The sequence below is a fragment of the uncultured Gelidibacter sp. genome (assembly GCF_947500795.1).
Classification (GTDB): domain Bacteria; phylum Bacteroidota; class Bacteroidia; order Flavobacteriales; family Flavobacteriaceae; genus Gelidibacter.
Genome location: NZ_CANMTE010000003.1, coordinates 173,014 through 550,002, shown reverse-complemented (window position 1 = coordinate 550,002; position 376,989 = coordinate 173,014). Strand labels below are relative to the sequence as shown.

Here is a 376,989-nt window from a genome sequence, read left to right as displayed (position 1 = left end):
TAGTAACCTTACTCCGCTCTTTTGTTCTTTCTGATTAATACTTAAAGTTAACTGATTTAGTAAAAATCAAACTTAAGTTGGTGTATAATTTATGCGGATTGTAGCTGGCGACAATTTCTAAGTTTTTATCAAAAGCCTTATTGTAAGTTGCTGTTAAATGGGCAAAAGCCTCGTCAATTAATGGCGTCACTACTAAAGTGCCGGTCTTCACACCGGGTTGGTAAGGGTTCTGGTTGTCTTTGCGATCATTGGTGTACATTTCCGCTTTCATAGCTTTAATGGCCTGGTAGCTTCGTTCAAAATCTGTAATGTTGTTTGCTTGGAGTGCTTTATGCATATTCACTATTGCCAATCCTGATTGCCCTAACAATTTGAACTGTCTTAACCAAGGACGCATTTCCTCCAAAAGCACTGGATTATCTGTGCTGTTTAGCAAAATATAAGAAGCTTCTACCATCGCATTAAATTCGTTGGCGACAAGGTGGAGATTTGAAATCGTTTGGTTGGCTTTCAAATGTTTCAAGAACGCCTCTGCCTCTGGTTTAAATTTCACCGATTCGTCGCGTCTGTATAAATGCCCATTAGGACCTAAATCGCTATTATGGCTTGCAAAAACCTCTAAAGCTTCGGCATTATCTGGCATCACCACTTTTAAGGCGTTCTGCCAGCTTTGTTCAGGTTGGTACCCTGCCATATTCCAAGTATAGTTGGCAACGCCGTAAATCGCAATTTTGGAGGATTCAGCGTGTTCCATTGGGTTGGAAACAAAACCAGATACGTCTTTGGCAATGTCTTTAGTGTTGCCATACGCCGGACCTAATAATAAATGGTCTCTTACATAATCAGACACTGGGAAATTCCACCAAATAAAAGCCTCACGCTGAATTTTGTTGTTGATCCAGTCCATCGTTTCTTTATCAATGTCTGCCACCACACGATTTCCTGTCCACATAATTCTGACCGAAGGGTCCAATTCTTTCCCTAAAGTTTCTAGATAGCCACCTTCAGGTTTCGACCAACTTTTATTATACTCGGTAGGACACATGATTAAAGGCGTCACATCTTTTTTGACCTTTACAAAATTAGTGTGCAAGTAATTTAAGAGATTGGCTTGTTGACTTGGGTTAGTCCCTTCGCCAGAAATATCGTCGAAAAACACGGCGTAAGAACGCACGCCTAAATCGTACATCATTTCAAATTTACGGAGTAGGGCAGTACGATCTTTCTCAGTCCATTTAATGTCTTTTCCAGGATGCACGGCCCACACAAAATCGACATGATTTAAAGCGGCCCTATCGATGAGTTTTTTTAGTTGCGCAGCTTCATCCTCAGGATAGGCTTTTCTCCAGTTTGGTGAGCTGTGGTAAGGATCATCTTTTGGCCCGTAGATATAGGTGTTGAGTTTGTTTTCGCCATAAAAATCAATTTGACGCATACGGTGTTCAAAACTCCACGGCGCACCGTAAAAGCCTTCCACGACACCACGCGCCGTTACTTCTGGATAATCAGTAATCTCACCTAAAGGCATTTGATCAGCTTGTAATAAAGCGATTAAAGTTCTCACGCCGTAGTACGTACCACGCGCATCGTTGCCAATAACGGTAATAGCCTTGTCTGAACTATGGATGTAATAGCCTTCTGCCTTCTGAGGGACATTTTTTAGAAATTTTCTCGAGAACTTATCCTTACGCTCTCCGATGGTAATTGAAAATCCGTCCGAAGCGGTATTGTCACTCGTAAAGAATGTAGATAGTAAATGTTTCGTTGCAGGATCAGCATTTTTCTGTTCCACCTTAAAATGTGTTGGGACAGACGTGTATTTTGAAATAGAAAGCTGCTGAGGTTGTGGATTAACCGCTAGTTCTTGCGAAAACCCAAGTGTGCTGATCAGCATAAACGCACTTAAAATAAAGGATTTAGTGGTGATTCGTTTTACGGTGAATTGTTTTAATGTTGTCATGATGGATATTAAGTGATTTGATAGCTATTTTTATTTTTCGACCAAATGATTCAGTTGCTTTTTAGCGTCTTCAAGTAGGTGTTCTAAATCTTCCGGTTTGGTGTTTCTGTTGAATTTTGCGACGAGTTGATTTAATTCTTGAAGTTCTGCGGTCATATTTCTATTGGTAAAATCGTCTCTTAGGATTCTGATTTTTTCAGCATCAACAATGCCTTCCCTTAATTTTTCAAAACGGATGGAGCTTCTATTGTTAGGGTACACAATATAGGTGTCGCCTGCAGGCCAGGTTCTGAATCGGGAATCTTGCAATGGATTTTCCGTCCAGCTGTTATAGCTCCAACGCAAAAAACCGTCAAAATCGGCCGCCATGGCATACCAGGCTATAAACGTGCCTTCTGCAGGAGGCGAAAAGGTAAAAGTGTTTGGGAACGCGTCGGCACAGGACACGTAAAAGGTACTGATGTAGCCGTTGGCTTTACGAACCGTCAAATCCTCAGCATCTACGGGATGCCCAAAGGCAACGGACATGTCTTTTAGGTCGTCCGGATACAATTTGTAGCTTTTGTGGTTGTCAGCAAACGACACACCGAATTCCGGAGCGTGCTCATTGAGCAATTCCAGCATGGCCTTCATTTCTTCTGGGCCGCGTTCGTCCATCGCAATTCTTGTAATAGAATTCCATCCTTTTTCTTCTAAATGGGATTTAAATTGTGCCAAAAACGGAATCCATAAGTCTTTATACTCGGGCGTACCTGGTGCAGCTTTTACCTTAATTTCCTTGTTTTCGGCTTCATCAAAATAGTAAAATTCATTACCCCAAGGCACCATGGAATAGCCGCTAATTTGGTTCTTGATGCCTAAATCCATCATCATTTGCACCCATTTATCAAAAATGGTATAATCATAAGTCCACGTCCCATCTGCTTTTTTACGCCATTCGATCATCGCTTCAAATTGATCGTAGGTTTGTCCTCCCCACGGGCGTTTGTTGAGGGAAACGGTAATTACTTTCTGTCCTGCATCCGCAAGACGTTTCATAATCGGTTTTAACAAGTCGAAATGCGCATCAGACCACGGCTCCACGTCATGAAAACGTGCTACCGCGTAAGGATTTTGCCATAAATCTAAATGGAATTTCCAATCGGAAGCTGGCGGTAAAACCTTGTCAATAACGCGAATGGTAAATGCCATGGTTTTGGAGGCTTGGCCTTTAACGTCAATGGTGAACGTGCTTGTGTAAGTGCCCGGTTTGGCATCTCGCGGAATGTCCATCGTCACCCAAATTGGTCGGGTTTCCTGAGCGTGAATCGCGAAAGAATTGACCGGTTCAAGGGCATCTGCAGCTAAAGAAGAAGGGAAATCTTCCGGTTTTCTATGGCCACAACCTTGATCGAAGACATCGGTTAAAACATACTTCACAAAATTAATGGTGGCGATACTTGATGGGAGTGTTGCTCCTGAATCCGACTTAAAATCTGAAATTTTGGTGTTGACTTCGGTCAAAGAATCTTTACTCCACAACACGAGTTGCGCTGCGCTGCGTTCGCCTTTCCACGCGGTACCATTCCAAGTGGATTGTGCTTCTATTTTAGGAATTTCACTTTTTACAAATCGGATATTTGTGGACGTTACTGAGGCTTGCAGACCTTGTGGAACAGCCGACCAGTTTTGATTAGTTGCTGGCGAAGGATCTTCAGGTTCTTGGTAGGTTTGTGCTATGGTGAAATCTTTATGCTGCTGACAGCTAAAGGTCAAGATGACCGAAAGCATTAGCACGGATTTTATAAATAGTTTCATTGAGTGATTGTATTATTTGGATGGGTTTATGGAGATGGGTTTTTTTGACACGAATTACACTAATTATCACAAATTATTTTATGCGTAGAGGTGAACAAAAACGCTCAAAAAATTCGTGCGCATTCGTGAAACCTGCCTGCCGACAGGCAGGTTCGTGTCTAAGATTTATTACTTCCCAATAACATCCCCGTTTAAAACTTTCTTTTCGCCATTAGGAGTCGTATACCAAACGGTCAATTCTGCACCGCCTGTAGCTTCGTGGAATTTCACCGTAAGTGGATGCCATCCTTTTTTAAGGGCGACCATCCCGTTTTTTTCTAATGCCGAATGATTACCGCCATTATCCACCACAAATTTATCGCCGATGTATAACAAACTTCCATCATCAGATTTTGTAGCGAATTCATACAACCCATCCACTTCCGCATAGAAATAACCTTTAAAAACCATGGAGACCTGTTCTTGGCCATCGTGATCCGAAAAATTCAATTCGTTAACTGCGGTGTAAGTGGCTGTTTTTGGCAGAACAATATCATCAACCACTTTAAACTTCTTAACTGCCGCCCAACGGTTGATCGCTCCTTTTTCTGGTGTCACTTCCAAAGGCTCCAAATAGCTTTGCTTCTCTACCAGTGCTGATCGCTTTTCGCTAGCAATGTCACCTCTATAGGCAACAGTAGTTAAAGTAACAGTTTCAGAAAAACTTAAAGGCTCTGTGTATTTCTTAGAAGCTTTGGTTGGAACAGTGCCATCAGTGGTGTAATAAATGTCCATCCCAGGTAATGGTGCCTCCAAAGAAATGGTTGCCGTATCTAAAAATGCTACCTTGTCTTTCAATCCGGTGACTGCAGGAATGTGGTATTGAACGCCCAAAGCATCCAATCGGTCGTATTGAAGCGTCATGCGTTTCTGGAAATTGTCGTGATCTTTCGCATCTTTTGAACTCCACGCCGTTTCAGCCATTGCCAATAATCTTGGAAAGGCTTGGTATTCTAAACGTTTAAAATTAGGAATCATTTCTGACCATAAATTAGCTTGAATGCCCAAAACATGTTTGGCTTGATCCTCAGTAAATTCTTCAGGAATTGGTTCGTAGTTGTAGACTTTTTCAAACGGCGTTACTTCATGTTTCGCATCAAAATAATATTCAAAACACGGTGTGATGATCATATCGTTGCCGTTGTTTGCCGCGATAGTGCGCATATCAGGAGCCCAATTACGCCACCACATCATGGTTGCACCTTCAGAAAGGCCACCTTCCACAATTTCATCCCAACCTAAAAGGCGTTTGCCCTTAGAGTTTAAAAAGGCTTCAATATCTCTATTAAAAAACGATTGCAATTCATGCTCGTTCTTTAAATTGTTGTCCTTAATCGCTTTTTGACAAAGCGGACATTCTTTCCACGATTGGATATTCACTTCGTCACCACCAATGTGGATGTATTCGGAAGGAAATAATTCAGCGATTTCTGAGAGAATGTTTTTTGTGAATTCATAGGTGCTTTCTTTTCCTAAACAGGCAGGAATTGAAAACAATTCGCCCCATCCCGCTTCGCCAGTACAAGCTAAGAATGGGTAATTATCTATGGCCGATTTAAAGTGGCCTGGCATATCAATTTCAGGAATCACCTCAATTTGACGCTCTGCCGCATAGGCAATAATCTCTTTAATTTGGTCTTGGGTAAAGAATCCACCATACATGCGTTGGCCATCACGGTCGTGATAATGTTGTTCGTCTATCGTAAAAGACGGATCTGTTTTGGCTAATTCCTTACATTCTTTGTCGTGAGAACTTTCTATACGCCAAGCTCCTTTTTCAGTCAATAATGGATACTTTTTAATTTCAACACGCCAACCTTGATCATCCGTTAAATGCATATGGTACGTGTTCAATTTGTAAAGCGCCATATAGTCTAAAAAGGTTTTTACCTCATCCATACTAAAAAAATGACGGCTGAAATCCATCTGCATGCCGCGCCATGCAAAACGCGGTTGGTCCGTTACATTGATGCTAGGAATAACCCAAGTAGCGTCGTTACTGTTCGCTTTTTCAATGCTTGCAGGCAACAGTTGACGAATGGTTTGTACGGCGTAAAAATAGCCTGCAGCATCACTCGCTTTAATGGTGACGCTTTTTGGTGTGACTTCTAAAGTATACGTTTCACTTGCAAGGGTTTCGTCCTCGATAAACACAACACCATTTTCATCTTTGGTATCGATGATGTTTAGCGGAAAACCTGCTGCCTTTTCAAATAAATCTGACAAATATTTAGCGGCTGGCTTTTGACTGTCATTACCAACAGAGATTTTAGTGTCTTTTGAAAACGTATAACTGCCTTCAGAAAGATACATCGATGAGGGTTTCGGAACAATGGAAATTTCATCTTCCGTAAAAGTTCTCGTTTGTTTGACTTGGTAGCTGCTCAAGATGACTAAGAGCAGGAGTATGGATGAAAAGTATTTCATGGCTTTATTTTTTTTCGGCTTTGGCTTTTTCTTCTGCTTCAAGCTTATCAGAGTCTTTAAAATAGTTGATGCCTAAACTGTCCCAATGTTGTTGCATCTTTTTAAGAGCGACTTTAAAACTGTCGTAATCTTTGTTGTCAAAGTTTGTCCAACCTACTTCAGCAAACGCAGCAATTCTAGGGAATGCTTGGCGCTCTACATCAGCGTTGGTCGGTGTCCATTCGCTCCACATTTGGCAACCGGTACCATAGATATTGTCGTGGTATTGTGCATTCAAACCTTCAGGAATCGGGTCAAACTCATAAGCCTTTCTCAAAGAAATAGAGTTGTGGCTGTAATCTAAATAAGTTCTATTATGAATGGAATTGACAATGCTGTAGCCATTTTTAGCCGCTTCGGTCAATAATGCCAAATCGCCTTTCCAGAAATGCACAATCGCGTTTTTGGCCAATTCAGTTTCTGCCTCTGCATCATTTTTCTTTTCAGCGAAATCAGCATGGATGTTTTTACCTAAAATCTCATTCCATCCCATCATTCGACGGCCGTTACTTTCAATAAATTTGGAAACGTTATTGGTGAATTGGATCTGTAAATCGGCAGGTGATTTGATGTTGTGTTCTTTCATGTATTTTTGAACCGAAGCAGATTTCTCCCAAACTTCATAGCCTACTTCATCGCCACCAATATGGATGACTTCAGAAGGGAACAATTCAAACAATTCATTTAAAACATCTTGAATAAAGGTGATGACTTCCGGCTTGGTCACATCGTAATTGTCATACAGACGTCCAAAAGTAACCGGTACTTCAATCGCTTTCCCAGCAGTCCCTAACCAAGTGTAAGACGCGATAGCTGCACTGGCGTGTCCTGGCATTTCAAATTCAGGCACCACATTAATATTACGAGCAGCAGCGTAGGCTACAATATCTTTGATTTGTTCTTGAGTATAGAATCCGCCATGTGGCTCGCCAGAAGTTTTACCGCTTTTCCAAGTCTCAATTTCAGTGTCTTTACGGAACGCACCTACTTCAGTTAATTTTGGATATTTTTTAATTTCGATACGCCATCCTGCATCGTCCACCAAATGCCAGTGGAAGGTGTTCATTTTCAACAATGCCATTTGATCGAGCATTTGTTTTACGAAGGCTTCACCATGAAAATAACGGGCTTCATCAAGCATAAACGCACGCCATCTAAAACGCGGACTGTCCTTAACGGTTACTGAAGGCACCAAAACGGTATTATTTTCAGTAGAAACCAATTGTTTTAAGGTCTGAACGCCATAATAGTAACCTGCAGCAGCACTAGCCGCAATGTTGATGTGTTTTGGAGTAACGGTCAATTCATAAGCTTCTGGGCCCAAATTCGTATTGAGATCAAACGTAATACTCGCTTTTTTGGCGTCGGATGATTTCAGGTTTTTTCCTAAAGTTTCCTTTAGATAGGCTTGAAGGTCAGCAACGGCAGTTTTCTGAAGATCATGCGATGCTGAGATACTTTGGTCAGCATTAAGTGTGAAAGAACCTTCCTGTAATTCCAAGGAATTGGGTTGTGGTAACACAGCAATTTCAGAAGCTGTAAAGGTTTTTGTTTGCGCGGTACAATTGGTTAATGTCAAGAGACCGAGTAATGTGAGGAAAATAAACTTCATTAGTAAGTGTTTAGGGATTTTATAATAAATGTATAAGCGTTTGTATGAGTGAAAAACTATGTGTTTTTATGTTGTAATGGATGCTAAAAAAACAATCTGAAAATATAGTAACTTAAGTCAAGTAATGAAAAAGATTTCGACGGACGACCCTAATAAACGGGTGGAGGCGAACTAGTTTGTTTATTCTTGCGGAATAAATTCCAGTTTATAGTCCGTCGTGGCAATTTGCATCAAAGCTTGATAGATAAATTCGCTGACTTGTTGATGTCCCGGAATGTTGATCAAATCGGCCGTATCTTCAGGTCGGTGGTATTGTGGGTGCGCACCCGTGTGGATCCCGATTACAGACAGGTCTTTCTTAAAAAACGAGACGTGGTCTGAACCACCAACAGAGCCGGCATGGACAATCGGCGTCAACCCCACGGAGTCGCCTAAATTCTGTAATAAGGCCACGCCATCTGGGAAAGTTCCGGCACCATTCATATACACATGTTTTTCAGTATTTAAACGACCAACCATATCCATGTTGATCATCAGTTTTATTTGAGACAAGGGCACTAAAGGGTTTTCTACAAAATATGTACTTCCCAACAGGCCTTGTTCCTCAGCGCCAAATGCAATAAAAATAACACTGCGTTTTAATGCTGTTTTATTGGCGGCAATTTTCTCAGCGATTTCCAGTAAGGCTGCGGTACCGCTGGCATTATCATCGGCACCGTAATGAATTGCGTTTTTTTGGTCAGATTTTGATGAAGGCCCGCCCATTCCTAAATGATCATAATGGGCACCTAACACGATGTATTCATGTTTTAAAATAGGGTCATTGCCTTCAAGAAAGGCAACTACATTGGACGTTTTAACAGGGCGTTTTTCAGGCTCGCCTTTAGCCACCCTTATGCGTGCTTTGAATTTTTGCTCATAACAGCTGCCTAGTTTTTTAAGTCCTTGTTTTTTAAAATCCTTTTTGATGTATCTGACGACAGATCGACTCGCTTTGGTCCCAGGAAATCGGCCCGCATTCTTTTCCGAAGCAAGGAATTCGATGTGGCTTTTGAGTTCGCTTTCTGTGATGTCAGCTTGCGAAAATGAACTATAAGAACTTAATGTCAATAGAGATAGGAAGAGCAATTTTTTCATAAGATCTATTATTTTGTGATGACTCCAATTTCAGCGATAATGGCCTTATCGGCATTATTCATAATTGTTGTGGGAACTAGTTTGATGTAGCGTACAGCACTTGGCGAATCCAACAACACTTTTTGCTGAATAGGATTGGCGATGATATTTGAAAACTCACCTTCCGATAATTTTGTCCACTGTTCGCCATCTGTGCTTCCGTAAAAACTGTAATGGGTAATGACACCCGAAATCCAACGGCCTTGTGTAGGCGTATAGGTGAAGCCTTTTAGCGTAACCGTTTCTCCTAAATCGATTTTGGAGGTGTTCAGAGTTTCTTTGCTGGCAGACCAATTGGTGAATGGGTTATCGTCAATTGCCTGTTCTGTCAAAGGTTCATTAGTTGCTGAAGAAACTTTCCAAAGGCGCTTGCTGAGGTCAAAAGTTTCGGTTAACACTTCACTCTGACGTTTTGTTTCAGGATCTACCGTAAAAGTTTTTAATGTCGTAGGCTGATCAATTACTATCGGACCTGAATATAAAGACGATGCAGTAGAAGGTTCCTCGCCATTGGTCGTATAGTACACAGCCAAACCTTTTTCAGGAACTTCTAAGGTGACTTTGCCTTGTTTGTCTCTGCTGATTTTAGGCGTATCCACAATTAACGGCGCATTGTAGACTTCAATATTTGAAATAAGCGGTGCGGCTTTTGAATCGGCAATAGTCAATCGGATTTTTGTAGCTTCAACATCCTTAAGTCTCAAAATTCGCTTGTAACCAATGGTAGTTTGTTGGTCTATAGTTTCCCATGTGCCATCAACTTCAGCTTCTAAAATAAACTTTTTGACGCGTTGCCCTAACGGAATGTATTCCTGAACCAAAAATCTATTAAACTGGGTTGGTTTTCCAAAATCGATGGTTACGGAGCCTTGTGTAGTGCCGTCATCAGTAGTCCAATAGGTGTTTTTATTGCCATCTACTGTATTGTCCGAATGGTATTTTTTAGAGTTACCACGATAGGTGTTCGCTGAAGTTTTAGCGTGTAGTGCTAAGTTGTGAGCGAAATCCTGTTTCAGTTGGGTGGTTAATTTTTTAAGTTGTTTTTCATCATTTTCATGCACCAAGCCTCTGCGGTCTACAGGTAGATTCAATAATAAGGTGCTATTTTGACCGACAGATCTGTAATAGATGTCCAATAATTCTTTGAGCGTTTTTACTTTATCGTCTTCAGACTTGTGATAATACCAGTTCGGACGAATGGATACATCAGCTTCTGCAGGTACCCAGTGCGTTCCATTTTCCTGACCCATCGCGTATTTGGTGCTGTAATCAGGCATGCCGCCATAAATTGAATCTCTTAAAAGTGGCGACCACGTCGTTTCGTAAGCGTAACCGTGTTCGTTGCCTACCCAGCGCGCATCCGGACCATTATCACTCCAGATAATGGCATTCGGTTGTAGTTTTCGGATGAGCTGATCTGTAGTGTCCCAATCGTAATATTTTTCTTTATCAACGGTACGCACTTCATTGGCGCCACCGTAATAACCATCGCCACCATTGGCGCCATCAAACCAAACCTCAAAAATATCACCGTAATTGGTCAATAGCTCCGTAAGCTGATTTCTAAAATAGTCAATGTATTCAGGTTTCCCGTAATCGGCGTGATTTCTATCCCAAGGAGAGAGGTAAATTCCCATTTTAAGCCCGTATTCTCTACACGCTTCTGCTAATTCCTTAACCACGTCGCCTTTCCCATCTTTCCAAGGCGAATTTTTTACAGAATATTCAGTGTATTTAGAAGGCCATAAGGTGAATCCGTCATGATGTTTATTGGTTAAAATCAAGCCTTTCATACCTGCCTCCTTCGCAATTCTGGCCCATTGACGCGTGTCTAGCTCCGTTGGGTTAAACAATTCAGGCGATTTGTCACCATAACCCCATTCCACATCGGTAAAGGTGTTGATGCTAAAATGGATAAATCCATAAAATTCCATTTCTTGCCATTCTAGTTGCGGTGCAGTGGGAACAGGCCCAACCGCTTTTGGTGGCGCTACTGTGGCACAGGAATTTACGACTAGTAAAGTAAAAAGGAAGGCGAAGGTTTTAAAGACTTTCATAAGTAAAACGGTTATGTGTATGATGTGTTTAGTATTCGTCAGGTATAATTCTCAAATCTATAAATTAATATGTAATACATAATACAATTAATTCAATTTTATTATATTTAGCAACATTTTATCGGATAGGTTTAATTAGTGTTGAACTAAATGGTAAGAAACGGAAAAATGATGAAATGTTGAAACAAAATAATCTTATTCATAAGTAATATTTCTAAAATGAAAAACCTTCAGAAGTCGGCAGTTTTAATTGCAATGATGTTCCTGTTCTTGCCAATTTTTGGTCAAGAAATTTCAAAATTAGAAGTTGCAGAGCTTCCGGCCTTACCGGCTGAAACTGCTACTAGCGAATCCCTGGGATATGCAGGTATGTTAGGTGGTGCGCACAATGGTGTGTTTTTGGCGGCTGGCGGTGCTAACTTTCCAGAAGGCAAACCATGGGAAGGTGGAAAAAAAGTATGGAGTAATGCTGTTTTTATTTCAGATAATGGGCAATGGCGCCTCTCAAAAACACAATTGCCAATGCCGTTGGGGTATTCGGCTTCTGTGAGTACTGCACAAGGCGTTCTGAGCATTGGCGGTAATAATGAAACCCTGATAAGTGATAAGGTTTATTTGTTAGCCTATAACAAGGGCACTAAAGAGGTTGAGATTAGTGAATATCCCAATCTTCCAGAGCCTTTGGCATTTTCATCGGCAGTAGTTGATGGCGATTATGTGTATGTAGTGGGAGGAAACAATACTAATGGGAGTACGAATTCATTCTATAGACTGTCCTTAAAGGATAAAAAGAATTGGGAGAAACTTAAAGACTATCCTGGGGCTGCACGCGCACTCCATACCACGGCCATTCAAGAAACACAAACCAGCAAAAAATTATTTGTTATTGGTGGACGCCAGGAAATGCCAGGGCAAAAGTCCAACGCATTAACCAATTATTTGACTTACGATTTTAAAAAGCAAACGTGGGCTGACGAAGGGGACTTGTTGGTAAAAGATGCGCCAAGAGTGTTGATGGGTGCTTCGGCAGAAGTTATGGGGTCTATGCATATTATAGTGTATGGCGGTAGTGATGCTGTGCTTTTTGATGAATTGGAGAACATCGGTTTGCAATTGGGAAAATCTCCAAATGACTCTATAAGCACTCAGCTTACCAAGAGAAGAGATGAGATTCTAAATAATCACCCTGGATTTTCTAAAGATATTTTAGCTTATAATACAATTACTAAGCAATGGTTTGTATACGATACACTGGAAACCCAGATTCCGGTAACCGCACTTTCTTTTAAACACAACGACGATTTTTTGATTGTTTCTGGTGAAGTATCTCCAGGTATCAGAACTCCAGGCGGACAAAGTTTTAGAATTGCCGATGCAGCGCATCCTTTTGGAGTATTAAATTATAGTGTCTTGGCTTTGTACTTGATGATTTCTGTATTGATAGGGTTGTATTTTTCCCGTAAGCAAAAATCAACAGATGACTACTTTTCGGGTGGTGGTCGTATTCCTTGGTGGGCGTCAGGTTTGAGTGTTTTTGGAACTTTATTGAGTGCCATTACGTTTATGGCGATTCCTGCTAAAGCATTTATTACGGATTGGTCGTTCTTTTTCCTGAATATCACCGCCATATTAATTACGCCACTGATCGCTTTTGTGTTTATTCCCTTCTTTAATAAACTGAAAATTAAAACGGCTTATGAGTATCTTGAAGAACGGTTTAATTATGCGGCTCGCGCATTTGGAAGTTTGTCATTCATATTATTCCAATTAGGCCGTATAGGCATTGTGTTATTGCTACCGTCGCTTGCTATTTCCATTGTAACGGGGATTCCCGTAGAGACAAGCATCCTCATTATGGGCGTGCTTTGTGTGTTTTATACTACGTTTGGAGGGATTGAAGCGGTAGTTTGGACCGATGTAATGCAAGTGGTCGTGCTACTTGGCGGGAGTGTCTTGGCGGTAGTGTGGATCATGCTCCATACAGAGACGTCTTTCGGGGAGATGATTACTTACGCTTCTGATCGTGATAAATTCAATATTATGAATATGGAATTGAACTTTACAGAATCGACATTCTGGGTGGTGTTTATTGGTGGACTTGCATCTGCGATGGTGACTCAAGGTACCGATCAAACCATTGTACAGCGTTATTTAACCAGCTCTAGCATAAAAGATTCTCAGAAAACTTTGTATACCAACGCCGTGCTGACCTTGCCTGCTACCATTATCTTTTTTGGAATCGGCACCTTGTTATTTATCTTTTATTCTGAAATGCCGGGTAAACTGTCGCCTGCCATTTCCAATAATGATTCTATTTTTCCGTGGTACATCGTAAGAGAATTGCCAATGGGAGTCTCAGGATTATTGGTAGCCGGGATATTTTCAGCAGCCATGTCCAGTATCAGTAGTAGTTTAAACTCGGTGTCTACGGCGTATTGTAACGATTTTCATATGCATTTTAAACCTCAAGTTAATGATGATAAACTCTTGAAAATTGCAAGAATAGTGACGGTTATCACAGGAATTCTTGGGGTGCTTTTAGCCCTTTGGATGGCGAGTTCTAATATTAAATCTCTTTGGGATCAATTCTACCGTTTCTTAGGACTTTTTACAGGAGGTCTGGGAGGTATGTTCCTCTTGGGAATGCTTACCAAACGTGCCAATGCTACAGGAACTTTGATGGGCTTGGTGGTAAGTGCGCTCTTAATTTGGTACATCAGTGTATTTACTGATATCAGTTTCCTAATGTATTCCTTCTTTGGGGTGGCGTCTTGCTTTATATTCGGCTATGTATTCAGTTTGTTTTTTGGGAAGGCTAAAGTTAGATAACGGCTGGTGGGTTTCAATCAAGCACCTGCCACTTTGGAGAGAAATAAGTAGATCTTCCGCCGACTTTTATTTTTTGAATGCCGGCATTGGTGTGAAAACAGGTTTCGCCTTCTTTTCTGCGGTGGATTAAGAAGTCTTCCGGGAAATCGGGGTGGTGGGCATCATTGGCAATGGATACTTCAATAACGTTTTTCATAGCGTCAAATACATGTTCAATGTCTTGAGCGCTCATGTCGGAAACTTTTTTCATCGGATGGACTTGTGCTTGATACAATATTTCATCGGCCATCCAATTGCCAACGCCAGCAGCCACGCTTTGGTCCATGAGGACAGCTTTGATAAAGGTTTTTCGGAGACTTAAGGACGTTTTGAAATTCTCCAAACTTAAATCTCGGGCGTCATCACTTAATTTGCGTTCGGTTTTGTAGGTTTCTATAGAATCTGTTAAATCCCACCAACCAAATTTCCGCTTGTTTTCAAAAGCGAAATGGAACCCGTTTTCAAAGCTGAGCACAATATGTCCAAACTTTGGTCGGTCTTCTTTTTCCTTATAATAATTAGGTCTCCCAGTCATTCCGAAGTGCATCACCAAGGTTTTATCGCCAGAAGTTTTTATGAATAGATATTTTCCGATGCGTTGGGTTTCGGTAAATTCATGACCAATCAAATGTCTTTCAAAATCGGTTTTTGGGGATTTTAAAAGGCGATTGTCACGACATTCAAATGAAGTAATCGTTTTATGAAGCACCGTATGATCTATATAAATTTTATAACCCTCAACTTCTGGTAATTCTGGCATGATTTCTATTTTTCTCTAATGTAATTAAAATTGATTTATTATGGCTTCGAGTTTTAATGACGCTTATTGGTGAACCAGGCCTACAATTTGCTATCTTGAGCCTATTGCGTGCGACATCCCATATGACAATCAAATAAAATTCTTAATTTTAGTTTATGAAAATCTACAAGCTCACTTCTGTAACGGACGCCGTTGTTAATGCCTTTGCTAAGTTAATTCCGCAACTCGCTCCTGATTGTACATTACCTGCTAAAAAAGACTTAGAGGCTATCGTGAACTCTGATCATGCCATGATCTTTATGGCGGAGGAAAATGACGAGATCTTAGGCACTATGACGCTCGTATTGAATAAAATTCCAACAGGCGATAAAGTATGGATTGAGGATGTGGTGGTCGATAAATCCGCCAGAGGCAAAGGCGTGGGTGTAAAACTGATTCAATATTCGATTGACTATGCTAAAACCCAAAAGCTTAAAAGTATCAATTTGACTTCCAGTCCAGATCGCGTTGCTGCCAATCAGCTTTATCAAAAATTGGGCTTTATGCAGAGGGAAACTAATGTGTACAGGTTGACACTTAAATAGTGAAGTAAGCTTCCTTCTTCTGAAACTAAGATCCTATTTGATGTTTCTCTAAATACGCGTCAACCCCAACCTTTTGAGCTTCGTTTTTAAAAGTGATTGGGTTTTTATTAAAGTGTTTTTTAAAGCATTTTGAAAAGTACTTCGGATCATTAAATCCTGTTTTAAAAGCGGTTTCTGAAACTGTATAGCCATTTTTAGCAATAAGAACAGCGGCCTTTTTTAAGCGTAAAATCCTAACAAAATCGACCAAACTATGTCCTGTTAACGCTTGGCATTTTCTATAGATGCTGGAATAACTCATGTTTAACGGGTCGACCAAATCTTCCATTTTAAAATTGGAATCTTCCAATCTAAGATTGATATTCGCCACCAAGCTTTCAAGGAATAATTCGTCTTGAGATTTCTCTATAAAATCCTCAGGTCTTGAAATCACTTCCTTGCGATATTTGGAAATGATATATTCTCTTGAGATTAAAATGTTCTGAATTTTCAGTAAGAGTTCATTCGTGTTAAAAGGCTTCTTGATATATTCAATTGCACCCGATTTTAAACCTTCAATTTTGGAATCTGTAGAGTTTTTCGCCGTCATCAAAATAACAGGAATATGCTTTGTTAGCGGATCTTCTTGAAGTTTCTTGCTCATCTCAATCCCGTCAAGTTCCGGCATCATAATATCGCTTAAAATAAGGTCTGGAAGGTTGTTTTTAGCGTAATGATAGCCTTCATTTCCGTTTTCAGCCAAGATGATGTTGTATTGAGGCTGCAATAAATCCTTTAAAAACAATTGTAACTCGAGAGTGTCCTCCACAATCATGACGGTTTTCTTTAAGACATTCGGATCATTGTCTTCGATTGCTATAGTTCCCTCATCTATCAGTTCTTCAACCATAGCGTCATCCTCATCAACCGTTATCCGTTCTTCATCAGTATAGGCGTCGTCATTTACGGGGAATGTAATGGTGAATGTGGTGCCGCTAACTTCAGAAGATTCGACTTCAATACTGCCTTTGTGCAAATCAATGAGTTCTTTGGTTAGCGCTAATCCGATGCCCGTTCCTTTGTTCTTTTTGCCCACATTAGATTGATAAAAAAGCTCAAATATGGAGTCTAATTCCTCCTTGGAAACCCCAGATCCCGAATCTGTCACTGAGATTTTTATCGATTTTTTAGAGTCTACCGGCGTTACCGTCATTAAAATATTGCCTTCTTTAGGCGTAAACTTAAATGCGTTAGACAATAGGTTGTAAAGAATATGCTCAATTTTGTCTTTGTCATACCAAGTGTTGCTTAAGTTTTGTGGGCAGTTGACGGTAAAATCGATATTCTTTTTTCGGGCCAATTCATTGAAGGACTTCCCGATGTCATCAATATTTTTATAGAGATTGTTTTTGGTGACCATTAACCGGAGTCTGCCCAACTCTTTATTCCGCACCAGCGTTAATTCATAAGCTATTTTAGAAAGACGTTTGGCGTTGTATTCAATGATGTTCAGACGTTGTTTGAGGAGCAAATTGCCGTTCTTTTCGGCCTTCGCAATCATATCTTCAATTGGGCCTAAAATTAGGGTTAATGGCGTTTGTATTTCATGAGACATCTTTGCGAAAAAGTTCATCTTTAAATCATGGAGTTCATTTTCATTTTTATGATTAATTTTTTCCAGATACAATTTCTTCTTTAAGTCCAACCATCGCTTAATACCATAAAGCAATACTGCAAAAAGCAAAAGGTAAACTACCCATGCCAATGGCTTGGTCCAAAGAGGTTTTTCAATGGAAACCCTAATGCTTTTTGAGGGCACATCCCAAAGATCGTCCTTGGTGCCTGCTTTTACTTCAAATGTGTAGTTGCCCGCAGGAATATTGGTGTAGGTTGCTGACCGGTCATGGTGACTAATGATCCAATCGTCATCAAAGCCTTTTAATCTATAGGCATAGAAGAATTTGGGATGTAAAATGTTGTCTACTGCGGCAAATCGGAAGGTAAATGAGGATTCATTGTGTTCTAAATGTAGCGCATCGACATTCGAAATACCGGTGGTAAATTGTTCTGGTAATAAAATTTCTGCTGGTTGATTAAGTACCTCTATCGCATTAATTTGTAAGTTGGCATTAGATTTTTTCTTGTTTAAATCTTTAGGGTAGAAATAATTTAATCCTTTTAAGCCGCCAAAATACAACATGCCGTTATGATCTTTATAAGCGCTTCTCATTAAGAAGGTGTTGTCTTGAAGTCCGTCAGTATGGTAATAGGTCTTTATAATGGAGTCTCTCGTGTTAAAGTTAACAATGCCGTCATTGGAGCTTATCCACAAGTTATCATCGCCAGCGTTAATGACCGCGGCTAAATTCCGATTGTTTATGGATTTAAAATTTTCAAAGGAGGTGTAGGTGCTTTTAGAAGTGTCGTATTTTAATAATTTTCCGGAATCGTCTACCAGCCATAAGCTATTGTAGGCGCCTTCGGAAATGGATCTGACACTACTTACACGCTCTAAATCGGCATTACGAACAGATCGGTCAGTAAAGGTGGAAGCGCTTAAATTATTTTGGTTTTCATTAAATTGAAACAATCCGCCAGAGGCAACGCCTAACCAAATGGAGCCATTTTGGGTTTCAATTATGCTTTGCACAATGAGTCCAGATAAATTAATGGCGTTATTGGTAAAGGACGCAAGTAGTTCCAATTTATCGGAATAGACGTTTAGGCACATGCTTGTTCCTGCCCAAATGCGCCCTTTTCGGTCTTTAAATAATGTTCTGATATCAAAAGACTTTTGATTTTTATCATTTAACACTGGGATTTCACGAAATGTATTGGTTTTAGAATCGTAGAACCACATCCCGTTTTTATAGGTGCCAATCCATATATTACCTTTATTATCCTCTGCAATTGTTTGAATGTAAAAGCCCTTGTTGGTGTTTTTGTCATTAAAAAAGGACTCTTCTTTTGTGCTGCCATCGGGGTTAAAAGTGATTTTTGTAAGGCCAGAACCATCAGTTCCTGCCCATAATACATTTTGCGAGGACCTAAGAATACTCAGGATTCTGTTAGGACTTTCATTTTTAGAGCCTTCATGGTAGAAGAGGGTATTATCTGTGTCGGGTAAAATATTGAGGTTGCCATAGTTGGGCGTAATCCAAATGTTTTTATGGTTGTCTTCACTAATGTTTAAGATGGTGTTACTGCTCAATGAAAATTCATTACGTGTTTGTTTTGTAAATAATAAAACTTCGCCAGTTCTTAAATCCACCTTGTATAGGCCGCCACCATCTGTTCCTGCCCATAAATAATTTTTACTATCAGTAAACAAAGTTAAAATCAGCTCGCTTAAAATTTTATGAGAATTGCCTTTGAAAAACGAATCTTGTATAAATTGTTTCGTTCCAATATCATATAAAAAAAGGCCTTTCGTTTCTGTACCAATCCAGAGTCTATTGTTATTGTCAGTTGTGAGTATTAAATGTTCAGGGTAATTATTAAATGGCGCTACTAAATATTCTAAGGCTTTCGATTTAAGTGAGTAGGATAGCACATTGCCGTTTCTAATACTTATAAAAATCTCGTTTGGTGTTCCAATTGCTAAATCTGAAATAGAAATGGTTTTATCATCTAATTGCGGAATGGTGACCAAGTGTTGCATGCCCTCGTTATCATAGGTATATAATGAGCCCACTGAGGTTATAATCCATAATTTTTTATGCCTTGAGGTAATTACACGGGCCTGCTCATTTTTTTTTAGCAACGGTGTCATGTCTTTAAAGAGCCCTGTTTTATAATCGTATTTTGTTAATAGGCCATTGTGGGATATAATCCAAATGTTTTTGAAGTCATCCCGAATAATATCTTTAATTAGATTGGCCCCATCTGCATTAGGGAATATCTTCTTATTTGGTATTAATTTATAGTTATATCCGTCATAGGTATAAATATCGCCTCGTTGCACCATCCATATTTTTCCAGAATCGTCTTGAATTGTTTTACTGACTGCTATCGCCTTATTGTCTATGGATGGCGATAAATGGATAAAATTGATATGGTTTTGAGCAAAAGATAGGGTAGTCAGTCCTATTAAAAAGTAAACAATGATTAAAACGTCTTTTAATTTGCTCATATGCTGGATGTTAATTTTAAGGGCGACTAGCTTGTTTAATTAGAAGGCAACCTTCAAGGGGGTGATTTTCTTCACTGCGGTAAATATATTAATTATTCATCACGTATAAATCATTGTTAATGAGTGTAAAAAGCAGTTAGGGGGTATGAAATCGTCAAAAAGGAGTACGATTTAGTCATTGCAGATAAAACACTTTTATGGGCCTAAAATGTCTCCCAATGTTCCAAAATAAATTTCAACATTTGGGAGAAAGATTATTTAACGATTTATTAACTATTAGAAATTATATGGGTTCAAGAAGAGACTTTGTAAAGAAAACTGCACTCGCCGGAGCTGGATTATTTATGTTGCCAAATTTGTCATTTGGAGGAATAATGGGTGAGGCTTCTGGTCAGAAATTAAAAATGGCTTTTATAGGTGTGGGTCTTAGAGGTGTAAACCATTTAAATAACGCACTCCTAAGAAAGGATACTGAAATTACTGCTATTTGTGATGTGGATCCAGCAAGGATTGAAGTGGCATTGAAAATGATAAAAGATGCAGGATTTCCAAAACCACAGGTTTTTAGCAAATCTGAAAAGGATTACTTGAACCTGTTAAATTTAAAAGAAGTTGATGCTGTGGTTATTTCTACACCATGGTTATGGCATACACGTATGGCCGTAGATTCAATGAAAGCTGGTAAATATACGGGTCTTGAAGTGTCTGCAGCCAATACTTTGGAAGAGTGCTGGGATTTGGTGAACACACATGAAGCAACAGGATCACACTTGATGATTCTTGAAAATGTGAATTACCGTAGAGATGTCCTTGCTGTATTGAACATGGTAAAACAAAACGTATTTGGTGAATTGGTACATTTTAGATGTGGTTACCAACACGATTTACGTGGCGTAAAATTAAATGATGGAAAAACGGCGTATGGCAAAGGTGTTGAGTTTGGAGATAAAGGTATTTCTGAATCTAAATGGCGTACGCAACACTCCCTTTTAAGAAATGGCGATGTCTATCCTACACACGGATTAGGGCCAATGGCTGTCATGTGTGATATCAATAGAGGGAATCGATTGGTGTCCTTAACATCTCACGCAACAAAAGGCATCGGACTACATAATTACATAGTTGAAAACGGAGGTGCTGACCATCCTAATGCCAAATTGAAATTCAAACAAGGCGATGTGATTACAACAACCGTAGAAACTTCAAACGGCGAAACCATCATCATTACACATGATGTTAATTTACCAAGACCTTATTCTTTAGGATTTAGAGTGCAAGGTGCAAACGGATTATGGGAAGATGATGGCAACAGAATTTATGTGGAAGGACACTCAAAACCACACCGTTGGGATAGTGCTGATGAGTGGTTGAAAAAGTACGACCACCCATTATGGAAAAAATATGGTGAGTTAGCTACAGGTGCTGGCCATGGCGGCATGGACTTCTTTGTGATGAATTCATTTATTGAATCGGCTAAAGAAAACATTGCACCACCAATGGATGCCTATGATGCAGCAGCATGGAGTTCAATTACGCCATTGTCTGAAGCGTCTATTGAAAACAACGGAGAACCTCAGGATATTCCTGATTTTACAAGAGGTATGTGGGTAAAACGCAAGCCTTACAATTGGATGAAGGATACCTACTAAATGTTGTTTATCTATAACCAAATAATTTTAAAAGGGTGTGATACGCACCTGATATTTAACTAAATGAAAACTAATCAAAAATTAATCTAATGAAGAAACTATTATTTGTATTATTCTTATCTCTGTTTCTCGGTTCTGCCTATGCACAACAATCAAAAATTGAGGTGAAAGGAACAATAACGGAAGCTAATACTGGGGCTTTGGTTCCTGGGGCAACTGTTATAGAAAAAGGGACTACTAATGGAGCTGCGACAGATTTTGATGGAAATTATTCCATTACTGTTAATTCTGACGCAACTTTGGTTATCTCCTTTATGGGCTTTACAACTGTTGAGGTCAAAGTAAACGGGCGTTCTGAAATAAGCGTAAGCTTAAAAGAAGATGTAGCAAGTTTGGACGAAATTGTTGTTGTAGGTTACAGTTCATTAAAAAGAGAAAGTTTAACTGGAGCTTTACAGACGGTAGATGGTGATGATCTTAGGGATGTTACAACGCCTTCAGTGGAAAATATGCTTAACGGGAAGGCTCCCGGAGTGTATGTTGCACCTGGATCAGGTCAACCTGGCTCTAGAGGTGCGGTTGTTATCCGTGGTCAAGCAACTTTAAGCGGGACGACGAGTCCATTATGGGTGATAGACGGTGTTATTGTGGGGTCTAGTGCTGGTGAATTAAATCCAGACGATATAGAGTCCATGACGATTTTAAAAGACGCCGCATCAACTTCTATTTATGGATCTCAGGGAGCTAACGGTGTAGTTGTGGTTACAACAAAAAGAGCTAAGTTAGGGAAGACTAAAGTTAGTTTTTCGTCAAAGACAGGTTTCAATAATCTGAATAATGGAAATTTGCAAATAATGAATGGAGCAGAGCTTTATGATTATTATGCCTCATTTTCTAATGCTAGTCAGATATCTTTTCCACGTTGGAAGCCTGAGCTGCGTGACAGTAATTTTAATTGGTGGGATGTAGCTACTCAAACAGGGTACACACAAAACTACAATGTCTCAATTCAAGGAGGAACTGAAACACTTCGATCTTATATGTCTTTAGGACTTTATGATGAGGAAGGTGCTGTTAAGGGTTATGATTATTCCCGTTATAATTTGCGTTACAAAACGGAATATAAGCCTTTAGATTGGTTGACAATTAAACCAACATTGGCTGGATCCTTCCGTAATGTTGATGACCGTCAATATTCAACTACTGCAATGTATTCTAATCTTCCTTGGGATAGCCCTTATGATGAAAATGGAAATCTTGTGCCACATCGTTCTAGTGAATGGGTGAATAGTGCTAGTACTAATTACCTTTATGATCTACAGTGGAATCACTCCTCGAATAAGAACTACGAGATTATGGCGAATATGGATTTCGACATAAAACTTACAAACTGGTTAACTTTTTCCTCAGTTAACAATTATATGTATAATAGTTATAAATCTAACGGATATACAGATCCTCGTTCTAATGGAGGTATTAGTGTTGGTGGACGAATAACAGATTACCGTTCAGAATCTACACGTCGATATACAAATCAAATATTAAGATTTAACAACAGTTGGAACAAACATGTTGTAAATGGTATATTAGCCTATGAATTTAATGATTATCGCGGTGAAACATTAGACGTTTATGGTACCGGATTTATTCCAGGTTTTGAAATACTAGATGTAGTCGCTAAACCAGAACGTACTAAAGGTGGTATTAATGAGTGGGCTGTACAGTCAGTTCTTTTCAATGCTAATTATGCGTTTGATAGTAAATACATGGGCCAGTTGTCTTTCCGTAGAGATGGTGCTTCAAATTTTGGTGATAATGCCAAATATGGTAATTTTTTCTCAGTAAGTGGAGGATGGAATATAGAGCGTGAAGAATGGTTTAAGGCTGATTGGGTGGATGCCCTAAAACTACGTGTAGCTTATGGTTCTGTTGGTAACCGTCCAAGTTCTCTGTATCCTCAATATGATCTTTATGCTGTTTCTACCGGTGCAGGTTATAATGAAAATCCTGGAGCGTTAATCAGCCAAATAGGAAATAAAGATCTTACATGGGAAAAAACATTCACAAGTGGTTTTGGTATCGATGCAAGTTTATTTAATAATCGTGCAAGACTAACTTTCGATTATTACGTAAAAAACACAGACAATATCCTTTATCAAGTCCCAATCACTGGGTTAACCGGTGTGACTAGTATTTGGCAAAATATTGGCGAAATGGAAAATAAAGGTATTGAGCTAGCCATTGGTGGCGATATTATCAGTACTGATGAATTAACATGGAGTATTGATGTTAACCTAGGTCACAACGCAAATAAATTGACAAAACTTTATAAAACGAAAGATGCTAATGGAGATTATGTGGTCAGACCTATTATCGTCGGTGATGGATTAGGTATTGCTGGATCTGCACAACGTATGTTAGAACCAGGCCGTCCTGTAGATACTTACTACCTAAAAGAGTGGGCTGGTGTAAATCCTGAAAACGGATTGCCTATGTGGTATGTAGTGGATAGAGATAGTGATGGTAATGAGTTGTCACGTTCTACAACTTCTAATTACTCTCAAGCAACATTCGAGAAAACAGGAAAAGTATCACCAGATGTATTTGGTGGCTTCTCTACTGCATTATCATACAAGGATTTTGATCTTAACGCTGTTTTCGGTTATGCTTTAGGTGGTAAGATTTATAATTATTCTCGTCAAGAATATGACTCAGATGGAACGTATACAGATCGTAATCAAATGAAATTGAGACCAGGATGGAGCCGTTGGGAGAAACCTGGCGATATAGCTACTCACCCTATTGCCAGATATAATAACCAAGATAAAGGTAATGCTACTTCGACACGTTATTTGGAGAAAAATGATTTCTTAAAGTTACGTTCTCTTTCACTAGGTTACAATATTGACCTAAGTCAATATAAAGTGGATAATTTAAGGGTAACCTTATCTGGAGAAAACCTTTTCGTTATAACAGACTATTCTGGCGTAGATCCTGAAATTCCAAGTAGTAATGGAGCTGTATTAGGCTCAACAGGACCAGGGGTATATCCATCAACTCGCAGATTTATGCTTGGTTTAAATGTATCATTTTAAATAAAATAACATGAAAAAAATATTTATAACCTTATTGGCCTTTGCAGCGTTCTCAGCCTGTGATATAGACAGAACTCCCCATGGAAGTATGGATTCTGACACCATCGTTGGTGATCCAGATGCTTCCCTTCAACCTTTGCTAAACGGAATGTATGCCCAATTAAAAAACTGGTCTGACCCTATGCATCGTATGGGTGAATATGCTGGTGACAATATGATGATTCGTGGTTCATCTACGGATGCTTTTTACGAATTTATCTCTTACGCTCGTACACCAAATAATTATCGTTTGACACAATTTTGGAATTCTGGATATAAAGCTATTGCTCAAGCGTCAAATATCATTGATATGATAGATGAAGGCCAAAGTGTTGAAATTGATAATAACATTGGGGAATCGTACTACGTAAGAGGAATGATGTATTTTTATCTAACACGTGCGTTTGGACGACCATACTATCAAAATCCGGAAACAAATTTAGGTGTACCAATAGTAAACGGTACTCCTGAGGACGTTCTTAATACGAATCTTGCAGATCGGGCTACAGTTAAGGAGTCTTATGAGCAAGCTATAAGTGATTTAAAGAAAGCTGAAGAATTGTTAACCTTAGACAAGGGGGCAATATATGCTTCAAAAGAGGCCGCTCAGGCCATATTATCTCGTATCTATCTTTATATGAGTGGGACCTATACTTCTCCTAATTCACAATATGCTCAACTTGCAGTCGAGTATGCTGATAAAGTAATCAATTCTGGAAAGTACACCTTATTACCTAGAGCTCAGTTTATGAAGTATAACACTTTTATTCCTGAGAACAATGCAGAAACCATTTTCGCTATTAAACGTGTAGCATCAGAATTCTCTGGTTATGATCATTATTATGGTGTTGGTGGAATGTATGCTAACCTAGGTGGTATGGGCTGGGGTGAAATGTATGCCAGCGGTAAGTATATAGAGTTATTGAATGAGACGGGCCGCAATGACTGGCGTCCGGAGAGTTATAAAATGGTTGATGCTAGAGCAGCTTTTATAAAACCAACTTATTCTAAAAATGCTGATACTGGAAATTATACTGAAGTATTTCGTTTTATTAAGGAAGACGGTGATGTTTTAAACTATGTACAAGCTAATATTACAAGAAATGGTAGTGTTATAACTGCCAAAGAAGGAAGCGATACCTATACACTTTTGCCAGCTGATGCCGATCAGGGAATCTATTCTATCGTTTATAAAGATGGAAAAAACTATAAAGGTGTCATAGATAATTTTATTTCTCTAAATCGTGTGTATCCTCAATTTTACATTACAAAAGCTTCACTTGAAGGTGAAGAATCTCATTTACATTCGCCAGTAATTAGTCGTTTAGGTGAGGTATATTTAAACCGTGCGGAGGCTTATGCAAAACTTGGAAATTATAACGCAGCATTGAATGATCTTAATTTGATAAGAGAACGTTCTATTGTGGGCGGAGGCTATGCTAGCTTAGATGCTTCTAATGCAAGTGAGCGTATAGATAAGGAGCGTCAATTGGAATTGGCTTACCAAGCAGAACGTAGCTATGACGTATTCCGCAATGGAAAGTCGTTATCTAGAGAATATCCGGGACCTCATAAACAATTTGAGAACATTTCAGCCACAGACTACCGAGTTGTATTTTACATTCCACAGGATGCTATTAACTCTTATCCGGGAACATTAACACAGAATCCAACTCAATAATATTAGTTGGAAATGTCAATGGTTTTGACGTAAATAATAGTTTTAAGGAGAAGCTCAATTTAAAGGTTGAGCTTCTCTGTTTTTATTCGTCCTTAGGCAATTCTATTGTATGGGTTTGCTATGGAACTTGTAAAATGAAAGTAATATTCTTGGAGATGCCTAGCATCAAAAATCTCCACGACAAACGACAGTTCCACTTCAAAAGTGATAACCCTTATTAAAAACTAAAATTATGAAAATACGGATGTTTAATTTTTTATTGTTAGTTGTTGGAGTTCATCTCGTAAGCTGTAATGCTTATAGATCGACTGAATCAATTAATAGTGTAATTAATTTAACCACAGAAATTCCTGCTAAAGCCAATAGCTGGATGGTGAATCGGTTTGATAAAGAGGCAAAAACACCAAGTGTGGATGCCAAGCGGTGGACGGATATGAATCAGGTCATGCGTACCTACTTTAAAACCGATACTTCAGGAAAACTCCACTTAGGCTTACATGCAAATGTTGCAGAAGGAGTGTCAAAACTAAAAGTGACGGTAGGAAGCGTAACTAAAACAATCGAAGTGTCTAATACTAACGCTAAAACAATTGATGTAGGTGTGTTTGAAGCAACTGAAGGGTATAATGTTGTGGAAATTGAAGCGATTGAAAAATCGGGTACTATTGTGGCCGACATCGATAAGGTACTTATTGGCGGCCCAGCCACTGAAGGCAACGTCTATTTTATAAAAGACGATGTTTATTTTGGGCGTCGCGGGCCGTCAGTGCATTTGTCTTATGAAATGCCTAAAGACAAGGAAGTCATTTGGTTTTACAACGAAATTAATGTGCCTGAAGGTGAAGATGTCATCGGCTCCTATTATATGGCGAATGGCTTTGCGGATGGTTATTTCGGAATTCAAGTCAATTCCGAAACGGAGCGTCGCATTTTATTCTCCGTGTGGAGTCCGTTTGATACGCAAGACCCAAAAGACATTCCTGACGATCATAAAATCATTTTGTTAGGTAAAGGTGATGGTGTTACTACAGGTGAATTTGGTAATGAAGGTTCAGGCGGTCAAAGCTACAAGGTGTACAATTGGAAGCCAAACACATCTTATAGGTTCTTGTTGAAAGGTGTGCCTGCAGAGAATAATTCTACAGATTATACCGCTTACTTCTTCGCACCAGAAGAAGGAAAATGGAACTTAATAGCCAGTTTTAGAAGACCACAAGGCAGTAGACACTTAAAAAGACTCTATTCGTTTTTGGAGAATTTTGTTCCTGCAGCAGGGCACATTTCAAGACAGGCCAATTATAATAACCAATGGGCGTATACTGAAGACAATCAGTGGGTGGAGTTGACTTCAGCTAAATTTACAGCTGACGCTACGGCCAGAAAAGAGTCAAGGTTAGATTATGCTGGTGGCGTTGAAGGCAACCAATTTTTTATGAAGAATTGTGGCTTTTTCAACGAGACCACACCAATTGGTACTGAATTTATTCGTACCGCAAATGGCATTGCTCCTACTATTGACTTTTCGCAATTGGAAGTGCCAAAAAAATAATTTTATTATTTGAGTTCGTTAGTTAGCACGAAAGCCCGGAAATTAATTTTTTCGGGTTTTTTGTTTTTATAGTAAATTTCTGGCAAGAATAGGTGCTTATTCCTATGCTTTTTTTGATCTTAATGCTATTGTTTTGCGTATTTTTAGGTGAATTATACTAACTTTTCCGAACGTTTTGTGGGACAATTTTTAAGTAATATCTAAGAATATATATGACGGTCTGAATGCAAGTGTTTAATTTTCAGGTAAAACCGATCTTTTTGTTTACATAAAAATAACATTGAATTTTTATGGAATTAGAAATTTTTAATGCGAAATTGTGCCCCGAAAACAATAGTGTACTGACATGAGTAAACTAACTAAAAATGTAGAAGTCTTTTTTAAACAAGATTCTGCTCCCGGCATATTGTTAATTATAGCCACAATTTCAGCTTTAATTGTTGCGAACACTCCCTTAAACCATTTTTATCATACAGTAATGCAACTTGAGTTTGGGATGGGTTTTGAGAATGTTTATATCTCTAAAACAATTCACCATTGGGTTAATGATGGGCTGATGGCGCTGTTCTTTTTATTGGTTGGACTTGAAATTAAGAGTGAACTTAAATTTGGTAGGTTAACATCTTTTAGATCGGCTACTTTTCCAGTAGTGGCTGCCTTAAGTGGCGCCATGTTTCCTGCTCTTATATATTTTGCCTTCAATCAAGGGACTGATTATGTAAAGGGTTGGGCCATACCAATGGCAACAGATATTGCATTTGTCATTGGAATTCTCGCGGTACTCGGGTCTAGAATGCCTTCATGGGCCAAAGTTTTTATTACTACCATTGCCGTTGTAGATGACCTAATTGCCGTTTTGGTGATTGCGTTTTTCTATACGGATCAAATTCATTGGGGCGCTATGGGTATCGCAGGTGTTTGTACCATAGTATTGCTCATTTTTAATCATAAAGGCGTCAATAGATTAACACCCTATCTTCTTGTTGGGTTTGTTTTATGGTGGGCAGTTTTGACCTCCGGAATCCATGCTACGATCTCTGGTGTAATCTTAGCATTGACTTTACCGTTGCGCCAAGAATGGGAGCTTGGAAAAATTAGAAGGTATGCGTTGCGTGGGTATCATTTGTTTAGAGAAGCGAAGGACCACACGTTGTCCATGACAAGTCCGAAAGTTTACCATTATCTCGAAAACACACAGCGTGAGATGGAATCGCCATTAAAACGATTGGAGCGTAAATTGCACGGATTGGTTTACTTCTTTATAATGCCGCTTTTCGCATTCGTCAACGCCGGAATAGTATTCGACTCTCAAATTTTAAACGAAGCGTTTCATATTCCCATTACCTGGGGAATTGTCTTCGGACTTTTAATCGGAAAACCTCTAGGGATCATGCTGGCTATTTGGATCCTCTTGAAGTTCTTCTATAGAAATATGCCTCAAACGAAGGAAATTTGGCGTTTGCTTTTTGGTATTTCGCTGTTGTGTGGTATCGGATTTACAATGTCACTTTTTATTGTAAACCTCTCTTTTGCTGATCGCATCATTCAAGAAGAGGCTAAAATCGGAATCTTACTCGCTTCTATTTTAAGCGGTGTCATTGGGTATTATGTCTTGCTCAGTGCTACAAGAAAACCAGAAGCAATTACGGAAGATAAGATGAGCACAATGTAATTAGTTTCTGTGAGCTTATTTTTATCTGAACTATGGCTTCAATTATAGTAAGGCCAAGGTTTGTAATTTATTTTTTCTATTTCATAATTCTATACATGAGATGCTTGACTCCTTTTTTTTTGGGTCATGTGTCTCATTTTTATTTGGTTAGGTTTTTTATGCGACTTAAAATGCCTAACTTTAGGTAATTCATTACGATACACATATTCTTAATGTGATTTTCCTCTACGTTTATATGTAACGAAGGGGATGCCCACGTATGTTTTATTGCAAATTGTTTTGAATTGATTTCTGCTCCATTCATTAAACCTAGTCAGTTCACTATTTCAAATTTCAATCCTATGGAAAAAGATATTTTTAAATCAAAAAAACAATTATCTGTTAACGGACAAACGTACGATTATTATAGTCTTGAAGCGCTTTCCAATCAAGGTTACGACATCCATAAATTACCATTTTCCATTCGAATACTTTTAGAAAATGCGGTGCGTAATTTTGATGGATTTTCAGTCACCAAAGAAAATGTAGAAACCTTGTTGCATTGGAAACCTAAAGGAACTGATAAGGATATTCCCTTTAAACCTGCACGTGTATTGATGCAGGATTTTACGGGGGTTCCTGCCGTTGTAGATATTGCAGCGCTCCGTGCTGAAGTGGCTCGAAAAGGCAAAAATCCTGATCGTATTAATCCGCTGGTGCCTGTAGATTTGGTGATTGACCATTCGGTTCAGGTCGATTATTTTGGAACGGAGTATTCCTATCAACGTAATATGGAAGAGGAATATAAACGAAATAAGGAACGCTACCAGTTTTTAAAATGGGCACAACAATCGTTTGATAATTTTAGTGTGGTTCCTCCAGGAATGGGCATCTGTCATCAAATAAATTTAGAATATTTCTCAAAAGGGGTTATTGAGCGCGACGGACAATTATTTCCGGATACGGTAGTGGGTACGGACAGTCATACACCAATGGTCAACGGGATTGGCGTTGTTGCTTGGGGCGTTGGAGGCATAGAGGCGGAAGCAGCCATTTTAGGACAACCACTTTATTTTATAATGCCTGAAGTAATTGGACTAAGACTCACGGGTAAATTACCGTTAGGATCCACGGCTACGGACTTGGTGCTGACCATCGCGAATATCCTAAGAAAGCAAGGTGTCGTGGGTAAATTTGTTGAGGTTTTCGGGCCTGGATTGGACCATTTATCGGTGCCGGATAGAGCTACCATTGGTAATATGTCGCCTGAGTTTGGATGTACCATTACCTATTTCCCAATTGATGATAAAACGCTTACCTATATGCGGGAAAGTAACCGCTCTGAGGAACAAATTAACCTGGTGGAAAAATATTGTAAAGCGAATATGTTATGGCGGGAAAATGAAGATCAAATCAACTATACTGAAGTTGTAGAGTTAGATGTCTCCACCATTGAGCCAACGGTTGCGGGGCCTAAACGACCTCAAGATAAGATACTTTTAAAGAATTTTAAACCGAAGTTTATTGATTTGCTTAGTTCGTCGTTTGAGCGCGAATATATTGAGCATGAAGATCGGGAATCGGTTTTCCGTTGGAAAAATGAAGGTGGTAATCAACCAACCTCTCCTCCACAAGAGATGCCCGACGACACAACCATTGAAACTAAAGAGAAAAACGGACTTAAAACGGTTTGGATCGATAAAGGAGAACAGAAATATTCGTTGTCAGATGGTTCAATCGTCATTGCCGCCATTACGTCGTGTACCAATACTTCAAATCCATTTGTGATGATAGGTGCTGGATTGGTGGCTAAAAAGGCACGTGAAAAGGGTGTTGATGTGAAACCATGGGTAAAAACTTCCTTGGCTCCCGGATCTAAAGTGGTGACAGATTATTTGAAAAAAGCGAATTTATTAAAGGATTTGGAAGCTTTACAATTTCACTTGGTGGGCTACGGTTGTACCTCTTGTATTGGGAACTCCGGACCTTTGCCACCGGCAATTGCCAAAGCTGTGGATGAGAATGAACTTGTGGTCTGTTCCGTTCTTTCCGGTAACCGAAACTTTGAAGCTCGAGTGCATTCTCAGGTTAAGATGAATTACCTCATGTCGCCAATGTTAGTGGTTGCTTTTGCAATTGCCGGCCGTGTGGATATCAACCTGACCACAGATCCTATCAGTTATGATAAAAATCAACTTCCCGTTTATTTAAAAGACATTTGGCCAACAGATGATGAAATTAATGCGGTGCTTAAAGAAGTCTTGACCCCAAAAGATTTCCATAAAAATTATTCTGAAATTTTTGAAGGAAATGAAATCTGGAGAAACTTAGAAGTCCCGAAAGGCAAATTATATGATTGGGACCAAGAATCTACCTATATTCAGGAAATACCTTTCTTTAAAAATATTTCAGAAACAGCACCTCCTCTTCAAAATATCACCAATGCAAGAGCACTGTTAGTATTGGGAGACAGTATTACAACCGATCATATTTCTCCGGCAGGTGCGTTTGACGAACATTCTGCCGCAGGGAAATATTTAATTGAAAAAGGCGTGCAAAAAGAAGGGTTCAATTCTTATGGAAGTCGCCGTGGTAATGATGAAGTGATGGTACGTGGCACGTTTGCCAACGTCCGCATCAAGAATAAGCTTGCCAAACAGGAAGGTGGGTATACGTCCTATTTGCCAACGGGGGAGGAAATGAGCGTGTATGATGCGGCAATGAAGTATCAAAAAGACAACACCCCATTAGTGGTGCTTACAGGTAAGGAATATGGAAGTGGGTCGTCAAGAGATTGGGCAGCAAAAGGCACCTTTTTATTAGGCGTGAAAGCGGTAATCGCTGAAAGTTATGAGCGTATCCATAGAAGTAATTTAGTAGGTCTTGGCGTCTTACCACTTCAATATGAAGCAGGAGATACCGCCGAAAAACTAGGTTTGACAGGCACAGAAACTTTTACTATTTCTGGGATTGCAGAGGGATTAACGCCACACAAATCGGTGGAGGTGATTGCAGAGAATGATAGAGGAGAAGTAATAAAATTTAAAGCCATCGCCCGATTGGATTCGTTGATAGACATTGAATATTATCGCAATGGCGGAATTTTACAATACGTGTTGCGTCAATTTTTGGACAACGCATAATAAATAGTATAATATTAAATAATCCTAAAATAAACATCATAGACAAGAATAATTATGAAAACAGCCTCATTAACACAACATATAGAATACCACGAAACAAAACCATCCATCCAAGTGTTGATGGAAACCGAAAGTGGAAAGGAAATTCGGATTGCCTTTAAAAAAGACCAGGTGATGAAAAAACATAAGACACCTTTTTCGATAGTGGTTGAAGTTTTTGAAGGTCAAATAAATTTTGGTGTTAATGAATTGAACTATACCCTAAGTAAAGGCGATTTAGTAGCCTTGGAAGGGAATGTGCCACACGATTTAACAGCATTAGAAGATAGTATTGTTAGGTTGAGTTTAAATAAAGCAGACTCTGCGCAACGGGTTAAAGATGTTGCGGATCAATCGTAAATTGATTTTATATATGCGATCTGATTCATGGGATGCTTTGAGAGTTTTACTAAAGCAGAAAAATAAACTGCCATGAAAAATCAAGTTGTACATATTAAATCGATAGAATTTAGTACTCATAATGTGTTGCATATTGTAACAGAAAAGCCGGAAAGCATGACCTTTAATCCAGGACAGGCTACGGAAATGTTTTTAGATGAGTCTGGATGGGAAAATGAAGGCCGACCCTTTACTTTCACGGGACTTCCTAACCAGGAGCATTTGGAGTTTATGATTAAAACGTATCCATCGCATAAAGGTGTTACCAATAAGTTACGTTCGTTAAAAGCGGGAGATCAGGTGATCCTTAATGATGTGTTTGGTGCTATTTCTTATACAGGCGAAGGCACCTTTATAGCTGGTGGAGCGGGTGTAACGCCATTCATTTCGATTTTAAGAGATTTAAAAGCAAAGGACAAGTTAGGAAACAACAAACTTATTTTTGCTAATCATTCTATGAAAGACATCATTCTCAAGGATGAATTTCAGCAGATGTTGGGTACTAATTTTATCAATATCCTGTCAGAAGAAACAGTTGAAGGGATTGCTCATGGACGGATAACCGAGCAGTTTTTGAAAGAGTGCCAACTTTCTTTTGACAAGCAATTTTACATCTGCGGGCCACCACCAATGATGGAAGCAGTAGAAGAACAGCTGTCACATTTAAATGTAAAAAAAGAACAGTTAGTAATGGAGGAATTCTAAGCGTCATGAAAAGCATTAGAATCAAACGTATTTATGATAAGCCTGCCGAAGCTGATGGGTATCGGGTTTTGGTGGATAGAATATGGCCTCGAGGGATTCCCAAAGAAGCGGCGCAATTGGATGATTGGCTGAAAGAGATTGCACCATCAACACAACTCAGAAAATGGTATGACCATGATCCTGAAAAATTTGAAACGTTCTCTAATAAATACAAAATCGAGTTGGCGGATAAATCTGAGATTTTAACTACGCTAAAGAACAACGCAAAAACTAAGACACTGACCTTGCTTTATGGCGCAAAAGATACAGAGCATAATCAGGCGATTGTGCTTAAGGAGGTTTTAGAAAATCTTTAACCCCATTGTGAGTTTAAGTGCGTAAGTCAGTTTGAGTTCGTATGTCAGTTTGAGCGCAGTCGAAAACCTTGGTAATTGGGATTTTACAATATTTCGACTGCGCTCAATATGACAGTCGTGATTAAGAAAAGCTCCAAAGTGAATTTGGATATATCACATGCTTGCATCAAAAAAGCCTCTCCATTACAGAGAGGCTTTCTTAATTATAACGGTTTTTTAAAACCTACATCTTAATCAATTTTGAGGTCGACACTTCCCCGTTTTGAGTTTGTATTTTAATAACATACATACTCTGAACCAAATCAGAAATATCAAAACTGTCCGTTTGCGTGTAAGTTCCTCTAAAGGATTTGATACGTTTTCCCGTAAGGTCATAAATATCAAGTACACTAAAATCTCTATTTACTTTGAAATTGCTATTTGTAGGATTTGGATAAAGGATGAAACTTGAAGTGCTTTCAAAACCATCAGTGCTTAACGTAGCACGTTTGTTTCCAAAAATCCTAAACTGACCAGCAGCAATTGTTATTGTTGATTGATTGTAACTTGTGTTTCCTGTATTATCCATCAAATCATACCAAGTTTCTCCAGCAGGAATTGTAGTGTTAACAGTTTTAGAGGTCACATCAAAATTCGCTAAGACTACCACATTTTTCAGACTGCTGTTTGGTAACGCATTATTGAAAATTTCAATGGAAGGCGTAAGCGTATTGGTGTTGATTTTATAATCGCCTTCAAAAACCGCTTCGGTTGTTTTTAACTTGATGAGTTGAGCCCAATCATTATAAATCTTGTTTCTAGTGGTATTGCCCAACCAGTTTTGTGTCCATTGGGGTTGTGGTTTGGTGTCCAATTTACAATCGCCATCAGCCCCACCTGGTACATTTACTGAACCATTATTACAGGTGAATATCGAATTCTCCATCCCTAATTCTCCAAAATGCCAGATCATTTTTGGACCTGGAACGGTTAAGGTTACAGCGCCTAAAGCAGACATTCTAGACAAGGCAACATTCAAGTTTTTAACATCATGGGAACTGTTGGTGCTATTGCCATACATAAGGTTTTTGTACATCAAACGTTCCTCATCATGACTTTCAGCATAACCGACAACACGCGCACCTTGAAATTGTGGTCTTGATTTATGTCCGATGCCGCTGATGTTATTGTCAGAGTTGTGACCCATAGTCAATTGATTATAGGCGTTGGTCATATTGCCCCACATCATCACACCTTTACCTTCGTTGTACTTATAGTTGGCCCATTCCTTTTCTTCATTTTCAGAACCTAAATGTTCAAAAATTACATAATGGTTAGGATCAAGAGACCATGAATAATCGGCGTATTCTTTTAAAACCGCTACACGATCGGCTTGGTAAGCGTTGGTGCAGCCTTCATCATTAGCAGTACAATTTTGGGTAAATCCTTTGGTTAAATCCCATCGGAACCCATCAATATTAAATTCTTCCACCCAATGTTTTACCACACGCTTTACATATGCTTGAGTTAGCGGATTGGAATGATCAAAATCTGATCCTACATTATAACTATGACGTGCTTCTGTATTAAAATACGGGTTTTCACTGCTTGGATTTCCCCAACCATCACCGTCCGCATCATTCATCCACATTCTCACCATCGGATTTCTTCCAAAAGCGTGATTTAAAGCTACGTCAAGAATAACAGCAATTCCGTTTTGATGACAAAGGTCAATGAATTCCTTGAGTTTGTTTTCAGTGCCATAGAACTTATCTAAAGCCATATGGAATGATGTGTTGTAGCCCCAACTTTCGTTGCCTTCAAATTCCATCACTGGTAATAATTGAATCGCATTAATGTTGAGATTTTTGAAATAATCAATCTTATCGATTAAATCTTGATAGTTTCTATCAGAATCGAAATCTCTAACAAGAACTTCGTAAATTATGAGATCTTCCTTTTTCGGTTTTGTGAAATTTTTGACCTTCCAATTGTACGCTGTTTGATCCGTTTGTAAAACCGTTACCTCACGATCTTGACCGGCAGGATATGCGGGAAGGTTAGGGTAGGTGGTTGCAGGAATATAAGGATCGTCATAAGGTGATAAAACTAATGTTGAAAACGGATCGGCAGTCTTCACCATTTTAGGTGAATTTGGTGCCGGTGTTTTATCGACCACCCAATATTGATAGGTTTCAATTTTTTTAGGCGTTAAACCTGATAATTTTATCCAAAATTTGGAATCGCGCGTTGGATCTTTTTTCATCGCATACGCCGCACTTGGTTGCCAATTATTAAAACTTCCGGCTACATAAACAAAGTCTTTACCAGGTACATTCAATACTAAAACGGCTTCCGTCGCACTCAAATAGGTGATGCCTTCTTGATAATTGGTAGGCATTACAGCGGTTGAAGTGCCAGGATCTACCAATACTGAAAATGTTTTAGAAAGTGTATTGGTGCTTTGGGTAACTTCTAATTGGTAGTTGGTGTTTTGCGTTATTCCCGAATGTGTAAATGCATAGGTTGAAATGTTCGCTTTCGTATCAATTGGTGTCCCGTTAGCTTTTAATACATAAGTGGCAGTCCCACCCGTATTTTTAGCGGCAATATTTAAATTGCTACCAGAATTAATGACTGTTGTTGAACCTGCAGTGGGTTGTGTAAGTTCCACTTGGAATGCTCCAACATTGAGGGTCATATCTTGCGATTTTTTATCGCCAGTGCCATCTTTGGCTTTAATCAGCAATCCTATACGTCCAATAGGAGTTCTATTAAAAAAGGTGGTTGGTGTAAAGGCAATGTTATACGTGTCCGTACTACTGTTGTAAGTTAACTTATGAGATTCGCTAGAGGCTGTCCAAGAGCCATTAGTAGGAGCGTCTTGTTGATTCCCCAAATCGGTGTCATAAGACCAGGCCCATAGATACAAAGTATTATTTGTAACACCCCAGGTGGCTTCATTAATACTGTTGCCATTAAATGTAATGGTAACATTTTCATTCTCTTCAAAAGAGGAGGGCGTCACAGAATAGGTCACATTTTGCTGTTGCGCGTATGCGAAAGAACACAGAAATAATAAAAAGTAAAATGTAATTTTTTGCATATGGGTAGGTTTTAAAAAAATAGGGCTATTCCGTTACGAATAGCCTTATTTAATTGTTATGTCAATGCGTAAACTACTTTGTACGCATTCTTGAAATTTAGTGCCGAAATTTTGGCGCTAGCTTTTATTGCCTTGGTGGTGCTGCCATCTCGGTATCTTTGGGCACCGACCTTATTAATATTGTCTTCTATAATAGCATTGTGTTTTGATTCCATATGACTATTTGTGAGAGACATTTTTTAAGTTTCATTGTTCCGTAGGGAAAAGGCTAAGTGTCATAAGACGCTAGAACTATTCCGGAAGAACTAACTTATTGTTCGGTTGGTTCAATGCTGTACTCTAAAGTGTTAAAGTTGGCTGTTACTAAATAATAGCCCGCAGTAATCTTGATGTTGTTATCTGCATCTTGATCTAAAACACCATCTACATCTGCATCGCCATAATCGCCACCCCAAGTATCGTTAAATCTAAATTTTAATTCGCCGTCCTTCAATTGAACTCGAGTTTTAAAACTATCTGTAGTAAAATCGTACTCAAGTTTGGTATCAGGCCCATCCCATCCGTTTGGTGTTGCAGAACCTACTAATCCCCAGTAGAATTTCTCTAACTTATAAGAGTTGTCACTCCAATCAATCGTTACTTTATAGGTGCCTGCTTTCACTTTAATGTTGTTGTCAGCATCCTGATCTAAAACACCGTTGACATCAGCATCACCAAAATCGCCACCCCATGTATTGTTTTCACGGATTTTCATTTCGCCTTCTTTTAAAGTAACATACGCAACAATCACATCATTTTCTTCGGTAGTATAAAACTTCGCATCAGGCCCATCCCAACCGTTTGGTGCTGCAGAACCTACAATGCCCCATGTGCTTTCAGCAACACTGAACTCAACTGCTTTCTCTTCTAGTTTTACAGCAATAGTTTTAACGTCAGAAAACACTTCTGCACCACCATTACCCACGTAAGCGCGCATTCTTACAGCAAAGGAACCCATATTTGGAGCAGGAGTGGTAGCGTCAGCATCCAATCCAGCTTCTTTAGCTACGGTCATCATTTGTCCAATAGTCATTGCAATATCGTTGGAGGTCGTAGTTCCTACTAATACAACGTCACTAAAGTCGCCTTTAATAGAGCGTTGTAAATCATAAGAAACATTTGTCGGCACTCCAAAATCAGCACTGTTCCACGTAAAACGTTCCCCAATATTAGCGCCGGTTGAGGCGGTTAAAACATATTCTGGTAATGTAGAATTAGTTAAAGTAAATCCGACTGGCTCTTGAGCTACAAAGATAATGTCATCTTCAGTGTCACAAGAATTTAGCCCAATCATGGCTAAAATAAATAAGCTTAATAGTTTAAAATTTTTCATGTGTTTGTTGGTTTTAATATCCTTGATTTTGTTTTAAGTTGGTATTGATTCCTAAATCTGTAGCAGGCAAAGGCATCAAGTCTCTAAATGATTCAGTGGTTCGTCCTTGGGCAACATTGCCTTTCCATGGCCATAAACCTTGGTCAGAAAATTGACCGAATCTGATTAAATCTGTTCTTCTGTGGGCTTCCCAGAATAACTCTCTAGAACGCTCAGCAAGTATGAACTCTAAATTCAGACTTGATTGGGTGATATTTCCACTTGTATTGCCATAGGCTCTTTCACGTAATATATTGATGTAGTTGACTGCATTTGTTGCAGAACCGCCAGCACCTCTAACAAACGCTTCAGCGTACATTAAATAGGCATCGGCCAATCTGAACATTGGGAAATCCGTATCAGGAATATCGCCTGTAGGATCTGATCCTGCAACCCCATTAACATCTACGTTTCTGAATTTCTCCACGGCATAACCGTTTGTAAAGTTGGAAATGTTAGTAATTTCTTTGGTTTGGCCATCCGTATAAAACAAAGCTCTTCCGTCAGCAGAATTGGCTTCCCCCGGGAATTTATCCACAAGTTTAGACGTGGTTCGCAAGCCAGCCCATCCGCCGTTGATACCATAATCAGCCGGCACCATGCTGCCACCTACCGCTGCGTGAATTAAAAAGGTCATTCCACCAAAAGATTGGGTGTTTAGACCATCAAACGTAATTGGAAAGATCACTTCTGACTCTGTGCCATTGGTATCATTATCTGCTAAAAATAAGTGGTAATAGGGATTGTCAGCAATGCTGTATCCTGATTCAATAATTTTAGAAGTATAGTTTACAACGTCACTGTAACGTGCGGTACCTGTATATACTTCAGCGTTGATATACAATTTAGAAAGCAACATCCAAACTGCAGCCTGATCAGCTCTTCCGTAATCGTTTAGTCTTGCTCCTGTAATCTCGCCTTCAATAGCTAAAAGTTCAGTCTCGATATAATCGAATAAATCTTGACGTTGAATCTGCTGAGGTAAAAATGCTCCAATAGGATCTTCTTCCGTTACAAATGGTACATTTCCGAATAAATCTAAAGCATGCCAGTAGGTTAAAGCTCTCATGAAGCGCGCTTCAGCTCTGTATTTCTGAATGTCGCCACGAAGGCTAGCTTCTGTGCCACGAGCATCTAATTTCGCGTCAGAAGTTTGACGTAAAAATTCGTTGGTTAGTGCTACTTGGTAAAAAATTCTGCTGTACATAGTGCGGATAAATTCGTTACCCGAGGTCCATGTTTGGGCGTGTAAATCTTTTATAGTACCATCACTCCACCCAATCACTGCTTCATCAGTGGTCAATTCTTGCATTGACCAATACAAACGCATGTAGTTGGAAAACCCTTCATCTAATCCTGATAAATCAGCATCTCCGGCAGGACCTTGTTGTCCACTTACTGAAAGGCCTGCATATAATTTCGCTAAAAAAGCTTTGTATGCTCCGGGCTCTTCAAAGGCTGCGTCTGCTGTAAGACGGTTGTCTTCAGGTTGCAAATCTAAATCACTTTCACACGACTGTGCAAAAAACACGAGCGTAAAGGCGATAAAGACTGTTTTTATTGTTCTTAACATAACATTGTTTTTTATATGATTATTCATAATATTAAAATGTAAAGTTTAATCCTAACACATAGGTTTTTGGTCTTGGATAGAAGTTGTTGTCGATACCATTAGAAATCTCCGGATCTAAACCATCGTATTCAGTAATGGTGAATAAATTTGTAGCGGTCAATGACAATCTCAAATCTATTTTTTCGCCAGGTACCAAGTAGCCTAAAGACACGTTGTCCAATTTCACAAAATCAGCTCTCTCGATATAGTGATCAGAAAACAAATTCTGTTTTTGGAAGTTGTTATCCAATACACTGGAATGTGCATTTACATAATATTGTCCAGGAGCATCGTTTACTGTAGTGACGTTTCCTCTATCTGAAGCTACGTTGTTGTACATATAGTTACCTAAACTTCCTCTAAACGTAAAACTAAAGTCTAAATTTTTATAGTTTAAAGTATTGGTAAACCCTAAATAGGCATCAGGAGACGCTTTTTTGTAAGCTTGTTTGTCCGCTTCAGTAATTTGATTGTCGCCATTAACATCTACATAAGCCCCTTCTATTGGTTGTCCTGCTGTGTCATAAACTTGTCTGAATACGAAGAAAGTTGAAGGGTCTAAACCTTCTCTCCATAATTGGATATTGTTACCCGTACCACCACTAATACCACCTTGAGCGATAAAGAAATTAGGATCATTGCCCAAAGATAATTTGGTAATCTTGTTCTCTTGTAAAGTGACGTTAAAAGCCATGTCCCAATTGAAATCATCTGATTGTGCCAAGGCACCATTTAAACTGAACTCAATACCTTTACTCAATACCGAACCAACGTTGGTGGTTAATAAATCAGAAAGGTTAGAACCTGCTGCCGTTGGAATTGTAGCCAACAAATCAGTAGTTTCTCTGTAATACGCATCAACAGTACCGGTTAAACGCTCATTAAATAGCCCGAAATCTAAAGCCACGTTATATTGAGACGTTTCTTCCCATTTTAAGTTTTCGTCAAATTCTTCCGGACGTAAGGTGTTCACAAATTGAGGCACACCGTTGATATATCCAAATTGAACACTCGCATCAGATCGTCCAGGCGTATACACCCCTAAGTAACCATAGTTCTGTCCAATTTCTTGCTGACCTGTTTTACCCCAACCCGCTCTCAATTTTAAATTGGAGATGACTGAGTTTTGTAGGAATTCTTCATTGCTGATTTTCCAACCCGCAGAAACACCAGGGAAGGTGCTCCATCTGTTTTCTTCACCAAATCGGGAAGAACCATCACGTCTTACAGTTAAAGATAATAAGTATCGGTTAGCAATATCAAAACTTGCACGGGCAAAGTAGGATTCTAAAGCATTTCTATTGATGATTGTAGCACGAGGCACCAGACCTCCTGATGTTTCAGTTTCACGACGGTCAGACTTGATGTAGAATTCTTGATAAGAATGTCCTGCGGTCAAATCGACGTTTGTGTTAAGGGATTCTAAGTTTTTCTTATAGTTAAAATAAAAATCTAACAAAGTATTTCTATTAAATCCTGTGTAAAAGTTCTGGTAATTAAAACTTCCTGGATTTGTTGGGCTCGCCAACCTGTATTCTTTTCCAGAAATTTCTGAATAGTCGAGACCGGCATTAAGATTGAATTTTAAACCGTCTAAGAAAGGCATGTTGTAATCCACATTAAAGTTGGAAATGTTCCGCGTGTTACGGGCTCTGTTATTATTATTGTCCAATGAGAACACCGGATTGACCAAGGCCAGATTCTGACCTACATATTGAAAATAAGAGCCATCTTCATTATAAACACTGTGGGTTGGGTCATAGCCTATTGCCGCCCCAATGGCGCCTTTGTCGGCGTATTTGTTGTCATCTAAAATTCCTTTTGTGGTTAAGGTTAGTTTTAAATTGTTGTCAAACAACCGTTGTACGGCAGAAAGGTTTACAGAGTTGCGCTCGTATAAATCGCCAGTTAATACCCCTTGTTGCGACGTATGGTTGACATTGGCACGGAAATTAAAATTCTCAAAACCTTGAGATACCGTAATGTTATGAATGGCACCAACCGCCGTTTGATAAATTTGTTTTTGCCAATTTGTACTAGAGTTTCCAAGTAGGCTTTCATTAAAATTAGTGTCCGTCTCAGCAATCGCTCTAAATTCACTTGCAGAAAGCACATCTACATAATCAGAAACTTCTGCTACTGATGCTTTAAGATCATACTCTACTGTTAACGGTGCGTTAGTTTTTCCTTTTTTGGTGGTGATTAAAATAACCCCGTTAGAAGCACGCGACCCGTAAATAGCCGTTGCAGAAGCATCTTTTAAAACTACAAAATCTTCAATGTCCGTCGGGTTAATGGCGTTCAATTGATTTCGCACACCTTGTACTCCACGTTGGTCTAACGGTAAACCGTCAATTACAATTAATGGAGAGTTGTTTGCTGATAACGATGCACCACCTCTAATTCTGATATCTGAACCACCTCCTGGATCTCCACCACCAGATGTAATACGTACACCGGCAGATTTACCTGATAACAATTGCTCAGGTGATACGATTGCGCCGCGGTTAAATTCTTTTTCACCGACCTTTTCTACTGAACCCGTAGCGTCTTGCTTGGTTGTAGAACCATATCCAATTAAAACAATTTCATCCAACAACGCTGTGTCTTCAGTAAGTGTTACGTTTAAGGGTTGTTGTCCTGTGTAATTAATTGATTGTGGTTTAAAACCAACATATGAGAAAACTATCACATCGCCTCTTTTAGCGCTGATGCTATAATTTCCATCAAAATCAGTAGTCGTTCCAGTAGTCGTCCCCTTAATTAAAATGTTCACGCCTGGTAAAGGCACGTTAGCCTGATCTGTTATTTGCCCAGAAACAGTGGTTTGTGACCACATGACTGAGGGTATTAAAAATACCAATAACAGCATGCTATTTAAAAATGTTTTCATACACTATTTTTAAAAGTTAATTGTTTTAATAATTCACTTATATTTTCACTTCTTGGGTTAAATTTATGTAAATTTTGTGTCAATCTGAGAAACGCCAATGCCATATCCTTAACGAAAACGTTTGCGTGTTGACAACTTTTTTGAATTTACGGTATTTTACTTAAAAATCATCAAAAAAACGTGCGATCGCTGGTAATTTCATATCTTTAAGTTCGGTCAATCAAAATGTTATAGACTTTTTGTTATTTTATCGCCTTAAAAGAAGCATTGGCCCCACCCATTATTATGAAAAAAAAGATCACTTTAAAACAAATTGCTAGAGAATTAGATGTGTCTATTGGTACAGTTTCTAAGGCCTTGAGAGATAGTGCTGAAATTAGTGAAGACACCAGAAAGAAAGTGCAGGCTTTCGCTAAACTATATAACTACCGTCCTAATAATATCGCACTCAGTTTAAAGAATAGAAAAACGAAAACCATAGGGGTTATCATTCCCGAAATTGTCCATCATTTCTTTTCAAAAGTCATTAGAGGTATCGAATTAGTGGCCAATAAAAGAGGGTACAACGTTATTGTTGGTCTGTCTAATGAATCCTTTGATAAAGAAGTGATCAACATGCAAATGTTGGCCAACGGCAGTATAGACGGATTTATTCTTTCCATTTCCAAAGAAACCTTACAACAGCAAGATTATCACCATTTTAAAGAAACCATCAATCAGGGGATGCCCATTGTCATGTTTGACCGTATTGTGAATGAAATCGACTGCGATAAAGTAATTATAGACGATTCAAAAGGGTCTAAAAATGCAGTGACCAAGCTTTTGTCCAACGGATGTAAAAGCATCGCCATTATTACTACAAAAGATTATGTCAGCGTAGGAAAACTGAGGACTCAAGGCTATTTGGATGCTTTGGAAGACTATAAAATGAGCCCCGAAACGGATTTAATTTTAAAAGTGGATGATGAATTGGTGTCTGAAGACCATTTGGAATCTTTAGAGCGTGAGATTGAAGGCTTGTTTAAAAAAAATAAAAAGATTGATGGTGTTTTTGCCGTGAATGAGCTCTATGCCATTATCGCAATGAAGGTGGCGCGCAATTTGGGTATGAAAATTCCTGAGGATATTCAGTTTATTGGCTTTACGGATGGGGTGCTTTCTAAACACGCTACACCGAGTCTGACTACGGTGAGTCAGCATGGGCAACAAATGGGAGAAAAGGCCGCTGAACTGCTGATAGACAACCTTAAACGTGAGGATCAAGAAGAGTTTTACAGAACCATTATTATTGAAACAGAACTTATCGAAAGAGACTCAACCAAATAAAAAAATAGTGTAAATTCAAAAACTTTACTACCTTTACCGCGTAATCAAAACTTTATTTTCACTTCTTACAAATAAGTTTTGATAAGTCTTATCGCTTGTCAATAGTATTAATTTAAACATACTATTAATGAAAAAGCGTACGCTAGGATTTTGGGAAATCTGGAACATGAGTTTCGGTTTTCTAGGAATCCAGATGGGTTTTGCCCTACAAAATGCTAATGCCAGTAGAATACTTCAAATTTTTGGCGCCGATGTGCACGAACTGTCATGGTTTTGGCTCATAGCACCTCTGATGGGCCTTATTGTGCAACCAATTATTGGGCATTATAGCGACAATACATGGACCCGATTTGGTCGACGGAAACCCTTTTTTCTATTAGGAGCGGTACTCGCTTCAGTGGGAATGATTTTTATTCCGCAAGCTGATTTTATGATCGCCATTTTACCAGCCTTATGGGTTGGTGCCGGAATGCTAATGATTATGGATGCCTCCTTTAACATTGCCATGGAACCGTTCCGGGCATTGGTTGCAGATAATCTTTCTGACGAACAAACTACCAAAGGTTTTAGTATCCAAACCGCTTTAATCGGTATTGGAGCAGTCATCGGATCGTGGTTGCCTTGGGTATTGAGTAATTGGTTTGGGGTTGCACAGACGTCTCCTGACGGATCAGTGCCAGCTAACCTTTTATGGTCATTTGTTATTGGGGCTGGGGTTTTAATCGGTTCTATTTTAGTGACCATTTTTACCACCAAAGAATATTCTCCTGAAGAATTGCAGCAATTTGAAAACGAGAAATCACATCATACAACAGTAGCTGATGATGGCATCGTCCGCAAAGCGAAACTCTCCGACATTTTTGAAGATTTCAAAAAAATGCCCGAAACGATGCGCCAATTAAGTTGGGTACAATTCTTTTCGTGGTTTGCCTTGTTCGGAATGTGGGTATTTGCCGTACCGGCCATTGCACAACATATTTACGGATTGCCATCAACAGACTCTAGCAGTGAAACCTACCAAGAAGCAGGAAACTGGGTGGGTATTTTATTTGGGGTGTACAACGGAATCTCAGCTATTTTTGCCTTTCTGTTACCAGCTATCGCCAAGAAATTTTCTAGAAAAAAAACACATGCGTATTCTCTCTTTATTGGAGGAATAGGCTTGCTGTCCATCTATTTTATGCCCAATGAAGACTGGCTGATTTTATCCATGGTATTTATCGGAATTGCCTGGGCCAGTATCCTCGCTATGCCTTATGCCATGTTAGCAGGCTCTATCACGCCTAAAAAAATGGGAGTGTATATGGGGATTTTCAATTTCTTCATAGTAGTGCCACAAATTATCAACGGGATTATCGGTGGGCCTTTAGTAAAGTACGCCTATAACAACGAAGCTATTTACGCCATAATGGTGAGTGGGGTAAGCTTTATTATCGCCGGAATTTTGGCATTCAAAATTAACGACAAAAAAGATTTGACTTTAAAGCATGACTAAAAAAGCATTTATATTCGATTTGGACGGTGTTATTGTAGATACCGCAAAGTATCATTTTCTAGCTTGGAAGAAATTGGCCAACGGAATTGGTGTCGATTTTACCCACGAGCAAAATGAACAATTGAAAGGCGTCAGCAGAATAAAATCTTTAGAGAAGATTCTAGCTTGGAGTAATAAAACCATTAGTGAGGCTGAGTTTACGAGACTCATGGGTCTTAAAAATGAAGACTATCTGACGTATATCGACACGATGGATGAACAAGAGATCCTTCCTGATGTGACAAAAACCTTAGATTTTTTAAGAGCGGCAGAACAACATATCGCCTTAGGGTCGGCAAGTAAAAATGCGCGAATGATATTGGAAAAAGTCAATATCCTCTCAAAATTTGATGTCATTGTAGATGGCAACGATGTTACCAAAGCAAAACCAGACCCTGAAGTATTCTTAAAATCGGCAGAACAGTTACAGGTAGCACCTAAAGATTGTATTGTTTTTGAAGATGCCGTTGCGGGAATTCAAGCAGCCAATGCCGCAGGTATGGTATCCATTGGGATTGGCGATAAAGCAACGCTTCACGAAGCCGATTTCGTCTTTGCTGGTTTTCAGGAAATGGATGCTGAGTTTTTGAAAAAATTGATAACTAGTACAAAGTAGTTAGTACTGAGTATTAAGTAGAGAGTCGTAGAAAATAACAGAAAACTTCATTGTGGTGCTTAGAAAATTGTGGCGTCGAATGTAGTTGAAACATAAACAAAAAGAATTTTGAAGAGAAACTGAAGAGCATTCTAAAAGCGAAGCGGTCTTAATTCTAAATTCTCATATCTATTAAAAAAATGAATCAAGATTATATACAACCAAACAATTGGTCCATTATAGAAGAAGGCTTTGATGCCGAACGTGTCAAATCTTCTGAAAGTATTTTTAGTATTGGTAATGGTGCCATGGGGCAACGTGCCAATTTTGAAGAGCAGTATTCAGGAAGTACTTTTCAAGGCAATTATATTGCCGGCGTTTATTATCCAGACAAAACCCGTGTCGGGTGGTGGAAAAACGGCTATCCGGAATATTTTGCCAAGGTACTCAACGCTCCAAATTGGATTGGAATCAACGTCACTATTAATGGCGAAGCACTAGATTTAACTACCTGTAAGGAGGTCAGAAACTTTAGAAGGGAACTCAATATGCAAGAAGGTTGGTTATCAAGAACTTTTGAAGTAGCCCTTCAAAACGGCATCGAATTAAAGGTAGATGCTAAGCGTTTTTTAAGTCTTGACATGGATGAAGTTGGGGTTATTCAATATCATGTGACTGCGTTAAATAGCGCGGCGGACATTGTATTTGAACCGTATTTAGATGCTGGCATTACCAATGAAGACAGCAATTGGGACGATAAATTCTGGAATACGCTAAGCGTTACTTCTGAAGGATCACAAGCGTTCATTTTATCGCATACCATGAAAACGAAATTTCATGTGTGTACTGCAATGCAAACCGAATTGTCTTTAAACGGACAGGTTTTAAATGAAACGCCATCCGTTTCAAAATCTGAGCATACAATATCTTTTTCATACACTTCAAAGGTTGCCAAAGGCGATACGGTTACCATGACCAAGTTTGGTGGGTACACTGTCGACAGAAATCACGATAAAAATGACTTGGCTTCGGTGGCGCAAAAAACATTAGTTAAAGCAGCAGAGCTTGGTTTTGATCAGATGCTAGCGCAACAAAAAGAAGCGTGGGCTAAAATTTGGAAAATGTCTGACATCACCATTGATGGCGATGTGAAAGCGCAACAAGGCATCCGATTCAACATCATGCAATTAAACCATACGTATTTAGGGAAAGATGCACGCTTGAATATTGGTCCGAAAGGTTTTACCGGCGAAAAATACGGCGGTAGTACCTATTGGGATACGGAAGCCTATTGCATTCCGTTTTATATGGCGACGAAAGATCAAAAAGTAGCACGTAATTTATTGGAGTACCGCTACAATCACTTAGAAAAAGCTATTGAAAATGCTGAAAAACTCGGATTTAAAAACGGGGCTGCACTGTACCCAATGGTGACTATGAATGGGGAAGAATGTCATAACGAGTGGGAAATTACTTTTGAGGAAATCCATCGTAATGGAGCTATTGCCTTTGCAATTTTTAATTACCATCGCTTTACGGGCGACTTCAGTTACATCCCAGAAAAAGGGTTGGAAGTCCTTATCGCCATCGCTCGTTTTTGGAAGCAACGCGCTACGTTTTCGACACTTAGAAACAAGTATGTCATTTTAGGTGTTACAGGTCCTAATGAGTATGAAAACAACATCAACAATAACTTCTATACCAATTATATCGCACAATGGTGTCTGAACTACACATTAGAAACCATTTCTAAGATGAAAGAGGACTATGCTGCTGATTTGATTCGCGTGATTGACAAGGTGAAATTGACCGAAGAAGAACTATCTGATTGGGAACAAGTGGCCAACAATATGTATTATCCGTATTCAGAGGAGCATAATGTGTACTTGCAACAGGACGGATTCTTGGATAAGGAATTGATTACCGTAAAAGATTTGCCAAAATCAGAACGTCCAATCAACCAGAAATGGTCTTGGGACCGCATTTTACGTTCGCCTTACATCAAACAAGCCGATACACTGCAAGGATTTTATTTCTTTGAAGATCAATTCTCCACAGAAGAATTGGAACGTCACTTCGATTTTTACGAACCATTTACGGTTCATGAAAGTTCCTTATCACCTTGTGTGCATAGTATTCAGGCCGCTAAATTGGGCAGAATGGAACAAGCCTATCAATTTTACTTAAGAACCTCCCGATTGGATTTGGATGATTACAATCACGAAGTAGAAGAAGGATTGCACATTACCTCAATGGCGGGTACTTGGATGAGTATTGTTGAAGGATTTGGCGGGATGCGCGTTGTTGATAACAAGTTATCATTCGAACCTAAAATCCCTGAGCAATGGGATGCCTACTCGTTCAGAATTAATTTCAGAAATCAGATTCTTAAAATTAGTGTTGCCAAAAACGAGACGTCTTTTGAGTTAGAAGGTGATCAAGCTATGGCGATCCTGATCAACGGAAAAGAAGTAACAGTGAATCCACAGCAGGTATTGACGGTGTAAACCAGTCAGCGTTTTGTAAATATTTTAAAATTGAGATGACATGAAGAATTTGATAGCCATTTTAATGGTATTTTTAACCATGACAGTTTTTGCACAGGTAGAGAAAATAGAACCGCCATTTTGGTGGGCTGGGATGCAGCATTCTGATGTGCAATTAATGCTGTATGGTAAGGACATCGCTCAATATGAGGTGAAGTTTTCAAACACGATTCAAATTTCGGATGTCGTTAAAACAGAAAACCCGAACTACTTGTTCGTTACCATCAACACTAAAAATGTTGCTGCGGGTACCTACGAATTGCAATTTTTAAAGGATAAGAAGGTTGTCGGTAAGCAATCCTTTGAATTAAAAGCGCGCCGCGAAAATTCGGCTGCAAGAAAAGGTTTTGATTCTAGTGATTTGATTTATTTGGTGATGCCAGATCGATTCGCCAATGGAAATTCGGACAATGACAGCACTTACGATACCGTTGAAGAAGTGAATAGAACAGAGCTCTCGGGACGTCATGGTGGCGACATTCAAGGCATCATCAACCATCTGGATTATCTGCATGAGTTAGGTGTTACAGCACTTTGGAGTACGCCGTTATTGGAAGACAATGAGCCTATCTATTCGTACCACACCTACGCGCAAAGTGATTATTATAAAATCGATCCACGTTACGGTAGCAATGACGATTACAAGCGATTGGCTTCTGAAATGCACAAGCGCGACATGAAACTCATTATGGATTATGTCACCAACCATTGGGGCAGCAAACATTGGATGATTCAAGATTTGCCAACCAAAGATTGGATTCATTATTGGGATTCAGGCGACAACGGTTTTCAGCGTAGTAGTTACAGAATGACCACGCAGTTCGATTCGAATGCCTCTGAGGCGGACAAAGAAGCCTGTATGAACGGTTGGTTTGATACGACCATGCCTGATATTAATCAGAAAAATCCGTTGGTGCTGAATTATTTGATTCAAAACGCCATTTGGTGGGTTGAATTTGCTGATTTGGACGGGTTCCGCGTGGATACCTACTCGTACAATGATAAGGAAGGCATCGCAAAATGGACAAAAGCCATTATGGACGAATATCCTAATTTTAATATTGCTGGCGAGGTCTGGATGCACAATCAAGCGCAAATGGCCTATTGGCAAAAGGACAGTAAGATTGGGGCTATAGACAATTACAATTCGCATTTGCCAACTGTCATGGACTTTACGCTTCATGATGCGCTTATGGTGATGTTTGCTGAAGATGAACAAGGATGGGATAAGGGCATGTTAAGAGCTTACGAGAATTTTGCCAACGATTTTCTATACCCAGACATCAATAATATTCTTGTGTTTGCTGGAAATCATGATACCAATCGGATCAATGAAATTTATAAAGCAGATCTCAATACCTATAAAATGATCATGACCATGATTGCTACGGTTAGAGGCATTCCGCAGGTGTATTATGGCGACGAATTGGGAATGGGCGGCAATAAAGATTTAAAAGGCGATGGGGACATCCGTCACGATTTTCCTGGAGGATGGAAAGGTGATCCAATCAATGCATTTACCGCGGAAGGAAGAACGCCGGGACAAACCGGTTTCTTTGAGTTTTCGAAGAAAATCTTCAATTGGAGAAAATCTAAATCGGCCATCCATACAGGTAAAACCATGCAGTTCGTGCCTGAGAATAACGTGTATGTCTATTTTAGATATACAGACGATGAACGCGTGATGGTAGTGGTCAATAACAATCCTGAAGCGCAGACGTTAAAGCTGAACCGTTTCAAGGAAATGATCAAATCGCATAAATCAGGAAATGATATTATTTCAGAACAGCAGATTTCTTTAGAAAACACCTTGCAGGTTGCTGGTAAAACCGCAATGATTATCGAATTTTAAACAGCCTATTTTCTTCATCTGATTGGATGCCTCTAGCAGATGGAGATTTATTTATAACTATGAAAAAAAGCATTTATATACTGATTATTTTCGCCGTTTTGGTGTCTTGCAATACCACTACTAAGAAAGCTAAAATTAAACCTGCGGACACGTCTAAAGTGGTTGCAGAAACTATTGAAGGCGATTTTGCAGGCGGTACTTTACTTCGGATTGACGACTTTCCATCCAATTACATTCCACCAAGAAAAGTGGACATTTGGTTGCCAAAAGACTATTCTAAAAGTAAAAAATATGCCGTTTTGTATATGCACGACGGCCAGATGTTATTTGATAGTAATATCACTTGGAATAATGAAGAATGGAAGGTTGATGAGGTCTCTGCTAAATTGATGACCGATAGCATTACCAAAGATTTTATTGTGGTGGCACCATTTAATATTAACGAGTTACGCCACAGCGAATATTTTCCTCAAAAGCCTTTTGAATCGCTTTCAAGATCGGTTCAGGATTCTCTATTTGAAGAAGCACGTTTGAATAATTTTAAACTGGATTCCGTGACTTCCAATAATTATTTAGGGTTTCTGGTGCATGAACTTAAGCCTTATGTAGATGCCAACTATTCGGTGTTGACCGATAGAGAAAACACAGTAGTGGCTGGTTCCAGTATGGGCGGCTTGATTTCTATGTATGCCGTTTGCGAGTATCCAGAGGTATTTGGAGCTGCCGCGTGTTTGTCTACCCATTGGCCAGGCGGAAATCCTAACGATAACGATTTGTTGGCCGATACTTTTTTTGAGTATATGGAAGACCATGTGCCGTCTTCAAAAACACACAGATTCTATTTTGATCATGGCACCGAAACTATGGATAAATTTTATCCTAAATACGCGCCAACAGTCGATAAAATATTTAAAGATAAAGGATACGGCACATCAAACTTTAGAAATTTGAAGTTTGAAGGCGGTGAACATACGGAAGTCTCGTGGCAAAAACGACTACACATTCCATTGACGTTTTTGTTGAAGAAGACTGAGTAAATATCAGAATTGAAGACCTCATAGGTGTTTTGAACCTGTAGGGTCTATTAAATTATAATTAACCAATTCCTTCCATTATTTCAAGGGAAGGCAGCTTTAATTCTCTTCAAGGAATTAAAGACCTGTCTGCTGACAGGCAGGCGGAAGGGTAAAACAACATCAAATGAAACACTACATTTTAATAACATTTCTATTCTCCATCACTCTCGGATTCTCTCAAAATGAGAACCGATCTTTTGAATCCATCGCTTACAAAAACAACGTTTTGGAGATAAAAGTGAACGATGGCGTTTATAAAATCACACCGTTTAGTAAGCACATCATTGAAACTACTTTTATTCCAGAAGGAGAAGTTTACAATCCCAATTCGCATGCGGTGGTTTTAGAACCAAAAGCAATAAAAGCGAAGTTGCTGAATGTTGGGGACTCGTTTCAATTGCAATCAGAGGGGATAACGGTAAATATCCAAAAACAACCGTTTCAAATCTCGTACAGTTATAAAGGCAAACCCGTCATTTCTGAGAAAAAAGGCTATGTTAAAAACGACAGTTTAGAAACCATACAATTCAATCTGACCAAAAATGAAGTTCTCTATGGTGGTGGTGCACGCGCTTTAGGTATGAACCGCCGTGGCTACCGATTGGAGCTTTACAATCGTGCGCATTACGGTTATGAAACCCATTCTAAATTGATGAATTACACCTTGCCGATTGTGATGTCCTCCAATACGTATATGGTTCATTTTGATAATGCACCTATCGGATTTTTAGATTTGGACAGCAAGAAAGACAACACGTTAACTTATGAAACGATTTCGGGTAGAAAGACCTACCAGGTTATTGTTGGCGATTCGTGGACCGATTTGATTGATAGCTATACCGATTTAACCGGAAAGCAACCGTTACTCCCACGTTGGGCTTTGGGGAATTTTTCCAGCCGATTTGGCTACCATTCGCAACAAGAAGTAGAAGCGACTGTTCAGAAATTCCGGGATGAAGAAATTCCGTTAGATGCCATTATCATCGATATTTTTTGGTTTGGGAAAGACATTCAAGGCCATATGGGGAATTTGGAATTTTTAAAAGATTCGTTTCCAAATCCTACCCAAATGATCAAAGATTTAAAATCTAATCATGTAAACACGGTGTTGGTTTCAGAACCTTTTGTATTGACCACGTCGAAGCGTTGGCAAGAGGCTGTTGAAAAAGAAATACTGGCTAAAGATTCGGTCGGTAATCCATTTACTTATGATTTTTATTTCGGCAATACGGGACTGATTGATATCTATAATCCGAAAGGAAAAACTTGGTTTTGGGACATTTATAAGGGTCTGGCCGATATGGGTGTGACCGGAATTTGGGGCGATTTGGGCGAACCTGAAGTCCACCCTTCAGCACTATTGCATGCCACAGGAACGGCAGATGAGGTCCACAATACTTATGGCCACGATTGGGCGCGCTTGATTTCAGAAGGGTACAAAGCAGATTTTCCAAACCAACGTCCTTTTATTTTAATGCGTGCAGGCTATTCTGGCTCACAACGTTTTGGTATGATTCCGTGGTCAGGCGATGTCAACAGAACTTGGGGCGGTTTACAAAGTCAACCTGAAATTGCGCTTCAAATGGGCATGCAAGGCTTAGGCTATATGCACTCTGATTTGGGTGGATTTGCAGGGAATCTTCAAGATCCGGAACTCTATACGCGTTGGTTGCAATACGGTGTTTTTCAACCAATTTACCGTCCGCATGCGCAAGAAGATGTGCCTGCAGAACCTATTTTTTGGGATGAGCACACCATAGCTTTAGCGAAAAAATCTATCGAATTACGCTATAAATTACTGCCATATAATTACCATTTGAGCTTTCAAAACCATAAAAATGGTACGCCATTAATGCGTCCATTGTTTTTTGAAGACACTACTGAGGCGCTTAAGACAGACGCATCAACTTATTTTTGGGGAGATGATTTCCTGGTATCACCCATTATGAAATCAAAAGCGACTAGCAAAGACATCTATTTCCCTAAAGACAACACTTGGTTTGACTTTTATACCGGCAACAAATTTGTTGGCGGACAATCAGCAACCGTCAATGTGGTTGAAGATAGAATCCCAACCTTTGTGAGGGCTGGGGCATTCATTCCGATGGCAAAACCAATGCAAAGTACCAAGGATTACGATGGAAATAAATTTGAATTACATTATTATTATGACGCATCTGTTGAAGATAGTAAAGGGCAATTGTATAATGATGATGGCGTAACTGCAAATGCTTATGAAAACGGCAATTATGAACTACTGAACTTCGAGTCTGAACTTTGTAAAATAAAGCTTGAATTCGAATTTAAAGCTGAAATCGGGTCGGTATACAAAGCACAATCTAAGCAAATTGATCTTGTGGTGCACCATATCACAGCTAAGCCAAAATGGATCAAATTGAAACGTCAAAAGATAGCATTCGATTATAACGAAGATAACAATACGGTGACCATTCCTTTGGAATGGAACACGGCAAAAGATTTAAAACTAAACATCAAATTAAAGTAACTACACATGAAAAAAATTATGTTAGCAGCCTTCAGTTTAATGCTGATTACGGCCTGCAAGGAGGACCCGAAAAAAGACTTAACAGTCATTGAAAATACTCAGGCAACATTTCAACCGATCACTGACGATGTTCTAGAGACCGGGGTGATTTATGAAGCCAATATTCGTCAATACTCGCCTTCGGGACATTTTGACGAATTCACTAAAGACATTCCGCAGTTAAAACAATTGGGTGTAAAAGTCATTTGGTTGATGCCAATTTTTCCAATTAGCGAGACCAATCGTAAAGCGACAGGCGGAGCAGATAGCAAATTCGCCTCAGATTTTCCTGAGGAGGAACAATCAAAATACTTGGGCAGCTATTATGCGGTCTCTGATTTTACTAAAATCAATCCAGAATTTGGAACCATTGAAGACTTTAGAAATTTAATCAAAACGGCGCACGACAATGGTATGTATGTCATTTTAGATTGGGTACCAAACCATACGGGATGGGATCATGAGTGGATCAAAAACAATCCGGATTACTATACAAAGGATAAAGATGGAAACATCACTTATCCGGAAGGAACGGATTGGACGGATGTTGCCGACCTCAATTATGACAATAAAGACATGCGCAAAGAGATGATTGCTGACATGCAATATTGGTTAAAGGAAGAAGGCGTAGATGGTTTTAGATGTGATGTTGCGGGTTCAGTGCCTACTGATTTCTGGGAGGAAGCTATTCCGCAACTAAGAGCAACTAAAGATATTTTTATGCTTGCAGAAGCTTGGGAGCCAGAATTGGCTAAAGATGGTCTTTTTGATATGGTTTACGGTTGGGATACGCACCATGTGATGAATGATTTGGCACAAGGAAAGAAAGGATTAGACGCTTGGAACAATCGTAAGGCGCAAATCGATTCGTTATACGAAAAGAATGATATCATGATGAATTTTGTGACCAATCATGATGAAAATTCTTGGAGTGGTACCATCAATGAGCGCATGAAAGAAGCGGCACCATTAATGACTGCGTTTAGTTATGTGATTCCTGGAATGCCTCTTATTTATTCAGGTATGGAGTATGATATGGATCACAGATTAAAGTTTTTTGAAAAAGATTCAATTCCGAAAACCAAAAAAACGATGTGGCCTTTACTTGAAAAACTTGGTGCGTTGAAAAATACAAATCCAGCTTTAAACGGTGGAAAGAATCCAGCGTCATACACCAATTTGGAAACAGCTAATGCTAAAGTTTTGGTATTTCAGCGTGCAAAAGATGACCAAACCGTAACCTTTATCGGGAATTTTTCTGATAAAGAGCAATCTGTTGCTGCACCGCTCGAAGGAAGCTTTACGGATTATATTCAAGGGAAAAAGTTAGAGTTGAAAAAGGAGAACATTGTACTAAAACCTTGGGAATATAAAATTTTAACCAACTAAGCATGACAAAAGTTTTATGGTGCTTGCTTTGTGGTTTTGTGCTGATGGGTTGTCAAGAAGGAAATTCGCAAGTGAACATGGAAGAGAAGACTAATGCGCCTTTCGTTTGGGAAGGCGCTAATTTGTACTTTTTGCTGACTGATCGATTTCATAATGGTGATCGTACCAACGACGTGAATTTTAATCGCACGCAGGAAGCAGGGAAGTTGAGAGGTTTTGAAGGCGGTGACTTAAAAGGCATTACCCAAAAAATTGAAGAAGGTTATTTCTCGGACCTTGGTGTCAATGCCATTTGGATGACACCTATCGTGGAGCAAATCCACGGAGGAACTGATGAAGGTACGGGTGTTACCTACGGATTTCACGGCTATTGGACCAAAGATTGGACAGCAATTGATCCCAATTTTGGAACAAAAGAAGATTTAAAGGCCTTAGTAGATGCCGCCCATAGTAAAGGAATTCGGGTGGTGTTGGACGCAGTAATCAATCATACGGGGCCTGTCACGCCTGTAGATCCTGTTTGGCCAGACGAATGGGTGCGTACAAATCCTACCTGCGATTATAGCTCGTATGATGCGACTGTTTCGTGTACGCTGGTTCAAAATCTACCGGACATTAGAACGGAAAGTAATGAAGATGTTGCTTTGCCACCGCAACTTGTGGAAAAATGGAAGGCAGAAGGACGATATGACCAGGAAGTTGCCGAATTAGATGCGTTTTTTGAACGTACCGGACATCCGAGGGCCCCGCGATTTTATATCATGAAATGGCTTACCGATTATATTACGGAATATGGTATTGATGGCTATCGTGTCGATACCGTAAAACATACGGAAGCATCCGTTTGGCAAGAATTTAAGATCGAATGTGATTATGCGTTTAGCGAATGGAAAAGCAATAATCCAGAGGCGGTTTTAGATGCGAATGCATTCTATTTGGTAGGTGAAGTGTATGGCTATGGCGTGTCCTCAGGGAAAGCGTATGACTTAGGCGGAAAACACATCAATTATTTTGATAAGGCTTTCAACAGTTTGATCAATTTTGAGTTTAAATATGATGCAGCCCAATTAAGCTACGAACAACTATTTAAGAAATATACGGATGCCCTTCAAAATCCTCTAAAAGGGTATGGCGTCTTGAATTACTTATCGTCTCATGATGATGGTCAACCTTTTGATGCCAACAGGGAAAAACCTTTTGAAACCGCTACCAAGCTGTTATTAGCTCCTGGGACATCCCAAGTGTATTATGGCGACGAATCCGCAAGATCGCTGGTAATAGAAGGCACGGTTGGAGACGCGACGTTGCGTTCGTTTATGAATTGGGAAAGCATCGCTTCTGAAGATCATACAAAACGTGTTTTAGCGCATTGGCAGAAGTTGGGACAGTTCAGAAAAAACCATCCCGCAGTTGGTGCTGGCGTGCATCAAATGATTACCGAAAGTCCTTATGTGTTCTATAGAAGTTACAAAAAGGACGATATTGAAGATGTCGTTGTAGTAGGTCTTGAATTATCTAAAGGAATAAAAAGTTTAGACGTTAGACGCGTGTTTAAGGAAGGTTCAATAGTGAGAGATGCGTATTCTAAGCAAGAGTCAAAGGTGATTGACGGTCGCGTTCAAATAGATTCAGAATATAGCATTGTCCTATTAGAATTGAAGTAGTTCCGTTTGTCAGTTCGAGTGCCCCCAAAGCTTCGGAAATGATTTGATAAGAGGGTTGTGCTAAAACTTTCGGGATGTATCGAGAACCGGAGTGTTTTTAAGTCGATTGCGTTAGCGATAGCCTTAAAAATGTATCGAGAACCGAGTAGACTGATTAGTAAATAGAGAGAATTTATAAAAACCAGCTCCTACAGAATCGTGAATCTCCTTGTGAGACTTCACGATTTTTTTTTTTGGCCAACTCAAAAATCCGTAAATTTGAAAATATTATGACCCTATGAGAGACATTAACGCCCATATAGATTCGCCATTTTTAATAAAAGTGAGTTTCAACAAGCTCTTAAAATTTTATGAAGAACTTGCTGAAAGTGACGATCCTTTTTTGGTAGCTAAGGCGCAACGTGTATTGCAAGCGGGAAATTCGGCGCCTGAACTCAGAGAGGGTTTTACTAATATTGATTTGATTTATTCGTATCAAAAGGAAATTAATATCCTTCTTGAAGATTCTTTCAATGAATTGCTGACTAATAATGAAATTAAAACAGCCTCAGTCGTTCTTCATAGTTTAATTTTCAATGCGTCAAAACGATTTAAGTCAATCATTGAAAATGCTGGAGATGACTTTGAGTTGAAAATCGCCAATCCGCCAGGAGATGATATGTACAGAGAAGCTTGTGCGATTATCTTAAAGTTTTATTACGGTTATGATATCAATTTTAGAAGGTCTTTCTTTTATGAAATTCCAAACGCTAACGGTATTTTGCGTACCTACAAAATATTGTACAATGCTGATTTTGTAGAGATCCTTAAAACAGATGACGCACCTGAAATAACGGAAGAGGATTATAGCTTGCTGTTGGAGAGCTATGACAATATAGATTTATGGAGAGAAAAGTTCCCTGCAAAGAGTTATATTTTTAAAGGCTTTACCATCAATAATATTTTTGATGTGACGGACGACCGTTCCATATCTGAAATTAAATCCAATTTGTTAGCCAGCGGAAACGATGAGCATAAGGATTTCACGAATGATTTTAAACATCTTTTTGAATCGCTATTGAATCTGAAAGATGTCAAAGTTGGGTTTTTAGCTTATAATAAAACTGAAGAGCGTTTTGAGCGTATTGCAGGTGCCGGAATTGATAGTTATTTGCTTTTTAATAATGACAATGGCTCCTGTAAAACCCTCTTGTGTGAGGCGTCCTATAAGGCGCTCATTACAGAAAATAGCTATTTTGCCATACCTGACGTAGACAAATATTATAAACTATCAAACGGGGAAGCACAATATCAAACCTTGCATGAACACGGTATCAAAAGTGCCATTTTAGCACCAATTGCTTCTAACGGACAACTTTTAGGGGTTTTGGAGATCGTTTCTACCAAAGTGCATGAATTAAATAGTATCAATGCCAATATCTTGATTGATGTGATGCCTTTTATTGTTGCATCAGTCATGCGCTCTAAAAAGGAGCAGGAAACGTTAATTGAAGCTGTTATCCAGCAAGAATGCACCTCCATTCATCCAAGTGTGCGTTGGAAATTTGAAAGGGAGGCGCGTGTTTTTCTTGATAGAAAACAAAAGGAAGGAAATAACGTATCGTTTGGTGAGATTTCTTTTCCTGATGTTTATCCTTTATTTGGCCAGATTGATGTGAAAGGATCTTCAGATGCCAGAAATCAAGCTACGCGTAAAGATTTGTCCATGCAAATTGGCATGGTAAAGAAAATACTTGCCACCTTATTGGAAACTGAGCGTTTGCCTATTTATGAGCAGCTCGATTTCCAAATGGGTGAGTTGTCAGAAGCGCTGATAGATCATTTTAGGGTTGATACAGAACAGGAAATAGTAAAATTCTTTGAGAAGGAAATCCATCCGTTATTCAAGTTTTTAAAGAAAAAAAATGACGATTTAGTCGAGGCTATAGACGATTACTTCAGTAAAATAAATGAGAATTTAGGGCTTGTCTATTACTACCGTAAACATTATGACGATACGATTGCATTGATCAATAAAAAAATGGCTTCTGTTATAGATCAGAAGCAAATTGAAGCCCAAAAAATCTATCCACATTACTTTGAGCGCTTCAAAACAGATGGCGTTGAGCACAATATGTATATTGGGGAATCCATCACTAAGGAAGAGAGTTTTAATAAAATGTACCTCTATAACTTACGACTTTGGCAACTTCAGGTCATGGCTGAAATGGAAAATAAATTTTACCAAAATAAGAATGAATTTCCAGCATCGGTAGATGTGGCTTCAATGATTTTAGCGTATCATCAACCGTTGTCCATTCAATTTAGGATGGATGAAAAACAATTTGATGTAGACGGCACTTATAATGCCCGCTATGAAGTGGTGAAAAAACGTGTGGACAAAGCACTTATAAAAGATACAAATGAGCGCATAACCCAAAAAGGAAAGCTCGCAATTATCTATTCGCAAAAAGAAGATGAAGAGGCTTACCTCAACTATATCAAATATTTGCAGCACAAAAACATCTTCGATAATGAAATAGAGCTCTTAGAATTGGAAGACCTTCAGGGTGTTACTGGGCTGAAGGCCATCCGTGTATCAATTTTATACCACACAAAGGAGAATGAGCAGCAGTATTATACCTACGACGATTTGGTAAGTGAATTTAATGCTTAAACATAAAAATTCTCTGAGGCATCTATTGTTGTTGGTTGAATGCTATTAAAGCTCGTGTTTTCAGGCTTTAAAACTTCTTCCAATTTTGCATGAGGTGTAAACTTAAAAGATATTGCAAAAGCGCATACCGAAACAATCATACCAATCATGAAAACGGTATAAGTGACTCTTAAAATTCGGTACTTTCTATCTAATACTTTTCCTAAAAAATAAAGGTCCTTAGTTAACGAACTGTACACGTAGTCTTTATCTTTCAAAAGTTCGTTGATTGCCCATTCAAAATCCTCAAGTTTCATCTTATGGAAATTCCCAAAAAACGTCAAGTTTACTTTTCTGTTTTCGACATCCTCTTTGGTAAATTCCCCACTAGTAATATTAGGACGTGTTGCAATGATTGATAAAATCATCGATGCAATACTGGACAGCATTAATATAATAGTAGGCGTAATCAAAAATTGATTGGCCGGATTATCAAATTTGGCAAACAGGGTTGAAAGCATTAATGAGATGATAATGGCATTCACTGAAAGCAGGATGTTCGCTTTTGTGTCTGCAATATCACTAAGGTTGATGTGGTTTCTTAAAGCAGTTCTATAAAAGGATTGAATGGCGCGTTCCGGACTGTCATCTTTAGCCTTTGCTTTAAGTTCGGCCTTCATTTTTTCTTTCTGGTGCCTCTTTTTCTCTTTTTTCTTGGTTTGGATAAGGTCGGCCAAGTTGTCTTCTTTTTGGGTTTGCCAACTTTTCAACGCATAATCTGTATAAAACTGATGCCTTTGAGAAAGGACGTCTATGTTTTCTTCAAGCCATTCAGAAGGTGAATACGTTCTGACCTCTTGTAATTCCAATTCTTTTCTTAAAAATTCACTGGCTTCATTAAAATAAGATTTTCCAAAATGTGAAGCATCCGCATCTCTTATAATTTTAGCCAATTCGTTTTGTGGAGCATCTTTAAATTTCGTTGCCATGATACAATCGTTAACGGCATCGATTATGTTTTGATCTACTTGGTGTTCATTCAAAAATTCGGTCGCAATCTTAACACTTTCTTCTTCATGACCTTCTCTGGTTTTAGTGTACCCTGTATCGTGAAGTAAGGCGGCAAGTTGAAGTATGGTGGATTGCTCTGTGCTGATATTGGAGTTTTCTATAATCTCTTTAGTGCTTTTTAAAACACGTTTGGTATGTGTGAAATTATGATATAGAAAGGTATTTGGTAATTCCTTTTTAAAAAGTTGGAATACAAAGTCTTCTGTTTTTTTGATGATATCAGTCATATAATGCTTTGTGAATTTTGTGATACAAATTACTAAAAAATAAATGAAGTATGTGGACACAAAGGCGAGTTTTTGTAATGCAAAACGTTAAATTCCGTCCAAATACCTATTATAATTTTTAACTTTAAGAAAAATACTTGAATGTTATGCTTACATGGAAAAATGTCATGGATTTTGCGGTAAACGGAAATCCGGAACCAGATAAAAGAATTGAAAAAACAGAAGCTGAATGGCGTGAGATCCTTACACCATCACAATTTAAAATAGCAAGAGGAAAGGGTACGGAAGCACCGGGAACGGGAGCGCTTTGTAGCGTTTATGATGAAGGACAGTACAACTGTGTGTGTTGCGATACCCCATTGTTCGATTCGACAATAAAATTTGAATCGAGCTCAGGTTGGCCGAGTTTTACGCAGCCTATAAAGGAGAATGCTATTAAGTACGAAAGAGATACATCGTATGGAATGGTACGTGTAGAAGTGATGTGTAATGTTTGTGATGCGCATTTAGGACATGTGTTTCCTGATGGGCCGGAACCAAGCGGATTGCGTTATTGTGTGAATTCGGAATCGATGACAATGGATACTTCAAAAAAGGAAGTGTAATCAAAAAGATAAAAAATGATGACAGATAAAGATTTAGAGATAATGACCGTAGGAGGTGGCTGCTTTTGGTGTGTTGAAGCTGTGTTTAATGAGCTCAAAGGCGTCCATAAAGTAGAATCAGGGTATATGGGCGGGACTGTTCCCGGAACGCCTACTTACCGTGAGGTGTGCTCCGGTTTAACGGGACATGCTGAGGTAGTTCAGGTTAGTTTTGACCCTGCGATAATAAGTTATGAAGATTTGCTGGTTGTTTTTATGACCAGTCATGATCCGACAACCCTAAATCGACAAGGTGCAGATGTGGGTACGCAATACCGTTCCGTAATTTTTTATACGGATGTAGAGCAGAAAAATATTGCCGAGTTGGTGGTTGAAGAAATCGCGCCCTATTATGAAAATCCGATTGTTACTGAAATTAGTCCAGCAGAAAAATTCCATAAAGCTGAAGAGGTTCATCAAGGGTACTATGCCAATAACCAAACTGCTGGCTATTGCAGTGCAGTAATTACGCCTAAGTTGACCAAACTGCGTAAGATGCATGCTGATAAATTGAAAAACGTAAATGTTTAATTAAATTAAGAAAGCTATGAAAGTAATACACGATAAAGACAAGCAACAATTTACTATGGAAGTGGATGGTGAAACTGCCAAAATAGATTACGAGATGAAGGATGGAAAAATGCATTTGGTCTATAGTGAAGTGCCGGTAGAACTCCGCGGACAAGGTATCGGGAAAGTCCTGGTAAAAAAGACTTTTGAGAAATTGACTGACGAAGGCTATGAAGCAGTTGCTGTTTGTAGTTATATAAAATCAGTAGCCAAAAGAAGTGAAAAATGGAATGCCATTATCGGATAAACGGAATATAAAACGAATGAAGCTTAACATCAAAAATAAATTTACGACTCAATTACCTGCAGATCCAATTCTTGAAAATACGAGACGACAGGTAACGGGAGCGTGTTTTTCATATGTTACCCCCAAAAAGACATCACATCCTGAATTGCTGCATGTATCCCCTGAAATGCTAGAGAACTTAGGTTTGACAGAAACGGATGCTGCATCTGAAGAATTTTTGAATGTGGTTACCGGCAATACCGTATTGGAAAACACGACCCCTTATGCCATGTGTTACGCCGGCCATCAATTTGGGAATTGGGCCGGACAGTTGGGAGACGGTCGTGCCATTAATTTGTTTGAAGTTGAGCACAATAATAGAAGCTGGGTAGTGCAACTAAAAGGTGCTGGAGAAACGCCGTATTCCCGTACTGCTGATGGCTTGGCGGTTTTACGCTCTTCCATCAGGGAATACTTATGTAGTGAAGCGATGTATCACTTAGGCGTGCCCACTACCAGAGCATTATCCTTATCCTTAACTGGAGATAAAGTGTTACGAGATGTGATGTACAACGGCAATCCCGATTACGAAAAAGGAGCGATTGTCAGTCGCGTCTCGCCAAGTTTTTTAAGGTTTGGAAGTTATGAGATATTTGCAGCACGCCAGGATCATAAAAATTTAAAAGTCTTAGTTGATTTTACGATAAAAGAACATTTTCCTCATCTAGGAGCGCCATCAAAGGAAACTTACAAAAAGTTTTTCGCTGAAGTGTGCGCGCTTACTTTGGAGATGATAATTCATTGGCAGCGTGTCGGATTTGTGCATGGCGTGATGAATACAGATAACATGTCTATTCTCGGTTTGACTATAGATTATGGACCATATGGTTGGTTGGAAGGGTTTGATTTTGGATGGACTCCAAATACGACAGACAGTCAACATAAGCGTTATAGATACGGAAACCAGCCCAACATCGGGCTTTGGAATTTATACCAACTTGCCAACGCGCTTTATCCGCTGATTGAAGATGTGGAAGCGATGGAAGCAATTTTGGAAAAGTATACTACCGATTTCGAATTTCAGTCTGAGGCTATGATGCGAAATAAATTAGGTTTGAGCTCAGAAAATCCTTCCGATGGTGTGCTGATTCAAGAGTTGGAAGATGCGTTGCAACTGACGGAAACGGATATGACAATTTTCTTTCGGAATTTAAACAAATTCAATCCGAATAATGCTTCGCAAGGCTTAAGTGTTGTTCATGATGCATTTTATAACCCAATAGAACTTTCCGATAAAATAAAAGCACAGTGGAACGCGTGGTTTGAGCGTTATGCTGAGCGACTTTTGACGGAGTCTGTTTCTAATGAGGAACGTATATTCCAAATGAACGCGGTTAATCCTAAATATGTATTGCGAAATTATATGGCGCAGTTAGCCATTGATGCTGCTGATAAAGGCGATTATTCTTTGATAGATGAATTATTTCAACTGTTGAAAAAACCGTATGATGAACAACCTGAATCTGAAAAATGGTTTGCAAAACGACCAGAATGGGCTCGTGATAAAGTGGGATGCAGCATGTTGTCCTGTAGCTCCTAATTAAATACGTTTAAAACATTATATGATATTGGATAAAATAGGGTTTGGAGGCGGGTGCCATTGGTGTACGGAAGCGGTCTTTCAAGCCCTAAAAGGTGTGGAAAAGGTTGAGCAGGGTTATATTGCTTCAACAGGGGAGAATAGTAATCTTTCTGAAGCGGTTATCGTTCATTTTAATCGCAAATGTATTAACTTAATCACCTTGATTGAAATACATTTGTTGACTCATAATAGCACATCCAACCATTCCATGCGAAAAAAATACCGTTCGGCAGTCTATACTTTTAACGAAGAACAGCATCACGTTGTAGCGGCTATGCTCCAAGATTTTCAATATCAATTCAATAACCAGGTGATTACACAAACATTACCTTTTCATGATTTTGAGCCATCAAGAGAAGAAATAACCAATTACTATATTAAAAATCCAGAAGCACCATTTTGTGAAACTTATATCAATCCGAAATTGAAACTGCTCTTACAGCAATTCTCAGGATTTGTTGATCCGCACAAAATGGTTCATTTAAAAGCTTAATTAAAACTTATTATGGAAAGTACACGACTCAATATACAAAATGCCAAAGGCCTTCAACTTCAAGCTTATTTGGAGTTGCCAGCCAATCAAAAACCTCGCAATTACGCCATTTTCGCACATTGTTTTACCTGTAGTAGTTCTTTAAAACCAGTAAAGAATATTAGTAGGGCACTCACCGCACATGGTTTTGGTGTCGTCCGTTTTGATTTTACAGGGTTAGGTAGAAGTGAAGGTGAATTTGCTGATAGTTATTTTTCTGCAAATGTGGATGACCTTATGGCGGTTAATGATTATATGAAAGAGCATTATGAAGCACCATCCTTATTAGTGGGTCATTCCTTGGGAGGTGCGGCCGTAATTGTTGCAGCGTCTCAACTGGATAATGTAAAAGCCGTGGCTACCATTGGTGCGCCAGCATCAACACAACACGTGAAAAAGCATTTTTCCCATCATGTGAATGAAATTGCAGAAAAAGGTGATGTTGAGGTGAATATTGGAGGGCGTCCTTTTAAAATTAATCAAGAGTTCGTTGACGATTTTGATAAAACGGATTTGCCGGAAATCACAAAAAATCTCCGTAAGCCAATTCTTATTATGCACGCGCCTTTTGATAAAGTAGTGGGAATTGAGAATGCGCAAACACTGTTTGTGAATGCTTTCCATCCCAAAAGTTTTATCAGTTTGAATGATGCAGATCATTTATTGTTCAATGAAGCCGATAGTATATATGTGGGTGATATGATTGGCACTTGGGTTCAGGGTTATTTCGAAACCGAAGACAATGAGATTTTGGATACTGAAGACCAGCAATTGGTAGCACATCTAAATTTATTGGAAGATAAGTTTACAACCTCTATTCAAACTAAAAAACACAGTTTTGTGGCTGATGAACCGGAATCTTTTGGTGGAGATGATTTTGGACCTTCACCTTACGATTTTCTAAGTGCCGCCTTGGCATCATGTACAGCAATGACCCTGAAACTGTATGCTGAACGTAAAAAATGGGATTTGCAGGAAGTGTTGGTTTATATTACTTATTCCAAAAAGCATAGTGAAGATTTGATGCAAGAAAAAGGAAAATCAATGCGCTATGATCATTTACTTAAAAAACTCAAATTTATTGGCGATTTAGACGAGAGGCAAAAAGAAAAATTAACCGAGATTGCTTCAAAATGTCCGGTTCATAAAACGTTGTTAAGCGAAATTGTTATAGATACAGAAGTCATTGCGTAAAATAGCGTTGCGTGTTATTTGAGATGGACAAAAGAAATAATTTGTATCTTTTATAATTCGGATGGAGCACCACTCATTTCGCAATAAAAAAATTAAAAAGTAGGCTATTGCTTTTTATTCAGTAAAAACACCCTTTCGGACAAAAATTAAAAAATTATCCAATTAATGAATACGATAAAAAACCTCTCAATCCTTCTTTTATCTGCCTTTTTATTAAATGCTTGTGCCTCATATCAAGCTCAATTTATAGACAAGGAAGATCAAAAAAATATATTTCCTGAAAAAGAGGTAGACAAGGTTTTTTATTTGGTCGGAGATGCTGGTTTATCACCAATGAATGGTTTATCGCAGGGATTGACAGCCTTTAAAAAGTATATTTCTGATAAGGACACAAAAGGAGATTACACCCTGTTTTTGGGAGATAACATTTATCCTGCAGGCCTTCCTAAAATTGAGCACAAATACAGAGGTAGTGCTGAGAATATGCTGAATGCCCAAGTGAAATCTGTTGAGAATTTTGAGGGTCAAACCATCTTCATTCCTGGTAATCACGAATGGTATTCCGGTGGTGTTACCGGGGTGCGTTTGCAGGAACAATACATCAAGGAAGCGTTGGACGAAAACAGTTTTTTTCCTGAAAACGGCTGTCCTCTTAAAAGCATCGACGTGAGTGAAACCATTCAATTGATTATTGTGGACACGCAATGGTACCTTGAAAATTGGGACCGTCATCCTACCATAAATGAAGACTGCGTCATAAAAACTAGAGAGCGTTTAATGCTCGAATTGGAGGGGGAGATTAAGAAAGCACAAGGCAAAACTATTGTATTTGCAATGCACCATCCCATGTACACCAATAGCACGCACGGTGGTCAGTTTGCGTTGGAGAAACATCTATTCCCTATGCAAAGCAGAATTCCTATGCCAGGTTTGGCGTCCTTAGTCACTCAAATTAGGTCACAAGGCGGTGTTTCCATTCAAGATCGATATAATGAACTTTATAATGATTTGATGGATCGTTTGGAAAACTTAGCCACTGAAAACGGGAATATTGTTTTTGTATCAGGTCACGAACACACCTTACAGTACATAGACAACGGGAATATAAAACAAATTGTATCCGGTTCAGGCTCCAAAACGGGGCAGGTCAATTTAAAAGCGCATGGCGTTTTTGCGTACGGACTTCAGGGTTTTGCTGTGTTAACGGTGTTTAAGGACGGCAGTTCTTGGGTGCAAGCTTTCGGTTCAGAGAATAATGAACCGCATTTATTATTTCAAAAGGAGATATATCCGCCAACAAAAATTTATGATTATTCAATTTTGCCGGATACATTCCCGAACGAGGTTGAAGTCTCTATTTATTCAGATGAAGAAACTGATAAGTCTTCAATCTATAAAATGCTTTTAGGAGATCGTTACCGTAGTATCTATAGCAAACCGATAAAAGCATCTGTAGCAACATTAGACACGCTTTACGGCGGATTGGAAGTTGTGCGAGCTGGTGGTGGACACCAAACCAAATCCTTAAGACTCAAAACTAAGGATGGAAGAGAGTTGAACATGCGCGCCTTACGTAAAAGTCCGACGCAATATTTAGAAAAAGTACTTTTTAAAAACTCCTATGTGACGGATGATTATGAGCAAACTGAAATTGAAAGTCTTATTTTAGATTTCTACACGGCTGCCCATCCGTACGCTTTCATGGCTATTCCTGATTTGGCGGATGCTGCAAAAATATACCATACCAATCCGCGTATTTTCTACATTCCGAAGCATAAAACCTTGGGCGAATTTAATGCGGGTTATGGTGGTCAATTATACATGATTGAGGAACGCCCGGAAGAAAATTATACGGACGAACGTAATTTTGGCTATGCCGATGATATTGAAAGTACGTATGATATTATTGAAAAGGTTAGGGAAGATGAAAAATACAAAATCGATGAAAATGCTTACATCAGAGCGCGTTTGTTTGACATGTTGATTGGCGATTGGGACAGACACCAGGATCAATGGCGTTGGGCACAATTCAATCAAGAAAACGGCGATAAGCTGTACAAGCCAATTCCGAGGGATAGAGATCAGGTGTTTTCAAATTTTGACGGGACCTTGTTGGATATTGTGAGGTCCATTTCTGGATCTTCAAGACAGCTACAGGTATATGATGAAGAACTAACAGATGTGAAATGGATGAACAGTGCCGGTGTTAAATTGGACCGTGTGCTTTTACAACAATCCAATAGAGAAGCCTGGATAAAGCAAGCGAAGTTTTTAGAAGAGAACGTTACTGATGAGGTGATCGAAAAAGCATTCAGTAATGTACCTGTGGAAGTTCAGGATAGTATTATTGAGGATATTAAAGTGAAGCTGAAAGGCCGTCGCGGCAATATGCAAGACATTGCTAACCGATATTATGATTATTTAAATGAGTTGGTTGTCTTGACTGGAACTGATAAGGACGATTATTTTGAAATTACGCGTTTAGGGAATGGTTTAACTCAAGTAAAAGTATCCAGACTTAAAGATGGCGGTATTAGTGAGCCTTTTATTGATCAGACATTTGATAGAAAAGTTACTAAGGAACTTTGGATTTATGGGTTGAATGACCATGACCAATTTATAGTGAATGGCAAAGGAGATGATTTAATTTTTACGAGAATTATTGGTGGCCAAGGCAATGATATTTATGATATAAAGGAAGGTAAGCGCGTTAAAATCTATGATCATAAGTCGAAAGAAAATACAGTTTTATCAAAAAGTGGGGCAAAAGTGAAATTCACAGATGTATATAATTTGAACCTGTTTAACTTCGAAAAAAACCGAACTAAAGGCACCGCACTTACTCCAAACTTAAGTTATAATCCTGATGATGGATTTTTATTGGGCGGATCCGTAATATATACGATTAACGGATTTCAGCGTAATCCTTTTTCACAACAACATGCTTTTGATGTTAAATATGCTTTTCATACCAGCGGATTAAAAGTGGACTATGAAGGCGAATTTGCCAATTTCTTTTACGATTGGAATTTAAATGTTGGCGGTACATATACGAACGAATCATATACCAATAACTTTTTTGGTTATGGAAATGAGACTGAAAATAATGCTGAGCATTTCGACTTTAACCGAGTTAAAAAGAGCATCTATAGCGGTCATATAGGGGTGCTTAAACGTTCCGCTTTTGGTAGTGATTACGGTTTTAGAGCTATTTTTGATGGTATTCAATTGGATCCTTCTCAAGATCGATTTATTACCACCGTGCATCCTGAGAGTGATGAGGAGTTTTATGAGCGTCATTATTTTGGAGCTTTAGAAGCGGAATACGATTATTTTAGTGCTGATAATAAGATGAACCCAACAAAAGGGATGACTTTTAATCTTGATGTTGGCGCAAGAACCAATCTGCAAGATGCTGATGAAGTGTATGGATATATCAATTCTGATGTCGGATTTTATAATGCCCTAACAAAAGATAAAACATTAGTGCTTAAAACTGATGTCCGAGGTCAATTCCGTTTCGGGAATAACTTTTTGTTCTATCAAGCGGCAAATATTGGAGGCGATACTGGCCTTAGAGGTTATAGAGCAGAACGCTTTACTGGAAAAAGTTCTATGGTAGCAAGTGCTGATTTACGCTATAGTTTTCCATCCATTAAAACGCGATTATTGCCATTACAAATCACTGTTTTTGGAGGTGGAGATGTTGGTCGAGTGTGGTTAAAAGATGAGCATTCTAAAAAATGGCATAATGACTTTGGTGGCGGATTGAGAGTTACCGCGGCCACATCACTTTCAGGAACATTTAATTTATTTACAGGAGAAGACGGATCCCGATTTTCATTTGGTTTCGGCTTAAACTTTTAAACCCTTCCTGTCAAGAAATACCCTTTTATGAAAAAGCAATTTTATAGCATTATTGAATATGTCATCAAACTGGAGAGCAACATCGCGTTCTATCCGTCGCTTATCAGTTTGATGGGGCTGTTTTTTGCATTCTTCATGTATTATATGGAAAGTTGGGGTATTTCGAAATACTTAATCGAAAACGCACCGCTGTTGGTTATTAATAATACTGAAACAGCACGGAGTCTCTTAACCACATTTATTGGTGGATTGATATCTATCATGGTGTTTAGTTTTTCATTAGTAATGATTTTGCTCAACCAAGCGTCGAGTAATTTTTCCCCGCGATTACTGCCAGGATTGATTTCTAACAGAAGGCATCAAATCATTTTAGGGATTTACAATTCAACGCTCTTATACTGTATTTTTACCTTAGTATCCATCACGCCAACCGGCGATAAATACCAACTTCCCGGATTTTCAGTGTTATTGGCTATCATCTTTATGACTTTATGTTTGGGGTCGTTTATTTATTTTATCCATTCCATTTCACAACAAATTCAAGTTGGGACAATTATGGACAAGATTTATGATTCTGCTTATGATAGGTTAAGCAGGTTGATAGAAAATGAAAAATCGATTGAAACCCATTTTCCAGAAACTTCTGATTGGCATGCTGTGCTTTCAAAAAAGTCGGGATATTTTCAGGACGTGAGCTTGAATTCCTTAGCGGCTTTCGCAAAGGAAAACAATGTCAAAATTGAAATCGCTCAAACAAAAGGGACGTACATTTTAAAAAGTCTGCCGTTGCTACGCTATTCTGGTGCTGAATTGGATGAAGATGCAGTCGACCAGGCTTTGGGGTATTTCAATTTTTCTAAAAATGAACTTGTAGAAGAGAATTATGTCTTGGCCTTTAAGCAAATCACAGAAATTGCAGTAAAAGCGATGTCTCCAGGAATTAATGATCCCGGAACTGCCATTAACGCCATTGATTATATGACGGAATTGTTGGTGCTTCGCATGAAAAAGCGCGATACGAGTTATCTTTTTGATGATGATGACAATGCACTTCTAAGCATAAAAACAGTAAGCTTTGAAGAGTTGATGTACAATGTGATGGCGTCGTTACGCACCTATTGCAAGCACGATATTATTGTGGTTCAAAAGCTATTTATGATGCTCGAATACTTATTGGGCCACGCGGATGCCTTTGATGAACTGTACAAAAAAGTAATTGTGAAGGAGATTAGTACCTTATATCAAGACGCGATTGTGAGTCAAAGCAATGAAACTGATTTATCGGTTATAAAAAAAGAGATGAACAAGCTAGAAGCGCTGAATCCATCAGAATTTGTCATTTAATACGCATTTTAAATTTAGAAGTTCCACTCATTTAAATACCTTTGAAAAGCTTAAACAATTCAAGAAATGACTGATGTTAAAGATTTAATTGAGCTTATCGCTTTAAAAGAGATTAATCCTAGCCAATTTGAAGGCTACAGTAAAACTGTAGGAAGCCCGAATGTTTTTGGAGGTCAGGTATTAGCTCAGGCCCTTAATGCAGCGGCCAGAACCATCACCAATAATCGTGTTTTGCATTCTATGCATTCCTATTTTTTAGAAGCTGGAGATTTAGAGCAGCCCATTATTTACAATGTAAATAACACCAGAGATGGGGGGAGTTTTTCTGTAAGACGCGTTACTGCCGAGCAAAATGGAGTGACCATTTTTATTCTTTCCGCATCATTTCAAAATAAGGAAGAGGGCCACAATCATCAAATTAGTATGCCTGATGCTATTAAACAGCCAGAAGAACTAATGAGTTGGTCTGAAATTTTAAATAAGTTTGGCGACGTCATACCAAAGAAAACGAAAGGTTTTTTGGAGATTGAACGGCCTGTAGAATTTAAACCTGTTGAGCTTGTCAACCCGTTTAACACTGAAGATTTACCTGCTTTTACCAATGTATGGTTTAAGCTCAATGGCGATGCTTCCCATTTAGATTTGGCAATAAAGCAACAAATTCTGACCTACGTTTCAGATTATAATATTTTAGCCGCGGCTATGAATCGCCACGCAAGTAAAGCGCATTGGGGTAATACGCAAACGGCGAGTTTGGACCATTCTATGTGGTACTTTAGGGATTTCGATTTTGACGATTGGATGCTCTATGCCATTGAATCGCCAAATGCTTCCGGCGCACGCGGATTTGCGAAAGGAAATATTTTTACGAGAGATGGAAAGCTGATTGCTTCGGTAGCACAAGAAGGTTTGATGCGTCCAATTAAACAATAAGTCGACGTATTCAGTTCAAAATAAATAATTAATTTTTAAGTGAACACTATTAAGAAGATAGGACATAGAGGAGCAAAAGGTCATGTTGCAGAAAACACCTTGGAATCCATCCAGAAAGCGTTGGATTTAGGTGTTGACGGCATTGAGATTGATGTGCATTTATGTCAGACGGGCGAGTTGGTAGTGTTTCATGATTTCACATTGGTACGATTGACCGATGGATTTGGTGAGATTGCATTGAAATCCTTAGCCGACTTAAAAGCGCTTAAGGTGAATGGTCAATTTCAAATTCCTACATTGGAGGAGGTTTTGAATTTAATTGATAGAAAATGCATGTTGAATATTGAGCTGAAAGGTGAAGCCACAGCATCTGAAACGTGTCAAACCATTCAATTTTATATCGATAAAAAGGGCTGGAAGTATGAAGACTTTTTGGTATCCAGCTTCAATCCTCAAGAATTGACTACTATTTATAATCTTAATAAAAACATTCCGTTGGCTGTGCTCACGGAAGACAACCTTGATGAGGCGCTGCAGTTCGCGAAAACCATCAACGCCAAAGCGATCCATCCTGAATATCATTTATTGACTAAGGACACGGTGAAGCAACTTCAGACTTTAGGCTATAAAGTAAATACATGGACCGTCAATAATTTCGAGGACATCTCACAGATGAAGTCGTTTGGCGTAGATGGAATTATCTCAGATTTCCCAGATCATTTATGAATAGTAAAGACGTTATAATTATTGGAGGCGGGGCAGCTGGTTTTTTTGCGGCCATTAATATTGCAGAACAACATCCACATTTAAAGGTTACGATTCTTGAACGCGGGAAAGAAGGTTTGCAAAAGGTGCGAATTTCTGGTGGCGGAAGATGCAATGTGACCCACGCGGAATTTATTCCGTCAGAGTTGGTCTTGAACTATCCTAGAGGTGAAAAAGAATTGTTAGGGCCTTTCCATCAATTTATGACTGGCGACACCATAGAATGGTTTGAAAAACGTGGTGTTGCACTTAAGATTGAAGAAGATGGACGGATGTTTCCAGTTTCTGATTCTTCAAAAACTATTATTGATTGTTTTTTAAACGAAGCGAAAAAGCATAAGGTTGAAGTTCTTTATAATGAAAGTGTCAAAAAAATAGCGCCTTCATCTCATAATGAAATTGCTGATGTGGAGCATCAGTTTAAAGTAGAAACCCAAACCGATACATTTTACTGTAAAAAACTTATTGTCGCAACAGGCAGTAATTCTAAAATCTGGAAGGTTTTGGAAGATCTGGGGCATAGCATTTCTGCTGCGGTTCCATCACTTTTTACATTTGATATAAAGGATGACCGCATTAATGATATTCCTGGAGTAGTCGCTCAAAATGTTGAGGTGAAGGTTGTCGGCACCGATTTGTATTCGGAAGGGCCATTACTGATTACGCATGTGGGCATGAGTGCGCCTGCAATATTGAAACTTTCCGCGTATGGTGCTTTAGAATTGGCGCAGCGGAATTACAAATTCGACATTGAAATTAATTTCGTCAAGCAGTCGTTGGAAGACTGTATTGAAAACTTGAAAGAATGTAAACTTGATTTTGCGAAAAAAACAGTATTCAAATCGCCACAATTTGAGCTTCCGAAACGCCTGTGGCATAAGTTGGTTTTAGCTTCTGATATTGCTCATGACACACGATGGGCCGAATTAAACAGGCAACAGCTCGAAAGTTTAGCATCGCAATTAACCCAAGCTGTATTTTCGGTGGACGGTAAAAGTACTTTTAAAGAAGAATTTGTGACCGCTGGAGGTGTGGAGCTGAAAGAAATCAACTTCAAAACCTTTGAAAGCAAACTTCATAAAAACCTCTATCTTGCTGGGGAAGTCTTAAATATTGACGCCGTTACTGGTGGCTTTAATTTTCAAAATGCTTGGACAGGCGCTTATATAATTTCCAAGTCCATTTAACCGCGATTACTCCTGATACACGTTACTGTATTTCAATATCGTCGATTTAAATTCTTCAAAATCGTACGGTTTTGTGATGACATTATTCATGCCGCAAGCAATTGCTTTAGTTTGAATTTCAGCAGAATTTAACGCTGTTAACGCTAAAATTGGAATGTTTGGGTTGAACAATCTAATATGTTTGGTGGCTTCGTAACCATCCATATCTGGCATGTTGATATCCATTAAAACCAAGTCAAAATCTTTTTCTTTTACAAGACAAATGGCTTCTTTTCCATGGGTGGCGGTTTCAGCCATATGTCCAGGAATTTTCTCTACATTTTTTTGAGTGATGAGCAAGTTGATGGAATTGTCATCAACAACCAGGATTTTAGTGGCACTATGTTGCATCGGAACATGGGTTTGGTGGTTTCCATCTTCCGCTGCTTGTGCAATTTCAAAATCAATATCAAAGAAAAATGTTGTGCCTTCATTCGGTTTTGACAGGAATTTGATTTCCGAATTATAACTTTTAAGTAAGGTTTTCACAATATAAAGGCCCAAACCTGAACCTGAACTGTTTTTTTCTAAGAAGGTTTTATTTTCAAAAGCATTAAAAATAATATCCTTGTGTTTAGGTTTAATTCCAATTCCGGAATCCTTAATTTCAAAAAGGATATTGACATGGGTATCCGTGCGGCGTTGCTCGGTAAGATTGATAGATACAGAGCCTTTAGAGGTGTACCTGATGGCATTATAGGCAAGGTTAATCAAAATCTGACTCAAAACAACCTTGTCAATGAGCAACGATTCGGTCCAATTTGATTTTTCTACATTCGTATAGAGTTCCAGTCCTTTTTCGTTTGCAGAAACCTTTATAGAACTTGAAACTCGCTTTATGAGTTGTAAAATGTTAGTCGGTTTTTTATGTAATTGCTTCTTTTCAAACTTCAGTTTTGAAATTTGCAAAACGTTATCAATAAGAACGGATATGTAATTGCTTGACGAAATCAGAGCGTTTAAATAGCCTTTCCTTTTTTCTGCACATTGCTCTTGTTCAATTAATGTAGCAAGCCCGCTAATTCCATAAATAGGCGTTCTTAGCTCGTGACTTAATATGGAGAAAAATTCAAGTCGTTCCTTATCAATTAATTTTAATTTTTTATTCGATTCCTTTAAGCGTTCGTTTATTTTTTTGACACGTTTTCTGTTAGTGTAGTAGTAATAAAAGAAGGTTGCCAATGCAATAAGCAGTAAACTCAATACAATTGTGGCCATTAAAAAGGCATTTGAAAGAGCTTTATTTTGTTGTCTTTCAGTGTTGGTAAGTTCGAGTTGTTTTTCAGTATTGATAATCTTGTAGATCAAATCGCCGTTTTCGGCAATTCTGTCCTGATAATTTCGGATAGCAATAAATTTTAACGAGTCGGCTTGTAGGAGATATTTGTTAGCGGAGTCCAATTGTTTTGTGCGCTCATTAAAATATCTAAACTTGTAATAATTGAGCGTCGAAATTTGACTAATCGGCATTAGGTGTTGCTTTCCTATTGTCCGTAAATGTTTAGGATTGACATTAAAAAGCATTTTGTAGCCTTCGTCAAATTGCTCTGCGTTAATCAAGGTAGCAGCTTTGTAAAACCTAAAAGACGCATCGAGACGTAACTTTTCCCGCTTTTCTTTTTCAGAAACAAAATTGTAGTTATCGAGTTTGTTTAAAGCAGAATTGGCGTCTTCTAAAGCACTTTCAAAATTTTTCAGAAAGTAATTTTTTCGCATTTTAGACTCCAAATTGTAAAACATATTAATGCTTTGTAATGCGATAGACTGCTTTAAAGCGAAGGGAATAACACTATCAAATTTTTCATAGCTTTTACCGTCTACAAAATTCTGTGCTAATCGGGTGAGGACATCATCAACATCTTTAGGCTTTTTTAAAGAATCAAAGAGTTTATAAGCCTCCAAATTGTATTTGGATGCCGTGTTATAACTCTCTATTTGAGAAAAAATAAAACCTAGTTTTTGATATGTTTGAGCTAATTCTAAAGGTTGATTATTGGATTTAGCGCGCGCCAAATCTTCATTTAACATTAAGGTTATCTCGTAGATACTATCCTTTGAAATTAAATACTCTAAACGTTGTTTATGCTGATCTTGATTTTTAATTTGAGATTGAACAAAAAACGGGGTGCAAGAAAGCGCTATTAATATCAAAAATGATTTTAATACAATCATGTTATCTGGACGATGAATTATGGGGAATAGTTGAACAAGTTTCAGCAAAACTACGAAGATTATCAGTAAAGACGGGGTATTCAGTGTGTTAAATATATCTAAGGGTTATATTGTGAAGCTAAAGCGGATATAAAGTGGCTTAAAATCAATTAGTTAGTTGTTGTTTCGGGTTTTGTAGGATTTGCAACCTCTTCAAGCCATTTCAGAGAAATTCATGGTGCTTCAAAAGCTATCAAACAATTGTAAAACGCTTATCTTTGCCAACTGATACAAAAACGATGACTGAAAAAGATTTTATTCCGAAAAAATATAGCGCTAATGTTTCTAACGGTAGTGTTACTTGGGAATCTCCAAGTAATATTGCATTGGTAAAATATTGGGGCAAGAAAAAGAATCAAATTCCTGAAAACCCATCTTTGAGTTTTACACTAAGCAACTGTAAAACTATTACAACATTAAGCTTTGTGAAAAAAGAAGAGGATGACAACTCTTTTACTTTTGATGTCTATTTGGATGGGGATTTGAAAGAGGATTTCAGACCAAAAATTCAAACTTTTTTTGAACGTATAGAAGTTTATCTTCCATTTTTAAGACAGTACGTTTTTAAAATTGAAACGGAAAATACATTTCCACATAGCTCAGGTATTGCGTCATCAGCGAGTGGTATGAGTGCTTTAGCATTGTGTTTAATGAGTATTGAAAAGCAGTTAGTGTCTGACAGTCCTTTTGATGAAGCGTTTTTTAATCAGAAGGCGTCATTTTTAGCACGTTTGGGCTCAGGAAGTGCATGCAGAAGTATTGAAGGCGATGTGATTGTTTGGGGTGAAACAGAAGCCGTTGAAGGAAGTTCAGATTTATTTGGAGTCAAATATCCGTATCAGGTCCATGGGAATTTTGAAAATTATCAAGACACCATATTGTTGGTTGATAAAGGAGAAAAGCAGGTGAGCAGTACGGTGGGCCATAATTTAATGCACAATCACCCGTATGCTTTAAACCGATTTCAACAGGCGCATGATAACCTTGAAGAGCTAAAAGTAATTTTGGAATCGGGAGATTTAGATGCCTTTAACGCTTTGGTTGAAAGTGAAGCCTTAACGTTGCACGCCATGATGATGACGAGTATGCCGTATTTTATATTGATGAAGCCGAATACTTTAGAAATCATCAATAAAATATGGAGTTTCAGACAAATAACCGGTTCACATGTCAGTTTTACGTTAGATGCTGGCGCAAATGTGCATGTGCTTTATCCGCAAGATGAGCGTGAACAAGTTTTGCAATTTATTAAGGATGAGTTGGTTGTGTATTGTCAAAACGGGCACTATATTTGCGATCAAATTGGTTTTGGGGCAATCCAAAACCAATAATAATGTTTATATTTGCTTATAATTAGCTACAGCCGTAAACTGTAAACCTAAGACCGAACATGAAAGGACCTCTATTTTACTCTAAAATTCTACTTTTTGGCGAATATGGAATCATTAAAGATTCTAAAGGCCTATCAATTCCTTACAATTTTTACAATGGTGCGTTAAAAACTGACGGACTTCAAACTGAGAGTTCCATAAAATCTAATGGAAATCTTAAAAGGTATGTGGAATATTTAAAAGGAATTGATCCAGAATTGGTAACTTTTGATATTGAGGCTTTGGAGAAAGACGTTAACGAGGGCATGTATTTTGATTCTTCAATTCCACAAGGTTACGGTGTTGGGAGTAGTGGGGCTTTGGTTGCTGCTATTTATGACAAATACGCGTTTGATAAAATTACGGTTTTAGAGAATTTAACGCGTGAAAAACTTATGACGTTAAAGTCCATTTTTTCTGAAATGGAGTCGTTTTTCCACGGTAAATCTTCAGGATTAGATCCTTTAAACAGTTATTTGAGTATTCCTATTTTAATCAATTCCAAAGATAATATTGAAGCTGCCGGAATTCCTTCGCAAAAAAGTGATGGAAAAGGAGCTGTGTTTTTACTAGACAGTGGCATTATTGGCGAAACTGCGCCAATGGTAGGCATCTTTATGGAGAAAATGAAACAGGAAGGATTCCGTAACATGCTTAAAAATCAATTCATAAAACATACGGATGCGTGTGTTGATGATTTCCTAAAAGGCGATTTTAAATCGTTGTTTACGAATACCAAGAAACTTTCAAAAGTGGCCTTGAGCCATTTCAAACCTATGATTCCACCACAATTCCATGCACTTTGGAAAAACGGACTGGACACCAATGATTATTATCTTAAATTATGTGGTTCTGGCGGTGGCGGCTATATCTTAGGGTTTACTGAAGATATCGAAAAAGCAAGACAGTCTCTTAAAGATTACAAATTAGAGGTAGTTTATAACTTTTAAACTCCCATTAATGAGCTTTAGGACTATTTTTAATCTGCATTTTGTCTTAGTGCTTTAACCCTGTCTTTATGTTATCCAGAAAACAAAAACATGTATTACTTAAGTTTTTTAGCATGTTTTCTGTTATCAGGGGCTACAACATTTTGGTTGTCGTCATTGCGCAATATTTGACTTCCATTTACATTTTGGCGCATGATAAACCTCTGCGTGAAGTGGTATTCGATCTGAATTTGTTCATTTTGGTACTTGCTTCAGCTTCTACTATCGCGGCCGGATATATCATCAATAATTTTTATGATTCTGAAAAGGATTTAATCAATCGTCCTAATAAATCGATGTTGGATAGGTTGGTAAGTCAGAACACTAAATTGTCATTCTATTTTGTATTGAATTTTTTGGCAGTGGTCATGGCAAGTTATGTGTCGTTTAATACGGTCATTTTCTTTTCGCTGTATATTTTCGGGATCTGGTTCTATTCACATAAATTAAAAAGACTTCCATTTATAGGGAATCTCACATCGGCGGTGTTGACAATTACGCCGTTTTTTGCTATTTTTATTTATTACAAAAATTTTGAAACAGTTATCTTTTTTCATGCCACGTTTCTGTTTTTAATCATTTCTATGCGTGAATTGACCAAAGATTTGGAGAATATTAAAGGTGATTTAGTACAGGGTTACTATACAATTCCTGTGGTTTATGGAGAAAATGTTTCGAAAATCATGTTGTCGGTTTTGGCGTTTTTTACCTTAATACCAACGCTTTTATTGATTGCCTATTTTGATATAGGACACATGAATTATTTCTTTTATTTAAGCACATTGTTGCTATTTGCGTTCATTGTATTGTTATGGAAATCGAAAACCAAAACACACTATCTCATTCTGCATAATATTTTGAAATTTATCATTGTAGCAGGCGTGTTTTGTATCGTTTTAATCAATGTAGACGTTGTATTGAATAGGATTTGATGAAAATCGTAAATTCAAGCTCTAAAATAGTTATATAATAAAGTATCTTTGCGTAAAATTATTAAGTCATGAGTAGACATCAAGGGAGTAGTGGAAAAGGTAAATCTTCAGGTAGAGGTCAGAGCAGAAGTGCTTCTGCAGCTTCAGGAAGAGGAAGTGAAAACCCAAAAAGCAAGAGTTTTGCGAGAGGGAATGCTCCAATGAAAAAAGTGAATAAAGAGTATTCAAAACCATCTTTTGATAAGAAAACACCTGCCAAAAAATCCAATCCAGATGAAATAAGATTGAACAAATACATCGCCAATTCTGGCATTTGTTCGCGTCGTGATGCTGATATGCATATTGCTACAGGAAATGTGATGGTTAATGGTAAGATTGTTACAGAAATGGGCTATAAAGTGAAGTTGGATGATGATGTTCGTTTTGATGGAGCCCGTATCAATCCAGAAAAGAAAGCTTACGTTTTACTGAATAAGCCTAAAGGATTTGCTACGACAACCAGTGAAGGAAAAGGAAGAACAGTGATGGATTTGGTGGCTAATGCTACAACATCCCGTATTAAACCGATTGGTCGTTTGGGAAGAAATTCTCTAGGATTGATTTTGTTTACCAATGATGATGTCTTGGCACAAAAATTCACCAATTCTAAAAAAGGTGTTCCACGTTTGTTTCAAATTGAACTCGACAAGAATTTAAAGTTCGAAGATCTTAAGAAAATCGAAGAAGGATTGAATATTGAGGGGAAATTTGTAGGCGTTGAAGAAATCAGTTTTATTGAAGGGCAATCAAAGAATATGATTGGTTTAAAAATCAGAAATACGGGTAGTACTATTATTCGCTCAATTTTTGATCATTTAAACTATGAGATTGTAAAATTGGACTGCGTAGCAATTGCTGGTTTAACCAAAAAAGATATCCCTCGTGGACATTGGAAACACCTAACGGAACAAGAAATCAATACGTTAAAAATGCTACCTTAATCCATAGCGATTAATAGTTGAAATTTTACACCGAAATTACATTGCAAAATCATGTCTTAAAGATTTCTAAAACTCTAAAGTTTAGGTCTTTAAGGCATGATTTGTTATAAATTTATACGACTTCAGCTTATGAGGTCATATTTTTACCCTTTGCATCTTGTTTTTTAATTTTTTTATAGTTCTTTTGCACTTCATTTGCTGAACCCTTGAACCGTGTTTTTACGTTTGGGCTTTTGGATTTTAAGAAGTCAATTCCAAAGGCAACTTATAAGATAAGTCACCAGATTTTAAAGCTTACTTCTAATTATAGATTATCAGATAGCAAACACCTCGTTTTCGTGCGTGTTCCTTCGCATCAGCAAATTCAGGTATGATTTTCATTATTTATCAAGAATTTATTACTCTAATTGATTTTTTTTTCAGAATTTTAAAACTTAATACCCTATAATGAATACAAAATATATTGATCTCATTAATCAGACCTTTTATTTCCCACAAGATGAATTCAAACTGGAAGATAAGACCCTACAATTTCATGACATTAATTTGATGAAATTGGTCGAGGATTATGGGACACCATTAAAATTTACTTACCTACCACAAATCTCAAATAATATTGGACGTGCAAAAGATTGGTTTTCAAAAGCCATTAAAAAGCATAAATATAAAGGAAAGTACCACTATTGCTATTGTACAAAAAGCTCCCATTTTAAGCATGTTCTTAATGAAGCTTTAAAAAACGATATCCATATAGAAACCTCTTCAGCGTTTGATATTGACATTGTTGAAAAGTTAAAGGAAGAAGGTAAGATTACAAATAAAACCTATGTGATCAGTAATGGTTTTAAACGTGCACAGTACGTTACAAACATTGCGAGATTAATCAATGAAGGTCACAAAAACTGTATTCCTATCATTGATAATTACGAAGAAATTGATTTGCTTTCAAAAGAAATTAAAGGCAAATTCAATATCGGAATTCGTATTGCTTCGGAAGAGGAACCAAAGTTTGAGTTTTATACCTCTCGTTTAGGGATCGGCTATAAAAATATCCTCCCATTTTACAGAAATCAAATCAAGGAAAATAAGAAGGTAAAGTTGAAAATGCTTCACTTTTTTATCAATACAGGAATTCGTGACAATGCCTATTATTGGAACGAACTTTCTAAATGTTTAAAAGTATATACCAGTTTAAAACGCATTTGTCCATCTTTGGATAGTTTGAATATTGGTGGCGGTTTCCCAATTAAAAACTCATTGGCATTCGATTTTGACTATGAGTATATGGTGGATGAAATCATCAATCAAATTCAGTTGTTCTGTGAGCAGGAAGAAGTAGATGTGCCAAATATCTTTACAGAATTTGGAAGTTTTACGGTAGGAGAAAGTGGCGGTGCCATTTATGAAGTGTTGTATCAAAAGCAACAAAATGACAAGGAGAAGTGGAACATGATCAACTCATCGTTCATTACAACGCTTCCAGACACTTGGGCAATTAACAAGCGTTTTGTCATGTTGCCAATTAACCGTTGGAATGATAGTTACGAGCGCGTTCTTTTAGGAGGTTTAACTTGTGATAGTGATGATTATTACAATAGTGAGCAGCATATGAACGCTATTTATCTTCCTAAGTATAATAAGGATAAACCTTTGTATCTTGGCTTTTTTAATACAGGAGCATATCAGGAAACAATTGGCGGATTTGGCGGATTGCAACATTGTTTGATACCTTCGCCAAAGCATATTTTGATTGATAAGGATGAAGATGGTAATTTTACTACCAAGATATTCAGCGAGCAACAAAAAAGTGAAGACTTACTTAAAATATTAGGTTACAACGATACGGATGAGAGTTAATAACTTCTCAATAAAAATAACATTCTAACATCAATTGCATTTTACTTTAAAATAATAATAATTATTACAAAATGAACAGTAATATAACGTATGCGGGAATACCTGAAGAATATTCCAAATTAGATAATGCCAAAATCGTATTGATTCCTGTGCCTTATGATGGTACAAGTACCTGGCAAAAAGGTGCTGATCAAGGTCCTAAAGCATTTTTGGATGCGTCCGAAAACATGGAGCTTTATGATATTGAGACTGAAACTGAGGTTTACAAACAAGGTATTTATCTTGCAGATGCCGTGACGGAAAATTCATCTCCAGAAAAAATGGTAGATGCTGTACACCAAACTGTAAAGAAATACATTACACGCAACAAGTTTGTTACCGCTTTTGGTGGTGAGCATTCAATTTCTATCGGTACAATTCGTGCTTTTAATGAATGTTTTGATAATTTGACAGTGCTTCAAATTGATGCGCATGCTGATTTACGTAAAGAATATCAAGGTTCAAAATGTAACCACGCTTGTGCGGTTTATGAAGCTAGCCAAACCACTAATTTGATTCAAGTTGGTATCCGTAGTATGGATGTGATTGAAACTACAGTGATGGATAGAGATAAAACGTATTTTGCCCATGACATGGTCAATGATGAGTTTTGGATGGACAGCGCTGTAGATCAAATGACAGAGAATGTATTTATTACTATTGATTTGGATGCTTTTGATCCTTCAATCATGCCTTCAACAGGAACACCAGAACCAGGCGGATTACTTTGGTATGAAACTTTAGACTTTTTAAGAAAAGTTTTTGCAGAGAAAAACGTTGTAGGTTTTGATATTGTTGAGCTTTGCCCAGATCCATCAGAAAAATCTTCTGATTTTCTTGCAGCAAAATTATATTACAAAATGTTAAGCTATAAATTCTTGGACGATAATGTAGAGGACGGTTACGAAAGTACCTTTAACGAAGCAGCTTCAAGTACAAACAAATTTTCTAAATTCGATAATGATGACGACAACTAAAGGACCTATTTCAGATTTTATTCAAAAGTATTACTTGCATTTCAATGCTGCGGCATTGGTTGATGCGGCCAAAGGCTACGAAGCACAATTGGAAAAAGGCTCAAAGATGTTAGTGTCTTTAGCAGGTGCAATGAGTACTGCGGAAATTGGTAAGATTTTTGGCGAAATGATCCGTCAAGATAAAGTGCAAATTATTTCTTGTACTGGTGCTAACCTTGAAGAAGATATCATGAACTTGGTTGCGCATTCACACTACAAACGTGTGCCTAACTACCGCGATTTGACGCCTCAAGAGGAGTGGGATTTAATGGAAAAAGGATTAAACCGTGTTACGGATACCTGTATCCCAGAAGAGGAAGCTTTTAGACGTTTACAAAAGCATATTTTCAAAATTTGGAAGGATGCAGAAGAGAAAGGTGAGCGTTATTTTCCACATGAATACATGTACAAAATGTTATTGAGTGGTGTTCTTGAAGAGTACTATGAAATCGATCTTAAAGATTCTTGGATGTACGCAGCAGCAGAGAAAAATTTACCTATAATTGTTCCAGGATGGGAAGATAGTACGATGGGTAATATTTTTGCGAGCTACGTTCTTAAAGGAGAATTGAAAGCAAGCACCATGAAATCTGGTATAGAATACATGACTTTCTTAGCAGATTGGTACACAGAAAATTCTCAAAACGGTATCGGTTTCTTCCAAATTGGTGGAGGTATTGCGGGAGATTTCCCAATTTGCGTTGTGCCAATGTTATACCAAGATATGGAGCGTACAGATACACCGTTCTGGAGTTATTTCTGCCAAATCAGTGATTCAACAACAAGTTACGGTTCCTATTCAGGAGCTGTGCCAAACGAAAAAATAACTTGGGGAAAATTAGATGTGGATACCCCAAAATTTATAATAGAAAGTGATGCTACTATTGTCGCACCACTTATATTTGCATACTTATTAGACATGTAATTATGAGCAGTAAAAGAGACAATCTAAAACGCGTAATCGTTGATTTTAAAAAATTGACGCCAGAAATTCTCTCGTTATTGGTTGAGAAATATCCTGATGGTTATGATGATGATAACATCATTACCTTCAAGAATGCCAATAATGAAATCGTTGAGGCTGTAGAAGTGACCACAAAAGACACTAAATATTTAGTGAAAGTCAGCACTAAGCTTCAAGTTACAATGGAGAATTATGATGAGGATGACTATGAAGATTTTGATGGCGATGATCCAGAAGCAATCCAAGATCCTGAATTAGGTGAGGACGATCCTGAGGTTGAGTTAGACGAAGACGTAGATTAGTTGTGCATCTGAACTGTAATTGCCAACATTGATTGGTGATTTCAACATATTATTGATTGAAAAAGTTGTCCTTTTATGGGCAACTTTTTTGGTCTTGACCATTTTTTTTAGCCTTGAAAAAAGGCGTATAAATAATATTTGCGCGTTAAAAAATAGTGTAACTTTAACAGACGCACCATGAAATGAACTTCCTGTTTTTGAAGGGCTTTAAATGGCGTATTATACCTGATCGAGAAACATTGTCAATAATTAGTTGAAAACAATCATCTTATGGCAACACAATTCCACTTAGCACTTCCTTGTATTAGTATCAACAAAACCCGAATGTTCTATAAAGACATGTTGGGTGCTGAAATAGGGCGCTCCGACGTCAAATGGGCTGATGTAAATTTATTTGAACATCAACTTACCTTTACAGAATGCGGTCCTTTTAAATTTGACTGTAGGAGTTATAATTTTAATGGTGATATTTTACCGTCTTTTCATTTGGGCGTGATTTTGCAAAAGGACAATTGGGATAAAATGTTTGAGGAGCTTAACTCTAAGAATGTTCCCATTACTTCCAATGTGAAATTTTTAGAAAATAAAATAGGAGAACATCAATCCTTTTTTGTGAAAGATCCTAATGAATATATGGTAGAGTTTAAATGTTTTAATAATTCCTCTGAAGTTTTTAAATCTTAAATTATTAGATTTTTATAGTCGTAATTGATATTTGATTTCCACGTGCAAACGCCATAGATATGGGGTTGCTAAAAGCCAGCGGACTTGTTGTGGCAAATTTCCGAAAACAAAATATGCTTTCTAAAAACATTAATACTTACTATGAAAACAAAATTTATAATGACACTTTCAGTGTTGTGCCTTTTTTTAATGTCTGTAAAACCTGTACAGACTGATCTTCTACGTTCAGATGCTAACTTTCAGGAATTACACTTAACCGGTGTCTATGATGGCAATGAAGGCTATGGCTATAATTTTATTGCCCAAAATAAGGAAGATGGAACTGAATATACAGTGACTTTTCAGAAGGTGAAAGATGAGGTTATGAAGGAATTTGATCTGGATGGCGAAATCTTTTTAAACCAAAGTTTTGATGTGACGTACACGATTAAAAAAGTGGTCAAAAAAGATGAAAATGGATTTGATGAGGAAGAAGAAATTTACACTATCACAGGTTTAAAAGCCTTGTAATAGTTATAACACTTAATTTAAAAGACTGCTATTTGGCGGTCTTTTTTTTTGAAAAGTTCCCAGAAAAAAACCGCAAAGACCACGCTGTATTCTAAGGCTATAATCCAAAGGTTTTCTGTATTGTCGGAATTGGCATAAGCTAAATAGCTTAATATAATCATGAACGACCAAACCAATGGAAATTTGAAGTTGGTGAATACAGATAATATTAAAAGTGTAGCCAAGTACCAAGGGTGAATGGTGGTTGACATGAAAAAATAGATACTCGCCGCTAAAAGCATAGAAGTGATGACTTGTTGCATCGTAATATTCTTTCTTAGGAAAGTGAACAGCAACAACATTACAATGGTCAGTATCGGGATGAATTTCCCAATAACCGCTATTTGATTATAGCCAGTTATCATATGGCCAATTTCTCTTGCGATGTAGTAAAAGCTCGCATTAAATTCGAACCTACTGAACCATAATCCGACGGTTTCTGCATAATTATGGATGAATTCGGACGAATAAAAGGGCGCAAACAGCACTAAAGTGGTGATGCCAATGATGGCGTAAAAGCCTACCAATTTTATAAAGCCGAGTTTTGTAGTGTTTTGGCTTGAAGCATCTTCCAAATTAATAACATCTTTGTTTTTTACAAAATACTGGAAGAATAAAGGAAGGAACAGTAGCGGGATGAGTTTTACGGAAACAGACAGCGCAAAGATCACCGCAGCCGTTTTCCATTTGCCTAAATGCAATAGATATAAACTCAATACCAGAAAGCAAATCATGATGCCTTCAAAATGTAAGCTTCCCGTCAGTTCAATAATGATAAAAGGATTTAAAATATACCAAAATATATTGTGGACGGGCATTTTGAGGCGTTCTAAAAGCTTCTTTCCAAAGTAGAGGGCTCCAATATCAGCGGCGATAATAAACACCCTAAAAACCATTGCAGAGCCCAAAATGCTTTTCCCTGAAAACAGGGCGGCTATCATAAAAATAAATTGTTTGACAGGCGGGTAATTTGTAAAGTGGCTCGCGTTTAACAAGCCCATGCCATTATAGAGTTCTTGAGCTTGTGCTACGGGGAAGTTTCCAACACTGATGAATGATTCGGGCGTAAAGAGATATGGATTGAACCCTTCTAGAATCATTCGACCATCCCAAATAAAACGATAGAAATCCTGAGAAAGATTAGGCGTGGCAAATAGAAATACCAATCTGAAGAGGATGGCAAACCCTACTAATAATTTAAAGTTTGTGGCGTGGTTTTTTACCAGTGTATAGAACACTCCAAAAAGCGCCGTATAAAGTAAAATAAGCTTGGTGTAATCCGTTCTGACTAAATCATAAGCAAATAGTGAGTAAAGCGCTATGGTTATTAGGGCCAACAGAACTGGCGACTTACTTAATTTTAAAAATAATGGGTTGAACATTCTACAAATTTCGATCTTCAGTAGAGGATGATAAATTTAATTTATGCTGCAAGATAAGCAGATTTTTAACTGAAAGAATACAGCGCGTATCAATAGTTGCAAAATAAAAAGACCTGAGAGATTCGATGTTTTAAAATCAAAATCTGTCAGGTCTTAACTGTTTTTATGTAATGTCTATACTTTAGAAGTCAACGATTTGAAGAACACATATCCAAATCCTACAAACAACATCAAGTGAAAAGGAAACAATCCAAAATCGCCACCTTGATCTCCAACAACGAAAGCGCTGTATAAACCAAATCCGAAGTAAAGCATCAGTGCACCTTCAAAAACCACGTTCATGGATACTTTTTTGCGCAGGTATTTATTGCCTTTCCAAGTATCCTTTAAAGTACTGATATTGAATTTTGGGGTTCTGATAAATTCACTACGTTTCCCGATATGGCCTTCAATAACTGCAATTGAGTTATGGAGTGAAAAGCCCATCGCAATGGAAAAAAACGTAAAAAATAGGCCGACATAACTAAAGAAGTTCTTAAATCCTTTCCCGTAAATCTCTTTGAACATCATCCAATAACAAACAAAAAAGATGATGGTGCTCACTACGAAGAAACTCATGAAATAAAAGTAAAATCTTAAATGGGCATATTCATTTTTAATATAAAGCATTGGAATACTCAAAATAGCTACTAAAAACACATTTAAAAACATGGTACTGTTCAGAAGATGTAAAATACCGTGAAGCTTTGTTTTTAGGGAAATATTTTTAGATGTAAGGACACGCCACATCATTTTTCTGAAGTTTTCAGCACCACCTTTGTTCCAACGGAATTGTTGAGAACGCGCTGCACTAATAACTACAGGTAATTCTGCTGGAGTTTCAACATTTTCTAAATATTTGAATTTCCAGTTCTTAAGTTGTGCTCTATAGCTTAAATCTAAATCTTCAGTAAGTGTGTCACCTTCCCAGTTTCCAGCATCAATAATACAGGTTTTACGCCAAACACCGGCAGTACCATTAAAATTGATGAAGTGTCCTTTACTGTTTCTTCCAACTTGCTCCAAAGTAAAATGTGCATCGAGAGCAAAAGCTTGAATCTTGGTAAGGATAGAATAATTTCTGTTGATATGTCCCCAGCGGGTTTGAACAACACCAATTTGTTCATCCTTGAAATAAGGGATCGTTTGTTTTAACCAATTTGGTTCTGGTAAAAAATCTGCATCAAAAATGGCAATAAATTCACCTTTTGCAGTTTTTAAACCTTCTTTTAAAGCACCAGCTTTAAAGCCGCTACGGTCCGTTCTGCAGATGTGTTGAATGTCTAAACCTGTTGCTTTTAATTTCTCAACATGCTGAAAAGTAGTTTGAACTGTTTCGTCAGTAGAGTCATCAAGGACTTGAATTTCCAATTTATCTTTCGGATAATCCATCAATGCGATGTTATCCAAAAGGCGTTCCATAACGTACATTTCGTTATAAACTGGAAGTTGGATGGTTACAAATGGGATTTCTTCAGGATTAGAAAAATCAAATTTTTCAGATTTGTCCTGTTTCTTTTTAGCAGATAGATAATTAATTAATAAGTTGAGTTGCGCTAATGCATATAAAAGGATAAGTACGAGGGCAATGGTGTAAACAACTATTATTAAGTATTCTAATATCATTTCTTAAAACTATATTTAAAAATCCAACCTAGGATTTTTACGCCCGCAAAGATAGTACCTTTTATGGTTCCTGATACTTTTGAGACGCCAATTCTTTTTTTATATTTTACAGGAACTTCAACATAAGATAAATTTTGTCGTAGCGCCTTTAATTGCATTTCTACAGTCCAACCGTAAGTCTTATCCTGCATGTGCAAATCTAAGAGTTTCTGATACTTTATAGCTCTAAATGGACCAAGATCTGTGAATTTAGCACCAAATAAAATTCGCATTAAAAAAGTTGCTAACCAATTCCCGAAATGTTGTTGGGGTGTCATCGAGCCTTTTTCCTGAAGATGTTTAACTCTTGCGCCAACTACAAAATCGATATTATCTTCTAAAATGGGCTGAATAATTTTTGTTAATTCCTCAGGATAATCACTATAGTCGCCATCCATAAAGACAATAATATCAGGTTTTTCAGATAAGCTGGCAACATAGGACATCCCCATAAGGCAGGCATGGCCGTAACCCATTTCTGGTTGTGTTAATACGGTTGCTCCAGCATTTTGAGCGACTTCAACAGTAGAATCGGTAGAATTATTGTTTACAACAATCACTTCATCCACAATCTCAGGAATGTCTTTTATGACAAGTCCGATGGAATCAGCTTCGTTGTAAGCGGGGATAATAACTTTAATAATGGACATGTGGTTTTTTAAAGGTGGTGCAAAAGTAACATTTGTTTTCTTAAATGCGTTTCAGTGCACAATACTTAGTTTTTCTTATTGTGACTATGCTTTAGATGGAAATTAAAAATGCTGAATTTCATTCTTAGAAAATATAAGAACGACCATTTTAAGTGTTATTTCTGGTTTACCAAATCCATTAAATCGACGTCATTCCCCAATAAAATATCGTTACTGTTAATGCGTCCTTTCATGGAATCGTTTTCCAATTTCAACACACCTCTTGGACAAACAGCAGAACAAATGCCACAACCAACACAACTGCTACGCACAATATTTTCGCCTTTTTGAGCATAAGCGCGAACATCAATGCCCATTTCACAATAGGTAGAACAGTTACCACATGAAATACATTGACCGCCATTGGTAGTAATTCTGAACCTTGAGAATAATCGTTGTTGGAACCCTAATACTGCTGCCATTGGACAACCAAAACGGCACCACACGCGGTTACCAAAAATAGGGTAGAAGCCTACGCCAATCACCCCGGAAAATATCGCACCGATTAAGAATCCGTAGGAGGATTTAAGAAAATTAGTATTAACTAAAAAGACGTCTTTAGTACCGCTAAAATAATGCATGCCTATCAAGACCATGATAATTACAAAATACCCAATGGCACCATATTTGGCATCTTTTGCTAATTCTTTGCGTTTAAAAATCATCACCAAGGCAAATACTAGGGTTAATAGTCCCGCTACGCCAAGAAGAAAAATGTCTTTTGTTAACCAATATTTGCTTGAGTCATGACCTAAATAGGAATAGATAACCGCTGTAGTCATTAAGGTTACGAACACGACCACACTATGCACCACCCAGCGTTCTACTTTCCATGCAAATTGGGTTTTATCGCTTAAATGTCTGAAAGGATCTCCCGCAGTTTCTGCAAGTCCACCGCAGCCACAAACCCAAGAACAATACCATCGCTTTCCGTATTTATAAGTCAAAATTGGCGATATCACAAAAATGGAAACAATTCCGAAAATCAAGAATGCCAAGCCAATATCGCCTGCTTCAATCATGGAGTCCACACGGTATTTGTCGAAATTGTAATAGTTGAGCGGCCAGATATTTTTTAAATCGTAATATGGAAGACTAAAAGTTTCTGAATTTAATCGCGCCATAAACTCAGGAATCAGAAAAGCAAATGCCAATTGAAAGAACATCACGGAAATAGTTCGCAACTGTTCATATCGGTTGTGGCGGTATTTCAACATAAACTTATAGCCAAATATTAAAATGGCCACAGTATACAATGTGCCGTAAACAAACCATTGACTTGCTGGTCCGCCGTTTAAAAGTCTGCTTAAAGGATCAAATAAGGCTACCAATCCGCCGTTCGCTCCACCGTCAGCGGCAAGTCCGAACCATTCCGCTTTAAAATAGAGCACAATATAAAATAGGGTAAGTACAATGCCCAATACCCATCCCCAAAGGCCCATTGAGGTAATGGATTTAAACCAAACGCCGTCATTTTTGATGCCTGCTTGTTTGTTCAAATAGGCATCATTAGAAAATACGATGGTTCCTATAGTTATCAATCCCAATGATAAGGACAGAAACAACGTTTTATTAGGGAATTCCACATTAAAAAGTGCCAATGCCATAATAAACAACCCAACCACACCTAAGGCAACGGCTATTTTCTGAGTTTTAGAAATTGCCTGCGAATCGGGTTTGGCAAGAGACATGCTTGCATTTATTTTAGTGCTCATAATTGTTTTGTATCGATGGGATAGTTACACCATTTTAAATTGTTCAGAATAGGCCCTTAAAATCTCCATTTCAAAGGTTTTATAGAATTCAGGTTCAAAGTTGGCTTCTTTTAAATGTTTTATGACATAATCAGTTGTTCGCTTTTCCGTAAGCCACCTATCAAAAACCTCGTGTCGCATCCGAATCCCGAAGATGTTTATTCCTAAAAACAGATTTGATTCGAGATAATATTCAATAGTAATACATTTTAAATCATCATCATGTTTCCAATGAAAATGGGCATGACCTTCTTTTGGTGTAGGGAAAACCCATCCATAGGTTTGGTATTCAATATCAAAAAACTTGGCGGAATTAAACCAATGTCCAGGATTATAGGGCATCCGATTTCCGCAAATGGTTTGCGCCACAGTTTCGCCCATCATTCTGCCCGTATACCAAACGGCCTCAATGGGTTTACGATTTCCAATTGGTTCGCGCTGTTGTGCACAATCGCCAATAGCATAAACATCTTCAATATTGGTTTCTAAATATCTATTGACCAAAATACCTCTGTCTGTTTCAACAGCTGATCTTTTAATCATGTCAATATTTGGAGATACACCTGCGGTCAATCCGACCAAATTACAGGAGATTTTTTCGCCTGTTTCCTCAATGACTATACCATCTGCATGTCCATTTTCATCAGCAGTAATTTCTTTTAAATTTGATTTTAAGCGTAAATCAATGCCATGGCTTATAATATGCCGATTGATCATTTGTGCTTCCCCAATAGGCAAGATGCCATCCCAAAAATTATCCTCCCGGACCAAAAATGTCACAGGAATATGTCGCGTATGTAACATTTCAGCTAATTCAATGCCTATCAATCCGCCGCCAACTACAACAGCACGTTTACAAACTTCTTTGTTGGGAGCTATAGCCTCTAATTGGTCCAAATCCTGCTTGCTATACAATCCGATTACGCCTTTTAAATCTTGACCTTTCCAACCAAATTTATTGGATTTACTCCCGGTGGAAATAATCAATTTGTCGTAGTTTAAGGCTTCGTTGTTGTCTAATTGTAGGGTCTTCGTAGTCGTATCTATTGCAGTAACATATGCAAATTTAAGTTCAATCCGATTTTTTTTCCAAAACGAGTCTTCATAAGGTTTTGTGTGCTCATATTTCATGTGCCCCATATAAATGTACATCAGTGCCGTGCGCGAAAAAAAATGTTCGGTTTCTGCAGAAATAATGCTGATTTTTTTATCGGATAGTTTTCGGATGTGTCGGGCTGCCGTTACACCTGAAATACCATTACCAATAATGACGATATGTTCCATTTTAAAGGTTTAGAAATGTTTTGTCGTAGGTTTTTATGGAAACTTAAATTTTTAATTTCAGTTTGTTTAAATTTAAGGATAAATAAAAAGAATGAAAGCGATTGTAGGTTTTTTATGTTTTATGATGGGATGGCTCATTTGTTCATGCAGCGCTACGGTAGAAAAACCTCAAAAAATCAACGGGGTGAGTTTTGTAGCGGCACGAGAAGCAGTTGATGATAAACATGTTGTGCCCTTAGTGAAGCTTAACGCTAATTACGCAGCCGTGATGCCATTTGGGTTTATCCGCGAGTTGTCACATCCTGAAATTAACTTTAATAACGAGCGGCAATGGTTCGGGGAAACTGAAAAAGGCGTCAAGCAGTACATACAAACCTTACAAAGTAAGCATATAAAGATCATGATGAAACCTCAAATTTGGGTTCACAGAGGAGAGTTTACTGGATTTATAAAAATGGAGCATGAGGACGATTGGAAGACTTTAGAAACTTCTTATTCTGATTTTATTTTGACATATGCGAAAGTAGCGGAAGAAACTAAGGTCGACATTTTTTGTATTGGGACAGAATTGGAAAGTTTTATTGATGAAAGGCCTGATTATTGGAGGCAATTGATTGTGGATATTAAGAAGGTATATAAAGGGAAATTGACTTACGCAGCTAATTGGAATGAATATGATCGAACCCCATTTTGGGCAGATTTAGATTATATAGGTGTCGATGCCTATTTTCCATTGAGCGATAAGCAAACGCCCACACTTGAAGAGTGTCGCGCAGGTTGGGCGCCTCATAAAAAACAATTAAAAGCTTTTTATAAACGGTATCAAAAGCCAATTTTGTTTACGGAATATGGTTATAGAAGTGTTGACTATGCTGCGAAAGCCCCGTGGAAAGCTGATAGAGATATGACGTCAGTTAACATGGAAGCACAAGCAAATGCCATGCAAGCTTTATTTGATGAAAATTGGGGTGAAGAGTGGTTTGCAGGCGGTTTTATTTGGAAATGGTTCCATGATTATGAAAATGTAGGTGGCGAAAAAGACACGCAATTTACGCCTCAAAATAAACCTGTGGAAGCGATAATTAGTGCGACATATAAAAATTATGAACAATGAGAACTTTGGCGATAGGCGATATTCACGGCGGACTCAAAGGCTTAGAAGAACTTTTGGAAAGCGCTAAGATTACAGATGGAGATCGATTGATTTTTATGGGCGATTATGTGGATGGTTGGAGCGAATCAGCACAAACAATCCAATATTTGATTGAATTGTCAAATACCAACGATTGTATTTTTATAAAAGGCAATCACGATGCTTGGTGTGAAACATGGCTTCGGAATAAAAAGGCACAAAAAGTATGGTTGGAACATGGGGGCGAAGGGACTATTGAAAGTTATTCCGGATTTTCAAGTGAAGAAAAACGAATTCATCTCGAATTTTTTGAGGATATGAAACACTATCATTTGGATGAAAAGAACCGTTTATTCGTTCACGCAGGATTTACATCTTTACACGGCGTCACCCAAGAAAACTCTAAAAGCACATTTTATTATGATAGAACGCTTTGGGAAATGGCTATAACTGTTGATGAACGGATAGAGGAAGACTCGGCGTTTTATCCAAAGCGACTTAAACATTACCACGAAATTTACATAGGCCATACCCCAACCTTAAATTTTAATTCGCACGAACCGATGAACGCGATTAATGTCTGGAATGTGGATACTGGCGCCGCATTTTATGGTAAGTTATCGGCATTGGATATTCATTCGAAAGAAATATTTCAGAGTACGGCGCTTATGGAATTGTACCCTCATGAAGCTGGGAGAAATCCGCAATCTTTAAATGACATCTTAGGGAAATAGTCTAAATTAACAGATGTTTTTTTTATAATACGCCAACAATTCATCCGCATCAGCTCCAAACCATTTTTTTATATAAATAATCCAGAAATGATACTGTAATTTCCAAATGCCATGTTTACGATAGCGTCTCGCGGAAGTTTTAAGCTTTTTATTGATGACTACAAATTGGTTTCTTGCAAACAATTCATTGATCAGCATATTGTCTTCGTAAATGATATAACGCTCATCATAACCGCCAATCTCATCAAATAAGTGCCGTGTAATAAATTGACTCTGGTCACCACCTCTACAGGCACGCCAAGAGAATTGCGTTAACCAACTCGCCAATCGTAACCACCAATGATCACTGTCAAACTGCATTCTGAAACAGCCTGCTTGATGTCCATTTTTCACTTCCTCCACGATGTAGTGGTCAAAATGTTTTGGAGGAAAAGAATCGGCGTGTAAAAAGTAAAGGATATTTCCGGTGGCAAGTTTCGCACCTGTGTTCATTTGTTTGGCACGGCCTTTTTCTGAAGTAACTAAACGACAATGGATTATTGATGAAGCATCGTTATTTAGATCTTGATCTGAAAGGAACTGTTGGATAATATCTTGAGACCCATCCGTGCTTCCCCCATCAACAATAATAATTTCAGAAACATGGTTGACGGAGGTATGATGTACCAAGTGCTGAAGCAGTTCTGAGATGGTTTCTGCTTCATTTAGAATGGGGATAATGACGGAAATCTTGTAGTCCATAAGTAGAAAACCATCAATTTTTTGTCTCTATTTTAGCTTCTATGAAGGTTTAATGGTATATCAGCTTCAGAATAATTGTCATGAATTAATGTTGCTCATTCAAGTCCCAATCATATTCTTTAAAGCTGTATGTCGCCTTCGGATTGATCTTAACCGTGCTGTATCTATTGATATACCCAATTAGATCAGTTTTGCCATTGACCTTAAAATCGGAGGTGTAAAAATCAAATATCTTCGACAATTTAGGATTATTTTCTGAGATATCATTTTGATTTCCATTGATAAATTCACGTGTTGCCTTATCCAACTGCGCATTTATTTTATCAGCTGTAAACGCTTCACGCATGAGTTTAGGGCACGAATAAGACGCACAATTAATTGCAAAATGAATTCTCGGTTCGTTCATTTTTCGCAAAATTCCATGTTCAATGGTGTTTAGTGAAACGACTTTAGTACCAATTTTCACAATTCCTTTTGCCCATGGACGACTGATATCTTTGATGCTTTTTGTTGGGTAATTATCCAGAATTAAATCAACCGTCGCTGCGTTGTATAAATTAATATAGTACGCCAATAGTTCTTGATTGCTCCAGTCGGTATTAGGCACCGCTTTTGAAAGCTTTATTAGATACGCCTTAAGTTTAGCTTGCTCTTTTTTAAAACCTTTATAATTAACACAGCCTTCATTATTCACATACTTTTTTAGCAAAACATCCCAATCACTATGGTCTACCTTTTCTTGTGAAATTGGTGTCGAGATTAATGTACTTTCAACATTCGCTGCAGCGCATAAATTACCGCTAATAGTAGCGAAAACCAGTAGTGCCAGAATGTTGAATTTGATTAATAATCTCATGTTATGGTTTTATGATGTGATAGTAATTATGAACAAATCACTTTTCGGTTTTAATTGGATAAATGGTTTGTTTCAGAAAGGTTTTTGGGAATTTTTCATCATCTTCAAACCCAAGTTCGATATCCCGTCCATCATGCGGTATGTAATCTGTTTTAAAGATATAATCCCAAATACTTAATGTCAATCCGTAGTTCATGCCATATTTTAGATGGCTTGGCAATTCTTTAGCATGGTGCCAAATATGCATCTTCGGATTGTTCAAAATGTATTTTAACGGGCCATAGTTCCATCCCACATTGGCATGGTTTAAATGGCCGATGGTAATGGCAAAAAAGTACACGATTGCAACGTCCTGCGCATCAAACCCACCAATAATCGCAATGGGGATGTATTGTATGGACTTGTAAACTATCGGTTCCATCCAATGGTAACGCAAATGACCAGCAAATCCCATTTCTTTTATGGAATGGTGGACCTTATGGAAATTCCATAAAAATGGTACACGGTGTAAAAGGCGATGGGTGTTCCATTGAACAAAATCGGTAATTAAGAAAAATAATAATAATCCTAACCAACGTGGTAACTCATCCACATCAAAAATTTGTAAACTATCTACATGCCACCCAAAAAACCCAAGAATATCATTGAAAAACTCGGCGGTGGTATTTGAAAGGGCAATTAATACAATCAAATTAAGCAGAAAGAAATTGAAGAACATATAAAACGTATCCAACCAGAAATCTTTTCTGAATATTGACTGCTCTTTCCGCCATGGGAAAACAATCTCTAGGCCCCAAACCACCAATGAAATGACAATTAATCCGTAGAAATAATTATCCCAATGGTTGATGTTTATTAACTCGTATTTAAGGTAATTCCAATATCCGGTGTAGGATCTGGTAATAATGTCGATGTATTTTTCCATAGCAACAAAAACCTCATTGACTACTTCAATTAGTGAGGTTTCAAAAAATTATAAGCTTTTAATCAATTCTTTAAACAGAATAATCATATTTGGTTCTGCCTTTTCCGCCATAGCAATAATCTCAGAGATGTCTACAGGCTTCAGGTTACTTGGGTCGCATTCATCTGTCAAAACTGACACTGCTGCGGCTTTTAATTTTAAATGATTGGCTACAATAATTTCCGGAACAGTACTCATGCCCACTGCATCAGCACCTAAAATCTTAAGCATGCGGTATTCTGCTCGTGTTTCCAATTGCGGCCCCACCACTGATGCATACACACCTTTATGAAGCGTCATGTTATGCGCTGCGGCAATGGCTTCAAATTTAGCATTGATTTCTGGATCGTATGGAGCGCTCATATCTGCAAAACGCTCACCTAAAAGTTCAACACCTTTAAAAGCTAGCGGAGAACTGCCTTGAAGATTGATATGGTCCTCAATTAACATCAATTCGCCTTTTTTATAATCGAGATTGATGGCGCCTGACGCATTAGAAACCAATAAGGTATGGATGCCTAATTTTTCCATAATCCGAACCGGATAGGTCACATCTTGCAGCGAATAGCCTTCATAAATATGAAAACGGCCTTGCATAACAATCACTTTTTTGCCTTCTAAAATTCCGTAAATTAATTTTCCTCTATGGAATTCTACAGTGGCAGTTGGGAAATTAGGAATGTGGTTATAGCTAACTTCATGGAGTATTTCTACTTCATTGATTAATTGTCCCAATCCAGTGCCGAGAATGATGCCTATTTCTGGGCTGTCAAAGCCTTTATTTTTTAGATAGTCGGTGGTTTCTGTTATAAATTTGATCATGATATGTTGTGATATTTTTTGAGTTGTTCATAATGCTGCATGTCTTCAAAGGTATCAATATCATTCAACTCTTTCAATAAATGAATTTTGTGATTTTGAAGATCGTGTAGCGTATTGTTGAGAACGGTATCTGTTCCCCAAACTTTATTTTTAAAGACGTCAGAAATCAGCGTTTTCATACCCAATAGGTAATAGCCGCCGTCTAGTGCGGGACCGATCACCGCATCATTGGAGTCCAATTGCGTGTAGGCTTCATTAATAAGATCAGCGTTTAAATCTAAAAGATCGCTGCCGATAATGACCACTTTTTCGTAGCCCATTGCTAATAGTTCTGAAAAGGCGTTATGCATGCGCGCACCTAAATCAGTGCCGTATTGTAGTTTTTTTCTGAAGACTGAGGCGTTCCACAGATCGTCCTGTTGTATGTTTTCAGAATAGAAGACATAGCGATCAGCTTTGACGTTTCCTGCAACGGTTGCCGTATGATTTAAAAGAAATTTATAGACTTGCAATGCATTTTCGTCACCAATAGTGGCAGCCAAACGGGTTTTGCATTTCCCCAACTCAGGATTCCGAGTAAAAATGATAAGCGCCTTTTTTGAGGATGGAAAATGAAAATCGGACGCCATTTCATTAGCGTTAGCAGTGTCCTTTTTGGAAAGTATGCCCATACATAATGTTTAAAATCAACTATAAAATGTAAAAACCAAAGTTAGGCTTTAGGGCAGATTTTTGCGGCTTTGTCAAGGTTAAATTTTATTTAAAACTGACAGTGTATTGTGGTGTTTTATAAAGTTATTCACTTTAAATAATTGAATAGGTATGTACACGTTTCAGATTAAAAAAAACTTCTAAGTTACACTGCCTTGACAGCTGCTTCCTGCGCCTGCGGTACATCCGTAACAATGTTGTGAAATCATGATGGTTCTGCCGTCCAAAAGTTCTTCATTGTAGTCAGAAATATGTTTCACTTTGCTGTTTACGGGAAGATTTAGCATCTGGTTAAAATCGCAATCATATAAATAGCCATCCCAAGAAATGGAAAGGGTATTGGTGCACATCACATTTTTAACAGCATTCGGATTATAAGCTTCAACCAAAGCATACATGTAATCTTCATAGTTTTCAGAAGCAATCAAATAATCTAAAAAGCGTGCAATTGGCAAATTGGTAATCGCAAAAAGATTATGGAAATGAATGTCGAAATCTTGTTTTAGCGCTTTTTTGAAATCTTTCTCCATACTGGCTTGATCTCCGGGTAAAAAAGCGCCTGACGGATTGTAAACTAAATCCAATCTCAAGTCGCTATCTGGCATGCCGTAACCAATCGCATTCAAATCTTGTAAAGCACGAATCGATTTATCAAAAACACCATCGCCGCGTTGTTTATCGGTTTTGCCTTTGGTCCAATGTGGCATTGACGAAATCACATGAACGTTATGTGCTTTGAAAAAATCAGGTAAATCGTAATATTTTTTATTGGCTCTGATGATGGTCAGGTTAGAACGCACAATAAAATCTTTTATCCCTGCTTTTGAGGCTTCATCCACAAACCATCTAAAATCAGGATTCATTTCGGGCGCGCCTCCTGTCAAATCGAGCGTGTGGGCTCCCGTGTTTTTGATGATTTCCAAACATTGTAACATCGTGTCTCTGGTCATAATTTCCTTACGATCGGGACCAGCATCTACATGACAATGTTCGCAAACTTGATTACACATATAACCAAGGTTGATTTGTAGAATTTCGAGTTTTTTAGCTTTTAAAGGGAATTGCCCAGTTTCAGCGATCTTGTTTTTAAATGTTGGCAATGCACCGTTTTGGAAAATACCATTTGATAAAATTTCGAGTTGTCTGTTGCTATCTGCTAATTCGCTTTCGCGCTTATGTAAGGATTTGATCATCTATGGGTTTAAAATTTAAAGTCTAATGCGTGTTTGGCTTTGAACTTTATTTTGATGCTGCCAACGTTATGTTGGTTGCTCTTTTGTTTGACTTAGAATGGGTCCCGATTTGCATCGGGGGGCGATTCACAACTTTAAAAAGTTATGTACCGCCTAAATCTTTTGATTCTAATTTATTATAACAGATTCCGATATTCATTGGTATGAGCGATTCACACAACGTTCAAAATTGGTGAACCTTCTAAATTCTTTTGGTTCTATTATATTAAATGGATCCCGATATGCATCGGGATGAGCGATTCACACACTCCCGATGAAAAATCGGGAGTGGTTCTCTGCTCACATTTCTAATTTATTCACTTTATTCATCATCTGGACACCGTGTACCAAAGTTGCACCACCTTTTATGGCAGCACCAACATGTAACGCCTCCATCATTTCCTCTTTGGTAATCCCACGTTGCAAACCGTCTTGCGTGTAGGCATCAATACAATAAGGACATTGCTCAGTATGCGCCACAGCTAAAGCAATTAGAGATTTTTCACGAGCGGAAAGTTTACCTTCCTCAAACACCTTAGCATAGTAATCGAAGAATTTGTTGCCAAGTTCTTCGTTCCATTCTGTTATTTTTCCAAATTTCTTTAAATCTGCTGGGTCATAATAGGTTTTTTGCATCGATTTTAGTGTTGAGGGTTGTTAGTATTTTAAAAATAAGTTTCAATTTTAAGTCGAGAATCTGTTGTAAACATAACAGAAATCTTAAGATAAATAAAATGGTGAGTGAGCATCAACGGTTAACTAATTGAGAGTCTTACTAGGCTTGAAATTACTTGCGTTTAAATATCAGTTCTTTCAAATGTAATTAGCCTGTCAGTTCGAGTGATTCCGATTTTTTTATTGGAATAGTATCGAGAACCGGGTGATTAATACACCGTTTTATCGTCTTTTTCTCTCCATTTCTGAAAAGGTTCCAAGGCAATATCACGTGCAAATTGTTCAAAAGGAATACTTCGGTTTGCGTATGGCAATTCAATCTCCTTGTAAATAAATTCGTCATCAAAATCGATATCTGCTGCATCTTTTTGGCTACAGCCATAATATACCTTGTCTGGTCTTGCCCAATAAATGGCGCCAAAACACATCGGACACGGTTCGCAAGAGGTGTAAATTTCACAACCATCCAATTGAAAAGTGTTGAGGTTGTTACAAGCGTCTCTAATGGCCATGACTTCAGCGTGCGCTGTTGGATCGTTATTCGAAGTTACTTTATTATTCCCGCGACCTACAATTTTGCCATCTTTTACAACAACGCAACCAAATGGACCGCCTTCATTATTATCCATGCCTTTTAATGCTGCATTAACAGCTTCCAACATGAATTTATTTTTATTATCTGTGCTCATTTTATCGATTTTAGGTTAAACAATATGCTCGAAACATATCAAATTTTTCAAAGGATAGCAAGCTCGCTACTTCTAAATCTGTCAGGTATTAAAACGGATACCCAATTGCAAAGTTTAAAATAGGATTGCTCACATCAAAATTAAAACGCTTTCCTTTTTGTAGTGACGGATCATGAAAAGGTGCCGCTAAATCAAATCGGATAACAAAACTTTGGATATCCACACGCAATCCGACACCAGCACCCATTCCCAATTCGTTAATAAAATTGCTGGTGAATTTATCTTTTCCGTTGAACGCAGGGTTTTCTTTGGAGTTCCAAATATTTCCTGCATCAGCAAAAACGGCGCCTTTAAAAAAGGATACAATTGGAAATCGATATTCTAAGTTGGCTTCCAATCTGATATTTCCTGTTTTATCAAAAAATCCACCAGTAGTATTGGGTTCTAAGTCGGAATTATAAGTTCCAGGGCCTAAAGAACGGATTCTAAAGGATCGAACGCTGTAAGGGCCGCCAGCATAATATTGTTTTACAAAAGGGATTACCTCTGAGTTGCCATACGCCAATCCGTAACCTGCAAACACGCGTGCCGCTATCGTTTGTTCTTTCCCGAAATTAAAATGATAATGGAAATCGAGATCTGCTTTTGCATATTGCGCATATTCTAAACCAAAGATTGTTTTAGGAGAATCAGGGTTTTCCTCTTTACCGAATAGGCTAATCGAATTTCCTGCAACATCAAGTTTGAAATTGAGATACTTTTGATGAGCACGTTGGGTGTTGACCATTTCATTATAGGTGAATGAATAGGTAAGGCCTGAAATAAACTGTTGCTCAAAACTGCGTCGTAAAAATGGGTTGTCAGTTAGAATTTGCTCAAACTCGGCCGTCGTATTGCTAAGGTCAGTATAGCTAATGGAAATTGGATTGATTTGATGGGTCACATATTTATTGGCATCCCAAGCATAGCCAAAAAGTGCCGTGCCAGAAAGCAAGGTGTATAGTTGGGTTCTCTTTAGATAATCGAGACTAATTGACGTTTTAGTCTTAGGAATCGAATATTCGAAGAAATCATCATTGATTTTAATAGGGAAAAGTACACGTGGGAAAATCAATTCATTCTTTAAGCCTAATTCTAAACTGCTTTTTCCGGAGCTTTTGCCGCCACCTAATTGCGCTTCATAACCGAATTTCAGTGTGGTGTTATAAATCTCTCCACCGCCAAATAGGTTACGGTTGCTATAGGTTAACGCCAATGCGGGACCTGTAAAATTGTTGGATTTCGTGACCACTTGTAATTCTGCCCTGAAGGCTCTCTTGTTCAACGGCGACAAATAAATGTTGGCTTCCAATAAACCTAAACTGTCTGTCGCTAAGGTGTCGAGTTCCTTGTATTGAATGTTGACATATTTATAGGCGCCAATGGTCGATAAACGTCGCGCGGTATTTCTCGAGGTTTCCGGATTATAGAATTCGCCTTCTTCTAATTTGATAAAAGGATCCAAATATTTCGGTTTGAAAAAGACTTCTTTTTGAATGAAGTTTTTCTCGTTATAACGGATGTTTGAGGTTTGAATGGAATCTGAAGTCTCGTAATTAGGATAAATATTAACCTTAGAAATTCTATAAGGAACGATTGCTTTTCTTGGAACCGCCTTTTTTAATTTAAGGAATAAATCGAAGCTTTTATTATCGTATCTGTTGGTGTCCGCTTCAAAGATTAAAAAACTATCATCAAAATTATAATAGCCTTTGCTCTTAAGATTAGCATCGATGCGCAAGCGTTCAAGTTTCATGCTGCTCAAGTCAAAGCGCATTCCTTTTTTAAATGGCGTGGTTGCCATAAGAGATTCAATTTCGCCATAGATTGGACGCGGTAATGAATCCAATTGATACGTTGCCATTCGGTAAGGAGTGGGTACATTTACCGTATACGCAACAGATGCTTTTTGTTCCGTCTCTTCAAATTTTGATGAGGCTTTGCTGTAGAAAAAACCTCTGTTTTCTAATCGGTTCAGTAAAAGATCTTCAACTTCAAAGGCTTTCACATCCGATTGATACACCGGTTTCTCACCAAACTTTTTATATAACCAACGATTGATGAATCCGGGGTTTTCCTTCTGATTTTTATAGTAATAATTCAGTCCAGGATACATGCCCAGGAATTTTGAATTAGGCTCAGGACGAATAACCGTTTCAAGTTCTGCTTTCAAACCAGATTCATTTTTTATGATGGAATCAGAAAGAATGGTCAATTTTGCTCCAGTATACAGACGTTCATCTTCAGGGATGTATTTGGCGATACTGCAGGAGTAGAAACTCCCAAAAATGAAAGCTGTAAAAAGGATGTATTTGAGATGTAATTTCAAGGGTTATTTTGTTTTTGATTGCTGATGAAATTCATTAATTACTGCTTTTTCTCTTCGATACTTTCGTCAACTTTTTCTTCTTCTGCTTTTAGTGCTTCTTCAGCGGCTTTCTTTTCTTCCGCGGCTGCTTTTTCCTGTTTGGTTTTAGATTTCACCAAAGCATCCCAAAGTTCGTTAAACTTATTAAATTCCTGTGTAAAAATCAGTGCAATACCACTAACAATAGTTTGACCATCAATGACGTTCTCAAATTCATTCCTGCGGAATCCTTTCAATCTATAGCGTCCATTTTCGGTTAGAATATATTCAATACTGACATTGCCAATAATAGGTGTTGCCTCGCCAGTAGAACTGCTGCCCTGAACATCAACTTCGCTACCTACACTTACAATCAATCGGTCATTAAATAGTTTCTTCTGTGCTGCAATATCCAATTGTGTGCGCTCTTGTGGAGAACTGCCTTGGTAATCCGTATAACTGTCCAAGCCAAAATTAAGATCGAAGCCAGAGTTGCCCAATAATTTATCAGAAAACAAATTAAGTTGGTCAGATACGGCATCATTTAAGTTGTCTCTTGCGATACTTGCTACACCACCCGCACTTCCATCGCTGCCAGGATCAGGGTAAAATCTGTTCAAGACCAATAAAGAGAACACCTGTCTGTTCAATTCGTCTTCCTGTTGATTTAATTGCTGGACGCGGCCATAAACTTGTCCGCTAATAGCGCCTTGTTCATCTTTAGGCATGTCCAAATTGAAATTGATTTTAGGTTGCATCAACTGTCCGTCAATATTAAGGTAGACATAAAAAGGAAGCACTTGGCGGTACTTACCCTTAGCTGATTCATCTAAGTTGGAACTTGTTGGCGCCATCAAGGACGATGCTGAGGTTTTGACCTCATAAAGTGCTTTTATATCTAATTTAGCATCAAAAGGATCGCCCGACCATGTTACTCGGCTACCGGAAACAATATCAAATTTTCGATTTACAAGACTGTAAAGATTTAACTCATAATGTCCGCTTTGTACTTCATAAACCCCAGCAAGGGTCATGTTTCCATTGGGTATCATATTGAAATTTAAATCGCCTTCGCCTGAGACCTTAAAATTATCACCAGTTTCTTGGTCAATTATTATGGTCACTGCGGCCTCTTTCCCGATTTTAAGCAACGCTGCAATGTCGAACCCTGTAATAGTTGCTGTGGTTTCTTCAGTTCTTGTGAGGATAGCATCAGGATTTTCGCGATTTACAAAAATAACCACGCCATCACGTTCTTCGATATTTACCGTTGCTGATGGCATCACATAGGTCACATCTGTATTAGAGCCCACAGTTGCATTCATGGTGATTTTAGGAATTTGTAAATCGCCAGTAATTTTAGCGTCAGCATCAAAAACAACTGTTCCATAAAGGAAATCATTATCTTCTTTAGTGGCGTTCAGCACTTGGAAATTATCAGCAGTTATTTGTAAATCAAAAGTAGGATTGAGGAATGATTCTGTACCAACTTTGCCTGAAATAACCATAGAGTTTTGATGCTCATCACGAATTGTAAAATTGTCCATAGACAATCCTTCATTCGAAACATTGAGGGTCTCATTAACAAGAGTGAAAGCTGAATTGAACATTTTTATCTTAAAATCGGCGTTATCAAAATTTAAATGGCCTTCATATTTAGGAGCGCTTAAAGTCCCATTTAATTTAAAATTGCCAGAGAAGCTGCCATCCGTTTCAGTAATCGTTCCTTGAGTGAATCCGGTTAATGCAGTCATGTTAAATCTGGTAATATCCAAAGCCATATCAAGTTTGGCATCGCCAGGAATAGCTACATAATCGCCTTTTAAATCCAGGTCAATCTCACCACCAGCTATATCCACATTAAAATCATAGCTATTAAACCCTAATGATGTTCCATCAAGACTTAATGTTCCCATATCCACTTGCATAAAACTCAATTGGTCAATGTTCAGGTCAGCAATAATTCCTGTCTTTCCAAAAGGTTCTTCCAAAACAAATGAACCGTTGAGGTTGCCCGTCGCCAATTCCTCATCTGGGTTGAGGTAGTTTAAGAATTCACTTAATTTGAAATTCTTAAAATCTGCAGCAATATGTTCCTTGGCGATGGATGAGAGTTTATCGGTAATTTCAAAAGATTGATTTTCGCGACTGAAAATAAAGTCGTTAAATTCTAATTTCTGATCTCTAATTAAAATCTCGTTGTTTTCTGGAGTGGTCCACGCCGTTTTGTTTAAAATCAAATCTTCAGGCGTCACATGAAAACGTAATTGTTCTCTATCGCCCGTAATTTTACTGGTAATCCGTGTTAGGATTTCATCTTTGTGGTTTGCTGTAAAGGACAAAGACAGTTCATTATTGGACTGGTTGCCTTCAAGTTTAGTTTTGTGAATATGGAATGGTCCTGCTTTAATTTCAGTGAATCCAAGATCAAAAATAAATTTGTCCTTATCGGTATCCATTGAAAATGCTAAACTATCCAATTCATAACCACTATAATTAATATGTGGCGCAGTAATGTTTGCTTTTAGTTGCCGTTCTTTTTCATGGAAATCGACCGCCATTTTAATAGTGTCGAGATCTCTCACATTCACCAAGAAAACATCATTTAAAATTGGTGCTTGAATGATTTTGCCTCGCAATTTTAAGTTGACCGGATTGGTAATGCTGTCAGGAAGTTTTTCATCGCTATAAAAATAACTAAACACATGGCGCTTTAAGGATTTGCTAAACGTTTGCGGATCAGTATTGGATTGTAACAGCACATCTACCAGTTTGTTCTTTATGGAAACCGAGGTGGTGTCTTTCCTTACATGTGCGAGAGCATTCAAATCTCCAATCAAATAGGTTTTGTTGTCATAAACTACGACGCCTTCATCTACAATTGCCGCAATATCATAGTTGGTGGCATCACCTTTAAAGTCGGCATAAATTTTCATGCCCGTTTTGACTTCGCGATTCATGAGTCCGAGCGCTTGTAGATCGGCACCAATAATATTTAGCTCCACATTGGCTTCAGGAGAAACAGAATCTAATACCACTGTGGCGTAGAGATCCATGTCGAGGTTGTAGTCTTTATATTTAGAAGTTACTTTTCCGCGACCATTTTTAATGTCGCCGACTATTTTTAAATCTTTAATGTCGTAAGAATTGTATTTAAAACTTGAGATTGTGGCATCAATATCAGCATCCAAATCATTGATGGTTTTGCCCTTTCCGTTGGTTTTTAGGGTCAGACTTAAAGTTCCTAATTGCTCGTTTTGAAGTAATTCATTCAGTTTGTAATTTTCTACAGAAAGATCAGCATCAAATTCGATAGTTTTACCATTTTTAAAATGACCGTCAACAGATGCGACTCCTTGAGAGGTGGTTAATATGGCCTTTGTGTAAATATCATTGAGATTTCCCTTCAAATTTCCCGCTAACTTGACGTCGTTAGGAAGCGTAACACCCAACTCTTTTTCGTCCACGAATTGAATGATGTCAGAACGTTTCGATACGGCTGAAAAATTAGGAATGTTGAATTGAATGGTATTAGGATCGGTTGCATTTTGAATTCTGCCGTTGGCCGAAATATGCGTGTTAGCCCAATGGGCATTCATATTGGCTACGTTAATATCAGATAAGTAGCCGTTTGCATTAACATTTCCGGAGAGTAGATGTTTACTCAGGGTGTTGAGATATTGATTTTTCTTTAATTCTGGCTGAATCAAGAACACATCATTTAAGGACACTTGATACGCAGGAATACGTACGTCAATTTTAGATTTTTCTGGAGTTTCAATAAGCGCCGAAAGTTTAGGATAATCCAAACGTAAATCAGCCCGTAACGTGTTATTATTTAAAGCAGTTTTTAAATTGGAAACTTTTAATGTGGTGTCATCAGCATCAAATTGAAGTTGCAATTCTTTCAAGTCAAAGCCTGAAATCTCTTTGAATGTTGAATTTTCAATGTGCAGGGTGGCTTTTTTATCCTTAAGATGAATGTTGTCCGCTTGTAAATTAAGATCGTTCAGTACAATAGCATTCGGATTGAAAGTACCTTTTTTAGCTTCTGCGGCGGCGACAAAATAACTGAAATTATTATTTTCAAAATCGATAGAGCCTATGGCTAATCGTAGTTCTGGCCATTCAAAGGCTTGAATGTCTTGTTTGATATCTTGAGTAACTTCCACCACTTTTTGAGTAACCACATTGGTTTCGGTTTGGGTCCGCAATACTATGGACGAATTTTTAAGGTTAAAAGTGCGTACTTCAAACCTATTATTGGCCAAATCAGCCTGCTGAATTTCTGCATAAAGATTTTTAATGTCAGCTTCTGCAGCAATACGATCGCCATACGATTGGTAATCGGCGTAAACGTTGGTAAGGGTCAACTTTTCAACCGTTAAGGAGGGAAGTGGTACGTCTTCAGCGTTAGGATCAATCGGTACAGGTTTTTGAATGTATTTAATTCGGGCATCAGTTATCTCCAGAGTTGAAGCTTCAAAAATCATACGCTCCAAGTTGACCGTTTTCATGTTGGCCTGGAGTGTTCCGATATTAAAACGACTGTCAATGCCTACTACGGCATCATCAAAAACAACATCGAAATCCTTAAAATTTAGTTTGTCCAAAACAATATTTAGAGCTGTGGTATCTGCCGTAGCAGTATTTGTATCTGCAGTAGCGAACGCATCAATCAAGAATTGAAAATTATAACCTTCAATAGAATCCGTTCTTCTAATATTTGCGCGGACACCTTCCCAACTCAAAGATTCAACGCCAAAACCTTCGCCTTTAATTATGGCCCACAGCGGCATATTGGCTTCCAATGATTTTGAATATACTAAGGTATCGCCTTTGGTGTCTTCCAAAAACAAACCTTCCACTTGAAGATTGCCCTGAAAGGTTAAAAATAAACGCTCGATTTCAACTTTCGTGTTGGTTTTATTGGAGACGTAAGAAGCGGCTTTGTCAACAATAATGCCTTGTCCCCACGGACTTCTGATGAAAAGAATTAAGAGTAGGAAGAATATGACAAGGCCCAGAATAATCCTGCCGATTATTCTTAAAGCCTTAAATCTTTTAGGTTTAGGCGGATTGATATCTTTTTTCTTCTCTTCCAATCAGTTATTATGAGGATTACAAATTTATAATATTACATCAAGTGTACTGTCTTTAAACAGCTTTATTACTGACTCAAATCTGAAAATTGCAAAATAATTAACAACTTCATAGGATTTTATGGTTTTTATGTTAAAGTTCTGCTAATAATATTCTGATAGCTAGTTTTATACGTATATCTTTACATAAACCACTAAAATATTTAAATTATGAAATTTAAGAACACTAGTATATTATTTGCTGCTGCAATGACAGCATTTGTTTTTGTATCATCTTGTGAAGATGGTAAAAAGAAAGAGGAACAAATGAGAATGGAAACGGAGCGTGTAGAAATGGAAACTGCTGAAAAAGCAAGAGTTGAGAGAGAAGCTGAAGAAGCTAGAATGAAGGAGGAAGCAAGGGCTAACAGTATTGCTGGCCAAGCGATGAAAAATGAAGATTTAACTACTCTGGTTAGCGCGTTACAATCTGCCGATTTAGCGACCATGCTTTCTGAACCAGGAGAATACACGGTTTTTGCGCCTTCTAATCAGGCTTTTGAGAAGTTGACACAGAAACAACGTGACGATTTGATGAAACCTGAGAACAAACAAATGTTAACTGATGTGTTAACGTACCATGTTGTTAAAGGCGCCATTACATCTGATAAATTTGCGGAAGCAATTAAAGGAGCGAAAGGGTCTTATAAATTTAAAACTGTAAAAGGTGATGAATTGACTGCTTCTATGAATGGAGATCAATTTGTGATTAAGGATGCGACAGGTAAAAAAGCACAAGTTATCTTGGGTAATGTAGAAGCATCCAATGGTAGAATTTATATTATCGACACCGTATTGATGTCTAAAAAATAATAAATAGATTACTTTATAGAATGAAAGACCCAACGTGATGTTGGGTCTTTTTTTATGCTTAAGAATGGCTTTGCGGTGTTTTTATTCCTTGACAATGAATATCCTTTGAGTAAAATTTTAATCTGATAAATGTGAGAACATATAGCTTAGTCTCTTAGATCTTTTCACAATTATACTTGTATACTGTCTGCTTCAGTTGCTGCGATTGTCTGTTCACTACCTTTTTTTGTGGCAATCACACTAATAATCAAAATTTGAAGTGCGTGATAAAACATCAGTGGTAATAACATAATGCCCACAATATTGGTCTGTCCAAATAAAGCTTCGGAGAAAACAGTACCATGAACCAACGACTTTTTAGTGCCACAAAATTGATTGGTAATCTGATCGGCATGATTGAACTTTAATACTTTACCAATCCAGCCTGTTAGGAAATACACCAATAAAAATAACCCGATCACTAAAATTACCATACTTAACATTTCCAAATAACTCACACTACTAAAAATCTTGTCCTCAAAAGACTGCACAAAACTCTTGTAGATGATGAGTAGTATGATCGCTTTGTCAAACTTGTTTAATGTGCGTTTGTGTTTCTGGGCCCATACGCCTAAAAATCGTCTTAAGACTAGTCCCAATGCCAACGGGATGACGATCTCGGTAATTAATTGGAAATAAATAGAGGAAAATTCGAAAGGGACTTCAGTCTGTTTTATAAAAGGAAGCATCCATAAAGGGGTTAGAATAATGCCTATAATTCCGGAAATGCTTGCATTAAAAATTGCTGCAGGCAAATTGCCTTTTGCCATAGAAACCATCACTACGGATGATGACACAGTTGAAGGTAGGGCAGCCATAAATAGGAACGCTAACCAGAGTAACTCATGCGATGTGCCTTTTACTAATGGAAAAAAAGGCAATACGAGTAATGGGAATAACACAAATGTAGACCCTTGGACCGAGACGTGCAGTTTCCAATTTTTAAGTCCGTTTTTAATGGCTTCAGTGCTTAAACTCAATCCATAGAAAAAGAAGATAAATGAGATGCCTAAACTGCTGATCAAATTCATAGGCACTGGGCTGTCTGAAGCACCAAGTTGCGGAAAGAAATAAGCAATTAAGATACTTATGATGATAGCGATGACGAAGGTGTCAATTCGTAATTTTTTGAGCATTTTTAAGTCTGTGATTTATTGCAAATATACTGAGTGAGGGCATATAAATAAGGAATTGCTGAGGTTTAAGTGGTTTTTGGAAATGGAGGAAGTCGGTATTTTGATAAAGTTGGATAAAAAATAAGGCTATGCGGTTTTCCGCATAGATTTACTTTTTTATACAGTTAAGTTTGGGGCTTAAACCTTTAAATTTAAAATGATGAAATTATTTACACCAGTACTTTGTTTATTTGTATTTTTAAATTACTCCTGTATGTCTGTAAAGACAATGTCTTATGATGGTGAGCCTTTTACAAAAACAATTGAGTTATCCTCAGATAAGGATTCAAATTACATTAAAGCGAATGAGTGGATGGTAGAGACATTTGGAAACGTGGAAAGCGTAATCCAATTCGTTGATAAAGAAGCTGGTATTATTAAAGGCAAGTATATGATGTACCAAGGACAGCCATCCTCTCAATACGCTTCAGGTACGGCGTCTTATTTTGCTATGATTACTTTAAGGGTAAAAGATAATGCTTCTAAAATCGAAGTAGAACCGACCGGTAAATTTACTGTAGCAAAGAATTTAGGTGCAGATTATGGATTTACTCCAGAAAATTTTAAAACTGAAGCCGAAGTGTTAGTAAAGGATTTTGAAATATACATGAAAAGTATTTCGAAAAATGACGAGTGGTAGTCCGAGATTTATATTGTGGATCAATTAAAAATTGAAGATTTTTAATAATGCTGTTTTGGTCTTAGTAGTGAGTAAAATTAGTACGAAAAGCGTAACAAATAATAAAAAAATAGATGAGAAACTTACTTTGTTGTGCTTTTTTGGCCGTTGGGTTTATTGTGAATGGTCAGACTTTGCACTTGTATGGTGGTAGTGATCAAGATGACTATTTAGGGTGTTTGAATTGTAGCAATTACGATAAGAATTCTATTTGGAATACTTATGGTGCTTATGGAGCAGCTATAATTCAAAATCTATTTGGAATGCTTATGGAACCTATGGAAGTAAATATAATTCCTATTCTCCTTGGAATGCATATAGTAATACGCCTCCCATTGTAGTAGATAAAGAAGGTAACTTTTATGGTTATTTCACTCTCAATAAATACAAGTCTAAACGAGCTGATTTTAAATTGGCAATGACTATTTACGAATATCATTACCTGATTCGGGACGATGTTGGTCGTTGGTATGATAAAATATTTAAATAAGTCGATTTTATAGGCCTTTGAAATCCAAGTCAGCCCATCCCAAATTTAAACTAAAGAAAGCTGATCATTTTATAATGGTCAGCTTTTGTTTTAAGCTCAAGTTAATTTTGTTACAGTTAATAGGGTTGTACGGTTTCGTGTAATTTTAGGGTATAAAATAACTGTATCATGGCATATCACAATTTAGAAAAATCCCGTCCCACTGATAATGGCATCTATATTGTTCAAGTGCTTACCATGCAAGGTTTCATACGTGAAGCTAAAGCAGAATGGGAAGATAAAAAGGGATTTCATGTTATCCAGAAGCCTTTGCAACCTAACGAGTTTATCAAGGCCTGGTGGCAGTATTAAGAACCCAAAGCTTCCATAAATTTAACCACTTCTTTTTCAAAAACCGTCACAGGTATTCGGTGTTCTAAGTCATGCCTTATGCTAATAGTGTAATCTTGTGGCTGTGTTAATGAATTTGCCAAAAAAGCGAGCGTGCCTTTAGGATCCACAACCGTGTCCATTGAGCCCAGTACAATATGCAATAATTGAGTTGTGCTTTCAGGAGTAGATGGTATATTCTGATGGACGCTTCTATTGGCCAATGCAGGGTTAAAAACTAATGCAGGTAGTTGAAGTAACTTAGCGAGATGATAGCTCGCAAATCCGCCCATGCTACTGCCCATAATGATATCAATTTCAGAATGTTTGAATTTCTCATAAAGCCACATAATGCTATCAGGATTATGTTCGTAATCAATACTAGGCGCTTGTACTTTGCCATAACGCTCTAGAATGTCTCGTTTCTCTTGGGTCAGGCTGCCGTTTAAGCCGTGGATGTATAGAATGTTCATGAGATGTGTTTTGATGGTTTTTATAGTGCAGTTAAGTAATAATAATTCTACAAAAAATAAAGATACATAATAGTCTTATGAGATTAAACAATTCATTTTTCGAGATTAGGAAGTGATAAAGATTGTGAAAGAAAAGATAGTTTACGTTCTGATTTTTCAAAGAGTAGGAATCTTGAAAGAATCTACTCCGAAGCGATGAACTTGATGTTGAATTGTAGACAGGCAGTAGAAGAGAAGCTTTCTTTTCTCGAATTAAATACAGTTATAAAACTGCCGAAAACCAAAAAACCCGAACATATGTTCGGGTCTTTGATGGTGGTGCCTCCAGGAATCGAACCAGGGACACAAGGATTTTCAGTCCTTTGCTCTACCAACTGAGCTAAGGCACCAATTGCTTTGTTAAGCGGTTGCAAATATAGTAGCATTTTTATTATTCGCAAAAATAAAAGATATAAAAATTGCTTTTGTAAATTTACAGCTTTAATAATTGATATGAATTTAATCGTAGATGTGGGCAACACGTTTGTCAAAATTGCTGTTTTTCAGGATGATAAACTCTTGGAAAAACAAAGTGTGGCCGTTTCGGAATTTAAAGAAACCCAGAAAATTTTTTTTGACAAATACCCAAAAATTCAAAAATCCATCCTTTCTTCAGTGGGAAATCTTCCAGAAGAGGCGCTCGTCAACCTTAAAAAACGATGCGAAGTGCTCATTTTGGATGCCAGTTTAAAATTTCCGTTCAACAATTGTTATGCTACACCACATACATTAGGTGTAGATCGGATGGCTCTTGTAACGGCATCAATAAAAAACTATCCCAACCAAAATGTTTTAATTATAGATGCAGGGAGTTGCATTACTTATGATTTTGTCACAACCAATAATGATTATTTAGGCGGTGCCATTTCTCCCGGAATACGGTTGCGTTATAAAAGCTTACATCAGTTAACGGCAAATCTTCCGTTATTAGATACAGAGATGCCTAAAACCATCGTGGGAGATACTACTGCAGGCGCAATTCATTCTGGTGTAGTGCTTGGGATTATCAAAGAAATTGACGGAGTCATAGCTGATTATCGCGAAAATTATTCAGATTTAACAGTTATTTTAACAGGAGGAGATGCCATTTTCTTGTCAAAGCAATTAAAAAATAGCATATTTGCCAACTCGAATTTTCTTTTAGAGGGATTGAACTTTATTTTAGAATATAATACACACTAATGATAAAAAAACTTGTAATAGTTTTCATCACCGTTTTTGCCATTCAAGCGCAAGCACAAGACGGTACAGCATCTCCATATTCATTTTACGGCATTGGGACTTTAAAATTTAAAGGAACAGTAGAAAACAGAAGCATGGGTGGCTTAAGTATTTTTACAGACAGCATCCACGTTAACTTGCGTAACCCTGCTGGTTACGCGGGTAACAATCTTAAGGGTTGGAACAATGAAAACAGACCTGTTAAATTTACAGTGGGCGGAAGCTCTAGTAATTTAACTCTTAAATCTGACGGTGGAAGCCAAAAAGGGAATGCTACAACTTTCGATTATTTAGCGCTTGCTGTGCCAATGGGAAAATTCGGATTAGGTTTTGGATTGTTACCTTATAGTTCAGTAGGTTATAAGTTGGAATCTTCTAACGCTGACGGAAATTTAGATAACCGTTATAGAGGTGAAGGTGGACTCAATAAAGCATTTTTAGGTTTGGGCTATCAAATTACACCAAACTTAGGCATAGGTGTGGATGCCAGCTATAACTTTGGAAACATCCAAAATAGCGCCTTACAGTTTGGTTACCAAGATGGAGAACCTTTACAATATCATTCTAAAGAAAGCAATCGCTCTGATTTAAGCGGCGTGAATCTTAACTTTGGATTGAGTTATAAGACCATGGTTTCAGATAAATTGCAATTGACTACAGGGGTAACCTATATGCCAAAAAGCAAGTTGACGTCTGATAATCAACGTGTATTTTCAACAGTTGTTGTGAGTCCTGGTACCGAACAAGAAATTATTGTTAATACGATTGTGGCCGATCTAGAAGGTCAAAATCTTCAAAAAACAGATTTAACCTTACCGTCTAAATTCTCATTTGGAACTGGTATCGGTCAACCTCAAAAATGGTTTGTAGGGGCTGAATATACCTTGCAAAACACTAGTGAATTTGATAATCCAATCTTTGCCATTAATAATGCTAAGTTTGTAAATGCGTCCACAATTGCTCTTGGTGGATTTTATATTCCAAAATACAATTCTTTTTCAAGCTATTGGGACAGAGTTGTTTATAGAGCTGGTGTGCACTATGAGAACACTGGTCTAGAAATAAATAATGAGACTATTAATGAGTTTGGCATATCTTTTGGAGTTGGGTTACCAGTTGGAAACATTTTCTCTAATGCCAATATAGGTTTTGAGATAGGTAACAAGGGGACAACTAAAGCAAATTTAATTCAAGAAAATTTTATGAATTTGCAAATTAGTCTATCTTTAAATGACCAATGGTTCCAAAAACGTAAATACAATTAACCGAATAAAATTAAGATGATGAAAAAACAAGTTACTTTAATCCTACTTACGTTGTTTATGGGGTTCAATGTTGGCTTTGCTCAACAGGATGAAGAATGTATGTTAAACTTAACTTTGCTTAATGATTATGCAAAAAGCAAAAAGTATGATGAGGCATACGAACCATTTAAAAAACTACGTAGCAAATGTCCTAAATTCAATTATGCTATCTATTACTACGGTGAAAGAGTTTTAAAGCATAAAATTGATAACTCAACTGGAGCAGAGCAAGTTAATTATGTAAATGACTTGATGAAACTTTGGGATGAAGGTCTTGTTAACTTTCCTAACAAATATAAGGCAGGAGATATTTTACAAGATAAAGCGATGTTGAAATATGATAACAGACAAGCTTTAGGCTTAAGCAACAAACAAGTTTATGATGCTTTTGATAACATATATAAAACAGCACCTGAAAGCTTCACTAACCCTAAAGGTTTATATGTGTATTTCTCAACAATAGTTGATATGCACGAAGCTAAAGAAGTTGAAGTACAGAATGTATTTGACAAGTATGACGACATCACTGATAAAATTGGACAAGAAATTGACAATTATACTCAAAAGTTAAACCCACTTGTTGAAAAGGAAGAAGCTGGTACTGCGCTTACAAAAACTGAAGGACAATACAAAAAACAATACGAAAGCTATTTAGAGGCTTATGATAAAATCTCTAGCAGTATTGACGGTAAACTAGGTAAATTAGCTAACTGTGAGGTGTTGATTCCTTTATACACAAGAGACTTTGAAAAGTATAAAAATGATGCAGTTTGGTTGAAACGTGCTGTAAACAGAATGTTCAACAAAGAATGTACTGACGATCCTTTATATACTGAATTAGTAAAAGCTTATGATGCATCTTCTCCATCAGCAGATACGAAATACTTTGTATATAACTTGTTGATGAAACAAGGTAAGGAGAAAGAAGCAAAACCATATTTAGATCAATCTTATGATTTGGAAACAGATCCATTGAAAAAATCTAAATTAGCAATGCGTTTCGGAAAAAGTTTAAAATCTCAAGGTAACTACGGTGCTGCAAGAAATTACTTCCAAAAATCATTAGCGCTTAACCCATCAAACGGTAGGGCACATATTGAAATTGCTAACATGTATGCTGCAAGTGCAAATAACTGTGGAGACAATCAGTTTAACAAAAGAGCGGTATTCTGGTTGGCAGCTGCTGAAGCTAGAAAAGCAGGTAGAGTAGATGCTAACTTAAAATCTTATGCTGAAGGTTTAGCTGCGAACTTTGAAGGTAAAGCACCTCAAAGATCTGAGATCTTTACAGCTGGAAACGGTGGTACAACAATTAGAATTGGATGTTGGATTGGTTCAAGTGTGACCGTCCCAAAAATCTAAATGAAACAAACATCATCATATAGTTTATTCAACATAGTCACGGCATTAGCTGTGACTATGTTTTTTTCATGTAAAAACAACTTTAAGGAAGTGCAACAAATTGGTGTCCTTCAGAACGAACCGATAGGAATTGCTGAAGACATGAATTTGAAATACACTGATTCTGGTCGGTTAATTGCAAATTTAATCAGCCCTAAAATGTTGGATTTCTCCAATAGGGAATTTTCATATAATGAGTTTCCTGATGGTGTGACCTTGAATTTGTATGACGAGCGCAATAAAAAAAGTGTAATTGTTGCTGATTATGCCATCGTTTATAACAATACAGATTTAATTGATTTAAGGGGCAACGTCCTTATCACCACAGAAACGAAAGACAGTATTTTTGCGCAGCAGTTGTTTTATGACCAAAAGCGCGATTGGGTATTTTCTAACAAGCCTATCAAATATGTGTCCCCAACAAAAATAGTGACGGGTAATGCTTTCGATTCCAATCGTGATTTTACAAGTTATGGGATCAGTGAAGTTACAAGTACTGTGTATTTAGATGAAGATACGTCTCAGTAGACTTAGGAGTTCAAATTCCCAAGTTTCCCTCATTTCAATTCACCTATTTTAATTTAAGTTCAGATAAATAATTAGTTATCTTTGTGGCTAATTATAATGATTCATTAAAATGCTTCAAAAAATTATTCAATACGTTTATTTATTTATCGCTGTCTTCTTTATTTATGAGACGGTAAGGCTGTGGAATGTTGAAAGAGAAAAAGCGTATATGCTTTTGTTTTTTTCGGTATTGGCCGTTGGAATGTATTTCTTCAAAAAGCGTTTCATAAAAAAAATGGATAACAAACAATAATTTATGGACGGTAATGCCCTTATCATTATTTTGTCCCTCATTTTATCCGCTTTTTTCTCAGGCATGGAGATTGCCTATGTGTCCTCTAATAAAATTCACATAGAAATTGCAAAAAAGCAAAATGATTTTCTAGCGAGAACGCTTACAAAACTCACTGCGAAACCTTCAAAGTTTATTGCAACAATGCTTATTGGAAACAATATTGCACTGGTAGTTTATGGCTTTTTAATGGGTGATAAGTTGGTGGGCTGGTTCAAATCTCTTTTGCCAACAGAGTATGGATTTTTAAATTATATGTTGAATGACTTGAGTTTGTTATCGCAAACCATCATTTCTACATTATTGATATTGATTACGGCGGAATTTCTGCCTAAAGTATTCTTTCAAATTTACGCTAATTCACTACTCAAAATATTAGCAGTTCCTGCGTATTTCTTTTACGGACTCTTCTCTTGGGTGTCCGATTTTATCATTTGGATTTCTAACATGATCTTAAAACGCTTCTTCAAAACAGGCGGAGATGATGTGCAGTTGGTAATGACCAAAGTAGAATTAGGGAATTATATCAGCGAGCAAATGGAATCTGTTGAAGAACATGATGAAATTGATAGTGAAATTCAAATCTTTCAAAATGCACTCGATTTCTCTGAAGTAAAAGCAAGAGAAGTCATGTTGCCACGTACCGAAATTATTGCGGTAGATATTAATGATTCCATTAAAAACCTAAACGCCTTATTTACCTCCTCAGGACTGTCTAAAATTCTTGTTTATAAAGATTCTGTAGATGATATTGTAGGTTATGTACACTCATTTGAACTGTTCAAAAAACCTAAGGATATCAAGTCGGTCGTGATGTCTGTTGAGTTTGTTCCAGAAACAATGTTGGTTAAGGATGTCCTTAACGTGCTGACCAAAAAACGGAAAAGTATTTCTGTTGTCATTGATGAATATGGAGGAACTTCAGGTATTATCACAGTTGAGGATATTATTGAGGAATTGTTTGGTGAAATTGAAGATGAGCACGATACTATTGAGCTGATTGAAGAAAAATTAGACGATGCCACTTATAAGTTTTCGGCAAGGTTAGAAGTTGACTATATCAATGAAGTTTACAAGTTGGATCTTCCTGAAGGTGAAAATTATGAAACTTTAGGTGGATTGATTGTTGACGAAACGGAAGAAATTCCACAAGTAAACGATCAAATTCAAATAGAGAACTACTTGTTTACAATTTTGGAAGTTTCCACGACAAAAATTGTGTTAGTAACCCTAAAAGTGCTTCCTGAAGATTAGTTTCAGTCGACTCTTTCCGGTTTCGGTTGAATATCTACTTATGAATTATTAAAACTTATCCTTCAAATTGACTCTGTTAAAGAGTGGAATCACTTCAAAACAGCAATCAGTAGTTTTGTCTTCGCGGAATTAAAATTTATCAAAACCCGCTTTTTTACAGCGCTTTCTCGCAATAATTAAAGGCATTAGACAAACAATTCAATATTAAATTAATAAAATAGTATTCTACTTTTATTATTTGATAGAAATTGGTATTTTCGCGCACTATATTTTCTAACTTATACAATAAAATGGCAGTTTTAAATAAAATTAGACAACGCTCAATTTTCCTTATTGCAATCATTGCAATGGCCCTATTTGCTTTCGTACTTTCTGACTTGTTCAGAAACAGTAGCGCTTTCGGTCCTCAAGATACCATTGCAACAATTAATGGTACTGACATTAAACGCGATGAGTTTATGGGCAATGTTGAAAACTTGCAACGTCAAATGGGCCCTAGTGCCACAGCGACTCAAACAATGAATAGAGTTTGGGAACAGGAAGTTAGACGTGCAGTTCTAGAAACCCAATTTGAAGACTTAGGTCTTACTGTTGAAAAAGATCAAATGAGAAATCTTTTGAGAAACAGTTTTTCTTCATACCCAGAATTCACTAACGAAGTTGGGATGTTCGATGAAAACAGATTGAATGAGTTTATTGCTAATTTAAAAGCCATTTCTCCAGAGAGAGCACCGCTTGGAAACTTCCAAATCAATTATGCGGAATGGGTAAATAATGAAAACGCAATTGCGGTTGGTGCTAAAGAACAAGCATATTTCAACATGATTAAAGCTGGAGTTGGTGCAACACTTGCTGAAGCTGAAGTTGAATACAACTTGGAAAGTGCTAACGTTGATGTGAAATTTGTGAACGTACCTTACACTTCTATCGATGATAGTGCAGTTAAAGTTTCTAAATCTGAAATCTCAGATTATATCAAAAAACACAGTAAGAAATATGAAGTGGAAGCTTCAAGAGATATCAACTTTGTACAGTTTGTAGAATCTGCATCTGTAGAAGATGAAACTTCTGCTAAGAACAATGTAGTTGCATTATTGGATACGAGAGTTGAATACAATGAAGTGTCAAAATTGAATGATACTGTAGTTGGATTTAAAGCAACTAAAGATATTGAAGGTTTCATCAATGCAAACTCTGATGTGAAATACAACAATAGCTTTTTAACAAAGTCTAGTTTGCCAGATGTAGCTCAGGATAGTATTTTCAATCTTAGTGTAGGTCAATATTACGGACCTTACAAAGACAACAACATGTTCAAGATTACTAAGTTGGTTGAAGAGAGATTCATGCCAGACTCAGTAAAATCAAGACACATTTTGATTCCTTTTGTAGGATCTCGTGCTGCAGATGCTGAAACTGTTCAAACAGAAGCTCAAGCAAAAGCAACAGCAGATAGTTTAGTGGCTGTTATTAGAGGCAACCGTTCTAAGTTTGTTGACTTATTAGACTTCTCTATTGATAAAGTAAGTAATGAAAAAGAAGGTGTTTTAGATTGGTACGCATACAATTCAATGGTGCCAGAATTTAGAGATTACACTTTTGAAAACAATAAAGGTGATTTAGGTGTGGTGAAAACTGATTTCGGTTTCCACGTTGTTGAAATCCTAGACCAAAAAGCTAAAACTCGTATGGTGAAAGTTGCAACGCTTGCACAAACTATCGAGCCTTCTGAAAACACAATTGATGATGTTTTCAATAAAACATCTAAATTCGAAATTGCACTTCAAGAAAAAGACATGCAAGATGTGGCTAAAGAGAATGATGCAGTCGTAAGACCAGTAAACAACATCAAAGAATTAGACGAAAACATCCCAGGATTAGGTAGCCAAAGAGCTATTGTACGTTGGGCTTTTGAAGACGGAACTAAAGTTGGTGACTACAAACGTTTCTCTATCCCTGGTATAGGTTATGCTGTTGTTCAAGTAACTGCGGTTAACAAAAAAGGATTAATGACACCTGAGGCTGCCTCAGCAACTGTTATTCCTGAAATCAGAAAAGAAAAGAAAGCGAGAATGATTCGTGAGAAGATTTCTGGTTCTACTGTAGATGCAGTTGCAAAAAGTCAAAATGTAGCAGTTTCTACTGCAAGTGCAGTAAATAGAAAAAACCCAACCCTTGCGGGTGCAGGTTTAGAACCTAAAGTTGTAGGTGTTGCTTTCGGATTGAAAGAAGGTCAAACTTCTAAATTAATCGATGGTAATAAAGGTGTCTTTATGGTACAAGTGACTAAAAAGACTGCTGCTCCTAAATTGGATAGCTACCAAGCAATTGCTAACCGTTTAAACGGATCGAAATTAACTGCGGCACAAATTAAAGCTTACGAAGCTTTAAAAGCAGCAGCTGAAATTGAAGATAACAGAGCTATGTTTTACTAGTAGTTTAAATATCATACATAAAAAAGAGGTCTTAAAATTTAAGACCTCTTTTTTTATGCTTTAAATTGAACGGTAAACGTTAGGCGTGTTGTTTATTATTTAAGATATAATCTATAAAATCATTTTTGAATAGGGAATGACAGTATCAAATCCTTTGGCCTTAAAATACGCCTCCGGATTGTCCTCAGAAGCCGCCATAACAAAATCGCCGCCCCAAGCACCCAAACTTTTGATGCTGCCCTTAAAATCGTTAAAAAGCTGTTCTTTTACGGGGTGTTGCTTAATGATTTTAGAAATGATGGTTTCATGACTCGCCATAAGAAACTGGAAAGTCTCTAAAGTGGTACAGCTTATCATATCATTTGTAATAGCGGTGACTTCAGAAATGGCGCCCGCAATATCGCTTTTCGCTTTTTGATACGACGCAATACCATCTCTACTGTTCTGTTTTTTATTTAAGAACACAAAGTATAACTGATCTTTAAACTGCGGATTGAAATCGCGTTCAATGATGGTTCTTCCGTCGTTTTCCAGTTGATAGGTGAGTGGCGCATTGTGTTTCGCACAAGCAATGTCATATCCGCTTCCGCCAAACGTATCTGCTAATACTTTATAAGCGTCAATGTTTGCCCATTGTGCCACATTGTTTATTAATGTTGAAGATGTACCCAATCCCCAATTCTTCGGAAAATCAGCTTTGGTTGAAATCTTCACGGCCATAGCGCCATCCAAGAATTTTGGATTGTATTTTTTTAATGCATTCAATATTTGAATCAAACGCTCAGAAATGGCAAGGTCGTTCGTTTTTATAACTTTAAATTCTGGACTTAGAGCCACTGTGGCTTCAAACCATGACTTGCCTTCGTGATCGAAACTCTCCCATTCCAATAGGTTTTTATCCAACGTCTCAACAGATAGAGATTGTCCGTATTTTGTTGGAATGGCCAAAGCCATCGCTCCATCTAAAATGAGATATTCTCCTGTGATGAGTAATTTTCCGTTGCTATAAAAAGTCTTGCTCGTTGGGTTCAAAAGTGATGGAGTTGAGTGTTTTATGTAAATACCGTGTATTTATTCAGTTTTAGTTATTAGTCATCATTCTGAGGTTGCTTAAAGCCGCCTCCACTGCGCTATGAGTTACAGTATTATTTTTAAAATGAGCTACGATTTTTTCTTTCTCTTGAGCTGTTGCATTTAGCTGATTCAACATGTTCATTAAATGCATTTTCATATGGCCTTCCTGAATTCCGGTTGTGGTTAACGAACGCAAGGCTGCAAAGTTTTGTGCTAAACCTGCCGTTGCTACAATTTGCATAAGCTCTTTGGCGGTAGGCTGATCTAACATTTCTAAAGCTACTTTAACTAAAGGATGTAAATTGGTTAAGCCACCAACCGTTCCGAGTGCTAAGGGAATTTCCATCCAAAACCTGAATACGTCATCAACAATTTCAGCGTGAGAAAGGCTGCTATAAGAGCCGTTGCGCGACGCGTAAGCATGTACACCAGCTTCGACTGCCCTAAAGTCGTTTCCTGTAGCAAGAACAACGGCGTCAATACCGTTCATAATGCCTTTATTGTGGGTCACAGCACGGTATGGTTCTATCTCAGCAATATTTACTGCTTGCACAAATTTATGCGCGAATTCTTTTGCCGATATGGATTTGTCTTCGGTTAATTCGTCAACCGGACAAGATACTTCAACGCGTACCAAACAGTCAGGTACATAGTTGGAAAGAATGCTCATTACTATTTGTATGCGACTTTCATCTTCTGAAAAATCATCAAAATGAAGCGCTTCAGATTTAAAGGTTTTTGCAAATTGCTCCAAGCAGGAGTTGATAAAATTGGCGCCCATGGCATCCAAGGTTTCAAAAGTTGCATGGAGTTGGTAGTAATCCTTTAAATCCTCAGTTTTATCTTTTAGAACAATATCCACAATGCCACCACCACGTTTTTTCATGCTTTTGGTGATGTCTTCAGAGTCTTCATATAACTTCGGCTTGACGGCTGCAAAAAACTTTTGAAGTTTGCTAAAATCGCCAGTATACATAAAATGAACCTGACCGATTTTTGTAGTGGAAATAACTTCCGTTTTGAATCCGCCATGGTCCAACCAAAATTTAGCAGCTTTACTGGCAGCGGCCACCACAGAACTTTCTTCAATAGCCATGGGGATGGTGTACAGTTTTCCGTTAATTAGGAAATTGGGCGCTACACCAAATGGTAAATAATAATTGGTAATGGTGTTCTCAATGAATTCATCATGAAGCTGTTGCAGCTTTTGGTCTGTATTCCAGTATTGTTTAATGGCTTGTTTTGCGGCATCTGCATCTTTAAAATAAGTAGCAGCTATCCATTCAATTTTTTCTATTTTTGAAAGTTTGGAAAAGCCTTTAATTGGTTTACGCATAAGGAAAGTTTATAAATGCAAAGATAGTATTCTAGTTATGAAAATGAAGCTGCAATTTCCAGCTTTACGTTTTTAACTATTAAAGGTTAGTGTTTTTGCATAATTTTTAGTAAACTTGACAGCATTTTATCAATAATAAATCCCTGAATGAAGTATTTAAAAAGTTCCTTGTTTGTCTGTCTTTTGGTAACTGTTTTAACCTCAGCCCAAAACAAGGAAATTACCCTCGATGCCATCTGGAATGGCACCTTTAGAACCGAAGGAATGCAATCTTTACATTCCATGAATAACGGAAAACAGTACTCTGTTCTCAATTACGAAAAAGGTTCAACTGCAATAGATGTTTATGATTATAAAACCTTATCTAAAGTGGAAACTTTGGTAAATTCTTCCGACTTGGAAGCCATACCTAATTTTTCTGATTATACGTTTAGTAAAGATGAGAGCAAAATTATTTTGGCTACTGAGGTAGAATCGATTTTTCGTCGTTCTACTTTAGGTGTGTTTTATGTGTATGACACTAAAACAAAAACTTTGGTTAAGATTGCCGATGAAAAAATTCAAGAACCAACCTTTTCTCCTGATGGAACGAAAGTAGCGTATGGACTCAACAACAATCTATTTGTAAAAGATCTTGTGAGTAATGAAACGACGCAACTAACCTTTGATGGTGAGAAGAATAAAATCATCAATGGTATTACGGATTGGGTGTACGAAGAGGAGTTCGCTTTTGTGCGTGCCTTTGAGTGGAATGCAGCCGGAACTTACATCGCGTTCATTCGTTTTGATGAAACTGATGTGCCTGAGTTTTCGATGGATATTTACGGTAAAGAATTATATCCTGATCAATTGGTATTTAAATATCCTAAAGCAGGTGAAGCTAACGCTCTTGTATCGCTTCATATCTACGATTTAAAATCAAATAAGCTTAATGAGGTTAAAGTATCAAAACCTTATGCTGATTTCTATATTCCACGTATCAAATGGACTAACAATGCTGATGTTTTAAGTGCGCAATACACCAACAGACATCAAAATGAACTTGATTTATGGATGATTAACGCTACGGATATGTCATCTAAACTGGTGTTGGAAGAGAAAGACAAAGCATATGTTGATGTGACGGATAACCTAACCTTTTTACAGGACAATAGTTTTATTTGGACTTCAGAAAAGGATGGTTACAATCATATTTTCTTGTATTCAAAAGATGGTAAATTGATCAATCAAGTAACCAAAGGGCCTTGGGAAGTGACTAATTACTATGGTTTTGATGAAAAGAATAATACGATTTTCTATCAATCAGTAGAAAATGGTTCCATCAATAGAGATGTCTATTCCATAAAAATTAATGGGAAGAACAAAAAGCGTCTGACTCAGAATGAAGGAACAAATTCGGCTAATTTCAGTGCTGATTTTACTTATTTCATCAACACATACTCAAGTGCTACAACAGCTCCAAAATACACCTTACATACCGCAAAGGACGGTAAATTGGTTAAAGTGATCAAAGACAATGTGGCTTTAGAGAATAATTTGGAAGGCTACAATTTGCCTGCAAAAGAATTCAGCACTATTGCTGTTAACGGGAATGATTTGAACATGTGGATGATTAAACCGGCTAATTTTGATGCGTCTAAAACCTATCCGTTATTTATGTTTCAGTATTCAGGACCAGGGTCTCAATCTGTGAAAAACTCTTGGAATAGTGCCAATGATTATTGGTATTATTATTTAGCACAACAAGGCTATATTGTGGCTTGTGTTGATGGTAGAGGCACAGGATTTAAAGGTGCTGATTTTAAAAAGGTGACTCAAAATGAATTGGGTAAATACGAAGTTGAAGACCAAATTGAAGCCGCTAAGCAATTAGGTTCAAGAGCTTATATTGATCAAGATCGTATGGGGATTTGGGGATGGAGTTACGGCGGATTTATGAGTAGTAATGCCTTATTTAAAGGGAATGATGTCTTTAAAATGGCTATTGCAGTTGCTCCGGTAACAAGCTGGCGTTTTTATGACTCTATTTATACGGAACGCTACATGACCACGCCGCAAGAAAATCCTACAGGTTATGATGAGAATTCTCCTATTCACCATGTGGATAAATTAAAAGGCAATTTCTTGTTGATCCACGGATCAGGAGATGACAACGTGCATGTTCAAAATACCATGCAAATGGTGGAAGCCCTTATTCAAGCCAACAAACAATTTGAATGGATGATTTATCCAGACAATGACCATGGCATTTACGGTGGCAACACGAGATTACATTTATATACTAAAATGACGAATTTTATTAACGAAAACCTATAAACTAAATTAAATTATATTCTATGAGTCAAGATAATGATCCAGGATTAGTCGTTCACCTTCAAAAGCAAGGTATTGATGATAAAATGGTAATGGGACACCCTGCCGGATTATTCGTGTTATTTTTTACAGAAATGTGGGAGCGTTTCAGTTATTATGGAATGCGTGCCTTATTGACCATCTTTTTAGTGAGTGAATTGCTAAGTGGCGGCTGGGGTTGGACAAATGAAGAGGCCCTAAAATTATATGGTTTATACACAGGTTTGGTGTATTTAACCCCGTTATTGGGTGGATTTATTGCCGATAGATTTACAGGTTATAGAAAAGCAATTCTGATTGGTGCTGCAATCATGACTTTAGGGCATGCTTCGATGGCGCTTGAAGGCTTTACACCATACTTTTTCTATTTAGGTTTGGCGCTTATGATTTTGGGTAACGGTATGTTTAAACCGAATATCTCGTCAATGGTAGGGCAGTTATATCCGGATACAAGTACTAAAAAGGATGCAGGCTACACCATTTTTTACATGGGTATTAATGCAGGTGCCTTTTTAGGAATGTTATTGTGTGGTTATATTGGAGAAAAAATTGGATGGCACTACGGATTTGGTTTAGCTGGTGTATTCATGTTTTTTGGGATGCTACAATTCTATTTTGGACAAAAAATATTTGGAAGCGTTGGAACACATGCTACAAAAGAGGAGAAATTAGCAATAGCTGAAAGAGATAAGGATGATGAAGTATTAGCACCGAATGTCATTAAAGATCGATTAATTGTTGTATTCGTTTTAATGATTGCGAGTATATTCTTCTTCTTCGCTTTTGAACAGGCAGGTGGATCAATGACTCTGTTTGCTAAAGATTATACCCAAAGAGCCTTAACGGGTAATTCCGGACTCATCTTTAAATGGGTAGATGCCATACTGACTATCTTCCCTATGGCAGTCGTAACGTATGTATTGGTTGGTCTAGGAAAGAAAATTTATGCAAAGTATCCAATGACAATCATTTTTACAACCGTTTCATTTGTGATTATTTGGATATTAGGTATTTGGAAAGTTTACCGTGAGTTCTCTTTAGAGGCAACAGAGGTAACAGTGTCATGGTTTCAAATATTAAACTCGTTTTTCATTATTACTTTAGCATCATCGTTTAGTAAGCTATGGGAGAAAGTATGGGATCCTTCCGGACCAGTGAAGTTTGCTTTAGGACTTATCTTGGTAGCCGTTGGTTTCTTTGCACTTTCTTATGGAAGTATGAGTATTCCTCAAGGTGCAAAAACCGCATCTGTAAGTATGATCTGGTTAATTTTAGCTTACTTCTTCCATACCATGGGTGAGTTATGCTTATCTCCAGTAGGATTATCTTATGTAAGTAAATTATCACCTAAAAAATTCGTGGGAATGTTATTTGGCCTGTGGTTTACAGCCTCAGCAATTGCCAATTTCATTGCAGGTTGGACAGGTGCCTATATCGATAAAATATCGCAAACTTATTCCTTGTCAACATTCTTTATCATGATTGCAGCCATTCCATTATTTGCCGCATTAATGCTTTTGATATTCAACGGGAAATTAAAGAAAATGATGCATGGCATTAATTAGTAATCAATATTTGAGATTGCAAGAACAATAAATATTACAGAGAAGAGAAAAGAGTCTATAACACCAATAGACTCTTTTCTCAATATTATAAAGACCTATTACATGATACCTGTTTTGATTTTTGATTTTGAGAATGAAATCATTTTCAGAATAAATTGAAATAGTATTAAAACAAGTTTTATAAACGCTAACTAATCTAAATCTTATGTCAAGTACAACAACAATTCAACCAAGTCAAAGAGAACTTTGGGGCCATCCAGTCGGACTATACATCCTGTTTTTTACAGAGATGTGGGAACGCTTCTCTTACTATGGCATGAGAGCATTATTAACGCTTTATTTAGTTCAGAAAACCACAGCTGACAATCCTGGATTGGGGTGGTTGAATTCCGAATCTATAATGTTATACGGTTGGTACACCATGTTGGTATACGTGATGTCCATTCCTGGAGGTATGTTGGCTGACAAAATCTTTGGTCAGAAAAAGGCTGTACTCTATGGTGCTTTAATTTTAGTGGCGGGTCATGGAATCTTGGCTTTTGATCAAATGTGGGCATTTTATACAGGTCTTGCCTTGATTATTTTAGGTGTTGGTCTGTTAAAACCTAATATTTCTACCATGGTAGGTGGTCTTTATAAAGAAGGCGATATCAGACGTGATAAAGGATTTAGCATATTCTACATTGGTATTAACTTAGGCTCTTTATTGGCAACCTTTATTGTTGGTTATGTTGGTGAAACGATAGGCTGGCATTATGGCTTCGGTCTTGCAGGTATTGCGATGCTTTTTGGTTTGATGGTTTATTTATACGGTCAAAAGTTTTTAGTGCATGTTGGAAACAAGCCCACAGAACAAGAGAAGAAAGAGGATGTGTCTTTAGTACAGCTTTTCGCCAAATTATCGCAATCGCCTTTACAATTAGGAATCGTATTGTTGATTTGCGCATATGCCGTCTATGCTGGATTTACTTATGATGGTGTCGATAATTGGGCATACACAGCCCTTTATATTTTTATTGCAATGGTTGCCGGCGTAATGATGATGATTTATAAAAATTTAACCACTCAAATTCTAAAAGACAGATTTTTGGTGTTGCTATTATCGTTCCTTATTGTCATCGTATTCTGGGGAGCTTTTGAGCAAGCTGGAGGTTTGATGAGTATTTATACCAGTGAAAAAACCGATAGAATCTTCATGGGTTGGGAAATTCCTGCGACTTGGTTCCAAGGCTTAAACGCCGGATTCATTATTCTTTTCGCAACGTTAGTAGCTGGATTTTGGGCTAAGAGAAAACTAAAAGGAAAAGAAGCATCGTCATTATTCAAAATGGCTGTAGGTACCATGATTATGGGACTAGGTTTTGTGTTTATGATTTTTGCTGCTAAAGAATATAATGCCAATGGTAGTTCTGCTATGTATTGGTTGGTATTTGCTTATTTATTCCACACTATTGGAGAGCTGTGTTCGTCTCCTGTAGCCTTATCTTTTATCACGAAATTGGCGCCTGTAAAATATGCGTCATTGATGATGGGTGTATATTTTGCTGCAACAGGATTGGGAAATAAAGTGGCTGGTATTTTAGGTGAAAATGCATCTGAATACGGAGAATACGCTGTGTTTTCAGGAATTACAATTTTTACAGTACTGTTCGGAATTTTAGTCCTTGCGATGTTAAAACCTTTAAAACGTTTGACGCATGGTGCTGAAGATGATGAAAGAGAAATTAGGGAACAGGAAAAATTTGATTTAGCGCAACAAGAACATAAAAACTAGTAATACATTATGAATACGGACATTGAAAATCTTTTTAAAGACACTGTTTTAGGTCATCCAGTAGGATTGTTTATTCTCTTCTTTACAGAGATGTGGGAACGTTTTTCTTTTTATGGAATGCGAATCCTTTTAATCTTGTTTTTAACGGCGCCGATGATGAGCGACAATCCAGGATGGGATTGGCCTCGTGAACACGCATTGTCACTTATTGGGACTTATGCATCGCTGTTATATTTAACCCCAATTATTGGCGGTTGGATTGCAGATAAATGGACAGGATACCGCATGGCCGTTGTTATTGGTTGTATTATAATGACGCTTGGTCACGCAGCTATGGCCTTGGAAACTACAATGTCATTCTACTTAGGTTTAGCATTGTTGGTAATTGGTACTGGTTTCTTTAAGCCAAATATCACCTCTATTATCTCTGAGATGTACAAAACGAGAGAGTCTAAAAAAGACGGCGCATACACCATTTTTTATATGGGCGTAAATGCAGGTGCCTTTTTCGGGATGATGCTTTGTGGTTACTTAGCTGAAAATTACGGATGGGCCTACGGATTTGGTCTTGCCGGAATTTTTATGTTTTTAGGAATGCTTCAGTTTGTATTGGCTCATAAAATTTTCGGTCAAGTTGGTGCTGCCCCAACGAAGAAGTTGGATGTGGTGCAAGATGTTAAAGTTCCTACAGAATTAGAGTTAGAAAAAGAAGAAGTGGAAGCTGCTATTAAGCTGAACCCATTCACAGCCTTTGATAAAATTCTTATAGCGCTATCCTCTATTGGAGGGTTGTTGTATTTGTTCAATGATCCGATGGAGAAAATTGGCGGAAGCACAATGTTCCCTTTTGAGTTTATGGGCATGAGTGGTTCTAATGTTGTGGTGATTGCAGCGTTAATATTATTTTTAATTCTATTAGTAGCCAGAATTGCACGTTACCTACCAATCGTTAGAGATCGTTTGATTGCAGTTTCTGTTTTTGCATTATTTACAGTGTTCTTTTTCGCTTTCTTTGAGCAATCATTAGGGTCGATGACCTTGTTTGCTAGCGATTATACCAATAGAGATTTAAATGGAAGTGCCGCTACAATATTTAAAATTGTTGATGGGTTATTGACTACGATTCCATTAATCATTATCACTTATGTGATTGTCCTTATTTTCAGAAAGACGTTTACAAGAATTGGCGCCTCAAACATCATTTTAGCGATTGCATTTATTGGCGTTTGGGGATTGGTACTTTACCGTATTTATGATAAATCTTTTTCAGATGAATTGAAGGTTGATGCCACGTGGTTTGGTATTTTAAATTCGTTCTTTATTATCACATTAGCACCTATTTTTTCGAAGTGGTGGGAAAGCAAATACAATCCGAGTGCGGCAATGAAATATGCTATCGGATTGGTGTTATTAGGATTGGGGTTTGCAATTTTGGCCTACGGCGCTTCAGATATCCCTTCAGGGGCCAAATCAGCCTCTGTAAGCATGATTTTCTTGATATTGGCATACTTGTTACATACCATGGGTGAACTTTGCCTATCGCCTTTAGGATTGTCTTATTTGAGCAAATTAGTGCCAGCCCGTATGATCGGATTTATGTTCGGGGTGTGGTACTTGGCAATTGCGGTTGGACAAAAAGTAGCGAACACCATGGGAGGGATGATCGATAAGATTTCTGCTGAATATTCATTAGGTGTATTCTTCTTGATATTTGCGGTTATTCCTATTGCCGTCGGATTGGTTTCTATGGTATTAAATCCAGTGCTTAAGAAACTTATGCATGGGGTGAGATAAAATTATAAATCGTTAAAAAAACGTGAAATGCTCCAACCTTGGAGCATTTTTTGATTTAACTTATTAGCTTTGTAAAAATTTTGAGATATGAAGAAAATCGGATTGCTATTGGTGTTGACTATGTTAGTGTCATTCGGCAGCATAGCACAACAGATAAAATGGGTCACTTTTGAAGAAGCGCTTGCCCTTCAAAAAAAGAAGCCTAAAAAAATTATGATGGACGTTTATACCAATTGGTGTGGCCCTTGTAAAATGTTGGATAAAAACACCTTTCAAAATCCTGATGTGGCAAAATACGTTAATGATAACTACTATGCTGTAAAATTCAATGGTGAAGGGAATGAGGTGGTTAAGTACAAAAACAACAGCTATTCCAATAGAAATTATAAGCCAGAATTGGCAAGTCGTAGAAATAGCGTGCACGACTTAACGAGTGCGCTTCAAATTAATGCCTACCCAACGATTGTCTTTTTTGATGAAAATGGAGATTTAATTTTCCCATTAAGAGGTTATCAAAATCCACAGCAATTGGAGTTGTACCTTAAAATGTTCTTGAAGGATACGCATAAGGAAATGAAAACCCAAGAGGATTTTAATGCCTATTACAGTGCTTTTAAACCTCAATTTAAAGGTTAATAAAAACGGAACGAGATTGATTTTGTTTAGAAACTAAGATCATTTCTTTAAAATAAATGCCCCCTTTTCACTGGTCATGTGGAAAGGGGTTTTTTGTGTCTTACAAGTTGCTTCCCACCGATTGGAATAGGACTTATAATTGCTGCCATCTGCAATGATATATTTAGGATTTATGGAATCTAAAAGTCTTGTCAAGTTGACTTTGGGCGAATTCCTTAAGAGAACATAATCAGGATTAAGTTTCGGAATATTATATACACCAGAACTATCAATAACTAAAATGCTTTGGTTGTTGAACATGTAAACGTTCTCTAAAGTGGTATTTGTGATAGTGTTTATTGCATTTCCAATCTTATAATTTTTGATGTTATTTTCCTTTGAAACACTCGAACTATCCATGTTGTGATGTATTATCAGTGACGCATTAGATCGCAAGCCAATGAGACTGAATCTGCTCTTATGGAACACAATAAATTCCTCGCTCTTAAGCTGTTTTTTATCAAAAATTAAAGCCGATTGAAATAATAGTACAGTTATCATAGCGATAGCCAATCGTTTGAAGTTGTGCCTCTTCGCGAGCATGAAGAGCGCAAGAATTAATACGTATGCCGCAAGAACTTTGAGCAAACTGAAGGAGATGTCTTTAAAAACAAATTGTTCCTGAAGAGACACCCATCGTACAAAACTATTCATAATGCTGATGATACTGCCATAAATGTCAGCTAACCACGCCGGCAAAAGATTGGTTAGAGCCAGAAAGATCACTACAATACCAAGTCCTAAAATGATACCCAAACAAGGTATGATGACAAGGTTGGATAAAAAGAACAAGCCTGGAAATTGATGGAAGTAAAATAGACTTATGGGCACGACACCGAGTTGGGCAGCTAAAGTCACCGTAAGTATTTGCCACATATATTTTACAGGTCTTAATTTGGGCTGCCATAAGTTGACAATTAAAGGCTGTATACTGACAATAGCAATAACGGCCAAATAACTCATTTGAAACCCAACATCAAAGAGAAACATGGGCTTAAATAGGAGGAGGAAAAACATGGAAATGACCAAGGTGTTATAAATGTTGGCAGGGCGTTTTAAATTCATGCCGATAGCCACCACACTAAACATCATAACAGCTCTCGTAACCGAAGCTGATAATCCGGCAATTATTGCAAAACTCCACAAAATGAGAACTATGACTATCGTTTTAATGAGTTTCCCATGTCTCAGATATTCCAAGCGCTTAAAAAGCAGATTGAGCATTATCAAAATGATGCCCACATGCAATCCTGATACTGCAAGGATATGGATGGCGCCTGCTTTAGAATAGCTATCAAAAATCTTGGGACTAATATCTTGTCGTTGGCCTAAAAGCAACGCATTGATAAGCGCCAACTCGTCCGATTTCAAATTCTTTGCTTTTAATTTTGAATTAATAGTGCGTCGTAGATTGGCAGCATATCCAAAAAGCGTGTGCTTTTCTGAGGGCACTTTTAAGAGATGGTCACGGTCTGTAAAAACTTGATGGTATATGTACTGTTTTTGGAGATATGCTTTGTAGTCGAATTGATTCGGATTAAGAGGCGCATTCACGTCTTTGAAACTTGTAAACGACGTATAAATGCCATCCACATTGATTGGCGGGTTAAGACTGTCTTTTTGGACGTTTAGCAAAGTCTTTCCACTTAAAACTTGGTTGTTGACCTTTAAAATATCGACAACATATTTGTCATGATAAGCGGTGGGTTTTAATACTTCTCGAATGCGAAACGTTATCGTTTCTATCGTATCCTGAGTTGGATGTACATGTTGCGTATAATGCGTTTTGAAGGTTTTTTGATCATGGATCTGAAAGGTGAGAATTCCAACTGCAAAAAAAGTCAGAAACGTGAGCAACCCAAATCCTGCAGACTTAACCAAGCGGCCTTTTTCAATAATGAGGAATGTCGCCAGACCAAGAATAGAGGTTGCAACTACAACAAGAATGATTATTAAAGAAACGGGGACATAAAATGCAAAGAGAATGCCTATGATGAGGCTAATGGTAATCTTAATGAGCGCAAAGTTGAGTAACTTCATGCGCTCTAAGTTACTACAAATAAGGCTTATAGAACACGTCTTGCCTGAACAAAGGCAAAGTACCAATATTTTTCGGCTAAGTTGGACACAATAACGCCATTGCTGGTGCTCGCATGTATGAATTCAACATTCCCATCTCTGGCCTCGGTTACAATCCCAACATGACTCACTTTTCGGCTGTTTCTTTGAGTGGCAAAAAACAATAAATCTCCTTTTACAACCTCTTTTAAATCTATCCAATCGCCCGCAACAGCCATATCGGTTGTGGTTCTTGGTAAAGCAATATTTTCGCTATTAAAGGAAGTCACGATTAAGCCCGAACAATCCATCCCTTTTTTTGTAGTGCCACCATATTTATATTTGACACCTTCAAACTTCATCGCATAATCAATAATATTCTCTGCTAATGGGTTTGCGGGTGCTGAAGGTGTGGACCTTCTATCAATTTTAGTTGTCTTAGATTTTGTGGTAACAACGCGTTTAGAACTTTTACAGCTACTAAAAGCGACCAATAGAAGAAGGATTAGGGCGATCTTTTTCATTTGTGAGCTAATTTTTGATAAAAATATCAATTTATACTAACATTAAGCAAGGTGCTACTTGTTTTATGTCAATTAACCAATGAAAATAGGATTTGTAAGTAAAATTCAGGACAAAATTCTAGAATGACAACTTTGTAATTGTAAATCGTGTTTAATTAGATCACGCGCCTTGCCTCAATAAATGCGTGGTGCCAATATTTTTCAGCCATATTGGAAACGATGACGCCTTGGCTTGTACTGGAATGTATAAATTCTATAGTGCCATCTTTCACTGTGGTAACAATCCCCACATGACTAATAATCTTACTATTTCTACGGGTGGCGAAAAATAATAAATCGCCTTTAGTAACTTCTTTTAAATCTACTTTGTCACCGGTAAGGGCAATGTCTCTTGAAACTCTTGGTAATGAAATATTTTCCTTTTCAAATGTTGTCACTACCAATCCTGAGCAATCCATACCTTCTTTTGAAGTGCCGCCTCGTTTATATCTTACGCCGTCAAATTCAAATGCATAATCCACAATTCTATCAGCTAAAGAGTAGTAAGTGTTTGGTGCAACGTCTTCTAATGAAAATAATTCGATGGGCTGGAGGTCGGTCGAAAAGTCGAAACTTGAAGTGACTTCTATGGGTTGTAAGTCAATTTTAAGAGTTTGTGGTTTAATGGTTTCTGATTTGAAAGTTGCAATCTGCTGAGAAGATTTACAACTGCTTAGCGTGAGTGCTACAAGCAGGAAAAGGACAATCGGTTTCATCAAATTAGAACTGTATTTTTATAAAGGTATTTTTGATTTCTACAAGATTCCCAAAAATAGCTAATTTTAGTTATGGTCAATATTTTTTTTTCTTAGGAAAGAACGATCAGTTTTTAGGATTAGTATCAAAAAAAATATTTTTTTTAACTAATCGGTATTATGGAGTGTTTTTACATCTTCATAAATCAACCGCGCTGTTTTCTTACTGGCACCTTTTCCGCCCAATTTCTTTTCCAATTCAAAATAATCCATGAAAAGAACTTCGCGCTTTTCTGTATTGAGAATAGCCTCTAATTCTTTCTTTAAACGTTTGGTATTAAAATCATCTTGAATCAACTCCGTAACAACAGGCTTGTCCATAATTAAATTGACCAAAGAAATGTAATCGAGCTTAATAATGCGTTTCGCAATCTGATAAGAAAGCCAACTTCCTTTATAGCAAACAACTTCTGGTACTTTAAATAATGCCGTTTCTAAAGTCGCTGTGCCTGATGTTACGAGTGCGGCGCTAGATAAACTCAATAAGTCATAAGTCTTATTGTCAACAAAAGTCACATTTTCCTTTTTAATGAAACTGCTATAAAATTCGTAATCCTGACTTGGTGCACCAGCAATAACAAACTGATACGCTTCAAAATCTTTAACAACGCTGAGCATGACGGCCAGCATTTTACGGATTTCCTGTTTTCTGCTTCCCGGTAATAATGCAATGATAGGTTTGTCTGACAGTCCGTGTTTGGCCCTAAAATCGCCGTTCATCACCTGAGTTCTGTCGGCAATGGCATCAATTAATGGGTGACCAACAAATTCGACAGGGAAATCATGTTTGTCTTCATAAAATGATTTTTCAAAAGGAAGAATGACATACATTTTATCAACATCACGTTTAATGTCATGGATTCTGTTTTCCTTCCAAGCCCAGATTTGTGGAGAAATATAATAATGCGTTCGAAACCCTTTCTGTTTGGCCCATTTTGCGATTCGCAAGTTAAAACCAGGATAGTCAATAAAGATAATGGCATCTGGATTGTAGCTTTCGATGTCTTTTTTGCAAAAGGACAGATTTTTAGCGATTGTCTTTAAGTTCATGACCACTTCTAAAAAACCCATAAAAGCCAAATCGCGATAATGTTTTACCAACGTCGGACTAACAGCCTGCATTAAGTCGCCGCCCCAAAACCTAAATTGAGCGTCGCCGTCTTGTTTTTGCAAGGCTTTCATAAGATTTGCGCCATGTAAATCTCCGGAAGCTTCACCAGCAATGATATAATATTTCATATGTTGAAAATGCCGATTATAGTGAGTGGGATAGACCTAAGCCTAACCGTTTTATTTGTAATTTACTAAAAACGTGACAATGGTTACTGCAATTGTGGCGAAAATTACACCGCGTGCACGATAATCACGTTTCACTTTTAGAAACATAAAAAAGGCAACAAGATTTAATATCGCGCCCATGCTGACGAGTTTGCTAAAAAAACCTTGTGCTAATGATTGTCTGTAGGCTGTAACAATATCCTCCCCGTTTCCGAAAAGGAGAATTGCAATAATAAATCCGATGGCGTTGGCTATTAATCCTACCAAAAACCCAATAAATAGTTCCTTTTTAATCATTTAAATTCCAAGAGTTTAAGTTCTGAATGCAATGGTGTGCAGTAAGGTCAAATTGGACGGGAACCACTGAAACATAGCCGTTTTCTAAGGCCCATTCATCAGTATCTTCACCGTTGTCAAGATTTACAAACTTGCCGGTTAGCCAATAATAATCGCGACCTTGTGGGTTTTGACGTTTATCAAATTCTTCTTCCCAATTTGCTTTTGCTTGGCGACAAATTCTAACGCCTTTAATGTCCTTTTTAGCCAAATTTGGAATGTTGACATTTAAAACGACCCCAGTTGGTAAACTGTTTTCTAGTACGTTTTCAACTATCGTTTTTACAAAAGATTTACAAGCCTCAAAATTGGCGTTCCAATTATAATCACATAATGAAAATCCAACAGCTGGAATGCCTTCAATCCCAGCTTCCAAAGCAGCACTCATAGTACCCGAATAAATAACGTTGATTGATGAATTTGACCCATGATTAATTCCAGAAACACAAATATCCGGACGTCGTCCCAAAATTTGTTTTACCGCTAATTTAACGCAATCGGCAGGCGTACCTGAGCAACTGTATTCTTCAACTTCAGTATCGATGTGAACTTGTTCAACATGCAAAGTAGAATTAATGGTTATGGCGTGACCCATGGCACTCTGCGGACTGTCCGGAGCAACCACTACTACCTCGCCAATGGTTTTCATAACTTCAATTAATGTACGGATTCCGGGAGCTGTAATGCCGTCATCATTAGTTACTAAAATCAATGGTCTTTTCTTCATTCTAAAATCTTATTGAGTCTGCTAAAATACATAAAATAGGCGTTATTCCCGTATTCTCGTTGGTTTAACAAAAAATTAGTAGCCATAGCTTTTATTGGCACGGTTTTTTCTTTTACTTTAGTGAAAAATAATAAAGGGTCTATTGCGTTTAGACATTAACAATGCCATTATAACATATGAAAGATATTATGAAAAGGAATTATAAGATTTTATTGTTGGCGCTTATGTTGGCATTCGCGTCTTGCAGTTTTACTACCAAAAGTTTTGACGATCCGGACAAAGATAAATTGTTGATGCAGTTGATAACTTATGTTTTAGGCGAAGGTCACTTTAGTCCGAGAGACATCAACGACGAATTCTCAGAGCAGGTTTTTAAAAGTTATTTAGATCAATTGGATCCCTTCAAGAGATATTTTTACGCCTCAGATATTAAAGAGTTTGAAGCTTATAAAGATCAGATTGATGACCAATTGAAAAACCACGATTTAACATTTTTTAATCTGACTCACCAACGACTATTACAGCGTTTTGACGAATCTAAAGCAATGTACAAGGATGTGTTAAGTAATCCTTTTGATTTTAGCATTGATGAAGAAATCAATACGGAATACAAGAAATTGGACTATGTAAAGTCGAAAAAGGACATGCGCGAGCGTTGGAGAACCCAACTGAAGTTTTCTACCATCGCTAATTATGACGATTTGATTTCACAACAGGAAAATACATTTTCTAATAAGAAGAAAGTTCAGGAAATGACGATTATTGAAGGTGAGGAAGAGGTAATTGAGACTGCGGAAAAGCTTTCTGATGTTACAGAGAAGAAATCCTTGGCGGAATTGGAAAAAGAAGCACGTGAATTAACACTGAACTCGTTAAATGAACTTTACGATTATATCGAAGAACGTCAACGTGAAGATTGGTTTTCAGTGTATTTAAACGCTATTGTTGCTGAATTTGATCCGCATACATTCTATTACGCACCAGAAGATAAAGAACGTTTTGACGTTGCTATGTCTGGTAAATTTGAAGGTATTGGTGCTAGATTGCAAAAGAAAATGGATGTGATTACCATTACGGAAGTAATCAGTGGTGGTCCGGCATGGAAACAAAATAAATTGGAAGTAGGAGATCAGATCTTGAAAGTAAAACAAGATGATGATCAGCCTTCTGTAAATATTGTAGGGATGCGTCTTGAAGATGCGGTAAAACTGATTAAAGGTCCAAAAGGAACGAATGTCATTTTAACTACAAAAAGGGTTGATGGTACTATTGAAGATTTGACGATTACTAGAGATGTCGTAGAGTTGGAGGAGGTTTATGCCAAATCATCTACGGTTATAAAAGATGGTAAGAAGTTTGGCGTGATTAATCTTCCTGGGTTTTATGTCAATATGGACGATTATAACAAAAGAAACGCAGCTACTGATGTTAAATTGGAGATTGAGCGTCTTAAAAAAGAAAATATTGAAGGCTTGGTGTTAGATCTTAGAAACAATGGTGGAGGATCTTTACAAACCGTAATTGATATGGCTGGATTGTTTATTAAGGATGGTCCAATTGTTCAGGTAAAAACTACTGGTGGACAAAAAGAAGTCCTGAGAGATAAAGATAAATCTATTGCTTGGGATGGTCCGTTAGTGATTTTGGTGAATGAGAATTCAGCATCAGCTTCAGAAATCTTAGCAGCCGCAATGCAAGATTACAAACGTGCATTGGTTATTGGTAGTGAGCAAACCTTTGGTAAAGGAACCGTTCAAACGGTATTGGATTTAAACCGAATGGTAAAAAACAATACGAGTGGCGATATGGGCGCGCTTAAGTATACCATCCAAAAGTATTATAGAATCAACGGTGGTTCTACGCAGTTGGAAGGTGTAAAAAGTGATGTTGTAGTTCCGGACCGTTACAGTTATATTGCTTTGGGTGAAAAGAATCAAGACAATCCATTAGCCTACGATAAAATTGACGCTACTGATTATAATGTATGGGAAAACTATGTAGATTACAAAAAAGCGATTGAAAATAGTAAGGCTAGAATTGCACAGAATGAGCAATTAAAACTTATTGATGAAAACGCTAAATGGGTTAAAAAAATCAGAGATAAGGAACTTTATTCACTTAAGTATGATAATTATAAAGCTGCTTTAAAACTTAATGAGGATGAGGCGAAACAGTTTGAGAGACTAACAGATTATAAAACAGATTTAACCTTTAGCTCATTGCCTTATGAAAATAAGTTAATGGCTGCAGATAGTGTTTTAAAGGAAAAACGTGAGCGTTGGCACAAGGCGTTGAGCCATGATGTGTATGTTGAAGAAGCGCTTAACGTATTGAATGATCTGAGAACGACGTATACCGTTAAAAAGGTTGCAAATCATATGAAGGAATAGCCCTTTTGATATCAAATGAAAAATGCTCCAAGTTTGAGAAAACTTGGAGCATTTTTTTTTGTCTTATTATGAATGAATCCGGTAATAATTAACCTTGTCTTAAAGCATTAATTTCTTGATTGGTGGCATCTATAAAAGCTAAAACTTCATCTCGTCCAACAGCATTAGTAGAGGATGTGATAAAGTATTTAGGAGTTTCCTCCCATGTTTTAAGAAGTTCTTGCATATAAGCTTCTGCATTTCGCAAGATAGCCTTAGGTTTCAATTTGTCTGCTTTTGTGAAAATAATAGAAAACGGAATCCCGTTTTCGCCCATATATTCCATAAATTCCAAATCAATTTTTTGTGGCTCATGTCTTAAGTCCACCAATACAAATGCCGACACTAATTGTTGTCTCTTTTCGAAATAGTCGGTGATGAATTTTTGGAATTTCTTTTTTGAAGTTTTAGAAACACGCGCATATCCATAGCCAGGCAAATCGACTAGGAACCAATTTTTATTGATTAAAAAATGATTGATCAGCTGTGTTTTTCCTGGTCTTCCTGATGTTTTTGCTAAATTTTTATGATTGGTCAACATGTTGATCAATGAAGACTTGCCAACATTACTACGCCCAATAAAAGCATATTCTGGCAGTGTATCCTTAGGGCATTTTTCCACTTCGGAGTTGCTCATTAAAAATTCGGCAGTTTTGATGATCATTTTATTTGGATTTTAAACGCAAAGGTCGCCAAGTTTGACGCAAAGAACGCGAAGTTTTTTATTTTATTAATAGTCAGTGGTCAGATGTCCGCTAACTTTAGCTTAAACGGAGTTTAAAGATTCCGTTTCTCAAGCCATTCGGCAAGAATTTTATTGAATTCCTCAGGGTGCTCCATCATTGCAGCATGACCACATTTATCAATCCAATACAAGTCGGAATCCGGTAAAAGTTGATGAAATTCTTCAGCTACTTCAGGAGGTGTTACAATATCGTTTTTTCCCCAAATGATGCACACTGGCAAATTCATGTTAGGAAGATCTTTAGCCATGTTGTGACGTATTGCGCTTTTCGCAATGGCTAAAGTTTTGATCAATTTATTTCTATCGTTGACCGTTTCATAAACTTCATCAACAATTTCTTTGGTCGCAATTTCAGGATCATAAAAAACATCTTGTGCCTTTTTCTTGATCACTTCATAATCGCCACGTTTGGTGTAACCACCGCCCATCGCACTTTCATACAAGCCAGAACTTCCAGTAATAATGAGTGCTTTTACTTTGTCCGGGTATAGTTTAGTGTGGTAAAGTCCAATATGGCCACCTAAAGAATTTCCGAGCAAAATAACGTCGTCCAGCTCTTTATAGGCAATAAAATCATGAAGATATTTTGCAAAGCTTCGCACATTGGTTTTGAGCAAAGACATGGAATAAATCGGTAATTCTGGGATAATAACTTTATAGCCTTTGTCGCCAAAATGATTTAAAACAGCACCAAAATTACTCAACCCGCCCATTAATCCATGGAGAACAATGATGGGTTTGCCTTCGCCTACTTCAATATAACTGTAATTTTTTTCTTTTTTTAAGAGGTGTCTCATTAATGGTTAGTAGTTATGCATAAAAAACAAATATAGTTATTTCATTCAAATTTTATTTCTTTTTGAGCAGTTTCCAAGCATAACTTCTTCATTAGTTGTTTACAACTGAATTTCCACTTTTCTCCCACTTTTTAATCGACTGAAAAACAAGTAATTAATTATTTGTGAATCCTGCATTTTATCGAAAATAAGCTTCAAAAAGCTAAACTTATCAACAAAAGTGGTAAATTGTGGTAAAAGGTGGTAATATTTTCAATATATTTGAATCTTAGTCTATAGAAACAGAACCAAAAGCTTTTGAACTCATTAATAGGGACATACGAATGTAAAGTTGACGCCAAAGGGAGGCTTATGCTACCTGCTGCGATCAAAAAACAGCTGTTGCCTGCACTTCAAAACGGTTTTGTTTTAAAAAGAGCGGTTTTTCAACCTTGTTTGGAATTGTATCCAATGACCGAATGGGAGTCTTTGATGCAAAAAATGAACAAGCTGAATCGCTTCAAAAAGAAAAATAACGATTTCATAAGACGATTTACGGCTGGAGTGAAAATGGTAGAAGTGGATAGTGCGGGCCGTTTGTTGATTCCTAAGGATTTAATGACGTTTTCTGGAATTTCTAAGGAAATCGTAGTGTCTTCAGCAATTAATATTGTGGAGATCTGGGATAAAGATAAATATGAACAAGCTATAGATGACGCGGCTGACGATTTTGCAGACTTAGCCGAAGAAGTTATGGGACAAGATGATGACACAGATGGAATATCATAATCCGGTTTTGCTTACTGAAACAGTGGATGGCTTAAATATTAAGCCTGATGGTGTGTATGTGGATGTCACTTTTGGTGGCGGTGGTCACAGTAAAGAAATACTAAAACGCCTCGGACCAAACGGGAAATTGTTCGCTTTTGATCAGGATAAAGATGCTTTGTCGAATGCTATTGATGATGATCGCTTTATGTTGATCAACGAGAATTTCAGATTCATCAAACGTTTTTTACGTTTTTATGGCGCGAAAGAAGTAGACGGCATTTTGGCTGATTTTGGAGTGTCTTCACATCAATTTGATGTAGCTGAACGTGGATTTTCTACACGATTTGAAGCAGATTTGGATATGCGCATGAACCAGGATAATAAATTGTCTGCCTTTCATGTCATTAATAAATATGATGAAGATCAAATTGCTGATGTGTTGTTGCAGTACGGCGAATTACGTCAAGCTCCAGCAATGGCAAAAGTGATTGTTGAAGAGCGTGCAAAGGAAGAAATTATATCTAGCGAGCAGTTAAAAGAGGTCTTAAAAAAGTTTGTAAAACACAAAAACGAGAATAAGGTTTTGGCGCAAATTTATCAGGCAATCAGAATAGAGGTGAATCAGGAAATTGAAGCCTTAAAAGAATTTTTGACCCAAACTCCAGAAGTGTTGAAAGTTGATGGACGCTTGTGTTGTATCTCATACCATTCCTTGGAAGATAGATTAGTGAAACGCTTTATCAGAAATGGATTATTTGAAGGAGAACCTGAACGTGATGTTTTTGGAAATTTTGAAGTGCCTTTAAAAAAGGTCGGCGGATTAATCGTGCCGTCCAAAGCTGAGATTAAAGAAAATAGTAGAGCACGAAGCGCTAAGCTTCGCATCGCTAAGAAAATATAATCACAAGAATCTGTATTGTTTAATTAAAAGAGATTCCTGCCTTCGCGGGAGCTGGGATGAAAAATAACATTTATCACATATTAAGAGGTAAGTTTTTGGTCAGCGATGATTCCTTTAAAAATTGGAGAATCATCCTTTTTATTTCCTTTTTGGCCATTGTGATGATTGCAAGTTCTCATAGTGCAGATCAAAAAGTACATGACATCGCACGGTTAAATAATGAAGTAAAGGAGTGGCGCTCGGCATTCGTAGATGGGAGATCAAAATTGATGCGCCTTAAAATGGAATCGGGAATCGTTCAAAAAATGGCAGAAAAAGGAATTGCACCTTCTTCTAATCCGCCAAAAAAAATAAAAGTTAAATCACAGGAAGACTAGTGGCAAACACTGAAAAAAACATATTAAACCGATTGTATTTCGTTGCAGGCATCATGTTTGTAATTGCATTGGCTGTGGTGTTCAAGTTGTTTACCATTCAAATGGTGCAAGGCGACAAGTATCGGGAATTGGCTGAAAAAAGAACCGTTCAGAATGTGACTATTCCGGCTAACCGCGGGAATGTGTATGCGTCTGATGGCAGTTTATTGGCAACTTCAATTCCTAAATACGACATCCGTTTTGACGCGTTAACGCCAACCAATAAAACCTTCGAAACCTATTTAAAACCTTTAAGTGATTCATTATCCAAATACACAGGGAAATCTTCTGGGTATCATGAAAAAGAGTTAAGAAAAGCAAGAATCAATAAAAACAGATATTTCCTAATTGCAAGAAATATCAATTACACCGATTATACGCGTTTGCGAAACTTTCCACTATTGAATCTTGGTGCTTATAAAGGCGGGCTTATAGTTGAGCAGACTACAAAGCGCGAGCATCCAATGGGTGGTATTGCGCAGCGTTCTATTGGTTTTGAGCGTATCGATGAGAATGGATATGTAACCAGAGCTGGTATTGATGGTGCTTTTGGTGAGATGTATTTGAGAGGTAAAGATGGTCATCGAATGAAGCAAAAAATTGGCAAAGGTCAATGGAAGCCTATTACGGACTATAATGAAATTGAGCCTCAAGATGGTTATGATGTGTATACCACAATCGATGTTAACATTCAGGATATTGCACATCATGCGTTGTTGGAGCAGCTTGAAAAATATAAGGCCGATCACGGAAGTGTGATTGTCATGGAAACAAAAACGGGTGAAATTAAAGCGATTTCCAACTTGGGTAGAAATGCAAACGGTCATTATTATGAGCGTTTAAATTATGCGGTTGGAGAAAGTAATGAACCTGGATCTACCTTTAAAATCATGGCGATAACCGCTGCTTTAGAGGATAAAGTGATTGATACAAGCGATGTTTTTGATACCAAAAACGGGATTTTAAGTTTTTACGGTAAGAAAGTTAGAGATTCTAAACACGGCGGATATGGTAAAATATCCATCGCGCGAGGCATTGAACTGTCATCAAATACGGCTATTGTTGCGGCAATTGATAAAGCTTATAAAGATCAACCTAGCAAATTTATTGACCGTCTGTATGCCATGAATTTGAATAATAGTTTGGATTTGGCCATTGTTGGTGAGCCAGAACCTATTATTCCTGATCCTAGAATTAAAAACGGACGTTGGAGTGGAATTGCATTGCAGTGGATGGCTTATGGTTATGGTGTTTCATTTACGCCTTTACAAACTTTGACATTCTACAATGCGATTGCTAATAATGGTGAAATGGTAAAACCTCAGTTTTTGCGTGAAGTGCGCGAATTTGATAAAACCATCGTGCCTTTTAAGAAAGAGGTTATCAATCCGCGAATCTGTTCTCAGGAAACTGTAGATAAGGTTAAGAAGTTGTTGGAAAATGTGGTGGAACGTGGTACAGGAAGCAAGCTGTACTCGCCTAATTTCTCCATGGCCGGCAAAACAGGAACCTGTCAGAAGGATTATGCTAATAAGGATAAATTGAGTTATATCTCATCATTTGCGGGGTTCTTCCCAGCAGATAACCCGAAATATTCTTGCATCGTGGTCATTCATGAACCGGATAAGAGTGTTGGTTATTATGGCGCTGATGTTTCTGGTCCTGTATTTAAGAAAATCGCCCAAAAAATCTTTACGGACACACCAATTACTGATGAAGTTGAGACTTTGAATTTTCAAAATTCAATAGTTAATAAAGATTTCGAATCCTATTATGATGCAGCGCAGACTTATAAAACCATTATGCCAGATGTTACAGGAATGCCAGCAATGGATGCTGTGGCGCTTTTGGAAAATATGGGCCTGACTGTAAAGCTTAATGGTGTTGGTGTCGTGAAAAAGCAATCCATCGAAAAAGGAAATAAAGTAAAACGCAATCAAGAAGTCTATCTCAATATATAATGGCGCAATTAAAAGACATATTATATAAAGTTACCATCAACGCTGTTGTTGGAAATACGGGTGTGGAAGTGAATTCCATAGATTTCGATTCGCGCAATATTTCTGAAGGCGATGTTTTTGTAGCGATCAAAGGAACTGTTACAGATGGCCATCAATATATTGATTTGGCTATCGAGAAAGGTGCGGTTGCAGTGGTTTGCGAAAGAATGCCGGAGCAGACGCAAAACGGTGTTACTTATATTTCTGTAGAGAACGCGAGTAGGGCTTTAGCGTTTATGGCTGCTAATTTTTACGACAATCCGTCACAGAATTTAAAGTTAGTTGGGGTAACTGGTACCAATGGTAAGACTACCGTGGCAACCTTATTATACCACTTGTTTAAGAAAGCTGGGTATAAAGTAGGTTTGTTATCTACGGTTAAGGTGATGGTGGATGATAATGAGCATAAAGCAACCCATACCACCCCGGATTCTTTAACGATCAATAAGTATTTGAGTTTGATGAGCGATGAAGGTGTTGAGTTTTGCTTTATGGAAGTCAGCTCTCACGGAATTCATCAAAACAGAACAGAAGGCTTACACTTTGAAGGCGGCATTTTCACAAACTTGTCTCATGATCATTTAGATTACCACGCTACGTTTGCAGAATATAGAGATGTTAAAAAATCATTTTTTGACAACTTGCCAAAAAGCGCTTTTGCATTGGTTAATACCGATGATAAAAACGGTTTGGTGATGCTTCAAAATACTAAGGCTAAGAAAAGCACTTATGCTCTAAAAACCTATGCCGATTATAAAGCGCAGATTTTAGAAAATCAGTTGACTGGACTTTTGCTTAAAATCAACGATCAAGAGGTTTGGACGCGATTGATTGGAAATTTCAATGCTTATAATATTTTGGCTATTTACGCTGCCGCGGAATTGTTAGGACTTGAAAAAACAGAAAATCTGCGGTTGATAAGTGAGTTGGAGAGTGTGTCAGGACGTTTTCAATATCTCATTTCTGACGACAAGATCACAGCTATTGTTGATTATGCGCATACGCCAGATGCTCTTAAAAATGTTTTGGAAACCATTAACAGTATTCGTACAAAAAACGAAGAATTGATCACGGTTGTAGGCTGTGGTGGCGATAGAGATAAAACCAAGCGTCCTAAAATGGGACATATCGCTTCTGCTTTGAGCACTAAAGTGATCTTCACCAGTGATAATCCAAGGAGTGAAGTTCCTGAAGCAATCATAGAAGATATTGAGAAAGGTGTGGAGCCTCAAAATTTCAAAAAAACACTTTCTATTACAGATAGGATGCAAGCTATTAAAACCGCTTGTCAAATGGCACAACCTAATGATATTATTCTTATTGCAGGTAAAGGCCATGAAACCTATCAGGAAATAAAAGGGGTGCGAAAGGATTTTGACGATTATAAAATTGTTCAGGAATTTTTAAAGCAGCTTGGAAAATAAATTAAGAATTAAGAATTAAGAATTAAGAATTAAGAATTAAGAATTAAGAATTAAGAATTAAGAATTAACTGTTATAATCAACAACCTGCCCGTACCGAAAAGGAACGTTCGGGCGGGTCAACAATCAGCAATTAACAATCAACAATAAACAATGCTCTATTACCTATTTGAATATTTAAAACAACACTTTGATTTCCCTGGATCTTCTCTATTAGGGTTTATCACCTTTAGGGCGGCTATGGCTATCATCTTGTCGTTACTTATTTCAACAATTTATGGGAAACGCATTATTAGGTTTTTGCAAAAACAGCAAGTTGGCGAAACTATTAGAGATTTAGGCTTAGAAGGTCAAGTGGAAAAAGCTGGAACGCCAACAATGGGTGGAATCATCATCATTATAGCCACTTTAATTCCTGTGTTACTGTTCGCTAAAATTGATAATATCTATATCATCCTTTTAGTGGTGACCACACTTTGGATGGGAACTATCGGATTTATTGATGATTATATCAAAAAGTTCAAAAAAGATAAGGAAGGTTTAAAAGGGAAATTTAAAGTATTAGGCCAAGTAGGTTTGGGAATTATTGTAGGTGCGACCTTGTATTTCAATCAAAATGTAACCATTAAAGAAAAGTTGCCAATTGCCCAACAAAAGGAAATTCTGGCTGAAAACCCTAATGTGGAGGCTTCCAGGTTGTTTAAAGCTGAAGAAAAATCTACGAAAACAACTATTCCATTTGTTAAAGAAAATGAGTTTGATTACGCGCATTTGGTTACGTGGATCAGTCCTGATCTTGAAAAATATGCTTGGGTCATTTTCATTTTGGCATCCATTTTTATTATTACCGCCGTTTCAAATGGCGCGAATTTAACAGATGGAATTGACGGATTAGCGGCGGGAACATCGGCCATAATTGTGCTTACACTCGGGATTTTTGCATGGGTTTCCGGTAATATCATATTTTCTGAATACCTGAACATTATGTATATCCCAAGGGTGGAAGAAATTACCATTTACATCGCTGCTTTTGTAGGAGCATTAATCGGATTTTTATGGTACAACACCTACCCAGCGCAAGTGTTTATGGGAGATACTGGAAGTTTGACTATTGGCGGAATTATCGCAGTGATAGCAATTGCAGTGCGTAAAGAGTGGTTAATTCCGGTATTGTGTGGAATTTTCTTAGCTGAAAATCTATCAGTAGTAATGCAAGTGAGTTGGTTTAAATATACCAAACGAAAATATGGTGAAGGTCGACGCATTTTTAAAATGTCGCCATTGCACCATCACTATCAGAAATCAGGATATCACGAAAGTAAAATTGTAACTCGATTTTGGATTGTCGGAATTTTGCTCGCCATCCTATCGATTGTGACCTTGAAAATCAGATAGTTTGAATTTACGAAGTACGAATTAAGAATTGGGATTGGCATGAAGGAAATACTAAAAAATAGAACTAAAAAATTTGCGTCTGATTGTTGGCATTTATGTTCAAAGTTTCCTGTGTCAAGAGAATATAACGCCTATTGCAATCAATTAATTAGGTGTTCTAGTTCAGTTGGTGCAAATTATAGAGCTGCATGTAGAGCAAAGAGTAATGCTGACTTTTTAAATAAGTTGAAAATAGTAGAGGAGGAGGCTGATGAGAGTATGTTTTTTTTGGAATTGCTTTTAGAGGTTTCTAATAAAGAAGAAACGGAGTTAAAACGATTGCATGCTGAGGCAAATGAGATTTTGTCAATTATAGTTGCGTCTATTAAAACAATCCGAAATCGTAAATCGTAAATCTGAAATTGTAAATGAAAAGACTGGTAGTTCTGGGAGGTGGAGAAAGCGGTGTCGGTACAGCGCTCTTAGGAAAGGCAAAGGGCTATGAAGTATTCCTTTCGGATAAAGGAAAAATTAAAGAGAAATATAAAGAAGTTCTTATACATAATGAGATTGAATTTGAAGATGAGCAGCACACTGAATCAAAAATTCTGAATGCTGACATCGTGATGAAAAGTCCGGGCATTCCTGATAAAGCGCCTTTGGTGAAGCAAATCAGGGAAAACGGAATTATAGTTGTTTCAGAAATCGAATTTGCGGCCAAGTATACCAATGCAACTATTATTGGAGTAACTGGAAGCAATGGGAAAACAACAACGGCAACCTTAACTCACCATATTCTGAAACAAGAATTGGATGTTGGTTTGTCAGGTAACATCGGGAAAAGTTTTGCCCAACAGGTTTTGGAGCAAGATTATCCAAACTATGTGTTGGAGATCAGTAGTTTTCAGTTGGATGATATTGTGGATTTCAAACCGCACATCGCCATTTTGCTAAACATCACGCCAGATCATTTGGACCGGTATGATTATAAGTTTGAAAATTATATCGATTCAAAATTTAGAATCGCTTTAAATCAAACCAAAGACGATTACCTGATTTACGATGCAGATGATGAAGTCATTGCAGACTGGCTTAAATCACACAAAATTCAATCAACATTACTGCCATTTTCACTGACAAAAACCATTGAAAATGGAGCGTATTTAGACAAAGAAGAAATAAAAATAACGATAGATAATAATCAAATAATTATGCCAACAAACAATTTAACCCTTGAGGGAAAGCACAACATTAAAAACCAAATGGCGGCATCAACTGTTGCTCATTTATTAAAAATCAGAAAACAGACCATTCGTGAGAGCCTGGAGAATTTTCAAGGCGTAGAACACCGTTTGGAGCATGTTCTGAAAATAAATAAGGTACAATACATCAACGATTCAAAGGCTACCAACGTTAACGCAACGTATTATGCTTTAGAAAGTATGGATGCGCCAACAATTTGGATTGTAGGTGGTGTTGATAAAGGGAATAATTATAAAGAATTGTTTCAGTTTGTTAATGAAAAAGTTAAGGCAATCATTTGTCTTGGGGTTGACAACGAAAAATTAATGGACACTTTCGGAAGTATGGTTGATACCATTGTGGAAACGCAATCGATGAGTGACGCTGTAAAAATGGCTTACAAAATTGCTGAAACTGGTGATTCTGTGTTATTATCTCCAGCATGTGCAAGTTTTGATTTGTTCGAAAGCTACGAAGATAGAGGCCGTCAATTTAAAGACGCGGTTAGAAATTTATAATTCCCATTGAAGTTGTCTGTAAGGCAAAAGAAAATTTATGAATAATTTGTTATCACATATAAAAGGAGATCGGTTGATTTGGGCAATTGTCGCGTTATTGGCAATTTTCTCATTCCTTCCTGTGTACAGCGCCTCTAGTAATTTGGCATATACTAGCAGCTCTGGTAGCACGTTTTCTTTCTTTGTAAAACATTTTATGCATTTGTTTTTGGGCTTTGCAATTATGTATGGCGTACATCGAGTGCCGTACCGTTATTTTAAAGGATTATCCATCGTAATGATGCCAATTGTGTTGGTGTTATTGGTGGTGACGATGGTTCAAGGCACAACGATTGATGGCGCAAATGCAAGTAGATGGATACAGATTCCGATTGTAGGCATGTCTTTCCAGACCTCTACATTGGCGGCGGTTGTGCTGATGGTGTATGTGGCGCGCTACCTATCTAAAATTCAAGATAGAGCCATCACTTTTAAAGAATCCATTTTGCCATTATGGCTTCCAGTGTTCTTTGTGCTGATTCTCATTCTACCCGCCAACTTTTCAACTGCCGCGATCATGTTTGCAATGGTCATGGTGTTGACATTTATTGGTGGTTATCCTATTCGTTATTTGGGAGTGATCGTGGGCACTGGAATAGTAGTCTTGACCTTGTTTGTGTTAACGGCAAAAGCATTTCCTGACGCCATGCCAAACCGTGTGGATACTTGGATGAGTCGTATCGAGAACTTTTCAAACGGTGAAGATACAGAAGCCGATTATCAGATAGAAAAAGCGAAAATTGCTATTGCAACAGGTGAAATTGCAGGTTTAGGTCCAGGAAAGAGTGTGCAAAAGAACTTTTTACCACAATCATCATCCGATTTTATTTTCGCCATTATTGTTGAAGAATACGGATTGATTGGGGGTTTGGTTATCGTAACCGTCTACTGTTGGATGTTGTTCAGAATTGTCATCATCGCTCAGAAATCGGAAACGGTTTTCGGGAAATTAGTGGTTCTTGGGGTTGGGTTGCCTATCGTATTTCAGGCCTTTATTAATATGGCGGTTGCGGTAGAATTGTTCCCAGTTACAGGGCAAACCTTGCCACTTATCAGTAGTGGTGGTACCTCAATTTGGATGACCTGTTTGGCTATCGGCATTATTTTAAGTGTCAGTGCAAAACGTGAAGAGTTAAAGGAACAAGAAGAAGGCTTAGATAATCCGTTGGAAATATTGAGTGAAACGATATAAGCGGGGTAGAAGAGGGAAGAGAATACAGAAAAGAGAGAACAAAAAGAGATTAAAAATAGATTATTTGTAAAAGATAAAAAACAGAGTGACAGAAAAGAAACCATATCACATCATACTCTCAGGAGGCGGCACAGGCGGGCATATCTATCCTGCAATTGCTATTGCCAACGAGTTGAAGTCGCGTTTTCCGGATGCGAAGTTTCTTTTTGTGGGTGCTTCTGACCGCATGGAGATGGAGAAAGTGCCTCAAGCCGGATATGAAATTGAAGGGCTTTGGATTTCTGGCATTCAGCGTAAACTGACTTTAAAAAATTTGGCTTTTCCAGCGAAGTTGGTAGTTAGTTTGATGCGTGCACGAAAAATTGTAAAAACATTTAAGCCTGATGTGGCTATAGGCACTGGTGGATTTGCGAGTGGCCCTTTATTGCAGATTGCTGTATCAAAAGGTATTCCTAGCCTAATTCAGGAGCAAAACTCATTCCCAGGGATTACCAATAAATTATTGGGGAAGAAAGTGGATAAAATTTGTGTGGCTTATGATGGTCTTGAACGATTTTTTCCAAAAGAGAAATTGATTAAAACAGGTAATCCAATCCGTCAGGATTTATTGCAGATTGATTCCAAAGTGATAGAAGGCAAAGAAGCGTTCAAACAAAATCATGGCAAATACACTTTATTGGTTTTGGGCGGAAGTTTGGGAGCGAGACGGATCAATCAATTAATAGAAAAGGAATTGGAGTTTTTCCAAACCCAAAACGTTCAGGTGATTTGGCAGTGTGGAAAGTTGTACTATGACACTTATAAAAAGTATGATAGCTATGATAATGTGCAAGTCCATGCCTTTTTGAATACGATGGATATGGCTTATGCTGCGGCAGATTTTATAATTTCTAGAGCAGGAGCAAGTTCGGTTTCGGAATTATGTGTGGTTGGGAAACCAGTAATTTTTATACCGTCACCTAATGTTGCTGAAGATCATCAAACGAAGAATGCCATGGCTGTAGTGAATAAAGATGCAGCACTATTGATAAAAGAAGCCGATTTAGAGGTCGATTTCGAAAATAAATTTTCCCAATTGGTGGCGTCGTCAGAAAAGCAACAGCAATTGCGTACCAACATCAAAAAATTGGCATTGGTAAATGCAACCAAGGATATTGTTGATGAGGTGGAGAAGTTGCTGGAGTCAAAGAGTAGAGAGAAGAGAATATAAAGAATAGAATAGAGAATAGAGAATAGAGAGAGGTATTAGGAATTTTGGATATAAAAGCACTACATAACGTTTATTTTATCGGCATCGGAGGCATCGGGATGAGCGCGCTTGCACGCTATTTTGTTGCTGAAGGGAAGTCGGTGGCTGGTTATGATAGGACTCAAACTGAAATTACTGAAGCTCTAGTAGGTTTGGGTGTTGAGGTGCATTTTGAAGATGCGGTTAGCAGTATTCCTGAGGCTTTTTTAGATAAGGAACACACCTTGGTGGTTTATACGCCTGCAATTCCTAAAAATCATGAAGAATTCAACTTTTTCAAAGATCAAGGGTTTGAGCTTTTAAAGCGTTCTGCTGTGCTGGGTGAAATTACTAAAAACACCTTTTGCTTGGCGGTTGCTGGTACGCATGGGAAAACAACGACGACCAGTATTTTAGGGCATTTGTTGAATGCATGTGATGTTCCTGTGACTGCCTTTTTAGGTGGTGTCAGTGAGAATTACAATTCAAATTTTATCCTAAATGGAACGGAAGTTACGGTTGTTGAAGCCGATGAATTTGACCGTTCATTCTTAACGCTTTCTCCAGATATGGCAGGCATCACCTCAATGGATGCGGATCATTTGGACATTTATGGTGAAGCTGAAGAACTTACAAAATCGTTCATTGACTTTACGAAGCGATTAAAGCCAAACGGCAAACTATTCGTTAAAAACGGCTTGCCTTTAGAAGGCATTACCTACGGAATTGAAGATGACGCGGACTATTCCGCTCAAAATATAGAAATAATTAATGGCAGTTATCAGTTTGATGTGAAAACGCCAACTGGAACGCTACACAATTTTAAATTTAACCTACCTGGAAGACATAACCTGTCGAATGCTATAATGGCCTTGGCGATGACTGTAGAATATGGTATCCCTCACCAACAGCTCGCCAAAGCATTAGCATCCTTTAAAGGGGTTAAAAGACGCTTTACATACCAGATCAAAACAGACCGTTTGGTTTTTATTGATGATTATGCACATCATCCAGAAGAAATTAATGCAGTGCATGAAGCTGTTAGAGAAATGTATCCTGGCAAAAAAGTGTTGGCCATATTTCAGCCACATTTATTTAGCAGAACACGTGATTTTGCTGATGATTTTGGAAAAAGTCTTACTAAATTTGACGAAATTTTAATGCTCGATATTTATCCTGCAAGAGAATTGCCGATGGAAGGTGTTACCTCAGAATGGTTGTTGACAAAAATTGAAAATGATAACAAAAAATTAATCCAGAAATCGGAGTTGATTTCAGAAATAATGGCGTCAGATGCGTTTGTTATTTTAACAATTGGCGCTGGAGATATTGGAGAGCAAGTGAAACATATAAAACAAGCGTTGCAACTTGAAAATTAATTATAACTATATAAAAGTCATTGGATTGCTAGTGTTGGTGGCATTTCTTTTCGCGTTTTCCTCCATCAGGAATTCGGCCAGAAAGGTGAGTGAACCCAATATTAAATTTTTGGGCGATGAGAATTTATTTGTAACGCATGAAACTGTTAGTAAGTTGTTAATACAAAATCAACAGAGTGTTTCTAATATGCCCAAAGAAATTATAGATTTGAACGACTTGGAATCTGCCCTGAACGCCAATGTCATGATTAAGCAAGCCCAAGTGTACATCAACGTTGATGGAACCTTAACTGCTGAAATCGAACAAAAGAAACCAATTGCAAGAGTAAGTACAAATGCTTCTTACTACATTGATGATGAAGGTTCCTACATGCCGTTATCAACAAATTACACCTCAAGAGTACCTTTGGTTACAGGTTTTGTGACCAAAAATGAGTTGTATAATGTGTTTCATGTTGCTAAAAAAGTCCAAAGTGATGACTTTTTGAAAACACATGTTACAGAGATTCATCAGAATGAAAATAATACCATCGATCTAAAATTTAGATTGAATGATTTTACAGTGCAATTAGGGTCATTAGACCAATTAGATAAAAAAATAAACAATCTTAAAGCGTTTTATCAGAAAGCGATGAAAGATGGTTCTTTGGATAGTTACAGTACTGTCAATCTAAGATTTGATAAACAGGTTATATGTACCAAAAAGTAAAGGATGGAGAATAATAAAATTTCAGTAGGATTAGATGTAGGAACAACGAAAATTGTTGCTATGATCGGTCGTAAAAATGACTATGGCAAAGCCGAAATTTTAGGGATTGGTAGAGCTAAAAGTTTAGGTGTACATAGGGGCGTGGTGAATAATATCACCCAAACCATTCAGTCAATTCAGCAAGCTATTCAAGAAGCTGAAGCTGAAAGTGGCCAGAAAATTGAAGAAGTGACCGTGGGTATCGCGGGTCAGCACATCAGAAGTCTGCAACACAGTGATTATATCACACGTGCAAATTCTGAAGTGGTGATTGATGAAGAGGATATTGACAGATTGATCAATCAAGTGCATAAGTTGGTGATGCTTCCTGGTGAAGAAATCATCCACGTATTGCCACAAGAATATAAAATCGACGGACAGGCTGAGATTAAAGAACCAATTGGGATGTATGGCGGACGTTTGGAAGCTAATTTCCATGTGGTTGTTGGTCAAGTATCCTCCATCAGAAATATTGGACGTTGCGTAAAAAGCTCAGGTTTGGAGTTGGAAGGCATTACTTTGGAGCCTTTGGCATCAGCAAATGCTGTATTAAGTCAAGAAGAAAAAGAAGCAGGAGTAGCGTTGATTGATATAGGAGGTGGAACAACAGATTTAGCGGTTTTTAAAGACGGAATTATCCGTCATACTGCCGTTATACCTTTTGGAGGTAACGTGATTACTGAAGACATCAAGGAAGGCTGTTCAATTATTGAAAAACAGGCGGAATTATTAAAAATAAAGTTTGGTTCAGCTTGGCCAGGAGAAAACAAGGATAATGAAATTGTGTCTATTCCAGGTTTAAGAGGAAGAGAGCCAAAAGAAATTACGCTTAAAAACCTTTCGAAAATCATTCACGCACGTGTTGTGGAGATTGTTGAGCAGGTTTATGTGGAAATTAAAAACTACGGACACGAAGAGCAAAAGAAAAAATTGATTGCCGGGATCGTGTTGACAGGTGGTGGCGCACAGCTTAAGCATTTAAAGCAGTTGGTGGAGTATATTACAGGTATGGATACCAGAATAGGCTTCCCTAATGAGCATTTGGCAGGCGATAGCGATGAGGAAATTGCGAGCCCACTTTACGCTACTGCAGTAGGTTTAGTGATGGATGGTTTAAAACGTCAGGAGCGTAAACGTATTGAAAAAGCTGCGGCACAAGTAGAGGAAGAGAACCTTCAAAATATGGAGGCAGAAGCCCCAGAGATTGAAGAAGAACCAGAATTGATACCGCCGACAAAAAAAGAGCGTCGTACATTTTTAGACAAGTTAACAGAGCGTGTCAAAGATTTTTTAGATAACGCAGAGTAGAGATAAAAAAAAAGCGGCAGATAATAATCTGCGAAAAAGAAATTACAATTATTAATTAAGAATCCAGAAAAACCCAAAACATTATGAGCAATAAAAATGAATTTGGAAATATCGCATTCGATTTGCCAAAAAACCAATCCAACGTCATTAAGGTGATAGGAGTTGGTGGCGGCGGAAGCAATGCTATTAACCATATGTTTCAACAAGGAATCAAAGGTGTAGATTTCGTTATCTGTAATACAGATTCCCAAGCACTGCACAACAGTGGTGTACCAAACAAAATTCAGTTAGGAGTTAATTTAACTGAAGGTCTTGGTGCCGGTGCGAACCCTGAAGTGGGCGAGCAGGCTGCGCTTGAGAGTTTAGAAGATATTCGCCGCATGTTGGATACCAATACAAAAATGGTATTCATTACAGCTGGTATGGGGGGTGGTACGGGTACTGGAGCCGCTCCTGTTATTGCTAAAATGGCTAAGGAATTGGAAATCCTAACGGTTGGAATCGTCACAATGCCATTCCAATTTGAAGGAAGAACCAGAAATGAACAAGCTCAAAAAGGTATAGAAACTTTGAGAGCGCATTGTGATTCTTTAGTGGTCATCAACAATAATAAATTGCGTGAAGTTTATGGGAATTTAGGCTTTAAAGCAGGTTTCTCTAAAGCTGACGAAGTCTTGTCAACCGCTTCAAGAGGTATTGCTGAGGTAATTACCCATCACTATACGCAAAACATCGATTTACGTGATGCTAAAACGGTTTTAAGTAATAGTGGGACTGCTATTATGGGATCTGCTACAGCATCTGGTAAAACGCGTGCACAAGAAGCTATTATGAAAGCTTTAGATTCGCCATTATTAAATGATAATAAAATTACTGGAGCCAAAAACGTATTATTGCTCATCGTTTCTGGTGCTCAGGAAATTACTATTGATGAAATTGGAGAAATCAACGATCATATTCAAAATGAAGCAGGGCATGGTGCAAACATCATCATGGGTGTTGGTGAAGATGAATCGTTACAAGAATCAATTGCTGTAACTATTATTGCTACGGGATTCGACATTGAACAGCAAGATGAGATTTCAAATACAGAAACAAAAAAGGTAATTCACGCTTTAGAAGACGACAGCAATGACGTTAATGTTAAAGAACGTGAGCCTGCTATCATTAAACCGGAAATCGTTCTTGAAAAGGAAGAGGAGAAGGTTGTGGTCCATAAATTAGTGGAAGAAGAAAAGGTGGAAGAGGAAAAAAAAGAGGATTTAAATATGAATCTGATTCCAACCACTGAATTCATCAAAAACTTAAACGTGGTTTATGATGAGGTTTTAGATAGCGCAGACGAAGAAGATTTTATTATTACGCCTGTTCAGCCAACTAAGGCAGAAGAGCAAAAAGAGATTTTTGAGGAAGAGCAACAAATCACCTTAACTTTTGATTTGCCATTATTCAATCAAAATTTTGAAGAGAAACCAAAAGAAGAAAAGAAAGTTCTTTTCGATTTGGATGAAACTACAAGGGATATAAAAGTTAATGATCATGTAGAGATCATTCCAGTAACCAAATCTGACGAAAACGGAGAGAAACGTTATGCGTTGGATGATTTCATGACTTATGATTCTTCATTAAATAAATCAAAAACAAAGCACACGCTTGAGATTGAAGAGGATATTGTTTTTGAAAGAAAAGTGATTTCAACACCAGAAGAAACGTCATCTCCTGAAGAAATTGACCCAATGAACAGTCCAATTTCTGATATGTTGAAAGAGCGCGCAGATGAGAGAAGACGTAAAATGAAAGATTTCAATTACAAATTCAATTCTGCAAAAGTTGACGAAATCGAAAAAGAGCCTGCATATAAAAGACAAGGTGTCAATTTAGATGACAGAAGACACTCATCTGAATTTAATGCCTCTAGAATGTCTGTAGGCACTGATGATAACGATGATATTCAGTTAAGAAGTAATAATTCTTTTCTGCATGATAACGTAGATTAATAGCAATCTTGTTTTCAGTTTTAAAACCCCGAAGTGTTATTATACGCTTCGGGGTTTTTATTTCAATGGTATAAGAGGAACATCAGTACAGGTTGATGGAGCTATTAAAAACCGTTGCCATCATAATTTACAATTATCATTGAGTGTGTTTATCAAACAGTCCACACTTTTTATTATCTTCGCAGCAGCAAAAAAGAGCAATTATGAGTTTACAGGACGATTTAATGACTGCTATGAAAGCAGCTATGAAAAGCAAGGATCAAATGGCTTTGGCGGCTTTAAGAGCAGTTAAATCTGAAATATTGTTGGCACAGACAGAGTCTGGTTCTAAAGAAGAGATCACTGAAGAACAAGAAATCAAAATATTGTCGAAGTTGGTGAAGCAACGTAAGGATAGCGCTGCTATATTTACGGAACAAAATAGACCAGATTTGGCAGAACCTGAATTGGCACAAGCTGAGATCATCAGTCAGTTTTTACCAGCACAATTAAGTGAAGCAGAAATTGAAGAAGTGGTTGTGGCTACTATCGCTAGCACAGGCGCTGAAGGCATGAAAGATATGGGCAAAGTGATGGGCATTGTCAACCAGAAATTAGCTGGTCAAGCTGATGGGAAAACAATTTCTATGATTGTAAAGGCCAAATTGGCTTAGATAACGAGGATTTGTTAAATGTCCTGAAACTTAGAAGCTCCATTGAAGAACAAAGGGTTCGGACAGAAAGAAAAATATAGAGAATTATAAGCTAGTTAGCTTTTAAAGAGATCCCCGCTTTTGCGGGGATTTATAGGCCACGTAGCTCAGCTGAATAGAGCACTGGATTTCGGCTCCAGCGGTCGTGGGTTTGAATCCCTCCGTGGTCACGAATAAATAGTTCAATAAGAAAAAACGCCAAGCTTGCTTGAGCGTTTTTTCGTTTGAACTATTTTCAAAGCGGAGCTTTGAGGGAAATCTAATCCCTTGCCAAGCTTGCTTGAGCGTTTTTTCGTTTGAACTATCTTCATCTCGATAGCTATCGGGAGGAACGCTTTGGGATCTACAATCCCTTTGGCCAAACTTTCTTGAGCGTTTTTTATTGGTACTATCTTTGTCTCCTGAGCGCCGGGATGAGTTCGAGGGAATCTTAATATCCAACCAAGCTTGCTGAAGTATTTTTCCAATTAAACTACTTTCATCCCGAAGTGTCGGGAGGAGCTTTGAAGTTCCTTCGCATATTTACTAATTTTTTTATTTCTACACCTGATCAGTAATCTCTGCTCAATAAATGGTGATGTATTATTGAATACACCTAGCAAAAGGCAATATAAAGCTAATTGTAGTTGTTTTAAAGCTGCTTGCGATAGTGGATAAGTATTATCACTTATCACCTTTTATAAGTCTTCATTGGTGTTTTCAAATATTGAGTCAGTCATTTAGTAATATTTCTGAAAGCTTTACCAAGTTTTAGAATTTTCACATAATAAAAGAAGAGGCCTTAGTTTTACCTAAAGCCTCTTCTTTTAAATTATAAACACAGTAATTTCTGCATTTAAAAACTTCTTGCCTAAATTATTACAATCTATAAACAACTTGCAATGCGTGCTGCCAATGGTTGTTAGCGTATTGACGTTTATTGTGATTTACTGCAAATTTACCAATAGCTTGTAGGCGAATACCAATTTCGTCATTAATCCACCATTGAATTCCTCCACTTAAATTAAAAGACGTATTCAACTCATCCATGTGAAATAAGCCTATTCCACCACCCACATATAGCTCTAATCCTTCTAAATCATATAGATAGTCTGAAAAGAACCATTTTACCGTGGTATTAGTTGAAAAATAAGTTAAATTTTCATCAATAATTCCATGATTGACATAGGTGCCCTTTTTAAACCCATTTAAACTAAAATCTTGTTCTACAGAAAACTCTTTACTCCATCTGTTTTCAATTCCAACCATTAAAGGGTGTTTAAAAACAAATTTATCAAGTTTTGCTACAGGATTTTGAGTTCCTTGATTTCCTACAACGTTAAAACCTGCATTGATTTGCCATCCTTCTGAAAATCGCTGTGCCTGTGCATTGTAACCAAATACGGTAACTAACAAAATAATAAGTAATTTCTTCATAATAATTCTTTGGCCAAAAATAATGCTTTACTTCAATATGGCAAAGCATTTTTGTTAAGTTTTTAATTTTTAATGCTTTTTGAATTCTATTATGTTTTTGAATATATGTGCTCTGTAACTCTTATTGTTAAGGAACAATTTAAGACGTTTCGAGATCTGTTGGAAATAATAAATTGATTGGTAAGTGAGTCTGCCCAATTTTGGATTTATTAATTTAAATTTATAATAATATTTTAATGCCTTAGAATACCTTTTTTCATTGATTGGCTTGAGTTCGGGAAAATATAAACTCGACAGTTCAAGGAATGAATTGGAATAGGATCTCTGGGAGAGATTAGTAAGTAGGTGCTGTTTTTTATATAAATCAAGGATTAAGCAATCATAAATCGTCTTAAGATTTAAATGTCCAAATAAATGAGCATGGTCGTTGATTTGAGTTGTGTAAATAGCTATTTTTATTGAATCTTCGTGTGAAGGAACGTTCAAATTCCTAATAGTTTGTTTGTTTTTCAGAAGCTCCATTATATTGATGAGTTTCTTATATTGATATATAAGAACTTCACTATGGAGTTCGATTGCTCCAATTTTATTTGGGTTTAATTGTCTAGGAAGATGTCGGAAATTTTTCGTCTCATAATTGAAATCTATCGTGTCCGTATAACCATGAGCTTGCAACAGTTTATATGCCTGCTGTATGTGATCTGGATGCACTACGACATCAATGTCGCCAACCATACGTGCCCCAATATCCTCTGTAGCTAAATTGGCGAGCATCACGGTTCCTTTGATAAACACAAAATCAATTTGTGCTTGATTAAATAGTGCTGAAATTTCGTCAGCTTCTTTTAAAAGAGATTTATTACGGTTTCTATTTATACTTGTAATTTCTTCAAGATAAAGCTTTAGATCCGAAGGTATGTCACTCAATAGATCCTTACGTTTAAGTTCGCAATACAATGCTGGCAACATGAGGTATTGACTGGCAATGATAACACCATGATCCCAATCCACGGCAGATTCTTGGAAACGCTTTCTCAGAAGATGCTGATTATCTTGACGATTCAAAATATCGGCAATATGCCGTATTGTAATATAAATTGGGTTAGTAGTCAAATTAAATTGTGAATTTAATTCAAAAGTAGCGAATGGTTTTCAACTTAAGGGTTTATGCTTGGAATAACTCGTTAAATTTTGAAACAGCAATGTCGTTGTCAGAATAGGTGAGTTCATAACATTGTAGCTCTTTTATCCACTCCAGGAAAAGTTTTGCATTGGAAGCAAGAGGAGATATCCAAGATTCAGGTACTAATGTTTCTAAAATCTTTTCAGTACGGACTTTGTTTAAGCTTGATTGACCGTTACTATCATATTTAACATAAACAATTTTTTTGCATGGTAGATGTGGTATTCCAGATTCAAAATCTTTGACAGGAGGAATATATTTTACATTGACCTTTTTTGATGTACTCTTATACAAAGGGAATTTCTCAAATTCTGAATAAAGTTGATTCAACATTTCAAATGCACCTTGTTTCACAGAGATTCCAGAAGGATAACGATAAACCATCTTGTCCTTTGCTAATAACGGCGTAAAATCATCAGCCAAAACATCTATGCCTGAATCCATTAATACGGCAGAAAGGGTGCTTTTTCCATTTCCAGAAGCTCCTATGATCATGATAGCTTCGTTCTCATTACAAACCGTTGAGGCATGAAATGTAGCAATCCAATCTGATTCTGTTTTATTGTATAAAGTATTTATTATTTGTAATGCGAATTGACCTTGTAAAAGATGATAACTATCTGTATGATAATAACCAATGCACTTTTCATTTCTAACGAGGAATAAATTGTTCTCATCTTTAAGAATATGAAAGGATACTGAAGGATTTGGATTATGATCAACAGCTGTATGTGACCATTGCGGGTGAATTAAGTTTTCAATTTCTAAAGAACTGTAACTAACTGATATCTGAATATTGCCAAACTTATAATGTTTGATAGTATTAACTGATTTTTTCGGAAATATTGATTCGGGAACTGATGTTTCCTTTACAGTAGAATTACTGCTTGTGATTAAATTATGAATATTTTGATAATATGAAAGAGCGTCTGCTTGGGAGATATTCTTTTGACCTAAAAGATATATAAAAGAAGATTTGTTAGCGGTTTGAAAATAAACATCCAACAAATCCTTTATAAGTGCGGAAACTACAATGTATTGGTTAGAACTTTCGAACCATAATACATAGTTGTTATCTAATTTAACGCAAATTTTAAACCTCAATTTTTATTAATTGAAATGAACTTCATAATATTATTTATTCCAAATATCTGTACCTCTACTATATTGCTGCTGTTCCTTCTTTCCATTATTAATTTTTTCACTTTTACCAGGAAATGTTTGTTGACCTTTTTCAGACTTATTCGCTCCGTTATTAAATCCTCCTTCAGGTCCTGGAAGAAATGATTGTGTTTGAGCCGCAGCCGGATTTAAAATTAAAAATGTACCTGCAGCTGTTAAGGCAGCATATTTACCCATACGTGCCAACGCTTCCTTTCTGGTAATTTCTTCTTTTGTGTGCTTGTTTTTCATACTATAAATATATTATGCAAATATAATGATGATTTTCAATTTTACCCAATCTAAATAGAATGTTTATGTAAATCTTACAAATCAATAACAGTGTTTAAACATAAAAGTTATTGGAGATGATGCAATTGAGTTGTTTTCAGCAATAATTGAATAGTTATTAGACTCGTTATTAATTATTAAAGTAATTTTGAAAATGATTTCACATTTACAACTACTCAATTTTAAACATTGCTACTGTTTAATGGATGTCAAATTGACTTTACTGTCCACCGTTTGTTTAGAACATTAATACAGACGAAAACGCCAACTGTTTGATAACTTAGATGGCGTTTTTTGAGATTACTCTATAAACTTTTTTTAATTTAAAATTATTTTTTGAGTTTTTTCTTGAGTGTCATTCTTTAATTTAATTATATAGACGCCTGAAGCAACTTGAGAAAGATCTAATTGATTGTTATTAGTGTTTCCTTCGAGCGTTATTGTTCTAATTTTTCTTCCTTGAAGATCATAAACGGAAGCAGTGGTCGTGTTGTTCAATAAACCTTTAATGAATATTATCTTAGAGCTTGCATAAATTTGCAGTCCCTTATCTATATTAGAATCATTATTTTCTAAAGTAGAACTCGTGAATCTTAAAAAGAAACGACCTATTCCATTTAAATTGGATTTGGTAGTGAAAGTATAATCAGAGTTGTTTAATAATGTATACGTGTTATCAACATTATCTTCTAAATATACTTCTGTATCTTGAGGAATATGAGCGTCTCTTAAATTTATTGTAATTTGTTGCCCCTCCTTAGCATTAATACCAATAGGTATTATAACATCAGCTAAATCATCATATGACAAGGATTGTACGGCTAAATCTAGTCCTGAATTATTTTCAACTAATTGGGAATATATAGCGAAGTTTGGTGCGTTTAAACCAAAAACAGGGGCGTCATAACCCATATCATTAGATTTGCTCGATTCTTCGTTGAAATATAACCCTGTTGTATACGTTTTGGATCCGTTACTAATTTGTAATATGGTATGTGCTGTATTGCTATTGGCTGGTCTTCCTTGAATAAAATCGTCGTTAGATGCTGCACTTGCCATGGCTGGTGTAAAGGTCATAACCACACCTGGTGATTTGCCTACTACGAAAAATCCTTGTCCAGGTGTAATGTGTTGGGCATTTGCTTTAGTCCATACAATCCAACCGTTAGATGAGTCGCCATCAAAACCATAAACGGCAATCCTATTTGGGTCAAATTGGTTTAAATTTTGATCGATAAACATTTTTGCATCAATGTAAGATGGGTAAGGGTTGCCAATTAAATTGGATTTCTCAAAGGCAGAATTTGATGGGCCAAAACTCAAAGTTTGAGGGACTATTCCTGTGTTCACCTCTCCTGTAAAGGTGAAAAAAGATTGGTTGTTTTGATTTGAAATAGATCCAGCTCTATAACCAACACCTGGCAAAAGTGTAGTTGTTGTTGTATTGGTCCAAATTTCATAAGTATCATTTGTTTTGTTAAAAGTGCCAAATATATATTCAAAGGATTTATTATTTGGATGTGTTGATCTCGATGTAACATTAGGGTTTTTCGAAATAAAAACATTAAAGTTTTCTCCAGTAACCGGGGCTGAGATTAAATCGTTCCCTGCGCTGTTAGCGTTTACATGACGAATATAAGTGGCATTTCCATCCACTGAGCCAGTTACGATTAGACTTGGATATGAGGTTGATGTGGATTGCAATGTAAAATTGTTGTTTGTAATTAAATTACCATTTACTGTAATGGAACCTGTTGGTTTAACTAATACTGAAGCGCCAGAATTAACAGTCAAGTTTTTAACTTGGACATGGCTCGTGACTTCGTAATTACCATCAAGAACATAAGCATTTTTAGTACTAGTAGTTGTTGAGGGTGGTTGTGGTGACCATGTATCGCCACTGAATGTTAAGCCGTCAAATGTAGTATTGGGCGTTATAGTACCACTCATAATTAAACCTGGTTGTGTAACACCTGACAAGTCGGTGTTATTTGACTGAGGTAGCGCATTTATACCAATTTCTGGCTGGCTAGAAGATTGGTCCCAAACTAATAATCTAAATTTTATGTTTCCATTAATAGGAGCTGTGACAGAAAAGTTATTAAATATTAATGTAGTATTATCTTTTGATGTTATAGATTTAGCAGGCAAAGTTGTACGCGTCACAAAATTATCGGTACTATAGGTTATAGTAAAATTGCTTGGAGAATTTTGTTTTCGATTAATAACTAATCTTATTGAATTAATAGTTACAACATAGTTAGGATTAGCTGAAGCTTCCCATTCAACGTAGTCGCGATTATTGAATGCCGTTAGAGCACTCATTTGGTCAAAGCCTTGAGATGCGAATCCATCTACTGAGTTTCCATTTGGTTTAGATATTCCACTTCCACGTGTGAATCCAACTGCATATACATTTGATACAGTGGCAGTATTGGTTGGCCCTATGATATTGTCTCTATCAATGGCGACCAAATCTGTCTGAGTATAGCCAAAATTAAATGTAATTAGGGCGATTAAAATAAGGTAAATTTGTTTCATAATTTGGGTGTTTATTTTATTTTTTTGCAATTTCTATGTTGAAGTGTCAAATGGCTGACTTAAATCTGATAATGATCTAAATTTCTAGGAGTGATATGTAATATACAGCTAAGAATGATTTTTGTAAGTTATAAAACATTTTGATTCAGCTTAAAAGTTTTAACACATCTGACGACACTTGCTTTTGCAAATGTAAGAAGTTAATAGAATATAATAAATTATTTAGTTTAATTGTTTAATAATTAAGATATAGGGAAGAAAACACCGATGAACAGCGTTTGGTTACGTCTCTCATAAACGTATTTTGGCTGGAATTTGAATTTAAAATAAATCACTTCTTATAAATGTAAAGATATAGTCTTAGTTTTGTTTTAATTTATTTGGATATAACAGATTTTAAATGTTAGTAGGCCCCTTTACCACTCCAATTATTAGTATGGTCTATTTGGTGATTATGATGTTGATTATTCTGGTCGTCTTATGATTTCATTATCTTCAATATTCATATAAATAATAAATATGGAGTACTTTGCTATTCCTAAAATTTTTTAAAAAAAAATCCTACATACTATGGCATGGCATGTCCTCATTACCAAACCGAAATTTGAATTAAAAGTCACCGAACGTCTTACCGAAATGGGGTTTGAAGTCTGTTATCCCACACGAGTGGAAATTCGGCAATGGAGCGATCGTAAAAAAAAGGTTGTTGTGCCTTTGTTGCCTTCAATGCTACTCGTTAATGTGTCGGAAAAACAAAGGGCTGAAGTATTCGTCGTCAATGGTGCCTTGCGCTACTTGTTTTGGCTGGGAAAACCAGCCATTGTCCCGCAGGCAGAGGTGGAATTGCTTCAAGATATTGCTTCGCAAAAACATAATGTCATTTCCACGGAACAAATACAAGTAGGTCAAGAAGTTGATTTGGAGCGTTTTGGATTAAAAGAAAAAAAGGGTACTGTAAAATATGTTTCGGGCAACCAATGTTGGGTGGTGCTACATAAACTAGGATATGTTGTTAAGCTGGAAATTAAGTAAATCAGTCAATCTTATCTCAAAAGGAGTTCGCTTATTCTTTAAAAAAGTCTTATTTTTGCAACTTTTTAAGGCCTATGGAGTGTTTCTAAGTTTTCTATAGGTTGTTTTAAATCAGGTGGTTGCATAATTCTATGTGACAGGCAATGGCGAAGCCGTGGCCAAGCGTAAACGTAATACATATATTAAAATGAAAAAAATTGCACTTATTACTGGAATTACAGGGCAAGATGGTGCGTATCTAGCCGAGTTTTTGTTGAATAAAAATTATGAAGTTCATGGTGTAAAGAGACGGTCGTCTCTATTGAACACTGATAGAATTGACCATTTGTATCAAGGCCCGCATGAAAAAGATCGTGATTTTTTCCTGCATTATGGTGATTTAACTGACAGTACAAATTTAATTAGATTGATAAAAGATATTCAACCTGATGAAATTTATAATCTAGCGGCCATGAGTCACGTAAGTGTGTCATTTGAAATTCCAGAATATACCGGTAATACCGATGGCTTAGGTACTTTAAGGATTCTTGAGGCGGTTCGTTTATTAGGAATGGAGAAAAAAACTCGAATATACCAAGCTTCCACTTCTGAATTGTATGGAAAGGTTCAAGAGGTGCCACAATCGGAAACAACACCGTTCTATCCTCGTTCACCTTATGCTGTTGCAAAAATGTACGCGTACTGGATCACAGTTAACTATCGTGAAGCCTATAACTTGTTTGCTTGTAACGGGATTTTGTTTAATCACGAGTCTCCAATCAGAGGGGAGACATTTGTAACACGTAAAATTACTAGAGCGGTTTCTCGTATAGCATTAGGGATGCAAGATAAATTATATCTAGGAAACTTAGATGCAAAAAGAGACTGGGGTCACGCCAAGGATTATGTGCGCATGATGTGGATGATTCTACAAGCTGACGAACCGGAAGATTGGGTAATTGCTACAGGGAAAACCACAACAGTACGCGATTTTATAAAGATGGCATTCGCTGAAGTTGGTATGGATTTGGAGTTTAAAGGATCAGGAGTTGAAGAAAAGGCATTTGTGACTGCTTGTCATAATGACGCCTTTCAGTTGCCAATTGGAACAGAAGTTGTTAACGTAGACCCTAAATATTTTAGACCAACGGAAGTTGATTTGTTGATTGGTGATGCTTCTAAAGCAAAGAACAAACTGGGTTGGGTGCCGCAAATGGATCTTCAGGATCTAGTGAAAGATATGATGAAGGGCGATATTAAATTAATGCAAAAAGAGCATTACTTAAAAGAAGGTGGTCATAGAACGCTTAATTATTTCGAATAGAAATGGATAAAACAACAAAAATATATATTGCAGGGCATAGAGGTATGGTAGGTTCCGCCGTTTGGCGTGCCTTAAAAGCATTAGGCTACACCAATTTAATTGGAAAATCGAGTAAAGAGGTCAATTTACGCAATCAATCGGAGGTCAATGCTTTTTTTGAAACTGAACATCCTGAGGTTGTGGTAGATGCCGCTGCAAAAGTGGGAGGTATATTGGCGAATAATGAAAACCCCTATCCGTTCTTAATGGAGAATCTTCAAATTCAGAACAATTTGATAGATGCGGCACATAATTATAACGTAGAAAAATTTATGTTTTTGGGAAGTTCGTGTATCTATCCAAAATTCGCAGCGCAACCATTAAAAGAAGAATACTTATTGACCGACAGTTTAGAGCCTACGAACGAATGGTATGCTATCGCAAAAATAGCAGGTGTTAAAGCTTGTGAGGCGATTAGAAAGCAATACAATAAAGATTTTGTAAGTTTAATGCCTACTAATTTGTATGGGCCCAACGATAATTTCGATTTGAAATCTTCTCATGTGTTGCCTGCCATGATTCGTAAGTTTCATGAAGCAAAACGAGACAATGCACCCGTAGAACTTTGGGGTAGCGGCACGCCGATGCGGGAATTTCTTCATGTAGATGATATGGCTAAAGCAGTAGTGTATGCCCTAGAACATAAAATGCCAGACAATCTCTATAACGTCGGTACGGGTGTTGATGTGACGATCAAAGAATTGGCAGAAACTATTCAAGACATTGTAGGACATGAAGGTGCTATTGTCTGGGATAGTTCTAAGCCTGATGGCACCCCACGCAAATTGATGGATGTTAGCAAACTTAAAAAAGAAGGTTGGCAGGCAGAAATTGATTTGAAGTCAGGAATTGCGAGTACCTATCAATGGTTTATTGAAAATCAAGATTCATTTAAAGGAAAGAAGTTTTAAAATAAGTGATTGTGGTTCTATAATGAGAGGTAAAAAAATTAATGAGATGAAAGTAACTACTATTTGTTGCATAGGTGCAGGTTATGTGGGGGGGCCTACTATGGCCGTCATTGCGCAAAAAAACCCGCAGATAAAAGTTACTGTAGTTGATGTTAACGAATCTCGGATTGAGGCTTGGAACCATGAAGATTTGGACCAGTTACCAATCTATGAACCAGGATTGGATGCCGTAGTGGCTGAAGCAAGAAATCGAAATTTATTTTTTAGTACAGAAGTTGATGCTGCTATAGAAGCGGCTGATATGGTCTTTATTTCGGTCAATACGCCGACAAAAACCTATGGCAAGGGTAAGGGGATGGCAGCCGATTTGAAGTACATTGAATTATGTGCGAGGCAAATCGCAAAAGTCTCAACCTCAGATAAGATCATTGTTGAGAAATCTACATTACCTGTAAAGACTGCCCAAACCATTAAAAGTATCTTACATAATACCGGTAACGGAATAAATTTTCAAATCTTATCTAATCCTGAATTTCTTGCAGAAGGTACTGCGGTTCAAGATTTGTTGATGCCTGATCGCGTCTTAATTGGTGGCGAGCAGACAAAAGAAGGGGTAGAGGCAATTCAGGCCCTAGTTGATATTTATTTAAGTTGGGTGCCTAATGAGAACATAATTACAACAAATTTATGGTCCTCTGAATTGTCAAAATTAACTGCAAATGCTTTTTTGGCGCAGCGTGTGTCTTCCATTAATGCGCTCACAGAATTATGTGAGGTTACTGGAGCTGATGTAAATGAAGTAGCAAATGCTATTGGGAAAGACAGCCGCATAGGTCCAAAATTTTTGAAAGCCTCGGTGGGGTTCGGTGGTTCATGTTTTCAGAAGGATATACTTAATTTAGTATATATAGCAAAATCTTATGGTTTAAAGGAAGTAGCAGATTATTGGGAACAAGTCATAATCATGAACGATTATCAAAAACGACGTTTTTCCACCAAAATTGTTAAAACCCTTTATAATACTATCTCGGGAAAAAAAATAGCATTTCTTGGATGGGCCTTTAAAAAAGATACAAATGACACGCGAGAGTCAGCGGCAATATATGTGGCAGATCAGCTTATTGAAGAGCAGGCAACTATTTGTGTTTATGATCCAAAAGTAACTGCACAACAAATGCAGAATGATCTTAATTATTTAAATTCTAGGACAGAAGAGGATAATCAAAATCAGTTAATTACAGAAGACAACCCTTATAATGCCTGTAAAGATGCGCATGCCATAGCCATTTTAACTGAGTGGGATGAGTTCAAGTTTTATGATTGGCAAAAAATATATGATATTATGCAAAAACCTGCATTTGTGTTTGATGGTCGGGGAATTTTAAATTCTGAAACCTTAAAGACTATTGGTTTTCAGTACTATGCCATCGGTCGATAATTATGCTATTGATTAAAATGCTAAGGTTTATAAATTTTCAACTTTAACAAGAATTATGAAAAACTTCGCAATGATTGGAGCTTCCGGATATATTGCACCGAGACACATGAAGGCGATAAAGGAAACTGGAAACAACTTGGTGGCCGCTTTAGATCCTTATGATGGTATTGGTGTGATGGATAGTTATTTTCCACAAGCTAGTTTTTTTACAGAATTTGAACGTTTTGATCGTTTCGTGGACAAATGGAGAAGAGATAGCGGTCATAAAATTGATTATGTATCTATTTGTTCGCCTAATTATTTACATGACTCGCATATTCGGTTTGCTTTGAGAAGTGGGGCAAATGCCATTTCAGAAAAACCTATGGTTCTCAATCCTTGGAATCTTGATCAGTTGAAAGTTATTGAAAATGAAACCGGAAATAAAATTAATAATATTCTTCAATTACGACTCCATCCTTCCATAATTGCATTAAAAGAAAAAGTCGCTAAAGAATTGGAGATTAATCCAAATAACGTTTATGATATTGACTTGACCTATTTAACCTCTAGAGGTAAGTGGTATTTTGTCTCTTGGAAGGGTGATGAAGCAAAATCCGGTGGCATTGCCTCTAATATTGGCGTTCATTTTTTCGATATGCTGTGTTGGATTTTTGGAGATGTCAATGAATCTGAAGTGCATTTAAAAACGGCAGATACCAACGCGGGATATTTACAACTGAAACATGCCAAGGTCAGATGGTTTCTTTCTGTAAATTCTGAGTACCTTCCTAATACTATAAAATCTAATGGACTAACGACCTATCGTGCGATTACCGTTAACGGCGAAGACATTGAGTTCAGTGGTGGTTTTTCTGATCTCCATAGTAAGAGTTACGAAGAAATATTAAAAGGAAATGGTTTTGGACTTAACGAAGCTTACGGTTCCATAAGTATGGTCTCCCAAATAAGGAACCTCGATGCAATTGGCTTGAAGGGCGAGTATCATCCGTTTTGTAAACTTGTGAAATAAGTGTCTTGGAATTATATTCATAAATTATATTGATTTATCCCTAAACCCTTAAACCAATTAACATCGATGAGCAAATTTTTTGTACACGAATCCAGTTATATAGACGCTAATGTAATTATCGGTGCTCATACAAAGGTTTGGCATTTTAGTCATATTCTATCAAATTCGGTAATAGGAAAGAATTGTTCGTTTGGACAAAATTGTGTGGTAGGACCTAATGTAAGGATAGGGAATAATGTGAAGGTGCAAAATAATATTTCCATTTATGAAGGTGTAGAGATAGAAGATGATGTCTTTATTGGTCCTTCTGTAGTGTTTACCAATGTGATAAATCCTAGGAGTTTTATTGTCAGAAAACAAGAATTTAAGGAGACGTTTATAAAAAGAGGGGCGTCCATCGGGGCAAACTCAACAATTATTTGTGGCAATATCATAGGGCAATATGCTTTAATTGGTGCTGGCACTGTGGTTACTAAAGATGTGCCTGATTATGCACTTATTATAGGTAATCCTGGTTATCAGGTAGGGTGGGTGAGTAAGGCTGGACACAAACTTGAATTTAATTCAGAGCACTTGGCTTCATGTTTTGAAACCAATGAAATTTATAAGTTAGTAGAGGATACAGTTAGTGTCATTGTGAAAGAGGATTAATTGGTGATTTTCAATCAGAGATAAAAACGAATGTATCCATTCGATAACCTGATAATAAATCCAAAATTTAATTTTACTTTAATATTTATAATTCAATTAAGATGTCAAAAAAAGTGTTAATTACTGGGGGTGCGGGTTTCATAGGCTCCCACGTAATTCGGCTTTTTGTTAATACATATCCAGATTACCAAATTATTAATTTGGACAATCTTACATATGCGGGTAATTTATTGAATCTTAAAGATGTTGAGAATAAAAATAATTATCGATTTATAAAAGGAGATATTACAGATGTAACTTTTATTGAAGAATTGTTCCAATCTGAAAGACCTGACAGTATAATTCATCTAGCAGCGGAGTCTCATGTTGATAGGTCTATTGCAAATCCTTTGGCTTTTGCTCAAACCAATATTATTGGTACAATAGTTTTGCTAAATGCTTTTAAAAATTTATGGTCGGAAAATTGGGATGAGAAATTGTTTTATCACGTCAGTACTGATGAAGTATATGGTTCATTAGGCTCCGAAGGATTATTTGTAGAATCTACATCCTATAGTCCTAATTCGCCTTACTCTGCATCAAAAGCGAGTTCAGATCATTTTGTCAGAGCTTATGGAGAAACATATAATTTACCGTATGTAATCTCAAATTGTTCAAATAATTATGGGCCTTATCAGTTTCCTGAAAAGCTCATCCCGCTATTTATTAATAATATTATACAACAGAAGCCATTACCTGTGTATGGCGATGGTAACTTCATCCGAGACTGGTTATACGTTCTTGATCATGCCATTGCCATTGAGATGATTTTTCACCATGGCAAAAAGCAAGAAACTTATAATATTGGAGGATTTAACGAATGGAAAAATATTGATTTGGTGCAACTATTATGCAAGCAAATGGATATCAAACTTAACAGAAGCCCAGGAAATAGTGAACAATTAATTACATATATTAAAGACCGCCCAGGACATGATTTGAGATATGCAATTGATGCTACTAAGATTAATTTGGAATTGGGCTGGAGTCCTTCAGTGACATTTGAAGATGGCTTATCCAATACTATAGATTGGTATTTAAAACATGAGGATTGGTTACATAAGGTTACTAGTGGAGACTATCTAAATTTCTATGCTAAACAATATCATTAGATGATAAACTGACGTAATTATGAAGTCATTACTCTTAAAAATATAAAATGAAGGGAATTATCTTAGCGGGTGGGTCTGGAACACGATTACATCCATTAACAATAGCCGTTAGTAAACAGCTTTTGCCTATCTATGATAAACCGATGATTTATTATCCATTATCTGTATTAATGTTGGCAGGTATCAGAGATATATTAATTATTTCTACGCCAAGAGATCTTCCCAATTTTAAAGCGTTATTTGGGAATGGATCTCAATTGGGGTTGAATTTAAGTTATAAGGAGCAACCAAGTCCAGATGGATTAGCTCAAGCATTCATCTTAGGTGAAGAGTTTATTGGAGAAGATGACGTGTGTTTGGTTTTAGGAGATAATATATTTTATGGATCCGGTTTTCAAAAGAGGTTAAGTGATGCCGTACAAGCCGTGCATAACGATGGTAAAGCTATTATTTTTGGTAATTATGTAAAGGACCCAGAACGATATGGTGTGGCAGAGTTTGATTCAGATCAGAACGTCATTAGTATTGAAGAAAAGCCTGAGCAACCAAAATCAAATTTTGCAGTAGTAGGTTTGTATTTCTACCCTAATTCTATCGTTAGGATAGCCAAAACACTGAAGCCTTCTCATCGTGGAGAATTGGAAATAACGTCGGTCAATCAAGCTTATTTAGAGCAGGGAAATTTGAAGCTTCAAATCTTAAGCCGAGGGTTTGCTTGGTTGGATACGGGCACTCATGAAGCCCTCACGGAAGCAACTGAATTTGTGAAAGCAGTAGAAAAAAGGACAGGACTTAAAATTGCATGTTTAGAAGAGATCGCAATGAACTTTGGATGGATTAATAAGGACATTGTTGCAGATGAAATCGCGGATTATAAAGGTGATTATTATGATTATGTAAAATCTATTATCACCAAATAATTAAAAGTATTAATTCCTGGGATTAAGCAAGATAATATATGCATGTATTACAGTAAATTTCCCGAGTGTTTGAATATAATTTTATAATGATGAGTTTTGTAGTAATAAAGGGGGATTAAGCAATATAATTAGCGTGCTATAAATTTGATATTAAATTAACTTCTAATGGCATAAAACAATAATTTTAAAGTTGGTTAATCTTCTTATTGTCGTAGTTTTGCCACTTTCCAAAAATAATATAATTACAGAAAGAATGCTTTACATACAGAGTCTGTTATTTTAAAAGCAGTTGAATTATCTAGTAATCTTATGTCATGTTTGTATTCAAATAAGAAATAGTAAATATAATTTAATAATATGAAAATTAAAAAAGTTGCAGTCATCTTTGGTACGAGACCAGAAGCTATTAAAATGGCTCCGATTATTCTTGAACTGAAAAAACATGCAAATATTAATTTGCGCATATGTGTAACGGGTCAGCATAGAGAAATGTTGGATCAAGTATTAGAAATATTTGATATTAAGCCTGATTTCGATTTAGAATTGATGACGCCAAATCAAACTTTAAGTGACTTGACAGCAAAGGCAATATCATCAATTGATAAATTTTTGAAGTCAGAAAAACCTGATCTAGTTTTAATACAAGGTGACACTACTACAGTGTTTAGTGCCGCGATGGCAAGTTTTTATAACAAAATACCAGTTGGGCATGTTGAAGCAGGTTTACGGACAGGAAATTTATATTCACCCTGGCCGGAAGAGGCAAATAGGGTATTGACTACGAAATTGACTAAACTACATTTTGCGCCAACTGAATTAAATTCCAAAAATCTTTTAGAAGATGGTGTCTCAAATGATGATATTTATATTACTGGTAATACTGTTATAGATTCCTTGTTTATCGTACTCAAAAAGCTAGAAGGAACAGAATTGGAGTTTGAAGGTTTGCCTAATCGAAGTCTAACTTTTTTGGGGGATAAAAAGATGATTCTTATAACTGGACATAGGAGGGAGAATTTTGGTGAAGGATTTGAAAATATATGCTATGCAATTGCGGAATTGGCAAGATTGAATCCTGATATTAATTTTATTTACCCCGTCCACTTAAATCCAAATGTGAGAGAGCCCGTAAATAGAATATTGAAAGAATATGACTATACTGAGAATAAAGAAGGAAATGTATTTTTAATTCCGCCACAATCTTATATGCAGTTTATTGCATTAATGAACAGATCCTATATAATTTTAACTGACTCGGGAGGAGTGCAAGAAGAAGCTCCTAGTCTAGGAAAGCCAGTTTTAGTTATGAGAGATACTACAGAGAGACCTGAAGCGGTTATTGCTGGAACTGTTAAGTTAGTTGGGAATGAAACCAAAGAAATTGTTGGTCAGACGCAACGTTTAATACAAAATGTAACACTCTATGAAAAATTTTCCAAATCTTATAATCCTTATGGTGATGGCAAAGCTGCAAAAAAGATAGTTCAAATTATACTTCGAGAAATTTAGTTTTTTCCAAACACTTAATCCTTTATGATTTTGCAGTAATTTCTTTAATAGTTTCCATTCTGACGATGCTGATAAAAATTCACAGTGGAATTTTGTTAGAAATCGAATAATCTTGTGAGATAAATTTTTCTGAAGTGTTCTTTTTCATGAAATACCTTAATTTAAACTTTGCTAATTGCATTTATAGATGAAAGAAAAGGCAGGAAATAGCCTCATTGCTTTTAATTCGGCAATCTTATATGTTAAAATGCTTATTACAATTGCAATAGCATTGTACTCTACACGGTTGGTTCTAGAAGCTTTAGGTGTAGAGGATTATGGAATATATGCGGTAGTTGGAGGATTAATTGCATTGTTAGGTTTTCTCAAGAACTCAATGTCTATTTCGACTCAGCGTTTTATGTCTTTTTATCTCGGGACAGAGGATAATGAAAAACTAAATACTGTATTTAATACGAGTTTCATTTTACATGGAATTTTGGCAATTGGTATTGCTCTCATTTTAGAAGTAGCTGGGTTCTTCTTTTTTGAAAATATTTTAAATATAAGTGAAGATAAAATTGATATAGCCAAAACAGTTTTTCACTTTATGACATTTAGCACCATGATAACGGTGTTTTCTGTGCCTTTTGAAGCATTGCTGAATTCTCATGAAAATTTCAAAATTGTAGCACTCTTTGAAATCGTTAGCTCTGTATTAAAGTTGCTAATCGCATTTTATTTGTTTTACACCGGATTTGATAAGTTGTTCATTTATAGTTTGTTATCTGCTTTAAGTGTGGTTTTAATATTGGGTGTGCAGGGTTTGTATACTATGCAAAAATATTCAATTATAAAAATACAATTAGATAAATATTACGACAAAATTTTAATAAAGGATATGACCAGTTTTGCCGGTTGGAATACTTTTGGGGTAGCTTGCAGTATTGGAAGAAATCAGGGTGTAGCTGTCCTATTGAATATATTTTATGGCACCACCATTAATGCAGCTTACGGCATTGCAAATCAAATCAACTCACAATTATTAGGGTTTTCATCAACATTACTTAATTCATTTAATCCTCAAATTTTAAAAAGTGAAGGTTCTCAAGATAGAACGCGTATGTTGGATTTGGCAATGAGTGCAAGTAAATTCTCTTTTTTTATGTTAGCCATTATTGCGGTTCCTGTCTTAATAGAGATGCCTTTTGTTTTGAAACTTTGGTTAAAAGAAGTTCCCGACTATACAGTGACCTTTGGAAGATTAGTAATTTTAATTACGTTACTCAACCAATTAGGTTCTGGGTTACCCATAATTCTTCAGGCAGTAGGAAACATTAAATGGTATCAAATAATTGTAGGCTCATTAATATTGTTAATCATACCAATAGGGTATCTATTTCTATATTTAGGATATCCCCCGTATACTATCCTTATCGTTTCTTTTTTAATAGAAATACCCGCGTTATTATTACGTTTATATTTTGCTAAATTGCACGGAGGATTATCGATCATTACTTACCTACAAAAAGTCGTGGTAAGGACGATTCCTATTCTGATCCTTACGATAGGGATATCACTTTTAGTACATTCAATTACTAATAACGAAATAACTAGGTTTGTGTTAACTTTAGTCACTTCTACAAGTGTTCTGATATTCTTAGTTTACCAAATTGGATTGTCAAAATCAGAGAAAACAAAAATTGTCAACCAGATAATTAAAATCAAAAAATCAGGTTTTAATTAATGTGAAGATATGGTTTAACATGTATTGGATGTTATCAACAATTTGATGTCCAATGAATATATAATTAAAAAATAAAAAGATTGAAATCAAAAATACTTATTAAAGGAAATTTTTCAGAAGGCAATTTTGGCGATGATGCACTGCTCTTAGCATGTCATCAATTTTTAACCAAACTTGGGTTAGATGATGATACTGTTTACGATTGTGACGAGTTATATTATCCTAGAGATTTAGCGGCAAACGCTAATGTGGGTTCACCTAGTAGCAATGATGTACAGTTAGTTCTTTATGCAGGAGGGACGCAATTTTTTTCTTTTACATCTAAAAAGAGCGGTTTTATTGAAAAACTTAAAATAAGATTATCTGCTTATAAATGGATGATAAATCAACGCTCTAAATACGCTATGATTGGTGTAGGGTTGGGGCCATTTAATAATGGCATAAAAGAAGATATATTTGCCAGTTCTATTTTAAAGAAATCTTCATTCACTTGGGTTAGAGATCAATATTCATACGAAGAATGCAGGAGCTTAAACTTACAAAATTACCATCTTGGAGCAGATTTATGTTTCTTGTCAGAATTTCAGGAATGGTGTAACTTTAAAATTAACCCAGCCAATAACATTAAGAAAATCGGGGTTGTATTAAGGCATTGGAAATATGAAGAAGGTAATGCCTATGTGAATAAGTTAATCGAATTATCGGAATTATTGAAAAAGGATAATTTTGAATTAGAGTTTTATCTGTTTTCTGATAAGGAGGATGTTGCTGTCGAAAATCTGCTATTAGAACATAAGGTAGGATTTATAAAGTGGGATGCCAAAATATTTTCATTCAAAGGTTTTTTATCGCAACTCGAGAGTTGTGATCTTTTTATTACGGCTAGGTTTCATACCGCCATCTTTTCAACTTTGATGTATAAACCTTTCATAACAGTAGGACTTGATCAAAAATTAACCTACCTCGCTTCACAGTTTGATAATGATTGTTTTAATTGGGATCCAAAAGATAGTGTAGACGTTTTATATAATAAGGTTACTTCAATAAACAAAAATTATAATTCTCTAAAAGAAAACATCGTTAAAACTAAATCTCAAATGGAAATTCTTTCCAATGATGCAGGCATATTGTTTAGGGATTATTTGAAATCTAATTTAACATGAATCAGCCTAGAATTTTAATTTTCGCATCCTATTTTGCACCCAATAGTTTTTCTGAAGCATTAACAAATAATAAGTTTGCGCTTGCATTAAAAAATAATGGATTTGATGTTACTGTAATTAGCACCGCAAGTTACAATGGTGTTACATATGAAGATAGCTGGTCATCACTGTGGGAACCCCTTCGAACCAGTACACATAACATCCCCTCAGTGGATATTAATCCAAAAAATCGATTGATAAGAAAAATAAAATCGATTTTAGCCATGAAGCATCCGATTAATGGGGTAGGTTGGGCCCATAAAGCATATAAAAAGGCAATTAGTTTACATAATGAAAAGCCTTTTGATTTTATTATCTCGAGGTCTATTTCAGATTTTGGTCATTTACCAGCATTAAAATTTAAAAAAGCAACTGGCGTTAGGTGGGCTGCAAACTGGAATGATCCACCTTTTTTTATCTTTCCAGAGCCGTATCAGGAAAAAACAAATTTTATTGATCAATTCTTTTACACTCGATATATTAAAGATATTGCCAGTTCTGCGGACTATAATACGTTTCCATCAAAGCGTCTTTTTAATTATTTACAGCATAAGTTAGGTGTGTTTAAAGATGAAAATTCAGAAATTTTACCTCATCTTAATACTGCACTTAATTTAGATACAGGCATCCAAAAACGAAATACTTTCAGTATTTGTCATGCCGGTAATTTGTCGAAAGAACGATCTCCTGAGTTGTTTTTTAAAGCACTAAGAAATCTTACAGAAAAATATAGTACTAATAATATTGAGTGCTATATCATCGGTGTTGAGGACGTAGGGCTCAAAGCATTGGTCAACGAATTTAATCTTGATGAAGTGGTTAAGATCACTGGTGCAATGCCCTACAAAAATACATTAGAGTTTTTAAGAACATGTTCTGTTGGCCTATTGATTGAAGCAAAATGTGAAGAAGGAATATTTTTACCGAGTAAAGTTTCGGATTATATTCAGGCCGACTTAACAATTATGTCTATTTCTCCTAAAATAGGGACTATGAAGGATATCTTGAACGAATATGGCGGTGGGTTAGTTTCTGATAATACAGATGCAGCTAATATATTTCAAAGTTTGGAAATTTTATATTTGGAATGGAATAAAAACAAACTTAAAGATTTTCAATCTTCCGAACTTAATAATTATTTATCCGAAAATTACATGTTGAATACCTATAATTCATTTTTAAGTAAAATAGATTAAAAGATTAATTAATCAATTAAACAATAAGTAATGCTTTTCAATTCATTTGAGTTTTTAATATTTCTAGTAATTGTTTTTGGACTTTATTGGGGAGTTTTTAGAAAAAATATACCTTATCAAAATCTACTTTTACTATTAGGAAGTTACCTGTTTTATGGCTGGTGGGATTGGAGATTTTTATCATTAATTATATTAAGTTCAGGGTTAGACTTCATTTTGGGATTAAAAATAGATGAGGCCGAAACCCAGAAAAAGAAGAAGTTATTTCTAACCATAAGCTTGATGTCCAACTTTGGGCTTTTAGCAGTACTAAAATACTTTAATTTTTTTTCTGTTTCACTTTATCATGCTTTCGAAAGTATCGGTTATAAGATTGATCCATTCACTCTCAATGTGGTTTTACCTGTTGGTATTAGCTTTTATACATTTCAGACCGTTAGTTATTCAATAGATATCTATAGATCGCAATTAAAACCAACTAAAAATGTTGTCGCCTTTTTTGCTTTTGTAAGTTTTTTTCCACAATTAGTTGCTGGTCCAATTGAACGGGCTTCTAATTTATTACCACAGTTTACGTCTAAACGAAAATTTAATTATGATAAGGCAGTAGATGGAATGAGGCAAATCCTTTGGGGGCTCTTTAAAAAGATAGTTATTGCTGATAACTGTGCACTAGTGGTAAATGAAATTTTTGGAAATTATCAAGATCAGTCTGGATCGGTATTGTTGTTAGGTGCTTTTTACTTTGCCCTACAAATTTATGGCGATTTCTCAGGTTATTCTGATATAGCAATTGGAACAGCTAAGCTTTTTGGATTCAACTTGATGACAAATTTTAAAACACCGTATTTCTCCCGCGATATTGCAGAGTTTTGGCGTAGATGGCATATTTCATTAAGCACATGGTTTAGAGATTACTTGTATATTCCGCTAGGTGGAAGTAGAGTCAACACAATGTTGGCTGTACGTAATGTTTTCATAATTTTTATTGTCAGCGGATTTTGGCATGGTGCAAATTGGACTTTTATTGTATGGGGTGCATTGAATGCTTTATATTTTATTCCTTTATTGCTATCTGGGGCTAATCGTAAAAACACGAATGTCGTGGCAGAGAATAGATTATTACCTAGCATAAAGGAGTTTTTTCAAATGTCTTTAACATTTACTTTGGTGTGTATGGCGTGGGTGTTTTTTCGCGCTCCCAGTATTTCTATAGCATTAGATTATTTTGGGAGAATGTTTGCTAATTCTTTCTTGCCAGAGAACTTCTATTATTTTAAACCGCAACTAATTTTTTTAATTGTTGTTTTCATTGTTTTTGAATGGTTCTTATTTCGATACGATGACTACCTGTTAAGGTTTAGTAAATTACCACCTATCCTAAGACGATCATTTTATGTCTGTATAGGATTTATAATGTATCTATTTATGGTAAATGAGTCCACAACGTTTATTTATTTTCAATTTTAATGATGAAGAAATTTATAAAAAAGATTATTTACTATAGTTTAGCCAGTTTTTTAGTATTGTCGGTATTGACTTTAGCTGTGGATAAGGGTTTAAGAAAAACAAATGATGATTTATATGGGGATTGGAATCGTTTATTTACTAATAATATAAATGATGATATAATTATAGTTGGTAATTCGAGGGCGAAAGTTCATTTTGATCCTTCGATCATTGAAGATATTACGGGTTATAGCTCCTACAATTTAGGTAAGGATGCAACAAACTTATTTCTTCAACAACCAATAATTAACTCCATTTTGGCTAACGCCAAACCAAAGTATATTGTGTTGAGTTTGGATATTGGTTCATTTCAAAAGAAATCGGAGATATTTGAGAAGGAACAATATTTGCCATATTTAAACAAACCGTACATATTTCCAATTTTATCTCAAGTTGATAGTAAAGTGAGTATAGAGAGATTGTTTCCGTTAGTAAAATATAGAGGGCAGTATAAAATTGTCAAAACAGGGTTAAAATCTAATTTGTATCCAGCAAACACCTATACATTGCAAAAAGGCTATTTCAATTGGGAAAGAAGTTGGAATTCTGATTTTGATAACTTTAAAAAAACGATGGGTGAAAACCAGATCGTACTTAGCACTAGTGAAATCGATGAAGGATTGACATTACTTAATGATATTATTATAAAATGTAGAAAAAGAGGTGTAGAGGTAATTCTTTGTCAGACACCAAGATATAAAGAGCTTTACAGCTACTTTCCTCAGAAGCAATTGGTTGATTTAAAAATTGAAAATTTGGCCAAAGAATCTGATGTTATGTACTTTGATTTCTCATACCTTTCAATTTATGATAATAAAGAAATGTTTTATAATGCTTCCCACCTAAATAGTAAAGGCGCTACAATATTATCTCACGAATTTTCTATACTTATCAATGAAAACATTAATAATTAAAAATGGTAATGGTATCTCAGACAAGTACATTTAAGAAGAAATTGAAAAAGAAAGTGATTATTGCCCATGGATATTGGGGCAGAGGAGGGGCAGAGATTGCTACCATGTACTTAATTAATGCTATTAAAGATAAATATGAAGTTCATTTGGTGACAAGAGGAGGCTGGGATTTAGAGGAATTAAATACAGCTGCAAGAACTTCTATTTCTCCTTCGGAAGTTATCTTAGTTAAATTACCATTTGCATATATTTTGAAGCAAACTGTAGCAGGCAATATTTGGCATGCCATCTTTCTTAAATATTGCAGATATATTGCACCAAACTATGACATTAGAATAACAGCCTCTAGGATTATTGGATGGGGAAGACCGGCTTTACATTTTTTATCTGACGTGGTTTGGAATCCTGAATTGGAAAAGAGCTACGCAACAGAATTAAAAAAGCCCCATGGTTTCAAAAAAATCCTTTTCTTAATTGGTAAGAATATTGGAGGAAAATCATTTTATGAACTCCATAAGGACGATGTTTTTATTGCAAATTCGAGATGGACAGCGCAATTGTCAGCTCCATACACCACATCGATTCCAATTGTAATTAATCCCCCAATTAATCAGGAGTTTGAGCTCATACCTTGGGAACTTAGATTAAATCAGTTCGTCTCATTTGGTCGTATTTCTCCAGAAAAGAGAATTGAAGATTCTATAAGTATACTCGAGAAAGTAAGAGAAAGGAACTTTGATGTCAAATTAACCATATTTGGTCAATTCAGCGATAACGATTATTCAAAAAGAATTAATGACCTAATAAAAGATAAAGATTGGGTTGATGCACCAGGAGCAATTTATGGAGATAAAGTTAAAACAACCTTGCCCCAATACAGATATGCAATTAGTTCATGTACTAGAGAAGCATTCGGTATTTCTACTGGGGAGATTATTATGGCAGGGATAATTCCATTTGTGCCTTTTGAGGGAGCGCAGAAGGAGTTAGTTCAAAATGAGAATTTAATATTTGATAACGTAGAAGAAGCTGTCTCCAAAGTTGTAGGCTTATTAGCGTCTGAGAAACTACAGCTTAGAGTACAGCAAGAATTATTATTAAGCCAAAGTGATATGTCTTTTGTTAGTTTTAAACATAATATACTTAGGCTATTGGAGTCTTAATAGTTTCAAATAATAATAATAATAATAATAATAATAGTTGATGAATAATATAAATAAGTATATTGTGATTACGGGTCTTTTTCCTACAGAAAAGAACTTCAGAGCTCCATATATTTTAGATCAGGTTAGGGCAATAACAAAAAATGGAAATTTACGAGTGATTGTTTTTAAGCCCAAAAAATGGTTTGAGAAAGAGGTGGATTATGAATTTGAGGGTGTGAAGATTTATAGATTTAATACTTTCAATTTGCCTTCCTATGTGTTTCCTAACCTTTTTTCAAAATTATCAGAATTAAGTTTGTTTCTTAAATTTAAGAAGCTAGGAATTGATACAAATACTATCAAGTACGCACATGCACACGGCACCTCCTATGGCTACTTGGTTAACGCCATAAAGTCTAAAAACCCCAAAACACAAACCATACTTCAACATCATGGATTTGATGTGTTAAACTTAACTTTGGGCGTATTAAGCAAATTTAAATGGTACAATAAATACATTGAAAAATATGGTATTAAAATTTGCAATAAAATAGATATTCATGTTGGGGTAAGTAAAAAGACTTTAGAGTATTTAAAAAGTTTTAAAAACATTATTATTAATAGAGAATATGTTCTTTATAATGGTGTTGATCTGTCAAAGTTTTATGCAGTAAAAAATATCAAAGAAAATGATGTGTTTGTAATTGGTTGTGTTGCTAATTTTTGGCCATTGAAAGACCAAATTACTTTACTCAAGGCGATAAACGAAGTTGTAAAAAAAGGAGTTACAAAACTAAAAGTGATTTTTATTGGGTCCGGGGAAACCTTAGCTGACTGCAAGAAATTTGTACATAGTAATTATTTAGAAGAGATTGTAGAGTTTAGAAAGGAGGTTTTGCATTGCCAGCTTAACGACTTTTATAATGAATTAGATCTATTTGTTTTGCCATCTTATCACGAGGCTTTTGGTTGCGTATATACAGAGGCGTATGCTTGTGGTGTACCATTCATTGGTGTTCATGAGCAGGGTATAAGTGAATTGATTCCTGACAGCGAAAAAAACAAATGGTTGATAGGCAAGTCGGACGTAGATCAACTTTCAAAATTGATTATTGATTATATTACTAATATGCCCAATCAAACCCTTGCTATAGATATTAATATAGATAATTTAGTAGATAAATTTTTATGCGAGATTTCAATTCTCTAAAGAGAAAATCACCATTCAAGTATCTGATAATTTTTTTGGCCATTATTGTATTCAATAATGCATTGTCTGTTGGATTCTATATTGGAGATTTATATTTTGTGGCACTAGGTTCTATATTTTCTGTCCTCTTCTTCTATAGTCTAAAAGAGAGTAAAAAGATTAATATGCATATGGTATTTTTAATTATTGCTTGCTTGACTAGCATTCTAATTAACGATGTTCCCCCTTTGTTTAAACCATATGTTCGATTTTTGTTATTTGTGATGATTCTTTATTTAGTTGGTCCATTGATAATATCGACCAGTTTAATGTCGTTTCGTTTTAAATTATTCTCATTATTAAATAAAATAAATCTTGTTATTGTTGTGTTGTCTCTATTAGGCCTAGTAACAGGAGTCTATCGAGGTGTAGCTGTTAATTGGATGGGGCATACTAGAATAGATTTCACTGGATTATATAATCATTCCATGTTGTTGGGGCCCATGGCAGGCATTTCAGTCTTAACTTCTTTTTTTTATTACTTTAGAAAGCGGAATAATAAAAAGCAACGATTATTGTTGGTTGTTTGTGTTTTTTTTTCTTTCATTACTGTAGTTGCTGCTGGATCTAGAGGTGCACTAATTGCAACAGTTTTAGGTTCTTTGTTTTTTTTATATAAAATTTACCAAGGGAGACTTTCAAAGTACCTTTCCACTGTTTTAGTGATAGTTGCTGCGCTAACAATATCCTTTCCTTTATGGGAAGATAAAGCTGATTTTTTAAATTCTAAAATGGACAGAGATGCTGTCGACGATCCATTTGACTCGAGAACCACGAAATGGAATCAAAGAATAGTTGAGTTTCAATCTTCCCCTATTTTCGGGATTGGGTTTGCCTCTATTGATATCAATGGACTTGATGATTATAATGCAATAACTGGTACAATAGAACCTGGTTCATCGTGGTTGACAATATTATCAATGACAGGTTTATTCGGTCTTTTGCCAATATTGTTTTTGTTTTTAAGAAATTTATTATTTATGATAAAATATGATCGTAATAGGAATTATACGAGTTTTGTTGGCGGCTTACTAATTTTAGTAACAGTACATATGATTATTGAAGGTTATGTGTTCGCTTCAGGGGCGTTTTTGTTTTTCTACTTATGGCTATTATTAGGTATTATTGAAGGTTATCTGTCAATTGAAAAAATTAATAAAATTAATAATTATGAGTTGGAGAAATTTAAATAAAATAAGAAGGATATCTAGAATTTCTATTATCAAAACTTTATTTTTAAATTTTACAAAATTGCCTTGGCATCAGGCAATAAAACTTCCAATTATCTTATCTAACAATACTTATTTTTATGATTTATCTGGAAGAATCAAAATTGAAGGAATAGTTAGTACGGGGATGATTAGATTGGGCTTTTTAGGTGAGGATACGAAAGTTTGGCATGATAACAAGATTTTATTAAAAATCATGGGAACTTTAATATTTAAAGGGAAAGTGAATTTGGGCGTTGGAGTATCAATTCAAATTCAACCAGAAGCAGAATTAATATTTGGCTCTAATATTCTAATGAATTATAATTCTAAAATTATATGCTATGAATATATTGAAATAGGAGCTAATTCTAGATTTGCGTGGGATTGTCAATTGATTGATACTGATTTACATTTTATAAAAAATAAGAAAACAGGTGAGCTCTCAAAAAGAAATTCACCAATAAAAATAGGTGAGAATAATTGGATTGGGAATAGAGTTTCAATAATGAAAGGCACTGTAACACCTAACTATTGTATCATTGCTAGTCTAAGTCTATGTAATAAAAATTATGACATACCCAATTATTCATTAATTGCGGGTACTCCTGCCAAACTCATTAAAACAGATGTGTACCGCGTCTTAGAGGAAGAGGAGGCTCAAATTATAACTTTAAATTCAAATAAAAATTAAGTATGAAATGTGTGTTTCTTATTGGCAGTTACGTACCACACCAAATGGTATCAATCAATGCATTAATTGAATATTATAACGTGGATGTTCATTCCTTTAGTGTTAGCAAGAACTTTACTTACATACCACCTAATACTGATAAGTTTTATACATATAAATTAAGTGACTATAATAAAAAAGAATTAATGAATGTAATTCTTACAATAAATCCAGAAATAATAGTCGTTAGTGGTTGGTTTATAAGTGAATACGTTTGGGTGTCTAAAAAGATTAAAAACAAGTTGAATATTCCAATCGTTTCTTATTCAGATACACAATGGCGTGGTGATTGGTCTCAAAGAATTAATAGTATGATAAGTCCATTTCATTTGAAAAAGGCATTTTCACATATTTGGGCTTCGGGTGTTTATCAATATGAATATGCTCGTAAGCTCGGTTTCTCTAAGGACCAAATAATATTTAACTCATTGAGTTGTGATATCAAGAAATTTCAAGAATTACCCTTAAAATCAGGAGAAGATTATCCAAAAAACTTTATTTATATTGGAAGATTTGCAGAAGAAAAGGGGTTAGGTTATTTATTGGAAGCATGGGGTTTAATAGAAAATTTAGATGGTTGGACTTTAACTCTTATTGGTGATGGTGAACTTAAAAAAGAATTTCTAAATAAAAAGAATGTGATTGTGAAAGATTTTATGAAACATGAGGAATTAAGATTAGAATTAAATAAATCAGGATGTTTCATATTGCCATCAATATATGAACCTTGGGCACTAGTCATTCATGAGGCGGCTGCATCGGGACTACCTATAATATGTACTGAAGTTTGCGGAGCAGCTCCCCATTTTGTTATTGATGGTTTTAATGGTTGTAAAGTTAAACCGGAAAATAGTTTAGCATTAAAACAGGCAATGGAAAGAATCATAAAAATGAATTTTGAAAGCTTAGAAAACTTTTCAAAAAGAAGTAGAGAATTAGCACAAAATATCACACCTGAAAGAGGCGCTGCAAATTTAATGAGTTTACTGCTTAAATAACATGATTTATGAAGGAAGTTATTCGTTCTTAACAGGCTAATATGAAAATATTATCACATCAATTAATTGATAGTTAAGGTTTTATGATTAGGTCTTGTTTAGAATATTAATATAGTTAACTAAACCACCATTTGGTATTTTAATTATTAGAAATAATGACTGATTTTCTAATTTAAATTGGACCTTCATTGTTCATATTCAGATTTTAAGGGGTGATTTCTTTTAGAAAGGAATGGCATCTTTAATTAAATAACAAATAAGGAAGACATAAACATTCTTAAATAAATTTTAATAATGAAAAGAAAGACAGTCTTAGCTTTTATAGATTGGTATCGGCCTGGTTATAAGGCAGGTGGTACTATTACTGCCTTTGGGAATTTTGTAGACCATTTGGAAGAAGAATTGGAGTTTAAAATAGTTACAAGGGATTGTGATTATACAGAAACGGAAACCTACCCGCATATCACTTTAAATTCGTGGACGGATTTATCCAAGACTTCAGTTTTTTATCTATCAAAGTATAATACGAATTTTAGTAAGATTAAAGACTTGGTTTCTTCATCGGAATTCGATTGGCTCTATGTTAACGGAATTTTTTCTGTGTACTTCTCGATTTTGCCACTATGGTTCGCAAAAAATAAAAAATGTATCGTTAACCCTCACGGAATGCTTTCTGATCAAGCTTTTAGTGTCAAAAAATTAAAGAAAATAGTTTTTTTAACCATTGCAAACGGACTTGGGCTGTATAAAAATATTATATTTCATGTTGCCAATGAAAATGAACGTTTAGATGTTATAAAACGTGTAAAACGCTTTAAGAATATTAGGGTGATAAACCAATTACCACGTAAAATTGAAAAATCAGTTAGCTCCGAACCCAAGAAGAAATCTGAAGTTTTGAAATTTGTGACGGTGGCTCGTATTTCTGTGGAGAAGGGGATATTGGAATCATTGAGCGCACTTTCTAAGATTACACAAGACATAAATTTTGATATATATGGTGCAATATATGATGAAATGTATTGGAAAAAATGCCAAGAGGTAATAGCAAGGTTGCCTTCAAATATTTTTGTAAATTACAAGGGGAGTATAGACGGGCGGCATATGATCGAAACACTTAACTCCTATGATTTTTTTATATTACTTTCTAAAGGAGAAAATTTCGGTCACGCCATTCTTGAAGCATTATCCGCGGGTTGCCCAGTCCTGATTTCTAATCAAACGCCCTGGAAGGATTTGCAAACTAAGAAAATAGGTTGGGATATTGATATTGAAGATCCCAATGATGTGGCACGTTGTGTGAAGGCAGCTTGTCATTTATCAAAAGAAGATTATCAAACATGGTCAGATAATGCCATTAAATATTCTATAGCGTTTTCTGAAAATCCAAAATTATTACAATCAAATCTAAATCTATTTCAATGAAAACAGATTTATCAAAATACGATAACAGTTGGTATCTACCTGGATCTTTTTTCAAACGGTTATCATGGTATATAATTAATGAATTATTTTTACGCAATCCTTTAAATATTTCCTCAGGTTTGAAAGTATTTTGGTTGCGGTTGTTTGGAGCAAACATCGGAAAGGGAGTGGTAATAAAGCCTCATATCAATATAAAATATCCTTGGAAATTAAATATCGGTAATCATTGCTGGATAGGTGAAGATGTCTGGATTGATAATTTAGATACTATTATTATAGAGGATAATGTTTGCGTCTCACAAGGTGCATTTTTGATCTGTGGCAATCACAATTATAAGAAAACTAGTTTTGATTTGATGATTGGGGCAATTATACTAAAAGAAGGATGTTGGGTAGGAGCCAAAAGTATTGTGGGCCCTGGGGTGACCATGGGGAGTCACTCAGTTTTGTCATTGGGTTCGGTAGCAAGTGACAATTTGGAAGCCTTAGGAATTTATAGAGGAAACCCTGCCATAAAAATTAAACTAAGAACAATAACTAATTAGATGAAAATTTCCATTATCACGGCCACATATAACAGTGTGAAAACTTTAGAAGTATGCATGAAATCGGTTCTAAACCAAGATTATAATAATATTGAATACATTGTGGTGGATGGTGGTTCTAAAGATGGAACTTTAGATCTCATTAAATCGAAAGCAGAGAAGCACAGAAGTATTTTTTATAGTTCTGAACCTGACAAAGGTATCTATGATGCCTTGAACAAAGGGATTGCCAAGGCTACAGGAGATGTGATTGGTTTTGTACATTCGGATGATTTCCTTGCAGATAACACCATTATTTCGAAAATTGCAGATTATTTAAAGGTTGGGGGTTTTGACGGTGTTTATGGCAATTTGCATTATGTGCAATTTGACGATACAGAAAAAATTGTACGCAATTGGAAAAGTCAAGCTTTTTCACCTAAACTTTTGAATCGTGGTTGGATGCCCGCACATCCTACGTTGTTCTTAAAAAAGGAAGTTTACAATACCCATGGGTATTTTGACTTGAATTATAAGATTGCCGCGGATTACGATTTTATTCTCCGCATATTCCAACGAGTAGATTATAACTTCCATTATCTTCCTATGACTATTATGAAAATGCGCGTTGGTGGGGCCAGTAATAGAAGCCTAAGTAACCTAATCCAAAAGACCAAAGAAGATTTCCATGCTGCCAAAACAAACAAAATTGATTATCCTCTTTTTGTAATTTTACAAAAGAATCTCTCTAAAATTCCCCAATGGTTTGCGAAATAGCCTGTTAATTAGTGAAATAATTTCCGCATTTGAGTTAATATGTTGTTAAGGACAATTATACCTTTGTGTTCATAGAAAATAAAATATAGTTTTTATATATTAAATCTTATGGGAATAAACACTTTACGTGTATCTTTGCTGGGATTTACAATTACTATATTTTCCCAAGGATATTAAAACCTATGTTATTATGATTCAGGAACTTCTCGCTTATTTCAATCCTTTAGATTATGTGGGTATTTGGCTTTTTGCAGCGTTTAGTTTAGCATTTGTTGTGTCGTGGGGCTCATTTCCAGCAATTTTCACGATTTCTGAAACGAAGCATTTAATGGATGAACCGAATTCAAGAAGTGTACATTCAAAAAAAACGCCTACACTTGGTGGAATCGCAATATTTATGAGTCTTGTTGTGGTGATTACAACGCTTGGTGGTCTTTTAGAAACAAAGATTTTATTACTGCTCTTAGGAGGGATGACCATCTTATTTTTCTTGGGGCTTAAGGATGACTTGTTGGTATTGTCCCCTAGCAAGAAGTTGATGGGGCAGGTGCTTGCCGCTATGGTTCTTATAGTATTTACGGATACTAGAATTGTTGGTTTTTTCGGAATTCTTGGGATTAATACCTTGCCTTATTGGGTTTCTGTAATTTTCACATTGTTTGTATATGTCTTAATTATCAATGCATACAATCTTATTGACGGTGTAGATGGATTAGCAGGTAGTTTAGCTTTATTTGCTGCTGCGGCGTTCACTTATATTTTTCTTAAAACTGATGATGTAAGTATGGCAACTGTTGCTGTTGCGACTATGGGTTCATTAATTCCGTTCTTACGATTGAACTTCTCTAAACATAGAAAAATATTTATGGGTGATACAGGTTCTATGATAATAGGGTTTATGGTAGCTTTTTTTGCTGTTCGATTTATAAGTGAAGCACAAGGTGATATTTTTTCAAAATATGGTAACTCTGCTCCAATTTTAGCCTTGACAATTGTTTTCTTTCCTCTTCTCGATACATTGCGTATCTTTTTTATTCGAGCTTTTATTCATAGGAAAAGTCCGTTTTCGGCTGATCAAAACCATTTGCATCACGGCTTTTTAAAATTAGGTTTTACTCATAAACAAACTACAGGATTTATTGTTTTGGTCAATACATTATTGTTTGTGATTTGCTTGTTGTTTAAGGATTTTAATATTCACTTACAATTTGCACTTATAATAGTTATTGGTACCACCTTATATTCTACAGTGTTTATCTATAACTGGCTTTTTAAAAATAACAGTAAATCAGAAATAATGGGACAAGCACAATAATTTTGTGTGATGTTTAAAAAATCCGTTTATTTTTGCACTTCTATCGAATTGAGTTCATCTTGATTCAATTAAATTTTTCCATGAAACATACTCTTTTTACATTCGTTGCGTTACTGATTCTTAATTCTTGCGCCTCTAAAAAGGAAATATTATATTTTCAAGACGCTGATCAGTATAATAAGACCCCGATCAATTATGTGAAGCCAGTGCTTCAGCCTAATGATATCTTAAAAATTACCGTTGGGGCTTTGGTTCATGAAACGACTATACCATATAACAGATCTTCAGGAGAATCTAGTTCTACAAGTGTCGATTTAATGAAATTGGACGGCTATCTAATTTCTGAAGACCATACCATTAATTTCCCAGAGCTTGGAGTTATTTCAACCAAAAATAAAACAACAAGTCAGCTTGAGAAAGATTTGTCACGGCTATTAGAAGAAGGTGGACATCTTAAGAATCCTACAGTTAATGTAAGATTGCTTAATGCTAAGGTTACTATATTGGGTGAAGTTAAAAGTCCTGGAACATATAATTTTACCGAAGAAAGTGTCACTTTATTGCAAGCGTTAGGGATGGCAGGAGATTTAACTATTAATGGTAAACGCGAAGATATTTTGGTAATTCGCGAAACTGACGGCGTGTATAAAACAACTCATTTAAATTTAACATCTGCCGATCTTTTAACGAGTCCTTATTATTTTATAAAACCTAATGATGTGATCATGATTAATCAAAATGGTCCGAAGGTGAAGAGTTCTGGTTTTATTGGTAATTTAGGAACTTTACTATCAGTGTTTTCTATTGCATTAAGTACTGTTCTCATCATAACAAAATAATTATGAATCAACAGAATATCAATACTATTACTGGGGAACCTGACCAAGGTGAAGTAATCAAGCATGAAATTAAAAAATATTTAAGATATTGGATTTGGTTTGTTTTTGGAGCGGCCATTGCATTAACAATTGCCTTTCTGAAGCTTCGCTATTCACCAAACGTTTATAGTACAACTGCTAAAATTCAGGTTTTGGATGAAAAGAAGGGTTTAGAGCTGACTTCATTTGGTTTTAATAATTCTAATTTAAATTTGGAAAATGAGATAGAGGTATTGAAGTCACTACGAATTAGTGAACGTGTAGTCAGAAATCTTGATCTTACTATGGCATTTTTTGAAGAGGGTAATGTGCGAACCTCTGAAATAAATGGATTTCCTTTCAAACTGATTAAAACCATTCCGAATGATAGCATAGTTTATAGTGAATCATTTAAGATATTAGTAAAAGATAAAGGTTTTGAAATCTATAATGACAATTCAAATAAAGTAAACGTTTTCCCTAATTACAGTTCTTTTGGTATTGATCATGACCTACCTTTTGAAGTGGAAGTGGAAAGTGTAAAAAAAATTAAGGAGAACATAGGTAAGACATATATTTTTACACTGATTCCAGTTAATTCGGCTGCTCAGAGCATAAAGAATCAGCTTGGAGTTTCAATATTAGGTAATACAAGTGATCTATTAGTACTGAATTTTACAGGAGAAAATAAAGCTAAATCGGAAAAAGTACTAAATGAGATTCTTTCTGTGTTTAATATGGATGGGGTTATCGATCGACAGGAGGTTTCTAAACGAACTATTGATTTTATTGATCAACGTTTTGGATCGATAGCAGGTGAATTAGACTCCATAGAAGGGCAAAAGCGCGATTATAAACAAGACAACAATTTTTTTGATATACAGGTGGATGCACAAGTTGGGTTGACACAACAGACATCCTCTGAAAATGAGGTATTTGCTATTGAAAGTCAGATTCTGTTGTCAAACATGCTAGCAGAATCATTAAACCTGAATAATAACGATTCAGAATTGTTACCCGCCAATATAGGCATCTCTAGTGTTAATACGAATGAATTGATTAGTTCTTATAACAAGTTCGTTTTGGAGAGGGATAAACTCTTAACTAGTGGAGGGAAGAATAATCCTATGGTGCAGACAATTAGTGAAAATTTAAAGGAATTAAAGAAAAATATTAACGCTTCATTAAATACTTACAAATCTCAGCTGCAAGCCTCAAAAAATCAATTGGTAAGTAGAAATAATAAATTTACTTCTAAGGTTTCTACCATCCCTGCAAAAGAGAAAATTCTACGCTCTATAGAGCGTCAACAGGGCATTAAGGAATCGTTGTATTTATATTTACTTCAAAAGCGTGAAGAAGCGGCGATTAATCTGGCCATAACGGAACCATCAATTAAAGTGGTAGAATATGCTTCATCAATTGGACCTCCAATTTCGCCTAATCGAAAAAAGACCTATCTTATGGCATTATTTGCGGGCTTGTTGGTGCCTTTCGGAATCATTTTTGGAAAGAATTTCTTTGACACTAAAGTGAAAGGGAAAAAAGATGTTCAGGTACGAATAGATTCGGTGCCAATCGTTGCTGAGATACCTAAAATAGTAGGGAGCGATTCTTTGTTTATTGATCCGGCTGCCAGAAATGTACAAGCGGAAGCTTTTAGGATATTAAGTTCTAATGTGAATTATATTTTACCAACCGATGGAAGCGCGAAGGGTAAAGTAGTTTATATAACTTCTACAATAAAAGGCGAGGGAAAAACCTATGTGGGGCTTAATTTATCGTTAGCGCTTTCAAGCTTAAATAAGAAAGTTTTACTTATTGGTGCCGATCTAAGAAATCCGCAGATACACAATTACACACAGCCGTCTTCAAGTAAAGAGCAAGTAGGTTTGTCAAATTATCTTTATGATGTTACCTTAGATTGGAGAAGTGCTTTAATTAAGGGATTCCCAATGCATGCTAATCATGATGTCTTATTAGCGGGAAGCATTCCTCCAAACCCTGCACATTTACTAACGAATGGGCGTTTGGAGATTTTATTGAATGAGGCTAAAGATGAATACGATTATATCATCGTAGACACGGCGCCAACAATTCTTGTAACTGACACCTTATTGATTTCTGAATTTGCTGATGCCACCTTATATTTAGTTAGGGCTGAAGTCACTGAAAAATCATTGTTAGATTATTCTAAAGAATTGAGTGATTCTGGTCGCCTAAAGAATATGGCATATATTGTAAATGGTGTAGGGGCGAGCAAATCTTACGGTTACAGTTACAACTATGGCTATGGTTATGGTTATGGTAGCGATGAAAAATAAGTAAGATTAGTCGACTGATAATTATCATTTGATGTAGTTAGGTTATGGAATACCTTTGATAGTGAAAACTAAAGAGAGTTACCATGAAAAACCCACAACCAGTGTCCACCATAATGTCTGTCAAAATCATTACTCTTAAAAAGGAGGATGATTTGGAGAAAGCGGAACACCTATTTAAAAAGCATAAGATTAGACATATTCCCGTTGTTGATGGTGATGCCATAATTGGAATCCTCAGCTACACGGATCTGCTTCGAATCAGCTTTGCTGATGCGGTTGACGAAACGGAAGACGAAATAGAAAGTTTGGTCTACAACATGTTTACGATCGAACAGGTGATGGCGAAGCATGTGGTCACTGTATCTTCGGATACAAGCATTAAGGACGTCGCTAAAATCTTGGCGAAAAAAGAATTCCACGCATTACCTGTTGTAGATGATAGAAAATTAGTTGGAATTGTCACGACTACAGACTTAATCAATTATCTATTGATGCAACTTTAATTTTGATAAGAAACCACCATAGATGGTATTATAGGCCTTTTTAATAATTTAGTAACTACCGAGTATTTGTGGTAATCTATAATCAAAACAAAAATCCCCAAGGTAATACCTCGGGGATTTTTGTTTTGAATAATGAATGTTATTTAGCAATAAGGCGGAGTTAAGCGTTAGCCAATTCCTTCAACACCTTAATAGTTTCCGTCGGATTATCGCTCTTGAATACATGGCTGCCCGCAACAAATGCATCTGCGCCTGCGGCAACTAACTTCTCAATATTTTGATCGGTGACGCCGCCATCAATCTCGATACGAGTATCTAAACCTTGTTCATCAATCATCTTGCGAAGGTTTTTAATACGCTTGTAGGTCACTTCTTCAAACTTTTGACCTCCAAAGCCTGGATTTATGGACATTAAAAGCACCATATAGCATTCCGGTAAGATATCTTCTAAAACCACAAGAGGCGTCGTGATATTAAGTACTACGCCCGCTTTGCAGCCTGCATCTTTAATTTGTCTTAATGTGCGATGTAAATGAACTGTTGATTCGTAGTGCACCGTAATGATATCAGCTCCCACTTTAGCGAATTCTTCAATATAACGTTCTGGTTTTTCAATCATCAAATGCACGTCCAATGGTTTAGTGGCGTGTTTTTTAATAGCAGAAATGACTGGCATTCCGTAAGAGATATTCGGTACAAAATGACCGTCCATAACGTCAATATGGAACCAATCGGCGTCACTGTTGTTAACCATTTCAACATCGCGTTGAAGGTTACCGAAATCTGCTGCTAGCATTGAAGGGGCAATAATTTTTGTAGACATGTTGTGTTGTTGTAAAGTTTCGGCAAAGATAAATAAAAATAGTTGGCAGTTTGCGGTTTTCAGTCTTCCCGCCTCCGCAAAATGCTGCGGACGGGCAAGCAGTAGGCAGTATTCAGTATTCAGTAGGCAGTCTTGGATAGATTGTTTCTGGTTTCTGTTGTTACATTGACCTTGAATTTCGCTCCTAGTTTACCAACTTCAACTTCAACTTAAATTTCAACTTCAAAAAATGAACCCCCGGTAATCAGCCGAGGGTTCTTTCATCAATCAAAAAACGAACAGTAAAATTCCCGCGAAAGCGGGAATCTGTAACTGTTTGTTATCGTAACTTAGGTGTAATCTCTACGGATCACTATCCTAAATAAGTCTTTAATATTTTACTTCTAGACGTATGTTTTAAACGTCTAATTGCTTTTTCTTTAATTTGTCGAACACGTTCACGAGTTAAGTCGAATGTTTCTCCAATTTCTTCCAAGGTCATTGGGTGTTGATCTCCCAAACCAAAGTATAAACGGATGACATCAGCTTCACGAGGTGTCAATGTTTCTAACGCACGCTCAATCTCTGTACGTAAAGATTCATGTAATAAATCTTTATCAGGATTTGGCGACTCACCAGAACGTAGAACGTCATATAAGTTAGAATCTTCACCTTCAACTAACGGTGCATCCATGGATACGTGACGGCCAGAGTTTTTCATGGACTCTTTTACGTCATTAATAGTCATGTCCAATTCTTTTGCAATTTCTTCCGCACTTGGTGGACGCTCATGACTTTGCTCTAAAAAGGCAAACGTCTTATTAATTTTGTTAATCGATCCAATTTTATTCAATGGCAAACGCACAATACGAGATTGTTCTGCCAACGCTTGTAAAATAGATTGACGAATCCACCATACCGCGTAAGAAATAAACTTGAAACCACGTGTTTCATCAAAACGTTGTGCCGCTTTGATAAGTCCTAAATTCCCTTCGTTAATTAAATCGGGTAGGGTAAGGCCTTGATTTTGATATTGTTTTGCTACCGAGACAACAAAACGTAAATTGGCTTTTGTCAATTTTTCTAAAGCGAGTTGATCTCCTGCTTTAATACGTTGTGCCAATTCTACTTCCTCGTCAGCAGTAATTAAGTCAACTTTTCCAATTTCTTGAAGATACTTGTCTAGCGAAGCGGTTTCCCTATTGGTTACTTGCTTCGTAATTTTGAGTTGTCTCATTTAAATATGTGTCTCTAATTTAAAATGGTGAATAATCCTTTCGTAAGTAGTTATACGTAAAGGCCACTCAAAATGTTACAAAAAAGTGGAAATTAATTTTAAATTTTGATTAATTTTTTATCCGTCAAGTTAATGTCTTCTAACATTTCATTGGTAAACTTGTAATGTCCACGTGTTGTTATAATTTTAAAACGTGAAGAAGTCATTGTGCTTAAGGTGTTTAGGAATAACCATTTTGATTTTAACAATCGCGGTTCGTCAGATTTCAAACTCAGTTCGAAATAATGTTTTCTGCCTTCCTTTTCTGCGACAATATCTGGGGTCACATCAATATCACTGCCTTTTTTGTGATACGATTTTGGGGTTTCATAACCCTCTGCGTCTGCTTTAATGTTCTCAAAACCACTGTTCTCTAAATACGTCAAAGACGTACTTAAAATCTCCGAATATTTCTCTTTATCTGTATAAACCATAACCTATAATTTACTAAAATTTATGACAAATGCAAATTTTTATGAATTTTTAACTTTTGAGTAGTATTCAGTCTTCCCGCCTCCGCAAAATGCTGCGGACGGGCAATCAGTCGGCAGTCTTCCCGCCTCCGCAAAATGTTGCGGACGGGCAAGCAGTAGGCAGTATTCAGTTGGCAGTCCTCAGTGTGCAGTCTTCAGTTGGAAGATTTCAATTTTTAGTTCTCTTTTCTCAGTTCTCTATTCTAACATCTTAAGAACTCAAGCCTCATACCTCAATCCTATCAAACCCTCACATGCCCATCACCAAACACATAATATTTATTCGTCACCAATTGTTTTAATCCCAAAGGCCCTCTGTGGTGTAACTTGTCCGTACTAATGGCCAATTCGGCACCAACTCCCATTTGTCCGCCGTCAGTAAATCGTGTTGAGGCATTATGATATACTGCCGCACTGTCTACTTGTTCCATAAAGGTTTGGGCTAGTTCTTGATCTTCCGTTAAGATAGAAGCGGAATGTCCACCTGAATACGTGTTGATGGTTTCAATTGCGGTATCCAATCCGTTTGTTTCAGCGACTAAGAGCTTCATGGCCAAGAATTCTTCATACCAAGTATCTTCATTTTCTATTTCCGCTTCGTTGGTTAAAATGGTGCCCACTTTATTGTCGACCAATAGTTCTACATCTAAACTGCTTAAGACGGTTTGTAATTCTTTGAGTTTGGCTTCATAATTAGGAATGTTTTTGTCAACTAATACTTTGTCTAAGGCATTACACCCAGATATCTTATCCGTTTTAGCGTTTACAATAACCTTGATAGCTTTTTCCCAATCGGCATCTTTGGCAACATATAAGAAGTTGTTACCTCTACCACTAATCAATACTGCACATGTGGCGTGATCTTTAACAAATTTGATGAGTCGTTCTCCACCTCTTGGTACAATAAGATCGATTTTTTCTGGCGGATTCTTTAAGAATTCCTGCGTTTCTTCACGTTGTAAGTGTAAGAGTCTGATCCAATCTTTTTCAAGTCCGTTTTCCTCTAACGCTTCGTGCCAACATTTTTCAAGAATAAGATTACTGTTCAATGCTTCTTTTCCTCCTTTCAGTAGAATCTTATTATTTGCTTTAAAAGCTAAAACTGCCGCTTCAATAGTCACATCTGGTCGTGATTCATAAATAATCATAATCGTTCCAAATGGCGCCGTTTTATTGGTGATTTTCAATCCGCTGTCTAAAACTAAGTTGGAGATTTCTTGTCCAACAGGATCGTCCTGCGCTTTGACTTCTTTTATGGCGGTAATCATACCATCAATTTTTGAATCGTCAACAACTAATCGGTCATATAGCGCTTGGTCATCTCTATTAAAAGCGTCCAAGTCTTTTTGGTTCGCTTCTAATATCGCATTACGTTCTCTATCAATAATGTTGATCATTGATTGTAATACTTTGTTTTTTATATCTGTTTGTATAAGTTTCATAATTTTTGTTTTAATTAATTTATCTGTGGGAGGGGTATGGTACTTTTTATTCGTTGACTGTTTAGACGTTTTTTATGCGTTCAATAGTCAAAGTTTGAAGTAGGAACCCTTCCGACTTCAATTCCTTTTTTGGAATTGAAGCCACCTTCCCTTGAATTCCGATAGTTATCGGGAGGGAAGTAATTTTTTGATTCGTGTTTCCTGCATCAAATTCTCTACAGGATTAAAGAATAAATTTCGTTCCGACTTCTTTATTGTCAATAATATCCACAATGATGTTCTCGCGTTTTCCATTTGCGATATAGGTCGGGATGTTTTTCTTGGCGGTTCCTTTGGCGATTTTTAGTTTTGAAGCCATGCCGCCTCGGCCTTCACCTTCTTTTTTGTTGGACTCCATCACATATTGTTCTACAGCAGCATCGCCTTTAACCTCCTTCAATTGTCTTGAGTTTTCATCATCTGGATGCCCAGTGTATAATCCGTCAGTATCAGAAAGGATAATTAATCGGTCCACATCCAATAATTCAGAAACCAAACTTGCTAACTCGTCATTATCTGAAAACATAGACATTGTCAATGATGTCGCATCATCTTCATTCGCAATAGGCGTGATGCCTTCTGATAGCAATCCTTCGTAACAGTTGATCATATTATCGCGATGCTTCCCTTTGTCGAAATCGCGTTTTGTAGCTAAAACCTGTGCGCATCTCATGCCGTAATCATGAAACAGACTATAATAATGACGCATCATTCGCGGTTGTCCAACAGCAGAATATACCTGTCGTCTTATGGATGTATCTTGAATACTGGTTTCGCCAAGGATTTCCTTTCCGGCAATTGCAGATCCTGAGGATACAAGGATAACGTCGATATCCCGTTCATTTAATACAGATATTTGTCTTACCAATTCCCTTAAAACGGGACCTAAAATTCTATTATCTTTATTTGTCAGTACGTTGGTACCAACTTTTACTACTACTCGTTTTATGTTCATTACTATTTTTTTCCTAATTCAACGGCTCTATCAAATGCTGCATATGCCGCCTCTTCAATGAGTTGTTTAACATTATTATCGTCCATAGAATCTATGGCTGCTTGTGTGGTTCCGCCTTTAGACGCCACCTTTGCAATCCACGATTCTGGTGAAATATCATTCTGATTGAAGAGCTCAATGGCGCCTTCAAAAGTATTGCTCACAAGGACTTTGGAATCGTAATCTGAAAAGCCCATTTTCAAAGCGGCTTCCAACATCGATTGCATAAAGTAGAATACGTATGCCGGTCCACTACCAGAAATTCCGGTGGAAGCATCGATAAAATTCTCAGTATCTACATGAATGGACGTCCCGGTAGTATCGATAAGGTTTCTCACCATTAACAATTCTACTTTTGAAACTTCCTCAGATTCTGTATAAGAAGTCACACCTTTACCAACTTGAGCTGGTAAATTAGGCATGGTTCTCACCACTTTATTTCTGCTAATTTGTTGTTGGATGGTTTCTATCGTTACACCTGCCATGAGTGATACAAAAATCTGCTCATCATTGAGCATTGGCTTCATCGTTTTAAATAATTCTTCACTATGATAAGGCTTCACCGCGATAAATACGATGTCAGCTTTTGGTAGACAATCCTCAAGGTTATCATAAACGTCAAATTGAGGTTGCTGATTTAAAGTTTCTATTTTTTTTGGATCCGTGTCAAAAATCCGAAGTTTGTGTTTGCTGAGCAAAGGGGAGCTTGCCATTCCTTCTGCATAGGTCAACCCCATATTTCCTGCTCCAATGACTAATACTTTCATTTCTTAATTTGTTGATTATCAATGTTATTTGCGTAATTAGCTGCAAGGACTGTACGGAAGGCCCGTTTTTTGAGGCTAATTTTGAAGTTTCATCAAATTGGCAGCTATTACTCGTACTAGCTGCGTTTTTGTCAATTTAATACTACAATAGTTGTTAATTCCCTAAAATTGAAAATTTAGGAGAGGTGACAGGTTGTCGGGAATGTGCAAGTTTGTCGGGTTTTCGTTAAAATTAAGGCATAAAAAAACCTCCCAAGTTTTAAAAACTTGAGAGGTTAGTATATTATGAAGATAAATTAGAGTCTATTCCTCTTTTCTTTCTTCTCTTGGTTTACGATCATCACGACCTCTATTATCACGAGATCCGCGGTTATCACGATTATCGCGTCCACCACTTCTGTTGTCTCTACCATTATTTTCTCTTGGCGGTCTTGCTACATAACCTTCTGGTTTTTCTAACAACGCCTTACGAGATACTTTTTCTTTACGAGTTTTAGGATCTACGCCGAAGTATTTCACTTCAAAAACATCGCCCATATTAACAACGTCAGTTACATTTTCAGTACGTTCCCATGCCAATTCACTTACGTGTAATAACACTTCGTTTCCTGGTGCATCTAAATATTCAACAACAGCACCAAAATCTAACATTTTGATCACTTTCACCTTGTAAGTACCTCCAACAGTTGGTTTGAACAATAATGAATCGATCTTAGTCAATACAGCATCAATACCTTCTTGGTTGGTACCTAAAATTTCCACAATACCTTCTTCGGTAATAGGATCTTCATTGATAACAATCGTCGTTTTAGTTGCTTTTTGTAACTCTTGAATCACTTTTCCACCTGGTCCAATTAATGCACCAATGAATTCATTAGGAATCACACGAGTAATCATTTTTGGAGCATGAGCTTTAACTTCTGCATTAGGTTCAGCAATAGTTTCTACCAATTTCTCAAGAATATGTAAACGACCATTACGTGCTTGCTTTAAAGCATTCACTAAAATTTCGTAAGACAATCCTTTTACCTTGATGTCCATTTGACAAGCCGTAATACCATCTGCCGTACCAGTAACTTTAAAGTCCATATCACCTAAATGATCTTCATCACCTAAAATATCAGACAATACAGCATATCTACCAGAATCACCATCAGAAATTAATCCCATAGCAATACCAGAAACAGGTTTAATTAACTTCACCCCAGCATCCATAAGCGCCATTGTACCAGCACAAACGGTTGCCATAGAAGAAGAACCATTAGATTCTAATACTTCAGATACAACTCTTACTGTGTAAGGACACTCATCAGGAACCATTCCTTTTAACGCACGTTGTGCCAAGTTACCATGACCTACTTCTCTACGAGATGTACCACGGATTGGTCTTGCTTCACCGGTTGAAAAAGGAGGGAAGTTATAGTGTAAATAGAAACGCTCTTCACCTTCAAAAGATGGCATGTCTATTTGGTTTGCTTCTCTAGAGGTACCTAAAGTAACTGTTGCTAATGCTTGAGTTTCTCCACGTGTAAAGATTGCAGAACCGTGTGTAGATGGTAAATAATCTACCTCACACCAAATTGGTCTGATCTCGTCAGTCTTACGACCGTCTAAACGCAACCCTTCATTTAAGGTCAAGTCGCGGATAGCAGCTTTTTCAGCTTTATAGTAATATTTAGAAACCATTCCACCATAATCAGCTAATTCTTCTTCGCTGAAAGTGGCTTTGATTTCTTCTTTAATCGCTTCAAATGCAGCGCTACGTTCATGTTTTGCTGAACCAGCTTTTGCAATAGCATACACTTTATCGTATGCCATATCATGAATTTTCTTTGCTAAGTCAGCATCTTCTCTTTCTGGCTCGTATTCACGAACTGGTTTCTTACCAAATGCTTCAGCCAATCTTACTTGAGCAGCACATTGTACTTTAATAGCTTCATGAGCAAACTTAATTGCTTCAGCCATTTCCTCTTCTGAGATTTCATCCATCTCACCTTCAACCATCATTACTGAATCAGCAGAAGCACCAATCATCATGTCAATATCCGACTCTAATAATTGAGCTCTTGTTGGGTTGATTACAAATTCGCCGTTAATACGACCAACTCTTGCTTCAGAGATTGGGCATTCAAAAGGGAAATCTGATAACTGAATGGCAGCAGAAGCCGCTAATCCAGCCATAGCATCAGGCATCACATCATCATCATGAGACATCAACTGAATCATAACTTGAGTTTCAGCGTGATAATCTTTTGGGAATAATGGACGTAAAACTCTATCAACTAAACGCATGGTCAAAACTTCACCATCACTTGGTCTTGCTTCTCTTTTGAAGAAACCACCTGGATAACGTCCTGACGCAGCAAATTTTTCTCTGTAATCTACAGTTAACGGTAAAAAGTCAACATCACTTTGTTTGTAATTGGAAACAACAGTACATAATAACATACATTTTCCTGATTGCACAACAACCGAACCATGGGCTTGTTTAGCCAATTTTCCGGTTTCGATGGAGATTGTACGTCCATCACCGAGGTCAATGACCTCTTTAAATACTTTTGGAATCATAATTTTTTAATTCTAATTAAACAATGGTCGTTGTGTTGTTGTTGTGTAGTGTTGTGTGTTGACCAATGAAAAACCTTTTAGTCCCGAACCTATTTTCGGAATTCGCTTCTTATTTGCGATTTTTAAACTCTTACGCTTGAGTGATATGGTAACAAAAAACCACGCTGAAAGGCGTGGTCTTTATAGTGATTATTTTCTTAATCCTAATTCTTTAACGATAGCACGGTATCTTAAGATATCCTTTTTAGTTAGATAATCGAGTAAAGCACGACGCTTACCTACTAATTTTACTAATGAACGCTCAGTATTGTAATCTTTACGATTTCTTTTTAAATGTTCAGTTAAATGATTGATTCTGTAAGTGAATAAAGCGATTTGCCCTTCTGCAGAACCTGTGTCTTTTGCACCTTTACCATGTTTTGTAAAGATTTCTTCTTTTTCTTTTTGATCTAAATACATGCTAATATTGTTGTAAATGATTGTTATGTACGACTCGGTTTTCGAATCAAGCTGCAAATATAGTGATTATTATAATATGAATAATGCTTGTGCAGATAATTTAATCGATTTCTGAGCAAGGTAATGCCGATACAATTATTTGGAATTGGGTTAAAAGTGTTAGTCGTAGTTGTTTAATTTTAAGCGATATACCCTAATATTATGCCGTCACATCTCGTTAACATTAAGGATAAGCTGTTCGAAAATATATTTGACCATGCTCCCAATGGAATTGCTATTGTTGGATTGGATTTTAGGTGGGTTAAGGTGAATCAGAGTCTAATGAATCTATTAGGCTATTCCGAAGATGAATTTTATACGATGACATTTCCTGATATTACCCATAAGGAAGATGTAGATGTAGATATGGAACAGTTAGGACAATTGTTGAAGGGCGACATCGATCAATATCAAATTGAAAAACGCTATTTCCATAAGACAGGTCGGTTGATTTGGGGACTTTCATCGGTCTCGTTAGAATATGGAGAAACTACTGAAGCTGGAGAAAGTCCGCTTTATTTTATATTTCAGATGGTTGACATTACAAAACAGAAGGAAATGTTGGGGCAGATGAATGCCATCACCAATATTGCTAACATCCAAAATGAAAGGCTTAAGGATTTTGCACACATCGCTACCCACGACATAAGAACTCACCTCGGAAATTTAAGCGTTATTTCAGGTTTCATGGAGGAAGAACTTGAAGATATTAAGCATGATAACAATTTTATAATGCTTAAAGAAGCACTGTGTCAACTTGAAAATACCATCTCAAATCTCAATGAAGTTAGGCAGGCAGACTTTTCAGCAAAAGGAAAATTAACACCTTTAAATTTAAAACAGTTTGTAGAAAGTGCTATTTATAACATAAATGCCATTGCCCGTCATGAAGGCTGTGAGATTATCAATACTATTAAAGACCCCATACATGTTTTGGCTATCCCGGTGTATCTGGACAGTGTAATTCTCAATCTCTTGTCCAACGCCATAAAATACAGTTCGAAGGAACGGCAGTCTTATGTGAAGTTAGGGATAAAGGAAACGGCAGACATTGTTGTGTTGGAGGTTGAAGATAATGGTTTGGGAATTAATTTGGATGCCCATCAGTATGAACTCTTTCAATTTAAGAAAACCTTCCATAAGCGAGAGGATGCTAGAGGAATTGGATTGTTTATTACCAAAAATCATGTAGACAGTATGGGTGGTAAAATTACAGTTGAAAGTCAAGTAGGTGTGGGTTCAACCTTTAAAGTCGCCCTTATGAAAGCTTGAATTAAGCAAAGTGACCTCATAAAAAATGCCACACTAACTAGAAAAAATCTTCTTGTAAGTGTGGCACATTTATTTTAAAACGCTTCGTTTATGCTCGTAACGGTTGATTGGTGATCAAATCAATGTATTGGTTGATTTTGTTCTTCAAATCTTTACGTTCCGTGATAAAATCTAAAAAGCCGTGTTCCAATAAAAACTCAGCAGTTTGGAAATCTTCTGGTAATTCCTGACCTGTTGTGTCTCTTACAACACGAGGTCCTGCAAAACCAATTAGAGCACCAGGTTCACTGATATTGATGTCTCCCAACATTGCAAAAGAAGCGGTTGTTCCTCCTGTTGTTGGGTCTGTACATAACGAAATGTAAGGAATTCCTGCATCAGCCAATTGCGCCAATTTAGCCGATGTTTTGGCCAATTGCATTAAGGATAATGCTGCTTCTTGCATACGTGCACCACCAGATTTTGAAATAATCACAAAAGGCAGTTTTTTCTTCAACGCATATTCGCCAGCGCGAGCAATCTTTTCACCAACAACGCTTCCCATAGAACCACCAATAAAGGCGAAATCCATACAGGCTACAACAATATTCTTTCCTTTAGACTTCCCAACAGCGCAACGTACGGCATCTTTAAGGTTGGTCTTAGCTTGTGCAGCTTTTAAACGGTCCGGATATTTTTTGGTATCCTCAAATTTTAAAGGATCTCTAGATGATAAATTAGGATCTAGTTCCTTGAATTCATTGTCGTCAAACAGAATTTGAAAATACTCCTTGCTTCCAATTCTAACATGATAGCCGTCTTCAGGACTCACAAAGAAATTTTTCTCTAGCTCTTCAGTATCTATAATTTTACCCGTTGGAGATTTGTACCACAAGCCTTTTGGTGTGTCTTTCTTCTCCTCGGTAGTAGTGGTAATTCCTTTAGTTTTTCTTTTAAACCAAGACATATTGATGTATGATTTTATAGTTTCGCAACAGCAAAACTCTTATGATTATAACTTTAATTACTTTAAATTCTTTAACGTTTCAGACTTAAAAATCGTCTAAAACATCGGTGCAAAGTTATAAAGTATTTACGTTATTTAAATCTTCAAATGCCTTTTTTAATCTCTCAACAAATGTTTCTTCGCCTTTTCTTAGCCAAACTCTTGGGTCATAATACTTTTTGTTTGGAGAATCTTCGCCGTCAGGACTTCCAATTTGAGATTTAAGGTAAGCTTCTTTGTCTGAGAAGTAATCACGAACACCAGTCATAAATGCATATTGCATATCGGTATCAATATTCATTTTGATGACGCCGTAACCGATAGCTTCTCTAATTTCTTCAACACTAGATCCTGATCCACCATGGAATACAAAATCGATGTGGTTATGAGGCACACCGTGCTTATTAGATAAAAATTCTTGAGAATTTTTAAGGATTTTCGGAGTCAGTTTTACGTTTCCTGGTTTGTAAACACCATGCACGTTTCCGAAAGCTGCAGCAATGGTGAATTGGTCACTTACTTTACTTAATTCTTCATAAGCGTAAGCAACTTCTTCTGGTTGCGTATATAATTTTGAATCATCAACATCAGTGTTGTCTACACCATCTTCTTCACCACCAGTAATACCTAACTCTATCTCTAAAGTCATTCCCATTTTGCTCATGCGCTTTAGGTATTGTTTACAGATTTCGATGTTTTCTTCAATTGGCTCTTCGGAAAGATCAATCATATGTGAGCTGTATAACGGCTTTCCAGTTTCTTCAAAATGCTTTTCGCTGGCATCTAAAAGGCCGTCAATCCAAGGCAATAATTTTTTTGCACAATGGTCCGTATGTAAAATTACAGGAACACCATAAGCTTCTGCCATTAAGTGAACGTGCTTTGCACCGGCAACAGCACCTGCGATGGCTGCTTTTTGTCCGTCGTTGCTCAAGCCTTTACCTGCGTTAAAAATAGCGCCTCCATTTGAAAATTGAATGATTACTGGAGCGTTTAATGCTGCTGCAGTTTCTAATACACCATTGATACTGTTGGATCCGATAACGTTAACTGCTGGTAAAGCAAAGTTTTTTTCTTTTGCAAGTTTAAAAATGGCTTGTACCTCTTTGCCTGTTGCAACTCCTGGTTTTATGTTGTGACTCATAATGTTTAGTTGTTTAATTAATTTCAAAAATAATGAAATTAAAGCTAAATTAAGAGTTTGTGGCTGCTGTTTTTTATAAACGCATTACAATTGAATTGGCGAAAACCTTATAGTATCAGGCATTTGTTTTGTTGTGAAAATCTATTCTGAGTTATCACTGAATTTTAAGCGATGGATGGGAGCGAAAATGAATCCATGTAGATTTAATCACGATGAAGTGATGGGTTATTATAGAAGATTCGCAGTTAATGCTTCGCTTAGAAAGGATAGTTGATACCGATATTAAATACGGCATTACTAAAGTTGTAATCCTTAAACCAACGGTCTCCTAAATTGTAGGATGGGTCATAGGTTTTAAAGCCAATATCACCTCTCAGCACGAAAAAGCTAAAATCATAGCGCAAACCAAACCCTGAACCGACGGCAATGTCTTTTAAGGAGCTAAAGCCATCGAAGGTTTGAGCATCATCAGTGACGTTATCAAATACGTTCCAGATATTCCCTGCATCAACAAAGAAAGCGCCAAATAATGAGCCGAAAAGGTTGAAACGCTGTTCTGCACTGAAATGTAATTTAAAGTTGGCCTCATTAAATTCGTTGGTCGATTTTAAACTTCCCGGACCTAAATTATAAGCGGTCCACGCACGGTTGTCATTTGGTCCGCCGGCAAAGAAACTTTTTGAGAAAGGAATGTTTTCAGAATTGCCATAAGGCACGGCAATTCCAAAATAACTACGGACGGCAAGCACATTCTTTTTTCCTAAATCCCAGTACTTCACATAATCTAATTCGGTTTTGGTGTATTGCGAAAAGGCAACTCCAAAAATATCATAACGATCATTTGCATTTTTAGTGGCTCCTGCAATATTGGCGAGGCTAGATAAGATGTTTCCAGCAAACTCTACTCGAAATCTGACTATAGAAAAATCATTGTCAAAAATATTTTCTCTTCTGTTTTTGACGTAATTAAAACTCGAGGAAATAATAAGGTTGTTTTCCGTCAATCTTGTTTTCCTTTGATCAATATTACTAATGGTCGAGTAATTTTCGTCATTTGGAGAGAGTGATGTCTCATTATTAAGAACGTCAGCAATAAATTGATTGGCCCCAGTAGGAATGCTCAAATTCTCACTTTTATCAATATAGTTGATGTTTTTAGCAATACTATTCAGACTGTTGAACGAGTTTTGATACACGCCAAAATAGTTGTCCACGTTTAAGTTTTTTACGAACTGAACATTAAAAAGATCTAAAGTATTGGTCACTTTTTGATTAGGATACCAATTATAACTTAACACGCCAGATAGGGTTTGCTTATCCAACCCGATGTTACGCTGACTTGTTGCGGCAGCACTAATTCTGGTGCTTGGCGACATGAATTTCGGAATGACCTTCTCCGTATTTAAAGGAAAAAACAATCGCGGAATGGTGAGTTTTACTGTCGCTCCAACTTCCGTTATATCAAAAAAGGCGTCATTATTATTTTTAGCATCTTTTGAAGCACCAATCGAACCTAATCCAGAAACTTCTAGTGTTTCTGCACCTCTAAACACATTACGTATTAAAAGTCCGCCGCTAAAAGCAAAACCAACCGTTTGGATATTACTTTGAGATACTTCGGCGTTAAAATTCAACCCGAATTTTTTCTTCGGAATTAAATAGATATTAGCCGTTAAAGTTGTGTCTATTTCGTTTTCTACATATTCAATATTAGGATATTTGAAGGTGCGTAATTCACTTAAATGACGATAAGTTCTGGTTCTGTTCAGGTCTTTAAAAAGCGCACCTTTTGTAATAAAAACAGCGTCTGTCAGCGCTTTTGCACGGTATTTCGATCGGCCGTAACTGTAAATGTTAAACCCTTTGTAGTTTATGGTATCTGTAGGTTTAAGACCCTTATTTTGATAGGCATCATCCGTAAAAATATTCACATCCTTAATCTTGTAAACCTTAAATGGTTTTACTTCAATGGAATCGTCATATCTGATGATCCTGTTTTGTACAATGATATCCGTGTTGACCTTTTTGTTGGTGCCAATAGTATCGAGTTCAAAGGTGATGTAATCTTGGGCAAAATGATAGAGGCCAGAATTACGTAATTCGGTTGTCATTCGGTCCCGCTCATTGGTGTAATTGATTTCTTTAAACTGATCACCTTTTACAAGAAGGGAATTCTTTTTAATGGTTTTGTAAAGCGTATCAATAACTGGCGAATATATTTTAGTTCGGATAGAATCTAAATAATAGGGATCACCAGTTTTTACATGAAAATTTAATTCACCTTTTTTAGTGTCTACAGTATCTATCTTGTAGGAAGCATCGGCATTGAACCACCCATTTTTATAATAATAGGTTTTTAGATTTGCGGTCGATTTATCAGCTTTTGCAGTGTTGATAATTACAGGAGGCTCTCCTGTAGTTTTCAGCCAACTATTAAATTTGCTTTTAGAATTGACTAAAGCTTCGTATTGTTTTAAGGATAGGAAATTTTTGAGACCTGTTTTAGGGTCTTCAGGATTTCTGTATTTGGCGTCTAAAATTGAATCAATGTTTGGTCTTGCAAGATTGTAAATATGAAGTCTTATAGGAATGCCGAAAAGCGGGAATTTCCCATTAGGTTTCTGGTATAACAAACTATTGAGTGCGTCCGTATTGTTTTTCTTACCATTGACATGCACGTTGTTATTCATTAACAAATATTCATCACTGCTAAGGCGTTTTACGGCATTGCAGGAAGACAACATTATGAATAGTGTCGTAATAAATGATATTTTTGCTACCTTAAGTTTCAAAGAGAAATTGACATAAGTGTTGATGAGCTCAAATTTACTGTTTTTATAGGTGGTAAAACAAACATTAAATAAATCCTTAATTGGAATAAATAACGTAACAAAAGTAAATAGATTTTGATGTTAACAAAGAATCAAATAAAATTAATTACGAGCCTTGTACAAAAAAAGCAACGCTCAAAACATCAGTTATTTACTGTTGAAGGAAAAAAGGCGGTGGATGAGTTTTTGAGATCTTCTTTTAAGTTGCATCATTTGTATGCTGTGAATGATAATTTTGATGTGGATGCAGAACATTTTAGTCTGATAAGTACCGCAGAACTTAAAAAAATAAGTGCGTTGACCACGCCTCAGGAAGTGTTGGCTGTTTTTGAAATTCCACCTGCGAAGGCGGTTTCTACAGATAAATTAATTGTCGCGTTAGACGATGTGCGTGACCCGGGCAATTTAGGAACGATTATAAGGCTGTGCGATTGGTTTGGAATAGAGCATTTGGTGTGCAGTGAAACTACGGTAGATTGTTACAATCCGAAAGTGGTGCAGGCAACTATGGGGTCGTTAACACGCGTGCATTTGAGTTATTTGAATTTAGAAGAATTCCTAAAGGAATCTAAAGTTCAAAAGTTTGGTACATTTATGGACGGTGCAAATGTTTATGAAACGACATTGCCAGAACAAGGCATTTTAATAATGGGTAATGAAGGAAGTGGAATTTCTGCTGACGTTGAAAAACTGATTGAAGACCGACTTAGCATCCCAAGTTTCAGCGCGCACCAATCTACTGAAAGTTTGAATGTCGCCACAGCAACGGCTGTTTTGTTAAGTGAATTTAAACGACGGACTTAAATTAATCGGATTACTTTGTTCTGAAATTCTGCGAAGTTATTGAAATGTGAAATTCACGAATATTCCACGTGTTTGCATTTTGTCAATATTGCTTGTCCATGGACTATTAGGATCGTTATCTCTCACCAATTCGTCGTTAATAGCAAAGATGCCTCTGATGGATGGCGTAAACTTAAACCACTCCAAATAAAAGTCGATACCAAAACCTAACTCATAAAAAAGCATATTTTTTTTGGTTCTAAATTCGCCTGCATCATTATCATCAGGATTCTCTTCGTTGCTTGATAGGTTTAAAGCAGTGGAAAATCCGCCAACCACAAATGGTTTAAAGTTGTTGATACGTTTGGTAGAAGCCTTTAGAAGTAAAGGGAAGTGGATGTAAGTGGATTTTACTTCACGGACTAAGTCAAATTGGTTAAACTCCTGTCCTGCAAAATAACTTTCATCATATTGTAGGTTTCTCGTGGTGATGTATAGACCCGGCTCAAAACGTAAATTTAAATACTCATTGATACGCATATCTCCAACAAGACCTACGTTAAAACCTAAGGTGGTTTCTACAAGGATGTCTGGATTTTTTGCTTGATCAGCAGTATATTGAAACTTAAAATCATAACTATTGAATCCCAAAAAATAACCCCAAGTCAAAAAATCCTTATCAAAATTTTCTTGATTTACAATTTTTTCTTTGGAGAATAACTGTGCGGATGCTGACGTATACATTAATAAAAGCACTATAATTAGGACGGTTCTTTTCATTGTTTTGAGGTTCTGGTTCAATTCAGGTTTATGATTTGGTAGCCGTGTAAATAGTTGCGACACCCATCGTTTGAGGTAAATCCTCAACATTACTAAACCCAATTTGTCTTAAAATATTGTTTAAGGCTTCACCATAAGGAAAAACGGATGCCGATTCGCTAAGATAGGAATACGCTGAACGGTCCTTAGAGAAGATTTTTCCAATGGTTGGCAAAATATATTTCGAATAAATCTTATACCCTTGTTTAAAAGGTGTTTTTGTTGGCACAGAAGTTTCTAAGATCACAAAAGTGCCTTGAGGTTTCAAGACGCGTAAAATTTCAGAAAGTCCTTTCTCTAAATGCTCAAAATTGCGCACTCCAAATGCTACTGTAATGGCATCAAAACTGTTGTCTTCAAATGGAAGGCTTTCAGAATCGCCGAGTGTCATTTTAATTTTATCGCTCAAATTCTTTTCCGCAATCTTTTTGCGGCCAACTTCAAGCATACCGTCACTGATGTCTAAACCAATAATTTCTTGAGCCTCTGTTTGTGCTAAATTTATTGCTAAATCGCCAGTTCCTGTAGCAATATCCAAGATGCGTTTAGGTTTCGATTTTGCAACAATGTCAACAACCTTTTTACGCCATTTGATGTCTATTCCAAAAGAGATCACACGGTTTAATCCATCGTATTCCTTAGAAATATTGTCAAACATTTGTGCAACTTGTTGCTTTTTGTTCAACTGACTGTCCTTATACGGCTTTACTTTTTCTGACATTCCAATATTTTTGGCAAAATTACATATTTTTTCATTGCTAAGGCGTCATCCGCTTATGAAAAGTGGCGCAGTATTCTTATTTGTAATCTGAGGATAACTGCTAAAGCATAAGTTGCGAATTGCCTGATATCTATTATATCAGATAGAAATTGGAAGGGTGACGTTTTAAAATATTATATTTGTACGTTTTTTTGAATACATCTACAAATGAAAATAATTATTGCAGGTGCTGGTGAAGTTGGATTTCATTTGGCAAAATTATTATCGTACGAATCGCAAGAAATTACCCTATTAGATACGAAAAAGGAAAGTTTGGTGTACGCTATTGATCATTTGGATATTAGGGTCATAAAGGGTGATGCCACTTCTATTGCGGTTTTAAAAGATGCCAGAATTGAAAGTTCAGACTTATTTATTGCGGTCACATCTTCAGAGACTACAAATATTACCGCCTGCGTTTTAGCGAAACAACTTGGCGCTAAAAGAACTATTGCAAGAATTTCCAATACAGAATTTATTGATCAGAAAGATGAGGTCGGATTTTCGAAATTCGGAATCGACGAGTTGATTTCACCCGAATCTTTAGCTGCTGGCGAAATTGAATTGCTTTTGAATCAATACGGGTTTAATGATAGCTATGAGTTTGAAGAAGGCGCATTGACCATGTTAAGTTTAAAACTTTCAAGAACGGCGACTTTTGTGGATAAAACAGTTCAGGAAGCCGCTGAGGTGTTTCCGGAACTCCATTTTGTACCGATTGCAATTCAACGTTTTGGAACACAATATACAATCATACCTCGTGGCGACACGCAATTTAAGGAAGGGGATAAGGTTGTTTTTATAACTTCGAAAGGTGGTGATGAAGAACTCTTTGAGCTTTCTGGAAAAGTAAGGTCTGACGTGAAAAACGTTATGATTCTTGGAGGTAGTAAAATTGGACATAAAACCGCAAAGGATTTATGTGCAAGTAAATTCAACGTAAAACTAGTTGAAAGTGATAAGGATATTGCTTTTGAATTAGCTGACGATTTACCAAATGCCTTAGTTATAAATGGAGATGGCCGTAACGTGGAATTGTTGGAAGAGGAAAATATCAGTAAAATGGATGCTTTCATTGCAGTTACTGGGAATTCTGAAACCAATATCATGTCGTGTTTGGTGGCTAAATCTAAAGGCGTTAAAAAAACCATTGCTTTGGTAGAAAACATGGATTACTACCAACTTTCGCAATCTATTGGTATCGACACCTTGATCAACAAAAAGCTTTTGGCGGCCAACAATATATTTAGATACATCCGTAAAGGAGAAGTTGTGGCTATGACCAAACTTAATAATATGAATGCCGAATTATTGGAATTTGTAGTTAAGAATCGGTCAAAAATCACAGATAAATTAATTAAAGATTTAGATTTTCCGCGCTCAGCCATTATTGGAGGCGTGATTCGTAACGGCACTGGAATTATTCCGTTGGGAGATTTTAAAGTGCGTGCAGGAGATAGAGTAGTGGTGTGCTGTTTACCGCGAGCAATTACTCAAGTGGAAAAATTCTTCTTTTAAGAACATTACCGTCAATTAAATTAATGAGATAGTCATTCGGTCCTAACAAATGAATTATCTCTTTAGTTTTGAAAGAACACTATGAAAATTAATTACAAAATCATTTTCCATTTTTTCGGACTGTTACTGCTTTTCAATGGAGGCTTCATGCTCTTGTCAACGCTCATCAGTCTAATTTATGACGATGGTGTTACTTTAAAACTTTTTCTCTCCGGTTTAGCGGTATTGTTGGTTGGTGTTTTTTTAATGCTACTGACCAAGAATCATCGTAAAGAAATGAACAAACGGGAGGGGTATATGGTGGTCACCTTTGGTTGGGTGGTCATGGCCATTTCCGGAGCCTTGCCTTATATGGTTACTGAGGTAATCCCAAGTTTTACAAGTGCTATTTTCGAAACAATGTCAGGCTATACCACTACGGGAGCTACAATACTCAACGATATTGAGGTGGTGCCAAAAGGAGTGCTGTTTTGGCGTAGTACCACACATTGGATTGGTGGGATGGGGATTATCGTGTTAGCGATTGCTATTTTGCCATTATTAGGTATTGGTGGAATGCAATTATTTGCAGCGGAGGCGCCAGGACCAAGTGCCGACAAGCTGCACCCGCGTATTACTGATACAGCAAAACGTTTATGGCTCATTTATTTTGGATATACCGCAGCTGAAACTGTGTTGTTGAATGTGGCTGGAATGTCCTTTTTTGATGCCGTAAATCATGCGATGAGTACTATATCTACAGGTGGATTTTCGACAAAAAACACGAGTATAGCGCATTGGAATGACAATCCGCTGATTCAATATATCATCATGATTTTTATGTTTTTGGCGGGAACCAATTTCGTGTTGAGTTATTATGCCTTTAAAGGAAAATTTCAAAAAGCGTTACATGATGAAGAATTAAAATGGTATTTTAAATTTATAGTATCATTTACAATTATTGCGGCGCTGACAATTTATTTTAGAGCAGATTTATCACTCTCTTCTATTGATCATCCTTTGGTTTTAGGAAGAGAAGAAGGCTCAATAAGGCACGCACTCTTCCAAGTGTTATCAGTGGTTACCACTACAGGTTTTATTACAGCAGATTATACCTTATGGACGCCATTGTTGACTGTATTTTTCTTCGGAATGATGTTTCTGGGAGGATCTGCAGGCAGTACATCAGGTGGCGTAAAGGTGGTCCGTCATTTAATTTTGATAAAAAACGGATTCCTAGAATTTAAGCGGGCTTTGCATCCAAATGCCGTTTTGCCCGTGCGTTATAATACGAAGGCTATTCCAGGGGTTGTGGTATATAATATTCTTGGGTTTTTCATTCTATACATGCTCTCGTTTATTGTCGGAGCGTTAGGGTTTTCTTTTTTTGATATTGACTTTGAATCTTCTATAGGTTTAGCTGCTTCTAGTTTGGGGAATATAGGTCCGGCACTTGGTGCATTTGGCCCCGTGAATAACTATGCCGCATTGCCGCCTTTAGCGCAATGGTGGGCTTCTTTCTTGATGCTGCTCGGGCGTTTGGAATTGTTTACAGTCCTGATCATAATGACACCTTTCTTCTGGAGAAATAGATAGGCTGTAGGCGATTGTAAGATCCTGCTCGATGTAATTATAAGTATGTATTCTAATGTGACTTAAAGGCGCTGGATCATACTTGCTCAATTCAATCTTCTAAGTGTTTAATATTCTGGATAGCATAGGAATTTGGATTCTTTTATGACGCTATTTTTGATTATGTAATTTAGTGTTGCATTATCTAATTTTAGAATTATGTTAATGAAGAAAGCAGTAGCAGTGTTAGATAAGTCATTAAAATCAAGTGAAAATCTGATATTATCATAACAAAAAAAAACCGTCTCGAAATTCGAAACGGTTTTCTTTTTATAGCAATCCATTGTTTTAGGAATGTCTGACTATTATTTATAGACTAACATAAATTAACTAGTTCCAACCTGGGTTTTGTTGTCCAGCTAATGTTGGGTTGGCATCAATTTCAACTTGTGGTATTGGCCACAAGAATCTTGGGTCAGAGCCAGGGATAGCGTCAACGCCATAAGGTCCTGTGTAAGGTGTCCCTAAAACATAGGCAGTCGCAGGAGGGTTTCCGTTACCTACTTTTGCAGGGATACCATCTATTGGATGAAGATCATCGCCTTGTAATCTGTGGATGTCTGACCAACGTCTTCCTTCCATCAAGAATTCAATTCTGCGTTCTTTAATAATAGCGGCAACCATCGCTGCAGGAGTCGTGAATGACGCTGCTGTATACGCTTGTGTTGCTGGAGAAGCTAATGCTCTATTTCTAACCTTGTTTAACAGCTCTAAAGAAGCAAGTAAGTCTGGTGTCGATTTTCTAGCGTGTGCTTCAGCCATATTTAGAAGAACTTCTGCGTATCTAATAACAGGTGCAGCATCAGTGTAATTCACGCGGTCTCTATATTTCGCAGTGTATTTTCTTCCGCCTACAGTAAACACCATTCCGTCTGGATCTTCTCCACTGTAAGTTTCAGAACGACGTTTGTCATCCACTAACCAGCTTGGATCTCTCCAAATAATAGGGCTGATAGCAACTAAACGTCTTCCGTTGTACTGAGAAGCTAATGCAGCATTTACACCTGGGTTGTTTGTAGCAGACTGTAACGTAGAAAAGATAGATTCAGTGTTGCCGTAGCTGTCATCAAAAACGCCATCAGGCTCAGCTGTTAAGGTGTAAGCACCTGTAAGTTTGTTGCCTTCTTCTATAACCTTGTTCCAGTTTCTCATGTGTAAGTACACGCGAGTTTTAAATGCTATAGCAGCATTTTTAGACGCTTTTGTAAGTTGCGTACTTGTGATTAAGTTTTCAGCATCATTTAAGTCAGCCAAAACTTTATCATATGTTTCAGCTACGGTATTTCTACCTTTTAGCATTTCAGAATCAATTTCACTTTGGGTGTCAATTCCAACTTCTCTGTAAGGCACACCTGGATGTGTTGCGCCTGGCGTAAAGTTATAAGGTCTTGCAAAAAAGTTTAACAATTCAAAATGAGTAATAGCTCTTAAAAATTTGGCTTGACCAATATAGTCATTACCTACTTCCGGAGTTAAAATTCCGTTTTCAATAGCTTTTGTAACCCCTTCTATAACAAGATTTGTTCTGTTGATCAGTCTGTAACCGTCAATCCAATAGTACACGTTGTTTGCAGTAGTACCATCATAGGTAGCGGTATAGGTCAATTGGTAAAAGGTAGCGGTATTAACTACATCTTCACCTCTGTTGTCTCCTTGTTGTACAAACGCTGCACCCCAAACATAACCTCGTCCTGTACCGTTATATTCTCCAATAGCTGCGGCGTTATACATACCGTTAAGCGAGCTTTGAATAAGCGAAGGAGAAGAGAAGGCATCATCAATAGAAATATTATTGATAGGGCTCAAGTCTAATATAGCTTCCTCTGAACATGAAACCATTCCGATTCCAATAACAGATACTGCTAAAAATTTGAATATATTTTTCATTTTATTAATATTATAAATTAACATTTAATCCGACAGATACGATTTTAGCTCTAGGAGTTCCGTTTAAATCAACCCCTCCAGTTTCCATCTCAGGGTTTAACCCTTTGTAGTCTGTAATAGTTAACAAGTTTTGTCCTTGAACAAACAATCTGATATTGTCTACCTTAATTCTTTCAGTTAACGACTTAGGCATTTGGTATCCTAAAGTTAGGTTGTCTAAACTGATAAAATCACCATCTTCCAAGAATCTTGTTGTTGCACTACCAGTTAAGTTAGTAAATGTGTTGCTACTTGCCCATAATCTTGGTGTTACACCATCTCCTGGGTTTTCTGGACTTTGCCATCTTCCTAAGATCTCGGTGCTGTTGTTGTTTAAGTTTTGAGTAACTAAATCTCTTCTCGTTGAGTTGAAAATCTTGTTACCACCACTAAAACGGAACATGAAGCTTAAATCAAAATCACCATACGTTAAGCGGTTGATAAGTGCCCCATAGTATTTAGGAAGTGTATTACCTAAAATTACACGGTCAGAACTTGCGCTTAATGAAGAAGCTTGCGAAACGTCAGCAGGGTTGCTAGGATCGTATACAGCATATCTTGCAGTGGCTAAGTTACCTTGTACTAAAGAACCATCCGCTTTGTAATAAACAGGGTTACCATTAGCTTTATTTACACCCCAATACTTAAATCCGTAGATAGAGTTGATTGGTTGCCCTTCTCTAATAATTAAGTTTTGAGCAATGTTGGCATCAGAGAATGTACCTCCCAAAATGTCTTGACCATTTGGAATGCTTAACACTTCATTTTTATCCATAGTTAAGTTTGCAGTGATGTTCCAGCTGAATTTTTCATTAGAAACAGCTCTGTAGTCTACTCCAAATTCGTAACCTTTGTTGCTCATAGCACCAATGTTCTTTTTAATTCTGCTACCAGGAACACCTAAAGATGCTGGAAGTGGAACGTCAAGAATTAAACCATCAATATCATTGTTGTAGTAATCAAAAGTCAATCTCAATTTGTTATTGAACATTGCTACATCCACACCAAAGTCAGTCTTTTTACTTGTTTCCCATAGCAATTGGTCGTTACCAAATTGGCTAAAAGTAATTCCGTTTAAAGTACCGTATTTTGACGCTGAGGTTAAGCCTAAGTAAGGGTAGCTACCAATTTCAGTATTTCCTACTTCAGAATAAGATCCTCTAATTTTGAATTCGTTAACTGTGTTTTTAAGATCGCCCCAGAAGCCTTCATTAGCGATATTCCAACCTGCAGAATATCCTGTAAAGTTATTCCAACGGTTTGCTGCACTTAACTTTGAAATACCATCACGTCTAATTGAACCTTGAAGGAAGTATTTTTGTTTGTAGTTGTAGCTTACACGGCCAACATAAGAAATAATACCATTTTCAGTAATTCCTCCTCCAGAAGTTTGTGTACCGTAAGCATTAGTTACTAAGTTTTGGTTGTAGAATTCATCCAATAAATCTGTACCTGTTCCAAAAAACGATTGGTTTTTTTCCTTTTGGTATTCAGACACCAAAGTCACACCTAAGTTATGCTCATTGTTAAACGATTTGTTGTAGCTTAAAATGTTTTGGATATTCCATCTTAGTAAATCGTTATTGTTGTTTTGAAGTCTACCGTTAGAACCTCTACCGTCACCGTGTACTGGATTCCAATATAAGAAACCAGAAGTTAGTGGGTTGTCAGCACTTGCTTGGAATCTGTAGTTTAAACCTTCAAATAAGTCCATAGAAGCAAACGTGTTTACGATAGTTCTATTAACTTTTGATTTATACTTGTTTTTTGCCAATACATAAGCAATGTTCGAAATGTTGTCACCTACAGGATCAGTATTGTCCCATTGGCCCACAAAGCTATTGTCAGGTGTTAAGTTGTAACCAGTTGGATGGTCAGCATTGAAGATTGGCGTGTTAGGCAATTGTCTTGTCGCATTAAAGATGTTTCCTGAAAGTGAATTCATCCCTGTGTTTAATCCTTCATATTCAGTTCTAGTTAACGCAATACTACCACCAATGGTAAGCCATTTGTTAAGGTTGTGCTCAAGGCTAGCTCTTAAGTTGTAACGCGCTAAGCTATTTGCTTTAGCAACACCTTCTTGGTTTGCGTAACCCATAGAGAAGAAATACTTTGTAGCTTCACTACCTCCATTAAAAGAAAGGTTGTGATCTGTTTGAAGAGCACCTGTTTTTAAAACCGCATCTTGCCAATTTGTGTTGTACTGATTGCCTACTGCCCAAGGAGCTTGTCCTCTGTTAGTACGCTTTTCATTAGAGATAACCAAGAAATCAGGTGTTTCTAATAAATCGAACGTTTTAATTGCAGAAGCAAAACCAGTTACAGTGCTATAGCCAACTTTCATTGTGCCTCTTTTACCTTTTTTAGTGGTAATTAAGATCACACCATTCGCAGCTCTTGAACCGTAAATTGCAGTAGCTGCACCATCTTTTAAAATCTCATAAGACTCAATGTCATTTGGATTAATGTCTCCCAAACCATTTGCAGAAGCATAACCCCCTACGTCTCCAGAGTAAATTGGCATCCCATCCACAACTACTAGTGGGGAAGTTCCTGATCCAATAGAAGCAATACCTCTAATTCTAATTCTTGGAGCCTCACCAATAATTCCATTGTTGGAAGTTACTTGTACTCCAGCTGCTCTACCAGCTAGTTGTGATTCAAAACTTGGGGTTACCAAACCTTGAATATCAGATCCAGAGATACTTGAGATAGCACCTGTGACCTCTGATTTTTTTTGTACACCGTAACCAACTACTACCACTTCATCCAATACAGCGGCATCTTAAGCCAAAGTTGTGTTGATTGTGTTAGAGGTGCCTACAGTGACTTCTTTGGTTTTTAGTCCTACGAAAGTGAATGATAACACATCACCCGCTTTAGCGTTTATGGAATAACGACCATCAAAATCGGTTTGGGTTCCTGTGGTTGTTCCCTTGACCAAAATATTTACTCCAGCCAATGGAATACCAGATTCGTCAGAAACTGTTCCCGAAATTGTTTTTTGTTGCGCAAATGTAATTTGAGCAACCAACACTAAACATAGTGTTAGAATTAGACTAAATTTTGTTTTCATTATAAAATGGTTAGAATTATGGAAACAAATAAAACGATAAAATGCATACAAAACAATGCGGAATGTTAAATAATCTAAATATTAACAAAAAAAACGTTAAAGTGTTGCGGATGTTTTAATCATAAAATCAAAATAGGATAATATAAAAACCTAAAAATCAAATGGTTGTGATTGATTTATTTTGATATTAACATTTGTAGCTGAGAGCAAAAAACTAGAAATTTTGAAGACAGTAAGGGTTTGGTTTGTAGTGGGTTACGACAGGTAATTTGATGCGGTTTTTTCAGTATTTACAGTACTTTCAGAAGGGTGAATGGTAGAATTTGTGATATTGTTGAATTTTGGGAAAACAGGCTATAAAATTTGTAAAATGGAAAAACTGTTACTACATCGATTGAGTTTGAAATTTATATGAACAAAAAAGCCACTTTAAAAGTGGCTTCTTCAATATCAAATAAAAACGGTTAAAGTCTAGCTTAGTGCTGCCTTAATACGTTTCATAGCTTCTATAATTTGTTCTTGAGAGGCTGCGTATGAAATTCTAATACAATCAGGATTTCCGAATGCACCACCATCAACCGTTGCAACAAGGGCTTCTTCCAATAAATATAGTGAGAAATCCGAAGCATTAGTGATCGTTTTTCCTCTCAACGTCTTTCCAAAATAGTAGGATATGTTAGGGAACACATAAAATGCACCTTCTGGAACGTTGGTCTTAAAACCTTCAATGTCCTGAAGAAGATCAAGGACCAAATCACGACGGATTTTAAATTCGTCAATCATAAATTGAACGCGAGAAGGCGATTCATTTAACGCAGTAATTACAGCGCGTTGTGCTATACAGTTAGCACCGCTTGTAATTTGACCTTGCATTTTGTTGCAAGCGCGAGCAATTTTTTCAGGACCACCAATATAACCAATACGCCAGCCCGTCATTGCAAATGCTTTAGAAACGCCATTTACAGTTACGGTACGGTCATACATATCTTCAAACTGTGCCATGCTTGCGTGTTGGCCAGAGAAATTGATATGCTCGTAGATTTCATCTGAAACCACAATGATATTCGGGTGTTTTGCTAAGACATCTGCTAAAGCACGTAACTCTTCCTTGCTATAAACAGATCCACTTGGGTTGCAAGGAGAACTGTACCAAAGCATTTTCGTTTTCGGTGTAATCGCAGCTTCCAATTGCTCTGGTGTCATTTTAAAATCAGTAGCAATGGTTGTTGGTACTTCAACAGGAACCCCATCGTTTAATTTTACTAAATCAGCATAGCTAACCCAATATGGACAAGGTAAAATAACTTCATCACCATCATTAAGGATAACGGCAGCAAGATTAGCGAGCGATTGTTTCGCACCTGTAGACACCACAATTTGATTGTGATTATAAGTAAGGCCGTTGTCACGTTTAAATTTTGTGATAATAGCATCTTTCAGTTCCACATACCCATCAACAGGAGAGTAAGAACTGTAGTTGTCATTGATGGCTTGTATTGCCGCTTCTTTTATAAAATCTGGAGTGTTGAAATCTGGTTCGCCAAGGCTTAAACCAATGATATCTTTTCCTTCTGCTCTTAATTCTCTTGCTTTAGCGGCCATTGCTAAAGTAGCAGATGTGGACATATTTAAAATTCTATCCGAAAGTAAATTCATTTGTAGGTTGTGATTAAGATTGTAACGCAGGATTAAGGCCCATTTCTTTTAGATATCTGAAATGTGCGATAATTGCTTTACGAGTAGTTTTGTATTCTTTATATGGGAGGTCGAATTCCAAAGCAGTTTCCTTAACTATTTTAGAAATTTTAGTGTAATGCACGTGGCTAATGTGTGGAAAGATGTGGTGTTCCACTTGATGGTTCAATCCGCCAGTAAACCAGTTTACAATTTTGTTTTTTGTACCAAAATTGATCGTGTTTTGTAATTGGTGGATGGCCCATGAATTTTTCATCGTCCCATTTTCTTCTGGTAATGGCATTTCAGCATCTTCCATAACATGTGCTAATTGGAAAACTACACTTAAAATAAGTCCAGCTACATAATGCATTATGAAAAATCCAAGAAGTACTTGCCACCATGGAATATCAGTAAGCACCATTGGTAATACAATCCAGATAGAAACATAAATAATTTTTGAAATCACAAGCTTACTCCATTCTGTTCTAGGATTAGGGAATTTACCGTAAGATAATTTACGCTTTAAATAGCGTTTCATTTGAAGGTAATCAGTTGTAATAGCCCAGTTGATGGTCAATAAGCCATAAAGCAATACTGAATAATAATGTTGAAATTTATGGTGTTTGTGCCACTCCGCGTGTTTAGAAAAACGTAAAATTCTACCTGCTTCTAAATCTTCATCATGCCCATGGATGTTAGTATAGGTATGGTGAAGCACGTTGTGTTGTACCTTCCAGTTGTAAACGTTACCTGCTAAAATATAGATGCTGCTGCCCATTAAACGGTTTACCCATTCTTTATTTGAAAAAGCACCATGATTGCCGTCATGCATCACATTCATACCAACACCAGCCATGCCTATTCCCATAACAATGGTTAAAAGAAGCATTGCCCATGAAGGTAAATCGAGCGTTAGTATTAGAAAATAAGGCGTCAAGAACAAAGAAAACATTACAACGGTCTTTACCCATAATTGCCAGTTTCCTGTACGCTTAATGTTATTATCTTTAAAATAATCGTTAACGCGTTTGTTTAATGTTCTGAAAAATTTAGCCGAATCGGTTCTGGAGAAGGAAAGAGTTTGTTCTGTCATTTAGTTGTAATTTACTGTGATAGCTTCAATAATCAGGCCATCATAAAGGGAAAACACAAAGATAATCATTTATTGTGGCGATGATGATAAGAATATGCTAAAAATAACTATATAAAATTACCTATTTTTGCAAAAAAATTAAGCAGAATGCAACTTATTCAACAATATTTTCCTGACTTGTCAGAAACCCAGGTGAAGCAATTTGAGCAACTTGAAGAACTTTACAAAGATTGGAACCTTAAAATTAACGTGGTGTCACGCAAGGATATAGATGAATTGTACTTAAGGCATGTGCTCCATTCTTTGGCTATTGCTAAATTCATTTCCTTTAAGCCAGGATCTAAAGTGATGGATGTTGGAACGGGTGGCGGTTTTCCTGGAATTCCATTAGCTATTATGTTTCCTGAAACTAATTTTCACTTGGTGGATAGTATTGCGAAAAAGCTGAAAGTTGTTGATGAAGTCGTTGAAGGTTTGCAATTGACCAATGTGAAAACCTCGCACTGTCGTGTGGAAGAGATCAAGGATACCTATGATTTTATTGTAAGTAGGGCAGTGGCTGCAATGCCAACATTTGTGCATTGGGTGAAAGATAGAGTGGCTAAAAAACAAAAACATGACCTTAAAAACGGGATTATCTATTTAAAAGGTGGCGATTTGGCTGAAGAGCTGGTGGATTTTCCAAAAGCTACCGTGTATGATCTTACTGAATATTATAAAGAAGAATTTTTCGAGACCAAGAAACTCGTTCACTTGCCTTTAAAATATAAAGGCTAATTTAAAATCTGCCATTAAGAATGATGGCTAAATTTTAAAAATATCTTAGAAACAAAAAATCCCTAAACGAAAGTCTAGGGATTTTTTTTATAACTATTACTTAGATTATCCTAAAAATGGATAACGGTAATCTGTTGGTGTTACAAATGTTTCTTTTACCATTCTTGGAGAAACCCAACGCAACAAGTTTTGTGCACTTCCTGCCTTGTCATTTGTTCCTGATGCTCTTGCGCCTCCAAAAGGTTGTTGGCCAACAACAGCTCCAGTTGGTTTGTCGTTAATGTAGAAGTTACCAGCTGAATTTTGAAGCGCTTTGGTAGCTTCGTCAATTGCATAACGATCAGTTGCGATGATGGCGCCTGTTAATGCGTATTCACTTGTTTCGTCAACCAATTTCAGGGTTTTGCTGTAGTCTTTATCTTCATATACATACACTGTCATAACAGGTCCGAAAAGTTCGGTTGTCATAGTGCTGTATTTTGGATCCGTAGTTTCGATAACTGTTGGTTCAATAAAATACCCTTTGCTCTTATCGTAGTTTCCACCTGAAATAATCGTAGCGTTTTTATCTTTTTTAGCTTGATCAATAAAACTAGCCAATTTATCAAACGACGCTTCATGGATTACTGCAGTCATGAAATTACTCATGTCTTCTGGAGAACCAAGCGTGATGGTTTTTAGATCTTCAATTACATAATCCTTCACTTCACTCCAAATACTTTTTGAAATATAAGCTCTTGATGCTGCGCTACATTTTTGACCTTGGAATTCAAATGCACCTCTAACAATAGCGGTTGCTACTTGTTTAGGATTTGCTGTTTTATGAGCTACGATAAAATCTTTACCACCTGTTTCTCCAACAATTCTTGGGTAGGTTTTATATTTTTCAATGTTGTTACCAATTTGTTTCCACAAGCTTTGGAATACACTTGTTGAACCCGTATAATGCAATCCAGAAAAATCAGGACTCGCCATAACGCTTTCAGTAATCATTGCAGCATCACCAAACACAACGTTGATAACTCCTGCAGGAACGCCTGCTTCTTCAAAGATGTCCATGATCACTTTTGCAGAATAAATCTGATGATTACTAGGTTTCCAAATCACCACATTCCCCATCAACGCCATACATGATGGTAAGTTACCAGCAATAGCGGTAAAGTTGAATGGTGTAACTGCGTATGTGAATCCTTCTAAAGGTCTGTATTCAATTCGGTTCCATGCATCACTCGTACTTGCAGGTTGGTCATTGTAGATTTCAGTCATAAACTGAACGTTGAACCTTAAAAAGTCGATCAATTCACATGCAGAATCAATTTCTGCTTGGTGGATTGTTTTAGATTGAGCAATCATTGTTGCTGCGTTGATTTTTGCACGGTAAGGACCAGCAATCAATTCTGCAGCTTTTAAGAAAATACCAGCACGGTGTTCCCAAGGTAAATTAGCCCATGTTTTTCTAGCTTCCAAAGCCGTTGCAATAGCTTCTTCAACATGTTTCTTTTCAGCCAAGTGGTATGTTCCAACAACATGCTTGTGGTCATGCGGAGGAGACATGGTATTGGTGTTGTTCGTTTTTACGTATTTACCGTTAATATATAGTGGTACATCAACTTTGCTATTGTACATTTTTGCATATTCTGCTAGAACAGCTTCACGTTCAGCCGATCCTGGAGCGTATGTCTTTACAGGTTCATTTACTGCTACTGGTACCTTGAAAAATCCTTTTCCCATGAGTATTTAAGTTTGATAGTTTAAAAATTTAAGTCCCAAAGGTACAAAAATTGAATCTTTTATGGGGTGATGAGTTACTAAAAGGACGTTAAAAATAGTGTGTGTCAAAACGGGTTTGGAAGCTGGGCGTCAATTACGTGTGTTTGGGGAGATTTCCGGAATAATTTGCGATTGAAATTGGTTTTAAACTTTTGAAGTTGTGGAACTCGTGTCTATTAAAAGAACGCGTAAGGAAAACTGAAGAAGAACTTGATTATGGAGCAGGCGAAGTGATGTAGAAGCTTTAAATGTATCGAGTGTTAAGCTAATACAGATCTATTTTAATTCAATGCAAATGGTGCGCTCAATTTAAATGAAGGAATAAATACTTTAAATTTATTAGATGTTGTAAAGTTGACCATATTGTAATAGCCATGCATGGCTCCAAAAGGAGATGATAACAAACAGCCTGATCTATACGTGTGAAATTCGCCGGGCTTTAGAATTGGTTTTTTGCCAATGACGCCTTCGCCTTCAATGATTTCGTTATTGTTCAGTGCATCCATTATTCGCCAATGCCGTGACGTTAATTGTACAGCATCTTTACTCTGGTTCTCGATCGTGACTTTGTAACCGAAAGCGTAATGAACTTTGTAATTTTTATAAAAAGTACCTTCAAAAATGGTTTCTACGGTTATCTTTATGCCACTTGTAACTTGTTGGACCATAATAAAATAATCTTTAGGTATTTGCTAAAATATGATTTTTTATGAGAATTTAATAATTTTTTATGGTTGGAGTTAGTTTGTCTGTTTTTTAGGGTCATCGCTTTTAATTTGAGATGTCAACAGATGTTGCTTCCCCCATACCAATTAACCGGTCATAACGGGCTCCTAAATCTCTATAATACACCAATACTTTATAGTTGTTTTCAGTTTGATAATAGTTGCCACTAATAGCACCCTCATTTAATGTGCCATTTCGGTCCGTCATCACATATTTATAATTGTAAAATCCTTGTTTCATTCGAAAAGCGCATTCGTATAGTCCGCTTTCTGAATTGTACTTTAGTTGGTTATCTGATTCTAAAGCGTAATTATTGAAATTCCCATACACGTAAAGCGCTTCCCCGTTTGTCAATTCCGGATGTTGCAGCGCGAAGTGCACCATGGTGTAATCTGCTTCTATGGAAACATCATCCGTATCTACGGCAGTAATCAAAAAATTACCGTTAATGTCCGGATTGTACGTGTAAATTTGGTTGACCCGTGGTGTGTTTATAAATAGGTAACTGTGATAAATGTCTTGTAAATCGATGAATTGAACCCTTGCATTGGCCGCTCTGACGTCTTTGTTTTCGAAGTATAAATATTCGTTGCCACCCCAAAAACTAGTTTCTGAAGTGTACTTATAAATCAATTGGTTGCCTAAGGTGTATTGTGGTTTAACATTAGAAATGGCAGTGTTGAGATTGTTGTTCTGAATAATCAAACTTTTGACATTTTCCAATGGATTGTTGAAGTTGAAATTACTGTTGTTGATCACAATATCTACCGATTGTTTTTTGTCAATATATTTCACATCCCTAGACCGTTTAACAGAAACTCCAACATTTACCAAATCTTCATAAATCATAAATTTTCTGGAGAAGACCAATTCATCCGAATCATTAAAAATACTGATAAGATAATTGCCCGTTACCAATAATCCACGTGTTTGTTGATTGGGAATTTGCAGCATATAATGGGAGTATATTTGGTAGGTATTGAACGAGTTTTTGTAATCTTGGATGCGTTGGTTGTCGAAACCTCTTAAATATTCAGATTTTACCAAGTTGGATGGCGTCCAATCATAATTATAATGCTCAATAACATAATAAAAATCAGGTTCAGTGCCAGAGAGCGCATCAAATTCCAATAAGAGCGGTTCTCCCAGTTTTATGATAGGCAATTGACTTTCATTGGTGCTGCCTTTAAAAGCAATGGTTTTTATGTAATTTGGCGGATTGACTTCTTCAACTTGTGAGAAGCCAAAAGCTGTAACGAATAAAAGGACTAGAAAAGGCTTAAAATATAAGGTCATCAAGATGCAATTTGAAAAGTAAAGATAAACAAAAATTACGCCGTAAAATTTCCGCAATCGATACCGTATAAATTTTATAACAATAATTATGAAATCTGTATTATAAATTTGTAAATTTGCACCGATTTTACTGTGATAAAATCGCTTTACTATAACTATTAACAAATAGACTTATAAACATGTCAAACGACATTAAGATTAAAAAAGGTCTCGATATCAAACTTAAGGGCGAAGCCGAAAAAACCACTGAAAAGGCGGTTTTGAGTAACTTTTATACTTTAAGACCTGAAGACTTCCACGGTGTTATTCCAAAATTAATTTTAAAAGAAGGTGCTAAGGTGAAAGCCGGAGAGCCTATTTTTTATGACAAATCCAATGAGGCAGTGAAATTCGTTTCACCAGTTTCAGGAGAGATTATTGAAATAGAGCGTGCAGAAAAGAGACGTATCGTAGGTATTAAAATCCAAGCTGATAAAGAGCAATCTTATCAAGATTATGGAAAATTTAATGTAGATGCAGTTGATGCTGAAACCGTTAAAGCGCATTTATTGGCATCGGGATGTTGGGCTTTTATCAAGCAGCGTCCTTATGACATTATTGCAAAACCGGACCGCGCTCCTAAAGCCATCTTCATTTCTGCATATGCTAGTGCTCCATTAGCTGCTGATCTTGATTATGTACTTCAAGGTAAAGAAGCTGAATTACAGGCGGCAATTACGGCGTTAGGTAAATTGACAGCAGGTAAGGTGCACGTGAGTGTTGGTAAAAAATCAAACTCACCGTTAGCTGGTCTTAAAGGTATCACACTTCATAAAGTTTCAGGCCCACATCCATCAGGGAATGTTGGTACGCAAATCAATAAAATTGACCCAGTAAATAAAGGCGAAGTTGTTTGGACTGTTGCAGCTCAAGACTTGGTTATTATTGGGGAATTGATACTAACAGGTAAGTTCAATGCAGAACGTATTGTGGCTCTTGTTGGATCTTCAGTTAAAAAACCACGTTACTTCGTTACTAAAATAGCAAGTGAGGTTTCTACAATGGTGTATGACAATGGCGTAGAGCAAAACGGTAACGATCGTATCATCTCTGGAAACGTATTGACAGGGAAGCGTGTTAAACCGGATGGTTATTTAGATTATTACAGTAACACAATTACTATTATTCCTGAAGGTGATGATTACGAGTTCTTCGGATGGAATAAGCCAGTTTTTGATAAAATTTCAAGCTCAAGAGCGTTGACGTTCTCTTGGTTGACTCCAAATAAGAAATATGATTTGGATACCAATACCAATGGGGAGCACCGTAATTTTGTGTTGACAGGAAGTTATGAGGAAGTTTTTCCTTTAGATATCTATCCAATGCAAATTTTAAAATCTTGCTTGTATGAAGATTTAGATGAAATGGAAGCTTTAGGAATGTACGAAGTTGCACCTGAGGACTTTGCATTGACTGAATTTGTGTGTGTTTCTAAACAACCGCACCAACAAATTATCAGAAAAGGTTTGGACGTAATGATTAAAGAAATTGGTTAAACATGGGCTTGAAAAGTAATTTACATAGTTTAAAAGAAAAATACAGAGGTACCAAAATGGCGCCGGCGTTCAACGCGTTGCATACCTTTTTGTATGCTCCAAATGAAACAACGCACAGTGGTTCTCATATTAGAGTAGTGGACGATTTAAAACGAACAATGAACACGGTCATTATGGCTTTAGTTCCTTGTTTGATTTTTGGTATGTTCAATGCAGGTTACCAACATCATTTAGCATTAGGGGAAATTGGTCGTGCTGACGGATTTTTCAGTGCTATTTTCTGGTCTTGGGATAACTTAGTTATCGGCCTTTGGAAAGTATTGCCATTGGTGATCGTTTCTTACGGTGTTGGTTTGGCGATAGAATTTATTTTCGCAGTCATCAAAGGTCACGAGGTTGAAGAAGGTTACTTGGTAACTGGTATGTTAGTGCCTTTAATTGTTCCTGTTGATACACCACTTTGGATGCTTGCAGTAGCTGTAGCTTTTGGTGTTGTAATCGGTAAGGAAGTGTTTGGTGGTACAGGAATGAATATTCTTAACCCAGCATTAACTATCCGTGCGTTTTTATTCTTCGCTTATCCAACTTGGATGTCTGGAGATAAAGTATGGGTACACGGTGCTGTTGCTAGAGATAAAGCGATTGCAGCTGGACAAAATGTTGACGCTATTTCTGGTGAAACAGTATTGGGTAGTTTAGCTCAAAACCATGAGCCATCATATTCAGTAGCAGAGATGTTCTTCGGAATGATTCCAGGTTCAGTTGGTGAGACGTCTACAATGTTGATATTATTAGGTGCTTTATTCTTAATCTTTACAAAGATTGGAAGCTGGAGAATTATCGTATCAACGGTATTGGGAGCACTAACAATGGGCTTAATCTTCAATTTTGTTGTAGCGCAAGGATGGATTACTGAAAGTAGTAAATTCTTCGGATTGATGAACACAACATGGTGGCATCACTTGCTAATTGGTGGTTTCGCTTTTGGAGCTGTCTACATGGCAACTGACCCAGTTACAGGTTCTCAAACAAATATTGGAAAATGGTATTACGGATTCTTTATAGGATTTATTTCAATCTTAATCCGTGTGTTTAACCCTGCATACCCAGAAGGTGTTATGTTGGCGATATTATTAATGAATGTTTTTGCACCTACTATCGATCATTATGTGGTGCAAGGCAATGTGAAGAAAAGAATGAAACGTTTAAAAGTTAAAACGGCTTAAGAATGGAAAAGAGAACAGATAAAAATTCATATACCATACTATTCGCCGTAGTAATGGTGGTAGTAGTTGGAGCATTATTGGCCTTTACAGCGTCATCTTTGAAACCAAGTATTACTGAAAATCAGCGTTTGGAAAAACAGCAGAATATACTTTATGCATTAGGCATTAATGATAATGATGAATCCAATGCGGTATTTATATCCACTGCGAAAGCGCCTGAAGCATTTAAAAATAATGTGACAGACCAATTGGTAATTACAATTGATGCTAGTGGGAAAATTGTTAAGACTCAAACACGTGACGAGTATGTTGCAGAGACAAAACAAGAACCTTACCTGATTGATGTTAAAAAAGAACAGGAAAATGCAAAAAATGGCAAGAATAGAAAGCTTCCATTATTTGTTGGTCAGAGAGATGGTAACACCTATTATGTAGCTCCAATTTACGGAAAAGGACTTTGGGATGCTATTTGGGGATATGTTGCTGTAGATAAGGATATGGTAGTGCAAGGTGCTTACTTTGATCATAAAGGTGAAACTCCTGGATTAGGGGCAAACATCAAGCAACGTTATTTTATGGATGATTTTATTGGCGAACATTTATTGTCTGAAGATGGTGTCTTTAAAGGGATCACTGTAGCAAAAGGTAATGCTGATCCTAAAAATAATAATAAAACTGATAATGCGGTAGATGCTATTGCAGGTGCAACCATTACTGGTGACGGTGTAACAGCGATGATAAAAAGCGATTTAAAGCTTTACAAACCTTATTTTGACACTTTAAAAAACAATTAATCTATGGGACTTTTATCTAAAAAAGATACAAAATTAATTACTGATCCATTAGCTGACAATAACCCTATTACAATTCAGGTACTTGGAATCTGTTCCGCTTTAGCGATTACGGCTGAGTTGAAAGCTTCCATAGTAATGGCCGTTTCTGTATTGTTCGTATTGGGCATCGGAAACGTAGTGATCTCTTTATTAAGAAATGTTATTCCTTCTAAAATTAGAATTATTGTTCAACTTGTTGTAGTTGCTGCTTTAGTAATTATTGTTGACCAAGTGTTAAAAGCATTCGCTTACGAATTGAGTAAAACACTTTCTGTTTTCGTCGGATTAATTATTACTAACTGTATTATCATGGGTCGTTTTGAAGCGTTCGCTTTAGGAAATGGTCCTTGGCGTTCGTTCTTGGACGGTATTGGTAATGCTGCTGGTTATGGTGTGATATTAATTATTGTTGGTTTCTTCAGAGAGTTATTAGGTTCAGGAACTTTATTAGGATTCCCTGTATTAGGTAACCCAATTCCAGGAGAGCAAACAGGATTATACGCATTAGGATATGAGAATAACGGATTTATGTTATTATCGCCAATGGCACTAATTGTTATCGGTATCATTATCTGGATCCAACGTAGTAGAAACAAAGATTTAATAGAAGACTAAACTCAAATAGGCAGTCTTCAGTTGTCAAGTAACAGTTTAATGTTATTTGAATTATAAAACTTTAGGCACTTTAAGTACTAAAACTTATAACTTAAAAAATGGAACACTTAGAATTATTTTTTAAATCGATATTTATAGATAACATGGTATTTGCTACGTTCCTTGGGATGTGTTCTTACCTTGCGGTATCTAAAAAAGTAGCTACAGCAGTTGGTCTTGGTGCTGCGGTCATCTTCGTATTGGCCATTACAGTACCTTTAAACTGGTTGTTGGATCAATACATTTTGAAAGACGGCGCGTTAGTTTGGTTAGGTGAAGAATATGCAAGCTACGACTTGAGTTTCCTTTCCTTTATCATGTTTATCGCAACCATTGCAACAATGGTACAATTGGTAGAGATTGTTGTAGAGAAATTTTCACCTTCATTATATAATTCATTAGGTATTTTCTTACCTCTTATTGCGGTTAACTGTGCCATCTTGGGTGGTTCATTATTCATGCAATCAAGAGATATCCAAACCTTAGGATTGGCGTTTAACTACGGTGTGTCTTCAGGAATCGGTTGGTTCTTAGCAATTCTTACTATTGCTGCCATCCGTGAGAAAATAAGATATTCTAACGTTCCACCAGCATTAAGAGGTTTAGGGATCACGTTTATCATTACCGGATTAATGGCTATTGGTTTTATGAGCTTTGGAGGAATGCTAACTGGTGGCGATGAACCAGAAGTAGCTAAAGGAACTGTTGTACAAGAAGGAGATAAAGAACTATCTCAAATTGAAAAAACTACAGAAGATAAACAAACGTTGAACATCACTAAAGTAAACGAATAAGATGATTTTATTAGCAGCAGGAACCTTAGGTACCATTATAGCAACAGTAGCAGCCTTTTTAATAATCACGCTGGTATTGGTAACATTATTGCTCTTTGTAAAACAAAAGTTATCACCATCAGGACCGGTTAAAATCTTGATTAACGGTGAACGTGAGATAGAAGTATCTTCAGGTAATAGTTTACTATCTACACTTGGTAGTGAAAAAATATTCTTACCATCAGCTTGTGGTGGTGGTGGAACATGTATTCAATGTGAATGTCATGTATTATCAGGTGGAGGTGAAGCGCTTCCAACAGAAACACCTCACTTTACAAGAAAAGAATTACAACATGGTGCACGTTTATCATGTCAGGTAAAAGTAAAACAGGATATGGAAATTACCATTCCTGAGGAAGTATTCGGAATTAAAAAATGGGAAGCAACAGTTGTAAGAAATTATAACGTAGCATCTTTCATTAAAGAGTTTGTTGTTGAGATTCCAGAAGATATGGGCTACAAAGCAGGTGGGTATATCCAAATTGAAATTCCACCATGTACTATAAACTTCGCGGATATGGATATCACTGCGCATCCTGAAGAGCATGACAGACCAGATAAATTCCAAGAAGAATGGGACAAATTTAAATTGTGGCCATTGGTAATGAAAAATGAAGAAACTGTAGAGCGTGCTTATTCTATGGCTTCTTACCCTGCAGAAGGACGTGAAATTATGTTGAACGTTCGTATTGCAACACCTCCTTTTGATCGTGCTAAAAACGGTTGGATGGATGTGAACCCAGGTATCGCATCATCTTACATCTTTAATCAGAAAAAAGGTGATAAAGTAGTTATTTCAGGTCCTTACGGTGAATTCTTTATCAATGAATCTGAGGCAGAAATGTTATATGTTGGTGGTGGAGCTGGTATGGCGCCAATGCGTTCTCACTTGTACCACTTATTCAAAACCTTAAAAACAGGTCGTAAAGTAACATATTGGTATGGTGGTCGTTCTAAACGTGAGTTGTTCTACCTAGAGCATTTCCGTGAGTTAGAAAGAGATTTCCCTAACTTTAAATTTTACTTAGCCTTGTCTGAACCTTTGGAAGAAGATAATTGGCAAGTAAAAGAAAATATTGACGCTCCTGGAGATGGTTTCGTAGGATTTATTCACAACTGTGTTATTGATAACTACCTAAATCACCATGAATCACCAGAAGATATCGAATTGTATTTCTGTGGTCCTCCGTTGATGAACCAAGCGGTTCAAAAGATGGGTGAAGACTTCGGAATCCCAGATGAGAACATCAGATTTGACGACTTTGGTGGATAATCATTAAAATTGAATCTTAATTTTATATCATAGGTTCCTATTAGCATAGGAATTTAAAAACCCAACATGAAAGTGTTGGGTTTTTTTATACAATCATGTTTGTGATGTGGTGATTTTGTTCAGGATTATAATCAAAGATTTTAGAACAATCCATTACATTTTCGACGCCATCCAGCTCACATAGCAATGCAACTGTTGCACATAAGCCTTCAAAAAGTATGGACTTGTCTGTTGGGGATTTTGGTTTCCTTCCACCATGAAGTAAGGGTAAACTATAGCCACAAGCTTTAAGGAATGTGGCTTCAATTTGCAGTAATTCGAGAGGAGCATACCCATTAAATGTCCTTCCAATATTCTGATTTACCAAACCCACATAATTCAACTGTAACGATCCATGACGGTCGGAAAGATGTTTCCAGGCATCGGTATTGTCCAAAATATTTCCTACGGCACACTGCTGACAACATTCTGGGTGTAGTGTGTTGTTGTGAAACGCGGTGTATAGTTTCTTTAGCGCTTGTTCTAATCGGTATGAAGTGTTCATAATTAGAAGTTTGTGACTATTAAGATACTGAAAAAGCAATTTTAAATGAAGTCTTTAAAGAGTTTTAACAGTAACAAACGCTTGAATTTCCAAAAACTAAGATAATGGATGTTACAATTTCAAATCGTTCTAACCGAATTTTCCATTTTTTTTGATTTGTTATATTTTCTAATTTACTTAAGATCTTAATTGTTGGCATTATTGTATTTTTGCAACATGAGCAAAGCACTTACACCACAAGAACTACATAACCTCGCCATGAACCATGTCGGAAAGGATTTGGAGAAACGAGGCTTTGAATTTATAGCCATCAATAGCAAACTTAAAAGACATCCTCAATTTGTTTGTATTGATAAAAACAAGCAATATTTCTTTGTCATCGTTAAGGCGGTGATGCTTCCTGAGAACCCGAATAATTATGATATGATTTGGATGGAATCCTTCAAAAAACATGCAAGGGAAAAGGATGCGAAAGTTTTATATGCAGGTGTCGGCCTCGGTAATCCGAAAGGAGAAGATTTACCAGTTTATTTAAACGAAGAATACTTGATTGAATACAATGGCATTCAAGTGGTCGACACTAATCTGAATTAAAATCTGAAGATGAAAGAACCAAAAAGTATCCTGATGAATTTACTTAAACAGAGTCGAAACCTTTTTGGAATCCTATTTATCTTAGTTTTAGTCTCCTGTAAGCAAGAACCGAAAAACACTGTCATAACAGGTGCCATTTTTGGAACCACTTATGGTGTGCAATACCATTCTGAAGATAATGTAAACTATCAACGTCAAATTGATAGCTTATTTCAGGTGATCAATAATTCAATGTCGACGTACCAAGCAGATTCAGATATTTCAAAAATTAACCACAATGAAGGTGTTCGGGTGGATTCCCATTTCAAAATTGTATTTAATGCGTCGAAGGAAATTTATGAAGCTACTAACGGTGTTTTTGATCCGACAATAGGCGTTTTAGTCAACGCATGGGATTTTGGTCCCGAAGGAACAATAATTGCCTTAGACAGTCTTAAAATTGATAGTTTGATGGTGAGTGTTGGGTTGGATAAGGTGAATTTAAACAACAATAAAATCGTTAAAGACAATCCGAATACGTTTATCGATTTTAATGCGATTGCCAAAGGATATGGTGTAGATGTGATTGCAGAATTTCTCGAAAGTCAGAATATCAAAGATTATATTGTAGATATTGGCGGCGAAATTAGATGTAAAGGTCAGAATTTTGAAAAACAAAAACCTTGGAGAGTAGGTGTTGAATTGCCTCATTTTGATGGTGAACAATCCATTTTAAAAGTGATTGCCCTGCATGATGAAGCCATGGCCACATCTGGAACCTATCGAAAGTTTAAAACGGACAGTTTGGGAAATCGTTACTCTCATATTATCGATGCCCAAACGGGATATCCAAGTAAAACGAATTTGTTGAGTATTTCAGTAATTGCTGATGACTGTATGACCGCTGATGCCTACGCCACGGCATTTAAAGCTATGGGAATTGAAAAGGTGAAAGCCTTTTTAGCAACTCACCCAGAATTAAAAGTATTCTTGATTTTTGAAAATGATAAAAGGGAATTGGAAACGCTATCCCTAAACGGTTTCCCTGAAGATTAATTTATTTTGTCATTCCGACAAAGGAGGAATCCCATAATCAAGCACTATAGAATCGTTACAGAAATTGCCCTCCATAAATATTAGCAACAATTTGTCATTCCGACAAAGGAGGAATCCCATAATCAAGCACTATAGTATTCGTTACAGTAAACGGCTTCTATCAAGATTAACATCAGTTTTCTCATTCCGACGAAGGAGGAATCCCATAATCCCAAAACACGAAACTTTTACCCCGACAACTTACTTCCGCACCACCGGAATTACTTCCCCTTTCGCTAAGCAATACCGCATAACGTCTTCATCCGAAAGTGTCGCCGTATAATCAACTTCCTCTACTGTAAATCCAATAGAACGAAGCTTATCAAAATAATCCCGACCATAAATCCGAACATGATCATACTGACCAAAAATAGCAGCCCGTTCTTTCTGATCTGTAATAGTATCATCTTCAAAAGTCTCTGCTCTATTCAAATCCTGAGGAATCTGGAAAATCCCATAACCCCCAGGTTTCATAATTCGATATAATTCCTGCATAGCTTTCGTGTCATCCGGAATATGTTCCAACACATGATTGCATAAAATGACATCAAACTCATTGTCCTTAAACGGCAGATTGCAAATGTCAGCCTTCACATCAGCCAACGGCGAATTTAAATCCGTTGTCACATAATCCAAATGCTTCATTGCTCTGAATCGTTTGTAAAATGCTTGCTCTGGCGCAAAATGAAGGACTTTCTTAGGCGCGGTAAAGAAATCTGTGTCGCTTTTAAGATACAACCATAACAGTCGGTGGCGTTCCAAACTTAATGTTGATGGCGATAACACATTGTTGCGTTGCGTACCATAGCCATAAGGTAAAAAGGTTTTGAAACTCTTACCATCTATCGGATCAGTAAATTTATCGCCCTTTAAAAAGAAAGCTAAAACAGGCCGTGCCACATAACTCAATCGGATGAGGATTGGCCTTGGGATGGTGTTGAGGATTAATTTAAAGAGTTTCTTCAAAATGGGTCACAGAGATTCACAGAGAAAGCGCAGAGATTCACAGAGGTGAATTAATGAAGCGTTTAATGCCTGTAGTTAATAGTTTGGTGTGAAAATTAATGAGCAATCCTTTAGGGAAATGCCCTAGTTTTAGATAGGTTAATATTTGTGCAAAATGCACATCAGTAAACTTATCGACGGTTTTTATTTCGATGACCACCTCATTCTCGACTAATAAATCAATACGATAGCCATGATCAAGCTTAATATCTTTATAAATAATGGGTAGCGGAATTTCTTGCTGAACTTCAAAACCTTGAGACTTGAGTTCGAAAAATAAACACTTCTGATATGCAGATTCCAACAATCCTGGACCTAAAGTTCTATGAACTTCTATGGCTGCTCCAATAATTCGTTCAGTCAATTTATCGTTCATAAATCTCAGTGTATCTCTGCGAAATCTCCGCGTATCTCCGTGAAAGCTCTATAAAACTAAAGCCTTCTGCCTAAACTCATCTTCCTCATCAGACACAATCCCCAATGCTTCATAAATATACCCGAAAGTCGACAATATCTCTGGTTTCCCATCAACGATAGCTACATCGTGTTCAAAATGCGCACTAGGTTTCCCATCTAGAGTAACGATAGTCCAACCGTCATTCAATTGTTTGATACGATGCGTCCCTAAGTTAATCATAGGCTCAATTGCCACAACCATACCTTCAACAAACTTTTTACCACGACCACGTTTTCCGTAGTTAGGCATTTCAGGATCCTCGTGCATTTTCTTCCCTAATCCATGACCTACTAATTCTCTAACCACACCGTAACCTTCGGCTTCGCAATATTGCTGAATAGCAAAACCAACATCACCAACGCGATTGCCGACTTTTAATTCTCTGATACCTACATATAAAGACTCTTTGGTAATTTGAAGGAGCTTTTTGGTTTCAGGTGCAACTTCACCAATTTCAAAAGTATAGGCATGATCCCCGTAAAACTCGTTCTTAATAGCACCACAATCGATGGCTACAACGTCTCCTTCTTTCAAAGGCACATTTGTTGGCAATCCATGGACTACAGCTTCATTGGTACTGCAAAGTAGGGTAGAAGGACAATCATAAAGACCCAAAAATCCAGGAATGGCACCTTGTTCGCGAATAAATTCTTCTGCCATTTTATCCAATTGCATGGTAGTAACGCCAGGTTTTACTTCCTTGGCCAACATGCCTAAAGTTTTAGAAACGATAAGCGCACTTTCACGCATCAATTCTATTTCTTCTCGTGTTTTTTGTATAATCATTGTAAAAAAAATATTGGCAAAGATACTTAAAATAAATGGGGTGGACATTTTTTGAAAACATGACTTTCGACAGTTTTTTACTGCATTTTGTTGGATAGTTTTGCAATTAAATTGGATGAATATGTACAAATCAGTTTCTGCAGAAGAAGCCTTAAAGGCGGTAAAATCAAATGATCGTATTTATATACAGGCAGCCGCTGCCGCTCCACAATTGCTTGTTAATGCCTTGGCTAATCGGCATGAAGAACTCAGGAATGTGGAAATTTGCCAATTGCATACAGAAGGCGAAGCGCCTTATGCCAACCCGGAGTTAAAGGACAGTTTCCATGTGAACTGCTTTTTTATTGGTAAGAACGTCAGACACACCATAAAAGCTGGAAACGGGTCTTATACGCCAGTTTTTTTAAGCGAATTGCCATTACTTTTTAAGCGACGTATTATCGATTTAGATGTCGTTTTAATTCATGTGTCTGTTCCTGATAGGCATGGGTATTGTTCCCTTGGCGTATCTGTAGAAGCCACATTAGCTGCCATTGATAATGCCAAATATGTGATAGCTCAGGTCAATCAGCAAATGCCTAGAACACACGGAGCGGGCATTATTCATATAGCAGAAATTGATGCGTTTGTGGATTGTGATGAACCGTTGCCTATCCATTTTATGGAAGAACCAAATGCAACAGAGGGAAAGATAGGTGATTTTGTGGCCAGTTTAATTGATGATAGAAGCACATTGCAAATGGGTATTGGTAGTATCCCGAATGCGGTATTGTCGAGGTTAACCAATCATAAAGATTTAGGATTGCATACTGAAATGTTTAGTGATGGTGTGATTGATTTAATTTTGAAAAACGTAATCAATGGAAATTATAAAAACATCAATAGAGGTCGGTCCTTAGCAACATTCCTGATGGGCTCGAAACGGTTGTATGATTATGTAGATGATAATCCGTTTATTGAAATGCGCGCTTCCAATTACACTAATGATGTGTCTATCATTAAACAGAATCCTCGAATGGTGGCTATAAATTCTGCTATTGAGGTAGATGTTACCGGGCAAGTATGTGCAGATTCTATCGGTTCTAAGATGTATTCCGGAGTTGGTGGCCAAATGGATTTTATCAGAGGGGCATCTTTAAGTGATGGGGGAAAAGCAATCATCGCATTACCATCAATTACAAAATCAGGGATCAGCCGAATCGTGCCAAGTTTAAAGCCAGGCGCGGGTGTGGTGACTACAAGAGCTCATGTGCATTATGTGGTAACTGAAAACGGTATTGCTGAACTGTATGGTAAAACAATTACCAATAGGGTGAAGGCTTTAGTAAATATCGCGCATCCTGATCATCAAGAAGCTATTGATCGCCAATACTTCGAATTGTTGAGAAGCTAATCTTTACTGAAAAGAGAGAATAAGCCCTTCTTTTTTGGGATAGGAATGTTAGGCTCCTCTTTGGTGATCATTTGATAGATTTCACCCCAACCAAGAACGCCACCAATATTACGGTCATCAATAAATAGATCAGCGTTTATTTTACGGCTTTTAGTATTGTCGAATTGTTCTTCTGGGAAACTACTATTTACAGCATAAAAAGTGATGCCATTTTCTTTACAGAATGCAACCGCTTCGTCCAGACTCTTGCCATATCTGTAGGTCCATAAAATCAAACGGTGCCCATCCTCTTGAAGACGTTTTAGCGTTTCAAAAGCAAATATACGCGGCTTTCCAATTCCTGGATACCGATCTTCTACAATGGTGCCGTCAAAATCTACAGCTATAATAAGTCTGTTCAGAAAATTCATGAGTCAATACTTTGGAATGTAAAAATACAATAAATAATTTGCTTACCTAAACGAGTTATACCAAAGGATGTTGCGTCATGATTGCTGGTTGCGGTACGCCCATTAATTTTAGAATGGTCGGTGCAATATCGCCTAAAATCCCATCATTTATATGTTTCAAATCTTTATCAATTAAAATAATTGGCACCGGATTGGTAGTGTGGGCTGTGTTGGGAGAACCATCAGGGTTGATCATCGTCTCACAATTGCCATGGTCAGCAATCAGTAAAGTGGTGTAATTATGCGCCAACGCTGTGGTGACCACATCTTTCACAACAGTATCTACGGCTTCACAAGCTTTAATGGCGGCTTCCATAACGCCAGTATGACCCACCATATCGCCATTCGCGAAGTTGAGACACACAAAATCTGTAGCTTCACTTTCTAATTCAGGAATTAGCGCATCGCGAAGTTCAAAAGCACTCATTTCGGGTTTTAAATCGTAGGTAGCTACTTTTGGGGAATTTCTTAAAATACGTTTCTCTCCATCAAACGGAATTTCTCGTCCACCTGAAAAGAAGAAGGTGACGTGAGGATATTTTTCTGTCTCCGCAATACGGATTTGTTTTTTATGATATTTCTCCAATACTTCGCCTAAAGTTTCGGTCAGATTATCCTTTTCGAATACGACGTTAATTCCTGTAAATACGTCATCATAATTTGTCATGGTTACATAATACAAATCGAGTTTGTGCATGTTTTGCTCATGAAAATCATATTGAGAAAGGGCTTCGGTTAATTGACGTCCTCTATCGGTTCTAAAGTTGAAGAAAATAACCACATCGCCATCTTTAATGGTTGTTTTTGGAGTACCGTTATGGTCGGTCATGATAATTGGTTGAATGAATTCATCCGTAATATCCTTATCATAACTGTTTTGTAAGGACTGAAGTGCATTCGTCGAGTGTTCGCCGATACCATTTACAACAGCATCATATGCCAATTTTACACGTTCCCAACGTTTATCACGATCCATCGCATAATAACGACCTGTTACAGTAGCCAATTCTGCTGAGGAATCTAAGAGGTGGTTTTGCAATTGAGAAATAAATCCTAAACCAGATTTAGGATCCACATCGCGTCCATCCGTAAACGCATGTACAAAAACATCATCAAGATCGTACTGTTTTGCAGCATCTAATAATCCAAACAAATGGTTGATGTGCGAATGCACACCGCCATCACTCACCAATCCTAAAAGATGTACCGGCTTCTTGTTTTCTTTTGCATACGTAAAAGCATCCACCAATGCTTTCTCTTGAGCAAGGGTGTGATTTTCTACCGCCAAATTGATTTTTACCAAGTCTTGATAGACAATTCTTCCCGCACCTAAATTCATATGACCTACTTCACTATTACCCATTTGGCCTTCAGGGAGACCAACATGGAGTCCGTCAGTTCTTAAAGAAGCACTCGGAAAATTGGAGTATAGGGAATCAATAAATGGTGTGTGAGCATTATCTATAGCTGAAACTTTTGGGTCAGGAGATTTTCCCCAACCGTCAAGAATCATGAGGATGACTTTTTTATTCATGGTAATCAATTTTGAGTTTCAAAGATAAAAGTTTAAAAACTAAATGGTAGTAAAAGAGTGCAAAAAACTTGAAAATACTGAGGATGAAAGTTTCAAATAAAACAGTAGCAATAAGGCGTAAAAAAGGGTGGGATTTTAATTTTTATTTGGTGTGAAAATAATACACTAGGAAACAATCCTTAGCAGTTTATTGTTGAACTAATTTATTTATTTTTACCCAAAATTTTGAGTATGCCCATATCGTTTAAAATTATTGAGCCTGCAAACATTCACACCATTATTCCGTTGATGTTAAAACTGACGGAACACAAGACTTCTGAAGCTGTTTTAAAACAACGTTTTGCTGAAATGGTCACCCAAAACTATGAGTGTGCAGGAATTTTTGATGGTGATAAACTTATCGGAATTTCCGGGATGTGGTTTTGTACGCGTCATTATTCCGGAAGGAGCGTGGAATTAGACCATGTTTTTATAGATGATGGCTATAGAAAGAAAGGTTTGGGCAAGCAGTTTTTGAAATGTATTTATGATTACGTGGCTCAAAAAGGATGTCAGACCGTAGAACTTAATACCTACGTGCAAAACTATCCTTCACATAAATTCTATTACAATGAAGGTTTTGAAATTTTAGGCTATCATTTTTTGAAGAAGCTTTAGGCAACAGCGATTTTAAGTTTTTGACACGAATTTCACGAATTAACACAAATGGCCTTAAACTTTATACAGGCTATGTTATCACATATAAATCTTCAAAAATAATTTCAGCTTAGTTAGGTAAATTGAAATTATCCCTCCCCAATTACTCTATCTTAATACTTAGTACTTAATTCTAAATACTAATCCTAAACCTCACACCTCACACCCTCATTCACTTCAACCTACTCAAATCCGTTCCTGTTTTTACTTCGTAAGCGGATTTATTATACTCGAAAATTCGCGCATCCACTTCCCCTTTTAAAATGATGTTATCGCCGTTCACCTCCAGCCAGCTGCCTTCTCTAAGTCCAACCACAGGCGGTGTGTTATACGCATGAAATTCCTGAATTCTCGTTTCCCTGGTTTCTCCCATGTGTTTGCTGGTAGGGTCGGGATCTAAATAATGCGGATTGATATTAAACGGTACCATGCCCAAAGTCTTGAAGCTTGGAGGGTAAACTATCGGCATGTCATTAGTCGTGTTGATGGTGAGTCCGCATATATTACTGCCGGCACTCGTTCCTAAATATGGTGTTCCACTACGGATAACTTCTTGCAGAGCGCTTATCAAATCGTTTTTATAAAGCTGATTTACGAGTACAAAAGTGTTTCCGCCGCCAACAAATATCCCTTTTGCTTGGTTTAAAGCGTCCTTCGGATTGTCAAATTCATGAATTCCTTTTACGTGTTTTCCTATTTGAATAAAAGCTTCCTTGGCTTTTTCGGTATACTCATCATGGCTAATTCCGCCCGGTCTTGCATAAGGAATAAATAAAATGGTATCCGCATCCTTAAAAAATGAAGTTAGGGTTTCTAATAAATAACTCAAATAGCCACTGCCATGAACTGTGGAAGTACTAGCAATCATCATCTGTTTCATAAATTCAATTTTATTAAGGATTAGTGCTTATGCATTTCGATATGAGATTCTTGCAGGCGATAATCAATCGATTAATGCCTGCGATCTCAATTATTTTGTCGTAAATTTAAGTAATCTGTCACTTTAACAAAAGTTTAATCAGGCTTTAGATTTTAATTAAGAGAGTTCCAACTTTCTTTATGATCCTAACTAAAATGTAATCTTATGAAAACTGCTTTATTTTATCTATTTCTCATCATCCCACTATATGTTGCGACTTCTCAAACCATAAAACGAGTTGAAATCTCTGGAAAGATTGTTGTTGAAAGTAGCGACTTGGAAAATATTACCGTGTTCAATTCATCATCTAAAAAAGGAACCCTTACGGATGAAAACGGATTGTTTAAGCTCAATGTCGCATTAAATGATGTTATTGAAGTTAGAGCGTTGCAGTTTCAGGATTTTAAGGTGACTATTGATGAAAACATCATGAAAACGCGAAGTATGACCGTTTTTTTGGTAGAGAAAGTTAATAAACTAGATGAAGTTATTATTTTGCCTTATGACCTTACGGGGAATCTACTTGTTGATATTGAAAGTGTCAGAACTTTTAATCCCGATTTAGATGCCATTTATTTCGGGTTGGCAAATATGAATGACTATGAGTTTCCAGATGATTATAAATCGAAGGTAGTCAATATCGCAATGCCTGGAACCGGCAATAACATTCAGTATGGTTTTGATGTCATTGGTATTGTGGACTTGTTCCTAAGACCAATCTTCAACTCGAAAAAGAACAAGGAGCGACAAGAACTTAAAAATGCAACTGTCTACACTGAATTTACCGATCATTATAGTACAAAATTCCTCGTTGAAAATTTTAATATCCCAGAGCAAAAAGTTGGTGAGTTTATCAACTATGTCGAAGCTGAAGGACTTGATTATTCGCTGTTGAATTCTGGTAAAGAATTTCAGTTTCTAGAATTTATCAGTCAAAAAAGTAAAGAATTTTTAGCGAAAGATGGTGGAAAGGAATAAGTGTTTTGTCCTTATTCTAGCGATTTTTTGTCTTCAATATACCTTTGGCCAATCGGTCGATTTAAAAGGGCAAATTTTGGCGTCAAGTGACGTTGATGGCATTCATGTTATCAATACAACAGCCAGTAGGTTCACTATTTCTAATAGTACTGGAGAATTTACAATTCCGGCTAAATTGAACGATACCATTCTCTTTTCGGGTATTTCTTATCAACCTAAAAAAGTTGTAATTACTAAATTCATGGTTGCATCGCAGCATGTTACCGTTAATTTAGAAGAATTGGTGAATGCATTAGACGAGGTCGTGGTAGGAAAAATACTCACTGGAGATTTGATGTCTGATTTAAATAATGCGCCATTAAAACCTCAAGTCAATTTTTACAATTTAGGCATCCCTGGGTATACAGGAAAACCTAAAACGCAATCAGAAAGACGCTTGTATGAGGCTACTTCCGGTGGCGGTTTTATTCCGTTAAATCCTATTTTGAATGCTATTTCAGGTCGTACAAAAGAACTTAAGAATCAAGTAAAGCTGGAAAGGTTGGACAATTGCCTTGATAAAATAAAATCGCAATTCGCTGAAATTCTATTCGCTAAATCTAACTTAGAAGAAAGTTTTAAGGTGGAATTCTTTTATTATTGTCAAGATGACCCTAGGTTTGAGCATCTCTGTAAACTGAATAACGACTTGGCTACCTTTGAGTTTTTGGAAGCGAAATTAAAAGTCTACAATGATATTATAGGTTCACGAAAAGAGTAGAATTAAATGTTAGACTGTTTTTTGTAATCGAAAACTGTATTTTTGAACATTGAAAGAAATATATGAAAGCCATTAAACTCTTAGTTTTAGCCATTCTTTTACCGGTAATGATTTCGATGTCGGCACATAAATTTTATGTGAGTGTCACTGAAGTTGAGTATGTACCAGAGAAGAAATCGGTTCAGATCATTTCCAGAATTTTTATTGATGATTTAGAAAACACGTTACGTGAACGCTATGAAAAACGCCTGACTTTAGTGCCCAAAAATGAAGCGGAAGAGGTAGAAGTCTATTTGAAGCGTTACCTAAAAGATAAAATCGTTATAAAAATTAATGGAAAAGCTGTAGACTTTAAATTCATAGGAAAAGAATATGACAACGACATTCTTTTTTGTTATTTGGAAGTGACCGATATCAAAGAGATCAAAACGTTTCAAATTTCCAATACACTGCTGTTTGATAGTTTTGATGACCAACAGAATATCGTAAAACTCAAAATCAACGATGAAAAAAAGAGTTTTATTTTAATGCAGCAGAATGATAAAGCTGTGTTAAAATTTTAACAATTGCCCGTTGATTGCTTCAAAATAATTAAATTTCAAATCTGATTATCAACCATAACTCTTGCAAATGAAACCATTCAAATTCCTGTGTCTTTTAATCTTTTCTATTTCAGTGAGCTCATTCGCTCAAAATGACACCAAACAAGACCGAAAACCGGGTCACGTCAATACCAATAAATTCAGACAATTATATAATGAATTTGCAACGCCTAACATGTATAGAGCTGCATCTGGAGCACCTGGTCATGCATATTACCAGCAACAGGCAGATTATAAAATGAATATTGAATTGGATGATGAAAAGGCAAGAATTCATGGTGATGAAGTTATTACTTACACCAATAATTCTCCTGATGTATTGACCTATTTATGGGTGCAGTTAGATCAGAACCAACGCGCAAAAGATTCAAAATCGCCATTAATTGAAAGTAGCGGTGTGGCAAAAGCGGCTACTACGGAGCAATTTGCATCGGCATATTTGAATGATCCTTTTGAAGGCGGATTTAATATTTTAGAAGTTAAAGATACCAACGGTAAACCCTTACAACATACCATCAATCAAACCATGATGCGTGTTGAACTGCCGCAACCGTTAAAATCTGGCGAAAAATTCTCTTTTGGGATCAAATGGTGGTATAATATCAATGACCATATTAAAGATGGAGGCCGTTCAGGATATGAATTCTTTCCTGAAGATGGCAATAGAGCGTATGTAATTGCGCAGTTTTATCCGCGCATGGCTGTTTACAACGATGTGGAAGGCTGGCAGAATTCACAATTTTGGGGACGCGATGAGTTTGCATTGCCTTTTGGAAATTTTGAAGTGAATATTACCGTTCCTGCAGATCATATTTTGGATGCGACAGGTAAATTGATGAATAGAAAGGAAGTGTTTTCAAAAACGATGCTTGAGCGTTACGAAAAAGCCAAAAAATCGTATGATAAACCAGTGATGATCGTTACGCAAGCTGAAGCTGAAAAGGCCGAAAAAAGCCGTTCGAAAGCTAAAAAGACTTGGAAATTGTATGCAGAAAATGTGCGTGATTTTGGTTTTGCCTCTTCACGTAAATACATTTGGGATATGATGGCTGTCAAAATTGGCGATAAAGATGTGATGGCTGTATCCTTATATCCGAAAGAAGGAAATCCGTTATGGGAAGAATGGTCTACAAAAGCCGTAGCGAGTACTTTGAAGTCGTATTCAAGAATGACTTTTGATTATCCTTATCATAAAGCTATTTCTGTACATGCTGATAGACAAGGGATGGAATACCCAATGATTTGCTGGAATTATGGCCGTCCTGAAAAAGATGGTACGTATAGCGACCGTGTGAAATACGGGATGATGGGCGTAATCATTCATGAAGTTGGGCATAACTTTTTCCCGATGATCGTTAACAGTGATGAGCGCCAATGGACTTGGATGGACGAAGGTTTAAACACCTTTTTACAATATGTTGCGGAACAAGATTTTGGAGAATGGTATCCTGCTGCCTTATCGCCAGAACATAAAACCTTCCCATCACGTCGCGGACCTGCTGTTAATATTATTCCTTACATGGAAGGCAATCAAGATTTCATTGCACCAATTATGAGCAAAGGATTAAACACGTATCAATTTGGAAATAATGCCTATGGAAAACCTGCAACCGCACTTAATATCTTAAGAGAAACGGTTATGGGACGTGAGTTATTCGATTATGCATTTAAGGAATATGCACGTCGATGGATGTTTAAGCACCCAACACCTGAAGATTTTTTCCGAACAATGGAAGATGCTTCTGCAGTAGATTTAGATTGGTTTTGGAGAGGATGGTTTTACACCACGGATTGGGTTGATATTGGCGTGAAAGAAGTGACTAAATTTTATGTATCGTCTGAACCTAACCAATACATTAAAGATGTGGCGGCGAGAAGAAATTTAGATTTGAACAAATTAGAACCTATGGTGTATATGGTAGAAGATGGCAGCGATGAGCTGACTGACGCTATGAAAAATGGTATTCAGGCGGAGGATATTCCATCGCTTAAAGAATATTTAATGGATAATTTTACGGAAGAAGAGCGTAAAAATATCAAAACACCTAAGTATTTTTATAATGTGACCTTTGAAAAACCGGGAGGATTGGTAATGCCAATTATCGTTCAATATAATTATGCAGATGGGACTTCAAAAACAGAAAAATATCCAGCAGAAATTTGGAGATTAAATGACAAACAAGTCAGTAAAGCTATTGCTTCTCAAAAGGAAATTACTTCTATAGTTGTAGATCCTAATGCTGAAACGGCAGATATCGATACGAGCAACAATTCATGGCCAAGAAAAGAAGAAACAAGTCAGTTTGATAACTTTAAAAACAGGGTTCAAGAGTAATTTTGAAACTTTAACTAAAAAGGCCGACTAATTTAACAGTCGGCTTTTTTATTGTATTCAAAACAACTCACTATATTTGCATTGTGATACTACACTCAACATTTTTATTTATCGGGACCACAGAGGTCATGTTCATCCTATTTATAGTGGTGATGGTTTTTGGTGCAGATAAAGTGCCAGACATTGCCAAAGGAATGGGTAAAGGCATGCGTACGCTCAGAGACGCTACCAATGATCTTAAGTCGGAGATTACCAAAACTACCGAAAAGAGCGGTATCAATACCACAGAGTACACCAAATCTATCACTGAAGACATTCAGAAGGTAAAAGATGAGGTCGAGGACACTGTAGGTTCTATTAAACGTAAGATGTAATACGTTTTTGATAAAAATTTTTATACATTTTTATTAAAAAACTAAAATTCACCACCTTTTCATTGTGATAATTGAATATATTTAGAATATTATTAACTTCTAAATAATTTTCGCATGAAAAAACTTCACCTTAAGGCTTTATTCATTCTAATGATCATTATGGTTTCTTGTTCTAAAGAAGAGACACATTTTGAAGAAGAAAAAACTCAGCTTGTTTATCCCGAGAATCCGCTGACTATTGATCAAATCAATGACAAAATTACGGCAACGATAAACGCGACCGGCGATTTTGACTGGAGTAAAGTAGATCCACATTTTCTATGGAGCGCCGTAATTCATGGAGATAATATCCTGACTATTGGTTATGGGGAAAAAGGCGAAAGTTTTTCGGAAGGCGAGAATAAACAGATTATCTCCAAAAAAGATGAAGTTTTGATCGTAGTTGCCCAACAAGAGAATGCGAAAGTGGCAGAATTGAAAACGGTTTCTCATGAAATTATCAATGTTGTTGACGTTGGTATAGAGAATATCAACACCATAATTGAACTCCGTAAGCATAAATACGTTAGATATTTAGAGCCTAATGGTTACAATCATTACAAGGGTAAGGAAAGTTTCCGTTCAAGTTCGGGATGTAATGACAATTCCGCAACGATAAATCCAGCACACTACACTACTATAGCACCTAATAACGCTCAAGTTTCATGGAACTTTAGCAAACATAACATTCCGCAAGCTTGGAATGTCAGTACGGGAGCAGGAGTGACCATTGGATTAATTGATACTGGCGTTTCGGAATCTCAATCCTTATTAAACGCTTCAGGATTTAATGATGGCTATTCGTCAGGACGTACAGTACAAAAATATGGCACGTTTATCGACTCAGGTTGGTGGTGGTCGAGCAATTATGATGGTCCACACGATAAATGTGGTCATGGTACAGCAATGGCCTCTGCTATGGCGTCACCTCGTAATGATAACGGAATGCCAGTTGGTGTAGCTTATAATTCAAATTTAGTGGCATATAGAGCTACAGAAGATGTGTTATTGAATGACTATCATGAGCGAAAGGGTGTTTCAGATGCATTGACACAATTAGGACGTAGGAGTGATGTAAAAATTATCTCCATGTCCATTGGTTATGTATGGTCCATTGGAAATATTAAGGATGCCGTGAAATATGCCTACAGCAAAAACAAATTGATTTTTGCCGCAGGAGGAACCTCTACAAGTTTCACGAATGGCTTTGGGGTAATTTTCCCAGCGTCTATGGATGAAGCCGTAGCCGTAACAGGTGTAGATGATGGAGCTAATTATGAGCGTTGTGAAACTTGTCACAGCGGAAGTAAAATTGATTTTACCATAATTATGGAAGGAGATAATGACACTTCTAAATCGCCACCTGTTTTAGGATTCTATAATGGGACTCGTAATTATACCGGTGGATCTTCAGTTGCTACTGCGACTACTGCAGGCATTGCTGCCTTGGTGTGGTCAAAATATCCTAATTGGTCAAGAGAACAGGTGTTGAATAGGTTAAAACAATCTTCAGCTTTTTATCCAAATAGAAGTAGTGATTTTGGCTATGGTAATATTGATGCTTTGAAAGCAGTGCAATAAGATTTAAAGACAATGTCAGTTTGAGCGCAGGCATTATGATTATAAAAGCAAATGTCAGTTTGAGCGCTGTCGAAAACGTTCTCAAACTGACATTTTATTTGATATTCCATTCTATCGAAGTTGTCTTTAAAAAAATGACAATGCCGCGTTAGATATTCTAAGCATAAAAATTCTATTTCTTTCGAGAGACCGTCAATCCATCACGAATAGGTAACAAGAGGGTTTCCACACGGGCATCGTCTTTAAGCAATTTGTTGTACTTAATTAAAGCTTCTGTAGACACATCATCCTTCTTTAAAGGCTCTATGACCTTTCCGCTCCAAAGTACGTTGTCTGATAAGATAATCCCTCCAGGATTCAACATATCAATCACCATGTGAAAGTAGTTGGCGTAATTTTCCTTGTCAGCATCTATAAAAACCAAATCAAATGTGGTGTTCAACTTCGGAATAATGTCTATTGCATCACCTAAATGCTGCTGAATTTGAGTTCCATAATCAGATTTATCAAAATACTTGCGCTGAAAACCGACGAGTTCTTCATTGATATCAATGGTGTGTAAAACACCATCTTTTTGAAGACCTTCAGCTAAACACAATGCCGAATAACCGGTGTAAGTCCCAATTTCTAAGACAGTTTTAGGATTCACTAATTTTGAAATCATGCTCAAAACCCGACCTTGATAATGTCCGCTGAGCATACGTGGTTGCAGAATTTTTTGATATGTTTCTCGAGTCAGTTGTTGCAATAATTCTGGTTCGTCTTCAGAATGATCAGTGACATATTTTTCTAAAGTTTCAGATAAAAAATTCATGATATTGGTTTTAAATATGCAATCCCGATTGTATAGATTGATTGGTTTTTTAGTGTTTTTGAATTGAAAAGCAACAATTGAAGATTTCTCACAACATAGGAGAACCCAATCTGGTGCTTAGGTTTTTATAAGAGGAATTTTAGTTCTTTTTAATTCCCTAAAATTCTATTGATCAATTTTTGTTTGGCAGCCTCATCATCACCGCACAACCATCTGATAACGTTGTCTTCCCAAATGGCATCGTGCTCATCGGCAGTAATAATTTCTCTTTCCATCGCCAAATCTAAAATTTTGCCTGGGTAGGACGATTGTTGCGCGCTTTCCATTTCACCCAACGGATACGGATCATCCAAGCCCATAAGTACTTGTTTTGAACCTTGGTTTTTAATCAGTAATTGCAAACCTCCGGTATCATGTACTAAAGTGTCAAAGAATATATTTTTATGACCTACAGCTTTTCTCGGGTGACTCTTGCCTTCAAATAAATCGGGCCTACCGTCAAAACCTTGTATACGACGGCCTAAATTGATTTGTGCCAATTGCCCACCGTGCGCGAAACAGGTACGCATATTTGGGAATTTGTCTTGATAGCCATTTAGCGTCAAGAAATGATAGGCGTCAGCGCATTGCGCCAACATCCAAATCAAGTGGAATCGCCATGAAGTATTTTCTAGCTTGATGAATTTCTCACCATCATACGGGTGAATTTCAACAGCCAAATTATATTTACTCGCCAACTCAAAAAGCGGCTCATTTTCTTCATCAAATATACAACGCCAAGTACCAATGGTGTCCATATAATGCGTAGGCAAACACAGGAGTTGCATGCCCAATTCTTCTACACAGCGTTCCATTTCCCACATGGCGCCACGTACAAAACCTGGGTGCACTACAAATCCGGAAGTAAATTTACTCGGATTTTCACGTTGGATTTTCGCATTAAAATCATTTTGAAATCGTAAGGCTTGCTTCATTTCTTCCACTCGCAATCCATTACCGTACAGTTGCGACAGATTTAATACCACCGCATGGTCGATTTTGAAACGTTCCATCCACGCCAATTTTTCATCTAAAAAGAAACTTGAATCCGTTACTGGACGGCTCCAATCTTTTTGAAGCATGAATTTTCGGTCTTTATCAACCCAAAAAATACCTTTGTCCTTCATAAATTGAGGGATTTCCTCAGGGTAAGGCAATAAATGTGAGTGTCCGTTGATGCGTAGTTTACGTTTTTCCATATGTATTTCCCACGACAGCGGGAATCTTATTTTTTATTATCAATTGTTAAAAAGAACTTTGGGATGAGGTCCTTCAAATCTGATTTAGTCTGCGATACCGTTACGATAATGTCATTATTCAATCTTGACCTTTGTAGGCGGTTCCATCAATTCCCCACAATTCGGACATTTGCGTTTGTCCTTATCATTGTAATATTTGTCGAAAATTTTAGGCATATCAGTTTCAATATTTTCAACCGTAAAGTCTTCTTCATAGAGTTTTGTTGTGCAATTTTCACAAAACCATAGCAAGGCGTCGCGCATACCTTCTGGACGTTTATATTCGATAACCAATCCAACAGTATTGGCTTCGCGTTGTGGGGAATGAGGTACTTTAGGTGGCAATAAATAAATATCACCTTCTCTAATATGAACATCTTTAGGCGTGCCGTTATCAATAATTTTTAAAACCATATCACCTTCCACTTGATAGAAGAATTCCGGGGTTTCGTTGTAATGATAATCCTTTCTATTGTTCGGCCCACCAACGACCATCACAATAAAATCGCCATCTTTCCAGACCACTTTATTACCAACTGGTGGTTTTAGAAGATGTCTGTTTTCTTCAATCCATTCCTTGAAATTTATAGGAGAAACTAATTTGCTCATGGTTTTAGTTTTTTGGCGTTAAAGGAACGTCAGACCTGTCTGCCGATAGTTTTCGGGACCTCCATCCTTAACGCAGATTTCGATCTTAAAATTAAGTATAATACCGCAGAACAAAAAGACATTGTTCATGCTTATTTTATCCTGATTTTATAACGATTTGGTGCGGCCACCATCAACAGGCAGGTTAACGCCGTTGATATATCCCGCTTTTTCACTTGCCAAAAACGTCACCGCATACGCCAACTCTTCTGGTTGCGCAAAACGTTTGGCAGGCACCGTATTTTTCATGGCATTGGCAGCTTCTTCTTCCGTCTGACCAGATTTTTCCGATTTATTTTTGATAATATCCGTTAAACGTTCCGTTTCGGTAGCACCAGGAAGTACGTTATTTACGGTAATTCCAAATTGACCAAGTTCATTGGCTAAAGTTTTACTCCAATTGGCAACGGCCCCACGAATAGTGTTGCTAACTCCCAGACCATCCAACGGCTGCTTCACAGAAGTAGAAATAATATTGATAATACGCCCGTAGTTTTGTTCTTTCATAAAAGGCACGACAGCTTGCACCAAAACGTGATTACATTTTAAATGTTGGGTAAAGGCATTTCCAAACTCTTCCAATTTCGCCGAAAATATAGGTCCTCCTGCAGGACCACCAGTATTATTTAATAAGATGTGGAACCCATGATTTTCAGAAATGAACTCAGATACTTTGCGCTCCAACTCCTCAGGTTTAGAAAAGTCGGCCACAATATAGCTGTGATTTTCAGGATTGTTAAGCTTTGAAATAGTGTGCTTCAATTTCTCCTCATTTCGCGCCACCAACGTCACCTTCGCGCCTTCAGCTGCCAATGAAATTGCTGCTGCTTTTCCTATTCCTGCGGTGCTCCCGCAGACTAATGCGTATTTATTGTTTAGTTTTAAATCCATAGTATTCCCGCGAAAGCAGGGATCTTTTTTAAGGTTAATCTATTTTATTAGATGTGAGAAAAGAGAGAAGAGAAAAGAGACTCTTATTATGGTTTAAATAAATTCTCTGTTCTCTGTTCTCTATTCTATATTCTTCTCAATATTTTATACAAACATTCTTCGCTTCCGTAAAAAATCGCAAGGCTTCAAATCCGCCTTCTCGGCCAACTCCGGATGCTTTTATCCCTCCAAAAGGGGTGCGTAAATCGCGCATCATCCAAGTATTTACCCAAACGATTCCGGCTTGTAGTTGATTGCTCATTCGCATGGTGCGTTTTAAATCATTGGTCCAGAGTGTTGCGGATAAGCCATATTTTACTGCATTGGCCATTCTTAAAACGTCATCTTCAGTTTCAAATGGCATAATGGTCACTACCGGGCCGAATATTTCTTCTTGATTAACGCGACATTCGTTTGATGTCACTTCTATAACTGTAGGCTCTAAATAATAGCCGTTTTCGTAATCTTTTATAGTCACTTTATTGCCGCCACAAAGTATGTTTCCTTGTTCTGATTTAGCAATTTCGATATAATTCAAAACTTTTTCTAAATGTGCTTTGGATACCAAGGCGCCAATATTCGTTTCTGCTTCTGAAGGATGACCAACTTTAAGTGCTTTTACTCTGGCGACAAAATCGTCCTTGAATTTCTCATAAATAGACGCTTCCACAAAAATCCTGCTGCCACACAAACAAATCTGACCTTGATTGGCAAATGAAGAGCGCACTGTAGTTTCAAGCATGTCATCATAATCGGAGTCAGCAAAAATGATGTTCGGATTTTTGCCGCCCAATTCCAATGATAATTTCTTAAACATTGGCGCCGCTACTTTGGCGATATGCGCCCCAGTGGCTGTACCGCCTGTAAAACTGATCGCTTTAATGTCTGGATGCTCAATGATGGCTTGCCCTGCGGTAGTTCCTAAGCCGTGAACAATGTTTAACACGCCATTTGGCAATCCAGCTTCTGTACAAATCTCTCCCAATAAATAGGCAGTCATAGGAGTGACTTCACTTGGTTTGGCAACGACGCAGTTTCCAGCGGCTATGGCTGGAGCGATTTTCCAGGTAAAAAGATAGAGTGGGAGGTTCCATGGCGAAATACATCCCACAACTCCAATAGGTTGACGTAAGGTATAATTAATAGCATCCTGGCCCACACTCTCGTGACTTTCACTGCCGAATTGCGTAATCGCATTCCCGAAAAATCGAAAATTACTGGCCGCTCTCGGAATATCCACAGCTTTTGCTAACGAAATTGGTTTCCCATTGTCTTTGCTTTCAGCTTCGGCAAAGCGTTGTAAGTTCGCTTCAAGGAGTTCTGAGATTTTGATAAGGATTCTGCTGCGTTCTTCCAAAGTTGTTTGTGACCAACTCGGAAACGCCGATTTTGCAGCGATATAGGCATTCTCTACATCCTCAGTTGACGAGTTTGGGATGTGTCCGTAAACCTCGCCATCGGCAGGGCAATAATTATCTATCCATTCGTCAGCGACTGGAGGTAAATATTGACCGTTGATGTAGTTCTGTATCTTCATAATGCCTAATCTCAAATAAATCTCTTTTCTCTTCTCTCTATTCTCTATTCTCTATTCTCTATTCTCTATTCTCTATTCTTTTTATAAGCCATCACCTTAATTTCCACCACCAAATCTGGGTGTGGCAATTGATGTACCGCTACAGTAGTTCTGGTTGGTCCTGTTTCTTTATCAAAAAACTCGGCATAAGCTTTATTGTACCCAGCAAAATCGTTCATGTTGACCAAAAATGTAGTAACATCGACAACGTCTTTTAGGGTTGCACCTTCTTTGGCTAGATTTTTCTCAATATTCTTGATGACCTCACGCGTTTGCACTTCAGCATTTAAGTGTTTGGTGCCCATGGCGTCAATAATATCTACACCTGCGATACTATTGTCTGCACGACGGGAACTTGTGCCCGATACAAAAATAAAATCGCCTACGCGTTTGGTATGTGGGTAAGCGCCTCTTGGTGTGACCTTAGTTCCTGCGGCGGTAGGAGTCTCATTTGTTTTTTCTGCCATAACGTCTGTTTTATAATTTAAATCTTATCGCTGTTTAAATTAACTTTTATTATTCTTAGTGTTTAAAATTTTTCGCTACCCGATCATCTTCCAAAATTTCCTCAGTTGCACGATTTACTTTTTCTAAATTTGTTTTTAAATCAGCATTACTATCAAGTTCCTTGTCGGCAAGCATATTCAAGATGGCTTTATCTTGTGCACGACCTCTTAACATGGCTTCTCTATAGCCAATATCTTCATTAAAGGTAACCAATGAATATTTTGACGAATAGTCATCGGGGAAATTCTTTTCGAAGGCCATTTCTAAATTGCGTTTTTCTCTAAAGATCGCATTGTTGACGTGACCTTTCATCTCATGGAAATTGTCAATAGCCAAATCAGCAATAGCGTCAGTGTCCATTTTGCGACTTTTTTCATAGGCCTTAAAAATGGCTTCCCAACCTGCTTCGCTATTTGGTTCTCCTTCATCTAACGCCTTGTCAAATACAACAACATCCTCAAAAGACGCATTCATCCCTTGTCCGTAGAAAGGCACAATGGCATGAGCGGCATCGCCCATCAATAAAGTGTTTCCTTTATAATGCCATGGCGAACATTTAACGGTTCCCAAAGGTGAGGTTGGATTGGTAAAAAAATCATCTACCAAGTTTGGCATCAATGCTAAAGCGTCTTTGAAATATTTTTCAAAAAACTCGAGCACCTTTTCTGGGGTTGTTAAATTTCCAAAATTGTATTCGCCTTCATCAAAACTTATAAACAAGGTGACGGTAAAACTGCCATCTAAATTTGGTAAGGCAATCAGCATAAAACTATCGCGTCCCCAAATATGTAGCGCATTTTTATAAGTTTGGTAGCCTCCATTTTCAGCAGGAAGAATGCTTAACTCTTTGTAACCATGGGTTAACCAATCCTGTGAAAAACTGAATAAAAATTTTTTTCCTAAAAAATAACTTTTCCGCAAAGCTGACCCAGCACCGTCTGTAGCTATAATAACATCAGCGTCTTCAACAAAATTTTCTTTTGTTTCATAATCTTCAAAAAGGGCAGTCGTATTTTCGAAATCGACTGATTTGCATTTTTTATTGAAATGAATATTTACATTTTGATGTTTTTCCGCTTCATCCAATAGTAAAGCATTCAAATCGCCACGAGAAATAGAATTGATAAATTCATGTTCGCGGCCGCTATAAGGCGCCAACACCGTTTTCCCTTCCATATCGTGCAAAAGCCGTCCATTCATTGGGATGCAGAGTTTCTTGACCTGATTTTCCACCCCGGCAAGACGCATCGCTTTTAAACCTCTATCAGAAAGTGCCAAGTTGATGGAGCGCCCTGCACTGATGTCAACCTTACGTAAATCAGGACGCATTTCATAAAGATTCACGTTAAAGCCGCGTTGACCCAATCGTAAAGCGAGTAAGCTGCCGCAAAGTCCAGCGCCGATGATGAGTATGTTTTGTTGTTTTTTCATAGTATGTCCTGCGAAGGCAGGAACCTTTAGTTTTTTGGTTCAATATAAGATTGAAAACCCTTACGTCTTAAATCTCTAACCCCGGCTTTTATCCTCTTTCCTTAAAAAGGGAAGGGATTTTTGAGCATTTTTAATTTAAAATCTCCTTTAATTTTTCTACCAAATGATATACATCCTCAAACGAGTTGTATAATGGTGTTGGCGCACAGCGAATCACGTCAGGTTCACGCCAATCCGAAATGACACCTGCTTCCGTTAATTTATTGTGCAATGCTTTATCTGCATTTTTAACTTGAATAGAGAGTTGACATCCACGTTCGTCAGGATTTGATGGCGTGATGATTTTAATGCTGTCGTTCCCTAATTGATTCAATAGAAACTCGAAATAACCCGTAAGTTCCTTTGATTTTGCAGTTAGTTTTTCCATGCCGACTTCTGCAAAAATGTCTAATGAAGCTTTAATGGCTGCCATTGATAAGATAGGAGGGTTGCTTAATTGCCAACCTTCTGCACCATCGAGTTGATCAAATTCGTCGCGCATTTTAAAGCGTGTGGCTTTATTATGGCTCCACCAACCTGCAAAGCGGTTAAGGTCTTTGTTGTGTGCGTGACGTTCATGAACAAAAGCGCCACCTAAACTTCCAGGCCCAGAATTTAAATATTTATAAGTACACCAAACAGCAAAATCTGCACCTGAATCGTGAAGATTCAATTCCACATTTCCTGCGCCATGTGCACAATCAAAACCAACCAAACAACCATGTTTATGACCGAGTTGGGTGATGCGTTTAAAATCGAAAAATTGTCCTGTGTAATAATTAACGCCACCAATCATAATCAAGGCAATGTCATCGCCTTGCGTTTCCATAATGGCTTCTAAATCTTCATAATTTGCCAATTCTTCGCCTTTTCTGGCTTTCCACAGAACAACACCATCTTTCGGATCAAAACCGTGGTGTTTCAATTGGGATTCAACGGCATATTTATCAGAAGGAAATGCATCAGCTTCAATAAGTATTTTGTAACGTTTTGGTGTTGGCTTATAAAAAGAAACCATCATCAAATGTAGATTGACGGTCAAGGTATTCATGACAATCACTTCAATCGGTTTTGCACCGACCACTTTTGCCATGTTTTCCGTTAACAATTCGTGATAGGGCAACCATGGGTTTTTTGCTTCCGTATGCCCTTCAACACCTAAATTTGCCCAATCTTCCAATTCTTGATTGATATAGTCTTTAGTAGATTTTGGCTGGAGTCCGAGAGAATTTCCAGTCATATAAATCAAATCGTTTCCATTTTTATCTTTTGGAATATGGAAGCGATTTCTATAGGATGCCAATGCATCCGATTGATCTTGTTGTTGCGCGTATGCTAAGCCTAATTTATGATGTGACAAGGTGTATTTATTTTCGGTTGTACACAAAAATAAGAATTATAAGCTTAGAAAGAAGTCCTAAAAAGAGAGTTTATCTGATGCCAAAGTGGATTTCTTTGACATTTTGTAGTAAAGAAAACGGAAGTCTGTTAGAAAAAAAAGAGCTTCAACTTTTTAAGTGGAAGCTCTTTGAATATATAGAGACGCATTGCTGCGGAATATTCATCTGATACACTATATATACGTGGTCTCTACATGTTTTGGATGTCTAGAAAGGTGGTTTTAGCAATAGTTTAACAAATCTTATGGGATGACCTTGATATTTGTAAAATGTAGCGTCCAATCAACCTCTGGACGTTTGTGTGTTTTACTAAATTTAATGCCACTGAACTCTTCAAAATCTTCCCAAGTTGTCATCATGGACGGTTCAGTCGAATTTCCTTTGCGATAGACCCATTCTTTCAGCATAAAATCATCACCATAGTAGAAATCATATGCATCGCCTGGCGTATAGCCACCTTCACTAGTATAGGTGATTGTTATTTTATTGAGTTGTTTTTTGCTGATTGGCGCCTCGGTAATAGTAGCTTCGGAAATGCTTGCTGAGGTGTCCCAAACCAACTGAAAAGGGGCTAATAGCCAGTATTTGTCGTTAATGAAGTTTTTATCTGCCTTTAATGAGGTGCTATCGATAGATTTTCTGTTGTAAGCAACCGTGTCCTTCCCGGAAATCATCACCACATCTTCTGACTTTGGTTTCCAAATCCACGAACGTTCAAAATGCGTCGTATCTCTGTCAACATTAAAAGTGAACTGGAGTTCAGAAACATTTTTCCAGTTTTCTAAACCATGAGCATTGGCAATTTTCTCTGCGGTGGACCATTCTTTTACTATGATTTTGGCTTCTTCCTTTTGTTTACAGGATAATGAGAACGTGACTAATAGGATTAACATTAATGATTTTTTCATCTTTAAATTTTTTTATAAAGATAATCAAGAATGCTCCAGAAGGATTACATTTAAATATCAAAACAGGATATATGGATACAAATGATCATTACTTTAACACCAATAGAGATACGTGGAACACTAAGGTGGGTGTTCACGCTATAAGTGACATGTACAATATGGAAGCTTTCATAAGCGGCAAATCGTCTTTAATGTCCTATGAATTGGAAGCGCTTGGCGATGTGAATGGAAAAACTTTACTGCACTTGCAGTGTCATTTTGGTCAGGATACCTTGAGTTGGAGTAGGATGGGAGCGAAGTGTGTGGGAGTCGATTTGAGCGATAAAGGCATTTCCTTAGCGCAACAGCTCAATGAAGAACTTCAGCTTGATGCCAAGTTTGTATGCTGTAATGTATTGGAAACCTCTAAACACATTTCTGAAATTTTTGATATTGTCTTCACAAGCTATGGCGTCATTGGTTGGTTGCCTGATTTAAAACCTTGGGGACGAATGATTGCAGAGCGCTTAAAGCCAGGAGGCATCTTTTTTATGGCCGAGTTTCACCCTATAGTGTGGATGTTCGATTATTTGGATGGCAAACCTAAACTTAAGTATGGGTATAGGCAGGATGTCGCTATTTACGAAGAGTATGAAGGCACGTATGCAAATCCAAACTCAAAGATGATAAGTAAAGAATATGGCTGGAACCACGGGTTGGGAGCGGTTGTATCGGCTTTGTCAGAAGCAGGATTGCATATTGAATATCTCAAAGAACATGATGAAAGTCCGTACAATGTATTGCCCGATTTAGTGCCAACTGATTCAGGAATGTTTGTGACAAAGGAGAAGCTATATCCTTTAATATTCACTTTGAAAGCAAGCAAAATCTCATAAAAAAACCTCACGGATTTTAATAACCTGTGAGGTCTCGATAAGATTATTAAGAGGATTTGACTAGGTCTTATTGCTTAATCAATTCGGGGAATTTAGCTTTAAAACGTTCATATCTTGGGATGGATACGTTTTGAATGTATGGATTTTGTGGATTGTGTTTTTCGTAATCTTGATGGTAGTCTTCTGCAATCCAAAATTTTTGAAATGGGTACACTTCCGCAGCCACTTTTTGATTCAATTTTTTAGCCAATGCCGCTTTCTTTTCTTCAATTATTTTTTTCTGTGCATCATTCTGATAAAAAATAATGGAACGGTATTGAGAACCGATATCGCCACCCTGGCCATTGACTTGCGTCGGATTTTGTGAGCCAAAATAAACATCAACTAATGTGGCAAAACTTACAACATCCGGATCGTAGATCACTTCTACAGCTTCTGCATGCCCAGTTCGTCCTGTATTGCTTGATTCGTACGTTGGGTTATTAGTATGCCCTCCAGCATAGCCACTAATAACTTCCTCAACACCCTTAACGTGCTCATAAATATTTTCCACACACCAAAAACAGCCACTTGCAAAATAGGCTTTTGCTTTCCCGTTAATGATGGGCACTTCAATAGGGTCAGCGCTTTTAACGGCTTGTTGTTTTTGAGTGTTTTGTGCCGAATTTTGACAACTAAAGAAAAATATGAAGGATATAGCTAAAAAGAGAGATTTCATAATGATGTTTTATAGGTAGTCGCTAAGTTATTTAAAACCTTATTGATATCATGTGAAAGTTGTGCCAAATAAAAAAGCCTTTACACAAATTGTAAAGGCTTCTTAAATATAATGAGGATAATGTTTAGCTTAATTTAGCGAACAATTTTTCCATTTTCTCTTTTTGTTCTTCAGCTAATTGTGCATCAACTAAAATACGACCACTGTGCTCATCAGTAATTACTTTCTTACGAGAAGCAATCTCTACCTGAACTTGCGGTGGAATAGTGAAGAAAGAACCACCAGAAGCACCTCTTTCAATAGCAACAACTGCTAAGCCATTCTTTACGTTTGCTCTAATGCGACGGTAAGCATTTACCAAACGCTCATCAATAGATTCTTGGTATTCTTCAGACTTTTTGATTAACGCAGTCTCTTCTTTTTCAGTTTCAGCAAGGATGGCATTCAATTCACTTTTTTTGTGTTTTAAATGCGCTTGACGGTCTTTTAAACGGTCTTTAGTCTCAGAAATAATTTCTTTTTTCTGCTCTATTTGTACTTTGAATTCTCTGATGTGCTTTTCAGCCAATTCAATTTCCAATTCCTGAAATTCTATTTCTTTTGTAATTGAATTGAACTCTCTGTTATTTCTAACGTTCTTTTGTTGTTCAGCATATTTAGCGATCAAAGATTTAGCCTCTTCAATCAAATTCTTTTTAGCTTTGATTTCTTCATCAACCATGGTTAACCCACCGTTCAACTTTTCAAGTCTAGTATTGAGTCCTTCAACTTCATCTTCTAAATCTCTTACTTCTAAAGGAAGTTCCCCTCTTATATTTCTGATTTCGTCAACTCTTGAATCAATTAGTTGTAAATCATACAACGCTCTTAATCGGTCTTCAACAGAAAGTTCAGCTTTTTTTGCCATAATTATAAATACTTTACAGGATTGGTGTTTATCGTCGATAAAACGACTGCAAAATTAGTAATTTTTTTTGATAGATAGTTAGCTAAAAAGGTTTTTGTGTGCTGTTCGCTTTCATAATGTCCAATATCTGCTAAAATTATTTGGTTTTCTGCCGAGAAAAAGTCGTGATATTTTAAATCGGCCGTAATTAACATATCAGCCTTGGCAGATTTTGCGGCGGCAATGGCGAAACTGCCAGAACCACCAAGTACAGCAATCCGTTTTACTTTATCTTTTATAAGTTCAGAATGTCTTATCGTTGCCACATTCATTTTTTGCTTCACAAATTGTAAAAAGTCGTCCGTCTTCATTTCATTCGGCAGCTCTCCAACCATTCCGATGCCTATATGTTGGTTGTAATTATCTAAAGTAGTCACTTCAAAAGCCACTTCCTCATAAGGATGGTTTTCAACAAGGGATTGAAGAATGTTGCGTTCCAAATGTTTTTGAAACGTTACAGAGATTTGCGTTTCTTGTTCTTGACGGTATTCAAAGCGTTCCCCAACTTTAGGGTCAGAAGCTTCATTGCCTCTAAAGGTGCCAATACCTTCCGTGTTAAAACTGCAATCGTCGTAATTGCCTATTTGTCCTGCGCCAGCACTAAAAAGAGCGGAACGTAACGCATCAGCATCCTTTTGTGGGACGTAGGTGGTTAATTTCTTGATCGTATTTTTTTGTGGTAAGAGAATTTTTTTATCCGCGATGCCTAAAGTATCACAAATAATATCATTCACACCTTGTAAACAATTATCCAATGCCGTATGAATGGCGTAAATGGCAATGTCATGTTTGATGGCCTTTAGGACCACACGCTCCACATAATTAGTTCCATTTAGTTTTTTTAAACCTTTAAAAATGATGGGATGAAAACTGACAATCAAGTTGCAGTTTTTTTCAATGGCTTCATCAACAACATTTTCTAGCGTGTCTAGGGTGACCAAAACGCCTTTTAGTTGCTGGTTTTTGTCGCCAACCAACAAACCAACGTTGTCAAACTCTTCAGCATAGGCTAAAGGGGCTAACTTTTCGAGATGATTGATGACATCTTGGATAATCATATGTTTTTTCGTTTTTAGGTTCATAGCAAAGATAAAATATTATATTTTCGTTGAAGCAAGTCCTTCGAGTATTATGAAATATATCCTTACCCTCGTTTTTACCCTAAGTTTGTTGGCCTGTAAATCTGAAAAGAATAGTGCTACTGAGCCGCTGGGTTCGGATCTTCCCAATACTGATTTATACGATCCTTTAGAGAGTGGAGCTGCAGCTGATGACGAAAATTATCAAGCAGCACTAGATTTTCTTAATTCGTATATAGAAAACATCCATACTCAAGAAATTTTTGAATATGTTAAGTACTCACCCCTTGCAACAGAAAGCCTAAAGACAGAATTGGAAACCATTATCATGCGTGCTTGGGAAGAGAATCCTGAAGTAGGCCTTGGATTTGATCCCTTATTTGATGCGCAAGATTATCCTGATAAAGGTGTTGAATTGCTTAATTTTGACCCGAAAACAGGTTATGTGATGGTTCAGGGTATCGAATGGGAGGATTTTAAGGTAGCCATGCGAGTCGTCAACAAGGACGGACACATTTTAGTGGATGGCTGTGGCGTCGTAAATATTCCTGAAGATAAACGCGCCGAACGTTAACCGCAACCAATCACATTATACTAATTGATGAAATTATTAAGATATCTTCTTTTCCCAATTGTTCCCATTTATTACATGGTCACTTGGTTACGCAATACGTTGTATGATCTTGGATTGAAAAAATCTACTGCTTATAACTTTCCTGTTATTTGTGTTGGGAATCTGAGCGTAGGTGGAACAGGAAAAACACCTATGATTGAATATTTAATTCGATTATTGAAATCAGAAAATCGTATTGCCACTCTGAGTAGAGGTTATAAAAGGCAAACTAAAGGGTTTATTGTTGCTGATGAAACCGCTACTGCAGCCAGTATTGGTGATGAGCCTTTTCAGTTTCATCAGAAGTTTGATGATGTTATTGTTAGTGTAGATGCGGATCGGGTTCATGGCATTTCACAATTAGTATCACTGCCAAATCCTCCCGAAATTATTTTATTGGATGATGCTTTTCAGCACAGAAGGGTAACTGCGGGTCTTAATATTATGCTCACTGCGTATGATGATCTTTATATTGACGACATTCTATTGCCAACGGGGAATTTGAGAGAACCAAGACAAGGCGCAAAGCGGGCGGATATCATAGTGGTAACGAAATGTCCAGCGGATTTATCACCTCAAAAGAAGGAAAAAATAGTTAATAGAATTCAGCCAGTGGCGCATCAAGAAGTGTTTTTTGGAAGCATTGCCTATTCTAAAGATATAGTGAATGGTAAAGGTGTTGTTGCTTTAGAAAGTATTAAAAATAGACCGTTTACTTTAGTTACAGGCATTGCAAATCCTAAACCCTTGGTCGCTTATTTAAAAGCTCAAGGATTGAAATTTGAGCATCTTCAATTTAAGGATCATCACGATTTTACGCCGAGTGAAATAACTAATTTAAAAACCAAAGGCATCATCATTACGACCGAAAAAGATATGGTACGCTTACAGCCTCACTTTGTTGAAGAAGAGTCACTTTATTATTTGCCTATTGAGATGAACATCGATAGGCCGATTCAATTCGATAAGTTGATTCGTAGTTTTGTTAAATAGAAGTTGACGAGCTTTTATTTACTTTCAAAGCATTAAAAAGTTTCTTCTCAAAATCTTCTTGTTTGAAAGGTTTAGAGATGATATCATTGAAGCCTGCTTCATCAAACTCATGCATTTTATCTTCAATGGTCACAGCCGTCAGTGCGAAAATAGTCAGTTCCTTATCGAACGTTCTTATGATTTTTGTTGCTTCTAATCCACTAATTCCAGGCATATGGATGTCCATTAAGACAACATCATATTGTTCTTCCTTAACGCGTTCAACGGCATCTTCACCATTATCAACAACATCGCAATAAAGGTTCATTTTATTAAGAATCTTACGCGTAATCATTTGATTGATCTTGTTGTCTTCAACAACCAAAATTTTGATATTTGTCAAGTCTAAAGTATTAATGTCGTTAGGTTTTTTTGGTGTTACTGGAATAACAGGCTCAGGGGAATAACTCAGAGGGATTTCAATAAAGAAACTTGATCCTTTGCCAAGTTCACTCTTCAAATAAATTTTCCCTTTTAAAATTTCTACAAGCCCTTTCACAATAGAAAGTCCTAAACCAGTGCCGCCGTATTTTCTATTGATTTGGATGGAGCCCTGAGAGAAACTTTCGAACATGTGTTCTTGCTTCTCTTTCGTAATTCCGATGCCATTATCTTGTATTTCAAATCTCACCGTGTAAATATCATTCACCTGATTGACCTTGTTCAGTCTAACCCAAATATCGCCATCCTTGGTAAACTTAATAGCATTGCCAATAAGATTGATTAAGATTTGGGAAATCTTTAATTGGTCAGCAGTAAACGTAGTCGGTAAGTCTTTGTCGTATTCATAATGCAACTTTGTATTGTTGTCCATTGCAGAATTACTCAAAGCAGAGATGACGTTTTCTACTTTTTTCTTCAGATTAAAGACTTCCGGATCCAATTCTACTTTATTGGCCTCAATTTTATTAATCTGCAATATGTCGTTAATAAAGGTGAGCAGATAATCTCCTGAGAATTTCAGCGATTTTAAATGTGGAATTTGATCAGGTTTTGGGTTCTCGTCCAAAAGCATGTTTGTTAACCCAGTAACCGCATACAACGGCGTTCTTAGCTCGTGCGTTACCGTAGACAGGAAGTTGGCTTTTGTTTTAGAAGCAAGTTCTGCTTTTTCTTTTGCAACAATAAGCTCATCATTTTTCTTATGAAGCATATTGTTGGTTTTAAGCCTGATATTGTTGTTTTTATAAAGCGATAAAGTCAGTAATGATAAAATAGTGATTAAGGCAATACTCAAAATGGTCGTAATTCTGGTCAAATTGTTAGATGCATCTGCTTCCTCTAATTTGATTTCCATTTGCTTGCGCTCAGAATCTTTATACTGATTGATAAACTGTGCTTTTTTTTCTGGTGAAAGATTTTGACGTTTTATATCTAATAATGAATCTGAAAGTTGAAGATGCTTTCTTAAATATTGATTAGAGAGTTTATAATCTTTATTTTCTTCATAAATGTCACTTAGGGTGAGGTAGCTATCGTTAAGGTATTCCGGAATGTTGTTGCGTTCCGCCAATTCCATTCCTTCTTTGGCCATGGAAAGCGCTAATTGCGTATTTCCTAATTTTTGGTAAACCTTGCCACTATTGATAAAAGCACTGCTTAAAACACCTACTTGATCATATTTTTTTGCTAAAATGATGGTTTTTTCAAGCTTAGACTTGGCGGTTTTGTAATCCTCTAATGCAATATAAACCTTAGCTTCATTTAAATTGACGTCAGCAATAAGACGCTCTAAACCTTCTTCTTCAAATTTGGTTTTGGCAGAATTGAAATAATCTAATGCGGTTTGATATTCTTTTTTACTGGTGTGAAGAATGCCTCTAACGTTATAGGTTATGGCTAAATTGGCATAATCGTTAGTTTCTCGTTGCAGTTCGGCAGCTTTTGTTAAAGATACCAAAGCACTCTCAGGTTCCTCTACAATAAATTGGACTTTTGCAATTTTGGTGTAAAGGCTACCTTCGGTTTTTTTATCACCAATTTTTTCAGCAATTACTAATGCTTTTTCAAGATTATCTTTGGCGTTGTAGTATTCACCACGCTCCGTTTCAAAACTAGATTGGGAAATGTAGTTTTGAATACGCATTTTTAGAACATCAATATCTTCATCTGCAGCGTTTTGAGAAAATGACGTTGAGAAGATAAAGAGAAGAAAAGCAACTATATAAAACTTTGATTGGGACATTTTTTGGTCACTTTATGTAAACAAATATAATTATTTATTCGATAAAAGTGCATGTTTCATCGCTATATTGCTTATTAAATTGAGAATTCTGCTAGAATATCCTGTTTCATTATCATACCATCCCACAATTTTGATCATATTCCCAATGACAGAGGTCATCTGGGCATCAAAAATGCATGAATGCGGATTGCCAACAATATCTATAGAAACAATAGGGTCTTCCGTATATTCGAGGATGCCTTTTAGGTGCGTTTCTGAAGCATTCTTAAACGCCTGGTTGATATCCTCAATAGAGACCGTTTTCTCAACATTAAGCGTAATATCTGTCAAAGAACCGTTTGGTACCGGAACCCTAATGCCACACCCGCCGATAACATCGTTTAATTTAGGAAAAATTTTCGTCAGTGCTTTAGCTGCACCAGTCGTGGTAGGAACTATCGATTGACCAGCTGCTCTGGCGCGTCTTAAATCTTTGTGAGGTTGGTCGTGAAGACTTTGATCTGTTGTATAAGAGTGTACCGTGGTTATGTAGGCCTGTTTAATACCACATAAATCGTTCATCACAGCAATCATAGGTGCTGCGTTGTTGGTGGTACAAGAAGCGTTTGAAATGATGGTCTCATTCCCGTCAAGAATGTTATCGTTGACACCCAAAACGATTGTTTTTATAGCATCGTCAATAGGAGGCACCGATAAAATTACTTGTTTAGCGCCATTGGTGATGTGATGTTCTAAAGCCTCAGTTGTTTTAAACTTTCCGGTCGATTCAATAACAAAATCAACATTATAAGGTTTCCAATTGATATCCTCAATGTTCTTATGGTTCAATAGCGGAATCGATTGATCTTGAAAAATAATATGTTGATCGTCAAAAGAGAGCTTCGTTTTTAAGACACCGTGGATGCTATCATATTTTAGCAGATGGCTCAATGTTCTCGCATCTGCCAAATCATTTATTGCAACCACTTGCATATCATCACGCTCCTGAATTAGTCGGAATACACGACGACCAATGCGTCCAAATCCGTTAATCGCTACTCTGATCATTAATTGATATGTTTTTGAGCTTTGTAAGAAGATCTAACTAAGGCGCTACTTTCTACGTGTCTAAATCCAAGATCTAATCCAATTTCTTCATATTCTTTGAATTGATCAGGGAGAATAAACTGTTTAACCGGTAAATGTTTTTTACTAGGCTGAAGGTATTGTCCAATCGTCACAACGTCCACATCATTGGCTCTTAAATCGTGAAGTGTTTCAATAACTTCTTCTCGTGTTTCTCCAAGACCGAGCATGATTCCTGATTTCGTTCTTCGTTGTCCTTGGTCTTTTAGATATTTCAGCACACCTAAACTACGGTCATATTTTGCTTGAATTCTAACTTCTCTTGTCAACCTTCTAACAGTTTCAATATTATGTGAAACTACTTCTGGCGCAACGTCAATAATTCTATCAATATGTTGTTCAATGCCTTGAAAATCTGGAATTAGAGTTTCTAAAGTTGTTTCAGGATTCATACGACGCACAGCTTTTACGGTCTCTGCCCACATGATGCTTCCCATATCTTTTAAATCATCACGGTCAACACTTGTTAGAACCGCATGTTTAATGCCCATAATTTTAATTGAGCGTGCAACTTTTTCTGGTTCATCCCAATCTAAATCTTCGGGACGGCCTGTTTTAACACCGCAGAATCCGCATGAGCGTGTGCAAATATTACCTAAAATCATGAAGGTTGCTGTGCCTTCGCCCCAACATTCGCCCATATTTGGACAACTTCCTGACGTACAAATGGTGTTTAAACTGTATTTGTCTACCAGGCCTCTGAGCTCAGTGTATTTTTTACCTGTAGGTAATTTTACTCTTAACCATTTTGGTTTAGGTTGACGTTCTGGAATTATTTTTGAAATAGTTTCTGTGCTCATTTATTCGAAAATTTTCAAGGACAAAGATACAAAGTATAATTGTAAAATAGGGGTTAAAGCATGGTGAGATACCAGATACTGAATCCGATTAAAAACAGAATCCCCATCCAACTTAACACATGCATTTTTAAGGATGGACGCCATTCAGCAGGCGTATGCTTGCTGCAAATAAGTTTATAATTGATGATGGCATAAAACGGCGCTGTCAGGAATGAAACGATCGTTGCAATTTGAACAAGCAGTCCCATTTCTGATCCTAAAAAGAAAAATATGGCTATGGTGCCGCAAATCAAAATAGCAATCCAGAGTAAATAAGAATGTTTAGATGTGGTTCCAAAAAGTAATTCTGTTGTTTTTGCCATGGTTCTTGGGGAAGCATCTAACGTCGTCAAGGTTGTACTGAACATGGTAGTAAAAGCAGCTATTCCAATAAGGAGGTACGCCCAACTTCCTAAGCTTTGCGTGTACATGGTGATTAACTGATTTGAAAACTCACCAGCCTTTGCACTAAACGTTTCACCACTTTGAAACATGACTAAAGCGCCAAGTGCCATAAAACCAATGCCTATTATAATTGCCGCAAAATACCCTACGTTAAAATCGAACATCGAATTTTTTACGTCATAATCTGATGTTGTTTTTTGCTTTTCCAGTGCCCAAAGCGATTGCCAAACGGAAATATCCAATGGTGCAGGCATCCATCCCATAAAAGCGATTAAAAAAGCAATTTCGACTGTGTTTTTTGGTAAAAGCTGTGTAAAAGTGAGAGGCTGACTGTTATTGTTTAAGGCTAGAATAACAGCTGCAATAGTGCTAATCGTTAATGTGATGACAATTATTTTCATTAACTGATCCAATAATTTAAATTTCCCTTTAATGAGAATCAAAGAAGAAATTAGAAGAATAATTATGGTCCACAATTCTGTTGAAATGAAATCGCCAAAAAGAGTGTTGGCAATTCCGGCAGTAACGATGGTGACGGCCGTTTGAATCGTAAACATGGTGGTGAAGGTGATGATGAAATAGGCTATCAATACGCCTTTCCCCATTTTCTTATAACCACTTAAAAGACTTTCGCCGGTTGCTAAAGCGTATCGGGGTCCAAATTGAAAGAATGGGTATTTAAAAATGTGAACTAGAACTAATGCCCAAATCAGCCCAAATCCGAAATCAGCACCTGCTTTTGTTGATTGCACCAAATGGGAAACACCAATAGCAGCACCGGCAAACAATAATCCGGGGCCAATTTTTTTTAAGCTGAATTTCATTACTTTTTAGAAATAACCTCTGCCAATAACTTTCTTGCTCTTAAAAGTTTCACCTTCACATTATTAATTGGTTCATTAAGTTCTTCAGAAATTTCTTTATAACTCAATTCCTGAAAGTATCTCAAATTGATAATTTCCTGATAGTGTGGTTTAAGTTTCTTTATATCGCGAAGTAATTTGGCTAAATTCTGTTCTGTAATGATTTTGTCCTCAGGAGAAGGGGATTCATCAATAATATCATAGAACTCATCATTTACATGACGACGGGAACTGTCCTGAATATATGATTTTCTTTTTCTTATAAGATCAATATGAATATTTTTAGAAATAGTGATTAACCACGTTTTGAATTCATAACTGTCATTATAAGTATCAATTTTATCAAAAGCTTTTGAAAATGTTTGGATGGTGATATCCTCCGCATCATTTTCGTTTTCTGTTCGTTTTAGTTGAAAGCCATACACATCATTCCAAAAAAAATCCAATAGTGCATTAAATGCGGATTGGTCATTTTCTTTTGCTTTTTCAATGATTTTCTTTATTTCCAACGATTTGGTTTTGATAACAGATTTTTTATAAAGATAGAGAATTGTGTTACAATTAAAAATATTTCGAGCAGTGGAAAGTAAGGAATCAAATCTTTTTCATTCAATTTTTTAGAAGCTAAAGTTAAATTGATGAACAAAGCTAAATACCTTGCCATTATTAATCCTAAAACAAATTGCCAATTGAATGAGGTGCTTATGAGTACAAGACCTAATACAAAAAATAAGAATTGGGAGGTGAAAAATAACGCTAAAGCAGATTTGTGCTTCGGTTTATAATGTTTTGCGGTGGTAACATGTCTGCGCTTTTGAATGATCCAATCGCTATAAGTTTCTTTGGCAATAGATTCTGTAAAGCTGTCTTTAGATAAGGAAATTGTCGTGTTTCTTGCATCACCAATCTGATTTACAAAAAGATCATCATCACCAGATTTGATGTTCATATGATCCATGAATCCTCTAGCTTCAAAGAATAATTCTTTGGTATAGGCCATATTTCGACCTACGCCCATATAGGGATTTCCTAATTTAGTATAAGAGAAGTATTGAACGGCCGTCATAAAAGTTTCAAACCGTATCAGTTTGTTTAGAATGGATTTTTTGACTTTTGCATAACCTCCGTAGCCTAAAACCAATTGATGTTCTTTGCTGAAATGACTATTCATTTCGCTGATCCACTGTCGGGAAACAGGTTTGCAATCAGCATCCGTAAATAAAAGTCGGTTATGTGTTGCAGCTTTAATGCCTAATGTAAGTGCATATTTTTTATTGCCCCAAAAGGCTTCAATGCTTTTTACATTAACAATTTTGATGTTGCTGTGCTGCGCTTTAAACTGTTCCATCACCCGCAAGGTGCTGTCCGTGGAACTATCGTTTATGAGCACCACCTCATAATTAGGATAGTCTTGATCTAAAATAAAAGGCAAGAATCGCTTTAAATTTTTAGCCTCATTTTTAGCGCAAATGATAACAGATATTGGCGGTGTGTGAGAAGGGGTAGAGTTTTGTTTTTTCTGTTTTACATTGGAAAAAACATACCCGTAAAAAAATAATTGGACTAAGGTAACTACTACAAAAATGTAGAAAAACACATGCAATATTATCATTAACCCTTAAGAATGTTGAGGTTCACTGCAATTTTCAAATTGGTCAGGAGATTTACCACAAAATCCACAAGCTTCACCTTCTTTATTCAGCATTGGATTTTGACTAGCACACGTGCCTGCAAATTTTCCGTCTTTTTTTGCCCAAATTTTGATGGCAATACCAGCAACTCCAAGACCTAAGAGAATTAATGTGATGAGTAAAAGTTTCATGAGTATAAAATTTATGCAAAGATAATGCTTTTAAACAATTTTGACTAAAATATGGGAAAGAGTTCAGACTGAATTGGAAACAAAAAAACCACCTTAGAAGGTGGTTTTCATATCAAATTTTTAAATGATCTTATTTGTTATTCTTCAAAACAATTTCGGCTACTGAGTTATCAGCTGTGGCCGCATTGATTTTAGATCCGGATTTAGGTTCTATAGTAATACTTAAACCAAGTGCATTTTCCATGTAAGGAATGGTCTTTAACTTACGCTCAGATTCATCAAGGATGCCCAGATTCACCATTCTGTCTTGTAATTCAGCCCAAATTTGATAGGTTTGGTCTTCAGGAAGTTTTGGTAAGGATACCACATCAATCATAGACGTTTTATCAACCGCGTTAATATATGCTACAGTTTTTAGATTTTTCGCTCGAGAATTTCCTCGCAACACATATTTTTCAGTTTCCGGATTGTTTAACTTCATAAACTGAAGCATGACATTCTCTAACTTGTTATTATTTTCTTCGATATCACTTCTAAGATCAAAAATTTCATCTACAACAACTTGATTTTCATTGCTTAAATCCATGTTTTGTTCATACAAAAAGAAGGATGCTCCAGCAAAAATTAATGCTGCAAAACTCGCTGCAATACTATACCAAGGTGTACGTCTTTTGGCTTGAGGGACCATTTGTACAACTGGTGTCTCTTCTGAAATCTCTTTCAAAACATCGCTCAAAATATACTTTGGAGCTTCTACGATACTTGCCTTTGCTAAAATTTCTAGATTCTCTTGAAGCCGCTCATATTCTGCAGCTACTTCAGGAAATTCAGCAATATAGCTCTCAACCTCTAAATTCTCATCTAGAGTTGTGGTGCCTAGGATGTACTTATCCAATAGGCCCGATTCCATAAAAATCTGTAATTTTTTTTCCATTATTCCTAAACTTTAATGGTTAAAAAGCTTTCGTAAGTCTCTCAAACCAATTTTCAACCTCGACTTAATTGTGCCCAATGGAATGTCTAGTTCATCACTAGCCTCTTGTTGCGTCATGCCTTCAAAAAATAAAGCATTCAGAACAATTTGGTATTTTTCATCCAATTTGGTAACATGGTCTTTTAAATCTAAAACGTCTTGATTTAAACTTGCAGTTGGTAGAATATATACGTTGGATTTATCAATTTGGACTTCTTTTTCAAATCGATTATTGAAACTTCTTAATTTGTCAATAGCGGTATTACGGGCAATTCTGTAAAGCCAAGTAAAAAGTCTGGCTTTTTTGGAATCGTACTTTTTCGAGTTTTTCCAAATTTTCACAAAACTTTCCTGTAACGCATCTTGAGCAAGTTCCTCGTTATTGGTTATTTTTAAAATAACACCATAAAGACTGTCTGAATAATTTTCATAGAGTAAATTAATCGCGGCCTTATCTCCTTTTTCAAGAAGTTCGACAATATGTTCTTCTAATGAATAGCTCAAGTAATTGAAATTTAATTTAATATGGGGCGTAAAAGTCCATATACGATTTTCGTACGTATATCCACTATACGATGGTAAAATTACGAATAAACTACTTTATAATTTAAATATAGTTTTAATATCTGTGGTGTCGGTTTTTCTTCTTTTTAAGGGGTTTGATTAATAGCTTTTTCGATTGGCACTACACGATTATAAATGGGCTTCAACTTAAACAGTTGAAGCCTTTTTATATAATATTCACTTCCATCTCAATGGAAATTCCAAAGAGCTGATGTATCGTTTTTTGAATAAGTTTAGCCAATTCAAAAATATCTGAACCTTTCGCACTGCCATAGTTTACTAAGACTAAGGCTTGCTTTTTATGTACGCCATAGTCGCCAAAGGTTTTGCCCTTAAATCCTGATTTTTCAATCAGCCAGCCAGCAGGCACTTTTATTTCGGTTGGAGATACAGTATAACTTGGTATCTCAGGAAAGTTGCTTTTGAGTTTATCAAAATGAGTTTTGGAAATAATAGGGTTTTTGAAGAAACTGCCACTATTACCAATCTCTTTTGGATTAGGAAGTTTGCTTTCGCGAATTGCTATTACTGCTTTAGAAATGTCTTGTATGGTAGGTTGTTGGACTTCCATAGCCGCCAATTCTGTAGCAATGGCACCATAGTCCATATGCAATTTATGATTAACCGCTGTCAATATAAACGTGGCGCTTACAATAACATAACGATTCTTTTTATCCTGCTTAAATATAGATTCGCGATAATCAAATTTACATTCCTCATTCGTGAATGTTTCAATGGCTTTCGTTTCAATATTTAAAGCCTCGCAAGACTGAAGCGTGTCTTTTATTTCAACACCATAGGCGCCAATATTTTGGATAGGTGCTGTACCTACATTGCCTGGAATTAAAGACAGATTTTCTAGACCACCAAAATCATGCTCCAAACACCACAGTACAAACTCGTGCCAATTTTCGCCTGCACTGGCTTTTACTAAAACGTGATGTTCTTGGTGTTCAATAATTTCGATGCCTTTTATATCGATTTGAATGACCAGGCAATCCAAATCCTTGGTGAGCAACATATTGCTGCCGCCACCAAGGATGAATTTTTCTGGATACGCATCTAAACTCAGCGCTTCTTTTAATTGCTGAATACTTTCAACTTTTATAAAGTATTTCGCGCGAGCTTCCAACCCAAAAGTATTATAGGGCTTTAATGATATGTTTTCTTGAATTTGCACTAATTGTTAGGGTAAACTTTTAAAGCTTCTTTTAAAATTTGAACAGCTCTGATTAAACTTTCTTCATTTAGGACGTAAGCAATTCTGATTTGGTTAAGACCTACATTTGGCGTTGAATAGAAACCAGCGGCAGGTGCAACCATGACCGTTTCTTTGTCTAAATCATAGCTTTCCAATAACCATTGTGCAAAATGATCAGCACTTTTTACCGGTAATTCTACTATACAATAGAAGGCTCCTTTAGGTTCTGCAACTTTAAGGCCATCTATTTTTTTCAATTCTCTGATCAGTGTATTTCTTCTTTTTACATATTCCTCAATTACATCATCAAAATAACTTTGAGGTGTGCTTAAGGCCGCTTCACTTGCAATTTGTGCTAAAGTAGGTGGGCTCAAACGGGCTTGTGCAAACTTTAAGGCTGTTTGGATAACCTCCTTGTTTCTAGAAACAAAATATCCAATTCTTGCGCCACACATGCTATAACGTTTGGACACGGAATCAATCATAATAGCGTGATCTTCGATGCCTTCTTCTTGCATAATGGAGTAAAACTCGTTACCATCGTACACAAACTCTCTGTATACTTCATCAGCAATTAAGAACAGATCATGTTTTTTTACAAGATCAGCTAATTGTTTAATTTCCTCTCTAGAATAAAGGTAACCTGTAGGGTTCCCCGGGTTGCAAATTAAAATAGCTTTTGTTTTATCAGTAATTAAACTTTCAAACTCTTCAATAGGAGGCAATGCGAAATTGTTTTCTATTTTAGAAATTACCGGAACTACCTTAATATCTGAAGCTGTAGAGAATCCGTTATAATTAGCATAAAATGGTTCAGGAATAATGATTTCATCACCGGAATCCATAATACTACCAAAAGCAAACAAAAGGGCTTCACTTCCGCCTGTGGTTACAATAATGTCACTGTGAGTTACGTGGATATTATTTTTTGCATAGTACTGAGCGATTTTTTTTCTGTAGTCTTCAGAACCTTCAGAACGTGTATAAGCCAAAATGTCGAGGGAATGCACTTTTACAGCATCCAAAGCAACTTCTGGAGTTTTAATATCAGGTTGTCCAATGTTTAAATGGTAAACAGTTTTACCCTCTTTATAGGCCTGTTCAGCATATGGTACTAGTTTTCTTATAGGAGACGAAGGCATCAATCGCCCTTTTTGCGAAATTTTTGGCATGAGATTAAAATTTAAGGGGTAAAGTTCTGAAAATTATCTCAAAGATTTTTCAAAAACACAATGTAAAAGACGAATGTAGAGTTAAAGATTTGTAAATTGGTAAGACGCTACATTTTATATATGTGTTATCGATTCTTATTGGCAACTTATTTTATGCTTTTTTGCGGATTTACCTTTTCGCAGAGTCGATTCACCTTGCCACGATCAGAACGAACAAAGATCAGTTTTGAGTTAATTGATAATCTCATCATTATGCCCGTTGAGATTAATGGTGTGACCCTTTCATTTTTATTGGATTCAGGAGTTAGCAAACCCATTTTGTTTAATATTATTGATTCTGCGGAAGCCTTAAAGCTAAAAAACCTCGAAACCATTTATTTAAGGGGCTTGGGCGATGGAGATTATGTGGTGGCATTAAAGTCAGAGAAAAATATATTCAGAATTGGTGATGCCTTAAACGTCAATCAAGATGTGTACATTATTACTGACGAGTCCATCAATTTCACTCCAAGGTTGGGTGTACAGGTTCACGGTATTATTGGTTACGATATTTTCAAGGATTTTATAGTTGAAATCAATTACGGTTCGAAATTTATAAGGTTGAACAATCCAAACACGTATACGTATAAGTCATGTAGAAAATGTGAAACGTTGCCTTTGACATTGGTAAACAACAAACCCTATATAGATGCCTCTGTAGTAGCGAACGATAAAAAAATTCCTGTAAAATTATTGATGGATTCTGGTGGGAGTGATGCCTTGTGGCTTTTTGAAGATGATTCTTTAGGATTGTCTCCCAGGAATAACACCTATTTTATAGATTATTTGGGGAAAGGGTTGAGTGGTAGCGTGTATGGTAAACGATCAAAATTGGAACAGTTTTCCATTAACGATTTCCATCTTAAAAATTTGAATGTCGCATATCCTGATTCGGCAGCCGTTAGTTTCGCTAGGAAATTCAAAGAGCGTAGTGGGAGTATGGCGGGAGAATTATTAAAACGATTTAACATCATCATGGATTATGGTAATTCGCAAGTGACTTTCAAGAAAAATAAAAACTTCAATGCCCCATTTGAATACGACAAAAGTGGAATCATTTTAGAACAGTCGGGCAGTAGAATTATAAAGGAGCGCAAGAATGAAGTTAAGGTGAAGAATGATCAGGCTTCAGGCGGAATTACGGTTATTGAAGCCTATAAGTATGAACTAAAACCTGCGTTTAAGATTGTTGAATTGAGGCCTGGTTCTCCTGCGGAACGCGCTGGTTTACAATTTGGGGATATTGTACTAACTATAAATGGCAGGCAAACACACCCGCTTAAATTACAAGAAGTCACGTCGTTTTTTAGAGATGATGAAGGGAAGATGATTAAACTTGTCATTGATAGAAATGGCGTCATTATGACCTTTCGCTTTAAATTGGAAAGTTTATTGTAATAAAAAAGCCCTCAAAATGAGAGCTTTTAAATCTTAAAGTGGAAAACAGATTTACTGTTTCACAACACTTTTTTATTTTGTCTTAGGTTCAACAACCTCACCTTTAATCTTAAGGGCTACAATTGGCGTATCAGCATTAGACATAACCGTAATTGTCTTTCTTATAGGATCTACAATTTGTGTGTTATATTTCACTTGAATTTCACCTTTATCACCTGGAAGGATTGGAGCCTCAGGTTTTTTAGGAATGGTACATCCGCAAGTTGAAGATACTTTAGTGATGATAAGTGGTGCATTTCCTGTATTGGTGAATTCAAACACACGCACACCATCAGCACCTTTTAATATCGTACCATAATCTATTACATCCGTTTTAAACTCAATTTTTGCTACTTTCTCTTGTGCAAAAGCAGAAACACTTAGCATTCCTACAAATAAAATTGCAATTAAATTTTTCATCATTTTATATTTAAATTGATAGTGTCAAAATTACTCACTTTTAATCGTTTCGCAAAATAAATTAGACGTACAACATATTAATAGTCAAAAGTGCCGTCCAAATTTGGGTTAATAAATGTTTTTATAATTTCACGAAAACAGAAATATAAGTAACTTTGCCTGTTATTGATAGAACTATACAAAAACAGTACCAAAGTATGACAATCCCAGCAAAATATTCCGCTTCTAGCGTAGAAGATAAGTGGTATTCCTATTGGATGGAACACAAGTATTTTAAGTCCGTTCCAGATGAGCGCGAGCCTTATACTATCGTGATTCCGCCACCAAACGTTACTGGAGTTTTGCATATGGGGCATATGTTGAATAACACCATTCAGGACGTACTTATCCGTAGAGCACGTTTGCAAGGTAGAAATGCGTGTTGGGTTCCTGGTACAGACCACGCTTCCATTGCAACCGAAGCTAAAGTTGTAGCAAAATTAAAGGAGCAAGGGATTGATAAAAACAAGCTGTCTCGTGAAGAGTTTTTAAGTCACGCGTGGGATTGGACACATGAGTATGGCGGGGTTATTCTTGAGCAACTGAAAAAATTGGGTTGTTCTTGCGATTGGGACCGTACAAAATTCACCATGGATGATGATATGAGTGAATCGGTTATTAAAGTTTTTGTCGATTTATATAACAAAGGGTTGATTTATCGTGGATACCGTATGGTCAATTGGGATCCTGAGGCAAAAACGACTTTGTCAGATGAAGAAGTGATCCATGTGGAACGTACTGACAAATTATACTATGTCAATTATCAAATTGAAAATCAAGACGATTTTATAACTATTGCCACCACACGTCCGGAAACTATTTTAGGCGATACTGCAGTGTGTGTGAATCCAAATGATGAGCGTTTTCAACACCTAATTGGTAAGAACGTTATTGTACCAATTTGTAACAGAATCGTTCCCATCATAGCGGATGATTATGTTGATATGGAATTTGGTACAGGTTGTTTAAAAATTACACCTGCACATGATGTTAACGATAAGGAAATTGGCGACAGACACGGATTGGAAGTGGTAGATATTCTTAATGATGATGCTACTTTAAATAGTTTCGGTTTACACCACCAAGGAAAAGATAGAGTTGTTGCGCGTAAAGATGTGACCCAAGAGTTGAAAGATTTGGGCATTCTAGCTAAAACTGAAGATATCACGCATAAAGTAGGAACAAGTGAACGTACAAAAGCTGTTATTGAACCTCGACTTTCTGATCAGTGGTTCTTGAAAATGGAAGATCTTGCCAAACCTGCCATTAAAGCAGTCTTGGAAGATGAAGAAGTAAAATTGTTCCCAAAACGATTCAACAATACGTACCGTCATTGGATGGAGAATATTCGCGATTGGAATATTTCGCGTCAATTATTGTGGGGACAGCAGATTCCTGCGTATTTCTATGGCGATGGGAAAGAGGATTTTGTGGTGGCGGAATCATTGGAAGATGCGGTTAAATTAGCACAGGAAAGAACAAAGAACCCGGAACTTACTGCAAATGATCTTACCCAAGATAAAGATGCCTTAGACACATGGTTCTCTTCTTGGTTGTGGCCAATTAGTGTGTTTGATGGGATTCGCAACCCTGACAATCCTGAAATTGAATATTACTATCCAACCAACGATTTAGTGACCGGACCGGACATTTTATTCTTCTGGGTTGCCCGAATGGTGATTTCAGGTTATGAATATAGAGATGAAAAACCATTTGAAAACGTCTATTTAACCGGATTGGTGCGCGATAAGCAACGTCGTAAAATGAGTAAATCGTTAGGGAATTCTCCTGATGCTCTAAAATTGATTGACGATTATGGTGCTGATGGCGTACGCGTAGGCTTATTATTGAGTTCTGCTGCTGGAAATGATTTGATGTTTGATGAAGATTTATGTAATCAAGGTAAAGGGTTTGCAAATAAAATTTGGAATGCCTTCAGATTAGTAAAAGGATGGGAGGTTGCCGAAATTGAACAACCTGAAGCTTCAAAAATCGCGATAGAATGGTATACTGCCAGATTTCAACAAGCGCTTGCGGAAATTGAAGATCACTATGGCAAATACAGACTTTCTGATGCGTTAATGGGAATTTACAAGTTGATTTGGGACGATTTCTGTTCTTGGTTATTGGAGATGATCAAACCGGAATACCAACAACCTATAGACTCAAAAACATTTAATAGTGTTATTGAAATCTTTGAATCTAATTTGAAGTTATTACATCCATTTATGCCTTTCTTAACGGAAGAAATTTGGCATTTTATTGCTGATAGAACTCCAGAAGAAGCATTAATCGTAGCTCAATACCCAAAAATTGAGACCTTTGATGCACAGCTGATTTCAGACTTTGAAACGGTTAAAGAAGTAATCTCTGGAATAAGAACTATTCGTAAAGACAAAAACATTTCGTTTAAGGATAGTATTGAATTGTCATTCATCAATAATGAGAATTTACCAGAGCGCTACAATTCTGTGATTTCTAAAATGGGTAATATCTCGAAAATGGAATCTGTTACTGATGCCGTTGATGGCGCATTGAGTTTCAGAGTGCAGTCTAACGAGTATTTCATTCCAATTTCAGGAGCTATCAATGTAGAGGAAGAGATCAAAAAATTGAATGACGAGTTGACTTATACTGAAGGATTCTTGAAATCTGTTCAAAAGAAATTATCAAACGAACGTTTTGTGAATAATGCGCCAGCTCAAGTGTTACAAAACGAACGCAATAAAGAAGCAGATGCGTTGGCTAAAATTGAAACAATTAAATCGAGTTTAGCGAGTTTAAAATAATAATCTCGGATTAATTATAAATAGAAAAACCTGTCTTAAAAGAGACAGGTTTTTCTATTTATAGGAATCACCCTTCAGATAGTTTCTGTACGAGATGAATTATAATCGAATTACCATTCGTTGATTCGGTTTGAATCTAGTTTTATAAAAATAAAGAGTAAGATGGTATAAGCCCAAAGTCCTGAACCTCCATAACTGAAGAAAGGCAGCGGAATTCCAATGGTTGGAATTAATCCCATAACCATCCCGATATTAATCAAAAAGTGGATAAAAAATATGGATGCTACGCAATAGCCATAAACTCTACTGAAGGTCGATTTCTGTAGCTCTGCTAAATACAAGATGCGGAGTAGGAGACCAACAAATAGGATGACCACAAAGGAACTCCCTAGGAAACCCCATTCTTCACCTACGGTACTGAAAATATAATCCGTGTGTTGCTCTGGCACAAACTTTCCTGTTGTTCTGGTGCCTTGTAAAAACCCTTTTCCTGTCAAACCTCCAGAACTGATTGCTTTTTCAGACTCATTAAGATTATACAGAATGGTCTGCTTCATTTCATGAAGTTTTATAGGATCTTTCTCGAGACGCAACCATAAACTAATTCTGTCTTTTTGATGCGGTTGAAGGATGGAACTGTAAAAGTATTTTATCCCAAAAGAAACCGCTATACAGGCAATTACAATCGCAATTGGCTGAATAAGCTGTGGACGTTTCCGCTGTCCAAAAAAGTGATGTCCAAATATAATAATAGCTGCAACTGCACTGGCAATAACCACATTAAACTTAAGGGCCAAAACAGCCAGTACTATTAAAAAAACGGCGATGACTAAGTAAATTTGTTGTAACCCTTCTCTATAAAAAACGAAAAAGAATGCGGCATAAACCACGGTACTTCCGGCATCATTTTGTAGCAGAATTAATATAGCGGGTAGCACAATCAGCGCCATTGTTTTGGCTTGATCTTTAAAGGTCTTCATATTGGTTTGAAGATCACTCATGTATTTGGCTACGGCCAAGGAGGTTGCGAATTTGGCGAATTCACTAGGTTGAAGCGTCATTCCACCAATGCCATACCACGCTGTTGCACCATTCACATTTTTTCCAAAAATAAAGAGGCCTACCAAAGAAAGAATGGACACTACATATATAATACTGGCGAATCGTTCATAAAACTTGGCGTCTAATGCTAATATTAACACTATTAATGCCAACGTAAATAATATAAATACAGACTGCTTGCCATAGGGCTGATCCATGTCAAAATAATCATTAATCTCTCCAACATGTGAAGCAGAGATAATGTTCAGCCATCCGAAGCCTACAAGGAGTAGGAATATGATGATAGTTAGCCAATCAAAATTTAATAATTTGTATTCTCTTTGCATTAATTACTGATTGAATGATGATGGCCGTGTACTTGTAGGATTTACGACAGTGTCTTTTGTAATTTTATCAATGACTTGAAGTGCAGACTGTCTGTTGATGCCGAATTCTTTACCAGAATAAGGTTTTGCATATTCATCTTCCAAACTGTGGGTCAAAATCCAGTTTTCCATTGAGGTCATCGTGACTTCGCCTTTAATATATTTTTCTATCATTAAACTTGCAATACGACCAGCAAATCTACTTCCCCAATACCCGTTTTCAACAAATACAGCAATGGCAATTTTAGGATTGTCTTTAGGTGCGAAAGCCACAAATATCGAATGATCCGTTAATTGGGTACGCTTGCCATTAATGTTCATGAAATTCTCCGCTGTTCCGGTTTTTCCACAAATTTCAATTCCAGGAACTTGAAGGTTATATGCAGTTCCAGTATTGTATACATCAAACATCCCTTGTACTACAGGCTCAAAATGCTCTTTATCAATCGTTGTGTAATTACGGGTGGTGTATTTTTCATCAATTGGTGCGCCTTCAATGTTTTTGATGATATGAGGTGTGTAATAATATCCTCTATTGGCGATGGCGGCAACCATATTTGCCAATTGTATAGGCGTTGTTTCAACCTCACCCTGACCAATTGAATTCGAAATATTATAAGTGGACGACCATCTGTTTTTGCCGTACCATTTGTCATAAAAAGCAGCATCTGGGATACGACCTTTATTTCCAATTTTAAGATCATATCCTAAATAATCGCCAAGGCCAAAGCTCTTGACGTGATTACTCCAAACATCCATGCCTTCCGCAGGTTTAGGATACTTGTCAATAATACGTCTGTAAACATTTACAAAATAAGCGTTACAAGATTGGGCAATTCCTTGATTCATGGACAGCGGACTTGCGTGACTATGGCAACCTGTCAATCGTCTATTGCCTAAATAATACCCATGTCTACAAGTAAATTGATCTTCAGTAGTTACAACTTTTTCCTGCAACCCAATTAGAGCGCTCAACACTTTAAAAGGCGATCCTGGAGGATATTGAGCTTTTAAACTTCTATCAAATAATGGTTTTGCAATAGTGTCCGTATAAAGCTTAGAGAAATTTCTAGAACGCTGTCTGCCCACAAGCAAATTCGGATTGTACGAAGGGGCTGAGACCATTGAAATTATTTCTCCAGAACTTGGTTCAATAGCTATAATTCCACCGTGTTTATGGCGCATAAGGAGCTCTCCATATTCTTGAAGCTCAGAATCAATGGTAATGGTGATGTCTTTACCAGGTTGAGGTAAGGTATCATAAATACCATCTTTATAAGGCCCAATATCTCTATTAAATCGGTCCTTTTGAATAAATTTGATTCCTTTTACACCACGTAAAACCTCTTCATAAGATAATTCGACTCCTTGTTTTCCAATTAAATCGCCACTTTTGTAATACGGATCATTTTCAATGATGTAGTTGTTCACTTCACCAATATCGCCCAAAACATTGGCGCCAATAGTAGTTTGGTAATCTCTTAATGATCGTTTTTGAATGTAAAAACCTTCATATTTTCTGATTTTTTCTTGTAGAACGGCATATTCCATTCTAGAAAGTTGCGGAATAAATACAGAAGGTAATCGTGGGGAATAGCGGTACGCTTTATCGTAAAATTTTATAAAATCCTCTTTCGTAATCTTCAAAAGGTTACAAAACTCTAAAGTGTCCAATGGTTTTACTTCACGAGGTATAAACATCACGTCATATGACGGCTGGTTTGCTACCAATAATTTTCCATTTCTGTCAAAAATATAGCCACGTTTTGGATAGTCAAATACCTTCCTGATGGCATTGTCTTCATACAAGCTATATGGATCTTCGTTATAAACTTGAAGATAAAATAAGCGAGCAATGAAAATAACACCTACAGCAACAATAACTGAAATAAGTAGTAATTTTCTCATTTACGTTTTTGGCTAAAAAGTGTGGATATTATCAAACAAAGGATGATAGTGAAAATTCCCGAGAATAACGTTTTTTGTAGTATTAAAAGTATTTTTGAAATGTTAAAGATTTCTAAGGCATACATGATAAAATGATGAATGATAATCAGTGCTGAGAAATAAGTCAGCTTATTACCAAAATCAATTTGATTAAACTTAATGGATTGATAATCGTAGACCGTTCCAAACGAAAACTTTAAAAATATAGGTCTTATATAAGCGATGGTCACACACGCTGCAGCATGAACACCTCCCGAATCAGAAAATACATCTACAAAGAATCCGAGCAAAAACGCTAAAAACACAAATAATGTACGGTTGTTATTGGCTGGAAATAGAATGATAAATAGAATGTAAATATAGGGATTGATGTACCCCATAAAATTGATATGGTTAAATATCAATACTTGCACCAAGACCAAAATCACAAACCTCACGGCTAAGTTCAATACTACTTTAGTCATCCTTCGGTTTTTGTAACGATTTTATTTCAGCAGCTTGTAAATTCTGAATCACATATACGTGACCAATATTCGTCATGTCATTAAATAATTTCACATTTACAACATACGTATCTCCACCGGAATCAATCTTAAAGGAATTCACCGTACCAATTAAAACACCTTTCGGGAAAATAGTCGATTGGCCACCAGTAATAATGGTATCACCAATAGCTAAAGGCGCGAATTTTGAAATGTCAATCAATTGCGCAAACTCAGGAGATTCCGTATTCCAGACTAAAGAACCAATATGATTGGTCTTTTTTAATTGGGCATTAATTCGGCTTCGTGTATTTAAAATAGACATTACTGAAGAGAAATTCTGCGACGTGTTTTCAACGATCCCCACAATTCCTTTAGAGGTAATCACTCCGTAATCAACTTTTATACTGTCCTTCTTACCTTTATTTATGGTCAAATAATTTGTAGTCTGAGAATAGCTGTTTTTATAAACTTCTGCAGTTCTAAATTTGTAGCTGGAATTGAATTTAAGGTTATTGGTATCGATTTTAATCGTATCAATATCTAAATTATGGACAATTGATTTCAACATCCGATTCTCTTCCAATAGGGCTTTGTTTTCTTCTGCCAAGTTGAAATACTGTCCAATTCCATTAGCTACTTTATAAATGCTTCCGGTAACCATGTTGGAAGAATTTATAAACTTGCTTTTATGATAGGAATGCGACTGAATCGTAAAAAACAACGATAGGCCGAAGAGCAACAAAAACACAAGGAAGGTTTTGTTCCGAAGTACAAAATTTATGATTTGTTGCATTTGGGCTTACTATTTAATCAATATGCTTTTGAATTTAGGAAGATTTTTCAATACGATTCCTGTTCCTCTAACAACTGCTCTTAAAGGATCTTCTGCAATATACACAGGTAAATCTGTCTTTTGAGACAAACGTTTATCCAAACCTCTAAGCATAGAACCTCCACCAGCTAAATAAATACCTGTATTGTAGATGTCCGCCGCTAATTCAGGTGGCGTTTGTGATAAGGTTTCCATTACAGAATCCTCAATTCGTAAAATAGATTTATCAAGTGCCTTTGCAATTTCACGGTAGGAAATTTGAACTTGTTTAGGTTTTCCAGTCAATAAATCACGTCCTTGAACGCTCATTTCCTCTGGAGGTAACTCTAAATCTTCTGTTGCAGCACCAATTTGTATTTTAATTTTCTCAGCAGTACGCTCACCAACATATAAGTTGTGTTGTGTACGCATATAATAAACGATGTCATTTGTAAACACATCACCAGCAACCTTTACTGATTTATCGCAAACAATACCACCTAACGCAATTACGGCAATCTCAGTTGTACCACCACCTATATCCACAATCATGTTCCCTTTAGGTTGCATGATGTCAATACCAATACCAATAGCTGCTGCCATCGGTTCATGAATCAAATAGACTTCTTTACCGTTAACACGCTCACAAGATTCTTTTACCGCACGCATCTCAACCTCAGTAATTCCTGAAGGGATACAAACTACCATGCGCAGTGCTGGAGTAAAGAGTTTCTTTTTTAATGCAGGAATATTCTTGATAAACAAACTGATCATTTGCTCAGAAGCATCAAAATCAGCAATAACCCCATCTTTTAATGGGCGAATTGTTTTTATGTTTTCGTGTGTTTTACCTTGCATCATGTTGGCTTCCTGGCCAACAGCAATTATTTTGCCCGAAATTCGGTCTCTTGCAACTATCGATGGACTATCAACCACAACTTTGTCGTTGTGGATAATTAGGGTGTTTGCGGTTCCTAAGTCTATGGCTATTTCTTCTGTTAAGAAATCAAAAAATCCCATGTGCTATTATTGATTGTATAGGTTGATATTAGGTTGTTTGTCAATATTGATGTAAATGTAATAAAAGATCATAAATATCAACGACTTTATTATATACGTGTCTTTTTTGGTTTTAGTTGAGCGTTAGCTAAATTTATTCGAATTAAAACACCTGTTAAAAACTGGTTTTAGTGTTTAAAATGACGTGTGCCAGTAAATACCATGGCTACGTTATTCTCATTACAATAATCAATGCTCAATTCATCTTTAATAGAGCCTCCTGGTTGAATTACAGCAGTAACACCGGCATTCTTAGCAATCTCTACACAGTCTGGGAATGGGAAAAACGCGTCACTTGCCATAACTGCACCATTCAAATCGAAATTGAATGATTGTGCTTTGTGAATAGCTTGGTTAAGGGCGTCTACACGACTTGTTTGTCCGGTTCCACTGGCACACAATTGCTTGTTTTTTGCCAATACGATGGTGTTAGATTTGGTATGCTTGCAAATTTTAGAAGCAAATATCAAATCTTCTAACTCGTTTTTAGACGGTTTATTGTTGGTTGTATAACTTAAATCTGTTAAAGAATCGGTCTTATTGTCTTTGTCTTGCACTAAAACACCATTCAAACAAGTTCTTACTGTGGTTTGAGGAAGGTCAACATCTTTTTGTACTAAAAGGATTCTGTTTTTCTTGCCTTCTAATAATTCTTGCGCTTCCGCAGAAAAACTAGGTGCGATGACCACTTCACAGAACAAGCTATGGATTTCTTCAGCCGTCGCCTTGTCAATTTCAGTGTTTGCAATTAAAATACCACCAAATGCAGATACAGGATCTCCTGCTAATGCATCAACATATGCTTGGTGTAAAGTGTCTCTTTGAGCAAAACCACACGCGTTGTTGTGTTTTAATATCGCGAAAGTTGGTGCTTCGCCTTTAAACTCGTTCATCAAGTTAACCGCAGCATCAACATCTAAAAGGTTGTTATAGCTCAATTCTTTACCATGAAGTTGTGTAAACATCGCTTCAAAATCGCCATAGAAATATCCTTTTTGATGTGGGTTTTCCCCATAACGAAGTACTTTTCCGTTAGTTTCGCTGATTTTGAAAACGGTTTCTTCTTGGTCTTTATTGAAATAATTAAAAATAGCAGTGTCGTAGTGAGAAGAAACATTGAACGCTTTACCTGCAAAACGTTTACGGTCTTCCTCTGAAGTTTCTCCGTTTTTAGATTTTAAAAGCTCTAAAAACTCGCTATAATCATCCATTGATGACACACAAATGACATCTGCATAATTTTTGGCAGCTGCTCTAATTAAAGAAATTCCTCCAATGTCTATTTTTTCTATGATGTCTTCATGACTTGAGCCTGAAGCTACTGTTTTTTCAAAAGGATATAAATCTACAATCACCAAATCAATTTGTGGAATTTCAAACTCCTCCAATTCTTTAACATCCTGAGCGTTGTTCTGACGATTTAAAATACCTCCAAAAACCTTAGGGTGTAAGGTTTTTACACGTCCGCCTAAAATAGAAGGATAGGAAGTCACATCTTCTACAGGAACGACGTCAATACCTAAATCTTTTATATATTTTTCAGTGCCACCAGTGGAGTAAATTGTAACTCCTAATTGGTTTAATTGTTTTACGATAGGTTCTAATCCGTCTTTGCTGAAAACAGAAATTAAGGCAGATGAAATGGTTTTGTTGTGCATGTTGTTGTGTGTCTTGTTTGGTTTCATTTTGCAATGAAAACGTTGGAAAAATTAAATTTTGATATATTATATATTTTAAAGCGCAAAAGTACAATTTATCGGAGACAATTTCGGGTTACGAATGGCAGTTTATTTATGTTTTTTGTAACAAAAAATTGTTGAGAACGTCCTATCTTTAAAATTGTTTTAAAACCAACCAAACCACATGTTGCTTTACTTACGCTTATTTAAAGAAAGTTTCTCATTTGCTATAAATGCTCTTACTAATAATAAGCTGCGTACCTTTTTGTCTCTATTGGGCGTCACCATTGGTATTTTCTCAATTATTGCTGTTTTGGCCGCAGTAGATTCTTTAGATCGGAATATTCAGGATCAGTTATCTGGGTTGGATAAAAACACGATGTATCTGACCAAATTTTCCTTCGGACCAACAGATGTTCCACGATGGCAACGTGATAATTTTCCACAAACAGAATATGACGATTTTGAATTTATAAGACGAAATGTTCCAGACATTGAAGCGTCTGCTTACGTGATTTTTGGAAGTCCTCAAACCGTTAAATACGGATCAGAAACCATAGCAGGAGTGGATATAACTCCTGTATCCAACGAAATTTACGAAATTGAAAACATAAAAATTGACCAAGGGCGATTCTACTCGGAATCTGAATCCATTAATGGCGCACCTGTTATAGTTTTAGGACATTCGGTTGCTGAAAATTTATTTGGTAATGCGAATCCTATTGGTAAACAAATCAGAGTTTATGGAAGGAAGTTGACGGTTATTGGGGTGATGAAAAAAATGGGTATGGGCTTAGGTGGAAGTCCCGATGAAAAGGGGTACGTACCTTCTAATTTTGTAAGGCGTTTTCAAAGTGGTGGTGTGGATGGTATTCCTGGAGCCGTTATTATAAAGCCTAGAAAAGGGGTAGATATGGGTGCTTTTGAAGGTGTTTTAAAGCAAAAGTTTAGAGCTTATAGAGGCTTAAAAGCGGGTGAACCTGATGATTTTTTCGTAAACAAGATGTCCGGATTTACAGATGCTATTGATGGAATTATTGGTACGATGAATATTATGGGATGGATTATTAGCGGATTCTCCTTATTGGTGGGCGGCTTCGGAATTGCAAACATTATGTTCGTGAGTGTGAAGGAGCGTACCAATCTTATCGGAATTCAAAAATCCTTAGGAGCCAAAAATAGATTTATTCTGTTCCAATTCCTGTTTGAAGCCGTTATTTTGGCTGTAATTGGTGGCCTCGTGGGACTTTTCTTTGTGTGGATTGTGTCGCTGATTGCCTCTCAATTTACGGGCGATTTTGAATTTGTGCTTTCCGCCGGTAATATGTTCCTTGGGTTTATGTTATCTACCATTATCGGATTGGTATCTGGAGTGATTCCTGCAATCTCAGCTTCTAAATTAGATCCTGTGGAAGCTATTAGAACGGGAATGTAAATCAAAAAAAAATAAAAATCCAAATTCCTATAGCTGAAGTAAACTGTAGGAATTTGGATTTTCTATTTAGGAGTTTACTCTAAAATTGTAGCCACTTGAGTGCATACAAATTCTAAAAAGCGTTCGTCTGCTTCAGTAAAAGGATCTGGCGTATTAGAGTCGATATCAATTTGGCCAATGTTTTCACCATTCACAAAAATAGGAATCACGATTTCAGCCTTTACCGTAATACTACAGGCAATGTAATTATCTTGTGCAGAAACATCAGGAACTACAAAATTTTGATTGCTCACCGCTACTTGGCCGCAAATTCCTTTCCCGAAGGGGATAATGGTATGATCTGTTGGGGCGCCAACATAAGGTCCTAATTTTAATTCTTCCTTATCGCCGTTTCTGAAATAAAATCCAACCCAATTGTAATAGGGAACATTCGATTCCAAAACTTCACAAATTGAAAGCAAGCGCTCATCAACGGTGTTGTTTTTATTAGCAATGATGGAAGTTATTTGAGGTTTAAGTTGCTCTAGGTTCATTGTTTAAAAGTTTTTGTAAAAGTATTTAAAAAGCCCGTCTTCAATTGGGCTTTTTATATATTTTTAACATGCTATATACAAACTGCTACTTTTGAAGGAATTGTTATTAAAATACAAATCGGTAATCAAGTTTATCTTGACCTTCCTATTGGTTTATGGCGCCATAACTTTCGCTTATAAATTCTATCTGGATTATGCCAATGCTGATGGAGATCCCGATTATCTCACACACTTAGTGGCACAACAAACGGATGTGTTATTAGGGAACTTAGGCTATGATTCTGTAATAGAGAAGCACCCTGACGAACCGTCTATGAAATTGATCATTAACAATAAGTATGTTGCACGCGTTGTGGAAGGTTGTAATTCAGTCAGTGTAATTATTTTGTTCGCTTCATTTATAATCGCATTTGCGGGAAAATTAAAAACAACATTCTTTTATATTCTGGCAGGAAGTGTTTTCCTGTACGTGGTTAATCTTTTTAGAATTGTGATTTTGTCCATGGGATTATACCATTATCCATGGCGAAGTGAAGAATTGCATACCATTGTATTTCCGCTGATTATTTATGGAATGGTATTTTTATTATGGATGTTTTGGGTGAATAGGTTTTCAAATTTAACAAGAGCAAATGACTAATATTGTAAAATTGGTATTGCTAATTGTGCTGTTTGGAATGTTAATTCTGATACGTGCTTTTGAGAACGAATTGTTCTATGATCCTTATCTCACATTTTTTAAGAACGATTACCTCTATATTGATAATCCGCGTCGTGAGGTTTTAAAATTAACGCTCTTTACAACTCTGCGTTATTTTTTGAATTCTATAATTTCATTAGGAATACTGTTCATCTTTTTTAAAGATAGGAGTGTGGTCAAGTTTTCAGGACTACTATATACAGTAGCGTTTTTCATCCTTTTATCCTTATACTTATATTTTGTAATTAATCCTAAAAAGGAAGATTACTACATTTTCTTCAATATTAGAAGGTTCTTAATCCAGCCATTACTATTGCTTTTGCTGCTGCCTGCCTTTTATTATAATCAATTGAAATCCATAAAAAAATAAGGTTTTCAAATTGTCTGTGGATGAATGCAATATTTCGTAATTTTGCAGCGATGAATCAGAAAATCAGTCATAAAATATTTTCAGGCCTGTTAGCAGTATTAGTATTGTTATCTACGGTGTCCTTTACCATGGAGAAGCATTTCTGTGGGGAAGTATTGATTGATGTCGCTATTTTTTCTCATCCCGATTCTTGCGGTACAGCTATGTCCGATGCGTCGAATACCATTGAAAAACATTGTTGTAAGGATGTCGTTGAGATTCTGAAAGGTCAAGATCAATTAAAGAAAACGTCCTTTGAGGAGTTCAGCTTTGATCAACAAGTTTTCTTATCAGCTTTATTTTATTCCTTTACGAACCTTTTTGAAGGACTGCCACATCAGGTGATTCCTCACAAAGATTATTCTCCACCTCATTTGGTCGCCGACATACACGTTCGGGATCAAGTCTTCATTATTTGATATTTTATTATAGTTGGTCATCGTGCGTTTTGAACGTGCTTTGATTCCATCAAACATTTTACAGAATGCAGTGCCACTATTAGCTATTTGCCGACTGACCTCTAAAGCTATTAAGCGATTTGTGTGAGTCCATTCTTCTGTAATTACAAACATTCTCAGATTTAATAAAATTATAATTATTCATTAATGAAAAAGATATTTTACATCCTTTTGGTGCTTCCAACGCTTCTCTTTTCGCAAGACAACATTGAAGGTGTTATCGTTGAGATAACGGATCAAAAGAAGACTGTTCCACTTCCGGGAGCTAACGTGTATTGGTTAGATTCTACTATTGGATCCATAACCGATATTGACGGGAAATTTAGCATTCCATATCAAAAGGAATATACCAAATTGGTCATTAGTTATGTGGGTTACAAAACCGACACCATTACAGTAACCTCACCAAAGTATATCAAACATTCACTTCACGCTACTGGAGAACTGAGCGAGATAACCGTTACTTCTCGAAAACAAGCCACTTCAAAATCGTATTTGCAATCTGCAAACGTGATGTTTGTAAGTAGCGATGAGTTACTCAAAGCGGCCTGTTGTAACCTGTCAGAAAGTTTTGAAACCAATCCTTCCATCGATGTGAATTTTGCAGATGCCGTAACCGGAACCCGACAAATTAAGATGTTGGGGCTGACCAGTCCGTACATATTAATTACCTCAGAAAATATTCCAACCATTCGTGGTGCGTCTCAAGCTTACGGATTGAGTTTTACGCCGGGTACTTGGGTAGAAAGTATTCAAATTACAAAAGGAGCGGGGAGTGTGGTAAATGGTTTTGAAAGCATTGCTGGACAAATCAACACGGAGTTGGTAAAACCTTCTACCGATAACAGGCTTTTCGTCAATTTGTATGGCGCGAGTAGTGAGCGTTTGGAAGCCAATGTGCATCTCAACACTCAGGTGAGTGAAAAGTGGAGTACAGGTTTGTATTTGCACGGAAACACACATGATATGAAACATGATGTTAATGACGACGGCTTCTTGGATATGCCAATTTACAATCAAATTAATCTCATGAATCGTTGGCAATATACCAATGCAGAAAAGGGATTCGTCAGTTTTATTAATCTTAGTTTTTTGGATGATAACAAACAAACTGGACAAGTCAACTTTAACCCAGATACCGATAAATTGACAACGAATGCTTGGGGAAGTGAAATTGACACGAGAAGATTTGATGTGTCCTTGAAATCTGGCTACGTCAATCCTAATATTCCTTGGCAAACTATAGGATTTCAATCGGCGTTTAGCAGCCACAAACAGGAGTCGTATTTCGGTTTGCGTCAATATGATATTTTGCACAACAGTTTATACGTTAATGGAATTTACAACACCATTATTAGTGATTCAAGACATAAGATAAAAACGGGTGTCAGCTACACCTATGATCATTATGATGAATTGGTGATAAGTGAAGATTTTGAACGCACAGAAAGCTCAGTAGGTGCCTTTTTGGAGTATAACTTTGATAATTTAGAAAAGTTGAATTTAACGGCAGGTATTCGTATTGACAGGCATAATATTTTGGGGACATTTGTGACGCCGAGGTTTCATGCACGCTACACGCCTTGGGAGAAATCGGCTTTGAGAGTTTCTTTTGGTCGAGGAAAACGTAGTGCGAGTATTTTTGCGGAGAACCAAAACATCTTCGCTACCTCAAGAACCTTGTTGATTGATGGTGCAGCACCTGTAGGCAGTTCGAGAGGTGCTTATGGTTTAGATCCGGAGATTGCTTGGAATTATGGAGTGTCTTTCTTACAGGGATTCAATTTGTTTGGGAATAAGGCTGATGTGACTTTGGATTATTACAGAACAGATTTCCAAAATCAGATTGTTGTCGATTTTGAAAATCCTCAACAACTAAATTTCTACAATCTTGATGGTGAAAGTTATGCGAATAGTTTTCAACTGGAATTCAATTATAATGTATTTGAAGGCTTCGATTTCAGAAGTGCTTACAAATATTATGATATCAAAACACAATACAATTCTGGAAAGCTGGAAAAACCCTTAACACCTAAACATCGCCTTTTTGGTAATGTATCTTATCAAACAAAACTAAAGGAGAACTTGTCGCAATGGAAGTTTGACGCGACATACAATTGGTTGGGCGAACAACGCTTTTCATCAACCGTTAGCAATCCTATCCAATACCAATTATCAGATTATTCAGATACTGTCGGCACTCTTAACGTTCAAGTGACAAAGGTTTTTTCTGATAAATTTGAAGTATATTTAGGTGGCGAAAACGTAACGGATGTGAAACAAAATAATCCAATTTTAGGAGCAGATGATCCTTTTGGAGCAAATTTTGATACGACATTTGTTTATGGACCAATTTATGGCAGTATGTATTATGCCGGATTACGATTTAAAATTAAATAAATATAAATTATGAAAAAGTTAGTATTAGCAGTCGCATTATTAATAGGAACAGTAACGATGGCGCAAAATAAAAACGCCAAAGCCACTATTGAAGTTGATGGTGTATGTATGATGTGTAAGGAGCGCATCGAGAAAGCAGCAATTAAAGCGAAGGGTGTAAAAATCGCCAATTGGGATGTGAACACGCATGAATTGAAATTAATATTCGATGAGCGCAAAACGAGTTTAAAAGCGATTCAACAAAGTATTGCTGAGGTTGGTCATGATACCAAAGAGATAAAAGCTACGGATGAAGCTTATAACAGTTTGCACGCTTGTTGTTATTATAGAGATGAAGCCGTAAAAGAGGATCATAAAGATGATAAGCAGTAATAGTTATAGTTAAATGTTTGCTAACGAGAGAATAACAAGGAGCCGTCCGATTGTATCTTTAATATAGATTTTAAATCATAAATTATTATGGCACAATCTAATTTAGGTGGGAAACCACAAGCGGCCAAGCCTGCTAAAAAGCAACCGGCAAAAAAGGCACCTCAAACTGCTCCAAAAAAACGTAGTTTGTAATACGATTTAGATCATCTAAATCGTTTGTGAAAGACTAAACAAAAAGAAAACGCCTCAATTAATATTGAGGCGTTTTTTATAAATTGTAGGTCTAAATTTTATTGACTTACATCATTCCTGGCATACCGTCGCCACCCATTGGCATAGATGGTGCATCTTCTTTGATGTCAACCAATGCACATTCGGTAGTTAAGATCATTCCAGCAACAGATGCCGCATTTTCTAACGCGATACGAGTTACTTTCTTAGGATCAATAATTCCAGCTTTAAGCATGTCTACATAAGTTTCTGTTTTAGCATCAAAACCGAAGTCTTTTTTGCCCTCTATAACTTTAGCAACAACAACGCTTCCTTCGCCACCGGCATTTTCAACAATGGTACGTAAAGGTGCTTCAATAGCACGGGCTACAATTTGTACACCTGTAGTTTCGTCTAAGTTGTCAGTAGTTAATTTCTCTAATACTGCTTTTGCTCTTACAAGTGCAACACCACCACCAGCAACAATGCCTTCTTCTACTGCAGCTCTTGTAGCATGCAATGCATCATCCACACGGTCTTTTTTCTCTTTCATTTCAACTTCACTCGCTGCGCCAACATATAGTACTGCAACACCGCCAGCTAATTTAGCCAAACGCTCTTGAAGCTTTTCTTTGTCATAATCAGACGTTGTAGTTTCAATTTGTGCTTTAATTTGGTTAACTCTAGCTTTGATATCTTCAGCTTTACCAGCACCGTTTACAATTGTTGTGTTGTCTTTATCGATAGTGATTGTTTCAGCAGTACCCAACATGCTTAAATCAGCATTTTCTAATGAGAAACCTCTTTCTTCTGAAATAACCACACCACCTGTTAAGATAGCGATGTCTTCTAACATTGCTTTACGTCTGTCACCAAATCCTGGAGCTTTAACGGCAGCAATTTTTAATCCACCACGTAATTTATTTACAACTAAAGTTGCTAAGGCTTGACCTTCTACATCTTCAGCAATAATTAATAATGGACGACCAGATTGTGCTACTGGTTCTAAGATTGGAAGAATTTCTTGTAAGTTAGAAATCTTTTTGTCGAATAATAAGACATAAGGATTTTCTAAGTCAGCAATCATTTTGTCTGCATCAGTTACGAAGTATGGAGAAAGATAACCTCTGTCAAACTGCATTCCTTCAACAACATCAACGTAGGTATCCATTCCTTTTGCTTCTTCAACAGTAATGACACCTTCTTTACCAACTTTACTAAATGCTTTAGCAATCAATTCACCAATAGTATCGTCGTTATTAGCAGAAATTGCAGCAACTTGCTTAATCATTTCAGAATCGCTTCCTACTTTTTTAGCTTGCTTTTCAAGTTCTTTAGTAATGGCCTCAACAGCTTTGTCAATACCACGTTTTAAATCCATTGGATTAGCACCAGCAGCAACGTTTCTCAAACCTTCTTTTACGATAGCTTGAGCTAAAACAGTAGCAGTTGTAGTACCGTCACCCGCAAGATCGTTGGTTCTGGAAGCAACTTCCTTAACCATTTGCGCACCCATATTTTCTAATGGATCCTCTAATTCTATCTCTTTAGCAACTGTAACACCATCTTTAGTCACCTGAGGTGCACCGAATGATTTTCCAATAATAACGTTACGTCCTTTTGGACCTAAAGTTACTTTTACTGCATTTGCCAATGCATCCACACCACGTTTTAAACCGTCGCGTGCTTCAATATCAAATTTTATGTCTTTTGCCATAATTATAAATTTTTTACAAAAATTTTAATGTTTCAACTTCCAATGCCTCAAAATCGAGTATTGGAGTTTGATGTTTAATTTTTTCCTTTTTGATTAGATGATTGCAAGAACATCACTTTCACGCATGATCAAATAATCTTTGCCTTCAAGTTTCAATTCTGTTCCTGCGTATTTTCCGTAAAGAACAGTTTCACCAACCTTTACAGTCATTGGATTTTTTTTAGTACCAGCACCAACGGCAACAACTTTACCTTTTTGAGGTTTTTCTTTAGCGTTGTCTGGAATAATAATTCCTGAAGCTGTTTTTGTTTCAGCTTCTACAGGTTCAATAAGAACACGGTCTGCCAATGGTTTAATGTTTAATCCCATAATTTTATTTTTAGTTTAGTCACACTCGACGTGACAGGTTAATTAATTTTGTTTAACGGATTACTTAGTTGCGAAAAATGTGCCATGGGTACTGAACTGACAAAGTTTCAGTAACAAAAAAATGCCAACAAATAATGTTGGCATTTTTTAATATTTTGAATGGTACTACTTTAATTATTTTGTAGTATCAACAGGTGTTGTAGTATTATTAATAGCAGGAGCTGTTGGAGCAGGAATGCTTGTTGCAGCATCAGTGTCTAACGCTTTAGATTCAGTAGTTCCAGTTGCACCGTCAATAGCTACGTTGGATACCAAAATAAGTGCTAATAAAACAGTTGCTAAAATCCATGTACTCTTATCTAAAAAGTCAGTTGTTTTTTTAACACCACCTAACTGTTGTGAGCCGCCGCCACCAAATGAAGAAGACAATCCGCCTCCTTTAGGGTTTTGAACCATAATGACAACCACCAATAGAAAAGATACAATGATGATAAGGACTAAAAATATTGAAAACGTACTCATGTGCTATTTGGTATTATTTGCTTGTATTTGTTTTACCGCTTTAATTTGGTCTGCAAAGAAACCACTTTTTTCTGGATATTTCAAAATTAAAATTTTATAAGATTGAATTGCTTTATCATAGTTTTTTTGCTCCAAATATATGCGCGCTAATGTCTCTGTCATGAAGCTATCATTCTGAACCAGTTGGGTTTGTGCGAGATTAATTGCAGGTTTTGATTCTTTAACTGGAGCAATTTTGGGATTGGTTGTGATAAACTTATCGATCAATTCCAATTTTTTTTCAAGTCCCGACTCTGTTTTGGCTTCCTGAATTGGCTCTTTTGCAGGGGTTTCGGTTTTTGCTGGAATTTCTTCAGTTTCCCGTTCAATTGGTTTGAAACTTGTAATCTTTAACCACTGTGTAAACGAATGTGTTTCGTTTTTGTCAAACTCTAAGGGTTTACCAATTTGTAATTGTTCTTCCGGTGATGGCTCAATGTTTTTGACATCAACATCAATAATAGATGTGTCTGATGTACTGGTTGCTAATCCTGGTTTCGCTTCAAACAGATCTGGATCTAAAACACCATCACTGTCTTTAACTTGCTGCATGAGATGATCATCCAACGTCACCTTTTTGTGAACCGATATATCTTCAGCGTCAGTAACATCAATGCCTTTAAGAAGTTCAGTGTTTTGTTTGATAAGTCGGGATATTTCATTTTGATTGAACGCCTCCGATGTTATAAAATCAAATAAAATACTTCTATCCGTGGTATAGGCAGCCGTAATTCTCAGTTCCTGATTGTATTGATTGCTTTCCTTGGTTTTTAGACCTTTTAAATGTAAAGCTCTTGCGGCCTGAAAGTAGGGGTACTGCGCTACAATTTCACCAACATTCGCGGTGTGTACCGTATTCAATTCTTCAGGATGGCTGAGTAAATATGTAAAGTCTTGTGTGTTCACGTTATAAAATTACCATTTGCCTAAGGTAGCATTTAATATGTCTTGTGTGATACGTTCTAAGATTTCAGAAATTGCTGCATCTTTTTGGGCACCTACCAATTGTGCATTGCCTGGATAGTCATAAAAGAACGAAAATGTTTGGTTGACGTCACCGTCAGGATTATTCTTATCAAAAAAACGTACGCGTACCCCAATCGTTAATCTGTTTTGGGCAGCAGTAATATCAGCAGTAGCGGTGGTTGGAGAAATACGATACTCAGTAATTTCACCTTCATAAGTTATGTCACCTCCTGAAGTTACCAATTGTAAGCTGGTCTGATTCTGAATTAAATCGGCCAATGCATTTGTAAATGTACGGTCCAAACCTGGTTCAACCAAGGGTGCATCGTTTTGGAAATAATTAACTTGGTAGGTGGTAGTTCCTGCAGGTAAGGAAATGCCTGTAAATCCGTAGTTGCCACAGCCATAGAATAATCCAAGACTTAAAACGAGTGCTAAAATTTTAAAATATTTCATAAATGTGTTATCGATGACGACGATTTATAAATCGTATTGCTTAATTTTTCTATACAAAGTACGCTCACTAATGCCTAATTCAGCAGCAGCTAATTTGCGTTTGCCTTGATGACGTTCTAATGACTTTTTGATCAATTCCAGTTCCTTGTCATGTAGTGAAAGTGTTTCTTCCTCTTCAACTTCTTCCGCAAAATAATACTTATCATTGGATTCATCAATAGCATCTGACAGTTGACTCATTTTCTCAGGAATAGAAAGCACTTCTAAATCTTCAATAGTGTCTTCATAATCCTCTTCCTCTTGGTCTTCACCATAAATCTTTTGGATCAATCCTTCATTTTTCTTCTGAACGTCATGCGTTGTGCCATTCTTCATGAGTTCCATGGTGAGTTTCTTCAAGTCATTCAAATCACTCTTCATATCGAAAAGTACTTTGTAAAGAATCTCTCGCTCACTGCTAAAGTCGCTTTCGCTTTTAGAGTTTTTTATAACTGCAGGAAGGTTGTCAGCGTCACTTGGTAAATAACTTTTTAAAGTGGCGGCATTGATGGTTCTGGTTTGTTCGAGTACTGAAATTTGCTCGGCAGCATTTCGTAATTGTCTGATATTTCCATTCCAGCGGTTTTTCAATAGCACATCTACGGCTTCGTCAGTTAATTTGATGGTCGGCATTTTGTATTTCAGTGCAAAATCGCTGGCAAATTTTCTGAATAACAAATGAATGTCTTCTTTTCGCTCACGTAACGGTGGTAAGTGAATGTCAATGGTGCTCAATCTGTAATAAAGGTCTTCCCTGAATTTCTCCTTCTTAATGGCTTCAAACATGTTAACGTTTGTAGCAGCTACAATGCGCACGTTTGTTTGTTGGACTTTACTAGATCCTACTTTTATAAATTCGCCATTTTCCAAAACACGAAGTAAACGTACTTGCGTGGTTAATGGTAATTCACCTACTTCATCAAGGAAAATAGTACCGCCGTCAGCTACTTCAAAATAACCTTCACGAGTTTGGGTTGCACCTGTAAAAGCGCCTTTCTCATGACCAAAGAGTTCACTGTCAATAGTGCCTTCCGGAATAGCGCCACAGTTTACGGCAATATATTTTCCGTGCTTGCGATGTGATAATTGATGTATGATTTTTGGAATACTTTCCTTACCAACACCACTTTCTCCAGTAACCAACACGGAGATGTCTGTTGGAGCAACTTGAATGGCTTTTTCTATAGCTCGGTTGAGTTTTGGGTCATTCCCAATAATTCCGAAACGTTGTTTTATGGCTTGAATTGATTCCATTTAACTTAAATTATGAATAAATAATTGTACAATAAATAGTGTGAATGTATCGACTTCAGTATGACGCTTTAGTCGTTCATCGCATATCCGATAGCTTCTCCAATGAGAGTTGCACTGGTACAATCTGTGATTTTTACATTTACTAAATCGCCAATTTTATAGTCTTCTTTAGGGAACACTGCTACTACATTTTGTGAAGTTCGTCCAGACCATTCTTGATCTGATTTTTTGGATTCGCGTTCAATCAAAACTTCCACAGTAGTATTCAAAAATGCTTTGGTTCTGAACTCACTATGTTGTCTTTGTAATTGGACAATCTCATCCAAACGTCTTTTCTTAATCTCTTCAGGTACATCATCTTCCATTTTTCGTTCGGCCAAAGTCCCAGGACGTTCAGAATAGGTAAACATATAACCAAAATTATATTTTACATATTCCATTAAGCTTAACGTATCTTGATGGTCTTCTTCAGTTTCAGTTGGGAAACCTGCTATCATATCCTGAGAAATAGCGCAATCAGGAAGAATGCGTCTGATATTATCTATAAGTTCAAAATACTCTTCACGGGTGTGAAGACGATTCATTTCTTTCAAAATACGGTTGCTGCCACTTTGCACAGGCAAATGGATATGGTCACATATATTTTTGTGTTTCGCCATTGTTTCAATCACATCCAAAGTTAAATCTTGAGGATTAGATGTTGAAAAACGGATGCGCATTTTAGGATATGCCTTTGCACATAAATCTAGTAAATTGGCAAAATTAACGGCTGTTGCCTTTTGGATATCGCTAGCTTTGTCGAAGTCTTTTTTAAGTCCACCGCCATACCATAAATAACTATCCACATTTTGACCTAAAAGGGTAATTTCCTTAAACCCTCTGTCCCAAAGATCTTTGATTTCTTCTAAAATACTTTGTGGATCACGGCTGCGCTCACGACCGCGAGTAAAAGGAACCACACAAAAGGTGCACATATTGTCGCAACCACGTGTTATGGAAACAAATGCAGAAACCCCGTTGGAGTTTAATCTGACAGGAGAAATATCACCATAAGTTTCGTCTTTACTCAAGATAACGTTGATGGCATCTCTACCTTCATCAACTTCTGCCAATAAATTTGGTAGATCTTTATAAGCGTCTGGACCCACAACGAGGTCGACAATTTTTTCTTCCTCTAAGAATTTACTTTTTAAACGTTCCGCCATGCAGCCGAGAACGCCAACTTTCATTTTCGGGTTGATGCGTTTTACAGCGTTATATTTTTCCAGTCTTTTACGTACAGTTTGTTCAGCTTTATCGCGAATAGAGCAGGTGTTTACCAGGACAAGATCAGCCTCTTCTAAGGTTTGGGTGGTATTATAGCCTTCCTTTAATAGGATGGAAGCCACAATTTCACTGTCACTAAAGTTCATGGAGCAGCCATAACTTTCAATAAAAAGTTTTCGGGTATTACCATTTTTTGGTTCTAGTACTAGAGATTTTCCTTGTTTGCTTTCGTCAATAATTTTCTCCATAAGGCTTTTGAAACGTCTGAATTTGAATTTTACACTTCTATAAAATGCAGCTGCAAAGATATGATTATTTTAATGATTGTGACAAAGTGACAGTATTTAAAAATGTTTTGATATTGTTAAAAATTAATGGTTCCTTTGATATCTAACCAACTAAAAACCTCAAAAATGTCACCAGTAGAATTTCAATCCAAATTAGCCAATGCTAGGGCTTTAGATTTCGGAACCATATTTAACCAATCCATAGAACTGTTCAAGAAAAGCTGGTTGCAAGGTTTTTTAATGCAATTGTTCGTCATGATTTTGATGTTGCCTTTTATTCTCATCTTTTATGTGCCATTTGTTATGGCGATAGTTGCACAATCGGAATCAGGAGATTTTGAGTCTAATAGCGTGAGCAGCCTATTAGAAGGTTTTACTATTGTATACGGCTTGCTTTTTATGTTGGGTATTTTAGTGGTTGCTGCCATTCAGGTGGCCTTAAATGCCGCATTTTTTAGAATTCTGAGAGCTTTAGATGAAGGACGGGAAGTGAAAACTACTGATTTGTTATATTTCATGAAAAAGGAATACTTTGGAAAATTACTGTTGTTAATGCTTGTTACGATAGTAATTGCGATTCCGGCAGCATTAGCTTTTTACTTACCACTTATATATGTCATGGTTCCATTAGCATTCTTCGCAGTTGTTTTTGCTTTTAATCCAGAATGGTCAATAGGCAATATCGTAAGCTCTAGTTTTAGGTTGGGAAATAAAAAATGGGTATTAACATTTGGCTTACTCATCGTGTTCTATATAATAATGATGATACTGACCGTCGTAACCTGTGGCATTGGAAGTTTGTTTCTCGCACCGTTTATGTTTCATCCTATTTATTACATCTATAAGGAAACGATTGGGTTTGACGAAACCAGTGAATTGCATCAAATAGGTAAAACGGAGACGTTTTAAATTTCACACACCATATATATAATAAAAGCCTGAACATTCAGGCTTTTTTTTGTGGCTATCGCTATTCGGTAAACTGCAGATAAATAGGCTTAAATTTTTAAAATTAGGTTGAATAATTATTTTTCATATACATTTGTAGCCAGAAAAAATCAGATATGGCGAAGAACTTAGTAATTGTTGAGTCCCCTGCGAAGGCTAAAACTATTGAAAAATTTTTAGGTAAGGATTATAAGGTAGAGTCCAGTTTTGGACATATTGCCGATCTGCCTTCTAAAGAATTGGGGGTAGATGTTGAAGGCGATTTTAAACCAAAATATGAAGTTTCTAAAGATAAAAAAGCAGTTGTAAAAAAACTGAAAGAGTTAGCAAAGAAAGCCGAAATGGTTTGGCTAGCAAGTGATGAGGATCGCGAGGGTGAGGCCATTGCTTGGCATTTAGCTGAGACCTTAAAATTGGACAAAGCGAAAACCAAACGTATCGTTTTTCATGAGATTACAAAAACTGCCATTCTTAAGGCTATTGAGAATCCAAGAGATATTGATTACAATTTAGTAGATGCCCAACAGGCACGTCGTGTTTTGGACCGAATTGTTGGTTATGAGTTGTCGCCAGTGTTATGGCGTAAAGTGAAAGGCGGACTTTCAGCAGGTCGTGTACAGTCAGTTTCTGTGCGGCTTATTGTGGAGCGTGAAAGAGAAATACAAAATTTCACTCCAGAAGCGTCTTATAGAATAGATGCTGAATTTTCAAATGAAGAAGGGCAGACCTTCAAAGCAAAACTTCCAAAAAACTTTTCAACCAAGGAGGAAGCTTATAAATTCTTAGAATCGAATGCTGCTGCTGCATTTAAAGTAGCAGATTTAGATAAAAAGCCGGCAAAGAAATCGCCAGCTGCACCGTTTACAACGTCTACATTACAACAGGAAGCGGCTCGTAAACTGTATTTTTCGGTATCGAAAACCATGACCATGGCGCAACGTTTGTATGAAGCCGGTTTGATTACGTACATGAGAACGGATAGTGTCAACTTATCAGATGACGCACGTAAAGGCGCAGAAGCAGAAATTAAGGCAGCGTACGGCAACAAATACAGTAAACCACGTAATTATAAAGGGAAAAGTAAAGGTGCTCAAGAAGCGCATGAGGCCATAAGACCGACTGATTTCTCTGTACATTCAGTGAATATTGACAGAGATCAGGCAAGATTATATGATTTAATTTGGAAACGTGCCATTGCCTCACAAATGAGTGAAGCAGAATTGGAGCGTACCAACGTTAAGATTAGCGCATCAACACATAAGGAGTTGTTTACGGCTAACGGAGAGGTCATCACTTTTGACGGATTTTTGAAAGTCTATTTGGAAGGTACTGATGATGAAGATTCTGAGCAAGAAGGTATGTTGCCAGCTATGCGTACCAATGAAACACTTCTAAATTCATACATTACTGCTACCGAGCGCTACACAAGACCACCATATAGATATACGGAAGCGTCATTAGTGAAGCAATTGGAGGAATTGGGTATTGGTCGTCCATCTACATATGCGCCAACAATTTCAACCATTCAAAATAGAAACTATGTTGAAAAAGGTGCTGTTGAAGGTGTAGAACGTAACTATACACAGTTGATATTAAAAGGTGGTAAAGTAAAAGATAAAGAATTAACTGAAAAAGTAGGTTCAGATAAAGGGAAGTTAGTGCCAACGGATATTGGAATGATTGTTACTGACTTTTTGGTGAATCACTTTGAAAGCATATTAGATTATAACTTCACTGCAAAAGTTGAAGCTGATTTTGATGAAATAGCCGAAGGGAAAGAAGATTGGACTAAAATGATGAGGGATTTCTATAAAGATTTCCATCCGCAGGTTGAAGATGTTCAAGAAAATGCTGAACGTGAATCGGGAGAACGTGTATTGGGTAAAGATCCTAAAACGGGCCGACAGGTGAGTGTGCGTTTAGGGAAATTCGGACCTATGGTTCAAATAGGGACTGTTGAAGAAGATGAAAAACCTTTGTTTGCCAGTCTGTCGCCAGATCAGCAATTAAATACCATTACTTATGAAGAGGCGATGGATCTCTTTCAGCTTCCAAAATCGTTAGGTACTTATAAGGGAGAGGAAGTGGAAGTCAATAATGGTCGTTTTGGGCCTTATGTGAAATACGGTGATAACTTTGTGTCGCTTCCAAAAGGAATGGAGGCCTTAAATGTTGAGCTTGATGTTGCTATTGAACTGATTAAAAAAAAGGAAAAAGCAGATGCTCCTATATATATGTATAAAGAGTTGCCTGTTCAGAAAGGGAAAGGTCGATTTGGTCCTTTTATCAAGTGGAATAACATGTTTATTAACGTCAATAAAAAATACGATTGGGATAATTTGTCCGATAAAGATATCGTAGAATTGATTGAAGATAAAATTCAAAAAGAAATAGATAAACTCATCCATAATTGGGAGGAAGAAGGCATTCGCATAGAAAAAGCACGTTGGGGCCGACATAACATCGTGAAAGGCAAGACTAAAATAGAACTTGATAAATCTGTAGATGTATCTGAGTTTACTTTAGAAAAAGCAAAAGCTATGATCGAAGCCAAAGCGCCTAAGAAAAAAACTGCAAAAAAGGCGGTAAAGAAAAAACCAACCAAGAAAACAGCAACTGCTAAAAAGAAATAATAGATGACATTTAACTTTTTGTCTCCTGTCTCTGATGAGGTTTTAGCTCATAATGAGCTGTTATTGCCTCAGGCTTTAGGTAAGAAATTGAAAATACATTCCAAACAACATGGTCTTCCAGATCTTGATAATGTAAAAATTGCAATTCTGGGCGTCCTTGAAAATAGGAATGATATCAATTATATGGGATCTGAGGTGCAATTGAATAACATTAGAAAGGTTTTTTATAGCTTATATCCTGGAAATTGGCACACCAATATGGCTGATTTGGGTGATATTTTGAAGGGTGATAGCGTTGAGGATACTTATTTTGCACTGAGAACCACCATCACCATTTTGCTCGAAAAGAAGATTATTCCTATCATATTAGGAGGCAGTCAAGATTTGACATATCCTAATTATAGAGCGTATGACAGTATTTGTCCTATGGTGAATGTGGTTAATGTAGATAGCAATTTTGATTTGGGAGATTCGACACTTCCTATCAAAAACAATAGCTATTTGGGCAAAATCATATTGGAAGAACCTTATAATCTATTTAACTATTCTACCATTGGGTACCAAACCTATTTCAATTCGCAAGAGGAAATAGACCTTATGGAAAAGCTGTACTTTGAAGCGTATCGCTTGGGTGAAGTTTCCAATGCGATCAATTTAGTGGAGCCTGTTATGCGAGATGCTCATATCGTGAGTGTTGATTTAAAGGCAGTTAAGGCTTCAGAACTCTCTAAATCGCAAAAATATTCGCCAAACGGCTTAGATGGAAAGGAAATTTGCGCTATTGCAAGATATGCTGGAATTAGTAATAAAGTATCGTCATTTGGGGTTTATGAATACCAATATTCTACTGATGACCATATCACGGCAATGCTGGTGGCGCAAATCATGTGGTATTTCGTTGAAGGCGTGAATTGCCGCGTAAGTGAAGATGTTTTGGGTGATCCTATAAACTATCAAAAATTCAACGTTTTAATTGACGATGACGAGCTGATTTTTTATAAAAGTATCAAAACAGGACGTTGGTGGATCGAAATTCCCTTTTTACCCGATGTCAATAATAAATTAAAAAAGCATACGTTATTACCTTGCACACATGAGGATTATACAGACGCAACACACGGCAAAATCCCCGAAAGGTGGTATAAAGCCTACAAAAAGAACAGTTATTAACCATTTCTCTTAACGTTTTTTTAATCGATGAAATGCTTGCTTTTTGGGATGAAATGCAAAAAAAGTTAAAAAAAAATTGTTTTTTTGAAAATATATAGATATGTTTACTCCCTCAAAAAACAGAAACTGAACATTTAAGACTAAATAATTTAACCTCGAGTTTATATGAATATGAAGAAGTTCGCTTTATTAACCGCTGTTTTAGCTCTATTGGCTAGTTGTAATTCTGGAGACAGAGGAGAACTGGTAGGAGTTAAAGGAAAGAAATGGCACCCAGAGAAGCCTTATGGAATGACACTAGTACCTGGTGGATCTTTCATTATGGGTAAATCTGATGATGATTTGGCAGGTATTCAAGATGCCCCAACCAAAACTGCCACAGTTAGAGCCTTTTACATGGACGAAACTGAAATCACGAATAGTGAATACCGTCAGTTCGTAAACTGGGTAAGAGATTCTACTATCAGAACTAAGTTAGCTATTATTGCTGACGACTTTGGTTTGACTCCTGGTGATGGAGGAACTGGTGAATTTGCATTTAAAGATGCTGATCCTGATAACATGACTGTATATGAAAAATATATGTATGATAACTATAGTGGTTTAGGCCCTACAGGTTACGAAGGTCGAAAACTGAACAAAGATGTGAAGTTAATCTTTGACACAAGCAAATATCCAGATGAGTACTACGCTGAGGTTATGGATACAATGTATCTTCCTATAGAAGAGTCGTATAACGGACAACGTACTTGGGATGTTAAGAAATTCAAATTCCAATACACGTATATGGACATCCAAAAGGCTGCTAAAAACAGAGACTTAAGACGTAAAGACGTTTTAGTTACTGAAGAAGTTGCGGTTTACCCAGATACTACGGCTTGGATTAGAGATTTCGCTTACTCTTACAATGAGCCAATGCATAACGATTATTTCTGGCATGATGCTTACGGAGAATATCCTGTAGTGGGTGTGTCTTGGAAACAAGCAAATGCATTTACTAAATGGAGAACATTATATAAAAACGCTGACCAAAAGAGTAGAGGTAAGCATAATGTGAACGCGTTCAGATTACCATCAGAAGCAGAATGGGAATATGCTGCCAGAGGAGGCCTACAAGGAGCAACATTCCCTTGGGGTGGACCTTACGCTAAAAATGATAGAGGTTGTTTCTTAGCAAACTTTAAACCTTTACGTGGAGATTACGCAGCTGATATGGCATTGTATACTGTTGAGGCAAAATCTTATGAGCCTAACGATTACAATCTATATAATATGGCTGGTAACGTTTCAGAATGGGTAAATGGTTCTTATGATCCAGCATCGTACGAATACATGTCTACTATTAATCCTAATGTAAACGATCCAAACAACCAACGTAAAGTTGTACGTGGAGGATCTTGGAAAGATGTTGCCTACTTCTTACAAGTAAGCTCTAGAGATTATGAATATGCAGATTCTGCAAGAAGTTATATCGGATTTAGAACTGTACAAGATTACATGGGTACAGATATTACATCAAACGCAGCAACAAACAAAAACTAATACAACCAAAACTAAATATTAATCTACTTAAGAAATCTTTCTTATCTAAAAAACAAACATTATGGCATTAAGTAAAAAAGCAATGAATATGATTTACGGCCTAGGTGCCGCAGTAGTAATTCTAGGTGCACTTTTCAAAATCATGCACTGGCCAGGAGGAAACGAAATGCTAATCGCAGGATTAGTAACAGAAGCAGCAGTATTCGCACTCTCTGCATTTGAACCTGTAGATAATGATCTTGACTGGTCATTAGTATATCCTGAATTGGCAGGAGGACAAAGTGTCGATAGAAAAAAAGAGCAGCCTAAAGATGCTGAAGGTCTTTTATCTAGAAAATTAGACGAATTACTTAAAGATGCCAAAATTGATGGCGAGCTTATGGCAAGCTTAGGAAACAGCATTAAAAACTTTGAAGGTGCTGCAAAAGGAATCAGCCCAGCTGTAGATTCTATTGCTGCTACTAAAAAGTACAGTGAAGAAATGTCATTGGCTGCTGCACAAATGGAATCATTGAACAGTCTATATAAAGTACAAATGGAGTCTGCAAGTCGTCAAGCTTCAATTAACGAAGAAGCAGTTGAGAATGCTGAGAAACTTAAAGAACAAATGAAATCTTTAGCTTCAAATTTATCTTCATTAAACGGTGTATATGGCGGAATGCTTTCTGCAATGAACAGAAACTAATTAGGAATTAGTAGAAATTATTAACCAACAACTAAAAACTAATTAGAATGGCAGGAGGAAAATTATCCCCAAGACAAAAAATGATTAACCTTATGTATTTGGTGTTTATCGCAATGATGGCACTTAATATGTCGAAAGAAGTGCTTTCAGCATTTGGGTTAATGAACGAAAGAATCAGTGATTCTAATGCATCTGCAACAGCACGTAATGCTGCGTTTATGCAAGGTTTAGCAGATAAGGTTGAAGAGCAACCAGCTAAATACCAACCATTAAAAGCAAAAGCAGACGCTATTGATAAGCTTTCTTCAGATTTTAATGCTTATTTAGAGAATGTTAAGGCAGATTTATTGAAATCTGTAGACGATCCATCTGAGTATGAGAAAATGGACAGAACTGATTTTCTTGATGAAAAATGGTTCAGTGGTGACAAAGTTACTAAAGAAGGCCAAGAGTTCTTAGATCAGATCAAAACCTATAGAGATGGTGTGATTCAAGTTCTAGGCGAAGACAATAAAGATATCCAAGCAGATCTTGTTAAGAAATTCGCTACTAATGATGTAAAAACTACTGACGGAATTTCAAAAGGATGGTTAAACTATCATTTTGAAGGCTTCCCAATGGTAGCATCATTAACGAAGATTACACAAATGCAAGCGGATGTTAAAACTGCTGAGTCTGAAGTATTATCTTCTATGTTAGCAGGTAAACTTAAAATTGAAGCTTCTTTAACAAACTTTGACGCGATTGTTGTACCGGACAAAACTGCATTCTTCAGTGGAGAAGAGTTTACTGGAACAATTATCTTAGGTAAGAAAGATCAGACTTTAAGAGCTGATAAAGTAATCATCAATGGTAAAGAGTTATCTCCAGACGCTATGCAAGCTGGTAAAACCTTATTGAAATTCCCTGCAGGTGGTGTAGGAGAAAGAGAGATTGTTGGTGAGTTCCAATTTAAAGAAGGCGATTCTATTATTAAAATCCCTGTAAAAAGTAGTTATGCTGTAGTTCCTAAACCAAACTCTGCAACTATTTCAGCAGATAAGATGAACGTAGTTTACCGTGGTGTTGCTAACCCAATGACCATTTCTTTTGCTGGTGTTCCGGATAATAATGTGAATGCATCTGCTCCAGGTCTTTCTAAGGCTTCTGGTACTGGTAAATATGTTATGAACCCTGGTTCTGGTAAAGAAGTTACAATTAGTGTTACAGGAACGCTTCCTGATGGTACTAAAGTGAGTGACAGATCTACTTTCAGAATTAAGGACATTCCTAAGCCATCTGGTACAATTGCAGGTCAAGCTGATAACGTAAGCTTACCAAAGAGCAATGTTGAAATAGCTACAGTTGATGCGAAGTTATTTGATTTTGACTTTGATCTTAATATCAATGTAACATCATTTAAGATTAAAGTTCCTGGTCAACCAACGGTTACTGTTAATGGTAATAGAATGAATGACCAAGCAAGAAGTGCGCTTCGTAAAGCCTCAAGAGGTGATGCCGTACAAATCTTTGATATCAAATCACAAATTCAAGGAAATAGCAGTATAAAACTACTTCCAGCGTCTCCAGTATTTATAGAAATATCTAACTAATATACTATAAGTTCAGTTGCAACGTTGAATAACAACGATAGGTAATATCCCAAATAATAATAAAAAGATGAAATTAAAATATTGTTTATTAACCGTTTTAAGTATTGGGTTGGCAGTGAGTTCGTTTGGTCAAACCAATATACTCAACGCAAAGACACCAGAAGAAATTGGTGTAAAATCTGATGCTCAAAAGGCGATGGATAACGACAAACCGCTTGAATACGGTTATGTTGATGATAGAGATATCATGTTTTCAAAAATGACTTGGGAAAAAATCGTTCTTGATGAGCGTGTGAATTTTCCACTCTATTATCCAATTGACACTAATAATATCGGAGCGAACAGACGTTCATTATTTGATGTGTTATGGAAAAATGTAAGAGAAGGAAATATCAAAAACGTTTATGATGATTCTTACTTTACTACAAAGCGTAATTATAAAGACGTCCAATCTATCATGTCAAAAACTGATACTTTAGATATTGGATACCAACAGTACAACTCTGAAGGGTTTGTGTCTCCAGAATACATCATCAAAAGAGACATTCAGTCCTATGACATCAGTGCTTACCTTATCAAAGGATTATGGTATTTTGACAAACGTCAAGGCGAATTAAAATACAGACTTTTAGGTATCGCTCCGGCTGCACCAGACGTTAACTTTATTGACTCTGAAGATGAAGCTAACAAGCAACCTATCGCTCTATTCTGGGTGTTCTATCCTGAAGTGAGAGATGTATTGCACCAAGCTAAAGCCTTTAATAACAAGAATAGCGCTACGCAATTTTCTTTTGACCATTTGTTGAATTCTAGACGATTTAATGGTTATATGTACAAAGAAGAAAACGTATATGGCGATAGAGAAGTTAAGGAGTATGTAGCTGACAACGCTTTAATGCAACTATTGGAGTCTGATCGTATCAAAGACAAGATTCGTGATTTTGAACAAGACATGTGGTCTTATTAATTTAAGGCTATCATAATAAACGAAACGCTCACTTTTTAAGTGGGCGTTTTTTTATGCCCTAATTTTCGGATTGCCTTGCAGGCGTTTTTTTATTATGAATTACAATTAAGTATAGTACTTTTGTGCTTATGAAAGAAGTGGATTATATCATTGTAGGTTGTGGATTGGCTGGTGTTTCTCTGTGCGAAGAATTACGGGCTCAAGGGAAATCATTCCTAGTGTTTGATGATCATTCTCAACAGTCGTCCATCGTCGCGGCAGGGTTATATAATCCGGTTATTCTAAAACGTTTTACAGGTGTATGGAAGGCTAAGGAGCAGTTAGAAATGGCAGCCTCATTTTATGGACATCTGGAGAAATTATTGGGCGTGAAGTTAGATTATAAACTTCCAGTCTATAGAAGATTTGCTTCCATTGAAGAACAGAACGATTGGTTTAATGCTTCTGATAAACCAAGCTTGGAAAATTACCTTCATCCGCAAGTCATCAGTAATTCCAATTCAAGCATAGATGCCCCTTTTGGTTTTGGAAAAGTCATGGAAACCGGTAGGATTGACACATCAACGTTACTGCAGCATTATAAACTGTATTTAAAAACCATCAACAGTTATGCTCAAGAACGCTTTGATTATAATGCGGTTGCTATGGGTGATAATGAAGTTAATTACAAAAATGTTAAGGCTAAATTCATTGTTTTTGCCGAAGGATTTGGGATGGTTCAAAACCCGTTTTTTAAGGAACTTCCATTACATGTAGCCAAAGGTGAAGTGTTAACCATTAAAGCACCAAACCTTAAAATGGAGTTTATTTTGAAAGCATCTATTTTTGTTGTTCCTGAACTCGACGATTGTTATTCTGTAGGTGCCACCTACAATTGGGAAGACAAAACCCATGCTATAACCGAAGCCGCAAAAACAGAACTCCTCGATAAATTAGAGGGACTTATCAGTTGCGATTATGAAGTGGTCAATCAAGTTGCAGGCATACGCCCTACAGTTAAAGATAGAAGGCCTCTTGTGGGCAGACATCCAGAATATAAGAATATGGCTATCTTAAACGGATTGGGCACACGTGGTGTGATGATTGGGCCTTATGTGGCAAAACAATTATTTCAGCACTTGGAACATGATACACCATTAGAAACGGAAATAGATATCAAGCGCTTCCAAGCGAAATAGGATTTCCCTACGCTTCTACTTTTAAAGATTAATTTAGGCCTAAGGTTTTTATTTGGCATGTTTTTTTGCCAGACTCTTGTCGTAGCTCATAAACATATTGATCCAAATGTTACGCGATAATCGCATAATAATAGGCATAAAGACTACAAGTGTTCCAATAATGGCAATAAATGCTGTGGTTAAGCTGGAATCAAAAAAGAAGAAACTTATAATGAAGGCTGCTACTGCAAAAGCAACGCCTAGCGCATAACTCACATACATGGACCCAAAAAAGAAAGAGGGCTCCATGCGGTATGTAGTTTGGCAATTGGAACATTTCTCACGAATCTTAAGGGTATCCGCCATCATATAAGGGTTCGGATTAAAGTACATGGATTCTTCATGACATTTCGGACAAACACCCGTAAAAATACTATACAATTTACTTCCTTTATTTATCATGGTAAATGATTACTTTTGCATTTTCAAATAAACTACAAATTTAAGATTTTTAAAATCAATGTTTTGTAGAAATCCTTACAAAAATGCTCAATATACACAATCTTTCTATCTCTTTTCAGGGGGAATACCTTTTTGAAGATATCACTTTCAGACTTGGCGCTGGCGACAGAATTGGCCTCATCGGAAAAAACGGTGCAGGTAAATCCACCATGCTTAAAATATTATCCAAAGAAATAGAACCAGATTCTGGACAGATTGCTGCCGATAAAAATTTGAGCATCGGTTTTCTAAAACAGGATATCGATTTTGTTTTGGGAAGAACCGTACTTGAAGAAGCTTATGAAGCCTTCAAGGAAATTAAAGAACTGGAAGCTAAAATAGAACACATCAATGAACAATTGGTGGTGCGTACAGATTATGAAAGTGATTTGTATCATCAGTTGATGGTCGATTTGAGCGAGTTCCAGCACCAATATGAAATTGTTGGTGGGTACAACTATCAAGGCGAGACAGAGAAAATTCTACAAGGACTTGGTTTTAAGCGTGAAGATTTTAATAAGTTGACGGATACTTTTTCCGGTGGATGGCGTATGCGTATTGAGCTTGCTAAATTATTACTTCAAAACAATGACATCCTACTTTTGGATGAGCCTACCAATCACTTGGATATTGAATCCATTATCTGGCTTGAAGGCTTTTTGAAGAATTATGTAGGTGCTGTCGTAATTGTATCGCATGATAAAATGTTCTTGGATAACGTAACTAACCGCACCATTGAAATTTCCCTTGGAAGAATTTACGATTATAAAAAGGCTTATTCTGACTATTTAGTGCTTCGTAATGAGCTTAAAACTCAGCAATTGGCATCGCAAAAAAATCAGCAAAAGCAGATTGAGCAAACTGAAAAGCTAATAGAGAAGTTTAGAGCTAAAGCTTCTAAAGCAACCATGGCACAATCGCTCATTAAAAAATTGGATCGTATGGATCGAATTGAAGTTGATGAAGATGATAATAGTGTGATGACGCTTAACTTCCCGGTGTCAGTGATGCCTGGAAGAGTTGTGGTTGAAGCGGATCATATTTCCAAAAGATATGGGAATCTTCAAGTTCTAAAAAATATTCACCTTAATGTAGAACGCGGAAGTAAGATTGCTTTTGTTGGTCAAAACGGTCAAGGAAAATCTACTTTGGCAAAAATTATTGTAGGCGAATTAAAATATGAAGGCCATTTAAAACTCGGTCATAATGTTCAAATCGGATATTTTGCTCAAAATCAGGCGGAGTATTTAGATGGTAACAAGACAGTGTTGGACACTATGATTGACGCCGCCAATGAAAAGAATAGGAGTAAAGTCCGTGATATTCTTGGGTCATTCCTTTTTAGAGGCGAAGAAGCTGATAAATATGTAAGAGTCCTTTCCGGTGGTGAGCGTAACCGTTTGGCCTTGGCTAAATTATTATTACAACCCTTTAACGTGCTGGTAATGGATGAGCCTACCAATCACTTGGACATCAAATCTAAAAATGTGTTGAAAGAGGCACTGACCAGATTTGAAGGCACATTAATCTTAGTATCGCATGATAGGGATTTCCTTCAAGGTTTGACTAATAGTGTGTATGAGTTCAAAGACCAACGCATCAAAGAATACTTAGGCGATATTGATTTTTATCTAGATCAGCGTAATGTTGAAAACTTGAGAGAGATTGAAAAACGTGATGTGGTTAAAGAAACTCCTAAAGAAACCAATAAGCAGACTTACGAAGATCAGAAGAAATTGAAATCGTTGAATAATAGGTTGAGTAATGTTGAAGCTAAAATTAGCCAACATGAAAAGGAAATCAAATCGATGGATGCCGACCTTGCAACAGATTATGACAAAACCAGCGCTGATCCGAAATTCTTTGATCGCTATAAGGCGAAAAAGGAAAAACTTGCCAGCTTAATGCAAGAGTGGGAAACCATTCAAGAAGAACTAGAACAAGTAAGCTAGGAACCTATGGAAGAGCACTTTTTTCAATGCCCTTATTGTTGGGAAGAGATTTCAATGCTCTTGGACTATTCTGTGCCGCACCAAAGTTATGTGGAAGATTGTGAAGTGTGTTGCAATCCAATTCAGATATCGGTAACCATCAGCGACCAAACAATTACAGGTTTTGAAGCGCAAAGTATTGAGCAGTAGTCTCTTTTGGTGTTCTTGATTTAAATTAATCTTCTATACCATGTAATAGCGAGCCTTTAATATCTTAATTTTAAAGGTATGCAAGAGGCTTTTCTCCATTATATATGGCAATTTAAAAAGTTTGATACCGCCAGGTTACAAACTACACATGGTGAAGCAATTGTTTTACGCAACAACGGACAGCCTAATCTCAATGGTGGTCCCGATTTTTTCAATGCTCAACTTCAAATTAACGGACAGATATGGGTGGGAAATGTGGAGATACATATCAAATCTAGTGATTGGTATGTGCATAACCATGAAGTAGATGCTGCCTATGATAATGTCATTTTACATGTAGTTTATGAGCACGATACTGATATCTTTAGGAAAGACAATTCCATTATTCCCACGTTGGAACTAAAGTCGATAATTCATAAAAATGTATTCCATAATTACCAAAAGTTATTGCTGACACCACATAAATGGATCAATTGCGAATCAGACTTTGCTGACGTTGATGATTTTTTACTGCAGAATTGGCTGGAGCGCCTTTATATAGAACGTCTCGAAAGAAAGTCGACCATGATTGAAGAGTTGTTGGACACTTCTAAAAACGATTGGGAAGCGGTGCTGTTTGTTCTTTTAGCCAAGAATTTCGGACTCAAAGTTAATGGAGCTGCATTTTTGAGTATGGCCAACTCCTTTGATTTTTCAATTGTTAGAAAACTACAAAGCCAGCCATTGCAACTGGAAGCTTTATTTTTTGGACAAGTTGGTGTATTGGAAAAGGATGTTGAAAATGCCTATTATTTGAATCTGATAAAGGAGTATCAATTTTTGAAGCAGAAATTTAATTTATCCACTACGAATGTCATTCCGCTACAATTCTTCAGGCTTCGACCTCCCAATTTTCCAACCATAAGACTGTCCCAATTGGCGATGTTGTACTATCAGCATCCCAATTTTTTCACTAAGGTGATGGCGGCAGAATCTCTGGAAGATTTGTATGCACTGTTCCAAGTGGGGACCTCAGAATTTTGGGAGACACATTTCACGTTCGAAAAAACATCTAAAACATCTAAAAAACTGCTCACAAAAAACTTCATTGATTTGCTGCTGATCAATACCGTTTTGCCACTTAGGTTTAGCTATCTAAAATATCAAGGTAAGAATCCTACGGAGCCTACCTTAGTTCTTGCACAAAAGATAAGTCCAGAAAATAATAGCATTATTACAGCGTATCATCATCTTAAACCTATTGCAACGTCAGCCATGATTTCACAAGCCCTCCTTCAGCTCAAAACGGAATATTGTGACAAAAATAAATGTATGGAATGTGCCATTGGGCATGCTTTAATTAAGTCTGAAGGGTTTTAATTTTTGTGGTGTTTATGATATATAAATAAGGAGCGAATTTGATTTTAACACATGTTTTTCATCGAAAACATAAGAAAGTGTTAAAAATTTTAACAAATAAGCCCTAACTTGAGAGTCAAATTAACCTTTAAATAGTAAAAAATGAAGATTAAATCAATTTTAAAGTATTCTTTTGTCGGCGTTCTAAGTATGACACTTATTAACTGTCAAACTGATTCAACAGAACACCCAGTAGTAGAAGCTGAAAACGTAACATTCGAGGAATCACAAGCAATTCCTGGTAGTTATATTGTGGTTTATAATGATATCCACAATAAATTGGCGCCACTTCAGAAAGCAGCAACGCCAGAGGTATACGAGCGACAAATGCAAGATTTGAAAGCGATGTATGTTGAAGAATTTAAAATGGCAAAACTGACCGAAGCTTCAATTACACAAACGTTCGGACATACTTTAAATGGGTTTGCCGCCAACTTAACGGATGAGCAATTACGACTTTTAAAAGGCGATTCGCGCGTTAAAAGTATCGAAAGAGATATGACTATAAAAATAGCACCTTACAGAGGCAAACCAGGAGGAAACGGTGGTGGTTCTTCACCAGATCAACAAATTCCTTATGGCACGTTAAGAGTTGGCGGTGGAACTACGGCTTCAGCGCACACGGCTTGGGTGATAGACTCAGGAGTAGATTTAGACCATCCAGATTTAAATGTTGACGAGGCTAGAAGTAGATCATTTTTAGGAAAAAACTCAACTCCAGATGATCAAAACGGTCATGGAACGCATGTTGCCGGAACTATCGGTGCACTTAACAATTCTATAGGTTCTGTAGGTGTTGCCCCAGGTACAACAATTGTCGCGGTTAGAGTTTTAGATAGACGTGGTAGTGGTTCAACCTCAGGAGTAATTGCCGGTGTTGATTATGTTGCAGCAAATGCTAGTAGTAATGACGTTGCCAATATGAGTTTAGGTGGAGGCGTTTCTACAGCACTTGATAATGCAGTTTTAGCAGCTTCTTCTAGATTGAAGTTTGCTTTAGCGGCAGGTAATGAGTCTGACAACGCAAACAATCATTCTCCAGCAAGAGTCAATGGAAATAATATTTACACCATTTCAGCAATGAATTCTAGCGATAACTGGGCTTCATTTTCTAACTATGGATCTGCAGTAGATTATTGTGCACCTGGTGTGTCAGTATATTCAACTTGGAAAGGTGGTGGTTACAATTCAATTAGCGGAACTTCTATGGCAGCACCACATGCTGCAGGTGTTCTATTATTAGGAAATCCGTCTTCAGATGGCACTGTAAAGGGTGATCCAGATGGTAATCCTGATCCAATCATTCATAACTAAAAAATAGTTTTAAAAAATGGCCACTTTATTTGAAGTGGCTTTTTTTTATATGATTAATTTTTAGCAACTTTGTTTTGATGAACATCTTCTATAAACCTTTACTTTATTTTCAAAAACGTGGGTATTACGTTTGTCAGCGTATTGCCGACAGGTTGGGTATTCGGGCCAAAGTGGTACGCATATCTTTTATGTATTTGACCTTTGTAACGGTAGGCTTTGGATTTGCGCTTTATTTGTTCTTCGCTTTTTGGATGCGCATTAAAGATTTAATTTACACAAAGCGGTCTTCTGTTTTTGATTTGTAAGCGATGGTTTTCACCTTCGAAACTTAGATTATTTAGATAACAATCTGTTTTTAGATATTCTAATTCTGTGACACAGTGTACATTCAATTTAAATTGGATTATATAAAGGTGTCATCAATGTATAAACTACAATATATACCTAAGACTATTTCAATCTTCACTAGAATTGCGAAGTTTTTCATTTTAACAAGCAAACCTTTATAAAATCATTTTTTTTTAGCATCTTGTGGTGTTTTTAACCAAATATTATAACTAACTAATACAATATTCACTTATGAAGAATTATCTTCTTACCCTATTTCTAACCTTATTTCCCGTATTAATTTTTGCTCAAGATTTGGAGGTTCGTGGAGAAGTGGTAAATCCATCAGAAAGCATTAATGATGGTGTTATTACGATTACCGCAACAGGAGGTGTTGCGCCTTACACCTATAGATGGAGTAATCAAAACACACCCTTAACTTCTAATAAGGCTGTAGGCTTAACTGAAGGTGTGCCATATTCAGTGGTTGTAACAGATGCCGTTGGCAATACAAAAACTTCAGTTTATACTGTAAAAACAGGTGCTATAACAGAAGTATTTAACGGAACAATGACACCTGCCGTTGCGGCTTTAGGTGCTGTGTTGTTTTGGGATCCATTTGCAGCGATTGGTGTTTATGATCCTGTGGTTTATGCAGATGAAAAACAAATTGGTGTTCCGGATTGGACCAATGAGGTTCAGAATAAATATACGCTTAAACAATGGCTTAAACCGGAAGGGGCTAAAGTTTCAAGAGATGTACCAATTGCTATCATAACCGATAAGGATGGTAAGGAAATCACCGTAACATCAACCGCTCAAGGTAAATTACGTCACTTAATCTCTGAAGGAAAAGTCATTTATAATTCTGATAATTCAAAACATGTTATTGAACAAGGGGCTCATAATTTTGCCCAAGTAATTTATGAAAAACCAGTTGTATTGACACACCCTAATGGTGATCCATTAACAAAACCAATTCCATTTATCGTGATATGGTTGGTTGTGGGAGCTGTGTTCTTTACGATTAGAATGGGCTTTATTAATTTCAGAGGCTTTAAACACGCTATTGATTTAGCACGTGGTAAATATGATGATCCTGATGCTCCAGGCCAAGTAACGCATTTTCAAGCTTTGGCAACTGCAGTTTCAGGAACTGTTGGTTTAGGTAACATTGCCGGAGTTGCAGTAGCAGTTTCAGTAGGTGGTGCAGGAGCAACGTTTTGGATGATTGTGTGTGGACTTTTAGGAATGTCTACAAAGTTTGTTGAGTGTACCTTAGGTGTAAAATATAGAGATATCTTACCTGATGGACGTGTTTTTGGAGGTCCGATGAACTATTTACGTTACGGACTTGAAAAACGTCAAATGAAAGGTTTAGGAAAAGTATTGGCTGGATTATTTGCTGTACTTGCAGTTGGTGCCTCTTTTGGAGGAGGAAATATGTTCCAGGCCAATCAATCTTTTGAGCAAATGGCAGGACAGTTTCCAGTGCTGGCAGGTAACGGATTTTGGTTCGGGATTATAACTGCGATTTTAGTTGGTATCGTGATTATTGGAGGTATCAGTAGTATCGCAAGAGTTACAGGTAAAGTAGTGCCAATTATGGCAACTATCTACATTGTAGCAGCATTGGCGGTAATCATTATGAATATTGAAAATATAGCACCTGCATTTTCAGCGATTGTTGATGGTGCGTTCAGTGCATCTGCATTAAAAGGAGGTGTCATTGGAGTATTGGTCGTCGGTTTCCAACGGGCCGCATTCTCAAATGAAGCTGGTGTTGGTTCCGCAGCAATTGCACATAGTACAGCAAAAACGAACCATCCACCATCTGAAGGTTTTGTGGCTTTATTAGAACCATTTATTGATACGGTTGTAGTATGTACTTTAACTGCATTAGTATTAATCTTTACTGGAATGCACGAAGTTGAAGGTTTAGCAGGAGCGCAGTTAACATCTGATGCTTTTGGAAGTCAAATATCTTGGTTCCCATATGTATTGGCAGTGGCGGTTTTCTTATTCGCCTTCTCTACAATGATTTCTTGGTCTTATTACGGAATGAGAGCTTGGACATACTTATTCGGAAAAAGTAAAAAAATCGAATTCATCTATAAAATGTTATTCTTAGTCTTTGTAGTAATCGGAGCTTCTGTAAGTTTAGGTGCTGTATTAGACTTCTCAGATATGATGATTTTGGCAATGTCATTCCCTAATATTATAGGATTGTACATTATGTCTAAAGAAGTCAAGTTTGATTTAGATGCATATATTGTAAAATTAAAGGCCAATCTTCTTTATAAAAAGCAGGAGCCTAAATAATAAATAATTCATCATGGCAATCAAATCCCATTTCAAGTTTTCTAACAGTCAACGGAATGGGATTTTTTTATTGGCCGTACTCATTGTGGTCTTCCAATGTATTTATGCATTTGTTGACTTTTCTTCAGAAGATATCCAGACAGATGCCAAACAGTTGGAAGTATTCAGAAAGCAAGTTGATTCCTTAAAGCTCGTTGCTGCCGCAAAGAACCAGCCTAAAGTGTATCCTTTCAATCCCAATTACATCACCGATTTTAAAGGTTATACCTTAGGAATGTCACCCGTAGAAATCGATCGGTTGTTGGCATTTAGAGCCGCCGACCAATGGGTTAATTCTGCCAAACAATTTCAGGAGGTGACAAAAGTGTCCGATTCACTATTAGCAATTTTACAACCGTTATTTAAATTTCCGGAATGGGTTACCCAACCAAAAGCGAAAACCAATTGGGTAGATTATTCCAAAAATCCTGATCAAAAGAAGTATGGTTCAAAAACATTTGCACAAAAGTCAGACTTGAATACCGCTACCGCTCAAGACCTACAAAAGGTGAATGGGATTGGAGAAAAGTTGTCCGACAATATTATCAAATACCGGAATAAATTTAAGGGCGGATTTATATCAGAAATCCAACTTCAGGATATCTATGGATTAACACCAGAAGTCATTGAACGTCTTACCAATGATTTTGCAGTTAAAACACCAAGACCGATCGAGAAGTTAGATCTTAATAGCGCTACGAAAGATCAATTGGTCACCATTCAGCACATCGATTATGAAATTGCACACTATATTATTGAGCAACGTACCTTAAGAGAAGGCTTTAAATCTTTTGATGAGTTGTTACTGGTTAAAAAATTCCCAGTTCAAAAATTTGAGATAATTAAGTTATATTTGAAACTTAATTAATTGAAAAATACAATATATGAATAGCATGTACTTCACAGAAGAACATCAACTTTTTAGAAAAAGTTTACAAGATTTCTTAAAGAAAGAGGTCGTTCCTCATATTGACAAATGGGAAAAAACGGGAACTATTGAACGATTCATTTGGAAAAAGTTTGGCGACATGGGCTTTTTCGGAATCAATTATCCTGAAGCTTATGGTGGAATGAACCTAGATTTGTTTTATACCGTAATTTTCCTTGAGGAATTACAAAAAATAAATTCTGGCGGATTTGCAGCAGCAATGTGGGCACACGCTTATTTGGCAATGACGCACCTCAATAAAGAAGGCAGTCATGAAATAAAGGAAAAATATTTAGCGCCTAGTATTTTGGGCGATAAAATTGGATGTTTATGTATTACAGAACCCTTCGGTGGAAGTGATGTTGCAGGTATGCGCACTACTGCTGTTAAGAAAGGCGATACTTATGTGATAAATGGATCCAAAACTTTTATTACGAATGGGATTTACAGTGATTACTTAGTAGTTGCTGCTAAAACAGATCCAGATGCTGGCCATAATGGGATGAGTATTTTTGTAATGGATAGAGATACTCCAGGAATTTCAGCGTCAAAACTTGATAAGTTAGGGTGGAGAGCATCAGATACCGGTGAAATCGCATTTGATAATGTGACCATTCCTGCTGATCAACTTATGGGTGAAGAAGGCAAAGGTTTCCCTTACATCATGCAACATTTTGCATTAGAACGATTGATTATGGGTATCAACGCCCACGCAAGAGCTGAATTCGCATTAGAATATGCGGTACAATACATGTCTGAGCGTACGGCGTTTGGAAAAACTATCGATAAATTTCAGGCATTACGTCATAAAGTAGCGGATTTCTATACAGAAATGGAAATCGCAAAAGAGTTCAATTATTCTGTGGCTTATCGCTTGAATAAAGGAGAATATGTAGTGAAAGAAGCGACCATGTCTAAATTGCATGCCACTAAAATGGCTGACGAGGTTATTTACGGTTGTCTACAATTTTTAGGTGGTTATGGCTATATGGAAGATTACCCAATGGCGCGATTGTTGCGTGATAGTAGATTAGGTCCAATCGGTGGCGGCACTTCTGAAATTTTGAGAGAAATTATCGCCAAAATGATAATTGATAAGAAAGATTATAAACCGGCGACATAATTGTTTTGATTATCATTTTGCGAACATTCAAAAAGAATTATCGCCAAAATGGTAATCGATAAGAAAGACTATAAACCAGCGACGTAATTGTTTTGATTATCATTTTGCGAACATTCAAAATGAATTATCGCCAAAATGGTAATCGATAAAAAAGATTATAAACCAGCAACGTAATTCAACACAGGAATTACAACAGCAACAACATATGAAAACCTCATTTTAGTGATTCAATTCCGCTTAAATGAGGTTTTTATTTTAAGTGAATAAAAAGCGAGATAAATCATTAATCCCCACTCCCACATGAAAGTAAATTATTTCAAACACCTACTAACGTTATCAATTTGCTTTTTGTGTTTTTCTGCGTTTTCGCAAAAGGAACTCAAAAATAAAATTTCAGATTTCGGTACGCTGATGCCTATAGAAAGTGCAAGTATCTACGTGCAAAACACAACTATCGGAACTGTAAGTAATGCCGATGGTAAATTCGTATTACAAGTACCCAATCAATTTGTAAACGATACTTTAGTTATTTCGTCCATTGGTTTTAAAAGTTTTAAAACATTGGTCAGCGAATTCGACAATACTCAAGAAATTTATTTGGAAGAAGATGTTGCTTCTTTGGATGAGATTGTGCTGGTTGCGGAAACCCGACCTAAAACAGGAAATGACATTGTGTTGAAAGCACTAGAAAGATTATCTGTGAATATGCCTGAATTGCCGTATTTACAAAAAGGCTTTTTACGTCATAAAGAACGCAATAGAATAGAATTTAAATGGCTTATCGAAAGTGCCATCACCGTTTACGATTCGAGTTACGCCTCTCCGGCAGCGTCCAATCTTAAAATAAATGTAGATCAGGTTAGAAAAAGTTATGATTTACGTGATGTGGACAGTTTACTGACGTATACAGCCTATCTAAAGGAAAAGGCGAACAAAGCAAATCTCCACGCCAGAAATTTAAGACGGGATACCATTAAGACATCAACTTTAGTAAAAGCAATTAAATGGAATGATACGCGAGTTAATGGACTTCAGAATTTATTTGAAAGCAAACTGAATGTTTTTAGAAATGTCAATTCCAATCGCGCGTTATTTGGTGATGATGTTTTGGATAAACACCAATTCAGGTTAGACACCATCCTAGTTGATAACGACCGTAAACTGTATAAAATTGAGATTTCTGAAAGCCATCAATTTATAAACCTTGAAACAAAAGGTATTTATAATGACGGGTATCAGGCTAAAGGATGGTTGTATATTTATTATGATAATTACGCTATTAAGAAATTGGAATATGAATTGGTGGCAGCATCAAAAGCACAAAAGAGTAGGAGTAAAACACTTTTTGATACGCAAATCAATCACAAATTAATAATGACGTTTAGAGAGTATCAAGAGAAAATGTATCCAAACTACATTTATTATGAAACGCCAAAGCTTGTGAATGTCGGCTATAAACCAACAAAGCCTGGCGAAGTAAATGAAGCCGAGCCAAACACTGACGAACGTTTTTATTATACCGTACAGGAATTGTTGTTTACTGAAATTATCCTCGATCCAGAACAAGTACAAATAGCACTTCAAAAACCATGGGACCCAGATATTTTCGCAATAAAACCTTATAACAAGGATTTTTGGAGAAACTATAATACCTTATTGGAAAGTGAAGAGGATGAAAAACTGATTCAGGACTTGACCAAGCGCTCGTCGTTATTCAAAGATTAAATATTTAGGGTACAAGTAATTCTCCTTTATAGGTAAAAACAGAAATTTAACCAATTCTAAAGAACAGATTTATGTCGTATTTCGGGCACTTTTACAAGGCTTAGAATTTTCAGTAAATATTTTTAAAAAATAAAATTGTGCATTATAATTTACTTTTTATATTTGCAGCCTGAAAATTCTAAAAGAGAGGAGGTTAAGACACTATGTTAATAATACCAATTAAAGAAGGAGAAAATATAGATAGAGCGTTAAAGCGTTACAAACGTAAGTTTGATAAAACTGGAACGAAACGTCAATTACAGTCTCGTAAGCAGTTTACAAAGCCTTCAGTTGAGAACAGAGCTTTGATTCAAAAAGCGCAATATGTTCAACGATTGAGAGATCAAGAAAACGTGTAATCGTTTTATAGAAATTTAATAAAAGAGATTCCTGCAGTAGCAGGAATTTTTTTTTGCCTTATATTTAAAAACCTAAATCTATAAATGGGTTGCTTCATGTCCGCATTAAACAAAGAATTCTCATACTTTTCCGAATATTTACTACATGAAAAGAACTATTCTGATTTGACTGTCAAAGCTTATCTGACCGATCTTGAAAGTTTTTTAAAATTCATCACTCAAGAATATGGATCTAATTCCATCCAAGATGTTAACTACGCACAAATAAGACGTTGGATTGTCATGCTCGTGGAGTCCAAGATTTCCAATAGGACCATCAACCGTAAGATTTCATCTTTGAATTCTTATTTTAAGTTTTTGATTAAAACGGAAGCGATTCAATCCAATCCGTTATCAAAACACAAAGCTCTAAAAACAACAAAGAAGGTTCAAATACCATTTTCACAAAAGGAAATGGAAGATGTGATGCAAATCTTAGAATCAGAAACCGATTTTGAAGGCGTCAGAAACCGGCTGATTGTCGAGTTGTTTTATGCTACCGGAATCCGGCGTATTGAACTTATTCAAATTAAACTTAAGGATATTGATCTCTCCAATAAAACCTTAAAAGTACTCGGAAAGCGAAATAAAGAACGGTTGATACCATTAATTGATACCGTGGTAACGACTGCGAAAACATATATAAGGTTAAGAAATTCGTTGGAGAACATTGAAAACCACGAATACTTGTTTTTAACTAAAAAAGGTTTAAAAATATATGAAACGCTTGTTTACAGAATTATTAATGAGTATTTTAGTAAAGCATCTTTAAAAGTAAAAAAGAGTCCGCATATATTGAGGCACTCATTTGCGACTCATTTGCTTAATGAAGGGGCCGATTTAAATGCTGTTAAGGAATTGCTGGGGCATTCAAGTTTAGCGGCGACCCAAGTCTATACTCATAATAGTATAGCCGAATTAAAAAAGGTGTACGACGGTGCACATCCAAGAAGTAAAAATAATACCTAGTGTCTAACCCAAATGAAGGTGTGAAATTATAAAACGCGATGTTCAATAATTTTATACTGTGAATTTATTAAACAAACAACAGATGAAAGTAAACATGCAATCCGTTAACTTTAGTGCAGACAAAAAGTTGATCGACTTTATTCAAAAAAGAATGGATAAGTTAGATTTGTTTTATGATAAGGTCATCCAATCTGATGTATACCTTAAAGTGGAAAATACAAGCGATAAAGAAAATAAAATATTCGAAGCAAGGGTCAATGTTCCTGGTGATAGCTTTGTTGTAAAGAAGCAGTGTAAAACTTTTGAAGAAGGTGCTGATATGGCTATCTCCTCGCTAGAGAGGCAGTTAAAGAAAAGAAAAGAGAAATTGCGATCTCACATTTGAAAAAAAAATAAAAAAAAATAAAAAAAATGTTTTGAATACTTAAATATTTATATACATTTGCAGTCCGTTAGAAATAGCGGGCTTTTTTATTGAAGGAAGAGGTCATAAAAAGCCGATGTAGCTCAGCTGGCTAGAGCAGCTGATTTGTAATCAGCAGGTCGTGGGTTCGAGTCCCTCCATCGGCTCAAAAAACTCGAAGAGTTTTTGAGATTCGCTTCCTTCGATAAGAGCACTGGGAAACCAGTTTAGAGTTCATTAAAAAAGATTGATTAATTGGGGAGATACTCAAGCGGCCAACGAGGGCAGACTGTAAATCTGCTGACTACGTCTTCGCAGGTTCGAATCCTGCTCTCCCCACAAATTTTTTCAAATAAGTTATTGTAAAAATGCTTACCTTTGCAAAACCTTATTTTGAAATTAGTTCAGAATCATCTGGACAGAGTTGATGAGCATAGCGAATTAGTTCTAAACAAGGTTATGTTCATTAAATAATGAAGTTTGAAATTTCTTAAACGGAATTTCTAAAAATGCGGGAGTAGCTCAGTTGGTAGAGCGTCAGCCTTCCAAGCTGAATGTCGCCGGTTCGAACCCGGTCTCCCGCTCTAAAAGTGAAATGTGGTCACATATATTATACGATGTGGACCCGCTCTTAAAAAAGGATATCATCGCAATTACTTTGCGTGGTGTCCTGCTCTAGATTAATTTACGAGTTGCGTACTATGGTTTACGAATCGTAGATCTGAAAATCGGCTATCGTAAATGAACCGCCGGTGTAGCTCAGGGGTAGAGCGTTTCCTTGGTAAGGAAGAGGTCACGAGTTCAATTCTCGTCATTGGCTCTTTTTGAAAATAAGCAAAATTAAATTTTTGAACACTAATATAAATTAAGATTAAAATAAATTAAACATGGCAAAGGCAACTTTCGATCGTTCAAAACCACACCTTAACATAGGTACTATTGGACACGTAGATCACGGTAAAACAACTTTAACTGCTGCTATTACTAAAGTATTAGCTGATGCAGGTTTTTCAGAAGCGAGATCTTTTGATCAAATTGATAACGCTCCAGAAGAGAAAGAAAGAGGTATTACAATTAATACATCTCACGTAGAATATGCAACAGCAAACCGTCACTACGCTCACGTTGACTGTCCAGGTCACGCGGATTACGTAAAGAACATGGTTACTGGTGCTGCTCAAATGGACGGTGCTATTCTTGTGGTTGCTTCTACAGATGGTCCTATGCCACAAACTCGTGAGCACATCCTTTTAGGTCGTCAAGTAGGTATTCCTCGTATTGTTGTATTCATGAATAAAGTGGATATGGTTGATGACGAAGAGTTGTTAGAGCTAGTTGAAATGGAAATCAGAGATTTATTATCATTCTACGAATATGATGGTGATAATGGTCCTGTAATCCAAGGTTCTGCTTTAGGAGCACTTAACGGTGAGCAAAAATGGGTAGATACAGTATTGCAATTAATGGAATCTGTTGACGCTTGGATCGAAGAGCCATTACGTGATATGGACAAGCCTTTCTTAATGCCTATTGAAGATGTTTTCTCTATTACTGGTCGTGGAACTGTTGCTACAGGTCGTATCGAAACTGGTGTTGCTAAAACTGGAGATCCAGTTGAAATCATCGGTATGGGAGCTGAGAAATTAACTTCTACTATTACAGGTATCGAAATGTTCCGTCAAATCCTTGACAGAGGTGAAGCTGGAGATAACGCAGGTATCTTATTAAGAGGTATTGAGAAAACTCAAATCTCTAGAGGTATGGTTATTGTTAAGCCAGGATCTGTTACTCCACACGCTAAATTTAAAGCTGAGGTTTATATCTTGAAAAAAGAAGAAGGTGGACGTCATACTCCATTCCATAATAACTACCGTCCACAGTTCTACGTACGTACAACTGACGTAACTGGAAACATTATGCTTCCTGATGGAGTTGAAATGGTTATGCCAGGAGACAACTTGACAATCACTGTTGAACTTATCCAAAAGATTGCAATGAACGTAGGTTTACGTTTCGCTATCCGTGAAGGTGGTAGAACAGTAGGTGCAGGTCAAGTAACTGAAATCTTAGACTAATTTATAATGGTCAAAATAATAATTAAGGCGTCTTGAATTTTCAGGGTGCCTTGATTATGTTTACGGGTTTAGCTCAGTTGGTAGAGCACTGGTCTCCAAAACCAGGTGTCGTGAGTTCGAGTCTCTCAACCCGTGCATAGCAATTTAAATTATGTAGTATCTATAATTTAAATGAAGTTAATAAAGAATAAGAAGCACTCGCTTTAAAATAAACACAACCGTAATGTCAGGATTTGTAAATTATATTTCAGAATCTTTTGGTGAATTAAAAAACAATGTGACTTGGCCAACATGGGCTGAAGCACAACGTTTGACCATTGTAGTGGCTGTTTTCTCAATTATATTTGCTTTGGCAATTTGGGGAGTTGATACTGTTTTTAGTGGAGTTATCGAAGCTTATTTCGACTGGATTAAGTAAAATACAAGAAGAGGATGTCTGAAGATAGTGGAAATAAAAAATGGTATGTAGTAAGGGCTGTAAGTGGTCAAGAGAACAAAATCAAAGCTTATATAGAGGGTGAAATTGCTCGTTTAGGTCTTGAAGATTTTGTGGATCAAGTTTTGGTTCCTACTGAAAAAGTAATACAAATCCGTAACGGAAAAAAGATCAACAAGGAGAAAGTTTATTTTCCTGGTTATATAATGATTCAAGCCAACTTAAGTGGTGAGATTCCTCACATTATTAAATCCATAACTAACGTTATTGGATTTTTAGGTGAAACAAAAGGAGGAGATCCTGTGCCTTTAAGACAATCTGAAGTTAATAGAATGTTAGGTAAGGTTGATGAGCTTACTGTAGATGCAAACGCTAATGTTGCAATTCCATTTACAATTGGCGAAACTGTAAAAGTTATTGATGGTCCATTCAACGGGTTTGATGGTACTATTGAAAAGATTAATGAAGAAAAGCGTAAACTTGAAGTTATGGTGAAAATTTTCGGAAGAAAAACACCATTGGAATTAAGTTATATGCAAGTTGAGAAAGTTTAATAATTGTTACATATAGATCGTGTGTCTTTCGGCTTCCAAATGAGAGATGTACAACTAAAATTAAAAAAATGGCAAAAGAATTAAGTAAAGTAGTTAAGCTACAAGTTCGGGGAGGCGCAGCGAATCCATCGCCGCCGGTAGGACCCGCTTTAGGAGCTGCTGGAGTTAATATCATGGAATTCTGTAAGCAATTTAATGCTAGAACTCAGGATAAACCAGGTAAAGTATTACCGGTTGTAATTTCTGTTTTCAAGGATAAATCGTTTGATTTCGTTATTAAAACCCCACCAGCTGCTGTACAATTATTGGAAGCGGCCAAAGCGAAAAAGGGATCTGGAGAACCGAACAGAAAGAAGATAGCAAAAGTAACTTGGGATCAAATCAAGGCTATTGCTGATGATAAAATGCAAGATTTAAATGCATTTACCTCAGACAAAGCTATGGATATGATTGCAGGAACAGCAAGATCAATGGGTATTACTGTAACAGGTAAAAAACCTAATTAAAAAATTTCTGAAATGGCAAGAATAACAAAAAAGCAAAAAGAGGCAAGAGCTAAAGTTGACAAAAATAAACTTTACACCCTTGAAGAGGCTGCAACTTTATTAAAAGAAATCACTTACACAAAGTTTGATGCTTCAGTGGATATCGCTGTAAGACTTGGAGTAGATCCTCGTAAAGCAAACCAAATGGTAAGAGGTGTAGTATCTTTACCTCACGGAACAGGAAAGGACATGAAAGTTCTTGCATTGGTTACCCCTGACAAAGAGCAGGAAGCTAAAGATGCAGGTGCTGATTATGTAGGATTGGATGAATACCTTGAGAAAATCAAAAATGGTTGGACAGATGTTGACGTTATCGTTACCATGCCTGCAATTATGGGTAAATTAGGTCCTTTAGGTAGAGTATTAGGCCCAAGAGGTTTAATGCCAAACCCTAAAACAGGTACAGTAACTATGGATGTAGCAAAAGCTGTTGCAGAAGTAAAAGCTGGTAAAATTGACTTTAGAGTTGATAAAACAGGAATCGTTCACGCTCCAATTGGGAAAGCATCATTTACTGCTGACAAATTGAAGGAGAATGCTACTGAACTTCTTACAACTTTAATTAAAATGAAACCTGTTGCGGCTAAAGGTGTATATGTAAAAAGCATCTTTTTGTCAAGTACAATGAGTCCAAGTATATCAATTGATACTAAAATAGGTTAGTAGTTAAACTTTAATATTATGACAAGAGAAGAAAAATCACAAGTTATTAAAGAGTTGACTGCTCAATTAGCGGATAATGCACATATCTATATTACAGATATTTCTGGATTAAACGCAGGAACCACTTCAAATTTACGACGTGCTTGCTTTAAAGCAAACATTAAAATGGCCGTTGTAAAAAACACATTGTTAGCGAAAGCTATGGAAGCTTCTGATAAAGATTTTGGTGCTTTACCAACAACTTTAGTAGGAAACACTTCTGTAATGTATTCTGAAACTGGAAATGCTCCAGCTAAGGTTATAAAAGAGTTCCGTAAAAAGTCTACTAAGCCTTTGCTTAAAGGCGCTTTTATAGAAGAAGCAATTTATATTGGTGATGATCAGTTAGATGCATTAGTTGATATCAAGTCTAGAGAAGAGTTAATTGGAGAAATCGTAGGATTGTTACAATCTCCAGCTAAAAACGTTATCTCTGCACTTAAATCAAGTGGTGGTAAAATTGCTGGCATCGTCAAAACATTATCCGAAAGAGAAGGATAATCAACTAAGTACGCACTTAAACAAATTATATTTTATTAAAATTATTAAAACGATAGAAAATGGCAGATTTAAAAGATTTCGCAGAAAAATTAGTTAACTTAACAGTAAAAGAAGTTAACGAATTAGCTACAATATTAAAAGATGAGTACGGTATCGAACCAGCTGCTGCTGCAGTTGCAGTTGCTGCAGGTGGTGGTGCTGGTGTTGAAGCCGCTGAAGAGCAGTCAGAATTTGACGTAGTTCTTAAATCAGCAGGTGCTTCTAAATTAGCAGTTGTTAAATTGGTAAAAGAATTAACTGGTTTAGGCTTGAAAGAAGCTAAAGAATTAGTTGACGGTGCACCAAGCAACGTTAAAGAAGGTGTTTCTAAAGATGAAGCAGAAGCTTTAAAAGCTCAATTAGAAGAAGCTGGAGCAGAAGTTGAGCTTAAATAAGCTTAGCCCAAACTACAATTTATGGTTTAGGTCTTCCGAATGTTCGGAATGACCTAAACCCTTTTGTGTATATTAAAAGTACATAAAAAAACTACTATTTTTTTTAATCAAAATCTCGTTCATCGATGTTAGCACAAAAAGCTGAAAGATTAAATTTCTCTTCTATTGTAAATAGAACGGATTATCCTGATTTTTTGGATATCCAAATAAAATCCTTCCAGGATTTTTTCCAATTAGAGACTAAATCTGAACAAAGAGGGAATGAAGGTCTCTACAACACCTTCATGGAAAACTTCCCAATCACCGACACTCGCAATCAATTTGTTTTGGAGTTTTTGGATTATTTTATTGATCCACCAAGATATTCAATTGAAGAATGTATCGAAAGAGGATTAACATACAGTGTGCCATTAAAAGCGCGTTTGAAATTGTATTGTACAGATCCTGAACATGAGGACTTCGAGACTATTGTTCAAGATGTGTATTTAGGTACAATTCCTTACATGACGCCGAGTGGAACCTTCTGTATTAATGGTGCTGAGCGTGTTGTCGTTTCACAATTGCACAGATCTCCAGGGGTTTTCTTCAGTCAGTCCTTCCATGCGAATGGAACTAAATTATACTCTGCCAGAGTTATTCCTTTTAAAGGATCATGGATTGAATTCGCTACAGATATCAATCAAGTGATGTATGCGTATATCGATCGTAAGAAAAAATTACCAGTTACTACCTTGTTTAGAGCTATCGGCTTTGAGCGTGATAAAGACATTCTTGAAATCTTCGACCTTGCAGAAGAGGTTAAAGTTTCTAAGTCTGGACTTAAGAAATACATAGGTCGTAAATTGGCAGCACGTGTGTTGAATACATGGCACGAAGATTTTGTTGATGAAGATACAGGTGAAGTAGTTTCTATTGAACGTAACGAAATTGTACTTGACCGTGATACTGTTTTAGATAAAGATAATATCGAGGAAATTCTTGAAGCTGATGCAAAAACTGTTCTTTTACACAAAGAAAGTGCGCAGCAAGGAGATTATTCTATCATCCATAATACGCTACAAAAAGATCCAACAAACTCTGAAAAAGAAGCTGTTGAGCATATTTACCGTCAATTACGTAACGCGGAGCCGCCAGATGAGGAGACTGCACGTGGTATTATTGACAAATTATTCTTCTCTGACCAACGTTACTCTTTAGGTGAAGTAGGTCGTTACAGAATGAACAAGAAACTACAGTTGGATATCGGTATGGATAAGCAAGTGCTTACCAAATTAGATATCATTACTATTATAAAATATTTAATCGAGTTGATCAACTCTAAAGCTGAGATTGATGATATTGACCACCTTTCTAACCGTCGTGTACGTACAGTAGGTGAGCAATTGTCTCAACAGTTTGGTGTTGGTTTAGCACGTATGGCACGTACTATTCGTGAGCGTATGAACGTTCGTGATAATGAGGTGTTTACACCAATCGATTTGATTAACGCGAAGACTTTATCTTCTGTGATCAACTCATTCTTTGGTACAAACCAGTTATCTCAATTTATGGATCAAACCAATCCATTGGCTGAGATTACGCACAAACGTCGTTTATCAGCATTAGGACCTGGAGGTTTATCTAGAGAGCGTGCAGGATTCGAGGTTCGTGACGTTCATTACACACATTACGGCCGTTTATGTCCAATTGAAACTCCTGAGGGACCAAACATTGGTCTTATCTCTTCTCTTTCAGTATATGCGAAAGTGAATGGAATGGGCTTCATTGAAACGCCTTACCGTAAAATTACTGATGGTGTTGTTGACATTAAAAATCAACCAACATATTTGAGCGCCGAAGAGGAAGAAGATATGTTGATTGCGCAAGCAAACATCAAGATTGATGAAACAGGAAAAATCACAGAAGAGAAGATTATTGCGCGTCAAGAAGGAGATTTCCCTGTAATTGATCCAGCAAGTGCTGATTATACTGATGTTGCTCCTAACCAAGTCGCTTCTATTTCAGCATCGTTGATTCCTTTCTTGGAGCATGATGATGCCAACAGAGCCTTGATGGGATCTAACATGATGCGTCAGGCAGTACCTTTATTGCGTGTTGATGCTCCAATTGTTGGAACTGGTTTAGAGCGTCAAGTAGCTTCAGATTCTAGAGTATTGATTAATGCTGAAGGAGATGGAACTGTTGAGTACGTTGATGCAAACGAAATTACAATTAAATACGAGCGTACTGAAGAAGAAGCTATGGTAAGTTTTGATAGTGATACCAAAACATATCCATTAGTGAAGTTTAGAAAAACCAACCAAGGTACGTCTATTAACTTGAAACCTATTGTTACAAAAGGTGATAAAGTTAAAAAAGGACAAGTACTTTGTGAGGGTTATGCTACTCAAAACGGAGAGCTTGCTTTAGGTCGTAACATGAAAGTGGCGTTTATGCCATGGAAAGGTTACAACTTTGAGGATGCGATCGTGATTTCTGAAAAAGTAGTTCGTGATGATATTTTTACATCGATTCATATTGATGAATATTCATTAGAAGTAAGAGATACCAAATTAGGTAACGAAGAATTAACTAATGATATTCCTAACGTTTCTGAAGAGGCTACTAAAGACTTAGATGAAAACGGTATGATTCGTATTGGTGCTGAGATCAAACCAGGTGATATCCTTATCGGGAAAATTACACCAAAAGGTGAGTCTGATCCAACACCAGAAGAAAAATTATTAAGAGCAATCTTCGGTGATAAAGCTGGTGATGTAAAAGATGCTTCGTTAAAAGCGTCTCCATCATTACACGGTGTTGTTATTGAGAAGAAATTATTCTCAAGAGCAGTAAAAGACAAACGTAAGAGAGCTAAAGATAAAGAGGATATTGATGCGTTAGAAGCAGTTTACTACAGAAAATTTGACGAATTAAAAGCAGTTTTAGTCGATAAATTATTTGCTATCGTAAACGGTAAAACAGCGCAAGGTATCTTTAATGATCTTGGAGAGGAAATCATTCCAAAAGGTAAGAAATATACCTTAAAAATGTTAAACTCTGTAGATGATTATACGCATTTAACTTCAGGAGTTTGGACTACTGACGACCATACTAACGCTTTAATTGCGGATTTAATCCACAATTACAAGATTAAGGAAAATGACCTTCAAGGATCATTGCGTCGTGAGAAGTTTACAATTTCTGTAGGAGATGAGTTGCCAGCAGGTATCATCAAACTAGCTAAGGTTTATGTTGCTAAGAAACGTAAACTAAAAGTAGGTGATAAGATGGCAGGTCGTCACGGTAACAAAGGTATTGTTGCGCGTATTGTACGTCAGGAAGATATGCCATTCCTAGAAGATGGAACTCCGGTAGATATCGTATTGAATCCACTTGGTGTACCTTCTCGTATGAATATTGGTCAAATCTATGAAACTGTTCTTGGATGGGCTGGTCAAAAATTAGGTCGTACGTATGCAACACCAATCTTTGATGGTGCTACATTAGATCAAATTAATGAATTGACAGATGAAGCTGGTATCCCACGTTTCGGACATACATACTTATATGATGGTGGTACGGGAGATCGTTTTGATCAACCTGCAACTGTTGGTGTAATTTATATGTTGAAACTAGGACATATGGTTGATGATAAGATGCACTCGCGTTCTATCGGACCTTACTCATTAATTACACAACAACCATTGGGTGGTAAAGCTCAGTTTGGTGGTCAGCGTTTTGGTGAGATGGAGGTTTGGGCACTTGAGGCTTATGGCGCATCTGCAACCTTACGTGAGATCTTAACAGTAAAATCTGATGATGTTATAGGTAGAGCAAAAACTTACGAAGCTATCGTTAAGGGAGAGCCAATGCCAGAACCAGGACTACCTGAATCTTTCAACGTATTAATGCACGAATTGAAAGGATTAGGATTAGATATTAGATTAGAAGAATAATAAAACAGTCGGCAGTCGCCAGTAAACGGTCCTTAGTTATTAGTGTAACTGAAGACTGAGGACTGAAGACTGCAAACTGAATACTATAAAGAAATGGCAAGAAGACAAGATAAGAATACAGTACAGAGATTTAATAAAATCTCCATTGGTTTAGCGTCTCCAGAGTCTGTTTTAGCAGCATCTCGTGGTGAGGTTCTTAAACCTGAAACTATTAATTATCGAACACACAAACCAGAAAGAGATGGTTTGTTCTGTGAGCGTATTTTTGGTCCTGTAAAGGATTTTGAATGTGCTTGTGGTAAATATAAGCGTATCCGTTACAAAGGAATTGTTTGTGACCGTTGTGGTGTTGAAGTAACAGAAAAGAAAGTACGTAGAGATAGAGTAGGACATATCAACTTGGTAGTTCCTGTAGCTCACATCTGGTACTTCCGTTCATTACCAAACAAAATTGGATATGTATTGGGATTACCATCCAAGAAATTGGATATGATTATTTATTACGAACGTTATGTCGTAATTCAAGCAGGTAATGCTAAAAACATTGATGGAGAACCATTAAAAAGATTAGATTTCTTAACGGAAGAAGAATACTTAACCATTCTTGAGTCACTTCCACAAGACAATCAGTATTTAGATGATAATGATCCAAATAAGTTCATTGCAAAAATGGGAGCGGAATGCTTGATTGATTTGCTTGCAAGAATTGATTTGAACGATTTATCTTTTGAATTACGTCATAAAGCAAACACTGAAACTTCTAAGCAACGTAAAACTGAAGCGTTAAAACGTCTACAGGTTGTTGAAGCTTTCCGTGATTCTAACGCTAACCGTGAGAATCTACCTGAGTGGATGATCATGAAGGCGATTCCAGTAATTCCACCAGAATTACGTCCATTAGTGCCTTTAGATGGTGGTCGTTTTGCGACTTCAGATTTAAATGATTTGTACCGTCGTGTCATTATTCGTAACAACCGTTTGAAGCGTTTGGTTGAGATCAAAGCTCCAGAAGTAATTTTACGTAATGAGAAACGTATGTTGCAAGAATCAGTAGATTCATTATTTGACAACACGCGTAAAGCATCTGCAGTTAAAACAGATTCTAACAGACCGTTAAAATCATTATCTGATTCATTAAAAGGTAAACAAGGACGTTTCCGTCAAAACTTACTTGGTAAACGTGTGGATTATTCAGCACGTTCGGTAATCGTCGTTGGACCAGAATTAAAATTATTTGAATGTGGATTGCCTAAAAACATGGCAGCAGAATTATACAAACCATTTATCATCAGAAAACTGATTGAGCGTGGTATTGTAAAAACTGTAAAATCTGCAAAGAAAATTATAGACAGAAAAGAGCCAGTAGTTTGGGATATTTTAGAGAATGTTTTAAAAGGACATCCAGTTCTTTTAAACCGTGCTCCTACGTTACACAGACTAGGTATTCAAGCTTTCCAACCTAAGTTGATTGAAGGTAAAGCTATCCAATTGCACCCATTAGTATGTACGGCGTTTAACGCGGATTTTGATGGTGACCAAATGGCGGTGCATCTACCATTAGGACCTGAGGCTATTTTAGAAGCACAATTATTAATGTTGGCTTCTCATAATATCTTGAATCCTGCTAACGGTTCTCCTGTTACTGTACCTTCTCAAGACATGGTTCTTGGTCTTTACTATATGACCAAGGAACGTAAATCTACAGAGGCTGTAAAAGTAAAAGGTGAAGGCTTAACGTTCTATTCTCCAGAAGAAGTTAACATTGCTTACAATGAAAAGATGGTCGATTTAAATGCCTCTATCAAAGTAAGAACTGAAGATTTTAATGAAGAAGGACAATTAGTTAAAAAGATCATTCAAACTACTGTAGGTCGTGTACTATTTAATGAAAAAGTACCAGCTGCAGCAGGTTATATCAATGAGGTATTAACTAAAAAGTCATTAAGAGATATTATTGGTAACATCTTAAAAGCAACGTCTGTTCCTGAAACAGCTGAGTTTTTGGATGAAATTAAAGATCTTGGTTATAAGTTCGCCTTCCAAGGTGGATTGTCATTCAGTTTAGGAGATATTATTATCCCACCTGAAAAACAAAGCATGATCGATAGCGCTAATAAGCAAGTTGATGGTATTATGGCCAACTATAACATGGGTCTTATTACTAATAACGAGCGTTACAACCAAGTTATTGATATCTGGACGTCTACGAATGCTGAATTGACTGAATTGTCAATGAAACGTATCCGTGAAGACCAACAAGGTTTCAACTCGGTGTATATGATGCTTGACTCTGGAGCTCGTGGATCTAAAGAACAGATTCGTCAGTTAACAGGGATGCGTGGATTGATGGCAAAACCTAAAAAATCGAATGCAGGTGGTGGAGAGATTATTGAAAACCCGATTCTTTCTAACTTTAAGGAAGGTCTTTCAATTTTGGAATACTTTATCTCTACTCACGGTGCTCGTAAAGGTCTTGCGGATACCGCTCTTAAAACGGCAGATGCTGGTTACCTAACACGTCGTTTGGTAGATGTATCTCAAGATGTTATTATCTACAGCGAAGATTGTGGTACATTAAGAGGTATTGAAGTATCGGCATTGAAGAAAAATGAGGAGATTATTGAATCTCTTGAAGATAGAGTTGTTGGTAGAACGTCATTAAATGATGTTTATGATCCATTAACTCAAGAACTTATCGTTGGTGCAGGTGAACATATTGGTGATGCTGTTGCAAAACGTATCCAAAACTCGGCTTTAGAGTCAGTTGAAGTACGTTCAGCATTAACTTGTGAAGCTACTAAAGGTATTTGTTCTAAATGTTACGGACGTAACCTTGCTACCGGTAAAATGGTACAAAGAGGTGAAGCTGTTGGTGTTGTTGCTGCGCAATCAATTGGAGAGCCAGGTACACAGTTAACACTTCGTACATTCCACGTTGGAGGTATTGCGGGTAACATTTCTGAAGAAAATAAATTAACCGTTAAGTTTGACGGTATTGCGGAAATCGAAGACTTGAAAGTTGTAAAAGGAACCGATAACACCGGCCAAGCGGTTGATGTTGTAATTTCTCGTACTTCTGAATTCAAATTGGTTGATGCTAAAACTGGAATCACTTTAAGTACAAATAATATTCCTTATGGATCATTCATCTACTGCAAGCCAGGAGATAAAGTGAAAAAAGGTGATGTTATCTGTTCTTGGGATCCATATAACGGGGTTATTATTTCTGAGTTTGCTGGTAAAGTAGCTTATGAAAATATTGACCAAGGTGTTACTTACCAAGTTGAAATTGATGAGCAAACAGGATTCCAAGAGAAAGTAATCTCTGAGTCTAGAAACAAGAAATTGATTCCAACATTGCACATTCAAGATGCTAAAGGTAACGCTATACGTTCTTATAACTTACCAGTTGGTTCTCACCTTATGATTAATGATGGAGAGAAAATTAATGTAGGTAAGGTCTTGGTGAAAATTCCTCGTAGATCAGCTAAGTCTGGGGATATTACAGGAGGTTTACCACGTGTAACTGAGTTATTCGAAGCACGTAACCCTTCTAATCCAGCTGTTGTAAGTGAGATTGATGGTGTTGTTTCTTTCGGAAAAATCAAAAGAGGTAACCGTGAGATTATTATCGAATCTAAATTAGGTGAGGTTAAGAAATACTTGGTGAAGCTATCTAATCAAATTCTTGTTCAAGAAAATGATTACGTTAAAGCAGGTATGCCATTATCTGATGGTTCAGTAACTCCTGACGATATCTTGAACATCAAAGGCCCTTCTGCAGTTCAGCAATACTTAGTAAATGAGGTACAGGAAGTATACCGTTTACAAGGTGTGAAGATTAATGATAAGCACTTCGAGGTTGTTGTAAGACAGATGATGCGTAAAGTTAGAATCATTGATTCTGGTGATACTATTTTCTTAGAAGATCAATTAGCTCATAAATCTGATTTCATCGAAGAAAACGATAAGATCTTTGGAATGAAAGTAATTGTTGATGCTGGAGATTCGAAAACTCTTAAACCAGGACAAATTGTTACAATGCGTCAGTTGAGAGATGAGAATTCAATTGTAAGAAGAGAAGATGGTCAGTTGGCTGTTGCAAGAGATGCACAACCGGCTACAGCAACTCCAATCTTACAAGGTATTACGAGAGCGTCATTACAAACAAAATCGTTCATTTCAGCGGCATCGTTCCAAGAAACGACTAAAGTACTTAACGAAGCAGCAGTAAGCGCTAAAGTTGATGAACTTGAAGGCTTGAAAGAAAACGTAATTGTTGGACATAGAATTCCTGCAGGAACTGGTGTAAGACGCTATGAAAATATCATCGTTGGTTCTAAAGAAGAATTCAACCAAATGATGAAAGCTAAAGAAGAGTTGAATTTCAATTAATACAAATCCCCGCGAAGGCGGGGATCTCTTGAATAAATTGACAATTTTGAATGTTTAACATACCTAATATTTGAAATTGTCAATGCATTCAAAATATGAACGTTTAAACACAAGATTCCTGCCTTCGTAGGAATGTAAGAATTATGAGCGACAATACAGAAGACCAAAAACAAGGACAGATCAATATTGAATTGGATGAAAAAACTGCGGAAGGAACCTATTCCAACTTAGCAATTATCAATCATTCAGTTTCAGAATTTGTAGTTGATTTTGTCAGCATTATGCCTGGAACTCCTAAAAGCAAAGTGAAGTCACGTATTATCCTGACGCCACAACACGCTAAGCGTTTGCTTAAGGCTTTAGGTGAAAATGTAAAGCGCTTCGAAAACGCGCATGGTGAAATTAAAGATTATGAACAGCCACCAATACCATTAAATTTTGGTCCGACTGGTCAAGCATAAACAAATAAATCCTCTGAATCTCAGAGGATTTTTTGATTCTATTCGTTTGGTATGGAAGTTTAGTTGTAAGCATTAAAAAATCCCTTTGAAATTCAATTTTCAAAGGGATTTTTCTTTTAGGTTAGTTAGGCTACTTTCTGATTAAAATGACATTTCAAAGCTCCAGAAGGGCATTTCTTTACTTGTTTGACAATGCGTTGGGCTGGCGCGCCATCTATGTCAATCCAAGGAATTACGGAGTTTCGAAATACATCGGATAGTTCTTTTGCACAACGACCAGCATTGGTGCAAATACGCGGTTCATAAGTAATAGTAATATCTCTATTACTAAACTGATTAGCATTTGTTTCCATAAGTAGATCAATTTGGGGTTTGATTCTATTTAAATTTAGAATTTGGATGTCCAATCGGTACGTAAAACTCTAAACCTATCGATTAAATGTATAAAAAATTCGGTAAAGCGCAAAATATAAGTGCAAAAATTATTACACCAGAATTTGAATAATTAAAAAAAACTCCAAATTCCGAGACCAAAAATCTTAGAATTTGAAGTTTAGTATTTGAATAGTGTGATTTTATTTAAATTCCGATACAAAATGGAATTTAATACTTGGGTATTTTTGCTGTGTCATCTGCAATGAGAATTGAGAATCTGCTAAGAACACCAATTGGTCTTCCTTATCCTTCGCCAAATAACGTTGTTTAACGCGCAAGAATTCTTTGTATTCTTCATTCTTAGCATCGGTTGGTTCTACCCAGCAGGCTTTATAGACGTTTAAGTTTTCATAAGTACATTTGGCGCCATATTCATGTTCCAATCGGTATTGAATGACCTCATATTGTAAGGCACCTACTGTTCCAATAACTTTTCTACCGTTAAGTTCTAAAGTAAATAATTGCGCAACACCTTCATCCATCAATTGATCGATACCTTTAAATAATTGCTTAGATTTTAACGGATCAGCATTATTAATATATCTAAAGTGTTCAGGAGAGAAGCTTGGGATGCCTTTATAGCTTATGTTTTCACCTTCTGTAAGGGTATCACCAATTTTGAAATTTCCGGTATCATGCAAACCTACAATGTCTCCAGGATATGAAATGTCTACAATTTCCTTTTTCTCAGCAAAAAATGCATTCGGACTTGAGAACTTCATTTTTTTCTTATTTCTAACATGAAGGTAAGGCTTGTTACGTTCAAACGTACCAGAAACAATTTTAACAAACGCCAAACGGTCACGGTGATTCGGATCCATATTAGCGTGAATTTTAAATACAAATCCTGTAAAATCCTTTTCGTCAGGTTGTACCAAACGCTCTTCGCTTTGCTTAGCTCTTGGTTTTGGTGCGATGTCAATGAAACAATCCAACAATTCGCGAACTCCAAAATTATTTAAAGCAGAACCAAAAAACACAGGTTGTTGATGCCCATTTAAATACTGATCTCTGTCAAATGTTGGGTAAATACCTTCAACCAATTCTACTTCTTCGCGTAATGTACGAGCTGGTTTTTCTCCGATAAGCTTATCAATTTCTGGCGATTGTAAATCAGAAATCTCAATAGTCTCTTCAATATTTTTACGGCTGTTACCACTAAATAAATTGATGTTCTTTTCCCACAGATTGTAAATGCCTTTAAAATCATAACCCATACCAATTGGGAAACTCATCGGCACAACACTCAACCCTAATTTCTGTTCAATTTCGTCCAACAAATCGAACGCATCCTTTCCTTCACGATCCATTTTATTGATAAATACGATCATCGGGATATTTCGCATTCTACAAACTTCAACCAATTTCTCAGTTTGTTCCTCAACACCCTTGGCAACATCCACTACAACAATAACACTGTCTACAGCCGTCAGAGTTCTATAAGTGTCTTCCGCAAAGTCCTTATGTCCGGGAGTATCCAAAATATTGATCTTGGTGCCTTCATATTCAAAAGCCAAAACCGAAGTTGCAACAGAGATACCACGTTGGCGCTCTATTTCCATAAAGTCACTCGTAGCTCCTTTTTTTATCTTGTTACTTTTTACGGCACCAGCTTCTTGAATTGCGCCTCCAAATAGAAGTAGCTTTTCAGTAAGCGTAGTCTTTCCGGCATCAGGATGCGCAATAATTCCAAAAGTACGTCGTCTGTTGATCTCTGTTATAAAACTCATAATCTGTATTAAAATGGGATGCAAAGATACTATTATTGAGGGCAAAATTAATAGAACAAACGGGTCGATTTTAATTTTAAGACAACATTGGTTCTTTTTATTACTTTTGTTGGTAACTTTGTGAGTTATGACTGAAGAAAACGTAATACTCGTTAATGAAAAAGACGAGCAGATAGGCACAATGCCGAAGATGGAAGCGCATGAAAAGGCACTATTGCATCGCGCTTTTTCCGTGTTTATTTTTAATAAAAAGAACGAATTGATGCTGCAACAACGTGCAGCGCATAAATACCATTCGCCATTACTTTGGACCAACACCTGTTGTAGTCATCAAAGAGTGGGAGAGACCAATATTCAGGCGGGTAAACGCAGGTTACAGGAAGAAATGGGGTTTGAGACCGAATTGGAAGATACCATTTCATTTATCTATAAAGCACCTTTTGATAATGGCTTAACCGAGCATGAGTTTGATCATGTTTTGGTTGGGAATTATGAAGATGCACCCGTTATAAATCCTGATGAAGTTGCCGCGTGGAAGTGGATGCCATTGGAAGCTGTGAAAGAAGATATGGCGCAACATCCAGAGATATACACGGAGTGGTTTAAGATTATCTTTGATAAATTCTACCAACATATAAACAGAGTTGAATCATGATTGTTACTGTAAGTAGAAAGGCACATTTTAATGCTGCACATCGCCTTTACAGAAAAGAATGGAGCGATGCGCAAAATGAAGCTGTTTTCGGGAAATGTAGCAACCCTAATTATCATGGCCATAATTATGACCTAACGGTAAGTGTTACTGGAGAAATAGACCAAGAAACGGGCTTTGTGATGGATATGAAGGTGCTAAAAGACATTATAAAAGATGAAATTGAAGATGCTTTTGACCATAAGAACTTGAATATTGAAGTAGCAGAATTTAAAGATTTAAATCCTACCGCTGAAAATATTGCCGTTGTAATTTACAACAAAATCAAACCGAAGCTTAAACCGACATTAGAACTTTCAGTAACACTGTACGAAACACCTCGTAACTTCGTTACCTATTCCGGATCTTAATCAGCAGACTTAAAATTATTACATTTTGAAAACCACTTTATATCCCATAAAATTCCATCCTATTTTAAAAGACAAAATTTGGGGTGGAGAAAAATTAAAATCGCTATTAAATAAAGATTCCCATTTGCCTAATATTGGTGAGAGTTGGGAAATTAGTGATGTTGAGGGCGATACCTCTATAGTTGCCAATGGAAGTTTGGAAAATCAATCCTTAAAACATTTGTTGAGCACTTATAAGGCCGATTTAATAGGGGAGAAGAATTATAAGCAATTCGGTAATAAATTTCCGTTGCTCATTAAGTTTATCGATGCTAAGGAGGATTTGTCCATTCAATTGCATCCTAATGATGAATTGGCAGCAAAACGTCACAATTCGTTTGGTAAAACTGAAATGTGGTACGTCATGCAAGCTGATAAAGATGCCAACTTGATTGTCGATTTTAATCAGAAAATGACGCCTGAGCTTTATTTAGAGCATCTAAATAATAAGACGCTGACTAAAATTCTCAATTTTGATAAGGTTAAAGCTGGAGACACCTATTTTATTGAAGTAGGGCGTGTGCATGCTATTGGTGCAGGGGTGTTGTTGGCAGAAATTCAACAAACAAGTGATATTACCTACCGTATTTATGATTGGGACCGAAAGGATGACGCTGGTAATGAACGTGAACTCCATACGGATTTAGCAATTGATGCGATTGGTTTTGATATGCCAGATAATTATAGAGTAAAGTATGATACCACTGCGAACCAATCCAATGAAATGGTGAGTTGTCCGTATTTTACAACGAGCTATTTAAAGGTTGATTCAGAAATTGAAAAGGAAAACACCTACGATTCGTTCATGATTTATATCTGTGTAGATGGTGAAGCTGAAATAAAGACAGAAGGTAAATCTGAGGTTATAAAGAAGGGAGAAACCATCTTGATTCCTGCGGCGGTTACTAATTTTCAGATTGTTGCAAAAGATGCGACATTGTTGGAAGTTTACGTGTAGTTAAAATTTACGTCATCCATTATGAAAGACATTGTTTAATTGACTACTTTTGTAAAAATTTTAAAATTAAGAAAAATGGCAAATGTTAGAGACCTAAAAAAAGATATTAATTACGTTTTAGGAGATATTATTGAAGCAGCATATGTTTGGGAATATACGCATACTGGTAAAGACACTAAAAAAACAGAAGCGATAGTTGATGAAGCTATTGAAGCGTTTGACGAGTTGATTGCTAAGGTAAATGATAAGAAAGTAGAAAACAAAAAAGCACACTTTAAACAAATCAACGCTGAGTTGGAAACTAAAGGTCGTGCGTTGATTAAAAAAATTAACGAATTAGCTTAATTTTTTATTTCAAAAGATTTGCAAATATTATTTTCAAGATTATATTTGCACTCTCTTAGGCCGATGTAGCTCAGCTGGCTAGAGCAGCTGATTTGTAATCAGCAGGTCGTGGGTTCGAGTCCCTCCATCGGCTCTTAATAAAAACCTCTCATTTCGAGAGGTTTTTTTTGTTTTAATTAGTTTTGGGACGAGAAGTTTACCCTGAGCGCAGTCGAAGGGAGTCCCTCCATCGGCTCTAAATAAAACCTCTCATTTCGAGAGGTTTTTTTGTTTTAATTTGTTTGGGACGAGAAGTTTACCCTGAGCGCAGTCGAAGGGAGTCCCTCATCGGCTCTTAATAAAAACCTCTCATTTCGAGAGGTTTTTTTGTTTTAATTAGTATGGGATGGGAAGTTATTCTGAGCGCAGTCGAAGGAGATACCCAATAAGTTTTGGACTTATATTCCTGTTGTTTTTTTGTTTTGAAGTATCGCCCTAAAGTGAATGAATAAACGCTCGCGTGTAGGCGTTTACCTTTGATTATATTAACTGGTATAATGCCAGTCTTAATCGTTTTTATCTTTCTTCTTTAACCAACCGAAAATTCCGCCGCGTTTCTTTTCTCTCTTTTCTTTCTTTTCTTGTTTTTTAAACTGACGTTCATCCTTATTTCCACCAAAGAGTCGCTTAAAGAACCCATCTGTTTTTGTAGGATCACAATTCAGGGAATTTAAAACAGCTTCCGTAGGGTTTTCAAAGGAAGCCTTAGTAATACTGTTGTATCTAGAATCGGCATTTAACTTTTGAAGGTATTTTGCGAAAATTGGCAGCGCAGAACTCGCTCCTTGTCCTAATCCGGTAGATCTAAAACCAATTTGCTGATTATCATTACCAACCCAGGTCACCGTTACTAATTTGGGCATTATGCCCACAAACCAACCATCTTTATTGTCCTGTGTGGTTCCTGTTTTTCCTGCAATTGCATTTGGTAATTGATAAGTAGAACGCAAGCGTGTAGCAGTACCTTCATTAACCGTAGCTTTCATAAACTCTAACATCACCTGGCGTGTTTCATTGCTGAAAGCCATGTCGCCTTGCGTTTTCTCAGGATACAAATCTTCATAAGAGGCGATAATATTTCCGTCCTTATCTTCAATTTTCGTAATGAATATTGGGGTAGAAGGTTTGCTTCCGTTAACATAGGTCGTATATGCCTTGGCTAATTCTAGCACGGTAAGATTTGAGGAGCCTAAGGCGATTGATGGTACAGCTTCAATATTACTACTAATACCCATTTTCTTTGCCTGAGCGATGACATTGCCAAGACCTGTTTCATAAAGTACTTTTACAGCGATGGTATTTACCGAATTGCTTAGCGCTTTTTGCAACGAATAATTAAGGTCTTCATCATCCAAATTGCCAGCGTTTGTTGGTCGCCAATTGTTAACATCCGTATACGTAATGGCTTTAAGAGGGACATAAGTACAAGGATCCATGCCGTTTTCTATAGCTGCCGTGTATACAAAAGGTTTGAAAGTAGAACCAACCTGGCGTTTACTCTGTACAATATGGTCAAATTGAAAGAAACCATAGTCAATACCACCAACATATGCTTTTATTGCGCCATTAGAAGGGTCTAAAGAGACGAGCCCAGCGTTTAGGAACTTAGAGTAATATTCCAAACTGTCTAGCGTAGACATCGACGCTACTGTAGTTTCATCCCAAGAGAAAAGATCTATTTGGTGCTTTTGTTTTAAAGAATCTTCAATTGCTTTATCACTTAGGCCTTGGACTTTCAGTTTTTTATAGGGCTTCAATCGCTTTTTTGCGGCTTCATAAGCCGATTTACCTTTCAACCATGGGGCGTTTTGTCCGTATGCTTTTTCAAATTGTCGTTGCAAATCGGCCATGTGTTCTTTCATGGCGGCTTCTGCGTAACGCTGCATCGTATTGTCTAAAGTTGTATGGATTTTCAGACCGTCGTGATAAATGTTGTACATCTCACCATCAGGTTTGCGATACTTTTTCTCCTTGAGAAGGCTATCCAGTTGTTTTTTGATTTCCGCTCTAAAATATGGGGCTAAACCTTCGTTGGGAGCATAGTTTTGATAATCTATAAGAATACTATCCTTTTTAGCTTTGGCGGCTTCCGCTTCGGACAGGTAGCCATACTTTTCCATTTGATGGATGACCACATTTTTCCGTGCGCCTGATTTTTCAGGATAACGACGCGGATTATAGCTCGTATTCGCCTTCAATGATCCGACTAGAGCGGCAGACTGAACAAGATTCAAATCTTTAGTGCGCACGTTGAAAAACTTTTCGGATGCACTTTCAATTCCATATGTGTTGTCCGGGAAAGGGACGGTGTTAAGGTATAGAGTGAGAATTTCCTCTTTGGAATAAAGATCTTCAATGCGCCGTGCAACAATACTTTCTTTAATTTTATTGATTACAATTCCAAAGGCACCATAATCCTTTCTTCCAAAGAGATTTTTTGCCAATTGTAAAGTGATGGTACTTCCGCCGCCAGAAGAATCATCTGACATGAGGATGCTTTTAAAAAACACACGAAGTAAACTTTTACTATCGATACCGCTATGTTCGTAAAAGCGGACGTCTTCCGTTGCCACAAGGGCATCAATTAAATGTTGTGGAAAATCTTCGTATTTGATGGATTGCCTATCGTAAACATAAATTTTACCAATCAAATCATCATTGGCATCCATAACTTGTGTGGCCTGACTTTGTTTAAGCTGCGCTAATTGTTTGGAATCTGGAATTTTTCCCCATAATCCAAAATAAATACTGGCATAAAAACAAATAAAAAGGGCTAAGAGAACGCCTAAACCATAGCTTATTCTCTTAGCCCATTTGATAACTTTAACCTTGGTAATATTCATTATTTTAATATGTGTTTACACAATAACGGATATCCTCATTAAGTATTTCAATTTTAAGCTTGATATTCTGATGTGTCAATACGAAGCTAAACGCAACATGAAATGCTTATTGTTTTTTCCTTTCTGAAATTAACTCTTGCAAAATTTTGCCGTATTTAGACGACTTTACTTCTGGAGTTAAGGCATTGTTGATCGTATCTAAATATTTTACGTTGGCATCTGAAATTTCAGACACAGCTAAATAAGGTGCAATTTCACTGTCCTTATTATTCATCGCAAAGTTAATGGTGTACAAATACTTTCTAAGAATCAAGTTGTTGTATTCCTTAAAGCTTGAGTTTATTAACGAAGAATCCTGACTTTTTCGTGCTTCTAGATTGTTTTTAATAAGATCGAGGTTTTTTTCCTTAAACCTATCCATCATCTTATTGTATTCCTCTAAACGTTCTTGTTGTTTGGAGCCCTTAATTTTGGCATCCATATAGAAGTTTTTTAAAGTAGTGTTGATTTCTGTAACTCCTTGATCAGCGAAAAAAGGAATAATGCCAGATTCTTCACCATTTTTATCCAATTTTAAATAAAGCACTTCAGGCTCCTCTAAATTAGTATGAAGTTCAAATTGCGATTCGCCATTTATTTGTAAAGAATCAATGGAAACAAGTAATGTGTCATCAATCCTCTGAAGATAAACGGTACCTTTTTTTAAATCTTTGATAGACCCTTTAAGAGTGAAATTTGAATTGTCTTTAGCACAAGACGAAACAATTAGTAAACTGATTATAAACGCTAATCTTTTCATTGAAATTTTTTAAATTTTGGTGGGCAAATATCAAATAAAATTCGATTAAAAACTAACCTACAGCAACTATTCTCATGAGCTCTGCACATAAAAGTGCACCATAAGTTCCTACCACATAACCAAACACTGCTAACAGTGCGCCAACGGTTGCCAATGATGGATGGAACGCCGCTGCCACCACAGGAGCGGAAGCTGCACCACCAACGTTTGCTTGACTTCCAACGGCCAAGAAAAAGTAGGGTGCTTTAATAAGTTTGGCAATGACAATTAAAAGTACAGCGTGAATGGTCATCCAAACCAATCCAATTAAAATAAGACCTGGATTTTCGAAGATTTTACCTAAATCCATTTTCATACCAATGGTGGCAACTAGGATATAGATAAATACACTTCCAATTTTACTGGCGCCTGCACCTTCATAATTTTTTGCCGGTGTAAATGACAATAAAATTCCAATAATAGTCGCAATTGAAATCAACCAGAAGAATTGGCTGCCAAAAGATGATAGGGCGCTTCTCGGGTTGCTTACGGCTTCAAAATTTTCAGATAAATAGGTGGAAATGATATCAGCACCAAAATGGGCGATTCCCACAGCAACAAAGGCGAACATCAAAATAATGAGGATGTCCGTCAATGAAGGGATCCGGGTGATTTTTTCACTGAAGCTCTGTACCTTTTTTTGTAATTCGTTGATGGCTGTATTATCCGCCTTCAACCAATTATCTATTTTTTCACGTTTTCCAATACCTAATAAAAGTACAGCCATCCAAATGTTGGCTACTACAATATCAACTAAAACCATTCCTCCATAGAGTTCTTGGTTAAAGCCGTAAATCTCTAACATGGCTGCTTGGTTAGCGCCACCGCCAATCCAGCTACCTGCCAATGTTGCCAATCCACGCCAAACAGCGTCAAATCCTGCACCTCCAACAGTTTCTGGAGAGAAGGTAGAGATGATCAGGATAGCAATCGGTCCGCCAATAATAATTCCGATAGTTCCGGTGAAAAACATTACCAACGCTTTCCAACCTAAATTGAACACCGCTTTTAAATCGATACTGATGGTAAGTAGCACCAAAGAGGCTGGTAATAGATAACGACTTGCAATATAGTAGGTTTGAGATACGTCTGCAGAGATTAATCCTAACGAATTGAATACCGCAGGAATCATGTAACACATTAAAAGACCTGGGATGTATTTGTAGAATTTTGGCCAAAAGCCTTCCTTTTTTGATTCGGTATAAAACACAAAACCAAGCGCCAACATCAAAAGGCCAAATACAATGGCATCATTTTTAAAAAGTACAAATTGATTGACTGTTGATGATTTTACCTTATTGCTTACCGCAACTACATCCGCATTGTTGTAAAATTTACTCTCATTTATAGCGATGAGGTTCGTTTCTGAAAAACGGTTCGTGGTATTTAATTTTAAATCGAACAACTTTTCCTTTTTCGCTATGGCAATTGGACCTTCACCTGCATAATCAATGGTATAGATGGATCCTGATGAGGAAAATTTTAAAGTTCCTTTCGAGAATTTTTTGTTGAGAACAACCTGGTTAATCACCAAGGATGGATCCGTTGTTGAAAGTTTGATTTGAAATCTATCAAATGTTGTAGAATCAATAGAAACAGGAACATCAAAGCTTTCTGAATAGCTCTCATTTGCTTTATCTACAACCAAGGTTTGAGCGTTGATTGTAGCTGCTGATGAAATTAAAAAACTAAATACTAGTAGGAATTTATAATATGGACTCATTTATTGTGAATTTGAGTCGCAAAATAAGGATAATTATTCTGATGACAAATTTAATTATGGCACGGAATTTGAAAAGCATAAGATGTAAATAATTATGCTCTGCATTACAAAAAAGGAGTAGTTAACCTTTAGAGAAGTTAATATTACATTTTGGTTGGTTAGTTAGTAAAAAAGCACCTCGAAAGAGGTGCTTTTTGCATTTTTACAGGTTGTAGGTTTTATTTTTTTATAAATTTAACTATCGAGTTTATTAAGGTGTCCGAAACTTTGCCATTAGGATCATTATACGACTTTGCGTTTTCTTGATCGTCTCCCTGAATAATGAATAATACATGATTCATATTGTCAATGAGTTTCAATTCAGACTGTGCAGAAGCTTTATGGAGCAATTCAGCTTCCGATGTGCTCACTTGTAAATCTTTTGTTCCGTTAATGAGCAAAACAGGAATTTCTAACGTTTTGATGACAGCTGCAGGATCGTACTTCATCCAACTCATCATAAATTCCTGAACGCTACTGTCAAATATTGAGGCAAGCGCAAGAGGGTAGTCTGTGGTTGTTTTGCCGGATTTCATGACTTCAAATGCGCGTTTCGAATCTTCAGTAAACATTGGCGCTGTTTTCTCAACCTGGTCTATAATAACAGCATCAATAGATTGTCCGGCGCCCGCTAATGAAATAAACCCATCAACATCTTTTTGAGCGGCAAGCATGCCAATTAAACTGCCTTGACTATGTCCAATAATATAGAGGTGTTTAAATTGCTGTTTTGTTTTGAAATAATTGACCACTGCAATAGCATCAGAAACGAAATCATCAAATTTGATGTTCGGGTCTACAGATCGCATTTTAATCTGTTTTACGATACGCTTGTCATAACGAAAGGTTGCGATACCATTATGTGCAAGTTCTTTAGCGAGCTTTTTAAGGTTATTCGTTTTCGCGAAATTCTGATTGCCATCTCTATCTGTTGGGCCAGACCCACCAATAATAATCGCGAGAACATCTGACCCAGCATTTGGAACCATTAAACTTCCGTCAATCCATTTTGTAATGATAAGATCAGTTTCAGTATAGTTAGTTTCTTGACCATAAGTCAGTACCGACATGAAACAAAAAAGAAGAACTAAATTTTTCATAAATCAATTTTTAATGAAACGAAGATACATCACGGTATTCGATTTTTTATAATTGAACGTTCAATTATAGAAAATATGATAAAATCGAGTGATGATTTTTTCGAATAGAATAGTGTATTTTGTCGGTTAAATGTATCTTTTTATCTTTAAATGTTAAAATTATATGTATTTCATCGATTAATTATGTATTTGAGCAGAAGTATTCAAGAATAATTCTATCTTTGAAGTGTACTGGAATTAACGTTTTTGTACAATGGATTAATTAATTAATATTTGCACATGTTGTTGACTTAGCGACCCTAAATCTACACATTATAAAAAAAGCAAATTAGGAAAACCGAGGTTGAGGGACCTCGGTTTTTTCTATTCTATAATAATCTAAAAGTGAGGTTGATACGCTCAGAAACATCCTTTTTTGTCTTCGGAATTTGATGTAGCCAAAAGTGTTGCATTTCGCCTTTCATGACCAATAAACTACCGTGATTTAAATGCAATTTGTATTTTTCTTCTTTATTGGTGCGATGTTTAAAGTGAAAGACCCTCGTCGCACCGAAGCTCAGTGAAGCAATCACGGGATTCCTTCCCAATTCTTTTTCATTATCCGAATGCCAGCCATTGCTATCAGAACCATTTCTATATAAATTAAGAAGTACTGTGGTAAATTGATGGCTACAGTAATCTTCAAGTTTTGTTTTAATTTGATCGAGTTCCTTAGTGAATATTTTGGGTGTCATAGTGATGTTACTATAACTATAAGGCTTATCATTTGTACCATATAGCGCGGTTAATCGGGGTTGGGGATGTGTCTTTCCAAAAATTTTAATATCATCTTGCTGCCAATCAATTGTATTTCTTAACAGATGAAAGTAATGATCCGCTTGTACTTTGTCGAAAAAATCTGGAATATAGAGCACTTCTGCATTGGGGAGAAACAGATGTGTTTTTTCAGCAGAAAATAAGTCCATAATTTAATTTTTATCTAAATTAGCACAACTATGATGAAAAACAAAGGATTGCTTTTAGTGCTGATTATTTTGGGATTTGCATTTGCCAAATCGCCAGTAAACCCACTTCCAGAAGGATTTGTATATGTTAAAGATTACATTCCTGATTTGGATGTGGAGTTGCGTTATTTAACGGATCATAATTTTGTAGGGAAACCAATTGACGGTTATCATACCAACACCTTGATCTTAACAAAAGATGCAGCGGTTGCATTGCAAAAGGTACAGGAAGCACTTCGGTACCAAAACCTATGTTTAAAAGTTTATGATGGCTACAGGCCACAACGTGCCGTCAACAATTTTGTCGCTTGGGCCAAAGATTTGGGTGACACTATTAATAAACGTGAATTTTATCCTGAAGTTGAAAAGCAATTTTTATTCAGCGAAGGCTATATCGCTTCAAAGTCAGGGCATAGTAGGGGCAGTACCATAGACTTGACCATTACTGATGGCAATACTGGTGAACCTTTGGACATGGGCGGCGCCTACGACTTTTTCGGTGAAGAATCATGGTTGTCCTATGCCAACCTAACTGAAGCCCAACAAAACAATCGAGAGATCCTACAAAAGGTTATGCAAGCCAATAACTTTAGAAACTATCCTAAAGAATGGTGGCATTTCACCTTAAGATGGGAGCCTTTTCCTGATACTTATTTTGATTTCCCAGTTGAATAACAGCTGCTAGTTGCCTAGTGCTGCTTCAGTTTCTGGTTCGTAACCTAACAAAGCGTCTATTGTATGTGCCGTAACTGAATGGTAATTAGGACGTGATTTTTCATAAATCTTTAAGGCGTCTTCCATTCTGTCATTTCTCTTGAACGCTTTAAAAAGACTTTCAACATACCAACGACGGCCCACAGAAGTCAAGAAATTCTCCATTTTAGCATCTACATTATTCCCGTGATAGTCGTGGTTGAGCGCTTGCTCGTACCACACCATTTGAATATAGGAATTGGTAGTGTTTGTAAAGTTAAAGGCCGTGTCCAAGTCTTTCATTTGATCCGTAGTCATGGTTGTTGGGAAATTTCTAATAAAATGTACCCATTCTTGAGGTGTCCAATCCTTGGTAAGGTCTTTATTAATTTTGTCAGTAGTGATAAATTCTTGAAGCACTTGTTCAACCTTTTTAAATTTATCAGAAGTGATGATAGCTTGGTTTTTTGGAATACCAGGTTGGTTGATCCATTCATCAGTATTGAAAGTCACGCTATTCTTTTCCAATAAGTTTGTATTAAGATACGTCACAAATTTATCCGTAGTCATGGTTGAAAAAGCATGCGCCTTAAAGTATTGTTTTAAAAATGCATCAAATTTCTCACGGCCTACAGTTTCTTCCAATGTTCTTAATAAAAGATAACCTTTATCATAGGCAATACTATTCATGCCATCATCCGGATTTTTCCCTTTCAAATCCAATTTCAATTTGGTGGCATTCGGTGTGTCTTTTAAATTTTCCAATTCATCATCTAAATCTTGGCGACTAATTAAAGCGAGCATATCTGCACGTTCTTTACCGTAGACAGCCTCCATGATGCGCATTTCAAAGTAAACCGTAAACCCTTCGTTCAGCCAAAAGTCATTCCATGTCGCGTTGGTAACCAGGTTTCCAGACCAGGAATGCGCCAATTCATGAGCAACTAAAGATGTTAAACTTTTATCTCCTGCAATAACGGTTGGGGTTGCAAAAGTTAATCGTGGATTTTCCATACCGCCAAATGGGAAGCTTGGTGGTAGTACAATGACATCAAATTGTTCCCATGCATAGTCGCCATAAAGTTGTTCGGCTGCAGTAACCATTTTCTCCATATCTGAAAACTCATCATGAACTTTATTTAGCATCGATTTCTCAGCATACACACCGGTTCGATCGCTAATGGCTTTATAGTCAAAATTACCTACAGCCAATGCAATTAGATAGGCAGGAATAGGTTGTTGCATTTTAAAATGATACAGTCCGTTTTCAGTTTTTTCTTTCGGATTCTTAGCACTCATTACCGCCATTAAGCCTTTAGGAACTTGAACATTCGCTTCATAGGTTAGCCGTATTTGTGGACTATCTTGAATAGGAATCCACGTTCTTGTTAAGATGGCCTGCCCTTGTGTAAAAAGGAATGGATTGGTTTTATCAGCTGTTTGCTGTGCTTTTAACCACTGCAACGCTTCTGTGTTTTTGGTGGTTTTATATAGGATTTCTATTTGTTTGGTGTTTTTGTCAATGGTGATGGTTAAGGGTTGGCCTAGTTGTTTATCCTTTGCTCCCAATGAAAATTCAGTTTCTTTACCATCAGCGCTAACGGCCTCAATATCCAGATGTTTTGAGTCTAAAATGATTTGTGTGCTGTTATTATTTTTAATGTCATAAGTGGCTTTTCCACTAATAACTTCAGTTTCAAAATCGACCGTAATATCTAATTTAAGGTGTTTTATAAACGCATTATTCGGCTTTGCGTAAGAATGTGGTTCTTCCACATAGCTGTATACTATGGGTTCTTCTGCTTTAGGTTGTGCACAGCTCGTCATAATGAGAAGGATTAGATATAGTAATGAGTTTGAGGTTTTCATATGAATATTTTAGTAATAAGTTTTCGAAGTTACTATTTTAATTGAAGAAATTAAAGCTGTAAATACCAATAGGCCCAATACATTAACGCAAATTGTAAGGGGATGCGTAGGAGTAATACCCATTGTGGAATGCCTGCGCCCGCTTTTTTGCTGGACAACATGTAAAAATGCACTAATAAAAAAACGGTAAGCATGGCGATAATTCCAGAAATGGCAACATTTTTTGAGGCTGGGAAACAGAGACCAACGCCTAACATGATTTCTGCGACACCACTTAAAGTAACCAAAAGTTTAGGGTTAGGTAAATATCTTGGCATGATGCGCAGGTACATTTTAGGTCTTATAAAATGCATCATTCCAGCAAGAATATACATTGCTGCCATAAGATAAAGATGCCAAGGGTAGGTCATAAAATTTAGTCTTTATAAACGTTATAGGTTAATCCCATTCCGTAATTGTTGAGTCCGTTTTGTAATAAAGTGGATTGGAAATCGCTTCCTTTTTCGAATCGCGTCCATTTGTTGCCATTGACAAACACACGTTTTATAAAAGTTCTGTTTTCAGATATTTCATCTGTAAAAGGAAGCAGAGGCCTGAAATTTGTTGGAATTTTTACGACACTACCATCTCTAGATTTAATTTCCTTGTATTTCTTATTTGATAGTAGTTTTCCATTTTCATCAGTATACCCTAACACTTGAAGTGAAACAAAGACACCGTTTTCTGGAATGAAAATATCTTCCTCTGACACGTCAAAAACAACAGCATCTCCACCTTTTTCTGTCGCCCTAACTACAAGTGTTTTATAGATGAGCTCTTTGCCAGGATACCCGTTTTCATTGTTGTAAAACTTCACTTTAAATAAGGTTGAAAATGGCTTTTTATCTGCATTGGAACGTTTTCGTTTTTCCCAATCTTTAGACTCTAGAGTGACAGGAAAATGAACTTTGGTGATTTTTTTCAGAGCTTCATCAGCATTGTTGAAGTACACCGCGATTTCAGATTCTATGGTTGGCAGCCAACAATGGTAATAATCATCATCTAAATAAGGTTTGATGTCTTCTACCTTAAACTTACGATCGATTTTTGCTGAGATCAGGACTTCATCTAAAGCATTCGTTTCGGTTTGCATTGGTATGATTTTTGGCAGGTTCAACGTTGCTATTTTCAACTCTTTATAGCCTAACGCAGAAATATAAAGGGTGTCAATGTCTGGATATAGTTGTCTGGTGAAGGTGAATTCGCCTTCATCATTTGCAAACAATCCATTGCCATTGTTGAAAGATACGGTTGCATAAGACACCGGATATTGTGATTGTGCATCGATTATGGTTGTTTGTGAAAAACTAAAAGTCACAAAAAACAAGGTTAATAAAGTGAGTGTAGATTTAAAAGTAATTTGGAGTACAGCCATCGAATCCTGTTGTATGTTTTATTGTTTCAGCTTAAATGCTGCTAAAAATGAATTTCAATTTTATTATTGAGGGTAATAAATCGGTATTCAAGACTTTAAAGATACAGTTATTAATAAAAAAAACGGCCAACAAAATGTTAACCGTTTAATGGATATACGTTTTAAACGCAAAACTTAGAGTTGATGTCGTTTTGTGAAAGTGGAGAATTCTGTTAGTTGGAGACAAATTTCAATCCGACGATTGAGAGAATAAGCGTTGCCAAGAAAAAAACACGCCAAAATTCTGCCGATTCTTTAAATATAAATATGCCTACCAGCACAGTACCTACCGCTCCAATGCCTGTCCATACGGCATATGCGGTGCCAATTGGGAGGGTTTTTGTCGCTTTTACCAAAAGAATCATGCTAATGGCCAAGCAGACCAAAAAACCGATGTACCACCAAGTGGCTGTAGCGCCTGAGGTTTCTTTCGCTTTGCCAAGGCAGGCGGCAAATCCAACTTCAAATAAGCCGGCTATGATTAATAGAATCCAATTCATAACAAGGTAACGTTAAAGATTTATCCTTCCGGCTACAAACTAATTACTTTTAATACCAACGTTTCTTCTTGCTTTTTGAGCCTTGACCTTTACGGCCTTTTTTATGCTTGCTGCCCGTTTTTTTAGACGTGTGGATTATTGGTTTCGCTTGCGGATCAAGAGGATAAGGATGATCGTTCTCTACCGGAATTTGAGTATTAATTAATTGCTGAATACTTTTAACATAAGGCTTTTCATCTGCCGAGCAAAACGAAAAAGAGCTTCCAAAATGTTCAGCACGACCTGTTCGTCCTATACGGTGAACATAGGTTTCAGGAACGTTGGGCATGTCAAAATTGACAACGGCATCCAATGCATCAATATCAATTCCTCGTGCGGCAACATCTGTAGCAATAAGAATATTTGCTTGGCCATGTTTGAATTTACCTAAAGCGGCCTGACGGTCGCTTTGTGTTTTATCACCATGAAAACTTTCTACTTTAAACCCGTTTTTAAGTAGTGTTTGTTCCAGTTTTTCTACGCCGAATTTAGTCCTTCTAAATATTAAAATATTTCCTTTTATGGTGTTTCTTAATAAATGGAGACAGAGCTCAATTTTATTTTGTTTTGGAACGTAATAAAGAACTTGACTCACATTTTTGGCTGCCGATGAGGTTGGGGTGACTTCAACGCGCTCTGGAGATTTTAGAATCGAATTGGCCAATTGTTCCACTTTAAAAGGCATGGTTGCTGAAAACAACAAGGTTTGTTTGTCTTCCGGACATAACCGAACAATTTTGGTGACTTCATCAATAAATCCCATATCGAGCATCAAATCAGCCTCGTCCAATACCAAGGTTTCAACATAATCTAAATTGATTTGATCTTGTTTGTGTAAATCCAACAAACGTCCTGGAGTTGCAATTACAATATCTACTCCTTTTTTAAGCAGATCAATTTGCGGCTCAATAGAAGCACCGCCAAAAACAACCATGGTTTGCAAATTGGTGTGCGTGCTGTAAGTTTTGAAATTTTGGGCAATTTGAATCGCCAGTTCTCTAGTAGGACTAATAATAAGCGCTCTAATTTTTTTACCTTTTTTAGACCCTTCCTGTTTGTCAAAAAGACGTTGCAAAATGGGTAGGGCAAAGGCAGCTGTTTTTCCAGTCCCGGTTTGGGCGGAGGCAATCACATCTTTTCCTGCTAAAACTAACGGGATTGTTTGTTCTTGTACTAAGGTTGGAGTTTCGTAACCTGATTCGGCTACTGCCTTTAAAATGGGTTTGTTGAGCTGTAAGTCCTTAAATGACATTCTTAAATATTTTCTACAAAGATAGCAGAAAATATAACGGCAAAATGTAGATGGGTTTAGGTTTTAATCGATGGCTTGTTTGGTAACATAAACGCGCCAACCAATAATGGCCATTTCTAACTTTGATGCTTTAGAAAGGTCGAGCCTTCTTTTTGAATAGCTTGGAAGTACTGCTTTGTTGATCTTTGCCAAAAATTTGAAGAAGTTTTTTTTCATGAAGATCCTAATTGAGTTAACGACAAAGATAAAAATTAAATGTGTTAAAATTAATTCTTTAGGACTAATGGTGAAACTAAGTTTAAACTCATTCTAGAACTGAGTTTGACTTAGTGTTATCTTTTACTGAATCGAGAAAATAATATCGATTATAATTTTGACAATTGTGATCATGAGCGTAGCATTTAGAAGGTTCATATATAGTGTATAATTGCAATTGTCTTTTGAAGATATATGATTTGTGAATTATTATCCAAATGCTGAGGTCATTATTAGTGAATTTGACTTCGGTTTTATAACTAAAAAAATCGGATATATTTTGAATTTTGAAGTGTTATCTATAATATTGTTTTAAATCGTAAGGTTAAAGCTGCATTAAAGTTATGTTTCGTAATATCTTAAGGGTTGAATTTGACTGGTTTTGGATTTCTAAGGTGATTTTTATCTGAAATTTGATATAAAACAGGGAGTTCATCTTTTTTTTAGAAAGCAACGGTGATCAATTGGAGGTCTAAAAAAGCAAAAGCGGAGCGGAACCATCATTTCAAATTGATTGATGTTTCCGCTCCGCTTTAAACTATAAGGTCGAAAAAGTCTAGTTTTTCTTTTTTGTCTTAATAATGATTACACCATTTTCACCCTTAGTGCCATATTTAGCGGTAGCAGCTTTGTCTTTTAAAACAGCAACAGATTCGATGTCGTCTGGGCTAATAGCTTCCATTTCTGTTTTGGTAATTTCTTTTCCTTCTAAAATGTATAAGGGTTGTTTTGCTGATTCAGAAGTTGAAGCTGTGTTTTTAAGATTTATGATAATCACGCCGTTTTTACCTTTTTGGCCATAGCTTTTCGTAGCATTCTCATTTTTTAAAACGGTTATAGATTCAATTGTATTTGGGTCTATAGTGCGCATTGCTTCGCTTGAGATTTCTTTATCGTTTAAAATGATTAATGGATTTTTTCCCTCATCGTTGAAAATCTGTTCTTTGTGATCTGTTTTTCTTATTGCCTTAGTTTTGCCATCGTCATCAATGGTGTGGATAAAATTGACTTTATCTGTTGTGTTTTGAATGAACATTGTGTCCTTGCTTGTGCTATTGGCGTTGATTTTGTTTGCAAGGATGAGGAAGGAATCCGCTTTGGAGCTGGAATTGGGCGTTGACAAATCGGTGTCTTCATTTTTATTAATTTCAATGTCTATAGTTTGACTCAATCCTGAGGTTTGGTGTTCGATGTTAATCATCTTCTGTGATGGATTGATCGAAATCTCTATGGATGGAATTACCTGCGATAGCTTTTTAGAATAGGTGCCGACTTTGCTGTTGAAGTCATAGTTGATTTCGATGCCAGTAATTTCATTCTTGGCATTGCGTTCGATATCTTTGAAAGTAATAGTAGCACCTTTTTCGGAAAGCTTCTCCGTTATAAAATTCAACTGTTTGTCCTTAGTATCTTTTGTAACAACAAATTTTAAAATGTTGTCCTTATTATTTAGAGTAGATGCTGAGTCGTTAGTTGAAGTTTTCTGGGCAATTGTTTCATTGTTAAACGTGAATGCCACCAATAAAGAAACAATAATGCTGTATTTCCTAATATTCATAAGGTTCGAATTTTATAGGTGTAATATAAGGATTCCTTTTTTATTGTTGATTTTCTATCATGTTGACACTAATTAGTTTTATCAAGTGATTTATGGCCTTGGTTCAATAATTTCAAGATTCATAATCCATAATCCTTTACACATAATGTGAATATAGTATCTTCGCAAAAAAAAATAATTATGAGTTTTGTTTGGGTCATTTTAGGATTAATTCTCTTGGTTGTAGGTGGTGAGTTTTTAGTGCGCTCTTCAGTAGCGCTATCATTTAAATTCAATATTTCCAAGTTGGTTATTGGTATGACCGTGGTGTCTTTTGCGACTTCGGCTCCAGAGCTTTTGGTGAGTTTACAGGCGGCATTGGATGGATCGTCAGATATTTCCTTAGGAAACGTTATAGGTTCAAACATTGCTAATATTGGATTGGTATTGGGGATAACGGCGCTGATTTCGCCATTAGGAGTGGATAAGAATTTCTATAAACTCAATTGGCCAATGATGATGTTGCTCTCCATTGTGCTCTATTTTATGTTACAGAGTGGTAATGTGCTGGACCGATGGGAAGGTGCGGCCTTACTGATTTCTATTATAATTTTTCTAATAGTGTTAATCCAACGTTCAAGGAAAGAAGCCAATGTAGAGATTGATGATGTTGATGATACTTTGCAGGTGACTTCAGGTTTTAAAATTACTATTTGGCTGCTCATAGGTGGTTTGGCACTTTATTATGGAAGTGAATGGTTGGTTTTTGGTGCTAAAGAAATGGCTCTTTCGTTTGGCGTTAGTGAACGTGTCATTTCTGTAACGATGGTGGCTATTGGGACGAGTGTACCTGAATTGGCAGCATCTGTTATTGCAGCTTTAAAAAAGGAGAAAGCTATTTCTTTAGGGAACTTAATTGGGTCTAATATTTTTAATATCGCTTCCGTACTCGGAATTACTGCCATTATCCAGCCTATTGCAGTCAATAATCCTAAAATATTGGGCAGTGATATGATTTGGATGATTGCTTTTGCCTTCATATTAATTCCTATGATCTTTTTACCAAAGAAACTTGAATTAGGGAGACTGAAAGGTTTTATCTTATTAGCGGCCTATCTCATTTTTGTATTTCTTGCTTTCTACATCGAAAATTAGAGGGGTTATAATTGCGAATCTCATAATTTTTATCATCAGACCCTATTTTTTTTAGGGTGGTTAGTTGAGTTGAATACTTTTTTTATACTTTTGTTGCATAATTTTAATAAAACCCATAATTATGTCAACTCTACGTTTCCACGCAATTAAGAAAACTCTCGATCGAAAACCGATTCATATTGAAGAAAAGGAAAGGCGTTCCGAACTTTTTGGAAGGAATGTTTTTAATGAGGCTACCATGCGTCAGTTTCTGACAAAAGAAGCTTTTAACAGTGTTATGGCTGCTATTGAAAACGGTACTAAAATTGACCGTTCAGTAGCTGATCATATTTCTACAGGAATGAAGGAGTGGGCTATTTCTAAAGGCGCTACGCATTACACGCACTGGTTTCAGCCATTAACAGGTTCTACCGCTGAAAAGCATGATGCCTTTTTTGAAACTATCGGAAACGGATTGGCAATTGAAAAATTTGGGGGTTCTCAATTAGTGCAGCAAGAGCCTGATGCTTCAAGCTTTCCAAATGGAGGTATTAGAAACACCTTTGAAGCACGAGGTTACACGGCATGGGATCCAACTTCTCCAGCATTTATATATGGAACGGCATTATGTATTCCAACAGTATTTGTTTCTTATACAGGTGAAGCGCTAGATTATAAAACACCTTTGTTAAGAGCTTTATACGCCATGGATACTGCGGCAGTAGCGGTGTGTAAATATTTTGACAAGAATGTTAGAAAAGTGAACACATCTTTGGGTTGGGAACAGGAATATTTTTTAATTGATAGTGCCTTGGCGGCGTCAAGACCTGACATAGTGCAGACTGGCCGTACCTTATTAGGCCATTCGGCTGCAAAAGGACAACAGTTGGATGATCATTACTTCGGATCAATTCCTGCAAGAGCGTTGGCTTTTATGAGAGATTTGGAGACCGAATGTATGCTGTTGGGGATTCCTGTTAAGACAAGGCATAATGAAGTTGCTCCAAACCAATTTGAGTTGGCACCTATATATGATGAAGCTAATTTAGCGGTAGATCACAACTCGCTATTGATGGATGTGATGGATAAGGTTTCTGAGCGTCACAATTTCAAAGTGTTGTTTCATGAAAAACCGTTTGCAGGTGTAAATGGTTCAGGAAAGCATAACAACTGGAGTTTGTCTACGGATACTGGTGTTAATTTATTGGGTCCAGGAAAGACGCCAATGAGTAATTTGCAGTTTTTAACCTTCTTCATCAATACGATTAAGGCTGTTAATGATAATGAGGAGTTGTTGCGTGCGGCTATAGCATCGGCAGGTAACGATCATCGTTTAGGAGCAAATGAGGCGCCACCGGCAATTATGTCGATTTTTATTGGTGAGCAATTGACCAACGTGTTGAACGAATTGGAAAATGTAACTGACGGAAAATTATCTCCGGAAGAGAAAACAGATCTAAAATTAAATGTGGTTGGTAAAATTCCTGATGTATTATTGGATAATACGGATAGAAATAGAACGTCTCCTTTTGCCTTTACTGGAAATAAATTCGAATTTAGAGCTGTAGGTTCAACTGCTAACTGTGCAAATCCGATTACGGTTTTAAATACCATCGTTGCAAAACAATTGACAGATTTTAAAGTTGAGGTTGATAAATTGATCCTTAAAAAGGAGATGAAAAAGGATGATGCCATCTTTAATGTGTTACGTGAATACATCAAACATTCTAAGAAAATATTATTTGAAGGCAACGGATACGGTGAAGCTTGGGAAAAAGAAGCTAAAAAACGTGGACTTAGTAACCATAGAACAACTCCAGAAGCATTGAAAGCTAAGGTTTCTAAGAAGGCAATAGCGCTTTTTGAGGAAATGGGTGTAATGAATAAGGTGGAATCTGAAGCACGCTATGAAATTGAAATGGAAGATTATGTGATGCGTATTCAAATTGAAGGACGTGTGCTTGGTGATATTGCTCGTAATCATATTGTGCCAATTGCGGTTCAATACCAAAACAGATTGATTAAGAACGTTGTTGGGTTAAAGGAAATCTACGGATCAGAGTATAAGAAGTTCGCTCAAGAGCAGCTGAATTTAATTGAGGCTATTTCAGGACATATTTCATCTATCAATTCTGATGTTACTAAAATGACTGATGAAAGAAGAACGGCTAATCTTTTAACTGATTTCGAGCAGAAAGCTCACGATTACTGCAATAAGGTAAAACCTCTTTTTGATAGTATTCGCTACCACTGTGATAAATTGGAATTAATGGTTGATGATGAAATTTGGCCAATGACAAAATACCGTGAATTATTGTTTACCAACTAATTTAAAGGATAGCAAAATATAAATCGTAGAAAACCTCTTTTTAGAGGTTTTTTGCATTTTAGATGGTTTGTTTTGAGTCAATTATACGTACAAATACGTATCCTATTAAAAATTAAAATGCAGTTCATCTTATAATAATGCATCTAGTCGAAATTACTGAAAAAGTAGGAAAATATGGTCTTAGATATTGTTAATCAGCAGGTTATTTTTCATATCTTCGTAGAGCTATTAATCAATAATTATCAAGATGAAAAAACTAATACTAAGCTTTGCGGCATTGGCATTTGCTACTTATTTGTTTTCTCAGGATGATTCAAGTAATGCTACAGAAAATGATAAATATTCTGCAGTTATTATTCAGGATGGATTTCATAACGATGCCCAACTCCTAAAATAGGACAAGATAATTCTAACGAAATTTCATTTTTAATCTTACAGAGAAAACTGTGCAAAGGACAGCTAATTTAAAATTAGCTGTCCTTTTTAATTTTAAAGGATTTTGATTTCTGAAATAGGATTGACAGGTGTTTTTAAAAACCAATAGGAAAGGTTTAAATTGTCTTTTTGCCGCTAATGGTTGCGTAAATTATTTTGATTTCTTCATTTTTCCACAATCAGAGGGAATTCAAATCTGAATATCGGGGAAAACTAAAATACAATCCTTATTTTTGTAAATCCAATTAAAGTTATGAGTCAAGACGTAAGTAAAAGGTATGCGCAAAGAGGTGTTTCAGCTTCTAAGGAAGATGTGCACAATGCGATTAAAAACATTGATAAAGGTCTGTTTCCACAGGCATTTTGTAAAATAGTTCCAGATTATCTCACTAATGATGACGATTACTGCCTTATTATGCATGCAGATGGTGCCGGTACAAAATCGTCTTTGGCGTATATGTACTGGAAAGAAACGGGTGATGTTTCTGTATGGAAAGGAATCGCTCAGGATGCATTGATCATGAATATTGATGATTTGCTCTGTGTAGGTGCTACTGACAACATCATGCTTTCGTCTACAATTGGTAGAAATAAGAATTTAATTCCAGGTGAAGTCATTTCTGCTATCATAAATGGTACAGAAGAATTGATTGCCGAATTGAAAACTTTTGGTGTGACCATTCATTCAACTGGAGGAGAAACGGCAGATGTAGGCGATTTGGTAAGAACCATCATTGTGGATTCTACCGTTACAGCGCGTATGAAGCGTTCTGACGTAATTGATAACGCCAATATCAAAGCTGGTGATGTCATAGTAGGATTGTCTTCTTCAGGGCAAGCGAGCTATGAAACTGAGTATAATGGCGGTATGGGTAGTAATGGACTCACCTCTGCACGTCACGATGTTTTTCATAAATATTTAGCTGAAAAGTTTCCAGAGAGTTTTGACGCGTCTGTGCCTAAGGATTTGGTATATTCGGGTAACGTAAAATTGACGGATGCTGTTGAAGGCTCGCCAATTGATGCTGGTAAGCTGGTGCTTTCGCCAACACGTACGTATGCGCCAATAATAAATAAGATTTTATCCAAGTACAATTCTGAAGATATTCATGGAATGGTACATTGTAGTGGTGGCGCTCAGACCAAGATTCTTCACTTTGTAGATCATCTTCACATCGTAAAAGATAATTTATTCCCAATTCCTCCGTTATTTAAGCTGATACAGGAGCAGTCCAATACCAATTGGAAGGAAATGTATCAAGTGTTCAACTGCGGTCACCGTATGGAGCTGTATGTGTCGCCAAGCATTGCGGAAGATGTGATAGCCATATCAAAGTCTTTTAATGTAGACGCTCAAATAGTGGGTAGGGTGGAAAGTTCTGAGAAAAAGCAGTTGACCATAAAAAGTGAATTTGGAGAGTTTCAATATTAAACCCTAGTCGAACCTATTAAATGCCTACTTAATGAGAAAAATATTAATGATGAGCATAGCGGTGTTGCTATGTCAATTTTTAAACGCTCAAGTAATTGTTCAGGAGAGGGATTCTCTGGCTGTTGCAAAAGCAGATTCATTAGTTAGGGCAAAGGCAATGTTGAAAGCGGCGGAAAAGGCGAACGCCCTGGCTATCGATTTAGCTGTAGCGAGAGCAAAGATTATTGCGCAATATAAAGCCGACTCTTTAGCGGCTATAGAAAAGCCAAAGTGGGTTCAAAAGAACAGAGCCAGTGTTGATATTAGTGAGGTTACTTTTGTTAACTGGAACTCGGGAGGTAGTAATTCTATTTCTGCATTGTTAGGTTTAAACTCTTCGTTAAATTATAAATACAAGAATTTTTATTGGGGTAATAAAGGGAAGATTCGGTATGGTGTCCATAAACAGGAGAATCAAAAACTGAGAAAAACTGAGGATATTATCGAGTTTGACTCTAATATGGGTTATCGAAAAGATTCTTTGACCAATTGGTTCTTTTCCGCACAATTCAATTTTAAAACCCAATTTACCAATGGTTATAAATATCCTGATCGTGACAGGGCTATTTCGAAGTTTTTAGCTCCTGGGTATATGTTTGTTGGAGGTGGTGCTGAATATGGTAAGGATATGGAGAAGTTTTCCTTTTACTTTTCACCATTAACAGTTAAGACCACCTTTGTGTTAGACCAAGCTTTGGCAGATAAAGGGGCCTTTGGTGTTGAACCGGCTGTTTTTGATGAGGAAGGAAATATGATCAGAAGAGGGCAGACTTCAAGGAATGAAATTGGAATATTAGTCACTAATTATTTTGAAACAGGAATTTTTGAAAATATTAATATGTCCAGTAAGGCGAGTTTGTATACAGACTATTTGAACAGTTTTGGAAATATTGATGTGGATTGGTTGGTTAATTTCGACTTTAAGGTCAATCAATATGTAAAAGCTTCCTTAGGATCGCACCTAAAATATGATGACGATATCAAAATATTGGTCCCTACAGATGAGAAAGATAAGTATGTTGAGAACGGTGCTAAGGTGCAGTGGAAGCAGATTTTAGGCATCGGTGTGGCTCTTAATTTCTAAATCGAATAAACCAATTTTAATTGTAAAATCTTGTTAACTTTTTAATGTTGATAAATCGATAAATTATTGATTATCAATGTTTTATCTTCTATTTTTTGTCAACTATGTGATTTGGGTCATGTTTGAAGTTGTTTATTTTTTGTTACTTTACACTTTCAAATAAATATTGTTTCACAACTTATAAACCACAAATTAAATGAAAGTTGACACTCTTATCTCTCCAACAACTATCTACACTCAAGACGAAGCTTTCGAAGCGGCATTAGAATACTTCAAAGGTGATGATTTGGCTGCAAGAGTTTGGTTAAATAAATATGCCCTGAAGGATTCTGACGGTAATATTTATGAATCTACACCAAACGCTATGCATACGCGAATTGCAAAAGAAATTGCCCGTGTAGAATCGAAATATGAAAATCCAATGACAGAACAGGAAGTTTTTGACCTGATCAAGGATTTTAAATATATCGTCCCGCAAGGTAGTCCGATGGCAGGGATTGGAAACCCATTTCAAATTGCTTCGCTTTCCAACTGTTTCGTAATTGGAAATCCTGGTAATTCTGATTCTTATGGTGGCATAATGAAAATTGATCAGGAGCAAGTTCAATTAATGAAACGTCGTGGTGGTGTGGGCCATGATTTATCACATATCCGTCCAAAAAGTTCGCCTGTAAAAAATTCGGCATTGACATCTACGGGAATTGTTCCGTTTATGGAGCGTTATTCAAATTCTACCAGAGAGGTTGCTCAAGATGGTCGTAGAGGTGCATTAATGTTGTCAGTTTCTATTAATCATCCGGATGCTGAAGATTTTATTGATGCGAAATTAGAGCAGGGGAAAGTGACAGGTGCTAACGTTTCTGTTAGAATCGATGACGATTTTATGAGAGCTGTTAAAACCAACAGTCATTACACTCAAAAGTATCCTATTTTCAGTGATGAGCCTAAGTTTTCAAAAACGATTGATGCGAATGGTATCTGGAAGAAAATCGTTCATAACGCATGGAAATCGGCTGAACCTGGTATCTTATTTTGGGATACAATTATCAATGAATCGGTACCAGATTGTTACGCTGATTTAGGATATAAAACGGTTTCTACCAATCCATGTGGGGAAATTCCATTGTGTCCTTATGATTCTTGTAGATTATTGGCCATCAATTTATTCTCTTATGTAGAGCAGCCGTTTACGAAAGACGCTAAATTCAATTTTGAGCTTTTCAAAAAACACGTGGGGTATGCACAGCGTATCATGGATGATATTATTGATCTTGAATTAGAGAAAATCGATGGTATTTTACAAAAAATTGATGCAGATCCTGAAGGAGATGAGGTTAAAGCAATTGAGAGAAATCTTTGGGTAAATATCAGAACAAAAGCTGAAGAGGGTAGAAGAACAGGAGTTGGTATTACTGCAGAAGGTGATATGCTGGCTGCTTTGGGCATTCAATATGGTAGTATAGAAGGCAATGAGTTTTCTGTTGAAGTCCATAAAACATTAGCACTTGCTGCATATCGTTCGTCAGTTGATTTAGCGAAAGAACGTGGTGCTTTTGCATTTTTTGATATCGAACGTGAGAAAAACAATCCGTTTATTCAGCGATTAAGAGATGCTGATGAGAAATTATATTATGACATGTCCGAATATGGTCGTCGTAACATTGCACTATTGACTATTGCTCCTACAGGAACAACAAGTTTGATGACGCAAACCTCTTCAGGTATTGAGCCTGTATTTATGCCAGTTTACAAAAGACGTCGTAAAGTGAATCCTAACGATAAGGAAATACGTGTGGATTTTGTGGATGAAGTTGGAGATTCTTGGGAAGAATATGTTGTATTCCACCACCGATTCAAACAATGGATGGAAGTCAATGGTTTTGACCTTACAAAAAATTACGGTCAGAAAGAATTGGATATGTTGATTAAAAAATCACCGTATTACAAAGCAACATCTAATGATGTGGACTGGATGAGCAAGGTGTCTATGCAAGGTGCGGTTCAAAAATGGGTAGATCACTCTATCAGTGTGACCATCAACTTGCCAAACGACGCGACTGAAGAGTTGGTTGGAAAGTTGTATATGGAAGCTTGGGAAGCAGGTTGTAAAGGTGTTACCGTTTATAGAGATGGTTCAAGATCTGGTGTGTTGATTTCAAATGACGAAAAGAAAGAAGAAGAGCACGACACGTTGACCACGTTCCCTACAAAACGTCCTCAAGTCTTAAATGCTGATGTGGTAAGATTCCAAAATAATAAGGAAAAATGGATTGCCTTTATCGGATTGATCGATGGGAAACCTTATGAAATCTTCACTGGTCTTGCTGATGATGAAGATGGTATTTTAATTCCGCGTTGGGCTAATGAAGGTGTGATCATTAAAAATAGAAATGAAGATGGTAGCTCTCGTTATGATTTCCAATACAAAAATATCAGAGGCTATAAAACAACAATTGAAGGGCTTTCCCATAAGTTTGACCCTGAATACTGGAACTATGCTAAATTGATCTCAAGTACATTGCGTCATGGAATGCCAATTGATAAAATTGTAGACTTAATTAACAGTTTGCAATTGGATACAGAGTCTATCAACACTTGGAAAAATGGTGTAGTAAGAGCGTTAAAACGTTATGTTGAAGATGGAACTCAAGTAAAAGGACAGACTTGTAGTAACTGTAATTCAGAAAATCTTATTTATCAAGAAGGGTGTTTAACCTGTAAAGATTGTGGATCTTCTAAATGCGGATAAACATCTAATGAATATGAAAAAGGAGGCTAATGGCCTCCTTTTTTTGTTTTTAAGGTATCCATATTCAAATAATTGTAATCTTCGAGCTCTTCCAGGACAGTGATTTTTTTGGTGCAATTATTTTGTAATAGATAAAGCGTATCGCATATGTCGATGACGTCTCTGTAATAATGGTCAGTAATTACTATGGCTTTGGTTGATTTTTCAGCTATTATGAGCTGTTTTATCTTCTCTACATACAATGGCGCAATATTCGAAAAAGGTTCGTCCAGTAACACCATGTCACTCTGTTGTTTTAAAACGGCATAAGTTTCAATCACTCGGCGTTCTCCTCCCGAAATTGAATTCATTTTCGAATTATAATATTGTGAAAAGTTCTCGAAATAATCTACAAATTCATTCCAGTCCAATTGCAAAAGGCTAAACAGCGTTTTGATTTTCAGCTGACTTGGGATTAGTTCATGTTGTGGCAAATACACGATGTTGCCTTGTGAATAAAACGGTTTTAATAAGGGTTTCCCGTCAAGCTTTATAAATTTATATTTAGGTTGTAAGGAGCCAAACAGAATCTGTAACAAACAACTCTTTCCAGAACCATTTCGTCCTAAAATCCCAACGATAGTCCCGGTTTCGGCTTTAAGGTAGACGCCATTTAAAATACGCCGACTGTTGAAATTCAATTCAACACTGTCCAATTCGATAATCATACAAACGCTTTCATTAGAAGCAGAAAGGTAATTGTTATGGCTATATCAATAATAAAAAGTGTAGAAAAAAGGCGCCATGTTGAAATTCCTAGATTTTTGTAAAAGATCAGCTTTCGCTTGGCACTGGTTTCATGGACCATATACCAAACAAATAAGGTTAAAAGGAGTTTCGTTATAATGCTTGGTAAAATATACGGATTGAAGATTATGATCAGGATATTGACCGCCATTGACCATAAAAAGAATGGTTTATAAAATAAAAATATGGCTCCCAAGCGCTGCATCATAAGTCGTAAACGAATTTATTAATTATTTATTTCAGTGAACTATCGTCCTCTAAATCATCAAAAAGATTAAGTGGCAGCTGTGGTTTAATTGGATTGCTCAGTTAAATATAACTAATATAAGACTTGATTTTATCGATTCATTTTCAAATTTATAATATAAATCGCTCGTTTTTAGGCTGCGTTTAATCTTTATCAATTAGCGACAGTATCCTCTTTTTCTTTGGTCAGTAATGAAAATTCCTTATTTAGAATTAAGAAATTATCGTACTTTTGCATCACAATTAAACCATACATGTTAGACAAATTACAAATAATAAAGCAGCGTTTTGATGAGGTCAGCGATTTAATTATCCAGCCAGATATCATGACAGATCAAAAGCGTTACGTTGAACTAAATAAAGAGTATAAAGAATTGCGCAAACTCATGGATAAGCGCGAGGAATATTTAGAGTTGACTAACAATTTGTCTGAAGCGCAGGAGATTTTGGATGATGGCAGCGATCCAGAAATGGTGGAAATGGCCAAAATGCAATATGATGAAGCGAAAGAAGGTATTCCAAAATTGGAAGAGGAAATCCGTTTCTTGTTGATTCCTAGAGATCCTGAGGATACTAAAAATGCCGTTATGGAACTTCGTGCAGGTACAGGTGGTGATGAGGCGAGTATTTTTGCTGGAGATTTGTTTAGAATGTATTCTAAATATTGCGAAAGTAAAGGTTGGAAAGTTGATGTAGTGGATTATAGTGAAGGTACCAACGGTGGTTATAAGGAGATTCAATTTGAGGTTTCTGGTGATGATGTGTACGGAACTTTAAAGTTTGAAGCAGGTGTGCATCGTGTACAACGTGTACCGCAAACGGAAACTCAAGGACGTGTGCATACGAGTGCTGCAACGGTGATGGTGTTCCCGGAAGCTGAAGAGTTTGATGTAGAAATCAACCCGAAAGATGTGCGTATTGACTTCTTCTGTTCTTCAGGTCCAGGTGGTCAGTCTGTAAATACAACCTATTCTGCAGTACGTTTAACGCATATTCCAACAGGTTTGGTAGCGCAATGTCAAGATCAAAAATCGCAGCATAAAAATAAAGAGAAGGCATTTAAAGTATTGCGTTCACGTTTATACGACATGGAACTTGCAAAGAAAAATGCTGAAGATGCTGAGAAACGTGGTTCTATGGTGACTTCTGGAGATAGAAGTGCTAAAATTAGAACGTATAACTATTCGCAAGGACGTGTTACTGATCATAGAATTGGTTTAACACTCTACGATTTAGGAAATATCGTTAACGGAGATATACAGCGTATTATTGACGAGCTTCAATTGGCTGAAAACACTCAGAAGTTAAAAGCAAACACTGATATAATTTAAAATAACAGCCTCTATTTGGAGGCTTTTTTATTGTATGACAACACAACAACTCATTGCGGAAATTCAAAAAAAGAAATCGTTCCTATGTATTGGATTAGATGTCGATTTAGAAAAAATTCCGCAGCATCTATTGGCTGAAGAAGATCCTATTTTTGAGTTCAATAAAGCAATTATCGATGCAACACATCATTTATGCGTAGCCTATAAACCAAATACCGCATTTTATGAAGCGTATGGATTAAAAGGATGGAAATCTTTGGAGAAAACGATACAATATCTAAATCAAAACCATCCGGAAATTTTTACAATTGCCGATGCTAAACGTGGTGATATTGGAAATACAAGTCGCATGTACGCAAAAGCATTTTTAGAAGATTTAGGATTTGATAGCGTTACCGTGGCGCCGTATATGGGTAAAGATTCTGTAGAGCCATTTTTGGAGTTTGAAGATAAACACACCATTCTTTTAGCCTTGACTTCCAATGAAGGTGCATTCGATTTTCAAACAAAAAATATTGGAGGTAAAGAAGTGTATAAACACGTTTTAGAAACTTCAAAATCTTGGAAGAATTCTGAGAATCTTATGTATGTTGTAGGTGCTACCAAAGCAGAGTATTTGGCAGAGATCAGAACAATTATTCCTAACAGCTTTTTATTAGTTCCTGGCGTTGGAGCACAAGGTGGAAATCTTCAAGACGTATGCAAATATGGAATGAATGATAGTGTAGGTCTGTTGATCAACTCTTCACGAGGTATTATCTATGCTTCAAATAGCGAGAATTATGCTGAAGCCGCTGCAGAAAAAGCAAAAGAACTTCAATTGGAAATGTCTGAGATTTTGGGTTAACTAATCTGCTTAACTTTTGAGCTTTCTTTGAGTTTTCAGTTGATTACATTGTTTGTCAGAGATTCAAATGCTTTTTAGGATTCAAAATATGAAAGATCAACTCGAAAGACCTATCCATTTAGATAGCACTCCAAAACGGATTGTTTCTTTAGTGCCTTCCGAAACGGAGTTATTGGTCGATTTAGGTCTCGAGGAAGCCATCGTTGGTATTACGAAATTCTGTGTTCATCCCGTTCATCTTATTAAAGAGAAGACAATTGTTGGTGGTACAAAACAAGTTCATTTTGATAAGATAAAAGCCCTGCAACCAGATATTATACTCTGTAATAAGGAAGAAAACACACAGGAAATGGTTCAGGAGTTGGCAAAAATAGCACCTGTACATATTAGTGATGTTAATACTATTGAGGATGCTTTAGAATTGATAGCGCAATATGGTCTGCTTTTTTCAAAAGAGGATCGCGCTACTTCAATGATCAAGGAAATAACTGAAAAAAGACGTGATTTTAGTGGATTTATCAAAGAAAAAACTAAGCGGACTACAGCTTATTTTATCTGGAAGAAACCATGGATGGTTGCTGCAAAAAACACCTTTATCAATGAGCTGTTGCGAGAGAACGGATTAGTAAATTACTTTGGAGACAAGGAACGCTATCCGGAAGTTGTACTCAACGAAGCACATCCAGAAGATGCTGATCTTGTTCTATTGTCTAGCGAGCCATTTCCGTTTAAAGAAGAACATATACCTAAGGTACAAGCGTACTTTCCCAATGCCACTGTAGTTATTGTGGACGGAGAAATGTTTTCATGGTATGGATCTCGATTGTTAAAGTCGTTTGATTATTTTAAAACGCTACATCAACATCATTTGAATTAGAGTTTTTCAAATTCAAAATAATCTTTCTCAATTTCGAAGCCTCATGGTATAAAAAGTCACTTAAACTTGCATCAGTTTGTATCAAGTTATAAGCTTCTTCTGTGAATCTTAAATAGTTGTTTTCTACTTCTTTTAAATTCACCACCTCATTCAGGCTAAATTTAATTTTTCCGACTTTACAAAAATGTGTATTCATAATTATTTGATTTAAACTATAGATACGTTTGTGCAACCGCTTAAGGATGTGTTTGTAAAGTTAAATATTTGGTAAATTATCCAAGTGTCCTAGGACGTGAAGCTTCTCTATTTAAATATTTTAGGCGGTTCAGTTTATTTAAAAGCTTAATCGCTTTATATTCTGAAATATCACTTAAAGCGTGATCAGTCTGACGGAGGTTATAGGCCTGTTCAACAAGTTGCTTATAACGCGTTTGTAGTTTAATTTGGTGTGTTTTAATCTCCATTAAATTTTTCATGACTACAAATGTTTATAACCTAAATATATCTAAAAATGTGATTCGCAGCATGTTAAATTTTCAAAAAGTTTATAAAAAAAGCCGATTTATTAAATAAACCGGCCTTGGACTAATTTCTAACTAACTCTTAAATAGCCATTTTGATGTTAACAAAGCATACTTTTAATGGCATTGCAAAATTAGTTTGTTTAAAAAGTTTTAATGTTAAGACATCATTAGTATATCATTAAGTTCAAGATTTTTAATCTTGTAGCGCAAATACTCTTCGCAATAAATCTGTAGTTCTCGCGCCAACTTTATTTCTGATTTCTTTCTCTTCAACAGAAATCATTGTGTAGACACCTTTTAACGCTTCCTGAGTAACATAATCCGTCAAATTAGGATTGACATCATTCGTAAATGGAATCGCATTGTATCTATTGATAAGGTTTTCCCAGACTTTATCTGCACCTACTTTTGTAAATGAATTATTGATGACTGGGTGAAATTTATCATATAAAGACGTCTGAGTTTTTGAGGTAAGATATTGCGTTGCAGCATCGTCAGTTCCCATAAGAATATTTCTAGCGTCTGCAAAAGTGATTTCTTTAACCGCATTCACAAAAATTGGAGTCGCTTCCTTAACGGCATCCTCAGCAGCTCTATTCAATACCTTTAAACCTTCATCTGCTAAACTGCTCAAACCAATATCGCGCAAGCCTTTATCTACTTTTTGCAATTCGGCAGGCAATAAAATTTTTACCAAATCATTTTTATAAAAACCATCTGTTTTGGTAAGTTTCGTTACTTGTTTTTCAATACCCAAATCGAGAGCCTGTCTTAAACCCATGGCAATATCTGTGTTTAAAACACCACCTTGAGGCAATGAGTCAACCACACTTTGCAATTCCGCACAGGAGTTCATAGTAAAGATGGCAAATAAAATAAATAGAGATTTTTTCATAATAGTTTTTTTAGTGAGTTCAAAAATAAATCAAATAGTTCTGATTTTGATTGATTGGAATGTTATTCGAAATGTAATAAAAGATTTTTATAAACTTTCAATGGCAATTACATAGCAATTATGGGACCACTTTAAATCTCATAAATTTGAAAGTCACCCTCAAAAGTCCTGAAAAGAAAGCTTCTAAAGCTCCATTTGTAAATCTAAACTATTCATAATATATGTGTACTTCTTTTATAAAATCTGTAAATTTGCGAGAGGTATAAATTCAATTTTTACATATGATACAAGTAACACCCTATAAACCTAAACATAAAGTTAGAATAGTAACTGCCGCTTCACTTTTTGACGGACATGACGCCGCCATTAATATTATGCGACGCATCATCCAATCTACAGGCGTTGAAGTGATCCATTTGGGACACGACAGAAGCGTTGAAGAGGTTGTAAATACAGCCATTCAGGAAGATGCAAATGCTATTGCTTTAACATCCTACCAAGGCGGTCATAATGAGTATTTCAAATACATGCATGATTTATTGAAGGAGAAAGGTGCTAGCCATATCAAGATTTTTGGTGGTGGTGGCGGTGTTATTCTGCCGGTAGAAATTAAGGAGCTCATGGATTATGGGATTACTAAAATCTATTCGCCAGATGATGGAAGAGAATTAGGTCTGCAAGGCATGATCAATGATTTGGTGCAACAGTCCGATTATGCAATTGGCGATGTCCTTGATAACGAATTGAACGATTTAAAAAAGAAGAATCCAAAGGCGATTGCGAGGATTATTTCTTCTGCTGAAAATTTCCCTGAGGTTGCAAAAGCGACACTGGATAAAATTCACACAAAAAATAAAGATTCAAAAACACCTGTGCTTGGAATTACAGGAACTGGTGGTGCTGGAAAATCGTCTTTAGTGGACGAATTGGTACGTCGATTTTTAATCGATTTTCCTGAAAAGACGGTTGGATTAATTTCTGTTGATCCATCAAAACGTAAAACAGGTGGTGCGTTACTTGGGGATCGTATTCGTATGAATGCCATTAACAATCCGCGAGTTTACATGCGTAGTTTGGCCACGCGTCAGTCAAATTTGGCACTTTCTAAATATGTGAATGAAGCCATTGAGGTTTTAAAAGCTGCGGAATATGATTTAATTATTCTTGAAACTTCCGGAATTGGTCAATCTGATACGGAAATCATTGAACATTCTGATGTTTCACTTTATGTGATGACGCCTGAATTTGGTGCAGCAACGCAATTGGAAAAAATTGATATGCTAGATTTTGCTGATTTGGTAGCAATAAACAAATTTGACAAACGCGGCTCTTTGGACGCCTTGCGTGATGTGAAAAAACAGTACATGCGCAACCATCAGCTGTGGGATGTCGATCAGGACGATTTACCTGTTTTTGGTACCATTGCCTCACAATTTAATGATCCGGGAATGAACACGCTTTACAAAGCGATCATGGATGCGATTGTGAAAAAGACTAACGTCGATTTAAAATCCACTTTCACTATTTCACAGGAAATGAGTGAAAAGATCTTTGTGATTCCGCCATCAAGAACACGTTATCTTTCTGAGATTGCAGAAAGTAATCGTGCTTATGACAAGACGACAAATGAACAAGTAGAAGTTGCTCAAAAGCTTTACGGAATTTATAAAACCATAGAATCTGTTATTGGGAAAACACCAGGATTGGATAAAGCTGGGATTGATAGTGCGTCCGTGGAGGGCGTTGCTGACGATCAAAAGGATTTTATCAAACTATTGGTTGGTGAATTCGATCGCGTTAAACTAAACCTCGACCCTTATAATTGGGAAGTGTTAACGGGATGGGACGAAAAAGTCAATTCTTATAAAAACCCGATTTATTCTTTCAAGGTAAGAGATAAAGTCATCGAAATAGAAACACATACAGAGTCGCTTTCGCATTTACAAATCCCGAAGGTGGCACTTCCAAAATACCAAGCTTGGGGTGATATTTTAAGATGGATCTTACAAGAAAATGTACCGGGAGAATTTCCGTTTACTTCAGGATTATATCCTTTTAAACGTACCGGCGAAGATCCAGCACGTATGTTTGCTGGGGAAGGCGGACCAGAAAGAACTAACAGACGTTTCCATTATGTGAGCATGGGCTTACCAGCA

General features: G+C 36.8%; 311 protein-coding genes and 8 tRNA genes (1 of these 319 only partly in view). 185 read left to right on the top strand and 134 right to left on the bottom strand.

The genetic code is table 11. The annotated features are described in order from the left end of the window. Positions 1 to 34: 34 nt before the first annotated feature. The 6 genes from Q0947_RS10185 to Q0947_RS10160 form a co-directional block, all read right to left on the bottom strand. Positions 35 to 1,960 carry a beta-N-acetylglucosaminidase gene (locus Q0947_RS10185; RefSeq protein ID WP_299396688.1) on the bottom strand — a complete coding sequence of 642 codons (1,926 nt, stop codon included), beginning with the start codon at positions 1,958 to 1,960 and terminating at the stop codon, positions 35 to 37. A gap of 30 nt (positions 1,961 to 1,990) precedes the next feature. Continuing rightward, positions 1,991 to 3,757, bottom strand: a complete 1,767-nt coding sequence (locus Q0947_RS10180; protein WP_299396685.1) for a glycoside hydrolase domain-containing protein — start codon at positions 3,755 to 3,757, stop codon at positions 1,991 to 1,993. Positions 3,758 to 3,925: 168 nt separating this feature from the next. Continuing rightward, positions 3,926 to 6,223, bottom strand: coding sequence for a family 20 glycosylhydrolase (locus tag Q0947_RS10175; RefSeq protein ID WP_299396682.1), 2,298 nt, complete (start codon positions 6,221 to 6,223; stop codon positions 3,926 to 3,928). Between the two features lie 4 nt (positions 6,224 to 6,227). Continuing rightward, complete coding sequence (locus Q0947_RS10170) at positions 6,228 to 7,874, bottom strand: beta-N-acetylhexosaminidase (RefSeq protein ID WP_299396679.1); 1,647 nt, start codon at positions 7,872 to 7,874, stop codon at positions 6,228 to 6,230. Between the two features lie 180 nt (positions 7,875 to 8,054). Next, positions 8,055 to 9,011: a M20/M25/M40 family metallo-hydrolase gene (locus Q0947_RS10165; RefSeq protein WP_299396676.1), complete on the bottom strand. Its 957-nt coding sequence runs from the start codon at positions 9,009 to 9,011 to the stop codon at positions 8,055 to 8,057. A gap of 8 nt (positions 9,012 to 9,019) precedes the next feature. Then, positions 9,020 to 11,107: an alpha-L-fucosidase gene (locus Q0947_RS10160; protein ID WP_299396674.1), complete on the bottom strand. Its 2,088-nt coding sequence runs from the start codon at positions 11,105 to 11,107 to the stop codon at positions 9,020 to 9,022. A 219-nt stretch (positions 11,108 to 11,326) separates the two neighbouring features. Here Q0947_RS10160 and Q0947_RS10155 point away from each other — a divergent pair, with 219 nt between their 5' ends. Next, on the top strand, positions 11,327 to 13,936 hold the full coding sequence (locus Q0947_RS10155; RefSeq protein WP_299396671.1) for a sodium/solute symporter: 2,610 nt from the start codon (positions 11,327 to 11,329) through the stop codon (positions 13,934 to 13,936). A 13-nt stretch (positions 13,937 to 13,949) separates the two neighbouring features. On the opposite strand, the gene Q0947_RS10150 is transcribed toward Q0947_RS10155, so the two are convergent. Next, positions 13,950 to 14,735 carry a DNA-formamidopyrimidine glycosylase family protein gene (locus Q0947_RS10150; RefSeq protein WP_299396668.1) on the bottom strand — a complete coding sequence of 262 codons (786 nt, stop codon included), beginning with the start codon at positions 14,733 to 14,735 and terminating at the stop codon, positions 13,950 to 13,952. Positions 14,736 to 14,890: 155 nt separating this feature from the next. Here Q0947_RS10150 and Q0947_RS10145 point away from each other — a divergent pair, with 155 nt between their 5' ends. Continuing rightward, positions 14,891 to 15,319, top strand: a complete 429-nt coding sequence (locus Q0947_RS10145) for a GNAT family N-acetyltransferase (protein WP_299396665.1) — start codon at positions 14,891 to 14,893, stop codon at positions 15,317 to 15,319. 25 nt (positions 15,320 to 15,344) lie between these two features. Here the strand turns inward: Q0947_RS10145 and Q0947_RS10140 are convergent, their stop codons facing one another. Further along, positions 15,345 to 19,430: an ATP-binding protein gene (locus tag Q0947_RS10140; protein ID WP_299396663.1), complete on the bottom strand. Its 4,086-nt coding sequence runs from the start codon at positions 19,428 to 19,430 to the stop codon at positions 15,345 to 15,347. Positions 19,431 to 19,717: 287 nt separating this feature from the next. Between Q0947_RS10140 and Q0947_RS10135 the strand changes: the two genes are divergently transcribed. From Q0947_RS10135 to Q0947_RS10095, 9 genes are all read left to right on the top strand, one after another. Further along, the gene (locus Q0947_RS10135) at positions 19,718 to 21,079 is read left to right on the top strand and encodes a Gfo/Idh/MocA family oxidoreductase (protein ID WP_299396731.1); all 1,362 of its coding nucleotides are present in this window, start codon (positions 19,718 to 19,720) and stop codon (positions 21,077 to 21,079) included. Between the two features lie 89 nt (positions 21,080 to 21,168). Continuing rightward, the gene (locus Q0947_RS10130; protein ID WP_299396660.1) at positions 21,169 to 24,174 is read left to right on the top strand and encodes a TonB-dependent receptor; all 3,006 of its coding nucleotides are present in this window, start codon (positions 21,169 to 21,171) and stop codon (positions 24,172 to 24,174) included. A 10-nt stretch (positions 24,175 to 24,184) separates the two neighbouring features. Beyond that, positions 24,185 to 25,894 (top strand): RagB/SusD family nutrient uptake outer membrane protein, encoded by a 1,710-nt coding sequence (locus Q0947_RS10125; RefSeq protein WP_299396657.1) that lies wholly within the window; start codon positions 24,185 to 24,187, stop codon positions 25,892 to 25,894. Positions 25,895 to 26,126: 232 nt separating this feature from the next. Beyond that, positions 26,127 to 27,443: a DUF3472 domain-containing protein gene (locus Q0947_RS10120; RefSeq protein WP_299396654.1), complete on the top strand. Its 1,317-nt coding sequence runs from the start codon at positions 26,127 to 26,129 to the stop codon at positions 27,441 to 27,443. 346 nt (positions 27,444 to 27,789) lie between these two features. After that, a complete protein-coding gene (gene nhaA / locus Q0947_RS10115) occupies positions 27,790 to 29,115 on the top strand; it encodes a Na+/H+ antiporter NhaA (protein ID WP_299396651.1) in 1,326 nt (441 codons plus the stop codon). A gap of 341 nt (positions 29,116 to 29,456) precedes the next feature. Next, positions 29,457 to 32,237: an aconitate hydratase AcnA gene (gene acnA, locus Q0947_RS10110; protein WP_299396649.1), complete on the top strand. Its 2,781-nt coding sequence runs from the start codon at positions 29,457 to 29,459 to the stop codon at positions 32,235 to 32,237. A gap of 54 nt (positions 32,238 to 32,291) precedes the next feature. Continuing rightward, complete coding sequence (locus tag Q0947_RS10105; RefSeq protein ID WP_299396646.1) at positions 32,292 to 32,636, top strand: cupin; 345 nt, start codon at positions 32,292 to 32,294, stop codon at positions 32,634 to 32,636. A gap of 72 nt (positions 32,637 to 32,708) precedes the next feature. Continuing rightward, positions 32,709 to 33,380, top strand: coding sequence for a flavodoxin reductase (locus Q0947_RS10100; RefSeq protein ID WP_299396644.1), 672 nt, complete (start codon positions 32,709 to 32,711; stop codon positions 33,378 to 33,380). A 5-nt stretch (positions 33,381 to 33,385) separates the two neighbouring features. Further along, a complete protein-coding gene (locus Q0947_RS10095) occupies positions 33,386 to 33,736 on the top strand; it encodes a DUF488 domain-containing protein (RefSeq protein ID WP_299396641.1) in 351 nt (116 codons plus the stop codon). A 223-nt stretch (positions 33,737 to 33,959) separates the two neighbouring features. Here Q0947_RS10095 and Q0947_RS10090 read toward each other — a convergent pair whose 3' ends face one another. From Q0947_RS10090 to Q0947_RS10070, 5 genes are all read right to left on the bottom strand, one after another. Next, complete coding sequence (locus Q0947_RS10090) at positions 33,960 to 36,821, bottom strand: alpha-amylase family glycosyl hydrolase (RefSeq protein ID WP_299396638.1); 2,862 nt, start codon at positions 36,819 to 36,821, stop codon at positions 33,960 to 33,962. Between the two features lie 56 nt (positions 36,822 to 36,877). After that, the gene (locus tag Q0947_RS10085) at positions 36,878 to 37,036 is read right to left on the bottom strand and encodes a hypothetical protein (RefSeq protein ID WP_299396636.1); all 159 of its coding nucleotides are present in this window, start codon (positions 37,034 to 37,036) and stop codon (positions 36,878 to 36,880) included. A gap of 95 nt (positions 37,037 to 37,131) precedes the next feature. Next, on the bottom strand, positions 37,132 to 38,193 hold the full coding sequence (locus tag Q0947_RS10080) for a SusF/SusE family outer membrane protein (protein WP_299396633.1): 1,062 nt from the start codon (positions 38,191 to 38,193) through the stop codon (positions 37,132 to 37,134). Between the two features lie 13 nt (positions 38,194 to 38,206). Next, positions 38,207 to 39,805: a RagB/SusD family nutrient uptake outer membrane protein gene (locus Q0947_RS10075; RefSeq protein ID WP_299396631.1), complete on the bottom strand. Its 1,599-nt coding sequence runs from the start codon at positions 39,803 to 39,805 to the stop codon at positions 38,207 to 38,209. A gap of 31 nt (positions 39,806 to 39,836) precedes the next feature. After that, positions 39,837 to 42,737 (bottom strand): SusC/RagA family TonB-linked outer membrane protein, encoded by a 2,901-nt coding sequence (locus Q0947_RS10070; RefSeq protein WP_299396628.1) that lies wholly within the window; start codon positions 42,735 to 42,737, stop codon positions 39,837 to 39,839. A gap of 285 nt (positions 42,738 to 43,022) precedes the next feature. Here Q0947_RS10070 and Q0947_RS10065 point away from each other — a divergent pair, with 285 nt between their 5' ends. The 10 genes from Q0947_RS10065 to Q0947_RS10020 all read left to right on the top strand — a co-directional run bounded on the left by Q0947_RS10065 (position 43,023) and on the right by Q0947_RS10020 (position 59,920). Further along, a complete protein-coding gene (locus tag Q0947_RS10065; protein ID WP_299396625.1) occupies positions 43,023 to 44,063 on the top strand; it encodes a LacI family DNA-binding transcriptional regulator in 1,041 nt (346 codons plus the stop codon). Between the two features lie 127 nt (positions 44,064 to 44,190). Then, positions 44,191 to 45,558 (top strand): MFS transporter, encoded by a 1,368-nt coding sequence (locus Q0947_RS10060; protein ID WP_299396623.1) that lies wholly within the window; start codon positions 44,191 to 44,193, stop codon positions 45,556 to 45,558. Further along, a complete protein-coding gene (gene pgmB / locus Q0947_RS10055; protein ID WP_299396620.1) occupies positions 45,551 to 46,213 on the top strand; it encodes a beta-phosphoglucomutase in 663 nt (220 codons plus the stop codon). Before Q0947_RS10060 ends, pgmB begins: the two co-directional genes overlap by 8 nt. Positions 46,214 to 46,392: 179 nt before the next feature. Further along, positions 46,393 to 48,699 carry a glycoside hydrolase family 65 protein gene (locus Q0947_RS10050; RefSeq protein ID WP_299396617.1) on the top strand — a complete coding sequence of 769 codons (2,307 nt, stop codon included), beginning with the start codon at positions 46,393 to 46,395 and terminating at the stop codon, positions 48,697 to 48,699. Positions 48,700 to 48,739: 40 nt separating this feature from the next. Next, positions 48,740 to 50,590, top strand: a complete 1,851-nt coding sequence (locus Q0947_RS10045; protein ID WP_299396614.1) for a glycoside hydrolase family 13 protein — start codon at positions 48,740 to 48,742, stop codon at positions 50,588 to 50,590. Between the two features lie 59 nt (positions 50,591 to 50,649). Then, complete coding sequence (locus tag Q0947_RS10040; RefSeq protein ID WP_299396611.1) at positions 50,650 to 51,627, top strand: alpha/beta hydrolase-fold protein; 978 nt, start codon at positions 50,650 to 50,652, stop codon at positions 51,625 to 51,627. Between the two features lie 163 nt (positions 51,628 to 51,790). Continuing rightward, the gene (locus Q0947_RS10035; protein ID WP_299396608.1) at positions 51,791 to 54,172 is read left to right on the top strand and encodes a TIM-barrel domain-containing protein; all 2,382 of its coding nucleotides are present in this window, start codon (positions 51,791 to 51,793) and stop codon (positions 54,170 to 54,172) included. Positions 54,173 to 54,178: 6 nt separating this feature from the next. Then, positions 54,179 to 55,600 carry an alpha-amylase family glycosyl hydrolase gene (locus Q0947_RS10030; protein WP_299396605.1) on the top strand — a complete coding sequence of 474 codons (1,422 nt, stop codon included), beginning with the start codon at positions 54,179 to 54,181 and terminating at the stop codon, positions 55,598 to 55,600. Between the two features lie 2 nt (positions 55,601 to 55,602). After that, on the top strand, positions 55,603 to 57,264 hold the full coding sequence (locus Q0947_RS10025; protein ID WP_299396603.1) for an alpha-amylase family glycosyl hydrolase: 1,662 nt from the start codon (positions 55,603 to 55,605) through the stop codon (positions 57,262 to 57,264). Between the two features lie 277 nt (positions 57,265 to 57,541). Next, a complete protein-coding gene (locus Q0947_RS10020; RefSeq protein ID WP_299396601.1) occupies positions 57,542 to 59,920 on the top strand; it encodes a GAF domain-containing protein in 2,379 nt (792 codons plus the stop codon). On the opposite strand, the gene Q0947_RS10015 is transcribed toward Q0947_RS10020, so the two are convergent. Next, positions 59,917 to 61,197 carry a Pycsar system effector family protein gene (locus tag Q0947_RS10015; RefSeq protein ID WP_299396598.1) on the bottom strand — a complete coding sequence of 427 codons (1,281 nt, stop codon included), beginning with the start codon at positions 61,195 to 61,197 and terminating at the stop codon, positions 59,917 to 59,919. The genes Q0947_RS10020 and Q0947_RS10015 overlap by 4 nt on opposite strands. Before the next feature lie 146 nt (positions 61,198 to 61,343). Between Q0947_RS10015 and msrB the strand changes: the two genes are divergently transcribed. The 11 genes from msrB to Q0947_RS09960 all read left to right on the top strand — a co-directional run bounded on the left by msrB (position 61,344) and on the right by Q0947_RS09960 (position 74,101). Then, positions 61,344 to 61,802: a peptide-methionine (R)-S-oxide reductase MsrB gene (gene msrB, locus Q0947_RS10010; protein ID WP_299396596.1), complete on the top strand. Its 459-nt coding sequence runs from the start codon at positions 61,344 to 61,346 to the stop codon at positions 61,800 to 61,802. Between the two features lie 18 nt (positions 61,803 to 61,820). Beyond that, on the top strand, positions 61,821 to 62,372 hold the full coding sequence (gene msrA, locus Q0947_RS10005; protein WP_299396728.1) for a peptide-methionine (S)-S-oxide reductase MsrA: 552 nt from the start codon (positions 61,821 to 61,823) through the stop codon (positions 62,370 to 62,372). Positions 62,373 to 62,388: 16 nt separating this feature from the next. Next, entirely contained in the window at positions 62,389 to 62,658 is a 270-nt protein-coding gene (locus Q0947_RS10000; RefSeq protein WP_299396593.1) for a GNAT family N-acetyltransferase, read from the top strand. A gap of 16 nt (positions 62,659 to 62,674) precedes the next feature. Further along, positions 62,675 to 64,237 carry a protein adenylyltransferase SelO gene (locus Q0947_RS09995; RefSeq protein ID WP_299396590.1) on the top strand — a complete coding sequence of 521 codons (1,563 nt, stop codon included), beginning with the start codon at positions 62,675 to 62,677 and terminating at the stop codon, positions 64,235 to 64,237. 22 nt (positions 64,238 to 64,259) lie between these two features. Beyond that, a complete protein-coding gene (locus Q0947_RS09990; RefSeq protein ID WP_299396587.1) occupies positions 64,260 to 64,772 on the top strand; it encodes a peptide-methionine (S)-S-oxide reductase in 513 nt (170 codons plus the stop codon). Between the two features lie 12 nt (positions 64,773 to 64,784). Continuing rightward, a complete protein-coding gene (locus Q0947_RS09985) occupies positions 64,785 to 66,005 on the top strand; it encodes a bifunctional alpha/beta hydrolase/OsmC family protein (protein ID WP_299396585.1) in 1,221 nt (406 codons plus the stop codon). A 165-nt stretch (positions 66,006 to 66,170) separates the two neighbouring features. Further along, a complete protein-coding gene (locus Q0947_RS09980) occupies positions 66,171 to 69,872 on the top strand; it encodes a metallophosphoesterase (RefSeq protein WP_299396582.1) in 3,702 nt (1,233 codons plus the stop codon). A gap of 27 nt (positions 69,873 to 69,899) precedes the next feature. Next, positions 69,900 to 71,216 carry a DUF2254 domain-containing protein gene (locus tag Q0947_RS09975; RefSeq protein ID WP_299396580.1) on the top strand — a complete coding sequence of 439 codons (1,317 nt, stop codon included), beginning with the start codon at positions 69,900 to 69,902 and terminating at the stop codon, positions 71,214 to 71,216. Between the two features lie 66 nt (positions 71,217 to 71,282). Continuing rightward, positions 71,283 to 72,149, top strand: coding sequence for an acyl-CoA thioesterase II (locus Q0947_RS09970; RefSeq protein WP_299396577.1), 867 nt, complete (start codon positions 71,283 to 71,285; stop codon positions 72,147 to 72,149). 39 nt (positions 72,150 to 72,188) lie between these two features. Next, the gene (locus Q0947_RS09965; protein WP_299396575.1) at positions 72,189 to 72,875 is read left to right on the top strand and encodes a glycerophosphodiester phosphodiesterase family protein; all 687 of its coding nucleotides are present in this window, start codon (positions 72,189 to 72,191) and stop codon (positions 72,873 to 72,875) included. Next, positions 72,872 to 74,101 (top strand): NAD(P)/FAD-dependent oxidoreductase, encoded by a 1,230-nt coding sequence (locus tag Q0947_RS09960; RefSeq protein ID WP_299396573.1) that lies wholly within the window; start codon positions 72,872 to 72,874, stop codon positions 74,099 to 74,101. Before Q0947_RS09965 ends, Q0947_RS09960 begins: the two co-directional genes overlap by 4 nt. A 6-nt stretch (positions 74,102 to 74,107) precedes the next feature. Here the strand turns inward: Q0947_RS09960 and Q0947_RS09955 are convergent, their stop codons facing one another. After that, positions 74,108 to 76,312, bottom strand: a complete 2,205-nt coding sequence (locus Q0947_RS09955; RefSeq protein ID WP_299396570.1) for a response regulator — start codon at positions 76,310 to 76,312, stop codon at positions 74,108 to 74,110. A gap of 278 nt (positions 76,313 to 76,590) precedes the next feature. On the opposite strand from Q0947_RS09955, the gene Q0947_RS09950 reads away from it, so the two are divergent. From Q0947_RS09950 to Q0947_RS09905, 10 genes are all read left to right on the top strand, one after another. Then, positions 76,591 to 77,682 (top strand): diphosphomevalonate decarboxylase, encoded by a 1,092-nt coding sequence (locus Q0947_RS09950; protein WP_299396725.1) that lies wholly within the window; start codon positions 76,591 to 76,593, stop codon positions 77,680 to 77,682. 59 nt (positions 77,683 to 77,741) lie between these two features. Continuing rightward, positions 77,742 to 78,671 carry a mevalonate kinase gene (locus tag Q0947_RS09945; RefSeq protein ID WP_299396567.1) on the top strand — a complete coding sequence of 310 codons (930 nt, stop codon included), beginning with the start codon at positions 77,742 to 77,744 and terminating at the stop codon, positions 78,669 to 78,671. Between the two features lie 68 nt (positions 78,672 to 78,739). Beyond that, positions 78,740 to 79,642 carry a geranylgeranylglycerol-phosphate geranylgeranyltransferase gene (locus Q0947_RS09940; RefSeq protein ID WP_299396565.1) on the top strand — a complete coding sequence of 301 codons (903 nt, stop codon included), beginning with the start codon at positions 78,740 to 78,742 and terminating at the stop codon, positions 79,640 to 79,642. 68 nt (positions 79,643 to 79,710) lie between these two features. Beyond that, the gene (locus Q0947_RS09935; protein WP_299396562.1) at positions 79,711 to 80,622 is read left to right on the top strand and encodes a pseudouridine synthase; all 912 of its coding nucleotides are present in this window, start codon (positions 79,711 to 79,713) and stop codon (positions 80,620 to 80,622) included. 447 nt (positions 80,623 to 81,069) lie between these two features. Beyond that, on the top strand, positions 81,070 to 82,479 hold the full coding sequence (locus tag Q0947_RS09930) for an arginine decarboxylase (RefSeq protein WP_299396560.1): 1,410 nt from the start codon (positions 81,070 to 81,072) through the stop codon (positions 82,477 to 82,479). A 71-nt stretch (positions 82,480 to 82,550) separates the two neighbouring features. Next, positions 82,551 to 83,495 (top strand): agmatinase, encoded by a 945-nt coding sequence (speB, locus tag Q0947_RS09925; RefSeq protein ID WP_299396557.1) that lies wholly within the window; start codon positions 82,551 to 82,553, stop codon positions 83,493 to 83,495. Then, complete coding sequence (locus Q0947_RS09920; RefSeq protein WP_299396554.1) at positions 83,482 to 84,459, top strand: deoxyhypusine synthase family protein; 978 nt, start codon at positions 83,482 to 83,484, stop codon at positions 84,457 to 84,459. The genes speB and Q0947_RS09920 overlap by 14 nt, the downstream gene beginning before the upstream one ends. 2 nt (positions 84,460 to 84,461) lie before the next feature. Continuing rightward, a complete protein-coding gene (locus Q0947_RS09915) occupies positions 84,462 to 84,800 on the top strand; it encodes a hypothetical protein (protein WP_299396552.1) in 339 nt (112 codons plus the stop codon). A 270-nt stretch (positions 84,801 to 85,070) separates the two neighbouring features. Then, positions 85,071 to 85,484, top strand: coding sequence for a VOC family protein (locus Q0947_RS09910; protein ID WP_299396550.1), 414 nt, complete (start codon positions 85,071 to 85,073; stop codon positions 85,482 to 85,484). A 141-nt stretch (positions 85,485 to 85,625) separates the two neighbouring features. Continuing rightward, on the top strand, positions 85,626 to 85,994 hold the full coding sequence (locus Q0947_RS09905) for a hypothetical protein (RefSeq protein WP_299396547.1): 369 nt from the start codon (positions 85,626 to 85,628) through the stop codon (positions 85,992 to 85,994). Between the two features lie 17 nt (positions 85,995 to 86,011). Here the strand turns inward: Q0947_RS09905 and mptB are convergent, their stop codons facing one another. The 5 genes from mptB to Q0947_RS09880 form a co-directional block, all read right to left on the bottom strand. Next, positions 86,012 to 87,415 carry a polyprenol phosphomannose-dependent alpha 1,6 mannosyltransferase MptB gene (gene mptB, locus Q0947_RS09900; protein WP_299396545.1) on the bottom strand — a complete coding sequence of 468 codons (1,404 nt, stop codon included), beginning with the start codon at positions 87,413 to 87,415 and terminating at the stop codon, positions 86,012 to 86,014. 174 nt (positions 87,416 to 87,589) lie between these two features. Further along, the gene (locus tag Q0947_RS09895) at positions 87,590 to 89,080 is read right to left on the bottom strand and encodes a cellulose synthase family protein (protein ID WP_299396542.1); all 1,491 of its coding nucleotides are present in this window, start codon (positions 89,078 to 89,080) and stop codon (positions 87,590 to 87,592) included. Continuing rightward, on the bottom strand, positions 89,077 to 89,769 hold the full coding sequence (locus Q0947_RS09890) for a glycosyltransferase family 2 protein (protein WP_299396539.1): 693 nt from the start codon (positions 89,767 to 89,769) through the stop codon (positions 89,077 to 89,079). The genes Q0947_RS09895 and Q0947_RS09890 overlap by 4 nt, the downstream gene beginning before the upstream one ends. A 155-nt stretch (positions 89,770 to 89,924) precedes the next feature. Then, positions 89,925 to 91,523 (bottom strand): 4Fe-4S dicluster domain-containing protein, encoded by a 1,599-nt coding sequence (locus Q0947_RS09885; RefSeq protein WP_299396537.1) that lies wholly within the window; start codon positions 91,521 to 91,523, stop codon positions 89,925 to 89,927. Between the two features lie 24 nt (positions 91,524 to 91,547). Continuing rightward, on the bottom strand, positions 91,548 to 92,846 hold the full coding sequence (locus Q0947_RS09880) for an FAD-dependent oxidoreductase (RefSeq protein WP_299396534.1): 1,299 nt from the start codon (positions 92,844 to 92,846) through the stop codon (positions 91,548 to 91,550). A gap of 91 nt (positions 92,847 to 92,937) precedes the next feature. Between Q0947_RS09880 and Q0947_RS09875 the strand changes: the two genes are divergently transcribed. Together Q0947_RS09875 and Q0947_RS09870 are read left to right on the top strand one after the other, a co-directional pair. Further along, positions 92,938 to 93,960, top strand: coding sequence for a glycoside hydrolase TIM-barrel-like domain-containing protein (locus Q0947_RS09875; RefSeq protein WP_299396531.1), 1,023 nt, complete (start codon positions 92,938 to 92,940; stop codon positions 93,958 to 93,960). Beyond that, positions 93,957 to 94,712, top strand: coding sequence for a metallophosphoesterase (locus tag Q0947_RS09870; protein ID WP_299396530.1), 756 nt, complete (start codon positions 93,957 to 93,959; stop codon positions 94,710 to 94,712). Before Q0947_RS09875 ends, Q0947_RS09870 begins: the two co-directional genes overlap by 4 nt. Positions 94,713 to 94,718: 6 nt before the next feature. On the opposite strand, the gene Q0947_RS09865 is transcribed toward Q0947_RS09870, so the two are convergent. The 10 genes from Q0947_RS09865 to Q0947_RS09820 form a co-directional block, all read right to left on the bottom strand. Continuing rightward, positions 94,719 to 95,453 carry a TIGR04283 family arsenosugar biosynthesis glycosyltransferase gene (locus Q0947_RS09865; protein WP_299396529.1) on the bottom strand — a complete coding sequence of 245 codons (735 nt, stop codon included), beginning with the start codon at positions 95,451 to 95,453 and terminating at the stop codon, positions 94,719 to 94,721. A gap of 85 nt (positions 95,454 to 95,538) precedes the next feature. Beyond that, on the bottom strand, positions 95,539 to 96,309 hold the full coding sequence (locus Q0947_RS09860; RefSeq protein WP_299396526.1) for a DUF547 domain-containing protein: 771 nt from the start codon (positions 96,307 to 96,309) through the stop codon (positions 95,539 to 95,541). 37 nt (positions 96,310 to 96,346) lie between these two features. Continuing rightward, positions 96,347 to 97,234 carry a sterol desaturase family protein gene (locus Q0947_RS09855; RefSeq protein WP_299396524.1) on the bottom strand — a complete coding sequence of 296 codons (888 nt, stop codon included), beginning with the start codon at positions 97,232 to 97,234 and terminating at the stop codon, positions 96,347 to 96,349. 48 nt (positions 97,235 to 97,282) lie between these two features. Continuing rightward, positions 97,283 to 98,095: a purine-nucleoside phosphorylase gene (locus Q0947_RS09850; protein WP_299396521.1), complete on the bottom strand. Its 813-nt coding sequence runs from the start codon at positions 98,093 to 98,095 to the stop codon at positions 97,283 to 97,285. After that, the gene (locus Q0947_RS09845; RefSeq protein ID WP_299396518.1) at positions 98,092 to 98,766 is read right to left on the bottom strand and encodes a TIGR04282 family arsenosugar biosynthesis glycosyltransferase; all 675 of its coding nucleotides are present in this window, start codon (positions 98,764 to 98,766) and stop codon (positions 98,092 to 98,094) included. The genes Q0947_RS09850 and Q0947_RS09845 overlap by 4 nt, the downstream gene beginning before the upstream one ends. A gap of 180 nt (positions 98,767 to 98,946) precedes the next feature. Beyond that, on the bottom strand, positions 98,947 to 99,999 hold the full coding sequence (arsS, locus tag Q0947_RS09840; protein ID WP_299396515.1) for an arsenosugar biosynthesis radical SAM (seleno)protein ArsS: 1,053 nt from the start codon (positions 99,997 to 99,999) through the stop codon (positions 98,947 to 98,949). 339 nt (positions 100,000 to 100,338) lie between these two features. Continuing rightward, the gene (locus Q0947_RS09835) at positions 100,339 to 100,674 is read right to left on the bottom strand and encodes an arsenosugar biosynthesis-associated peroxidase-like protein (RefSeq protein WP_199598711.1); all 336 of its coding nucleotides are present in this window, start codon (positions 100,672 to 100,674) and stop codon (positions 100,339 to 100,341) included. A 248-nt stretch (positions 100,675 to 100,922) separates the two neighbouring features. Further along, a complete protein-coding gene (locus Q0947_RS09830) occupies positions 100,923 to 101,402 on the bottom strand; it encodes a nucleoside deaminase (protein ID WP_299396510.1) in 480 nt (159 codons plus the stop codon). Between the two features lie 88 nt (positions 101,403 to 101,490). Next, positions 101,491 to 103,770 carry a BamA/TamA family outer membrane protein gene (locus Q0947_RS09825; protein ID WP_299396507.1) on the bottom strand — a complete coding sequence of 760 codons (2,280 nt, stop codon included), beginning with the start codon at positions 103,768 to 103,770 and terminating at the stop codon, positions 101,491 to 101,493. 38 nt (positions 103,771 to 103,808) lie between these two features. After that, positions 103,809 to 108,893, bottom strand: a complete 5,085-nt coding sequence (locus Q0947_RS09820) for a translocation/assembly module TamB (RefSeq protein ID WP_299396504.1) — start codon at positions 108,891 to 108,893, stop codon at positions 103,809 to 103,811. A gap of 207 nt (positions 108,894 to 109,100) precedes the next feature. On the opposite strand from Q0947_RS09820, the gene Q0947_RS09815 reads away from it, so the two are divergent. After that, on the top strand, positions 109,101 to 109,742 hold the full coding sequence (locus tag Q0947_RS09815) for a fasciclin domain-containing protein (protein ID WP_299396502.1): 642 nt from the start codon (positions 109,101 to 109,103) through the stop codon (positions 109,740 to 109,742). 170 nt (positions 109,743 to 109,912) lie between these two features. Here the strand turns inward: Q0947_RS09815 and Q0947_RS09810 are convergent, their stop codons facing one another. Then, a complete protein-coding gene (locus Q0947_RS09810) occupies positions 109,913 to 110,917 on the bottom strand; it encodes a bile acid:sodium symporter family protein (RefSeq protein ID WP_299396499.1) in 1,005 nt (334 codons plus the stop codon). A 253-nt stretch (positions 110,918 to 111,170) separates the two neighbouring features. Here Q0947_RS09810 and Q0947_RS09805 point away from each other — a divergent pair, with 253 nt between their 5' ends. The 3 genes from Q0947_RS09805 to Q0947_RS09795 all read left to right on the top strand — a co-directional run bounded on the left by Q0947_RS09805 (position 111,171) and on the right by Q0947_RS09795 (position 112,476). Further along, positions 111,171 to 111,596 carry a DUF4468 domain-containing protein gene (locus Q0947_RS09805; RefSeq protein WP_299396496.1) on the top strand — a complete coding sequence of 142 codons (426 nt, stop codon included), beginning with the start codon at positions 111,171 to 111,173 and terminating at the stop codon, positions 111,594 to 111,596. Positions 111,597 to 111,846: 250 nt separating this feature from the next. Next, entirely contained in the window at positions 111,847 to 112,125 is a 279-nt protein-coding gene (locus Q0947_RS09800; protein WP_299396493.1) for a hypothetical protein, read from the top strand. 168 nt (positions 112,126 to 112,293) lie between these two features. Continuing rightward, on the top strand, positions 112,294 to 112,476 hold the full coding sequence (locus Q0947_RS09795; protein WP_299396491.1) for a hypothetical protein: 183 nt from the start codon (positions 112,294 to 112,296) through the stop codon (positions 112,474 to 112,476). Here the strand turns inward: Q0947_RS09795 and Q0947_RS09790 are convergent. Next, positions 112,473 to 112,967, bottom strand: a complete 495-nt coding sequence (locus Q0947_RS09790) for a YqiA/YcfP family alpha/beta fold hydrolase (protein WP_299396488.1) — start codon at positions 112,965 to 112,967, stop codon at positions 112,473 to 112,475. The genes Q0947_RS09795 and Q0947_RS09790 overlap by 4 nt on opposite strands. Positions 112,968 to 113,280: 313 nt before the next feature. Then, positions 113,281 to 113,356 (bottom strand) — tRNA-Phe (locus tag Q0947_RS09785). Positions 113,357 to 113,459: 103 nt separating this feature from the next. Between Q0947_RS09785 and Q0947_RS09780 the strand changes: the two genes are divergently transcribed. The 6 genes from Q0947_RS09780 (at position 113,460) to Q0947_RS09755 (ending at position 121,480) form a co-directional block, all read left to right on the top strand. Then, positions 113,460 to 114,188, top strand: a complete 729-nt coding sequence (locus tag Q0947_RS09780) for a type III pantothenate kinase (RefSeq protein WP_299396486.1) — start codon at positions 113,460 to 113,462, stop codon at positions 114,186 to 114,188. Then, positions 114,188 to 115,492: a hypothetical protein gene (locus Q0947_RS09775; protein WP_299396483.1), complete on the top strand. Its 1,305-nt coding sequence runs from the start codon at positions 114,188 to 114,190 to the stop codon at positions 115,490 to 115,492. The genes Q0947_RS09780 and Q0947_RS09775 overlap by 1 nt, the downstream gene beginning before the upstream one ends. An 18-nt stretch (positions 115,493 to 115,510) precedes the next feature. After that, positions 115,511 to 116,893 carry a hypothetical protein gene (locus Q0947_RS09770; RefSeq protein ID WP_299396481.1) on the top strand — a complete coding sequence of 461 codons (1,383 nt, stop codon included), beginning with the start codon at positions 115,511 to 115,513 and terminating at the stop codon, positions 116,891 to 116,893. Then, entirely contained in the window at positions 116,894 to 117,460 is a 567-nt protein-coding gene (gene lptC, locus Q0947_RS09765) for an LPS export ABC transporter periplasmic protein LptC (RefSeq protein WP_299396479.1), read from the top strand. It begins immediately after the preceding gene. 295 nt (positions 117,461 to 117,755) lie between these two features. After that, the gene (locus Q0947_RS09760) at positions 117,756 to 119,045 is read left to right on the top strand and encodes a hemolysin family protein (protein ID WP_299396477.1); all 1,290 of its coding nucleotides are present in this window, start codon (positions 117,756 to 117,758) and stop codon (positions 119,043 to 119,045) included. Between the two features lie 290 nt (positions 119,046 to 119,335). Next, complete coding sequence (locus Q0947_RS09755; RefSeq protein WP_299396474.1) at positions 119,336 to 121,480, top strand: SurA N-terminal domain-containing protein; 2,145 nt, start codon at positions 119,336 to 119,338, stop codon at positions 121,478 to 121,480. A gap of 111 nt (positions 121,481 to 121,591) precedes the next feature. On the opposite strand, the gene Q0947_RS09750 is transcribed toward Q0947_RS09755, so the two are convergent. Together Q0947_RS09750 and Q0947_RS09745 are read right to left on the bottom strand one after the other, a co-directional pair. Further along, positions 121,592 to 122,512, bottom strand: a complete 921-nt coding sequence (locus tag Q0947_RS09750) for a GYDIA family GHMP kinase (RefSeq protein WP_299396471.1) — start codon at positions 122,510 to 122,512, stop codon at positions 121,592 to 121,594. A gap of 49 nt (positions 122,513 to 122,561) precedes the next feature. Continuing rightward, a complete protein-coding gene (locus tag Q0947_RS09745) occupies positions 122,562 to 123,890 on the bottom strand; it encodes a hydroxymethylglutaryl-CoA reductase, degradative (protein WP_299396469.1) in 1,329 nt (442 codons plus the stop codon). 147 nt (positions 123,891 to 124,037) lie between these two features. Between Q0947_RS09745 and Q0947_RS09740 the strand changes: the two genes are divergently transcribed. From Q0947_RS09740 to Q0947_RS09720, 5 genes are all read left to right on the top strand, one after another. Continuing rightward, positions 124,038 to 126,206: a S9 family peptidase gene (locus Q0947_RS09740; RefSeq protein WP_299396466.1), complete on the top strand. Its 2,169-nt coding sequence runs from the start codon at positions 124,038 to 124,040 to the stop codon at positions 126,204 to 126,206. 20 nt (positions 126,207 to 126,226) lie between these two features. Beyond that, positions 126,227 to 127,807: a peptide MFS transporter gene (locus Q0947_RS09735; protein ID WP_299396464.1), complete on the top strand. Its 1,581-nt coding sequence runs from the start codon at positions 126,227 to 126,229 to the stop codon at positions 127,805 to 127,807. 205 nt (positions 127,808 to 128,012) lie between these two features. Next, entirely contained in the window at positions 128,013 to 129,581 is a 1,569-nt protein-coding gene (locus tag Q0947_RS09730) for a peptide MFS transporter (protein WP_299396461.1), read from the top strand. 9 nt (positions 129,582 to 129,590) lie between these two features. Next, a complete protein-coding gene (locus Q0947_RS09725; RefSeq protein WP_299396458.1) occupies positions 129,591 to 131,375 on the top strand; it encodes a peptide MFS transporter in 1,785 nt (594 codons plus the stop codon). A gap of 87 nt (positions 131,376 to 131,462) precedes the next feature. Continuing rightward, positions 131,463 to 132,011, top strand: a complete 549-nt coding sequence (locus Q0947_RS09720) for a thioredoxin fold domain-containing protein (RefSeq protein WP_299396455.1) — start codon at positions 131,463 to 131,465, stop codon at positions 132,009 to 132,011. A 39-nt stretch (positions 132,012 to 132,050) separates the two neighbouring features. Here Q0947_RS09720 and Q0947_RS09715 read toward each other — a convergent pair whose 3' ends face one another. The 6 genes from Q0947_RS09715 to surE form a co-directional block, all read right to left on the bottom strand. Then, positions 132,051 to 134,090 (bottom strand): ComEC/Rec2 family competence protein, encoded by a 2,040-nt coding sequence (locus tag Q0947_RS09715; protein ID WP_299396452.1) that lies wholly within the window; start codon positions 134,088 to 134,090, stop codon positions 132,051 to 132,053. Between the two features lie 26 nt (positions 134,091 to 134,116). Next, a complete protein-coding gene (locus tag Q0947_RS09710; protein WP_299396449.1) occupies positions 134,117 to 134,632 on the bottom strand; it encodes a C40 family peptidase in 516 nt (171 codons plus the stop codon). Between the two features lie 155 nt (positions 134,633 to 134,787). Further along, positions 134,788 to 135,387, bottom strand: coding sequence for a C40 family peptidase (locus Q0947_RS09705; RefSeq protein WP_299396446.1), 600 nt, complete (start codon positions 135,385 to 135,387; stop codon positions 134,788 to 134,790). Between the two features lie 147 nt (positions 135,388 to 135,534). After that, positions 135,535 to 136,665, bottom strand: coding sequence for a lipid-A-disaccharide synthase (gene lpxB / locus Q0947_RS09700; protein WP_299396443.1), 1,131 nt, complete (start codon positions 136,663 to 136,665; stop codon positions 135,535 to 135,537). Between the two features lie 51 nt (positions 136,666 to 136,716). Then, positions 136,717 to 137,001, bottom strand: a complete 285-nt coding sequence (locus Q0947_RS09695) for a hypothetical protein (protein ID WP_299396440.1) — start codon at positions 136,999 to 137,001, stop codon at positions 136,717 to 136,719. After that, a complete protein-coding gene (gene surE / locus Q0947_RS09690; protein ID WP_299396438.1) occupies positions 136,994 to 137,767 on the bottom strand; it encodes a 5'/3'-nucleotidase SurE in 774 nt (257 codons plus the stop codon). The genes Q0947_RS09695 and surE overlap by 8 nt, the downstream gene beginning before the upstream one ends. A gap of 188 nt (positions 137,768 to 137,955) precedes the next feature. Here surE and Q0947_RS09685 point away from each other — a divergent pair, with 188 nt between their 5' ends. Then, on the top strand, positions 137,956 to 140,157 hold the full coding sequence (locus tag Q0947_RS09685; protein WP_299396722.1) for a carboxy terminal-processing peptidase: 2,202 nt from the start codon (positions 137,956 to 137,958) through the stop codon (positions 140,155 to 140,157). An 88-nt stretch (positions 140,158 to 140,245) separates the two neighbouring features. Here Q0947_RS09685 and yihA read toward each other — a convergent pair whose 3' ends face one another. Further along, positions 140,246 to 140,857 (bottom strand): ribosome biogenesis GTP-binding protein YihA/YsxC, encoded by a 612-nt coding sequence (gene yihA / locus Q0947_RS09680; RefSeq protein WP_299396719.1) that lies wholly within the window; start codon positions 140,855 to 140,857, stop codon positions 140,246 to 140,248. Positions 140,858 to 140,973: 116 nt separating this feature from the next. Then, a complete protein-coding gene (locus tag Q0947_RS09675; RefSeq protein ID WP_299396435.1) occupies positions 140,974 to 141,738 on the bottom strand; it encodes an alpha/beta hydrolase in 765 nt (254 codons plus the stop codon). Between the two features lie 297 nt (positions 141,739 to 142,035). On the opposite strand from Q0947_RS09675, the gene mraZ reads away from it, so the two are divergent. The 16 genes from mraZ (at position 142,036) to Q0947_RS09595 (ending at position 159,114) form a co-directional block, all read left to right on the top strand. Then, positions 142,036 to 142,506, top strand: a complete 471-nt coding sequence (mraZ, locus tag Q0947_RS09670) for a division/cell wall cluster transcriptional repressor MraZ (protein ID WP_299396432.1) — start codon at positions 142,036 to 142,038, stop codon at positions 142,504 to 142,506. After that, positions 142,493 to 143,389: a 16S rRNA (cytosine(1402)-N(4))-methyltransferase RsmH gene (gene rsmH, locus Q0947_RS09665; RefSeq protein ID WP_299396715.1), complete on the top strand. Its 897-nt coding sequence runs from the start codon at positions 142,493 to 142,495 to the stop codon at positions 143,387 to 143,389. Before mraZ ends, rsmH begins: the two co-directional genes overlap by 14 nt. 56 nt (positions 143,390 to 143,445) lie before the next feature. After that, positions 143,446 to 143,766, top strand: coding sequence for an FtsL-like putative cell division protein (locus tag Q0947_RS09660; RefSeq protein WP_299396430.1), 321 nt, complete (start codon positions 143,446 to 143,448; stop codon positions 143,764 to 143,766). A gap of 53 nt (positions 143,767 to 143,819) precedes the next feature. Next, complete coding sequence (locus tag Q0947_RS09655; RefSeq protein WP_299396711.1) at positions 143,820 to 145,766, top strand: penicillin-binding protein; 1,947 nt, start codon at positions 143,820 to 143,822, stop codon at positions 145,764 to 145,766. Further along, positions 145,766 to 147,229, top strand: coding sequence for a UDP-N-acetylmuramoyl-L-alanyl-D-glutamate--2,6-diaminopimelate ligase (locus Q0947_RS09650; RefSeq protein WP_299396428.1), 1,464 nt, complete (start codon positions 145,766 to 145,768; stop codon positions 147,227 to 147,229). The genes Q0947_RS09655 and Q0947_RS09650 overlap by 1 nt, the downstream gene beginning before the upstream one ends. Positions 147,230 to 147,380: 151 nt before the next feature. Then, positions 147,381 to 148,622: a phospho-N-acetylmuramoyl-pentapeptide-transferase gene (gene mraY / locus Q0947_RS09645; protein ID WP_299396425.1), complete on the top strand. Its 1,242-nt coding sequence runs from the start codon at positions 147,381 to 147,383 to the stop codon at positions 148,620 to 148,622. A gap of 39 nt (positions 148,623 to 148,661) precedes the next feature. Further along, positions 148,662 to 149,015: a four helix bundle protein gene (locus Q0947_RS09640; protein ID WP_299396423.1), complete on the top strand. Its 354-nt coding sequence runs from the start codon at positions 148,662 to 148,664 to the stop codon at positions 149,013 to 149,015. A gap of 14 nt (positions 149,016 to 149,029) precedes the next feature. Continuing rightward, complete coding sequence (gene murD, locus Q0947_RS09635; protein ID WP_299396420.1) at positions 149,030 to 150,361, top strand: UDP-N-acetylmuramoyl-L-alanine--D-glutamate ligase; 1,332 nt, start codon at positions 149,030 to 149,032, stop codon at positions 150,359 to 150,361. 37 nt (positions 150,362 to 150,398) lie between these two features. Then, a complete protein-coding gene (locus Q0947_RS09630; protein WP_299396418.1) occupies positions 150,399 to 151,592 on the top strand; it encodes an FtsW/RodA/SpoVE family cell cycle protein in 1,194 nt (397 codons plus the stop codon). An 85-nt stretch (positions 151,593 to 151,677) separates the two neighbouring features. Further along, entirely contained in the window at positions 151,678 to 152,802 is a 1,125-nt protein-coding gene (murG, locus tag Q0947_RS09625; protein ID WP_299396415.1) for an undecaprenyldiphospho-muramoylpentapeptide beta-N-acetylglucosaminyltransferase, read from the top strand. Positions 152,803 to 152,846: 44 nt separating this feature from the next. Next, positions 152,847 to 154,199, top strand: coding sequence for a UDP-N-acetylmuramate--L-alanine ligase (gene murC, locus Q0947_RS09620; RefSeq protein WP_299396413.1), 1,353 nt, complete (start codon positions 152,847 to 152,849; stop codon positions 154,197 to 154,199). Then, positions 154,189 to 154,908 (top strand): cell division protein FtsQ/DivIB, encoded by a 720-nt coding sequence (locus tag Q0947_RS09615; protein ID WP_299396410.1) that lies wholly within the window; start codon positions 154,189 to 154,191, stop codon positions 154,906 to 154,908. The genes murC and Q0947_RS09615 overlap by 11 nt, the downstream gene beginning before the upstream one ends. A 3-nt stretch (positions 154,909 to 154,911) precedes the next feature. Continuing rightward, positions 154,912 to 156,255 (top strand): cell division protein FtsA, encoded by a 1,344-nt coding sequence (gene ftsA, locus Q0947_RS09610; RefSeq protein ID WP_299396407.1) that lies wholly within the window; start codon positions 154,912 to 154,914, stop codon positions 156,253 to 156,255. Between the two features lie 83 nt (positions 156,256 to 156,338). Further along, positions 156,339 to 158,252: a cell division protein FtsZ gene (ftsZ, locus tag Q0947_RS09605; RefSeq protein ID WP_299396404.1), complete on the top strand. Its 1,914-nt coding sequence runs from the start codon at positions 156,339 to 156,341 to the stop codon at positions 158,250 to 158,252. A 203-nt stretch (positions 158,253 to 158,455) separates the two neighbouring features. Then, positions 158,456 to 158,905: a GatB/YqeY domain-containing protein gene (locus tag Q0947_RS09600; RefSeq protein ID WP_299396402.1), complete on the top strand. Its 450-nt coding sequence runs from the start codon at positions 158,456 to 158,458 to the stop codon at positions 158,903 to 158,905. A 135-nt stretch (positions 158,906 to 159,040) separates the two neighbouring features. Continuing rightward, a tRNA-Arg gene (locus Q0947_RS09595) sits at positions 159,041 to 159,114 on the top strand. Positions 159,115 to 159,126: 12 nt separating this feature from the next. On the opposite strand, the gene Q0947_RS09590 is transcribed toward Q0947_RS09595, so the two are convergent. The 6 genes from Q0947_RS09590 to Q0947_RS09565 form a co-directional block, all read right to left on the bottom strand. Beyond that, positions 159,127 to 159,411 (bottom strand): hypothetical protein, encoded by a 285-nt coding sequence (locus Q0947_RS09590; RefSeq protein WP_299396400.1) that lies wholly within the window; start codon positions 159,409 to 159,411, stop codon positions 159,127 to 159,129. A gap of 391 nt (positions 159,412 to 159,802) precedes the next feature. Continuing rightward, positions 159,803 to 160,360, bottom strand: a complete 558-nt coding sequence (locus Q0947_RS09585) for a hypothetical protein (RefSeq protein ID WP_299396399.1) — start codon at positions 160,358 to 160,360, stop codon at positions 159,803 to 159,805. 69 nt (positions 160,361 to 160,429) lie between these two features. Further along, positions 160,430 to 161,473 (bottom strand): nucleotidyltransferase family protein, encoded by a 1,044-nt coding sequence (locus Q0947_RS09580; RefSeq protein ID WP_299396398.1) that lies wholly within the window; start codon positions 161,471 to 161,473, stop codon positions 160,430 to 160,432. A 52-nt stretch (positions 161,474 to 161,525) separates the two neighbouring features. Next, positions 161,526 to 162,647, bottom strand: a complete 1,122-nt coding sequence (locus Q0947_RS09575; RefSeq protein WP_299396397.1) for a hypothetical protein — start codon at positions 162,645 to 162,647, stop codon at positions 161,526 to 161,528. A gap of 30 nt (positions 162,648 to 162,677) precedes the next feature. Continuing rightward, positions 162,678 to 162,956, bottom strand: a complete 279-nt coding sequence (locus Q0947_RS09570; protein WP_299396734.1) for a hypothetical protein — start codon at positions 162,954 to 162,956, stop codon at positions 162,678 to 162,680. 357 nt (positions 162,957 to 163,313) lie between these two features. Further along, positions 163,314 to 165,536 (bottom strand): T9SS type A sorting domain-containing protein, encoded by a 2,223-nt coding sequence (locus Q0947_RS09565; RefSeq protein WP_299396396.1) that lies wholly within the window; start codon positions 165,534 to 165,536, stop codon positions 163,314 to 163,316. A 570-nt stretch (positions 165,537 to 166,106) separates the two neighbouring features. Here Q0947_RS09565 and Q0947_RS09560 point away from each other — a divergent pair. From Q0947_RS09560 to Q0947_RS09435, 26 genes are all read left to right on the top strand, one after another. Further along, positions 166,107 to 166,568: a UpxY family transcription antiterminator gene (locus tag Q0947_RS09560; RefSeq protein WP_299396395.1), complete on the top strand. Its 462-nt coding sequence runs from the start codon at positions 166,107 to 166,109 to the stop codon at positions 166,566 to 166,568. 187 nt (positions 166,569 to 166,755) lie between these two features. Beyond that, complete coding sequence (gene gmd / locus Q0947_RS09555) at positions 166,756 to 167,871, top strand: GDP-mannose 4,6-dehydratase (protein ID WP_299396394.1); 1,116 nt, start codon at positions 166,756 to 166,758, stop codon at positions 167,869 to 167,871. A gap of 2 nt (positions 167,872 to 167,873) precedes the next feature. Next, complete coding sequence (locus Q0947_RS09550; protein ID WP_299396393.1) at positions 167,874 to 168,821, top strand: GDP-L-fucose synthase; 948 nt, start codon at positions 167,874 to 167,876, stop codon at positions 168,819 to 168,821. A gap of 46 nt (positions 168,822 to 168,867) precedes the next feature. Further along, entirely contained in the window at positions 168,868 to 170,259 is a 1,392-nt protein-coding gene (locus Q0947_RS09545; protein ID WP_299396709.1) for a UDP-glucose 6-dehydrogenase, read from the top strand. A gap of 55 nt (positions 170,260 to 170,314) precedes the next feature. Next, positions 170,315 to 171,271, top strand: a complete 957-nt coding sequence (locus Q0947_RS09540) for a Gfo/Idh/MocA family oxidoreductase (RefSeq protein WP_299396391.1) — start codon at positions 170,315 to 170,317, stop codon at positions 171,269 to 171,271. Positions 171,272 to 171,337: 66 nt separating this feature from the next. Next, positions 171,338 to 171,922, top strand: a complete 585-nt coding sequence (locus tag Q0947_RS09535; protein WP_299396388.1) for an acyltransferase — start codon at positions 171,338 to 171,340, stop codon at positions 171,920 to 171,922. A 101-nt stretch (positions 171,923 to 172,023) separates the two neighbouring features. After that, positions 172,024 to 173,073 carry a dTDP-glucose 4,6-dehydratase gene (rfbB, locus tag Q0947_RS09530; protein WP_299396385.1) on the top strand — a complete coding sequence of 350 codons (1,050 nt, stop codon included), beginning with the start codon at positions 172,024 to 172,026 and terminating at the stop codon, positions 173,071 to 173,073. A gap of 47 nt (positions 173,074 to 173,120) precedes the next feature. Then, entirely contained in the window at positions 173,121 to 173,993 is an 873-nt protein-coding gene (gene rfbA, locus Q0947_RS09525; protein WP_299396382.1) for a glucose-1-phosphate thymidylyltransferase RfbA, read from the top strand. Positions 173,994 to 174,350: 357 nt separating this feature from the next. Continuing rightward, the gene (wecB, locus tag Q0947_RS09520; RefSeq protein ID WP_299396379.1) at positions 174,351 to 175,502 is read left to right on the top strand and encodes a non-hydrolyzing UDP-N-acetylglucosamine 2-epimerase; all 1,152 of its coding nucleotides are present in this window, start codon (positions 174,351 to 174,353) and stop codon (positions 175,500 to 175,502) included. 187 nt (positions 175,503 to 175,689) lie between these two features. Next, a complete protein-coding gene (locus Q0947_RS09515) occupies positions 175,690 to 177,228 on the top strand; it encodes an MATE family efflux transporter (protein ID WP_299396376.1) in 1,539 nt (512 codons plus the stop codon). Positions 177,229 to 177,308: 80 nt separating this feature from the next. Beyond that, positions 177,309 to 178,391, top strand: coding sequence for a polysaccharide pyruvyl transferase family protein (locus tag Q0947_RS09510; protein WP_299396373.1), 1,083 nt, complete (start codon positions 177,309 to 177,311; stop codon positions 178,389 to 178,391). Further along, complete coding sequence (locus Q0947_RS09505) at positions 178,388 to 179,626, top strand: glycosyltransferase (RefSeq protein ID WP_299396370.1); 1,239 nt, start codon at positions 178,388 to 178,390, stop codon at positions 179,624 to 179,626. Before Q0947_RS09510 ends, Q0947_RS09505 begins: the two co-directional genes overlap by 4 nt. A gap of 30 nt (positions 179,627 to 179,656) precedes the next feature. Beyond that, the gene (locus Q0947_RS09500) at positions 179,657 to 181,096 is read left to right on the top strand and encodes an MBOAT family O-acyltransferase (RefSeq protein WP_299396367.1); all 1,440 of its coding nucleotides are present in this window, start codon (positions 179,657 to 179,659) and stop codon (positions 181,094 to 181,096) included. Beyond that, on the top strand, positions 181,096 to 182,049 hold the full coding sequence (locus Q0947_RS09495; RefSeq protein ID WP_299396365.1) for a hypothetical protein: 954 nt from the start codon (positions 181,096 to 181,098) through the stop codon (positions 182,047 to 182,049). The genes Q0947_RS09500 and Q0947_RS09495 overlap by 1 nt, the downstream gene beginning before the upstream one ends. 8 nt (positions 182,050 to 182,057) lie before the next feature. Then, the gene (locus Q0947_RS09490; RefSeq protein WP_299396362.1) at positions 182,058 to 183,212 is read left to right on the top strand and encodes a glycosyltransferase; all 1,155 of its coding nucleotides are present in this window, start codon (positions 182,058 to 182,060) and stop codon (positions 183,210 to 183,212) included. Between the two features lie 40 nt (positions 183,213 to 183,252). Next, on the top strand, positions 183,253 to 184,404 hold the full coding sequence (locus tag Q0947_RS09485) for a glycosyltransferase family 4 protein (protein ID WP_299396360.1): 1,152 nt from the start codon (positions 183,253 to 183,255) through the stop codon (positions 184,402 to 184,404). Between the two features lie 35 nt (positions 184,405 to 184,439). Then, positions 184,440 to 185,636, top strand: coding sequence for an O-antigen ligase family protein (locus Q0947_RS09480; RefSeq protein ID WP_299396357.1), 1,197 nt, complete (start codon positions 184,440 to 184,442; stop codon positions 185,634 to 185,636). Beyond that, complete coding sequence (locus Q0947_RS09475; RefSeq protein ID WP_299396354.1) at positions 185,614 to 186,345, top strand: acyltransferase; 732 nt, start codon at positions 185,614 to 185,616, stop codon at positions 186,343 to 186,345. The genes Q0947_RS09480 and Q0947_RS09475 overlap by 23 nt, the downstream gene beginning before the upstream one ends. Before the next feature lie 44 nt (positions 186,346 to 186,389). Then, positions 186,390 to 187,382, top strand: coding sequence for a glycosyltransferase family 4 protein (locus Q0947_RS09470; RefSeq protein WP_299396351.1), 993 nt, complete (start codon positions 186,390 to 186,392; stop codon positions 187,380 to 187,382). 294 nt (positions 187,383 to 187,676) lie between these two features. Then, positions 187,677 to 188,807 (top strand): glycosyltransferase, encoded by a 1,131-nt coding sequence (locus tag Q0947_RS09465; RefSeq protein ID WP_299396348.1) that lies wholly within the window; start codon positions 187,677 to 187,679, stop codon positions 188,805 to 188,807. Continuing rightward, positions 188,804 to 189,352 (top strand): WcaF family extracellular polysaccharide biosynthesis acetyltransferase, encoded by a 549-nt coding sequence (locus Q0947_RS09460; protein WP_299396346.1) that lies wholly within the window; start codon positions 188,804 to 188,806, stop codon positions 189,350 to 189,352. Before Q0947_RS09465 ends, Q0947_RS09460 begins: the two co-directional genes overlap by 4 nt. Then, positions 189,353 to 190,108, top strand: coding sequence for a glycosyltransferase family 2 protein (locus tag Q0947_RS09455; protein WP_299396343.1), 756 nt, complete (start codon positions 189,353 to 189,355; stop codon positions 190,106 to 190,108). Between the two features lie 190 nt (positions 190,109 to 190,298). Continuing rightward, positions 190,299 to 191,423, top strand: a complete 1,125-nt coding sequence (locus tag Q0947_RS09450) for an MraY family glycosyltransferase (protein ID WP_299396340.1) — start codon at positions 190,299 to 190,301, stop codon at positions 191,421 to 191,423. A gap of 80 nt (positions 191,424 to 191,503) precedes the next feature. Next, positions 191,504 to 192,262, top strand: a complete 759-nt coding sequence (locus Q0947_RS09445) for a polysaccharide biosynthesis/export family protein (RefSeq protein WP_299396337.1) — start codon at positions 191,504 to 191,506, stop codon at positions 192,260 to 192,262. 2 nt (positions 192,263 to 192,264) lie between these two features. Then, positions 192,265 to 194,604, top strand: coding sequence for a tyrosine-protein kinase domain-containing protein (locus tag Q0947_RS09440; RefSeq protein WP_299396332.1), 2,340 nt, complete (start codon positions 192,265 to 192,267; stop codon positions 194,602 to 194,604). Between the two features lie 83 nt (positions 194,605 to 194,687). Further along, on the top strand, positions 194,688 to 195,107 hold the full coding sequence (locus tag Q0947_RS09435; protein ID WP_299396329.1) for a CBS domain-containing protein: 420 nt from the start codon (positions 194,688 to 194,690) through the stop codon (positions 195,105 to 195,107). A gap of 160 nt (positions 195,108 to 195,267) precedes the next feature. On the opposite strand, the gene rpe is transcribed toward Q0947_RS09435, so the two are convergent. From rpe to rpsO, 8 genes are all read right to left on the bottom strand, one after another. Beyond that, positions 195,268 to 195,930 (bottom strand): ribulose-phosphate 3-epimerase, encoded by a 663-nt coding sequence (rpe, locus tag Q0947_RS09430; RefSeq protein WP_299396326.1) that lies wholly within the window; start codon positions 195,928 to 195,930, stop codon positions 195,268 to 195,270. A gap of 352 nt (positions 195,931 to 196,282) precedes the next feature. Continuing rightward, positions 196,283 to 197,146 carry a sigma-70 family RNA polymerase sigma factor gene (locus Q0947_RS09425; RefSeq protein WP_066433750.1) on the bottom strand — a complete coding sequence of 288 codons (864 nt, stop codon included), beginning with the start codon at positions 197,144 to 197,146 and terminating at the stop codon, positions 196,283 to 196,285. Between the two features lie 98 nt (positions 197,147 to 197,244). Next, complete coding sequence (locus Q0947_RS09420) at positions 197,245 to 197,619, bottom strand: hypothetical protein (protein WP_299396317.1); 375 nt, start codon at positions 197,617 to 197,619, stop codon at positions 197,245 to 197,247. Positions 197,620 to 197,900: 281 nt separating this feature from the next. Beyond that, on the bottom strand, positions 197,901 to 199,100 hold the full coding sequence (locus Q0947_RS09415) for a glutamate-5-semialdehyde dehydrogenase (RefSeq protein ID WP_299396314.1): 1,200 nt from the start codon (positions 199,098 to 199,100) through the stop codon (positions 197,901 to 197,903). Between the two features lie 223 nt (positions 199,101 to 199,323). After that, positions 199,324 to 200,094 (bottom strand): glutamate 5-kinase, encoded by a 771-nt coding sequence (gene proB, locus Q0947_RS09410; RefSeq protein ID WP_299396310.1) that lies wholly within the window; start codon positions 200,092 to 200,094, stop codon positions 199,324 to 199,326. Positions 200,095 to 200,096: 2 nt separating this feature from the next. Further along, positions 200,097 to 200,900, bottom strand: a complete 804-nt coding sequence (proC, locus tag Q0947_RS09405) for a pyrroline-5-carboxylate reductase (RefSeq protein WP_299396303.1) — start codon at positions 200,898 to 200,900, stop codon at positions 200,097 to 200,099. Between the two features lie 303 nt (positions 200,901 to 201,203). Continuing rightward, positions 201,204 to 203,468, bottom strand: coding sequence for a polyribonucleotide nucleotidyltransferase (locus tag Q0947_RS09400; protein WP_299396299.1), 2,265 nt, complete (start codon positions 203,466 to 203,468; stop codon positions 201,204 to 201,206). A 189-nt stretch (positions 203,469 to 203,657) separates the two neighbouring features. Further along, positions 203,658 to 203,927: a 30S ribosomal protein S15 gene (rpsO, locus tag Q0947_RS09395; protein WP_299396295.1), complete on the bottom strand. Its 270-nt coding sequence runs from the start codon at positions 203,925 to 203,927 to the stop codon at positions 203,658 to 203,660. Positions 203,928 to 204,128: 201 nt separating this feature from the next. On the opposite strand from rpsO, the gene Q0947_RS09390 reads away from it, so the two are divergent. Beyond that, a complete protein-coding gene (locus Q0947_RS09390; protein ID WP_299396291.1) occupies positions 204,129 to 205,238 on the top strand; it encodes a HAMP domain-containing sensor histidine kinase in 1,110 nt (369 codons plus the stop codon). A gap of 88 nt (positions 205,239 to 205,326) precedes the next feature. On the opposite strand, the gene accD is transcribed toward Q0947_RS09390, so the two are convergent. The 3 genes from accD to Q0947_RS09375 all read right to left on the bottom strand — a co-directional run bounded on the left by accD (position 205,327) and on the right by Q0947_RS09375 (position 210,057). Continuing rightward, the gene (gene accD / locus Q0947_RS09385; protein ID WP_299396286.1) at positions 205,327 to 206,184 is read right to left on the bottom strand and encodes an acetyl-CoA carboxylase, carboxyltransferase subunit beta; all 858 of its coding nucleotides are present in this window, start codon (positions 206,182 to 206,184) and stop codon (positions 205,327 to 205,329) included. Between the two features lie 115 nt (positions 206,185 to 206,299). Further along, the gene (gene fbaA / locus Q0947_RS09380) at positions 206,300 to 207,367 is read right to left on the bottom strand and encodes a class II fructose-bisphosphate aldolase (RefSeq protein ID WP_299396283.1); all 1,068 of its coding nucleotides are present in this window, start codon (positions 207,365 to 207,367) and stop codon (positions 206,300 to 206,302) included. A gap of 257 nt (positions 207,368 to 207,624) precedes the next feature. Beyond that, complete coding sequence (locus tag Q0947_RS09375; RefSeq protein ID WP_299396278.1) at positions 207,625 to 210,057, bottom strand: BamA/TamA family outer membrane protein; 2,433 nt, start codon at positions 210,055 to 210,057, stop codon at positions 207,625 to 207,627. A gap of 219 nt (positions 210,058 to 210,276) precedes the next feature. On the opposite strand from Q0947_RS09375, the gene Q0947_RS09370 reads away from it, so the two are divergent. After that, a complete protein-coding gene (locus Q0947_RS09370; protein ID WP_299396274.1) occupies positions 210,277 to 211,002 on the top strand; it encodes an RNA methyltransferase in 726 nt (241 codons plus the stop codon). A gap of 36 nt (positions 211,003 to 211,038) precedes the next feature. Here the strand turns inward: Q0947_RS09370 and Q0947_RS09365 are convergent, their stop codons facing one another. Together Q0947_RS09365 and ubiE are read right to left on the bottom strand one after the other, a co-directional pair. Then, entirely contained in the window at positions 211,039 to 211,761 is a 723-nt protein-coding gene (locus tag Q0947_RS09365; protein ID WP_299396269.1) for a porin family protein, read from the bottom strand. A gap of 28 nt (positions 211,762 to 211,789) precedes the next feature. Further along, positions 211,790 to 212,521: a bifunctional demethylmenaquinone methyltransferase/2-methoxy-6-polyprenyl-1,4-benzoquinol methylase UbiE gene (ubiE, locus tag Q0947_RS09360; protein WP_299396265.1), complete on the bottom strand. Its 732-nt coding sequence runs from the start codon at positions 212,519 to 212,521 to the stop codon at positions 211,790 to 211,792. 207 nt (positions 212,522 to 212,728) lie between these two features. Here ubiE and trkA point away from each other — a divergent pair, with 207 nt between their 5' ends. Next, complete coding sequence (gene trkA, locus Q0947_RS09355; protein WP_299396262.1) at positions 212,729 to 214,078, top strand: Trk system potassium transporter TrkA; 1,350 nt, start codon at positions 212,729 to 212,731, stop codon at positions 214,076 to 214,078. An 81-nt stretch (positions 214,079 to 214,159) separates the two neighbouring features. After that, a complete protein-coding gene (locus Q0947_RS09350) occupies positions 214,160 to 215,653 on the top strand; it encodes a potassium transporter TrkG (RefSeq protein WP_299396259.1) in 1,494 nt (497 codons plus the stop codon). Positions 215,654 to 216,019: 366 nt separating this feature from the next. Here Q0947_RS09350 and Q0947_RS09345 read toward each other — a convergent pair whose 3' ends face one another. The 5 genes from Q0947_RS09345 to Q0947_RS09325 form a co-directional block, all read right to left on the bottom strand. Beyond that, positions 216,020 to 217,576 carry a RagB/SusD family nutrient uptake outer membrane protein gene (locus tag Q0947_RS09345; protein ID WP_299396254.1) on the bottom strand — a complete coding sequence of 519 codons (1,557 nt, stop codon included), beginning with the start codon at positions 217,574 to 217,576 and terminating at the stop codon, positions 216,020 to 216,022. Between the two features lie 10 nt (positions 217,577 to 217,586). Further along, positions 217,587 to 220,388 (bottom strand): SusC/RagA family TonB-linked outer membrane protein, encoded by a 2,802-nt coding sequence (locus Q0947_RS09340; RefSeq protein ID WP_299396251.1) that lies wholly within the window; start codon positions 220,386 to 220,388, stop codon positions 217,587 to 217,589. A gap of 12 nt (positions 220,389 to 220,400) precedes the next feature. Continuing rightward, positions 220,401 to 220,691: a carboxypeptidase-like regulatory domain-containing protein gene (locus Q0947_RS09335; RefSeq protein WP_299396247.1), complete on the bottom strand. Its 291-nt coding sequence runs from the start codon at positions 220,689 to 220,691 to the stop codon at positions 220,401 to 220,403. A gap of 471 nt (positions 220,692 to 221,162) precedes the next feature. After that, a complete protein-coding gene (locus tag Q0947_RS09330; protein ID WP_299396242.1) occupies positions 221,163 to 222,347 on the bottom strand; it encodes a pyridoxal phosphate-dependent aminotransferase in 1,185 nt (394 codons plus the stop codon). Between the two features lie 13 nt (positions 222,348 to 222,360). After that, positions 222,361 to 223,461, bottom strand: a complete 1,101-nt coding sequence (locus tag Q0947_RS09325) for an acyl-CoA desaturase (protein ID WP_299396239.1) — start codon at positions 223,459 to 223,461, stop codon at positions 222,361 to 222,363. 147 nt (positions 223,462 to 223,608) lie between these two features. On the opposite strand from Q0947_RS09325, the gene rsmG reads away from it, so the two are divergent. Beyond that, entirely contained in the window at positions 223,609 to 224,238 is a 630-nt protein-coding gene (rsmG, locus tag Q0947_RS09320) for a 16S rRNA (guanine(527)-N(7))-methyltransferase RsmG (protein ID WP_299396235.1), read from the top strand. Positions 224,239 to 224,343: 105 nt separating this feature from the next. Here the strand turns inward: rsmG and pruA are convergent, their stop codons facing one another. From pruA to Q0947_RS09305, 3 genes are all read right to left on the bottom strand, one after another. Next, on the bottom strand, positions 224,344 to 225,969 hold the full coding sequence (gene pruA / locus Q0947_RS09315; RefSeq protein ID WP_299396231.1) for an L-glutamate gamma-semialdehyde dehydrogenase: 1,626 nt from the start codon (positions 225,967 to 225,969) through the stop codon (positions 224,344 to 224,346). 320 nt (positions 225,970 to 226,289) lie between these two features. Beyond that, positions 226,290 to 226,676: a Co2+/Mg2+ efflux protein ApaG gene (apaG, locus tag Q0947_RS09310; RefSeq protein WP_299396226.1), complete on the bottom strand. Its 387-nt coding sequence runs from the start codon at positions 226,674 to 226,676 to the stop codon at positions 226,290 to 226,292. Positions 226,677 to 226,779: 103 nt separating this feature from the next. Continuing rightward, positions 226,780 to 228,030 (bottom strand): DUF5103 domain-containing protein, encoded by a 1,251-nt coding sequence (locus Q0947_RS09305; RefSeq protein WP_299396220.1) that lies wholly within the window; start codon positions 228,028 to 228,030, stop codon positions 226,780 to 226,782. Positions 228,031 to 228,209: 179 nt separating this feature from the next. On the opposite strand from Q0947_RS09305, the gene Q0947_RS09300 reads away from it, so the two are divergent. The 6 genes from Q0947_RS09300 to nqrF all read left to right on the top strand — a co-directional run bounded on the left by Q0947_RS09300 (position 228,210) and on the right by nqrF (position 234,384). Then, positions 228,210 to 229,565: a Na(+)-translocating NADH-quinone reductase subunit A gene (locus tag Q0947_RS09300; RefSeq protein WP_299396217.1), complete on the top strand. Its 1,356-nt coding sequence runs from the start codon at positions 228,210 to 228,212 to the stop codon at positions 229,563 to 229,565. A gap of 2 nt (positions 229,566 to 229,567) precedes the next feature. After that, complete coding sequence (locus Q0947_RS09295) at positions 229,568 to 230,791, top strand: NADH:ubiquinone reductase (Na(+)-transporting) subunit B (RefSeq protein WP_299396213.1); 1,224 nt, start codon at positions 229,568 to 229,570, stop codon at positions 230,789 to 230,791. A 2-nt stretch (positions 230,792 to 230,793) separates the two neighbouring features. Continuing rightward, positions 230,794 to 231,585 carry a Na(+)-translocating NADH-quinone reductase subunit C gene (locus Q0947_RS09290; RefSeq protein WP_299396209.1) on the top strand — a complete coding sequence of 264 codons (792 nt, stop codon included), beginning with the start codon at positions 230,794 to 230,796 and terminating at the stop codon, positions 231,583 to 231,585. Between the two features lie 3 nt (positions 231,586 to 231,588). Beyond that, on the top strand, positions 231,589 to 232,239 hold the full coding sequence (locus tag Q0947_RS09285) for an NADH:ubiquinone reductase (Na(+)-transporting) subunit D (RefSeq protein WP_299396204.1): 651 nt from the start codon (positions 231,589 to 231,591) through the stop codon (positions 232,237 to 232,239). A gap of 98 nt (positions 232,240 to 232,337) precedes the next feature. Further along, positions 232,338 to 233,072, top strand: a complete 735-nt coding sequence (gene nqrE / locus Q0947_RS09280) for an NADH:ubiquinone reductase (Na(+)-transporting) subunit E (RefSeq protein ID WP_299396200.1) — start codon at positions 232,338 to 232,340, stop codon at positions 233,070 to 233,072. A gap of 4 nt (positions 233,073 to 233,076) precedes the next feature. Then, positions 233,077 to 234,384: an NADH:ubiquinone reductase (Na(+)-transporting) subunit F gene (gene nqrF / locus Q0947_RS09275; RefSeq protein ID WP_299396707.1), complete on the top strand. Its 1,308-nt coding sequence runs from the start codon at positions 233,077 to 233,079 to the stop codon at positions 234,382 to 234,384. Between the two features lie 85 nt (positions 234,385 to 234,469). Here nqrF and Q0947_RS09270 read toward each other — a convergent pair whose 3' ends face one another. Further along, entirely contained in the window at positions 234,470 to 234,928 is a 459-nt protein-coding gene (locus Q0947_RS09270) for a Na(+)-translocating NADH-quinone reductase subunit F (RefSeq protein ID WP_299396195.1), read from the bottom strand. A gap of 216 nt (positions 234,929 to 235,144) precedes the next feature. Between Q0947_RS09270 and Q0947_RS09265 the strand changes: the two genes are divergently transcribed. Next, positions 235,145 to 235,522: a Na(+)-translocating NADH-quinone reductase subunit F gene (locus Q0947_RS09265; RefSeq protein WP_299396191.1), complete on the top strand. Its 378-nt coding sequence runs from the start codon at positions 235,145 to 235,147 to the stop codon at positions 235,520 to 235,522. A gap of 9 nt (positions 235,523 to 235,531) precedes the next feature. Then, positions 235,532 to 236,557 (top strand): FAD:protein FMN transferase, encoded by a 1,026-nt coding sequence (locus Q0947_RS09260; protein ID WP_299396187.1) that lies wholly within the window; start codon positions 235,532 to 235,534, stop codon positions 236,555 to 236,557. 240 nt (positions 236,558 to 236,797) lie between these two features. Here Q0947_RS09260 and Q0947_RS09255 read toward each other — a convergent pair whose 3' ends face one another. The 3 genes from Q0947_RS09255 to map are packed head-to-tail and all read right to left on the bottom strand — an operon-like array spanning position 236,798 to position 238,844. Beyond that, positions 236,798 to 237,562 (bottom strand): class I SAM-dependent methyltransferase, encoded by a 765-nt coding sequence (locus Q0947_RS09255; protein WP_299396183.1) that lies wholly within the window; start codon positions 237,560 to 237,562, stop codon positions 236,798 to 236,800. A 37-nt stretch (positions 237,563 to 237,599) separates the two neighbouring features. Next, positions 237,600 to 237,977 carry a GxxExxY protein gene (locus Q0947_RS09250; RefSeq protein WP_299396180.1) on the bottom strand — a complete coding sequence of 126 codons (378 nt, stop codon included), beginning with the start codon at positions 237,975 to 237,977 and terminating at the stop codon, positions 237,600 to 237,602. Between the two features lie 48 nt (positions 237,978 to 238,025). Then, positions 238,026 to 238,844, bottom strand: coding sequence for a type I methionyl aminopeptidase (gene map / locus Q0947_RS09245; protein WP_246922390.1), 819 nt, complete (start codon positions 238,842 to 238,844; stop codon positions 238,026 to 238,028). 121 nt (positions 238,845 to 238,965) lie between these two features. Between map and Q0947_RS09240 the strand changes: the two genes are divergently transcribed. After that, positions 238,966 to 240,237: an acetyl-CoA hydrolase/transferase C-terminal domain-containing protein gene (locus Q0947_RS09240; RefSeq protein WP_299396170.1), complete on the top strand. Its 1,272-nt coding sequence runs from the start codon at positions 238,966 to 238,968 to the stop codon at positions 240,235 to 240,237. Here Q0947_RS09240 and Q0947_RS09235 read toward each other — a convergent pair. Beyond that, positions 240,234 to 240,647, bottom strand: coding sequence for a BT0820 family HAD-type phosphatase (locus Q0947_RS09235; RefSeq protein ID WP_299396167.1), 414 nt, complete (start codon positions 240,645 to 240,647; stop codon positions 240,234 to 240,236). The genes Q0947_RS09240 and Q0947_RS09235 overlap by 4 nt on opposite strands. A gap of 55 nt (positions 240,648 to 240,702) precedes the next feature. Next, positions 240,703 to 242,220: a 2,3-bisphosphoglycerate-independent phosphoglycerate mutase gene (gpmI, locus tag Q0947_RS09230; RefSeq protein ID WP_299396162.1), complete on the bottom strand. Its 1,518-nt coding sequence runs from the start codon at positions 242,218 to 242,220 to the stop codon at positions 240,703 to 240,705. Between the two features lie 231 nt (positions 242,221 to 242,451). Between gpmI and Q0947_RS09225 the strand changes: the two genes are divergently transcribed. Beyond that, complete coding sequence (locus Q0947_RS09225; RefSeq protein ID WP_299396159.1) at positions 242,452 to 242,877, top strand: GNAT family N-acetyltransferase; 426 nt, start codon at positions 242,452 to 242,454, stop codon at positions 242,875 to 242,877. A gap of 211 nt (positions 242,878 to 243,088) precedes the next feature. Here Q0947_RS09225 and pepE read toward each other — a convergent pair whose 3' ends face one another. After that, positions 243,089 to 243,796, bottom strand: a complete 708-nt coding sequence (gene pepE, locus Q0947_RS09220; protein ID WP_299396156.1) for a dipeptidase PepE — start codon at positions 243,794 to 243,796, stop codon at positions 243,089 to 243,091. Positions 243,797 to 244,000: 204 nt separating this feature from the next. On the opposite strand from pepE, the gene Q0947_RS09215 reads away from it, so the two are divergent. The 6 genes from Q0947_RS09215 to Q0947_RS09190 all read left to right on the top strand — a co-directional run bounded on the left by Q0947_RS09215 (position 244,001) and on the right by Q0947_RS09190 (position 250,504). Then, positions 244,001 to 244,813, top strand: a complete 813-nt coding sequence (locus Q0947_RS09215) for a carboxypeptidase-like regulatory domain-containing protein (RefSeq protein WP_299396152.1) — start codon at positions 244,001 to 244,003, stop codon at positions 244,811 to 244,813. Positions 244,814 to 244,889: 76 nt separating this feature from the next. Then, positions 244,890 to 245,573, top strand: a complete 684-nt coding sequence (locus tag Q0947_RS09210) for a hypothetical protein (protein WP_299396148.1) — start codon at positions 244,890 to 244,892, stop codon at positions 245,571 to 245,573. Positions 245,574 to 245,635: 62 nt separating this feature from the next. Continuing rightward, positions 245,636 to 246,136 (top strand): DUF6702 family protein, encoded by a 501-nt coding sequence (locus tag Q0947_RS09205; RefSeq protein ID WP_299396145.1) that lies wholly within the window; start codon positions 245,636 to 245,638, stop codon positions 246,134 to 246,136. A gap of 67 nt (positions 246,137 to 246,203) precedes the next feature. Continuing rightward, complete coding sequence (locus Q0947_RS09200; RefSeq protein WP_299396141.1) at positions 246,204 to 248,510, top strand: M1 family metallopeptidase; 2,307 nt, start codon at positions 246,204 to 246,206, stop codon at positions 248,508 to 248,510. An 83-nt stretch (positions 248,511 to 248,593) separates the two neighbouring features. After that, the gene (locus Q0947_RS09195) at positions 248,594 to 248,884 is read left to right on the top strand and encodes a twin-arginine translocase TatA/TatE family subunit (protein ID WP_299396137.1); all 291 of its coding nucleotides are present in this window, start codon (positions 248,594 to 248,596) and stop codon (positions 248,882 to 248,884) included. Positions 248,885 to 248,998: 114 nt separating this feature from the next. Beyond that, positions 248,999 to 250,504: a S8 family serine peptidase gene (locus tag Q0947_RS09190; protein WP_299396133.1), complete on the top strand. Its 1,506-nt coding sequence runs from the start codon at positions 248,999 to 249,001 to the stop codon at positions 250,502 to 250,504. Between the two features lie 172 nt (positions 250,505 to 250,676). Here Q0947_RS09190 and Q0947_RS09185 read toward each other — a convergent pair whose 3' ends face one another. The 9 genes from Q0947_RS09185 to Q0947_RS09145 all read right to left on the bottom strand — a co-directional run bounded on the left by Q0947_RS09185 (position 250,677) and on the right by Q0947_RS09145 (position 260,034). After that, positions 250,677 to 251,318, bottom strand: coding sequence for an O-methyltransferase (locus Q0947_RS09185; RefSeq protein WP_299396129.1), 642 nt, complete (start codon positions 251,316 to 251,318; stop codon positions 250,677 to 250,679). Between the two features lie 149 nt (positions 251,319 to 251,467). After that, on the bottom strand, positions 251,468 to 252,556 hold the full coding sequence (locus tag Q0947_RS09180; RefSeq protein WP_299396124.1) for an amidohydrolase family protein: 1,089 nt from the start codon (positions 252,554 to 252,556) through the stop codon (positions 251,468 to 251,470). A 114-nt stretch (positions 252,557 to 252,670) separates the two neighbouring features. Further along, complete coding sequence (locus Q0947_RS09175; RefSeq protein WP_299396120.1) at positions 252,671 to 253,204, bottom strand: 3-hydroxyanthranilate 3,4-dioxygenase; 534 nt, start codon at positions 253,202 to 253,204, stop codon at positions 252,671 to 252,673. A gap of 147 nt (positions 253,205 to 253,351) precedes the next feature. Then, positions 253,352 to 254,134, bottom strand: a complete 783-nt coding sequence (locus Q0947_RS09170; protein WP_299396116.1) for an SDR family oxidoreductase — start codon at positions 254,132 to 254,134, stop codon at positions 253,352 to 253,354. Between the two features lie 136 nt (positions 254,135 to 254,270). After that, positions 254,271 to 255,710, bottom strand: a complete 1,440-nt coding sequence (locus tag Q0947_RS09165) for an aldehyde dehydrogenase (RefSeq protein ID WP_299396113.1) — start codon at positions 255,708 to 255,710, stop codon at positions 254,271 to 254,273. Positions 255,711 to 255,775: 65 nt separating this feature from the next. Next, a complete protein-coding gene (locus tag Q0947_RS09160) occupies positions 255,776 to 256,216 on the bottom strand; it encodes a RidA family protein (protein WP_299396110.1) in 441 nt (146 codons plus the stop codon). A 55-nt stretch (positions 256,217 to 256,271) separates the two neighbouring features. After that, the gene (locus Q0947_RS09155) at positions 256,272 to 257,687 is read right to left on the bottom strand and encodes an NAD(P)/FAD-dependent oxidoreductase (RefSeq protein ID WP_299396106.1); all 1,416 of its coding nucleotides are present in this window, start codon (positions 257,685 to 257,687) and stop codon (positions 256,272 to 256,274) included. 130 nt (positions 257,688 to 257,817) lie between these two features. Then, on the bottom strand, positions 257,818 to 259,086 hold the full coding sequence (gene kynU / locus Q0947_RS09150) for a kynureninase (RefSeq protein ID WP_299396103.1): 1,269 nt from the start codon (positions 259,084 to 259,086) through the stop codon (positions 257,818 to 257,820). A gap of 282 nt (positions 259,087 to 259,368) precedes the next feature. Further along, the gene (locus tag Q0947_RS09145) at positions 259,369 to 260,034 is read right to left on the bottom strand and encodes a hypothetical protein (protein ID WP_299396101.1); all 666 of its coding nucleotides are present in this window, start codon (positions 260,032 to 260,034) and stop codon (positions 259,369 to 259,371) included. A gap of 71 nt (positions 260,035 to 260,105) precedes the next feature. Between Q0947_RS09145 and Q0947_RS09140 the strand changes: the two genes are divergently transcribed. After that, positions 260,106 to 260,909, top strand: a complete 804-nt coding sequence (locus Q0947_RS09140; RefSeq protein WP_299396098.1) for a class I SAM-dependent methyltransferase — start codon at positions 260,106 to 260,108, stop codon at positions 260,907 to 260,909. 67 nt (positions 260,910 to 260,976) lie between these two features. Here Q0947_RS09140 and msrA (Q0947_RS09135) read toward each other — a convergent pair whose 3' ends face one another. The 3 genes from msrA (Q0947_RS09135) to Q0947_RS09125 form a co-directional block, all read right to left on the bottom strand. Next, on the bottom strand, positions 260,977 to 261,627 hold the full coding sequence (gene msrA, locus Q0947_RS09135) for a peptide-methionine (S)-S-oxide reductase MsrA (protein WP_299396093.1): 651 nt from the start codon (positions 261,625 to 261,627) through the stop codon (positions 260,977 to 260,979). Between the two features lie 124 nt (positions 261,628 to 261,751). Further along, the gene (locus Q0947_RS09130) at positions 261,752 to 262,534 is read right to left on the bottom strand and encodes a C4-type zinc ribbon domain-containing protein (RefSeq protein ID WP_299396089.1); all 783 of its coding nucleotides are present in this window, start codon (positions 262,532 to 262,534) and stop codon (positions 261,752 to 261,754) included. A 2-nt stretch (positions 262,535 to 262,536) separates the two neighbouring features. Further along, positions 262,537 to 263,631 (bottom strand): Nif3-like dinuclear metal center hexameric protein, encoded by a 1,095-nt coding sequence (locus Q0947_RS09125; protein ID WP_299396085.1) that lies wholly within the window; start codon positions 263,629 to 263,631, stop codon positions 262,537 to 262,539. A gap of 73 nt (positions 263,632 to 263,704) precedes the next feature. Here Q0947_RS09125 and Q0947_RS09120 point away from each other — a divergent pair, with 73 nt between their 5' ends. Both Q0947_RS09120 and lpxK read left to right on the top strand, forming a co-directional pair. Further along, complete coding sequence (locus Q0947_RS09120; RefSeq protein ID WP_299396080.1) at positions 263,705 to 264,226, top strand: hypothetical protein; 522 nt, start codon at positions 263,705 to 263,707, stop codon at positions 264,224 to 264,226. Between the two features lie 27 nt (positions 264,227 to 264,253). Next, positions 264,254 to 265,258 carry a tetraacyldisaccharide 4'-kinase gene (gene lpxK / locus Q0947_RS09115; protein ID WP_299396075.1) on the top strand — a complete coding sequence of 335 codons (1,005 nt, stop codon included), beginning with the start codon at positions 264,254 to 264,256 and terminating at the stop codon, positions 265,256 to 265,258. Here lpxK and Q0947_RS09110 read toward each other — a convergent pair. The 11 genes from Q0947_RS09110 to Q0947_RS09060 form a co-directional block, all read right to left on the bottom strand. Then, positions 265,251 to 267,482 carry an ATP-binding protein gene (locus Q0947_RS09110; protein WP_299396071.1) on the bottom strand — a complete coding sequence of 744 codons (2,232 nt, stop codon included), beginning with the start codon at positions 267,480 to 267,482 and terminating at the stop codon, positions 265,251 to 265,253. The two genes, lpxK and Q0947_RS09110, sit on opposite strands and share 8 nt — an antisense overlap. Positions 267,483 to 267,512: 30 nt before the next feature. Then, positions 267,513 to 268,529 (bottom strand): type I glyceraldehyde-3-phosphate dehydrogenase, encoded by a 1,017-nt coding sequence (gene gap, locus Q0947_RS09105; protein WP_299396067.1) that lies wholly within the window; start codon positions 268,527 to 268,529, stop codon positions 267,513 to 267,515. After that, entirely contained in the window at positions 268,529 to 269,407 is an 879-nt protein-coding gene (lipA, locus tag Q0947_RS09100; protein WP_299396062.1) for a lipoyl synthase, read from the bottom strand. The genes gap and lipA overlap by 1 nt, the downstream gene beginning before the upstream one ends. A gap of 53 nt (positions 269,408 to 269,460) precedes the next feature. Then, positions 269,461 to 270,675, bottom strand: a complete 1,215-nt coding sequence (locus Q0947_RS09095; RefSeq protein ID WP_299396058.1) for an Nramp family divalent metal transporter — start codon at positions 270,673 to 270,675, stop codon at positions 269,461 to 269,463. Beyond that, positions 270,675 to 271,223 (bottom strand): sigma-70 family RNA polymerase sigma factor, encoded by a 549-nt coding sequence (locus tag Q0947_RS09090; protein ID WP_299396054.1) that lies wholly within the window; start codon positions 271,221 to 271,223, stop codon positions 270,675 to 270,677. Before Q0947_RS09090 ends, Q0947_RS09095 begins: the two co-directional genes overlap by 1 nt. After that, positions 271,214 to 272,326: a glycosyltransferase gene (locus tag Q0947_RS09085; RefSeq protein WP_299396049.1), complete on the bottom strand. Its 1,113-nt coding sequence runs from the start codon at positions 272,324 to 272,326 to the stop codon at positions 271,214 to 271,216. Before Q0947_RS09085 ends, Q0947_RS09090 begins: the two co-directional genes overlap by 10 nt. Positions 272,327 to 272,332: 6 nt before the next feature. After that, the gene (locus Q0947_RS09080; protein WP_299396045.1) at positions 272,333 to 272,536 is read right to left on the bottom strand and encodes a membrane or secreted protein; all 204 of its coding nucleotides are present in this window, start codon (positions 272,534 to 272,536) and stop codon (positions 272,333 to 272,335) included. Positions 272,537 to 272,666: 130 nt separating this feature from the next. Next, positions 272,667 to 273,470 (bottom strand): anti-sigma factor, encoded by an 804-nt coding sequence (locus Q0947_RS09075; protein ID WP_299396040.1) that lies wholly within the window; start codon positions 273,468 to 273,470, stop codon positions 272,667 to 272,669. Between the two features lie 12 nt (positions 273,471 to 273,482). Continuing rightward, on the bottom strand, positions 273,483 to 274,013 hold the full coding sequence (locus tag Q0947_RS09070; protein ID WP_299396036.1) for an RNA polymerase sigma factor: 531 nt from the start codon (positions 274,011 to 274,013) through the stop codon (positions 273,483 to 273,485). Between the two features lie 226 nt (positions 274,014 to 274,239). Continuing rightward, the gene (gene murB / locus Q0947_RS09065; RefSeq protein WP_299396031.1) at positions 274,240 to 275,253 is read right to left on the bottom strand and encodes a UDP-N-acetylmuramate dehydrogenase; all 1,014 of its coding nucleotides are present in this window, start codon (positions 275,251 to 275,253) and stop codon (positions 274,240 to 274,242) included. Continuing rightward, positions 275,253 to 276,446, bottom strand: a complete 1,194-nt coding sequence (locus Q0947_RS09060) for a pyridoxal phosphate-dependent aminotransferase (RefSeq protein WP_299396026.1) — start codon at positions 276,444 to 276,446, stop codon at positions 275,253 to 275,255. The genes murB and Q0947_RS09060 overlap by 1 nt, the downstream gene beginning before the upstream one ends. A 96-nt stretch (positions 276,447 to 276,542) precedes the next feature. Here Q0947_RS09060 and Q0947_RS09055 point away from each other — a divergent pair, with 96 nt between their 5' ends. Continuing rightward, entirely contained in the window at positions 276,543 to 277,883 is a 1,341-nt protein-coding gene (locus Q0947_RS09055) for an aspartyl protease family protein (protein WP_299396023.1), read from the top strand. Between the two features lie 72 nt (positions 277,884 to 277,955). Here the strand turns inward: Q0947_RS09055 and Q0947_RS09050 are convergent, their stop codons facing one another. After that, entirely contained in the window at positions 277,956 to 278,342 is a 387-nt protein-coding gene (locus Q0947_RS09050; RefSeq protein ID WP_299396018.1) for a DUF1573 domain-containing protein, read from the bottom strand. A 197-nt stretch (positions 278,343 to 278,539) separates the two neighbouring features. On the opposite strand from Q0947_RS09050, the gene Q0947_RS09045 reads away from it, so the two are divergent. Beyond that, positions 278,540 to 281,170, top strand: a complete 2,631-nt coding sequence (locus Q0947_RS09045; RefSeq protein ID WP_299396011.1) for a valine--tRNA ligase — start codon at positions 278,540 to 278,542, stop codon at positions 281,168 to 281,170. A 110-nt stretch (positions 281,171 to 281,280) separates the two neighbouring features. On the opposite strand, the gene rodA is transcribed toward Q0947_RS09045, so the two are convergent. From rodA to purH, 6 genes are all read right to left on the bottom strand, one after another. Continuing rightward, a complete protein-coding gene (gene rodA, locus Q0947_RS09040; RefSeq protein ID WP_299396007.1) occupies positions 281,281 to 282,558 on the bottom strand; it encodes a rod shape-determining protein RodA in 1,278 nt (425 codons plus the stop codon). Between the two features lie 3 nt (positions 282,559 to 282,561). Further along, positions 282,562 to 284,505 (bottom strand): penicillin-binding protein 2, encoded by a 1,944-nt coding sequence (mrdA, locus tag Q0947_RS09035; RefSeq protein WP_299396003.1) that lies wholly within the window; start codon positions 284,503 to 284,505, stop codon positions 282,562 to 282,564. After that, positions 284,502 to 285,008, bottom strand: a complete 507-nt coding sequence (locus Q0947_RS09030; protein WP_299395998.1) for a rod shape-determining protein MreD — start codon at positions 285,006 to 285,008, stop codon at positions 284,502 to 284,504. The genes mrdA and Q0947_RS09030 overlap by 4 nt, the downstream gene beginning before the upstream one ends. Next, entirely contained in the window at positions 285,001 to 285,822 is an 822-nt protein-coding gene (mreC, locus tag Q0947_RS09025) for a rod shape-determining protein MreC (protein WP_299395994.1), read from the bottom strand. Before mreC ends, Q0947_RS09030 begins: the two co-directional genes overlap by 8 nt. A 9-nt stretch (positions 285,823 to 285,831) precedes the next feature. Further along, complete coding sequence (locus Q0947_RS09020) at positions 285,832 to 286,860, bottom strand: rod shape-determining protein (RefSeq protein WP_133756303.1); 1,029 nt, start codon at positions 286,858 to 286,860, stop codon at positions 285,832 to 285,834. A 167-nt stretch (positions 286,861 to 287,027) separates the two neighbouring features. Beyond that, the gene (gene purH / locus Q0947_RS09015; protein ID WP_299396704.1) at positions 287,028 to 288,557 is read right to left on the bottom strand and encodes a bifunctional phosphoribosylaminoimidazolecarboxamide formyltransferase/IMP cyclohydrolase; all 1,530 of its coding nucleotides are present in this window, start codon (positions 288,555 to 288,557) and stop codon (positions 287,028 to 287,030) included. 205 nt (positions 288,558 to 288,762) lie between these two features. Between purH and Q0947_RS09010 the strand changes: the two genes are divergently transcribed. Continuing rightward, positions 288,763 to 290,013 carry an ABC transporter permease gene (locus Q0947_RS09010; protein WP_299395983.1) on the top strand — a complete coding sequence of 417 codons (1,251 nt, stop codon included), beginning with the start codon at positions 288,763 to 288,765 and terminating at the stop codon, positions 290,011 to 290,013. A 74-nt stretch (positions 290,014 to 290,087) separates the two neighbouring features. Here the strand turns inward: Q0947_RS09010 and Q0947_RS09005 are convergent, their stop codons facing one another. After that, positions 290,088 to 290,546, bottom strand: a complete 459-nt coding sequence (locus Q0947_RS09005; RefSeq protein WP_299395979.1) for a GAF domain-containing protein — start codon at positions 290,544 to 290,546, stop codon at positions 290,088 to 290,090. A 91-nt stretch (positions 290,547 to 290,637) separates the two neighbouring features. Between Q0947_RS09005 and xrtF the strand changes: the two genes are divergently transcribed. The 5 genes from xrtF to Q0947_RS08980 all read left to right on the top strand — a co-directional run bounded on the left by xrtF (position 290,638) and on the right by Q0947_RS08980 (position 294,885). Continuing rightward, positions 290,638 to 291,186: an exosortase family protein XrtF gene (gene xrtF / locus Q0947_RS09000; RefSeq protein ID WP_299395974.1), complete on the top strand. Its 549-nt coding sequence runs from the start codon at positions 290,638 to 290,640 to the stop codon at positions 291,184 to 291,186. Further along, on the top strand, positions 291,179 to 291,616 hold the full coding sequence (locus Q0947_RS08995; RefSeq protein ID WP_299395969.1) for an exosortase F system-associated protein: 438 nt from the start codon (positions 291,179 to 291,181) through the stop codon (positions 291,614 to 291,616). The genes xrtF and Q0947_RS08995 overlap by 8 nt, the downstream gene beginning before the upstream one ends. Before the next feature lie 20 nt (positions 291,617 to 291,636). Further along, complete coding sequence (locus Q0947_RS08990; protein ID WP_299395966.1) at positions 291,637 to 292,074, top strand: hypothetical protein; 438 nt, start codon at positions 291,637 to 291,639, stop codon at positions 292,072 to 292,074. Between the two features lie 186 nt (positions 292,075 to 292,260). Beyond that, entirely contained in the window at positions 292,261 to 294,513 is a 2,253-nt protein-coding gene (locus Q0947_RS08985; protein ID WP_299395961.1) for a TonB-dependent receptor, read from the top strand. A 9-nt stretch (positions 294,514 to 294,522) separates the two neighbouring features. Continuing rightward, positions 294,523 to 294,885, top strand: a complete 363-nt coding sequence (locus Q0947_RS08980; protein WP_299395958.1) for a cation transporter — start codon at positions 294,523 to 294,525, stop codon at positions 294,883 to 294,885. A 298-nt stretch (positions 294,886 to 295,183) separates the two neighbouring features. Here Q0947_RS08980 and groL read toward each other — a convergent pair whose 3' ends face one another. The 7 genes from groL to miaB form a co-directional block, all read right to left on the bottom strand. Beyond that, positions 295,184 to 296,812: a chaperonin GroEL gene (groL, locus tag Q0947_RS08975; protein ID WP_299395955.1), complete on the bottom strand. Its 1,629-nt coding sequence runs from the start codon at positions 296,810 to 296,812 to the stop codon at positions 295,184 to 295,186. A 93-nt stretch (positions 296,813 to 296,905) separates the two neighbouring features. Continuing rightward, positions 296,906 to 297,181 carry a co-chaperone GroES gene (gene groES / locus Q0947_RS08970; protein WP_129016628.1) on the bottom strand — a complete coding sequence of 92 codons (276 nt, stop codon included), beginning with the start codon at positions 297,179 to 297,181 and terminating at the stop codon, positions 296,906 to 296,908. A 174-nt stretch (positions 297,182 to 297,355) separates the two neighbouring features. Continuing rightward, positions 297,356 to 297,703, bottom strand: coding sequence for a preprotein translocase subunit SecG (gene secG / locus Q0947_RS08965; RefSeq protein WP_299395944.1), 348 nt, complete (start codon positions 297,701 to 297,703; stop codon positions 297,356 to 297,358). 3 nt (positions 297,704 to 297,706) lie between these two features. Next, positions 297,707 to 298,648: a tetratricopeptide repeat protein gene (locus tag Q0947_RS08960; RefSeq protein WP_299395940.1), complete on the bottom strand. Its 942-nt coding sequence runs from the start codon at positions 298,646 to 298,648 to the stop codon at positions 297,707 to 297,709. Between the two features lie 9 nt (positions 298,649 to 298,657). Continuing rightward, a complete protein-coding gene (locus Q0947_RS08955) occupies positions 298,658 to 299,164 on the bottom strand; it encodes an LptE family protein (RefSeq protein ID WP_299395935.1) in 507 nt (168 codons plus the stop codon). Positions 299,165 to 299,188: 24 nt separating this feature from the next. Continuing rightward, the gene (locus Q0947_RS08950; RefSeq protein ID WP_299395931.1) at positions 299,189 to 300,457 is read right to left on the bottom strand and encodes a sigma-54 dependent transcriptional regulator; all 1,269 of its coding nucleotides are present in this window, start codon (positions 300,455 to 300,457) and stop codon (positions 299,189 to 299,191) included. A 68-nt stretch (positions 300,458 to 300,525) separates the two neighbouring features. Next, a complete protein-coding gene (gene miaB / locus Q0947_RS08945; protein ID WP_299395926.1) occupies positions 300,526 to 301,971 on the bottom strand; it encodes a tRNA (N6-isopentenyl adenosine(37)-C2)-methylthiotransferase MiaB in 1,446 nt (481 codons plus the stop codon). Between the two features lie 165 nt (positions 301,972 to 302,136). Between miaB and Q0947_RS08940 the strand changes: the two genes are divergently transcribed. The 8 genes from Q0947_RS08940 to Q0947_RS08905 all read left to right on the top strand — a co-directional run bounded on the left by Q0947_RS08940 (position 302,137) and on the right by Q0947_RS08905 (position 312,725). After that, complete coding sequence (locus tag Q0947_RS08940) at positions 302,137 to 302,919, top strand: hypothetical protein (RefSeq protein WP_299395922.1); 783 nt, start codon at positions 302,137 to 302,139, stop codon at positions 302,917 to 302,919. A 155-nt stretch (positions 302,920 to 303,074) separates the two neighbouring features. Further along, on the top strand, positions 303,075 to 305,591 hold the full coding sequence (topA, locus tag Q0947_RS08935) for a type I DNA topoisomerase (protein WP_299395919.1): 2,517 nt from the start codon (positions 303,075 to 303,077) through the stop codon (positions 305,589 to 305,591). A gap of 3 nt (positions 305,592 to 305,594) precedes the next feature. Continuing rightward, on the top strand, positions 305,595 to 306,761 hold the full coding sequence (locus Q0947_RS08930) for a formimidoylglutamase (protein WP_299395914.1): 1,167 nt from the start codon (positions 305,595 to 305,597) through the stop codon (positions 306,759 to 306,761). A gap of 165 nt (positions 306,762 to 306,926) precedes the next feature. Further along, entirely contained in the window at positions 306,927 to 308,303 is a 1,377-nt protein-coding gene (gene gldK / locus Q0947_RS08925; RefSeq protein ID WP_299395910.1) for a gliding motility lipoprotein GldK, read from the top strand. Between the two features lie 61 nt (positions 308,304 to 308,364). After that, the gene (gldL, locus tag Q0947_RS08920) at positions 308,365 to 308,988 is read left to right on the top strand and encodes a gliding motility protein GldL (protein WP_299395904.1); all 624 of its coding nucleotides are present in this window, start codon (positions 308,365 to 308,367) and stop codon (positions 308,986 to 308,988) included. Positions 308,989 to 309,035: 47 nt separating this feature from the next. Next, positions 309,036 to 310,580, top strand: coding sequence for a gliding motility protein GldM (gldM, locus tag Q0947_RS08915; RefSeq protein ID WP_299395883.1), 1,545 nt, complete (start codon positions 309,036 to 309,038; stop codon positions 310,578 to 310,580). A 67-nt stretch (positions 310,581 to 310,647) separates the two neighbouring features. Next, complete coding sequence (gene gldN / locus Q0947_RS08910; RefSeq protein ID WP_299395881.1) at positions 310,648 to 311,547, top strand: gliding motility protein GldN; 900 nt, start codon at positions 310,648 to 310,650, stop codon at positions 311,545 to 311,547. 128 nt (positions 311,548 to 311,675) lie between these two features. Beyond that, on the top strand, positions 311,676 to 312,725 hold the full coding sequence (locus tag Q0947_RS08905; RefSeq protein ID WP_299395878.1) for an FAD-binding oxidoreductase: 1,050 nt from the start codon (positions 311,676 to 311,678) through the stop codon (positions 312,723 to 312,725). Positions 312,726 to 312,773: 48 nt separating this feature from the next. On the opposite strand, the gene Q0947_RS08900 is transcribed toward Q0947_RS08905, so the two are convergent. Then, positions 312,774 to 313,166, bottom strand: coding sequence for a DUF983 domain-containing protein (locus tag Q0947_RS08900; RefSeq protein ID WP_299395875.1), 393 nt, complete (start codon positions 313,164 to 313,166; stop codon positions 312,774 to 312,776). Between the two features lie 83 nt (positions 313,167 to 313,249). On the opposite strand from Q0947_RS08900, the gene Q0947_RS08895 reads away from it, so the two are divergent. The 27 genes from Q0947_RS08895 (at position 313,250) to Q0947_RS08765 (ending at position 340,372) form a co-directional block, all read left to right on the top strand. Next, positions 313,250 to 315,157 (top strand): ABC-F family ATP-binding cassette domain-containing protein, encoded by a 1,908-nt coding sequence (locus Q0947_RS08895; RefSeq protein WP_299395873.1) that lies wholly within the window; start codon positions 313,250 to 313,252, stop codon positions 315,155 to 315,157. Positions 315,158 to 315,163: 6 nt separating this feature from the next. Beyond that, entirely contained in the window at positions 315,164 to 315,346 is a 183-nt protein-coding gene (locus Q0947_RS08890) for a CPXCG motif-containing cysteine-rich protein (RefSeq protein WP_299395872.1), read from the top strand. Positions 315,347 to 315,424: 78 nt separating this feature from the next. Next, positions 315,425 to 316,705, top strand: a complete 1,281-nt coding sequence (locus tag Q0947_RS08885) for a DUF2851 family protein (RefSeq protein WP_299395871.1) — start codon at positions 315,425 to 315,427, stop codon at positions 316,703 to 316,705. Positions 316,706 to 316,846: 141 nt separating this feature from the next. Then, positions 316,847 to 318,058, top strand: a complete 1,212-nt coding sequence (locus Q0947_RS08880) for a S8 family peptidase (RefSeq protein ID WP_299395870.1) — start codon at positions 316,847 to 316,849, stop codon at positions 318,056 to 318,058. 77 nt (positions 318,059 to 318,135) lie between these two features. Continuing rightward, complete coding sequence (locus Q0947_RS08875; RefSeq protein ID WP_299395869.1) at positions 318,136 to 318,363, top strand: PspC domain-containing protein; 228 nt, start codon at positions 318,136 to 318,138, stop codon at positions 318,361 to 318,363. Positions 318,364 to 318,637: 274 nt separating this feature from the next. Continuing rightward, a complete protein-coding gene (locus Q0947_RS08870; protein WP_299395868.1) occupies positions 318,638 to 320,707 on the top strand; it encodes an amino acid carrier protein in 2,070 nt (689 codons plus the stop codon). A gap of 13 nt (positions 320,708 to 320,720) precedes the next feature. Next, on the top strand, positions 320,721 to 321,614 hold the full coding sequence (locus Q0947_RS08865; protein WP_299395867.1) for a helix-hairpin-helix domain-containing protein: 894 nt from the start codon (positions 320,721 to 320,723) through the stop codon (positions 321,612 to 321,614). Between the two features lie 16 nt (positions 321,615 to 321,630). Then, positions 321,631 to 322,797: an acyl-CoA dehydrogenase family protein gene (locus Q0947_RS08860; RefSeq protein ID WP_299395866.1), complete on the top strand. Its 1,167-nt coding sequence runs from the start codon at positions 321,631 to 321,633 to the stop codon at positions 322,795 to 322,797. 300 nt (positions 322,798 to 323,097) lie between these two features. Beyond that, positions 323,098 to 324,522: a carboxypeptidase-like regulatory domain-containing protein gene (locus Q0947_RS08855; RefSeq protein WP_299395853.1), complete on the top strand. Its 1,425-nt coding sequence runs from the start codon at positions 323,098 to 323,100 to the stop codon at positions 324,520 to 324,522. Between the two features lie 203 nt (positions 324,523 to 324,725). Continuing rightward, a complete protein-coding gene (gene rpsU, locus Q0947_RS08850; protein ID WP_299395850.1) occupies positions 324,726 to 324,920 on the top strand; it encodes a 30S ribosomal protein S21 in 195 nt (64 codons plus the stop codon). A 96-nt stretch (positions 324,921 to 325,016) separates the two neighbouring features. Beyond that, a complete protein-coding gene (locus Q0947_RS08845) occupies positions 325,017 to 325,928 on the top strand; it encodes a tyrosine-type recombinase/integrase (protein WP_299395845.1) in 912 nt (303 codons plus the stop codon). A gap of 82 nt (positions 325,929 to 326,010) precedes the next feature. Then, positions 326,011 to 326,313, top strand: a complete 303-nt coding sequence (raiA, locus tag Q0947_RS08840) for a ribosome-associated translation inhibitor RaiA (RefSeq protein ID WP_299395841.1) — start codon at positions 326,011 to 326,013, stop codon at positions 326,311 to 326,313. 111 nt (positions 326,314 to 326,424) lie between these two features. After that, a tRNA-Thr gene (locus tag Q0947_RS08835) sits at positions 326,425 to 326,498 on the top strand. A gap of 90 nt (positions 326,499 to 326,588) precedes the next feature. Beyond that, a tRNA-Tyr gene (locus Q0947_RS08830) sits at positions 326,589 to 326,670 on the top strand. 172 nt (positions 326,671 to 326,842) lie between these two features. After that, positions 326,843 to 326,915, top strand: a tRNA-Gly gene (locus tag Q0947_RS08825). A gap of 164 nt (positions 326,916 to 327,079) precedes the next feature. After that, a tRNA-Thr gene (locus tag Q0947_RS08820) sits at positions 327,080 to 327,151 on the top strand. Positions 327,152 to 327,218: 67 nt separating this feature from the next. Next, positions 327,219 to 328,406: an elongation factor Tu gene (gene tuf, locus Q0947_RS08815; protein ID WP_299395838.1), complete on the top strand. Its 1,188-nt coding sequence runs from the start codon at positions 327,219 to 327,221 to the stop codon at positions 328,404 to 328,406. A gap of 62 nt (positions 328,407 to 328,468) precedes the next feature. Beyond that, positions 328,469 to 328,541 (top strand) — tRNA-Trp (locus Q0947_RS08810). An 88-nt stretch (positions 328,542 to 328,629) separates the two neighbouring features. Further along, positions 328,630 to 328,824: a preprotein translocase subunit SecE gene (gene secE / locus Q0947_RS08805; protein ID WP_299395835.1), complete on the top strand. Its 195-nt coding sequence runs from the start codon at positions 328,630 to 328,632 to the stop codon at positions 328,822 to 328,824. A gap of 14 nt (positions 328,825 to 328,838) precedes the next feature. Further along, a complete protein-coding gene (gene nusG / locus Q0947_RS08800; protein WP_299395831.1) occupies positions 328,839 to 329,396 on the top strand; it encodes a transcription termination/antitermination protein NusG in 558 nt (185 codons plus the stop codon). Between the two features lie 68 nt (positions 329,397 to 329,464). Beyond that, positions 329,465 to 329,902: a 50S ribosomal protein L11 gene (gene rplK / locus Q0947_RS08795; protein WP_299395828.1), complete on the top strand. Its 438-nt coding sequence runs from the start codon at positions 329,465 to 329,467 to the stop codon at positions 329,900 to 329,902. Between the two features lie 12 nt (positions 329,903 to 329,914). Then, positions 329,915 to 330,604: a 50S ribosomal protein L1 gene (gene rplA / locus Q0947_RS08790; protein ID WP_299395825.1), complete on the top strand. Its 690-nt coding sequence runs from the start codon at positions 329,915 to 329,917 to the stop codon at positions 330,602 to 330,604. 18 nt (positions 330,605 to 330,622) lie between these two features. Further along, a complete protein-coding gene (gene rplJ / locus Q0947_RS08785) occupies positions 330,623 to 331,144 on the top strand; it encodes a 50S ribosomal protein L10 (protein ID WP_299395822.1) in 522 nt (173 codons plus the stop codon). Between the two features lie 59 nt (positions 331,145 to 331,203). After that, positions 331,204 to 331,578 carry a 50S ribosomal protein L7/L12 gene (gene rplL, locus Q0947_RS08780; RefSeq protein WP_299395818.1) on the top strand — a complete coding sequence of 125 codons (375 nt, stop codon included), beginning with the start codon at positions 331,204 to 331,206 and terminating at the stop codon, positions 331,576 to 331,578. A 125-nt stretch (positions 331,579 to 331,703) separates the two neighbouring features. Beyond that, on the top strand, positions 331,704 to 335,516 hold the full coding sequence (gene rpoB / locus Q0947_RS08775) for a DNA-directed RNA polymerase subunit beta (RefSeq protein WP_299395815.1): 3,813 nt from the start codon (positions 331,704 to 331,706) through the stop codon (positions 335,514 to 335,516). A 93-nt stretch (positions 335,517 to 335,609) separates the two neighbouring features. Continuing rightward, positions 335,610 to 339,911 (top strand): DNA-directed RNA polymerase subunit beta', encoded by a 4,302-nt coding sequence (rpoC, locus tag Q0947_RS08770; protein WP_299395811.1) that lies wholly within the window; start codon positions 335,610 to 335,612, stop codon positions 339,909 to 339,911. Positions 339,912 to 340,054: 143 nt separating this feature from the next. Then, positions 340,055 to 340,372 (top strand): DUF3467 domain-containing protein, encoded by a 318-nt coding sequence (locus Q0947_RS08765; protein WP_299395808.1) that lies wholly within the window; start codon positions 340,055 to 340,057, stop codon positions 340,370 to 340,372. A 125-nt stretch (positions 340,373 to 340,497) separates the two neighbouring features. On the opposite strand, the gene Q0947_RS08760 is transcribed toward Q0947_RS08765, so the two are convergent. Both Q0947_RS08760 and Q0947_RS08755 read right to left on the bottom strand, forming a co-directional pair. Continuing rightward, a complete protein-coding gene (locus tag Q0947_RS08760) occupies positions 340,498 to 340,725 on the bottom strand; it encodes a (4Fe-4S)-binding protein (RefSeq protein WP_299395804.1) in 228 nt (75 codons plus the stop codon). Between the two features lie 222 nt (positions 340,726 to 340,947). Then, complete coding sequence (locus tag Q0947_RS08755; protein WP_299395801.1) at positions 340,948 to 342,537, bottom strand: peptide chain release factor 3; 1,590 nt, start codon at positions 342,535 to 342,537, stop codon at positions 340,948 to 340,950. 127 nt (positions 342,538 to 342,664) lie between these two features. Here Q0947_RS08755 and idi point away from each other — a divergent pair, with 127 nt between their 5' ends. The 5 genes from idi (at position 342,665) to Q0947_RS08730 (ending at position 345,074) form a co-directional block, all read left to right on the top strand. Continuing rightward, positions 342,665 to 343,192 (top strand): isopentenyl-diphosphate Delta-isomerase, encoded by a 528-nt coding sequence (idi, locus tag Q0947_RS08750; protein WP_299395798.1) that lies wholly within the window; start codon positions 342,665 to 342,667, stop codon positions 343,190 to 343,192. Continuing rightward, positions 343,189 to 343,599, top strand: coding sequence for a 6-carboxytetrahydropterin synthase (locus Q0947_RS08745; protein ID WP_299395794.1), 411 nt, complete (start codon positions 343,189 to 343,191; stop codon positions 343,597 to 343,599). The genes idi and Q0947_RS08745 overlap by 4 nt, the downstream gene beginning before the upstream one ends. A gap of 25 nt (positions 343,600 to 343,624) precedes the next feature. Beyond that, positions 343,625 to 344,596, top strand: coding sequence for a type I phosphomannose isomerase catalytic subunit (locus Q0947_RS08740; protein ID WP_299395788.1), 972 nt, complete (start codon positions 343,625 to 343,627; stop codon positions 344,594 to 344,596). A 75-nt stretch (positions 344,597 to 344,671) separates the two neighbouring features. Beyond that, on the top strand, positions 344,672 to 344,941 hold the full coding sequence (locus Q0947_RS08735) for a hypothetical protein (protein ID WP_299395782.1): 270 nt from the start codon (positions 344,672 to 344,674) through the stop codon (positions 344,939 to 344,941). 59 nt (positions 344,942 to 345,000) lie between these two features. Then, a tRNA-Thr gene (locus tag Q0947_RS08730) sits at positions 345,001 to 345,074 on the top strand. Between the two features lie 412 nt (positions 345,075 to 345,486). Here Q0947_RS08730 and Q0947_RS08725 read toward each other — a convergent pair. The 5 genes from Q0947_RS08725 to Q0947_RS08705 form a co-directional block, all read right to left on the bottom strand. After that, the gene (locus Q0947_RS08725; RefSeq protein ID WP_299395777.1) at positions 345,487 to 347,823 is read right to left on the bottom strand and encodes a transglycosylase domain-containing protein; all 2,337 of its coding nucleotides are present in this window, start codon (positions 347,821 to 347,823) and stop codon (positions 345,487 to 345,489) included. Positions 347,824 to 347,929: 106 nt separating this feature from the next. Further along, positions 347,930 to 348,622 (bottom strand): DUF4369 domain-containing protein, encoded by a 693-nt coding sequence (locus tag Q0947_RS08720; protein ID WP_299395773.1) that lies wholly within the window; start codon positions 348,620 to 348,622, stop codon positions 347,930 to 347,932. A gap of 52 nt (positions 348,623 to 348,674) precedes the next feature. After that, positions 348,675 to 349,889: a DUF819 family protein gene (locus Q0947_RS08715; RefSeq protein WP_299396702.1), complete on the bottom strand. Its 1,215-nt coding sequence runs from the start codon at positions 349,887 to 349,889 to the stop codon at positions 348,675 to 348,677. Positions 349,890 to 350,602: 713 nt separating this feature from the next. Continuing rightward, on the bottom strand, positions 350,603 to 351,523 hold the full coding sequence (locus Q0947_RS08710; protein ID WP_299395769.1) for an alpha/beta hydrolase: 921 nt from the start codon (positions 351,521 to 351,523) through the stop codon (positions 350,603 to 350,605). Between the two features lie 368 nt (positions 351,524 to 351,891). Next, entirely contained in the window at positions 351,892 to 352,488 is a 597-nt protein-coding gene (locus Q0947_RS08705; protein ID WP_299395765.1) for an alpha-ketoglutarate-dependent dioxygenase AlkB, read from the bottom strand. Between the two features lie 30 nt (positions 352,489 to 352,518). Here Q0947_RS08705 and Q0947_RS08700 point away from each other — a divergent pair, with 30 nt between their 5' ends. Beyond that, positions 352,519 to 353,202, top strand: a complete 684-nt coding sequence (locus Q0947_RS08700; RefSeq protein WP_366915499.1) for a M15 family metallopeptidase — start codon at positions 352,519 to 352,521, stop codon at positions 353,200 to 353,202. Between the two features lie 6 nt (positions 353,203 to 353,208). Here the strand turns inward: Q0947_RS08700 and Q0947_RS08695 are convergent, their stop codons facing one another. The 7 genes from Q0947_RS08695 to Q0947_RS08665 all read right to left on the bottom strand — a co-directional run bounded on the left by Q0947_RS08695 (position 353,209) and on the right by Q0947_RS08665 (position 360,146). Then, positions 353,209 to 355,089, bottom strand: a complete 1,881-nt coding sequence (locus Q0947_RS08695) for a M1 family metallopeptidase (protein ID WP_299395761.1) — start codon at positions 355,087 to 355,089, stop codon at positions 353,209 to 353,211. Between the two features lie 50 nt (positions 355,090 to 355,139). Further along, the gene (locus Q0947_RS08690; RefSeq protein WP_299395758.1) at positions 355,140 to 355,499 is read right to left on the bottom strand and encodes a MauE/DoxX family redox-associated membrane protein; all 360 of its coding nucleotides are present in this window, start codon (positions 355,497 to 355,499) and stop codon (positions 355,140 to 355,142) included. A gap of 5 nt (positions 355,500 to 355,504) precedes the next feature. After that, positions 355,505 to 356,503, bottom strand: coding sequence for a hypothetical protein (locus Q0947_RS08685; protein ID WP_299395753.1), 999 nt, complete (start codon positions 356,501 to 356,503; stop codon positions 355,505 to 355,507). A 212-nt stretch (positions 356,504 to 356,715) separates the two neighbouring features. Further along, on the bottom strand, positions 356,716 to 357,042 hold the full coding sequence (locus Q0947_RS08680) for a multidrug efflux SMR transporter (protein WP_299395749.1): 327 nt from the start codon (positions 357,040 to 357,042) through the stop codon (positions 356,716 to 356,718). A 49-nt stretch (positions 357,043 to 357,091) separates the two neighbouring features. Beyond that, positions 357,092 to 358,333 (bottom strand): DEAD/DEAH box helicase, encoded by a 1,242-nt coding sequence (locus Q0947_RS08675; protein ID WP_299395745.1) that lies wholly within the window; start codon positions 358,331 to 358,333, stop codon positions 357,092 to 357,094. Positions 358,334 to 358,396: 63 nt separating this feature from the next. After that, positions 358,397 to 358,549 (bottom strand): SsrA-binding protein, encoded by a 153-nt coding sequence (locus Q0947_RS08670; protein ID WP_299395740.1) that lies wholly within the window; start codon positions 358,547 to 358,549, stop codon positions 358,397 to 358,399. Between the two features lie 595 nt (positions 358,550 to 359,144). Beyond that, positions 359,145 to 360,146, bottom strand: a complete 1,002-nt coding sequence (locus Q0947_RS08665) for a hypothetical protein (protein ID WP_299395735.1) — start codon at positions 360,144 to 360,146, stop codon at positions 359,145 to 359,147. A gap of 180 nt (positions 360,147 to 360,326) precedes the next feature. Here Q0947_RS08665 and Q0947_RS08660 point away from each other — a divergent pair, with 180 nt between their 5' ends. The 6 genes from Q0947_RS08660 to Q0947_RS08635 all read left to right on the top strand — a co-directional run bounded on the left by Q0947_RS08660 (position 360,327) and on the right by Q0947_RS08635 (position 369,327). Beyond that, positions 360,327 to 361,280 (top strand): calcium/sodium antiporter, encoded by a 954-nt coding sequence (locus tag Q0947_RS08660; protein WP_299395731.1) that lies wholly within the window; start codon positions 360,327 to 360,329, stop codon positions 361,278 to 361,280. 121 nt (positions 361,281 to 361,401) lie between these two features. Continuing rightward, positions 361,402 to 363,588, top strand: coding sequence for a glutamine synthetase III (locus Q0947_RS08655; RefSeq protein WP_299395726.1), 2,187 nt, complete (start codon positions 361,402 to 361,404; stop codon positions 363,586 to 363,588). A gap of 247 nt (positions 363,589 to 363,835) precedes the next feature. Then, on the top strand, positions 363,836 to 363,985 hold the full coding sequence (locus Q0947_RS08650; RefSeq protein ID WP_299395722.1) for a hypothetical protein: 150 nt from the start codon (positions 363,836 to 363,838) through the stop codon (positions 363,983 to 363,985). A 291-nt stretch (positions 363,986 to 364,276) separates the two neighbouring features. Next, a complete protein-coding gene (locus tag Q0947_RS08645) occupies positions 364,277 to 365,455 on the top strand; it encodes an AIR synthase related protein (protein ID WP_299395719.1) in 1,179 nt (392 codons plus the stop codon). Between the two features lie 31 nt (positions 365,456 to 365,486). Beyond that, positions 365,487 to 366,578, top strand: a complete 1,092-nt coding sequence (locus tag Q0947_RS08640) for a DUF3078 domain-containing protein (protein WP_299395713.1) — start codon at positions 365,487 to 365,489, stop codon at positions 366,576 to 366,578. Between the two features lie 196 nt (positions 366,579 to 366,774). Beyond that, the gene (locus Q0947_RS08635; RefSeq protein WP_299395709.1) at positions 366,775 to 369,327 is read left to right on the top strand and encodes an adenosylcobalamin-dependent ribonucleoside-diphosphate reductase; all 2,553 of its coding nucleotides are present in this window, start codon (positions 366,775 to 366,777) and stop codon (positions 369,325 to 369,327) included. A gap of 26 nt (positions 369,328 to 369,353) precedes the next feature. Here the strand turns inward: Q0947_RS08635 and Q0947_RS08630 are convergent, their stop codons facing one another. Next, on the bottom strand, positions 369,354 to 370,034 hold the full coding sequence (locus tag Q0947_RS08630) for an ATP-binding cassette domain-containing protein (protein ID WP_299395704.1): 681 nt from the start codon (positions 370,032 to 370,034) through the stop codon (positions 369,354 to 369,356). Between the two features lie 579 nt (positions 370,035 to 370,613). Between Q0947_RS08630 and prfA the strand changes: the two genes are divergently transcribed. From prfA to Q0947_RS08615, 3 genes are all read left to right on the top strand, one after another. Beyond that, positions 370,614 to 371,690, top strand: coding sequence for a peptide chain release factor 1 (prfA, locus tag Q0947_RS08625; protein ID WP_299395700.1), 1,077 nt, complete (start codon positions 370,614 to 370,616; stop codon positions 371,688 to 371,690). 34 nt (positions 371,691 to 371,724) lie between these two features. Beyond that, entirely contained in the window at positions 371,725 to 372,537 is an 813-nt protein-coding gene (gene pyrF / locus Q0947_RS08620) for an orotidine-5'-phosphate decarboxylase (RefSeq protein ID WP_299395696.1), read from the top strand. 88 nt (positions 372,538 to 372,625) lie between these two features. Next, entirely contained in the window at positions 372,626 to 373,414 is a 789-nt protein-coding gene (locus Q0947_RS08615) for an ABC transporter substrate-binding protein (RefSeq protein WP_299395691.1), read from the top strand. Here Q0947_RS08615 and Q0947_RS08610 read toward each other — a convergent pair. From Q0947_RS08610 to Q0947_RS08600, 3 genes are all read right to left on the bottom strand, one after another. Next, positions 373,383 to 373,610, bottom strand: coding sequence for a hypothetical protein (locus Q0947_RS08610; protein WP_299395684.1), 228 nt, complete (start codon positions 373,608 to 373,610; stop codon positions 373,383 to 373,385). The genes Q0947_RS08615 and Q0947_RS08610 overlap by 32 nt on opposite strands. 76 nt (positions 373,611 to 373,686) lie before the next feature. Then, on the bottom strand, positions 373,687 to 373,890 hold the full coding sequence (locus Q0947_RS08605) for a Lacal_2735 family protein (RefSeq protein WP_299395680.1): 204 nt from the start codon (positions 373,888 to 373,890) through the stop codon (positions 373,687 to 373,689). Between the two features lie 241 nt (positions 373,891 to 374,131). Continuing rightward, positions 374,132 to 374,833 carry a DUF4197 domain-containing protein gene (locus tag Q0947_RS08600; protein ID WP_299395676.1) on the bottom strand — a complete coding sequence of 234 codons (702 nt, stop codon included), beginning with the start codon at positions 374,831 to 374,833 and terminating at the stop codon, positions 374,132 to 374,134. Between the two features lie 281 nt (positions 374,834 to 375,114). Between Q0947_RS08600 and Q0947_RS08595 the strand changes: the two genes are divergently transcribed. Continuing rightward, a protein-coding gene (locus Q0947_RS08595; RefSeq protein WP_299395672.1) for a methylmalonyl-CoA mutase family protein crosses the window boundary here: on the top strand, positions 375,115 to 376,989 show its 5' portion. Its footprint extends 1,548 nt past the window's final position; the window shows 1,875 of its 3,423 coding nt (coding positions 1-1,875); its start codon is at positions 375,115 to 375,117; its stop codon lies off the right edge, out of view.

Bases quoted from the DNA above. Each gene is read 5' to 3' on its own strand.
- Q0947_RS08615 (WP_299395691.1), top strand. From the start codon at position 372,626: ATGAAAGATCAACTCGAAAGACCTATCCATTTAGATAGCACTCCAAAA.
- Q0947_RS09985 (WP_299396585.1), top strand. From the start codon at position 64,785: ATGGAAAGTACACGACTCAATATACAAAATGCCAAAGGCCTTCAACTT.
- Q0947_RS09095 (WP_299396058.1), bottom strand. From the start codon at position 270,675: ATGAAATTCAGCTTAAAAAAAATTGGCCCCGGATTATTGTTTGCCGGT.
- accD (WP_299396286.1), bottom strand. From the start codon at position 206,184: ATGTCTTGGTTTAAAAGAAAAACTAAAGGAATTACCACTACTACCGAG.
- Q0947_RS09775 (WP_299396483.1), top strand. From the start codon at position 114,188: ATGATAAAAAAACTTGTAATAGTTTTCATCACCGTTTTTGCCATTCAA.
- proC (WP_299396303.1), bottom strand. From the start codon at position 200,900: ATGAAAGTATTAGTCATTGGAGCAGGAAATATGGGGTTGACCTATGCA.
- Q0947_RS09470 (WP_299396351.1), top strand. From the start codon at position 186,390: ATGGTATCAATCAATGCATTAATTGAATATTATAACGTGGATGTTCAT.
- Q0947_RS08860 (WP_299395866.1), top strand. From the start codon at position 321,631: ATGAATAGCATGTACTTCACAGAAGAACATCAACTTTTTAGAAAAAGT.
- Q0947_RS09200 (WP_299396141.1), top strand. From the start codon at position 246,204: ATGAAACCATTCAAATTCCTGTGTCTTTTAATCTTTTCTATTTCAGTG.
- Q0947_RS10175 (WP_299396682.1), bottom strand. From the start codon at position 6,223: ATGAAATACTTTTCATCCATACTCCTGCTCTTAGTCATCTTGAGCAGC.
- rpoC (WP_299395811.1), top strand. From the start codon at position 335,610: ATGGCAAGAAGACAAGATAAGAATACAGTACAGAGATTTAATAAAATC.
- Q0947_RS09145 (WP_299396101.1), bottom strand. From the start codon at position 260,034: ATGAAAAAATCATTAATGTTAATCCTATTAGTCACGTTCTCATTATCC.
- Q0947_RS09205 (WP_299396145.1), top strand. From the start codon at position 245,636: ATGAAAGCCATTAAACTCTTAGTTTTAGCCATTCTTTTACCGGTAATG.
- Q0947_RS08930 (WP_299395914.1), top strand. From the start codon at position 305,595: ATGACATTTAACTTTTTGTCTCCTGTCTCTGATGAGGTTTTAGCTCAT.
- Q0947_RS08630 (WP_299395704.1), bottom strand. From the start codon at position 370,034: ATGATTATCGAATTGGACAGTGTTGAATTGAATTTCAACAGTCGGCGT.
- mrdA (WP_299396003.1), bottom strand. From the start codon at position 284,505: ATGAGAAAATTACTACTTATTTCAGTTATTGTTGCTGTAGGTGTTATT.
- Q0947_RS08955 (WP_299395935.1), bottom strand. From the start codon at position 299,164: ATGAAATATTTTAAAATTTTAGCACTCGTTTTAAGTCTTGGATTATTC.
- Q0947_RS09860 (WP_299396526.1), bottom strand. From the start codon at position 96,309: ATGAGATTATTAATCAAATTCAACATTCTGGCACTACTGGTTTTCGCT.
- Q0947_RS09735 (WP_299396464.1), top strand. From the start codon at position 126,227: ATGAGTCAAGATAATGATCCAGGATTAGTCGTTCACCTTCAAAAGCAA.
- rplA (WP_299395825.1), top strand. From the start codon at position 329,915: ATGGCAAGAATAACAAAAAAGCAAAAAGAGGCAAGAGCTAAAGTTGAC.
- Q0947_RS09830 (WP_299396510.1), bottom strand. From the start codon at position 101,402: ATGAGCACAGATAATAAAAATAAATTCATGTTGGAAGCTGTTAATGCA.
- Q0947_RS09695 (WP_299396440.1), bottom strand. From the start codon at position 137,001: ATGATTAAAAAGGAACTATTTATTGGGTTTTTGGTAGGATTAATAGCC.
- mreC (WP_299395994.1), bottom strand. From the start codon at position 285,822: ATGCAACAAATCATAAATTTTGTACTTCGGAACAAAACCTTCCTTGTG.
- Q0947_RS10015 (WP_299396598.1), bottom strand. From the start codon at position 61,197: ATGACTGATATCATCAAAAAAACAGAAGACTTTGTATTCCAACTTTTT.
- lipA (WP_299396062.1), bottom strand. From the start codon at position 269,407: ATGAGCACAGAAACTATTTCAAAAATAATTCCAGAACGTCAACCTAAA.
- Q0947_RS09125 (WP_299396085.1), bottom strand. From the start codon at position 263,631: ATGATTATCCAAGATGTCATCAATCATCTCGAAAAGTTAGCCCCTTTA.
- Q0947_RS08720 (WP_299395773.1), bottom strand. From the start codon at position 348,622: ATGAAAAGATTAGCGTTTATAATCAGTTTACTAATTGTTTCGTCTTGT.
- Q0947_RS09850 (WP_299396521.1), bottom strand. From the start codon at position 98,095: ATGATCAAATTTATAACAGAAACCACCGACTATCTAAAAAATAAAGGC.
- Q0947_RS09295 (WP_299396213.1), top strand. From the start codon at position 229,568: ATGGGCTTGAAAAGTAATTTACATAGTTTAAAAGAAAAATACAGAGGT.
- Q0947_RS08675 (WP_299395745.1), bottom strand. From the start codon at position 358,333: ATGTCATTTAAGGACTTACAGCTCAACAAACCCATTTTAAAGGCAGTA.
- rsmH (WP_299396715.1), top strand. From the start codon at position 142,493: ATGGAATATCATAATCCGGTTTTGCTTACTGAAACAGTGGATGGCTTA.
- apaG (WP_299396226.1), bottom strand. From the start codon at position 226,676: ATGGTCCAACAAGTTACAAGTGGCATAAAGATAACCGTAGAAACCATT.
- gldK (WP_299395910.1), top strand. From the start codon at position 306,927: ATGAATATGAAGAAGTTCGCTTTATTAACCGCTGTTTTAGCTCTATTG.
- Q0947_RS09725 (WP_299396458.1), top strand. From the start codon at position 129,591: ATGAATACGGACATTGAAAATCTTTTTAAAGACACTGTTTTAGGTCAT.
- Q0947_RS09995 (WP_299396590.1), top strand. From the start codon at position 62,675: ATGAAGCTTAACATCAAAAATAAATTTACGACTCAATTACCTGCAGAT.
- Q0947_RS09450 (WP_299396340.1), top strand. From the start codon at position 190,299: ATGATTCAGGAACTTCTCGCTTATTTCAATCCTTTAGATTATGTGGGT.
- Q0947_RS10020 (WP_299396601.1), top strand. From the start codon at position 57,542: ATGAGAGACATTAACGCCCATATAGATTCGCCATTTTTAATAAAAGTG.
- Q0947_RS09305 (WP_299396220.1), bottom strand. From the start codon at position 228,030: ATGACCTTATATTTTAAGCCTTTTCTAGTCCTTTTATTCGTTACAGCT.
- Q0947_RS08700 (WP_366915499.1), top strand. From the start codon at position 352,519: ATGATGAAAAACAAAGGATTGCTTTTAGTGCTGATTATTTTGGGATTT.
- Q0947_RS09270 (WP_299396195.1), bottom strand. From the start codon at position 234,928: ATGAACACTTCATACCGATTAGAACAAGCGCTAAAGAAACTATACACC.
- Q0947_RS10060 (WP_299396623.1), top strand. From the start codon at position 44,191: ATGAAAAAGCGTACGCTAGGATTTTGGGAAATCTGGAACATGAGTTTC.
- Q0947_RS09170 (WP_299396116.1), bottom strand. From the start codon at position 254,134: ATGGATTTAAAACTAAACAATAAATACGCATTAGTCTGCGGGAGCACC.
- Q0947_RS09490 (WP_299396362.1), top strand. From the start codon at position 182,058: ATGGTATCTCAGACAAGTACATTTAAGAAGAAATTGAAAAAGAAAGTG.
- Q0947_RS09755 (WP_299396474.1), top strand. From the start codon at position 119,336: ATGGCAGTTTTAAATAAAATTAGACAACGCTCAATTTTCCTTATTGCA.
- Q0947_RS08690 (WP_299395758.1), bottom strand. From the start codon at position 355,499: ATGACCTACCCTTGGCATCTTTATCTTATGGCAGCAATGTATATTCTT.
- arsS (WP_299396515.1), bottom strand. From the start codon at position 99,999: ATGATCAAATCCTTACATAAGCGCGAAAGCGAATTAGCAGATAGCAAC.
- Q0947_RS09715 (WP_299396452.1), bottom strand. From the start codon at position 134,090: ATGAAGTTACTCAACTTTGCGCTCATTAAGATTACCATTAGCCTCATC.
- gldN (WP_299395881.1), top strand. From the start codon at position 310,648: ATGAAATTAAAATATTGTTTATTAACCGTTTTAAGTATTGGGTTGGCA.
- Q0947_RS08760 (WP_299395804.1), bottom strand. From the start codon at position 340,725: ATGGAAACAAATGCTAATCAGTTTAGTAATAGAGATATTACTATTACT.
- Q0947_RS10155 (WP_299396671.1), top strand. From the start codon at position 11,327: ATGAAAAACCTTCAGAAGTCGGCAGTTTTAATTGCAATGATGTTCCTG.
- Q0947_RS08655 (WP_299395726.1), top strand. From the start codon at position 361,402: ATGTCAACTCTACGTTTCCACGCAATTAAGAAAACTCTCGATCGAAAA.
- Q0947_RS09675 (WP_299396435.1), bottom strand. From the start codon at position 141,738: ATGAGACACCTCTTAAAAAAAGAAAAAAATTACAGTTATATTGAAGTA.
- nqrE (WP_299396200.1), top strand. From the start codon at position 232,338: ATGGAACACTTAGAATTATTTTTTAAATCGATATTTATAGATAACATG.
- Q0947_RS09160 (WP_299396110.1), bottom strand. From the start codon at position 256,216: ATGGCAGAAAAAACAAATGAGACTCCTACCGCCGCAGGAACTAAGGTC.
- Q0947_RS09980 (WP_299396582.1), top strand. From the start codon at position 66,171: ATGAATACGATAAAAAACCTCTCAATCCTTCTTTTATCTGCCTTTTTA.
- Q0947_RS08715 (WP_299396702.1), bottom strand. From the start codon at position 349,889: ATGTTGGCGCTTGGTTTTGTGTTTTATACCGAATCAAAAAAGGAAGGC.
- Q0947_RS10025 (WP_299396603.1), top strand. From the start codon at position 55,603: ATGACAAAAGTTTTATGGTGCTTGCTTTGTGGTTTTGTGCTGATGGGT.
- Q0947_RS09495 (WP_299396365.1), top strand. From the start codon at position 181,096: ATGATGAAGAAATTTATAAAAAAGATTATTTACTATAGTTTAGCCAGT.
- rplK (WP_299395828.1), top strand. From the start codon at position 329,465: ATGGCAAAAGAATTAAGTAAAGTAGTTAAGCTACAAGTTCGGGGAGGC.
- tuf (WP_299395838.1), top strand. From the start codon at position 327,219: ATGGCAAAGGCAACTTTCGATCGTTCAAAACCACACCTTAACATAGGT.
- Q0947_RS09720 (WP_299396455.1), top strand. From the start codon at position 131,463: ATGAAGAAAATCGGATTGCTATTGGTGTTGACTATGTTAGTGTCATTC.
- Q0947_RS09540 (WP_299396391.1), top strand. From the start codon at position 170,315: ATGAAAAACTTCGCAATGATTGGAGCTTCCGGATATATTGCACCGAGA.
- Q0947_RS09920 (WP_299396554.1), top strand. From the start codon at position 83,482: ATGACGACAACTAAAGGACCTATTTCAGATTTTATTCAAAAGTATTAC.
- Q0947_RS08685 (WP_299395753.1), bottom strand. From the start codon at position 356,503: ATGGCTGTACTCCAAATTACTTTTAAATCTACACTCACTTTATTAACC.
- msrA (WP_299396728.1), top strand. From the start codon at position 61,821: ATGACAGATAAAGATTTAGAGATAATGACCGTAGGAGGTGGCTGCTTT.
- Q0947_RS09960 (WP_299396573.1), top strand. From the start codon at position 72,872: ATGAATAGTAAAGACGTTATAATTATTGGAGGCGGGGCAGCTGGTTTT.
- Q0947_RS09225 (WP_299396159.1), top strand. From the start codon at position 242,452: ATGCCCATATCGTTTAAAATTATTGAGCCTGCAAACATTCACACCATT.
- trkA (WP_299396262.1), top strand. From the start codon at position 212,729: ATGAAAATAATTATTGCAGGTGCTGGTGAAGTTGGATTTCATTTGGCA.
- msrB (WP_299396596.1), top strand. From the start codon at position 61,344: ATGCTTACATGGAAAAATGTCATGGATTTTGCGGTAAACGGAAATCCG.
- Q0947_RS09760 (WP_299396477.1), top strand. From the start codon at position 117,756: ATGGACGGTAATGCCCTTATCATTATTTTGTCCCTCATTTTATCCGCT.
- Q0947_RS08645 (WP_299395719.1), top strand. From the start codon at position 364,277: ATGAGTCAAGACGTAAGTAAAAGGTATGCGCAAAGAGGTGTTTCAGCT.
- Q0947_RS09845 (WP_299396518.1), bottom strand. From the start codon at position 98,766: ATGGGCATACTTTCCAAAAAGGACACTGCTAACGCTAATGAAATGGCG.
- Q0947_RS09370 (WP_299396274.1), top strand. From the start codon at position 210,277: ATGTTAACAAAGAATCAAATAAAATTAATTACGAGCCTTGTACAAAAA.
- Q0947_RS09970 (WP_299396577.1), top strand. From the start codon at position 71,283: ATGACTGATGTTAAAGATTTAATTGAGCTTATCGCTTTAAAAGAGATT.
- Q0947_RS10120 (WP_299396654.1), top strand. From the start codon at position 26,127: ATGAAAATACGGATGTTTAATTTTTTATTGTTAGTTGTTGGAGTTCAT.
- Q0947_RS09805 (WP_299396496.1), top strand. From the start codon at position 111,171: ATGTCTGTAAAGACAATGTCTTATGATGGTGAGCCTTTTACAAAAACA.
- Q0947_RS08870 (WP_299395868.1), top strand. From the start codon at position 318,638: ATGAAGAATTATCTTCTTACCCTATTTCTAACCTTATTTCCCGTATTA.
- Q0947_RS09300 (WP_299396217.1), top strand. From the start codon at position 228,210: ATGTCAAACGACATTAAGATTAAAAAAGGTCTCGATATCAAACTTAAG.
- Q0947_RS09375 (WP_299396278.1), bottom strand. From the start codon at position 210,057: ATGAATAACAACGTGCATGTCAATGGTAAGAAAAACAATACGGACGCA.
- Q0947_RS10130 (WP_299396660.1), top strand. From the start codon at position 21,169: ATGAAGAAACTATTATTTGTATTATTCTTATCTCTGTTTCTCGGTTCT.
- Q0947_RS09770 (WP_299396481.1), top strand. From the start codon at position 115,511: ATGAAAAAACAAGTTACTTTAATCCTACTTACGTTGTTTATGGGGTTC.
- Q0947_RS09990 (WP_299396587.1), top strand. From the start codon at position 64,260: ATGATATTGGATAAAATAGGGTTTGGAGGCGGGTGCCATTGGTGTACG.
- gap (WP_299396067.1), bottom strand. From the start codon at position 268,529: ATGATCAGAGTAGCGATTAACGGATTTGGACGCATTGGTCGTCGTGTA.
- Q0947_RS09870 (WP_299396530.1), top strand. From the start codon at position 93,957: ATGAGAACTTTGGCGATAGGCGATATTCACGGCGGACTCAAAGGCTTA.
- Q0947_RS08755 (WP_299395801.1), bottom strand. From the start codon at position 342,537: ATGAGTTTTATAACAGAGATCAACAGACGACGTACTTTTGGAATTATT.
- Q0947_RS09950 (WP_299396725.1), top strand. From the start codon at position 76,591: ATGACTGAAAAAGATTTTATTCCGAAAAAATATAGCGCTAATGTTTCT.
- Q0947_RS09350 (WP_299396259.1), top strand. From the start codon at position 214,160: ATGAAAATTAATTACAAAATCATTTTCCATTTTTTCGGACTGTTACTG.
- Q0947_RS09005 (WP_299395979.1), bottom strand. From the start codon at position 290,546: ATGAACCTAGAGCAACTTAAACCTCAAATAACTTCCATCATTGCTAAT.
- Q0947_RS09075 (WP_299396040.1), bottom strand. From the start codon at position 273,470: ATGGAAAAAAAATTACAGATTTTTATGGAATCGGGCCTATTGGATAAG.
- Q0947_RS09285 (WP_299396204.1), top strand. From the start codon at position 231,589: ATGGGACTTTTATCTAAAAAAGATACAAAATTAATTACTGATCCATTA.
- Q0947_RS09130 (WP_299396089.1), bottom strand. From the start codon at position 262,534: ATGGCAAAAAAAGCTGAACTTTCTGTTGAAGACCGATTAAGAGCGTTG.
- Q0947_RS08665 (WP_299395735.1), bottom strand. From the start codon at position 360,146: ATGAATATTAGGAAATACAGCATTATTGTTTCTTTATTGGTGGCATTC.
- Q0947_RS09600 (WP_299396402.1), top strand. From the start codon at position 158,456: ATGAGTTTACAGGACGATTTAATGACTGCTATGAAAGCAGCTATGAAA.
- rpsU (WP_299395850.1), top strand. From the start codon at position 324,726: ATGTTAATAATACCAATTAAAGAAGGAGAAAATATAGATAGAGCGTTA.
- Q0947_RS09740 (WP_299396466.1), top strand. From the start codon at position 124,038: ATGAAGTATTTAAAAAGTTCCTTGTTTGTCTGTCTTTTGGTAACTGTT.
- Q0947_RS09365 (WP_299396269.1), bottom strand. From the start codon at position 211,761: ATGAAAAGAACCGTCCTAATTATAGTGCTTTTATTAATGTATACGTCA.
- Q0947_RS09685 (WP_299396722.1), top strand. From the start codon at position 137,956: ATGAAAAGGAATTATAAGATTTTATTGTTGGCGCTTATGTTGGCATTC.
- Q0947_RS09415 (WP_299396314.1), bottom strand. From the start codon at position 199,100: ATGAAACTTATACAAACAGATATAAAAAACAAAGTATTACAATCAATG.
- Q0947_RS10105 (WP_299396646.1), top strand. From the start codon at position 32,292: ATGAAAACAGCCTCATTAACACAACATATAGAATACCACGAAACAAAA.
- Q0947_RS09465 (WP_299396348.1), top strand. From the start codon at position 187,677: ATGAAAAGAAAGACAGTCTTAGCTTTTATAGATTGGTATCGGCCTGGT.
- Q0947_RS10150 (WP_299396668.1), bottom strand. From the start codon at position 14,735: ATGCCAGAATTACCAGAAGTTGAGGGTTATAAAATTTATATAGATCAT.
- Q0947_RS08605 (WP_299395680.1), bottom strand. From the start codon at position 373,890: ATGAAAAATTTAATGGAGATTAAAACACACCAAATTAAACTACAAACG.
- Q0947_RS09110 (WP_299396071.1), bottom strand. From the start codon at position 267,482: ATGTCCCAATCAAAGTTTTATATAGTTGCTTTTCTTCTCTTTATCTTC.
- Q0947_RS10135 (WP_299396731.1), top strand. From the start codon at position 19,718: ATGGGTTCAAGAAGAGACTTTGTAAAGAAAACTGCACTCGCCGGAGCT.
- nhaA (WP_299396651.1), top strand. From the start codon at position 27,790: ATGAGTAAACTAACTAAAAATGTAGAAGTCTTTTTTAAACAAGATTCT.
- Q0947_RS09865 (WP_299396529.1), bottom strand. From the start codon at position 95,453: ATGGACTACAAGATTTCCGTCATTATCCCCATTCTAAATGAAGCAGAA.
- Q0947_RS08880 (WP_299395870.1), top strand. From the start codon at position 316,847: ATGAAGATTAAATCAATTTTAAAGTATTCTTTTGTCGGCGTTCTAAGT.
- Q0947_RS08610 (WP_299395684.1), bottom strand. From the start codon at position 373,610: ATGAATACACATTTTTGTAAAGTCGGAAAAATTAAATTTAGCCTGAAT.
- Q0947_RS09485 (WP_299396360.1), top strand. From the start codon at position 183,253: ATGAATAATATAAATAAGTATATTGTGATTACGGGTCTTTTTCCTACA.
- Q0947_RS09155 (WP_299396106.1), bottom strand. From the start codon at position 257,687: ATGAAAAAACAACAAAACATACTCATCATCGGCGCTGGACTTTGCGGC.
- Q0947_RS09140 (WP_299396098.1), top strand. From the start codon at position 260,106: ATGGATACAAATGATCATTACTTTAACACCAATAGAGATACGTGGAAC.
- Q0947_RS10100 (WP_299396644.1), top strand. From the start codon at position 32,709: ATGAAAAATCAAGTTGTACATATTAAATCGATAGAATTTAGTACTCAT.
- Q0947_RS09570 (WP_299396734.1), bottom strand. From the start codon at position 162,956: ATGAAAAACAAGCACACAAAAGAAGAAATTACCAGAAAGGAAGCGTTG.
- msrA (WP_299396093.1), bottom strand. From the start codon at position 261,627: ATGAAATCTCTCTTTTTAGCTATATCCTTCATATTTTTCTTTAGTTGT.
- Q0947_RS08990 (WP_299395966.1), top strand. From the start codon at position 291,637: ATGAATGCAATATTTCGTAATTTTGCAGCGATGAATCAGAAAATCAGT.
- Q0947_RS09460 (WP_299396346.1), top strand. From the start codon at position 188,804: ATGAAAACAGATTTATCAAAATACGATAACAGTTGGTATCTACCTGGA.
- Q0947_RS08885 (WP_299395871.1), top strand. From the start codon at position 315,425: ATGCAAGAGGCTTTTCTCCATTATATATGGCAATTTAAAAAGTTTGAT.
- rpe (WP_299396326.1), bottom strand. From the start codon at position 195,930: ATGTCTACAAAAATTATTGCCCCTTCAATGCTAGCAGCAGATTTCGGT.
- Q0947_RS10000 (WP_299396593.1), top strand. From the start codon at position 62,389: ATGAAAGTAATACACGATAAAGACAAGCAACAATTTACTATGGAAGTG.
- Q0947_RS09400 (WP_299396299.1), bottom strand. From the start codon at position 203,468: ATGATTCCAAAAGTATTTAAAGAGGTCATTGACCTCGGTGATGGACGT.
- Q0947_RS09445 (WP_299396337.1), top strand. From the start codon at position 191,504: ATGAAACATACTCTTTTTACATTCGTTGCGTTACTGATTCTTAATTCT.
- Q0947_RS09180 (WP_299396124.1), bottom strand. From the start codon at position 252,556: ATGGAAAAACGTAAACTACGCATCAACGGACACTCACATTTATTGCCT.
- topA (WP_299395919.1), top strand. From the start codon at position 303,075: ATGGCGAAGAACTTAGTAATTGTTGAGTCCCCTGCGAAGGCTAAAACT.
- Q0947_RS08600 (WP_299395676.1), bottom strand. From the start codon at position 374,833: ATGAAAAAATCTCTATTTATTTTATTTGCCATCTTTACTATGAACTCC.
- Q0947_RS09440 (WP_299396332.1), top strand. From the start codon at position 192,265: ATGAATCAACAGAATATCAATACTATTACTGGGGAACCTGACCAAGGT.
- Q0947_RS09425 (WP_066433750.1), bottom strand. From the start codon at position 197,146: ATGAGACAACTCAAAATTACGAAGCAAGTAACCAATAGGGAAACCGCT.
- Q0947_RS08940 (WP_299395922.1), top strand. From the start codon at position 302,137: ATGTCACCAGTAGAATTTCAATCCAAATTAGCCAATGCTAGGGCTTTA.
- Q0947_RS09565 (WP_299396396.1), bottom strand. From the start codon at position 165,536: ATGAAACAAATTTACCTTATTTTAATCGCCCTAATTACATTTAATTTT.
- gpmI (WP_299396162.1), bottom strand. From the start codon at position 242,220: ATGAATAAAAAAGTCATCCTCATGATTCTTGACGGTTGGGGAAAATCT.
- Q0947_RS09640 (WP_299396423.1), top strand. From the start codon at position 148,662: ATGAAGGAAATACTAAAAAATAGAACTAAAAAATTTGCGTCTGATTGT.
- Q0947_RS09975 (WP_299396580.1), top strand. From the start codon at position 69,900: ATGAAAAAGCAATTTTATAGCATTATTGAATATGTCATCAAACTGGAG.
- Q0947_RS10030 (WP_299396605.1), top strand. From the start codon at position 54,179: ATGAAAAAAATTATGTTAGCAGCCTTCAGTTTAATGCTGATTACGGCC.
- Q0947_RS10040 (WP_299396611.1), top strand. From the start codon at position 50,650: ATGAAAAAAAGCATTTATATACTGATTATTTTCGCCGTTTTGGTGTCT.
- Q0947_RS09455 (WP_299396343.1), top strand. From the start codon at position 189,353: ATGAAAATTTCCATTATCACGGCCACATATAACAGTGTGAAAACTTTA.
- Q0947_RS09585 (WP_299396399.1), bottom strand. From the start codon at position 160,360: ATGAAGAAATTACTTATTATTTTGTTAGTTACCGTATTTGGTTACAAT.
- Q0947_RS09030 (WP_299395998.1), bottom strand. From the start codon at position 285,008: ATGACTAAAGTAGTATTGAACTTAGCCGTGAGGTTTGTGATTTTGGTC.
- Q0947_RS09815 (WP_299396502.1), top strand. From the start codon at position 109,101: ATGAAATTTAAGAACACTAGTATATTATTTGCTGCTGCAATGACAGCA.
- Q0947_RS08695 (WP_299395761.1), bottom strand. From the start codon at position 355,089: ATGAAAACCTCAAACTCATTACTATATCTAATCCTTCTCATTATGACG.
- Q0947_RS09550 (WP_299396393.1), top strand. From the start codon at position 167,874: ATGGATAAAACAACAAAAATATATATTGCAGGGCATAGAGGTATGGTA.
- pgmB (WP_299396620.1), top strand. From the start codon at position 45,551: ATGACTAAAAAAGCATTTATATTCGATTTGGACGGTGTTATTGTAGAT.
- pyrF (WP_299395696.1), top strand. From the start codon at position 371,725: ATGACAACACAACAACTCATTGCGGAAATTCAAAAAAAGAAATCGTTC.
- Q0947_RS09535 (WP_299396388.1), top strand. From the start codon at position 171,338: ATGAGCAAATTTTTTGTACACGAATCCAGTTATATAGACGCTAATGTA.
- rplL (WP_299395818.1), top strand. From the start codon at position 331,204: ATGGCAGATTTAAAAGATTTCGCAGAAAAATTAGTTAACTTAACAGTA.
- lpxB (WP_299396443.1), bottom strand. From the start codon at position 136,665: ATGAAATATTATATCATTGCTGGTGAAGCTTCCGGAGATTTACATGGC.
- Q0947_RS09330 (WP_299396242.1), bottom strand. From the start codon at position 222,347: ATGAATTTACTTTCGGATAGAATTTTAAATATGTCCACATCTGCTACT.
- Q0947_RS09835 (WP_199598711.1), bottom strand. From the start codon at position 100,674: ATGCAAAAAACCTATTATGACCCAGCAGATTTAAAGAAATTTGGAAAA.
- Q0947_RS10070 (WP_299396628.1), bottom strand. From the start codon at position 42,737: ATGAAAACATTTTTAAATAGCATGCTGTTATTGGTATTTTTAATACCC.
- Q0947_RS10170 (WP_299396679.1), bottom strand. From the start codon at position 7,874: ATGAAGTTTATTTTCCTCACATTACTCGGTCTCTTGACATTAACCAAT.
- Q0947_RS10125 (WP_299396657.1), top strand. From the start codon at position 24,185: ATGAAAAAAATATTTATAACCTTATTGGCCTTTGCAGCGTTCTCAGCC.
- murD (WP_299396420.1), top strand. From the start codon at position 149,030: ATGAAAAGACTGGTAGTTCTGGGAGGTGGAGAAAGCGGTGTCGGTACA.
- Q0947_RS09705 (WP_299396446.1), bottom strand. From the start codon at position 135,387: ATGAAACCGATTGTCCTTTTCCTGCTTGTAGCACTCACGCTAAGCAGT.
- Q0947_RS09880 (WP_299396534.1), bottom strand. From the start codon at position 92,846: ATGGAACATATCGTCATTATTGGTAATGGTATTTCAGGTGTAACGGCA.
- Q0947_RS09325 (WP_299396239.1), bottom strand. From the start codon at position 223,461: ATGACAGAACAAACTCTTTCCTTCTCCAGAACCGATTCGGCTAAATTT.
- secG (WP_299395944.1), bottom strand. From the start codon at position 297,703: ATGAGTACGTTTTCAATATTTTTAGTCCTTATCATCATTGTATCTTTT.
- Q0947_RS08745 (WP_299395794.1), top strand. From the start codon at position 343,189: ATGATTGTTACTGTAAGTAGAAAGGCACATTTTAATGCTGCACATCGC.
- Q0947_RS09745 (WP_299396469.1), bottom strand. From the start codon at position 123,890: ATGCGTAAACCAATTAAAGGCTTTTCCAAACTTTCAAAAATAGAAAAA.
- Q0947_RS08660 (WP_299395731.1), top strand. From the start codon at position 360,327: ATGAGTTTTGTTTGGGTCATTTTAGGATTAATTCTCTTGGTTGTAGGT.
- lpxK (WP_299396075.1), top strand. From the start codon at position 264,254: ATGAAATTATTAAGATATCTTCTTTTCCCAATTGTTCCCATTTATTAC.
- Q0947_RS09945 (WP_299396567.1), top strand. From the start codon at position 77,742: ATGAAAGGACCTCTATTTTACTCTAAAATTCTACTTTTTGGCGAATAT.
- rpsO (WP_299396295.1), bottom strand. From the start codon at position 203,927: ATGTATTTAGATCAAAAAGAAAAAGAAGAAATCTTTACAAAACATGGT.
- Q0947_RS10160 (WP_299396674.1), bottom strand. From the start codon at position 11,107: ATGAAAGTCTTTAAAACCTTCGCCTTCCTTTTTACTTTACTAGTCGTA.
- rsmG (WP_299396235.1), top strand. From the start codon at position 223,609: ATGCAACTTATTCAACAATATTTTCCTGACTTGTCAGAAACCCAGGTG.
- ftsZ (WP_299396404.1), top strand. From the start codon at position 156,339: ATGAGCAATAAAAATGAATTTGGAAATATCGCATTCGATTTGCCAAAA.
- Q0947_RS09655 (WP_299396711.1), top strand. From the start codon at position 143,820: ATGTTTGTAATTGCATTGGCTGTGGTGTTCAAGTTGTTTACCATTCAA.
- Q0947_RS09185 (WP_299396129.1), bottom strand. From the start codon at position 251,318: ATGAATTTTTTATCTGAAACTTTAGAAAAATATGTCACTGATCATTCT.
- Q0947_RS09085 (WP_299396049.1), bottom strand. From the start codon at position 272,326: ATGATAATATTGCATGTGTTTTTCTACATTTTTGTAGTAGTTACCTTA.
- Q0947_RS09120 (WP_299396080.1), top strand. From the start codon at position 263,705: ATGAAATATATCCTTACCCTCGTTTTTACCCTAAGTTTGTTGGCCTGT.
- Q0947_RS09050 (WP_299396018.1), bottom strand. From the start codon at position 278,342: ATGAAAAATTTAATTGCAATTTTATTTGTAGGAATGCTAAGTGTTTCT.
- Q0947_RS10185 (WP_299396688.1), bottom strand. From the start codon at position 1,960: ATGACAACATTAAAACAATTCACCGTAAAACGAATCACCACTAAATCC.
- Q0947_RS08980 (WP_299395958.1), top strand. From the start codon at position 294,523: ATGAAAAAGTTAGTATTAGCAGTCGCATTATTAATAGGAACAGTAACG.
- rfbA (WP_299396382.1), top strand. From the start codon at position 173,121: ATGAAGGGAATTATCTTAGCGGGTGGGTCTGGAACACGATTACATCCA.
- rplJ (WP_299395822.1), top strand. From the start codon at position 330,623: ATGACAAGAGAAGAAAAATCACAAGTTATTAAAGAGTTGACTGCTCAA.
- Q0947_RS09940 (WP_299396565.1), top strand. From the start codon at position 78,740: ATGTTATCCAGAAAACAAAAACATGTATTACTTAAGTTTTTTAGCATG.
- Q0947_RS08640 (WP_299395713.1), top strand. From the start codon at position 365,487: ATGAGAAAAATATTAATGATGAGCATAGCGGTGTTGCTATGTCAATTT.
- Q0947_RS09020 (WP_133756303.1), bottom strand. From the start codon at position 286,860: ATGGGATTTTTTGATTTCTTAACAGAAGAAATAGCCATAGACTTAGGA.
- Q0947_RS09345 (WP_299396254.1), bottom strand. From the start codon at position 217,576: ATGAAAAATATATTCAAATTTTTAGCAGTATCTGTTATTGGAATCGGA.
- rpoB (WP_299395815.1), top strand. From the start codon at position 331,704: ATGTTAGCACAAAAAGCTGAAAGATTAAATTTCTCTTCTATTGTAAAT.
- Q0947_RS09650 (WP_299396428.1), top strand. From the start codon at position 145,766: ATGGCGCAATTAAAAGACATATTATATAAAGTTACCATCAACGCTGTT.
- Q0947_RS09915 (WP_299396552.1), top strand. From the start codon at position 84,462: ATGAGCAGTAAAAGAGACAATCTAAAACGCGTAATCGTTGATTTTAAA.
- pruA (WP_299396231.1), bottom strand. From the start codon at position 225,969: ATGGGAAAAGGATTTTTCAAGGTACCAGTAGCAGTAAATGAACCTGTA.
- map (WP_246922390.1), bottom strand. From the start codon at position 238,844: ATGATTATACAAAAAACACGAGAAGAAATAGAATTGATGCGTGAAAGT.
- Q0947_RS09795 (WP_299396491.1), top strand. From the start codon at position 112,294: ATGGCATATCACAATTTAGAAAAATCCCGTCCCACTGATAATGGCATC.
- Q0947_RS10165 (WP_299396676.1), bottom strand. From the start codon at position 9,011: ATGAAAAAATTGCTCTTCCTATCTCTATTGACATTAAGTTCTTATAGT.
- Q0947_RS10075 (WP_299396631.1), bottom strand. From the start codon at position 39,805: ATGTTAAGAACAATAAAAACAGTCTTTATCGCCTTTACGCTCGTGTTT.
- Q0947_RS10065 (WP_299396625.1), top strand. From the start codon at position 43,023: ATGAAAAAAAAGATCACTTTAAAACAAATTGCTAGAGAATTAGATGTG.
- Q0947_RS08985 (WP_299395961.1), top strand. From the start codon at position 292,261: ATGAAAAAGATATTTTACATCCTTTTGGTGCTTCCAACGCTTCTCTTT.
- Q0947_RS08650 (WP_299395722.1), top strand. From the start codon at position 363,836: ATGAAAAAACTAATACTAAGCTTTGCGGCATTGGCATTTGCTACTTAT.
- gldL (WP_299395904.1), top strand. From the start codon at position 308,365: ATGGCATTAAGTAAAAAAGCAATGAATATGATTTACGGCCTAGGTGCC.
- ubiE (WP_299396265.1), bottom strand. From the start codon at position 212,521: ATGTCAGAAAAAGTAAAGCCGTATAAGGACAGTCAGTTGAACAAAAAG.
- fbaA (WP_299396283.1), bottom strand. From the start codon at position 207,367: ATGAGTCACAACATAAAACCAGGAGTTGCAACAGGCAAAGAGGTACAA.
- Q0947_RS09630 (WP_299396418.1), top strand. From the start codon at position 150,399: ATGAATAATTTGTTATCACATATAAAAGGAGATCGGTTGATTTGGGCA.
- Q0947_RS08725 (WP_299395777.1), bottom strand. From the start codon at position 347,823: ATGAATATTACCAAGGTTAAAGTTATCAAATGGGCTAAGAGAATAAGC.
- Q0947_RS10145 (WP_299396665.1), top strand. From the start codon at position 14,891: ATGAAAATCTACAAGCTCACTTCTGTAACGGACGCCGTTGTTAATGCC.
- raiA (WP_299395841.1), top strand. From the start codon at position 326,011: ATGAAAGTAAACATGCAATCCGTTAACTTTAGTGCAGACAAAAAGTTG.
- Q0947_RS09885 (WP_299396537.1), bottom strand. From the start codon at position 91,523: ATGAGCACTAAAATAAATGCAAGCATGTCTCTTGCCAAACCCGATTCG.
- mraY (WP_299396425.1), top strand. From the start codon at position 147,381: ATGCTCTATTACCTATTTGAATATTTAAAACAACACTTTGATTTCCCT.
- Q0947_RS09660 (WP_299396430.1), top strand. From the start codon at position 143,446: ATGAAAAATAACATTTATCACATATTAAGAGGTAAGTTTTTGGTCAGC.
- Q0947_RS09420 (WP_299396317.1), bottom strand. From the start codon at position 197,619: ATGGTTTATACAGATAAAGAGAAATATTCGGAGATTTTAAGTACGTCT.
- secE (WP_299395835.1), top strand. From the start codon at position 328,630: ATGTCAGGATTTGTAAATTATATTTCAGAATCTTTTGGTGAATTAAAA.
- Q0947_RS10180 (WP_299396685.1), bottom strand. From the start codon at position 3,757: ATGAAACTATTTATAAAATCCGTGCTAATGCTTTCGGTCATCTTGACC.
- Q0947_RS09810 (WP_299396499.1), bottom strand. From the start codon at position 110,917: ATGCTCAAAAAATTACGAATTGACACCTTCGTCATCGCTATCATCATA.
- groL (WP_299395955.1), bottom strand. From the start codon at position 296,812: ATGGCAAAAGACATAAAATTTGATATTGAAGCACGCGACGGTTTAAAA.
- Q0947_RS09265 (WP_299396191.1), top strand. From the start codon at position 235,145: ATGAGCAAAGCACTTACACCACAAGAACTACATAACCTCGCCATGAAC.
- Q0947_RS10045 (WP_299396614.1), top strand. From the start codon at position 48,740: ATGAAGAATTTGATAGCCATTTTAATGGTATTTTTAACCATGACAGTT.
- surE (WP_299396438.1), bottom strand. From the start codon at position 137,767: ATGAAGAAAAGACCATTGATTTTAGTAACTAATGATGACGGCATTACA.
- Q0947_RS09500 (WP_299396367.1), top strand. From the start codon at position 179,657: ATGCTTTTCAATTCATTTGAGTTTTTAATATTTCTAGTAATTGTTTTT.
- Q0947_RS08865 (WP_299395867.1), top strand. From the start codon at position 320,721: ATGGCAATCAAATCCCATTTCAAGTTTTCTAACAGTCAACGGAATGGG.
- Q0947_RS08710 (WP_299395769.1), bottom strand. From the start codon at position 351,523: ATGAAAAATTTAGTTCTTCTTTTTTGTTTCATGTCGGTACTGACTTAT.
- rodA (WP_299396007.1), bottom strand. From the start codon at position 282,558: ATGCAAAGAGAATACAAATTATTAAATTTTGATTGGCTAACTATCATC.
- groES (WP_129016628.1), bottom strand. From the start codon at position 297,181: ATGGGATTAAACATTAAACCATTGGCAGACCGTGTTCTTATTGAACCT.
- Q0947_RS08845 (WP_299395845.1), top strand. From the start codon at position 325,017: ATGTCCGCATTAAACAAAGAATTCTCATACTTTTCCGAATATTTACTA.
- acnA (WP_299396649.1), top strand. From the start codon at position 29,457: ATGGAAAAAGATATTTTTAAATCAAAAAAACAATTATCTGTTAACGGA.
- Q0947_RS09435 (WP_299396329.1), top strand. From the start codon at position 194,688: ATGAAAAACCCACAACCAGTGTCCACCATAATGTCTGTCAAAATCATT.
- Q0947_RS08995 (WP_299395969.1), top strand. From the start codon at position 291,179: ATGACTAATATTGTAAAATTGGTATTGCTAATTGTGCTGTTTGGAATG.
- Q0947_RS09250 (WP_299396180.1), bottom strand. From the start codon at position 237,977: ATGAACGATAAATTGACTGAACGAATTATTGGAGCAGCCATAGAAGTT.
- ftsA (WP_299396407.1), top strand. From the start codon at position 154,912: ATGGAGAATAATAAAATTTCAGTAGGATTAGATGTAGGAACAACGAAA.
- Q0947_RS10035 (WP_299396608.1), top strand. From the start codon at position 51,791: ATGAAACACTACATTTTAATAACATTTCTATTCTCCATCACTCTCGGA.
- purH (WP_299396704.1), bottom strand. From the start codon at position 288,557: ATGCACAACAAAACCATTTCATCTGCCTTAATTTCTGTTTTCAGCAAA.
- Q0947_RS08950 (WP_299395931.1), bottom strand. From the start codon at position 300,457: ATGGAATCAATTCAAGCCATAAAACAACGTTTCGGAATTATTGGGAAT.
- nusG (WP_299395831.1), top strand. From the start codon at position 328,839: ATGTCTGAAGATAGTGGAAATAAAAAATGGTATGTAGTAAGGGCTGTA.
- Q0947_RS10095 (WP_299396641.1), top strand. From the start codon at position 33,386: ATGAAAAGCATTAGAATCAAACGTATTTATGATAAGCCTGCCGAAGCT.
- Q0947_RS10080 (WP_299396633.1), bottom strand. From the start codon at position 38,193: ATGAAAAATTTTAAACTATTAAGCTTATTTATTTTAGCCATGATTGGG.
- Q0947_RS09890 (WP_299396539.1), bottom strand. From the start codon at position 89,769: ATGTCCATTATTAAAGTTATTATCCCCGCTTACAACGAAGCTGATTCC.
- Q0947_RS09240 (WP_299396170.1), top strand. From the start codon at position 238,966: ATGTACAAATCAGTTTCTGCAGAAGAAGCCTTAAAGGCGGTAAAATCA.
- Q0947_RS10090 (WP_299396638.1), bottom strand. From the start codon at position 36,821: ATGCAAAAAATTACATTTTACTTTTTATTATTTCTGTGTTCTTTCGCA.
- Q0947_RS09895 (WP_299396542.1), bottom strand. From the start codon at position 89,080: ATGATATTAGAATACTTAATAATAGTTGTTTACACCATTGCCCTCGTA.
- Q0947_RS09290 (WP_299396209.1), top strand. From the start codon at position 230,794: ATGGAAAAGAGAACAGATAAAAATTCATATACCATACTATTCGCCGTA.
- Q0947_RS09780 (WP_299396486.1), top strand. From the start codon at position 113,460: ATGAATTTAATCGTAGATGTGGGCAACACGTTTGTCAAAATTGCTGTT.
- miaB (WP_299395926.1), bottom strand. From the start codon at position 301,971: ATGGAGAAAATTATTGACGAAAGCAAACAAGGAAAATCTCTAGTACTA.
- Q0947_RS08905 (WP_299395878.1), top strand. From the start codon at position 311,676: ATGAAAGAAGTGGATTATATCATTGTAGGTTGTGGATTGGCTGGTGTT.
- speB (WP_299396557.1), top strand. From the start codon at position 82,551: ATGAACAGTAATATAACGTATGCGGGAATACCTGAAGAATATTCCAAA.
- Q0947_RS09080 (WP_299396045.1), bottom strand. From the start codon at position 272,536: ATGAAACTTTTACTCATCACATTAATTCTCTTAGGTCTTGGAGTTGCT.
- Q0947_RS08765 (WP_299395808.1), top strand. From the start codon at position 340,055: ATGAGCGACAATACAGAAGACCAAAAACAAGGACAGATCAATATTGAA.
- mptB (WP_299396545.1), bottom strand. From the start codon at position 87,415: ATGTTCAACCCATTATTTTTAAAATTAAGTAAGTCGCCAGTTCTGTTG.
- Q0947_RS09790 (WP_299396488.1), bottom strand. From the start codon at position 112,967: ATGAACATTCTATACATCCACGGCTTAAACGGCAGCCTGACCCAAGAG.
- lptC (WP_299396479.1), top strand. From the start codon at position 116,894: ATGAAACAAACATCATCATATAGTTTATTCAACATAGTCACGGCATTA.
- Q0947_RS08670 (WP_299395740.1), bottom strand. From the start codon at position 358,549: ATGAAAAAAAACTTCTTCAAATTTTTGGCAAAGATCAACAAAGCAGTA.
- Q0947_RS09260 (WP_299396187.1), top strand. From the start codon at position 235,532: ATGAAAGAACCAAAAAGTATCCTGATGAATTTACTTAAACAGAGTCGA.
- Q0947_RS08635 (WP_299395709.1), top strand. From the start codon at position 366,775: ATGAAAGTTGACACTCTTATCTCTCCAACAACTATCTACACTCAAGAC.
- Q0947_RS09730 (WP_299396461.1), top strand. From the start codon at position 128,013: ATGTCAAGTACAACAACAATTCAACCAAGTCAAAGAGAACTTTGGGGC.
- Q0947_RS08680 (WP_299395749.1), bottom strand. From the start codon at position 357,042: ATGAATTGGATTCTATTAATCATAGCCGGCTTATTTGAAGTTGGATTT.
- Q0947_RS09515 (WP_299396376.1), top strand. From the start codon at position 175,690: ATGAAAGAAAAGGCAGGAAATAGCCTCATTGCTTTTAATTCGGCAATC.
- Q0947_RS09505 (WP_299396370.1), top strand. From the start codon at position 178,388: ATGAATCAGCCTAGAATTTTAATTTTCGCATCCTATTTTGCACCCAAT.
- pepE (WP_299396156.1), bottom strand. From the start codon at position 243,796: ATGAAACAGATGATGATTGCTAGTACTTCCACAGTTCATGGCAGTGGC.
- Q0947_RS09235 (WP_299396167.1), bottom strand. From the start codon at position 240,647: ATGAATTTTCTGAACAGACTTATTATAGCTGTAGATTTTGACGGCACC.
- Q0947_RS09335 (WP_299396247.1), bottom strand. From the start codon at position 220,691: ATGAAAACAAAATTTAGTCTAATTCTAACACTATGTTTAGTGTTGGTT.
- Q0947_RS09165 (WP_299396113.1), bottom strand. From the start codon at position 255,710: ATGAAGATACAGAACTACATCAACGGTCAATATTTACCTCCAGTCGCT.
- gmd (WP_299396394.1), top strand. From the start codon at position 166,756: ATGAAAAAAATTGCACTTATTACTGGAATTACAGGGCAAGATGGTGCG.
- Q0947_RS08855 (WP_299395853.1), top strand. From the start codon at position 323,098: ATGAAAGTAAATTATTTCAAACACCTACTAACGTTATCAATTTGCTTT.
- Q0947_RS08705 (WP_299395765.1), bottom strand. From the start codon at position 352,488: ATGGACTTATTTTCTGCTGAAAAAACACATCTGTTTCTCCCCAATGCA.
- Q0947_RS09905 (WP_299396547.1), top strand. From the start codon at position 85,626: ATGAAAACAAAATTTATAATGACACTTTCAGTGTTGTGCCTTTTTTTA.
- gldM (WP_299395883.1), top strand. From the start codon at position 309,036: ATGGCAGGAGGAAAATTATCCCCAAGACAAAAAATGATTAACCTTATG.
- Q0947_RS10050 (WP_299396617.1), top strand. From the start codon at position 46,393: ATGAATCAAGATTATATACAACCAAACAATTGGTCCATTATAGAAGAA.
- rfbB (WP_299396385.1), top strand. From the start codon at position 172,024: ATGTCAAAAAAAGTGTTAATTACTGGGGGTGCGGGTTTCATAGGCTCC.
- idi (WP_299395798.1), top strand. From the start codon at position 342,665: ATGACTGAAGAAAACGTAATACTCGTTAATGAAAAAGACGAGCAGATA.
- Q0947_RS09390 (WP_299396291.1), top strand. From the start codon at position 204,129: ATGCCGTCACATCTCGTTAACATTAAGGATAAGCTGTTCGAAAATATA.
- Q0947_RS09175 (WP_299396120.1), bottom strand. From the start codon at position 253,204: ATGAGCAAATTAGTTTCTCCTATAAATTTCAAGGAATGGATTGAAGAA.
- Q0947_RS09710 (WP_299396449.1), bottom strand. From the start codon at position 134,632: ATGAAAAAGATCGCCCTAATCCTTCTTCTATTGGTCGCTTTTAGTAGC.
- Q0947_RS08895 (WP_299395873.1), top strand. From the start codon at position 313,250: ATGCTCAATATACACAATCTTTCTATCTCTTTTCAGGGGGAATACCTT.
- prfA (WP_299395700.1), top strand. From the start codon at position 370,614: ATGTTAGACAAATTACAAATAATAAAGCAGCGTTTTGATGAGGTCAGC.
- Q0947_RS09935 (WP_299396562.1), top strand. From the start codon at position 79,711: ATGAGTAGACATCAAGGGAGTAGTGGAAAAGGTAAATCTTCAGGTAGA.
- Q0947_RS09545 (WP_299396709.1), top strand. From the start codon at position 168,868: ATGAAAGTAACTACTATTTGTTGCATAGGTGCAGGTTATGTGGGGGGG.
- Q0947_RS09855 (WP_299396524.1), bottom strand. From the start codon at position 97,234: ATGGAAAAATACATCGACATTATTACCAGATCCTACACCGGATATTGG.
- wecB (WP_299396379.1), top strand. From the start codon at position 174,351: ATGAAAATTAAAAAAGTTGCAGTCATCTTTGGTACGAGACCAGAAGCT.
- Q0947_RS09060 (WP_299396026.1), bottom strand. From the start codon at position 276,446: ATGCCAAAAATTTCGCAAAAAGGGCGATTGATGCCTTCGTCTCCTATA.
- Q0947_RS09475 (WP_299396354.1), top strand. From the start codon at position 185,614: ATGAGTTGGAGAAATTTAAATAAAATAAGAAGGATATCTAGAATTTCT.
- Q0947_RS09955 (WP_299396570.1), bottom strand. From the start codon at position 76,312: ATGATTGTATTAAAATCATTTTTGATATTAATAGCGCTTTCTTGCACC.
- Q0947_RS10085 (WP_299396636.1), bottom strand. From the start codon at position 37,036: ATGGAATCAAAACACAATGCTATTATAGAAGACAATATTAATAAGGTC.
- Q0947_RS09045 (WP_299396011.1), top strand. From the start codon at position 278,540: ATGACAATCCCAGCAAAATATTCCGCTTCTAGCGTAGAAGATAAGTGG.
- Q0947_RS08875 (WP_299395869.1), top strand. From the start codon at position 318,136: ATGAACATCTTCTATAAACCTTTACTTTATTTTCAAAAACGTGGGTAT.
- Q0947_RS09560 (WP_299396395.1), top strand. From the start codon at position 166,107: ATGGCATGGCATGTCCTCATTACCAAACCGAAATTTGAATTAAAAGTC.
- Q0947_RS09875 (WP_299396531.1), top strand. From the start codon at position 92,938: ATGAAAGCGATTGTAGGTTTTTTATGTTTTATGATGGGATGGCTCATT.
- Q0947_RS08890 (WP_299395872.1), top strand. From the start codon at position 315,164: ATGGAAGAGCACTTTTTTCAATGCCCTTATTGTTGGGAAGAGATTTCA.
- proB (WP_299396310.1), bottom strand. From the start codon at position 200,094: ATGAACATAAAACGAGTAGTAGTAAAAGTTGGTACCAACGTACTGACA.
- Q0947_RS10140 (WP_299396663.1), bottom strand. From the start codon at position 19,430: ATGAGCAAATTAAAAGACGTTTTAATCATTGTTTACTTTTTAATAGGA.
- Q0947_RS09010 (WP_299395983.1), top strand. From the start codon at position 288,763: ATGTTGCTTTACTTACGCTTATTTAAAGAAAGTTTCTCATTTGCTATA.
- Q0947_RS09930 (WP_299396560.1), top strand. From the start codon at position 81,070: ATGAATACAAAATATATTGATCTCATTAATCAGACCTTTTATTTCCCA.
- Q0947_RS08735 (WP_299395782.1), top strand. From the start codon at position 344,672: ATGGCAAATGTTAGAGACCTAAAAAAAGATATTAATTACGTTTTAGGA.
- Q0947_RS09910 (WP_299396550.1), top strand. From the start codon at position 85,071: ATGGCAACACAATTCCACTTAGCACTTCCTTGTATTAGTATCAACAAA.
- Q0947_RS09215 (WP_299396152.1), top strand. From the start codon at position 244,001: ATGAAAACTGCTTTATTTTATCTATTTCTCATCATCCCACTATATGTT.
- Q0947_RS09190 (WP_299396133.1), top strand. From the start codon at position 248,999: ATGAAAAAACTTCACCTTAAGGCTTTATTCATTCTAATGATCATTATG.
- Q0947_RS08900 (WP_299395875.1), bottom strand. From the start codon at position 313,166: ATGATAAATAAAGGAAGTAAATTGTATAGTATTTTTACGGGTGTTTGT.